This is a genomic window from Nocardioides sp. TRM66260-LWL (assembly GCF_020075545.1).
Taxonomy (GTDB): domain Bacteria; phylum Actinomycetota; class Actinomycetes; order Propionibacteriales; family Nocardioidaceae; genus Nocardioides.
On the sequence record NZ_JAIQZK010000001.1, the window covers coordinates 110,309 to 562,956 of the forward strand.

Sequence of the window (452,648 nt, forward strand, 5' to 3'; positions counted from 1 at the left end):
CCTCGATCAGGGCGTCGGCGCCGAGGTCGAGCCCGGTCATCTCGCAGTCGATCCAGACGAGGCGGTCGTTCATGGGTCCGAACCCTACGCCGGACGTCGGCGCCCGCCCTACGCTCGGCCCGTGACCGACCCCGCCCGCGCCGTCGAGAACGTGCTGTACGAGTACGCGGAGCTGATCGACGCCGGCGACCTCGACGGGGTCGGCGCGCTGCTGGCCCACGCGCGGCTGCTCGCCGACGGCCCGGACGGACCCGTGGTCGTCGCCGAGGGCCGGGAGGCGATCACCGCGCTGTACCGCTCGACGACGCGGATCCACCCCGAGACCGGGACGCCGCGCACCCGGCACGTCACCACGAACGCCCGCATCGAGGTCGACGAGGCGGCCGGCACCGCGACGGCCCGCTCGGTCTACACCGTGCTGCAGGCCACCGACTCCCTCGCGCTCCAGCCGATCGTCAGCGGCCGCTACGAGGACGCCTTCGAGCGGGCCGACGACGGCTGGCGGCTGACGAGCCGGCTGATCCACGTCGACCTGGTCGGCGAGCTCGGTCAGCACCTGCTGATCTGACCCGCCCGGGGCCGTGCCCGCCGCTGGAGCGGGCCGCCTAGCCTCGACCCCGGGTCACCCCGTCCCCGCCCACCCCGAGGAGCCCGTGCCGATGGCCGCCCGATCCGATCGATCCGACCGACCTGCCGGTCCCGCCCGTCCCGGCGCCGGGCTCAGCCCCGCGGCCCGCCGTCGCCGCGCGATCAACCTCGCGACGCTGGCGTGCGTCCTGGTGCTCGTCGTCGGCGTCGCCTACCTGGTGACGCGCTCGTCCGGCCCCGGCCCGGTGAACGCCCCGCCGGCGGGGCAGAGCCGGTACGGCGTCACGCTCGGCGAGGCGTCCGCGCCGCACAGCGTCGTCGTCTACGAGGACTTCCTCTGCCCCTTCTGCCGGCAGTTCGAGGAGGCCACCGAGACCGAGCTGGCGCGGCTGGCCGAGGAGGGGAAGGTGTACGTCGAGTACCGCCCGTTCGTGCTGCTGAGCAAGGCCGGCGACTACTCCGCGCGCTCGCTCAACGCCTTCGCCGTGGTCAAGCGGGCGGCCGGCGACGCGGTGGCGCTGCGCTTCCACGACCTGCTCTACGCCCAGCAGCCCGACGAGCGGGGTCCCTTCCCCGACGACGACTGGCTGGTGGCGCGGGCCGTCGAGGCCGGGGCGCAGGAGGACGCCGTGCGCCCGGGCATCGAGGGCCGCGCCGAGCAGTCCTTCGTCGACGGCGCGACGAAGGAGGCGCAGGACTCCGGCGTGCAGAGCACCCCGTCGGTGCTGCTCGACGGCACCCTGCAGACCGGACGCACCGTCGACGACGTCGTCGCCTCCGTGCTGGGAGCGGTGCGGTGAGCGGGCTGGACGCCTTCGTCGCCGGCCTGCCCAAGGCCGAGCTGCACGTGCACCACGTCGGCTCCGCCTCGCCGCGCATCGTCGCCGAGCTCGCCGCCCGCCACCCGGGCACCGTGCCGAGCGACCCCGCGGAGCTCGCGCGGTTCTTCGAGTTCCGCGACTTCGCGCACTTCGTGGACGTCTACCTCGCCGTGGTCGCGCTCGTCCGGACGCCCGAGGACGTCCGCTACCTCACCTACGAGGTCGCCCGCGAGATGGCCGAGGGCCAGGCCCTGCGCTACGCCGAGCTCACCTGCACGCCGTACACCTCGATCGTCGCCCACCGGGGCCACCCCGGCATGGCGCCCGACGCGTACCTCGACGCGCTCGAGGACGCGCGCCGCGCCGCCGAGCGCGACCACGGTCTGGTGCTGCGCTGGATCTTCGACGTGCCGGGGGAGTCCGGGCTGCCCGCGGCCGACGTGACGCTGGACGTGGCCCGCCTCGCCCTGCGCCGCGGCGACGCCCTCGTCGGCTTCGGCCTCGGCGGCCCCGAGATCGGCGTCCCGCGCCCGCAGTTCCGGCCGCACTTCGACGCTGCCCGGGCCGAGGGCCTGCACAGCGTCCCGCACGCGGGGGAGACCACCGGCCCGCAGACGGTCTGGGACGCGCTGCGTGAGCTCGGCGCCGAGCGGATCGGCCACGGCACGTCGTCGGCCCAGGATCCCGCCCTGCTGGCGCACCTCGCCGAGACCGGCGTCCCGCTCGAGGTCTGCCCGTCGTCCAACCTCGCGACGCGGGCCGTCGCCAGCCTCGAGGAGCACCCGCTGCGGGCGTTCCGCGACGCGGGGGTCGTCGTCACCGTCAACTCCGACGACCCGCCGATGTTCGGCACCGACCTGTGCCGCGAGTACGCGATCGCGGCCGACCTGCTCGACCTCGACGAGGAGGGGCTGCGCGAGCTCGCGCGCACCGCCGTGCGCTGCTCCTTCGCGCCCGACGACGTGCAGGCCCGGGTGCTGGGCGAGATCGACGCCTACGCCGGCTGAGGCGGCCCGGGGTCGAGGGGTGGATCAGCCCCGGCGACGCTCGGCGCGCTCGCGCCGCCGGGCGTCGCGCTGCCGGCGCAGCCGCCGCACCAGCAGCGGCTCGGCGGCCTCGGCCTCGGGGCGGTCGATCAGCTCGCCGAGCAGCCGGTGGTAGGCCACCGGCTCGAGGCCGAACCGGGCGCGGACGGCCTCGTCGCGACCCTCGGCGTGCCGCCACCACTCCTGCTCGAAGGCGAGCACGTCGAGGTCGCGCGCGTCCAGGCCGGGGGTGGTCACCGGAGCAGGATGCCAACTGTCGCGGCCGCGCGTCGCATCGGCCCGCCGGCCGGACGTCGTCGGCGGGCGGCTCAGCGGACGGTCTCGGCCTCGTGCGCGAGCCGCCGGATCGCGCGCAGCGCCCAGGCGAGGGTGTCGGGATCCTGCACCGCGCCGAGCTGCTCGTGCCCGACCAGCAGCGCGAGCGCGGTCTGCGCGAGCCGGCGGGCGCGGGCGGGGTCGCCGGTGAGGTCGGCGAAGGCGGCGGCGGTGAGGTCGAGCCGGTCGCGGTCGGCGCGGTCGAGCACGCCGCGGACGCGCGGATCGACCCCCGCCCACACCCGGATGGCCGACTCGGCGCCGTGCCGCAGGTCGAGGGCGGCGGCGAGCAGCAGGTCGAGGCGGCGGGCGGGATCGGGCTCGTCGCGCAGCCGCTCGGCGGCCGCCAGCGTGCGCTCGGCGTACCAGTGCTCGAGGAGCGCGTCGGTGAAGGCCCGCCAGCCGGCGAAGGAGTGGTAGAACGCGCCGGTCGTGAGCCCCAGGCGCCGACACAGCCGCGTGAGCTTGAGGCCGCTGTAGCCCTCCTCGCCGAGCAGGTCGAGCGCGGCGTCGAAGAAGCGGCGCTGCTGCTCGGGCGTCTCGGCGACGGCGCGCGGGAGGGGATCGGGCGGGCTCATGGCCGTCGGAGTGTAGGTCCATCCGGACGCCGGGGGCAGCCCCTTGCGGACATCTCAGAACTGCAGTTACGGTCAGCCCGCTGTGACGCGGCCCACAGGGTCGTCCGCAGCCCGACGTCTGTCCACCGCACCCCGGGCGACGTCACCTCCTCCCCGAGATCCGAGGTCCCCCGTGAGCATCGACGTCCCCCCGGCCGCCGACACCGCCGACTCCGCCGCCGACTCCGCCGCAGACGTCCTCGCGGCCGCGCCGGCCGCCGGCCCGGACGCCCTGCGCGCCACCCACGAGCGGCTGCGCGCGACCTTCCGCACCGGACGCACCCGCTCCTACGAGTGGCGGCACCAGCAGCTGACCGCCCTGGGCCGCCTGGTCGAGGAGAACGAGGAGCGCATCGCGCAGGCGCTGCACGCCGACCTCGGACGCACCCCGGCCGAGGCCTGGCTCGGCGACCTCTCCTCGACGACCGCCGAGATCGAGTTCGCCCGCAAGCGGCTGCGCCGCTGGATGCGCCGACGTCGCACCGGGCTGCCGCTCAACCAGCGACCCGCGTCGGCCTGGATCCAGTACGACCCGCTCGGCACGGTGCTCGTCATCGGGCCGTGGAACTACCCGGTCTACCTCGTGCTCAGCCCGCTGGTGGCCGCGATCGCCGCCGGCAACTGCGCCGTCCTCAAGCCCTCCGAGCTGGCGCCGGCCTGCTCGGCGCTCATGGCCGAGCTGATCCCGGCCTACCTCGACTCCTCCGCGATCGCGGTGGTCGAGGGCGACGGCGAGACCACGCAGCAGCTGCTCGCCCTCGGCTTCGACCACGCGCTGTTCACCGGCGGCACCGAGGTCGGCCGGCACATCCTGGCGGGCGCGGCGGCCACCCTCACGCCGGTGACGCTCGAGCTGGGCGGCAAGAGCCCGGTCATCGTGCACCGCGACGCCGACCTCGAGGTCGCCGCCCGCCGCATCGCCTGGCTGAAGCTGATGAACTCCGGCCAGACCTGCATCGCGCCCGACTACGTCCTCGTCGACCGCGCGGTCGCCGACCGGTTCGTCGGCCTGCTCACCGCCACCCTCGCGGAGTTCACCGCCGACCGCGGCGCCGGCCTGCGCGTCGTCAACGAGCGTCAGCACGCGCGGCTCGTCGGCTGCCTCGAGCGCACCCGCGGCGAGATCGTCCTCGGCGGCACCAGCGACGCCGAGGCGCTGACCATCGCGCCCACCGTGGTCCTCGACCCCGCGCCCGACGACGCCGTGATGGCCGACGAGCTGTTCGGGCCGATCCTCCCGGTGCTGCGCTACACCGCGATCGACGACGCGATCGACCTGATCGAGCAGCGTCCCGCGCCCCTGGCGCTCTACTGCTTCACCGGCGACGCCGCCGTCCGCGAGCAGGTCGGTCGGGTCGCCGCGGGCGGCATCGTGTTCAACCACGTCGCCATGCACGTGCTCGCCCCGCAGCTGCCGTTCGGCGGCGTCGGCGAGAGCGGCATGGGCGCCTACCACGGCGAGTGGGGCTTCCAGACGCTCAGCCACCGCAAGCCGGTGCTGGTGAAGACCACCTGGCCCGACCCCCGCTTCGTCTACCCGCCCTACACCGACGCCGCGCTGCGGCTGATGCGTCGCCTCTTCTAGCGTCCGCCGCGCCCGAGCACCCGGACCGGCCTCCCCCCAGGCCGGTCCGGGCCCCGACCGCCCCGCGGTCGTCCCCAGCCACCCAGCCCCCGGGGGGGAGGGGCCACCACGTCGAGGGAGGACGCGATGGCCACCGTGCAGGCGCCCGCCGGCATGACGCCGCAGGCCACCGAGATCGCCCGGGAGGCGGTCCGCCGCGGCAACCCGCTGGCGATGCCCGGCCTGACCCGGCTCCTGGGCGTGCTCGGCGACTTCTACCGCTTCTGCGGCGTCACCTTCGTGCGCGCGCTCACCCGGCGGTTCCGGTTCGCGGAGTTCGTCGAGCAGGCCTGGTTCATCACCACGGTGTCGCTGCTCCCGGCCATGCTGGTCTCGATCCCGCTCTGCGTGATCATCATCTTCCAGGTCAACCAGCTGCTCATCCAGATCGGCGCGATCGACCTCGCCGGCGCGGGCGCGGCCGTCGCGGTCGTGCGCGAGATCGGGCCGATCGTCTCGGTGCTGGTCGTCGCCGGCGCCGGCGCCACGGCCATCTGCGCCGACCTCGGCTCGCGGAAGATCCGCGAGGAGATCGACGCCATGACGACGTTGGGCATCGACCCCATCGAGCGGCTGGTGGTGCCGCGGGTGGTGGCCTCGACGGTCGTCGGCGTCGCCCTCAACGGCGTCGTCTCGATCGTCGGCCTGGTCGGCGGGTACGTGTTCTCGGTACTGCTCCAGGGCGCCACCCCCGGGCTCTACCTCAGCGACCTGACGCTGCTCGTCGGGCTCAGCGACTTCGTCGCCTCCGAGCTCAAGGCCGCGGTCTTCGGCCTGCTCGCCGGGCTCACCGCCTGCTACCTCGGCCTCAACGCCAAGGGTGGGCCCAAGGGCGTGGGGGAGGCCGTCAACCAGACGGTCGTCTACGCGTTCATGCTGCTGTTCGCGGCCAACAGCGTCATCTCCACCGTGTTCCTGAACCTCAAGGGAGCCTGACATGGCCCTCCTCTCCGGCGACGGCCTCGCGGGCGCGGTGAGCGGCGCGCTCGGCGCGCCGACCCGCGCGCTGGGCCGGCTCGGCGGGCAGCTGCGCTTCCACGCCGGCGCCTACGCCCAGTTCCCGCGGGCCGCGCGCCGCTACCCCAAGGAGGTCGTCCGGCTGCTGGCCGAGGTGTCCCTCGGCTCGGGCGCGCTCGCGCTGATCGGCGGCACCGTGCTCGTCATCGGCTTCCTCACCGCCGCGTCCGGCATCGAGGTGGGCCTGCAGGCCTACACCACCTTCGGCAACATCGGGGTCTCGTCGCTCTCGGGCTTCTTCTCGGCGTACTTCAACACCCGCGAGGTCGCCCCGATCGTCGCCGGCATCGCCCTGACGGCCACCGTCGGCGCGGGCTTCACCGCCCAGATCGGCGCGATGCGCGTCTCGGAGGAGATCGACGCGCTGGAGGTCATGGCCGTCCCGCCGGTCGTGTACCTCGTCTCGACCCGGATCCTGGCCGGCCTGATCGCCGTCGTCCCGCTGTTCGCGACCGCCGTGATCATGTGCTTCCTGGCCACCAAGCTGGTGGTCACGGTCGGCTACGGCCAGGCGCCGGGCATCTACGAGCACTACTTCTCGACGTTCCTGATCCCCGGCGACCTCCTGCTCGCCCTGCTCAAGACGGTGCTGATGGCGCTGCTGGTGATCTCGGTCTGCTGCTACCAGGGCTTCCACGCCAGCGGCGGCCCGGCCGGCGTCGGGCGGGCGGTCGGCAGCGCGGTGCGCACGTCGCTGATCGCGATCATGGTCCTCGACCTCGCCTTCGGGCTCGCCGTCTGGGGCGGCCCGTCGGTGCACATCTCGGGATGAGCGCCGTGACCCGCCCCCGTCGTCCCGTCCTGCTGTCGCGCTCGGCCCGCGACGTCGGCTACGGCCTCGCCTTCGTGCTGCTTCTCGCGGGCCTGCTCGCCGGCACCGTCGTGCTCTACCGCGGCGACCTGCGCGACACCGTCGAGGTCACCGTCGTTTCCCCGCGCGCCGGCCTGACGCTGGCCACCGGCACCGCGGTCAAGGTGCGCGGGGTCGAGGTCGGCACGGTCGAGCGCATCGAGCCCGACGGCGACGGCGTGCGGCTGACGCTGGCGGTCGAGCGCGACCAGCTGGCCGACATCCCGGCCGACGTCACCGCGCAGATCGTCCCGCCGACGGCCTTCGGCGCGAAGTACGTGCAGCTCTCCGCCCCGGCCCGGCGCACCGTCGACACCCCGCTCGCCGCGGGCGACACCGTCCGCGCCGACCGCGTCACCGTCGAGATCGACCAGACCTTCCAACGGCTCACCGGCGTGCTCGACGCCGCGCGGCCCGCCCAGGTGAACGCCGCGCTCTCGGCCCTGGCGACGGCCCTCGACGGCCGCGGCGAGCGGATCGGACGCCTCGTCACCCGCCTCGACCGGTACGCCCGGGCCCTGCAGCCGAGCCTGCCGACGCTCGTCGACGACCTGCGCCGCGCCGATCGCGTCGCCCGGGTCTACGACCGGGCGCTGCCCGACCTGCTCGCCGCCGGCCAGGACGCCGGGACGACGGTGCGCACCCTGCAGCGGCAGGAGACCGCGCTGCGCGACCTGCTCACCGGGCTGCGGTCGTTCTCCGGCAGCACCGACGCCTTCGTCCGCGCGACCGGCCCCGGCCTGCGGCGCTCGCTCACCGAGCTCCGCTCGACCACGCGCATCCTGGCCCGCTACGCCCCCGAGCTGCCCTGCGTCATCGAGGGCGTCGCCTACAACAACGGCAAGCTCGAGACGGTGGTCGGCGGCCTCAACCCGGGCATCACGACCTTCACCCGGCTCCAGCCCGCGATCGGCTCCTACACCGCGCCGCGCGACGCCCTGCAGATCGGCGACACCCGCGGACCCAGCTGCTACGGCCTGCCGGTGCTCGGCGCCGACGAGCAGAACCCGCCGAACCCGCACTTCGTCATCGGCACCGACCCGTACGCCCGCACGCCGCAGACGCCGACCGAGGACGTCGCGACCACCTTCTTCGGCGCGCTCGCGGGCGTCCTGAACTTCGCCCCCGGAGGTGGACGATGAGCTCCCCGGTGCTGCGTCGGCGCCGCGCCGACCTGATCCGGCTGACGGTCTTCCTGGTGCTGGCCGGGCTGGTCACCGCCTACCTCGTCGTGGTGCTCGGCGACGTGCGGCCCGGCGAGCGCCGCGAGTACCGCGCGGTCTTCCGCGACGTCTCCGGCCTCGAGGTCGGCGACCAGGTGCGGGTCGCCAGCGTCGCCGTCGGGACGGTGCGCTCGGTGCGGGTGCGGCCCGACGCCACCGTCGAGGTCGCCTTCGACCTCGACGCCGACGTCACCCTCAACGACTCCACGACCGCCGCCGTGCGCTACCGCAACCTGATCGGCGACCGCTACGTCGAGCTCAAGCGTCCCCGCGCCGATGCGCCCGTCCTCGCCGCGGGCGCCACCATCCCGGCCAGCCGCACCCGCGCCGCGGTCGACCTCGACACCCTGCTCAACGGCTTCAAGCCGCTGTTCGCGGGCCTGAACCCGACCCAGATCAACGACCTGTCCGGCCAGCTGGTGGAGGTGCTCCAGGGCCAGCGCAGCGCCGTGACCCGCCTGGTCTCGACGATCGCCTCGCTCACCCCGGCCCTGGCCGACCGCGAGCAGCTGATCGGCTCGGTGGTCGGCAACCTCGACCGGGTCGTCGGCACCCTCGACGGCCGCCGTGACGCGCTGGGCGAGCTCATCGACCAGCTCGACGAGCTCTCCACCGGGTTGGCCCGCGACGACGACCGCCTGCTCGACGCCGCGGCACGCATCGACACCCTCGCCCGGCGGGGCACCGGCCTGGTCGACGGCGTCCGCCCCGACCTCACCCCGGTGCTCGAGAGCCTGGCCACCGGCTCGAGGCGGCTCAACGGCCAGGCCGACGAGCTCGACCGCGTGCTCAAGGAGCTGCCGCGACACTTCCTGCGGGTCTCCCAGACGGCCTCGTACGGCAACTTCTTCAACTTCTTCCTCTGCGGCGTGCGGCTGCGGCTGGCCGACCTCGGCGGGCAGCCGCTGCTCACCCCGTGGATCTACAGCGACCTCGAGAGGTGCCGCCGATGAGCCGCGCCCGGCGTCCGCGCCGCGACCGCCTCCGCGTCCCGACCCCCGTGCTCGGCCTGGTCGGCACGCTGCTGATCGTGGCGGTCGTGGTCGGCGCCATCCGCTTCGACTCCCTGCCGCTGGCCGATCGCGGCCGCGAGGTGCGCGTCGAGCTCGCCGAGGCCGGCGGCCTGCAGCCGGGCGACGACGTGGTGGTCTCGGGGGCGAAGGTCGGCACCGTGCGCGCGCTCGACCTGCGCGGCACCACGGTCGAGGCCACCCTGCGGATCGCCCAGGACGACCTGCGGCTCGGCGCGCAGACCCGCGCCAAGATCGTCACCATCACGCTGCTCGGCCAGGCCGCGCTCCAGCTGGTCCCGGCGGGGGAGGGCGAGCTCCGCGGGCCGATCCCGCGCGAGCGCACCACCTCGCCCTACGACGTCACCGCGGCGCTGAGCCAGCTCACCACCGAGACCGCGCAGATCGACGTCGACCAGCTGGCGTCCTCGCTGCAGCAGGTGTCCTCGGCGTTCGCCGACACCCCGGCCGAGGTCCGGCCCGCCCTGGAGGGCGTGGCGCGGCTCTCCCAGGTGATCTCCCGCAACGACGCGACGCTGCGACGCCTGCTCGCCCGCGCGGGCCGCGTCACCGCGGTGCTCGCCGACCGCGACGCCCAGGTCACCAGCCTGCTGCGCTCCGGGCAGGACCTCCTCGGCCAGCTGACGGCGCGCCGCGAGGTCGTCGACGCGCTGCTGGTCGACGCCACCCGCGTCTCCCGCTCCGTGCGCGCGCTGAGCGAGGAGAACACCGACGCGATCGGCCCGGCGCTCGACCAGCTCGACGCCGTGGTCGACGTGCTGCGCCGCAACCGCGCGCAGCTCGACGCCGCGCTCGACGGCGTCCGCGACTACGCCACGGCGTTCGGCGAGGCGGTCTCCACCGGCCCGTTCTTCGACGCCTACATCCAGAACCTCACCTCGCCCGCGACCCTGGCGCCGATCCTCTCGGCGATGCTCGAAGGAGGCGCCTCGTGAGCGGCCCCGTCACCGGCCCCGTCACCGTGCGCGTCGTCGAGCCGGACGCGCCCCGCCGCCGTCGGCTCCCGGCACGGGACGCCCTGCGGGCGCTCGGCCCGCGACGCCTGGTGCTCCTCGGCGTCGTCCTCGCGCTGGCCCTCGGCGGCCTCGCCCTGTGGCGGCACGACGACCGCACCACGATCACGGCCTACTTCAGCGGCACGACCGGCCTGTACGTCGGCGACCAGGTGCGCGTGCTGGGCGTGCACGTCGGCGACGTCACGGCGGTCGAGCCGGAGGGAGGCCGGGTGCGGGTCGAGCTCGCGGTCGAGTCCGACCGGCCGATCCCGGCAGACGCCAAGGCGGCCATCGTGGCGCCGAGCCTGGTCAGTGGCCGCTTCGTCCAGCTCGCGCCCGCCTACGACGGCGGCCCGCGGATGGCGGACGGGGCCGTCCTCGACACCGACCGCACCGCCGTGCCCGTCTCCTTCGACGAGGTCAAGCGGGAGCTCACCGATCTCGCCACCGCCCTGGGCCCCGACGGGCCGGTCGGACGCAGCGGCGCGCTCGCGCAGGCCATCGGCGCGGTCGACGCCAACCTCGGACGCGGCGGCGCCGCACGCCTGCGCACGTCGCTGAGCACGCTCCGCTCGGCGGCCGCCACCATCTCGGAGGGACGCGGCGACCTGTTCGCCACCATCCGCAACCTCGACGTCTTCACCCGCACGCTGCTGCGCTACGACGTCTCGGTGCGCGGCTTCACCACCAACCTGCGCTCGGCCAGCGACGTGCTCGCGCAGAACCGCACCCGCCTCACCACGGTCGTCCGCGAGCTCGAGCGGGCGCTGCGCTCGGTCGGCGCGCTCGCGCGCCGCCACGACGTGCGGCTCACCCGCGGCGTCCGCGACGCGGCCGACCTCTCGGCGACCCTGGCCGACAAGGCCGACGTGCTCGGCCAGATCCTGCACCTGGGGCCGCACGCCGTCGCCGACCTCTTCCTGGCCGTCGACAACCACGCGCTCACCGGACGCCTCGCCCTCGGCAACATCGACTCCACCGCCTCCCTCCTGTGCGGGCTCGTCCTCGGGGTGGGCGGCAGCGAGGGGCAGTGCCGGCAGGCCCTGGGCCCGCTGCTCGACGCTCTCGGCGTCTCGGCGGTGCCCGGCTCGGCCGCGGCGACCCAGCTCGGCTCCGGGAAGGGGCGGGCCCGATGAGCGCCCGCCGCGTCGGCCCCGGGTTCGTGGTCGCGCTCGTGCTGCTCGCCGTGGCGCTGAGCGGCTGCCGGCTGCACCCCGGCGACAACGTGCTGCCGGGGCAGACGGCCGTCGGCGGCGACGGCTACACCGTCACCGTCACCTTCGACCGGGTCGAGAACCTGGTCCCGAACTCCGCGGTCATGCGCGACGACGTCACGATCGGCACCGTCGCCGACATCGAGGTCCGCGACTGGCAGGCCCGCGTCACGCTCCGGCTCCTGAAGGACGTCGCGCTGCCCGCCAACGCCACCTTCGCGATCGGGCAGAAGACGCTGCTGGGCGCCCAGTTCGTCGAGGTGGCCGATCCGTCGCGGCCGCGAGGACGGCTGACGGCGGGCGCCGACGTCCCGGTGGCGCAGACCGGCGCGTACCCGGCCACCGAGCAGGTGCTGGGCGCGGCGTCGCTGCTGCTGAACAACGGCGGCCTGGCGCAGATCAGCACGATCACCGGCGAGCTCGGCCGCGCCCTCGACGGCCGCACCACCGACGTCCGCTCGGTGGTGCGCAGCCTCGACGCGCTGCTGGCCACCCTCGACCGCAACCGCACGCAGCTGATCAGCACGCTGGACTCCCTCGACCGGCTCTCGCGCACCCTGGTGCGCGGCGAGCCGCGGCTCGTCCGCGCGCTCGACCGGCTCGGTCCCGGCCTGGCCACCCTGAACCGCCAGCGCGACCTGCTGGTCGACGCGGTCACCCGCACCGGAGCGGCCAGCGTCGACGCCTCGCGCCTGATCGACGTCAACCAGCAGGCGCTGCTCGGCAACCTCGCCGACCTGCGGCCGGTGCTCGAGCGGATCAGCACGGTCGCCGACCAGATCCCCGAGGCGCTCAAGCTGGCGGTGAGCGTCCCGTTCCCGATCATGACCTCCGACCAGGCGCTCAAGGGCGACTACGCCAACCTCTTCGCCACGATCGACGTCTCGAACCGGGCGCTGGTCGAGAACTTCCTCCAGGCCGGCGCCGGCTCGCCGATCCGCGACGGCGGCGCCGGCGACCTCGACCAGGCCGGACTCGGCCAGCTGCTCGACCCGCCCACGCCGCCGCTGATCGGCGGGCTCCTCGGCGGAGCCGTCCAGGGCGTCACCGGCGGCCTGCTCGGCGGACTCGCCGGCGGAGCGAGCCCGTCCAGCCCGTCGCGCGGGCCGTCGACGGGCGGGTCCGCCCCGTCGCGGAGCCCCTCGCCCACACCGGGCGGCTGCGGCCTGCTCGGCCCCCTGCTCGGAGGCTGCCGATGATCCTCACCCGCTTCGTGCGCGGCCAGCTGGTCGTCTTCGCCGTCCTGGCCGCGGTGTCGCTGGCCTTCGTCGCGCTCGTCTACGGACGAGTGCCCGAGCGGGCCGGCCTCGGCCACTACGACGTCGCCGCCGACTTCGGCGACGCCAGCGGCCTCTACCCCCAGGCGAACGTCACCTACCGCGGCGTCACGGTCGGCCGGGTCACCTCCCTCGACCTGCGACCCGACGGCGTCCGCGTGCACATGCGGCTGAGCGACGACGCCCGGGTGCCCGCCGACGTGTCGGTGCAGCTGCACTCCACCAGCGCGATCGGCGAGCAGTACGTCGACCTCGTGCCCCCCGACGACCGCGGGCCGTACCTCGCCGACGGCGCGGTCGTGCCCCGCCGCCAGACGCGGCCGATGCCGCAGATCACCCCGGTGCTCGACCGGCTCGACCGGCTCCTGGCGTCCGTGCCGAGGGCCGCGACGACCCGCGTGCTCGACCAGGTCGACACCGGCCTCGGGGGCGCGGGCGACGACCTCGGCGGCCTCGTCGACGCCTCCGACGCGCTCCTGCAGACCGCGCAGAGCCGCCTGGACGACACCCGCTCCCTCATCGCGGCCGCCGACCCGACGCTGCGCACCCAGGAGGCGCTCGCGCCGCAGACCACCGCGGCGTCCTCCGCGCTGGCCGCCTTCACCCGCCAGCTCGCCGCGAGCGACGACGACCTCGGTCGGCTGCTCGGCACGTCGCCGGGCTCGCTGGCGTCGGTGCGCACGCTGCTGGACGGGCTGCGGCCGACCCTGCCGACCCTGCTGGCCAACCTCGGCACCGTCGGCGAGCCGCTCACCGACTACCAGCGCAACCTCCAGCAGCTGGCCGTCGTGTACCCGGCGCTGACGGCCAAGACCCAGGAGGCGCTCTTCCCGCGGGCGAGCGTGGGCGACGCCCGGCTCGACCTGCGCGTCGAGTTCAACGACCCCGGGTCGTGCATCGCCGGCTACACCGCACCCGCCGCCCGGCGCTCGCCGTCCGATCTCAGCAGCCGCCGGCCCCCGGCACAGCAGTACTGCCGCCTGCCCGCCGACGCGCCGCAGGGCGTCCGCGGCAGTCGCAACGCACCGTGCCCGAACTCCTCGGCCCGCGGCGCGACGCCGGAGGCCTGCGGTCTGCGGTACGGGGGAGCGACGCGGCGCGGACTCGCCCAGACCCCGATCGCGGCGGCTCCGGGAGCGTCGGCCGAGGACCGCTCGGCGATCCTCGTCGTCACCGGCCTGATCGCCCAGATCACGCAGCTGCTGACCGGACGCTGAGGCGCGGGCGTCCAGGATGTGATCTAGACCATCCGCGGGCCGATCGGCGACGAAGCAGGAGCACCCCCTTCATCACCCATCGATCCCGGAGGCTCCCGCATGTCCCGCAACCCCTTCCGTCGTGTCCCGCGCCCCAGCGCGCCGCTCGTCCTCTCCTTCGCCGCCCTCGTGGTCGCGAGCACCGGCACGTCCTACGCGGCCGGCCTGATCGGCTCGGAGGACGTCCGCAACAACTCGCTCACCACCAGCGACATCAAGGACCGCTCGCTGCTCGCGCGCGACTTCGCCTACGGCGAGCTCCCGCGCGGTCCCCGGGGCGCCACGGGCGCCACCGGCGCTGACGGCGCGACGGGCCCCGCCGGTCCGCAGGGTGCCACGGGCGCGGCCGGCGCCGACGGCGCGACGGGTCCCGCGGGCGCGACGGGCCCCGCCGGTCCGCAGGGCGCCACGGGTCCTGCCGGTGCCACCGGCCCCACGGGCGCGGCCGGCGCGGGCCGCTGGGTCCTCATCGGTCGGGACGGCGCGATCGTCGCGCAGTCGGGCGGCTTCTCCGTCGTGGCGGCCTACCCCGTGCTGCCCAACACCGCCACCGGCGGTGCCCCGGACAACTCGCTGCGCGCGAACGGCAACGTCTACATCGACACCGGCGAGGACCTCTCGAACAACGGCATCCAGGTCTCGCTGGCGCTGCAGAACACGATCGACCAGAACGCCGACGGCGTCATGAACGGTCGGGCCGCGGGCGCGGACGCCAACCCGGAGTTCTCCGGCGAGATCACCACCAGCCTGTGCAACTACACGACGCCGACCCCGCCCTACGCGATCCCGACCAACTGCGCCCCGTCCGGTGCGCAGAACAACCGCAGCTTCGTGGTCTCCCCGCGGCTCAGCGACGGCAGCGTCACCACCGACGCGAACCGCAAGGCGTTCTACGTGATCATCACCGGCGACTCCAGCGACCGCGTGCTGCGCTGACACCGAGCCCCGACGCGGCGACGGCGCCGTCCCTCCGGTGAGGGGCGGCGCCGTCGTGCGTCGCGGGCGCGACGGTGGATCAGCGGGGTCGGCGGGCGCCGATCTCCCACGGGCCGGGCGCGGGCGCGCCGGTGAGCGCGCGGGCGACCAGGACGCGAGCCCGCAGCAGCACGTCGGCGGGACGCGGCGCGGCGGTCAGTCGGGGGTCGTGCAGGGGGACGGTGGTCATCGGGAAGGCCCTCGGGTCGGGAGCGGTCGGAGTGGCGGGACCCCACCGATGCCCGGGCCGCGGGCCGGTGAAACCGTGGCCACCCCGCCGGGCGAATCGCTCAGCGCGCGCCCGGCCGTCGCCGGGCTGCGAGCTCCCCGAGCCGCCGCCGCGCGGCGGGTCCGGCATGCCGCGGGCGCAGCGTCTCGGCACGCACGCGCAGCCGCGCGGAGCCGCGCTGCGCGAGCAGGCGCAGCGCCTGCTGCTCGGCGGCGAGGCGGGACGACGCCGTGAGCCCGGCGGCCCGGTCGTACAGGTCGGCGTAGCGCACGGCGAGCGCGTCGAGGGCCCCGTGGACCTGCGGATCCTCCGGGGTGCCGGGGCGGGCGAGGGTCTCGAGCGCCGCGTGCACCTCCTCGGTGATCGTGCGCAGCCCGTCGGGCAGGTCGAGGTCGGCCAGGCGGGTGCGCTCCCGGTCGAGGGCGGGGTCGATCAGATCTCGGAGGAGCGGGCCGGCGGTCGGCCCCGCGCGGTCGAGCAGCCCGAGCCCGAGCCGATCGTCGATCCGGGCGAGCGTCGCCCGCGGATCCGCGAGGAGATCCGGGTACCGCACCAGCACCCGGCGGGGACGGCCCGGGCCCGGGCGGGTCGCCCGCTCCGCGTGCAGCATCTGGTTGACCCAGCCGCCGATCAGGTGCGCCGGCTCGGCGGCGCGGAAGTGGCGGCCCATCGACGCGGCGCTCGGCGCCGGATCACGCACCATCAGCGCGAACGAGGGCGTCGCTCCGGCCCGCGCCGCGCTGCGGAGCCAGTGGTCGACGAACCACGTCAGCTGGGGGTCCTTGACGACCACCACGTCCGAGTCCACCTCGATCCGCGCGAGGCGGCGGGCGACCCGGCGCTCGTGGCCCCCTCCGACGGCCGCCCGCGCGGCTCGGATCCCGGCGTCCGGTCGCGCATCGCCGTGCACGACGCCGGCGCGGCGCAGCAGCACGTCGTGGTGCCGCACGATCCACACGGTCTCGCCGAAGCCGCGCGGATTGGCCTCCGTCGGGGGCCGGGCCGGGGGCGGCACCGCGGCCCCCAGCGCCTGCAGGGCCATGGTCAGGGCCGAGGTGCCGCTGCGGCCCGATCCGGGCACCAGCACCAGGCGGGGACCCGTCGGTGATGGCACGATCGCAGGCTAGGCCACCGCAGCCCCGACCCCGCAGGTCGTCCAGCGTGAGCACGGCCCGGGAACGGTGACCGGCGTCCGGCGCCCCCGGCAGGATTCGAACCTGCGACCGGCGGATTAGAAGGCCGCTGCTCTATCCAGCTGAGCTACGGAGGCGGGTCGTCCCGGTGGCCGGGACGAGCGAACCCTAGCGCGGTGGCCGGGCCGGGGCGCGGCCGCCGGTGGTCCAGCCCAGTCCCGAGACCTCGGTCACACGCATCGCGTCGCACCATCCGCCAGTCGCGCGCGTCGCCTAGGGTCTGGTTACCCCTGAGTAGGGGTGGCCGCACTGGGGAGCGCGGCCGGGGAGGAGAGTCATGCAGGAGATCGACGTCCTGGAGCCGGCGGCCGAGTCCGCCGTCCCGCCGGCGCCCGCGCTCGAGGTCGACGACGTCGTCGCCCTGCTGCGCGAGCTCGCGGTCGTCCGCCGCGGCGGCGCCGCGCTCTGATCGCCGCCGCAGGCGCGGCGGCGTCACGCCGGGGACGGGCCGCGCGGGTCAGCCGATCAGGTCGCCCATCCAGGCCTCGACGTCGTCGGCCGTGCGCGGGAGCGCGGCCGAGAGGTTCCGGCTGCCGTCCTCGGTGACCAGGATGTCGTCCTCGATCCGGATGCCGATGCCGCGCAGTTCCTCGGGCACCAGCAGGTCGTCGGCCTGGAAGTACAGACCGGGCTCCACGGTGAGCACCATGCCCGCGGCGAGGTCGCCGCGCGGGTAGACGTCGAGGGCGGCCCGGCCGCAGTCGTGGACGTCCATGCCGAGCATGTGGCTGGTGCCGTGGAGGGTCCAGCGGGCGTAGACCTTCGACTCGGGGTCGAGGGCCTCCTGTGCCGAGACCGGCAGCAGGCCGAGGTCCTCCAGGCCGTGGGCCAGCACCTCCATCGCGGCCTCGTGCGCGGCCAGGAAGCGGGCGCCGGGACGCACCGCCGCGATGCCGGCCTCCTGGGCGGCGAGCACGAGCTCGTAGAGCCGTCGCTGCAGCGGCGTGAACGTGCCCGAGACGGGGAGGGTGCGGGTGACGTCGGCGGTGTAGAGCTCGCGGTTCTCCACGCCCATGTCGAGCAGCGCCAGCTGCCCGGGGACGATCGGCCCGGTGTTGTCGATCCAGTGCAGCGTGGTGGCGTGGGCGCCGCCGGCGGCGATCGAGTCGTAGCCCAGGTCGTTGCCCATGGCCCGGGCGCGCCGGAAGAAGGTGCCCTCGATCCAGCGCTCCCCGAACTCCAGCACGCGCGGCCACTCCCGGACGACGTCCTCGAAGCCGAGGGTGGTGATGTCGCAGGCCTCCTGGAGCTGGCCGACCTCCCACTCGTCCTTCACCAGCCGCAGCTCCGAGGCGACGCGCGCCAGCTCGTCGTCCTGCCCGGCGTCGGGCGCCAGCAGCGCGTCGACGCCGGCGTCGACGCCCCGGTGCACCCGCGTCTTCGGGCCCGAGCGCAGGTCGTCGGCGAGCCGGTCGAGGTGGCGGACCTCCAGCCCGAGGGCGTCGGAGATCTCCTGCGCGCTGGGCCGGCGTCCGGCCCACAGCTCGCCGTACTGCCGGTCGCGGAAGAACTCGTCGGTCTCGCGCGAGGCCCGCGGACGCGCGTAGAGGACGTGCTCGTCGTCGTGGACGACCAGCACGGCGTCGGAGGTCTGGTTGCCACTGAGGTGGGTGTGCGCGGTGTCGGGTCGGAAGCGGTAGTCGGTGTCGTTGGAGCGCACCTTGAACGTGCCCGCGGGCAGCACCAGCCGCTCGCCGGGGAACGCCGCGGCGAGGGCGGCGCGACGACGGGCGGCCGGCCCGGCGACCTCGCGCCGGGGCAGGTCGAGCTCGCGATCGCCCCAGCCGGTGCGCATGAAGGCCGCGTAGGCGGCCGGGACGGCGGGGTCGTGGGACTCGGTGCGCGGCTCCTCGGCCGCGGTGGCGGCGTCGGTGGAGGCGGCGGTGACGGCGGCGTCGTCGGCGGTGGCCGGGACGGCGTCGGGGCTCTCGGCGGTCATGCTCGCCACCCTACGTCCGGTCGACGTCGGGTCGCCGTCCGTGCGGCGGCGCGAGCGAGGGGCGCCCCGGGCGCTGCCGCTAGGGTCGGCGCATGTCCGCCGGCCGCGTCTCCAGCCTGGCCTTCACCGTGACGGTGTCGGTCGCCGTGGGACTCGGCGCCCTCGGCATGCTGGCGGTGCTGGCGCTCTCGGGCGCCCCCGGCACGCTCTTCCTGGCCACCGCGCTGGCGGCGCTCCCCGTCGTCCCGCTCGTCGCCTGCTACCTGTGGCTGGATCGCTACGAGCCCGAGCCGCGCGCGCTGCTCGCCGCCGGCCTGCTGTGGGGCGGCTTCGTGGCCACGGCGGCCGCCCTGGTGATCCAGGGCATCGGGGGGCTGTTCGTCGGGGTCGGCGACGACGCCTCCCTGGCCGTGGTCGCCCCGGTCACCGAGGAGCTCAGCAAGGGCCTCTTCCTCGTCCTGCTGCTGTGGTGGCGGCGCGACGAGCTCGACGGCGTGCTCGACGGCATCGTCTACGCGGGCATGGTCGGCATCGGCTTCGCCTTCGTCGAGAACATCCTCTACCTCGCCGCGGCCTACGACGGCACGGACGGCACGGGACCGGGCGGCACCACCGCGCTCACCACGACGTTCGTCCTGCGCTGCCTGCTCAGCCCCTTCGCGCACCCGCTCTTCACCACCTTCACCGGCATCGGCGTCGGACTGGCGATCGCCAGCCGCTCCGGCGCCGTGCGGGTGCTCGCGCCGCTCGGCGGCTACGCGCTCGCGGTGCTGGCGCACGGGCTGTGGAACGGCTCGACCCTCGTCGGCGGCGGCAGCGGCTTCCTCGTCGTCTACGTCGTCCTGGCCCTGCCGGCGCTGGCCGCGCTCGTCGCCCTCGCGCTCTGGATGCGCCGCTCCGAGCGGCGCATGCTGGCCGCCGCCCTCGCCGACGCCGCGTCCCGCGGCCTGCTGCCGGCCAGCGACATCCCCTGGCTGGTCGACCTGCGCGCCCGGCGAGTGGCGCGTCGGCACGCCCGCGCGGGCGGCGGCCGCGCGGCCGAGCAGGCCATGCGCGCCTACCAACAGGCTGCGATCGAGCTCGGTTTCCTGCATCATCGCTTCCTGCGCGGCACCCCGCCGCCGGACTTCGCCGCCCGCGGCCAGGCCTACGTCGCCCGGATCGGCTCCGTCCGACCCCGCATCGCCCTTCCCGGACAGGTGGTCCCGACCCGATGACAGCCAGCCACGACGGGCCGTCGTCGACCTCCTCCGAGCAGCGCGACGCCCAGATGCTCACCGCGCTCGTCCGGTTGCGCGGCGCCCTCCAGGCCGCCGTGCTCCCGCTCGACCTGCCCGGCGTCGAGCAGCTGCGCTCCTCGCGCTCCTCGATGGTCGAGCAGCTCGAGGACTACGTGATCCCGCGCGTGATGACCGTCGAGGCCCCGCTGGTGGCGGTCGTCGGCGGCTCCACCGGGGCCGGCAAGTCGACCCTGGTGAACTCGCTGGTGGGGGAGCGGGTCACGATCCCCGGCCTGCTGCGCCCTACGACGCGATCCGCGGTGCTCGTGCACCACCCCGACGACGCCTCGTGGTTCGGCCAGGACCGCCTCCTGCCCGGCCTGCGCCGCGTCGACCACCCGACCGACGACCCCGAGGCGCTGCAGCTGGTGCCCTCGACCCTGATGCCGCAGGGCCTGGCGCTGGTCGACGCCCCCGACGTCGACTCCGTCGAGCAGCGCAACCGCGAGCTCGCGGGGCAGCTGCTCGCGGCCGCCGACCTCTGGCTCTTCGTCACCTCCGCGGCCCGCTACGCCGACCAGGTGCCCTGGCAGCACCTGCGGGGCGCGGCCGATCGCGCCACGGCGGTCGCCGTCGTGCTCGACCGCACGCCGGTCGAGGCGGTCGAGACCGTGGCCACGCACCTCGCGCGCATGCTCGCCTCCCGCGGGCTCAAGGACTCCCCGATCTTCGTCGTGCACGAGGGCCCGATCGACGAGCAGGGCCTGCTCCCGGCGGAGCACGTCGCCGACGTGCGGGGCTGGATCGACGCCCTCGCCGCCGACCCGGGCGGCCGCAGCGTCGTGGTCAAGCAGACGCTCGAGGGCGCGATCCGGGCGATGACCCATCACGCCTACCCGCTGGTCGAGGGCGTCGGCGAGCAGCAGCGCGCCATCGCCGACCTGCGCGACGACGTCGCGTCGGCCTTCGACGCCGCCCACGAGGCCGGCCTGCGCAGCGCCACCGACGGCTCGCTCCTGCGCGGCGAGGTGCTGGCGCTGTGGCAGGACGTCGTCGGCACCGGCGAGCTGCTGCGCTCGCTCGACAACCGCGTGGGCTGGCTGCGCGAGCGCGTCGTCGGCGCGGTGCGGGGCAAGCCGCAGCAGGCCGAGCGGGTCGTCCTGGCCGTCGAGTCCGCGATCGAGCTGCTGGTGCTCGAGCAGGCCGAGCGCGCCGCCGGCACCGTCGCCGCCGCCTGGGCCGAGCGTCCGGGCGGGCCGGGGCTCCTGGCCGCCGGGTCCGACCTCGGCCGGGCCTCGCGCGACCTGCGCCGCCGCGCCGAGGCCGCCGTCCGACGCTGGCAGGGCGAGATGGCCGAGCTGGTGGCCGCCGACGACGCCGAGCGCCGCACCGCCCGCTACCTCGCCTTCGGCCAGACCGGCCTGGCCGTCGCGCTGATGATCCAGATCGTCGGACACGACGTCCCGCGTGCGTCGGCCGCGGGGACGCCGACCACCTCGGTGGCCGCCGCCGACTCCCTCGCGCTGGGCCGGCAGCTGCTCGACGCCGTGCTCGGGCCGGCCGCGGTCGACCGGATGATCGCGACGGGCGTCGGCTCGCTGCGCTCGCTGGTGCGCGAGCTGATCGAGTCCGAGACCGTGCGGTTCGGCGAGGTGCTCCTCGGCGTCACCCTGCCCGCCGACGCCGCCGACCAGCTGCGCGAGGCGGCCCGCCGCGTCGACGACGCCCGCTTCGCCTCCGCGCGCTGACGGGCGCACCGCTCGCGTCGGTCGCGCGCCCGGACACTAAGGTGACCCCGAGCGCGCGTCGGCGCGTCCCTTCCCCGGAGCGTGAGAGAGAGCGATGACGTCCCTGCAGGAGGCGACCCGCACGCTGGTCACCCGCGGCACCGAGCTCGGTGCGCGCATCGACGGACTGATCGCCGCCGTGGAGGCCTCCCGGGGCCGTGCTCCCGACGCGCTGCTCGACGACGCCGCCACGGTCGTCGGGCGGGCCGCGTCCCGGCTCCGGCTCTCCTCCGACCACACCGTCGTCGCGATCGCGGGAGCCACGGGCTCGGGGAAGTCGTCGACCTTCAACGCGCTGACCGGGCTGGAGCTCTCGGCCGTCGGCGTGCGCCGTCCGACCACCTCATGGGCCACCGCGTGCATCTGGGGTGCCGAGGGGGCCGAGGAGGTCCTGGAGTGGCTCGGCATCCCGCCGCGTCACCAGACCACCCGCGACTCCATGCTCGACACCCGCCGCGAGACCCACGCGCTCGACGGCGTCGTGCTGCTCGACCTGCCCGACCACGACTCCACCGAGGTCTCGCACCACCTCGAGGTCGACCGGCTCGTCGGCTTGGCCGACCTGCTCATCTGGGTGCTCGACCCGCAGAAGTACGCCGACGCCGCGATCCACGACCGCTACCTCGCGCCGATGCGCGAGCACGCGGAGGTGATGGTCGTCGTGCTTAACCACATCGACACCGTGCCGGAGGACCGCCGCCAGTCGATGCTCGACGACGTCCGTCGGCTCGTCGACGCCGACGGACTCACCGGGGTGCCGGTGATCGCCATCTCGGCCCGGCAGGGCACGGGGCTCGACGAGCTCCGCGCCCGCATCGAGGCCCGCGTCGCCGACAAGCAGCTCACCCGCGACCGGCTGGAGGCCGATCTCCGCGACGTCGCCGAGCGGCTCGACGGCGCGACCGGCGCACCGACCGGACGCGGCCTCGACGCCGCCCGGGTCGGCGCGGCCGACGCCGCGCTCGCCGAGGCCGCCGGCGTCCCGGTGCTGGTCGACGCCGTGCGCCGCTCCCACGAGGCCCGCGTGCGCCGGGCGGTCGGCTGGCCGCTGGTGGCCTGGACTGGCCGGCTGCGCCAGGACCCGCTCAAGCGCCTCCAGACCGAGCTCGACCTCGGTGAGGCCGGCGGTCGGCTCTCGGGCTCCGCGGCCAGCGTGCCCGCGGCCGCGGGCGTCGCTGGGGGCCGGGTCGACGCCGAGGTGCGCGGTCTGGTCGACGACGCCGCCCGCGGGCTCGGCAGCGGCTGGGCGGCACGGCTGCAGCAGCTCGGCGCCGAGGCGCTCCCGGGTCTCGCACCGCGGCTCGAGCGCGCCGTCGGCGGCGTCGACCTCGAGGCCGCGCGCCTGCCCGGATGGGCGCAGGGCGTCCGCGCCGTGCAGTGGCTGCTCCTCCTCGGCGCGCTCGGCTCCCTGGCGTGGGGCCTGACGGGCGCGGCGTCCGACGGCCTGCCAGGCGTCGGCCCCCTCTCGCTGCCGTTCGCGCTGGCCATCGGGCTGCTCGTCGTCGGGCTGGTCCTCGGACTCGTCTGCGGCGGCCGGGCCTCCGGCGCCGCCGACGAGCGTGCCGGCGCCGCCGACGAGCGGCTGCGGGCCGCGGTGGCGGAGGTCGACCGCGAGCTCGTCACCGGCCCCCTGCAGGACGAGCTCGCGCGTCACGCCGGCGTGCGCGAGGCGCTCGGGCGCACCCTGCGCTGAGGTCGTCCGACGGTCGCCGGCCGGTCCTCGGCGGTCGCCGCCGGTCGTCCACAGGCACCCGCTCGACGCGCCTCTCCACCGTCTCTCCGCGCCCCTGGCCCGCCGGCGGCGCCGCGGCGCAGGCTTCCTCCGACGCCGGCATCGGGCCGGCCGCACCGAGGAGGTTCCATGTCCGAGACCGTCGTGACGCTGCAGGGGTGGCTCGGCAGCGACGTCACCGTCCGTCAGGCCGGGGAGGCCCAGGTCGCCACGTTTCGGCTGGCCAGCCAGCCGCGGCGCTGGTCGCGGCGCACCGAGACCTGGGTCGACGGCGAGACCCAGTGGTACTCCGTGAGCGCCTGGCGCTCGCTCGGCGAGCACGCAGCGGCCTCGCTGCGCCGGGGCGACCCGGTCGTCCTGCACGGCCGGCTGAGCACCCGCATCTGGGTCAACAACGCCGGGGAGGAGGTCACCAGCGTCGAGGTCGAGGCCCTCCTGCTCGGCCACGACCTCGCCCGGGGCACCAGCGTCTTCACCCGCGCCACCCGAGCCGAGGCCCCCGCCCCGTCCGGCGACGCGGAGCCGAGCGCGGCGCCCTCCGAGCAGCCGGCGCAGGCGGTCGCCTGAGCCGCGGCGGCCGGCGCCCCGTGTGGGGCGTCGGCCCGGCCTCGCACTAGGCTCGGCGGCATGGCGGATTATGTGTTCACCCTGCGCAACGTGCGGAAGGCCCACGGCGACAAGGTGGTGCTCGACGACGTCACGCTGTCGTTCCTGCACGGCGCGAAGATCGGCGTGGTCGGCCCGAACGGCACCGGCAAGTCGTCGCTGCTGCGCATCATGGCCGGGCTCGACCAGGCCAACAACGGCGACGCGCTCCTCGACCCCGAGGCGACCGTCGGCATGCTGCAGCAGGAGCCGCCGCTGACCGAGGGCAAGACCGTCCTCGAGAACGTCCAGGAGGCCGTCGGCGACGTCGTCGCCAAGCTGGCCCGGTTCAACGAGGTCTCCGAGGCGATGGGCGACCCCGACGCCGACTTCGACGCCCTGATGGCCGAGATGGGCGACCTGCAGACCGACCTCGACAACGCGAACGCCTGGGACCTCGACAGCCGTCTCGACCAGGCCATGGACGCGCTGCGCTGCCCCCCGCCGGACACCGTCGTCGACCACCTCTCCGGAGGCGAGCGGCGCCGCGTCGCGCTGTGCAAGCTGCTGCTCCAGCAGCCCGACCTGCTGCTCCTCGACGAGCCCACCAACCACCTGGACGCCGAGTCGGTCCAGTGGCTGGAGGGCCACCTCAAGACCTACCCGGGCGCCGTCCTGGCGATCACCCACGACCGGTACTTCCTCGACAACGTCGCGGAGTGGATCCTCGAGCTCGACCGCGGCAAGACCCACCCCTACGAGGGCAACTACTCCACCTACCTGGAGACCAAGAAGGAGCGCCTGAAGATCGAGGGGCAGAAGGACGCCAAGCGCGCCAAGATGCTCGAGAAGGAGCTCGAGTGGGTCCGGTCGAACGCGAAGGCGCGCCAGACCAAGAGCAAGTCGCGCCTGGCCCGCTACGAGGAGCTCGCGGCCGAGGCCGACAAGGCCCGCAAGATCGACACCGCCGACATCAACATCCCGCCGGGGCCGCGCCTGGGCGACGTCGTCCTGGAGGCCAAGGGCCTCACCAAGGGCTTCGAGGGCCGCACGCTGTGGAACGACATCTCCTTCACGCTGCCCCGGGCCGGCATCGTCGGCATCGTCGGCCCGAACGGCGTCGGCAAGACCACGCTGTTCCGCATGATCACCGGCAACGAGACGCCCGACTCCGGGGCGCTGACCGTCGGCCAGACGGTCAAGCTCTCCTACGTCGACCAGAGCCGCGGCGGCATCGACCCGAACAAGAACGTGTGGGAGGTCGTCTCCGACGGGCTCGACTTCATCAAGGTCGCCAACTTCGAGATGAACTCCCGCGCCTACGTCGCGTCCTTCGGCTTCAAGGGGCCCGACCAGCAGAAGAAGGCCGGCGTCCTCTCCGGCGGCGAGCGCAACCGGCTCAACCTGGCGCTGACCCTCAAGCAGGGCGGCAACGTGCTCCTGCTCGACGAGCCGACCAACGACCTCGACGTCGAGACCCTCTCCTCGCTGGAGGACGCGCTGCTCGACTTCCCGGGCTGCGCCGTGGTCACCTCCCACGACCGGTGGTTCCTCGACCGCATCGCCACGCACATCCTGGCGTGGGAGGGCACCGAGGAGTCCGAGGGCGCCTGGTTCTGGTTCGAGGGCAACTTCGCCTCCTACGAGGAGAACAAGATCGAGCGGCTCGGCCCCGACGCCGCGCGACCGCACCGCGTCACCCACCGTCGTCTCACCCGCGACTGAGCCCGGCACCTCGCCGCACCGGCGGCCCGCCCCGGCTCGGGGCGGGCCGTCCGCGTCTCCGGTGGATCCGACGGACACGCGGGCCCATCGGGAGTACGCTCGTCCACCGAGTCGGGGTGACCCGATCGATCCAGCCGAGCCGGAGGCCCGCTTCATGACCCTGCACGACGCTCCCACCCTCACCCGCCGTGGAGTCGTCCGCACGGCGGCGTGGAGCGCCCCCGCGATCGCGGTGCTGTCGGCGGCGCCGGCCTTCGCGAGCAGTGGCGTCAAGCTGCTCACGATCAGCGACGCCGGGTCGACCTACAAGGGCGTCAACTCCGGTGCGCTGAGCTGCACCGTGTCGACCACCGGTCAGGTGGCGTCCGGGACGCTGACCGTCACGGTCACCGCGCGCGCGAACGGCGCCTCCGCGCCCGTGACCACGACCTCCACGCCGCCCGGCTGGACCGTGTCCGCTCCCAGCCCGACCACGGTCGTGTTCACCTACGCGGGCGCCATCGCCGGGGGGCAGAGCGTCGCGCTGAGCGCCACGGTCACCTCGACCGCGCTGTTCGCCTCCTTCACGGCACTGGCGCAGGCGCCGTCCTACACCTCCTCGTCGTTCGTCCTCGCAGCGCCCAGCGGTCCGCCGACGGATCCGATCGGCATCTGAGCGGGGGACCCTCAGCGCAGCTCGCGCTCGGGGTGCTCGCCGATCAGGTGGTCGGCGACGGCGTTGAGCACCCGGCCGACGGCGGCGAGGTCGTCGGGGTCGACGAGGTCGACGAGGTTGTCGCGCACGCCGTTGACGTGCACCGGCGCGATCCGCTCGAGCAGGTCGAGGCCGGCGGCGGTGAGCACCGCGACGATGCCGCGGCCGTCGTCGTCGGCGGAGACGCGCTCGACCAGGCCGGCCCGCTCCATCCGGGCGACGGTGTGGGTGACCCGACTGCGACTGTGCGCCAGCGACGCAGCGAGCCGGGCCATCCGCATGCGGCCCTCGCTCTCGGAGAGTCGGACGAGCACCTCGTACTCGGCCATCGAGAGGTCGCAGTGCGCGCGCAGGTCGGCGTCGAGGCGGTCCATGAGCAGCGTGGTGCCGAGGAGGAGCGCGCGCCAGGAGCGCTGCTGGTCGGCGTCGAGCCAGCGGCCGACGACGGGAGGCGGCTCGGGGGAGGGTCGGTCGGCCGAGATGCTCACCCGCGGATGGTAGTGGTCTGAACCAGTGGACAGGCCGTCATCCCCAGGAACGCGCCAGGGCGCCCGGCCGTCGAACGGCCGGACGCCCTGGTCGGGGTGCGGATGACGCCGGGGTCAGAGGCGCTCGAGGATGAGCGCCATGCCCATGCCGCCGCCGACGCACATGGTGATGAGCCCGGTGCTCTTGTCGTGCCACTCCAGCGAGTTCAGCAGGGTGTTCTGCAGGCGGGCGCCGGTCATGCCGAACGGGTGGCCCACCGCGATGGCGCCGCCGTTGACGTTGAGCCGGTCGAGGTCGATGCCGAGGTCCTGGTAGGACGGCACGACCTGGGCGGCGAACGCCTCGTTGATCTCGACCAGGTCGATGTCGCCGATGCTCATGCCGGCGCTGGCCAGAGCCCGCTTGGACGCCTCGACCGGGCCGAGGCCCATGATCTCGGGGGAGAGGCCCGAGACGCCGGTGGAGACGATCCGGGCCAGCGGGGTCAGGCCGAGCTCGGCGGCCTTGGTGTCGGACATGATGACGACCGCCGCCGCGCCGTCGTTGAGGGCGCAGCAGTTGCCGGCCGTGACGACGCCGTCCTCGCGGAAGACCGGCTTGAGACCGGCGAGCGAGTCGTAGGTGACGCCGGCGCGCGGACCGTCGTCCGCCGAGACGACCGTGCCGTCGGGCGTCGTCACCGGGGTGATCTCGCGGGCCCAGAAGCCGTCGGCGATCGCCTTCTCGGCGAGGTTCTGCGAGCGGACGGCGAACTCGTCGAGCTCCTTGCGGTCGAGGCCGCGCAGGGTGGCGACGTTCTCCGCGGTCTGGCCCATGGCGATGTAGACGTCGGGCAGCAGGCCGTCCTCGCGGGGGTCGTGCCAGGCGCCCGCGCCGTTGCCGGCCTCGGAGGTCGCCTTGGTGCGGGCCTTGGCGTCGTCGAAGAGGTGGTTGTGGGTGTCGGGCCAGTGGTCGGAGGTGCCCTTGGCGAAGCGCGAGACCGTCTCGACGCCGGCCGAGACGTACACGTCGCCCTCGCCGGCCTTGATCGCGTGGAAGGCCATGCGGGTGGTCTGCACCGAGGAGGAGCAGTACCGGGTGATCGTGGTGCCGGGGACCTCGTCGTAGCCGAGGAGGACGGGCACGTTGCGGCCCATGTTGTTGCCCGACTCGCCGCCGGGCAGGCCGACGCCGAGCAGCACGTCGTCGATGGTGCGGGGGTCGAGCGCGGGGATCTTGTCGAGCGCGGCCTTGACGATGAGGGCGGCGAGGTCGTCAGGACGGAAGTCCTTGAGGGACCCCTTGTTCGCGCGACCGATCGGGCTGCGGGCCGCGGAGACGATGACTGCTTCGGGCATGGAGAGCCGACTCCCTGTGACGGAGGAACATAGACGCCTCACCCTAGCCCGCGGCCCCACCGGCGAGAACGTGTTGCACCCGTGCGAGCATCGCGGCGTGCGTCACGTCTACGAGTGCCCGCTGCGCTGGGCCGACATGGACCAGCTCGCCCACATCAACAACGTCTCCTACGCCGACTACCTGCAGGAGGCGCGACTGGACTTCGTCCGCGCCCTCGGCATCCCGCTGCCGGCCGGCGAGGGCCTGGTGGTCGTCCGCCAGGAGCTGCGGTTCCTCGCCCCGCTGACCTTCCGCCCCGAGCCCGTGCTGGTCTCGGTGCGGGTGATCGACGTGCGCGCGGGCTCGTTCACGCTCGCCTACGAGATCTTCGACGAGGGCCCCGACGGCCCGCGCACCTACCTCACCGGCCGGACGCTGCTGACGCCCTTCGACCTCGGCGCGCAGCGACCCCGCCGACTGCGTCCCGACGAGGTGGCGGCCCTGCAGCCCTACCTCGAGCCCGAGGACGTCAGCCCGCCGCTGGGCCTGCCGGCGATCCGTCGCGACCCCCGCCACCGCTACCCGGTGCGGGTGCGGTTCTCCGACCTCGACCCGCTCGGTCACGTCAACAACGTGGCGTTCGTGGAGTACCTGCAGGAGGCCCGCATCGCGGTGATCTCCCGGCTCTTCGGCGAGGTGCCCGGCACCGGGCGCGGCTCGGTGGTCGTCGGCCACATCGACCTCGAGTACCGCCGCCAGCTGACGATGCGCCCCGAGCCCTACGAGGCGTGGACCGGCGTGGTGCGGGTCGGTCGGACGTCCACGCTGCTGGGCACCGAGATCGTCGATCCGCTCTCCGGCGAGGTCGCGGCCCGGGGTCAGGCGGTGCTGGTGTTCTTCGACGCGACGACCCAGCGCTCGGCCAGTCCGCCGCCGGAGATCCACGCGGCGCTCGTCGCCGCCGCGGCCGAGCAGGCGGCCGGCTGACCCCTCGCCCGACCGGACGCGTCAGTCGGCCGTGTTGACCATGAACTGCGCCGCGTGGGTGACGTACTCCCAGAACTGGGCGTCCTGCTCGGGCGGCAGGGCGACGTCGTCGAGCGCGGCGCGGAAGTGCGTCAGCCAGCGGTCGCGTGCCTCGGCGTCGACGCGGAACGGGGCGTGGCGCATGCGCAGCCGCGGGTGCCCGCGCTGCTCGGAGTAGGTGGTGGGGCCGCCCCAGTACTGGGTGAGGAAGAGCAGGAAGCGCTCCTCGGCCGGGCCGAGGTCCTCCTCGGGGTACATCGGTCGCAGCACCTCGTCGGTGGCGACGCCCTCGTAGAAGCGGGCGACGATCCGCTGCAGGGTGGCCTGCCCCCCGATCTCGTCGTAGAACGTCACGTCGCCATCGTGCCAGCCGACCGGCCGTGCGCCGATCCCACCCCGGCCCACCCCGGCCCGCCCTGCGGCGTCACGTCCGACATGCCAGACTCGCGCGACCGATCGATCCGACTCGCACCCAGGAGTGAACCCATGCCCGTGACCCGCGTCGCCACCACCGACTGGGAAGGCAGCCTCTTCGAGGGCGCCGGCCGCGTCACCCTCGACTCCTCCGGCCTCGGCACCTACGACGTCTCGTGGCCCGCCCGCTCCGAGGAGCCCGGCGGCAAGACCAGCCCCGAGGAGCTCATCGCCGCCGCCCACTCGGCCTGCTTCTCGATGGCCTTCTCCAACGGCCTCGCCAAGGCCGGCACCCCGCCGACCTCGCTGAAGACCTCGGCGGCCGTCGAGTTCACCCCCGGCACCGGCATCACGGGCATCGAGCTGACCGTCGTCGGCGTCGTCGAGGGCATCTCCGAGGACGACTTCGTCGCCGCCGCCGAGGCCGCCAAGGAGGGCTGCCCCGTCTCCAAGGCGCTCGCCGGCACCACGATCACGCTCAAGGCGTCGCTCGCGTCCTGAGCGCGCGCGACCGCATGTAACGCGGGGTTCGCGTCATCTGTGCACCCCTCACGAGGGGCGCACAGATGTGTCGAACCCCGCGTTACATGCGTCGGGGGCCGACCTCAGCGGGCCGGGTCCGGCCCGAAGGCGGCGCGCTGGGGGTAGGGGATCTCGATGCCCTCGTGGTCGAAGCGGGCCTTGATCCGCTGACGCAGCGCGCGGGCCACCGACCACTGCTCCATCGGCGCCGTCTTGACGAGCACCCGCAGGTGCACGCCGTCGATGCCGAGGCTCTCGACGCCGGTGATCTCCGGCTCCTCGATGATCACCTCGCGGAACGCCTCGTCCGTCCACAGGTCGTGGGCCACCTCCCGGAGCACCGTGGAGACCCGGGCGAGGTCCTCGCGGTACCCGACGGCGACGTCGACGACGGCGCGCGACCAGTTCTGGCTCATGTTGCCCACGCGGAGGATCTCGCCGTTCGGCACGTACCAGACCGTGCCGTTCAGGTCGCGGACGCGGGTGACGCGCAGGCTGACCGCCTCGACGGTGCCCGTGGCCTCGCCGATGTCGACGACGTCGCCCACGCCGTACTGGTCCTCGACGATCATGAAGATGCCGGACAGGAAGTCCTTGACGAGGGACTGCGCGCCGAAGCCGAGCGCGATGCCGATGATGCCGGCGCTGGCGATGATCGGCGCGATGTCGACGCCGAGCTCGCTGAGCATCATCGTGCCGACCACCGCCACGACCACGCCGGTGATGACGCTCTTCAGCAGGTCGCCCATCGTCTTGGCGCGCTGCACCCGCCGGGTGACCAGCGTCGGGTCGGTCGGGGGCAGCCCGGCGGCCTTGCGCGACGCCCGCCGTCGCGCCTGGAACCGCTGGTTGACGCGATCGGGCAGCACGCCGTCCTCGGCCTGGGCCACCAGCCGGTCGACCATGCGGTGCAGGACCCAGCGGATCACCAGGCCGAGCAGGAACAGGCTGCCGAGGGCCACCGCCCGGTCGAGCAGGACGTCGAGGGCGCCGCGCCAGGTGAGGTCGCGCAGCGCCCACGGGGCGGAGAGGACGCCGGAGCGGGGGTCGAGGGTCGCGATGAGGTTCGGCACGGGCCCCACCGTGACAGATCGGCCCGGCCGATTCATCCCGGCGCATCGCCCTCGCGGGGGTGCGGCGGGACCTCGGCGCCGGTGGCCCGAGGGGAGCGGCCGCGGGGGATGAGCGAGGTCACGTCCACGTCGATCGGCCCCGCGTCGGAGCGCCGGCTCCGGACGATATCCTCGGACCCGTGACCAGCGCTGCCTCCCGTCCGACCCGCCTGCTCCGTCGCCTGCTGGCGACGACCTCGCTCGTCCTGGGCGTCGCGCTGGCCGCGGCGCTCGCGGCCGCCGGCCCCGCGTCCGCCGACGTGCCCGAGGGCTGGTCCGACCCCGCGGCGGTCGACCCGCTGCACGCCGCGCTGATCATCTCCGCGATCCCGATCGGCCTGGCGCTGGTGCTCGTCGCGCTCGTCTACCTGCCGCCGCTGCTGCGCGGCGAGTCGGTGCGCCCGGGCGCCCCCGAGATCTCCAACCAGTGGCTGGGCGGACCGAGCCGGAGCGCCGGCGAGCTCGCCGCCCCCGACGGCGACGACTCGCAGGCGGGTGGCGCAAGTGCCCGCTGGTGACGTCTTCACCGCCACCGAGCGCGCCTCCCTCGACGAGGCCATCCGGCAGGCGGAGCGTCTCTCTCGCGTCGAGTTCTCGGTGTTCGTCGGCGTCGCCGACGGCGAGCCGCGGCCGTTCGCGACCCAGCTGCACAACACCCTCGTCGCCCCCTCGCGCAGCGTCCTGATCATGGTCGACGTCGAGCACCGCGCGCTCGAGATCGTCACCGGCGGCTTCGTCCGCCGCACCCTCACCGACGCGCAGGTCGAGCTCGTCGTCGTCGCGATGCAGACCGCGTTCGCCGAGGGCGACCTCGTCGGCGGCCTGCGCCGCGGCATCCTCATGCTCGCCGAGCACGCGCGCCCGCCGCGCACCCTGCACGCCGGCGCCTGACGCCGCCCGAGCACGACGAAGGCCCGGCCCCCGTGGGGGCCGGGCCTTCGTGCGTCCGTGCGGACCTCAGCCCTGCGCGTCACGCTCCTGCGCGGCGAGAGCCCGGACGACGTCGGCCCGGCCCTCGGTGACCAGCCGGACGGCGCCGGGCGCCGCCGAGGTCGAGGCCAGCCACGCGTCGAGCCGCTCGACCAGCGCGGCGGAGGCCAGCGGGTGCGGGAAGAGCGCGCCGAGCGCGACCTGCGCCTTGTGCGTGCCGAGGTGCTCCCACGCGGTGTCGGCGGCCTGGAGGTACCGCTCGACGTAGGGCTCGAGGACGTCGTCCTGGCCGTGCCGCATGAACGCGTACGCCACCGAGCGCGACGTCTCGTTGGGCGTGTCGGTGCGCTCGACGACCTGCGCCCACGCCTCGGCCTTGGCCTCGGCGGTCGGCTGGGTCGCCCGGGCGGCGGCGGCGTGCTCCTGGCCGGAGATGGTGCGGTCGGTCTCGAGCTCGGCCTCGATGCGCCCCTCGGCGCGGCCGGCCGCGGCGAGCGCGGTGATCAGCACCCAGCGGAGGTCCTGGTCGACGGCGAGGCCCTCGAGCACGACGGTGCCGTCGAGCAGGCCCGCGATCTCCTCCAGCGCGGCGTCGGAGTGCGCCGCGCCGGCCCAGGCGCGGACGAACGTCAGCTGGTGGTCGCTGCCCGCCTCGGCGCCCCAGGCCAGCTCGCGCAGGCCCGACTCCCACTGCGCGCGCAGCGTCGCGCGGTGCTCGGGGGCCGAGTACGCGTTGACGGCCGTGGAGCCGAAGGCCGGGATCCGGCTGACGCCCCAGGCGTCGGTCTCGCGGCCGATGTTCTCCAGCACCAGCGCGACGAAGTCGGACGCCGGCAGCTCGGCGTCGCGCGTCATGTCCCACGTGGCGCCCCAGACCAGCGCCCGGGCGAGCGAGTCGTCGAGGTCGGCGAGGTGCTTGATCGCCGTGGCCAGCGAGCGCTCGTCGAGGCGGATCTTGGCGTAGGCGTGGTCGCTGTCGTTGAGGAGCAGCAGGTCGGGCTGGCGCACGCCGACCAGCTCGGGCACCTCGGTGAGCTCGCCCTCGACGTCGATCTCGAGGTACTCGCGGCGGGTGAGCCGGCCCTCGACGAGGTCGTAGAGGCCGACGCCGATGCGGTGGCGGCGCAGCGTCGGGTGCTCCTCGGCTGCGGTCTGGCGCACGGCCACGCGGGCGTAGGCGCCGTCGGCGTCCAGCTCGAGCACCGGGGCGAGGGTGTTGACGCCCGCGGTCTGCAGCCACTCCTGCGCCCAGCCCTTGAGCTCGCGGCCCGAGGCCGTCTCGAGCGCGGAGAGAAGGTCGGTGAACTCGGAGTTCCCGAAGGCGTGGTCGTGGAAGTACTGCTTCAGGCCGGCCAGGAACGGCTCGAGGCCCACCCACGCGACGAGCTGCTTGAGCACCGAGGCGCCCTTGGCGTAGGTGATCATGTCGAAGTTGACCTCGACGGCCGCCAGGTCGTGGTTGTCGGCGGCGATCGGGTGCGTCGAGGGGAGCTGGTCGGCGCGGTAGCCGGTCTGCTTGCGGGCGTTCGCGAAGCCGGTCCAGGCGTCGGCGTACTCGGTGACCTCGGCCTCGGCCCAGTAGCAGGCCCACTCGGCGAACGACTCGTTGAGCCACAGGTCGTCCCACCAGCGCATGGTCACGAGGTCGCCGAACCACATGTGGGCCATCTCGTGCAGGATCACCGAGCAGCGGAACTCGTAGAACGAGCGCGGCTGACGGCTGCGCGGCAGGTACTCGTCACGGAGCGTCACGCACCCGGCGTTCTCCATGGCGCCCATGTTGTACTCCGGCACGTAGAGCTGGTCGTACTTGCCGAACGGGTAGGGGTAGCCGAACCTCTCCTCGAAGAACGCGAAGCCCTTCTCGGTGATGTCGACGAGCACGTCGACGTCGAGGTGCTCGACGAGCGACTGGCGGCAGTAGTGGCCGAGCGGGATGTCGCCGTGCGCACCGTGGTACGTGTGCCGCACCTCGTGGTACTCGCCGGCCACGAGCGCGGTGATGTAGGTGGACATGCGCTCGGTGGTCGGGAAGCGCCACACCTCGACGCCGTCGCCGGCCGCCTCGGGCTGCGGGGTGGCGGCGTTCGAGACGACCTTCCAGCCCGCCGGGGCGGTGACGGTGAAGGTGAAGACCGACTTCAGGTCCGGCTGCTCGAAGGTGGTGAAGACGCGGCGGGCGTCGGGCACCTCGAACTGCGTGTAGGTGTAGACGCGGTCGTCGACGGGGTCGACGAACCGGTGCAGGCCCTCGCCGGAGCGGGAGTAGGCGCAGTCGGCCCGCACGACCAGGACGTTCTCGGCCTGCAGGTCGTCCAGCGCGATGCGGCTGTCGGCGTAGACGGTGGCGGGGTCGAGGCTGCGCCCGTTGAGGGTGACCTCGTGCACCGTGGCGCCGACGAGGTCGGCGAAGGTGGAGGCACCCGGCTCGCGGCAGGTGAAGGTGAGGGTGGTCGTCGACCCGAAGGTCGTCTCGCCCGTCGTGAGGTCCAGGTCGATGGCGTACGACGTGACGTCCAGGAGGGCGGCGCGGGTGGCGGCCTCGTCCCGGGTCAGATTGGTTCCAGGCATGCCGATGATCCTGCCACCAGGGTCGCGACGTGACGCAGCGCACCCCGGCGGCACCGTCCGAGCCCGCATGCGCGAGCGAGGGCGGGGGAGACGGGGCCGCTGGGGCCGTCGTGACGCCCGCATGCCACCGTGGCGGACGGGACGCGCGGGAGAATTGTGAATTTCTGGGACGATTCCGGCGTGTCGGTGCTTGACCTGAGGTTGACTACCGCCCCGTGAGGGAACTACGGCGTGTCGGCTTGACGTTGCTCACGAGCGCACTCGCGTTCGTGGGCCTGGTGGTCGTGGCGCCGCAGGCGCCGTCGCAGGCCGTCAACCAGTTCCTCTGCACGGGCTACGACGCGTGCGCCCGGGCGGGGTACTCCAGCGCCGGCTACGACACCGCCGGCTCGACGATGTACTGGCAGATGTACGGCGGCCACAACTGCACCAACTACGCGGCCTACCGCATGGTGCGCAGCGGCATGCCGAACGTCCGGCCCTGGAAGGGCGCCGGCAACGGCACGAACTGGGGCGAGGCGATGGCCGACATCACCGACGGCGTCCCGCGGGTCGGCGCGGTGGCCTGGTGGCGCGCCAACACCCCCGGCGCCGGCAAGAGCGGTCACGTCGCGTACGTCGAGCAGGTGATCTCCCCGACCGAGATCATCATCTCCGAGGACATGTGGGGCGGCGACTTCCACTGGCGTCGCATCAGCCAGGACAGCGGCCGCTGGCCGGCCGGCTTCATCCACTTCAACGACGTCGAGCTGCGTCCCTCCACCCCGCCCAGCGTCAGCGGGACGCCGGTGGTCGGCCGTACCGTCAGCGCGCGGCTCGGCGCGTGGCCCAGCGGCGCGAAGCTCTCGATGCGCTGGTACGCCGACGGCAAGGCGCTGCCCGGCGTCGACGCCACCCGGCCGACCCTGCAGATCACGCCGGCGCTGCTGAAGAAGCGGCTGCGCGTGCGGGTCGCGGCCACCAAGCCCGGCTTCGCCAACGGCGTGGCCACCTCGCCCACGACCTCCGCGACCGCGCCGGGCACGCTCGACGTCGCGACGCCGCCCGCCGTCACGGGCACCCCGCAGGTCGGCGAGACCGTGTCGGTGGCGCCCGCCGAGGTGAGCCCCACGCCGGAGGCCGTCACCACCCAGTGGCTCGCCGACGGCACGCCCATCGACGGCGCGACCGGGCCGACCCTCACCGTCGCCCCCGAGCTCGTGGGCGCCGACCTCACCGCCGTCCAGACCGCCACGGCCACCGGCTACCGCACCGCGACGCTCAAGGCCGCGGCCTCCGCGCCGGTGGCGCCCGGCGTCATGACGGTCCGCCGGGCCTACGGGCTCAGCGGCACCGCCCGCGTCGGCCGCACGCTGGCCGTCAGCCCCGGGGCCGTCACCCCCGCCGACGCCACGGCGCGCTACGCCTGGCTGCGCGACGGCACGCCGATCGACGGCGCCGACCAGGCGTCCTACCAGCTGCAGCCCGACGACGTCGGCCGCGTCGTCACCGCCCGGATCATGCTCGAGCGCGCCGGCTACCGGAACACCTGGCTGAAGGCGGCCACCAACGGCCCCGTCACCACCACCCCCACGCTGTCGCTCAGCACGACCACCAGCCGGGGCGGCGCGCTCGTCGTCGCCGTGCGGCTCAGCGCCCGCGGCGTCAGCGGCATCGACGGCCCGATCTCCGCCCAGGTCGGCTCGCTGACCGTCCAGGGAGCGCTGCAGGACGGCCGGGCGCGGATGGTCCTGCGGGGCATCCCGGCCGGACGCCGCGTGCTCGAGGTCGTCTACGACGGCACCGACGTCGTCGAGGCCGCCCACGTACGCACCGCCGTCACCATCCCGAAGCGCCGCTGACGCCGCGGGTCCCCGGGCGGGTGGAACACGCGCGCCGCCCGGGCGGTTGAATGCGGACATGACGAAAGCCGACTTCTGGTTCGACCCGCTGTGCCCCTTCGCCTGGATCACCTCGCGGTGGATCCTCGAGGTCGAGAAGGTCCGTGACATCGAGGTCGAGTGGCACATCATGAGCCTCGGCTACCTCAACCAGGACAAGGACATCCCCGCGGAGTACCGCAAGATGCTCGAGGGCGCCTGGGGGCCGGTGCGCATCGCGATGGCCGTCTCGCAGCAGCACGGCCAGGAGACCCTGGCCGAGCTCTACACCGCCATGGGCACCCGCATCCACAACGAGGGCAAGGGCCGCGACAAGGACGTCATGGCGGAGGCGCTGGCCGACGTCGGCCTGCCCGCCGAGCTGGTCGAGGCGTTCGACGACGAGCAGTACGACCAGGCCATCATCGCCTCGCACCACGAGGGCATGGACCAGGTCGGCGACGAGGTCGGCACCCCGACCATCGCGATCGACGGCGTCGCGTTCTTCGGGCCCGTGATGACCTCGATCCCGAAGGGCGAGGAGGCCGGCAAGGTCTGGGACGGCGCGGTCGCGCTCGCGTCCTACCCGTACTTCTTCGAGCTCAAGCGCTCGCGCAACCAGCCCCTCGACTTCAGCTGATGCCGGTCGACCGGATCGCCGTCCTGGCGCTCATCCGCTCCTTCACCCAGGCCGGCGAGCTGCTCGACCGCATCGGTCCGGACGACCTCGGACGTCCCACTCCCTGCCCGGAGTGGGACGTCCTGGCGCTGGCCAACCACCTCGTCGCGCAGCCGCGGATCTTCGTCACGATGCTCCAGGGCACGCCGCCCGGCTGGGGACGCGAGCTGCTCACCGCCGGGTTCGGCGAGGAGCTGCGGCGCCGCGGCAACGTGGTGGTGAACCTGTGGCGCGAGACCGACGAGGCGCCGATGCTCGACCCCGACTGGCACAGCGCGGAGGTCGCGGTGCACACCTGGGACCTCGCCGCCGCCCTCGGCGTCCCGACCGACGGCCTCGACCAGCAGGTGGCCGAGCGCGCCGTCGTCGCGATGGACCGCATCCTCGGTCCGCAGCGCACGGGCCGGGCGTTCGCCGACGCCCGCTCCGCGCCGGCCGGCTCCTCGGCCTACGACCACCTCGCGGCCTACGCGGGCCGCGCGGTGCCCTGGGAGCGGCCTGCCTGACCAGGCCTGGTCCGGCCTGACCGGCCTGAGAGCCCTCCTGAGACGGCCTGAGACCTGCGTCACCTCGGCGTCGGTCGGTCGTTGGGCGGTCATGCCCCCCACCTCGCGCCCCCGCGTCCTCCTGAGCGCGCCCCTGGCCGCGGCGCTGCTGCTCGCCACCCCCGGCCCCGGTCGGGCCGCGGACCCCGCCCCCACGCCCCCCGCGGATCGGGCGGGCGGGTACGGCGGCGTCCTGAACATCCTGCCGCCGGGCTCGGCGGGCAACGTCACGGGCGCCGACCTGGTGCGCCTCGGCATCGACAAGGGATCCGCGGACCCCGTCTCCTTCCTCCAGGGGCTCGCGGCCCCGCAGGCGCTCCTGACGACCGCCACCGCCGACTCCCCGCCGCAGGTGGCCGACCAGCTCGAGCGGTACGACGCGCTCAACACCGTCGCCCCCGGCGCGCTGACCGACGCCCGGCTCGGCGACTTCTACAAGGACGCCTCCCTGCAGGTGCCCGACGCCGCGATCGTCCGCACCGAGACCCCGCGCCCGGGCGTCACGATCCGCTGGGACGCCGACGGCGTGCCGCACGTGCAGGGCGTCACCGACGCCGACGTCGCCTACGGCGCAGGCGTCGCGAACACCGAGACCCGCATGTTCCTCACCGACGTGCTGCGCCACACCGGCGCGGCCCGCATGTCGGAGTTCGTCGGCCCGACGCCGGCGAACATCGCCATGGACGCCGAGCAGCTGCGCATCGCCGCCTACACCCCGGCCCAGCTCGACCGGCAGATCACCCGCCTGGCCGCCCGCTCCGAGCGCGCCCGCCGCCTGGTGGCCAGCCTGGACGCCTACATCGCGGGCATCAACGACACCCAGGCGCGCCTGTGCCCGGCCTCGACCGCCAGCGTCCCGCTGCCCGGCGCCCTCGGCCTGGGCTTCGGCGCCGACTGCCCCGTGGAGTACGCGGCGCTGCAGCGCCCGCCGCAGCCCTACACCCGCGGCGACATCGTCTCGATCGCCTCGCTGGTCGGCGGCATCTTCGGCGCCGGCGGCGGCCACCAGGACGAGAACGCGCGCTGGCTGCAGCGGCTCGAGCAGCGGTTCGGCCGCGTCGTCGGGCGCCGCATGTACGACGACCTGCGCGAGAAGGACGACCCCGAGGCGCCGGTCACCAGCACCCGCTCGACGCCCTACGGCGGCAGCGACCGCGTGCGTCCCGACCTGCCCGGCGTCGCCCTGCCCGACCTGCGGCCGAAGGCCGAGCAGCTGGCCACCGGGGCGCTGGTCGGCTCCGACGGCTCGCTGTCCGACCCCGCCGCCGGCTCCGGCGGCGCGGCGACCCCCGGCCTGCCGTCCGCCCCGGGCCTGCCCGTCGCGGCCGCCGTCGAGACCCGCCGCCGCGAGATGCTGGCCCGCTACGGCGTCGACCCGATCGCCACCGCCGAGGGCGTGCAGGGCACGGTGCAGCGCGCGCTCGCCGGCGAGGACGTCGGCATGAGCAACGCCCTGCTGATCGCCGGACGGCACGCCGCCGGCGGTCGTCCGGCCGTGGTCTTCGGTCCGCAGACGGGCTACTACGCGCCGCAGCTGCTCGTCGAGATGGAGCTCAGCGGCCCGCACCAGCAGGCGCGCGGCGTCTCGTTCGCCGGCACCAGCTTCGTCATCGAGCTCGGTCGCGGCGTCGACTACGCGTGGTCGGCCACCTCGGCCGGCAGCGACATCACCGACACCGTCGTCCAGCGGCTGTGCAACCGCGACGGCTCGAAGCCGACCGTCGACTCCGTGGCCTTCCTGGACGAGCGGGGCCGCTGCCGGCCGATGGCCCGCTACCTGCACCGGCAGACGGGCCTGCCGTCGCTCGCCGCGCAGGCCGCGCCGACCCAGCTCACCTTCCTCGTGCTCCGCACCGACCAGGGCCTGGTGCAGCGACGCACCACCGTGAAGGGCCGTCCGGTCGCGATCGTCACCAAGCGGTCGACCTACGAGCACGAGGTCGACTCGGTGCTCGGCTTCGCGGCGCTCAACGACCCCGCGCAGGTGCGTGACGCGGCGGGGTTCCAGCGCGCCGCCGCGCAGATCCAGTACACCTTCAACTGGTTCTACGCCGACGACCGCGACATCGCGTACTACTCCTCGGCACGCCTGCCGCGCCGCTCGCCCGAGGTCGACCTCGACCTGCCCCGCTGGGCCGACAAGCGCTTCGACTGGCGCGGCTTCGTGTCCTTCGCCGACCACCCGCGCGACGTCAACCCCGCCCGCGGCTACCTGGTGAGCTGGAACAACAAGCCGGCCCGCGACTTCGCCGCGGCCTCGCAGTCGTGGGGCTACGGCTCGGTCTACCGCAGCCGGACGCTGGAGGACCGCGCCCGGGCGCTGATCCGCGCCGGCCGTCCGGTCGACCGCTCCGACCTCGTCGGCGCGATGATCGACGCCGCCACCGTCGACGTCCGCGCCGCCTACGTGCTGCCGCGGGTGCTGCGGGTGCTCGGGACGCCGAGCGACCCCGAGGACGCCGCCGCCGTGCGGGCGCTGCGGGCCTGGGTGGCCGACGGCGCGCACCGCGTCGACCGCGACCGCACCGGCGGGTACGACCACCAGCCGGCGATCGCGCTGCTCGACACCTGGTGGGACCCCGCGGCGGCCGGCGCGTCGTGCGCGTCGGCGTGCGGCTTCTCGCTGCCGCTCGACGCGCTCCGTCCGACGCTCGGCCCGCTCGTCGGCCAGCTGCCGCAGCAGCTCGACGACCACCCGCGCCTGCACATCGGCTCGGCCTTCAACGGCATCGCCTGGTACGGCTACCTCGACAAGGACCTGCGCACGCTGCTCGGCGACCGGGTGCAGGGCCGCTGGTCGCGCACCTACTGCGGCACCACGCTGGCCCGGTGCCGGGCCACGCTGCTGGCCTCGCTGCACCGGGCGGTGGAGTCCGCCCTGGCGACCCAGGGCGTCACGGCCGTCGACGCGTTCACCTACGACAAGTCGCAGGACGACATCGTGTCGGTCGCCGGCGGCGTCGTGGGCGTGCGGCGGATCGACTGGCAGAACCGACCGACGTTCCAGCAGGTGGTGCGCTTCGACGCGCACCGGCCGCGCGGCTGAGGCCGGGCGTCCCCTCCGGCGAGGGGCACGCGGGTCGGGGCCCGTCCGGTCCCTAGGATCAGGACCATGACCCGCGTGCTCTCCGCCGTCGCCTGGCCCTACGCCAACGGCCCCCGCCACATCGGCCACGTCGCCGGCTTCGGCGTGCCCTCGGACGTCTTCAGCCGGTACATGCGCATGGCGGGGCACGACGTCCTGATGGTCTCGGGCTCCGACGAGCACGGCACGCCGATCCTGATCGCCGCCGACGAGGCCGGGCTGACGCCGCAGGAGCTCGCCGACCGCAACCACCGGGTGATCGCCGAGGACCTCGCCTCGCTCGGGCTCGCCTACGACCTCTACACCCGCACGACGACGCGCAACCACCACGCGGTGGTGCAGGAGATGTTCCGCGGGGTCCACGACAACGGCTACTTCGTCGAGCGGACGACCACCGGGGCGATCTCGCCGTCCACCGGCCGCACGCTGCCCGACCGCTACATCGAGGGCACCTGCCCGATCTGCAAGACCCCCGGCGCCCGCGGCGACCAGTGCGACACGTGCGGCAACCAGCTCGACCCCGCCGACCTCATCGACCCCCGGTCGAGGATCAACGGCGAGGTGCCGGAGTTCGTCGAGACCCAGCACTTCTTCCTCGACCTGCCGGCGCTGGCCGAGGCGCTCGGCGCCTGGCTGGACGAGCGGGAGGCCACCGGCCTGTGGCGCCCCAACGTCATCCGGTTCAGCCAGAACATCCTCGAGGACATCCGTCCGCGGGCGATGACCCGCGACATCGACTGGGGCATCGCGGTGCCCCTCGACGGCTGGCGCGAGAACCCCACGAAGAAGCTCTACGTCTGGTTCGACGCCGTCATCGGCTACCTCTCGGCCTCGATCGAGTGGGCGCGGCGCACCGGCGACCCCGACGCCTGGCGCACGTGGTGGAACGACCCGGAGGCCCTGTCGTACTACTTCATGGGCAAGGACAACATCACCTTCCACAGCCAGATCTGGCCGGCCGAGCTGCTGGCCTACGACGGCCGGGGCAGCCGCGGCGGCGAGCCCGGCGAGTACGGCGTCCTGAACCTGCCCACCGAGGTGGTCAGCTCGGAGTTCCTGACGATGGAGGGCCGCAAGCTGTCCTCCTCGAAGAAGGTCGTCATCTACGTGCGCGACCTGCTCAGCCGCTACCAGCCCGACGCCTTCCGCTACTTCGTCGCCGCCGCCGGGCCCGAGGCCCAGGACTCCGACTTCACCTGGTCGGAGTTCGTGCGCCGCACCAACGACGAGCTGGTCGCCGGCTGGGGCAACCTGGTCAACCGCACCGCGTCGATGATCCACCGGTCGTTCGGCGAGATCCCGGCCGCGGGCGAGCTGACCGACGCCGACCGCGCGATCCTCCAGACCGCCGAGCAGGCCTTCGACGTCGTCGGCGGGCTGATCGCCCGGCACCGCCAGAAGGCCGCGATCGGCGAGGCGATGCGCGCGGTCGGCGAGGTGAACAAGTACGTCTCCGACCACGAGCCGTGGAAGCTCAAGGCGCCCGAGCAGCGCGAGCGGCTCGGCACGGTGCTGCACGTCGTCGCCCAGTGCGTGGCCGACCTCAACCTGGTGCTCGCGCCGTTCCTGCCGTTCTCCGCCAACGCCGTCGACGCCGCGCTCGGCGGCACCGGCGAGGTCGCCCCGATGCCGCGCATCGTCGAGGTCGAGGACCTCGACGGCGGCGCGGGCTACCCGATCATCACCGGCGACTACACCGCGACGCCCCGCTGGGAGCGTCGCGCCGTCGTCGTGGGCACGCCGGTGGGCAAGCCGGCGCCGGTGTTCGCGAAGCTGGACGCCGCGGTGGTCGAGGAGGAGCTCGAGCGGCTCGGTCTCGAGGTCGCGGACGGCTCCGCCGCATCGCCGGTCTGACGCCGCCGCGCCCGCTAGATTCACGGCCATGAGCGCAGCCATGTACCTGCCGGCCTTCCAGGTCAAGCAGAAGTTCGCGATGACGACCAACCGCTACGAGCTCATCGCGCTGAACGCCGACGGCTCGGAGGGCGCCTCGATGGGCGTCGCCGAGCAGAAGCGGCTCGCGTTCAAGGAGCAGGTCACGTTCTTCGCCGACGCCTCGAAGACCCGGCCGGTCTTCGGCTTCAAGGCGCGCAAGGTCGTCGACCTCTCCTCGGGCTACGACATCGTCGACGAGGCGGGCCAGCCGCTCGGCTTCTTCAAGAAGGACTTCGGCGCCAGCCTGCTGCGCTCGACCTTCCACGTGGAGGGCCCCGGCTTCGCGGGCACCGGCCAGGAGCGCAGCCAGGTCACCGCCCTCCTGCGCCGCTTCACCGACCTGCCGTTCCTGTCCATCCACTTCGACTTCGTCTCCAGCGAGGGCCGGCCGCTGCTGAGCATCGACCGCGAGTTCAGGCTCCGCGACCGCTACGTCGTCCACGTGCCCGACGAGCGCGTCGACTTCCGGGTCGCCGCCGCGCTCGCGGTCGGCCTCGACGCGCTCATGCAGCGCTGAGCGGGGCGGACGTGCTGCATCCCGAGGCCCGGCGGGCGATCGAGCTCGCGGAGGGTGAGCCCCAGGTCTTCGAGCCGGGCTTCGACGTCGCGGCGTCGCGGCGCGCCGCCCGCGAGGTCGCGGCCGCGCAGCCGCGCGAGGACGTCGCGGAGGTCCTCGACGTCGACGCCGACGGCGTGCGCTGCCGCCTGTACCGGCCCGACCACGCGCGGCCGGGCGTCGTCCTGCACCTGCACGGCGGCGGCTTCGTGTTCCACGACGTCGACGTGCACGACGCGATCGCCCGGCGACTCGCCAACCGGGCCCGCCGCGCCGTGCTCAGCGTCGACTACCGGCGTCCGCCCGAGCACCGGTTCCCCGCGGCCCCCGACGACGTCGACGCGGTGCTGCGCTGGCTCGAGCGCGAGGGCCCGGCGCACGACCTGCACGGCCCGGTGATGGCCCACGGCGACAGCGCCGGCGGCAACCTGGCGCTCGTCGCGGCGCTGCGCAACCCCGGCCGGTTCGCGGCCCTCGTGCTGATCTACCCGTTCCTCGATCCCGACGCCGCCTTCGGCTCCTACGCCACCGAGACCCACGGCTTCGACCCCCGCGAGGCGGCCTGGTACTGGGAGCAGTACGCCGGCACCGAGGACGACCTCGCGCACCCGGACCTCGCGCCGCTGCGCTCGGACCGGCTCTTCACCCTGCCCCCGACGCTGGTCGTCACCGCCGAGCACGACCCGCTGCGCGACGAGGGGGAGGAGCTCGCCCGCCGCCTGGCCGAGCAGGGCGTCACGGTCGTGGCCACCCGCTACCTCGGCCAGATCCACGGCTTCTGGCGGCACACCGACGTGTTCACCGCCGCCGACCCCCTGCTGCTGCAGGTGGCGGGGTTCCTGGAGATCCACGCGGTCTGAGCGGCGCGCGAGCCCCGGACGCGGCGCGCCGGCGCCGGGCTGGGAGGATGACCGCATGCGCGTGCACCTCGGCTCCGACCATGCCGGACTCGACCTGAAGGACCACCTCGTCACCTGGCTGGCCGAGCACGGCTACGAGCCGGTCGACCACGGCCCCTTCGTCTACGACGCCCTCGACGACTACCCGGTCTTCTGCCTCCGCGCCGCCCGGGGCGTCGCCCAGGACCGCGAGGCCGGCCTGGACTCCCTCGGCGTCGTCATCGGCGGCTCGGGCAACGGCGAGCAGATGGCGGCCAACAAGGTCGCCGGCATCCGCTGCGCCCTGGTGTGGTCGGAGGAGACCGCCCGGCTGGCGCGCGAGCACAACGACGCGCAGGTCGTCTCGGTCGGGGGCCGCATGCACTCGCTCGAGGAGATGACCCGATTCGTCGAGCTCTTCCTCGTCGAGCCGTTCAGCGGCGACGAGCGGCACGTGCGGCGGATCGGCCAGATCCTCGACTACGAGCGCACCGGCGAGCCGCCCGCCCTGCCGGAGTCGGCCGTCGGGCTCGGTCCCGACGCCTGAGGCCGCCGTGCCCGAGGGCCACACCCTCCGTCGGCTCGCACTCGACCTCGACGCCGCGTTCGCCGGCGACCGCGTCGCCGTCTCCAGTCCCCAGGGGCGCTTCGCCGCCGAGGCCGCGCAGCTCGACGGCGCGGTGCTCGTCGGCGCGGAGTCGGCCGGCAAGCACCTGTTCGTCGCGTTCGAGGGCGAGCGGCTCGTCCACGTGCACCTCGGCCTGATCGGCCGCTTCGACGTCGCCGACGGCCCGGCGCCCGCGCCCCAGGGAGCGGTGCGGCTGCGCCTCGTCGGCCCGCGGGCGCACGCCGACCTGCGCGGCGCCACGCGCTGCGACCTGGTGACGCCCGAGCGCCGCGACGCCGTCGTCGCCTCCCTGGGCGCCGACCCGCTGCGCGCGGACGCCGACCCCGATCGGGCCTGGGCGACGATCTCGCGCAGCCGCCGCAGCATCGGGGAGCTGCTGATGGACCAGGCCGTCGTCGCCGGCGTGGGCAACGTCTACCGCGCCGAGGTGCTGTTCCGGCAGCGGGTCGACCCGTTCCGTCCGGGCACGTCCCTGCGCCGGGCGCAGTGGCAGGCGATCTGGGACGACCTGGTGGCGCTCATGCCCGAGGGCGTCGTCGCGAACCGGATCGACACCGTCCGGCCCGAGCACGCGCCCGAGGCCATGGGCCGCGAGCCGCGCGCGGACGACCACGGCGGCGAGGTCTACGTCTACCGCCGCGCCGGACAGCCCTGCCTGCTGTGCGGCACGACGGTGCGCACCGAGCCGATGGCGTCCCGCAACCTCTTCTGGTGCCCCCGGTGCCAGCGGCGGTGGCGCCCGCGTCCCGTACGCTGACATCGATGTCCGGACGTCGCCCGCCGCTCAGCGCCGCTGGCGCCGTGCTGGCCCTCGCCGGACTGGCGGTCGTCCTCGCCGTCGCGATCTCGCCGGTCGACGTCCCCTTCACCGCCCTGATGGTGCCGCTGCTGATCGGCAGCCTCCTGCTCAGCCCGCGCGAGCTGCCGTGGTTCGTGGCCTGGATGGCCGGGCTGCTCGCCGCCTCGCTGGCGCTGCAGCCCGACCTCACCGCACGCGTCGTCGGCGCCGCCGCGATCCAGGGGCTGATGCTGCTGATCGTGCTGGCCGTGGCGCGTCGACGCCTGCGGCTCGGCGTCGGCGGGCTGCGCGGGGAGTCGATGTTCGTCGACCTGCGCGATCGGCTGCTCGACCAGGGGCGGGTGCCGTCGCTGCCGCCGGACTGGTGCGTGGAGTCGGCGCTGCGCTCCGCCGGCGGCACCCCCTTCGCGGGCGACTTCGTCGTCTCCACCCGGCGCGCCGACGGCACGCTGGACGTCGTGCTGGTCGACGTCTCCGGCAAGGGCGAGGCCGCCGGCACCCGGGCGCTGCTGCTCTCGGGCGCCTTCGGCGGCCTGCTCGGCGCCCTGCCGGCCGACCGCTTCCTCGCCGCCGCCAACGAGTACCTGCTGAGCCTGGACTGGCCCGAGGGGTTCGCCAGCGCCGTGCACCTCACGCTGGATCCCGCCACGGGTGACGCGCTGGTGCGCAGCGCGGGCCACCCGCCCGCCGTCCACCGCTCGGCGGGGTCGGGCCGGTGGACGGTGCTGCCGGCCGAGGGCGCGGTGCTCGGGCTGATCCCGGGGGAGGGCTACGCCGCCGTGCCGCTGCGCCTCCAGCCCGGCGACGCCGTGCTGCTCTACACCGACGGCATGGTCGAGGCGCCCGGCCGCGACCTCGACCGCGGCCTCGACCGGCTGCTGGGCGGCGCCGAGCAGGTCGTCCGCGGCCACTGGCCCGGCGCGGCGCCGCGACTGGTCGAGCGGCTCGGCTCGGCCACCGACGACCGTGCGCTGGTCGTCGTCGCCCGGCTCTGACGGCAGGGGCGGTCGGCCTTTGCCGGACGGCGGTGCTCGTGTGGCACCATGAGCCCCGCGACGACGGGCGAGCCGGATCTCCGGCCCCGACGGCGGCACGCGGATGTAGCTCAATGGTAGAGCCCCAGTCTTCCAAACTGGCTACGCGGGTTCGATTCCCGTCATCCGCTCCAAGGTGGCCCTGACCTGCGGCTTCCCGCTCCTCGGGGCGTCGGCTGCGGGGCGTGGGCCGGCTTGGCGGGGCGTAGCGTAGTGGCTAGCGCGCCTGCTTTGGGAGCAGGAGACCGCAGGTTCGAGTCCTGTCGCCCCGACCCCTCGTCCGGGACTGCGGCCCCGCCCGTCCCGCGTCCCGCGCGCTCCGCCAGATTTCGGACGCATGTCGCCGCGTGGGTAGGCTGCCCCGAGGTCCCGCGCGCCGGACCGCCCCCTCCTCTGGTGGGGCCGTCCCCGTCCGCTGCCTCGCCGCCGCGGTCACGGCCCGGCGACGCACCACCACCCGAACCTCATTCGACCGTAGGAGAACGTCTGTGAAGAGCGCCGTCGAGACCTTGAGCCCGACCCGGGCCAAGCTCACCATCGAGGTGCCCTTCGAGGAGCTCAAGCCGAGCCTCGACGCGGCGTACAAGAAGATCGCGCAGCAGATCAACATCCCCGGCTTCCGTCGGGGCAAGGTCCCGCCGCAGATCATCGACCGGCAGGTCGGCCGCGGCGTCGTGCTCGACGAGGCGATCAACGACGTCCTCCCGAAGAAGTACGTCGAGGCGCTGCAGGCCAACGACCTCGAGCCGCTGGCGCAGCCCGAGATCGAGGTCACCCGCCTCGAGGACAACGACGTCGTCGAGTTCACCGCCGAGGTCGACGTCAAGCCCGAGTTCGAGCTGCCCGACTACGACGGCCTCGAGGCGCAGGTCGACGATCTGGCGGTCTCCGACGAGGAGGTCGACGAGCAGGTCAAGGCCCTGCGCGAGCGGTTCGCGACCCTCTCCGACGTCGAGCGCGCGGCCGCCGAGGACGACTTCGTCACCCTCGACCTCGTGGCCGTCCAGGACGGCGAGGTCGTGCCCGGCGCCGAGGTGTCCGGCATGAGCTACCAGGTCGGCCGCGGCGGCATGATCGACGGCCTCGACGAGGCCCTCGTCGGCATGTCCGCGGGCGAGGAGAAGACCTTCACCAGCCAGCTCGTGGGCGGCGACCTCGTCGGCCAGGACGTCGAGGTCCAGGTCAAGGTCACCGGCGTCCAGGAGCAGGAGCTCCCCGAGTTCGACGACGAGTTCGCCCAGCTGGCCTCGGAGTTCGACACCGCCGAGGAGTTCCGCGCCGACCTGCAGGAGCGGCTCGGCCGGGGCAAGCGCCTCGAGCAGGCCGCCGCCGCGCGCGACGCCGTCCTCGAGGTGCTCCTCGAGAAGGTCTCCATCCCGCTGCCGGAGTCGTTCGTCGCCGACGAGCTGAACTCGCGCCGCGAGAACATCGAGCAGCAGCTCTCCTACGCGGGCATCACCCTCGACAAGTACCTCGAGGACGAGGGCCAGACCCAGGAGGAGTTCGAGGCCGACCTCGAGCGCCGCGTCCGCGACGCCGTCGCCGCGCAGTTCATCCTCGACGCGGTCGCCAAGAAGGAGGAGTTCGGCGTCGACCAGAACGAGCTCTCCCAGCACCTCGTCCGCCGCGCCCAGCAGTCGGGCCAGGACCCGCAGGAGTTCGCGAACCACATGTTCGCGCACAACCACATCCCCGAGCTGGTGCAGGAGATCCTGCGCGGCAAGGCGCTCGCCCAGATCGTCGAGTCGGCCGTCGTCAAGGACGCCTCCGGCAACGTCGTCGAGCTGAAGAACCTGCGTCCCGACGGCAGCATCGGCGAGCCCGGCGACGACATCGACGTCCTCGAGGTCGACGCCCCCGCCGACGAGGCCGACGAGGCCGCCGCTGCCCCCGCGTCGGAGGAGTCCGCCGCCGACGAGGCGCCGGAGTCGGAGAAGTCCGAGGCCTGAGCCACGGCTTCCGCGTCGCCCCCGTCGTGTCGGCGGGGGCGACGTGCGTTGCGGGGCGGGTTGAGCGCGACGACAGTTTCATCGGCTGACCGATGAAACTGTCGCTGGGACGATGAAGTTTCAGCGTGCAGGCGCCAGTTCCATCGGCTGACCGAGGAAACTTGAGTGTACGACTGTCCACTCAACCTGCTAGCCTCGCCCCATGACCACCTCCCCGGGCCCCAGCCTCCTCGACGCCGCCTCCCTCCTCTGCGAGGTGGCCGACGAGCTCGTGGTCCGCAGCGCCCGCGACACCCACCTGGCGATCCTCGAGCGCGTGCACGGCGTCGGTCGCGCGATCACCCGCACCCCGGCCGGCCCGACCGAGCGGATCCACCGGGGCATCGCCGGCGTGATCTACGGCGGACTCGGCGTCGGCCTGCGAGCGGCGTCGAAGGGCCTCGACCAGGCGGCCGCCACCGGCGCGGGGCCGCGACTCGAGGCGCGGGCCGAGGGCCGGTTCCTCACCGCGGCGGTCAACGGCCTGATCGGCGACCGCCTGCTGCGCGAGCGCCCGCAGATGGCGATCCCCCTGGCGGTGCGCCACCAGGGTGCCGACGTCTGGCCCGACCGCGACGGCCTCGCCGCGGCGTTCCCCGACGCCACGGGACGCGTGGTCGTCCTCCTCCACGGCCTGTGCGAGGACGAGTCGGCGTGGGGCCTGGGCCGCGAGCAGCGCGGCACGACCTACCCCGAGGCGCTGCGCGAGCTGGGGTGGACGCCCGTGCTGCTGCGCGCCAACACCGGCCTGCCGCTGCGCGAGAACGGCGTCGCGCTGACCGCGCTGCTGGGCGACGTCGTGGCGCACTGGCCCGTGCCGGTCACCCGCATCGCCCTGATCGGCCACTCGATGGGCGGGCTGATCATGCGGGCGGCGGCCGCCGTCGCCGCGGACGACCCGCGGGCCGGTGACCCGTGGACGTCGCTGGTCACCGATGTCGTCACCCTCGCGACCCCGCACCTCGGGGCGCCGCTGGCCACGCAGGTCGGCCACGGCAGCCGGGGCCTGGGCGTCCTGGAGGAGACCGCCGCGTTCAGCCGCATCCTCGAGCTGCGCTCGGCCGGCGTGCGCGACCTCGTCCACGGCCTCGCCGAGGACGTCCCGCCGCTGCCGCACGCCCGCTACCGCCTGGTCTCGGCCACGCTCACCCGCTCGGAGCGGCACCCGGTGGGCCACCTGCTCGGCGACCTGCTCGTGCGGCCGGCCTCCGCGAAGGGACGCGACCGCCGCGGCCGCACGCTCTTCCCCGAGGGCGACGTCCTCCGCGTCGGCGGCACGAACCACTTCGGCGTGCTCAACCACGTCGAGGTCGAGCGCGCTCTGCGAGACTGGCTGGCGTGACCTCCTCCGCCACGCGCGAGCTGCGCGTCGACGCCGTCGTCCCCGCCCCGCCGGCCGCCGTCTGGGCCGTCCTCACCGACCTGCGCCGCATGGGGGAGTGGAGCCCCGAGGTGGTCTCGATGCTGCCGCTCAAGCCGGGCGGCCTGCGCGTCGGGCAGTGGTACCTCGGCGTCAACCGCCGCAAGGCGTTCGTCTGGCCGACCCGCAGCGTCGTCGCCGAGCTCGAGCCCGAGCGCCGGCTCAGCTGGGACACCGTGTCGTCCGGCGCGCGCTGGATCTGGGAGCTGGAGCCGCACGCCGAGGGCACCCGGGTCGTCCACCGCCGCCCCGTGCCGCGCGGGGTGACGCTCGGCTCCCGCCTGGTCGCGCCGCTGTTCCTCGGCGGCAGCGAGGAGCACGCCGACGAGCTCGAGGCCGGCATGGCCACCACCGTGCGCCGCCTGGCGCGCGCGGTCGCCTCCGGCGCCCCGGCCTGACGTCGGCCCGCCCGAGCCGCCCGACGACGCCTGACCCGGCCGACCCGCCCGAGCCACCCGGCGACCGCTCCGGCGCGGGGCTTCCGCTGTCGGCGAACAGCACCCGATCCGCCTGGAACTGACGGCCCCACGGGCTAGGGTCGGCGACGTGAACCAGTACTCGAGCCCCTCGGCGTCCGGCCTCACCATGGGTGGCGGTGGCGGACTCAACGTCCTCGACGACCACATCTACAACCGACTGCTGCGCGAGCGCATCGTGTTCCTCGGCTCCGAGGTGCGCGACCAGAACGCCAACGCGATCTGCGCCCAGCTGCTGCTGCTCTCGGCCGAGGACCCCGAGGCCGACATCTTCCTGCACATCAACAGCCCGGGTGGCTCCGTCGACGCCGGCATGGCGATCTACGACACCATGAACTACATCCCCAACGACGTCGCCACCGTGGCCATGGGCCTCGCGGCCTCGATGGGCCAGTTCCTGCTGTGCGCCGGCGCGAAGGGCAAGCGCTACGCCCTCCCGCACGCGCGGATCATGATGCACCAGCCGTCGTCCGGGATGGGCGGCTCGGCCTCCGACATCAAGATCCAGGCCCAGCAGTCGCTGCACATCAAGAAGGTGCTGCTCGACCTCATCTCCGAGCACACCGGCCAGCCGATCGAGCAGGTCGTGGCCGACGCCGACCGCGACCGGTGGTTCACCGCCGACCAGGCCCTGGAGTACGGGCTGGTTGACCAGGTCATCACCAGCGCCCGCGAGGCCGTCGACTCCGGCCGTCCCGCCCACACGAACTGAAGGGCCCTGCCATGAACTACTACATCCCCCAGTGGGAGGAGCGGACGTCCTACGGCTTCCGCCGCATCGACCCCTACGCGAAGCTGTTCGAGGACCGCATCATCTACCTCGGCACGCCGATCTCCGACGACGTCGCCAACGCCGTCATCGCCCAGCTGCTGTGCCTGCAGTCGATGAACCCCGACCAGGACATCAGCATCTACATCAACTCCCCGGGCGGCTCGATCACCGCGCTCGCGGCGATCTACGACACCATCCAGTTCATCAAGCCCGACGTGCAGACGGTGTGCATCGGCCAGGCCGCGTCGGCGGCGGCGATCCTGCTGGGCGCCGGCGCGAAGGGCAAGCGGCTCGCGCTGCCCAACAGCCGCATCCTCATCCACCAGCCCTACACCGAGGGCACCTTCGGCCAGACCTCCGACATCGAGATCCAGGCCAACGAGATCCTGCGCATGCGCGAGATGCTCGAGCGGATGATCAGCCAGCACTCCGGCCGCGACATCGAGGAGGTCAGCCGCGACATCGAGCGCGACAAGATCCTCACCGCGCCGGAGGCCATCGAGTACGGTCTCATCGACTCGATCCTCGAGTCCCTCAAGACGCCGGCTCTGGTCTGATCCCGAGCGCCGTCCCCGACGCCGCGCCCCGTGCCCGCCCGACCTCCCGGCGACCCCGTGTCACCCTGGGGCGTGCGGCGCACGGGGAGTAGCGTCACCCGAGTTCGACCGGTTCCTACAGTGCGGTCCGCGACGGCCGATGAACCATCAGTCACACCCGAGATGGAGGAAGTCCCGTGGCACGCATCGGTGACGGCGGTGACCTGCTGAAGTGCTCCTTCTGCGGCAAATCGCAGAAGCAGGTCAAGAAGCTCATCGCAGGCCCTGGGGTCTACATCTGCGACGAGTGCATCGACCTGTGCAACGAGATCATCGAGGAGGAGCTCTCCGAGGGCACCGAGGTCGGTCTCGAGGAGCTGCCCAAGCCGCGCGAGATCTTCGAGTTCCTCAACTCCTACGTGATCGGCCAGGAGCAGGCCAAGAAGTCGCTCGCCGTCGCGGTCTACAACCACTACAAGCGCGTCCAGGCGGGCCTCCAGCCGATCTCCGGCAAGCACTCCAAGGAGGAGAGCGTCGAGGTCGCGAAGTCCAACATCCTGGTCATCGGGCCCACCGGCTGCGGCAAGACGTACCTGGCCCAGACCCTCGCCCGCATGCTCAACGTGCCGTTCGCGATCGCGGACGCCACCGCGCTCACCGAGGCCGGCTACGTCGGCGAGGACGTCGAGAACATCCTGCTCAAGCTGATCCAGGCCGCCGACTACGACGTCAAGAAGGCCGAGACCGGCATCATCTACATCGACGAGATCGACAAGGTGGCCCGCAAGGCCGAGAACCCGTCGATCACCCGCGACGTCTCCGGCGAGGGCGTCCAGCAGGCGCTGCTGAAGATCATCGAGGGCACCACCGCCTCGGTGCCGCCGCAGGGCGGCCGCAAGCACCCGCACCAGGAGTTCATCCAGATCGACACCACGAACATCCTGTTCATCGTGGGCGGGGCGTTCGCGGGGCTCGAGCACATCGTCGAGCAGCGGGTCGGCAAGAAGACCCTCGGGTTCACCGCCGAGGTGCGCGGCCAGGCCGAGCGCGAGGCCGACGACCTGCTCCAGCACGTGCGCCCCGAGGACCTCACCAAGTTCGGCCTGATCCCCGAGTTCATCGGCCGCCTCCCGCTGATCGCGAGCGTCAACAAGCTCGACCAGGCGGCGCTGGTGCAGATCCTCGTCGAGCCGCGCAACGCGCTCATCAAGCAGTACCAGAAGCTCTTCGAGCTCGACAGCGTCGACCTCGAGTTCGACGACGAGGCCATCGCCGCGATCGCCGACAAGGCGATGGAGCGGGGCACCGGCGCCCGCGGCCTGCGCGCGATCATCGAGGAGGTCCTCCTCCAGGTCATGTACGACGTGCCCTCCCGCGGCGACATCGCGAAGGTCGTCGTCACCGCCGGCTCCGTGGCCGGCTCCGAGGCGCCGACGCTGGTGCCGCGCGAGGCCGAGACCAAGAAGAAGAAATCCGCCTGAGCCGCGTCGTCCTCACCGCCTGACGGACGACGGGCACACGCGAAGGTCCCCGGGGGATCCCCCGGGGCCCTTCGGCGTCCGTCGGGCGGCTCCGCCGCCCCGGGCGTCAGCCCTCGGCCGGGGGCTCGGCCGCCGGCGCCAGCTCGGCCTCGACCCGCAGCTCGGTGAGCGCGTCGTCGACGACGAAGTCGAGCTCGCCGACGATCCGGCCGGTGCGTCGCAGGTCGTCGGCCGCCAGGCGCGCGCCGTCGATCAGCGCGGCCGGACCGGTGGCGGTGGCCCGCGTCAGCTCGGCCCGCATCGACGCCTTGGCCTGGGACTTCGCCCCGCGCAGCCCGGCCAGGGCGGCGGCGACGCCGTCGAGCGCGGTCGGATCGGCAGCCGCCGCCGATCCGAGGTCGAGCTCGGTGGGCCACGACGCGTGGTGCACCGAGCCCTCCTGCCACCACGACCAGACCTCCTCGGTGACGTAGGGCAGGAACGGGGCGAGCAGGCGCAGCTGCGCGTGCAGCGCGATCGCGAGCGTCGCCTTGGCCGACGCGGTGGCCGCCCCGCCGTCGGCGTCGTACGCGCGCTCCTTGACCAGCTCGAGGTAGTCGTCGCAGAACTCCCAGAAGAACCGCTCGGCGACCTCGAGCGCGGTGGTGTAGTCGTAGGCCTCGAAGGCGGTCGTCGCGCGGCGGATGACCAGCGCGAGCCGGGCGAGCAGGGCGCAGTCGACCGGCTCGGAGACCTCGAAGGCGTTCGTGGCGGTGGCACCGACGCCCCCGAGCACGAACTTCGAGGCGTTGAGCACCTTCATCGCCAGCCGGCGTCCGACCTTCATCTGCGACTCGTCGAAGGGGGAGTCCAGCCCGGGGCGCGCCATCGCGGCGCGCCAGCGCACGGCGTCCGCGCCGAACCTGTCGAGGATCTCGGTGGGCACGACGACGTTGCCCTTCGACTTCGACATCTTCTTGCGGTCGGGGTCGACGACGAAGCCCGAGAGCATCGTGGTGTGCCAGGGCGCGACGCCGTTCTCGAAGTGGGAGCGGACGACGCGCGAGAACAGCCAGGTGCGGATGATGTCGTGCGCCTGCGTGCACAGGTCCATCGGGAAGACCCGCTGCCACAGGTCGTCGTCGGACTCCCACCCGCCCGCGATGTGCGGCGTGAGCGACGAGGTGGCCCAGGTGTCCATGACGTCGGGGTCGCCGATGAAGCCGCCCGGCGCGCCGCGCTGGGCCTCGTCGTACCCGCGCGGGGCGTCGGTGGACGGGTCGACCGGCAGCTCGGCCTCGGTGGGCAACAGCGGGTGGGCGTAGTCGGGCTCGCCCTCGGCGTCGAGCGGGTACCAGACCGGGAACGGGATGCCGAAGAACCGCTGACGCGAGATCAGCCAGTCGCCGTTGAGACCGCCGACCCAGTTGTCGTAGCGGTGCGACATGTGCTCGGGGACCCAGGTGAGCTCGCGGCCTCGGGCCAGCAGCTCGTCGCGCAGGTGGGCGTCGCGCCCGCCGTTGCGGACGTACCACTGGCGGGTGGCGACGATCTCGAGCGGCTTGTCGCCCTTCTCGTAGAAGTTCGCCATGCGCTGGGTGGGCTTCGGCTCGCCGTCGAGGTCGCCGGTCTCGCGCAGCATCGCGACCATCTCCTCGCGTGCGGAGAAGGCGGTCTTGCCGGCGAGCCGCTCGTAGGCGGTGGCGGCCCGCTCGGAGGCGGCGAGCCACTCGGGCGTCTCGCGGGTGAGCCGTCCGTCGCGGCCGACGACCGTGCGCACCGGCAGCTGCAGCTCGCGCCACCACTGGACGTCGGTGAGGTCGCCGAAGGTGCAGCACATCGCGATGCCCGCGCCCTTGTCCATCTCGGCGGCCGGGTGGGCGAGCACCGGCACCTCGACGCCGAAGACCGGGCTGGTGACGGTGGTGCCGAAGAGCGGCTGGTAGCGCTCGTCGTCGGGGTGCGCGATGAGCGCCACGACGCTGGGGATCAGCTCGGGACGGGTCGTCTCGATGTGCACCGGGGTGCCGTCGGGACGGTGGTAGGCCACCCGGTGGTAGGCGCCGGCGTACTCGCGCGCCTCGAGCTCGGCCTGCGCGACGGCGGTCTGGAACGTGACGTCCCAGAGCGTCGGCGCCTCCTGCAGGTAGGCCTCGCCGCGGGCGAGGTTGCGCAGGAACGCGCGCTGGCTGACGACCTGGGCGCTGCGGCCGATCGTGGTGTAGGTGGTGTCCCAGTCGACGCTGAGGCCGAGGGTGCGCCACAGCGACTCGAAGACCTGCTCGTCCTGCTCGACCAGCCGCTCGCAGAGGGCGACGAAGTTGGGACGGCTGATCGGGATCTGCCGCTTGGGGTCCGGCTTCTCCGGCGGGGTGAAGTCGGGGTCGTAGGGCAGCGAGGGGTCGCACCGCACGCCGAAGTAGTTCTGGACGCGGCGCTCGGTGGGCAGGCCGTTGTCGTCCCAGCCCATCGGGTAGAAGACGGCCTTGCCGCGCATGCGCTGGAAGCGCGCGACGACGTCGGTGTGGGTGTAGGAGAAGACGTGGCCCACGTGCAGGCTGCCGCTGACGGTCGGCGGCGGGGTGTCGATGGAGTAGACGTTCTCGCGCGGCTGCGTGCGGTCGAAGGCGTAGGTGCCCTGCTCCTTCCAGCGGGCGGCCCAGCGCTCCTCGAGGCCCTCCAGCGCCGGCTTCTCCGGTACGACGACCGGGCGGGGCGCGCTCGGTGTCGTCTCGGGCGAAGGGGCCGTGGTCTCAGTCATGGCCGAATCCTAGGGAAGGGGCCGGGTCGCGACGAAAGCGCGGACGGGTGACGGGCACGGCTAGGTTGCCGTCATGACCTGGGACGTCGTGGTGCACGACGAGGCCGAGCCGGTGCTCGAGCAGGCCGGGGCGTGGCTGGCGGCGCGGCCGCTGACGGCCACCGTCGTGGCGACCGCGCTGGCCGGCTCGCTCGGCGTGCCGGCGCCGGAGCACCCGCGATGGTGGCTCCTGGTGCTCGAGGACGGCGAGGTGCGCGGCGTCGTCATGCGCACGGCGCCGTTCGCGCCGTACCCGATCTACGCCCTCGAGATCCCGGAGGTCGCCGTCCCGCTGGTCGCGGCGTGGTGCCGCGGGTCCGGCCAGGTGGCGCCGGTGGTGAACGGCGTGCTGCCGACCTCGCGGCTCCTCGCGCGGGCCCTCGCGCCGGCGGGCGTGGAGCCGACGCCGGTGGAGCGCCTCGCGCTTCTGCGTCTCGGGGGGCTCCGGACGCCGCCAGCGCCGCCGGGCGGGCTGCGCGCCGCCGGCGTCGACGACCTGGAGGTGCTCGTGCCGCTGCTGTGCCGCTTCCACGCCGAGGCCGACGCGCAGGCCGGACGGCCCGCCTCGGCGAGCCACGGCGCCGGCGGCGAGCTGACCCCGGCACAGGTCGCGTCCCTCGTGGTCGCCGACCGGGTGCGGGTGTGGGAGTCGGAGGGCCGGATCGTGCACGTCACGTGCTTCAACCCGCCGGCCCTGGGCGTCGCCCGGATCGGCCCCGTGCTCACCCCGCCGGAGCATCGCGGTCGCGGGTACGCCGCGGCGTCCGTGGCGGCCGTCGCCGTCGAGCTCGGCGGACGGGCCGCGGGCGTCGAGGTGTGCCTCTTCGCCGACGTCGAGAACCCGACGTCCACCGCGCTGTACCGGCGGATCGGCTTCGAGCCGGTCGCCGAGCTCGGCGCCTGGGGCTGGGAGGCCTGAGCGCCGTCGCCGCGACGGCGAGGCGTCATCCACGGCTCACTAGACTGGGGCCACCATGACCGACACCCCAGCCGCGGCCCCTGCCCGCCTCGCCCAGACGATCGAGGAGGTCGAGGACGCCCTGCTCTCGCGGTGGCCCGAGACCCGGCTGGAGCCGTCGCTGGACCGCATCGAGGCGTTCACCGAGCTGCTCGGCCGCCCGCAGGACGCGTACCCGGTCATCCACCTCACCGGCACCAACGGCAAGACGTCGACCTCGCGGATGATCGAGGCGCTCCTCGGCGCCCTCGACCTGCGGACGGGCCGGTTCACCAGCCCGCACCTCGAGCGGATCAACGAGCGCATCAGCGTCGACGGCGAGCCGCTGGACGACGAGGCGTTCGTCCGGGCGTTCAACGACGTCGCGCCCTACACGCACCTGGTCGACGAGGACCAGCCGCACCCGCTGTCGTTCTTCGAGACCGTCGTCGGCATGGCCTACGCGGCCTTCGCCGACGCGCCGGTCGAGGTCGCGGTGGTCGAGGTCGGCATGGGCGGCTCGTGGGACGCCACCAACGTGATGGACGCGCAGGTCGCGGTGGTGCTGCCGATCGCGATCGACCACGCGAGGTACCTGGGCGCCACGCCCGAGGCGATCGCGGTCGAGAAGGCCGGCATCGTCAAGCCGGGCTCGATCGCGGTGCTGGCCCAGCAGACGCCCGAGGTCGCCGCGGTGCTGCAGGCGCGCGCCGACGAGGTGGGCGCCCGCGTGGTGCGCGAGGGCCTGGACTTCGGCGTCGTCTCCCGGGCGCCGGCGGTCGGCGGCCAGGTCGTCACGCTGCAGGGGCTGCGCGGCCGCTACGAGGAGGTCTTCCTCGCCCTGCACGGCGCGCACCAGGCGCAGAACGCCGCGGTGGCGCTCGCGGCGGTGGAGGCGTTCGTCGGCGGCGACGAGCCGCTGGGCGACGACGTCGTGCGGCGCGCGTTCACCGAGGTCACCTCGCCCGGCCGGCTCGAGGTCGTGCGCCGCGGCCCGACCGTCGTGCTCGACGCCGCGCACAACCCCCACGGCGCCGAGGCGGCCGCGGCCGCGATCGAGGACGCCTTCCGGTTCTCCCCGCTCATCGGCGTCTTCGGCGTCATGGCCGACAAGGAGGCCGAGCCCCTGCTGGCCGCCTTCGAGCCGCACCTGGCGCACGTCGTCGTCACCCAGAACTCCACCGAGCGGGCGATGCCGGCCGAGGAGCTCGCCGCGATCGCCCGCGAGGTGTTCGGGGAGGACCGCGTCACCGTCGAGCCCCGCCTGCCCGACGCGTTGGACGTCGCGATGGCCCTGGCCGAGGCCGGCGAGGCGCTGGGCGACCCGATGGGCGCCGGCGCGGTGCTCGTCACCGGCTCGGTGGTGACGGCCGGTCAGGCGCGCACGCTGCTGGCCCGCCCGACGCCCGCGCGTCCCCGGCTCTCGCCCGCCCGCGACCTCGGTGACGGCAGCGACGACGGAGACCTCAGCGACCTCAGCGACCTCGGCGACGACAGCGGGAGGGGCCCCATCCGATGAGCGACGTCCTCGAGCCCGGCTCCGTGCCGGCCCCCGACGACCCCGAGCGCACGAAGTCGCCCAAGCGCAGCATGGCCGCGGCCGTGCTGTCGCTGGAGGCCATCACCCTCGGGCTCACCACGCCGGTGCTGATCTCGGTGGCCGACGTGAACGTCGGACTCTCCCTGCTGCTCGGCCTCGGGCTCGCGGTGCTGTGCCTGGTGGCGGCGGGACGGCTCAGCCGGCCGTGGGCCTACGGCCTGGGCTGGGCCATCCAGCTGGCGGCGATCGCGCTCGGACTGCTCATCGGCCTGATGGTCGTGCTCGGCGGCATCTTCGCGCTGCTGTGGTGGGGGGCGCTGCACCTCGGCACGCGCATCGAGCGGGAGCGGGCGGCCGCGTTCGCGGCCTACGACGCCGCCCAGGCGGCGCGCGGCGAGGGCTGACCCCGACTGCTGACCCCCGCGGCTCTCACGAGCCCGCGGACACCGCCGACGCGATCGCCTCGAGCGCGGCGTCCAGCTGGGCGTCGGTGCAGCCACCGAAGCCGAGCACCAGGCCGTGTCGGGGGCGGGAGCGGGCGTAGTCGGACAGCGGCGGGATCTCCAGGCCGGCGCGGGCGGCGGCGGCGCGGGCCGCGTCGGCCGTGGCCTCGTCCAGCCCGACGCACACGTACATGCCGGCAGCCGATCCCGGCCCCACCAGCGGGCCGAGGGCCTGCGCGACCCGGGACGCCCGCTCGGCGTAGACCCGGCGGGCGGCCCGGACGACGCGGTCGACGTACCCGTCGCGGAGCAGGACGAGCATGGCGCGCTGCACCGGCCAGGACGCGACCTCGTGCGTCCGGGCCCGATGGTGGTCGCGCGGCTCCTGCAGCCCGGCCGGGACGACGAGCCAGCCGAGCCGCAGGCTCGGGGCCACCGACTTGCTGGCCGTGCCGAGGTAGGCGACCCGGGCGGGGTCCAGCGTCGTCAGGGCCGGGATCGGCGCGACGTCGTAGCGGAGCTCGGAGTCGTAGTCGTCCTCGACGACCAGGGTGTCCGCGCGGCGAGCGGCCTCCAGCAGCGCCAGACGGTGCGCCCCGGGCATGGGCGGACCGAGCGGGTGCTGGTGGGCCGGCGTCACGTACGCCGCGGCGCAGCCGTCGAGCTCGCGGACGGGCTCGAGGGCCGGCAGGTCGCGGACCCGTCGCCCGCTGGCCCGCACCACGGCGACGGCCGCGCGGTAGCCGGGGTCCTCGACGCCCACCGCCCCGGGCCCCAAGGCGGCGAGCACGTGGCGCAGGCCGTCGGTGGTGCCGGCGGTGATGCGGACGTCGTCCGGGTCGACCTCGAGCCCCCGGGTGCGCGCCAGCCGTTCGGCGACCGCCGCCCGCAGGGCCGGCAGGCCGCGGGCGTCGTCGTAGCCCCGCGGCGGCTCGGACGCGGCCACCTCCCGCCAGGCGCGCCGCCACAGGGCGACGTGCCGCGGGTCGATCCACGGCGTGCCGGCGTCCAGGCGCACGAGCGGGCTCGCGTCGACGCGTGGCGGCGGGGTCCGTCGGGGCGCGGCGACCCGGCCCGAGGCGGCCACGAACGTGCCCGCGCCGCAGCGGCCCTCGAGCCAGCCCTCGGCGACGAGCTGGGCGAAGGCCTGCTCGGTGACGGTCCGGGCGACGCCGAGCTCGGCCGCGAGCGCCCGCGAGCTCGGCAGCCGGTCGCCGCGGACCAGGACGCCCCGCGTCACGAGGGTCCGGATGCGGTCGGCCACCTGGGAGCCGAGGGGTGTGGAGGAGGAGCGGTCGAGGACGATCGGCAGCGTCGAATGGCCTGTCGAGATCGGGTCGGATTGGCTCGTGCCCACAGGCCAAGCGTGACCGAGGATGGCACCCGTGACCACCCTGCCCCTGCAGCCCACGCCCCGCACCACCGTCGTCCGGGGCCGCCACCGTGCCGTCGAGGAGCGCGCGGCCCTGCACGCGCTGCTGGCCGAGGCCCTCGTCGCGCACGTCGGCGTCGTCGTCGGCGACCACGCCGTCGTCCTGCCCTCGGCGTTCGGCGTCGACCCGGACGGGCCGGACGAGGGGGGAACCCTCTACCTGCACGGCTCGGTCGCCGCGCGCTGGCTGACGGCGGCCGTCGGGGCCACGGTGTGCGTCACCGTCACCGAGCTCGACGGACTGGTCGCCGCCCGCTCCGGCTTCCACCACTCGATGAACTACCGCTCGGGCGTGGTGATCGGCGTCGCGCGGGAGGTCCTCGACCCCGACGAGCGGGCGCGGGCGCTCGACCTCGTCGTCGACCAGATGGTGCCCGGCCGCAGCGCGACGCTGCGTCCGCCGACCCGCAAGGAGCTCGCCGCCACCGCGGTGCTGGCGGTGCCGCTGGTCGAGGCCTCGCTCAAGGTCCGCTCCGGCGACCCCGTCGACGACGAGGCGGACGTCGAGGGCGGCCTGTGGGCCGGCGTCGTCCCGGTGCGGCGCGTCCTGGACGCGCCGCTCACCGCGGCCGACGCGGGCGGCGTCCCGGTGCCGCCCGACGTACGCGCCCGCGCAGCGGGGGAGCGGCCTCAGTAGGGTGCGGGCATGACCCAGCGCACCCTGGTCCTGCTCAAGCCCGACGCCGTGCGACGCGGCCTGGTCGGCGAGATCCTCTCCCGCTACGAGGCCAAGGGCCTGCGCGTCGTGGCCCTCGAGCAGCGCACCATCGACGCCGCCCAGGCCGACGCCCACTACGCCGAGCACGTCGAGCGCGACTTCTACCCGCCCCTGCGCACGTTCGTCACCAGCGGCCCGCTCGTCGCCCTGGTGCTCGAGGGCGACGAGGTGATCGAGGTCGTCCGCGCCCTCAACGGCGCCACCGACGGCCGCAAGGCCGCCCCCGGCACCATCCGCGGCGATCTCTCGCTCTCGAACCGCGAGAACCTCGTCCACGGCTCGGACTCCCCGGAGTCGGCCGAGCGCGAGATCGCGCTGTGGTTCCCCTCGCTCTGACGCTCTGACCCGGCTTCGCAGCCGGCTGATCTCCGGCTCCGCGGGCCGTCGACCGGTGGTGCGGCGGCCCGTCCGTCGTCCTCGCGCCTGAAACTGGCGCTTGCACGGTGAAGCTTCAGCGTGCAAGCGCCAGTTTCATCGGTCAGCCGATGAAACTGTCTCCGACCGCCACACCCGTCACATCCTCACCACCGACACCACCAGCCCCGGCGCGCCTGCGCCGATCGGGCCGCCGCCGTTCCTACGCTCGCACCGGGCACGGTGGAAGCGCGTGCATCGGCCCGCCTTCCCCGGCATCACGCGCAGATCTGGCGAGGGACGCCCGATGGCGAACACCTTCTTCGGCCGCGACATGGCCGTCGACCTCGGCACCGCCAACACGCTCGTCTACGCCCGCGGCCGCGGCGTCGTGCTCGACGAGCCGAGCGTCGTCGCGCTGAGCACGGCCACCGGCGAGGTGCTCGCCGTCGGCCACGAGGCCAAGCGGATGGTCGGACGCACCCCGGACGGCATCGTCGCGATCCGGCCGCTGAAGGACGGCGTCATCGCCGACTTCGACGCCACCGAGCAGATGCTGCGCTGGTTCATCGAGCAGGTCCACCGGCGCCGCCATTTCGCCAAGCCGCGGATGGTCATCTGCGTCCCGTCGGGCATCACCGCCGTCGAGCAGCGCGCGGTCAAGGAGGCCGGCTACCAGGCCGGCGCCCGCCGGGTCTACATCGTCGAGGAGCCGATGGCCGCCGCCATCGGCGCGGGCCTGCCCGTGCACCAGCCCACCGGCAACATGGTCGTCGACGTCGGCGGCGGCACCACCGAGGTGGCCGTCATCTCCCTCGGCGGCATCGTCACCAGCCTCTCGATCCGCACCGCGGGCGACGACCTCGACGCCGCGATCGTCCAGTGGATGAAGAAGGAGTACTCCCTGCTGCTCGGCGAGCGCACGGCCGAGGAGGTCAAGATCAGCCTCGGCTCGGCGTTCCCGCAGCGCGACGAGCCGGAGGCCGAGGTCCGCGGACGCGACCTCGTCTCGGGCCTGCCGCGCACCGTCGTCGTCTCTGCCGCCGAGGTGCGCCAGGCGCTCGAGGAGCCGCTGCACGCGATCGTCGACGCCGTCCGCGCGACCCTCGACCAGACCCCGCCCGAGCTGGCCGGCGACATCATGGACCGCGGCATCGTCCTCACCGGCGGCGGCGCCCTGCTGCGCGGCCTCGACGAGCGGCTGCGGCACGAGACCGGCATGCCGGTGCACGTCGCCGACCAGCCGCTGACCTCCGTCGCCCACGGCGCCGGCACCTGCGTCGAGCAGTTCGAGGCGCTCCAGCAGGTGCTCGTCAGCGACGTGCGGCGGTTCTGATGACCGTCCTCGACCTGCGTCCCCGCTCGCCCGAGCCGCCCGAGCGGCCCGGACGGCCCGGCCCCGGCGGTCGCGACGACGCCCGCCGTCCCCGCGAGGGCCGCCGCCGTCCCGTGCGCCTGCCGCGTCCGGCCACCGGTCGCGGCTGGGGCGACGACCGCGAGCCGACGCCGCCCCGCTCCCTGGTGGTGGCGCTCGTGCTGGCCGCGGCCAGCCTGATGGCGCTCGACGCCGCCGGCGCGCTCGCCCCCGTCCGAGGCGCCGTGGCCGCGGTTGCCGGCCCGGCCGAGTCGGCCGTCAGCGCCGTCGCCCGGCCGCTCACCGCCGCCCCCGACTGGGTGCGCTCGCAGGGCGCGCTGCGCGACGACGTCGCCCGGCTCCGGTCCGAGAACGACGCGCTGCGCGGACGGCTCGCCGCCGCGCCCTACGCCTCCAACAGGCTGCGGGAGTACGACGGGCTCTCGCGGCTGACCGGCCGGCTCGGCTACGCAGTGGTGCCCGCCCACGTCGTCGGCATCGGCCCCGCCCAGTCGTTCGCCGACACCGTCACCCTCGACGCCGGCTCCGCCGCCGGCCTGCGTCCCGATCTCACCGTCGTCAACGCCCAGGGGCTGGTCGGCCGCGTCCTCAGCGTCACGCGCTCCACCGCGACGGTCCTGCTCGTCACCGACGCCGATTCGGTGGTCGGCGGCCGGGTCGGGACGACGATGGACGTCGGCACGCTCCGCGGCCGGGGCGAGGTCGGCCCGCACGGCCTGCTCGACCTCGAGCTCGTCGACCGCGACGCCACCCCCGCCCGCGACGACGCCGTCGTCACCTGGGGCTCCCAGGGCCGCGGGCCGTACGTGGCCGGCGTCCCGATCGGCCGGGTCACCAAGGTCGTCAGCTCGGTCCGCGAGACCGCCCAGCGCGCCGAGATCGAGCCCTACGTCGACTTCGGCGCCCTCGACCTCGTCGGCGTCGTGGTGCCCGACGGCACCCGCGGCGACCGCGGCGTCATCGAGGCCGACGGCACGCTCGTCCCGGGGGAGGCCCGATGACCGGCCCGCTCGGCGCCCTGCGCGCCTCCGCGGTGCTGGCGATCGCGGCGCTCGCGACGCTCCTGCAGGTCTCCCTGGCGCCGCACCTGGCCTGGCGCGGCGTCGGCCCCGACCTCGCTCTGCTCGTCGTGGTGGCCGCCGGGCTCGCCTGGGGCGCCCACAGCGGGCTGCTGCTCGGCTTCGGCGCGGGCGTCGTCCTCGACCTCGTCCCGCCCGCCGACCACCTCGTCGGACGCTGGGCGCTCGCGCTGATGGTCGTCGGCTACGTCGCCGGGCGGGTCCGCGCCGACCTGCGCCCGGACCGTCGTCCGGCCCTCGGGACGATCGTGGCCACGGCGGCCGCCTGCTCGTTCGTCGGCACGTCGGTCTTCGCGCTCTCCGGTCTCGTGCTCGGCGACGCGACGACGGGCGTCGGCGGTCTGCTGGGCGTGATCCTGGCGAGCGTCGTGTGGGACGTCGCGCTCGCGGTGCTGCTGGTGCCGGTGCTGCTGCGTGCGCTCGCCCGCCTGGAGCCGGAGCACGCCCGATGAGCCTGCCCGGTCGCCGGGAGGAGTCCGCCGGGGCGCGGCGCAGCCGGCTGCGGCTGATCGTGCTGCAGGCCCTCGTGTTCTCGCTGTTCGCCACGCTCGTGGGGCGGCTGTACTACCTGCAGGTCAGCTCGGGCGAGGCCTACCGCGCCCAGGCCGCGTCGCAGTCGGTGCGCGACGTCGTCATCCAGCCGCAGCGCGGCCTGATCGTCGACGACCAGGGCCGGCCGCTGGTGGCCAACCGGATGGCCTGGGTCGTCTCGATCGACCGGACGACGCTCGGTCGCCTCGGCGAGTCGGCGGCCGCCGCGCAGCTGGCCCGGCTCAGCCGCATCGTCGGCGCGTCGACGGCGTCGCTGCGCGCCCGCCTGCTCGACTGCGGCACCCCCGACGCGAAGGCCGGCCGCTGCTGGAACGGCTCGCCGTACCAGCCCGTGCCGGTGGCCGAGGACGTGCCGCAGGCGGTCGCGCTGCGGCTGCTGGAGCAGCCCGAGGACTTCCCCGAGGTCGTCGTCGACCAGCAGAGCGTGCGCGACTACCCGCGTCCCTACGGCGTCAACCTCGCCCACGTGCTGGGCTACCTCAGTCCGGTCACCGAGGACGAGCTGGCCACGGCGACGAAGGACCGCGACCAGTCCCTCAACGGCGCCTCCTCGGTCGGCCGCGCCGGCCTCGAGCGGCAGTACGACACCTGGCTGCGGGGCATGCCGGGCTACCAGCAGGTGGCCGTCGACTCGCTGGGCCGGGTGCTGGGCGACGACGGCCGGGTGGCCGCGCGTCCGGGCGACACGCTGGTCACCTCGATCGACGCGCGGGTGCAGGCCACCGTCGAGCGGCAGCTGCACGAGGCGATGCTCACCGCGCGCAAGACCGTCGACAAGGTCACCGGGCGCCCCTACGTCGCCGACTCCGGCGCCGCGGTCGTGCTGGAGGCCCGCACCGGCCGCGTCGTCGCGATGGCCAGCCAGCCCACCTACGACCCCTCGGTGTGGGTCGGCGGGATCAGCCAGCGCCGGCTCGACCGCCTCTACGCGGCCGACAGCGGCGACCCGCTGCTCTCCCGCGCCTTCCAGGGCCAGTTCGCCCCCGGCTCCACCTGGAAGCCGATGATGTCGGTCGGCGCCCTGCTCAACGGCTACTCCACCAGCAGCCGGCTCGACTGCTCGAGCAACCTCACGGTCGGCAGCCGGGTGTTCAAGAACTACGAGTCGGCGTCGTACGGGCCGATCGGCTTCGACCGGGCGCTCGCGATCTCCTGCGACACCTTCTACTACCGCATCGGGCTCGGCTACTGGAACCGCTACGGCTCCGACCCCACGGACGTCGACGCGAAGGACCCGCTGGTCGAGGAGGCCAAGCGGTTCGGCTTCGGCCGCGCCACGGGCGTCGACCTGCCCGGCGAGGCGGCCGGCCGGATCGCCGACCGGCGCTGGAAGCAGGCCTACTACGAGTCGATGAAGGACACCTACTGCCGCATGGACCGGAAGGGCACGGCCCCGAACGCGTTCCTCAAGGTGTTCGCCCACGAGTTCTGCCTCGAGGGCAACTACTACCGGGCCGGGGACGCCGTGAACTTCTCCATCGGCCAGGGCGACACCCTCGTCACCCCGCTCCAGCTGGCCCGTGCCTACGGCGCCCTGGTCAACGGCGGCACCCTCTTCGAGCCGACAGTCGGGAAGGCCGTGGTCGGCGCCGACGGACGCCGCATCGAGTCGATCGAGCCGAAGGTCGCCGCCCGGCTCGGCGACACCGCCCGCGCCCGCGCCGCCCTGCGCTACGTCGACCACGCCCTGCTCGGGACGACCCGCGAGGGCACGCTCGCGTGGCGCTTCGGCGGCTTCCCCCTCGACCGGGTGCGGGTGCGCAGCAAGACGGGCACCGCCGAGGTCTACGGCAAGCAGACGACGTCCTGGGTGGCCAGCTACGACGACGACTACGTCGTGGTGATGATGATCAGCCAGGCCGGCACCGGCTCGGGCGCGTCCGGTCCGGCCGTCCGCAAGATCTGGGAGGCCCTGTACGGCGTCGACGGGGAGACGGTGCGGCCCTCCCGGGCCGCGATCCCCGGCACCACGCCGCCGGCGGGCCTGCCGACGTTCACCCGCGACGGCGCGATCCTGCCGCCGCGACGGGAGGAGTGAGATGGCCACCCTCGCCCAGCGCCCCGTCCCCTCGGGGCTGCGGACGCGGCCCGCACCCGTCCGCGCCCGGGCCGGCTGGCTGGCGCTCGACTGGCCGCTGCTGCTCGCCACCCTGGCGCTCGTCACGCTCGGCACGCTGCTCGTGTGGTCGGCCACCAGCCACCGCACGACGCTGACCGGCGGGGACGACACGGCCTACCTGCGCAAGCAGCTGCTCAACGTGGCCATCGGCCTGGTGCTCGCGACCGGCGTGATCCTGGCCGGCCACCGCTGGGTGCGCCTGCTGGCGCCGGTGGCCTACCTCGGCTCGATCGTCGGGCTGCTCCTGGTGCTGGTGATGGGCTCGACGATCAACGGCTCGCGCTCGTGGCTCGAGCTCGGCGCGATGTCGATCCAGCCGTCGGAGTTCGCCAAGTTCGCCGTCATCGTCGGGATGGCGCTGGTGCTGGGGGAGCGGGCCGCCGGACGCTGGCGCTCGCAGGTCGGGACGGTCGAGGTCGTCGCGATGCTCGGCGTCGCCGCGGTGCCCGCCGTGCTGATCCTCGCGCAGCCCGACCTCGGCACCATGCTCGTGCTGACCGCCACCGTCCTCGGGGTGCTGGCCGCCGCGGGCGCGCCCGGACGCTGGCTCGCGGGTCTCGGCCTCGCGGGCGCGGGCGCCGCGGTCGTCGCGGTGCTGGCCGGGGTGCTCAAGCCCTACCAGCTCGACCGCTTCCTCGCCTTCACCGACCCCGACCTCGACCCGCGCGGCGCCGGCTACAACGTCGAGCAGGCGCGCATCGCGGTCGGCAACGGCGGGCTCTTCGGTCAGGGGCTCTTCCACGGCTCCCAGACGCGGGCCGGGTTCGTCCCCGAGCAGCACACCGACTTCGTCTTCACCGTCGCCGGCGAGGAGCTCGGCCTGGTGGGCGCCTGCGTGCTCATCGGCCTGCTGCTCCTCGTCCTGTGGCGCGCGCTGCGGATCGCTACCGCGAGCGAGGACGTGTTCGGCCGCGTCGCCGCCGCCGGCATCGCGTGCTGGTTCGGCTTCCAGGCCTTCCAGAACATCGGCATGTGCCTGGGGATCATGCCGGTCACCGGCGTCCCGCTGCCGTTCGTCTCCTACGGCGGCAGCTCGCTGTTCGCCTCGCTGCTGGCCGTCGGGCTGCTGCAGAGCATCCACCTGCGCACGCGCCGGGAGGCGCGCGGCGCCCACCTGGTCTGAGGTCGGCGGCCCGCTCGGGGCCGGCTCAGGGGTTGACGGCGAGGAACAGGTAGGCGGCGAGCAGCACCAGGTGCACGCCGCCGTTGAGCGGCTTCGCGCGCCCCGGGACGACGGTGAGGATCGAGACGCCCACGGTGAGCAGCAGCAGGACGCTCTGGGTCGGGTCGAGGCCGAGCGTGAGCGGCCCGTCGAGCCAGATCGAGGCGACGGCGATGGCCGGGATGGTCAGGCCGATCGAGGCCATCGCCGAGCCGTAGGCGAGGTTCAGGCTGATCTGGGCGTCGTCGCGGGCCGCGGCGCGCACCGCGGCGATCGACTCGGGGAGCAGCACCAGCAGGGCGATGACGACGCCGACGAACGAGGCCGGGAAGCCCAGTGCGGCGACGGCGTCCTCGATGGCGGGGGACTCCACCTTCGCCAGACCGACCACCGCCACCAGCGCGACGATCAGCAGGCCCAGGGAGACCAGCGCGGCCCGTGCCGACGGGGGGTCGGCGTGGCCGTCGCCGTCGGCGTCCACCGGCCCGGGCCGGTGCGGACGCCCGTCGGGCCCGAGCGCGACGGGCAGGAAGAAGTCGCGGTGCTGCACGGTCTGGGTGAAGACGAACATGCCGTAGAGCAGGGCGGAGGCGACGGCGGCGAAGGCCAGCTGCTCGCCGGTGAACCGCGGGCCCGGTGCGCCGGTGGTGAACGACGGCAGCACCAGCGTCAGCCCGGCCAGCGCCACGACGGTGCCGAGCGCCGAGCCGGTGCCCTCGGGGTTGAAGGTCGCGAGGTGGTGGCGCAGCGCCCCGACGACGAGCGCCAGGCCGACGATGCCGTTGAGGGTGATCATCACGGCCGCGAACACGGTGTCGCGGGCCAGCGCCGAGGTGTCCTTGTCGGTGGTGACCATGAGCGTCACGATCAGCGCCACCTCGATGACCGTGACCGCGACCGCCAGCACCAGCGAGCCGAACGGCTCCCCGACGCGGTGGGCGACGACCTCCGCGTGGTGCACCGCCGCCAGCACGGCGCCGATCAGCACCACGCCGAGGACGGCCGAGACCGCCGTGTCGGGGTGCCGGCCCCAGGACGCGGCCAGCACGGCGAGCGCCAGCAGCGGCGTCCACAGCGTCCAGGCGAGTCGTCCGGTGGTCGTGCCCGTGGCTGGCTCGGCGCTCATGGCGCCCACCCTAGGGAGACCGGGCCGGAGGAGGGGATCCGCGGGAACCGGCCCACCCCTTCGTGGCGGCCTCCTACACTCGTTGCCGATGGCAACCAACACTCCGGCGGCGCCGCGGTCGTCCTCGCGACCGTCCGACGCGACGGGCGAGTACTCGCACGCCCAGATCCTCACGATCCTCACCGGCCTGATGCTCGGCATGTTCCTGGGCGCGCTGGACCAGACGATCGTCTCGACCTCCATCCGCACCATCGCCGACGACCTCGACGGCCTCTCGGTGCAGGCGTGGGTCACCACCAGCTACCTGATCGCCTCGACGCTGACGACGCCGATCTACGGCAAGCTCGGCGACCTCTACGGGCGCAAGCGGCTCTTCCTGATCGCGATCTCGATCTTCGTCGCCGGCTCGGCGCTGTGCTCGTTCGCGACCTCGATGTACCAGCTGGCCGCCTTCCGGGCCTTCCAGGGCCTCGGCGCGGGCGGGCTGTTCACCCTCGTCCTGGCGATCATCGGCGACATCGTCTCCCCGCGCGAGCGGGCCCGCTACAGCGGCTACTTCATGGCCATGTTCGGCACCTCGAGCGTGCTCGGGCCGGTGATCGGCGGGTTCTTCGCCGGCCGCGCCGAGCTGCTCGGCATGGCGGGCTGGCGGTGGGTCTTCCTGGTCAACGTGCCCGTCGGCGTGTTGGCGCTGGTCGTCGTCGTCCGCACCCTGCACGTGCACCACGCCCGCCCGGCCCGCGCGCCGCGCATCGACTGGTGGGGCGCGGCGACCCTCGTCCTCGGGCTGGTGCCGCTGCTGACGGTCGCCGAGCAGGGACGCCAGTGGGGCTGGGGCTCGGGCCGCTCGCTGGTCTGCTTCGTCCTCGGCGCGGTCGGCGTGCTGGCGTTCGTCGCCGTCGAGCGCGCGATGGGCGACGACGCGCTGATCCCGCTGCGCCTGTTCCGCAACCGGGCGGCGGCGGTGACGATCGCGGCCAGCGTCATCGTCGGCGCCGCGATGTTCGGCGGCATCATGCTGCTGCCGCTCTACATGCAGATCGTCCACGGCGCCTCGCCGACGGCGTCGGGCTTCCTGATGCTCCCGCTGGTCGTCGGCATCATGGTCGCCTCGATCTCCTCGGGGCGGCTGATCGCCCGCACCGGCCGGGTGCGGCCCTTCCCGATCGTCGGGTCGGTGCTCATCGTCGTGGGCCTGGGGCTGCTCTCGCTCACCGGCGCCGACACCGCCCTGCCGCTGGTGATGCTGCCGATGCTCGTGCTGGGCTACGGGCTCGGCAACTGCATGCAGCCGCTGATGCTGATCGTCCAGAACGCGGTGTCGCCCACCGAGATCGGCGTGGCCACCAGCGCGGCGACGTTCTTCCGGCAGATCGGCGGCACCCTCGGCGTCGCGGTGTTCCTCTCGGTGCTGTTCAGCACGGTCGGCGAGAGCATCCGCACGGCGATCGCGCAGGCCAGCGTCACGCCGCAGTGGCGCGAGGCGCTCGCCGGCGGCGCCCGACTGGACCCGTCGGTGCTGGCGCGGGTGAAGGACGACTCCTCGGTGATCGACACGCTCGATCCCGTCATCGCCCACCCGTTCAAGGTGGGGTTCGCCGAGTCGATGGACACCGTCTTCCTGCTCGCCGCCGGCGTCGCGGTGCTGGCCGTCGTCGTCCTCCAGCTGATGCCGGCCGTGCGCCTGCGCGAGACCTCCGCCTCGGCGGAGCGGGCCGCGGCCGCGGACGCCGGGGATGCCCGCGACGCGTGACCCGGCCCGTACCATGAGCGCCATGTCCGCGAGCGTCTTCCCCGTGCTCGAGGCGCACCTGCCGAGCGTCTCCAAGCCCATCCAGTACGTCGGCGGCGAGCTGAACTCCACCGTCAAGGAGTGGGACTGCGCGCCCGAGGGCCCGACGGTCCGCTGGACCCTCATGTACCCCGACGCCTACGAGGTGGGCCTGCCCAACCAGGGCGTCCAGATCCTCTACGAGGTGCTCAACGAGCGTCCGTGGATCCTCGCCGAGCGCACGTACGCGGTGTGGCCCGACCTCGAGGCCGTCATGCGCGAGCACGACATCCCGCAGTTCACCGTCGACGCCCACCGTCCGATCGGCGACTTCGACCTGCTCGGCCTGAGCTTCTCCACCGAGCTCGGCTACACGAACATGCTCAACGCGCTGGACCTCGGCCGCATCCCGCTGCACGCGGTCGACCGCACCGAGGACCACCCCGTCGTCATCGCCGGCGGGCACGCGGCCTTCAACCCCGAGCCGATCGCCGACTTCATCGACGCCGCCGTCCTCGGCGACGGCGAGGAGATCGTCCTGGCGATCTCCGAGGTCGTGCGGGACTGGAAGCGCCAGGGCCGCCCTGCCGGCGAGATGGCCAGCCCGCGGCTGGAGCTGCTGCGTCGGCTCGCCGTCACCGGCAACGTCTACGTGCCGCGGTTCTACGATGTCGCCTACGGCGAGGACGGCGCCATCGCGTCGGTCGTCCCGAACCGCGCCGACGTGCCCGAGCGCGTCCGCAAGCACACGCTGATGGACCTCGACGCCTGGCCGTACCCGGCCAAGCCGCTGGTGCCGCTCGCCGAGACCGTGCACGAGCGGTTCAGCGTCGAGATCTTCCGCGGCTGCACCCGCGGCTGCCGCTTCTGCCAGGCCGGCATGATCACCCGACCCGTGCGCGAGCGCTCGATCCAGACCGTCGGCGCGATGGTCGAGAACGGCATCCGCAAGACCGGCTTCGAGGAGGTCGGCCTGCTGTCGCTGTCCAGCGCCGACCACACCGAGATCGGCGAGATCGCCACCGACCTCGCCGACCGGTACGAGGACCAGAACGTCTCGCTGAGCCTGCCGTCGACCCGCGTCGACGCCTTCAACATCACCCTGGCCAACGAGTTCTCCCGCAACGGCCGTCGCTCGGGCCTCACCTTCGCGCCCGAGGGCGGCAGCGAGCGCATGCGCAAGGTGATCAACAAGATGGTCACCGAGGACGACCTCATCCGCACCGTCGCCGCGGCGTACTCCCACGGCTGGCGCCAGGTGAAGCTCTACTTCATGTGCGGCCTGCCGACCGAGACCGACGAGGACGTCCTGCAGATCGCCGAGCTCGCCAAGCGCGTGATCGCCACCGGACGCGAGGTGTCGGGTCGCAACGACATCCGCTGCACCGTCTCCATCGGGGGGTTCGTGCCCAAGCCCCACACCCCGTTCCAGTGGGCCGCCCAGCTCGACCACGAGACCACCGACGAGCGGCTGCGCAAGCTGCGCGAGGAGGTGCGGGCCGACAAGCGGTACGGCCGCGCCATCGGCTTCCGCTACCACGACGGCAAGCCCGGCGCCGTCGAGGGCCTGCTCTCCCGGGGCGACCGCCGCGTCGGCCGCGTCATCGAGGCGGTCTGGCGCGACGGCGGGCGGTTCGACGGCTGGAGCGAGCACTTCTCCTACGACCGCTGGATGGCCGCCGCCGACGAGGCGCTGGCCGGCACCGGCGTCGACGTCGCCTGGTACACCACCCGCGAGCGCGGCTACGACGAGGTGCTCCCGTGGGACCACCTCGACTCCGGCCTCGACAAGGACTGGCTGTGGGCCGACTGGGAGGACGCCCTCGCGGTCGCCGACGGCTCGGCCGACGTGGAGGTCGAGGACTGCCGCTGGACGCCCTGCTACGACTGCGGCGTGTGCCCCGAGATGGGCACCGAGATCCAGATCGGGCCCACCGGTCAGCGGCTGCTGCCGCTCTCGGTGGTCTGAGCCGGGCTCGCGTCGTCGGTTTCCCCGGTCGACCGGGGAAACCGATCGATGACAGGCGAAGTTTCGCCCGTCATCGATGGGGATTGCCCGTCCTGATCCGGCCCGAACCTGCTGATCGCCAGACCTCAGCCGCGCCGCAGCGCGTCCTCGACCAGCCGCAGCGCGTCGGCGGGGGAGAGCCCCAGGGTGACGATCCGCTCGGCGTAGGCGCGGGCCGCCGCCCGGGCCTCGGCGTCGACGCCGCGTCCGGCCACGAACGTGCCGGCCCGCCCGCGGGTGTCGAGGACGCCGTCGGCCCGCCCGCGGGTGTCGAGGACGCCGTCGGCCTCGAGCTCCCGGTACGCCCGCGCCACCGTGTTGGGGGCCAGGCCGAGCTCGGCGGCGAGCGCGCGGACGGGCGGCAGCCGGGTGCCCGCGGCGAGCGTGCCTGCCTCGACCTGCTCGCGCACCTGACGTCGCAGCTGCTCGAACGGCGGCTCGGCGGACGTCGCGTCGATCCGCACGGACGGGAGGCTCACCGGGCCAGCCTCGCAGGTGGTCGGGACCGACGGGCGGCGGCACGCGCGGGCCGGCGAGGGGAGCCCCCGACGCCGGCCCGACGCGTCACCGGAGCTTCTCGCCCGACGACAGGTGGACGATGCACGCCAGCTTGTCGCCGCCCGAGGGCTCCTTGTCGTTGGTGATGCCCAGCACCTCGGCGCCGTTGAAGCCGATGAACGGCTCGACCGCCGAGCGGTCGACGGCCTGGCCGCAGAGCCGGTCGACCGCCTGCGGGCTGCCGACGAGGTCGGCGGCCTGCGCGTCGGTGAGGGTGAGCACGCCGAGCACCTTCGCGTCGTAAGCGCCGCCGCAGTCGACCGTGCGGAGCAGCGTGAACTCGCCCTTGCCGTTGACGCCGTCGAGGCACTCGTCGCCCGAGAGCGAGTTGACGTCGGTGGCGCCGCGCAGCGCCGCGACGCTGGCGATGCCGACGCCGATCCAGCCGAGGGTGACGAGCGGAGCGATGACCAGCGCGGCGATCGCGAGCCCCTTGCCGTGGTTGCGACCGTCGCGGCTGCGGCGCAGCACGATGACGGCCAGCACGATCGCGACGACCGCCGCGAGCACCGGGATGCAGAAGAGCAGGGAGAGGATCAGCGCCGTGATCGCCATTCCCTTGCTCGGCGGCAGCTCTGCCGGGCCGCCGTACGCCGGGCCGTAGCCGCCGGGCGCCTGGCCGTACGGCGCCTGGCCGTACGGCGCCTGGCCGTACGGCGCCTGGCCGTAGGGCGCCGACGCAGGCGCGCCGGGCGCGTAGGGGTTCGGGGCGGGCTGGCCGTACGGCGAGGCCGGCGGCGGCACCGCCGGCTGACTCGGCTGCTGGCCCGGCGAGCCGGGCGCGGTCGGGTAGGGAGGCGGCGCGCCGTAGTCGGGCCCGGAGGCCGACGCCCCCTGGCCGTAGTCGGGCGTGCCCGGCGGCGGGACGGGCTGCCCGGACCGGGAGTCGTCGGGCTGGTGGGGGTCGGGTGGCGTCTGGCTCACGGACGCCACCCTAGGCGTCGGCGCCTGCGGCCAGGATGAGCGCATGCCCCGTGTTCCCGCCCTCGCCGCCCGCCGATGAGCGTCCCGACGATCGACGTCGAGACGCGGCGTCGCACCCTCGCGGTCCGGCAGGCGCTCTCGCCGGCCCACCGGGTCGCCGACGCGGTCGCCGCCACCCGCGCCGTGGGCGTCCTGCACGCCACCGAGCCGGCCACGGTGCCGCTCTCGCTGCACGCCCGCGTGGACGGCCTGACCCGCGACGACGTCGACGTCGCGCTGTACCGCGAGCGCACGCTGGTGCGGCAGCTGGCCATGCGGCGCACGCTGTTCGTCTTCCCGCGCGAGCTCCTGCCCGCGGCCTGGGGCAGCGCGTCGGCCCGGGTGCTGGAGGCCGAGGGGCGACGGATCGCCAAGGACGTCGTGCTCGCCGGCCTGGCCCTCGACGGAGCGGCCTGGCTCGACGACGCGCAGCGGAGGATCGTCGCGGCGGTGGAGGCGTCCGAGGACGGCCTGACCGCCGCCGAGATCCGGGAGCGGCTGCCCGACCTGGCGGTCAAGGTCGCGGTCTCGCCGGGCGCGGTGTGGAACCACGGCCGGCTGCTGACCCACCTCGGCCTGGACGCCACGCTCGTCCGCGGGCACAACACCCAGCATTGGCGCGTCTCCCGGCCGCGCTGGACGCCGATGCGACGCTGGCTGGGGGAGGCGCCTACCCCCCTGGAGGCCGACGCCGGCTGGCGCGCGCTCGTCCGCGTGTGGCTCGCCCGCTTCGGCCCCGGCACCGAGACCGATCTCGTGTGGTGGCTGGGCGCGACCAAGGGCATCGTCCGCACGGCGCTCGCCGAGCTCGACGCCGTCCGGGTGGCGCTCGAGGGGTGCGACGAGCCGGGCTGGCTGCTCCCCGACGACCCGCTGCTCGAGCCGGACGGCCGGATCGCGCCCGAGGTCGAGCCGTGGGCTGCGCTCCTCCCGGTGCTCGACCCCACGGTCATGGGCTGGAAGCAGCGCGACGTCGTGGTCGGGCCGCATGCGGCCGCGCTGTTCGACCGCAACGGCAACGCCGGCACCACCGCCTGGTGGGACGGCCGGATCGTCGGCTGCTGGACCCAGGACCCCGACGATCCCGCCGCGCCGGTGGTCGTCCGGCTGCTCGAGGACGTGCCCGCGGCGGGCCGCGCGGCCCTGCGGGTCGAGGCGGAGCGGCTCACGGCGTGGCTGGCGGGGGAGCGGGTCGGCACCGTCTACCCCTCGCCGGCGATGCGCGTCGACCCCGCGTCGCTGGCCTACCCTGTGCTGCGTGCGTGAGCAGCCCGAGCAGCAGGCCCCTCCCGTCCAGCGGCTGCGGATCCGCTACGCCAAGCGCGGACGCCTGAGGTTCACCAGCCACCGCGACTTCAGCCGCGCCTTCGAGCGCGCCGTCTTCCGCGCCCGGCTGCCGATGGCCTACTCCTCGGGCTTCAACCCCCACCCGCGCATCTCCTACGCGGGCGCCGCGCCCACCGGCTCGGCCAGCGAGGCCGAGTACCTCGAGATCGCACTGGCGCGCGTCGTCGACCCCGCGGCGGTGCACGCCGAGCTGGAGGAGGCGCTCCCGCCGGGTCTCGACGTGCTCGAGGTCGTCGAGTCGGCCGGCGGCTCACTGGCCGACCGGCTCGAGGCCAGCCACTGGGCGATCCGCCTCGACCCCGCCCGTCTCGACCGCGCCGCGGCCGAGCGCGCGGTCGCGGCGTTCCTGGCCGCCGGCGAGATCCCGGTCGAGCGGATGACCAAGAAAGGGCTGCGCACCTTCGACTGCCGCGCCGCGGTGGAGCGGCTCGCGGTCCGCGATCCCGAGCCCGACGGGCCGGACGACGGCCCGCTCGAGCTCGACGTCGTCGTGCGCCACGGGGTGCCCGCCGTCCGTCCCGACGACGTGCTGCGCGGGCTCGCCGGGATCGCCGGGCTGGACGTCGGACCGGCGCCGCTGATGACCCGCCTCGCGCAGGGTCCGCTGCGCGCCGACGGCGTCGTCGATGACCCGTTGCAGGAGTGATGTGCGATACTCGCCGTGATCGGCCCGCCCCCAGTTCGCAGACCGATCCGACGACGTCCTCGCCGGTGCCACCACGGGCCGGCACACCGAACGCCGTCACCGGACCGCGACGCGGCCGGCGAGCCTGGTGACAGCGGGCCCGCCACGATCCGAGAGATCCTCGGGCAGGCCCTGCGACCGCGGCGGGTGCTGGCACGCGTGACGCAGTGCGGAGGGTGTCGCCGCCGACCACAGGCTTAGCGCGTCCGGCGCATCCGTCCCGGGCGCACGTGAGGGCCCGGACCCCGGTCCGGGCCGAGGAGCAGTCCATGCCCGACGACATCCAGCCCGACGCCACCGCCGCCGAGGCCGGCGCCCCCGCCGCGAAGCGCCCCGCCAAGAAGGCCGCCGCCAAGCGCACCGCCAAGAAGGCCGCGGCAGCCCCGGCCGCCGACGCGGCACCCGGAGCCGAGCCCGCCACCGAGCCCGCCACCGGCGAGGCGCCCGCCGCGAAGCGCACCACCAAGAAGGCCGCTGCGAAGCGCACCACGAAGAAGGCCGCCGCCCCGACCCCGGAGGCGACCGAGCCCGCCGCGGAGCCCGCGCAGGCTGCGGAGCCCGCCGCGGAGGCCGAGCCGAAGCCCGCCAAGAAGGCCGCGGCCAAGCGGACCGCCACCAAGCGCACGACCAAGAAGGCCGCTGCGGCGCCCGCCGCCGACGGGGCGGCCGACGCCGGCGAGACCGCCGACGCGCCGGTCGAGGCACCGGCCCCGAAGAAGGCCGCCGCGAAGCGCGCGCCGGCGAAGAAGGCGGCTGCGAAGAAGACCGCCGCTGCCTCGAAGACGGCTGCCGACGTCGAGACCGAGACCGAGGCCGTCGCCGCGACCGGGGCCGACGCCGAGACCGGGTCCGACGACGTCGCCGCGGAGGCGGCGTCGCCGGCCGCCGCCGTCGTCTTCCAGCCCCCGGCCCGGCGCACTCGCGCCCGCAAGGCGGCCGCGCCGAAGCCGGAGCCCGTCGAGGAGCCGACCGACGAGACCGACGAGGACGCCGAGGCGGTCACCGCGGAGGCGACCGCGGACGCGACCGAGGCCGTCCAGCAGCCCGCCGAGGCGGCGCACGGCGCTGACACCGACGGCGACGAGCCCGAGGACTCCGACGACGGCGACGAGTCGGAGGACGGCGACGCCCGTCCGCGCCGCCGCCGGCGCCGCGGCGGACGCCGCCGCCGCAAGAGCGGCGGCGACCACGACGACGAGGCCACCGCGGAGGGCGAGGCCCGGTCCGCCTCCGGCGGTGACGCCGAGGGCGCCGAGGGCTCCGAGGCGTCCGACGCCGGCGCGCCGGCCGACGGCGACGCCTCCGACGAGGCCGGCGACTCCGGCGAGGGCTCGAGCAGCTCGCGGCGGCGCCGACGCCGGCGTCGCGCCGGGGAGTCCTCCGATGACCACGGCGACGACGACGGCGACGCCCGCACCACCACCCGGGTGCGCGCCCCGCGCTCGGCGGAGGACCAGATCACCGCCGTCTCCGGCTCCACCCGGCTCGAGGCGAAGAAGCAGCGCCGCCGCGAGGGCCGCGAGGCCGGACGCCGCCGCGCGCCGATCGTCAGCGAGGCCGAGTTCCTGGCCCGCCGCGAGTCCGTCGAGCGGGTCATGGTGGTGCGCGAGCGCGAGGACCTCACCCAGATCGCCGTCCTCGAGGACAAGGTGCTCGTCGAGCACTACGTGGCCCGCGAGTCGCAGACCTCGATCATCGGCAACGTCTACCTCGGCCGGGTGCAGAACGTCCTGCCGTCGATGGAGGCCGCCTTCATCGACATCGGCAAGGGCCGCAACGCCGTCCTGTACGCCGGCGAGGTCAACTGGCAGGCGCTGGGGCACCGCGAGGGCCAGCCCCGCAAGATCGAGTCGGTGCTCAGCTCGGGCCAGTCCGTGCTCGTCCAGGTCACCAAGGACCCCATCGGTCACAAGGGCGCGCGCCTCACCAGCCAGGTCAGCCTGGCCGGCCGGTTCCTCGTCTACGTACCCGACGGCACCACCAGCGGCATCTCCCGCAAGCTGCCCGACACCGAGCGGGCGCGCCTGAAGGCGCTGCTCAAGGAGATCGTGCCCGACACCGCGGGCGTCATCGTCCGCACCGCCGCCGAGGGCGCCTCGGAGGAGGAGCTCACCCGCGACGTCGAGCGGCTCAAGGCCCGCTGGGAGGACATCGAGAAGAAGGCCAAGGGCAGCTCCCCGCAGCTGCTCTACGGCGAGCCCGACCTCACGCTCAAGGTCGTCCGCGACCTGTTCACCGAGGACTTCGCCCGGCTCGTGATCCAGGGCGAGGACGCCTGGAGCACGGTCAGCGACTACGTCGAGCACGTCGCCCCCGACCTCGCCGAGCGGGTCGAGCGCTACCACGCCGACGAGCACGGCGGCACGGACGTCTTCGCGACCTTCCGCATCGACGAGCAGATCGCCAAGGGCCTCGACCGCAAGGTCTGGCTCCCGTCCGGCGGCTCGCTGATCATCGACCGCACCGAGGCGATGACGGTCGTCGACGTCAACACCGGCAAGTTCACCGGCTCCGGCGGCAACCTCGAGGAGACGGTCACCAAGAACAACCTCGAAGCCGCCGAGGAGATCGTCCGCCAGCTCCGCCTGCGCGACATCGGCGGCATCATCGTCGTCGACTTCATCGACATGGTGCTGGAGTCCAACCGCGACCTCGTGCTGCGTCGCCTGGTCGAGTGCCTCGGCCGCGACCGCACCCGTCACCAGGTCGCCGAGGTCACCTCGCTCGGCCTGGTGCAGATGACCCGCAAGCGCATCGGCACCGGCCTGCTCGAGGCGTTCTCCGAGAACTGCTCGCACTGCCAGGGCCGCGGCGTCGTCGTGCACGACCACCCGGTCGAGAAGGGCTCGGGCGTCCTCGACGACGAGCCGCGTCGCGGCAAGCGCAGCGGCCGGGGCGGCCGTGGCGGCTCCGCGCAGCAGGGGTCCCAGGGATCCCAGCAGGGCTCTCAGCCGGCGCAGCAGCCGGCGCAGCAGCCGGCCGTGCCGTCGCCGAAGGACGTCGCCGCGAAGGCCCGCGTCGAGGAGCCCCGCACTGAGGAGGCCCCCGCGCCCGTCGTCGAGCAGCCGACCGTCGAGCCGGTGCTGTCGGACGTCGCGGAGCCGGTCGTCGAGCCCGTCGTCGAGCCCGTCGTGGAGCAGGCCGCGCCCGCCGAGCAGGCCGCTCCGGCCGGCGGCACCCGCGTCGTCACGCGCACCCGCCGGTCCGCCGCGACGCGGCCGGCCGGACGCCCCGCCGAGGGCGCGGTCGCCGTCGTCGTCACGCCGACGCGCGCCGCGCAGCCGGACGACGCCGCCGCGGCGGTGCCCGAGGCCCCCGCGCCGACGGTCGTCACCCGCACCCGCTCGTCCCGCCGGGTCGTCACCCCGACGGCCTCCGCCCCGGCGGACGCGGGGGCCGACACGTCGTCCGAGGCGAGCCCGGAGGGCGCCGAGCCCGCCGGCGCGACGGACGGCGTGGAGCACGTGCCGGTCAAGAAGCGCAGCCCGCGCAAGCGCTGACGCCGACGGTCGCGGGTCGCGCCCCGCGGTTTTGCCACCGCGGGGCCGCCGCCCGTAGCATGGACCCTCGTTGCACGCTCCGGCGTGCCCGTCTGTGCGGCGCCGCTCCGGCGTTGCGCCCCAGACCCCGATCCCAAGCTCGAACAGGCTCGAAGAACCCGAAGGAGACCGCGGTGTACGCGATCGTGCGCGCTGGCGCCAAGCAGCAGAAGGTTGCCGTGGGCGACGTCATCGAGATCGACAAGGTCTCCACCCCGGTCGGCGAGACGCTCACCCTGCCGGTCGTGCTGGCCGTCGACGGCGAGACCGTCACCTCCGGTGGCCTCGACAAGGCCGCGGTCACCGTCGAGGTCGTCGGCGCCACCAAGGGCCCGAAGATCATCATCCAGAAGTACAAGAACAAGACCGGCTACAAGAAGCGCCAGGGTCACCGCCAGAAGTACACCCAGGTCAAGGTCACCGACATCTCGCTCTGAGCCCGCCGGCTCGTCCACCCGGCCTCCCGGCCGTCCTCGCACACGAAGGATCTGACATGGCACACAAGAAGGGCGCCGCGTCCACCAAGAACGGCCGCGACTCCAACGCCCAGCGCCTCGGCGTCAAGCGCTACGGCGGCCAGCTCGTCAACGCCGGCGAGATCATCGTCCGCCAGCGGGGCACCCACTTCCACCCGGGCGCCGGCGTCGGCCGCGGTGGCGACGACACGCTGTTCGCGCTGCAGGCCGGTGCGGTCCAGTTCGGCACCCGTCGGGGCCGCCGGGTCGTCAACATCGTCCCGGGCGAGTGATCTGACGCTCGCACGCAGGCCCTCCGGGGCCACACTCCACGACAGGGCGTCCCGTCTCGGGGCGCCCTTCGTGCGTTCACCGGCTCCGTCCGCCTGAGACGGAGCCCCGCAGTCCACCGCCACGCAGACCCCGAAGGATCACCATGGCCGTCCCCACGTTCGTCGACCAGGTCACGCTGCACGTCAGCGCCGGCCGCGGCGGCAACGGCGTCGCCTCGGTGCACCGGGAGAAGTTCAAGCCGCTCGGCGGTCCCGATGGCGGCAACGGAGGTCCCGGCGGGTCGGTGATCCTGCGGGTCGACCCCGACGTCACGACCCTCCTCGACTACCACCACTCCTCGCGACGCCGGGCCGAGCACGGCGGGCACGGCGCCGGCGCGATGCGCAACGGCGGCCACGGCGCCGACCTGGTGCTGCCGGTGCCCGACGGCACCCTGGTGCGCACCCGGGACGGCGAGGTGCTGGCCGACCTCGTCGGCCCCGGCACCGAGATCGTCATCGCCCAGGGCGGCCGCGGCGGCCTCGGCAACGCCGCGCTGGCCTCCGCCAAGCGCAAGGCGCCCGGCTTCGCGCTGCTCGGCGAGCCCGGCGAGGAGCTCGAGATCGTCCTCGAGCTCAAGGTCGTCGCCGACGTCGGCCTGGTCGGCTACCCCAGCGCCGGCAAGTCGAGCCTGATCGCCTCGATGTCGCGGGCCCGGCCCAAGATCGCCGACTACCCGTTCACGACCCTGGTGCCGAACCTCGGCGTCGTCACCGCCGGCGACACCGTCTTCACGGTCGCCGACGTGCCCGGGCTGATCGAGGGCGCGAGCGAGGGCCGCGGCCTCGGCCACGACTTCCTGCGCCACATCGAGCGGTGCGCGGCCCTCGTGCACGTCATCGACACCGCCACGATCGAGCCCGGCCGCAACCCGCTCGACGACCTCGACGTGATCGAGAACGAGCTGAGCCGCTACGGCGGCCTGGACGACCGGCCCCGCCTCGTCGCGCTCAACAAGGTCGACGTGCCCGACGGCGCCGGCATCGCCGAGATCGTCCTCGACGACCTGCGCGCACGCGGGCTGCGGGTCTTCACCGTCTCCGCGGCCTCGGGCGCGGGCATCCGCGAGCTCACCTTCGCGATGGCCGAGATCGTCACCGCGGCCCGCGCCGCGCGGCCGGTCGTCGAGGCCACCCGCATCGTGCTGCGACCCCGCTCGGCCGATGGTGGCGACGACTTCACCGTGGCCCGTGACGGCGAGGGCTGGCGCGTGCGCGGCGAGAAGCCCGAGCGCTGGATCCGCCAGACCGACTTCAGCAACGACGAGGCCGTGGGCTTCCTCGCCGACCGGCTCAACCGGCTCGGCGTCGAGAAGCGGCTGGTCGAGGCCGGCGCCGTCGAGGGCGACGCCGTGCTCATCGGCCACCCCGACAACGCCGTGGTCTTCGACTTCCGGCCCAGCGTCGACGCCGGCGTCGAGATGCTCGGACGCCGCGGCGAGGACCAGCGCTTCGAGGAGTCGCGGCCCGCGGCCCACCGCCGTCGCGCGATCGACGAGGCCATGGACGACCGCGCCGAGAACGAGACCCGCGCCGACGTCGCGCGGCGCCTCGACCGGCCCGACGTCTACGGCCCCACCTCCTACGAGATCGGCTCGGCCGAGGACCCCGACTGGGCCGAGGACGACCCCGACGCCGGAGCCCGCCCCTCGTGAGCGGGCGGGCCGACGCGCTCCGCGCCCCCGTGCTCGAGGCCCGCCGGGTCGTCGTCAAGGTGGGCTCCTCGTCCCTGACGACGGCCGCCGGCGGGCTCGACCCGGCGCGGCTGCGGGCGCTGGTCGACGTGCTCGCGGGCGTGCGGGAGCGCGGCGCGGAGGTGGTGCTGGTGTCCTCCGGCGCGATCGCCGCGGGTCTCGCGCCGCTCGGCCTGGCCAAGCGGCCCAAGGCGCTGCCGGCTCAGCAGGCGGCCGCCTCGGTGGGGCAGGGCCTGCTCGTCCACCGCTACACCGAGGAGCTGCGCCGCCACGGGCTGATCGCGGGTCAGGTGCTCCTGACCGTCGACGACGTCACCCGGCGCGCCCACTACCGCAACGCCGCCCAGACCTTCGCCCAGCTGCTCGATCTCGGCGTGCTGCCGATCGTCAACGAGAACGACACCGTGGCCACCTCGGAGATCCGGTTCGGCGACAACGACCGGCTCGCCGCGCTCGTGGCCCACCTCGTGCAGGCCGACCTGCTCGTGCTGCTCTCCGACGTCGACGGCCTCTACGACGGTCCGCCGAGCCGGCCGGGCGCTCGGCTGATCGCCGACGTGCGCGGCGCGGACGACCTCGCCGAGGTGGCCATCGGCTCGGTCGGCGCCGCCGGCGTCGGCACCGGCGGCATGGTCACCAAGGTCGACGCCGCGCGCATCGCCACCGGCGCCGGCATCCCCGTCGTGCTCACCGACGCCACCCGGGCCGCCGCGGCCCTGGCCGGCGAGCCCGTCGGCACGCTGTTCCACGCCACCGGACGCCGTCGATCCACGCGGCTGCTGTGGCTCGCGCACGCCACCGAGCCGAAGGGCGCGCTGGTGCTCGACGCCGGCGCCGTCCGCGCGGTCGTCGAGCGGCGTGCCTCGCTGCTGGCCGCCGGCATCACCGGCGTCGACGGCGAGTTCGAGGCCGGCGAGCCCGTCGACCTGGTCGGCCCCGACGGCGCGGCGGTCGCGCGCGGGCTGGTCAACTTCGACGCCGCCGAGCTGCCGAGCCTGCTGGGCCGCTCGACCTCGGAGCTCAAGGCCGAGCTCGGCGCGTCCTACGAGCGCGAGGTCGTGCACCGCGACTCCCTCGTCGTGCTCTGAGCCCCTCGGAGGCCGTCCGTACCCTGGGCGCATGACCCGCTCCCGTCGGACGCCCGTGCGCGCCCTCCCCGGCCTCCTCGCCGTCCTCGCCCTCGTGGCCTCCTCGCTGACGGCGCTCACCGGGCTGACGGCGCTCACCACCGCGGCCGCCCAGGCCGCCACCCGCACCGTGCGCACCACGTACTCGTGCGCGTCGGACTTCGGCACGCAGCGGACGGCGGTGCGGATCAGCGCCGACTTCCCGAGCAGCGTGCGGCGCGGCTCGACCGTGGCCGCGCGTCGCGTGGGCTTCGCGGTGACCGTCCCGAAGGAGTACGTCGGCTACCTGCGGCAGTTCGGCGTGCGCTCGGTCTCCGGGGTCGGCAGCCGCTCCGCCTACCGGGTCGGCTCGACCCGGCACGCGCTCACCGGCGTCCGGCTGCCGCGCACGAAGGTGCCGTCCCGCGGCGCCCTGGTGCTGCGTGGGGGCGGCACCGCCGCCTCGTTCCGGGCGCCGGCCCCCGGCCGGTACGCCGTGCAGGTGCCCGCGAGCTTCCGGGCGCGGTTGACCGTCTACACCGACAGCGGCTCCAACAGCCTCGACCTGCGGTGCTCGCTGGTCCGCGGCGCGCCCTCGCGGATCGGCACGCTGACCGTCCGCTGAGCCGGCGGCGGCCGCCCCGTAGGCTGGGGCGGTCATGTCCACGGCCGTCTACCTCGATCACGCCGCCACCACGCCCATGGTGCCCGCGGCCGTCGAGGCGATGACCGCCGAGCTGGTCGCCGTCGGCAACCCGAGCTCGCTGCACGCGTCGGGACGTCGCGCCCGTCGCATCGTCGAGGAGGGTCGCGAGCGGATCGCCGCCGCGCTGCGCTGCCGTCCCGGCGACGTCGTGCTGACCTCGGGCGGCACCGAGGCCGACAACCTGGCCGTCAAGGGCATCGCGTGGGCGCGGCGGGCCGCCGATCCTGCACGACGGCTCGTGCTGACCTCCGCCGTCGAGCACCACGCCGTGCTCGACCCCGTGCTGTGGCTGGAGTCCGCGGGCCACGCGGAGGCCGGGCTGCTGCCCGTCGACGCCGACGGCCGGCTCGACCTCGACGCCCTCGACGCCGTGCTGGCCGCCCGGGCCGCCGAGGTCGCGGTGCTGTCGGTCATGTGGGCCAACAACGAGACCGGCGCGGTGCAGCCGCTGGCCGAGGTCGTCGCCCGGGCCGCCGCCCACGGCATCCCGGTGCACGCCGACGCCGTCCAGGCGCTCGGCGCCCTGCCCCTCGACGTCGGCGCCAGCGGCGTCGACGCCCTCACCGTCTCCGCGCACAAGGTGGGCGGCCCGGTCGGCATCGGCGCGCTCGTCGTGCGCCGCGAGATCGACGTGGTGCCGATCGTGCACGGGGGAGGCCAGGAGCGTGACATCCGCTCCGGCACCCTCGATGCGCCCGCCGTCGCCGGCTTCGCGGCGGCCGTCGAGCTCGCCGTCGACCGGCAGGACGCGCACCGGCGGCGCCTCGAGGCGCTGCGGGCCCGGCTGGTCGACGGCCTGCGCGTACGGGTGCCGGACGTCGTCGTCAACGGTCCCGACGACCCCGCCCTGCGGCTGCCCGGCGTCGTGCATGCGTCCTTCCCGGGCTGCGAGGGCGACTCGCTGCTGATGCTCCTCGACGCGCGCGGCATCGAGTGCTCCACCGGCTCGGCCTGCTCCGCCGGGGTGCCGCAGGCCTCGCACGTGCTGCTCGCCATGGGCCGCAGCGAGGACGACGCCCGCTCGTCGCTGCGGTTCTCCCTCGGCCACCCGTCCACCGAGGCCGACGTCGAGGCCGTGCTCGAGGCGATCGGGCCCTGCGTCGAGCGCGCCCGCGCGGCGCGGGTCTGATGCGCGTCGTCGCCGCCCTCTCCGGAGGGGTCGACTCGGCCGTGGCCGCCGCGCGGGCCGTCGACGCCGGGCACGAGGTCACCGGCGTCCACCTCGCGCTCTCGCGGCAGCGGGCGCAGCACCGCGCCGGCTCGCGCGGCTGCTGCACCATCGAGGACGCCGGCGACGCCCGCCGCGCCGCCGACGTGCTCGGCATCCCGTTCTACGTCTGGGACCTCTCCGAGCGGTTCCACGACGACGTCGTCGAGGACTTCCTCGACGAGTACGCCGCCGGCCGCACGCCGAACCCGTGCCTGCGCTGCAACGAGCGGATCAAGTTCGCCGCCGTGCTCGAGCGGGCGCTGGCCCTGGGGTTCGACGCCGTGGCCACCGGCCACTACGCGCGCCTCGTCGGGGGCGATGGTGGCGATGGCGGAGAGGTCGAGCTGCACCGCGCCGTCGACGCCGCCAAGGACCAGTCCTACGTGCTCGGCGTGCTCGACCAGCACCAGCTGCGGCACTCGCTCTTCCCGCTCGGCGACACCACGAAGCCGCAGGTGCGGGCCGAGGCCGAGCGTCGGGGGCTGCGGGTGGCGCGCAAGCCCGACAGCCACGACATCTGCTTCATCCCCGACGGCGACACCGCCGGCTGGCTGCGCGAGCGGCTCGGCGATCGCGCGCCCGACGTCCCCGGCCCGATCCTCGACGACGCGACCGGCGAGCAGGTCGGCGCCCATGACGGCACGCTCGGCCTGACCATCGGCCAGCGCCGCGGCCTGCGGCTGGGGCGTCCCGCGCCGGACGGCCGACCGCGGTACGTGCTCGACATCGAGCCGGTCTCCGGCACCGTGCGGGTCGGTCCCCGGGAGGCCCTCGCCGTCGACGGTCTCGTGGCGGGTCGGGCGATCTGGGCCGGCGCCGCCCCCGACGACGGCGCGGTGCTCGACGGCGACGACCTCGTCGTCCAGCTGCGCGCCCACGGGGCGGCCCACCGCGCGCGGGCCACGGTCGACGGCCCGCTCCTGCGCGTCGACCTGCTCGAGCCGGCCAGCGGCGTCGCGCCCGGCCAGGCCGTCGTCGTCTACCGCGGCAGCCGGGTGGTCGGCTCGGCCACGATCGAGTCCACCGTGCGCGGGTCGGCGGGGGCGTCGTCGTGAGGGCCACCGGCGTCGGCTCCCACCCGGGCGAGGACCAGCGGGCCTTCGACGAGGCGCTGCGCATCGTGCTCGGCGAGCTGGCCGAGCAGGGCGACGCCGCCGGCCTGCCGTACCTGCCCGAGGTGCCCGGACGCGGCGCGATCGCCGACCTCGCGGGCCGCACGCTCGCCGTCGTCGCCGATCTCGGGGCCGACCTGCAGCCCGCCGGCTGGCGACTCACCGGCGGCGGCGCCGGCGTCGACCATCGCCGCGCGCGCAGCCTGCTGGCCCAGGACCTCGACGCGCTGGAGGAGCAGGCGAGCGGCTACGTCGGCGCCTGGAAGGCGCAGGTCGCCGGACCGTGGACGCTCGCGGCCACCGTCGAGCGACCGCGCGGCGACCGCGTTCTCGGCGACCACGGAGCCCGTCGCGACCTGACGCAGGCCCTCGCCGAGGGCGTCGGACAGCACGTCGCCGACCTGCGCCGCCGACTCCCCGGCGCTGCGCTCGTGGTGCAGATCGACGAGCCCGCGATCGCCGGCGTCCACGCGGGCCGCGTGCCCACCGCCTCCGGCCTGCACCGGCACCGCAGCGTCGACCGGCCCGAGCTGGCCGAGACGCTCGGGACGGTGGTCGCCGCCGTCCGCGAGGCCGGGGCCGAGCCCTGGGTGCACTCGTGCGCGCCCGACGTCCCGTGGGATCTCGTCCGGGCGTCCGGCGCGTCCGGGCTGCTCGTCGACCGGAGCCTGCTGCGGGCTGCCGACCTCGACGTCCTCGCGTCCGCACTGGAGGACGGGCTGACCGTCGGGCTGGGCGTCGTCGCCGCGGCCGGTCCGCCGCCTGCCGGCGACCGGCCGGTGGTCGAGGGCGTGCTCCGCTGGCTCGACGTCGTCGGGCTCGACCCCGCCGAGGTCGGGGAGCGGCTGCTCGTCACGCCCGACTGCGGCCTGGCGGGGGTCCCGGCGGCCCGGGTGGCGCCGCTGCTGCGGCTGCTGCGCGGTGCGGCCCGCTCGCTGGCCTCCGAGGGCGACGTCGAGCGCTAGGCAGCCCGGCCTCCGGGGCCCGGTCTCCGCAACGTGCCCGGACGCGCACGAGCCCGCACGTCCGGGCAGGACGTGCGGGCTCGCGAGGTGTGTCGGCCCCTTTGCCGGCGCAGCCGGCTCAGCCGGCGTGCACCCCGGCGGGGGCGTCGCCGGCGAGCTCGGTGTGCTTGACGCTGAGCAGCGCCCAGATCAGCAGCGACGCCGTCCAGATCATGAAGGCGCCCACCAGGAAGGCGTGCGTGGCGCCCTCGGAGAACGAGGCGAAGTAGACCTGGCCCTGCAGGGCGTCGGGGTTCACGCCGGCGAGGTCCGGGCCGAGCTGCTGCACCGCGGCGCCGACCGAGGCGATCTTCTCCGAGGTGAAGTGCGCCGCGACGGTGGAGAGGCTGGCCAGGCCGAGCGCGCCGCCGACCTGCTGCATGGTGTTGAGCACGCCGGAGCCGATGCCGGAGTCCTCGGTGCGCACGCCGTGCACGGCCACCAGCGTCATCGGGACGAAGGTGAGGCCCATGCCCAGCGCCATGACGACGATGAACGGCGCGATGTCGGTCCAGTAGTTCACCGAGGCGCCGAGGTCGCCGCCCTTCGCGGCCGCGACGACCGCCGCGGCCGAGGTCTCGGCCTGGAGGCGGGAGAACATCAGCAGCGAGAAGCCGGCCAGGAGCGTGCCGGTGCCGGCCAGGAAGCGCGGGTCGACGCGGGCGATGAGCTTCGAGGACGCCGTGGCGCCGAAGACCATGCCGACCGCGAACGGCAGGAACGCGAAGCCGGTGCGCAGCGGGCTGTAGCCCATGACGTTCTGCACGAACTGCGAGAGGAAGAAGAACATCGCGAACATCGCGGCGGGCGTGATCATCATGGCCAGGAAGGCGACGCCGCGCTGCCGGCTGGCGAAGATCCGCAGCGGCATGATCGGCGAGGCGATGCGGGTCTCGACCAGCACGAAGATCGCCAGCAGGATCACGCCGGCGGCGATGAACGTCAGCGCCATCGGGTCCGACCAGCCGTAGGTCGCGCCGCTGCCGTCGGTGGTGCCGGTGCGGGTGATGCCGTAGACCAGGGCGAGCAGGCCGCCCGTGCCGAGGATCGCGCCGGGCACGTCGAGCCGGCCGGCGTGGTGGTCGGTGTCGGGCAGCGCCCGCGGGGCGAGCAGGGCGGCGCCGAGGCCGATCGGCACGTTGATCAGGAAGGTCAGACGCCAGCCCCAGCTGGGGTCGAGGTCGGTGAGCCAGCCGCCGAGCACCAGGCCGATGGCGGCGCCGAGACCGGACATCGCGGCGAAGACCGAGAAGGCGCGGTTGCGCTGCGGGCCGGCCGGGAAGGTCGTGGTGATCAGCGCGAGCGCGGTGGGGGAGGCCAGCGCCGCGCCCACGCCCTGCAGGCCCCGCGAGCCCAGCAGCATGGCCTCGTTCTGCGCCAGGCCGCCGAGCGCGGAGGCCACGGCGAACAGGGCGACGCCGATCATGAACACGCGGCGGCGTCCGTACAGGTCGCCGAGGCGTCCGCCGAGCAGGAGCAGGCCGCCGAAGGCCAGCGCGTAGCCGGTGACGATCCACGACAGGTTGGTGCCCTGGATGTCGAGGTCGCGGCCGATGAACGGCAGCGCGATGTTGGCGATGGTGGAGTCGAGCACGACCATCAGCTGCGCGGAGCAGATGAGGATCAGCGCGAGCGCCGGGTGCACGTGGGACGAGGGGGCGGCCTCGCCCCCGCCCGCGACCGGCGCGGGCTTCGTCAGGTCGGTCATGGGTGGGTCTCCTCGAGGTGGGGCGCGGTCGGGGCGTGGCCGGCGACGGGCAGGACGATCTGGTCGATGACGCGCTCGACGAGGTCGGGCGCGGGGACGTCGCCGAGCACCAGGACGCGGTGCAGGACGATGCCGGGCAGGGCGGGGGCGAGCAGGTCGAGGTCGACGTCCTCGGCGATCTCGCCGCGGTCGCGGGCCCGCTCGAAGATGGCGCGGGTGGCGGCCACCTTGGGACCGATCACGCGGCTGCGGAACTCCCGCGCGAGGTCGGCGTCACGGTGCAGCGCCGTGACGACGCTGGCGAAGATGGACATCTGCTCGGTCGTCAGCGTGCCGCCGAGGCCGCAGAAGGCGGCGACGAGGTCGGTGCGCAGGCATCCGGTGTCGGGAGCCGGCGGCTGCTGGCCCTTGTGGTGCACGAGGGCGTCGACGACGAGGTCGCCCTTGCCCTCCCAGCGGCGGTAGAGCGTCGCCTTCGACGCCTTGGCGGCGGTCGCGACGGCGTCCATCGTCAGCCGGTCGTACCCGACGTCGGCGAGCACCGCCAGGGTCGCGGCGAAGACCTCCTGCTCGCGCTCGCCCTCGATCCGCGGACGAGGGGTGGCCTCGTCGGCGTCGTGACGGGTGCGGGTGGGCGTCATGCCGGGCTCCGGTGCGTCGTGGTCGGGAGTGAAACGAAACCGTTTCGTTTCACCCGAACCGTACGCCGGCTCAGGGCATTCCCGCATCCGGGATCTGTGGGGTGACGTGGGTCACATTCGGGGCCGTCTCCTGTCGGTTTCCCCGGTCGACCGGGGAAACCGATGGATGACAGGCGAAACTTCGCCCGTCATCCATCGGCTTCGCCCGTCCTGAGGGACGCGAGGGACCAGTGGGACGGGCCGTGCTGAGCCGAGCCGAGCCGGCCTCGGAGAGAGGCCTCAGCCGTCGAGCAGCGCGAGGGAGGCGTCGCGGGCGAAGGCGTTCCAGGCCGGGATGCGGCGCAGCATGTAGTGGCCGACGCGGCCCATGTCGGTGAACTCCGCGGACGCCGCGACCCGCTCGGCGCGCTCCACCAGGGCGCGGGTCTGGCGGGCGGAGGTGATCTTGTCGCTGCGACCGTGCGCGGCCCGCAGGTGCCGGTCGTTCAGGGCGCCGACGGGGGAGGACGGCGGCCACCAGGGCGCGAGCCCGACGACGCCGCGCACGACCGGGTCGTCGGCCACGTGGATCGCGGTGCGTCCGCCCATCGAGTGGCCGAGCAGCACGACCGGCACGTCGCCGTGGGCGCGGCCGATCTGCTCGAGCGCCCAGCGGGCGTCCTCGATCGCGCTGACGCCGTTCTCGTTCCAGCCGCGCACCCGGTAGCGCAGCAGCCAGGTGCCGATGCGCTGCTCGTGCGCGGCGGGCGTGATCGCCCGCTGGATCGCGCCCATCCGTCGCCACGAGGCGCTGCGCCCGTCGACGACCTCCTCGGAGTGCTCCGTGCCGCCGTGCAGGAGCAGGACGACCCCGCGCACCGCGCCGCGCTGGTGCCGGCCGGCGGGATCGCGACGGGTCAGGGACGGCATCGGACGCGTCGTCTGCACAAGGCTCACCACATCATCGTTTCGGAGCCGGCGCCTCGACCGGTTGGGGCTCACCCCTCCGGTCCCAAGATCTGAGACCTATGATCTGTCCAACTGGTGTCGTTGATCGGGGATCCCAATGCAAGCTGGCTCCGTTATCGGCCCTTGGACCGTCGAGCGCGTTGTTGCCTCTCGCTCCATGAGCGACGTTGGTATTGCGAGAAATCGCCGCGGTTTCGTGGTGATCCTGAAAATCCCGCGGGCCCACCCGTCGACGCGTTCGGCGCAATGGTTGCAGCGAGAGGCAGAGGCTCTGCGGAGAGTTCACCACCACGCGCTCCCGCGATACCAAGGCGCCGATTTCGAATCCTCCCCTCCTTGGCTCGCGATGGAATTTGTCGGCGATGTTACTCTTCAGGAGTTTGTCCAGCAAAACGGTCCACTGCAATCTCGTGAGTGCGCCGAGCGCCTTTTGCACATAGCAAATGCCCTAGTTGCTCTGCACAATGCGTCGCCTCCAGTGATCCATCGTGACATCACTCCGGACAACGTCATGGTCACTCACGGCGGTGCCGTACTGATTGATCTTGGCATTGCGATCATCGGAGCAAAGTCCGAGTTCACCGACGCAGTCTACGGGAAGAACGCATATCTGACCCCTGAGCAGGTAACGGGTGGATCCGACCCGGGCTGGCCCATCGATATCTGGCAGTTTGGGGCGACTGCGGTCTGGGCTCTCACGCGGCATCCGGCTTTTCGTGGGACTCCCGAGCAGTCAATGAGGGCTATTCTTAACGGTCAGCCTGATCTTGCTGGTCTGCCTGCCAGTTGGGAGCCGATTGTCCGCCAGTGCTTCGCAAAGCAGCCCGCGTCGAGGCCGACGGCGATCGAGTTAGTAAAGGCACTGGAGACGCTGGTGGCCGATGAGCAACTTGTAGATGCGGTGCCCGACGCCGCCCGCGAGGAGCACCGCGTCCTGGCCGAGGAGATCGAGGACGCGCGCTGGCGCTACTACGTCCTCGACGACCCCACCCTCGACGACGCCGACTTCGACCGTCGGCTGCGGCGGCTCGAGGCGCTGGAGGAGGAGTTCCCCGAGCTGCGCACCCCCGACTCGCCGACGCAGAAGGTGGGGGGCGCGGTCTCCACCGAGTTCACCCCGGTGGCGCACCTGCAGCGCATGGAGAGCCTCGACAACGCCTTCTCCGCCGACGAGCTCGCGGCCTGGCACGCCCGCCTGGCCCGCGACGGCGTCGAGAGCCCCGCGCTCCTGTGCGAGCTCAAGGTCGACGGCCTGGCGATCAACCTGCTCTACGAGGACGGCCGGCTGGTCCGTGCGCTCACCCGCGGCGACGGCACGACCGGCGAGGACGTCACCCCGAACGTCCGCACCATCGACGGCATCCCGCACCGGCTCACGGGCACCGACGCCCACCCCGTCCCGCGACTGGTCGAGGTGCGCGGCGAGGTCTTCCTGCCGGTCGCCGCCTTCGAGCGGCTCAACGAGCAGATGGTCGAGGCCGGGCGTCCCATGTTCGCCAACCCGCGCAACGCGGCGGCGGGCTCGCTGCGCCAGAAGGACCCGCGCGTCACGGCGTCGCGCGCGCTGGCGATGGTCTGTCACGGCATCGGCGCGCGCGAGGGGTTCGAGCCGGTCAGCCAGTCGCAGGGCTACGAGGCGCTCGCCGACTGGGGCCTCCCGGTCAGCGAGCGCGTGCGGGTGCTGCCCGACCTCGCGGCCGTGCAGGGCTTCATCGAGCACTACGGCGAGCACCGGCACGACGTCGAGCACGAGATCGACGGGGTCGTGGTGAAGGTCGACGACGTCGCGCTCCAGCGCCGGCTCGGCTCCACCAGCCGGGCGCCGCGGTGGGCGATCGCCTTCAAGTACCCGCCCGAGGAGGTCAACACCCTGCTGAAAGACATCCGGGTCAACGTCGGGCGCACCGGCCGGGTGACGCCCTTCGGCGTCATGGAGCCGACCCGGGTGGCCGGCTCCACGGTCGAGAACGCCACGCTGCACAACGCCCACGAGGTGCGGCGCAAGGACGTCCGCCCCGGCGACACCGTCATCCTGCGCAAGGCCGGCGACGTCATCCCCGAGATCCTCGGCCCGGTGCTCGCGCTGCGCCCCGAGGGCCTGCCGGAGTGGGTCATGCCCACCGAGTGCCCCGCCTGCGGCACGACGCTGGTCGAGCAGAAGGAGGGCGACAAGGACCTCCGCTGCCCCAACCACCGGCTGTGCCCGGCCCAGGTGCGCGAGCGGGTCTTCCACGTGGCCGGCCGCGGTGCCTTCGACATCGAGGGCCTGGGCTACGAGGCCGCCGTCGAGCTGCTCGAGCACGGCGTCATCGCCGACGAGGGCGACGTGTTCGACCTCGACGCCGAGCGCCTGCTGCGCACCGACCTGTTCACCCGGGCGCCCAAGCGGGGCGAGGAGGGCCGCCAGCTCACCGCCAACGGGCTCAAGCTGCTGGAGAACCTGGGCACGGCCAAGGGCGTGCCGTTGTGGCGCGTGCTCGTCGGCCTCTCCATCCGCCACGTCGGGCCGACTGCGGCGCGGGCGCTGGCCACCGAGTTCGGCTCGATGGACGCCATCCGCGCCGCCAGCCCCGAGGCCCTCGCCGCGGCCGAGGGCGTCGGCCCCACCATCGCCGAGGCGGTGCTCGAGTGGTTCGCCGTCGACTGGCACGCCGCGATCGTCGACCGCTGGGCCGCGGCGGGCGTCACCATGGCCGACGAGCGGGACGAGTCCCTGCCGCGCACCCTCGAGGGCCTCACCGTGGTGGTCACCGGCTCGCTGGTCGGCTTCAGCCGCGACTCCGCCAAGGAGGCGATCCTGGCCCGCGGCGGCAAGGCCGCGGGCTCGGTCTCCAAGAAGACCGACTTCGTCGTGATCGGCGAGAACGCCGGCTCCAAGGCCGAGAAGGCCGAGCAGCTCGGCGTCCCGATCCTCGACGAGGCGGGGTTCGTCAGCCTGCTCGAGAGTGGCCCGCCCGCACCCGACGAGGCGGGCGAGGCGGGTGAGGCGGACGAGTCGGCCGGGGCCGACGAGCCCTCCGCCAGCCCGGGCTGAGCGCCGCCTACTCGTTCACCAGCACCGGCACGCCGACGGCGGCCGAGGCCACCTTCGCGCGGTAGGAGGCCGGCGCGGCGATGCGGAACCGCTCGAGCTCCGAGGGCGGGCCGTCGTCCTGGTGGGTCGACTCGTCGAGGTGGTGGGTGAACCGGCCCACGCCGAGCAGGCGGCCGGAGCGGTCGTAGAAGGCGGCCTGCACCTGCAGCTCGAGCAGGTCGCTGACGTCGCTGGTGACGTCCAGCCCGCCGGTGACGACGCCGTCGGCGAGGCGCAGCCGCTGCCAGGCGAACCGGTCGTCGAAGGGGCCGGCGATCCGGCCGACCCCGCCGGGGGTCGACGGGGCCGCGTCGGCGGTGCCCGGCAGCACGGGATCGCCGGTCGCGGCCGCGAGCCCGGGGAAGGCGGTGACGGCGGCGTCGGGCGCGGTGACGGCGTCGGCCGGCGGCTTCGAGGGCGAGGCGGACGAGGTGGGCGCGGCCTCGGCGGCCGCAGGGGAGACGCCCGGGGAGGAGGCGTCGTCGGCGCGCACGGCGTCGGTCACGAGATACGCGCCGACGCCGAGAACGACGGCGGCGAGGCCGACGCCGAGCGGACGGAGCAGGGCGCGGGGGCGGGGAGCGGGCTCGGGCGTGCGGGTCGGCACGGGAGGACCTCCGGGTCGAAGGGCGGGTGTGCCGCCGGGGCGGCCGGCCGTCGGGCCGACCGCCCCGGACGGATCGGGCTGGTCGTGCTGGCCCCGCGCAGGCGGGGCCGGGCTCACTTCGTGGTGAGGTAGAGCGCCTGCGCCATCACCGTGTGCAGGAAGGTGTTGTCGACGCTGCCGGCGACCTTGCTCGAGGTCGGTCCGAAGGCGAACAGCGGGACGTCGGCGCCGGTGTGGTTGCCCGACAGGTAGGTCAGCCACAGGCTGGCGTCGGCGGTGCCGTCCTGGACGCCAGCGGCGTCGTCCGGGGTGCGGAACGTGGCCGGGCCGAAGTTGTTGACGTCCGAGGCGCCGGGGGCGTTGGCGAAGCCGGTCGAGCGGGTGTCGCTCTTCTTGCCGCTGGACGCCCGGGCCGGGCTGGAGCTGTTGGCCGGGTTGCCGGAGTCGACGTTGGCCGGCGGCGCCGAGGCCTCGGCGTTGGTGTAGGTGCCCTTCTCGATGATGTTGAAGCCGGCGCACTCGTGGTCGGCGGTGACGATCACCAGGGTGTGCTTGTCCTTCTTCGCGAAGTCGAGCGCGACCTTCACCGCGTCGTCGAACGCCTTGGTCTCCTGCAGCGTCTGCGCGGCGTCGTTGGCGTGCGAGCGCTTGTCGATCAGCGCGCCCTCGACCTGCAGGTAGAAGCCCTTGCTCGAGCTCGGCGAGGTCTTCAGCAGGTCGATCGCCTTCTGGGTCATCTCGGGCAGCGACGGCTCCTTGGCCTGGTCGCTGGCCGGGTTGTCGGCCTTGTACTTCTCGACCGTCAGGTTGCCCTTGTTGAACAGGCCGAAGACGCGCTTGCCGGTGGCGGACGCGAGGTCGGTCTCGGTGGCGACGGTCTGGGTGGCCGGCGAGCCGAGCACGGTGTAGCCGTTGCCCTTGAGCGCGGCCTCGTCGTCGGCGTCGAAGCGGCCGAGGCCGCCGCCGAGGATGACGTCCGCGGTCTTGTTGCGGGCGATCTGGTCGGCGATCGGGGTGACCCGGACGTCCGTGGTCGGCAGGGCGGTGCCGGTGATGGCGAGGTCCTGGCAGGCGGCGTCGGAGTAGGTCGGGCCCTGGCAGCCGCGGGCGAGCGCGTGGCTCATCTGGCCGGCCGGGGTGGCGTCGGTGATCTCGGCGGTGGAGACGTTGCCGGTGCGGTAGCCCGACTTCTTCGCCTGCTCCATCAGCGTCGGGACGACGTTGCCCTTGGCGTCGACGCCGAGGGCGGCGTTGTAGGTCTTCACGCCCGAGGACCACGCGGTGGCGGCGGAGGCGGAGTCGGTGACGGCGTTGGGCGCGAAGTCGGCGGCGCCGGGCTGGCCCGAGTTCTTCTGCACCGAGTAGGTCGAGACCTGGCCGACGACCGGCAGGGTCTCCATGTTCAGGTGGCCCTCGAGGCCGTAGTACCGCTCGCGGGCGGCGGTGACGTGGGTGCGGCCCATGCCGTCGCCCAGCAGGTAGATGACGTTCTTGACGGCCGGGCGCGGCGTCGTCTTCGGCTTGGCGGCCTGCTGGCCGGCGGCCGTGGCCGGCGCGCTGAAGGTGGCGGCGGCGGTGCCGGCGGAGGTCGCCAGGACCAGGACCGCGGCGGCGGCCGCGGTGCGGGACCGCGACGAACGCAGGGAGGAGCGCATGCTGCTTCCTTTCGAGGGGGCTCGTGGAGGCACGGCGAGGTGCAGGCGCGAACCGCCCTCCCCGCAGTGCACCTCGAACCTAGGAAGCGCTCCGCCCCCGCTGGGAGGCCCGTGGACGACCTGCGTCGGACGAGCAGGTGAACACTCGGGGATCCGGGAACTCCGCAGCCGGGGGACGCCTCGGCCACCGGCTGGGCGACGTCCGGCCGGCCCTCCCTAGGATGAGCGCCATGCCTGAGATCACCCGAGCCGAGGTGGCCCACCTGGCCACGCTCGCGCGGATCGACCTGTCCGACGCCGAGCTCGACCACCTCGCGCCGCAGCTGTCGGTGATCCTCGAGTCGGTCGCCTCGATCAGCGGCGTGGCCGGCGACGACGTCGCCCCCACGTCCCACCCGCTGCCGCTGGTCAACGTCTTCCGCGACGACGTCGTGCGCCCGAGCCTGACGCCCGAGCAGGCGCTGTCGGGCGCCCCGGCGTCCGAGGAGCAGCGCTTCATGGTCCCGCGGATCCTCGGGGACGAGCAGTGAGCGCCCCGCTGATCCGCCGCTCGGCGGCCGAGCTCGCCGACGCGCTGGCCTCGGGGGAGACCACCTCGGTCGCCCTGACCCAGGCCCACCTCGACCGCATCGCCGAGGTCGACGGCCCCGTCCACGCCTTCCTCCACGTCGACGCCGAGGGCGCCCTCGCCGCCGCGGAGGCCTCGGACGCCCGACGCGCCGCCGGCAGCCCGGCGTCCGCGCTCGACGGCGTGCCGATCGCGGTCAAGGACGTCCTGGCCACCGAGGGGCTGCCGACGACCTGCGGCTCGCGGATCCTGGAGGGCTGGATCCCACCGTACGACGCCACGGTGGTGGCCCGGCTCAAGGCCGCGGGCCTTCCGATCCTCGGCAAGACCAACATGGACGAGTTCGCGATGGGCTCCTCCACCGAGCACTCGGCCTACGGCCCCACCCGCAACCCCTGGGACCTCGAGCGCATCCCCGGCGGCTCCGGCGGCGGCTCGGCCGCGGCGCTGGCCGCCTTCGAGGCGCCGCTAGCGCTCGGCACCGACACCGGCGGCTCGATCCGTCAGCCCGGCGCGGTCACCGGCACCGTCGGCGTGAAGCCCACCTACGGCGCCGTCTCGCGCTACGGCCTCGTCGCCATGGCCAACAGCCTCGACCAGGTCGGTCCGGTCACCCGCACGGTGCTGGACGCTGCGCTGCTCCAGGAGCTCGTCGGCGGTCACGATCCGCTCGACTCCACCTCGATCGCCGACCCGCTGCCCTCGCTCGTCGACGCCGCCCGGCAGGGCGCCGGCGGCGATCTGGCCGGCCTGCGCGTCGGCGTCATCCGCGAGCTGTCCGGCGAGGGCTACCAGGACGGCGTGCTCGCGCGGTTCCAGCACGGCGTCGACCTGCTCGTCGCCGCCGGCGCGGAGGTCGTCGAGGTGTCGTGCCCGAGCTTCGTGCACGCCCTGGCCACCTACTACCTGATCATGCCGTGCGAGGTCTCCAGCAACCTCGCCAAGTTCGACGCCATGCGCTACGGCCTGCGCGTCCAGCCCGAGGGCATCGCCTCGCCGAGCGCCGAGGAGGTCATGCGGGCCAGCCGCGACGCCGGCTTCGGCGACGAGGTCAAGCGCCGCATCGTCCTCGGCACCTATGCGCTGTCCAGCGGCTACTACGACGCGTACTACGGCACCGCCCAGCGCGTCCGCACCCTGATCAAGGGCGACTTCGACGCCGCCTTCGGCCAGGTCGACGTGCTGGTGAGCCCGACGTCGCCGACCACCGCCTTCAAGCTGGGCGAGAAGCTCGACGACCCGCTGGCGATGTACCTCAACGACCTCGCCACCATCCCGGCGAACCTGGCCGGCGTCCCCGGCCTGTCGCTGCCGGCCGGCCTGGCCGACGACACCGGGCTGCCCGTCGGCTTCCAGGTGCTCGCCCCGGTGATGGCCGACGACCGCGTCTACCGCGTCGGCGCCGCCCTCGAGGCCGCGCTGGAGTCCGAGTGGGGCGGGCCGCTGCTGGCCCAGGCCCCGGCCCTGGAAGGAGCCGCCCGATGAGCGCGACCGCCGAGACCCTGCTGCCCTTCGACGACGTGCTCGCGGCCTTCGACCCCGCGCTGGGCCTGGAGGTGCACGTCGAGCTCAACACCGCCACCAAGATGTTCTGCGGCTGCTCGACCGTCTTCGGCGGCGAGCCGAACACCCAGGTGTGCCCGACCTGCCTCGGCCTGCCCGGCGCCATGCCGGTGGTCAACGGCAAGGCCGTGGAGTCGGCGATCCGCATCGGCCTGGCGCTGAACTGCCGGATCGCCGAGTGGTGCCGGTTCGCCCGGAAGAACTACTTCTACCCGGACATGCCGAAGAACTTCCAGACCTCCCAGTACGACGAGCCGATCTGCTTCGACGGCTGGATGGACGTCGAGGTCGACGGCGAGACGTTCCGCGTCGAGATCGAGCGGGCGCACATGGAGGAGGACACCGGCAAGTCCACCCACGTCGGCGGCGCCACCGGCCGCATCCACGGCGCCGACTACTCCCTGGTCGACTACAACCGCGCCGGCATCCCCCTGATCGAGATCGTCACCAAGCCGATCGTCGGCGCCGGGGAGCGGGCCCCCGAGGTGGCGCGCGCCTACGTCCAGCAGCTCCGCGAGCTGATCGTCGCGCTCGGCGTCTCCGAGGCCCGCATGGACCAGGGCAACCTGCGCGCGGACGTCAACCTCTCGCTCGCGCCGAAGGGCAGCGACGTGCTCGGCACCCGCACCGAGACCAAGAACGTCAACTCGTTCCGGTCCGTCGAGCGGGCCGTCCGCTTCGAGATGCAGCGGCACGCCGCGATCCTGCAGGGCGGCGGCTCGATCCTGCAGGAGACGCGGCACTGGCACGAGGACACCGGCATCACCACGTCGGGCCGGGAGAAGTCCGACGCCGAGGACTACCGGTACTTCCCCGAGCCCGACCTCGTGCCCGTCGCGCCGTCGCCGGAGTGGGTCGAGGAGCTGCGCGGCACGCTGCCCGAGAACCCGACCCAGCGCCGGGCGCGGCTGCAGGCCGAGTGGGGCTTCAGCGACCTGGAGATGCGCGACACCGTGGGCGCCGGCGCGCTCGGGCTGGTCGAGGAGACGATCGCCGCGGGCGCCTCGCCGCAGGCCGCCCGCAAGTGGTGGCTCTCCGACCTCGCACGCCGGGCCAACGACACCGGCGTCGAGATCGGCGAGCTCGGCGTCAGCCCCGCGCAGGTCGCGGCCGTCCAGGCGCTCGTCGACGCGGGCTCGCTCAACGACAAGCTGGCCCGTCAGGTCTTCGACGGCCTCGTCGCCGGCGAGGGCACGCCCGAGGAGATCGTCGCGGCCCGCGGCCTGGCGATCGTCTCCGACGACGGCGCGCTCACCGCGGCCGTCGACGCCGCCATCGCCGCCAACCCCGACGTCGCCGCGAAGATCCGCGACGGCAAGGTCGCCGCCGCCGGCGCCCTCATCGGCGCGGTGATGAAGGAGATGCGCGGCCAGGCCGACGCCGGCCGCGTCCGCGAGCTGATCCTGGAGCGGCTGGCCTGACCCGTCCTCCGGACCGCCGCGTCTCGCCGTCCCGGACCGATGGGGCGGCGGGGCGGTCGCGGGCGTAGAGTCCGGACCACACATCCATCCATGCCGTCCGTGACGAGGGGAAGCCGGTCGAAGTCCGGCGCTGACCCGCAACCGTAGGCCGTCTCCACGACGGCGAGCCGGAATGCCTCCCACGGGCGTTGTGATCCCACGCTGTCGAGGAAAGCAGCGGGCGGTCCCACCGGCTCCCGGTGCGTCCTGTCCGCTGCGTGCAGCGGAAAGGAACCCCTCATGACCGCCACCCGTCGTCGCCTTGCGACGATCGCCACCGCCGCCGTCGCGACGATCGCCACCGGAGCCGGCCTCGCGCTGGTGCCCGGCACCGCGGACGCCGGCGTCAGCGCATCCGCCGCGGCGCGCGCCCAGGCCGACGCCGGCACCTGGCTGGCCCGCCAGATCAACGGCCGCGGCGTCGTCTACAACGCCCAGTACCAGTTCGACGACCTCAGCACGACCGTCGACGTCGCGTCCTACCTGCGCACCACCGACCGCTTCGCCGGCACCATCGCCCGGGCCGACGCGGCGCTCGCGAAGGGCGTCGACGCCTACACGACCTTCGACGGCACGGTCTACGGCGGCGCCACCGCCAAGCTCACCGCCTACGTCGCGCGGAGCCGTCAGGACGCCACCGACTTCGGCGGCGTCGACCTGAAGCAGCGGCTCGAGGCGGCGATCGCCACCGAGGCGCCCCTGAACGGCCGCCTCCAGGACAGCGCCGGTCCCGACTACAGCAACACGATCGGGCAGGCCTTCGCCGTCGAGGCGCTGGCTCGGCTGCGCTCCGGGCGGGCCGCCGACGCGATCGGCTACCTGGTGCGCCAGCAGTGCAGCACCGGCGCGTTCCGCGTCTACTTCAGCGCCAAGACCGCCGAGCAGCAGCGCTGCGTCACCGGCGCGGAGGGCAGCGAGCCCAGCATCGACGCCACCGCGTTCGCCGTCCTCGCGCTCAAGGCCGCCCGCACCGCCAGCAACGCCGACACCATCGACCCGGTGCTCAGCCAGGCGCGCCGCTACCTGGTCGACCACCAGTTCTCCTCCGGCGCGTTCACCGACGGCGGCGGCCTGGGCGTCAACACCAACTCCACCGGGCTCGCGGGCACCGCGCTCGCCGCGCTGAAGGCCTGCGGTCCGGCCGCGGACGCCGCGCGCTGGGTGCTCGGACGCCAGGTCAAGCGCGACGCCTCGGGCCCGTTGGGCACGCAGGTCGGCGCGATCGCCTACGACCCCGCGGCCTTCAAGGCCGGCCAGGCCGACGGCATCACCACGGAGACGCGCGGCCAGTGGCGCCTGGCGAGCGCGCAGGCCGCGTCCTCGCTGGACTACCTGCTCGTCTCCGCCTGCCGCGCGTGACGCACGCACGGCTGCCGCGGCTCCTCGCCGCGGTCGTGACGGCGGCCGGCCTGCTCGGGCCGGCCGCCGTGGTGGCGTCCGCGCGACCGGCCTCGGCGGCGACGTGCTCCGACGCCGGCGGCATCAGCGTGGTCGTCGAGGCCAACGAGCTCGGCTCGACGAGCACCGCCTGCGTGGCGGCCTCGGGCTCGACCTCGGCCACGGCGCTGTTCGCCGCGGCCGGCCACCAGCTCACCTACGCCCAGCAGGACCCGGGCTTCGTCTGCCGGGTCGACGCCGCCCCGGCGAGCGATCCGTGCCGCGAGGCCTCGCCGGCCTCGGCCTACTGGAGCCTGTGGTGGAGCGACGGCACCAGGGGCACCTGGGTCTACAGCACGCTCGGCGTCCGCTCGCTGAAGGTGCCGGCCGGCGGGTCGCTGGCGTTCGTGTGGGACCAGCGCTCCGGCACCGTGCGCCCGTCCACGGCCGCCCCGGTGCAGGCCGCGAAGCCCGCCGCCTCGCCGACGCCCACGCGCGGCTCGGGCGGCTCGGGCGGCTCGGCCACGTCCGGCTCGTCCGGGTCGGGCTCGGCCACGTCGGGCTCGTCCGGGTCGGGGGGCTCGCGTCCCTCGACGTCCAACGGTTCGGCCGCGGGTGCCTCCGGCTCCGGCGGCACCGGCTCGACGCCGGGGTCGCGTCCCGGCCGCGCCGCGGCCACGGCCCCGCCGGGCGCGTCGGCGTCCGCGTCGCGCCCCGCGACGGCGTCCCCGTCGGCGCGGCCGAGCGAGGGCGCGCCGAGCAGCCCCGGCAGTCCCGGCAGCCCCGCGGGTGCGACCCCCGGGAGCCCGGACGCCACCATCACCGCCGTGCCCACCGAGGAGCAGGCCGACGCCGCCAGCAGCGTCGGCGGCGACGACGCGTCCGGCGGCCTGCCGGTGTGGATCGCCCCCGTCCTGCTCGTCGTCGCCGCCCTCGTCGGCGGCGTCGTCACCCTGCGCCGCCGAGCGGGAGCCGGACGATGAGCGCGCCGCGGCTGGCCCGTGACCTCCACCCCGCCGCCTGGTGGGCGTGGGCGATCGGGCTGGCCGCGGCCGCCTCCTTCACCACCAACCCCGTCGCCCTGCTGCTCCTCGTCGCGGCCGCCTGGATGGTCGTGCTCGCACGTCGCTCCGACCAGCCGTGGAGCCGGTCGTTCCGCGTCTACCTGGCGCTCGGCGCCACGATCGTCGTCCTCCGGGTCGCCTTCCGGCTCGTCCTGGGCGGCGGCTACCCCGGCCACGTGCTGCTCGACCTGCCCACCGTGCCGCTGCCGAGCATCGCCGCCGGCATCACCGTGCTCGGCCCGATCACCCGCGAGGCGCTGCTCTCCGGCCTCTACGACGGGCTGCGGCTCGGCACCATCGTGGTGTGCATCGGCGCGGCCAACGCGCTGGCCAACCCCAAGCGCCTGCTCCGCTCGGTGCCGCCCGCGCTCTACGAGATCGGCACAGCCCTCGTCGTCGCGGTGACGATCTTCCCGCAGCTGGCCGACAGCGTCCGCCGGGTGCGCGCCGCGCAGAGCCTCCGTGCCGGTGCCGAGACCCGGCTCGGCCGGCTGCGCCGCTTCCTGGTCCCCGTGCTCGAGGACGCCCTGGACCGCTCGCTGGCGCTCGCCGCGGGCATGGACGTCCGCGGCTACGGCCGGGCCGGCGAGCGCACCCCCGCGGAGCGCCGACGCACCGGCGCCCTCCTGCTGCTCGGCCTGATGGGCCTGACGCTGGGCGTCTACACCTCGCTGGACGCCACGAGCCCCGCCTGGGCGTCCCGGCCGCTGCTGCTGCTCGGCGTGCTGCTCGCCGCCGGCGGCCTGGTGAGCGCCGGCCGCTCGGTGCAGCGCACCCGCTACCGCCCCGACCCGTGGGGCTGGCCGGAGACCGCCGTCGCGCTCAGCGGCGTCGGCGCCGGCTGGATCATGCGCGAGGTGAGCCTGCACGACGTGCCGCTGGCCTACCCGGCCCTCGACGTCGTCCCGACCGTGAGCCTGGCCATGCTCGTCGCGGTCGCCCTGGTCCTCGGCGGCGGACTGGTCAGTCCGCCCGCCCGACGCGCGGAGGTGAGCGCATGATCGAGCTGCGCGGAGTCACGGTGGGCTACGACGAGCACGCGGTGCTCGACGGCGTCGACCTCACGATCGGCGAGGGCGAGCTGGTGCTGGTCGCCGGTCCGACCGGCGTCGGCAAGTCGACGCTCCTGGGCGTCGTCACCGGACTGGTGCCGCGCTTCTCCGGCGGCGTCCTCCACGGCGACCTGCTGCTCGACGGCACCTCGATCGTCCGCACCCCGCCTCGCGACCGCGCCCACCTGATCGGCCACGTCGGCCAGGACCCCGCCCGCGGCTTCGTCACCGACACCGTCGAGGAGGAGCTCGCCTACGGCATGGAGCAGGTCGGGCTGCCGGCCGCCACGATGCGCCGCCGGGTCGAGGAGACCCTCGACCTGCTCGGCATCGCCGACCTGCGCTCCCGCGATCTGCGCACGCTCTCGGGCGGTCAGCAGCAGCGGGTCGCGATCGGCTCGGTGCTCACCATGCACCCGCGGCTGCTCGTCCTCGACGAGCCCACCTCGGCGCTCGACCCGACGGCCGCGGAGGAGGTGCTGGCGACGCTGACCCGGCTCGTGCACGACCTCGGGCTCTCCGTGCTCCTGGCCGAGCACCGGCTCGAGCGGGTCGTGCCGTTCGCCGACGTCATGTGCCTGCTCGACGGCTCCGGCGGCGTGCGGGTCGGGGAGCCGGCCGAGCTGCTGCTGGACTCGCCGGTCGCACCGCCCCTCGTCGAGCTCGGCCGCGCGGCGGGCTGGCGGCCGCTGCCGCTGAGCGTGCGCGACGCGCGGCGTCGGCTGCGGAGCCTGCCCGACGGGTGGGACGACGAGGCGCCGGGAGCCCCGGCCGTCTCGGTCGCGCCGGTCGCGCCGGTGCTCGAGGCCCGCGACGTCACGGTGGCGCACGGCCAGGCCGTCGCGCTGCGCGCCGTCGACCTCGCCCTGACGTCGGGCCGCGTCACCGCGCTCATGGGACGCAACGGCGCGGGCAAGTCGACGCTGCTGTGGACCCTCCAGGGCACCCGCGAGCGGCGCAGCGGGCGCCTGCGCGCCGACGGCGTCGACCCGGCCCGGCTCGAGCCCGGCCAGCGACGCCACCACGTCGGCCTGCTGCCGCAGACCGCCGCCGACCTGCTGTACCTCGAGAGCGTCGCCGAGGAGTGCGCGGCCGGCGACGCCGGCACGGGGGAGTGCCGCGCGCTGCTCGAGCGGCTCGTCCCCGGCATCCCGGGCGACGCCCACCCGCGCGACCTCTCCGAGGGCCAGCGGCTGGCGCTGGCGCTCGCGCTCGTGCTCGTCGCCCGCCCGCCCGTCCTGCTGCTCGACGAGCCGACGCGCGGCCTCGACTACGCCGCCAAGCACGCCCTGGCGCAGATCCTGCGCGACCTCGCCGACGACGGCCGCGCGGTGCTCGTGGCCACCCACGACGTCGAGTTCGTCGCCCAGTGCGCCGACGACGTCGTCGTCCTCGCCGAGGGCGAGGTCGTCTCGACCGGGCCGACCCGTCGGGTCGTCGCGGAGTCGCCGGCCTTCGCGCCGCAGGTCATGAAGGTGCTCGGCCCGCCGTGGCTGCGGGTCGACGAGGTGCTCGCCGCGATCCCCGCGTGGCGGTCGGCATGAGCCTCGCCCAGCGCACGCCGCCGACTCGGGAGGCCCGCGCCGTCCCGATCTCGCGTCGTTCGGCGGCGACCCTCGCGCTCGCCTCGCTCGCCGGCCTGCTGATGTTCGTCTGGCCGCTGGTGCTGCAGGTGGCGCCCACCGAGTCGGGGCAGCCCGAGCTCCAGCCGCCGTTCCTCTTCCTGCTGCTGCTGCCCGTGGTGGTGCTGGTCGTGCTGGCCGAGGTCAGCGAGGGCGGCCTGGACCCTCGGGTGCTGGCGATCCTCGGCGTGCTGAGCGCGATCAACGCGCTGGTGCGCGCGATCTCCCCGGGCCTCGCCGGCGTCGAGCTGGTCTTCTTCCTGCTCGTGCTCTCGGGCCGCGTCTTCGGGCCGGGCTTCGGGTTCGTGCTCGGCGCCACGTCGCTCTTCGCCTCCGCGCTGCTGACCGCCGGCGTCGGGCCGTGGCTGCCGTACCAGATGCTCTGCTCGGCCTGGGTCGGCATGGGCGCCGGCCTGCTGCCGCGCGCCCGGGGGCGGGCCGAGATCGCCCTCCTCGCGGGCTACGCGGTGGTCTCGGCGTACCTCTTCGGCGCGCTGATGAACCTGTGGAACTGGCCGTTCGCCCTGGGCATCCAGGTGCCCGGCCATGCGAGCTCGCTGGCGTTCGTGCCGGGGGACCCGCTGCTGGAGAACCTCCACCGGTTCGCGCTCTACACCCTGCTGACCTCGACCGGCGGCTGGGACACCATGCGCGCGATCTCGAACGCCGTCGCCATCGTCGTCGTCGGCCCCGCCGTGCTCGTCACCCTGCGCCGCGCGAGCCGGCGCGCCCTGGTCGTCGGGGTGGTCGCGACGCCGGAGGACGACGTCCAGCGCTGACCCGCAGGGTCCGCCGCGTCCGCCCGGGCGCTCCCGGGAGCCTCAGCCGACGGTGCTGAGGAAGTCGAGCAGCAGGTCGTGGACGATCTCGGGCTGCTCCATCGCGATGAAGTGCGTGCCGTCGAGCTCGGTGAAGCTCGCGCCCTGGATGCGTGCGGCGGCGCTGGCCATGTCGCGCGAGCCGGCCAGGATGTCCCACTTGCCGGCCACGAAGGCGACCGGCACGCGGATGTTGCGCAGCGAGACGCGGGCGTGCTCGGAGGTGCGCAGCGCGAGGTGGAAGTACCAGCCCAGGGGGGTGGTGAGGAACTCCGAGACCGCGACGGCCGCGAGGTCGGGGTCGGGCACCGGCAGCATGAAGCCGCTGTGCGAGACCAGCCGGACGGCGCGCTCGCCGATCGGCAGCCGCGAGGCCACGGGGCTGAGCGCGGGACCGACCAGGCGCAGGAGCCGGGTGGCGTTGACGGTCAGCGCGCGGGCCACCGGGTGCGGCAGGTGCAGCGGGCCGAGCATCGTCGCGAAGGTGTCGCCCGGCACGCCCGCCACGGCGAAGACGCCCGCGACCCGCTCGGGGTGCCGGAACGCGAGCTCGAAGGCGGTGTTGACCCCCATCGACCAGCCCATGAGCACGGGCCGCTCGAGCCCGAAGTGGTCCATGACCGACAGGCCGTCCTCGACGAACTCCTCGATGCCGCAGCGACGCGGGTCGGCCGGACGGTCGGAGCCGCCGACGCCGCGGTGGAACCACGAGACCACCCGCACCGAGCAGTCGGGCTCGAGCAGCGCGGGCCACGTCCAGGGGTTGGTGCCGAGCCCGTTGCACAGCAGGACGGTGGGGCCCGTCTTGGTGCCGTCGGGGTCGTTGGTCCACGCGCGCAGCCGCGTGCCGTCGTCGGACAGCACGGAGTGGAAGCTGAGCGAGGCGTTGCTGGCGGTGCGCGCCGCGGAGGTCCGCATGGGCCGATTCTGCCTGCCGCGCCGGACGGGTCGGCCCGACTGTCCAGGGAGCGGGGTCACGCCCGCGAGCGCAGGTAGTCCTCGACGTCCTCGCGCTCGGCCCGCAGGCGGGCGAGCCGCCCGGTGGCCGCCTCCGCGTTGCGGCGCGCGATCGTCTGCGACTCCACCGCCCAGCGCTCGGCGGCGCGACGGGCGGTGCGGACGACCTGCGCGGCGGTGCCGAGCAGTGGGGCCACGGGGGACGGGGGGAAGGACATGTCGTGCTCCGAGAGGGTCGGACGGGCGGGGGTCCGGGGGAGGTGCGCGTCCAGCCTAGCCGTGCGCGGCGCGGGGTCGTCGGGCTCAGGCCGCCGGCGGCGGGACCTCGACGGCGCTCGCGGCCGGTGCGTCCGCCGGCGGCGCCGCGGCCCGCGTGGCGCCGGCGCTGGCCACCACCACGCACGCGATCGCCAGGCACTGGACGACCCCGAGCCGCTCGTGCACGAGCAGCAGGCCGGCCAGCGCCGCGGCCGCCGGCTCCAGGCTCATCAGGACGCCGACGACGGCCGGCGTCAGGGAGCGCAGCGCGATGAGCTCCAGCGAGTACGGCACCACCGAGCTCAGCACGCCGACGGCGGCTCCCAGCAGCAGCACGTGGGTCGAGGTCAGCGCCGCGGTGCCGGTGGCGAGCATCGCCGGCGTGAGCGCGAGCACCGCGACGCCGCTGGCCACGACCAGCCCGTCGAGGCCCTCCCAGTGCCGCCCGGTGCGGGCGCTGAGGAGCAGGTAGGCCGCCCAGGCGGCGCCCGCGAGCAGCGCGAAGGCGACGCCGGACCAGCTCAGGCCCCGCCCGTCCAGACCGAGCAGGGCCACGCCGAGGCCCGCCAGCGCCACCCACACCAGGTCGCGTGCGCGGCGCGATCCGAGCACCGCGAGGAGCAGGGGCCCGGTGAACTCGATCGTCACCGCGACGCCGAGCGGGATGCGCAGGAAGGACTGGTAGATGGACCAGTTCATGGTCGCGAGCGAGAGCCCGAAGCCGGCGGCGACCAGCCAGTCGGCGCGACTGCGGCCGCGGAGCCGGGGCCGCACGACCGCCAGCAGCACCAGCAGCGACGTCGTCAGCCGCAGCCAGACCAGGCCGGTCGGCGAGACCTCGTCGAAGAGCCCCTTGGCGACCGCGGCGCCCCCCTGCACCGAGACGATGCCGACGAGCACCAGGAGCACCGGCGAGCCGAGCACCCGGCCGATCCCCGGGCCAGTCCCCGGGCCAGTCCCCGGGCGCCGGCGGGGCGCACGGGAGCGGGCGGACGGCGGCACCGGCCCACCGTAGGCGGACCGGGCGTCGATACGCGCGGCAGGGCGTCGGAGCGCGCGACTACGCTGCGGCCATGAGCGACGCGCCCGACTCCACGCACTCCGAGCACGACGTCCAGCCCGACCTCAAGCCCCGCTCGCGCGACGTCACCGACGGTCTCGAGCGCGCGGCGTCCCGCGGCATGCTGCGCGCCGTCGGCATGGGCGACGAGGACTGGGACAAGCCGCAGATCGGCGTCGCGTCGAGCTGGAACGAGATCACCCCCTGCAACCTCTCCCTCGACCGCCTCGCGAAGGCCGTCAAGAACGGCGTGCACGCCGCCGGCGGCTACCCGCTCGAGTTCGGCACCATCTCGGTCTCCGACGGCATCTCGATGGGCCACGAGGGCATGCACTTCTCGCTGGTCTCCCGCGAGGTCATCGCCGACTCCGTCGAGGTCGTCATGAACGCCGAGCGGCTCGACGGCTCGGTGCTGCTGGCCGGCTGCGACAAGTCGCTGCCCGGCATGCTGATGGCCGCCGCCCGCCTCGACCTCGCCAGCGTCTTCCTCTACGCCGGCTCGATCATGCCCGGCAACGTCGACGGGCGCGACGTCACGATCATCGACGCCTTCGAGGCCGTCGGCGCCTGCCTGGCCGGCAAGATCAGCCGCGAGGAGGTCGACAAGATCGAGCGCGCGATCTGTCCCGGCGAGGGCGCCTGCGGCGGCATGTACACCGCCAACACCATGGCCTCGGTCGGCGAGGCGCTCGGCATGTCCCTGCCCGGCTCGGCCGCGCCGCCGGCCGTCGACCGCCGCCGCGACCGGTTCGCCCACCAGTCCGGCGAGGCCGTCGTCGGCATGCTCCGCCAGGGCATCACGGCCCGCCAGATCATGACGATGGAGGCCTTCGAGAACGCCATCACGGTCGTCATGGCGCTCGGCGGCTCGACCAACGCGATCCTGCACCTGCTGGCCATCGCCCGCGAGGCCGGCGTCCCGCTGACCATCGACGACTTCAACCGCGTCGGCGACAAGGTGCCTCACCTGGGCGACCTCAAGCCGTTCGGCAAGTACGTCATGAACGACGTCGACAAGATCGGCGGCATCCCCGTCGTCATGAAGGCGCTGCTGGACGCCGGGCTGCTGCACGGCGACTGCCTCACCGTCACGGGCCGGACGATGGCCGAGAACCTCGAGGCGCTCGCGCCGCCGGCCGTCGACGACGACGTCATCCGCAGCCTCAGCCGCCCGATCCACCGCACCGGCGGCATCACGATCCTCAAGGGCTCGCTGGCCCCCGAGGGCGCCGTGGTCAAGAGCGCCGGCTTCGACGAGACCGTCTTCCGCGGCACCGCGCGGGTCTTCGACGGCGAGCGCGCCGCCATGGACGCCCTCGCCGAGGGCCGGATCGTGGCCGGCGACGTCGTCGTCATCCGCTACGAGGGCCCCAAGGGCGGCCCGGGCATGCGCGAGATGCTCGCGATCACCGGCGCGATCAAGGGCGCGGGCCTCGGCAAGGACGTCCTGCTCCTCACCGACGGCCGGTTCTCCGGCGGCACCACGGGCCTGTGCGTGGGCCACGTGGCGCCCGAGGCCGTCGACGGCGGGCCGATCGCCTTCGTCGCCGACGGCGACCCGATCACCCTCGACGTCACGAACCGCAGCCTCGAGGTCGAGATCGACGACGACGAGCTCGCCCGCCGCCAGGAGGGCTGGGAGCCGCTGCCGCCGAAGTACACCTCGGGCGTGCTCGGCAAGTACGCGCGGCTGGTGTCGTCGGCCGCGCACGGCGCCGTCACCGGCTGAGGTCGGCCACCGGCCGGCCCGTAGGGTCGGCCGGGTGAGCCACCCGAGCATCTCCTCGTCCTGGGACCTCCTCTTCTCCTGGCTGCTGATCGGCGTCGAGCGCGCCGAGCGTCGCTTCGCGGCCGCGCAGACGCCGTCGGGCGGCCCGGCCGTCGCGGTGTTCAGCGACGAGGCGCTCGCGACCGCCGCGATGAGCCCCGACGTCTTCGACCTGCAGGTCGTCACCGCCCGCGACCTGCTCTCGATGATGCCCGCCGACGTCGCGATCGTCGTCGACCCCGGATCCGAGCACGCGCTGCTGGTCGAGCCCGACCAGGTCGCCGAGCTGCAGGCGCTCACCGCGCCGTTCCCCGAGGGACGCCGGGCCGAGCTGGCGCGGTGGCCCGACCTCCCGGCGCACGTCGGCCGCTCCGTGGCCGCGGGCGTCGCGGGCGTGGCCGGCTCGGGCCGGGTCTGGGCGTTGAGCTACACCATCGACGACAGCCCGCGGCTGGGCTGCGTGGTCTTCGAGGCCGAGGGCGAGGAGGCGCGCGAGGCGATCGGCGAGGCCATCGTCGAGGCCCTGGCCGCTGCCGAGCAGGAGCAGGCCGTCGACGGGCTCCAGGTCGCGACCGTCAACATCGTCCCGCTCGCCGACCTGCCCGACGAGCTCGTCGCCGCGCTGCCGGACGACGCGCTGCTGCGGGTCTGAGGTCGTCCCGCCATGGCCGCGCCCGCCTTCGCCACCCCGGGGAGCTCCTCCACTCCTGGGTGCTCGTGGCGGTGAGCCAGGAGGACGGGACCTCCGCCGGGGACCGTCCCGGCGGCGCAGTCCACGGTGCCCCGACGAGCCGGCTGCGGCGCGGCAGGGTGCGGCCGTGACCGAGTCCTTTCTCGCCCGCATCGGCGAGCACCTGCGTGACCAGGGACGTCGGGTCGACCACCGGGGCACGAGCGCTCACGGCGACCCGCCGACCTACCTCCTCGACGGGGCGCTCGACCGCGCGGAGATCGAGGGCCGGTTCGATCTCGGTCCGCTGGCGCGGTGGAGCATGCTGCCGACCCGCGGATGGTGCCTCACCGATCTCGCCACCTGGACCTGGTTCGAGGGCACGGCGACGGGCGGAGCGTGGCTGCCCGGCTCGGTCGACCGCTCGGGGGAACGCGTCCGGCTCGGCTGGCCGAGCCAGGAGCCGAGGCTCGTGCGTGAGCGGCTAGTGCCCACGCTGGAGCAGCAGCTCGCGGTGCTCGCGGGCCGGTTGGACGGGGCCCGGCTGGTGGCCGAGCTGGGCGGCCAGTCGGCCTGGGGCGTCATCACCCCGCGGGAGGGCGTCCCCACGGCACGCCTGCGCGCCTCGCTCGCCGAGCTGCTGAGCGCGATCGGGGACGGGACCGGGCGTCCCGAGGACCTTCCTGCCTGGCTCGGCGACGCGAGGGTCGGTGACCGCGACCAGGCCTGGTGGGACGGCTGGGTCGCCCGAGCCGGCGAGCCCGTGGAACCGAGCGAGCGGAGCCTGCTCCGGGCCGAGGCGCACTGGACGCGGGACCACCTGCTCCAGGCGCTCGCGCCGGGCGAGCGCACCTGGTGGGTCGCGCAGGCCGTCGACGTGCCGGACGGTCTGGCGTTGCGCGTCGTGACCGCGACGAGCCACGTCAGCAGCTCGCTCGCCTGGCCGCTGCACCGGGCAGGAGCCGTGGACTGTCGCCGTGACGTCCTCCCGGAGGGCGTCCTCGGCGTGCCCGCCCGCTGGGTGTCCGCCGCCGATCCCGGGCCGGACGGCCTCCTCGTCGCCGAGGCCCACCGGCTGCTCGGCCTGCCCGACCGGCTCCCGTTCGTCCTCGACCGCTCCGGCTTCTGGCAGCACGCGGTCGATCATCCGCTCACACTCGACGCCGGCAGCACCCCGGCGCCGGGCATCGGGGTCTCGCCCCGCGCGGCCGGAGGCCTCTACGTCGACGGCAGCGAGATCGTCGGCACGGCCGTGCCGCGTGCCCCACGGCCGAGCGGTGGGCGTCGACGATGGTGGTGGCGTCGATGAAAGCGGCCGAGTACCCCCCGGTGCCCGACCGGACGGCCATGGGCTTCCTCGCCGACGTCGTCGATCTCCTCCAGGACGACGGTCACGAGGTACGTGTCGACGAGACGCCTCTCGGCGACGTCCGCGGGAGGCGCCGCGCTGGTCCTTCGTCGGCGGCGTCGAGCGCGCGTCCGAGCCGTCCCGCCCTGGAGAGAGCGCTGAGCCCGCGGCGGGCCCCGTCGGTCACTCGTCGACGTCGCTGGTGGCGGCCCCCGGAGGGCAGGACCCCGCTCAGGGGATGACGAGGACGAACGAGACCCGGTCGTCGAGCGCACCACCGGCGTCGGTGGTGCGCACCTCGATCTGACCCGCGGCGCAGTCCGATCCGTCCGGCACCCAGGCGACGGTCCCGCCCTCGACCGACTTCGTCGCCGGCGTCACCTGGACGACGGCCGTCGCGAGGTCGATGCCGCTCCCAGCGGCGAGGCTGACGCAGTGAAGGCCGGTCGACGGCGTCGTGACGCCGGTGACCTGGCGGGCGCGGGCGATCCGGGAGTCCGGCCCGGGGCCGGCGACGTCCTTGAACGGCACGACGTACGCCGACGCGCGGGGCCCGAGCGCCCCCCGGACGCTCGGCGCCAGGTCGCTGCCCCTCACCTGGCCGTCCTTGATCTTCGCGCTGGTGACCGCGCCGTCCGCGAGGTCCTTGGTGCCGACCAGGCGGGCGCCGACGGCGGTGCCGCCGGCGCCGAGGAGGACGCCGGCGAGCAGGCCGCCGGTCACTCCGAGCGCGAGGCCGGAGGGACGACGGACGCCGGAGGGCGCGGGGGGCGTGGAGGGCACGGCGGGGAGGGGCATGGGGTCTCCTGGACGCGGGGATGCCGACACGCTAGCCGTCAGCGTGCGGGGCGGTCGAGTGCGTGCAGATAGCGCTGCGCCAGCGGCCGGGCCGCCCCGAGCGCAGGGCGGGAGAACGCGACGACCTCGAGCCGCACCGAGCCGTCGCCGAGCCGCTGCAGCGCGAACAACTCCTCGCCCTGCACCGGATGCCTGGGCAGGGTGCCATAGACGAAGCCCGCGCGGTCGGGCTCCCCGATGAGGGCTACGACCCGGCAGGGAGCGCTGATCCGCAGCGGCCCGAGGCCGATCTGTGCGCGGACGACGGCGTCGGCGACCACCTGGGGCGAGGACGCCGCGACGCGCAGACCCGCGCCCTCCTGCACCTGCCAGGCCAGCAGTTCCGCGGCGGCCTGCTCGAAGTCGCGCCGCTCCAGGATGCGGGTGACCCTCAGCGTCGCCCAGCCCGCCGGGGGTGCGTCGAGCGTCGCGCCGACGTCGTCGTAGGTGAAGGGCGCGGCCTGCAGGTGCGCGACCGACGCAGGGTCGAGGAGGGAGACCATGCGCCATGCTCGCCGACGGCACCAAGGTCGATACCGTCGCCGACATGTCCTCCCATGCCGCCGCGCTCGACGCCGCCGACCCGCTCGCCGCCCACCGCGACCGCTTCGTCGGCGCCGCGAGCCCGCTGGTCTACCTCGACGGCAACTCGCTGGGCCGGCCGCTCGCCGTCACCGGGCCGCGGCTGGCGGCCTTCGTCGAGCAGGCGTGGGGCGGCCGGCTGATCCGGGGCTGGGACGAGGAGTGGCTCGATCTGCCCGCCCGCATCGGCGACGAGATCGGCCGGGTCTGCCTCGGGGCCGCGCCCGGCCAGACGCTCGTGGCCGACTCGACGACGGTGCTGCTCTACAAGGCCGTGCGCGCGGCCGTCGCGCTGCGGCCCGGCCGTACGGAGATCGTGGTCAGCGCGGACGACTTCCCGACCGATCGGTACGTCGCCCAGGCGATCGCCGAGGAGCGCGGCCTGGTGGTGCGGCGCCTCGAGGTCGACGTCGAGGCCGGCGTCACGCCCGAGCAGCTCCGTGAGGCGGTGGGGGAGCGCACCGCGGTCGTGCTGCTCAGCCACGTCGCCTACCGCTCGGCCTGGCTCGCCGACGCCGCGGCGCTCACCGCGATCGCCCACGACGCCGGCGCGCTGGTCGTCTGGGACCTCAGCCACTCCGGCGGCTCGGTCGAGCTCGCGCTGAACGCCTGGGACGTCGACCTCGCCGTCGGCTGCACCTACAAGTACCTCAACGGCGGCCCGGGCGCCCCGGCCTACGTGTACGCCGCCGCCCGGCTGCACGAGGAGCTGACGCAGCCGATCTCCGGCTGGATCGGCCACGCCGACCCGTTCGCGATGGGGCCGCAGTTCACGCCGGCCCCCGGCATCCGCCGGATGGCGTCGGGCACGCCGCCGATCCTCGGGATGCTGGCCATGCAGGACATGCTCGCGCTGCTCGACGAGGTCGGGCTGGCCGCGGTGCGGGCCAAGTCCGTCGCGCTCACCTCGTTCACGATCGAGCGTGCCGAGGAGCTGCTCGCGCCGCACGGCGTCCGGCTCGCCTCCCCGCGCGACCCCGCCCGTCGCGGCGGCCACGTCACGCTGCAGCACCCCGCGATGCGCGAGGTGGTCGCGGCGCTGTGGGCCGACGAGGAGCGCCCGACGATCCCCGACTACCGCGACCCGGGCGGCCTCCGACTCGGCCTCTCGCCGCTCTCGACGTCGTTCGGCGAGGTCGAGGAGGGGCTGCGGCGCACGGCTGACGTGCTCGCCCGGCTGGCCTGAGCGGACCCGGGGACCGCGCGCTAGATCCAGCCCATCCGCCGTGCGGTCGCCGCGGCGTCGTGCCGGTTCGCCGCGCCCAGCTTCGTGACGGCGCTGGACAGGTAGTTGCGAGCCGTGCCAGGCGAGAGGTGCGCACGCCGCGCGATCTCCTCCACGGGCGCCCCGTCCGCGGCGAGCTCGAGGACGTCGGCCTCCCGCGCGGTGAGCGGCGAGTCGCCGGCGGCGATCGCCTCGGCCGCGAGGCTCGGATCGACGTGACGCCCGCCCGCGTGCACCGACCGCACCACGGCGGCGAGGGTGTCGGCGGAGGTGGTCTTCGGCAGGAAGCCACGCACCCCCGACTGGAGGGCGCGCTTGAGGTGCCCGGGTCGCCCGTGGGAGGTCACGACGACCACGGCGAGCCCCGGCCGCAGCGCCAGCAGCCGCTCGGCGGTGGCGATGCCGTCGATGCCGCCGAGCTGCAGGTCGAGCACCGCGACGTCGATCTCGACCGTCCGGGCCCGCTCGAGCGCCTCCTCGCCGCTGGCGGCCTCCACCACCACCTCCAGGTCGTCCTCGAGATCCAGCAGGCGCACCAGGGCGGTGCGGATCAGGTGCTCGTCCTCCGCGAGCAGCAACCGGATCACACCGTCCCCCCGGCTGACTCCCGTGCCGGCTCCCGCCCCGGCCCCCGCAACGCCGGTGCGACGACCCGCGTGAGGTCCGCACGCACGTGGAAGCCCGCGTCGTCGGCGTGCGTGGCGAGCCGCCCCCCGACGCCGGCGAGCCGGTCGGACAGCTGAGCCAGGCCGGTGCCGCCGGCCGGGTCACGGTCCAGCGCGTGCTGCGTGGGTCCGCCGTCGTCGTCGACGGCGAGCACGCCGGCGTCGTGGACGATCCGGACGCGGGTGGCCCGGCTGTGACGCAGCACGTTCGTCACCGCCTCCCGCACCACCCACGCGGCCGGCTCGCGGTGCGCGTCGGCCAGGCCGTCGAGGCGCGCCGTCAGCGCGATGCCGGCGGCTCCCAGCAGCGAGCGGGCCCCGTCGACCTCCTGCTCGAGGCTCGCCGGTCGGTAGCCCCGCGCCAGCTCCCGCGCCTCGGCCAGCGCGGCGTGCGCCATCGCGCGGATGTCGACGAGCGCCGCGCGGGAGCCGTCCGGGTCGTCGCGCCCGAGCAGTCGCTCGGCCAGATCGGCGTGCAGGGCGATCGCGGAGAGCCGGCGGCCCACGACGTCGTGCACGTCGCGACCGAAGCGCAGCCGCTCCTCGGCCAGCACGAGCGCGACCCGCGCGCGGCGGGCCCGATCCAGCTCGTGCACCACCTCCACGAACCACAGGGAGCCCTGCACGGTCGCGAGCAGCGCCGCGCAGACCAGGAGCCCGAGGACCAGCAGGGAGCGCTCGCGGCCGACCGCCACGCCCAGCGCGGCGACGACGGCGAGGAGCGCGAGGGTGACCCGGTCGGTCCGCAGCGCTCCCAGCCCCCAGGAGAGCGCCGCGACGATCATCGCCAGCGCGGGGCCCCTGAGCTCGACGGAGAGCGTCGCGGCCCCCGTGGACGCGAGTCCGCAGCCCAGGAGCAGCGGTCGGACGTCGGGCCGTCCCGCCCCGCCACGCGTCACGGCCAGCGCCTGCTCGACCACCCGGTGCGCGAGCGCGGTGAGGGCGACGCCGACCCCGAAGACGGAGGCGACGAGGCCCCGCGGCTGGTCGCGCACGAACGGGGCGGTCTCGAGCAGCACCACCAGCGGGCCACCCCACACGATCGCCAGGAGCGTCCAGCGGGTGTAGGCGTCCACCCGCTCGGGCTGCTCCATCCGCTGCCACGCCGAGAGCAGCGGGATCCCGCGGCGAGCAGGGAGCGGCGTCGTGTCGGGGCCGGCCATGGGCCCACTCTGCCCCAGGGCCGACCCGGCGGGCGGGGCTGGGCGCGCGTCACGCACGGGGCGACCAGGTCATCCGGCGTCGGGCCGTCCACACGGCGAGGACGGTCCAGACCGCGATCACCGCCAGCCCCCCGAGGGCCGCCGACGTCGCGGCGGCCCCCGGGAGCGTCGCCGAGGCGTCGGTGGCCGAGATCCCGAACCACGAGGCGCGCACGACGGTCACCAGGGCGCCTCCCGGCGTCGACTCGACCAGTGCCCGCGCAGGGCCGTCGAGCAGAGGCAGGAAGGAGCCCGCCATGCCGAGCAGCAGCACCGGCGCGCTCGAGAGCTGCACCGACTCGACGTCGCGGGAGAACGCGGCGGTCGCCAGTGCGAGCGCGGAGAAGACCACCACCAGCCCGAGCACGGCGAGGACGAGCAGCAGCGGATCACGCGGCGCCGAGACGCCCGCCAGCAGAGCCACCGCGACCACCGCGGCGCAGGCGACCAGACCGAGCACGGCACCCGGCAGGGCCAGGCCGAGGACGATCTCGCGATCGGCCAGCTCCCCGGTGCGCAGTCGCTGCAGCACCGACTCGTCGCGGCGAGCGACGACCGAGGACAGCAGCGCGTAGAAGACGGGGAAGAGCATCGCGACGAGCACGCCCAGCTCGATCGCGCCGGCCTGCGACACGGCGGTCGACGGGCCGGCGGCGAGGAGCGCGAGCGGCGCGACCGGCAGTCCGACGGCGTAGACCAACGTGGTGCGGTTGCGCAGCAGGAGGAGGGCCTGCGCGCGGGCGAGGGCCAGCACCCGGCGTGCGGCGGGCCGGACGGCCGCGAGGCGTCCGCCGGCGGCTGCGGTGCGGTCCGGGGCGGGAGCGGCGCTCGGGGGCCTCATGCCGCGACCTCCTCGCGCGCGTCCCGGGCGACGTCGAGGAACACCTGCTCGAGGGTGCCGGCACGCACCTCGAGGTCCTCCAGCCGGACGCCCTCCCGCTCGGCGGCGGCGAGGATCCGCAGCAGGTCGGCCTGGGGCTCGCGGGTCTCGAGCCGGCGGACGCCGGGCTCGCCGACCACGCGGTAGCGGACGACGCTGGGCTGGTCGGCGACGATCTCGGCGAGGGTGCCGACCCGGACGATCCGGCCAGTGGCCATCAGCGCCACCTGGTCGGCCAGGGCCTCGGCCTCCTCCAGATGGTGGGTGCTGAGCAGCACCGTCCCGCCGGCGTCGCGCAGGGCCGTGATCAGGCCCCACACGCGACGGCGGCTCTCGGGGTCCAGGCCGGTGGTCGGCTCGTCGAGCACGACGAGCTCGGGCGAGCCGAGGAGGGTGCACGCGAGATCGAGCCGGCGTCGCTCGCCACCGGACAGCGCCACGACCCGCGTCCCGGCCAGCCGGGTCAGCGCCATCTCGTCCAGCACGTCGCCGAGCGGTCGGGGGCGGCTCAGCGTGCCCGCCCACATCCGCAGGACGTCGAGGACCGTCAGGTCGCCCGGCAGCCCCGAGGTCTGCAGCAGGACCCCCAGGCGGGGACGCAGTGCGCGCCGGTCCGCGACCGGGTCGAGGCCGAGCACCCGCACCGCGCCACCCGTAGCGGGCGCGAGGCCCTCGATCACCTCGAGCGCGGAGGTCTTGCCGGCGCCGTTGACGCCGAGCAGCGCCATGACGCAGCCGCGCGGCACGTCGAGGTCGAGTCCGCGGACGGCCTCAAAGCCGTCGGGACCGCCGTAGCGGCGCCGCAGGCCTCGCGCCGAGACGGCGGTGTCGCCGCGAGGCTCGCCGAGTGGGGCTGCCGGGGCTGCGGGCGGGGCTGAGGGGCGGAGGGGGGTCTCCCGAGTGGTGGTCATGTCCCCACCGTCTCGCCGGAGGACGGGGCGCGGCAGTGGGCGACGTCATCGGTCCGGCATGACATCCGTCAGGCCCACCCGCCGGGGCCGTGGCGCTCACGGCTAGTCGGCTACAAGTGAGGGGTGCGGCTGCCCACCCCTCCCGACCCCACCCGTCCCAACGGCCCCGAGGCCGTGCTCGCCTGGGTCGCCGAGCATCTCGGCGACCTCGCGCTCGAGGGCCCGGGCGGCATCGCCCCGGGCGCGCTGCGCGGTGGCCAGACCGCGGCCGACGCGGCGCTGGCCGGCTTGGAGGTCCGCGGCTACGCGGCCCGGCGCAGCAACGTGACGCCGGAGTCCTCCCGCGGCGCGACGCGGATGTCGCCGTACATCCGGCACGGCCTGCTGAGCCTGCGCGAGGTGTGGGACGCCGCCGCCGGCGCCCCACAGCGCGACCGCGAGAAGTACCGCGACGAGCTGCTCTGGCAGGAGTACGCGCGACACCTCTACGCGCGGGTCGGCACCGCGTCCGGACGCGCCCTGCGGGCCGAGCAGCCCCGCACCCCGCAGCCCTGGGACGACCCGTGGCCGACCTCGATGGCCTGCATGGACGCCGTGCTCGGCGAGCTGCACCGCGACGGCTGGCTGGTCAACCAGACCCGCATGTGGATGGCCTCGCAGTGGGCCGTGCGCGGCGGCGCGGACTGGCGCGACGGCGAGGACGCCTTCTTCTCCCACCTGCTCGACGGCTCCCGCGCGGCCAACCGGCTCGGCTGGCAGTGGACCGTGGGCACCGGCTCGGCCAAGCCGTACGGCTTCAGCCGCTGGCAGGTCGAGAAGCGCGCGCCGCGGCTGTGCGGTTCGTGCGCGCTGCGCGACCGCTGCCCGATCCAGGAGTGGCCCGAGACGCCCGAGCTGGCCGACGCCCCCGGGCCCGACCTCGGGAAGGCGCCGATCCCGGCCGGCCCGGAGCGGGTCATCGGCCGGGGAGCCGAGCAGGTCTGGCTGACCGCCGAGTCCCTCGGCGACGGCGACCCCGCGCTCGCCGCCGACGACGCGCGTCCGGTGGTGTTCGTCTTCGACGAGCCGCTGCTGCGGGGTCTGCGGCTCTCGGGCAAGCGGCTGGTGTTCCTCGCCGAGTCGCTCGGCGACCTGGCGGCGCGTCGCGACGTCGAGGTGCGACGCGGACGGGTGGTCGACGAGCTGGCCGGCCGATCGCTCGCCGTCACCCACGCCCCCGTGCCCGGCTTCGCCCGCCGTGCGCTGGCGCTGCGGCCCGCCGAGGTGCACCCCTGGCCGTGGCTGGTGCGGCCGCGTCCGGCGCCCGTGCGGTCGTTCACCGGATGGCGCAAGGCGGTCGGCTCGGTGCGCTGATCGAGCCTGTCGAGATCGTCGGCGGTTCGTGGTTGGCTCGTCGCATGGAGCAACGACTGTCGTTCGTCACCCTCGCCGTCGACGACCTCGCGGCCTCGCGCCGGTTCTACGTCGACGGGCTGGGCTGGACGCCGTCGTTCGAGGGCGCGGAGATCCTCATGCTCCCCGTCGGCCCGGGGCTCACGCTCTCGCTCTGGAGCCGGCCCGCCTTCGAGGCCGAGTGCGGCCCGACGGCCACGGCCGACGCCCCGCTGACCCTCGCGCACAACGTCGGCAGTCGGGCAGAGGTCGACGCCGTCCTCGCCGAGGCGACGGCCGCGGGCGCCACCCTCGTCCGGGTCGCCGAGCCGCGCGAGTGGGGCGGGTACAGCGGCTACGTCGCCGATCCCGACGGGTACCGCTGGGAGATCGCCCACGATCCCACCGCCGACGCTCCCGCCTGAGAGGCCGCGCCATGCCGATCGACCCCGCCGACCTCGTCGTGCTCACCCCGCAGCAGGTGCTCGACGCCGACCTGCCCGACTGGCGCTTCGCGTTCACGAGCATCGAGACGGTCTTCGCCACGCCGTCCTACGCGACGGGCCTCGCGCTGGTCGCCGCCATCGGGACGGCCGCCGAGAGCGCCGACCACCATCCCGACGTCGACCTGCGCTACGGCACCGTGGGCGTCGTCCTCTCCAGCCACGACGTCGGCGGGGTCACCGGGCGCGACGTCCGCCTGGCCCGCACCATCAGCGGGCTGGCCGCGGAGCACGGCGCGACGGCGCACCCCGAGCGGGTCCAGACCCTCGAGCTCGCCCTCGACACCGCCCGCATCGACGTCCTGAGGCCCTTCTGGGCGGCGCTCTACGGCGTCCCCCTCGACGCCGGCCGGGACGACGAGGTGCGCGACCCGAGCGGGCGACTGCCGCTCCTCTGGTTCCAGCGCTCCGAGCCCACCGCCCCCGACGAGGCTCCTAGGCAGCGCTGGCACCTCGACCTGCGCGTCCCGCCCGAGCTGGTCGAGGAGCGCATCGCCGCCTGTCTGGCCGCCGGCGGACGACTGGTCGACGACTCCCACGCGCGGGCCTTCTGGGTGCTCGCCGACGCCGACGGCAACCAGGCCTGCCTCACCACGTGGCAGGACCGTGACTGACCGGCATGCGATACCCGCGTCCCGCATGCTGGGACGCGATGTCACGCGGTTGTGACGCCCGGTGCGGCACCGGCTACCGTTCAGCCATGCGCCTGCTCCTCCTCGTACGCTCACGACGCGTGAGCTGAGCTCGAGCGACCCCGAGTCAGCCCTGCGCGTCCCCCTCGTTGCCCGTCGGGCCGAGGGGTTTTCTGTTTGGGCCGAGGACGCACCACCGCAGCACGCAGCACCACGTCAGCACCACGCCAGCAGCACCAGCCAGCAGATCCAGCACCGCCACCAGATCCGATCGAGGGACACGACATGAGCGCTTCAGCCGCATCGCAGCAGGGACGGGAGATGACGGGCGCGCAGAGCCTCGTCACGTCGCTGGAGGCCGCGGGCGTCGAGACCGTCTTCGGCATCCCCGGTGGCGCGATCCTCCCCGCCTACGACCCGCTGATGGACTCCTCCATCCGGCACATCCTGGTGCGCCACGAGCAGGGCGCGGGCCACGCGGCCCAGGGCTACGCGGCCGCGACCGGACGGGTCGGCGTCTGCATGGCAACCTCCGGCCCGGGCGCCACCAACCTGGTGACGCCGATCGCCGACGCCTACATGGACTCCGTGCCGCTGGTGGCGGTCACCGGCCAGGTCGGCGCCAACCTGATCGGCACCGACGCCTTCCAGGAGGCCGACATCCGCGGCATCACGATGCCGATCACCAAGCACAACTTCCTGGTCACCGATCCCGCCGACATCCCCCGCACCGTGGCCGAGGCCTTCCACCTCGCCTCGACCGGTCGTCCGGGGCCGGTGCTGGTCGACGTCGCGAAGTCGGCGCTCACCGCCGACACCCGCTTCGTGTGGCCCACCGAGCTGCAGCTGCCGGGCTACCGTCCGGTCACCAAGCCGCACGCCAAGCAGATCCGCGAGGCCGCCCGGCTGATCCTGGAGTCGCGCAAGCCGGTGCTCTACGTCGGCGGCGGCGTCATCCGCGCCCGCGCGTCCGCCGAGCTGCGGGTGCTCGCCGAGCTCACCGGCATCCCGGTCGTGACGACGCTGATGGCGCGCGGCGCGTTCCCCGACAGCCACGTCCAGCACCTCGGCATGCCCGGCATGCACGGCACCGTGGCCGCGGTCGCGGGCCTGCAGAAGAGCGACCTGATCATCAGCCTCGGCGCGCGCTTCGACGACCGCGTCACCGGCAACCTCGACTCCTTCGCGCCCGGCGCCAAGGTCATCCACGCCGACATCGACCCCGCGGAGATCGGCAAGAACCGGCACGCGGACGTGCCGATCGTCGGCGACTGCCGCGAGGTCATCTCCGACCTGATCGTCGCCCTGCGCGCGGAGGCCGAGGCCGGCCGCACGGGCGACTACGAGGGCTGGATCTCCTTCATCCAGGGCGTCAAGGCCAGCTACCCGCTCGGCTACGACACCCCGGCCGAGGGCCTCGCGCCGCAGTACGTCATCCAGCGCCTCGGCGCGATCTCCGGCCCGGAGACGGTCTTCACCTCGGGCGTGGGCCAGCACCAGATGTGGGCCGCGCAGTTCATCGGCTACGAGCACCCCAACACCTGGCTCAACTCCGGCGGCCTCGGCACCATGGGCTACTCGGTGCCGGCGGCGATGGGCGCGAAGGTCGGACGTCCCGAGGCCACCGTGTGGTCCATCGACGGCGACGGCTGCTTCCAGATGACCAACCAGGAGCTCGCCACCTGTGCGATCGAGGGCATCCCGATCAAGGTCGCGATCATGAACAACGAGTCGCTCGGCATGGTGCGCCAGTGGCAGACGCTCTTCTACAACGAGCGCTACTCCAACACGAACCTGCAGCGGCACGCCGGCCCGGTGCGCATCCCCGACTTCGTCAAGCTCGCCGACGCCTACGGCTGCGTGGGCCTGTCGTGCGACGGCCCGGACGAGGTCGACGCGACCATCGAGAAGGCCATGGAGATCGACGACGTGCCCGTGGTCGTCGACTTCCGCGTCCACCGTGACGCGATGGTGTGGCCGATGGTCGCCGCCGGCTCCAGCAACGACGAGATCAAGTACGCGCGCGACCTCGCGCCCGAGTTCGAGCAGGATGACCTCTGATGAGCAAGCACACGCTGTCGGTCCTCGTCGAGGACAAGCCGGGCGTCCTGGCCCGCATCGCCGGGCTGTTCAGCCGGCGGGGTTTCAACATCGAGAGCCTCGCCGTCGGGCCGACCGAGCACAGCGAGATCTCCCGGATGACGATCGTCGTCAACGTCGAGCAGTTCCCGCTCGAGCAGGTCACCAAGCAGCTCAACAAGCTGGTCGAGGTGATCAAGATCGTCGAGCTCGACCCCACCGCCTCGGTCGACCGCGAGCTGGTGCTGGTGAAGGTCTCGGCCACCGCCGAGACCCGCGGTCAGGTGCTCGACACCGTCCAGCTCTTCCGGGCCAAGGTCATCGACGTCGCGCCCGACGCCGTCACGATCCAGATCACCGGCAACGCCGGCAAGATCGCCGACTTCCTGCGCGTGCTCGAGCCCTTCGGCATCCGCGAGCTCGTGCAGTCGGGCATCGTCGCCATCGGCCGGGGCTCCCGCTCGATCTCCGAGCGCTCGCTGCGCCCGGTCGCCGTCCCCGCCCCGCCCGCGGCCAACGCCGCCGGCTGAACCCGCACCTCCCGCCCCACGGCTCACCGCCACCCAACCCGATCGAAGGAGAAGCCCCCGTGGCTGAGATGTTCTACGACGACGACGCCGACCTGTCCCTGATCCAGGGCAAGAAGGTCGCCGTCATCGGCTATGGCAGCCAGGGTCACGCGCACGCCCTGAACCTGCGCGACTCCGGCGTCGACGTGCGCGTCGGCCTGAAGGAGGGCTCGAAGAGCCGGGCCAAGGCCGAGGAGGAGGGCCTGCGGGTCCTCACCCCCGACGCCGCCGCCGCCGAGGCCGACGTCGTCGTGATCCTCGCCCCCGACCAGGTGCAGCGGCACCTGTACACCGAGTCGATCGAGGCCAACCTGAACGAGGGCGACGCGCTCGTCTTCGGCCACGGCTTCAACATCCGCTTCGGCTACATCACCCCGCCGGCCGGCGTCGACGTGCTCCTGGTGGCCCCGAAGGCCCCGGGCCACACCGTGCGCCGCGAGTTCGTCGCCGGCCGCGGCATCCCGGACATCATCGCCGTCGAGCAGGACGCCACCGGCACCGCCTGGGACCTCGCGAAGTCCTACGCCAAGGGCATCGGCGGCACCCGGGCCGGCGTCATCAAGACGACCTTCACCGAGGAGACCGAGACCGACCTGTTCGGCGAGCAGTCGGTGCTCTGCGGCGGCGTCTCGCAGCTGATCCAGTACGGCTACGAGACCCTCACCGAGGCCGGCTACCAGGGCGAGATCGCCTACTTCGAGGTGCTGCACGAGCTGAAGCTGATCGTCGACCTCATGTGGGAGGGCGGCATCGCCAAGCAGCGCTGGTCGGTCTCCGACACCGCCGAGTACGGCGACTACGTCTCCGGCCCCCGCGTCATCACGCCGCAGGTGAAGGAGAACATGAAGGCCGTGCTCGCCGACATCCAGAACGGCGAGTTCGCGAAGCGGTTCATCGGCGACCAGGACGCCGGCGCGCCGGAGTTCCAGGAGCTGCGGGCCAAGGGCGCCGCGCACCCGATCGAGGCGGTCGGCCGCGAGCTGCGCTCGCACTTCTCCTGGAGCCACCAGGACGCCGACTACACCGAGGGCTCGGCCGCGCGCTGACCCTCCGCGCCCACGGCGGCGCACGACGGCACACGACGGCCCGGCAGGTCACCCTGCCGGGCCGTCGCGCTGCGTGGCGGGCAGTCGGGGGACGCCGTCAGCGGTCGGCGTCGGCCGCCGAGTCGACGCCGTGGTGGATCGCGTCGAGCAGGGCCGAGCAGAAGGCCGGCAGGTCGTCGGGGTTGCGGCTGGTGATCAGGTTGCCGTCGACGACGACCTTCTCGTCCTTCCAGGTGGCGCCGGCGTTCCGGAGGTCGGTCTGCAGGCTGGGCCACGAGGTGAGGGTGCGGTCGCGGACGACGTCGGCCTCGATCAGCGTCCACGGGGCGTGGCAGATCGCGGCGACCGGCCGGCCGGAGGCCAGGAAGTCGCGGACGAACGCCACCGCGGTCTCGTCGGTGCGCAGGGCGTCGGGGTTGGCGACGCCGCCGGGCAGCACGAGCGCGTCGAAGCCGGACGCATCGGCGTCGGCGACGCGCTGGTCGACGGCCTGGGTGCCGGCGCGGTCGAGGTGGTCGAAGAGCTCGACCTCGCCCTCCTCGGGGCTGAGCAGCACCGGGCGGTGGCCGGCGTCGACGACCGCCTGCCACGGTTCGGTGAGCTCGACCCGCTCGATGCCCTCCTGGGCGACCAGGAAGGCGACGGTGCGGGTCTGCTCGGCGGTCGGCGTGCTGGCGGTGCTGGTCACGGAGGCTCCTCGGGTGAGCGTCGATGCGTTGGATGGACGCCACCCCCGTTCCCGGTGCGGCGGGCGGCCGCACGCCGGCTCGCCCCTCGGGTGAGGTCGCCGGACGGGTTCGCGGCCGCCGGTGGGGAATGCCCCGCGGTGCCGGGGCGCTGGAACGGGCATGCGCATCGAGATCTGGAGTGACGTCGTCTGCCCGTGGTGCTACGTCGGCAAGCGACGTCTGGAGTCGGCCCTCGCGGACTTCGAGCACGCCGACGACGTCGAGGTGGTCTACCGGTCCTTCGAGCTCGACCCGTACGCCCCGCGCGGCGGCGACGAGCCGACCCTGCCGCAGCTGGCCCGCAAGTACGGGCGGCCGGAGGCCGAGATGCGGACGATGGTGCAGGGCCTCGTCGAGACCGCGGCGGCCGACGGCCTCGACCTGCGGCTCTTCGACACCGTGCACACCAACACCGTCGACGCCCACCGCCTCCTGCACCTCGCGCTCGCCGAGGGCGGGCCGGCGCTGCAGCGGGCGCTCAAGGAGGAGCTGCTCGCCGCCTACTTCACCCGCGCCGAGAACGTCGGCGACCACGCGGTCCTCGCGGCCGCGGCGGCCGTGGCCGGCCTGGACGCCGAGCGCGTCGCCGCCGTCCTGGCGGGCTCGGAGTTCGCCGAGTCGGTGGCCGCCGACGTCGACCAGGCCCGCGCCTACGGCGCGACCGGCGTGCCGTTCTTCGTCGTCGACGCCCGCTACGGCATCTCCGGCGCCCAGCCCGTCGAGGTCTTCGCCCAGGTGCTCGAGCGGGCCTGGGCCGACGCCCACCCCGCCGTCGAGCTCGTCACCCCCGCCGGCGCATCCACGGACGCCGCCTGCGGCCCGGACGGCTGCGCGATCTGACGCCCCCGGGGCTTCCGTGACGCCCCGGGCACCGTGACCCGGACGTGACGGTGCTCAGCGCGTCACGCGGCGTCGGTTTCCCCGGGCGCCCGGGGAAACCGACGTTCCCTGACGCGCCCGGCACCGCGGATCCTCCGCCGAGGTGCCGCACGCGTCACGGAACAGCAGGGACCCGGCTCAGGCCACCAGGACCCGTCCCGACCCGGCCGCGCGGCCCCGCCGGCGCGGCTCCGGCCCGGACGAGCGGCCGACGACCTCCCACGCCGCGGCCAGACGGTCGACGGCGAGCACGAGCTCGTCGGCCGGCCTCGACCACGGGATGCGGACGAACCGGTCCAGGCCGCCGTCGACGGCGAACAGCGGCCCGGGCGCGATCGCGACGCCGCGACGCTCGGCCTCGGCCGCCAGGGCGGTGGCCCGGGCGGCGGGCAGGCGGCACCAGACGGCGAGTCCGCCGCCGGGAGGGACGAAGCGCGCCTCGGGCAGGCGCTCGGCGAGCGCCCCGAGCAGGGCGTCGCGCTGCTCGCGGAGCCGCGCCACGTGGTCGGGGAAGACCTGGCCGCGCTCCAGCAGCCGGGTCAGCACCAGCTGCTCGAGCACGGGCGCGCCGAGGTCGAGGCTCAGGCGCGCGTCGGTCAGTGCGGGCAGGAGATCGTGCGGCGCGCGGATCCAGCCCAGCCGGAGCCCGCCCCAGAAGGACTTCGACGCCGAGCCGAGGGTCACCGTGCCCGGCGCGTGGGCGGCGAACGGCAGCGGCATGGGCTGGCCGTCGAGCGCGAGGGCCTGGTGCGACTCGTCCACGACGGCCCGGGTGCCGGCCGTCGCGAGCCGGTGCGCGAGCTCGGCGCGGTCGGCGTCGTCCATCAGGTGCCCGGTGGGGTTCTGGAAGTCGGGGATCAGGTACGCCAGCGCCGGGCGCACCTGCTGCAGCGTCGCGCCCAGCGCTGGCAGGTCCCAGCCCTCCGGGTCGACGGGGCTGGCCACCAGCCGCGCGCCCGCGTGCCGGATCGCCTCGGTCGCGTTCGGGTACACCGGCGACTCCACGAGGAACCGCGCACCGCGCCGGGTCAGCGCCCGCGCGACGATGGCCGCCGCCGACAGCGCGCCCGGCGTGACGATGATCTGCTCGGGGTCCGTCGGGAGCCCGCGCTCGGCGAAGCCGGCGGCGATGGCGGCCTGCAGGGCGGGCAGGCCGGCCGGGAAGTAGCCGTGGTCGCCCAGGCACGCGGGCAGGTCCCCGACGGCCTCGGCCACCGTCGCGAGCAGCCCCGGGGGAGCGGTGGCGGCCGCGCAGGTGAGGTCGATGAGCCCCTCGTCGGGATGCGGCATCAGGGTGCGGTCGCGCGAGCGGCCGGCGCTGCCGGGAAGGCGCGTGAAGGTGCCGGAGCCCTGGCGCGCCTCGGCGTAGCCGGTCTCCCGCAGCAGCGCGTAGGCCCGGGTGACCGTCGTCCGCGAGACGCCCAGGGCCGCGGTGAGGTCCCGCTCGCTCGGCAGGCGTGCGTCGCGGCCGATGCGGCCGTCGCCGATCGCCTCGGTGAGCGCCTCGGCCAAGCCGGCGTACGCCGGCGCGGTGTCGAAGCCCGCGACCAGCGCGGCGAGGCGGGAGGCCGGGACGACGGCGCGATCGGTGGTCTGCGACATGCAGTCCACTGTCTCAGCATTGGCTATCGATCACCAGGCCAATCGTCCGCAGAATCGACGCCGTGAGCCTCGCCCGTCCCGTCCCGTCCAGCGCCCGCGTCACCCCCGCCACCCCCGGCGCCCCCGCCACGCTGGTCGACCTCGGTCCCCTGGCGCAGCTGCGGGCCGGACGCCTCGGACGCCGCCTCGCGCAGCTCCTCGTCGGGCTCGTGCTCTACGGCGTCTCGCTGGCGATGATGGTGCGCGGCGACCTCGGCCTGGCGCCGTGGGACGTGCTGCACTCCGGCATCGCCGCGCACCTCGGCCTCGGCCTCGGCGTCGTGGTCGAGGTGGTCAGCTTCGTCCTGCTGCTCGCCTGGATCCCGCTGCGCGAGGTGCCGGGCGTCGGCACGCTGCTCAACGCGCTCGTCGTCGGCGCGGCCGTCGAGGTCTCGCTCGCGCTGCTGCCCGCCCCGCCCGAGGACGCGCTGGCCGTCCGGGTGGCCCTCATGCTCGGCGGCATCGCCCTGTGCGGCCTCGCCACCGCCTGCTACATCGGCCCGCAGCTCGGCCGCGGCCCGCGCGACGGCCTGATGACGGGGCTGCACCGGCGCACCGGCCTCTCCCTGCGCGTGGTGCGCACGGGCCTGGAGGTCGGCGTCGTCGGGCTCGGCCTCCTGCTCGGCGGCCACCTGGGCCTCGGCACCGTGCTCTACGCGGTCTCGATCGGCCCGATCGCCCAGGCGCTGCTGCCGGCGTTCACGATCCGGCTCGACGCGCCCGCTGCCCGCTGACGCCGGTCAGCGCCGCGTCGCGATGACCACGCCGGCGTCGCCGGCCACCATCACGTCGACCGCGGTGAACCGCTCGTCGGTGAGCCACCGCTCGCGGAGCGTGTCGACCCGGCCCCCGGTGATCGGCGGCCACATCTCGCAGGGCGCGACGTCGTCCAGCACCACCAGGCCCCCGGGCTCCACGAGGTCGGCGACGGCGTCGACGCCCGCGGCCCCGGGTTCGCCGGAGTCGAGGAAGAGCAGGGAGAACGGCCCCTCGTCGAGCAGCGTCGACCAGTCGGCGGCCCGCACCTCGACGAGCGGGTCGTCGACGAAGATCTCGCCGGCCGCCTGCGCCAGGCGCGGGTCGAGCTCGGCGGTGAGGATGCGGGCGCGGCCGTCGCGCACTCCCGAGCGCAGCCACGCGGTGCCGACGCCGCAGCCGGTGCCGAACTCGGCCATGGTGCCGGTGCGGGTCGCGGCCAGCATGGCCAGCAGGCGTCCGGTCTCGTTGCGGCAGAAGGACACGTAGCCCGCGCGCCGCGAGACGTCGAAGGCGCGCTGGACGACGGCCGGCAGGTCGGGGGGCGCGCTCATGCCCCGATCCTCTCCCGACGCCGCCCACGAGATGGGATCTGCGTCTCATTTCGCGGGCGTGACCGGAATCCGGTGCATGACGTCCGGATGGTGGTGATACGGTCTCGGTGTCTGAAGGGCCGTCTGGCCCCTCCCGGCCCCGGTCCGCAACCGCCGCCCGAGGTCCGTGAGCCGCTCCGGGCGATCCCCGGGCCCCGGCCGACGTCCACCCCGCGACCCCGGGGCCGACGTCCGCCGTCGATCCGCCGTGGACCACGCCGCCCCTGTCGGGACGGCGGTCCCGAACCGTCAGGAGACGCAGATGTACGACCTCTACCCCGAGTGGGGCCCCGCCCGGCACGACCCCGAGAGCCCCCGCAGCCGCGAGGCGCTGCAGCGCTGGCTCGACCTGCGGGACAGCGGCGGGGAGCGTCCCGAGGACAACTAGCCTCCCCGGCATGACCGCCACGAGCGCCTCGTCCAGCACCCTCCGACTCGCCGTCATCCCCGGTGACGGCATCGGCCAGGAGGTGACGGCCGAGGCGCTCAAGGTGCTCGAGGTCGCCGCGAGCGGGCTCGCGGTCGAGCAGACCCGCTACGACCTCGGCGCCGAGCGCTACCTGGCCACCGGCGAGGTGCTGCCGGACTCCGTGCTCGCGGAGATCCGCCAGCAGGACGCCATCCTGCTCGGCGCGGTGGGCGGCAAGCCCAACGACCCGAACCTGCCCCCGGGCATCCTCGAGCGCGGCCTCCTGCTGCGTCTGCGCTTCGAGCTCGACCACTACGTCAACCTGCGTCCCTCGCGCATCTACCCCGGGGTCACCTCGCCGCTGTCGGCCGCGACGCTCGGCGAGGAGCCGGTCGACTTCGTCGTCGTCCGCGAGGGCACCGAGGGCCCGTACACCGGCAACGGCGGCGCGCTGCGCGTCGGCACCCCGCACGAGGTGGCCACCGAGGTCTCGGTGAACACCGCGTTCGGCGTCGAGCGGGTCGTCCGCGACGCCTTCGCCCGCGCGCAGCGGCGTCCGCGCCGGCGCCTGACGCTGGTGCACAAGACCAACGTGCTCGTGCACGCGGGCTCGGTGTGGTGGCGGATCACCCAGGAGGTCGCGCAGGAGTTCCCCGAGGTGACGGTCGACTACATGCACGTCGACGCCACGATGATCCATCTGACGACGAACCCGTCGCGCTTCGACGTGATCGTCACCGACAACCTCTTCGGCGACATCGTCACCGACCTCGCCGCCGCCATCACCGGCGGCATCGGCCTGGCCGCCTCGGGCAACGTCAACCCCGACCGCACCACGCCCTCGATGTTCGAGCCCGTGCACGGCTCGGCGCCCGACATCGCCGGCCAGCAGATCGCCGACCCGACCGCCGCGATCCTCTCGGCCTCGCTGCTCCTCGACCACCTCGGACACGAGGAGGCCGCGCGCCGCATCGAGGACGCCGTGCTCGCCGACCTCGCCGAGCGGGCCCCCGGCAGCACGCGTCGCACGTCCGAGGTCGGCGACGCGATCGCGGCGCGTCTGGCCTGACCGGGCCGGCCCGGGCCTGCATGGGCCTGCACGGGCGGCGGAACGGGGAGGCCGTCCCCCGGAGCGGGGCACTAGATTGACGCCATGTCCTCGGAGTCAGCCGCGTCCAGCCTGAGCATCACGACCACGCCCTCGGACCACCCCGCCAGCCCCGAGCGGCTGGCGGAGATCCTGGCCGACCCCGGCTTCGGCCTGCACTTCACCGACCACATGCTCGTGGCCGAGTGGACGCCTGACGCCGGCTGGCACGACGTCCGGGTGGAGGCCTACGGGCCGCTGACCCTCGACCCCGCGGCGGCCGTCCTGCACTACGCGCAGGAGGTCTTCGAGGGCATGAAGGCCTACCGCCACGCCGACGGCTCGGTGCACACCTTCCGTCCCGACCAGAACGCCGAGCGGATGGTGCGCTCGTGCCGCCGGCTCGCGCTGCCCGAGCTGCCGGTGCCCGACTTCGTCGAGGCCGTCGACGCGCTGGTGCGCACCGACGAGCGCTGGGTGCCCGACGCCTCCGAGGGCGAGAAGAGCCTGTACCTGCGGCCGTTCATGTTCGCCTCCGAGGCGTTCCTCGGCGTGCGTCCGGCCCAGCACGTCACGTTCATGGTCATCGCCAGCCCCGCCGGCGCGTACTTCAAGGGCGGCGTCAAGCCCGTCAGCATCTGGCTCACCGAGGAGTACACCCGGGCCGGACGCGGCGGCATGGGCGCGGCGAAGACCGGCGGCAACTACGCCTCCTCGCTCGTCGCCCAGCAGGAGGCGATGGCGCACGGCTGCGACCAGGTCGTCTTCCTCGACGCCTCCGAGGGTCGCTACGTCGAGGAGCTCGGCGGCATGAACCTCTACTTCGTGCACCGCGACGGGCGGATCGTCACGCCGGCCACCGGCACGATCCTCGAGGGCATCACGCGCGACTCGATCATCACGCTGGCCGAGAAGAGCGGCCACCCGGTCGAGGAGCGGCGCTTCTCGATCGAGGAGTGGAAGGACGGCGTGGCCTCCGGCGAGATCACCGAGGTCTTCGCCTGCGGCACCGCCGCGGTCGTCACGCCGGTCGGCGAGCTGCGCTGGGAGGGCGGCTCCCTGCCGTCCCCGGTCGCCGGCGAGGGCCCGGACGCCTCGGTCGGCGCGGCCCTGCGGCAGCAGCTCGTCGACGTGCAGTTCGGCCGGGCCGCCGACGAGCACGGGTGGCTGCACCGCGTCGTCTGACCCGGCAGCCCGACTTGGCTCGTCTGGTTAGGCAAGGCTAACCTCGCCTGCGTGACCTCGGGCGTGCAGGAGCGACGTGCCGGCGCCGCGTCGGCGACGGTCGTCGCGGGCGGTGGCGTCCGGCTGGGAGCCGTCCTCGGCGTCGCCCTGCTCGCGCTCGGCGCGGCCGTGGTCGCGAGCCTGGCGCTCGGCGCCCGCGACGTGGCGCCGCAGGCGGTGTGGCAGGCGCTCGTCGCCCCGCGGCCCGGCGACGCCGACCACCTGGTCGTCCGCGACCTGCGGGTCCCGCGGACGCTCGTCGGCCTGCTCGCCGGCACCGCGCTGGCCCTGGCCGGGGCCCTGCTCCAGGGCCTGACCCGCAACCCGATCGCCGACCCGGGGCTTCTCGGCGTCAACGCGGGCTCGTCCCTGGCGATCGTGCTGGGCATCGCTGCCGGCCTCACCGCCCCGCTCGCGACCGTCGGCGCCGCGTTGGGCGGCGCGGCGGCCGCGACCGCCGTGGTCTACGCCGCCGCGCAGGCCGGCTGGGAGGGCGCGACCCCGGTGCGGCTCGCGCTGGTGGGCGCGGCCGTCACGGCCGCGGCGACCTCCGTCGTCACGCTGGTGCTGCTCTCGGACCGGCGGACGCTGGGGGAGTACCGCTTCTGGCAGGTCGGCTCGCTCGACCGGCGTCTCGACCTCGGCGCGCTGCTGCCCGTCGTCGGGCCGTGCCTGCTGCTCGGCGTGCTGCTGGCCGCGCTGAGCACGCGGCTGCTCGACGCGCTCGCGCTCGGCGACGACGTCGCCCGCGGGCTGGGGCACGAGGTCGTCCGCGGTCGGCTGGGCGTGGTGGTGGCCTCGGTGCTGCTCTGCGGACCGGCCGTCGCGCTGGTCGGGCCGATCGGCTTCGTCGGCCTGGTCGCTCCGCACCTCGCGCGGGCCGTGGTGGGTCCCGCGCACCGCGGGGTGCTCCTGCTGGCCGCGGTGCTGGGGCCGACGCTCCTGCTCGCCGCCGACGTGCTCGGCCGGTTGGTCGCGCGGCCGGGCGAGCTCGAGGCCGGCGTCGTCGTCGCGGCGCTCGGGGCGCCGGCGCTGCTCCTCGTGGTCCGACGCGGCCGGGCGGTCGGATGAGCGCGACGACGGACGTCCCCGCGCGCGTCGCCCGCGGGCCGCGCACGGTGCGGCGCGTCGCCGGTCGTCGCACGGCCGTCCACGCCGCCCTCGCCGGCCTGCTGCTGGGGCTGGCGCTGCTCGCGCTGCTGCTCGGCGAGCTGCGACTGACCCCGCGCGAGGTCCTCGACGGCCTGCTCGGCTCGCGGGTCGGCGGATCCGCGTTCGTCGTGCGCGAGCTCCGGCTGCCCCGTCTGCTCCTGGGCCTGCTGGTCGGCGCGGCGCTCGGCCTGGCCGGCGCCGTGTTCCAGGCCGTGCTGCGCAACCCGCTCGCGAGCCCGGACGTCCTCGGCGTCACCCAGGGCGCCTCGGCCGCCGCCGTCGCGACGCTCCTGCTCGGCGGGCTCTCCGGCTGGCCGGTGGTGGCCGCGGCGGCGGCAGGGGGCGTGGCGGTCGGCGTCACGCTGCAGGTGCTCGCCGGGCGTGGGGGAGCGGCCGGGCAGCGCTTCGTGCTGTGCGGCGTCGGCCTGGGCTACCTCGGCGCCAGCGTGACCGCCTACCTCGTCACGCGGGCCGACCTGCGGCAGGCGCAGGACGCCCTGCTGTGGACCACCGGCAGTCTCGGTCAGGCGTCCTGGCCGCTGGTGCGGACGCTCGGGCTCGCCCTGCTCGTGCTGGTCCCGCTCGTCGCCGGCCTGGCGCCACGGCTGGCCCTGCTGCAGCTCGGCGACGCCTCGGCCACCGCCCTGGGCGCCCGGCCCGAGCGCACCCGCGCGCTGCTCCTGGTGCTCGCGGTGCTGCTGGCCGCCGCCGCCACGGCCGCCGCCGGGCCGGTGGCGTTCGTCGCCTTCCTCGCAGCGCCCCTGGCCCGCCGACTGCTGGCCGACGGCTCCGCGGCCCTGGCCGGCTCCGCGCTCGTCGGCGCAGTGCTCGTCGTCGGCTGCGACCTGCTCGCCCAGCACGCCCTGCCCGGCGACGTCGTCGCCCCGGTCGGGGTGCTCACCGGCGCCCTGGGCGCGCCGCTCCTCGTCTGGCTGCTCGTGCGCGGACCGCGTCCGGCATGAGCGCCGCGTCCGCCCATCCGACCCCGGAGACCCCTGTGCCCGACCCGACGTCCGTGTCCCCGCCGCGCCTCGTGGCGCACGACCTCCACCTGGCCTACGGGGGCCGCGACGTCGTGCACGGCGTCGACCTCGCCGTGCCGCCGGGACGGGTGACGGTGATCGTCGGCGCCAACGGCAGCGGCAAGTCGACGCTGCTCAAGGGGCTGGGTCGGCTGCTCGCGCCGCGTGCCGGCCGGGTCGAGCTGGACGGCGTCGACCTGCGCCGGGTGCGTCCGCGCGAGCTCGCGCGGGTGCTCGGCCTGCTGCCGCAGCACCCGCTGGCGCCCGAGGGGCTCGGCGTCGCAGCGCTGGTGGCCCGCGGACGCTTCCCCCACCGCGGCCTGCTGGCCCGCGGCGGCGCCGCCGACGACGACGCCGTGACGCGGGCGCTGGCCGCGACCGACCTGCTCGACCTGGCCGGCGCGCGGATCGAGGAGCTCAGCGGCGGACAGCGGCAGCGCGCCTGGCTGGCCCTCCTGCTTGCGCAGGACCCGGCGATCATGCTGCTCGACGAGCCCACGACGTTCCTCGACCTCGCGCACCAGGTCGACCTGCTCGACCTCCTCGCCACCCGCAACCGCGAGGCCGGGACGACGGTCGTCATGGTGCTGCACGACCTCTCGCTCGCGGCGCGCTACGCCGACCACCTCGTGGTGATGCGCGCTGGCCGCGTGCTCCGCGCCGGCGCGCCGGGGGAGGTGCTCGACGAGGAGTGCGTCGAGGCGGCGTTCGGCCTGCGCGCGCGGGTCCTCCCCGACCCCGAGACCGGCACCCCGCTGGTCGTCCCCCGCGTGCGTCAGATAAGGTAAGGCTAACCTTATCTACGCCGCATCGCGGCCCGTCACGAGGAGTGGCTCGATGGCCCCCCGCACCTCCCTGCCCCACCCGTCCGCCGATCGACGGTCGGCCGGTCATTCCCGGCGCGGCGCGCTCGGCCTCGCGCTGGCGGCCCTGGCCGTCCCGCTGGTCGCCTGCGGCACCGACGACGCGGGCCGGGGCGGCGACGCGAGCGCGGCCGGCGCCGACGCCGCCTTCGCGCCGGTGACGATCGAGCACGCCTTCGGCAGCACGACCCTCGAGCAGCGCCCCGCCCGCGTCGCCACCTGGGGCTGGGGCAGCTCGGACGCGGCGATCGCGCTCGGCGTCGTGCCCGTCGCCATGCCGCGCAACTCCTACGGCGCCGAGGACGACGGCCTCATGCCGTGGCAGCGGCAGGCCCTGGACGCCGCGGGCGCCGAGGTCCCGACCCTGCTCAGCGAGGGCGACGCGCCGCCGTTCGAGGAGATCGCGGCGGCCGCGCCCGACGTCATCCTGGCGAACTACTCGGGCATCACCGAGGCCGACTACGCGAAGCTGGCGAAGATCGCGCCCACGATCGCCTACCCCGAGAAGCCGTGGTCGACGCCGTGGCGCGACGTCGTCACGACCGTGGGCACCGCCCTGGGGCGCGCGTCGCAGGCGCAGACCCTGCTGCGCGAGATCGACGCGCAGGTCGCCGCCGCCGCACAGGCCCACCCTGAGTTCGCCGGACGCACCATCGCGGCGGTCGCCATCGACCCCGCCGCCTTCTACGTGTACACGCCCGCCGATCCGCGGGTGCAGTTCCTCGAGGACCTCGGCTTCGAGGTCGCGCCGAGCGTGAGCCGGCTGGCCGGCGACGAGCAGGGCTTCTACTACACGCTCAGCCCCGAGCGGCTCGACGAGCTGACCTCCGACGTCCTGCTCAGCTACGTGCCCGACGAGGCCCGCCGCACCGCGATCGCGGACGACGCGACCTACCGGGCGCTGCCGCAGATGGGGGCCGGCACGGTGGCCTCGGTCGTGGGGGAGTCCTACGTCTCGGCGGTCTCGCCGCCGACGGCGCTCTCGCTCACCTGGGGCCTGGACGCCTTCGTCGAGGCGCTCGTGCCGGCGGTGCGCGCGGTGGAGGCGTAGACCCGGCCCTGTTCGACCGCGCGTCGGCGACGGCGAGCCGCGACCTCCCGTCGCCGCGCGCGGCTACCCTGCTGGGGTGACGACCGCCGCCGTCCCGCCGAGCGTGGGCGACTACGAGCTGCTCGCCAAGCTGGGCGAGGGCGGCATGGGCGTGGTCCACCTCGCCCGCCGTCCCGGCGGCGACCGCGTGGCGCTGAAGGTGCTGCGTCCGCACGTCGTCGGCGACGACGAGACCCGGGCGCGCCTGGCCCGCGAGGTCTCCTCGCTCGAGCGCATCCGCAGCCGCTGGGTCGCCGAGATCCTCGACGCCGACCCCTGGGCGCCCATCCCGTACATCGCGACCCGCTACGTGCCCGGCCTCTCGCTGCACGACCACGTGCTCGAGGAGGGCCCGATCGAGGGCGACGACCTGCTGTGGTTCGCCGGCTGCCTGGCCGAGGGCGTCGGCAGCGTGCACGCGGCCGGCGTGCTGCACCGCGACGTCAAGCCCTCGAACGTGCTGATGGAGGGTCGCACGCCGATCCTCATCGACTTCGGGCTGGCCCGGGTCGCCGACGACCCGCGCCTGACCCACACCGGCTTCCTCCTCGGGACGCCCGGCTACCTGGCGCCCGAGATCCTCTACGGCGACGACGCCACGGCCGCCTCCGACGTCCACTCGTGGGCGGCCACCGTCGCCTACGCCGGCCTCGCCCGGCCGCCCTTCGGCCGCGGCCCGGCGATGGCGATCATGGACCGCGTGCGGCGCGGCGAGCACGACCTGCGCGGCCTGCCCGACGAGCTCGCGCGCCTGCTGGCCGCCGCGCTCGACCCCGAGCCGGAGCGACGGCCCACGCTCGCCCAGCTGCTGGCCTGGCTGGGGCCGCGCACGACGCGGCGCGACCTGCCCGCCACCCCGCTGGCGCAGGCCGTGCCGCAGACGGTGCCGCTGGCCGCCGTCCACCGCGCGGCGCTCGCCGACGGCACCGAGGTGCTCGGCCCCGATCTCACGGACCCCGCCGGCGACCCCGTCGGGGCGGCCGACCCGACGCGCATGTACACCGTGCGCGCCACCGCGCCGTTGAGCGCGGCGCCTCCGCTCCACCGGTCCGTCCCGCCCGCACCGCCCGCGCCGGCAGCCCCGTACGCACCGCTGCAGCCGCCGGCGTCCGGCCCGGCGCCGGGCGTCCCAGGGGGCCCGGGAGGCCCGGAGGCCTCGGAGGAGCCCCAGCCGTGGCCGTGGGAGTGGGAGGACGCGCCGGCGGAGCCACGCGCTCCGCTGGCCGAGCGGACGCGGCGACTGGTCGTCTGGGTGCTCCTCGCGGCGCTCGTCGGAGCCGCCGTCGCGGTGGCCCCGTGGGTCGCCACCGGCTCGGTGCTGCTCCTGACCTGGCTGCTGCGCACCGGCTCCCTGGCCGCGAGCGGTCTGGCCGACCGGCGTCGCCTGCGCGGCGCGCGCTGGCACGACGTCCCGGGCACGACCCTCGGCCTGCCCTGGCAGCTGCTGCGCTCCCTGCCCAGCACGGTGCTCCTCGCCCTGTGGGCGCTCGGCGTCGCGGCGGTCGGCGGGCTCGTCTGCTTCGCCGCGGCGGTCGACCAGCGCCTCGCGCTCGGCGTCTGCGGCACCCTGCTCGCCGTGGGCGCCTGGGCCGGGCCCGGCGGCTCGCGGGTCCGCGGCCCGCTCGGCGCCGTGGTGCGTCCGGCCGCCCGACGTCCCGTCGGCTGGCTGATCGTCTGCGCGCTGCTGCTCGCGGGGGCCGCCGGCGGCGCCGCGATCGCCCGCGGCGGCGCGGACTGGACGCCCGGCTCCGAGCGTCCGCTCTCCGGCCGCGACCTCCCCGGCCTCGGTGCTGTGGCACGATGACGGCCATGCCCGCGCCCGTCCGCATCCGGATTCCCTAGCGCGCCGAGCACCCCGCCCGGCGCGCCGCCTCTCGATCCTCGAGGGGCGTTTTTCATGTCCGGACCCGACCCCGACCACCGCAGGAGCACGACGATGAGCTCACCCGACCGCGAGGCGTTCCACGTCTACGACACCACGCTGCGCGACGGCGCGCAGCAGGAGGGCCTCTCGCTCACGGTGGCGGACAAGCTCGCGATCGCGCGTCACCTCGACGGCCTGGGCGTCGGGTTCATCGAGGGCGGCTGGCCGGGTGCGAACCCGAAGGACACTGCGTTCTTCGCCCGCGCGAAGGCCGACCTCGACCTGCGGCACGCCCAGCTGGCGGCCTTCGGCGCCACCCGGCGCGCGGGCGTGGCGGCGGCCGACGACCCGCTGGTGGCGGCGCTGCGCGACAGCGGGGCGGGCGTCGTCACGCTGGTGGCCAAGTCGCACGACCGGCACGTCGAGCTGGCCCTGCGCACGACGCTGGAGGAGAACCTCGCGATGGTGCGCGACACCGTCGCCCACCTGCGCGCCGAGGGGCAGCGGGTGTTCCTCGACGCCGAGCACTTCTTCGACGGCTACCGCGCCAACCGCGACTACGCGCTGGAGGTGCTGCGGACCGCCTTCGAGGCCGGCGCCGAGGTCGCGGCGCTCTGCGACACCAACGGCGGCATGCTCCCGGCCTGGGTGGCCGACGTCGTCCACGACGTCGTCACCTCCACCGGCGGACGCGTGGGCATCCACTGCCACAACGACACCGGCTGCGCGGTGGCCAACTCGCTCGCCGCCGTCGACGCCGGCGCCACCCACGTGCAGGGCACCGTCAACGGCTACGGCGAGCGCACCGGCAACGCCGACCTGATCGCGGTCGTCGCCAACCTCGAGCTCAAGCTGGAGCGTCCGGTGCTGCCGCCGGGGCTGCTGCGCGAGGCCACCCGCATCGCCCACGCGGTCGCCGAGGTCACCAACGTGCCGCCCTCGTCGCGGCAGCCCTACGTCGGCACCTCGGCGTTCGCGCACAAGGCGGGCCTGCACGCCAGCGCGATCAAGGTCGACCCCGACCTCTACCAGCACATGGACCCCCTCGGCGTCGGCAACGACATGCGGCTGCTGGTCTCCGACATGGCCGGACGCGCCTCGATCGAGCTCAAGGGCCGCGAGCTCGGCTTCGACCTCTCCGGCGACGACCCCGACACCCGCGCCCTGGTCACGCGCGTCACCGAGCGGGTCAAGGTGCTCGAGGCGCGCGGCCACACCTTCGAGGCCGCCGACGCGTCCTTCGAGCTGCTGCTGGCCGAGGAGGTCGAGGGCCGCCGTCCGTCGTACTTCGAGGTGGAGTCGTGGCGGGTGATCACCGAGACCCGACCCGACGGCGAGGCGGTCTCCGAGGCCACCGTCAAGCTGGTCGCGGACGGGGTGCGGTACGTCGTCACCGGCGAGGGCAACGGCCCGGTCAACGCCCTCGACCAGGCGCTGCGCACCGCGATCGGCCAGGCCTACCCGGCGGTCGCCGAGTTCGAGCTGATCGACTACAAGGTGCGCATCCTCGACCAGGGGCACGGCACCGACGCGATCACCCGCGTGCTGATCGAGACCAGCGACGGCGCGTCGTCCTGGGTCACCGTCGGCGTCGGCGCGAACCTCGTCGAGGCGTCCTGGGGGGCGCTGGTCGACGGCCTGACGTTCGGCCTGCGGCGCCACGGCCTCTGAGTCCCGGCGACCTCGGCGGCTACGGCGCGGGACGGGGCCCTGCAGCGGCCGGCGGCGCGTCGAGCACCCGTCGGACGAGGTCGGCCCAGGCGTCCTGCACCCGCGCGACGCTGTGGCCCTCGCGGCGCACCTGCTGCACCAGCACCGGCACCTCCAGCGGCGCGATGAGGGCGGTGGTGAGCAGCGGGAGGTCGCCCTCGACGCCGATCTCGCCCAGCAGGTGGCGCACGTGGCTGGCGATGAAGCCGATCGCCGCGACGCTGCGTCCGCCCGGGTATCCGGAGGCGGCGATCAGGTCGGCGTGCAGCAGCGTGGTCTCGATGCGCGAGCGGCCGAAGGCGAGCAGCCGCTCGCGCGGGGGAGCGCCCGGGCCGAGCGGCGGCGGGCCGGAGAGGACGGCGGCCTGCCAGCCGGACTCGCTGAAGTCGAGCAGCTCGCCCATGAGGCCCTCGCGGGAGGAGAACCGGCGGAACACGGTGCCCTTGCCGACGCCGGCCTCGCTGGCCAGGCGGTCCATCGTCACCCCGCAGACGCCGTCGCGCTCGACCAGGCGGCGGGCGGTCTCGAGCAGCAGGGCCCGGTTGCGGGCGGCGTCGGCGCGCTCGGGCGGCCGGTCGTCGGCCAGCGGGAGGAGCGGACGCGGGACGTCCTGGCCGGGGGTGCTCATGACGGTGCCGACTCTAGGCCGCCCGGCGGCGGCGGGACTCCCGGAACGGGATCCTGACAGCGGGGAATAGAAACGGACCGTGGTCCGTTTCGCCCGTCGTCCGTTCCACGTCCCTCCACCAGGAGTGAAGTCATGACCCGCGTCGCCCTGCTGCTCGGCAGCCTCCGCACCGACTCCGTCAACCGCAAGATCGCCGAGCTCCTCCGTGACCAGGCGCCCGAGGGCGTCGAGGTGAGCATCGTCGAGGGCCTCGAGCGCCTCCCGTTCTACAACGAGGAGCTCGACGGCGAGACCGTCCCCGCCGAGGTCGCCTCGGTGCGCGAGGCCGTCGCCTCGGCCGACCGCATCCTCGCCGTCACCCCCGAGTACAACGGCACGATGCCGGCCGTCCTCAACAACGCCATCGACTGGCTCTCGCGTCCCTACGGCCAGGGCGCCATCGTGGGCAAGCCGTTCGGCGTCGTCGGCGCCGCTCCCACCCCGTACGGCGCGAAGTGGTCGCACGCCGACGCGCTGCGCTCCGCGGGCATCGCCGGCGGCCTCCCAGTGGAGGACGTCACCGTGTCGCAGTCGACCCTCGAGGTCGACCCGATCGCCGATGACGCCACCCGTGCCCGGCTGCTCGACGCCCTGCAGCGCCTGGTCGACGTCGACCCGGCCGCGCTCGCGGCCTGAGTCCGCCTCGGCCCGGGTTCGGCTCCTGCGTCGGCCTAGGGTCGAGGGGTGTCCGCCCTCCACGACCTGACCGCCCTGCAGCAGGGAGCGCTCGTCCGTGCCGGCGACGTCTCGCCGCGTGAGCTCGTCGAACACCACCTGGCCCGTCTCGAGGGGCTCGATCCCAGATCGCCCGGGGTCGAGCCCCTCGGCGCGTTCGTGACCGTGACCGCCGAGCAGGCGCTGGAGCGGGCCGACGCGCTGCTGCGCGCCGGGCGTCCCGACGGGGCCGGGCCGCTGTGGGGCGTCCCGACGGCGATCAAGGACCTCCAGCCGACGGCGGGCGTCCGCACGACGCTGGGGTCGCCGGCCTTCGACGACTGGGTGCCCGAGCGCTCCGATCACGTCGTGCTCGCGATGGAGGCCGCCGGTCTGGTGAGCCTCGGCAAGACCAGCACCCCCGAGCTGGGCTCGCCCTGCTACACCGAGCCCGAGGGGCGTCCGGCCGCCGTCACGCCGTGGGACCGCACGCGGATGGCCGGCGGCTCCTCCGGCGGTGCGGCGGCCGCCGTGGCCGCCGGGCTCGTCCCGGTGGCGCAGGGCTCCGACGGAGGCGGCTCGATCCGGATCCCGGCGTCGTGCTGCGGGCTCGTCGGCCTCAAGCCCTCGCGCGGCCGGGTGAGCGGCGCGCCCGCCTACGGCGACCCGATCGGCCTGGCCACGCCGGGACCGCTCGCGCGTACCGTGCGCGACGCCGCCGCGCTGCTCGACGTCCTGGCCGGGCGACGGCCGGGTGACCCGTCGTGGGCTCCGCCGCCCGCGTCGACCTTCCTCGCCGCGTGCGACCGACCGCCCGCGCGGCTGCGGGTGGGGCTGCTGGTCGAGCCGCTGATCGCCGACCCCGTCGTCGATCCCGCGTGCCTGGCCGCCGTCGCCGACGCCGCCGCGCTGCTCGAGGCGCTCGGGCACGACGTCGAGCCGATCGCGCGGCCCCTGCCGCGCGAGGCCGTCGCCGACTTCGAGACCTGCTGGGCGGTGCTCACCGCGCTCACGCCGGTGCCGCCCGGGCGCGAGCACCTCCTGCGGCCCCTGACGTCGTGGCTCGTCGCTCGAGGGAACGCCGTCAGCGGGCCCGACTTCGGTCGCGCGATCGGTGCGCTGCGCCGGCACGCTGCCGCCGCGCTCGAGGCGCTCGCGCCCTACGACGTCGTGCTCTCGCCGACGCTCGCCGCGCCGCCCCTGCCCGTCGGCGCGCTGCGCGACGACGCCGATCCGGCCGCCGACTTCGAGGCGCAGAAGCGCTTCACGCCTTGGACGAGCGCCTGGAACGTCACCGGCATGCCGGCCGTCTCGCTGCCGCTGGGCTGGACCGCCCCCGCCCCCGGCGTCCCGACGCTGCCGGTCGGCGTCATGCTCGCGGCGCGGCCCGCCGAGGACGAGCTGCTGCTCGGGCTCGCCGCCCAGGTCGAGTCCGCCGCGCCGTGGTCCGGTCGGCGTCCGCCGGGGTGGTGAGGGGCGGGGGCCGCCCGTCGTCGGTTTCCCCGGTCGACCGGGGAAGCCGATCGATGTCGGCCGAAACTTCGCCTGTCATCGATCGGATCCGCCCGTCCTGAGGGGCTGGAGTGACGCCAGTGGTCCACGCCGGGGGACGCCGTGCGTCGGTGCCGGGACCCGGGCCCGACCGCGACTGGTCAGGGGAAGCTGGACGTTGTCAGGGGAAACTTCCCCTGACAACGTCCGGTTTCCCCGGATATCCGGGGAAACCTGCGCTCAGCCGAGCCACTCCAGCGCGCCGGCCACGAAGTCGCGGGGAGCGAGCGCGCCGGCGCCGGCGGGTAGGACGCCGAGCAGCGGCAGGCCGGTGACGCGAGGCAGCTCGTCGCGGTTGACGCCCTCGGCCAGCCCGGGCTCGGCGGGCCAGGAGCCGATCACCAGGCCGTGCGGCTCGAGATCGCGGGCGCGCAGCGCCCCGACGGTGAGCTCGGCGTGGTTGAGCGTGCCGAGGGCGGCGGCGACCACGATGACGACCTCGAGCCGCGCCTCGTCGGGGAGGCCGGCCTCGAGGGCGACGGCCAGGTCGAGCAGCGTCCCGCCGTCGGTGTCGAGGCGCACGAGCAGACCGCCGGCGCCCTCGACGATCACGGTGTCGTGGTCGGCGAGCAGCGCGAGGACGCGGGGGGCGTAGGAGTCGACGGCCGGGATCTCCACCCCGGCGCGGCGGGCCGCGGAGTCGGGCGCGAGCGGCTCGTCGAGGCGGGTCCAGGTGAGCACGTCGACGCCCGTGAGCCGCGCGACCGTTTCCGCGTCGGTGGGGTCCGCGCCGGCGACGCCGGTCTGGGCCGGCTTCACGACGACCACCCGCTGGCCGGCCGCGCGCGCCTGCGCCGCCAGGGCCGCGGTGGCGATCGTCTTGCCGACGTCGGTGCTGGTGCCGGTGACGACGACCACGCGCGGCGTCACGTTGGCGTCCTCCACGGGCGGGGTGGTCGGCGCGGCCGGGGGAGTCGGGGGAGTCGGGCTGGACGGGCTCATCGGTGCTCCTTCACGACGTCGACGAGGGTGGCCACGGCCCGCGCCCAGGCGTCCTCGGGCACCCCGGCGCTCACGGTGATGCGCAGCCGGGAGACGCCGTCGGGCACCGAGGGCGGACGGAAGCAGCCGACCCGCACCCCCGCGTCCAGCGCGGACGCCTGGGCGGCGAGGGCCTCCCGGGGCGAGGGCATCGGCACCGACAGCACGGCGCCCTCCGAGGGCTCGACGCCCAGCGCGGCGGCCAGGTCGAGGCCCCGGGTGCGCACCCGGGCGGCGAGCTCGGGCTCGGCGCGCAGGACGCGCAGCGCGGCGAGCGCGCCCGCCGCGGCGGCCGGCGCGAGACCGGTGTCGAAGATGAACGGACGAGCGCGGTTGACCAGGTGCTCGATCAGCGCCGGCGCGCCGAGCACGGCGCCGCCCTGGCTGCCCAGCGCCTTCGACAGGGTCGCGGTGACCACGACGTGCGGAAGGCCCGCGAGACCGAGCGAGGCGACGAGCCCCGGTCCGTGCACGCCCACGCCGTGGGCCTCGTCGACGACGAGCAGCGCGCCGTGACGCTCGCAGACCTCCGCGAGCTCGACCAGCGGCGCGGCGTCGCCGAGCACCGAGTAGATCGACTCGACGAGCACCAGGGTCCGCTCGCCGCCGCCGGCGGCGAGGGCGTCCTCGACCGCCTCGACGGCGTTGTGCGGCACCACCGTCACCCCGGCCCGCGAGAGCCGCACGGCGTCGATCAGCGAGGCGTGCACGTGGGCGTCGGAGACGACGTGGCAGTCGCGGTCGACCAGCGCGGTCACCAGCGCCAGGTTGGCGTGGTAGCCGGTGGACAGCACCAGCGCGGCCGGCTGGCCCAGGTGTGCGGCGAGCTCGCGCTCCAGCGTCGCGTGCAGCTCCAGGGTGCCCGTGACCAGGCGGGACGCGCCGGCTCCCGCGCCCCAGGCCAGGGCGGCGTCGGCGGCGGCCCGGGTGACGCGGGGGTCGCGCGCCAGTCCGAGGTAGTCGTTGCCGGCGAGGTCGATCGTCGCGTCGTCCAGCGCTCGCGGTCGCAGCCGGCGGGTGAGCCCCGCGGCCTCACGGCTCGCGGCCTGCTCGGCCAGCCAGTCGACCCAGGACACGTCGGCGCCGGAGTCGCCGAGGCCGCTCACGCGACCTCCGCGGCTCGGGCGATCGCCCGGCAGATGCGAGCCACGTCGGCGTCGTCGGTGACGTACGGCGGCATCGTGTAGACCAGGTCGCGGAACGGCCGCAGCCACACGCCCTCCTCGGCGGCGGCGTCGGCGGCCTTGGCGACGTCGACCGCGTGGTCGAGCTGGACGACGCCCACCGCGCCCAGGGTGCGCACGTCGGCCACGCCGGGCGTCCCGCGCAGCGGCTCGAGCCCGGCGCGCAGCCCGGCGCCGACCCGGGCGACCTGCCCGGCCCAGTCGCCGCGCTCGAGCAGGTCGAGGCTGGCCAGCGCCACCGCGCAGGCTAGGGGGTTGCCCATGAACGTCGGCCCGTGCATGAGCACGCCGGACTCCGAGGCCGAGAGCCCGCGGGCCACCTCGGTGGTGCACAGCACCGCCGCCAGGGTCAGGTAGCCGCCGGTGAGCGCCTTGCCGAGGGCCAGGACGTCGGGTCGCACGCCGGCGGCGTCGGCGGCGAAGAGCGAGCCCGTACGACCGAGCCCGGTGGCGATCTCGTCGAGCACCAGCAGCAGGCCGTGCTCGTCGGCCACCTCGCGCAGCACCCGCAGGCAGGCCGCCGGGTAGGGCCACATGCCGCCGGCGCCCTGCAGCAGCGGCTCGACGACGACGCCCGCCAGCTCGTGGGCGTGCGCGGACGCCAGCGCCCGGACGCCGTCGGCCCAGGCGGCGATCGTGGCCTCGTCGGCGTCGTGGGCGGGCGGCCGCTCGGCGAACACGTGCGAGGGCAGGACGTCGGCGAACATCGAGTGCATCCCGCCCACGGGGTCGCACACGCCCATGACGCCGAAGGTGTCGCCGTGGTACCCGCCGCGCAGGCTCAGCATCCGGGTGCGCTCGGGCCGGCCGACGCCCCGCTGGTGCTGCAGCACCATCTTCAGCGCGACCTCCATGCCCACCGAGCCGGAGTCGGCCAGGAACACGTGCTCCAGGCCGTCGGGGGTGATCGCGACGAGCCGCTCGGCCAGCCGGATCGCCGGGGCGTGGGTCAGACCGCCGAACATCACGTGCGCCATCCGCCCGGCCTGCTCGACCAGCGCGGCGTCGAGCACTGGGTGCCGGTAGCCGTGGATCGCGGCCCACCACGACGACATGCCGTCGACCAGCTCGGTGCCGTCGGCCAGCCGCAGCCGCACGCCCTGCGCGTCCTCGACCAGCCGCACGGGGGCGGGGTGCGTCATCGACGTGTAGGGGTGCCACACGTGCGCGCGGTCGTACGCGAGCAGTCGCTCGGCGTCGTGGGTCATCCGCGCTGCTCCCCGGGGATCGCTCAGGCGTTCGGCGCCAGGGCGGTGCCGGCGCCGCGACGGCGGATCGCGGGGTCGACCGGGATCGTCGTCGGCTCGCCCGCCGCGCCGTCGGCGAGGTGCTCCTCGGAGCCGAGGACGACGAAGCCGTTGTCGCGGATCAGCGCGAGGTCGGCCTCGGCGTCCTGCCCCTCGGAGGTGAGGTAGTCGCCGAGGAAGATCGAGTTGGCGACGTGCAGCGCCGTGCCCTGCAGCGAGCGCAGGTGCATCTCGCGGCCGCCGGCGATGCGGATCTCCTTGTCGGGGCAGACGAACCGCGCCATCGCGAGGATCCGCAGGCAGCGCAGCGGGTCGAGCTCCCAGGTGTTCTCGTACGGGGTGCCGTCGAAGGGCATGAGGAAGTTGATCGGGATGGAGTCGGAGTCGAGCTCCTTGAGCGCGAAGAGCGCCTCGACGAGCTGCTCGTCGGTCTCCCCGAGGCCGGCGATCAGGCCCGAGCAGGGGGAGAGGCCGGCGGACTTCGCCTTGCCGACGGTGTCGACGCGGTCGGCGTAGGTGTGGGTCTGGACGATCTCGTCGTGGTGCGACTCGGCGGTGTTGATGTTGTGGTTGTAGGCGTCGACGCCGGCCGCCTTGAGCCGCTCGGCCTGGCCGTCCTTGAGCAGGCCGAGGCAGGCGCACACCTCGACGTCGGGGTGCTCGGACTTGATCGCCCCGACCATGTCGGTGACCCGGTCGATGTCGCGGTTCGTCGGGCCGCGGCCCGAGGAGACCATGCACACCCGCGTGGCGCCGCCCTTGAGCCCGGCGGCGGCCTGCGCGAGCGCCTCGTCGGTCTGCAGCCACTTGTACTTCAGGATGTCGGCGGTCGAGCCGACGGCCTGGCTGCAGTAGTTGCAGTTCTCCGGGCACAGGCCCGACTTCAGGTTGACCAGGTAGTTGACCTTGACCGTGTTCGAGAAGTGCGCGCGGCGCAGCCGCCCGGCCGCCGCGACGACGTCCAGCACCTCGGCGTCGGAGGAGCGCAGCACCGCCAGGGCGTCGGCCTCGGTGGCGGGCGTGCCGGCGAGCACCGCGCTCGCGAGCTGCTGGAAGTCGGTCATGCGGCATCTCCTCGGTCGTGCACGGCGGGACGCACCAGTATGGACGCGCGGCTCCGGCGTCGGACGCCGGGTCCGGCCACCGGGCGTGCCCCGGCCCGGGTCAGGCCTCGACGATCCCGCCGGCCTGCTCGGCCAGCAGGATCGCCGCCGCGAGGTCGAGCCGGGTGCGCGCGAGGCGGGCGGAGGCGAGGTCGCTGCCCTCGAGCCGGGCGCCGACCAGGTCCGCGCCGGCGAGGTCGGCCTGGCGCAGGGTGGCGCCGCCGAGGTCGGCGCCCCGCAGCACGACGTCGCGCAGCACCGCGTCGGCGAGGTCGGCCTCGCGCAGGTCGAGCCCGGAGAGGTCCAGGCGGGTCAGGTCGGCGCCCCGCAGCGAGACGGAGCGCCACTGCCCGCCGAGCACGCGCATCGGGCGCAGCGTGCAGCGGGAGAAGGACGTGCCCGTGAGCTTGCAGCCCTCCCAGCTGCTGTCGAAGAGCGTCGAGCCGCGCAGCTCGCAGGCGATGAGCGCCGTCGTGTGGTGGGACGAGCCGTTGAGCCGGCACGACTCGAACAACGCAGCCCTCGAAGACGGTGCCCCGGGTGACGACCTCGGTGAGGTCGACCCGCTCGAAGCGGCAGTCGACGAACCGCGTCGCGCCGAGCTCGGCGCCGTACCAGTCGAGGTCGCGGAAGGCGACGCCCTCGGCGCCGCCGGCGGGAGGGTCGTCCGGTGCGTCGACGGCGGCCATGCCGCCGACCCTAGGCCTCCCGCAGCCGCCAGAGGTGGTCGACCGGCCCGTGGCCCCGGCCCACCGTCCGGCCGGCGCCCGAGACGAGGGCCGCCTGGAGGAAGGCGTGCGCGGCCGTCACCGCCGCGGGCACGTCGTCCCCGAGCGCGAGCCGGGCGGCGATGCCCGAGGCCAGGGTGCAGCCGGTGCCGTGGGTGTGCGGCGTGTCGCGCCAGGGGGCGGTCAGCGTGCGGGTGGCGCCCGCGCCGACGAGCAGGTCGGTGACGACGCCGTCGACCGGCACGTGCCCGCCCTTGACCAGCGCCCAGCGGGCGCCGAGCGCGACCAGCGCGGCGCCGGCGGCCTCCCGGTCGTCCTCGCCGGTGAGCACCACCGCCTCGGGCGCGTTCGGCGTCACCACCTGCGCGCGCGGCACGAGCAGCTCGCGGATCGCGGCCACGGCCTCGTCGGGCACGAGCCGGTGCCCGGAGGTCGCCACCATGACCGGGTCGAGCACGAGCGGGACGTCCGGCAGCAGCTCGGCCAGCCCGTCGGCCACCGCGGCGACCAGGGCGACGTCGCCCAGCATGCCGGTCTTGACCGCCCGCACGTCGAGATCGGCCGCCACCGCCTCCAGCTGCGCCCGGACGACGGCGGGCTCGACGGGGTGCACCGCGTGCACTCCGGTGGTGTCCTGCACGGTGAGGCCGGTGACCACGGTGGCGGCGTAGCAGCCGAGCGCGGTGGCGGTCTTGACGTCGGCCTGCAGCCCGGCGCCGCCGGAGGGGTCGGAGCCGGCGATGGTCAGCATCACCGGCTCGCGTTCGCTCACGCCCGGCCCCCGTCGACGGACGCCCGCAGCGCGCGGGCCGCGCCGAGCGGATCCGGGGCCGCGGTGATCGCGGTGACGACCGCGACGCCGTCGGCGCCGGCGGCCACCACCTCGGCCGCGTTCCCGTGGTCGATGCCGCCGATCCCGACGACCGGCAGGTCGTGCCCGCGCTCGCGCAGCGCGGCGACGACGCGCCGCACGCCGTCGAGCCCCCACGGCTCGCTGTGGTCGGGCTTGGTCGCGGTGGCCCACACGGGGCTCACCGCGACGTAGGAGCACACCGCCAGGGCGGCGCCGTCGTCGAGCTGCGCGGGGTCGTGCAGCGACCATCCGACGATCGCGTCACGGCCGAGACGACGCCGGCAGGTGACGGGATCGGCGTCGTCGGGGCCGACGTGCACGCCGTCGACCAGCGCCGCGGCCTCGAGGTCGTCGTTCACCACGACGAGCGCGTCGGGGCAGGCCTCGCGGACGGCGAGCGCGAGCGCGGCGCGGCGGGCGGCGTCGTCCGGCTGCTCGCCCTTCGCGCGCACCTGGACGATGCCGGCGCCGCCGGCGACGGCCGCGCGCGCCACCTCGACGACCTCCCGGTCCGTGGCGTCGGGAGCGCTGACCAGGTAGACGGCCAGCCGCTCGCGCAGGCCGCTCACGCGTCGGCCCCGCGCACCTCGATCGACGGGCCGTCCAGCCGCAGCGCCTGCGGGTCGAGGGAGTCGAGGGCGGCGAGCTCGTCGAGCAGGTGAGCCCGGAGCGTGCCGGGACCGGCGGCGAGGCGTCCGGCACGGCGTCCGGCGACCGCCAGCACCGTCATCGCGGCCGCGGCCCCGATGAGCGGGTCGTCGGCGACCCCGGCGCACGCCCCGACGAGGGCGCTGGACGCGCAGCCGAGCGCGGAGACCAGCGGCATGCGGGCGTCGCCGCCGGTGAGCAGGACGACCCGCGCGCCGTCGGTGACCACGTCCGTCGCGCCGCTGACCACCACGACCGCGCCGGACGAGCGGGCCAGCGCGACGGCGTCGTCGACCACGGCGACGGACTCCTCGGTGGCGTCGACCCCGCGGCCGCCCGGGCCGCCGCCGGCCAGGGCGCGGATCTCGCTGGCGTTGCCGCGGATCACCGTCGGCCGCAGCCCGATCAGCTCGGCGGCGGTCGCGCGGCGGTACGCGGTGGCGCCGACGGCCACCGGGTCGAGCACCCAGGGGCGGCCGCGCTCGACGGCCACCTGCGCGGCGGCCCGCATGCCCGCGACCCACGGCGGGCTGAGCGTCCCGATGTTGACGACGACCGCGTCGGCCAGCCCGGCCAGCTCGCCGGCCTCCCGCTCGTCGTGCACCATCGCCGGGCTCGCGCCCGCGGCGGTGAGCAGGTTCGCCGCGAGGTCCATCGAGACGTAGTTCGTGAGGCACTGGGTGAGCGGCGCCCGCTCCCGCAGGGCCGCGTGCACCGTGGCGATGCGCGCCGCGAGCGCGTCGATCGTCAGGGCTGCGTCAGCCACGTCGGCTCCCTCCGCCGGTGTCAACCGGATCAGGTTCGGCGGGTGTGATCTCAGCCCTCCCCGATCGGAGGGCACCCCGGCCACGTGGCCCCGACGGTAGCCGCGGGGCTCAAGTGGCTGGGATGCGGGACCTGGCCGCTCCCTGACGTCCACGGCACCTCATCAGTGGCCCGGACGGTGCCGCACGCGTCACGGAAGGTCGGAGGGGTCGCCGGAGGGGGCGGAGCGGGCGAGCCCCCGCCCGGCTCAGGCGAGCGTGACGCGCAGCGCCGCGGCCGCGGCCCGGGCGCGGTCGCGCGCCTCGGCGGTGGTGGCGCCGCGGGCCAGCGTCACCGCGACGCGCCGCTCGCCGTCGACCCGCGGCTTGCCGAACAGCCGCACCTGGACGCTCGGGTCGACGGCGTAGGCCTCCTCGAGGCCGTCGAAGGACGGCACGCCGTGGCCCTCGACCTTGACCGGCCAGGACGCCGCCGCGCCCGGCCAGCGGGTGGCGGCCACCGGCAGCCCGAGCACGGCGCGGGCGTGCACGGCGAACTCGCTGACGTCCTGGCTCACCAGCGTCACCAGGCCGGTGTCGTGCGGCCGCGGCGAGACCTCCGAGAACACGACCCCGTCGGCGGTCAGGAACAGCTCGACGCCGAAGAGGCCGTGGCCGCCGAGCGCGTCGGTGATCCGCCGTGCGACGTCCTGCGCCTGGGCCAGCTGCTCGGCGGAGACGGTGCTCTCCCCGGGCGCCTCCTGCCACGACTCCGCGTAGTCGCCGTCGACCTGGCGGTGCACCACGGGGTCGAGGAAGAGCGTGCCGTCGACGTGCCGGGCGGTGAGCAGGGTGATCTCGGTGTCGAAGGCCACGAAGCCCTCGACGATGCACCGCGCGCTCTGGCTGCCGCGGCCGCCGGTCTGCGCGAAGTCCCACGCGGCGGCGAGGTCGTCGGGGGAGCGCACCAGCGACTGGCCTTTGCCGCTGCTCGACATCACCGGCTTGAGCACCACCGGCCAGCCCAGCTCGTCGGCGGCCGCGTTGAGCTCCTCGAGGGTGTCGACGAACGCGTACGGCGAGGTCGGCAGGCCGAGCTCCTCCGCGGCTAGGCGCCGGATGCCCTCGCGGTTCATCGTCAGCACGGTCGCGCGCGCCGTCGGGGCGACGCGCAGCGGCCACTCCTGGGCGGCCTCGAGCTCGGCGAGCACGTCCGTGGCGATCGCCTCGATCTCCGGGACGACGACGTCGGGTCGCTCCGCGCGCAGCACGGCGCGCAGCGCGTCGGCGTCCTGCATGTCGACGACGTGGCTGCGATGCGCGACCTGCATGGCCGGTGCGTCGGCGTAGCGGTCGACCGCGACGGTCTCGACGCCGAGCCGCTGCAGCTCGAGCACCACCTCCTTGCCGAGCTCGCCCGAGCCGAGGAGCAGGGCGGTGGTGGACGAGGCGGAGAGCGGGGTGCCGATCACGGGGCGAGTGTGGCAGGTGGCCGGTCGGTCGCCGGTGCGGCGTCGGCCGCCTCCAGCACGCGCTCGCAGGCCTCGAGCAGGCGTCGTCGCAGCGGGACGGCCCGATCCGCGAACCTTGCCTGGGCCTCGGCGTAGGCGCGCTTGCCCTCGGCGGTCTCGATCGGCACCGGCGTCCACGGCTCGCCGGTGGGGTCGAGCGTCCAGCCGCTCATGTCGTACGGGGCGGCGCGCATGTCGAGGATGCGGATGTCCCAGGCGAGCTCGAAGCAGTCGGCCACGAGGTCGGAGGGGATCAGCGGGCTCAGGCGGAAGGCGTGCTTGTAGAGGTCCATCCCGGCGTGCAGGCAGCCCGGCTGCTCGAATGCGGGCCGGTCGTCGCGACCGGGCGAGAGCACGTTGAGCGGACGCGCGGGCTCGGTGAAGAAGCGGTACGCGTCGAAGTGGCTGCAGGCGATGCGGTGCCCCTCGACGACGGCGTCCGTGCCGGAGCCGCCGAGCCGCAGGGGCAGCGGGTGCCGGGTCCGCGGGCTGTGCGGGCCGACCCCGGCGCGGTAGACCATCGCCCACTCGTGCAGCCCGAAGCAGCCCAGGTGCGGGGGCCGCTCGAGGGTCGCGACGAGCAGGCGGCGCACCGCCTCGGCGATCGGACGGCGTCGGGCGAGCACCTCGTCGGTCACCGCGCCGTCCCGGTACGCCGCCAGCGCCTCGTGCTCGGGGGCGTCCTCGAGCCGGACGCCGAGGCCGGGGTGCCACGTCAGCAGCTGTGCCGGACGCTGGGAGTAGTAGGTGAAGAGGAAGTCGTGCACCGGGTGCGGGTCACCCGCCTCGCGACGGCGCAGGTGCGGCTCGACGTAGGGCGCGAGCCGGGCCCGGTGGGCGGCTGCCCGGGGCTCCCACTCCACGCGGCTCATCGAGATCACGGGCGTCAGGCTAGGCCGGATCGGTCTCCGCTCCGGAGTCGCCGGCCGCGCCGAGCCCTCCCGAGGCGACACGATCTGTCGGTGGGCGTGCGAACCTTCGCACGCCCACCGACGGTTTCGGCGGCCAGCCGCCGAAGCTTCGGCGGTCGACCGCCGAAGCTCCCCGGGCCCCCGCGACTACGGCCCCGCCCGCCCCCCTCGCTAGGGTCGACGCCGTGCGCATCGTCCGCTTCACCACCGGCGAGGACCCCCAGTACGGCGTGCTGGCCGGCGACCTCGACGAGTACGGCCAGCCCGAGCCCGACGCCGTCGTCGTGGCGCTCGCCGGCGACCCGCTCTACGTCGGCGTCCGGCTGCTCGAGCAGCAGCACCGGCTCGCCGACGTCCGGCTGCTGGCGCCGGTGCTGCCGCGCAGCAAGGTGGTGGCGATCGGCCGCAACTACGCCGCCCACGCCGCCGAGCTCGGCAGCGACGTGCCCGCCGAGCCGCTGATGTTCCTCAAGCCCAACACCAGCGTGATCGGCCCCGACGACGCCATCGCCTACCCGCGCCAGACCCAGGACCTCCACTACGAGGGCGAGCTGGCCGTCGTCATCGGGCGCATCTGCCGCGACGTGCCGGTCGAGCAGGCCACCGACGTCATCCACGGCTACACCATCGCCAACGACGTCACCGCCCGCGACCTCCAGCGCTCCGACGGCCAGTGGACGCGCGCCAAGGGCTTCGACACCTTCTGCCCGCTCGGCCCCTGGATCGAGACCGATCTCGACCCGCAGCACTTCGTCGACGGCGTGCGCCTGCAGACCCACCTCAACGGCGACGTCGTCCAGGACGCCTCCACCGCCGACATGATCTTCGACGTCCCCACGCTCATCGCCCACGTCAGCAGCGTCATGACGCTGCTGCCCGGAGACGTCCTGCTCACCGGCACGCCCGAGGGCGTCGGCCCGATGCAGGTCGGCGACGAGGTGGAGGTCTCGATCGCCGGTCTCGGCACCCTCACGAACCACGTCAAGGCAAGGTGAACGATCCCGTGACCACGAGCGACCGTCATGTCCGCGTCCGCATGGCGCCCTCGCCGACCGGCAGCCCGCACGTCGGCCTGGTGCGCACCGCGCTCTACAACTGGGCCTTCGCGCGCCACCACGGCGGCACCTTCGTGCTGCGCATCGAGGACACCGACAAGGAGCGCAACACCGAGGAGTCCTACCGCGGCATCCTCGAGCTCTTCGGCTGGCTGGGCCTGCAGTGGGACGAGGGCGTCGAGGTCGGCGGCCCGTACGGCCCGTACCGGCAGTCCGAGCGCGGCGAGCTGTACGCCGACGTCCTCGCCAGGCTCGCTGGGTCCTCGTACACCTACGACTGCTTCTGCACCCCCGACGAGGTCGAGGCCCGCCGCAAGGAGTCCGGCTCGAAGGTCGTCGGGTACGACGGCTTCTGCCGCGAGCTGAGCGCCGAGCAGCGCGCCGCCTTCGAGGCCGAGGGCCGCACCAGCGTCGTCCGGTTCCGCATGCCCGAGGGCTCGATCACCTGGGACGACCTGGTCCGCGGCGAGGTCACCTTCGAGACGCGGTACGTGCCCGACTTCGCCCTCTGCCGCGCCAACGGCGACCCGCTCTACACCCTCACCGCGCCGGTCGACGACGCGACGATGGCCATCACCCACGTGCTCCGCGGCGAGGACCTCCTCTCCTCGACGCCGCGGCAGATCGCGCTCTTCGACGCGCTTCAGGCGATCGGCGTGGCCGAGACGACGCCGGCCTACGGCCACCTGCCCTACGTGATGGGCCAGGGCAACAAGAAGCTCTCCAAGCGCGACCCCGAGGCCAACGCGCTGGCCTACCGCGACCAGGGCTACCTGCCCGAGGGCCTGCTCAACTACATGGCGCTGCTCGGCTGGTCGATCGCCGCCGACCGCGACGTCTTCACCACCGACGAGATGGTCGAGGCCTTCGAGATCGGCGACGTCAACCCGAACCCCGCGCGCTTCGACCTGAAGAAGGCCGACGCCATCAACGCCTCGCACATGCGCCGGCTCTCCGTCGAGGAGATCGGACGACGGGCGCTGCCGTTCCTCCAGGCGGCCGGCGTGGTCTCCGATCCCGTGTCCGACGCCGACGCGCGGCTGCTCGAGCAGGCCATGCCGCTGGTGGCCGAGCGGATCAACCGGCTCGCCGAGGCGCCCGACATGCTCGGCTTCCTCTTCGTCGACGAGGCCGACCTCGTCCGCGATCCCGCTGACGTCGAGAAGCTCCTCGACGACGCCGGTCTCGAGATCGTCCGCGCCTCCCACGACGCGCTCGCCGATCTGCCGACCTGGAGCACCGAGGCCATCCAGGACGCCCTCCAGCGCGCCCTCGTCGAGGAGCGCGGGCTCAAGCCCCGGGTCGCCTTCGGCCCGGTGCGCGTGGCCGTCACCGGACGCCGCGTCAGCCCGCCGCTGTTCGAGTCCCTCGAGCTGCTCGGTCGCGAGCGCTCGCTGGCCCGGCTGGCCTCCGCCACCGCCTGAGCCCGCGGCCGCGCAGCCGCACCGCTCGGGGTCGTCGCCCGGGTCGTGTCCCGGGGCCCGACCCGGCGGCTGGCACGCTGGAGGCGTGAGCACGTCGACCGTCGTCACACCCGCACCGGGCCTCCCGTACCACCTCCTGCTGCGGCGCGGACGCGCCGCGTGGTGGCGGTCCCTCCTGGGCGTCGTCGCGCTCCTGGCGGCGGTGCTGCTGGTCGTCCAGCTCGTGCTCCTGCTGGCCTTCGTGGCCGGCTACGCGTTCGTCGGCGTCGGTCCGGCCGAGGCCGCCGACCGGCTCTCGTCTACCACCGACCTGAGCCCGGTCGGGCTCGCCTACGTCAACCTCGGGCTGGCCAGCGCCATCCCCGTGGTGTGGTTGATCGTCCGGGTGCTGCACGGCCTCGGGCCGGGCTGGGTGGCCAGCGTCGCCGGACGGCTGCGCTGGCGCTGGATGCTCACCTGCACCGGGCTGGCGGCGGCGACGCTCGTCGTCACCGTGCTGGTCGGCGCGCTGGTGCCGAGCGACGCGGCCGCCGTCGCCGGCGACGGCGGGGTCAACGACCTGACCCGCACGACGCTCGGCTTCGTGGTCGTCATCGTGCTGCTCACCCCGCTGCAGGCCGCGGGGGAGGAGTACGCGTTCCGCGGCTACCTGACGCAGGTCTTCGGGGCGCTGCTCGGCCGCCGATGGGTCGCCATCACGCTGCCGGCGGTGCTGTTCGCGCTCGCGCACGGCGCCCAGGACGCGCCGGTCTTCGTCGACCGGCTGGCCTTCGGCCTGGTCGCGGGCTACCTGGTCGTGCGCACCGGGGGGCTCGAGGCCGGCATCGCGATGCACGTGCTGAACAACTTCCTCGCGTACGGCGGCGCGCTGCTCTACGGCGACATGGCCACGGTGCTCCAGCCCACCGGCGGCTCGTGGTGGTCGCTGGCCACGACGCTCACCCAGTCGCTGGTCTTCGTGGCCCTCGTGGTGCCCGCGGCCCGTCGTCGGGAGCTCGCGATCGAGGCCCCGGCAGGCGAATTGGTGGGCCCGGAGGGCCGCGTGTAAGGTTCCCTCTCGGTCCGGACGACGGGGCGCGAGCCTCGCTCAGCCGGTACCCCCATGGGGTATGGTGTAATTGGCAGCACGACTGATTCTGGTTCAGTTAGTCTAGGTTCGAGTCCTAGTACCCCAGCGCGATCGCGACCCGCCTCGGCGAACACCAGCGAAGCAGGTCGCGATTTTGTGTGAACGAAGGCCGACGCTAGAGTTCCGCAGGCAGTCAGGGAGTCGCGAGAGCGGGTCCCGAGGCTCACGCCCCCGTTGTGTAGCGGCCTAGCACGCCGCCCTCTCAAGGCGGTAGCGCCGGTTCGAATCCGGTCGGGGGTACCAGCCCAGCACGAAGGCCCGGCCGCAGGAGCGGCCGGGCCTTCGTCGTTCTCGGGCCCCCCCGGGGGCTCACGGACAGGTCACGCGCGGGTCACCGGCGGGGCGTCACGGGGGTGAAGGTGATCTTCACCTGGCCGTCGTCGAGCGAGTCGCCCTCGCAGGACAGCTCGGTGTCCTGGTCGCAGTCGTAGCGGCCGCCCGCGTTGACCGCGATCACCTCGATGGTCCGGACGCCCCCCTGGGAGGTCGGCACCGTCAGGGTGGCGTCGCCGCTGCTGTTCAGCGCCACCCGGACGAGCTGGTGGCTGGTGGCGCGACGCACGTCGACCAGCGCGCGCGAGCCGGCGGCGGTGGGCGGCAGGTCGAAGTCGATCCGCACGTCCTTGCCCGACGACACGTAGCGCGCGTTGAGCAGGCCCGAGGAGCTCGAGAGGTGCTTGAACGGCCCCGAGACCGTGTCGGTCAGGTCGCCCGCCACGCTCGGCGACCAGCGCGCGAAGCCCTCGTAGCGGGTGTAGCCGGCGCCCTCCCGGAACAGCGAGGGGTGGCGCAGCGCGAAGGCGTAGTCGGCGTAGACCGTGGCGAGGCTGGCGCCGCGCGAGGCGAGCACGGTGGAGATGCCCTGCACCGAGTACTGCTTGCCCTCGCCCCGGTTCGTGCCGAGCGCCGACCACAGCTGGCGCATGATCCGCGGCATCGAGCCCTGCCGGGTCGGGTACCGCTCGGTCAGGTAGCGGAAGAAGATCCAGCCCCCGTACTCCCACGACGGCGTCGAGAGGTCGTCGATGCTCCGGTCGGGGTACTTCAGCTGGCTGGCCGCGAGGTACTGCCGGTTGTCGTTGACGTCGGTGTAGACCTCGTCCTCGGCCCAGGCGGCCGTCGACTCCATCAGCCAGCGGTCCTCGGCGTAGTCGTAGGCGTACTGCACGGCGTGGAAGTACTCGTGGGCGGCCGTCACCCGCAGGTTGTCGGCCTGGTCGTTGCTCGGGAACTGCGTGCTGGAGAAGTCGTTGTCGAGCGCGCAGTACGACGTCGCGGTGCGGGTGCCCGCGGCCGCGACCTTCTCGGGCTGGCAGAAGCCGTAGAGACCCTGGCCGCCGAGGTCGAGCAGGTAGACGTCGAAGAGGCTCGAGCCGCCGGCGCGACCGTCCGACGGGGGACGGCGGTAGCCGGAGCGCGCGTAGACGTCGCGGACCGTGCCCATGACGGTCAGCACCCGGTCGACGTACGCGCGGGTCGAGCGGTCGGGGCCGGTGGCGGTCCAGTGCACGCACACGACCCCGCAGGTGACCCGGGTGCTCTTCGGCCGAGCGAGCACCGCGTCGGCCGTGGCCCGCTGGGCGGCCGGCAGCGCCGATCGCTGCCGCCAGAGGTCCCGCAGCAGCAGGCTGGCGTCCTGCGGGACGACGGGGGAGGCGCCCACCTGCGCGCGGGCGGCGCTGCGGGCGCCGCCGCCGAGCAGTCGCTGCACGTCGGCCAGGGTGCGCTCCGCCCGCGTGCGGGCGCTGGGCTGCACGGAGGGGGCAGCAGAGGCGGAGGCCGCGGGCGACGTGCCGGCTCCGGCCTCGGCGGAGGCGCCGGGGGCGGGGCCGAGCACGGCCGTCAGCGGCAGCGCGGCGGCCGCGAGGGTCGCGAGGGCGGTCAGGCGGACGGGACGACCCGTGCGCCTCGCCGGGTGGACGGGAGTGCGGGATCGTCGGTGGTAGCCGAGCACGAGGATCCTTCCGAGCTGGTGGACCCCCGAGACGGCCGGGTCCGGCGCCGTGCTCCCAGCATCGCAGGAGGCGGCGCGTCCGTCTGCTCCCGGCTCCCGTCGTCGGGACGTCCGGCTCAGGCGCAGAGGCCGACCTGGGCGTTGGCCGCGGCGTCGGGGCTCGGGCTCTTCGACGGCGACGGGCTGCTGCTGGGCGAGCCGCTGGGAGACCCGCTCGGGGAGCCCGAGGCGCTCGAGGACGCCGACGGCGACGTGCCGCCGCCCGGCGGCCGGGCCGCGTTGATCGAGCCGGCCGAGAGGCTGGAGGGCAGCGGCTGGTCCTGGCGCATCCGCTTCCACAGGGTCTCGGCGTCGGGGGCGAGCACGAGCCGGTTGGGATCCTGCGGATACGGCGCGAAGGGCGCGGTGACGAAGCGGATGTCGCCCAGCCCGGTGGCGCCGAACTGCTGGGCGAGGTCGACGAGCTTGCCGATGTTGTCGAGCCCGGAGTCGACCTGCAGCGAGCGCACCGCCGCGTCGACGAAGTGGAAGACCCGGTCGGGACGCGTGAGCGTGCCGGCCGAGAAGACCTTGTTGATCATCGAGGCGATGAAGGCCTGCTGGCGCTTCATCCGGCCGATGTCCGAGCCGTCGCCGACGCTGTGGCGCTCGCGCACGTAGTCGAGGGCCTGCTGGCCGCGCAGGGTCTGGGTGCCGGCCTCGAAGAAGATGCCGCGGCGCCGGTCGTCGATCACCTCGGGGATGCAGACCTGCACGCCGTCGACGGCGTCGACCATCTCCTGGAAGCCGCGGAAGTTGACCACCACCCAGTGGTCGATGTGCACGCCCGTGATCGCGCCGACCGTCGAGATGGTGCAGGCCGGCCCGCCGAGGAGGTAGGCGCTGTTGAACTGCTGCAGCTCGCCGCCGGGGATGGTCTGGCCGTCCTTGCCCTTGCAGTCGGGTCGGGTGACGAGGGTGTCGCGGGGGATGGAGACGCCGTAGGCCTCCTTCCGGTCGGCCGAGACGTGCAGGAGGATCGTGGTGTCGGATCCGCCGCCGGCCTCCTTGTCGATGCCGCAGCCGTCGCAGTTGCGGTCGTCGGAGCCCATGACGAGCACGTTGAGCGGCTCCCGGGGCCCCTGGACGGCCTCCTTGGTGGGGTTCACGGTGATGGCGCCGCTGAGATCGGTGCTCTGCAGGCTGCCGTTGAGGTGGTCGTAGACCAGCGTGACGGTGAGCCCGGTGACCAGGGCCAGGCACAGCTGCGACAGCAGGATCACCCGCACCACGAGGTGACGGTGCGATCGGGGCGCGCGGCGCTTGGCTCGGGAACGGCTCACGGGCCCATCGTCGCAAATCCCTGGGCATGTCCGTGAGCGGACGGGGTACTCCGTGCCCGGTCCCGTGCCCGGGCCGTGCCCGGGCGGCTCTTGCTCCAGGGCCGCTGCCGTGTCCGATTCCCGCCAGCCGGGTCTCGGGACGTGGGGGAGGATGGGCGCATGACGCCGGTCCTCGATCCCACGGCCTGCTACGCGGCCGTCCGCTCGCGGGACCGTCGCTTCGACGGCGTCTTCTACACCGCGGTGCGCACCACCGGCATCTACTGCCGGCCGTCGTGTCCGGCCCGCACGCCCGCCGCGGGCAACGTCTCCTTCCACCCGACCGCGGCCGCCGCCCAGTCCGCCGGCTACCGCGCCTGCCGCCGCTGCCGCCCGGACGCGACCCCGGGGAGCCCCGCGTGGGACGTCGCGGCCGACGTCGCCGGACGCGCGATGCGGCTGATCGGCGACGGCGTCGTCGATCGCGACGGCGTGCCCGGCCTCGCGGCGCGGCTCGGCTACACCCCGCGGCACCTGGGTCGGCTGCTCGCCGCCGAGCTCGGCGCCACGCCCCTGGCCCTGGCTCGGGCGCAACGCGCGCAGGTGGCGCGGATCCTGCTCGAGACGACGACGCTGCCGTGCGCCGAGGTGGCCTTCGCCGCCGGGTTCGCCAGCGTGCGCCAGTTCAACGACACCGTCCGCGAGGTGCACGCGTGCACGCCGACGGCCCTGCGCGAGCGGGCGGCGGGCGCCGGGCCGGGGCGGACCTCCGGCGTCGAGGGTGCCGCGGGCGCCCTGACGCCGCTGCGGCTGCGGCTCGCGGTGCGCACGCCCTACGCGGCCCGCGAGTGCCACGCCTTCCTGGCGCTGCACGCCGTCACGGGCGTGGAGGCGGCCGGAGCGGACTGGTACGCCCGCACGCTCGATCTGCCGCACGGCCCCGGCACGGTGCGGGTCGACTTCGCGCCGCTGCTCGGCGCCGTCGGTCGCGAGCCCGGCGTCGGGCACCTCGACGTCACTCTGGAGCTCGCCGACCTGCGCGACACCGCCGCGGCGCTGGAGCGCACGCGACGCCTGCTGGACGCGGACGCCGACCCGGTGGCCGTCGACGCCCACCTCGGCGCCGATCCGCTGCTCGCCGCCTCCGTCGAGGCGACGCCCGGTCTGCGGATGCCCGGTCAGGTCGACGGCCCCGAGCTCGCGGTGCGCGCGGTCGTCGGACAGCAGGTGAGCCTGGCCGGCGCGCGCACGGTCACCGGCCGGATCGTCGCCGCCCACGGCCTGCCGCTGCGCTCCTCGGTGCCGGGCCTGACCCACCTGTTCCCGCGTCCGGACGTGCTCGCGTCGCTGGACGCCGCGGCGACCGAGGGACCCCGCGCGCTCCCGCTGCCCCGCGCCCGGGCACGCGCGCTCGTGGCGATCGCCGACGCCTGCGCCCGGGGCGAGGTGGCGCTGGACCGCGGCGCCGACCGAGCCGAGGTCCGCACCGCGCTGCTCGCGCTGCCCGGCGTCGGGCCGTGGACGGCCGACTACGTCGCCCTGCGCGCGCTCGGCGACCCCGACGTCTGGCTGCCCGGCGATCTCGCCGTGCGCCGGGTGCTGGCGCGGGCGGGTGCGATCGACGGCCCGCGCGACGTCGCCGGCACCGTGGCCCGCGCCGAGCCCTGGCGTCCGTGGCGCACCTACGCGCTCGCGCACCTGTGGCAGCAGGCGCTCGAGGGCGTCCCGGTGCCGCTCACGGCCGCGGAGCCGGCCCCGCCCGTCCCGTCCGTCCCGTCACCCGAGGAGCCCTGACATGCCCGCCCTGACCATCGAGAGCCCCGTCGGGCCGCTGCGGCTGGTCGCCGAGGGCGACGCGCTCGTCGCCCTCCGGTTCCTGGACGCCGACGACCTCGCCCACAGCCCCGCAGGCGGAGCCGTCGACCGGCTCGAGGACGGCGCCGACGCTCCGGTGCTGGCCGAGGCCGCCGCCCAGCTGGCGGCGTACTTCGCCGGCGAGCGGCACGACTTCGACCTGCCGCTCGCGCCGCTCGGCACCGAGTTCCAGCACCGGGTGTGGGCGGCGCTGCGCCGGATCGGCTTCGGCGCCACCGCCACCTACGGCGAGATCGCCCGCGCGATCGGCCTGACGCCCGCTGCGTCCCGCGCCGTAGGACTGGCGAACGGACGCAACCCGCTGCCCATCGTCGTCCCGTGCCATCGCGTGATCGGCGCCAACGGCACCCTCACCGGCTACGCCGGCGGCCTGGAGCGCAAGCGGATCCTGCTCGACCTCGAGCAGGGCGCGCTGCCGCTCTGAGGACGAGCCCGTCCCGTCCGCCACGCGTGTCACTCAGGACGGGCGAAGTCGATCGATGTCGGCCGAAGTTTCGCCCGACATCGATCGGTTTCCCCGGTCGACCGGGGAAACCGACGCAGGCCGCCCCGCCGCCTCAGCCCTCCGCAGCAGCCCGACGCAGCGACTCCGAGAGTCGCTCAGCGGCGGCGAGCACGGCGGGGGCGTGCATGCGGCCGGGCTGGCGGGAGAGCCGCTCGAGGGGGCCGGAGACGGACACGGCGGCGATCACCTTGCCGCTGGGGGAGCGCACCGGCGCGGAGACCGAGGCGACGCCCTGCTCGCGCTCGCCGACCGACTGGGCCCAGCCGCGGCGGCGGATGCCGGACAGCGCGGCGGCGGAGAACGCGGCGTTCTGCAGCCCGCGGTGCAGCCGGTCGGGGTCCTCCCAGGCCAGCAGGATCTGCGCGGCGGAGCCCGCGCGCATCGTCAGCTGGGAGCCGACGGGGATGGTGTCGCGCAGGCCCGAGGGACGCTCGGCGGCGGCGACGCACACGCGGTGGTCGCCCTGGCGGCGCCACAGCTGGGCGGACTCGCCGGTGATGTCGCGCAGACGGGCCAGCACGGGGCCCGCGGTCGCCAGCAGGCGGTCCTCGCCGGCGGCGGCGGACAGCTCGGCGAGGCGGGGGCCGAGCACGAAGCGTCCCTGCATGTCGCGGGCGACCAGGCGGTGGTGCTCGAGCGCCACCGCGAGCCGGTGCGCGGTCGGACGGGCCAGGCCGGTCGCCGTCACGAGCCCCGCGAGCGTGGCGGGCCCGGACTCGAGGGCGGTGAGGACGAGGGCTGCCTTGTCGAGAACGCCGACTCCACTGCTGTCCATATGGCAATACTCGCGTCTCGGATCATGGGATGCAAGCGATGTGACGCGCGCCTCAGTGCCCGCATCATCTCCGGACGTCGGCGGCCCGGCAAGGCGAGTTCGTCCAGGATCCGAGATCCGAGTCTCATTCTGCGGGATGGGCGGCGTACGCTCGCCTCACCCCATCCACCAGCTCACGAAGGAGTGCGTCATGGGCAAGACCCTGGCGGAGAAGGTCTGGGACGAGCACGTCGTCCGCTCCACCGAGGGGGAGCCCGACCTGCTCTACATCGACCTGCACCTCATCCACGAGGTCACCTCGCCGCAGGCGTTCGACGGGCTGCGGCTCGCCGGCCGCACGGTGCGTCGTCCCGACCTCACCCTGGCCACCGAGGACCACAACGTCCCGACGGTCGACTGGGACAAGCCGATCGCCGACCCGGTCTCCCGCACCCAGGTCGAGACGCTGCGCCGCAACGCCGAGGAGTTCGGCGTCCGCCTGCACTCCCTCGGCGACGTGGAGCAGGGCATCGTGCACGTCGTCGGCCCGCAGCTCGGCCTGACCCAGCCCGGCATGACGATCGTGTGCGGCGACAGCCACACCTCCACCCACGGCGCCTTCGGCGCGATCGCCTTCGGCATCGGCACCTCGGAGGTCGAGCACGTGCTCGCCACCCAGACGCTGCCCCAGGCCCGGCCCAAGACCATGGCGGTCACCGTGAACGGCAGCCTCCCGGAGGGCGTCACGGCCAAGGACCTCGTCCTGACCCTCATCGCCCACACCGGCACCGGCGGCGGTCAGGGCTACATCGTCGAGTACCGCGGCCAGGCGATCCGCGAGCTCTCGATGGAGGGCCGCATGACGGTGTGCAACATGAGCATCGAGTGGGGCGCGAAGGCCGGCCTCATCGCCCCCGACCAGACCACCTTCGACTACATCGAGGGCCGCCCCGAGGCGCCGCAGGGCGAGCAGTGGGACGCCGCCGTCGCGCACTGGCGCACGCTCGTCACCGACGACGACGCGGTCTTCGACGAGGAGATCGTGCTCGACGCCTCGACGATGACGCCGTTCGTCACCTGGGGCACCAACCCGGGCCAGGGCGTGCCGCTGGGCGCGAGCGTGCCGTCGCCGGAGGACTTCGAGGACGAGCAGGACCGCGTCGCCGCGGAGAAGGCGCTCGCCTACATGGGCCTGGAGGCCGGCACCCCGCTGCGCGAGGTGAAGGTCGACACCGTCTTCATCGGCTCGTGCACCAACGGCCGGATCGAGGACCTCCGCACGGCCGCCGCGGTGATCAAGGGCCGCACCGTCGACCCCGACACCCGGCTGCTCGTCGTGCCGGGCTCGGTGCGCGTGCGCCTCCAGGCCGAGCAGGAGGGCCTGGACGTGGTGTTCAAGGACGCCGGTGCCGAGTGGCGCGGCGCCGGGTGCTCGATGTGCCTGGGCATGAACCCCGACACCCTCGAGCCCGGCGAGCGCAGCGCGTCGACGTCGAACCGCAACTTCGAGGGACGCCAGGGCAAGGGCGGTCGCACGCACCTGGTCTCGGTGCCGGTCGCCGCCGCGACCGCCGTGCGGGGCACGCTCAGCTCGCCGGCCGACCTCGAGCCCGTCGCGTCCCAGGGAGGCAACTGACATGGAGAAGTTCACCAGCCACACCGGCGTCGGCGTGCCGCTGCGACGCAGCAACGTCGACACCGACCAGATCATCCCGGCGGTCTACCTCAAGCGGGTCACGCGCACCGGCTTCGAGGACGGCCTGTTCGCCGCCTGGCGCGGCGACGACGCCTTCGTCCTGAACCAGCCCGCCTACGCGCAGGGATCGGTGCTGGTCGCCGGCCCGGACTTCGGCACCGGCTCGTCCCGCGAGCACGCCGTGTGGGCGCTGCAGGACTACGGGTTCAAGGTCGTCGTCTCCTCCCGCTTCGCCGACATCTTCCGGGGCAACTCCGGCAAGGCCGGACTGGTCGCCGCGCAGGTCGACGAGAAGGTCGTCCAGGCGCTCTGGGACCACCTGGAGGCGAACCCGGGCGCCGAGATCACCGTCGACCTCGAGGCCCGCACCGTGCGCGCCGGCGAGGGCGCCGAGGCGATCGAGGACTCCTTCGACATCGACGACTACACCCGCTGGCGCCTGCTCGAGGGGCTCGACGACATCGGCATCACCCTGGGCCACGCCGACGACATCGCCGCCTACGAGAGCGGCCGCCCGGCCTGGAAGCCGGTCACCCAGCGGGCCTGAGCCCGCGGCTCGAGCACGCACCTCGGGGTGGGCCGCGCATGCGCGGCGGCCCCCGGGGCAGGACGGGGACGGACGCGCTCGCGTCCGTCCCCGTTCCCGTTCCCGAAGGAGCCACCGTGCCCACCGTCCAGAGCAACGGCATCACCCTCGCCTACACCGACAGCGGGGAGGGCCGTCCGGTCGTGCTGATCCACGGCTGGCCGCTCTCCGGCGCCTCGTGGTCGGAGCAGGTCCCCGCCCTCGTCGACGCCGGCTTCCGCGCCATCGCCTACGACCGTCGCGGCTTCGGCGAGTCCGACAAGCCCGACACCGGCTACGACTACGACACCCTCGCCGCCGACCTCGCGGGCCTGCTCGAGGAGCTCGACCTGCGCGACGTGACCCTCGTCGGCTTCTCGATGGGCGGCGGCGAGGTCGCCCGCTACCTCGGCACGCCGGCGCTGCGCGAGTCCGGGCGGATCCGCTCCGCGGTGTTCGCCGCGGCCGTCCCGCCGTACCTGCTCAAGAGCGACGACAACCCCGACGGCGGCCTCTCCGCCGAGGACGTCGAGGGCATGGTGCAGGGCGTCACCGACGACCGCGAGGGATTCCTCGACGGCTTCACCACCGACTTCTTCTCCGTCGACGGCGAGATCAAGGTCAGCGAGGAGCAGCGCCAGCAGGCGCTCGAGCTGGAGAAGCCCGCCGTCCCCGCCGCGCTCGCCGGGTGCATCCGCGCCTTCGCCCTCACCGACTTCCGCGCCGACCTGGCGGCGATCGACGTGCCGACCCTGGTGCTGCACGGCGACGGCGATGCGACCGTGCCGGCCGCGGTCTCGGGCGAGCGCACCGCCGAGGCCGTCGAGGGCGCCGAGAAGGTGATCGTGGCCGGGGCCCCGCACGGCTTCAACGTCAGCCACGCGTCGGAGTTCAACGCCGCGCTGCTGGACTTCCTGCAGCGCTGAGCCCCGTCGGTTCCTGCCGAGCCGTCCTGCCACGCCGTCGGGTCGCGCGACATTTGTCCGCGTCCCGGCGGCGTGGTCGTTGTGGGCCCGGCCCGCAGTGCCTAGCGTGCGAGGCAGCCCGGGCCCGGTGTCCGGCGCCGATCCGCCTCCGCTCGCTCCCGGGCGTCACGCAGGAGGGTGATCCCCGGTGTGCAGGGAAGGGAACGACGTGAACAAGTCACAGCTGGTCGAGGCGCTCGCCGAGCGGTTCGAGGGCAACAGGAAGGCCGCGGCCCACGCGCTGGAGGCGGTGCTCGACACCATCACCCGCGAGGTCGCCAAGGGCGAGAAGGTCGCGATCACTGGCTTCGGCTCCTTCGAGAAGCGCGTGCGCGAGGCCCGCCTGGTCCGCAATCCGCAGACCGGCGAGCAGATCCAGGCCAAGCGGACCTCGGTGCCGAAGTTCACCCCCGGCGCCGACCTGAAGAACGTCGTCTCCGGCGCGAAGAAGCTGCCCGCCCTGCCCAAGGCCGCCGTCACCGCGGCGTCGGCCACCGTCGGCTCGTCGGTCCGCAAGGCCGCCGCCGCTCCCGCGAAGGCCGCCGACGCGGTCAAGAAGGCCGTCCCCGGCGGCCGGGCGGAGACGTCCGGCGGCGCTGCCGCCGACGCACCTGCGAAGGCCGCGGCGCCGGCCCCGGTGAAGAAGGCCCCGGTGAAGAAGGCCCCGGTGAAGAAGGCCCCGGTGAAGAAGGCCCCGGTGAAGAAGGCGTCGACCGCCACGAAGACGACCGCGACGGCGAAGGCCCCCGCGAAGAAGGCCCCCGCGAAGAAGGCGTCTGCGGCGGCGAAGAAGGCCCCGGCGACGAAGAAGATCGCGGCGACGAAGACCGCGGCGAAGAAGGGCTCGGCGGCGAAGAAGGCCCCGGCGAAGAAGGCGCCCTCGACGGACGCCTGACGAGGCCGGCCGGCACCGGCAGCTGATCAGGGCAGGCAAAACCAGTCGCGGGCAGGCGAAACTTCACCTGCCCGCGACTGGTTTCCCCGGGCGCCCGGGGAAACCGCACCACTTCTGTGACCCGAGTGACCCGAGTGACTCGAACCCCTCACCCCACGAGCCCCAGCCGGGCGGCGACGGCGCGGGTGGCGGGCCCGACGCCATGGGCCAGTGCGGCGCGCAGCGCGAGCAGGTCGTCGACGTCGCGGCGCAGCGCGTCGAGCCCGGCCAGGTCGGGCTCGACCGCGCCGATGTCGGCATGCGCCGCCCGCGAGGCCCCGCCGAACCGGGGGGCGAACGTCGCGGCGGCCGCCGCGTAGAGGCAGGTGCCCGTGCCGTCCGCGTCCGGCACGATCGCGGCCGGCGCGGCAGCCAGCAGCGCGGCCAGCCGCCCGAGCGCGAGGTCGAGGTCGGCGGACCGCAGGGCGGGGAGGTCGCCGCACAGGGCGGCGAGCAGGGCATCGGGGTGACGCCGGCGGGCCTCCGCCGCCGCCTGACGCAGGGTGTCGTTGAGGCCGTGCGTCGAGCCGTCGGGCACGGCGTCGGCCCCTAGGTCGCGGACGCGGGCGGCCAGCCGGGCGTCGTCGGTGACGACGAGCACAGCCCGCACCTCCCGCGCGGCCACGGCGGCGGCGACGGTGTCGAGCGCGAACGCCTCGGCGAGCGCGGTGCGGTCGGCGTCGAGCACGCCCACGAGCCGCGACTTCGCGTGCTCCGGCGGCTTGACGGGCACGAGGACCACCCAGCCCGACGCGAGCGCCGGGAGGGCGGACGACTCGGGCTCGGTGGAGGACACCGCGGCATCCTCCCAGGCGGCCGCCGTCGTCGCCCTCCGCCCCGCCGAGGCGTCCGACGCCCGGCGGGAGGCTGGCGGGCGGGTAGCCTGCCGCCGTGAGCGTGGTGCGACGACTGCAGGGGCCCCGAGGGCTGGGGTTCTCCGTGGCCGTGCCGATCATCAAGCCGCTCCTGTGGGCCACGGTGTCGCGCGACTGGCGCGAGGGCCTGCGCATCCCCGCCGAGGGCGGCTGCGTCGTCGCCCTCAACCACAACTCGCACGTCGACCCGCTCACCGCGGCCCACCTGGTCTACGACCGCGGTCGCCTCCCGCGCTACCTGGCCAAGTCGGGCCTGTTCACCACGCCGGTGATCGGCCCGTTCATGCGCGCCGCCGGCCAGATCCCGGTCGAGCGCGAGTCCGCCGCCGCCGCGGGGGCCTTCGACGCCGCCGTCGAGGCCGTGCGCGCGGGCGAGTGCGTCGTGGTCTACCCCGAGGGGACGATCACCCGCGACCCCGACGGCTGGCCGATGCGCGGCAAGTCGGGCGCGGCCCGCATCGCGCTGCGCACCGGCTGCCCCGTCGTGCCCGTCGGCCAGTGGGGCGCCCAGGCGCTGCTGGCCCCGTACTCCGGCCGTCCGCACCTGCTGCCGCCGCGCAAGCGCGTCACCATGCTCGTCGGCGAGCCGGTCGACCTCGACGACCTCCGCGCCCGCGTGGCGCCGGGCGCCGAGCCCGACGCCGAGATCGTCGTCGAGGCCACCGAGCGGATCATGCGGGCGATCGTCGGGCTGGTCGCCGAGATCCGCGACGAGGTCCCGCCGGCCACCCTGTTCGACCCGCGGGCCGCCGGCCAGCGGGCGTTCGGCAACCCCAAGCGCGGGCCGCAGGCCCGGGAGGAGGCGTCGTGAGGCGGGGCAAGGTCGCGGTCTGCGGCGCGGGCGCGTGGGGCACCGCCTTCTCGATCGTGCTGGCCGACGCCGGCAACGACGTGACGATGTGGGCGCGGCGTCCCGAGGTCGCCGAGGCGATCACCCGCGACCACGAGAACCCCGACTACCAGCCGGGCATCCGGCTGCCCGACGCGATCGACGCCACCGACGACGTCGAGCGGGCGCTGCACGGCGCGGACGTCGTGGTGCTGGCCACGCCGTCGCAGACGCTGCGCGCCAACCTCACCGAGTGGGCGCCGCACATCGCCGGCGACGCCGTGCTGGTGTCGCTGATGAAGGGCGTCGAGCTCGGCACCCTCAACCGCATGAGCGAGGTCATCCACCAGGCCACCGGAGCCGGACCCGAGCGCATCGCCGTGGTCAGCGGGCCCAACCTCTCGCCCGAGATCGCCCGCCGCGAGCCGGCGGCGTCCGTCGTCGCCTGCGAGGACGAGTCGGTGGCGCGCGCGCTCCAGGCCCGCGTCCACTCGCCGTCCTTCCGCCCCTACACCAGCGTCGACGTGCTGGGCTGCGAGCTCGGCGGCGCCTACAAGAACGTCGTCGGCCTCGCGGTCGGCATGGCGGTGGGCCTGGGCTTCGGCGACAACACGACCGCCTCGGTCATCACCCGCGGCCTGGCCGAGACTGCGCGGCTGGCGATGCGCCTGGGCGCCAACCCGCTGACCCTCATGGGCCTGGCCGGCCTCGGCGACCTCGTCGCCACCTGCTCCTCCCCGCTCTCGCGCAACCGCTCGTTCGGCGAGCGGCTCGGACGCGGCCAGACCACCGAGGAGATCTACGCCTCGACCCGTCAGGTCGCCGAGGGCGCCAAGTCGTGCTCCTCGCTGCGAGCGCTGGCCGAGCAGTCCGGCGTCGACGCCCCCGTCGCGCAGTACGTCGACGACGTCGTCGGCGGACGGCTCACCGCCACGCAGATGATGGACGAGATCCTCGCCCGCAGCACGAAGGCCGAGACCGACTGACCTCGTCCGGCCGGCTCAGCCGAGGGTGATCCGCCGGTCGGCGCGCGGCGCAGCATCCCGGACCAGCCGCGCGGTGGGCTCGTCGACGTCGGCCACCCACGCGCGCGCCGCGTCCGGCGCCTTGCCGGAGGCGATGTGCCGCGCGACGAGCCGCTCGCGGCGCACGGCGTCGTCGAGCTCGAGGTGCCACACGGCGTCGAGCAGCGGCCGCACCTGCGACCACCGCGCCCCGGGACGGTCGTCGAGGAGCAGGTGGTTGCCCTCCGTCAGCACCAGCCGGACGCCGGCCGGCACGACGAGCGCCGCGGCGATCGGCTGCTCGAGGTCGCGCTCGAACCCCGGGGCGTAGACGTCGAGGTCCGGCTCGTCGCGGCAGCGACGCAGCAGCGCGACGTAGCCGTCGACGTCGAAGGTGTCCGGCGCGCCCTTGCGCCCCAGGCGACCGAGGCGGCGCAGCTGCGCGTCGGCGAGGTGGAAGCCGTCCATCGGCACGTGCGCCGCGCCGATCCCGGCGGCCGCCGCGCCCGCGAGGAGGGCGTCGACGAGCGTCGACTTCCCGGCCCCGGGGGCGCCGCTGAGGCCGAGCAGCACCCGGCGTCGGCCGAGCACCTCGCCCGACGATCCGTCCGCGGATCCGTCGAGCCCCCCGACCAGCGCGAGCGCGTCGGCGAGCAGGTCGTCCACCGCGACCGCCACGACGGGTGCCCCTCAGTCCGGCGTCGGCAGCGCGTCGAGCGCGCCGCGCAGGTCGGTCCAGAGGTCCTCGGGGTCCTCGATGCCGACGGAGAGCCGCACCAGGGCGTCGGGGATGCCCGCCGGCTCGGACTTCCAGCGCCGGCGCCGCTCGAAGGTCGACTCCACGCCGCCGAGGCTGGTGGTGAAGACCCACAGCTCGGTCGAGCGGGTCAGCAGGTCGGCGGCCAGCGGTCCGCCGGCGAGCACCAGCGAGACGATCCCGCCGAAGCCCGGGTACCGCACCTCCGAGACGGCGGGGTGCGCGCGCAGCCGCTCGGCCAGCAGCGCGGCGGTCGCCTGGGCGCGCTCCAGCCGCAGCGGCAGCGTGCGCAGGCCGCGGGTGGCCAGGTAGGCCTCCAGGACGCCGGGCACCGCGCCCAGCAGGTCGCGACGGCCCTTGACGACGTCGTGCAGCGCGTCGTCGCGCACCACCACGGCGCCCATGAGCACGTCGCTGTGGCCCGCGAGGTACTTCGTCGCCGAGTGCACGACGATGTCGGCGCCGTGCTCGAGCGGGCGCTGCAGGAGCGGCGTGGCGAAGGTGTTGTCGACGACCACCGAGGCACCGGCCGCATGCGCCGCGGCGATCGCCGCGGGCAGGTCGATCACCTCCAGCGCCGGGTTGGTGGGGGACTCCAGCCACACCAGCGCGACGTCGTCGTCGCAGGCCGCGGCGATCGCGCCGGGGTCGGTGACGTCGACCAGCCGGGTGCGCACGCGGCCGCGCGCCTCGAGATCGCCGAGCTGCACGATCGTGCCGTTGTAGGCGTGCTGCGGCGCCACGACGACGCCGTCCTGCCCGACGAGGTCGAGCACCGTGGCCACGGCCGCCAGCCCGGAGGCGAAGGCCAGCGCCCGGCCGCCCTCGAGGGCGCCGAGGGCCTCCTCGAACGCCTGCCAGGTGGGGTTGCCCCAGCGTCCGTACTCGCGGTCGCCGCCGCCGACGAAGGTCGAGGCGGGCGTCATCGGCGTGTTCAGCGGCTGATCGGCCTCGTGCGGCGGACGCCCGGCGTGCACGGCGATCGTCGCGGGCTGCCAGCGGTCGGGGTTCCAGCGTTCGGCCATGGCGACACACTAGATTCTGCGCCGTGAACCGCCCGACGCCGCAGGCCCTCCGATGATCCCGATCGCGCTCCCGGAGCTCGTCGCGCTGCTCGACGGCCGCCTCGCGCTGCCGGACGGGCTCGAGCCGACGGCCGCCGAGCGGATCGTCGTCGACGGTCCCGTGGTCATCGACGGCCGCGAGGCGGCCCCGGGCTCGCTGTTCGTCGCGTTCGCCGGCGAGCGCTCCGACGGCCACGACCACGCTCCCCAGGCCGGCGCGCAGGGCGCGGTCGCCGTGCTCGGCAGCCGGCCCACCGCCCTGCCCACGATCGTCGTCGACGACGCCCGCGACGCCCTCCAGCGGCTGGCCTCCCACGTCGTCGCGCGGCTGCGGGCCGAGGGCGGGCTGCGCATCGTCGGCATCACCGGCTCGCAGGGCAAGACCTCCACCAAGGACCTCCTCGCGGCGGTGCTGGCCGACGCCGCGCCGACGGTGGCCACGCTCGGCTCGTACAACAACGAGCTCGGCATGCCCCTCACCGCGCTGCGCGCGGACGCCGGCACCCGCTTCCTCGTGCTCGAGATGGGCGCCCGCGGCATCGGGCACATCGCCGAGCTGACCCGGCTCGTCACCCCCGACGTCGGGATGGTGCTGTGCGTCGGCCAGGCCCACCTGAGCGAGTTCGGCTCCCGCGAGGCGATCGCGCAGGCCAAGGGCGAGCTCGTCGAGTGCCTCGCCCCCGACGGCGTCGCGGTGCTCAACGTCGACGACGAGCGGGTCGCCGCCATGGCCGCCCGCACCCGCGCCCGCGTCCGGCGGTTCAGCCCCTCCGGACGCCCCGGCGGGCCCGGCGACGTGCGCGTGGAGGCGCTCGAGCTCGACCGGCTCGGCCGCCCGACCTTCGACCTCGTCAGCGACGACGAGCGCGCGCGCGTGACCCTGCACCTCATCGGCGCGCACCAGGCCGCCAACGCGGCCGCCGCGGCGACGGCGGCGCTCGCCCTCGGCGTGCCGCTGGAGCGCATCGGCGCCTCGCTCGGCGGCGTCGCGTCGCTCTCGCGCTGGCGCATGGAGCTGCACGAGCGCGCGGACGGCGTCGTGCTGCTCAACGACGCCTACAACGCCAACCCCGACTCCATGCGGGCCGCGCTCGACGCGCTCGGCGTGATCGGCCAGGACCCCGCCACCAGCCGCACCCTCGCGGTGCTGGGGGAGATGCGCGAGCTCGGCGACGTCGCCCCGGCCGAGCACGCCGGCGTCGGCGCGTACGCCGTCGAGCGCGGCGTCGACCGCCTGCTGGTCGTGGGCGAGGCCGCGCGCGACATCCTCGTCGGCGCCGGGTCCCGGGCCGACGACGTCTGGGTGGCCGACGCCGCCGCGGCCACCGCCTGGCTGCGCGAGCACGTCGGCCCAGGCGACGCCGTGCTGTTCAAGGCCTCGAACGGGGCGCGCCTGTTCGAGGTCGCCGCGGCGCTTCGGTAGCGTCCCGGCCCGTGCCCGACACCACGCCGTCCACCGCGCCCGTCCCCGAGCCCGCCGCGTCCCTGCCGGGCGGGGACGGTCGCAAGGTGCGGGTGGCGCTGCTCTTCGGCGGCCGCTCCGGCGAGCACTCGATCTCGGCGGCCACCGCCGCGGGCGTCATGCAGGCGCTCGACCGCGACCGCTACGAGGTGCTGCCGGTGGGCATCACCCGCCAGGGCCGCTGGGTGCTCGCCGCCGACGACGCCGAGCCGTGGCGGCTGCGCGCCGGCCACCTGCCCGAGGTCACCGACGACGCCGGCACCGCGATCGTGACGCTCGCCGACCTGGGCGGCGTCGACGTCGTGTTCCCGCTGCTGCACGGCCCGTTCGGCGAGGACGGCACCATCCAGGGCCTGCTCGAGCTGGCCGACGTGCCGTACGTCGGCGCGGGCGTGCTGGCCTCGGCGGTCGGCATGGACAAGCACTTCATGAAGGTGGTCTTCGCCGGTCACGGACTGCCCGTCGGACCCTGGGTCACCGTCACCCCGCGCGACTGGACGCACCGGCGCGACGAGGCGCTGGCGCGGGTCGAGCGCGAGCTGCGGTTCCCCGTCTTCGTGAAGCCCGCGCGGGCCGGCTCGTCCCTGGGCGTCACCCGCGTCGACACCCCCGGAGGCCTGGCCGAGGCGATCGAGGCCGCCCGGTTCCACGACCCCAAGGTCCTGGTCGAGCAGGGTCTCGAGGGCCGCGAGATCGAGTGCGCCGTGCTCGGTGGACGCGACGGCGCCGAGCCCCGCGCGTCGGTGCCGGGCGAGATCGTCGTCGACCACGCCGCGGCCGACTTCTACGACTTCGAGGCCAAGTACGTCTCCGCCGACGGCGCTCGCACCGAGGCGCCCGCCGACCTCCCGCCGGAGGTCGCCGAGCGGGTCCGGGCCGTGGCGGTGGCCGCCTTCGACGCGGTCGGCGCCGAGGGGCTCTCGCGGGTCGACGTGTTCGTCACCGAGGCCGGCGAGGTGACGATCAACGAGATCAACACGATGCCCGGGTTCACGCCCATCTCGATGTACTCGAAGATGTGGGAGGCCAGCGGCCTGCCCTACTCCGCGCTGGTCGACGAGCTCATCGCGCTCGCCCTCGAGCGTCCGACCGGTCTGCGCTGAGGCTCAGCGCGCGAGCACGCGCAGCACGAGGTCGCGGGTGACCGCGCCGAGCGTGGTGCCCGAGAGGGTGCAGGCGAACGGCATCACCGAGGTCTCGGTGGTGCCCGGGGTGATCGCGGTCTCGAGCAGCACGTAGCCGCCGTCGGCGTCGACGATGAAGTCCGAGCGCGAGACGTCGGCCAGGCCGAGCACGCGGTGGGCGTCGCAGGCGGCGCGGCCGAGCTGCTCGATCAGCGTCTCGGGCAGCGCCGGGCGGTCCAGCGAGACGAACTCGGCGGTGTAGCGGGCGGAGAAGTCGAACTCGTGGCCCTTCTCGTAGGCCACCTCCACCGGCGTCAGGGCGCGCGGCCCGTCGGCGTCCTCGACCACCACCACCGACACGTCGACGCCGTCGTGGAAGCGCTCGATCAGGGCGTCCTCGCCGTAGGCGTAGCACCCGACGAGCGCGGAGGGCAGCGCCGAGAGGCCGTCGACGCCGGTGACGCCGAGCGCGGAGCCGCAGCGGGTGGGCTTGACGACGACCCGCTCGCCGAGCTGGCCCATCACGTGCTCCATCAGCGCGGCAGCCCCGACGTCGCGGAAGGTCTGGGCCGACAGCCCGACGCTCTCGGGCACCGGGATGCCGGCGCGGCGCAGCAGCTCGCGGGCGGTGCCCTTGTCCCACGCGACCCGGCAGGCGTTGCTCGAGGAGCCGACGTAGGGGAGGCCGATCAGCTCCAGCAGCGTCTGGATCTCGCCGTCCTCGCCGAACTGGCCGTGCAGGGCGGGCACGGCGGCGACCACCTTGTCGCGCTCGAGCGCGGCCATCAGCGCCCGGTCGAAGTCGTAGGCCTGCGCCTCGACGCCCGCCGCGCGCAGCTCGCGCACGAGGTTGCGACCCGAGGCCAGCGAGACGTCGCGCTCGTGGCTGAGGCCGCCGGCGATGACGGCGACGGGGCCGCGCAGCTCGGGGGCGGGCCGGGGGGCCGACGCCTCGGTCGCGGGGGTCTCGGGGGCGGCGTGCGGGCTCGCGGAGCTCATGGGGCCAGCGTCCCACACGCGGGGCGCGCGTCCCGGCGAGGGCTCAGCGGCAGGGCTGCACCAGCCGCAGGCGCGCGCGCACGGGGTCGGCGAGGTCGGAGAGCGCCAGCAGGCTGACGTCGCCCCGGTACGCGGCGGGCACCCGCAGGCTGACCCGCGGCCGGAAGCCCACGGCGGTCGCGGTGAGGTCCTGGCTGGAGTCGGCGTACTCGCCCGGAGGCACGTACCAGCCGACGCCGCGGATCTCCTCGCACCCCGACACCGAGGTGAAGTCGTCGGGCTGCGGGGCGCCGCAGGTGAGCACCAGGCCGTCGCCCCACGCCCGCGCGGGGGCGTCGGAGGGCGAGACGTCACGCCGGTCGAGGTCGGCCAGCCGCTCCGGCAGGGCGTCGAGCAGGGCCCGGCAGGCCGCCGCGTCGGCGTCGTCGAGCCGGGGGACGTCGACGTCGATCGCGTCGGCCCCGCAGCCGGCCAGCGCCGGCGCCAGGAGCAGCGCCGTGACGGCGGCCAGCGCTGCGGCGCGCCTGCGGGGGCGCATGCTCAGATGTGGACGACCGGGCAGGTCAGGGTGCGGGTGATGCCGTCGAGGGTCTGCACCTTGGCCACCACCAGCCGGCCGAGCTCGTCGACGTCGCTGGCCTCGGCGCGCACGATGACGTCGTAGGGGCCGGTGACGTCCTCGGCGAGGGTGACGCCCTGGATCTGCGCGATCGCGGCGGCCACCTCGGCGGCCTTGCCGACGTCGGTCTGGATCAGGATGTAGGCCTGGACGGTCATGCGGACTCCCTTGTCTGCCTGGGCTGCGCCGTGGAGCGGTGGTGCGCCGAGCCGGCGGCGCCGGTGCGCAGAGGACGGCCCGAGCCGCCCGGCGCTCAACCTAGCGCGGGCCTCGCCGCACGCGGAACTCAGCGCCCCGCGCCGGACGGGTGGGGTGGCCTGGTGGCGGCATGGTGGGATGGCGCCATGCCCGTGCCCCCGCCCGTGCCGCGCGACGCGACCCTCGCCGAGGTCGGCGAGTTCGGCCTGATCGACGCCCTCACCGCGCTGCTGCCGCAGGGCGAGCACGTGTTGATCGGCCCCGGCGACGACGCCGCCCTGCTGCGCCTGCGCCAGGGGCACGCGGTCGTCTCCACCGACCTCATGGTCGAGGGCCGGCACTTCCGACGCGACTGGGCCGAGGCCTCCGACATCGGTCGCCGGGCCGCCGCGCAGAACCTCGCCGACATCGCCGCGATGGGCGGGCGCCCGCACAGCCTGACCCTGGGCCTCGCCGCGCCCGCCGACCTGCCGGCCGGCTGGGTGCTCGACCTCGTACGCGGGTTCGCCGAGGAGTGCGCCTCCGTCGGCGCCAGCGTCGTCGGGGGCGACGTCACCCGGGCCGAGGAGGTCGTGCTGGCGGTCACCGTGCTGGGCGCGTGCACCGTGGCGCCGGTCGTCCGCTCGGGCGCTCGCGCGGGCGACGTGCTGGCGCTGTGCGGCCGGCAGGGCTGGGCCGCTGCCGGACTTGCCGTGCTCGGCCGCGGGTTCCGCTCGCCGCGGGCCGTGGTCGAGGCCTACCGGCGGCCCGAGCCGCCGTACGCCGCCGGACCGCAGGCCGCCGACGCCGGCGCGACCGCCATGATCGACGTCTCCGACGGGCTGCTCGCCGAGGCCGCCCACCTGGCCTCGGCCTCCGGCGTGACGATCGACGTCCGGACGTCGGCGCTCGTCGTCGACGAGCCGCTGCACGCCGTCGGCGCGGCCCTCGGCCTGGAGCCGCTGTCGTTCGTGCTCACCGGCGGCGACGACCACGCGCTGCTCGCCACCTTCCCGCCCGACGTCGCGCTGCCGGAGGGCTGGCGCTCGATCGGCACGGTCGGCGGGGTCGGCGAGGACGGGCCGCGGGTCACGGTCGACGGGCTCGTGCCCGAGGGTCCGGGCGGGTGGACCCACTTCTGAGCCCGACCCCGGGAGGGCTCCCGCGCCGGAGACGACGGACGGGCCGCCTCCCCGAGGGGAGACGGCCCGTCCGGACGTCAGGACTGCGAGGTCAGCGGCTGACCTTGCCGGCCTTGATGCAGCCGGTGCAGACGTTCATGCGCTTCGGGGTGCCGTTGACGGTGGCCCGCACGCGCTGGATGTTGGGGTTGAAGCGACGCTTCGTGATCTTGCGCGACCAGGGGCGGTTGTTGCCGAAGCCCGGCTTCTTGGCGCAGATGTCGCAGACGGCAGCCACCGTGTACTCCTGAGTGATCGGGAAAATGAGGTCGAGTCGCGCCCGCCTCCGGCTCGCGGGCCGGGGCCCGGAGGTGGCGGGCAACCGGATGAGGCTATCCGAAGCGCCGGGGCCGGGGCGAATCGTCGTCGATGGCCTAGTCTCGCGCGGGCGGGGTCGAGCCGGGCTCCGCGCAGGTGCGGTGCAGGAGGTGCGGGCGTGACCACGGGCGACGTCGAGCCGCGCGGCGGGGTGCAGGCGCACGTGGTCGGCAGCTTCGTCGACCTCGCCGCCGACGCGCTCGCGGAGGCCCGCGAGGAGGTCGACGCCCTCAACGTCTACCCGGTGCCCGACGGCGACACCGGCACCAACATGTACCTCACGGTGATCGCCGCCCGCGACGCGCTGCGCCAGGCCCGCCACGAGCTGCGCTACCGCGGCGTTGCCGAGTCGCACCCCGAGCACCTCGACGCCCTGCTGGAGGCCCTCGCCCGGGGCGCGCTCCTCGGCGCCCGGGGCAACTCCGGCGTGATCGTCAGCGAGATGCTGCGCGCGGTCTGCCGACGGCTGGCCCGCGCCACCGCGCAGGAGCGCAACGCGCAGGTGCTCGCGGAGTCCCTCGACCACGCGAGCCGCGCCGCCGACGCCGCCGTCGGGACGCCCGTCGAGGGCACGATGCTCACCGTCGCCCGGGCCGCCGCCGCGGCTGGGCTGGAGGCGGCCGCCGCGCCGGGCGCCCGCGGCGGCGACGTCTTCACCGCCGCGGCCGCCGCCGCGCGGGCCGCGCTGGCCCGCACGCCCGAGCAGCTCGAGGCGCTGCGGCTCGCGGGCGTCGTCGACGCCGGGGGCCGGGGCTTCTGCGTCATCCTCGACGCCGCCGAGACCGCCCTCACCGGGCGCCGTCCGGTGCCGCAGCCCGCCCGCCTCGGTCGGCACACGATCCCCGTGCCGCACCGGCCCACCGGCGACGCCGGCGACCTCGTCCCGGGCGGACCCGCCTACGAGGTGATGTACCTGCTGGACGCGCCGGCCGAGCGGATCGGCCCGCTCAAGGCGGCCCTCGGGGCGCTGGGCGACAGCCTGGTCGTGGTGGGCGACGAGTCGCTGTGGAACGTGCACGTGCACGTCGACGACGTCGGCGCGGCGCTCGAGGCGGGCATCGAGGCGGGGCGCCCGCACCGCATCCGGGTCACCCACTTCGCCGACCAGGTCGCCGCCGGCCCCGCGGCGGCCGACGCGGCACCGGGCGAGGCTCCCGCCGAGCGTCCCGAGCGTCCCGAGCGTCCCGAGCGTCCCGAGCGTCCCGAGCGTCCCGAGCGCCCGGCGTCGGTGCCCGCCGCCGTCGGCCGCGTCGTCGGCCGTGCGGTCAGCTCGGTCAGCGGCCTGGTCGCCCGCGGCGGCGCGCACGCCCCGACGGGTCCGCTGCCGGCGCCGGTGCCGGCGCCCCCGGCGTCCGGCGCGCCCGCAGAGACGGCGCCGTCCGTGGCCCGGGAGGGACGCCGGGTGGTCGCCGTGGCGGCCGGCCCCGGTCTGCGGGCGGTCTTCGAGGAGGCCGGAGCGGTCGTCGTCGAGTCCGGCCCCGGCCGCCGTCCCTCCACGGGTGAGGTGCTCGCCGCGATCCGCGCCTGCGGCACCCGCGAGGTCGTCGTGCTGCCGAACGACCCCGACTCCGTGCGCGTCGCCCAGCTGGCCGCGGGCACCGCCACCCACGACCTCGGGCTGACGGTCGCCGTCATCCCGACCCGTGCCCAGGTGCAGGGGCTGGCCGCGCTGGCCGTCCACGAGCCGGGTCGCGCCTTCGACCGCGACGTCCTGGAGATGACGGCCACCTCGCGGCAGGTGCGCCACGGCGGCGTCACCCGCGCGGCCCGCACCGCCATGACGATGGCCGGCCCGTGCGAGGCCGGCGACGCGCTGGGCATCGTCGCCGGCGACTTCGCCGTCGTCGGCGCCGAGGTCGACGAGGTCGCCCGCGAGGTGCTGCGGCGGCTCCTCGGCGGCGGCGGCGAGCTCGTCACCCTGGTCTCCGGCGGCGGTCCGGACGACGCCGCGCTCGCCGAGGGCTGCGCGGCCTGGCTGGAGCGCGAGTTCCCGGTCGTCGACGTCGTCGTCTACGCGGGCGGGCAGGAGCGCTACCCGCTGCTGGTGTCGGTCGAGTGATCGGCCTGGACTCCCCGGTCGACGCCGTCCTCGGCGACGTCCGCAAGGCGCAGAAGAAGCGCGACGCCATCGTCGAGCGCCTGGGCCTGGCTACCGTCGGCGACCTGCTGCACCACCTGCCCCGCCGCTACCTCAAGACCGGCGAGCTCACCGAGGTCGCCGCGCTCGAGGAGGGCGAGATGATCACGGTCATCGGCGAGATCCGGGGCATCGAGGCGCACTCCTACACCGACCGCCGCACCGGCGGCCGCCGCTGGCGCGTCGGGGTCGACGTGGCCACCGACGGCCCCCGCCTGCGGATGACCTTCTTCGCCAAGCACGGCAGCGGCGTCGAGTACCACCGCAAGCGGCTGCCGGTCGGTCGACGCGGCATGTTCCAAGGCACGGTCGGCCGGTTCCGCGAGGAGTGGACCCTCACCAACCCCCAGATCGTCCTCTTCGGCGACGGCGACGGCGACGGCGACGCCGCGAACCTCGCGCTCGGCTCCTTCGGCGAGCTCTACCCGATCTACCCGCTCACCAAGGGCGTCGAGACCTGGGAGCTGCAGCGCGCCGTCGCCTTCGCGCTGACGGTGCTCGACGACGTCGACGACCCGATCCCGGCGGCGGTGCGCGAGCGGCACGACCTGCCCGACCTGGTCACGGCGTTCCGCCTCGTGCACCTGCCCCGCACCTACGGCGACGTCACCCGTGGCCAGCGGCGGTTCCGGTTCGAGGAGGCCCTGGTCACCCAGCTGGTGCTCGGACGACGCCGGCGCGAGCTCGCGCGGGTCGGCGCCCAGGCCCGCGACGGCGGGGACGGCGCGCTGCTCGCGGCGTTCGACGCCCGGCTCCCGTTCGAGCTCACCGCGGGCCAGCGCGAGGTGGGGGAGCGGATCGCGGCCGACCTCGCCGAGCCGCGGCCGATGAACCGGCTGCTGCAGGGGGAGGTCGGCTCCGGCAAGACGCTGGTGGCGCTGCGCGCGATGCTGCACGTCGTCGACTCCGGCGGGCAGGCGGCCCTGCTGGCGCCCACCGAGGTGCTGGCCCAGCAGCACCACCGCTCGATCACCGCGATGCTCGGCGACCTCGCGGAGGCCGGTCAGCTGACCGCCCCGGCCGCGGCCACCCGCGTCGAGCTGCTCACCGGCTCGATGACCAAGGGCCAGCGCACCGCGCCGCTCTCGCGCCTGGCCTCGGGGGAGTCCGGCATCGTGATCGGCACGCACGCGCTGCTCGAGCAGCAGGTGCAGTTCGCCGATCTCGGCCTGGTGGTCGTCGACGAGCAGCACCGCTTCGGCGTCGAGCAGCGCGCCGCGCTCACCGAGAAGTCCGGGGGCGCCCCGCCGCACGTCCTCGTCATGACGGCCACGCCGATCCCGCGCACCGTGGCGATGACCGTCTTCGGCGACCTCGAGGTCTCCACCCTGCGCGAGCTCCCCGCGGGCCGGGCGCCGATCCAGACCACGGTGGTGCCGCTGGCCGACGCGCCGCACTGGTTCGGCCGGGTGTGGGAGCGCGTGCGCGAGGAGGTCGAGAAGGGCCACCAGGTCTACGTCGTCTGTCCGCGCATCACCGGCGACGTCGCCGAGCAGGGCGTCCTCGACGACGCCGGCCCCGAGCCGGAGCCGCCCACCGCCCGCGCCAAGCGTCCCGAGAAGGCCGCCGCGCCGCCGCTGCACGCCGTCGAGGAGGTGCTCGCCGAGCTGTCCTACGACCAGCTCGCGGGGCTCCGGCTCGCGGCGCTGCACGGACGCCTGCCCGCCGAGGAGAAGGAGCGGACGATGCGCGCCTTCGGTGCCGGCGAGCTCGACGTCCTGGTCTCCACGACGGTCATCGAGGTCGGCGTCGACGTCGCGAACGCCACCACGATGGTGCTCCTCGACGCCGACCGGTTCGGCGTCTCCCAGCTGCACCAGCTGCGCGGCCGCGTCGGGCGCGGCGGACTGCCCGGGCTCTGCCTCCTGGTCACCCGCGCCCGCGCCGGCAGCGACGCCCGCGAGCGGCTCGAGGCGGTCGCGGCCACCACCGACGGCTTCGAGCTCAGCCGCGTCGACCTCCAGATGCGCCGCGAGGGCGACGTGCTCGGACGCTCGCAGTCGGGCTGGCGCTCGAGCCTGCAGAACCTGCGGGTGCTGCGCGACGAGGCCACCATCGTGGCGGCCCGCGAGGCCGCCGAGACGCTGCTCGACGCCGACGAGGCCCTGCGCTCGACCCCGCGGCTCGCCGCCGCGGTGAGCGACCTCGAGGCCTCGGTCGCCGCCGAGTTCATGGAGAAGGCGTGACCCGCGTCATCGCCGGCCGCGCCGGCGGACGTCGGCTGCGCACCCCCCAGGGCCGCGAGACCCGGCCGACCACCGACCGGGTGCGGGAGGCGCTGTTCGCGGCCGTCTCGACCTGGTCGGGGGCGGCCAGCGCCGCGGAGGGCCTGCGCGGGCTGCGCGTCCTCGACCTCTACGCCGGCTCCGGCGCGCTCGGGCTGGAGGCGTGGTCGCGGGGGGCGGGGACCGTGACGCTGGTCGAGTCCGACCGCCGCACGGCCGCGGTGGTCCTCGCCAACGCCCGGGAGCTCGGGGCCGACGGTGAGGCCCGCGTGGTCACGGCCGCGGTCGCGACGTTCCTCGCCCGCGGCGTCGACGGCGCGCCGTACGACGTCGTGCTGAGCGACCCGCCCTACCCGCTGGGCGAGGACGCCCTGGCCGCGGACCTGCGGCTGCTGGTGGAGCAGGGGTGGCTGGCGTCCAGCGCGCTGGTCGTCGTGGAGCGGTCCTCCCGCTCGCCGGAGCCGCGCTGGCCGGGCGGGCTCGTCGACGTCGAGCGCCGCCCGTACGGTGAGACCGCCCTGTGGTTCGCCCACACCCCCGCCGGCGACACCGGCCCGTCCCCCGAGGAGCCCTGAGCCGTGCGCGCCGTCTGCCCCGGATCCTTCGATCCCGTCACCCTGGGCCACCTCGACGTGGTCACCCGCGCCACCAAGGTCTTCGAGGAGGTCGTCGTCGCCGTCGGCGTCAACCGCTCGAAGTCGCGCCTCTTCGAGCCCGAGGAGCGGCTCGACATGCTCCGCGAGGCCACCGCCGACCTGCCGAGCGTCCGGGTCGAGGGGTTCACCGGCCTGCTCACCGACTTCTGCACCGCGCACGGCGTCGACGCCATCGTCAAGGGCCTGCGCAGCGGCGGCGACTACGAGTACGAGCTGGCGATGGCGCAGATGAACGCCCACCTCACCGGGGTCGAGACGGTGTGGCTGCCGACGTCGCCGAGCCTCTCCTACGTCTCCTCCAGCCTGGTCAAGGAGGTCGCGGCCCTCGGCGGCGACGTCGCGGCGCTGCTGCCGGGCTTCGTCCACGAGCGGCTGCTCGCCCGGCTCGCCGAGCGGGCGGGGTGAGGCGTCCCTCGCGCGGGGGACGTTTTGCCGCCCCGTCCCGCCGGGCGTTACGCTTCCCGACGATCTGTCGCACCGGACCGGAAGTGATCCCCTGACCAGCCTGGACCCGAGAGCGCCGCTCGTGCTCGACACCCGCGAGCTCGGCCGCCGCCCGGGGTCCATGCGTCAGGTGTCACGATCCGTCCCGGCGCCGGCCGATCTGGGCATCGAGGTCCTCCGGGTCCCCGAGGGCTCGCCGGTCGACCTCGACCTGCGGCTCGAGGCGGTCATGGAGGGCGTCCTGGTCACGGGCACGGCGCGAGCCGCGCTCGAGGGCGAGTGCGTGCGGTGCCTGGAGCCGATCCACGACGACGTCGAGGTCGACCTCCAGGAGCTGTACGTCTATCCCGACCACCAGGTCTCCGAGGAGGACGACGAGGTCAGCACGCTCGAGGACGACCTGCTCGACCTCGAGCCGCTGCTCCGGGACGCCGTGGTGCTCGCACTGCCGTTCCAGCCCCTGTGCCAGGACGACTGTCCCGGTCTGTGCCCCGACTGCGGGTTCCGACTGGCCGACGATCCCCAGCACGACCACGAGGCGCCGATCGACCCCCGCTGGGCCGGTCTGCAGGCCCTCGCGGAGGAGCAGCAGCCCTGACGCACCGCGTCGCGCACCACCCGGCGGTCCAGCACCGCCCGCACGAACCACCAGCAGACCTGAACGCCGGCACCCGCCGGCCCCGGCAGAGGAGAGAACAGTGGCAGTCCCGAAGCGGAAGATGTCGCGCAGCAACACCCGTCACCGCCGCTCGGCGTGGAAGGCCAGCGCCCCGACTCTGGTGACCTGCGCGAACCCCGCCTGCGGCGCCCAGCACCTCCCGCACCGCGCGTGCGGCGAGTGCGGCCAGTACGGCGCCCGCGCCGCCCGTCGCCAGGTCCTCTGAGCCGGTCCGCAGCACCCTGACTCAGTACGACGCCCTGCGCGCAGCGCTCGGGGATCCGATCCTGGACCCCGAGCTGCTGTCGCGTGCGCTCTGCCACCGCTCGTACGCCTACGAGCACGGTGGGCTGCCGACCAACGAGCGGCTGGAGTTCCTCGGCGACTCCGTGCTCGGCGTGGTCGTCACCGAGACGCTCTACCGCACCCACCCCGACCTCTCCGAGGGCCGGCTGGCGAAGCTGCGGGCGGCCGTCGTCAACGCTCGCGCGCTGGCCGAGGTCGGCCGCGCGATCGGTCTCGGCGAGCACGTCATGCTCGGCCGCGGCGAGGAGGCCACCGGCGGTCGTGAGAAGGCCTCGATCCTCTCCGACACAGTCGAGGCCGTGATCGGCGCCATCCACCTCAGCGGCGGCTTCGAGGTCTCGGCCGCCGTCGTCCACCGGCTCTTCGACCCGCTCATCGAGGCCGCCTCGGCCATGGGCGCGGGGCTGGACTGGAAGACCTCGCTGCAGGAGCTCGCCGCCGCCCACGCTCTCGGCGTGCCCGAGTACGTCATCGCCGACAGCGGCCCCGACCACCAGAAGACCTTCACCGCCCAGGTGCGCGTGGGGGAGGGCCTCTACGGCAACGGCACCGGCCGGTCGAAGAAGGAGGCCGAGCAGGCCGCCGCCGAGACCGCGTACGGCGAGATCGCCGCGGCCGTCGCCCTCGGCACGCCCGCCGCGCCCGAGTCCGCCGAGCCCGCCTGAGCCGGTGCCCGAGCTCCCCGAGGTCGAGGTCGTCCGCGCCGGCCTCGAGCGCCACGTCGTCGGCGCCACCGTCCGCGAGGTCGAGGTGCTGCACGGGCGTCCGGTGCGTCGCGAGCCCGGCGGTCCGGCCGCCTTCGCCGCCGCGCTGGTGGGGCGCACGCTGACCGGCGCCCGACGTCGCGGCAAGTTCCTCTGGCTGCCGCTCGACGACGGCGCCGCGCTGCTGGCCCACCTCGGCATGAGCGGTCAGCTGCTCGTCCAGCCGCCCGACGCCGCGGCCGAGCGGCACCTGCGCGTGCGCCTGCGGCTCGACGGCGCGGCCGACGGACGCGAGCTGCGCTTCGTCGACCAGCGGATGTTCGGCGGCCTGAGCGTCTCGCCCGGCGGGGCCGAGCTGCCCGCGGAGGTCGCGCACATCGCCCTCGACCCGCTCGACCCCGCGTTCGCGGCGCTCGACGTCGCGGCCCGCATCCGCGGCCGGTCGGTGGCGATCAAGCGCCAGCTGCTCGACCAGACGGTGGTCTCCGGCGTGGGCAACATCTACGCCGACGAGGCCCTCTGGCGTGCCCGGATCCACGGCGAGCGCCGCGGCGACCGCCTGACCCGCGCCCAGGTGCTCGAGCTGCTCGTGCACGTGCGGGAGGTCATGGAGGACGCGCTCGCGCAGGGCGGCACGTCCTTCGACGCGCTCTACGTCAACGTCAACGGCGAGTCGGGCTACTTCGACCGCTCGCTGGACGCCTACGGGCAGCAGGACCGGCCGTGCCGACGCTGCGGGACGCCGATCCGACGGACCTCGTTCATGAACCGCTCCAGTCACTTCTGCCCCAGCTGCCAGCCCCCGCCCCGGGCGTCACGCCGCCCCCGGTGACGGGGCGTCGGGCAGTGGCGCGGCGGCGTCGTCGGAATTGACCTGGCTCACACCTGGTGGGACTCTTGCAGACGGCCACCGAACAGGTGGCCACGCCCCCACGACCCGGAAGGCTCACCCATGGCCAAGGCGCTGATCGGCCACCTGAACAGCGACCTGCGGGACCCTCGTCTCGCGATCGAGAACGCCAAGCTGCGCACCCGCGTCCGCGAGCTCGAGTCCCTCGTCCTCCGCCTCTCCGAGGAGAACGACCGCCTCGTCGCCGCCCGCGCGGCCGAGCTGCTCGACGCCACCCCGCTGCAGGAGATGCAGCCCGCCTGAGCTCCTCGTCCCGACTGGCGGTCGGGACGTGCGCCGGCGTGAGTAGGCTCGGCGCTCGCCCGGCGTCGGCCGGGCCTCGGTCGTCCCCGGGAGGCGGGAAGCGGTGTACCTGAAGAGCCTGACCCTCAAGGGGTTCAAGTCCTTCGCCTCCTCCACGACCCTGCGCCTCGAGCCGGGCATCACCTGCATCGTCGGCCCCAACGGCTCGGGCAAGTCCAACGTCGTCGACGCGCTCGCCTGGGTCATGGGCGAGCAGGGCGCCAAGTCGCTGCGCGGCGGCAAGATGGAGGACGTCATCTTCGCCGGCACGAGCGGGCGTCCGCCGCTGGGCCGGGCCGAGGTCGTGCTCACCATCGACAACTCCGACGGCGCGCTGCCGATCGAGTACACCGAGGTGACGATCAGCCGGACGATGTTCCGCAGCGGAGGCTCGGAGTACGCCATCAACGGCACGAGCTGCCGGCTGCTCGACGTCCAGGAGCTGCTGTCCGACTCCGGCATCGGCCGCGAGATGCACGTGATCGTCGGCCAGGGCCAGCTCGACACGATCCTGCACGCCACCCCCGAGGACCGTCGCGGGTTCATCGAGGAGGCCGCCGGCGTCCTGAAGCACCGCAAGCGCAAGGAGAAGGCGCTGCGCAAGCTGGACGCGACGGAGGGCAACCTCACGCGGCTCAGCGACCTGATCACCGAGATCCGCCGCCAGCTCAAGCCGCTCGGACGCCAGGCCGAGGTCGCACGGCGGGCCGCGACCGTGCAGGCCGACGTGCGCGACGCCCGCGCGCGCCTGCTGGCCGACGACCTCGTCACCGCGCGCGGCGCGCTGGAGCAGGAGCTGGCCGACGAGTCGCTGCTGCTGGCCCGACGCGAGGAGGTGGAGGCCGCCCTGGTCGAGGCCCGTGCCGTCGAGGCCGAGCTCGAGGCCGGTCTGCGAGCCTCGTTGCCGGCGCTGTCCCAGGCGCAGGAGACCTGGTTCGCCCTCTCCGGGCTGCGCGAGCGGCTGCGCGGCACCGCCTCCCTGGCCGCCGAGCGGCTGCGCAACGCCTCGAGCGCGGGGGAGGGCGACGGCCCCCGGGGCCGCGACCCCGAGGAGCTCGAGGCGCAGGCCGAGCAGGCGCGCGAGGCCGAGCGGCGCACCGACGCCGAGCTCGCCGAGCGCCGCGTCGCGCTCGAGACCGCCGTGGCCGCCCGCACGACCGCCGAGGACGCCGCCACCGCCGAGGACCGTCGGGTCGCGGCGCTGCAGCGGGCCGCCGCCGACCGGCGCGAGGGCCTGGCCCGGCTGCGCGGCCAGGTCGACGCCGCACGCTCGCGATCCGCGGCCGCCGGCGAGGAGATCGGCCGGCTGACCGCGGCGCGGGAGGAGGCGCTCGCCCGCGCCGAGCGGGCCCAGCGCGACTTCGCCGCCCTCGAGACCCGCATCGCCGGCCTCGACGCCGGCGAGGAGGGGCTCGACGCCGAGCACGAGGCCGCCACCGCGGCGCTCGAGGACGTCGAGGAGCGGCTGGCCGCCGTCCGCGACGCGGCGGAGCAGGCCGACCGCGACCGCTCGACCCTCTCGGCCCGCAAGGACGCGCTCGAGCTCGGCCTCGCCCGCAAGGACGGCGCGGGCGCGCTCCTCGCCGCCGGCGAGCGGCTCACCGGCGTGCTCGGCACAGCCGCCGCGCTCCTGCACGTCCGACCGGGCGCCGAGGCGGCCGTGGCCGCGGCCCTCGGCGCGGCGGCCGACGCCGTCGTCGTCACGGACCCCGACGCCGCGGTGGGCGCGCTGGAGCACCTGAAGGCCGACGACCTGGGTCGTGCCGGGCTGATCGTCGGAGGCGGGCCCGAGGCCGACGCTCCGGACGCCTGGGGCGCGCTGCCCGCGGGGGCGACGTGGGCGGTCTCCGCGGTCGAGGCGCCGGTCGAGGTCCGTGCCGCCGTCGTCCGGCTGCTCTCCCGGGTCGCGGTGGTCGACGACCTCCCGGCCGCGCGGGCCCTCGTCGCGGCGCGCCCGGACGTCACCGCGGTCACCCGCGACGGCGACGTGCTCGGCGTCCACGCGGCGTCCGGCGGCTCCTCGTCGAGCCCCTCGCTGCTGGAGATCCAGGCCGCCGTCGACGAGGCCGCCGCGCGGCTGGCCGACGTCGTCGCCGCCGCCGAGCGACTCGGCTTCGAGCGGTCGGGCCTCGAGGCCGAGCGGCACGAGGCGCAGAAGCGGGTCGACGTCGCGCTCGCGCGGCTGCACGAGTCGGACGCCACCCTCGCCGCGGTCGCCGAGGAGCTGGGCCAGCACGGCGGGCAGGTGCGGGCCGCGCGCGGGGAGGCCGAGCGGCTCGCCGCGGCCATCGCGAAGGCCGAGGCCGCCCGCGAGCAGGACGCCGCGGCGCTCGCCGGCCTGGAGGCCCGCCTGGCGGCGGCGGAGGTCGACCCCGACGGCGAGGAGCCGGCCACCGACGACCGCGAGCGCCTGCTGGAGGCCGCCCGGGCGGCCCGGCAGGCCGAGACCGACGCCCGCCTGGCGCTGCGCACCGCCGAGGAGCGGGCCCGCGCCCAGCACGGCCGCGCCGACGCCCTGCTGCGTCAGGCCGCCCAGGAGCGCGACGCCCGTGCCCGCGCCGTCGCGCGCCGCGAGCGGCTGCAGCGCGAGGCACGTGCGGCGGAGGCCGTCGGCGTCGCCACCGCCTGGGTGCTCGCGCGGCTCGAGGCGTCGATCGAGGCCGCCGCGGCCGCGCGCGCCGAGGTGGAGGCGTCCCGCGCCGAGGGGGAGCAGCGGCTGCTCACCGTCCGGGTCACGCTGCGCGACCTGCAGCGCGACCTCGACGAGCTGGTCAGCTCGGTGCACCGCGACGAGATGGCCCGCGCGCAGCAGCGCATGCGGATCGAGCAGCTCGAGCAGCGGGCGCTCGACGAGCTCGGCCTGACGCCGGAGACGCTGGTCGCCGAGTACGGCCCCGACCGGCCGGTCCCGGTCGAGTCGGCGGAGCCGTCCGAGCCGTCCGAGCCCGCGTCCGCGCAGCCCGACGGATCGGCCGAGCCGGATGTCGCGCCGGTCACGACCGTCCCCTACGTCCGCGAGGAGCAGCAGAAGCGGCTGCGCGCGGCCGAGCGGGCGCTGCAGATGCTCGGCAAGGTCAACCCGCTGGCGCTCGAGGAGTTCTCGGCCATGGAGGAGCGGCACCGCTTCCTGACCGAGCAGCTCGAGGACCTCCGCAAGACCCGCAAGGACCTCCTCGACATCGTCCGCGAGGTCGACGCCCGCGTCGAGCAGGTCTTCACCGAGGCCTACGCCGACGTCGAGCGGGCCTTCGACGCCACCTTCGCCCGGCTCTTCCCCGGAGGCGAGGGACGCCTGGTGCTCACCGACCCCGCGAACATGCTCACCACCGGCGTCGAGGTCGAGGCCCGGCCCCCCGGCAAGAAGGTCAAGCGGCTCTCGCTGCTCTCCGGCGGCGAGCGCTCGCTCGTCGCGGTGGCGTTCCTCGTCGCGCTGTTCAAGGCCCGGCCCTCGCCCTTCTACATCCTCGACGAGGTCGAGGCCGCGCTCGACGACACCAACCTCGGGCGCCTGCTGGAGATCTACGAGGAGCTGCGCGAGAGCTCGCAGCTGCTCGTCATCACCCACCAGAAGCGGACGATGGAGGTCGGCGACGCCCTCTACGGGGTCACCATGCGCGGCGACGGCGTCTCCGCCGTCATCAGCCAGCGCCTGCGCGAGCCCGCGGACGCCTGACCGCCCCAGCCCCAGCCAGCCCCCGCCCGCTCCAGCCCGAGGAGAGCCATGCCCCGCGTCCGCCCGACCCGCGACCAGTACGTCGCCTGGCGCACCGTCACCACCCGCTGGCGCGACGACGACGCGTACGGCCACCTGAACAACGCGACCTACTACGAGCTCTTCGACACCGCCGTCAACGCGCACCTCTACGAGTTCACCGGCGTCGACGTGCGCCGGCTGCCGCAGATCGGCGTCGTCGCCGAGACCTCGTGCCAGTACTTCGTGGAGATCGGCTTCCCGCAGCCGATCGAGATGGGCCTGGTCGTCGATCGCATCGGCACGTCCTCGGCGATCTACCGCATCGGGCTCTTCCAGGGCGACGGCGACGAGGCCGCCGCCGAGGGCCGGTTCGTGCACGTCTACGTCGACAACACCGATCCCGCGCGCCCGGTGACCCCGATGCCGGACGTCATCCGCGCCGCGGTCACGCCCCTGCTGCGGCCGGCGCCCGAGGCCGACTGACCCCGGCCGTCGGACGCCCCGACGACCCGGGCCGATCGGGTGAGGGCGTCGGTTGGATCGGCCCGTGGCGGTCTGGCAACCTGGAGGAGGACGGTGTCGCGCCCGTCCGTCGCCACCGCTCCCTCCCGCGGGCCCCCGCCCGCAGCGCTCTCGGAAGGCACCCCCGATGCTCGTCGTCGCCGTCGTCACCCTGCTCTGCTTGGTCGTGGCCGGGCTCGTCCTCTTCTACGTCGCCTACCCGCACCGCGGCGAGGCCCCGCCGGAGCGCGCGGAGTGGCTGGGCGACGTCCTGACCCGCGCCGTCGACAGCATGCCCACGCTGCCCGCCGAGGCCGAGGACGCCGCGCGGACCGACGACTCCCGGGCGCTCGCCGACCGCTGACCCGCCGCTGAGCCGACCGCTGTCCCGCTGCCGAGCCGCGGCCCGCGGCCGATGCCGACCGCGTCGGCGACGGCTGGTTGGATGACCTCATGGACCCGATCCAGCTGATCCTGCTCGTCGTCGCGATCGCCGTCATCGGCGTCGGCACCGCCTTCGGCCTGGTCGCCCGGGGCGGCCGCCGGGGCCAGGTGCCTCCCGCGCCGCCGCGCCCCCCGGTCGAGGGGCCCTCGACCGGCGTCGCCGAGCCGGAGGCGCCGCAGGGCGGCGTCGACCTGCTCGAGCCGCCCGCGCCCGTGGCGCCGCCCGCGCCAGTGCTGGAGCGGCCGGAGTCCACCGCGTCGCGCCTGGTGCGGCTGCGCCAGCGCCTGGCCGGCAGCCAGGGCGCCCTCGGCCGCGGCCTGCTCGGCCTGCTCTCCCGCGACCGCCTCGACGAGGACACCTGGGAGTCGATCGAGGACCTCCTCCTCACCGCCGACATCGGCGTCGGCCCCACCCAGGAGCTCGTCGAGCGGCTGCGCACCCGCCTGCGGGTCGAGGGCTCAGCGGCGCCCGACGTCCGCACCGTGCTCCGCGAGGAGCTCCTCACGCTGCTAGGCCCCGACCTCGACCGCCGGCTGCAGGTCAGCGGCGAGGACGACCGGCCCGGCGTCGTGCTGGTCGTCGGCGTCAACGGCGCCGGCAAGACCACGACGGTCGGCAAGATCGCGCGCATCCTCGTGGCCGAGGACCGCACGGTCGCGCTGGGCGCGGCCGACACCTTCCGCGCCGCAGCGGTCGACCAGCTCGCCACCTGGGGCGAGCGGGTCGGCGTCGAGGTCGTCCGCGGCGTCGAGGGCGGCGACCCCGCCTCGGTGGCCTTCGAGGCCGTCCGATCGGGCGTCGAGCGCGGCATCGACACGGTCATCGTCGACACCGCGGGCAGGCTGCAGAACAAGCAGGGCCTGATGGACGAGCTGGGCAAGGTCAAGCGGGTCATCGAGAAGCAGGCGCCGGTCACCGAGGTGCTCCTCGTCCTCGATGCCACGACCGGCCAGAACGGCCTGATCCAGGCCCGGGTCTTCCGCGAGGCCGTCGACGTCAGCGGCATCGTGCTCACCAAGCTCGACGGCTCGGCGAAGGGCGGCATCGTCGTGGCCGTCCAGCGCGAGCTCGGCGTGCCGGTGAAGCTGGTCGGCTTGGGGGAGGGCCCCGACGACCTCGCGCCGTTCGACCCCGCGGCCTTCGTCGACGCGCTGCTCGGCTGAGTCCCGCCGCGGTGCGCGCCGTCCGCGCCCGCACTGTGGACGCCGGCCCGCCTGCGGGCCCGCGTCTCGTCTTGCCGGTCGGACGCGCGGACGCCGCGTAACGCGACCGCAACATGGGCGGGGGTTTCGTTTCCTCTCCGCAACACGAGGAAGCGACGCCCTGAAACCTGCCCCCGCGAAGGTTCTCCGCAATGGGGCGAGGCCCGGCGCGACAGCGCTGTCCGATGCCGGCACGGCCTCCCCGGAACGCAATCCCCCTGGAGGTTTCGTGGACGGCTATTACGCCTTCATGCTGGTGGCCACGCTGCTGGTGCTGTTGATGACCACACCGGCGCTGGCTCTGTTCTACGGCGGCATGACCCGCTCGAAGTCCGTGCTCAACATGATGATGATGTCCTTCGTCTCGATGGCCATCGTCGGCATCGTCTACGTCCTGTGGGGCTGGTCGATGTCCTTCAGCGACGGCTTCAGCGGCGACGGCAAGCTGTTCGCCGACCCGTTCAAGCTCTTCGGCCTCAAGGACGTCACGCCGGACAACTACATCTACGTGATGTTCCAGCTGACCTTCGCGGTCATCACCGCCGCGCTGATCAGCGGTGCGATCGCCGACCGCGTCAAGTTCTCCGCGTGGGTCGTGTTCCTGCCCCTGTGGGTGACGTTCTCCTACTTCCCGCTGGCCCACATGGTGTTCGGCGGAGGCCTCATCGGCGGCAAGATCGGCGCGCAGGACTACGCCGGCGGCACCGCGGTGCACATCAACGCGGGCGTGGCCGGCCTGGTGCTGGCGTTGCTCGTGGGCAAGCGCGTGGGGTGGCCGAAGGACCCGGGCCGGCCCCACAGCCTGCCGCTGACCATGATCGGCGCGGGACTGCTGTGGGTCGGCTGGTACGGCTTCAACGTCGGCTCCATCGTCCCGGCGGCGCTCGGCGACGCCGACTTCGACACCGCGCAGTTCTACGCCGAGACCGGCCGCACCTTCGCGAACACCACCGTCGCCACCATGGCCGCCATCCTCGGCTGGCTCGCGATCGAGCGTCTGCTGCACGGCAAGGCCACCTCCCTCGGCGCGGCCTCGGGCATCGTCGCCGGTCTGGTCGCGATCACCCCCGCCTGCGGTGCCGTCAACATCTCCGGCGCCATCGCCATCGGCGCCATCGCCGGTGCGATCTGCGCCTACGCCGTGGGCCTGAAGTTCAAGTTCGGACTCGACGACTCCCTCGACGTCGTCGGCGTCCACCTCGTCGGCGGCATCGTCGGCACCCTGCTGATCGGGGTCTTCTCGACCAAGGACGGCGCCGCCGGCATCGACGGCCTGATCTACGGCGGCGGCTTCGGCTCGCTCGGCGACCAGGCGCTCGGCGCCCTGATCGCGATCGCGTGGTCGGGCGTCGTGACCCTGGTCCTCGGCCTGGCGATCAAGTTCACGATTGGCTGGCGGATCGCCGAGGAGGACGAGGTGGCCGGCATCGACCTCGCCGAGCACGGCGAGTCCGCGTACGACATCCACAGCGGCGGCGGCAGCGGCGTCCTGACCGGACAGGGAGGCAAGGCGTGAAGCTCGTGACCGCGGTGATCAAGCCGCACAAGTGGGAGGACGTCCGCGAGGCCCTCGAGGCCTTCGGCGTCACCGGGATGACCGTCAGCGAGGTCTCCGGCTACGGCCGGCAGAAGGGCCACACCGAGGTCTACCGCGGCGCCGAGTACGACATCGCGCTCGTGCCCAAGATCCGCATCGAGATCGTCGTCGAGGACGGCGACGCCGAGGAGGTCGTCGGCATCATCGTCCGCACCGCGCAGACCGGTCGGATCGGCGACGGCAAGGTCTGGATCAGCCCGGTCGACTCCGTCGTCCGGGTCCGCACCGGGGACCGTGACGCCGCGGCGCTCTGATGTGCCGTGACCGCTCCGTGACCTCGCCGTGATCTTCGGTGATCTCTCCGTGATCTGATCGCCTCGACGGTCGACGTCGGGCCCGGACCGCCCCCGCGGTCCGGGCCCGACGTGCGTCCGGACGAGGGATGGGACGTCGGAAGGTCTGTTACACGGAGGAAACAATCACTGCGCAGAGTGGCCCGTCGTGATCCTCGCGACCGGTCCCGTCCCGGCGGGCGCAGCCCTCCTCCCGTCCCTCGTCCCCGCGGCGGCGCCCGCGGGCGGCCTCGACTCCGGCGACACCGCCTGGCTGCTGATCGCCAGCGCGCTCGTGCTGCTCATGGCGCCGGGCCTGGCGCTGTTCTACGGCGGCATGGTGCGCTCGAAGTCCGTGCTCAACATGATGATGATGACCTTCGGCGCCCTCGCCGTCGTCCTCGTCGTGTGGACGGTCGTCGGCTACAGCCTCGCCTTCGGCGACGACCTCGGCGCCGGCCTGGTGGGCGACCCGCGCCAGTTCGCGGGCCTGGGCCAGCTGCTCGAGCCGGACGCCGGCGGCGGCACCTACCCCGTCATCCTGTTCGCCCTCTTCCAGGGGCTCTTCGCGGTGATCACCGGGGCCCTGGTGTCGGGGGCGATCGCCGATCGCGCCCGCTTCGGCGCCTGGCTGGTCTTCGTGGCCGTCTGGACGGTGCTGGTCTACGCGCCGGTGGCCCACTGGGTCTTCGACTTCGACGCCGACGGGCACGTCGGCGGCTGGCTGGCCAACCGGGTCGGCCTCGTCGACTTCGCCGGCGGCACGGCGGTCGAGGTCTGCTCCGGCGCCTCCGCGCTGGCACTGGCGCTGGTGCTCGGCAAGCGCGTCGGCTTCGGCCGCGACCCCATGCGTCCGCACAACCTGACCCTGGTGATGCTCGGCGCGGGCCTGCTGTGGTTCGGCTGGTTCGGCTTCAACGCCGGCTCCGCGCTCGCGGCCGACCACCGGGCGGCGGTCGTCTTCGTCGCGACGCTGCTCGCCGGGGCGTCCGGCACGCTCGGCTGGCTGCTGGTCGAACGCCTGCGCGACGGTCACGCCACGTCCCTCGGCGCGGCGTCCGGCATGGTCGCGGGCCTGGTGGCGATCACCCCGTCCTGCGGCTCGCTCTCCCCGCTGGGCGCGCTGGCGATGGGCGCGGCGGCCGGCGTCGTGTGCGCCTTCGCCGTCGGCCTGAAGTACCGCCTCGGCTACGACGACTCCCTCGACGTCGTCGGCGTGCACCTGGTCGGCGGCGTCGTCGGCACGCTGGGCATCGGCCTGCTGGCCACCGCCTCCGCGCCCACCGGCGTCGACGGCCTCCTCTACGGCGGCGGCCTCACCCAGCTGGGCAAGCAGGCCATCGGCGTCGGCGCGGTGCTGGTGTACGCGTTCGTCGTCTCCGGCATGATCGGCTGGGTGGTCGACCGTCTCATGGGCTTCCGCGTCGACGAGGAACACGAGGTCAGCGGCATCGACCTCGTCGTCCACGCCGAGGCCGCCTACGACCTCCAGGCCTCCCCGGGCGCCCGCTCGGCCGGCTCCATCCTGAACAGGAGTGACGCATGAAGCTCGTGACCGCCGTCATCAAGCCCCACAAGTGGGAGGAGGTGCGGGTCGCGCTGGAGGCCGTCGGCGTCTCCGGCATGACCGTCAGCGAGGTCTCCGGCTACGGCCGGCAGAAGGGCCACACCGAGGTCTACCGCGGCGCCGAGTACGAGATCAGCCTGGTGCCGAAGATCCGGCTCGAGATCGTCGTGGCCGAGGACGACGTCGACGCCGTGGTCGACACCATCGTCCGCAGCGCCGCGTCGGGTCGCATCGGCGACGGCAAGGTGTGGGTCACGCCCGTCGAGACGGTCATCCGGGTCCGCACCGGCGACCGCGACGACGCCGCGGTCTGACCCGCCCGACCCCGACCCGGATGGTCCGGACCCGGCTCCCGGGTGCCGGAGCCGATCCGGGTCCTCCGCCCCGCCCGCCCTCCCCAGCGACCCCGACCCCGCGAGGCAGCCCGTGACCGCCGACCAGCGCGCCCAGCGCACCGCCGAGGCCGACGCGCTGTGTCGGCGCGCCTACGAGCAGGCCGGGGGAGGGGACGTCGGCATGGCGCTCGTGGCCGTCGGCGGCTACGGCCGCAGCGAGCTCGCGCCCTGCTCCGACCTCGACGTCGTGCTGGTCACCGACGACGCCGTCGACCCCGGCTCGGTGGCCACCGAGATCTGGTACCCCCTCTGGGACTCCGGCACCACGATCGACCACTCGGTGCGCCACCTCGGCGAGATGGTCACCGCCGCCGACGCCGACCTGCGCGTCGCCCTGGGGCTGCTGGACATCCGCCACCTCGCCGGCGACCCCAACCTGACGCTGCGGCTGCGCACGACGATGCTCGCGCAGTGGCGGCGCCACGCGCGCACCCGCCTGCCCGCGCTGCACGAGCTCGTCCGCAGCCGGCACCAGCGGGCCGGCGAGCTGGCCCACCTCTCGGTGCCCGACCTCAAGGAGGCCGACGGCGGGCTGCGGGACGCGACGGTGCTCAAGGCGCTGGTGGCCACCTGGCTCGTCGACGTGCCCCACGTCGCCCTGGAGCAGAGCCGGCAGGCGCTGCTCGACGTCCGCGACGTGCTACACGGCGTCGCCGGACGCGCCACCGACCGCGTGGCCCCCGAGGCGTGGGCGGGCCTCGCCGAGGGCCTCGGCCTGCCGGACGAGGCCGCGGCCCAGCGGCACGTGCGCGAGCTCGGCCGCCGCATCACGCACCTCTCGCGGCTCACCTGGCGCCGCGCCGCCGACGTCTCGGCGGCCCCGGCGCGGGTCGGGCCGCGCCGGCCCAGCCTGACCCCGGTGGCCGCGGGCGTGGCCCTGGCGGGGGGCGAGATCGTCCTCGACCGCGCCGCGCGTCCGGCCTCCGACCCCGGGCTGCTGCTGCGGGCCGCGGCCGCCGCGGCGGAGCAGGACGTCGTCCTGGCGCCGCCCACGGCTGCGCGCCTGGCCGCCGAGACCGCCCCGCTGCCCGAGCCCTGGCCGGCCGAGGCCCGGCAGAGCCTGGTGCGCATGCTGGCCGCCGGCCGCGGCCTGCTCGGGGTGTGGGAGACCCTCGAGGAGACCGGGGCGCTCGACCGCATCCTGCCGGAGTGGGAGCGGGTGCGCCTGCTGCCGCACGCCTCGGTGATCCACCGCTACACCGTCGATCGGCACATGGTCGAGACCTGCGTCGAGGCGTCCGCGCTGATCCGCACCGTCGGCCGGCCCGACGTGCTGATGGTCGCCGCGCTGCTCCACGACATCGGCAAGGGCGGGGTCGTCGAGCACAGCGTCGCCGGCGAGCCGATCGCCCGCGAGATCGCCACCCGCATGGGCTTCGCCCCCGAGTGCGTCGACCTGATCGGGCGGCTGGTGCGCTGGCACCTGCTGCTCTCGGAGACCGCCACGACCCGCGATCCCGACGACCCCGCCACGATCGAGCTGGTCGCCGAGCGGATCGGCGACGTGGAGGCCCTCTCGCTGCTCACCGCGCTCACCGAGGCCGACGCGAAGGCCACCTCGCCGCAGGCCTGGACGTCCTGGCGCTCCGGGCTGATCCTCGACCTGTCGCGGCGGGTGCGGGCGGCCCTCGACTCCGGCGTCGCGCTCCCAGCGGTCGAGCCCGAGGTCGTCGACGTGCCGAAGGTCGTGCGCAAGGGCGGGGTCGCGCTCGACGTCGAGGCCGTCGGCGACGGCTCCCGCGTCACCGCGCTCGCGCCGGACCGCGTCGGCCTGCTCGCCGACCTCGCGGCGGTCTTCGCGATGGAGCGGGTGCCGGTGCGGGCCGCCCGCGTCTGGTCGCAGGAGGGCGCGCGGGGCGGCGCCGTCGGCGTCTCGGTGTGGGAGGTCGGCACGCCCGACCTCGACGCCGGCCGGCTGCGCACCACCTACGAGGCGATCGTCGCCGGCCGCCTCGACCTCGCCCGCCGCCTGCGCCCGCCCGGGCCCGGCGAGCTCGCGCCGATCGTCGAGGTGCGGCCCGACGCGTCCCGGCTCTCCACCGTGCTCGAGGTGCGGGCCGCCGACCGGCCAGGCATCGTCCACCTGGTGTGCGCGGCGCTCGCCGGACTCGGCATCGCCGTGCGCTCGGCGCACGTCGACACCCTCGGACCCCAGGCCGTCGACGTCTTCTACGTGCAGGAGGCCGGCGCCGGGGCGCTCACCGACGAGCGGGCGGCGGCCGCCGCCCACGCCGTGCGGGCGGCCCTGACTCCGCGCTGACTCCGCGCTGACTCCGCGCTGACTCCGCGCTGACTCCGCGCTGACTCCGCGCTGACTCCGCGCTGGCTGATCCCGCGGGCCCGGCGCCGGCTAGGCTGGAGGCCCGCCTGACCGACTGCTGAGGACCACCTTGTTCGCCACTCTCTCCGACCGGCTCTCCGACACCTTCAAGAACCTCCGGGGCAAGGGTCGGCTCTCCGAGGCCGACATCGACGCCACCGCGCGCGAGATCCGCATCGCGCTGCTGGAGGCCGACGTCGCCCTGCCGGTGGTGCGCGGGTTCGTCGCCACCGTCAAGGAGCGGGCGCGCGGCGAGGAGGTCAGCGGCGCCCTGAACCCGGCCCAGCAGGTCGTCAAGATCGTCCACGAGGAGCTCGTCGGCATCCTCGGCGGCGAGACCCGCCGGCTGCGGTTCGCCAAGACCGGTCCGACGATCATCATGCTCGCCGGCCTCCAGGGCGCCGGCAAGACGACGCTGGCCGCCAAGCTGGCGTTGTGGCTCAAGGAGCAGGGCCGCACCCCGATGCTCGTCGCCTGCGATCTGCAGCGGCCCAACGCCGTCAACCAGCTCCAGGTCAACGGCGAGCGGGTCGGCGTCCCGGTGTTCGCGCCGGAGCCCGGCAACGGCGTCGGCGACCCCGTCTCGGTGGCCCGCGCGTCCCTCGAGGAGGCCAAGCGCACGCTGCACGACGTCCTGATCGTCGACACCGCGGGCCGTCTCGGCGTCGACGCCGAGCTGATGCAGCAGGCCGCCGACATCCGCGACGCGATCAGCCCCGACGAGGTGCTCTTCGTCGTCGACGCGATGATCGGCCAGGACGCCGTGCTCACGGCCCAGGCGTTCCTCGACGGCGTCGGGTTCGACGGCGTCGTGCTCACCAAGCTCGACGGCGACGCGCGCGGCGGCGCGGCGCTCTCGATCGCCTCGGTGACCGGCCGGCCGGTCATGTTCGCCTCCAACGGCGAGAAGCTCACCGACTTCGACCTCTTCCACCCCGACCGGATGGCCTCGCGCATCCTCGACATGGGCGACGTGCTCACCCTGATCGAGCAGGCGGAGAAGGCCTTCGACGCCGAGCAGGCGCTCAAGGCGGCCGAGAAGCTCACCGGCCAGGGCGGCGAGTTCACGCTCGAGGACTTCCTCCAGCAGATGCAGCAGCTGCGCAAGCTCGGCTCGATGTCGAAGATCATGGGGATGCTGCCCGGGATGGGTCAGTTCCGCGAGCAGCTGGAGAACTTCGACGAGCGCGAGATCGACCGCATCGAGGCGATCATCCGCTCGATGACCCCCGCCGAGCGCGACGACCCGAAGATCATCAACGGCTCGCGGCGCACGCGCATCGCGAAGGGCTCCGGGCGCACGGTCAACGACGTCAACCAGCTCGTCGACCGGTTCTTCGAGGCCCGCAAGATGATGACCCAGATGGCCCGGGGCGGCGGCATCCCGGGGATGCCGGGCATGCCGGGCGTCGGCGGTGGCCGCGGCAAGCAGAAGCCGATGCCGAAGAAGGGCAAGGGCGCTCGTCGCTCTGGCAACCCCGCGAAGGCCGGGCAGAGCGTGGCCGCACGCCAGGCCAAGCCGGCGGCGAACCCGTTCGGCACCCAGAACGGCGAGGAGATCGACTACGAGAAGGCCGCCGCGGCGCTCGACCTGCCGAAGGACTTCTCCAAGTTCCTGAAGTGACGCCGCTCGGCGGCTCGTTCGGCCGGCGGATCTCGTGGAACCCGGGGCGATTGCGGTAACGCCGACGTAACATCAGCGGCCTCGGGACGTCTTGGATCCATCCCCTCGTCACGACTCTGCAAGGACGCCCGTGCCCCTTCCCGCTCCTCGTTCTGCCGTGCCCGACGCCGATCACACGACCGGGGGCGTGTCGCGACGCGCCGCGGTGGCGGCCGCGGTGTGGGCGGCGCCGGTGATCTCCGTGGTGGCGGCCGCTCCGGCGTTCGCGACGTCGGGCGCGGTGTCGCTGAGCATCGTCTCGCCGGCGGGCAGCACCGACGCGTACACCGGGAGCGACGGGGTGACGCAGCAGTTCACCGCGCAGCTCGCCTCGACCGCGGGCGCTGCGACGTCATCTCTGGCGGGCCGGGTGGTCACCTTCTCCCTGGCCGGCGACGACCGGTCGTGGCTCACGCTGGGGGCCGCGCGCACCAAGGTGGACACGACGACCGCGGTGGTGGACGCCAACGGCCGGGCGAGCGTCACGGTCACCTTCAACACCGCCGTGCTCCCGGCGAGCATCCCGGCGTCGGTGACCCTGACCGCCACGACGCCCACGGCGCCGACGCCGGCGGTGTGGACGATCACCTACCGGGCCGGAACGGCAGGGACTGCCGTCCAGCGCGCCGCCACCACGCTCACCTGTGCGCACAACGCGGGGAGCAATGTGGCCGCGTTCGCCATCCGCAATGGTCGCCTCTACGGCTGGGGCAGCAACCTCTACGGGCAGTTGGGGCTGGGCACGAGCGCCGCTGGTCCTCGCACCCCCGTGCGGATCGACGGCGGCACGCTGGCAGGCAAGACGATCGTCGCGGTCGACAACTGCAGCCGAACCGTCGTCGCCCTGGCGGCCGACAACACCCTCCACGCCTTCGGCGCCGGCTCGAACGGGCAGCTCGGTGATGGATCCACCAGCACCACGGCGTACAGCCCGGTGGCGGTCGACCAGTCGGGGGCGTTGAAGGGAAAGACCATCGTGGCGATCGCGAGCGCACCGGCTCATTCGGTGGTGGTCGCCTCGGACGGCACGGCCTATGCCTGGGGTTCACGCTCCGGTGGGGCGCTCGGCGACGACAACGCCTCGGGTGCCCCCGGAGCCCAGCTCACGCCGACCGCGGTCCGGATGCCCATCGAGACCGTCGGTGGGGTCACCACGACCGCCCGCTTCACCGCTGTCGTCGCCATCACCGGGATCACGGTCGCCCTCAGCGCCACCGGCCGGGTCTACACCTGGGGTACGGCGAACATCTCCGGCTCCCTTGGCAACGGGACCACCTCCGGGGACGTCCTCCGGCCGACCCAGGTCGTGGGCCTGGCCGGCAAGAACATCGTCGCGATCACCGCCGGCTCGAGCCATGTGCTCGCGCTGGGGGACGATGGCACGGTCTACGGGTGGGGCCGCAACGACAGCGGGCAGGCTCTCCCTGGGAGCACCACCGCCCAGCTGGCCCCGGTCGCCGTCCCGAAGACGGGACCGGGCGGCTACCGGGTTCGCGTCATCGCCGCTGGGCTGGATCACTCCCACGCGATCGCCGTCGACTCCGGCACCACTGTCCGCCTCGGCTGGGGTGCCCAGTCCTCCGGTCAGGTGGGCAATGGCGTGTCCGGCACGGCCGTGCCATCGCTCTCCGGCGTCGCGCCGATCGCCGAGCCCGACGGCAGCAGCCTCGCCGGCAAGACCGTCGCCGCTCTCGGCGCGGGTCCGTACTCGACGTTCGCGATCGCCACCGACGGCACCCTCCACGCGTGGGGGGCGGACACCAGCGGCACCCTGGGCGACGACGCGACGATCGGCAACAAGTCGATCCCGGTGAGGGTCGCCGCCCTGCCCTGAGGGCGGCGACTCCACCCCGCCCAGCGATCGGCGATGATGCGTCCGTGATCCCCTCTCCGCGTCGCCTCCGCCGGCCGGTGACGCGGTGAGCCGCTCGCGCAGCATCCGGACCGTGCTGGTCGTCGACGCCGCCAACGTCGTCGGAGCCCGGGCCGACGGCTGGTGGAAGGACCGCCCTGGCGCGGCCCGGCGCCTGCACGAGGAGCTGCTCGTCGCCGACCTGCCCCAGGACGAGATCGTCCTGGTGCTCGAGGGGCAGGCCAAGCAGGGCGTCAAGGCGGGGCGCGACGCGCACGTGCGGTGCGTCCACGCGGCCCGCGACGGCGACCGGACGATCGTCGAGCAGGCGCAGGCGGCCGCCGAGGCGGGACGTCAGGTCACCGTCGTCAGCGCCGACCGGGCGCTGCAGGCCCGCGTCGCCGCGTGCGGGGCGCTGGCCGTCGGGCCGGTGTGGCTGCTCGACCGGCTGGGCTGAGCGCGTCACCTGGCGGCGGGGCCGTACGACCCGGACTAGGTTCGCCCCATGAGCGCCCTGCGGTTCACCGGAGTCGTCCTGCCCGAGCGGGAGACCCGCGACGTCTACGTCGTCGACGGCCACGTCACCTACGAGCCGCAGCCCGGCGCCGACACCGTGACCCGGGCGGGCTGGCTGCTGCCGGGGCTGGTCGACGCCCACAACCACCTCGGCCTGGAGGACGGCGGCGCCGTGCCGGACGACGTCGTCGAGCAGCAGGCGCTCGCCGACCGTGACGCCGGCATCCTGCTGCTGCGCGACTGCGGCTCGCCGGCCGACACCCGCTGGGTGCAGCAGCGCGACGACCTGCCGCGGCTGATCCGCTTCGGCCGGCACATCGCCCGCACCCGTCGCTACCTGCGCGACTACGGCGTCGAGGTCGAGCCCGAGGGTCTCAGCGCGCAGGTGGCCCTGGAGGCGTCCGGCAGCGACGGCTGGATCAAGCTGGTCGGCGACTGGATCAGCCGGGAGGACGGCGACCTCGCGCCGTCGTTCCCGGTGGAGGCGTTCGCGGACGCCATCGCCACCGCCCACGCCCACGGCGCCAAGGTCACCGCCCACTGCTTCGGCACCACCGTGCTCCAGGGCCTCCTCGACGCCGGCATCGACTGCCTCGAGCACGGCACCGGCCTCGAGCCCGAGCACGTCGAGCAGATGGCGGCGCAGGGCGTCGCGCTGGTGCCCACGGTGCTGCAGACCGAGAAGCTGATCGGGTTCGCGGACGCCGGCCGCGAGCGCTTCCCCGCCTACGCCCGCACCATGGAGCACCTGCACGCCCGACGGCGCGAGGCCCTGATGAGCGCCCACGAGGCGGGGGTCGCGCTCTACGTCGGCTCCGACGGCGGCGGCTCGCAGCGCCACGGCGTCCTGGTCGAGGAGGTGCTGGCGATGGCCGCCATGGGCCTGCCGGCGCAGGACGTCCTGGCCGCGGCGTCGTGGCGCGCGCGGGCGTGGCTCGGGCTGCCCGACGGCCTCGAGGAGGGGGCCCCGGCCGACTTCGTCGTGCTCGACGCCGACCCGCTGGACGACCTCACGGTGCTCGGCCGTCCGTCCGTCGTCGTGCTGCGCGGACGGGTCGTCGCGCGCCGTCCCTGAGCGCCGCACGAGGCCCGATCCGGCGATTCGTGGGGGAGGGGCCGTTCTGGCATGATCTGACGCTGAGTCCTGCGCGCCCGGACCCTCTCACCGAGCGCGACACGGCCCCTCGAGCGTGCAGCCCCGGTGTTCCCCACCTGGCGGCCGCGTGCTCACCACATCCACACGTCAAGGAGACACCACCCACCGTGGCCGTCAAGATCCGTCTGAAGCGCCTGGGCAAGATCCGGGTCCCGCAGTACCGCATCGTCGTCGTCGACTCGCGCAAGAAGCGCGACGGCCGCGTGATCGAGGAGATCGGCAAGTACCACCCGAAGGAGGAGCCCTCCTTCATCGAGGTCGTCTCCGACCGCGCCCAGTACTGGCTCGGCGTGGGCGCGCAGCCCACCGAGGCCGTCGAGGCGATCCTCAAGATCACCGGCGACTGGCAGAAGCACAAGGGCCTGCCGGGCACCGAGGGCACGCTGAAGACCGCCGCCCCGAAGCGCGACAAGCTCGAGATCTTCAACGAGGCGCTGAAGGAGGCCGGCGGCGACGCCAGCGGTGACGCCGTCACCAAGAAGGCGTCGAAGAAGGCCGAGCCCAAGGCCGAGGAGCCCGCCGCCGAGGAGAAGACCGAGGAGCCGGCCGCCGAGGCCGCCGCCCCGGCCGAGGCGCCCGCCGAGACCGCCGACGCTCCGGCCGAGGCCTGAGCCGCATGCTCGCCGAGGCGCTCGAGCACCTGGTGCGCGGCATCGTCGACCACCCCGACGACGTCGTCGTGCGCGACAAGCAGCTGCGCCGGGGCTCGCTCCTGGAGGTCCGGGTGCACCCCGACGACCTCGGCAAGGTGATCGGCCGCAACGGCCGCACCGCCTCGGCGTTCCGCACCGTCATCGGTGCCCTGGCGGGCAAGGACGGCGCCCGCGTCGACTTCGTCGACGTCGACCGCCGTCGCTGATCCCGCCGCTCGGCACGAAGCAGCACCGAAGCAGCACCGAAGCAGCACCCGCCGACCCGCCCGGGCCCACGCCCGGGCGGGTCGGCCGCATCCCGGGCCGTGCGCGGCCCTCGAACCGGAGGCACCCATGGGCGAGACCCTCGAGCTGGTCGTCGGACGCGTCGGCAAGCCGCACGGCATCCGCGGCGAGGTCACCGTCGACGTGCGCACCGACGAGCCGGAGCGGCGCTTCGCCCCGGGCGCGGTGCTGCGCGCCGAGCCCGGGCGCGGGGTCGCCGCGGCGCCGCGCAGCCTGACGGTCGAGTCGCGTCGCTGGCACCAGCAGACCCTGCTCGTCGCCTTCGCCGAGATCCCCGACCGCACCGCCGCCGAGGCCGCCCGCGGCCTGGTGCTGCACGCGCAGGTCGACCCCGAGGAGCGTCCGGCGGACCCCGAGGAGTTCTACGACCACCAGCTGATCGGGCTGGCGGTCCACGACGTCGACGGCACGCCGCTCGGCACGGTGGCCTCCCTCGTGCACGGCGCGCAGGACCTCCTCGTCATCGACACGACCGACGGGCGCGAGGCGCTCGTCCCGTTCGTCTCCGCCCTCGTGCCCGAGGTCGACCTCGACGCCGGTCGCGTCGTCGTCGCCGACCGCCCGGGCCTGGTCGCCCCGCTGCCCGACGAGTCCTGACGTGCGGCTCGACTACCTCACGATCTTCCCCGACTACCTGGCGCCGCTGCGGCTCTCGCTGCCCGGCAAGGCGCTCGCGAGCGGCCTGATCGACGTGCACGTCCACGACCTGCGGGCCTGGACCCACGACCGCCACCGCACCGTCGACGACACCCCGTACGGCGGCGGCGCCGGGATGGTGATGCGTCCCGAGCCGTGGGGCGAGGCGTTCGACGCGCTGGCGATCGACGGCGCGACCGTCGTCGTCCCGACGCCGTCGGGCCGCCCGCTCACCCAGGCCCTGGCCCGCGAGCTGGCCACCCGCGAGCGGCTGGTCTTCTGCTGCGGCCGCTACGAGGGCATCGACCAGCGGGTGCTCGACCACGCCGGGAGCCGGGCCGAGCTGGTCGAGATCAGCCTGGGCGACTACGTGCTCAACGGCGGCGAGGTCGCCGCGCTCGCCGTCACCGAGGCCGTCGTGCGGCTGCTGCCGGGGTTCATGGGCAACGCCGCCTCCCTGGTCGAGGAGTCGCACGAGGACGGCCTGCTGGAGTACCCGAGCTACACCAAGCCGCCGTCGTGGCGCGGACTCGACGTGCCCGACGTGCTGCTCTCCGGCGACCACGGCCGCATCGCGGCCTGGCGTCACGAGCAGCGGCTCGGGCGCACGGCCGAGCGCCGTCCCGACCTGCTCGCCGCCGGGAGCCTCGCGCCGACGGGGGAGTGGACCATCGAGCCGGCGCAGCCCGCCGACGCGCCCGAGCTCCTGGTGCTCCAGCGCTGCTGCTGGGTCACCGAGGCGCTGGCCAACGACGACCTCTCCATCCCGCCGCTGCACGAGGAGCTGGGCGACATCGAGGACGGCCTGCGCACCTGGCGCACCTGGACGGTGCGGCTCGCCGGCCGGCTGGTCGGCTCGGTGCGCGGCCGCGTGGTCCCGGGTTCCGAGGAGGGCGGCGACACCTGGGAGATCGGTCGGCTGATGGTCGCCCCCGATCTGCGCGGCCGCGGCCTGGGGCGCGTCCTGCTCGAGCACGCCGAGGCGATGGCGCCTGCGTCGACGCGCACGCTGCTGCTGTTCACCGGGGCGCGCAGCGAGGCCAACCTGCGTCGCTACCGGCGCGCGGGGTATCGCGTCCGCGAGGTGCTCGACGGTCCGTCCGGCCCGGTGGTGCTCACCCGGCCGCGGCGTCGCTGAGCCCTGCGTCGCGGCGGCCGGAGATTTCGGACGCCGTCCGGCGCTGTGGCAGACTTCGCAGGTCCGCTGGCCGAAGGGTCGCTCCGAGGAACGCACGGAGGGCCTGCGTCGGGCTCCTGCCACAGGGGGAGTCCCGCGCCGCCGGCCTCGCGAGCGGACGCCCACCCGCACGTCCTCAACCGCGGCCGACCTGTGGCATCCGCGAGGAGACACCATGAGCCACAACGTCGTCGCCGAGATCGGCAACGCGGTCAAGCGCGCAGACCTCCCCGAGTTCCGCGCGGGCGACACCGTCAAGGTCCACGTGAAGGTCGTCGAGGGCAGCCGCTCGCGCGTCCAGATCTTCCAGGGCGTCGTCATCCGGGTGCACGGCTCGGGCGTCGGCCGCACCTTCACCGTCCGCAAGGTCTCCTTCGGCGTCGGCGTCGAGCGCACGTTCCCGCTGCACTCCCCGATCTTCGAGACCATCGAGGTCGTCACCCGCGGTGACGTCCGCCGGGCGAAGCTCTACTACCTGCGCAACCTGCGCGGCAAGGCCGCCAAGATCAAGGAGCGCCGCGACGTCTGACGTCCGCGCAGCAGCCCACGTCAGGACCGCGTCCCCGTCCCGGGGGCGCGGTCCTCGTGCGTCCGGGGCCCGGCCGATCACGGCCCCGGGGCACCCCGCGCCTACACTCCTCGCGTGACTTCGAACGACCACGACCCGCAGACCGACGTCGAGGGGTCGCCGTCGTCCGACGCGTCCGAGGCCCCCGACGAGGCCGGCGCCCCGGCCCGCCCGTCCCTCGAGGACGCCACGGCCCGGCCGCAGAAGCGCAAGGGCCTCCCGGTCTGGCAGGAGAGCATCCTGCTGCTCGTGATCGCGGTAGGCCTCGCGGTCGTGCTCAAGGCCTTCTTCGTGCAGGCCTTCTACATCCCGTCGGAGTCGATGGAGCCCGGGCTGGTCAAGAACGACCGCATCCTGGTGCAGAAGGTCTCGTACTGGACCGGCTCGCCCCAGCGCGGCGACGTCATCGTCTTCAAGGACCCCGGCGACTGGCTCACCGCCGCCGAGCAGGCCGGCCCCACCAGCCTCCTCGGCCGTGCGCTCACCAAGATCGGCCTCTACCCGGCCGGCGGCCACCTGGTGAAGCGGGTCATCGGAGTGCCCGGCGACACCATCCACTGCTGCGACAAGCAGGGTCGGCTGCAGATCAACGGCAAGTCCGTCGACGAGCAGGGCTACGCGCGGGTCAGCCCGGGCTCCTGCTACGGCCCGATGATCTCCGACTGCAGCACCAACGCCTGGACCGCGGGCCCCGTGCCGCCGGGCCACGTGTTCGTCATGGGCGACAACCGGCAGAACTCCGCGGACTCCACGGTGCACCTGTGCCAGAAGGGCGAGACCGACTGCGTGCCCGGGGACGAGTACGTGCCCGACGACCTGATCGTCGGCAAGGTCTTCGTCCTGCTGTGGCCGCTCGACCGGTTCACCTTCGTCGGCCGTCCCGACAGCCTCGCGGACGTGCCCGCCGGCAAGTGAGCCGGCTGCCGCGCGGCGTCGCGGTGCGCCGCGACGCCGGGGCGTACGGCTACGAGCGCGCCCTGCGACGGCACGAGCTCGGTCCGGTGGCCGGCGTCGACGAGGCCGGACGCGGCGCCTGCGCCGGCCCGCTCGTGGCGGCCGCCGCGATCCTCCCCGAGGGGCGCCGCGGCCTCGTCCCGGGTCTCGCCGACTCCAAGCTGCTCACCGCGGCCGCGCGCGAGCGCTGCTACGCCGAGGTGGTGCGCCGCGCGCTCGCCTGGTCGGTGGTCGTCGTCGAGCCGGGGGAGTGCGACCGGCTGGGCATGCACGTCGCGAACGTCGAGGCCCTGCGCCGCGCGGCCGCCCGCCTGGCGGTGCGTCCCGGCTACGTCCTCTCCGACGGGTTCCCGGTCGACGGCCTCGGCGTCCCGTCGCTCGCGGTCTGGAAGGGCGACCGCGTCGCCGCCTGCGTGTCCGCGGCGTCGGTGATCGCGAAGGTCACCCGCGACCGGATCATGACCGAGCTGGACGTCTCGTGGCCGGAGTACGACTTCAAGACCCACAAGGGCTACATCACCGACGTCCACACCGCGGCGCTGGAGGCCCACGGGCCCTCCCCGGTGCACCGCTGGTGCTTCGTCAACGTGCGCCGCGCCGCTGGTCTGGAGCCCGCACTAGAGTCGCCGTCGTGAGCGCAGAGGACCTCGAGAAGTACGAGACCGAGATGGAGCTGACGCTCTACCGCGAGTACCGCGACGTCGTCGGCATCTTCAAGTACGTCGTCGAGACCGACCGCCGCTTCTACCTGTGCAACCAGGTCGACGTGAAGGCGCGCACGGAGGCCGGCGAGGTGTTCTTCGAGGTCTCCATGACCGACTGCTGGGTGTGGGACATGTACCGCCCGGCGCGCTTCGCCCGCAGCGTCAAGGTGCTGACGTTCAAGGACGTGAACGTCGAGGAGCTCAACCCTTCGGACATCGATCCGCCCAAGCCGTAGCCCGAACGGGTCATCTGCGACGCGGACCCCGCGACGGCGTCCGTCCGGCGACCTAGCCTGAGCGATCGAGGCGGGAGGGCCGCCGGACCTGAGGTGACGTCGAATGCTGGGAGTGAGGCGCCGCCCCGACGAGCGGGGCGCGGCCGCGGTGGAGTTCGCCCTCGTCGCACCGCTGCTCTTCCTGATCCTCTTCGGGATCATCAGCTACGGCTACATGCTCAGCTACCGGCAGTCCCTGAGCCAGGGCGCCGCGGAGGCCGCCCGCGCCGCCGCCGTGCTGCCGGCCTCGAGCACCTCGGCGCAGAAGGTGGCCGCCGCGGTCACCTCGCTCAACAACTCGCTGCAGAGCTACGGCGTCTCGTGCTCGATCAGCGGCGCCGCGACGTCCGGCAGCCTGCTGCGCGGCACGACGACGGTCGGCAGCTGCGCGGTCGGCGTCTACGACTGCTCGTCGGTGAGCTCCGCGACCCCCTCCCAGACCACCGCGGTGCCCGACTGCATCTCGGTCAACGTCAACCACCTCTACGCCGCCAACCCGCTCATCCCGTCGTTCCCCGGCGTCGGCGCGGTCCTGCCGCCCAAGCTCGGCTACACCGCGGTCGCGGGGGTGAGCTGATGCGGCGCCTGCAGGCCCTGCGGACGCTGCTGACGCTCCTGGTGCCGCTCGTGCGTCCGACCCGCCGCGACGAGCGGGGCGCGATCATCCCGATCGTCGCGACGCTGCTGGTCGTCCTCGTCGGCTCGACCGCGTTCGCCGTCGACCTCGGGCGTCAGCGGGTCGCACGCAGCGACATGCAGGCCCTGGCCGACGTCGTCTCGCTCGACATCGCGCGGCTGCTGGCCGGTCAGACCTCCGCCGCCCTGCTCGGCGATGCCACCTTCAAGGCCGCGATCGTCTCCTCCGTCAGCCGCAACACCGCCACCATCGGCGACCCGCCGACGGTGAAGGTCGAGATCGGGCAGTACGCGGGCGGCGTCTTCACGCCGTCGGGCTCGGTGTCGTACACCGCCGGCGGCGCCACGGTCGGCTCGATCAGCATCACCACCGCCGAGGACATCCCCTCGGCGACGCGGGTCACGGCCGGCACGAGGCTCGCCTTCGCCTTCGCCCCCGGCACCGGCGCGGCGAACCGCTCGTCGGTGGCCGTCACCGACTCCTCGGCCTGCTTCCAGATCGGCACCTACGCGGCGGCGGTCCGCTCCGGCAGCTCGACCCTGCTGAACCCGCTGCTCAGCGCGATCAACTCCAACCTCAACCTGACGGCCGCGGGCTATTCGGGCCTGGCCTCGACGGCGATCGACCTCAGCGACCTCGCCGTCGCGCTCGGCGTCGGCACCGTCGACCAGCTCGCCACGACGACCGTCTCCTACCGCTCGTTCTACCTGGCCCTCGCCCAGGTGCTGACGAAGAACGGCCAGACCGCGAACGTCACGCTGCTCAACACGCTCGCCGCGTCGGTCTCCTCGACCGCCACCTTCGCGATCGGCAGCCTCCTGGCGCTCGGCACCGGCTCGAACGCCGCCGTCAGCGCGTCCACGAACCTGCTCGACCTCGTGGCGGGCTCGGCGTTCCTGATCAACGGCTCGAACCTGGTGAGCCTGCCGGTGTCGACGTCGCTGCCCGGACTGGCGACCGCGACCGCGCAGGTCAAGGTCATCCAGAACATCATGAAGTACTGCGGACGCATCGGCGCCCAGGAGACCACCGCGACCCCGCCCGGCACCTCGCAGGCGTCGGTGACGCTGAGCTCGAATCTCGCGGGCTCGACCATCACGATCCCGCTCGTGGGCACGGTCTCGGCGGGCTCGCCGTCGGGGCGGCCCGTGCAGATCGCGGTCAACCTCGCCCCGACCTCCGCGACCCTCACCTCGGTGCGCTGCCTCAGCGGCTCCTCGACCGCGCAGGGCCTGACCCTGGCGATGGACAACGGCCTGCTCACCTCGTCGATCTCGGTGCCGCTGCGGGTCCAGGGCTCCGTGAGCCTGGCCGGGCTGGTCGGCCTGGTCAGCGTCGACATCACCACGAACGTCACCGTGTCGACGCAGGTGAGCCCGACCTCGACCACCTTCACGATCACGATCCCGCCGCAGGCCTTCGACACCGTCTACTCCACCGGCACGGGCGACCTCACCCTCGGGAGCACGACGGCCAAGGTCGGCACCGCCGTCACGGCGACGCTGCTCGGGCTGCCGATCACGCTGTCGACGGCCCAGCTCGACAGCATCCTGAACCCGGTGATCTCCTCGGTCGTCTCGCCACTCATCACCGGGGTGAACTCGGCGCTCGTGGCGCCGCTGACCAACCTGCTCGGCGTGCGGGTGGGCGGAGCGGACGTCATCGTCGACTCCACGCCGCCGCTCTCCTGCTCCACCCCGATCCTGCGGCAGTGAGGGTCGGACGTCGGCGGCCCCGAGCCACCCGGCGTCCACAGGCGTGCCGCTGACGGCGTCCTCCCCAGATCGCCCGTCACCCCTGGGACGCGGCGGGCGCCCGCACGAGGCTGAGGGCTCCGAAGGAGGCCTGCCATGCCACGTCCCGTCCCCGCGACCCCGTCCGAGCCCGCGCCGCGAGCCGTCCGCCCCGTCCCCGACCTGCGTCGCGTCGCGCTCGGCCGCCACGGCGAGGCCCTCGCCCGACGCCATCTGGAGCAGGCCGGGCTGGTGGTGCTCGACGCGAACTGGCGCGGTCCGTCCGGCGAGCTCGACCTGGTCGCCCGCGAGGGCGACGTGCTCGTCGTCGTCGAGGTGAAGACCCGCGCCACCGTGCTCCGCGGCACCCCGCACGAGGCGGTCACCCCGGCGAAGCTGGCCCGGCTGCTCCGGCTGGCCGAGGAGTGGCAGCAGGCCCACGGCGTCCGGGCGCCCGAGGTGCGCGTCGACCTCGTCGCCGTCCTGCGGCCGCGGCGCGGGCCCTCCGTGCTCGAGCACGTGCGGGGGCTGGTCTGATGCCCGTCGCCCGCTCCCGCTGCGTCGTCCTCGACGGCGCGGTCGGCCACCTCATCGACGTGCAGGCCGACGTCTCGCCCGGGCAGGTCGGCTTCACCCTGGTCGGCCGCGCCGACACCGCCCTGCAGGAGGCCCGCGACCGCTGCCGGATGGCGGTCCTCAACTCCGATCTGGCCTGGCCGTCCACCAAGCGGGTCACGGTGCTGCTGGCCCCGGCCGACCTGCCCAAGCGCGGCAGCCACCTCGATCTCGCCATCGCCATCGCGGTGCTGGCCGCCGACGGAGCCCTCGACCCCGAGGTGCTCGACGGCGTCGTCCTCATCGGCGAGCTCACGCTCGACGGCGGGCTGCGTCCTGCCGTCGGGGTGCTGCCGATGGTGCTGGCCGCCGTGGGCCGCGGCGCCCACACGGTGATCGTGCCCGAGCCCCAGACCGAGGAGGCCTCGCTGGTGCCGGGGGTCGCCGTGATCGGTGCCCGGTCCCTGGGCCAGGTCGTCGCGCTGCTCAGCGGCGAGGCGGTGCCCACGGCCGCGCCGGTGGCCGACCGCTCGGCCACCGGGGTGCTGAGCTGGCGCGGCAGCGGGCGCGTCGAGGAGGTCGACCTCGTCGATCTCGCGGGCATGGCCGATGCGCGCTACGCCGCCGAGGTCGCCGCCGCCGGTGGCCACCACCTGCTGCTGATGGGGCCGAAGGGCGCGGGCAAGACCAGCCTGGCGGAGCGGATCCCGACGATCCTGCCCGACCTCGACCCCGAGGAGAGCCTCGAGGCCACGACGCTGCGCTCGCTGGTCGGGGCGCTCGACGCCACGACCGGCCTGGTCCGGCGTCCGCCCTATGCGGCGCCGCACCACGACGCGTCCAAGGCCGCGATCGTCGGAGGCGGCTCCGGCCAGGTGACCCCGGGGGAGCTCAGCCGTGCGCACACCGGCGTCCTGTTCCTCGACGAGTTCCCCCTGTTCCGGCTCGACGTCCTGGAGGCCCTGCGGCAGCCGCTGGAGAGCGGCGACATCACGATCGCGCGACGCGACGAGATGGTCACGCTCCCGGCCCGCACGCTGCTGGTGCTCGCGGCGAACCCGTGCCCGTGCGGCGAGTACCGCGTCGCGGCCGGGCAGAACCGCTGCACCTGCCGCGAGTCGGTGCGCCGCTCGTACCGCTCGCGCCTGTCGGGGCCGCTGCTGGACCGCGTCGACATCACCCGTCACGTCGAGGGCCTGCGCCCGCACGAGCGCAACGACCCGCTGGCGCGGCCCGAGCCCTCGTCCGTCGTCCGCGCCCGGGTCACCGCCGCTCGGGAGCGTCAGGGCCGTCGCTACGCCGGGTGCGGGTGGCGGCTCAACGGCCACGTGCCGGGACCCCTGCTGCGCGAGGAGTGGCCGCTGACGCCCACGGCGGCCACGGCGCTGGACGCCTGGGTCTACGACGGCCGCCTCACCGGCCGCGGCGCGGTGCGCGTGCACCGCCTGGCATGGACGGTCGCCGACCTCGCCGCGGTCTCGGCGGGCCACGATCCCCAGGAGGCCACCGCGCCACCCGGACCGGACGAGCTCGACGTCGCGCTGCGGCTGCGCGCCGGCTCCCCGCTGCTCGTCGCCACGCTCGCGGAGCGTGCCGGATGAGCGCGGAGGCCGAGCGGCTGGCGCGGGTCGCGCTGAGCCGGCTCGTCGAGCCCGGGCATCTGCCGACCGCCCGCCTGGTCGCCGAGCTCGGCGCCGTCGAGGTCTACGACGCCCTCCTGACCCGCACCCGCCTCCCGCAGCTGCACGACCTCGGGCCCCGGCTGGCCGAGGTCGAGCCCCGCCGCGATCTCGAGCAGGCCCATCGCCTCGGCATCCGCTTCGTCATGCCCGGCGACGACGAGTGGCCCAGCGGGCTCGACGACCTCGCGCTGGCCGAGCCGCTCCACGGCCGGGGCGGCGTGCCGCTGGGCCTGTGGGTGCGAGGGCCGGGGCGGCTGGACGCGTGGTCGCGCTCGCTGGCGATCGTCGGCGCCCGCTCGGCCACGACCTACGGGGTGCAGGTCGCCGGCGACCTCGCCGCGGGGCTGGCTCGCGAGGGCCGCGGCGTCGTGTCGGGCGCGGCGTTCGGCATCGACCTCGCCGCCCACCGCGGCGCGCTGGGCGGCGGGGGAGCGACGCTGGCCGTGCTGGCCTGCGGCGTCGATCGCGTCTACCCCGAGGCGCACCGCGCCCTGCTCGAGCACCTCGCCGCGTCGCAGCTGGTCGTCTCCGAGGCGCCGGTCGGCGCCGCGCCCATGCGGGTCCGGTTCCTGGCCCGCAACCGGCTGATCGCGGCGCTGACCGCGGGCACCGTCGTGGTCGAGGCCGCCGTGCGCAGCGGCGCGCTGAACACCGCCAACTGGGCCGGACGGCTCAACCGCCTGCTCATGGGCGTCCCGGGGCCGGTGAGCAGCGCCGCCAGCCAGGGCGTCCACCAGCTGATCCGCGCGGGCGGCGCGCAGCTCGTCACCGACGTCGCGGACGTCCTCGAGCTGGTCGGCTCGGCCGGCGCGCACCTCCAGGCTCCCGCGCGCGGCGCCGACCGACCGCGCGATCTGGTCACCACGGCCCAGGCGCAGCTGCTCGACGCCGTGCCCATCCGGGGCAGCGACTCGGTCCTGGGGCTGGCCCGGGCGGCCGGTCTCGCCGAGGACACCGTCGTCGTGGAGCTGGAGCGGCTGGAGACCCTCGGCCTGCTCGAGCGTCGTGACGATCGCTGGCACCTCACGCCGGCCGCGCTGGTGTGAGCGCGTCGCCCACGGCGCGCGCGTCGCGGTTCCTAGACTCAGGCGGCATGGACGAGCCCACGGTCGCCGAGGCCTGGGCGGCCACGCTCGCGGACTACGAGCGCCACCTGCGACACGAGCGCGGGCTGTCCGAGCACACCGTGCGCGCCTACCTGGTCGATCTCGCCTCGCTCGCAGGCCATGCCGGCCGGCTCGGTCAGACCGACCCTGCCGAGCTCGACCTACGGACGCTGCGCAGCTGGCTGGCCCTGCAGCAGACCACCGGCCGGGCCCGCACCACGCTGGCCCGACGATCCAGCTCGGCGCGGGTGTTCACGGCCTGGCTCGCCCGCTCTGGACGCGCGAGCGTCGACGCGGGGGCCGCGCTCGCCCGCCCGAAGGCCCACCGCGAGCTGCCGGCGGTCCTGCGGCCCGACGAGGCGTCGGACCTCATCGCCGGCGCCATCGCCGCCGCGGCCGAGGACGACGGCCCCACCGGGCTCCGTGACGTCGCGGTGCTGGAGCTGCTTTACGCCACGGGCGTGCGCGTGGGCGAGCTGGTCGGCCTCGACGTCGACGACCTCGATCGGGAGCGCCGCCTCGCCCGGGTGATCGGCAAGGGCGACAAGGAGCGCACGGTGCCCTACGGCGCCCCGGCGGCCCGGGCGGTCGAGGCCTGGCTCGGCGTGGGCCGGCCGGCGCTGGCGCGCCCGGACTCGGGCCCCGCGCTGCTCCTCGGCGTCCGCGGGGCCCGGCTCGACCAGCGCGCCGTGCGCCGGCTCGTGCACCAGCGGATCGCCCAAGTGCCCGGCGCTCCCGACATCGGCCCGCACGGTCTGCGCCACTCCGCCGCGACGCATCTGCTCGAGGGCGGCGCGGACCTCCGGTCGGTGCAGGAGCTGCTCGGCCACGCCTCGCTCGCGACCACTCAGCTCTACACCCACGTCAGCACCGATCGGCTGCGGCGGGCGTACCGGCAGGCGCATCCCCGCGCCTGACGCCACGGGGGAGTCCGGGCGCCAGGGAGTCAGCGAGTCACGGGGCCGCAGGCACGACGCCGAACCCGAGACCCGGGGCCGACGCGGTCAGCGCCGAGCCGAGCACGTCCGTCGGGGTTGGCGTCGGAGTGGGCGCGGGAGCGGAGCGCGACGACCCGGTGAGCGCTCGGGTCGGGCGGCCGCCGTCCAGCGGCAGCAGCCGCACCGGACCTGCGCCGAGCAGCGTCAGCGGATCGAGGTAGGTCTCACCCCGCCGCCAGCCCCAGTGCAGGCAGGCTCGCGGGGCGCAGTGCGACGGAGCCGCCTCCAGCCGGCCGATGAGCGCGCCCTCGGGCACCGCGTCCCCGCGGGCGACGGCCGCGGCGACCGGCTCGTAGGTCGTGCGGGTGCCGTCGTCGTGCCCGACGACGAGCACCCCGCGCCCCGCGAGCGGACCGGCGAACAGCACGCGGCCCGCCCGCGCCGCGTGCACCGGGTCGCCGGTGCGGCCGAGCAGGTCGACGCCACGGTGCCCGGCGGCATACGGGTCGGGCGGTGCCTCGAACCGGCGGACGACCTCGCTCGGCGCCAGCGGCCAGGACGCCCCTCCGGCGGGCGCCGGCCCGTCGGCGCGCGCGGACGTCGGCGCGCAGGCGACCGTGCCGACCAGCGCCGCGGCGAGGAGGCGGACCGCCGGGGCGTCGAGCCGCGAGCGGACCCTCGTACGGGCCGGGGACCGGGACGTCGTGCGCGGAGCCATGCGGCGACCCTGCCCGGGCGAGGTCGGTGGACGGCAGGCCCCGGGGCGGATCGGTGGAGCGCGGCGTCGCCGCACCGGCTGTGGACGGCCGCCGGCCCGCGTCCGCCGCCCGCGTCAGCGATTGGGCTGCGGCCCGCGCGCTCCCGTAGGCTGGCGGGCGCGACCCGTCAGGGTCGACACCGCATGCCTGCCGACCACGCCGGCTCCCTCTCCGGGAGCCGATCGCCCGTGGGCGTCGGCCCTCGGTCCCGCACCAGCGGGTCGGGCCGCGCGCAGGCATCAGGGCCGTTCGGCACCCGTCGTCCGGCAGCAACTGAAAACCCACCACCGGCCCGACGCGCCGGTGCGTCCTGCCCGCGAGCGCGGGTGCGAAGGACGCGCACACGGCGCCGGGCCATCCCAGGAGAGAACACCCATGGCAGTCGTCACCATGCGCCAGCTCCTCGAGAGCGGCGTCCACTTCGGTCACCAGACGCGTCGCTGGAACCCGAAGATGAAGCGCTTCATCATGACCGAGCGCAACGGCATCTACATCATCGACCTGCAGCAGTCGCTGGCCTACATCGACCGCTCCTACGCGTTCATCAAGGAGACCGTCGCCAAGGGCGGCACCGTGATGTTCGTCGGCACCAAGAAGCAGGCGCAGGAGGCCATCGCCGAGCAGGCGACGCGCGTCGGCATGCCCTACGTCAACCAGCGCTGGCTCGGCGGCATGCTCACCAACTTCACGACCGTGCACCAGCGGATCAACCGCCTCAAGGAGCTCGACGACGTCGACTTCGACAACGTCGCCGGGTCGGGTCGCACCAAGAAGGAGCTCCTGCAGATGAAGCGGGAGCGCGACAAGCTCGAGAAGACCCTCGGCGGCATCCGCGAGATGAGCCGCACGCCCTCCGCGGTGTGGATCGTCGACACCAAGAAGGAGCACCTGGCGGTCGAGGAGGCCCGGAAGCTCCGGATCCCGATCATCGGCATCCTCGACACCAACTGCGACCCCGACGAGGTCGACTTCCCGATCCCGGGCAACGACGACGCCATCCGCGCCGTCGGCCTGCTGACCCGGGTCGTCGCCGACGCCGTCGCCGAGGGCCTCATCGCCCGCTCCGGCGCCAAGGCCGGTGCCGAGGCCCCCGAGGAGCCGCTGGCCGAGTGGGAGCGCGAGCTCCTCGCCGGCGACGCCGAGCAGGCCGCCGAGACCGCCACCTCCGCCGACGCGGCCCCGGCCGCCGAGGCCGCCACCGGCGCGTCCTCCGAGGGCGAGGCCGCCACGGCCGCCGCCGAGCAGGCCGGCGAGGCCCAGGCCGAGGCTCCGGCCGACGCCCCCGCCGAGGCCTGAGCACCCGACCCGTTCCGCACCGATCCGATAGGACCCCACATGGCCTACACCGCTGCCGACGTCAAGAAGCTCCGTGAGACGACGCAGGCCGGAATGATGGACTGCAAGAAGGCGCTCGACGAGTCCGACGGCGACTTCGACAAGGCGGTCGAGCTGCTCCGCGTCAAGGGCGCCGCGAAGGCGGCCGCCCGCGGCGCCGAGCGCGAGACCTCCGCCGGTCTCGTCGCCACCTCGGGCAACGCGATCGTCAGCCTGCTCGCCGAGACCGACTTCGTGGCCAAGAACGAGGCGTTCGTCGCGGCCGCGCAGCAGATCGCCGACGCCGCCGACGCCCACAAGGTCGGCGACGCCGAGGCCCTCAAGGCCGTCTCGCTCGGCGAGAAGACCGTCGGCGAGACCGTCCAGGAGCTCGCGATCACCATCGGCGAGAAGATCGAGCTGGGCCAGGTCGCCTACTTCGAGGGCACCACCGTGGCCTACCTGCACAAGAAGGCCACCGACCTGCCCCCGACCCTCGGCGTCCTGGTGGAGTACACCGGCGACGAGGCCGCGGCCCGCCAGGCCGCGCAGCAGGCCGCCGCCCTCAAGGCGCAGTTCCTCACCAGCGACCAGGTCCCGGCCGAGGTCGTCGAGGCCGAGCGCGACGTGCTCACCAAGAAGACCCTCGAGGAGGGCAAGCCGGAGGCGGCGGTCGCGAAGATCGTCGAGGGCCGGATCAACGCCTTCTTCAAGGAGATCGTCCTGCTCGACCAGGAGTCGGTCTTCGAGGCGAAGAAGTCGGTCAAGCAGGTCCTCGACGCCGCGGGCACGAGCGTCACCCGCTTCGCCCGCTTCGAGGTCGGCGCCTGACCCGAGGTCGCACCCGCAGCACCGTGCCGAGCCGGCCGTCCCCAGGGGGCGGCCGGCTCGTCCGCGTCCGGGCCCGTGTCGTCGGGGGCGAGGGCCGGGGCGAGGTCCGCGTGCCGACCGTGGCTGAGCGGGCGATAGGGTCGCTGCGACGCGAGGGTCGGACGAGGGGACGGGACGAGTGACCGGATATCAGCGTGTGCTGCTCAAGCTGTCGGGTGAGGTGTTCGGCGGCGGCAACGTCGGCGTCGATCCCGACGTCGTGCAGAAGATCGCCGCCGAGATCGCCGGGGTGGCCCGCACGGGCACGCAGATCGCGGTCGTCACCGGCGGTGGCAACTTCTTCCGCGGCGCCGAGCTGCAGCAGCGCGGCATGGACCGCGTGCGCGCCGACTACATGGGCATGCTCGGCATCGTCATGAACTGCCTGGCGCTGCAGGACTTCCTCGAGAAGATGGGCGTCGAGACCCGCGTCCAGACCGCCATCACCATGGGCCAGGTCGCCGAGCCGTACATCCCGCGTCGGGCGATCCGGCACATGGAGAAGGGCCGCGTCGTCATCTTCGGCGCCGGCATGGGCATGCCGTTCTTCTCCACCGACACCGTCGCGGTGCAGCGAGCCCTGGAGAGCCGCTGCGAGGTCGTGCTCGTGGCCAAGAGCGGCGTCGACGGCGTCTACTCCGCCGACCCGCGCAAGGACCCCACGGCCACCAAGTACGACGACCTCACCTACGACCGCGCCATCGCCGAGGGCCTGGCGATCATGGACCAGACCGCCTTCACCCTGTGCAGCGAGAACCGCCTGCCGATGATCGTCTTCGGCATGGACGTCGAGGGCAGCATCCTCGCCGCGGTGCAGGGTGAGAGGATCGGGACGCTGGTCCACCCGTGACCGGCACTCCGGCACGCAGCACCACCCGCACCCGGCACCGACGCCACCGACTCAGGAGCATCCGTTGATCAACGACATCCTCAGCGAGACCGACGCCAAGATGAGCAAGTCGGTGGAGGCCACCCGCGAGGAGTTCGCGGCGATCCGCGCCGGCCGGGCCCACCCGAGCATGTTCAACAAGATCGTCGTCGACTACTACGGCTCGCCGACCCCGCTGCAGCAGCTCGCGTCCTTCACCGCCCCCGAGGCCCGGATCATCCTGATCCAGCCCTTCGACGTCGGTGCCATGGGCAACATCGAGCGCGCGATCCGCGACTCCGACCTCGGCATCAACCCCGCCAACGACGGCAAGGTGCTGCGCTGTGTGTTCCCCGAGCTCACCGAGGAGCGCCGCAAGGAGTTCATCAAGGTCGCGAAGGGCAAGGCCGAGGATGGCCGCGTCGCCGTCCGCAACCTGCGCCGCAGCGGCAAGCAGGGCCTGGAGAAGCTCGAGAAGGACGGCGAGGTCGGCCAGGACGACGTCACCGGCGCCGAGAAGCGGCTCGACGCGATGACCAAGAAGCACACCGACGCGATCGACGAGATGCTCAAGAGCAAGGAGGCGGAGCTGCTCGAGGTCTGACCGCCTCGACCACCTCCCCTCCCGATGACCGGGCAGACCACGGCGCCGCCGCAGAAGGACCACGGCCGGGCCGGACGCGACCTGCGGGCCGCGTTCGCGTCCGCTGCCGTCCTGCTGGTGTCGATCGCGGCGTCGCTGCTGTTCGCCAAGGCGCTGTTCATGCTGATCGTCGCCGCGGCGGTCGTCGGCGCGGTCTGGGAGCTGCACAAGGGCTTCTCGGCGAAGGGCATCGACCTGCCCGAGCAGCCGCTCATGGTCGGCGGCGTCGTCATGACGCTGGTGGCCTACCTGTGGGGTCCGCCGGCGCTGGTGACGGCGACGGCGGTCACCGCGCTGGCGATCATGCTGTGGCTGCTGCGCCGCGGCATCGACGGCTACGTCATGAACGCCACCGCCTCGGTGTTCACGCTGGTCTACGTGCCGTTCCTGGGCTCGTTCGTCGCCCTGATGCTCTCCGAGGGCGGCCGCACCGGCGGCGGCCTGCGCGACGACGGCGTCGCCGGCATCATCGCGTTCATCCTGGTCACGATCGCCTCCGACATCGGCGGCTACGTCGCGGGCGTGCTGTTCGGACGCCACCCGATGGCCCCGGTCATCTCGCCGAAGAAGTCCTGGGAGGGCTTCGCCGGCTCCGTCCTCGCCACCGTCGGCGCGGGCGTCGCGCTGGTCGTGTGGCTGCTCGACGGCGACTGGTGGGTGGGCGTGGCTCTCGGGCTCATCGCCGTGGTCATGGCGACGCTCGGCGACCTGTGCGAGTCGGTGATCAAGCGCGACCTCGGCATCAAGGACATGAGCCAGATCGTCCCGGGGCACGGTGGGCTGATGGACCGCCTCGACTCCCTGCTCGCGACGATCGCCCCGATCTGGCTCCTGCTGCACTATGCCGTCTTCTGAGCCGGCTCCCGACGCGCAGCCCGCGCGCCGCCAGTACGCTCAGGGGGTGGAGAGCGACCAGACCCGGGTGATGCCGGCCGTCCCGGGCGACGGCGGCCCGCGGGTCGGCACCCGCCGTCGTCAGGCGCGCTGGTGGCACCGCGACCACCCCGTCTTCACGCCCCTGGCCGGCTTCTTCGGCGGCATGCTCTTCGTCATCGTCGTGCCGAGCCTCTACGCCGCGATCCTCTCGGCCCTCGTCAGCCAGGACGCCGTCACCTCGCTCTTCGCGTTCGTGCTGCTCGCCCTGGTCGTGCCGATCGGTCTGATCGCCGCCCCGAGCACCCGTCGGCTGGGTCGCTACCTCGCGCTGGGCATGGTCTCGACGCTGCTCGTCGTCGGCGTCGTCGCCGCCGGCGTCCTGTGGTTCCTGGTGAACCGCCAGACCTGACGCCCGCGCGGATGCTGCCCGCCGGCGCGGCCGGTGGGAGACTGGTCGCGATGTCCGACGCACCCAAGCCCCTGCCCCTGGTCTTCGACCCGCCGAAGGGACGCGGCAAGCCGCCCGCCCACCTGGCCGATCTCGACCCGGCCGGACGCAAGGCGCTGCTCGAGGAGAACGGGCTCCCCGGCTTCCGGGCCCGACAGCTCTCGACGCACTACTTCGCGCGGCTGGCCGACGACCCCGAGCAGATGACCGACCTGCCGGCCGCCCAGCGTGCCGATCTCGTCTCGACCCTGCTGCCCGAGCTGATGACGCCCCTGCGCACGCTCGAGGCCGACAAGGGCACCACCCGCAAGACGCTGTGGCGGCTCTTCGACGGCTCGCTGGTCGAGTCGGTGCTGATGCGCTACCCCGACCGCGCCACGATCTGCGTCTCCAGCCAGGCCGGGTGCGGCATGGCCTGCCCGTTCTGCGCCACCGGCCAGGGCGGCCTGCAGCGCAACATGAGCACCGCCGAGATCGTCGAGCAGGTCGTCGCCGGAGCCCGCTCGCTGGCCCGCGGCGAGGTCCCGGGCGGGCCCGGCCGCGTCTCCAACGTCGTGTTCATGGGCATGGGCGAGCCGCTGGCCAACTACTCCGCCGTCATCGGCGCCGTGCGTCGGCTCACCGACCCCACGCCCGACGGCCTGGGCATGTCGGCCCGCGGCATCACGGTCTCGACGGTCGGCCTCGTCCCGCGCATCCGCCAGCTCGCCGAGGAGGGCGTCCCGGTCACCCTCGCGCTGAGCCTGCACGCGCCGGACGACGAGCTGCGCAACGAGCTCGTGCCGATCAACACCCGCTTCTCGGTCGCCGAGACCGTCGAGGCCGCCTGGGACTACGCCCGCCTGACCAAGCGCCGCGTCTCCATCGAGTACGCCATGATGCGCGGCATCAACGACCACGCCTGGCGCGCCGACCTGCTCGGCGACGTCCTGCGGTCCTACGGCGACTGGGGCTGGGTGCACGTCAACCTGATCCCGCTCAACCCGACGCCGGGCAGCAAGTGGACGGCGTCCGACCCCGCCGACGAGCGCGAGTTCGTCCGACGGCTCGAGGCCAAGGGCATCCCGACGACCGTCCGCGACACCCGCGGCCGCGAGATCGACGGCGCCTGCGGCCAGCTGGCTGCGTCGGAGTAGTCGCCGACGGTCACTCCCGGAGGGACGTGCGCCCGGACGTCGACCGGGCCGGGGATCCGGTCCATCCCGGTGATCACGGCGGCGGCCTGGGCGCGCCGGTCTACCGTCGCCGCGTGACCCTCGATGCCGCCCGCGTCCACGCCGCCGCGGCGGCCTGGACCCACGTGCCCGACGACGCCGTCGAGGTCGCGACGCCGGAGTACCGGCTGGTCTCCCACCCGGCGTGGAGCGGCGCCGGCGTGCAGCTGGTCTGGCTGGGTCCGCTGCGCCGCACCGTGCGGCAGGTGATCGACGAGGTGCGCGAGATCGCCCTCGGCTGGGGCGTCGCGGAGATGACCTGGTGGGCCAGGTCGGGACATCCGGCGGAGTTCGAGCGCGACGTCCTGCTGCGCGGGGGAGCGGCCGTCGACCGGGTGCGGGTGCTGGCGGCCGACCCGCTCGACGCCCTGCGGGCCCTGCTCGCCGCCGGGGTGCCGGACGACGTCGAGGTGCGCACCGTCGACTCCCGCGCCGAGCTGCGCGCGGCCACCGACGTCGGCGCCGAGGCGTTCGGCACCGAGCCGCTGGACGAGGACGAGCTCACCGACGCCCTGCGCGCGGACGCCGAGATGCCCGAGGCGTCCTGGTTCCTGGCCCGGCGGCGCGGCGTCGCGGTCGGCTCCGCCGGCGCCACCCGCGACGGCGCGGTCGTGCGGCTGTGGGGCGCGGCCGTGCGTCCGGACGCCCGGGGCGCCGGCGTCCACCGGGCCCTGCTGGCGCACCGGCTCGCCGAGGCGACCTCCGTCGGCCTCGACCTCGCGCTGATCCGCACCCGCAGCGACGACGTCCGGGCCGCGGACCGTGCCGGGTTCGTCGAGCACGGCGTCGAGACCGCCTACCGGCTGCCGCTGCGATGAGGTGAGCGCGACGCCGGGCAGGGCGGGCATGACGGGCGTCACGCCCGCGACCGCGCCGTCGCCACGCGACATTCACATGCCGGCCACCTGAGGCTCCGGGCTCGTTGCCGAGCCGCTCCTAGCGTGACGGCACGTGAACCTGCACTCGCTGCCGCGCACCGGCGACCGCCTCCGGGTCCTCGTCGTCGCCGAGTCCTTCCTGCCCCAGGTCAACGGCGTCACCAACTCGGTGCGTCGCGTCCTCGACCACCTGGCCGCCGAGGGTCACGAGGCGCTGCTGGTGGCGCCGACCGGCCCGGAGACCTACGCGGGCTTCCGGGTCGTCCGGGCCCGGGGCGCGAACCTGCCGTTCTACAAGGACTTCCGCATCGGCCTGGAGACCCGCCGGCGCCTGCGCGCGACGATGATCGGGTTCGCCCCCGACGTCGTCCACGTCGCCTCGCCCGCCACCCTCGGCCACCAGGCCGTGCGGGCCGCCGAGGAGCTCGGCATCCCCACCGTCGCGATCTACCAGACCGACCTCGTCGGCTTCGCCGAGCGCTACGACATCCCCGGCGGCGTCCGGGCCATGGCGGCGCTGACCCGCCGCATCCACGCCCGCTGCGACCGCACGCTGGCTCCCTCGACGGCGAGCCTGCGCCAGCTCGAGGGGCTCGGCATCGACAACGTCGCGCTGTGGCCCCGTGGCGTCGACCTCGCCGGCTTCCACCCCGAGCGTCGCGACGACGACCTGCGTGCCGAGCTGCTCGGCGCGGACGGCCTGCGGGACGGCCGGCTGCTCGTCGGCTACGTCGGGCGCCTGGCCCCCGAGAAGGAGCTCGAGCTCCTGGCGTCGATCGACCGCGACCCGCGCTACCGGCTCGTGCTCGTCGGCGGCGGCCCGGAGGCGGAGCGACTGCGCACGGTGCTGCCGGACGCCGCGTTCCTCGGCGTGCTGCACGGCGAGGAGCTGGGCGCCGCGTACGCCTCGCTCGACGTGTTCGTCCACACCGGCCGGCACGAGACCTACTGCCAGTCGGCCCAGGAGGCGCTCGCCTCGGGCGTCCCGGTCGTCGCCCCGCGCGCCGGCGGACCGATCGACGTGGTCGCCGACCGCGTCGCCGGCCTCCTGTACGCGCCCGGCGACGCCGACGAGCTGGCGGCCCACGTCGACCGGCTGACCCGCGATCCGCTCCTGCGTCGTCGCATGGGCCTGGCCGCCCGGCGCAGCGTCGAGCAGCGCTCGTGGCACGCCGTCACCACCGCGCTGGTCGAGCACTACCGCGACGTCGCCGGTCCGGACGTCGCCGCGGTGCAGGCGGCCGGCTGATCCGGAGGCCCGACCCGCGGGCTCAGCCCGCGAGGACGGCCGCCGCCTCGTCGACGTCGTCGACCAGGTGCAGCCGCTCGGCCATCGCGCGCCCCTGGGCCAGGCGGCGCAGCAGCGGCCAGACCGGCAGCTCCTCGGTCCAGTGCCGCACGCCGACGAGCACCATCGGCGCCACCTCGGCCTCCGCCGCGTAGTAGTTCTCGCAGGCGTCCTGGAAGACCTCCTGGACGGTGCCGGCCGCGCCGGGCAGGAAGACGATGCCGGCGTCGCAGACCTCGAGCAGGATCGCCTCGCGGAGGGCGTTGCGCAGGTACTTCGCGATCGCCGAGGGGAACAGCGAGGGCGGCTCGTGGCCGTAGTGCCAGGTGGGGATGCCGAGGCCGTCGCGGCTCGAGGGCCAACGGGCGCACACCTCCTGCGCGGTCGTCAGCCAGGCGTCGATCGAGGGCCGGAACGACGGCACCGGCGCGAGCAGGGCCAGGGCCTCGTCCAGCGCGGTCGCGGCGTCGTCGAGGCCGGCCAGGCGGGCGCCCAGCGAGGCCGCCTCCATCGCCCCCGGGCCGCCGCCCGTCGCCACGACGTGGCGCGCCGCCAGCCGCAGGCCCAGCCGCGCGGCGTCGCGGTACGCCGGGGCGTCGCGGTCGACCGCGTGGCCGCCCATGACCCCCACGATCCCGCCGCCCGACGGCCCGCGCCGGCGCTCGGCGACCCAGCCCTCGAGCGCCTGGTCGATGGCGTGGTCGTGGAGCGCGCCGGCCAGGGCGGCCGCAGGGGTGCGCGGCTGCCGGGCCCAGGCGTAGGCGCGGGCGTCGAGCGTGTCGGCGTACGCGGGCGCGTCGTAGAGCTCGGCGGCGGTGTAGAGCCGCGTGCGGACGACGTCGAGCGGCGCGGCCGCGAGCGCGCCGTCGAGTCGGGCCGCGGCGTCGGCGCGCGCCAGCCCGACGGTCGGCTCGAGGTGTCGGACGCGGCCTCGGGTGCGGGTCATGCCCCCACTGTGCCGGGCCGCCGGTGCCGGACGGCGGAGGGTCAGGCGGCGGTGCCCGCCGCGGCCCCGACCTCGAGGGGCAGGAGGAGCTCGGCGGCGTTCTCCCACCGGTCGTCCAGGTGCACGACGACGCGTCCGAGGCGCTGGAGCAGGCTGCTGGCCACCCCGGCGCGCTGGCCGGTGCGGCAGTGCACCCACAGCTCGCCGGCCGGCAGCTCGTGCGCGCGGGTCTCGATCTCGTGCAGCGGCAGGTGGACGGCGCCCGGCAGGTGGCCGGCGTCGAACTCGGCGCGGTCGCGGACGTCGACGAGCACCGGCGTCGCGCTCGTGGCGTCCGCGAGGTCGAGCTGGAGCGCGTAGGTGCGCCAGTCGGCCCGACGGCACCGCGCCTCGAGGGTGACGGCGTCCGGCCGCCGCTCGTCGACGACGTGTGTGGTGACGGCGTCGATGCCGAGCTCGGCGAGCTGGTGCACGGCCTCGGCGAGGCGGTCGGGGGAGTCGGTGAGCAGCACCAGGTCGTCCTCGCAGGGGACGAGCCAGCCGACGTGCGCGGCCAGCCCGGCGCCGTGCTCGACGCTGATCGAGCCGGGCAGGTGGCCGGTGGCGAAGCGGCGGCGGTCGCGCAGGTCGATCACCCACGAGCCGCGCAGGACGGCGTCGGAGACCTCCGCGGCCGTGGCCGGACGGGCGGTGCGGACGGGGGCGCGTCCGGCCCCGGTGCGGTTGAGCGCGGCGACGGAGCGGCTGCGGTGCTGCTGGCGGGGGAGGGGGCCGGGGTCGGCGAGGAGGTCGTGCACGAAGGTCTCCCGGGACAGGCGGAGGGCGGGGTTGGCGCGCAGCTCGTCGGCGAGCGTGCCGTCGTCGCGACGGGCGGAGGGCTCGCCGACGCCGGCACATCGACGCCCGTCGGCCGCGGCGGGGAGGCGGGCGGCGCAGACGCTGCGAGGGCCGTGGGTGGGCAGCAGCCGGGTGGCCGGGTCGAGTCCGGCGAGCACGCGCAGGCCCGCCCACTGCATGCCGGCGAGGTCGCGGGCCGCGGCGGGCGAGGTCGGATCGGTGCGGCCGACCGTGCCGCGGAGCAGGGAGCCGCCGCTGAGCAGCGCGTCCGGGCCCCCCTCGGGGTCGCGGACGAGGAAGGCCTGGTGGTGACGCGTGTGTCCCGGGGTGGCCAGCACCTCGACCTCGAGGCGGCCGACCCGCAGGACGTCGCCGTCGCGCGTGCCGACCCGCTCGAAGGCCACGGACTCCTCGGCGGAGAGCAGGTAGTCGGCGCCGTGGCGGCGGGCCAGGGCGAGCGCGCCCGAGAGGTGATCGTGGTGGAGGTGGGTGTCGGCCACCACGGCGATCTCGACGCCGGCGACGCGCGCGGCGTGCTCGACCGCCCGCAGGTCGCGCGGCGGGTCGACCACCAGGGCCCGGCGACCGTCGTGGACGAGGTGACAGACGTTGTCGAGGTGCGCGACCTCGAGGGCGATGATCTCCACGGCGCGTCCCCTTCGGTCGTTAAAGTCGATCGACTTGCAAGAGTTATAGCACGGGACGCCCCGTCCGGCACGGGGCGAGCGGGCCAGGATCGGGGAGGCGCTAGCCTCGGCCGCGTGCTGCTCGCCCTCGACACCTCCTCGCCCCAGGTGAGCGTGGCCCTGCACGACGGCGTCGACGTGGTCGACGAGCGGGTCTCCGAGCAGCCGATGCGTCACGGCGAGCAGGTCATGCCGCTGGTCGACGCCGCGCTGCGCGCCTGCGACGCGCACCGGCACGACCTCACCGCGGTCGCCGTCGGCGTCGGCCCCGGACCGTTCACCGGCCTGCGGGTCGGGCTCGTCACGGCCCGCACGCTCGCCCATGTGCTGGACCTGCCGGTGTACGGCGTCTGCTCGCTCGACGTCCTGGCGCTCGAGGCCGTCGCGCAGCGCCTGCCGGGGCTGGACGCCGGGTTCGCCGCGGCCTCCGACGCCCGGCGCCGCGAGGTGCACCTGGCCACCTACGACGCCGAGGGCCGCCGGGTCGACGGGCCGGTCGTGGGACGCGCCGACGCGCTCGCCGCCACGCTGCCCCCGGGACTGCCGGTCGTCGGGGAGGGGGCGCTGCTCTACCCCGACGCGCTGCGCGCCGCCGGTGAGCCGATGCCGCTGCGTCCCAGCGCCGGCTGGCTCGCGCGGGCCGTCGCCGGCGAGCTGGTCGAGCTCGGCGACCCCGAGCCTCTCTACCTGCGCCGCCCCGACGCCGAGACGCCCGGCGCGCGTAAGCCGGTGTCGTGAGCGCCGTGGCCGACGTCGGCGCCCTCGGCGTCGCCGTGCGGGAGGCGACCCCCGACGACCTCGACGCCGTCGTCGCCCTCGAGCGCGCCGGGCTCGGCGCCGACGCCTGGTCGCCCGCCCTGATCGCCGACGGGCTCGCGGGCGGGCTCCCGACCGTGCGGTACCTGGTGGCCGAGCGGGCCGGCCGGGTGGTGGGCCACGCGGTGGCCAGCCTGGTGGGCGACATCGCCGACCTGCAGCGCATCGCGACCGCCCCCGAGGCGCGTCGTCACGGCGTCGCCTCGGCCCTGCTGGCCGCGGTCGTCGAGGCCGGCCGGGCCGCGGGCGCCGACCGGCTGCTGCTGGAGGTGCGGGCGGACAACCGCGGGGCGCAGGCCTTCTACGCCGCGCGGGGCCTGGTGGAGGTCGACCGACGACCCCGCTACTACGCCGACGGCGCGACCGCCGTCGTGATGCGGCTCGGCCTCGGCCGGGGCTGCGGAGGATCGTGAGGAGGGGGACGTCCGTGGGCGGGAGCAGCGACGAGCCGCTGGTGCTCGGCATCGAGACCTCGTGCGACGAGACCGGCGTCGGCATCGTCCGGGGCCGCACCCTGCTGGCCGACGCGGTGGCCAGCAGCGTCGAGGAGCACGCGCGCTTCGGTGGGGTGGTGCCCGAGGTCGCGAGCCGGGCGCACCTCGAGGCGATGGTGCCGACCATCGAGCGCGCCTGCGAGACGGCCGGCGTCCGGCTGGCCGACGTCGACGCCGTCGCCGTCACCCATGGTCCCGGACTCGCCGGCACCCTGCTGGTCGGCGTCGCGTCGGCCAAGGCGCTGGCGTGGGGCCTGGGCAAGCCGCTCTACGGGGTCAACCACCTCGCCGCGCACGTGGCGGTCGACCAGCTCGAGCACGGCCCGCTGCCCGAGCCGTGCCTCGCGCTGCTCGTCAGCGGCGGCCACTCCAGCCTGCTGCGGGTCACCGACGTCACCGCCACCGGCGGGGTCGACCCGCTCGGCGCGACGATCGACGACGCGGCCGGCGAGGCGTTCGACAAGGTCGCCCGGCTGCTCGGCCTGCCGTTCCCGGGCGGCCCGCACATCGACCGCGCGGCGCGCGAGGGCGACGGCGTCGCCATCGACTTCCCGCGCGGGCTCTCCTCGCGCCGCGACCTGGAGCGTCACCGCTTCGACTTCTCCTTCTCGGGGCTCAAGACCGCGGTGGCCCGGTGGGTCGAGGCGCGCGAGCGCAGCGGCGAGCCGGTGCCGGTGGCCGACGTCGCGGCGTCCTTCCAGGAGGCCGTCTGCGACGTGCTGGTGCGCAAGGCGCTGGACGCCGCGGCGAGCGAGGGCGTCGAGGACCTCCTGATCGGGGGCGGGGTCGCGGCCAACTCTCGGCTGCGCGCGCTCGCGGTCGAGCGCGCCGAGCGGCTCGGGGTGCGGGTGCGGGTGCCGCGTCCGGGGCTGTGCACCGACAACGGCGCGATGGTCGCCGCGCTCGGCGCGGAGATGGTCGCCCGGGGTCGCACGCCCTCGTCGCTGGACCTGCCGGCCGACTCCTCGTTGCCGGTCACCGAGGTCCTCGCCGGATGACCCCGGCCTGTCCGACGGTGCCGAGGGTGGGCTGCGCGAGCCGTTCCGGCCTCCTTGGCGGCGCCCCTAGGGTGTGATCGGAGCCACCATCGACGGTGGCCCACGCCCCCTCAGGAGTCCCCATGCAGCAGGTCCAGGCCATCGTCGCGCGCCGCCAGGGCGAGCCGGTCGAGCTCGTCACGATCAACGTCCCCGACCCGGGGCCGGGCGAGGCCGTGGTGGCGGTGCAGGCCTGCGGGGTCTGCCACACCGACCTGCACTACCGCGAGGGCGGCATCAACGACGAGTTCCCCTTCCTGCTCGGCCACGAGGCGGCCGGGGTGGTCGAGGCGGTCGGGCCCGACGTCACGTCGGTGGCGCCGGGCGACTTCGTCGTCCTGAACTGGCGTGCGGTCTGCGGGCAGTGTCGGGCGTGCGAGCGGGGCGAGCCCCAGTACTGCTTCGCGACCCACAACGCGACCCAGCGGATGACGCTGGCCGACGGCCCGGACGCCGGGGCCGAGCTCTCGCCGGCGCTGGGCATCGGGGCGTTCGCGGAGAAGACGCTCGTGGCGGCGGGCCAGTGCACGAAGGTCGACCCCGCGGCACGTCCGGCGGCGGTGGGCCTGCTCGGCTGCGGCGTCATGGCCGGTCTCGGCGCCGCGATCAACACCGGCGGCGTGACGCGCGGGAAGTCGGTGGCGGTGATCGGCTGCGGCGGCGTCGGGGTGGCCGCGATCGCCGGCTCGGCGCTCGCCGGGGCGCACACGATCATCGCCGTCGACATCGACGCGAAGAAGCTGGAGAAGGCCAAGGCGCTGGGCGCGACGCACACCGTCGACTCCTCGCAGACCGACCCGGTGGCCGCGATCCAGGAGCTCACCGGCGGCTTCGGCGCCGACGTCGTGATCGAGGCGGTCGGCCGGCCCGAGACCTACCGGCAGGCGTTCTACGCCCGCGACCTCGCCGGCACCGTCGTCCTCGTCGGCGTGCCGACCCCTGACATGACGATCCCCGACATCCCGCTGATCGACGTCTTCGGACGCGGCGGATCGCTGAAGTCCAGCTGGTACGGCGACTGCCTGCCCAGCCGCGACTTCCCGATGCTCGTCGACCTCTACCGGCAGGGCCGGCTCGACCTCGACGCCTTCGTCACCGAGGAGATCGCGCTCCGCGACGTCGAGGCCGCATTCGCGAAGATGCACGACGGCAACGTGCTCCGCTCGGTCGTGGTGCTCTGATGGCCGAGTCCGCCGGACCGGTGAGGGTCGACCACGGCACCGCGTCGGGCACCTTCAGCCTCGACGGCGAGACGTTCGACGTCGAGAACAACATCTGGGTCGTGGGCGACGACGAGTCGTGCGTGGTGATCGACGCGCCCCACGACGTCGAGGCGATCCTCGAGGTCGTCGCCGGACGTCGGGTCACGGCGATCCTGCTCACCCACGCCCATGACGACCACTGCCGGGCCGCGCCGGCGCTGCGCGAGCGGGTCACCGCGCCGATCCTGCTGCACCCCGACGAGCGCCCGCTCTGGGAGCTCACCCACGGCGACGCCGAGACCGGCGAGCACCTGTGGGACGTCGACCTCGCCGACGGCCAGCAGATCACCGTCGGCGCCGGCGACGACGCGGTCGTGCTGACGGCGCTCCACACCCCTGGCCACGCCCCGGGCGCCGTCTGCTTCTCCGCGCCGGCGCTGGGCTGCGTGTTCACCGGCGACACGCTCTTCCACGGCGGCCCCGGCGCCACCGGGCGCTCGTTCTCCGACCGGCCGACCCTCGAGGCCTCCATCCGGGCCCGGCTGTTCGACCTGCCCGACGACACCGTCGTCCACACCGGCCACGGCGAGGACACCACCATCGGCGCCGAGCGGGCGCTGCTGGGCTGACGCCTGCAGGTTTCCCCGGACATCCGGGGAAACTGGACGTTGTCAGGGGAAACTTCCCCTGACAACGTCCAGTTCTCCCTGACCAGTCCGGTGCCGGGGCGCGCTGGCGACGGCCGGGCGGGCGGCCACGCGACTCCCGAGCCCGGTGCGTAGGGTCGCGGCATGAGCGAGCAGCCCTCCACCATCGAGCGCCTCGAGGCCGAGCGGGTGATCGTGGCGAGTCCGGCGTCGATCTTCGAGGTCCTGGCCGACCCGCAGGGGCACGTCGCGATCGACGCCTCCGGCATGCTGCAGAGCGCGACCGGCGAGCGGGTCTCGGCCGTGGGCGACCGGTTCGCCGTGCACATGGATCGTGAGGCGCTCGGCGACCTCCCCGAGATGGGCGAGTACGACGTCACCGTGACGATCACCGCGTACGAGGCGGAGCGCGAGATCGCCTGGACGGTGCTCGGTCGCATCCGACCCCAGATCGGCCACACCTACGGGTACCGGCTCGAGCCGCTCGAGCCCGGGGAGGACGGCGGCCCGCGCACGCGCGTCACGAGCGTCTACGACTGGTCGAGCGCCGCGCCGGAGTGGAAGCCGCTCTTCCCGGTGCTCACCGAGACGCACCTGCGGGCGACGCTCGGCATCCTGGCCCGCGAGGTCGCGCGGCGGGCGAGCGTCGGCTGAGCGACGGATCGGCCCGGTCCGGATGGACCGAATCGGCCGTCGCCAGGCACTTGTCAGGGGAACCTGGACGTTGTCAGGCGAAACTTCCCCTGACAACGTCCGGTTTCCCCGGATATCCGGGGAAACCTGCGCCGGACGGGGCGATCGAGGCCGATGCGACCCGGGCGATCAGCGCGGGGCACGTCACCGCGCGAGCGGCTCCACGAGCACGCAGGCGCCCTCGCCGGCGATCCGGGTGAGCACGATCGTGGCCTCGGCGTCGCCGCGCAGGTCGAGGCGGCGGCGCAGCTGCTCGGGGACGACGTCGACGCCGCGCTTCTTGATCGTCAGGCGCCCGATGCCGCGCTCGCGCAGCGCCGTGCGCAGGGCCTTCTCGCGGTAGGGCAGCACCTCCTGTACGGCGTAGGCGCGGGAGAACGGGGTGGCGTCGGGCGAGTCGGTGGTGACGTAGGCGATGTGCTCGTCGAGCAGCCCTCCGTCGAGCCGCGCGGCGACGGCGGTGACGAGGCCGGCCCGGATCACCGCGCCGTCGGGCTCGTGCAGGTAGCGGCCGAGCGGGACGACCGGCGCCCCGGGGTCGTCGTCCTCGGTGAGCGTGGCCAGCCCGCCGCCGGAGATCACGGTCGCCCGCCGCGCGCAGGTGGCCAGACGTCCGGACCACAGCGCGGCCTCCTTCACCTCGCCGTCGTCGCTGACCCACTCGGCCTCGACGCCGTCGGGGACGAGGTCGTGGGGGATGCCGGGGGCGAGCTTCGCGCAGGCGTCCCGCTCGAGCAGCGACGCGACCAGCGGCCACGGCGGCGTCCAGTCGTCGGGCGAGAAGGTGCGACCTCGCGCGCCGCGCCGGGCGGGGTCGACGAAGACCACGTCGAACGGCGCGGGGTCCACGTCCGCGGCGTCCGCCACCACCACGGCGCCCGGCAGGCCGAGGGCGGCCAGGTTGGCCTGCGCCACGGCGACCCTCAGGGGATCGAGGTCGACGCCCGCGGCGGTGACGCCGACCCGCGCGGCCGCCATCAGGTCGCCGCCGATGCCGCAGCCCAGGTCGAGCAGGGTGCCGGCGCCGAAGGCCCGCAGCCGCGCGGCCCGGTGGTCGGCGACGCGTCGTCGGGTGGCCTGCTCGAGGCCGTCGGAGGTGAACCACAGGCGAGCGGCGTCGTCGCCGAACTTGGCGACCGCCCGCTGCCGCAGCCCGGCTTGGGTCAGCGCGGCCGCGACCCGCTCGGGGGTGGCGTGGCGGCGGAGCTCGGCCTGCTGCGCCAGCGCCGGACGATCCGCCACCTGACGGGCCCGGGCCAGCAGCTGCGCGCCGTCGTCGGTGAGCAGCCAGCGGAAGGCGTCGAGGTCCACGTCGCGGATCCTCGCAGACGCCGCGCCGCTCCCGACGCGTGCGCCCCTGGCACTCGTGGGAGGTGAGTGCTAGTTTCTCTCTGGCACTCTCCCTGCGAGTGTGCCAACGCCTGTCGGCACCGGAGCGGCCCCCGCGACGGCGTGCCGGCGCCCGACGGGCAGTCGTTCTTCCACCGTCTACAGACATCGCGAAAGCAGAGGTCGATCTACGTGTCGGTCAACATCAAGCCGCTCGAGGACCGCATCGTCGTCAAGCCCCTCGAGGCCGAGCAGACCACGGCGTCCGGCCTGGTCATCCCGGACACCGCCAAGGAGAAGCCGCAGGAGGGCGAGGTCGTCGCCCTGGGCCCGGGTCGCATCGACGACAACGGCAACCGCGTGCCGCTCGACGTCGCCCTCGGCGACAAGGTCATCTACTCCAAGTACGGCGGCACCGAGGTCAAGTACGCCGGCGAGGAGTACCTCATCCTCTCGGCCCGCGACGTGCTCGCGGTCGTGTCCTGATCTGAGCCGAACCCGGGGCGCGGCGTCAGCCGTCCCCACCGGTCGCCGCCCGGGCCCGCGTCTCGCGGCCCGGGCGCACCCTTTCCACCGTCAAGGAGAACCTGATGCCCAAGATCCTGGAGTTCGACGAGAACGCCCGCCGCTCCCTCGAGCGCGGCGTCGACGCGCTCGCGAACGCCGTCAAGGTCACGCTCGGCCCCAAGGGCCGCTACGTGGTGCTCGACAAGAAGTGGGGCGCCCCGACCATCACGAACGACGGCGTCACGGTCGCCCGTGAGGTCGAGCTCGACGACCCGTTCGAGAACCTCGGTGCGCAGCTCACCAAGGAGGTCGCCACCAAGACCAACGACGTCGCCGGCGACGGCACCACCACCGCCACCGTGCTCGCCCAGGCGATGGTCCACGAGGGCCTGCGCGCGGTCGCGGCCGGCGCTAACCCGATGGGCCTCAAGCGCGGCATGGACGCCGCCGCGGCCGCGGTCGGCGAGGCGCTGCGCGAGGCCGCCCGCGAGGTCGAGTCGGTCGAGGACATGGCCTCGGTCGCCACCATCTCCAGCCGCGACTCCCACATCGGCGACCTGCTCTCGCAGGCCTTCGACAAGGTCGGCAAGGACGGCGTCATCACCGTCGAGGAGTCCAACTCGATGGGCACCGAGCTCGACTTCACCGAGGGCATGCAGTTCGACAAGGGCTACCTCAGCCAGTACTTCGTCACCGACCCGGAGCGCATGGAGGCCGTCCTCGACGACCCCTACATCCTCCTGCACCAGGGGAAGATCTCGGCGATCGCCGAGCTGCTGCCGCTGCTGGAGAAGGTCATCCAGGCCGGCAAGCCACTGTTCATCCTCGCCGAGGACGTCGACGGCGAGGCCCTCTCGACGCTGGTCGTCAACAAGATCCGCGGCACCTTCAACGCCGTCGCGGTCAAGAGCCCGGCCTTCGGCGACCGCCGCAAGGCGATGATGCAGGACATCGCGATCCTCACCGGCGGCACCGTCGTCGCCCCCGAGGTCGGCCTCAAGCTCGACCAGGTCGGCCTCGAGGTGCTCGGCCAGGCCCGTCGCGTCGTGGTCACCAAGGACAACACCACGATCGTCGACGGTGCGGGCGACTCCGCCGCCGTCGAGGGCCGCGTCGGCCAGATCAAGGCCGAGATCGAGTCCACCGACTCCGACTGGGACCGCGAGAAGCTGCAGGAGCGCCTGGCCAAGCTGGCCGGCGGCGTCTGCGTGATCAAGGTCGGCGCCGCCACCGAGGTGGAGCTGAAGGAGAAGAAGCACCGCATCGAGGACGCCGTCTCGGCGACCCGCGCGGCCATCGAGGAGGGCATCGTCGCCGGCGGCGGCTCGGCCCTCATCCACGCCGTCTCGGTGCTCGAGGGCGACCTCGGCCTGAGCGGCGACGAGGCCGTCGGCGTCCGGGTGGTCCGCAAGGCGGCCGACGAGCCGCTGCGCTGGATCGCCGAGAACGGCGGCGAGAACGGCTACGTCGTCACCACCAAGGTGCGCGAGCTCGGCGTCGGCCAGGGCTACAACGCCGCCACCGGCGAGTACGGCGACCTCGTCGCCCAGGGCGTCCTCGACCCGGTCAAGGTCACCCGCTCGGCGCTGGTCAACGCCACCTCGATCGCGGCGATGCTGCTCACCACCGAGACGCTCGTCGTCGACAAGCCCGAGGAGGAGGAGCCCGCCGCGGCCGGTCACGGTCACGGCCACGGCCACTGATCCCTCCGGACTCCTCGCGGATCCCACGCCGGACGCCGTCGGCCCCTCGGGGTCGGCGGCGTCCGTGCGTCCGGGGCCGCCGTGGGCGCTGCCCGGCTGGGACGCGCGGCTAGCGTGACGCCGTGAGCGATCCCGGGAGCCCCGACCAGCCGGTCCGCGTCGTCGTGATCGGAGCGGACGCCGCCGGCATGAGCGCCGCCCACCAGGCGCTCCGCACCGCGGCCAGCCGGGGACGCCACCTGCGGGTCACTGCGCTGGAGCGCACCGAGCGCACGTCCTACTCGGCCTGCGGACTCCCGTACCTGATCGCCGGGGAGGTGGCCGGCGCCGACGCGCTCGTCGCCCGCACGCCCGCCGAGCACCGTGCCGCCGGCATCGACCTGCGCACCGGCGTGCTCGCCACCGGCGTCGACCTCGACGTGCGGCGCGTCCACGCCGTCGGGCCCGACGGCGGGTCCCTGGTGGTGGAGTACGACGAGCTGGTGCTCGCCACGGGCGCCACGCCCCGCATCCCCTCGTGGGCGCAGGCCGACGGCGGGCTGGTGCCGGGCGTCGCCCCCGTGAAGACGCTCGACGACGGGCCCGCCTGGGACGCGCTGCTGCAGGAGGCGACGGCGGACGCCGACCGGCGCGGCGAGCTGGTGCGCGCGGTCATCGTCGGCGCCGGCTACATCGGCGTGGAGATGGCCGAGGCGCTGCTCGCCCGCGACTGCGAGGTGCACCTCCTGGCTCCCGGCGGGGTGCTGCCCGGGTTCGAGGACCCGGTGCGTGAGCGGATGGGCGCGGTGCTCGCCGCGTCGGGCGTCCGGGTGCACGCCGGACGCCGGGCAGACGGCCTGCGCCGGCGCGCCGACGGCCGGGTCGCCGCCGTGCGCGCCGTCGATCTCGAGCTGCCCGCTGACGTGGTCGTCCTGGCGACCGGGGTGCAGCCGCGGAGCGCGCTGGAGATCCGCGGCGGCAGCCTGCCCACGGGAGACCTGGGGGCGTTCGCACCCGACGAGCGGCAGCGCCTCGCGCCGCACGTGTGGGCGGCGGGGGACTGCGCGACCGTCGAGCACCGGCTGCTGCGGCGCCGGGTGTTCCTGCCGCTGGGCACCCACGCGAACAAGCAGGGACGGGTGCTGGGGGAGAACCTCGGGGGCGGCGCCGCCCGCTCGGCCGGCGCCCTCGGCACGGCCATCACGCGATTCCGCGCGGGCGGACACCATCTCGAGGTGGCCCGGACGGGCCTCGGCGAGGCCGACGCCCGCGACGCCGGCTTCGAGCCGGTCGCGCTGCTCACCGAGGGCACCACGATCAGCGGCTACCTGCCCGCGGCCCCCAGCGCCGCGGTCTGGGTGCTCGCCGACGCGCGCAGCCGTCGGCTGCTGGGCGTGCAGATCGCCGGTGGCGAGGGCGCGGCGAAGCGGATCGACACCGCCGCGGCCGTGCTGTGGGCGGAGGGCAGCGTGGACGACCTCGCCCAGCTCGACCTCGCCTACGCGCCTCCCTTCGCCACCGTCTGGGACGTCGTGCAGATCGCGGCGCGCCGCCTGGCCGACCGGATCTGACGTCGGCCCGCGACGCCTCAGCCGCCGGCCAGGAAGGTCGCCCGCAGCTCGCGGAGCTCGCCGCGCACGAGGCCGTCGCGCACGACCGGATCGGCCAGCATCAGCGCTCGTGCGGTGGCCTCGTCGGGGGCTCGGAGGACCGCGATGCCGGTGTTGACCTCGCCGAGGGTCGGCCCGGCCAGCAGCAGGACGCCGTCGGCCAGGAGCCTGGCGAGGTGCGTGGCGTGCTCGGCGAACACGGCCTCCTCGGCCTCCGTCATCGTGTCCGCGAAGTGCGGTCGTGGCGGGTGCAGGAAGTAGATCCAGGTGCGGTCCATCTCAGGCTCCTTTACCGGGGCGAAACACCTCCGACGCGATCGCGCAACGGCACCGGGAGACCGTCACCCCATGTTGTGGCGCGTCCGGACCAGTCTCCCCGATCGCCCCGGCGCGCTGGCGGCTCTCGCCCGCCAGAGCGCGGAGGAGGGCGTCGACATCCGGGGGGTCCAGGTGTTCCCCGGCGTCGAGGCGGTCACCGACGAGCTCGTCCTCGAGACCGCCGAGGGGTGGACGGTCGAGGCGCTGCGGGGCCTGGTGGAGCGGGCCGGCTGGACGCTGCTCACCGCGCAGCCGTGCGACGAGGCGGCGCTGCTCGACCAGCCGACGCGCTACGTGCGCGCCGCACGGGCGATCCTGGCGCAGCCGGCGTCGTTCCCCGAGGTCGTCGCCGGGCTCTTCGACGCCGAGGCCGAGCCGGCCGACCCCGACGCCGCCCCGCAGGACCTCCTGGAGATGACCGTCGGCGAGGTCCAGGTGCAGGTGCGGCGCTCGGTGCCGTTCACCGACACCGAGCGCGAGCGCGGCGCGGCCATGGCGGGGCTGGTCTCCGACGTGCTCCAGCGCACGGCCGCCGCTGGGCTCGGCGCGGCGGCGATCGCGACGCCGACGGCCCGGCGGATGGGCACCGGCGCCGTCCCCGAGCACCTCGTCGACGGCCCGTCGGTCTCGGCGGTCATCGACGGGGCGGTGGTCGGCCTGGCCACCGTCGAGCCCGAGGAGGCCGAGCCCGGCGTCCGGCCGGTGACGCTGCGCGTGGATCCCGCCTGGCAGCGCCGCGGCATCGGCACCCGGCTGCTGATGGACGCCGCGCGCCTGGCGACGGGCCTCGGGGCGAGCGAGATCCTGCTGACCACCAGGGCCGACAACCAGGCCGTCCTGCCGATGGTGCTGGCGGCCGGCATGCGCGGGCGGATCCGGATGGCCGCCGACCAGCTCACCGTCCGGGTGCCGGTGGCCGATCTGCGTCCGCTCTGAGCCGTCCACGGCCAGGTGCGGCGTCGCCGGGCCGCGCCGATAGGATGAGCCGGTGGAGATCCCCGAGAAGTTCGCGGCGCTGGGCCTCACCTACGACGACGTCCTGCTGCTGCCGGGGCACTCCGACCTCGCGCCGGCCGACATCGACACCACCAGCCGGCTGACCCGCGAGATCTCCCTGCAGGTGCCGCTGGTCAGCGCGGCGATGGACACCGTCACCGAGTCGCGCATGGCGATCGCGATGGCGCGCCAGGGCGGCCTCGGCGTGCTCCACCGCAACCTCTCGATCCAGGACCAGGCCTACCAGGTCGACCTGGTCAAGCGCACCCAGACCGGCATCATCACCAACCCGGTCACCATCGGCCCGGACGCGACGCTCGAGGAGCTCGACCGGCTCTGCGGCGAGTACCGCGTCTCGGGGCTGCCCGTCGTCGACGTCGAGAACCGACTGCTGGGCATCATCACCAACCGCGACCTGCGGTTCACCCCGGTCGCGGAGTGGGCCACCACCAAGGTCGACGAGATCATGACGCCGATGCCGCTCATCACCGGCCCGTCCGGCATCAGCCGCGAGGAGGCCACCGTCCTCCTGCGCCGGCACAAGCGCGAGCGGCTGCCGCTGATCGACGAGCAGGGGCGGCTCACGGGTCTCATCACGGTCAAGGACTTCGTCAAGGGCGAGCAGTTCCCCAAGGCGTCCTACGACTCCCAGGGACGCCTGCTCGTCGGCGCGGCCATCGGCTACTTCGGCGACGCCTGGGAGCGCGCGACGACGCTGGTCGAGGCCGGTGTCGACGTGCTCGTGGCCGACACCGCCCACGGCAACGTGCGGATGCTGCTCGAGATGGTCCAGCGGCTGAAGACCGACCCCGCCACCCGTCACGTCCAGGTCATCGGCGGCAACGTCGCCACCCGCGAGGGCGCGCAGGCGTTCGTCGACGCCGGCGCGGACGCGGTCAAGGTCGGCGTCGGGCCCGGCTCCATCTGCACCACCCGCATCGTCACCGGCGTGGGCGTCCCGCAGATCACCGCGGTCTACGAGGCGTCGCTGGCCACCAAGCCGGCCGGCGTCCCGCTGATCGCCGACGGCGGCATGAAGCACTCCGGCGAGATCGGCAAGGCGATCGTCGCCGGCGCCGACGCCGTCATGCTCGGCTCGCTGCTCGCCGGCTGCGAGGAGTCGCCGGGCGACCTCGTCTTCGTCAACGGCAAGCAGTACAAGTCCTACCGCGGCATGGGCTCGCTGGGCGCGATGAGCAGCCGCGGCCGGAAGTCGTACTCCAAGGACCGCTACTTCCAGGCCGAGGTCACCAGCGACGACATGATCGTCCCCGAGGGCGTCGAGGGGCAGGTCGCCTACCGGGGCGCGCTGTCGGCGGTGGCCCACCAGCTCGTCGGCGGGCTCAACCAGACGATGTTCTACGTCGGCGCCCGCACCATCGGCGAGCTGCAGGAGAAGGGCCGGTTCGTGCGCATCACCTCGGCCTCGCTCAAGGAGAGCCACCCGCACGGCGTGCAGATGACCGTCGAGGCGCCGAACTACACCGGCTTCTGAGTCGGGCCCAGAGCCGGGCCCAGAGCTGGGCTCAGGGCTCCCGGGCGTAGCCGACGACGTACACGCGCGCGACCTCGCGGCGCACCAGCCGGTCGTCCCGGCCGCCGGCCCAGGTCCAGACCCGCCACGGCTGGCGGCTGCGGTCGACGCCGTCGCCCGAGCCGGGTCCGTACACGCCGCCGTCACGGGCGCACGACGCGAGGCCGACCCACGAGGGACGCTGCGGCGGGGAGCTCCACGCGCCGCCGACCCGGGCCAGGCACACGTCCCCGTCCTTCAGGGTCGCCCGGAGCGGCTGGGGGACGGGCGGGGCGGCGACGTCGGAGGGGAAGTCCCCGGTGTAGGCGAGTCGCACCAGCCGGTGCCCGGCGACGTCGCGCACGCACAGCACGGTGCGGTGGGAGGAGAGGAAGCAGGCCCTCACGCCGATCGCCGTCGGGTAGCACGCGGCGATCCCGCGCGCGGTGGACGACGGCGCCGCGCCGTCGCAGTCGACCGAGCCGCTCTCGCGCTCGACGCTCCAGCCGGGCGCCGGCTCGCCGGCATGCGTGACCGGGCGGATCGTCGTGACCTGCGTGGTCGTGACGCCCTCGACCGCCTGGGCGGGGGCGGTCGAGCCGCCGAGTCCGACGACGAGGGCGAGGACCAGCGCGAGGACCAGGGCGCCGGCCGCCGCGAGGGCGGTCGCGACGGTCAGGGCGGGTCGCGGGGCGCGGACGAGCAGGGCGGGGCTGGGGGGCATGGCTTCCTCCGGGACGGGACGAGGGCCGGGACGCCCTCCGCAGAGGAGGACGCCCCGGCCCGCGCCTCGGTTGCACCCGGTGGGTGGCAGATCCGTTCCGGCTCGGTCGCGCCGGCTCAGTCGAGCGGCTCGTAGACCGCGAGTGCCGTGCGCGCCGGGCGCTCGTCCTCGATCGGCGGCGCCTGACGCAGCACGTAGGGACCGGTGCCGCCGAGCAGCACGCCGACGTCCTGGACGCCGGTGCTGTCGGTGTCGTTGGTCGTCTGGTAGTACCCGCCGCCCTGGTCGCCCCGGGCGTCGGTCCACCGGACGCCCGCGGTGCCACGACCGGAGTAGGCCATGACGAGGCGGTCACCATCGCCGGGCTGGCCCACGGCCTGCGACACCGGGCCCGCGAGCTCGGGGACGGTGTGGCTCAGCCGCCACGTGCGGCCGCCCTGCTCGACGTACTCGGGCACGGCGGTGCCGAGCAGCTCCTCGCCGGACGACGGCATCGGCGCGTACACGGCGACGCCGACGAGCAGGTCGGACGGCACGTCGGTCAGAGGGGCCTCCTCCTCGTCCCGGGAGCCGCGGATCGCGAAGGGCCGGGCGGTGACGGCGCCGGCCTCGGCGCTCTGACCGTAGGTCGACGAGCTGACGGCGTCGCGACCCTCGTCGCTGCAGCCGAACTCGCTGCCGAGCGGGCCGCGGTCGGTGCGGGTCGCGAGCCCGACGTCCGCTGCGCTGGTGCGGCAGTAGGTCCTGAGGGTGCTGCCGGCCGGCAGTCCGTCGGGCACCCGGACGACCGGAGGCGCCTGGTCGCCGATGCTCCAGGCGGCGCCGACCAGGCGCTGGCCCGCGACCTCGCGGCGGAAGACCGCCGAGCCGTCGGGTGCCGCGACGCCGGGTGCGAGCTCGTCGGAGCGGAAGACGGCCAGCGCCGTCCGGGCGTCCGTGCCGGCGTCGGCCAGCCGCACCGACAGCCGGGCGTCGCCGGCGTCGATCGGATAGGCGGGCGCCACGGGGTGGGCGGCGTCGACGCGGGCCACGGCGACGTCGTCGACGTAGAGGGTGGCGATGCCGCCGCCGGCGAGTCCGGAGCCGACCAGCACCACGGCCTGGGCGGAGCGTCCACCGCCGAGCGGCTGCGCCGCCTCGTCGATCTCGCGGACGTCGACGCGCCGGTAGGGGAAGCCCAGCACGTCGAGGGACGACGGCACGTCGACGCCCAGCACGGGCCCGGTGAGCTCCGGCCGGGGGCCGGCAGGAGCGATCGCGTCGGGGCGGCCGAGGTCGACGGTCCGCAGGCCGACGCCCGCGCCGATCGCGAGCACGACGGCGGCGACGCCGATGGCCGCGCGGCGGCGCCGGATGCGGCTGACGCGGCCACGCACGGCGCCGGCGCGGTCGGCGAGGCCGTCGTCGGTGAGCGCGCCGGCCCGCTCGTCGAGCGTGCGGCGCAGGTCGTCGAGGGTGCTCATCGGAGGGCCTCCGGGTTCGAGGTGGTCGAGGTGGTCGCGGTGGACGAGGTGGCCAGGGCGGGGTCGATGCGGAGCCTGGCCAGGGCCTTGGACGTCTGGCTCTTGACGGTGCCGGGGGAGACGCCGAGCAGCTCGGCGGTCTCCCGCTCGCTGAGGTCCTCGACGAACCGCAGCACGATCACCGCGCGCTGGCGCCGCGGCAGGCGTCCCATGGCGCTCCACAGGTCGGTGCGCTCGTCGCTGCGGGCGTGCTCGTCGGGGGCGGCGGCCGGCTCGGGGAGCTCGTCGTGCGCCACCTCGCCGTTCCAGCGGCGTCGCCACCAGGAGGCGTAGGTGTTGACGAGCACCTTGCGGACGTAGGGCTCGGGCGCTCCGTCGAGGCGCGCCCAGGCGAACCAGGCCTTGGTGAGGGCGGTCTGCAGGAGGTCCTCGGCCAGGGCGTGGTCGCGGGTGAGGAGGAAGGCGAGACGCAGCAGCGCGCTGGAGCGGGACGCGACGAACTCGTCGAAGTCCGCACGGTCGCGAGGGCGTGCGCCCGAGAGCACGATCCGTCCGTCGGTCATGGCGTTCATGCCCCCTTCCACCGCCTGGACCCCGGCGGAGGTTGCCCCGCCGACACGGATTCTTCCCACGGGTCTCGATAGAGTCCCCCGGTGACCGAGATCGAGATCGGCCGGGCCAAGCGCGCACGGCGTGCCTACTCCTTCGACGACATCGCGATCGTGCCCTCCCGGCGCACGCGCGACCCCGAGGAGGTCAGCACGCACTGGCAGATCGACGCCTACCGCTTCGACCTGCCGGTGATGGCCGCGCCGATGGACTCCGTCATGTCGCCCGACACCGCGATCGCCCTCGGCCGCCTCGGGGGTCTCGGCGTGCTCAACCTCGAGGGCCTGTGGACCCGCTACGAGGACCCCACCGGGCTGCTGGCCGAGGTGGCGGGCCTCGAGGGCGTCGACGCCACCGCGCGGATGCAGGAGATCTACGCAGAGCCGGTCAAGGCCGAGCTGATCACCGAGCGGCTGCGCGCCATCCGCGCCGCGGGCGTCACCGTCGCCGGGTCGCTCTCGCCGCAGCGCACCAAGGAGTTCGCCAAGACGGTGGTCGACGCCGGCGTCGACATGTTCGTCATCCGCGGCACCACCGTCAGCGCCGAGCACGTCTCGGGCCAGGCCGAGCCGCTGAACCTCAAGGAGTTCATCTACGAGCTCGACGTGCCGGTGATCGTCGGCGGCTGCGCCACCCACCAGGCCGCGCTGCACCTCATGCGCACCGGCGCGGCGGGCGTGCTCGTCGGCTTCGGCGGCGGCGCCGCGCACACGACCCGCACCGTGCTCGGCGTCGCAGTGCCGATGGCCAGCGCGGTGGCCGACGTCGCCGCCGCCCGGCGCGACTACCTCGACGAGTCGGGCGGTCGGTACGTGCACGTGATCGCCGACGGCTCGATCGGCCGCTCCGGCGACATCGCCAAGGCGATCGCCTGCGGCGCCGACGCCGTCATGGTCGGCTCGCCGTTCGCCCGGGCCACCGACGCGCCGGGCCACGGGTTCCACTGGGGCACCGAGGCGCACCACCCCGAGCTGCCGCGCGGCACCCGCGTCGGGTTCGAGACCGTCGGGACGATGGAGGAGATCCTCTTCGGCCCCTCCCGGGTCGCCGACGGCACGATGAACCTCATCGGCGCCCTCAAGCGCTCGATGGCCACCACCGGCTACACCGACGTCAAGGAGTTCCAGCGGGTCGAGGTCGTCGTCGAGTGACCTCGGCGGACGCCGGCGGGGCCGTCCCCGCGGACGAGGACGTCGTCGACATCTGGACCGACGGCGCCTGCGTCCCCAACCCCGGGCCCGGGGGGTGGGGCGCCCTGCTGCGGCAGGGGCCGCACGAGCTCGAGCTGTGCGGCGGAGACGCCGAGACCACCACGAACAACCGCATGGAGCTCACCGCGCCGATCAGGGCACTGCAGGCGCTCAAGCGGCCGGTGACGGTGCGCGTCCACACCGACAGCACCTACGTGCGCAACGGCGTGACGTCGTGGGTGGCCACCTGGCAGCGCAACGGCTGGCGCACCTCGGCGAAGCAGCCGGTGAAGAACGAGGACCTCTGGCGCGCCCTGGTCGAGGAGGCCGCGCGGCACCGCGTCGAGTGGCTGTGGGTCAAGGGCCACGCCGGCGACAAGGGCAACGAGCGAGCCGACCGGCTCGCCGCGAAGGGCCTCGAGGAGGCCGTCGCGGCGGCACGGCGGGCCTGAGCGCTCAGAGCCGGTCGCGGATCAGGCCGCGGGTGGCCTCGTTGACCGCCAGGTCGGCGGCGCGTCGATCGGCGCTCGCCGCCTCGTCGAGCCGGCCCAGACGGCGCAGCAGCACGGCCCGGGTCGCGTGCGCGAAGGCGTGCCCGTCGAGCCCGTCGGCGATCGCGTCGAGCGCCGCGAGGCCGGCCGCCGGGCCGTCCCGCTCGCCCAGCGCCACCGCGCGGTTCAGCGCGACGACCGGGCCGGGGTCGAGCGCGAGCAGCACGTCGTACCAGGAGACGATCGCGTCCCAGTCGGTCGCCTCGGGCGTCGGGGCGAGGGCGTGGCACGCCGCGATCGCGGCCTGCACGAGGTAGGGGTGGGGACGCTCGCCGGCGCGGCGCAGTCCCTCTCCGATCAGCCGGACGCCCTCGTCGATCGCGGCGGCGTCCCAGCGGGAGCGGTCCTGGTCGGCCAGCAGCACGGGTCGGCCGTCGGCGTCCACGCGAGCGGCGCGTCGCGAGTCCTGCAGCAGCATCAGGGCGAGCAGGCCGATCGCGCCGACGTCGCCGGGCTCGAGGTCGTGCAGCAGCCGACCGAGGCGCAGCGCCTGGTCGACCAGCGCGGGCCGCACGAGCGTCGCCCCGGTCGAGGCCGTGTGCCCCTCGGTGAAGAGCAGGTGCACGGTCGCGAGGACGGCGGCCCAGCGCTCGGGCAGCTCGTGGTCGGCCGGCACCCGGTACGGGATCCGCGCCTGGCGGATCTTCTGCCGCGCTCGCACGAGCCGTCGCGCGACGGCGTCCGGCCGGGCCAGCAGCGCGACCGCGATCTCCTCCTCCGAGAGCCCGCACAGCGTCCGCAGCGAGAGCGCGACCCGGCTGACGGGGGAGAGCGTGGGGTGGCAGCAGGTGAAGACCAGGCGCAGCAGGTCGTCGTGGAGCACCGACGACCCCTGCGCGCCGTGCGGGTCGTCCCCGTCGTGCCCGCCGTCGCCGCCGTCCCCGCCGTGCGGGTCGCCGGGCTCGCCGCGCAGGTCGGGGTCGAGCTCCACCGCACGCTCCTCCCGTCGTCCCCGGCTGCCCTCGGCGCGCAGCAGGTCGATCGCGCGACGCCGGGCGACGACGCGCAGCCACGCGGCGGGCACGTCCGGCACGCCGTCGCGCGGCCAGGTGCGCAGGGCCCGCTCCATGGCGTCCTGGACGGCGTCCTCGGCCAGGCCGAGATCGCCCACCTGGCGCGCGAGGGTGGCCAGCACCTCGCGGCCCGCCTCCCGCACCGCGGACGCGAGCGCGTCGGCGGCGTCCGCGGCGGCGGGAGGCGGGGTCACGGGATCGGTCACCCCATCGGGATGACGGGCCGCACCTCGACCGCGCCGTTCCAGGCCGCGGGGATCCGCGCGGCCTGGGCGACCGCCTCGTCGAGGTCGGCGCACTCCAGCAGGTAGAAGCCGGTGAGCACCTCCTTGGTCTCGGCGAACGGCCCGTCGGTGGTGAGGACGTCGCCACCCCGGCCGCCCTCGACCCGGACGGTGGTGGCGGTGACGGTCGGGAACAGCGCGGCGCCGCCGCGGATGATCGCGGCGGCGGCCTCGCCGAACTCGTGGTAGCCGACGAGGTCGGCGGCCTGCTCGGGGGCGCTCCAGTCGAGGTCGGCCTGGTAGAGCATCGCGGCGTACAGGGGCATGGGAGTCTCCTCGGGTCCGGGACGATCGGACGTCGTCCTCACCAGGCTGACGGAGCCGGCGGCGCCCGGAGGACACGATCGGCCGAGATCGCCGCGACCGGTCTGGACCAGCGCCGTCGGACATGCTCGGACGCCCATGTGAGGGCATGTGTCGTCACATAGTGAGACGTGGTCTGGACCGGTTCAGGCGGGTTGACATGCGAGAACGCGTTGTCAAGTGAACGGAGGGCGGCGAAGGGGTGTGGGGGGAGGCGTCCGTCACCTACTCTCCGACCATGAGCGCGAGCAGCCCCAACCCGGCCGGAGGCCCCCTCGTCGGCGGCCCCGCCGACCCCGAGCACGACCCCACCGCGTCGTACGCGCTGGAGCCCGAGTACGTCGAGGCCCTCACCGGCCGGATCCTCGCGACGTCGGGGGAGACCAAGCAGAGCCACTCGCCGATCAACGGCGCGCCGGTGGCCAACATCCCGCAGTCCACCGAGGACGACGTCGTCGAGGCCTTCGCCCGCGCCCGGCGTGCGCAGCTCGCCTGGGCGCGCACCAGCCTCGACCACCGTGCCGCAATCATGATGCGGCTGCACGACCTGCTGCTCGAGCGGCAGGAGGAGATCCTCGACCTGATCGTCTGGGAGTCCGGCAAGGCCCGCGCGCACGCGTTCGACGAGGTCCTGCACGTCGCGCTCACCGCCCGCTACTACGCCCGCACCGCCCACGAGCACCTCGACACCCGCCGCAAGCTGGGCGTCGCGCCCGTGCTGACGCGGGTCGAGGTCAACCGGGTCCCCAAGGGCGTCGTCGGCATCATCAGCCCCTGGAACTACCCGTTCACGATGGCGATCTGCGACGGCCTGCCCGCGCTCATGGCCGGCAACGCGGTCGTCACCAAGCCCGACGCCCAGACGATGCTCACCGCCCTGCTCGGCGCGCAGCTGCTCGAGGAGGCCGGCTTCCCGAAGGACCTCTGGACCGTCGTCGCCGGGCCCGGCTCGCGGGTCGGCATGTCGATCATCGCCAAGGCCGACTACGTCTGCTTCACCGGCTCCACGGCCACCGGCAAACGCGTGGCCGCGGCCTGCGCCGACCGGCTCATCGGCTGCTCGCTCGAGCTCGGCGGCAAGAACCCGATGCTGGTGCTGCGCGACGCCGACCCCGACAAGGCCGCCGAGGGCGCCGTCCGGGCCGCCTTCTCCAACGCCGGCCAGCTGTGCGTCTCGATCGAGCGGATGTTCGTCGCCGACCAGGTCTACGACCGGTTCGTCGAGCGGTTCGTCGCCCGCACCCAGGCCATGACGCTCGGCGCCACGCTCGCCTGGGGCCCCGACATGGGCTCGCTGATCTCCCAGGACCAGCTCGACACCGTCGTCGCGCACGTCGACGACGCCGTCGCCAAGGGCGCCCGCGTGCTCGCCGGCGGCCGGGCCCGGCCCGACCTCGGGCCGTACTTCTACGAGCCGACGATCCTCGAGGGCGTCACCCCCGACATGACCTGCTTCGGCCAGGAGACCTTCGGCCCGGTCGTCTCGCTCTACCGCTTCCACGACGAGGCCGACGCCGTGGCGCGCGCCAACGACGGCGAGTACGGCCTCAACGCCTCGGTCTACACCCGCGACGGCGCCCGAGGCCGCGCGCTGGCCGCCCAGATCAAGTGCGGCACGGTCAACGTCAACGAGGCGTTCGCGGCGACCTTCGCCAGCGTCGACTCCCCGATGGGCGGCATGCGCGAGTCGGGCATGGGCCGTCGCCAGGGCGCCGAGGGCATCCACCGCTACACCGAGTCGCAGTCCGTGGCCACGCAGCGGGTCATCCGCTTCAGCCCGATGCTCGGCATGTCCGACAAGACCTACGCCAAGGTCATGACCGCCAACCTGAAGATCATGAAGAAGCTGGGGAGGGCCTGATGGCCGAGACCTTCGACTACGACGTCCTCGTCATCGGATCGGGCTTCGGCGGCTCGGTCACCGCGCTGCGGCTCACCGAGAAGGGCTACCGCGTCGGCGTGATCGAGGCCGGGGCGCGCTTCGAGGACGGTGACTTCTCCTCCGGCACCCTCGACATCACCAAGTACCTGTGGGCGCCGTGGCTGGGCTGCTACGGCATCCAACGCATCGACGCGCTGCGCGACACGATGATCGTGGCCGGCGCGGGCGTCGGCGGCGGCTCGCTCGTGTACGCCAACACCCTCTACGAGCCCCTCCCGGCCTTCTACGAGGACCCCCAGTGGCGCCACATCGCCGACTGGAAGACCGAGCTCGCGCCGTACTACGACCAGGCCAAGCGGATGCTCGGCGTGGTCGAGAACCCCGTGCGCACCCCCGCCGACGACGTCATGGAGAAGGTCGCCAGCGACATGGGCGTCGGCGACACCTTCCACCCGACGCCGGTCGGCGTCTTCTTCGGCGGCCCGGAGGCCAAGCCCGGCGAGCGGGTCGAGGACCCCTTCTTCGGCGGCGAGGGCCCGGCCCGCAACGCCTGCACCAACTGCGGCGAGTGCATGTCGGGCTGTCGCCACAACGCGAAGAACACGCTGGTCAAGAACTACCTCTACCTGGCGGAGAAGAACGGCGCGAAGGTCATGCCGCTCACCACCGTCACCCGCGTGCGCCCCCTCCCGGGCGGCGGCTACGAGCTGAAGGTCAAGTACTCCAAGGCGACGCGCGCGACCGCCCGCACCACGCGCACGCTCACCGCCGAGCAGGTCGTCTTCGCAGCGGCGTCGCTGGGCACCCAGAAGCTGCTGCACCGGATGAAGGACGAGGGCCACCTGCCCCGGCTGTCCGACCGGCTGGGGTTCCTCTCGCGCACCAACTCCGAGTCGATCCTCGGGGCCATCGCGCCGCGCTCGGACAAGACCGACTACACGCACGGCGTGGCGATCACCTCCAGCTGGCACCCCGACGAGAACACGCACATCGAGCCGTGCCGCTACGGCAAGGGCTTCAACACGATGGCGATGCTGCAGACCGTCCTCACCGAGGGCGACACCGGCGAGCCGCGCTGGCGCACCTGGCTGAAGGCCATGTGGAAGGAGCGCCGCGACCTGGTGAACCTCTACGACCTCAAGCACTGGTCGGAGCGCACCGTCATCGCGCTGGTGATGCAGAGCCTCGACAACTCGATCACCACCTACGGCAAGAAGGGCCTGCTCGGCTACCGGATGACCTCGCGTCAGGGCCACGGCGCCCCGAACCCGACGTGGATCCCGGTGGCCAACGAGGCCGTTACCCGCATCGCCGGCGTCCTCGGCGGCACCGCGGGCGGCAACATCGGCGAGCCGTTCAACATGCCGCTGACCGCCCACTTCATCGGCGGCTGCGCGATCGGCGACTCGCCCGAGACCGGCGTCATCGACCCCTACCAGCGGGTCTACGGCTACCCGGGCCTGCACATCGCCGACGGCTCGGCGATCTCGGCGAACCTCGGCGTCAACCCGTCGCTGACGATCACCGCGCAGGCGGAGCGGGCGATGGCGTTCTGGCCGAACAAGGGCGAGGCCGACCCGCGTCCGCGGCTCGGCGCGGCCTACGAGCCGCTCGAGCCGGTCTCGCCCCGGCGTCCGGCCGTCCCGGCGTCCGCTCCGGCGGCGCTGCGCCTGCCGATCGTCGGGGTCTCCTGACCCGCGTCCGTCCTCGATCGAGGCCCGGTCCGCTGCGGCGGACCGGGCCCTCGCCGTCTCCGGGGCCGGTCTCGGCCGGCGACGCCACCGGCGACCGGTCTAGACCGATCGGCCCCTTCCGGACGATCTCCGGAGCACGCGCGTAACCGGCGCGAGGACGTCTCGTTGGGATGAGTGCACCCGGCACATGCTCCCTCCCAACAGTGAGCCGGGATGCGGTCCAGGCGCTGTCCAACAGGTGCGTGGACGCGCAGGGCCCGGCCATCCCTCCCTCCCCGGCCGGGCCCTGCTGCATGTCCGGGGTCATCCGGCCCCCGTGCAGCGACGGGTCGTCCAGCGCGGGCGGCCCGCGACGTCGGCGGGCGCCGCGCGTCAGTAGAGTGCGGCCATGACGCAGGCCGCCCCGGAGACCGCTCCGGACCACGACCTCGTGCTCGTCGTCGACTTCGGCGCGCAGTACGCCCAGCTCATCGCCCGACGCGTGCGGGAGGCGCGGGTCTACTCCGAGATCGTGCCGCACTCGATGCCGGTCGAGCAGATGCTCGCCCGCCGGCCGAAGGCGGTCATCCTCTCCGGCGGCCCGTCCTCGGTGTACGCCGACGGCGCGCCGTCCCTCGACGTCGCGCTGCTGACGTCGGGCACCCCCGTGTTCGGCATGTGCTACGGCTTCCAGCTGATGGCCCAGGGCCTCGGCGGCGAGGTGGCCGCCACCGGTGCCCGGGAGTACGGCCGGACGCCGGTCGTCGTCTCCGAGCCGGGCACGCTCCTGGCCGACGTCCCGGCCGAGCACCGCGTGTGGATGTCGCACGGCGACTCCGTCGTCGCGGCGCCCGCGGGCTTCACCGTGCTCGCCTCCACCCCCGACACCCCGGTCGCGGCGTTCGAGAACGTCGAGGCCGGCCTGGCCGGCGTCCAGTGGCATCCCGAGGTGCTGCACTCCGAGCACGGCCAGCGGGTGCTGGAGCACTTCCTGCTCGACATCGCCGGCTGCCGCCAGACCTGGACGATGGTCAACATCGTCGAGGAGCAGGTCGAGCGCATCCGCGCCGAGGTCGGCGACGCCCGGGTCATCTCGGCGCTCTCCGGCGGTGTCGACTCCGCCGTCTCCACCGCGCTGGTGCAGCGGGCCGTCGGCGACCAGCTGACCGCGGTGTTCGTCGACCACGGCCTGCTGCGGGAGGGCGAGGCCGAGCAGGTCGAGCGCGACTACGTGGCCGCCACTGGCGTCAACCTCAAGGTGGTCGACGCCGCCGACCAGTTCCTCGGCTTCCTCGACGGCGTCACCGACCCCGAGGAGAAGCGCAAGATCATCGGGCGCGAGTTCATCCGCACCTTCGAGGCCGCCGAGCGCGAGGTGCTGGCCACCCCCGGCCCCCCGGTGCGCTTCCTCGTGCAGGGCACGCTCTACCCCGACGTCGTGGAGTCCGGCGGCGGCGAGGGCGCGGCGAACATCAAGAGCCACCACAACGTCGGGGGTCTCCCTGACGACCTGCAGTTCAGCCTGATCGAGCCGCTGCGCACCCTGTTCAAGGACGAGGTGCGCGAGGTCGGCCGGCAGCTCGGCATCCCCGAGGCGATCGTCGCGCGCCACCCGTTCCCCGGGCCCGGCCTGGCGATCCGCATCGTCGGCGCCGTCGACCGCGACCGGCTGGCGATCCTGCGCGCGGCCGACGCGATCGTCCGCGAGGAGACCACCGCGGCCGGGCTCGACGCCACCATCTGGCAGTTCCCGGTCGTCCTGCTCGCCGACGTCCGGTCGGTGGGCGTCCAGGGCGACGGCCGCACCTACGGCCACCCGATCGTCCTGCGTCCGGTCACCTCCGAGGACGCCATGACGGCCGACTGGGGCCGGCTGCCCTACGAGGTGCTCGAGCGCATCTCGACCCGCATCACCAACGAGGTGCGCGAGGTCAACCGGGTCGTCCTCGACATCACCTCCAAGCCGCCGGGCACGATCGAGTGGGAGTGAGGCTGCGGCGCACCCTGGCGCGCGTGATCCTGCGCCTCATGCGGTGGCGCACAAAGGGCGAGCTGCCGGAGTCGGCGATCCTGGTCGGCGCGCCGCACACGTCCAACTGGGACTGGGTGCTGACGCTGCTGCTGGCCTGGGACTACGGCGTCACGATCCGGCTGCTGGTCAAGGACTCGCTGTTCAAGGGCCCGCTGGCGCCCCTGCTGCGGGCCACCGGAGCGGTGTCGCTGGACCGCGCGGCGCCGAGGGCGACGATCGACGCGCTGCTGGCCGAGCAGGCGTCGTCCTCGACCTTCCTGCTGGGCCTCGCCGCCGAGGGCACCCGCTCGCGGGGGGAGTACTGGAAGTCCGGCTTCTACCGGCTCTCCCAGCAGACCGGCCTGCCGATCACCCTGGCCTTCCTCGACGCGCCCAGCCGCACCGTCGGCTGGGGGCCGACGTTCCACCCCAGCGGCGACGTGCGTGCCGACATGGACCGCGTGCGGGAGTTCTACGCCCCGATCACCGGCATCCGGCCCGAGGGGTTCACCCCGCCGCGGCTGCGCGAGGAGGACGGCGCGGCCTGAGCCGTCGTCCGCGGCCGCGCGGTGGGCCTCAGAGCGGCGTCAGGGCAGGCGTGGGTCGATGATCGTCAGCCCCGCGAGGTCGGCGGCGTCGAACCGGGGGAGCAGGTCGGCGGCCTCGGCGAGACCGATCGTCCGCTCGACGAGCCGCTGCGGCTGCAGCGCGCCGTCGGCGACCAGCCGCAGCAGCGCGGGGTAGTCGGCGGCGGCCATGCCGTGGCTGCCGAGCACGTCGAGCTCCCAGCCGATCACCCGCGCCATCGGGACGCGCGGGTGCCCGTCCACCGGCGGCAGCAGGCCGATCTGCACGTGCCGGCCGCGGCGGCGCAGCGACAGGATCGCGGCGGCCGCGGCGTCCGGGTGCCCGACGGCGTCGACGGCGACGTGCGCGCCGCCCTCGGCGGTCTCCAGGATCGCAGCGGCGGTCTCCTCGGGTGTGCCGCCGACCCGGACGACGTGGTCGGCGCCCAGGTCGCGGGCGGCCGCGAGCGCGCGGTCGTGTCGGTCGACGACCACCACTCGGGCGCCGATCGCCCGGCCGATCATCGCGGCGCTCAGGCCGACGCCGCCGGCCCCCACAACGAGGAGGGTCTCGCCGGATCGCAGACGTGCCCGGGCGACGAGGCCGCGGTACGCCGTGGCGAACCGGCAGCCCAGCGCGGCGGCCGCGCCGGCGTCCAGCCCGTCGGGCAGGGCGACGAGGTTCGCGTCCGCCGCGTGCAGCACGACCTGCTCGGCGAAGGAGCCCCAGTGCGTGAAGCCCGGCTGCGTCTGCTGCGGGCACACCTGCGCGTCGCCCTGGCGGCACCACTCGCAGCGGCCGCAGCCGCACACGAACGGCACGGTGACGCGGCGACCGGCCGTCCAGCGCTCGACGCCGGCGCCGACGGCCACGATCTCGCCCGCGAGCTCGTGGCCCGGGACGTGCGGGAACGCGACGTCGTCGTCGTGGCCCGCCCAGGCGTGCCAGTCGGAGCGGCACAGCCCCGTGGCCTCGACCCGCACGACGACGCCGCCCGGCGGCGGTGCGGGCTCGGGGAGGTCCCGCACCGCGGCCGGCCCCGCGGCGCGGTCCACGACGAGGGCGCGCATGCTCGCGGCGACGCTCAGCGGCTGCGCTTGCGCTCGGCCTTGACGACCTTCTTGGTGCGGTGGCGCAGCTGGATGATGCGCAGCGAGCCGGCGATGGCCGTGAGCAGGATGCCTGCCGCGGTGGCGACGAGCAGCACGACGGCCACCGAGGCCTGGCCCTCGAAGGTGAGGAAGCGGACGGTGGTGCGCTGGGTGTTCTGGGCGATGAAGATGATCAGCAGCACGAGCACGATGCCGAGCCCGACGGTGGCGGCGTAGAAGCCGCTCGTGCGCGAGCCCCGCAGCGGGTCGGCGACCGGCGCGGGCGGAGTCGGCTGGGCGGGACCGGTGGCGCCGGTCGTGCCGGTGGCGTCGGGGACGACGGGGTCACCGGCGGGACGCGGGTCTGCAGGCGTGCTCATGCCGCAGAAGGTAGCGGCTCCCCGCCGCGCCGGCGGCCACCCGCCGGGGTGCTGGGACGGCCGCCCCACACGGGGAGAAGTGGTCCAGACCACCCTGTCGATCGGGGGTGAGTGCGTGACTTCTTCGTGCCAGTGTCCTAAAGTTCTCAACGAACCGCTGGTGACCCGAGACGCCAGCGGTTCTCTACTTCCCGGACGCGATCGCCCTCCCCACGGGCTCGAGCACGTCCGCGGCGAAGCGCTCCAGCCCGTCGAGCTTCTGCTCCAGGCCGGCGTCCAGCCCGTGGTAGTAGGCCCACGGCATCGTCATGACGTCGGTGACGCCGCGCTCGTGCGCCTCGACGAACTGCTCGGGCAGGAAGGCGTCGGTGAGCGCGGTGATCACCGAGAAGTCGCCGTCCGCGCCCTGCTCCTCCCGGAGCTCCGCGAGCCGGCGCGCATGGGCGGCGGCCTCGTCGACGGTGAACAGGTCGCCCACCCAGCCGTCGTGCCGTGCCGCCCGGCGGAAGGCCGCCTCGGAGAGCCCGCCGACGTAGACCGGCACCCGCGTCGGCGGCGACGGCTCGACCGTCAGCGGCGGGGCGAGGTAGTGCCGACCCGCGAACGACCGGACGCCGGGCCGCCACAGCTCCTCGAGCAGCGCGAGGGCGTCGTCGGTGCGCGACGCGCGGGTGCGGAAGTCCTGTCCGAGCAGGTCGAACTCCTCCCGGCACCAGCCGATGCCGACGCCCAGCGCGACCCGCCCGCCCGAGAGCGCGGCGGCCGTCGAGACCGACTTCGCGACCTGGAAGGGGTTGCGCAGCGCGACGACGTAGACCGAGGAGAAGAACCGCAGCCGCGTCGTGATCGCGGCGAGCGCGCCGGTGAGCACCCACGGGTCGGGCCACGGGGTGCCCGCCGGCCAGCGCCGCGAGCCGTCGAGCGTGTACGGGTACGGGGTCTCGAGCTCCTCCAGGTCGACGACGTGGTCGGGCATCGCCAGGGCGTGGTAGCCGAGGCGGTCGGCCGCCATCGCGAGCGCCGGCAGCTCCTCCAGCGGGAGGTAGGCCGTGCTGAGGGAGAAGCGCATCCGCCCACCCTAGGGCGAATGCGAGAACGTGTTCTACCGGTTCGGCTCAGCCGTCCAGATCGGTGGGATCCTCGACGTCCTCGATGACGTGCACGGCCGCCTCCTCCGCCGACGCGCCGGCGCCGTCGATGCCGACCTCGTCGCCGACGAGCGCCTTCTCCGCGTCCTCGCCGAAGCCGGCGTCGGGGTCGACGAGCCGTCCCGCGCGGGCGTCGCCGACCTCGCCGTCGTCGAGCACCTCGTCCTGCGCCGCCGCGGCCTCGTAGGGGTCGGGCTCGGGCTCCTCTTGGGCGATGCGCTGGTCGAGCGTCTCGCCGGTGGCCTCCTCGTACGGCGTGTTGCCGAAGCCCTGTCCGGCCGAGGGGCGCTCCGGCGGGGAGTAGCCGCGGTCGAGCTCGTCCTCGACGTCCCCGCCGTCGAGGGTGTCCTCGGCGATCGGCTGGTCCTCGACGTCGTCGGGGAGGTCAGGGTCCTGCTCGGCGGTGGTCATGGCGCGACCGTAGACAGCCGCGTCCCGGAGCGGCGTCATCCGGCGGGGTGGCCGCCGGGCGAGCGTCACCCGGGGTGCGGCTCCCCGTACAGCGTCGAACGCTCGCGGACGGGACGTCCGATGCCCGCGGCGATCTCGGCGAGCTCCTCGATGGTCTTCGCCGAGCCGTGCTCGGAGCCGGCCATCCGCGAGATGGTCTCCTCCATCAGCGTGCCGCCGAGGTCGTCGGCGCCCGAGCGGAGCATCGCGCGGGTGCCCTCGACGCCGAGCTTCACCCAGGACGTCTGGACGTGGTCGATGCGACCGTGCAGCAGGATCCGCGCCATCGCGTGCACGGCGAGGTTGTCGCGCATCGTCGGGCCCGGACGCGCGACGCCGGCCAGGTAGATCGGCGCGCTCGTGTGCACGAACGGCAGCGGGACGAACTCGGTGAACCCGGCCGCGCCGTGCTCGCGGGCGGCGTCCTGGATGCGCGAGAGCACCCGCAGGTGGCCGATCCAGTGCCGCGGGTGGTCGACGTGGCCGTACATCATCGTCGAGGTCGTCGGGATGCCGAGCCGATGCGCGGTGGTGACGATCTCGACCCAGGTGCGCGTCGGCAGCTTGCCCTTGGTGAGCACCCAGCGCACCTCGTCGTCGAGGATCTCCGCGGCGGTGCCGGGCAGCGAGCCGAGGCCGGCCTCGCGCACCTTGATCAGGAAGTCCTCGATCGAGAGGCCCGTGCGCGCGGTGCCGTTGACGACCTCCATCGGGGAGAACGCGTGGACGTGCATCTCCGGCACCCGGGCGCGCACGGCCTCGACGAGGTCGACGTAGGCGGTGGCGGGCAGCTCGGGGTCGATGCCGCCCTGCATGCACACCTCGGTGGCGCCCAGTCGCCAGGCCTCCTCGGCGCGGTCGGCCACCTGGTCGAGGGAGAGCGAGTAGGCGTCGGCGTCGGTGCGTCGCTGGGCGAAGGCGCAGAACCGGCAGCCGACGTAGCAGACGTTGGTGAAGTTGATGTTCCGGTTGACCACGTAGGTGACGTCGTCGCCGACGGTCTCGCGGCGCAGGTCGTCGGCGAGCCGGCGGACCTGCTCGAGCAGGTCGCCGTCGGCGGTGACGAGGGTGAGCGCGTGCTCGTCGGACAGGCCGCCGGGATCGCGCTCGGCCGCCGCGAGCGCCTCGCGGCCCTCCGCGTGCAGCACGGCCGGCGCCCCGGCGGTGACGGAGGCGGCGTCGCGCACGGCGTCCCAGTCGCCGTACACGTCGGCGAAGTCGGAGCGGCGCTCGTCGGTGCGCCCCTCGGCGTCGACGCGGACGTGCAGGTCGGTGCGGCCGCGTCCGCCCGCGTGGGCGAACCCGCCGTCGGGCTCCTGCCAGGGCAGGCCGCTGGGCCGGACGCCCGGACGTGCGAGGCCGTCGGGCGTGGCGAGGGCCGCCACATGGGCGGAGACCCGCGGATCGAGCCAGGGCTCGCCCTGCCGCACGTACTCGGGGTGCACCGTCAGCCGCGGGGCCAGGGTCAGGCCGCAGGCCTCGGTGATCTGCCGCAGCCGCTTGAGGGAGGGCCACGGACGCTCGGGGTTGACGTGGTCGGGCGTCAGCGGGGAGACGCCGCCCCAGTCGTCGACGCCGGCGCCGAGCAGCAGCCGGCACTCCTCGAGGTCGACCAGGTTCGGGGGCGCCTGCACCCGGGCCCGCGGCCCGAGGACGAGCCGGGTGACGGCGATCGCCGCGCGGTACTCCTCGAGCGCGAGGTCGTCGACGTGGCGCATCGCGGTCTGCGGCTTGGCCCGGAAGTTCTGGACGATCACCTCCTGCACCGCGCCGTACGCGCGGGCGGTGCGCCGCAGCGCGAAGACCGTGTCGGCCCGCTCGGCCCGGGTCTCGCCGATGCCGACCAGCAGGCCGGTGGTGAAGGGGATCGAGAGCCGGCCGGCGTCCTCCAGCACCCGCAGCCGGACGTCGGGGTCCTTGTCGGGCGAGCCGTGGTGCGCCTCGCCCCTCGTCTCGAAGAGCCGGCGCGACGTGGTCTCGAGCATCATGCCCATCGACGGCGCGACCGGCTTGAGCCGGTTCATCTCCTCCCACGACATGACGCCGGGGTTCAGGTGGGGGAGCAGGCCGGTCTCCTCCAGCACCCGCACCGCCATCGCGCGCACGTAGGCGAGCGTGGAGTCGTAGCCCTGCTCGTCGAGCCACGCCTGGGCCTCGGGCCAGCGGTCCTCCGGGCGATCGCCGAGGGTGAACAGCGCCTCCAGGCAGCCCAGCGCCGCGCCCTCGCGGGCGATCGCCAGGATCTCGTCGGGGGAGAGGTAGGGCGCGCGCCCCTCCCGCGCCGCCTGGGCCGGCGTCTCGACGAACGTGCAGTAGTGGCAGCGGTCGCGACACAGCCGGGTGACCGGGATGAACACCTTCGGCGAGTAGGTGACCACGCCCGCGCGGCCGGCCGCCACGAGACCGGCGTCGCGCACGGCGGCGGCCGCCGCGCAGAGCCGGTCGAGGTGCTCGCCCCGGGCGGCGAGGAGGACGGCGGCCTCGGCGGCGTCGAGGCTCGCGCCCCGCTCCGCGCGGGCCAGGGCCCGGCGGATCTGCTGGGGGGTGGGGACCGACTCGTCGGGTGACGCAGCGCTCACCTCGTCAGGCTAACGGTCGCTCGGTCGGGTCCGGGCGGGGGCTCCTCGCCGCCGGCGTCGGTCGGGCCGCCGGCGTCGAGGTCGCCGCGACCACCGCGGGCCAGGCGCGAGGGCCACCAGATGCGATCGCCCAGATCGAGGTTGATCGCCGTGACCAGCACCGACCGGACGATCATCGTGTCGAGCAGCACCCCGAGCGCGACCGCGGTGCCGAGCTCGGCGAGGAACACCAGCGGCAGCGTGCCGAGCACCGCGAAGGTCGCGGCGAGCACCAGGCCGGCGGAGGTGATCACCCCGCCGGTCGAGGACAGCGCGGTGAGCGAGCCGGCCCGGGTGCCGTGGCGGATCGCCTCCTCGCGCACCCGCGTCATCAGGAAGATGTTGTAGTCGATGCCCAGGGCCACGAGGAACACGAACGCGAAGAGCGGGAAGCCGGGGTCGGCGCCGGCGAAGCCGAAGACGTGCCGGAAGAGCAGCGCCGAGAGGCCGAGCGCCGCGCCGAAGGAGAGGACGACCGTGGCGAGCAGGATCAGCGGCGCCGCGAGCGCTCGCAGCAGCAGGACCAGGATCAGGAGCACCACCGCGAGCACGAGCGGGATGATCACGCGGCTGTCGCGCGCCGACGCCTGCTGGATGTCGACGTAGAACGCCGAGCCGCCCCCGACCAGCGCGTCGGCGCCCGGCACGGCGTGCACGGCCTCCCGCGCGGCGCGGACCTGGGCGAAGGCCTGCGGCGAGGAGACGTCGCCGGCGACGGCCGCCGTCAGGTAGACCCGCCCCTCGCCGATCGGCGTCGCCTCGCCGGGACGTCCGAGGCCCTCCACGCCGCGCAGCGCTGCGGCGACCTGGTCGGCGCGGTCGGCGTTCGCGACCACCTGGACAGTGTTGGAGGTGTCGAACAGGTCGTGGGCCACGAGCACCTTCTGGCCCTTGATGGAGTCGAACTCCTTCGTGTAGCTCTCCTCGGTCGACAGCCCCGACGTGTCGAGCTGCAGCAGCCCGAGGCAGGCGACGCCGAGCACGAGCGTCGTGCCGACCCACACGCGCCGGGGCCGGGGGCCGATCAGTCGGCCGACCCGCGCCCACAGGCCGCTGTCGGTGGGCTCGGCGGAGCCGGGCGTCGGACGCTGGGGCCAGAAGATCCACCGTCCGCACACGACCAGCAGCGCGGGCAGCGCGGTGACCATGACGAGCACCGTGACGGCCACGCCGATGGCGTTGACCGGCCCGAGGCCGGCGGTGGAGTTCAGCTCGGCGGCGAGCAGGCAGAGCATGCCCATGGCGACGGTGGCCGCGCTGGCCAGGATCGCCGGCGCGGCCCGGTGCAGCGCCTCGGCCATGGCCTCGTGCCGGCTCTCGTGCCGGCGCAGCTCCTCGCGGTAGCGCGCGATCAGCAGCAGCGCGTAGTCGGTGCCCGCGCCGATGACCAGGATGCTGAGGATCGCCTGGCTCTGCCCGTTCACCGTGAGCCCCGCGTGCTTCGCCAGCAGGTAGATCAGGCCCTCGCTGATCATCAGCGCCATGACCGAGCACAGGATCGGCAGGATCCACAGCACCGGGCTGCGGTAGGTGAGCAGCAGGATCACCACGACGATGCCCAGCGTCGCGAGGAGCAGCGTGGTGTCGAGCCCGCCGAAGGCCTCCGCGGCGTCGGCCGCCTGGCCGCCGAAGCCGGCCAGGTGCACGGTGACGCCGTCGATGCGGGTGATCTCGCGGATCCGGTCGGCGGCGGGCGGGATGTCGTTCCAGCCGTTGGCGCCGAAGTTGAACGTCAGCGCGGTGACGGCGGCCTCGCCGTCGCGCGAGTAGCCGCCGAAGCCGGCCGCCGCGGCCGTCGCCGGGGTGACGACGGGGCCGGTGACGCCGTCGATGCGCCCGAGCTCGACGGCCTGCTGCTCGATCGCCTGCTTGTCGGCGGCCGTCAGCCCGCCGCGCCGCTCGTAGACGACGAGCGTGGGGATGTCGTTCGGGTCGACCGTCGCGGACAGCTGGTTCGCGACCTCGGTGGACTCGGCGGTCGCGGGGAGGAACGAGGACGCCTCGTTGTTCTGCACCTCGGTGAGTCGTCCGGCCAGCGGCATGAGCAGGCCGACGGCGACCAGCACCAGGGCCAGCACGGCCCAGGACGAGCGGGGGCCGGCGAGGCGTCCGGCGACGCGATGCGTGGGGGGCATGGGAGTACTCCAGCAGAGTGCGCCGACGCCCGGGAGGGGATCGGCCGAGGCAGGGACGTCCCGAGATCGTCGACGCCGGGCCGCCCGTGGGCGACCCGGCGTCGGGTGGTGCAGGTGGTGCGGGTGACGCAGGTGGTGCGGACGGCTCAGATGCCGAGGCTGCGACCGATGATCTCCTTCTGGATCTCGGTCGTGCCGCCGTAGATGGTCTGGATGCGGCTGTCGATGAACGCCTTGGCGATCGGGTACTCGAGCATGTAGCCGTAGCCGCCGTGCAGCTGGACGCCGCGGTCGACGAGCTTGGTCTGCAGCTCGGTGGTCCACCACTTGGCCATCGAGGCGAGCGCGGTGTCGGCCTCGCCGGCGTTCAGCTTGGTGACGCACTCGTTGATGAAGGTGCGCGCGATGTAGACCTCGGTGGCCATCTCGGCGAGCAGGAAGCGGTTGTGCTGGAACTTGCCGATCGGCTTGCCGAAGGCCTCGCGCTGCTTGGCGTAGTCGAGGCACAGGTTCAGCACGTGCTCGCACGCGGCCACGGCGATGACGCCGATGGAGATGCGCTCCTGCGGCAGGTTCTCCATCAGGTAGATGAAGCCGTGGCCCTCCTGGCCCAGGAGGTTCTCCTTGGGGACGATGACGTTGTCGAAGAAGAGCTCGCCGGTGTCCTGCGCCTTCATGCCGACCTTGTCGAGGTTGCGGCCGCGCTCGAATCCCTCCATGCCGCGCTCGACGACGAGCAGGCTGAAGCCGAGGTGGCCGGCGTCGGGGTCGGTGCGGGCGACGACGATGACGAGGTCGCTCATGATGCCGTTGGAGATGAACGTCTTCGAGCCGTTGAGGACGTAGTGATCGCCCTTGTCGACCGCGCTGGTGCGCAGGCCCTGGAGGTCCGAGCCGGCGCCCGGCTCGGTCATCGCGACGGCGGAGATGATGTCGCCGGAGACCAGGCCCGGGAGCCAGCGCTGCTTCTGCTCCTCGGTGCCGAGGGAGGAGATGTAGGGCACGACGATGTCGGTGTGCAGCGGGAAGCCGAGGCCGCTCGCGCCGACCTTCGAGATCTCCTCGGAGACGACCGCGTTGTAGCGGAAGTCCTTGAGCCCCAGGCCGCCGTACTGCTCCTCGACGTCGAAGGACAGCAGGCCGGTGGCGCCGGCCTTGCGCCAGACCTCGCGGTCGACGTGCCCGTCCTTCTCCCACTGGTCGTGGAAGGGGACGACCTCCTTCTCCAGGAAGGTCCGCACCATCTGGCGGAAGTCCTCGTGCTCCTGCTCGTAGATGGACGTGGGCGTGGCCATGGCTACCTCCGGGATCGCTGCGCTCCGGCGCCCTGACGCGCCGGGTGACTGTGACACCCCTACTGTGACAGCGATGCTGTCATGGTTCAACCCGGGTCTGCGGATCGGACGACTACCTGCCCCGCGTGGGCCGCGCGACGGCTAGCGTGCGGCCTGTGTCCGAGCCGTCCGATCCCGTCGCGCTGCCCGAGGGCGAGGTCGGCCTGACCGTCGACGAGCTCGCCGCGGCGTCCGGGCTCACCGTGCGCACCACCCGCTACTACGCCTCGCTCGGCCTGCTGCCGCCGCCCGAGCGGCGCGGCCGCGTCGCGTACTACGGCTCGCTGCACCTCGCGCGGCTCGAGCTGGTGCGGGCCCTGCAGGACCATGGGTTCACGCTCCAGGCGATCGAGCGGTTCCTCGCCTCGGTGCCCGACGACGCCGGCGTCGAGGACCTCGCGCTCCAGCGCGCGATGCTCACCTCGTGGTCCGGGGGGCCCGCCGAGCGGCTCGACCGCGCCGCGCTCGACGAGCGGGCGGGCCGGCCGCTCGCCGACGACGAGGTCGCCGTGCTCGAGCGGATGGGCGTCGTCGACCGCAGCGGCGACGCCTACCTGCCGCTGCCGAGCCTGGCCATCGGCGTGGAGCTGCTCGACCTCGGCATCCCGGCCGAGGCGACGGGCGCGGCCGCCGAGTCGATCCGCGCGCACATGGAGTCGCTCGTCGACGACCTCACCCGCATCCTGCGCACCGACGTCCTCGCCGACTACCGCTCCGCGCACTCGCCCGAGGAGGCGGCCCGGCTCGAGCAGGCGCTGCCGCGGCTGCGCCAGATCACCCTGGAGGCGATCGTCGCCGGCTTCCAGCGGGCCGCCAACGCCGTCATCCAGCGGTCCCTGCTGCGGTAGCGGCATGGCTCGGTTTCGTCGGTTGACCGACGAAACCGTCGCTTGGACGATGAAACTTCATCGGCCAAGCGCCAGTTTCATCGGCTGGCCGATGAAACTGCCAGGCGTCCGATCAGGACACCCACTCCTTGACCTTCGCGATGTCGGCGGCGGGGTCGGCGGAGGCGGGGGTCACCGAGAGGTGCGTGACGCCGGCCTCGGCGAACGCGGCGATGCGCTCCTTGACGTACGACTCGGGACCGACGAGGTTCGCCGCCTCCAGCCACTCGTCGGGGATCAGCGCCTCGGCCTCCTTCTTCTTGCCCGAGAGGTAGAGGTCCTGGATCTCCTTCGCCTCCGCCTCGTAGCCGTACTGGCAGGCGAGGTCGTTGTAGAAGTTCTTGCCCCGCGCGCCCATGCCGCCGACGTAGAGCGCGAACATCGGCCGGACGAGGTCGAGCATGTCCTTGACGTCCTCCCCGATGGCGAGCAGGCCGCCGGCGTTGATCTGCAGCGGGCCGAGGTCGGGGGAGCGCTTGGCCAGGCCCTTCTCCAGCTGTGCGCCCCAGACGTCCTTGGCCTTGCCCGGGTGGAACAGGAAGGGCAGCCAGCCGTCGGCGACCTCGGCGGTCATGGCGACGTTCTTGTCGCCGAGCGCCGCGACCCACAGCGGGACGTCCGCGCGCTCAGGCTTGTTGAGCAGCTTCAGCGGCTTGCCGAGACCGGTGCCCTGGTCGGCCGGCAGCGGCAGCCGGTAGATGCCGTCGGAGGTGAGCGGCTCGCCGCGCAGGCCCTGGCGCAGCAGCGCGATGATCTCGCGGGTGCGCCCGAGCGGACGGTCGTAGGGGACGCCGTGGAAGCCCTCGATCACCTGCGGGCCGGACGCCCCGAGGCCGATGACGGCGCGGCCGCCGGACACGTTGTCCAGGCCGGCGGCGGTCTGCAGCAGCGCACCGGGGGTGCGGGAGTAGATGTTGAGGATGCCGGCGCCGATCTCGACCGTCTCGGTGCGCGCGGCCAGGTAGCCCATGAGCGTGGGGGCGTCGAAGCCGTAGGGCTCGGCGACCCAGATGAGGTCCAGGCCGGCCTTCTCCAGGGCGGCGACCTGGTCGGCGCTCTCGCGCGGGTTGCCGGCGTAGACGAGCTGCGTCGTGATCTTCATCGGGTCCTCTTCGTCGAGTCTCGGGCGAGCGGGTGCGGGGGCGTCTCGGATCGTGACAGTAGCACTGTCACCGTGGGGAGGGGTGCCATGATCCGGGCGTGACCGAGAGCACTCCCGCGCCTGCCGCGGCCCCCGCCCCGTCCGTCATCGCCACCCCCGCCGGCACCGAGATCGCGCCGCCGAGCGCGCCGTTCACCGTGGCCGTCATCGGCGGCACCGGGCCGCAGGGCAAGGGCCTGGGCTACCGGTTCGCCCGGGTCGGCCACACGGTCGTCTTCGGCAGTCGCTCGGCCGAGAAGGGGCAGGCCGTCGCCGACGAGGTGGCCGCCCGCCTCGCCGGGGTCGAGGGCGCCGGTGCCGTCAGCGGAGCCGCGAACGCCGAGGCCGCCGCGCAGGCCGACGTCGTCCTGCTCGCGGTGCCGTGGGACGGCCACGACGAGCTGGTGGCGTCCCTGCCGCTGGCCGGCAAGGTGGTCGTCTCGTGCGTCAACCCGCTCGGCTTCGACAAGCGCGGCGCCTACGGCCTGGTCGTCGACGCCGGCGAGGGCTCGGCCGCCGAGCGCGCCCAAGCGCTCGCGCCCGAGGCCGTCGTGGTCGGCGCGTTCCACAACGTCTCGGCCGTCAGCCTGTGGGAGGACGGCCTGCTCGACGAGGACGTGCTGGTCGTGGGCGACTCCGTGGCCGCCAAGCAGGTCGCCATCGAGCTGGTCGAGGGCGTCAACGGCCGTCGCGGCATCGACGCGGGCAAGCTGCGCCTGGCGCGTCAGCTCGAGCCCTGGACCGCCGTGCTCATCTCGATCAACCGCAAGTACAAGATCCACTCGAGCATCCGGATCACCGGCTTCGACCACTGAGGTCCGCGGGGCCTGCCGGCGGCGATCCGCTCAGCCGGCCAGGCCCTCGACCACCTCGGCGCCCGGCAGCTCGCCGAGCAGCCGCCCCGGCACCAGCAGCTTCGAGCGGCGCAGTCCCGAGCCGATCACGGCCACCGGCATCGTCAGGACGCGCGCGTCGACGAGCAGCCGCCAGGGTTCGGGCAGGCCGACGGGCGTGATGCCGCCGAACTCCATGCCGGAGACGCCGACGGCCTCCTCACGCGGCAGGAACGAGGCCTTGCGGACGTCGAGCAGCCGGCGTACGACGCCGTTGACGTCGGCCCGGGTGTCGGCCCGCACCAGGCAGGCGGCGATCCGGGCGTCCTCGCCCCGACGTCCGCCGACGACGACGCAGTTCGCGCCGGTGTCCATGCCGAGGCCGTGGACCTCCGCCAGGGTCGCGGTGTCGGCGTGCTCGGGGTCGATGGCGCAGACCGCGACCGCGGCGGCGTGCGGCCAGGCCTCCAGCGCCGCGGCCACCGGCGGCGCGAGCAGCCCGGGATGCTCGAGCGCCGGCAGCGAGGTCAGGATGCCGAGGGACGGCAAGGACGGTGCGGTCATGACGCCAGCCTGCCCGACGTCACCCACGGTTCACCCGGCGTCCCCCGGGGCGTCGCGGCGAGGCCCCGGCTCGGACGCGCGACCGGGTCACCATCGGCGGCGTGACGGTGCAGCCGCGATCGGCAGTCCAGCCCGCCCCCTCCGCGGCGCTCGCGCCGCCACCGCTCCCGCGCACCGGCACAACCCTGGTCGCGGCCCATCGCGGCGCGAGCGGTCACCGGCCCGAGCACACCCTCGAGGCGTTCCGGACGGCCCTGGCGATGGGCGCCGACGAGCTCGAGCTCGACCTCGTCGCCACCGCTGACGGCGTGCTCGTCGTCCGGCACGAGAGCGACCTGCGCAAGACCACCGACCTCGCGGACCGGCCCGAGCTCGCCGGCCGCTGGCGGGTCGAGGACCTCGCGCTCGCCGAGGTCCGACGCCTCCGGGCACGGGAGCGCCGGCCGGCCCTGCGGCCCGGCTCGGCGGCGCTCGACGGACGACTCGGCGTCGCGACCCTCGGCGACGTGCTCGACCTGGTCGACGAGCACGTCGCCCGGGGCGGCGCGCGGCCGGGGGTGCTGCTCGAGGTCAAGGAGCCGGCGCGCTCGGCCCGGCGCGGGCTGCCCCTGGCCGACCTGCTGGTCGGGGAGCTGACCGGACGGGGCGTCGAGCACGCCAGCTCCGGCGTCAGCATCATGGCCTTCGACCCGGTCTTCCTCCGCGCGCTCGCCCCGCGCGTGGGGCTCCCGCTGGTGCAGCTGGTCGACCGGCACGACCCGTTCGAGCTCACCACCGACGAGGGTCTCCTGGAGGTTCAGCGCTACGCCTCCGGCATCGGCGTGCACCACCGCCTGCTGGCCGGGGACGGCGCGACGCTCCCGACCCGCGCCCACGAGCGGTGGCTCTCGGTGCGCACCTGGACGCTGCGCGCCGAGAGCACCTTCCTGCCGAAGGCCTACCGCCGCCGGGCCCACCCCGACCGCAACCCGCTCGCCCACGGCGACCTCGCCGGCTACGCCGCGCACCTGGCGGGTCTCGGCGTCGACGGGCTGATCACCGATCACCCGGACGTCGTGGGCCCCGCGGTGCGCTGAGGCGTCCCGGGCGTCTGCCACACTCGGGCGCGTGCAGACGATCCGCCTGATCCTCCTCTTCGTCCACCTCCTCGGCTTCGCCGCGCTCTTCGGCGGCCTGCTGGCCCAGGCCAAGGAGCCGGTCAAGCGGGTCAACGCCGCGATGCGCGACGGCGCGGGCACCTCGTTCGTCGCCGGCCTGGCGCTCGTGGGCGTGCTCTCCGCGGGCGACCAGGAGCCGAACAACACCAAGATCGCCGTCAAGCTGCTCATCGGCCTGGTCGTGCTCGGCCTGGTGATGGCGAACCTGCGCAAGGAGCAGATCTCGCAGCGGCTGTGGCTGGCGATCCTCGGGCTCACGACCGCGAACGTCGCGATCGCGGTGTTCTGGTCCTCCGCGCACCACTGGCGCTGACCCGCGCTGTCGGCCGGGCGTGGCCCGGCCGGGCGCGTCGGCCGCGTCTCCGGGGGATGAGGATCCGCTCGCTGTCGGGGCCGCGGCATAGGGTGGTCGCAGCATGTCCGAAGCCGTCGCAGACACCCTGCTGCCCCCCTCCGCCCACCCGCTCCTCGAGGGTCTGAACGACCCGCAGCGAGCGGCCGTCGTCCACGCCGGAGCGCCGCTGCTCGTCGTCGCCGGAGCCGGCTCGGGCAAGACCCGCGTGCTGACGCGTCGCATCGCGTGGCTGATCTCCGAGCGCAAGGCCCACCCCGGCTCGATCCTGGCGATCACCTTCACCAACAAGGCCGCGGCCGAGATGAAGGAGCGCGTCGAGGACCTCGTCGGCAAGCGCGCGCGCCTCATGTGGGTCTCCACCTTCCACAGCGCCTGCGTGCGCATCCTGCGCAAGGAGATCGACCGGCTCGGCTACAAGTCGGCGTTCACGATCTACGACGCGCAGGACCAGAAGCGCCTCATGCAGCTGGTCTGCACCGATCTCGACCTCGACCCGCGCCGCTACCAGCCCTCCGCGCTGCTGCACTGGGTGTCGAACCACAAGAACGAGCTGCGCGACCCCGACGAGGTCGCGAAGGACGCCAAGAACCAGCTCGAGGAGACCTACGCGGCCGCCTACGCGCTCTACCAGCGCCGGCTGCGTGAGGCCAACGCGCTGGACTTCGACGACCTGATCATGACCACCGTGCACCTGCTGCAGGCGTTCCCCGAGGTGCGCGAGACCTACCGCCGACGTTTCCGGCACGTGCTCGTCGACGAGTACCAGGACACCAACCACGCGCAGTACGCGCTGATCCACCAGCTCTGCGCCGACGACCCCGAGGACCTCGATCCCGCGGCGGAGCGGGTCGAGCCGGCCGAGCTGATGGTCGTCGGCGACGCCGACCAGTCGATCTACGCCTTCCGCGGCGCCAACATCCGCAACATCCTCGATTTCGAGCAGGACTTCCCGAACGCCACCTCGATCCTGCTGGAGCAGAACTACCGCTCCACCCAGACCATCCTCACCGCGGCCAACGCGGTCATCGGCCACAACAAGGGCCGCAAGCCCAAGCGGCTGTGGTCCGACGCCGGCGACGGCGAGCGCCTCGTCGGCTACGTCGCCGACGACGAGCGCGACGAGGCCCGGTTCGTCTCCGAGGAGATCGACCGGCTCGTCGACGACGGCGCGCGGGCCGGCGACGTCGCGGTCTTCTACCGCACCAACGCCCAGTCGCGGGTCTTCGAGGAGGTGTTCATCCGCACCGGCCAGCCGTACAAGGTCGTCGGCGGGGTGCGCTTCTACGAGCGCAAGGAGGTGCGCGACGCGCTCGCCTACCTGCGGATGCTCGCCAATCCCGACGACCAGGTCTCGCTGCGCCGCATCCTCAACACCCCCAAGCGCGGCATCGGCGACCGCGCGGTCGAGTGCGTCACCTCGCTCGCCGATCGCGACCGGCTGACCTTCTGGGAGGCGCTGCGCCGCGCCGACCAGGCACCGGGCCTGGCCACCCGCTCGCTGACGAACATCCGGCAGTTCGTCGCGATGACCGAGGAGCTGCAGTCGATGGTCGCCGGCGGCGAGCGGCCCGACGTCGTCCTGGAGACCGTGCTCGAGCGCTCCGGCTACCTCGCGGCGCTCGAGGACTCCGACGACCCCCAAGACGCCACCCGCCTGGAGAACCTCGCCGAGCTCGTCGCCGTGGCGCGCGAGTTCTCCGAGGAGCCGGTGCCCGGGCCGTCCGCCGACCCCGACGACGTCGAGGCCGGCCTCGTCACGCCCGGGCTCGACGACTTCCTCGAGCGCGTCGCGCTGGTGGCCGACTCCGACCAGATCCCCGACGACGACGGCGACGACTCCGGCGTCGTCACGCTGATGACGCTGCACACCGCGAAGGGACTCGAGTTCCCGGTCGTCTTCCTCACCGGCCTCGAGGACGGCGTCTTCCCCCACAGCCGGGCGCTCGGCGACCAGCCCGAGCTCGAGGAGGAGCGCCGCCTCGCCTACGTGGGCCTCACCCGCGCCCGCGAGCGGCTGTACCTCTCCCGGGCGGTGGTGCGCTCGGCCTGGGGCGCGCCGTCGCACAACCCGGCCTCGCGGTTCCTCGACGAGCTGCCGATCGACCTCGTCGACTGGCGGCGCACCGAGGCCGCGCAGACCCGCTGGTCGCGTCCCGACCTCAGCGGCTCCTGGGGTGGCTCCGGCGGCTCCGGCGGGCCCGCCGTCGGCTCGGGCTCCGGGGGGTTCAGCGGGGCCTCGACCTCGGCTGGCCGCCGCAACTTCTCCGCCGCCGCCGCGCGCGCCGATGCGCTGGCCAAGGCCAAGAAGCCGGCCCGCGAGATCCCGTCGCTGGAGCCGGGCGACCGCGTGCTGCACGACTCCTTCGGCATGGGCACGGTGGTGGCGCTCGAGGGCGTCGCCGAGAAGACCGTCGCCTCGATCGACTTCGGCTCCGAGGGCGTCAAGCGCCTGCTGCTGCGCTACGCGCCGGTCGAGAGGCTGTAGCCCGGCCGTCGCCGGTGGTCGAGCCTGGCCTCCGGCGGTCGAGCCTGGCCCCCGGTGGTCGAGCTTGTCGAGACCCCCGCACCCACGCGCCGTGGTCGGGTCACCGGGTCTCGACACGCTCCGTCAGGTCCGCTGGCGCGTCCCTGGTCGCTGCTCGACCACCATCGATCGAGTCCGCTGCGCGGTCTCGATCAGGGCGTGACGCCGTGCTGCACCAGCGCCGGGTAGGGATCGACCGGGTCGCCAGCGCCCGGGCGCACCTCGAGGTGCAGGTGCGGGCCGGTGACGTGGCCGGTCGAGCCGACGGTGCCGATCTGCTGGCCCGGGGTGACCTTCTGGCCGACCGACACCTGGATCTCGGTCTGGTGGCAGTACCAGAGCTCGGTGCCGTCGGCGAGGGTCAGGATGGTGCGGTTGCCGTAGGGGCCGGCGGGGCCGGTCTCGGTGACGGTGGCGGCGGCGATCGCGTAGAGCGGGGTGCCCGGAGGCGCCGCGAAGTCCAGGCCCGTGTGGTAGCTCGCCCACAGGCCGGTCTCCCCGAAGCGGGCGGTCAGGCGGTAGGCGCCGGGGCTCACCGGGAGCACCCAGCGGTTGGCCTTGAGGTCCTGCGCGCGGGCGTCGGCCTGCTGCTCGACGCTCTGGAGGCGCTGGTTGCGGTCGGCGAGGTCGCCGGCGATCGCGTCGGAGCCGCGGAGATCGGGGTCGGAGGCCCGGCTGACGACCTCGCGATCACGGACGGTGGCCGTGCCGCTGGTGCCGCCGAGGGCGCTGATCTGGGCCACGCTGACGGTCGGGACGCCGGTGTCGTCGCCCGCGGTGAACGCGGCGCCGGTGACGGCCACGCCGAGAACGGCCACGCCGGCGGCCAGCTGCACCGACGGCAGGCGCCGCACGAACGGGCTCGCGACGGGCTCGCGGCGCGCGGCCCGGCGTCCGCCGACGAGGGTCGCGACCGGCTCGGGCTGCGGGCGCAGCGGCACGATCTCGGTGTCGTCCGAGGCGAAGGAGGTGGAGTGGTCGACCGGGGCGAGCCCGGCGAGCACGCGGGCGATCTCGACGGTGTCGATCGCGTCGGCACCGCTGCGCACCGGCGCGTACGGCGCCGGGGGCTCGGGACGCACGCGGTCGGTGCGGGTGAGCGGCACGTCGGGCACGACGACGGGGCGGGGGCCGTCGAAGACGCTGGTGGGGTCGAGCGGGGTGGCGGTGCGCGGCAGGGTGAGCACCGGCGAGGCGGTCGACGGGGCGGCCGGTGCGGGCTGGGCGGCCTCGGGGGCCGGCCGGGCGACGCGCCTGCCGACGTACGGGGTGACCGGAGCGAGCTGGACGGCGTCGGGGGCGACCGCCCGGGCGCGCTTGCCGACGTACGGCGCGGGCGAGGGGTCGGGTCGGGTGCTGCTGTCCGCTCGGTCGTTCCCCATGAGACGTGTCGCTCCGATGCTGATCGCTGGCGTCCGGGGCCGCTGAAGGGGGGCGGCCTCGGCCCGGGCCGTGCAGGACTGTAGCCCAGCGGGGCGGTCAGGTGAACCTGACGCGACCTCCCGGTGCACGACTGCGTCCGGGCCGGCCCGCGCCGGCGCCACCGCCGAACGGCTACCGACGGGTAGCCCGACCTGCGCAGACGCGGCCGCCGGACGGCGCAGCGCGACCTCGTCCCCGCCGGTGCGCCGGGCGGGTTCCCGGAGGCCCCATGACCTATCTCACGTCCTCCCTCCCGGGGTCGTGGCCGGGGTGGGCGACGGCTAGGGTGCGCCGGGGCGCTCCCGCGCCGTGCCTCGCGCCGGCCGTCTGCGCCGCCGCCCCCAATGCGTCGAGAAGATAGAGACTGGTGGACCAGTGGACCTGATGGAGTACCAGGCGAAGGAGCTCTTCGCCAAGCACGGTGTGGCCACGACGCTCGGCGTCGTCGTCACCACCGCGGACGAGGCCAAGGCCGCTGCCGAGCAGCTCGGTGGCGTGACCGTCATCAAGGCGCAGGTGAAGGCCGGCGGCCGCGGCAAGGCCGGCGGCGTCAAGATCGCCAAGACCGCCGACGACGCCTTCGAGCACGCCTCGAACATCCTCGGCATGGAGATCAAGGGCCTCACCGTCAACCGGGTCCTCGTCACCCCCGCGACCCCGCCGGAGGAGGAGTACTACTTCTCCTTCCTGCTCGACCGCGCGAACCGCCAGTACCTGTGCATCGCCTCGGTCGAGGGCGGCGTGGAGATCGAGGAGGTCGCCAAGACCAACCCCGACGCCGTCAAGCAGATCCCGGTCGACCCCGGCACCGGCGTCGACGAGGCCAAGGCCCGCGCGATCGCCACCGAGGCGAAGTTCCCCGAGCCCGTCTTCGAGCAGGCCGTCGCGATGATCCAGTCGCTGTACAAGGTCTTCGTCGAGGAGGACGCCACGCTCGTCGAGGTCAACCCGCTCGCGCGGCTGGCCGGCGACAGGCTGGAGGCCCTCGATGGCAAGGTCTCGCTCGACGAGAACGCCTCCGAGGTGCGTCACCCCGAGCACGAGGAGTTCGAGATCCGCGAGGAGGCCGACCCGCTCGAGGCGAAGGCCAAGGACCTCGGTCTCAACTACGTCAAGCTCGACGGCCAGGTCGGCATCATCGGCAACGGCGCGGGCCTCGTCATGAGCACCCTCGACGTCGTCGCGTACGCCGGCGAGAACCACGGCGGCGTCAAGCCCGCCAACTTCCTCGACATCGGCGGCGGCGCCAACGCGCAGGTCATGGCCAACGGCCTCGACGTCATCCTCAACGACCCGCAGGTCAAGAGCGTGTTCGTCAACGTCTTCGGCGGCATCACCGCGTGCGACGAGGTCGCCAACGGCATCAAGGGCGCGCTCGAGCTGCTCGGCGACGCCGCCACCAAGCCGCTCGTCGTCCGCCTCGACGGCAACAACGTCGACCAGGGCCGCGCGATCCTCGCCGAGCTGAACCACCCGCTGGTCACGGTCGTCGACACCATGGACGGTGCCGCCGACAAGGCCGCCGAGCTGGCGAACGCCTGATCGCCCCGGACGCACGAGACAAGAGAGCCTGAGAAGCATGTCGATCTACCTGAACAAGGACTCCAAGATCATCGTCCAGGGCATCACCGGTGGGATGGGCTCCAAGCACACCACCCTGATGCTCGAGTCGGGCGCTGACATCGTGGGCGGCGTCAACGCCCGCAAGGCCGGCACCACGGTCACCCTCGCCGGCAAGGACCTCCCGGTCTTCGGCACCGTCAAGGAGGCCATGGAGGCCACCGGCGCGAACGTGTCGGTGCTCTTCGTCCCGCCGGCCTTCACCAAGGCCGCCGCGATCGAGGCCGTCGACGCCGGCATCGGCCTGATGGTCGTCATCACCGAGGGCGTGCCGGTGCAGGACACCGCCGAGGTGTGGAGCTACCTGCAGTCCGAGGCCAACCACGCGGGCACCCGCATGATCGGCCCGAACTGTCCCGGCATCATCACCCCGGGCGAGTCGCTGGCCGGCATCACCCCGCACACCATCGCGGGCAAGGGCCCCATCGGCCTGGTCTCGAAGTCGGGCACGCTGACCTACCAGATGATGTACGAGCTGCGTGACTTCGGCTTCACCACCGCCATCGGCATCGGCGGCGACCCGATCATCGGCACCACTCACATCGACGCCCTCGAGGCGTTCGAGAACGACCCCGACACCAAGGCGATCGTGATGATCGGCGAGATCGGCGGCGACGCCGAGGAGCGTGCGGCGGCCTACATCAAGGAGCACGTCACCAAGCCGGTCGTCGGCTACGTGGCCGGCTTCACCGCGCCGGAGGGCAAGACCATGGGTCACGCCGGCGCCATCGTGTCCGGCTCGGCCGGCACCGCGCAGGCGAAGAAGGAGGCCCTCGAGGCCGTCGGCGTGAAGGTCGGCAAGACGCCGTCCGAGACCGCCGCCCTGATGCGGGAGATCATGCAGGGCCTCTGACGAGGCTGACGCGACGAGGGCCCCGGGAGCGATGCTCCCGGGGCCCTCGTGCGTGCGGACGTGCGTGCGTCAGGATCCGGCGCTCGTCGACGATGCGTCGAGCCCGGCCAGTCGCGCCTCCAGCGTCGTCGCCTGGGCCGTCAGCAGGTCGGCGGTCTGCTGGACGACGTCGGGGTCGCCCAGCCCGAGGGCGTCGGTGACGTCGACCAGCACCCACCGGCCGATCCGGTCAACGCGCGTGACGGTGCCGGAGCCATCGGCGGCCCGAGCGATGCGGATCGTGGCGGCGCCGTCCTCGAGGACGTTGGTCTGGGACTCGTCGCACCCGGGCCCGAGGGCCGTGATGCCGTCGAGGACGGCCCGCGCCTCGTCGGCGGAGTCGAACTCGACGACCGTCCGGGCGCGGACGCCCTCGGTCTGCTCCACCGTCGCGCTGCGCACCCACGCGGCGCCGCTGTCGCGTCCGATCCGCACGCCCAGCACGCAGCCCTCGTTCGAGCCGCGGACGAGGGCGTCGCCGTAGGTCACCTCGCCCCTCAGCCCGCTCGCGAGGTCAGCGTCGGTGAGCTCGGCGGCATCGGCCGCGGGCTCGGCCGACGCGGTCGGACGGGGCGCCGCGGTGGCGGGATCGATCGCTCGGCCGCCGCTGTCGCCGCCGCCGGAGAGTTGCGGCACGGCGAGCGCGGCGAGGGCGGCCACGGCGGCGAGCGCCACCCCGCCGCGTGCAGCGGTGCGGCGGCGACGCAGCCGGTCGCCGCGACGCCGCACGTCGCGGGCGGGCGGTCCGTCGGCGCCGGGGGAGCGGAGCGGGGCGAGCAGGTCGTCGAGGTCGAGCGGCTCAGGCATGGGGCGTCCCTTCGGGGGCGTGGTCGGCGAGGAGCCTGGCGAGGGCGGCGCGGCCGCGACTGAGGCGGGCCTTGACGGTGCCGACCGGGGCACCGACCTCGCGTGCGACGTCCTCGACCGACAGGTCGGCGAGGTGGAAGAGGACGAGCGCGCGGCGCTGGTCCTCCCCGAGCCGGGCGAGGGCGGCGACGACGTCGAGCCGCACCGCGTCCGGCCCGTCGGCGACGGTCGCGGCGCCGACCGCGCGGTCGGCGGGCCGGCGTCCCAGCCGCACCCGACGCCACCGGCTGACGGCGAGGCGGTAGGCGGTGGTGCGCACCCAGGCCTCGGGGTGCTGGGCGGTCTCGATGGTCCGGCGGTGCGACCAGGCGCGGGCGAACGCCTCCTGGACGCACTCCTCGGCCTCGGCGCGGTCGCCGATCATCGCGTGCAGCTGGCCCACCAGTCGTCGGTAGGACGCTGCGTAGAAGTCGTCGAAGGCGACCTCGTCCATGGCGTGTCTTCCTCTGCTCCTCGACCGCGGGGGCGCGGTCGTGGGGGATACGCCCGAGCCGGCGCTCCGGTTGCATCCTGCCGCGGATCGTCCCGGAGCGCTCCGGACCGCGACCGGCGCAGCGGTCAGCGGGTCAGCGCGTCAGCGGGAGCCGAGCTGCGCCAGCCGCTCCTGGGCCCGGCGGGCGAGCGCGAGGAACGCGGCGTCGGTGAGGTCGGCGTCCTTCGCGGAGACCAGGCCCACCTGGGCGACGCGGGGGCCGCTGCGGATGATCGCCATCGCGTAGCGCACCGAGCGGCTCGCCGAGATCTGCGTCGTCACCCGCCAGGCCGCGAGCTCGGTGGAGCCGCCGCCGGTCGAGGCGAGCCGGGTGACCTCGGTGCCCAGGTCGCGGTCGGGGCAGGACGCCAGCCGCGCGCGGACGCCGTCGACCAGCGTCGCCGCGGCGCCGGGGGAGAGCAGGCCGACGGTCTCGGTGAGCCCGAACTCGGGCGGGAGGTCGGCGTCGGGGATGAGGAAGGTGCGGGTCTGCGCCTGCCGGAAGCGGGTGCCGCCGACGCTGCCGGTGAAGCGGGTGGCGTCGCAGCGGGTGGCCGCGGTGTTCTGCCGCACCGAGGTGACCTCGCTGCCGACCCACGGCTCGTCGACGCGGCCGGCGGGCGGCAGGTCGACCTCGGTGAGCAGGGCGGGGTCGTCCCCGACGGGCAGCGGGGCCCTGGCGGTCGGGCGGACGCGGCCGGTGCCGCAGGCCCCGGCCGCGGGGAGGTCGCAGAGGCCGCCGACGGCGCGCCGCAGCAGGCTGGTCGGGGGGCCGAGCGGCGCGCTGCCGGTGCCGTCGCGGGTGAGCGCGGTGACCGTGAGCAGCGTGCCCGTGCGCGCCACGCCGACGCTCAGCGTCCGGCCGCGCTGCCAGTCGCGCAGGACGAAGAGCCGCGCGTCGTCGCCCACGCCGGAGACGTCGTAGGTGCCGAGGAGCTGGACGCGCGGCTCGGCGCAGCCGGCGAACCAGCCCGAGGCCACGCCGTAGGCGCTCCTCAGCGCGGTGCCCGAGGCCGAGGCCTCGACGAGCTGGTAGGCGCGGGCGGCCCCGCCGCGGGAGCCTGCGCGCAGCTCGCGGACGACGAGGTCCGCGCCGCTCGGGTCGGCGAACCGGTCGCGCTGGCACGGCAGGGCCGTGGCGCCGGCGCCGTCGCGGGTGGCGGTGACCTGCCAGCCGCTCCCCAGTCCGGACACGCGGCCGACGCCCCCGGCGGTCAGCAGGGCGGACGCGGGGATCGGCGGCACGCGGGTGGTGCCGGCGCCCGGGGACGACGGGCGACCGGGGCCGCGCTCGGCCACGCCGGTCAGCGCGCGGTCGAGCCCCGGCTGGGCGCCGTCGGTGTCGGCCACGAGCGTGCCGCCAGCGGCCAGCGCCAGCACGGTGACGCCGACGCCGGCGGCCACGTGCACGCGCCGTCGGGTGGTGCCGGCGCGTCGGACGATCGTGTGGCGCGGCCAGCGCACCGGCGCCGCCGCCTGCTCCAGCAGCTCCAGGTGCGCCCGCACGTCGGTCGAGGGGACGCCGCGGCTCAGGGCGAAGGACGCCGTGGCCGCCTGGAGGTCGGTCTCGGCCTGCGCCTGCGGGATGCCGATCTCCCGGGCCAGGTCGGGCAGGTCGACCGGGGCGAGGTGGTTGAGCAGCAGCACCTTCCGCTGCTCGCCGGGCAGCTCGTGGAGGGCGTCCAGGGTGGCGCGGGCGTCGTCGTCGACCTGGCGCTCCCGGTGCCAGGGGCGGGCGGCGTGACGACGCTGCGCGTGCGCCCACGCCTGCGGCCGGGCCCACGACTCGGGGTCGTCGAGGCGGCCGACCTTGTCCCAGTGGTGCCAGGCGGCCACGAAGGTGTCGCGCACGGCCCGGCGCGCCGCCGGCAGGTCGCCGGTGAGGGCGAAGGTCTGCAGCAGCAGCCGGTCGCGAGCGCCGCGGTAGAAGGCGTCGAAGACGGCGGTCGCGTCGGCGCGGGACGTCCCCGGTGCGGGACGGCGTCCGCGTGACGACCTCGTGCGCTCCCTCATGGCGCGGCCACGGTACCGGCCGGACGCGTCGTCCGCGGACTCGGCGGCCGGCGGCGTGGCACACCGGGAGCGTCGGCGGTCGGGGTGATGATGGCCGGGCCATGGCCTCGCTGATCTCCCGTCCCGCCTCCGACCGCGACGACCGCACGCCCGGCGGCCCGTCGGCACGCCGTCCCCTGGCGCTGCTGGCCGGTCTCGCCGGGGCGACGGCGGCCCTGCTCGCGGTGGCCCTGTGCGGCGCGCTCGGCGTGATCGGCTGGTTCCTCACCGACCTCGGCGCCCACGGCACCGCCGGCGACGGCCTGCGGGTCGGGGCGCTCGGCTGGCTGGCCGGGCTCGGCTCCGGGGTGACGATCGAGGGCACGCCGGTGACCCTCGTGCCGCTCGGCGCCACCGTCGTCGCCGCGTGGGCGGTCTGGCGCTGCGCGCTGCGTCTGGGCGAGGCGGTCGCCGGACACGGTCCCGACGCCGACGCCCTCGCCGACGGCGTGCGCGACTGGACGGTGCCCACCGCCGTCGGGCTGCTGGCCGCCGGGCACCTCGTCGTCGCCATCGTCGTCGCCGTGCTCGCCGGCGGCGCGCAGGCGCCCGACCTCGGCGCGGTGACGGCCGGCTCCCTGCTCCTCTGCGCCGTCGTCGGCGGCAGCGCGGTCGCCGTCGGCTCCGGCCGGGCCGCGCTGTGGCTCACCCGCGCACCGGCCACCCTGCGGGTGGCGCTCCGCATCACGCGGCAGGTGGTCCTCGGCTGGCTCGCGGTCTCGGCCGCGGCGCTGCTGCTGGCCCTGGTGCTCGACGTCCGCACCGCCGCGAACATCGTCTCCCAGCTGCACGCGGGCGCCGCCGACGTCGTGGTGATCCTGGCGGCCTGCCTGGTGCTGCTGCCGAACGCGGTGCTGCTCTCCTCGGCCTACCTCGCCGGCCCCGGCTTCGTGCTCGGCACCGGCACGCTCGTGGCGCCGGCCGGGGCCGTGCTCGGTCCGCTGCCCCTGTTCCCCCTGCTGGCCGCGTTGCCCGACGCCGGCCCCGGGCCGGCCTGGGCCCCGGCCCTGCTGGTGCTGCCGGGCGTCGTCGCGGCGCTCGCCGCGGCCCGCGCGCAGCGGCACCTCCCGGCATCCGGCTTCGACGAGGCCGCGCTGCGCGGCTGCGTGGGCGGCGTCCTCGCCGGCGTCGCGCTCGGCGTCCTGACGGCGCTGGCCGGCGGCTCGATCGGACCAGGGCGGCTGCAGGACGTCGGCCCGCTCACCGGCGACGTGCTGGTGCAGGCGGTCGTCTCCTTCGGGCTCGGCGCCGTGATCGGCTCGGTCGCCGCGCACGCCTGGGCCCGCCGCCGCGCGTAGCCCGGACGAGCGCCGCCGGCGGCGTCGCGGCGCCCTAGACTCAGCGCCCGTGCCCGCCCGCCTCGTCGTCCTCGTGTCCGGCTCGGGCACCAACCTGCAGGCCCTCCTCGACGCCTGCGCCGATCCCGCCTTCGGCGCCCGGGTGGTGGCCGTCGGCGCCGACCGGCACGACGTCGAGGGCCTGGCCCGCGCCGAGCGCGCCGGGGTGCCGACCTTCGTCCGCCGCGTCGAGGACTTCTCCAGCCGCGAGCACTGGGACGCCGCCCTGGCCGGCGGCGTGGGCGCCTTCGAGCCCGATCTGGTCGTGCTGGCCGGCTTCATGCGCCTGGTGGGGGAGTCGTTCCTCGGCGCGTTCGGCGGTCGCACCGTCAACACCCACCCCGCGCTCTCGCCGGCGTTCCCCGGCATGCACGGTCCGCGCGACGCCCTCGCCTACGGCGTCAAGGTCACCGGCGCGACGCTGTTCCTCGTCGACGCCGGCGTCGACACCGGCCAGATCGTCGCGCAGACGGCCGTCCCGGTGGCCGACGACGACGACGTCGCCTCGCTGCACGAGCGGATCAAGACCGCCGAGCGGACGATGCTCGTCGACGCCGTGGGCCGGATGGTCCGCGACGGCTGGCGCGTCGAGGGACGCCGGGTGCTGCTCGGTGCCGCCGCCGGGCCCGCCGGCCGATAGGATCGCGGCACACGACTGGCGCAGGTGGGCGAACCACCGGGGAGTGACGTCGGGGCATCGTCCGCCTGGGTGCCCCCGCACGACCGACCTCCCACCGTCCCACCAGGAGTGACCCGATGTCCGACGCCCCCGGCCGCATCCCGATCAAGCGGGCCCTCGTCTCCGTCTACGACAAGACCGGCCTGGAGGAGCTCGTCCGCGGCCTCGCCGACGCCGGCGTCGAGCTGGTCTCCACCGGTGGCTCGGCGCGGCTGATCGCCGAGCTCGGCCTGCCCGTCACGCGGGTCGAGGAGCTCACCGGCTTCCCCGAGTGCCTCGACGGTCGGGTCAAGACGCTGCACCCGCGGGTGCACGCCGGCATCCTCGCCGACCGCCGGCTCGAGGCGCACGTGGCCCAGCTCGACGAGCTGGGCGTCGCGCCGTTCGACCTCGTCGTGGTGAACCTCTACCCGTTCACCCAGACCGTCGAGTCCGGCGCCAGCGTCGACGAGTGCGTCGAGCAGATCGACATCGGCGGCCCGTCGATGGTGCGCGCCGCGGCGAAGAACCACCCGTCGGTCGCCGTCGTCACCTCGCCCGCGACCTACGGCGAGGTGCTCGAGGCGGTCGCCGCCGGCGGCTTCGCCTACGACGAGCGCAAGCGCCTGGCCGCCGAGGCGTTCGTGCACACCGCGAGCTACGACGTCGCGGTGGCGTCCTGGATGGGCAGCGTGCTCACCGACACCAGCGGCGAGACCGGCTTCCCGGCGTGGGTCGGCGCGACCTGGAGCCGCGACGCCGTGCTCCGCTACGGCGAGAACCCGCACCAGGCGGCCGCGCTCTACCGCAGCGGCCACGGCCCGGCCGGACTCGCGGGCGCCGAGCAGCTGCACGGCAAGGAGATGTCGTACAACAACTACGTCGACACCGACGCCGCCCGCCGGGCCGCCTACGACTTCGACGAGCCGGCGGTCGCGATCATCAAGCACGCCAACCCGTGCGGCATCGCCGTCGGCGCCGACGTCGCCGAGGCGCACCGGCGCGCCCACGCCTGCGACCCCGTCTCCGCGTTCGGCGGCGTGATCGCGGCCAACCGCCCGGTGAGCGTCGAGATGGCCCGCCAGGTGGCCGAGGTGTTCACCGAGGTGATCGTCGCCCCCGGCTACGAGGACGGCGCCGTCGAGGTGCTGCAGGGCAAGAAGAACATCCGCATCCTCGTCGCCGAGCCGCTGACCCGCGGCGGCACCGAGATGCGTCCGGTCTCCGGCGGCCTGCTCGTCCAGCAGGTCGACACCGTCGAGGCGCCGGGCGACGACCCGTCGGCCTGGACGCTGGCCACCGGCGAGGCCGCCTCGCCCGAGGTGCTCGCCGACCTCGCCTTCGCCTGGCGGGCCGTCCGCGCGGCGAAGTCGAACGCCATCCTGCTCGCCAAGGACGGCGCGTCGGTCGGCATCGGCATGGGCCAGGTCAACCGGGTCGACTCCTGCAGGCTGGCCGTCGAGCGGGCGAACGCGCTCGCCGAGGGGGAGCAGCGCGCCCGCGGCGCCGTCGCCGCCTCCGACGCCTTCTTCCCGTTCGAGGACGGCCCGCAGATCCTCATCGACGCCGGCGTGGCCGCCATCGTCCAGCCGGGCGGCTCGGTGCGCGACGAGCTGACGATCGAGGCCTGCCGCGGGGCCGGCGTCACGATGTACTTCACGGGCACCCGGCACTTCTTCCACTGATCGGGCACTGATCGGGGCCGCGCAGCGGACCCGATCGACGGTGGTCGAGCCCGCCGAGACCGGGCGACCGAACGGCGGCGCTCGGGTGCCGGGGTCTCGACAGGCTCGACCACCGGGACAGGCTCGACCACCGGGACAGGCTCGACCACCGGGACAGGCTCGACCACCGGGGCGCGCCCGTGCCGGCGTGAGCAGCCGAGGTCCCTAGACTCACCCCTCGTGACGGCACAGAGGCTCGACGGCACCGCCACCGCGGCGGCGATCAAGGACGAACTGCGCACGCGGGTCGCGGCGCTGAAGGAGCGGGGCGTCGTCCCGGGCCTCGGCACCGTGCTGGTCGGCGACGACCCCGGCTCGCGCTGGTACGTGGGCGGCAAGCACAAGGACTGCGCCGAGGTCGGCATCGAGTCGATCCGCGTCGACCTGCCGGCCACCGCGACCCAGGCCGAGATCGAGGAGCACGTCGCGGCGCTCAACGCCGATCCGGCGTGCACCGGCTACATCGTCCAGCTGCCGCTGCCGAAGGGCATCGACGAGAACCGCGTGCTCGGGCTGATCGACCCCGCGAAGGACGCCGACGGCCTGCACCCCACCAACCTCGGCTGGCTCGTGCTCGGCGAGGAGGCGCCGCTGCCCTGCACGCCCTTCGGCATCGTCGAGCTGCTGCGCCGCCACGCCGTGGAGATCGCCGGGGCCGAGGTCGTGGTCGTCGGTCGCGGCGTCACCGTCGGGCGCCCGCTCGGCCTGCTGCTGACCCGCCGCTCCGAGAACGCCACCGTGACGCTGTGCCACACCGGCACCCGCGACCTCGCGGCCCACACCCGCGCCGCCGACGTCGTCGTCGCCGCGGCCGGGGTGCCCGGCATCATCACCGCAGACATGGTCAAGCCCGGCGCGGCGGTGCTCGACGTCGGCGTCAGCCGGGTCGACGGCAAGCTCGCCGGCGACGTCGCCGAGGACGTCTGGGACGTCGCCGGCTGGGTGTCGCCGAACCCCGGCGGCGTCGGTCCGATGACCCGCGCGATGCTGCTCTCCAACATCGTCACCCTCGCCGAGCGCGCGCTGGCCTGATGGCCGCGTCCGCAGGCGGGTCCCCGGAGCCGGACCGGTCGCCGCGCGGCTCCGAGGACGGCCGACGCTGGACGCCGCGGACCGTCGGCGGCTGGGTCTACCTGGGCGTGCTGGTCATCGACGCCGTGGGCCTGCTGCTCGCCCTGGCGGGCGCGTGGCGCGTCGGGGTCGCGGTGCTCGGGGCGTCGCTGCTGCTCGCGGCCGTCGCCCGGCTGCTCCTGCGCGGTCGGGACGCCGGCATGCTCGCGGTGCGCCACTGGGCGATCGACGCGGCGCTCCTGGCCATCACCGGCGGGGTCGTGCTGGCGCTGGCGGCCACCGTGCCCGGCCGCTGAGGCCGCCCCTGTCCCTCCGACGCACGAGGCCCCGGACGCGGATCGCGTCGGGGGCCTCGTGGATCGAGCGGGGGAGCGGGCCTCAGATCAGGCCGAGCTCGGTGACCGCGTCGCGCTCGTCGGCCAGCTCGGCGACCGAGGCGTCGATGCGACCGCGGGAGAACTCGTCGATCTCCAGGCCCTGGACGATGCTCCAGTCGCCGTCCTTCGTGGTGACGGGGAACGAGGAGACCAGGCCCTCGGGCACGCCGTAGGAGCCGTCGGAGACGACCGCCATGGAGACCCAGTCGCCCTCGGCGGAGCCGTAGAGCCAGTCGCGGGCGGCGTCGATCGTGGCCGACGCGGCGGAGGCGGCGGAGGAGGAGCCCCGGGCCTCGATGATCGCGGCGCCGCGCTTGGCGACGGTCGGGATGAAGTCGTTCTCGATCCAGGCCTGGTCGCCGACGACCTCGGCGGCGTTGCGGCCCGCGACCTCGGCGTGGAACAGGTCGGGGTACTGGGTCGCGGAGTGGTTGCCCCAGATCGTCATGTGGGTGATGTCGGTGACGGGCGCGCCGGTCTTGGCGGCCAGCTGCGAGATCGCCCGGTTGTGGTCGAGGCGGGTGAGCGCGGAGAAGCGCTCCTTCGGGATGTCGGGCGCGTTGGACGCCGCGATCAGGGCGTTGGTGTTGGCCGGGTTGCCGGTGACGCCGATGCGCACGTCGGAGGCCGCCACCTTGTTCAGGGCCTTGCCCTGGGCGGTGAAGATCGCGCCGTTGGCCGAGAGCAGGTCGCCGCGCTCCATGCCCGGGCCGCGCGGACGCGCGCCGACGAGCAGGGCGAGGTTCACGCCGTCGAAGATCTTCTCCGCGTCGTCGCCGATCTCGACGCCGGCCAGACCCGGGAACGCGCAGTCGTCGAGCTCCATGACGACGCCCTCGAGCGCCTTGAGCGCCGGGGTGATCTCGAGCAGGCGCAGCTCGATCGGCGCGCCGCCGGTCAGCGCCCCGCTGGCGAGGCGGAACAGCAGGCTGTAGCCGATCTGGCCGGCCGCGCCGGTGACGGCGACCTTCAACGGGGTGGTGCTCACGACTTCTCCTCGGGCTCGGACGGAGTGGGGTACGGGGCTCCGCGGGTGGAGCGCTCCGCTGGCAAGTTAGCAGCGCGGCGCCCCGGTCACCGCCGCGGGTGCGGCCGCGAGACCCCGTTCCGCTCCGGCCGTCCGGGCCGTCGGGTGTCCTCCGGGGGTGCGACCTGGGAGGGTGTCAGCGCACGGATCCCATCAGGTATCTTGACGTCGAGATTTCCGTCCCCGGAGGAGCTGCCCGCACCATGCCGATCATCTACACGCACACGGACGAGGCGCCGCTGCTGGCGACGTACTCGTTCCTGCCGATCGTCGCCGCCTACGCCGCGAAGGCCGGCGTCGAGATCGAGACCCGCGACATCTCGCTGTCGGGTCGGATCATCAGCCAGTTCCCGGAGCGGCTCACCGAGGAGCAGCGCATCGCCGACCACCTCGCCGAGCTGGGCGAGCTGGCGACCACGCCGCAGGCCAACATCATCAAGCTGCCCAACATCTCCGCCTCGATCCCGCAGCTCAAGGCCGCGGTCGCCGAGCTGCAGGCCCAGGGCTACGACATCCCCGACTACCCCGAGAGCCCCTCGACGCCGGAGGAGCGGGAGATCCGCGCCCGGTTCGACAAGGTCAAGGGCTCCGCGGTCAACCCGGTGCTCCGCGAGGGCAACTCCGACCGCCGCGCGCCCGCGTCGGTGAAGAACTACGCGAAGGCGCACCCGCACCGCATGGGCGCCTGGACCCCCGAGTCCAAGACCAACGTCGCCACGATGGGCGAGCGCGACTTCCGCAGTAACGAGAAGTCCGTCGTCGTCCCGGCCGACGACACCCTGCGCATCGTCCACGTCGCCGCCGACGGCACCGAGACCGTGCTCAAGGACGCCGTGAAGGTCCTCGCCGGCGAGGTCGTCGACGCCACCTACCTGGACGTCGCCGCCCTCCGCGCGTTCCTCGCCGAGCAGGTCGCGCGGGCCAAGGCCGAGGGCGTGCTGTTCTCGGCCCACCTCAAGGCCACGATGATGAAGGTCTCCGACCCGATCATCTTCGGCCACGTCGTCGAGGTGTTCTTCGCCGACGTCTTCGCCCAGCACGGCGAGACCCTGAAGGCCGCGGGCCTCTCGGCCAACGACGGCCTCGGCGCGATCCTCGCCGGCCTCGACAAGGTCGAGAACGGCGCCGAGATCAAGGCCGCCTTCGACGCCGCGCTCGCCGAGGGCCCCGCCCTGGCGATGGTCGACTCCGACAAGGGCATCACCAACCTGCACGTCCCCTCCGACGTCATCATCGACGCCTCGATGCCGGCGATGATCCGCACCTCGGGCCACATGTGGAACGCCGCGGGCGAGGAGCAGGACACCCTGGCCGTCATCCCCGACTCGTCCTACGCCGGCGTCTACCAGGCCGTCATCGACGACTGCCGCGCCCACGGCGCCTACGACCCCTCGACGATGGGCTCGGTGCCGAACGTCGGCCTGATGGCCAAGGCCGCCGAGGAGTACGGCTCGCACGACAAGACCTTCGAGATCCCCGCCGACGGCACGGTCAAGGTGCTCGACGGCTCGGGCGCGACGCTGCTCGAGCACGAGGTCAAGGCGGGCGACGTATGGCGCGCCTGCCAGACCAAGGACGCGCCGATCCGCGACTGGGTCAAGCTGGCCGTCTCCCGTGCCCGCGCCACCGGCGCCCCGGCGATCTTCTGGCTCGACGAGACCCGGGCCCACGACGCGAACCTGATCGCCAAGGTGCGCGAGTACCTGACCGAGCACGACACCGAGGGCCTGACCATCGAGATCATGGCGCCGGCCGCGGCCACCACCTACTCGGTGGAGCGCATCCGCCGGGGCGAGGACACCATCTCGGTCACCGGCAACGTGCTGCGCGACTACAACACCGACCTCTTCCCGATCCTCGAGCTCGGCACGTCGGCGAAGATGCTCTCCGTCGTCCCGCTGATGAACGGCGGCGGCCTCTTCGAGACCGGCGCCGGCGGCTCGGCGCCCAAGCACGTGCAGCAGCTGGTCAAGGAGAACTACCTGCGCTGGGACAGCCTCGGCGAGTTCTTCGCCCTCGTCCCCTCGCTGGAGCTCTACGCCGAGCAGGCCGACGCCCCGGGCGCGAAGGTCCTCGCGGCCGCGCTCGACCGCGCCACCGAGACGTTCCTGAACGAGGACAAGTCGCCCACGCGTCGCGTCGGCGGCATCGACAACCGCGGCTCGCACTTCTACCTGGCGCTCTACTGGGCCCAGGAGCTCGCGCAGCAGACCGAGGACGCCGACCTCGCCGCCGCCTTCGGCCCGCTCGCCGAGCGGCTCGCCGCCGAGGAGGCGACGATCGTCGCCGAGCTCAACGGCGTCCAGGGCTCGCCGGCCGACATCGGCGGCTACTACCGCCCCGACGACGCCAAGGCGTCCGAGGTCATGCGGCCCTCCGCCACGCTGAACGAGGCGCTCGCCTCGCTCTGACGTCGCGGCCCGACCGCACGACGGCCCGCCGGGTGATCCCGGCGGGCCGTCGTCCGTCGTGGGTCAGGAGACCTCGCTCACGTCGGCACCCGCGCCGCCCCGACCCGGAATTGGTCTGGACCAGCCAAGGTTGGAGCATCGTGACCATGCCCCGGACCGACGCCCCGCCCTCCGTCGCCGGAACCCCGTCCACCACGGGTCCGACGTCCACCCGCCACGCGACGCTGGCGATCCTCGCGCTCGCGCTCGGCGGCTTCGCCATCGGCACGACCGAGTTCGTGACGATGGGCCTGCTGCCGCAGATCGCGTCGGGCATCGGGGTCTCGGAGCCGCAGGCGGGTCACGTCATCTCCGCCTACGCCCTCGGCGTCGTGGTGGGCGTGCCGATCCTCAGCTTCTTCGTGGCCGGGCTCCCGCGGCGGACGCTGCTGATCTGGCTGATGGGCGCCTACGCCGTCTTCAACGTGCTCAGCGCGGCCGCCACCGGCTACGGCCTGCTCACCCTCGCCCGCTTCCTCGACGGCCTGCCGCACGGCGCCTACTTCGGCGTCGCGAGCCTGGTCGCGGCCAGCCTCGTGGCCCCGGAGCGACGCGGCCGTGCGGTCGCCAGCGTCATGCTCGGCCTCTCGGTCGCGAACGTGCTCGGCGTCCCCGCCGTCACCTGGCTGGGGCAGCACGTCGGCTGGCGCTCGGCCTACCTCTCGACCGCCGTGCTCGCCCTGGCCACCGTCGTCCTGACGCTGGTCTTCGTGCCGGCCACGCCCGGCGACCCCGAGGCCACCGGACGCCGGGAGGCCCGCGCCTTCTTCTCCAGCGCCCAGGTCTGGCTGACCCTCGCCGCCGGCGCGATCGGCTTCGGCGGCATGTTCGCCGTCTACTCCTACATCGCCACCACCGTCACCGGCGTCGCCGGGCTCTCGGAGGGCACCGTCCCGGTCTTCCTGCTGGCCTTCGGCCTCGGCATGGTCGTCGGCACCTGGGCCGCGGGGGAGCTGGCCGGCTGGTCGGTGTTCCGCTCGCTGATCGGCGCCGGCCTCGGCACCGCCGTGCTGATGCTGGTCTTCTGGGTCGCCGCGCCGCACGGCTGGCTGCTGCTGCCGGTCGTCTTCCTGATCACCACGGTCGCCTCGGTGCTGACGATCAACCTGCAGCTGCGCCTGATGGACGTCGCCGGTGACGCCGTGACGCTGGGCGCGGCGATGAACCACGCGGCCCTCAACGCCGCCAACGCGCTCGGCGCCTGGCTCGGCGGCGTCGTGATCGCCGCGGGCTACGGCTACCGGGCGCCGGCGCTGGTGGGCGCCGGGCTGTCGGTCGCCGGTGTCCTCATCCTGCTCGTGGCCGCCGCCGGCCACCGCGCCGGCGGCTCGGCGGGCGACTCGGCGGCCGACCACCCCGAGGCGGTCCCGGCCGCCCCGATCGGCCACAATGGCGCCCATGCCCGCCACGACGCCTGAGGTCGATCCCGCACTCGCCGTCCCGAGCACCCCCGCCGGCGCGCGTCCGCGCGTGCTGTCCGGCATCCAGCCGACGTCGGACTCCTTCCACTTCGGCAACTACCTCGGTGCGCTGCGCCAGTGGGTCGACCTCCAGCGCGACCACGAGCCGTTCTTCTTCATCGCCGACCTGCACGCGATCACCGTCGAGCAGGACCCCAAGGTGCTGCGCGAGCGCTGCCTGCGCGCCGCGGCCCAGCTGATCGCGATGGGCATCGACCCCGAGCGCTCCTCGATCTTCGTGCAGAGCCACGTGCCCGCCCACCCGCAGCTCGCGTGGGTGCTCAACTGCCTCACCGGGTTCGGCGAGGCCCGCCGCATGACGCAGTTCAAGGACAAGTCCGCCAAGCAGGGGGAGGGCACGGCCAGCGTCGGCCTGTTCACCTACCCGATCCTCCAGGCCGCCGACATCCTGCTCTACCGCCCGCACTACGTGCCGGTCGGCGAGGACCAGCGTCAGCACCTCGAGCTCACCCGCGACCTCGCGCAGCGGTTCAACCACCGCTACAAGAAGACCTTCCGGCTGCCCGAGCCCTACATCCTCAAGGCCACCGCGCGCATCGCCGACCTGCAGGACCCCACCTCGAAGATGTCGAAGTCGGCGTCCTCGCCCGCCGGCATCATCGAGCTGCTCGACCCGCCGACGGTGTCGGCGAAGAAGGTGCGCTCGGCGGTCACCGACTCCGAGTCCGAGATCCGCTTCGACCCCGAGGCCAAGCCGGGCGTCAGCAACCTGCTGACGCTCCACGCGGCCCTGAGCGGGGAGTCGGTCACCGACCTCGTCGAGCAGTACGCGGGCCGCGGCTACGGCGACCTCAAGTCCGACCTCGCCGACCTCGTCGTCACGTTCGTGACGCCGTTCCGCGACCGCACGCTCGAGCTCCTGGACGACCAGACCCATCTGACCGGCGTCCTCAAGGCCGGCGCCGAGCGGGCCGGCGCGATCGCCGAGGCCACGCTGCGCGACGTCTACCAGCGCGTCGGCTTCATCGCCCCCGGCGCGTGAGCCCGATGCGCGGCGCCGGCCCGGCCGCCGGCACTAGTCTGACGCCCGTGCTCACCATCGGCGTCGCGGTCGCCGTCCCGGAGCCGTGGGGCACCCGGCTGCAGGAGTACCGCACCGGCCTGGGCGACGACACCGCGAGCCTGATCCCCACGCACATCACCCTGGTGCCGCCGCAGGAGATCGCCGAGGAGTCGATCGACGCCGTCCGCACCCACCTCGCCGAGGTCGGCGCCGCGATCCCGCGGTTCGGCGTCCACCTGCGCGGCACCGGCACCTTCCGGCCGGTCTCGCCGGTCGTGTTCGTGACCCTCGCCGAGGGCATCTCCCCGTGCGAGCAGCTCGCCGAGGCGCTGCGCGACGGCCCGCTGGGCGTCGAGCTCGACTTCCCGTACCACCCGCACGTCACCGTCGCGCACCACCTCGACGACCCCACGCTCGACCGCGCCTTCGAGGAGCTCGGCGACTTCGAGTGCGAGTTCACGGTCGAGGAGTTCCACCTCTACGTGCACGACGCCCGTCACGGCTGGCGTCCGACCGACGCGTTCGCGCTGCGGACCCCTCCGGAGGGTGTGTGAGCGCCGCCCGTCGGGCAGCGTGGGCGGGGTGAAGGATCGTCTCGCGCGCCTGCGCGCCCGCTACCCGGTGCTCGACCGCATCCTGCGGATGCAGGAGCACTACGGCTCCGTCCAGGCCGGCCAGCAGGCCGGCGCCGTCACGTACTTCGCGTTCCTGTCGTTCTTCCCGGTGCTGGCGCTCGCCGTCTTCGTCGTCGGCCTGGTCTCCAAGGTCTACCCCGACGCGGACGCCGACCTGCAGCGTGCACTCGACAGCGTCGTCCCGGGCATCCTGGACGGCTCGCTGTCGCTGAAGGACCTGCGCACGTTCTCAGGGCTGGCCGGCGTCGTCGGCCTGCTCGGCGTGCTGTACTCCGGGCTCGGCTGGCTCTCGGCCCTGCGGGGGGCGCTGACGGTGGTCTTCGCGCCGCCGGAGGAGAAGCAGCCGTCGTTCGTCGCGGGCAAGCTGCGCGATCTCGCCAGCCTCGTCGTGCTCGGCTCGATCCTCTTCGTCGCGGTGGCCGTCACCGGGTTCGTGGCGGGCTTCTCGGGCGACGTGCTGGGCTTCCTGGGACTCGACTCCACCCTCGGCTGGGTGGTGCGGCTGCTCAGCGTCGCGCTGGGCCTGGCGGCCAACGCGGTGCTCTTCTTCGCGATGTTCCGCCTGCTCGCCGCCGCGCACCTGCCGGCGTCGAGCCTCTGGCAGGGCGCGGTGCTCGGCGCGGTGCTGTTCGAGGTGCTCAAGCAGCTCGCCGGCCTCCTGCTGGCCGGCACCCGCGGCTCGCCGGCCTTCCAGGCCTTCGGCGTCGCGCTGATCCTCGTCGTCTGGATCAACTACTTCACCCGGCTGGTCCTCTACTGCGCAGCCTGGTCGGCGACCTCGCCGGCCGCGCTGGCCGTCCGTCCCTTCCCGGAGCCCGACCCCGTGCAGGGCCCGGCGCTGCCGTCCGCCGCCGACCTCGACGAGCACGGCGTCGCGGTGCTCGTGCCGCACGGGGGAGAGGTCCCGGTCGACCAGCCGCGACCCTGGCAGTCGTTCGCGGTCGGCGCCGGCGTCGGCGCCGCCGTCGGGGCGCTGCTCTCGGGGCTCCGTTCCCGCTGAGCGCCCCCGGGCGCCGGACGTGCGCGGGACGGCGACCCAGGCGCCTGCAGGACGACGAAGGGCCCCGCCGTCTCCGGCGGGGCCCTTCGTGTGCGTCAGCGGATCAGCGACCGGCCTTGATGGCGGTGCGCAGGTCCTTGTTCAGCTGGCTGATGACGTCGAGCGGGATGCCCTTCGGGCAGGCCGCCGCGCACTCGCCGATGTTGGTGCAGCCGCCGAAGCCCTCGGCGTCGTGCTGGGCCACCATGTCGACGATGCGCTCGTACCGCTCCGGCTGACCCTGCGGCAGCTCACCGAGGTGGGTGATCTTGGCGCCGAGGAAGAGCGACGCCGAGCCGTTCGGGCACGCCGCGACGCACGCGCCGCAGCCGATGCAGGTGGCCACGTTGAAGGCGCGCATGGCCTTCTCGCGCGGCGCCGGCACCGAGTTGGCCTCCGGGGCCGAGCCGGTGTTGGCGGAGATGTAGCCGCCGGACTGGATGATCCGGTCGAACGCCGACCGGTTCACCACGAGGTCCTTGACGACGGGGAACGCCTCCGAGCGCCACGGCTCGATGGTGATGGTGTCGCCGTCCTTGAACGAGCGCATGTGCAGCTGGCAGGAGGTGGTGACCTCCGGGCCGTGCGCCTGACCGTTGATCATCAACGAACACGAGCCGCAGATGCCCTCGCGACAGTCGTGGTCGAAGGCCACGGGCTCCTCGCCCTGCTCCTGCAGCTGCTCGTTGAGGATGTCGAGCATCTCGAGGAAGCTCATGTCCTCGGAGATGCCGGAGACCTGGTACTCCCGCATGCCGCCCTGCGCCTCGGCGTGGGGCTGACGCCAGATCTTGAGGGTCAGGTTCATGGTGCCGATCACTTGTAGCTCCGCTGCTTCATCTCGATGGCCGTGTAGACGAGGTCCTCCTTGTGCAGGACGGGCTGGCCCTCGTCGCCACCCCACTCCCACGCGGCGACGTAGGCGAACTCGTCGTCGTGACGCAGCGCCTCGCCGTCCTCGGTCTGGGACTCGCCTCGGAAGTGACCGCCGCAGGACTCGCGACGGTTCAGGGCGTCGACGCACATCAGCTCGCCGAGCTCGATGAAGTCGGCGACGCGGCCGGCCTTCTCGAGGCTCTGGTTGAGGCTGTCGGCGGTGCCGAGGACCTTCAGGTCGTTCCAGAACTCGCGCTTGAGCTCGCGGATCATGTCGATCGCCTTGCGCAGACCCGGCTCGGTGCGCTCCATGCCGCAGTACTCCCACATGATGTGGCCGAGCTCCTTGTGGAAGGAGTCGGGCGACCGCGTGCCGTTGATCGAGAGGAACCGCTCGACGCGCGAGCGCACCGCCTCGCGGGCCTCGACGACCGCGCCGTCGTCCTCCGACACCGGGGCGAACGGGCCGTCGGCGAGGTACTCGCGGATGGTGTTCGGCAGCACGAAGTAGCCGTCGGCCAGACCCTGCATCAGCGCCGAGGCGCCGAGGCGGTTGGCGCCGTGGTCGGAGAAGTTGGCCTCGCCGGTGACGAACAGGCCGGGGATGTTCGACTGCAGGTGGTAGTCGACCCACAGGCCGCCCATCACGTAGTGCACCGCGGGGTAGATGCGCATCGGCACCTCGTACGGGTTCTCGCCCGTGATCCGCTGGTACATGTCGAACAGGTTGTCGTACTTCTCGCGGATGGCCGGCTCGCCGAGGCGCTTGATCGCGTCGGAGAAGTCGAGGTACACGCCGCGGCGGAAGTCGCCGACCATCGGGCCCACGCCACGACCCTCGTCGCAGACGTTCTTGGCCTGACGCGAGGCGATGTCGCGGGGCACCAGGTTGCCGAAGGAGGGGTAGATGCGCTCCAGGTAGTAGTCGCGGTCCTCCTCGGGGATGTCACGCGGATCCTTCTCGCAGTCCTCGGCGCGCTTGGGCACCCAGATGCGACCGTCGTTGCGCAGCGACTCCGACATCAGGGTCAGCTTCGACTGGTGCTCGCCGGAGACGGGGATGCAGGTCGGGTGGATCTGCGTGAAGCAGGGGTTCGCCATGTAGGCGCCCTTGCGGTGCGCACGCCACGCGGCGGTGACGTTCGAGCCCATCGCGTTGGTCGAGAGGTAGAAGACGTTGCCGTAGCCGCCCGAGGCCAGCACGACCGCGTCCGCGAGGTGGGTCTCGATCTCGCCGGTGACCAGGTCGCGGGCGATGATGCCGCGCGCCTTGCCGTCCTTGACGATCAGCTCGAGCATCTCGTGGCGGGTGTACTGCGTGACGGTGCCGGCGGCGACCTGGCGCTCCATGGCCTGGTAGGCGCCGATCAGCAGCTGCTGGCCCGTCTGACCGCGCGCGTAGAAGGTGCGCGAGACCTGCACGCCGCCGAACGAGCGGTTGTCGAGCAGGCCGCCGTAGTCGCGGGCGAAGGGGACGCCCTGCGCGACGCACTGGTCGATGATGTTCGTCGACACCTCGGCGAGGCGGTAGACGTTCGACTCGCGGCTGCGGTAGTCGCCGCCCTTGACGGTGTCGTAGAAGAGCCGGAAGACGGAGTCGCCGTCCTCCTTGTAGTTCTTCGCCGCGTTGATGCCGCCCTGGGCGGCGATCGAGTGGGCCCGACGCGGGGAGTCCTGGTAGCAGAACGACTTCACGTTGTAGCCGCCCTCGCCGAGGGTGGCCGCGGCCGCCGCGCCGGCGAGGCCGGTGCCGACGATGATGATGTTCAGCTTGCGCCGGTTGGCCGGGTTGACCAGGCGGTTCTCGAACTTGCGGGTGGTCCACCGCTGGGCGATGGGACCGGTGGGCGCCACCGGGTCGACGATCTTCTCGCCCAGGGTGTAGTACCCGTGCGCGTCGTCAGAGGTCTGCGTGGGCGCAGCGTTCAGCGGGGTGAGCCCGTCGTGGAGGGTCGAGCCAGCCATGCGCGTCTCCTTACTACTTGGTGATGCCGACGAGGACGGACAGCGGGACGAGCGAGAAGCCACCGGCGACGACGACGGCGACGACCCACCCGGCGAGCTTGGCACGCTGGCGGGCGAGCGGGCTGTTGGTCAGGCCCAGGGTCTGCAGCGAGCTCCACGTGCCGTGGTGCAGGTGCAGGGCGAGGGCCGCCATGGCGACGAGGTAGATGATCGTCATCCACCAGACGCCGAAGTTGTCGACCAGCAGGCGGTAGGGGTTCTCGGTCTCGCCGCCGGTCGGGTTGATCTTGACGATCGTGAAGTTGAGCAGGTGCCAGATCAGGAACATCAGGATCGTGGCGCCGCCCCAGCGCATGGTGCGCGAGGAGAACGCCGAGTTGACGTTGCGCTTCACCTGGTACTGCACGGGCCGGGCACGTCCGGCGCGACGCGCCAGGGTGACGGCGCAGGCGACGTGCACGATCAGGGAGGCGATCAGGCCCACGCGCAGGATCCAGAGGACGCCGGTGCGGGGGAAGATCGGCGCGCCGATGGTGCGCAGGTGCTCCGCGTAGGAGTTGAAGGCCTCCTCGCCGGAGAACACCTTCAGGTTGCCGTACATGTGCGCGAGCACGAACAGGATGAACAGGATGCCGCTCACGGCCATCGCGATCTTCAGCGTGATCGTCGACTGGGTCGCGCGCGCTCCTCGGACCAGGGTCGGGGTTGCCACGAGATCCAACGCTACCTCTCCGCGCGCGTGACCGAGACCACTGGTCCGTGTGAGATAAGTCTTGCCTGAGAGTCCTCCGACGGCCCTCCGGCCGCCCGCGGACCTGATCCCAGGCCTGATCCCAGGTCCGCTCTCAGTGTGCCGCGGCGGTGGTGACGCGCGCGTCCGCGCCAGGCGCCAGGGCCTCCAGGTGGCCGATCAGCTCGTCCACCGCGACGTCCCAGCCGCGCTCGAGGGCGCGCTCGCGGCCGGCGGCTCCCAGCAGGTCGCGCCGGGAGTCGGCGGCGACCGCCGCGACCGCGGCGGCGAGGCCGGCGTCCTCGCGGTGGTCGTAGAGGAGCCCGGTCTCGTTCTGCCGCACCCACGAGCGCGCGCCGCCGGAGCGCGGGGCGATCACGGGCACGCCGCTGGCCGAGGCCTCGCGCAGGGCGTGGCAGCAGGTCTCCTGGGTGCCCGGGTGGACGAGCACGTCGAGGCTGGCCACCGCGACGGCGAGGTCGCCGGTGGAGAGCGTGCCCGTCAGCTTGGCCTTCGGGAGGCGGTCGGCGAGCCAGCCGCGCTGCGGGCCGTCCCCGACGATCACCGGCCGGACGGAGGGGAGGTCGGCGAGCGCCGCGAGCGAGCGGACGCCGTGGCGGCGGTGGAGGCTGCCGACGTAGCCGACCACGACCCGTGGCCCGGAGGCCGACCGGGCCCGGGCCCAGTGGTCGTGCAGCCAGGCGTCGCGCAGCGCCGGGGTGAAGGCGCGCGCGTCGACGCCCGGCATCCAGACGGTGGTCGGCTGACCGAGCGCCGCCATCCGCGCCCCGACCCAGTCGGCGGTGACCAGCACCGCGTCGGCGCGCTCGGCGATCCGCGAGCGCCACATGTCCCAGGCGAGCTCGGGCACGGCCGACTGCTGCACCACCAACGTCGGGACGCCGAGCGCCCGCGCCTGCTTCAGCGCCCGGCGGCCGACCCCGGCCGGCGTCAGCGCCGGGCTCGTGACGTGCACGACGTCGGGACGGAAGGACTCGATCGCGCCGCGCACCTGCGCCCCGAGCTTGCCGAGGGGGCTGATGCGGGTGATCGGCGCGCGCCGGTAGTCGCCCAGGCCCGGCGCGGGCGCGACGATCGCGACCCGGTGGCCGAGGTCGATGAGCCGGTCGGCGGTCGCCTTGAGGGTGGTGGTCGTGCCGTCGACGGCGGGGTAGAACGCCTCGGTGGCCAGCAGGATCCGCATGTCCGCAGGCTCCCGCGCGGCGGCGCGGGGAGGGCGGCGTCCGGGGGAGGGGGAGGCGACGTGCCGGTGAACGCTCGGTGGCGCTCATCTCATGTTCCGAGGTCCGTGACAGTGCGGATGTCAGGTTCTCTAGGGTTCGCCCCATGACCGAGAGCGACGGCACCCTGCGCCTGGCCGGGCCCGACGACGCGTGGTCGCTGGCCGACTGGGAGGCCCAGGCCGCCACCGTGCTGCGCAAGGCCCGCCGGCTGGGCGAGGACGACCCCGACGAGCGCGTCTGGGACCGACTCACCCGCACGACCCTCGACGGCATCGCGGTGACCCCCCTGGGTCGCGCGGCCGACCTCGACGGGCTGGTCACCGCCGGCCGGCCGACGCGCGTCGGCCCGTGGGACATCCGCCCGCACGTCGCCACCACGGGCGTCGCCGCCGGCGTCACGAACGAGACCGTGCTCGCCGACCTCGAGGGCGGCGCGACGTCGGTGTGGCTGCGGCTGGCCCCCGGCGCCGAGACCGAGCTCGAGGCGCTGCTCGCCGGCGTCTACCTCGACCTCGCGCCCGTCGTCCTGGACGCCCCGCACGCCCCGCTGGCCGCGGCCCGCGCGCTGCTCGCCCACCTGGAGAGCACCGTGCCGGCCCCGGGCACGAACCTCGGCGTCGACGCGCTCGCCGAGGCCGAGGAGCTCGTCGGCGCCGTGCGGCTCGCGCTCGAGGCCGCCCACCCCGGACTGCTGGCCGTCGTCGTCGACGCCACGCGGGTGCACGACCGCGGCGCCTCCGACGCCCAGGACGTCGCCTTCCTGCTGGCCGCCGGCGTGCGCGCGCTGCGGGTGCTCGAGGAGGCCGGCATCGACGCGGCCACCGCCGCCCCGCTGCTGGAGCCGCGCCTGGCGGTCACCGACGAGCAGTTCCCGAGCGTCGCCAAGCTGCGCGCGGCCCGCCGGCTGTGGGTGCGGGTGCTCGAGCTCAGCGGCGTGCCCGCCGAGGTCGCCGCCGGCGCCCGGCAGCACGCCGTCACCAGTCGGCCGATGCTCAGCGCGCACGACCCCTACGTGAACATGCTGCGCACGACGGTCGCGGCGTTCGCGGCCGGCGTCGGCGGCGCGGAGGCCGTCACGGTGCTGCCGTTCGACGCCCCGCTGGGCCGCCCGGAGGGCTTCGGACGACGGATCGCGCGCAACATCAACCACCTGCTCATCGAGGAGTCGCACCTCGGCCGGGTCGCCGACATCGCCGGCGGCGCGTACGCCGTCGAGCGGCTCACCGACGACCTCGCCCGCCGCGCCTGGGAGCTCTTCGTCGAGCTCGACGCGGCGGTGCTCGCCGGCGCGACGCTCGACGACGCGATCGCCCCGCTGGTGGAGGAGACCGTCGCCGCGCGCGAGCGGCTCGTCGCGACCCGCACGCGGCCGATCACCGGCGTCTCGGAGTTCCCGAACCTCGCCGAGACCCTGCCCGAGCGGCTCGCCGACGGCGGGTTCGAGGGCGTCCGGCCCTACGGTGCGAGCTACGAGGAGCTGCGGGCGACCCCGCCGGCCGCGCACGTCTTCCTCGCCACGCTCGGCCCGATCGCGGCCCACACCGCCCGGGCCACCTTCGCCTCCAACCTGCTCGCCGCCGGCGGCGTCGCGGTCGACGTCGCGGGGGCGACGAGCGGCCCCGACGACCTCGTCGCGGCCTACACGGGTCAGCCCGTGGTCTGCCTCGCCGGCGCCGACGCCGCCTACGAGGAGTGGGGCGCGGCCGCGGCCGAGGCCCTGCGCGCGGCCGGCGCGCGTCACGTCGTGATCGCCGGCAGGGCCACCGACTGGTCCGACGACTCCTGCGCGATGGGCGTCGACGCCCTCGCGTTCCTCACCCGCACGCGGGAGGCACTGGCATGACCGTTCCGAAGCGCTTCAGCACCGACGACCTGGCCGGCGCGGCCCGGGCCGGCGTCCCGGCCCCGGCGGGCGCCGAGCCGTGGAGCAGCCCCGAGGGCATCGAGGTCAAGCCGCTCTACACGGCCGCCGACCTCGAGGGCCTCGACGCGCTCGACACCCTGCCGGGCCTGAGCCCGTTCCTGCGCGGGCCCTACCCGACGATGTACACCACCCAGCCGTGGACGATCCGGCAGTACGCCGGCTTCTCCACCGCCGAGGAGTCCAACGCCTTCTACCGGCGCAACCTCGCGGCAGGCCAGAAGGGCCTCTCGGTGGCCTTCGACCTCGCCACGCACCGCGGCTACGACTCCGACCACCCGCGGGTGCGCGGCGACGTCGGCATGGCCGGCGTCGCGATCGACTCGATCTACGACACCCGCACCCTGTTCGACGGCATCCCGCTGGACCAGATGTCGGTGTCGATGACGATGAACGGCGCCGTGCTGCCCGTGCTCGCCCTCTACATCGTCGCGGCCGAGGAGCAGGGGGTGAGGCCGGAGCAGCTCGCGGGGACCATCCAGAACGACATCCTCAAGGAGTTCATGGTCCGCAACACCTACATCTACCCGCCGTCGCCGTCGATGCGGATCATCTCCGACATCTTCAGCTTCACCTCGGCGCGGATGCCGCGGTTCAACTCGATCTCGATCTCCGGCTACCACATGCAGGAGGCCGGGGCCACCGCCGACCTCGAGCTGGCGTACACGCTGGCCGACGGCGTCGAGTACATCCGCGCGGGCCTCGAGGCGGGCCTGACGATCGACCAGTTCGCGCCGCGCCTGTCGTTCTTCTGGGCCATCGGCATGAACTTCTCGATGGAGGTCGCCAAGATGCGCGCCGCCCGGGCCCTGTGGGCCCGCCTGGTGCGCCAGTTCGACCCGTCGAGCCCCAAGTCGCTCTCGCTGCGCACGCACTCGCAGACGTCCGGCTGGTCGCTGACGGCGCAGGACGTCTTCAACAACGTCGGCCGCACGTGCATCGAGGCGATGGCCGCGACCCAGGGCCACACCCAGTCGCTGCACACCAACGCCCTGGACGAGGCGATCGCGCTGCCCACCGACTTCTCGGCCCGCATCGCCCGCAACACCCAGCTGCTGCTGCAGCAGGAGTCCGGCACCACCCAGATCATCGACCCGTGGGCGGGCTCGTACTACATCGAGCGCCTCACCCACGACCTCGCCGAGCGGGCGTGGGCGCACATCCAAGAGGCCGAGGCCGCCGGCGGCATGGCCCGCGCGATCGAGCAGGGCATCCCGAAGATGCGCATCGAGGAGGCCGCGGCCCGCACCCAGGCGCGGATCGACGCCGGGCTGCAGAGCGTCATCGGCGTCAACACCTACCGGCTCGCCGCCGAGGACCCGCTCGAGGTGCTCAAGGTCGACAACGACGCCGTGTACCGCCAGCAGATCGCCAAGCTCGAGCGCCTGCGCGCCGAGCGGGACGACGACGCCGTGCGCAGTGCGCTCGAGGCGCTCACGAACGCCGCCGAGCGGGGCACGGGCCAGGGCCTGGAGGGCAACCTGCTCGCGCTCGCCGTCGACGCCGCGCGGGCCAAGGCGACGGTCGGCGAGATCTCCGACGCGCTGGAGAAGGTCTACGGCCGGCACCAGGCCGTCATCCGTACCATCTCGGGCGTGTACCGCGACGAGTCCGCCCTCGGCGAGCACGGCAGCAGCCTGGTCTCCCAGGTGCTGGCGGAGACCGCGGAGTTCGAGGAGGCCGAGGGTCGGCGTCCGCGCATCCTGGTCGCGAAGATGGGCCAGGACGGCCACGACCGCGGCCAGAAGGTCATCGTCTCGGCCTTCGCCGACCTCGGCTTCGACGTCGACGTGGGGCCGCTGTTCTCCACCCCCGAGGAGGTCGCCCAGCAGGCCGTGGACGCCGACGTGCACATCGTCGGCGTGAGCTCGCTGGCCGCCGGCCACCTCGCGCTCCTGCCGGCGCTGCGCGACGCGCTCGCCGAGCAGGGACGTCCCGACATCATGATGGTGATCGGCGGCGTCATCCCGCCCGACGACGTCCCGACGCTCAAGGAGATGGGCGCCGCCTCGGTGTTCCTGCCCGGCACGGTGATCGCCGAGTCGGCCCTCGACCTCCTGGCCAAGCTGCGCGTGCAGCTGGGCCACTGAGGGCGGGGGAGGGGTGCCCTCCGTCGAGCACCTGCTCGACGGCATCCGCGCGGGACGTCGCGCGGCGGTCTCCCAGGCCATCACGCTGGTGGAGTCCTCGCGGCCGCAGCACCGCGGCCAAGCGCGCGAGCTCCTGACCGCGCTCGCCGCCGAGGGCCTCACCGGCGGGCCGGCCGGCGACGCCGTCGTGCGGGTCGGCATCTCGGGCGTGCCCGGGGTCGGCAAGTCCACGTTCATCGAGGCGCTCGGCTCGCGGCTCACCGCGGCCGGGCATCGGGTGGGGGTGCTCGCGGTCGACCCGTCGAGCGTCCGCACCGGCGGCTCGGTGCTCGGCGACAAGACCCGCATGGGACGCCTCGCCGCCGACCCGCAGGCCTTCATCCGGCCCTCCCCGTCGGCCGGCACTCTCGGCGGGGTCGCCCGGGCCACGGTGCAGGCGATGGCGGTGCTCGAGGCGTCCGGCTACGACGTCGTGCTGGTCGAGACCGTAGGCGTCGGGCAGTCGGAGGTGACCGTGGCGGGCATGGTCGACACCTTCCTGTTCCTCACCCTCGCCCGCACCGGCGACCAGCTGCAGGGCATCAAGAAGGGCATCCTCGAGCTCGCCGACGTCGTCGCGGTCAACAAGGCCGACGGCGACCGCGAGCAGGAGGCCCGCGGCGCGGCCCGCGAGCTGGCGGGCGCGCTGCGCCTCGTCCGCGGCCACGACGAGTGGGCGCCCCCGGTGGTGACGTGCTCGGGCCTGACCGACGTCGGCGTCGACGACCTGTGGCAGCGGATCCTGGGCCATCGCGGGTTCCTCGGCGAGGCCGGTCTGCGACGCAAGCGGGCCGAGCAGCAGCTGGAGTTCACCTGGGCGCTGGTCCGCGACGAGCTCGACCAGCGGCTGCGGCTCTCCCCGGGCGTCCGGGGCGTGCGCGACGAGGTCCGCGCGGCCGTGCTCGCCGGGGAGCTGCCCGCCACGGTCGCCGCCGACCGGCTGCTGGCCGCCTTCGACGCCCGGCCCGACGCCCCGGCGTAGGTTGGACGCCGTGAGCCCCGACGTCCCCCGACCCGACGAGCGGTCGACCGACGCGCTGCTCCAGCACGCCGCGTCCGTCGTCGAGAAGCACGAGCACGACCTCGTGGAGCTCCGTCGCGACCTCCACCGGCACCCCGAGCCCGCCTGGGCCGAGCAGCGCACCGTCGCGCGGCTCGTCGAGCTGCTGGAGCCGGCCGGCTGGACGATCACCCGCACGCCGCGCTCGGGCCTGGTCGCCGACCTCGGCGCCGGCGGACGCCGCGTCGCCCTGCGCGCCGACCTCGACGCGCTGCCCGTGCAGGACCTCACCACCGACCCCTGGCGCAGCACCGTGCCGGGCGTCGCCCACGCGTGCGGGCACGACGTGCACGCCAGCGCCCTCGCCGGCGCCGGCCTCGCGCTCGCCGAGCTGCACCGGCAGGGCCTGCTGGCCGGACGCGTCCGGCTGCTCTTCCAGCCCGCCGAGGAGGTCATGCCCGGCGGCGCGAAGCACCTGATCAGCCACGGCGCGCTCGAGGGCGTCGAGGAGGTCTTCGCGCTGCACTGCGACCCGTCGGTCGACGTCGGCGCGGTCGGCCTGCGGGTCGGCCCCATCACCAGCGCCGCCGACCGCATCGACGTCCGGCTCGAGGGCAGCGGCGGGCACACCTCGCGTCCCCACCTGACCGAGGACCTCACCTTCGCGCTGGCCAAGGTCGTCTCCGAGCTGCCGTCGGTGCTGAGCCGCCGGATGGACCCCCGGGCGGGGGTCAGCGTGGTCTGGGGCGTGCTGCAGGCGGGTGCGGCGGCCAACGTGATCCCCGACCACGGCCTGGCCAGCGGCACGGTGCGCATCCTCGAGGCCGACGCGTGGGCCTCCTGCGAGGGCGTCGTGCGCCAGGCCGTGCTCGACCTGGTGCGGCCCTACGGCGTCACCGCGACCGTCGACTACCTGCAGGGCGTCCCGCCGGTGGTGAACGACGCGGCCAGCGTCGACCTGCTGGCGCAGGCGGCCGACGCGATGCTCGGCCCGCTGCACCGCACCGAGGCCGAGCAGAGCCTCGGCGGCGAGGACTTCGGCTGGTACCTCGCCCACGTGCCCGGCGCGCTGCTGCGGCTCGGCACCCGCTCGCCCGGCGGCCAGCGCTACGACCTGCACCGCGGCGACCTCGTCGTCGACGAGGCCGCCATCGGCCACGGAGCCCGGATGCTCGCCGGCGCGGCCCTGCTGTCGCTGGCCCGCTGACGCGGCGTCAGCCCTTGCGGTAGGGGAGTCCGGCCGCGGCCGGCGGACGCGAGCGGCCGACCAGGCCCGCCACGGCGAAGATCGTGACGACGTAGGGCAGCATCAGCATGAACTGGCTCGGCACGGGCGAGCCGAGCACCGACAGCACGCCCTGCAGGTTCGAGGCGAACCCGAAGAGCAGCGCGGCCAGCGTCGAGCGGATCGGGTCCCACTTGCCGAAGATCACCGCGGCCAGCGCGATGTAGCCGGCCCCGCCGGTCATCTCGCGGTTGAACGCCGGCACCGAGACGAGCGTGTAGAACGCGCCGCCCGCGCCGGCCACCGCGCCGGCGATCAGGATGGTGGTGAAGCGGGTGCGGATGACGTCGATGCCGACGGTGTCGGCCGCCTTCGGGTGCTCGCCGACGGCCCGCACGCGCAGGCCCCACTTGGTGCGGTACAGCGCGTAGGTGACGACCGCGACCGTCATGTAGAGCAGGTACACCAGCGGCGACTGGCGGAACAGGATCGGGCCGACGACCGGGATGTCGCCGAGCAGCGGCACCGCCACCGCGGACAGCCGCGGCGGGGTGTTGAGCGACTCGGTGTTCTCGGTGAGCACCTGGGAGAACAGGAAGCTCGTGACGCCGACGATGAGCACGTTGAGCACCACGCCGACGATCACCTGGTCGACGAAGTAGCGGATCGCGAACACGCCGAGGACCAGCGCGACCAGCGCACCGGCGGCCATCGCGGCGACGACGCCGACCCAGGCCGAGCCGGTGAGCGAGGCCACCACGGCCGCGGCGAAGGCGCCGAGCAGCAGCTGGCCGTCGATCGCGATGTTCACGACGCCGACCCGCTCGCCGAGCACGCCGCCGAGGGCGCCGAACACGAGGGGGACGGCCAGCAGCAGGGAGCCGGCGAGCAGCCCGATGACCGGGATCGTGCCGCCCGCGGCCGCCCAGGCCAGGAAGCCGACCAGGCCCACGACCGCGAACAGCGCGACCAGCCACAGCGGGGTGGGACGGCGGGCCAGGTAGCGGCGCAGCGACTCCGCCGTCGCCACCGCCATCAGGACGACGACGATCCAGGCCGTCGCGGTGCTGGGCACCGAGACGGTGGGCAGGCGGACGACGTCGGTCGGGACGGCCAGGCGGAACGAGGTGTCGCCGCTCTGGGCGGCCAGGCCGACCGCCGCGGCCAGCGCGAGGGTGAGCACGGCGAGCACCACGGTGGTCTTCGCGCTCACGACCGCGATGCGGACGGGCTCGGCCGCCTCGGGGACGGACGCGGGCGTCACGGTCTGGCTCACTTCGCCTCCTGGGTCGGCAGCCGGAAGAGGGCCCGCACCAGCGGCGGCGCGGCGATGAACAGGACGATCAGCGACTGGATCACCAGCACGATGTCGACGGGGATGCCCTCCGAGGCCTGCATCGCGAAGCCGCCGGCCTTGAACGCCCCGAACAGCAGGCCCGCCCCGAGGATGCCGAGCGGGTTCGACCGGCCGAGCAGGGCGACGGTGATGGCGTCGAAGCCGATGCCGGCGTCGAGGTCGGTGGAGACGCCGGACGGCACCGTGCCCAGCACCTGGTTGACCCCGGCGAGGCCGACGAGGCCGCCGGCGATCAGCATCGCGACGACGTAGGTGCGGCCGACGTCGATGCCGGCCGTGCGCGCGGCGTGCGGGTTCTCGCCGACCGCGCGGAAGCGGTAGCCGAGCGCCGAGCGGTTGAGCAGCCACCACACCGCCGCGACCGCGACCAGCGCGAGCAGGAAGCCGGCGTGCAGGTTGAACCGGTCGCCGAGCACCTTCGGCAGGACGGCGTTCTGGTCCATCGGCAGCGACTTGGGGTTGACCGTGCCGGGCGCCTGGAGGATCGACTGGCTCGAGAGGGCGTAGAAGAGCAGGTAGAACGCGACGTAGTTGAGCATGATCGTGACGATCACCTCGTGCGCCCCGGTGCGGGCCTTGAGCACGCCCGCGAGGCCGGCCCACAGGGCGGCCGCGAGCATGCCCGCCAGCACGGCGACCGGCAGCTGGACGAGGCGCGGGGCGTCCAGGTTGATGCCGACCCAGCCGGCGGCGCCGCCGGCGAGCAGCATCTGGCCGCGTCCGCCGATGTTGAACATGCCGGTGCGGAAGGCCAGGCCGACGCCGAGCCCGGCGGCGATCAGCGGGCCGGCGAACTTCAGCGTCTCGGTGAGCGGCCGGATGCCGGTCTGGAAGTCGGCGGCGCGGGTGTTGTAGATCGAGCCGCGGAAGAGCGCGCCGTACGCGCCGCCGATGGCGTCGCGGGAGGCCGCGAGGAAGTCGCCGGGCCGTGCGGTGAGGAAGCCCGCGGTCTCGCGCACCTGTGCGTCGGTGGCCAGGATCAGGATCGAGCCGACCAGCACGGCGAGGACGACGGCGAGGACGCCGACCAGCGCGTTGCCGCTGGTGACCGTGCGCATCACGTGGTGCCACTGGCCGTCGGCGGGCGTGCGCGGCGCCTCCTCCTGCTCCGGCGCGGGGGAGGCCTGCGGGGTGAGGGTCATGCGCTGACTCCTGAGGGTCGCTCGCCGGTCATCATGAGCCCGAGGACGTCTCGGGGGGTGTCGGCCGGGACGATGCCGACCACGCGCCCGCGGTACAGCACCATGATCCGGTCGGCCAGGGCCACGACCTCGTCGAGCTCGGTGGAGACGACGAGCACCGGGATGCCGGCGTCGCGCGTGGCGATGAGCTGCTTGTGGATGAACTCGATCGAGCCGACGTCGACGCCGCGGGTCGGCTGCGCCGCGACCAGCAGGCGCAGGTCGCGGGAGAGCTCGCGGGCGACGACGACCTTCTGCTGGTTGCCGCCGGAGAGGTTCGCGACCGGCGTGTGGATGCCCGGCGCGCGGACGTCGTACTCCGTCAGACGGTCGCGCGCGAACGCCTCCAGGGCGTCGCGCTGCACGGCGCCGCGACGCACGAACGGCGCGTCGGTGCTGCGGTCGAGCATGAGGTTCTCGGCGATCGAGAAGGCCCCGACGAGCCCGTCGATCTGGCGGTCCTCGGGGATGAACCCGACGCCGGAGTCGAGGACGTCGCGCACCGAGCGGCCGACGAGCTCGTGGCCGTCGAGCCGGATCGAGCCGCGCACGTGCTGCTGCAGGCCGACGAGCGCCTCGGTGAGCTCGGTCTGGCCGTTGCCCTGCACGCCGGCGACCGCGAGCACCTCGCCGGCGCGGATCGTGAAGTCGACGTCGTCGAGGTGCACCTGCCCGCCGGCGTCGGTGACCGTCAGGCCGCTGACGACCAGCGCGTCGTCGCCGGTGCGCGCCGGCTGCTTGGCCACGGTGAGCTCGACGGCCCGGCCGACCATCAGCGCGGCCAGCTCGGCGTTGCTGGCGGTCGGCTCGGCCTCGCCGACGACCTTGCCGAGCCGGATGACGGTGATGCGGTCGGCGACCTCGCGCACCTCGCGGAGCTTGTGGGTGATGAAGACGATCGCGGTGCCGGCGTCGCGCAGCTGGCGCATGATCGCCATCAGCTCGTCGGTCTCCTGCGGGGTGAGCACCGCCGTCGGCTCGTCGAAGACGAGCACCTCGGCGTCCCGGGAGAGCGCCTTGACGATCTCGACGCGCTGCTGGACGCCGACGGGGAGGTCCTCGACCCGCGCGTCGGGGTCGAGGTGGAACCCGAAGCGGTCGGAGATCTCGCGGACCCGGGCGCGGGCGGCGTCGAGGTCGAGCGTGCCGCCGAGGCGGGTCGCCTCGTGGCCGAGCATGACGTTCTCGGCGACGGTGAAGACCGGGATCAGCATGAAGTGCTGGTGCACCATGCCGATGCCGGCGGCCATCGCGTCGCCGGGACCGGAGAAGTGCCGCGGCTCGCCGTCGAGCAGGATCTGGCCCTCGTCGGCCTGGTAGAGGCCGTAGAGGACGTTCATCAGCGTCGACTTGCCGGCGCCGTTCTCGCCGAGCAGGCAGTGGATCTCGCCCGGTTCGACGGTGAGGGAGATGTGGTCGTTGGCCACGAGGGCGCCGAAGCGCTTGGTGATGTCGCGCAGGGCCAGCTGCATGGAGGCGATCCTAGGTGTGCGAAGGACGACGGCGGAGGGCGGGGATCGACCGATCCCCACCCCCCGCCGCACGGCGGCGGTCCGCCCGGACGGACGGCCGCGAGGTCACTGCTTGAGGTAGGACTTCACCGGGATCGAGCCGTCGATGATGCCGGCCTTGATCGTGTCGAGCTCGCCCTGCAGGTCGGGGGAGACCTTGGAGGCGAAGTCGTGGAACGGCGCGATGCCGACGCCGCCGTTCTCCAGGGTGCCGACGTACGGGGTGTAGTCGAGCTTGCCCTCGCCGGCCGCCAGGATGGCCTCCTTGGTGGAGACGTCCATGTTCTTCAGGATCGAGGTCAGGACCACCGGACGGGTCTTCGGGTCGGTCTCGTAGAAGTCGGCGTCGACGCCGACGAGCGCGACGTCCTTGCCGGAGTCGGCGATCGCGGTGAGCGCGCCCTGGTAGATCGGGCCGCCGACCGGCAGGATCACGTCGGCGTCCTGGTCGATGAGCTGCGCGGCGGTGTTGGTGGCGGCCTGGTTGGCGTCGAAGCCTCCGGTGAAGGAGCCCTCCTTGCCGTCCCAGCCGACGACCTTGACGCTCTTGCTCTTCTTCTCGTTGTAGTACTCGACGCCCTGCTTGAAGCCGTCCATGAAGATCGTGACGGTCGGGAACGGCTGGCCGCCGTAGGTGCCGACGACGCCGGTCTTGGTGTAGCTCGCGGCCGCGTAGCCGGCCAGGAAGGCGGCCTGCGCGGTGTCGTAGAGGAGCGGCTTGATGTTCGCGACGTCGGGCTTGCCGTCGAAGGTCTTGCCGTCGTCGCCGCCGTCGGCGGCGTCGTCGATGAGGATGTACTCGAGGTCGGGGTTGGCCTTGGCCGACTCCTTGGTGGCCGAGGCGAGGGCGAAGCCGACCGTCACGATGGCCTTGCAGCCCTCGCCGACGAGGCTCTCGAGGTTCGGCGCGTAGTCGTTCTCGCTGTTCGACTCGACGGCCTTCGCCTCGACGCCGAGCTCCTTCGCGGCGTCCTGGACGCCCTCGTAGGAGAGCTGGTTGAACGACTTGTCGTCGAAGCCGCCGGCGTCGGAGACGATGCAGGGCTTGAAGTCGCTCTGGGCCGGGGTGGCCGAGCCGCCGGCGTTGGTGGTGCTGTCGGGAGCGTCGCCACAGGCCGCCAGGGCGGTCGAGGTGGCGAGCAGGGCGATGCCGCTCACGACGGCCTTCCTCATCTTGTTCACGTGATCCTCCGGGGGTCCCGCCCCGCACCTGCGGGGACGGCTCGCACCGTAGTCGAAACCCTCGGAGGGGTGGAGGGTCGCGAGGCCCGTCGTGCCGAAGGGTTATCGAGTCGTCACCTGAGCCCGCCGTGGCCCCGGCGACCGCGGCGAGACCGGCGACGCCGACGACGCCGGTTGTCCGAGCGGGCGCGGTGGGCGAGGCTGGCCGTCCGAGGCGCCGGTGGGCGGCGCCGACCCCGGCGTCGCGCGCGGCCCGGGACGCGAGGGGGAGGCCGCACGTGTCCGCGATCGAGGAGCTGCCCGAGGACTGGCGCGACCTGGCCCGGGAGGCGGTGGCGGCGCGCGAGCGGGCCTACGCGCCGTACTCGCGCTTCGGCGTCGGCGCGGCCGCGCTGGTCGACGACGGCCGCGTCGTGGCCGGCTGCAACGTCGAGAACGCCGCCTACGGCGTCACCCTGTGCGCCGAGTGCGGCCTCGTCGGCGCGCTGCACCTGGGCGGCGGGGGCCGGCTGGTGCGCTTCGTCTGCGTCGGAGGACCGCAGGACGCCGAGCCGCACCTGGTCATGCCCTGCGGACGCTGCCGGCAGCTGCTGTGGGAGAACGGCGGCCCCGGGCTCGAGGTGCTGACGCCCCGCGGCGTGCGGACCATGACCGAGGTGCTGCCGGATGCCTTCGGCGCCGACGACCTCGACTGACCTCGACGCGCCGGCGCTCGCCGCCGACCCGTACCCGACGCTGGCGCGCCTGCGCGCGCTCGGCCCCGTCGTCCGGCACGAGCCGAGCGGACGCCTGCTGGTGCTCGGTCATGCGGCGGTAGCCGCCGCCCAGCGCGATCGGCGGCTGGGGCGGGTGTGGCGCGACCGCGAGCCCGCCGACCTGCTCGAGCCGTTCAACCTGCTCCACCGCCACCAGATGCTCGAGCACGAGCCGCCGACCCACACCCGGCTGCGTCGTCCGGTCGCGGCCGCGTTCGCGCGCGGCCACGTCGAGCGGCTGCGTCCCCGCGTGCGGGCCCTGGCCGCGGCCCTCCTCGACGAGGTCGACCCGACGGGCCTCGATCTCGTCGGCGACCTTGCCGAGCCGCTCCCCGTGCTGGTGATCGCGGCGCTGATCGGCGTCCCCGAGACGCACGTCGACGCGCTGCGCGCGTGGTCGCAGGCGATCGTCGCGATGTACGAGCCCTCGCCGCCGCTGCCGGTCGCGGAGGCCGCCGCCCGGGCGTCCGTGGAGTTCGCCGACTTCCTGCGCGACCTGCTCGCGCACCGCCGGGCCGCGCCGCGCGACGACCTGCTCAGCCACCTCGCCGAGGTCGGTCTCGACGACGACGAGGTGGTCGCCTCCGTCGTCCTGCTGCTCAACGCCGGGCACGAGGCGTCGGTCAACGCGCTCGGCAACGGCATGGTGGCCTGGCTGCGTCAGGACGGCGTCGCCCGGCTGCCGGGCGGTGCGGACGCGACCGCGCGATGCGTGGAGGAGCTGCTGCGGCACGACGCCCCGCTGCAGCTCTTCGAACGGGAGGCGCTGGTGCCCGCCGACGTCGGGGGCGTGCCGGTCGAGCCCGGGCAGCGGGTCGCGCTGCTGCTGGGCGCCGCCAACCGGGATCCCGCCGTCTTCGCGCGGCCCGATCGGCTCGATCCGGCGCGGCACCCGAACCCGCACCTGTCCTTCGGCGTCGGCGTGCACTTCTGCCTCGGCGCGCCGCTGGCCCGGATGGAGCTCCGCGAGACGCTCGACGTGCTGCTGACCCGACTGCCCGACCTGCACCTGGCCGGGGAGCCGGAGTCGCGGGGCACGTTCGTGCTGCGGGGTCACCGCCGGGTGCCCGTGGCGGCCTCGGGGCCCGGTCGACGCCGCGGGACGCCCGCATAGGGTGCGGGGCATGCCGCTCCACGACGCCGTCGAGGTCATCGTCGCCAAGCGCGACGGCCACCCGCTCTCCGACAGCCAGATCGACTGGATGGTCGACGCCTACACCCGCGGTGAGGTCGCCGACGAGCAGATGTCGGCGCTGACCATGGCGATCCTGCTCAACGGCATGGACCGCCGCGAGATCGCCCGCTGGACCGCCGCGATGATCGCGTCAGGAGAGCGGATGGACTTCTCCGGGCTGTCGCGACCGACCGCCGACAAGCACTCCACCGGCGGCGTCGGCGACAAGATCACGCTGCCGCTCGCGCCGCTGGTCGCCGCGTGCGGCGTGGCCGTGCCGCAGCTCTCCGGCCGGGGCCTTGGCCACACCGGCGGCACGCTCGACAAGCTGGAGTCGATCCCCGGCTGGCGCGCGGCCCTGAGCAACGCCGAGATGCTGGCGCAGCTCGACGACGTGGGCGCCGTCATCTGCGCCGCGGGGGACGGGCTGGCCCCCGCCGACAAGCGCCTCTACGCGCTGCGCGACGTCACCGGCACCGTCGAGGCCATCCCGCTGATCGCCTCCTCGATCATGAGCAAGAAGATCGCCGAGGGCACCGGCGCGCTGGTGCTCGACGTGAAGGTCGGCACGGGCGCGTTCATGAAGGACGAGGCCTCGGCGCGCGAGCTCGCCGAGACGATGGTGGCGCTGGGCACCGACGCGGGGGTGCGCACCGTCGCGCTGCTCACCGACATGTCCACCCCGCTCGGCCTCACCGCCGGCAACGCGCTCGAGGTGCGCGAGTCGCTCGAGGTGCTCGCCGGCGGCGGCCCGGCCGACGTCGTCGAGCTGACCCTGGCGCTCGCGCGCGAGATGCTCGCGGCCGCGGGCGTCGACGGGGTCGACCCCGCCGACCGGCTCGCCGACGGCTCCGCGATGGACGCCTGGCGGCGGATGATCGTCGCCCAGGGCGGCGACGTCGACGCGCCCCTGCCCGTCGCGCGCGAGCAGCACGTGGTGCTCGCGCCGGCCGACGGCGTCCTGGCCCGCCTCGACGCGATGGCCGTCGGCCTCGCGGCGTGGCGGCTGGGCGCGGGCCGGGCCCGCAAGGAGGACGCCGTGCAGGCCGGCGCCGGCGTCGAGTGGCACGCGCGGCCGGGCGACGTCGTCGCCGCCGGGCAGCCGCTGCTGACCCTGCACACCGACGAGCCCGCGCGCTTCGAGCGGGCGCTGGCCTCGCTCGAGGGCGGCTACGACGTCGTGCCCGAGGGCAGCCGCCCGGCGCTCACGCCGCTGGTGATCGACCGGATCGCCTGAGCGGCGGCCGGCGCTCAGCCCTCCAGCAGCAGCACGACCGTCTCGGCGACGCAGGCCGGCTTGGCCTCGTCCTCGATCTCGACGGTGTAGCGGATGATCAGCTGCTTGCCGGCCGGCAGGTCGGTGAGGTCGCCGAAGGCGACGACGCCGCGCACCCGCTTGCCCACGCGCACGGGGTTCGGGAACCGCACCTTGTTGACGCCGTAGTTGAGCTTGGCGCCGGGGGTGTCGAGGCCGAAGACCAGGCTGCCGAGGTAGGGCACCAGCGAGAGGGTCAGGTAACCGTGGGCGATCGTGCCGCCGAACGGGCCGGACGCCGCGCGCTCGACGTCGACGTGGATCCACTGGTGGTCGCCGGTGGCCTCGGCGAAGGTGTCGACCCGCTCCTGGGTGATCTCGATCCAGTCGGTGGTGCCGATCTCGGAGTTCGCCGCGGCGGCCAGCTCGTCGAAGGTGGTGAAGGTGCGCATCGGGTCTCCTGGTGCTCGCCGGCTCGCCGGGGCGAGGCGGGTGCTTGGATGGGCGAGTGGAACCTACACGTGACGACGTCGCCCGAGCCCCGAAGGTCCTGCTCCACGATCACCTCGACGGCGGGCTGCGTCCGGGCACGGTGCTCGAGCTCGCGGCCCGGGCCGGCCACGCGCTCCCGGCGGGCACCGAGGCCGAGCTCGCCACGTGGTTCGCCGAGGCCGCCGACTCCGGCTCGCTCGAGCGCTACCTGGAGACCTTCCAGCACACCGTGGGCGTCATGCAGAGCGCCGAGGCGATCACCCGGGTCGCGCGCGAGTGCGTCGAGGACCTCGCCGCCGACGGCGTCGTCTACGCCGAGGTGCGCTACGCGCCCGAGCAGCACGTCGAGCAGGGGCTGAGCCTCGACGAGGTCATCGAGGCGGTCGCGCAGGGCTTCGCCGAGGGCATGGCGCAGGCGCGGACCCCCGACGGGCAGCCGATCGTCGTCCGGCAGCTGCTCACCGCCATGCGGCACCAGGCCCGCTCGCGGGAGATCGCCGAGCTGGCCGTGGCCTGGCGCGACCGCGGCGTGGCCGGGTTCGACATCGCCGGCGCCGAGGCCGGCTACCCGCCCACCCGCCACCTCGACGCCTTCGAGTACCTCCAGCGCGAGAACGCCCACTTCACCATCCACGCCGGCGAGGCGTTCGGGCTGCCGTCGATCTGGCAGGCGCTGCAGTGGTGCGGGGCCGACCGGCTCGGCCACGGCGTGCGCATCGTCGACGACATCGAGGTCGACGACGACGGCACGGTGCGCCTGGGGCGACTGGCCGCCTACGTCCGCGACCAGCGCATCCCGCTCGAGCTGTGCCCGGCGTCCAACGTGCAGACGGGCGCGGCCGCGTCGATCGCCGAGCACCCCATCGGCCTGCTGACGCGGCTGCGGTTCCGGGTGACGGTCAACACCGACAACCGGCTGATGAGCCGCACCTCGATGACCGACGAGATGTGGTCGCTGGTGGAGGCGTTCGGCTACGGCCTCGACGACCTGCGGTGGTTCACCGTCAACGCGATGAAGTCGGCGTTCCTGCCCTTCGACGAGCGGCTGGCGATCATCGAGCAGGTGGTCAAGCCGGGGTACGCAGCGCTCGCACCGCGCTGAGCGCCTGCGCCGGCGACATCGGCGTGCAGCCCGCGGCCGCGGCCTCGGCGACGACGCTGCGCTGCGCCCGGGCCAGCGCCAGGCCCCGGCGCACCAGCACGAGCGGCGGCTTGCGTCGCTCGCGCAGGTCGCGCGCCAGGCGCAGCCAGAACGTCACGGACGCCGGGCGCCGCACGCACACCGCGAGGGCGAGCAGGCCCTCGTCCCGCAGCGGCGCGACGACCTCCTGGGCGAAGATGCCCTCGGCGACCACCAGCGCGCCGCCGTGCAGGTCGAGCCGGTGCCAGCCGCACCGGCCGTCCTGCGCGATCTCGTAGACCGGCACGTCGGCCGCGCCGTGGGCGCACAGGTCCCGCAGGGCCGCCAGCGCGTCCTCGCGCAGCCAGGAGTCGGGGTGGTCCCAGTCGGCGATGCCGGCGTTGGGCCCCTCGACGATGCGGGGGAGCGTCGGGTCGGAGCCGTCCTTGTAGAAGTCGTCGAGCCGCAGCACCGGCAGCCCGAGCCGGGCCGCCAGCCGGGACTTGCCCGACCCGGACGGCCCGGCGACGACGACGACGCGCGCCGTCACAGGCCGCGCGGGTGCCAGACCGTCTTGGTCTCGACGAACGTGGTCATCCGCTCGAGCGGCGGCTCGGCCAGGAGGTCCTCGGGACGCTCGGCCGGGGCCGGGCGGCGGACCCGCTTCAGGTTCTCGGCGGCCAGCACCTCGAGCTCGGTGGCGAGCGCGGGGTCGGACACGCCGGCGAGGTCGAGGCCGTCGACGTCGAGGTGCGAGGCCAGCGGCGGGCCGAGCTCGGCCCGGCGTCCGGTGAGCACGTTGACCACGCCGCCGGGCAGGTCGGAGGTGGCCATGACCTCGCCGAGCGTGATCGCCGGCAGCGGGTGCTCCTCGCTCGCGACCACGACGCAGGCGTTGCCGGTGACGATGAGCGGCGCCACCACGCTGACCAGGCCGAGCAGCGGGTCCGTGGGCGCGATCGCGGCGACGACGCCGGTCGGCTCGGGCACCGAGACGTTGAAGTACGGGCCGGCGACGGGGTTCGCGTTGCCCACCACCTGCGCGAGCTTGTCGGCCCATCCGGCGTACCAGACGAGCCGGTCGACGGCGGCGTCGACCGAGGCGGCCGCCTGCGCGGCGTCGACGCCCTGCGCCTGGCGCAGCTCGGCCTCGAACTGGGCGCGCCGCCCCTCGAGCACCTCGGCGATGCGGTAGACGACCTGTCCGCGGTTGTAGGCGGTGCGGGTCGACCAGCCGCCGAACGCCTTGCGCGCGGCCACGACGGCGTCGCGGGCGTCCTTGCGCGAGGCCAGCGAGGCGTTGGCGAGGAACCCGCCGTCGGCCCCGTGCACCTCGTAGCTGCGCGCCGACTCCGAGCGCGGGAAGGCGCCGCCGACGTAGAGCTTGTAGGTCTTGCGGACGTCGATCCGGGTGGTCTGCTCGCTCACGCGTGGCCTCCCTGCAGGTAGGCGGCCAGGCCGTGACGTCCGCCCTCGCGGCCGTACCCGGACTCCTGGTAGCCGCCGAACGGGCTGGTGGGGTCGAACCGGTTGAAGGTGTTGGCCCAGACGACGCCGGCGCGCAGGCGCTCGGCGACCTCGAGGATGCGCGAGCCCTTCTCGCTCCACACTCCGGCCGACAGGCCGTAGGGGGTGTTGTTGGCCTTCTCGATCGCCTCGGCGGGCGTGCGGAAGGTGAGCACCGAGAGCACGGGGCCGAAGATCTCCTCGCGGGCGATCCGGTGGGCCTGCGTGACGCCGGTGAACAGCGTGGGGGCGAACCAGAAGCCCCGCTCGGGCAGCTCGCACGCGGGCGACCAGCGCTCGGCGCCCTCGGCGTCGCCGACCTCGCTGAGCTCGCGGATGCGGGCCAGCTGGGCGGCGGAGTTGATCGCGCCGAGGTCGGTGTTCTTGTCGAGCGGGTCGCCGACGCGCAGCGTCTCCATGCGGCGCTTGAGCCGGTCGAGCACCTCCTCGGCGATCGTCTCCTGGACGAGCAGCCGCGAGCCCGCGCAGCAGACGTGGCCCTGGTTGAAGAAGATGCCGTCGACGATCCCCTCGACCGCCTGGTCGATCGGCGCGTCGTCGAACACGATGTTGGCGGCCTTGCCGCCGAGCTCGAGGGTGACCCGCTTGGACGTGCCCGCCACCGCGCGGGCGATGCCCCGGCCCACCTCGGTGGAGCCGGTGAAGGCGACCTTGTCGACGCCCGGGTGCTCGACGAGCGCCCGACCGGTGGCGCCGGCGCCGGTGACGATGTTGACGACGCCCGGCGGGAGGTCGGCCTGCTGGCAGATCTCGGCGAAGAGCAGCGCGGTGAGCGGCGTCGTCTCGGCCGGCTTGAGCACGACCGTGTTGCCGCAGGCGAGCGCGGGAGCGATCTTCCAGGCCAGCATCAGCAGCGGGAAGTTCCACGGGATCACCTGGGCGGCCACGCCCAGCGGCGTGGTGCCGTGGCCGCCGTGCTCCAGCTTGTCGGCCCAGCCGGCGTAGTAGAAGAAGTGCGCGGCGACCGTCGGCACGTCGACGTCGCGGGACTCCCGGATCGGCTTGCCGTTGTCGAGCGTCTCGAGCACCGCCAGCTCGCGGCTGCGCTCCTGGATGATCCGGGCGATCCGGAAGAGGTACTTGGCGCGCTCGCTGCCCGGCATCGGGCCCCACACCTGCTCGAAGGCGCGGCGGGCGGCGCGGACGGCGGCGTCGACGTCGGCGTCCGACGCCTCGGCGACCTGCGCCAGCGGCTCCTCGGTGGCCGGGTTGATCGTGGTGAACGGCGTGCCGGTGCCCGCGACGAAGGTGCCGTCGACGAAGAGGCCGTAGGAGTCGCGCAGGTCGACGACGGCGGTCGACTCCGGGGCGGGCGCGTAGGCGAACGGCGACTCCGCGAAGGGGGTCGCCGGACCGGCGGAGCCGGTCGCGTGGGCCTGGTGGGCCGGGTGAGCGGTGGAGGTCATGGGGGTCCCGTCAGTCCAGGGTGACGTCGTCGGAGCCGGTGTAGCGGCCGGTGCGCAGGCGCATCCGCTGCATCAGCAGGTCGTTGAGGAGGGTGGAGGCGCCGAAGCGGAACCACGCGGGGTCCAGCCAGTCGGGTCCGGCCACCTCGTGGACCATGACGAGGTGCTTGAGGGCGTCCTTGCTGGTGCGGATGCCGCCGGCGGGCTTCACGCCGACCATGACGCCCGTGCGCTCGCGGTGGTCGCGCACCGCCTGCAGCATGACCAGCGTGACCGGCAGGGTCGCGGCGGGCTGCACCTTGCCGGTGGAGGTCTTGATGAAGTCGGCGCCGGCGTCGATGGCCAGCACGCTCGCGCGCCGGACGGCGTCGAGGGTGGCGAGCTCGCCGGTCTCGAGGATCACCTTGAGGTGCGCGGAGGTGCCGTCGGGACGCCGGCAGGCGTCCTTCACCGCCATGATCTGCTCGTGCACCAGGCCGTAGCGGCCGGTGAGGAACGCGCCGCGGTCGATGACCATGTCGATCTCGTCGGCGCCGGCCGCGACGGCGTCGCGGGTGTCGGCGAGCTTGACCTCGAGGGAGGCGCGTCCGCTCGGGAAGGCGGTGGCCACGGCGGCGACCTGGACGCCGCTGTCGCCGACGGCCTCGCGGGCCACGCCGACGAGGTCGCCGTAGACGCAGACGGCCGCGGTGCGCGGGCAGGAGCGGTCGGTCGGGTCGGGCCGCTGGGCCTTCGCGGCCAGCGCGCGCACCTTGCCGGGGGTGTCCTGGCCCTCCAGCGTGGTGAGGTCGACCATCGAGATCGCGAGGTCGAGCGCGTACGCCTTGGCGGTGGTCTTGATCGAGCGGGTGCCGAGCATCGCCGCGCGGCGCTCGGCGCCGACCTGGTCGACGCCGGGGAGGCCGTGGAGCCAGGCGCGGAGCTCGGCGTCGGAGCGGGACGGCGCGAGTTGCTCGGGTGGGGCGGGCGGGGCGGGCGGGGTGTCAGATGCGGCGGCGTCGAGGGTGGTGACGTCGCCCGGATCCGGCAGGTCGAGGGTGGGACGGGCTGCCATGGCCGCCAGCATAGGGCCACCTAAGGTGGAGCCCATGAACGGCGAGCGACCCCCGGCTGCGACCACGGTCGAGTGGCTCCCGACGACCTCCGGCCTCGTGGGCGGGTTCCTCGGTCTGGCGCTCGCGGCCGGGATCGCGGTGCTCGCGGTGCTCGACTGGACGCCGACCGCCGGCCCGGCCGCCCTCGCCTGGGCGGTGCTCGTCGCGGCGCTCTCGTGGTGCGCGCTGCTGCGCCCGCGCGTCGGCCTGACCCCGGCGACCCGGCCCGAGCGGGCCGTCGTGCGCGGGATGGTCTCGACCGTCGAGCTGCCGCTGGCGGGCCTGGGCACGCCCTCGGTGCGGCAGGTGCTGGTGCTGCCCTGCGGGGGCCGCACCTACCTCTCGGCCTCGATCGGCCGCTCGCGCCGACGCCTGGTCCGCGCGGTCCGGGCCGGCCAGGGCGAGCTGACCGGGGCCCCGGAGGGCACCGACGCCGCGGCGATCGCGCGGGTGCGCGGCGTCGACATCGCCGACATGGTCGTCGACCGGCTGGTGCGCGCCAGCGCGGACGCGCGGCTGTGGCGCACCGTCCCCGAGCCGCCGGACACCCCGGCGCGGCGCTGGGCGTGGCCGGAGATCGTCGTCCTGCTCGGCAGCGCGCTCGCGGCGGTCGTGCTCACCGCGCTCTGACCAGGTCACCGGGTCACCGGGTCACCGGGTCACCGGGTCACCGGGTCACTGGGCTGCGGTGACGTCTCAGGCGCGCCAGAAGCCGCGGTGCGGGACGATCGCCTCGTCCTCGAGCAGGGGGCCGACGACCTCGACGTCGCGCTGTCCGGCGCCGAGCACCTCGCGGCACGGCAGCCGCAGCGTGGGGTTCTCGGGGTCGTCCCCGGTGAGGTCGACCAGCGCCGACTCCGCCAGCCCGAAGACCACCCGGCCGACGCCGGCCCAGTAGATCGCGCCCGAGCACATCGCGCAGGGCTCGCAGCTGGTCACCAGCGTGCAGCCGGCCAGCTCGGCGGGGGAGCGGTCGCCGAGCATCCGCACCAGGTTGGTCTCGGCATGCCCCGTGACGTCGCGCCCGGTGACGACGGTGTTCTCCGCCCGGGCGACGACCTCGCCGCCCGCGTCGACCAGCAGCGCGCCGAACGGGTGGTTGCCGTGCGCGACGGCGCTCGCGGAGAGCGCGATCGCCTCCCGCAGGCGGGTCAGGTCGGCGTCGGTGGCGACGCCCTCGCGCACGCCGCTCACGCGTCCAGCCCCAGGGCCAGCCGGACGTCGCCGGCGAGGGCGTCGAGCCGGGTGGCGGCGGAGATGCGGGCCGCGCCGACCGCCTCGGCGACGTCGCTCGCGGCGGCCTCCTGCTCGACGGGCACGACGACCTCCAGGTACGCCTTGAGCTTCGGCTCGGTGCCGCTGGGCCGGACGATCACCCGCGCGCCGTCGGCGAGCCGCAGGCGCAGGCCGTCGGTGGGCGGCAGGCCGTCGACGCCGTCGGCGAGGTCCTCCATCCGCTCGACGGCGAGGCCGCCGAGCGACGTCGGCGGCGCGGCCCGCAGCCGCGTCATCGCCTCGGCGATGAGGCCCAGGTCGGCCACCCGCACGCTCACCTGGTCGGTGGCGTGCAGGCCGTGGCGCACCGCGATCTCGTCGAGCCGGTCGAGCAGGGTGCGTCCCTCGGCCTTCAGCGCGGCGGCGAGCTCGCACAGCAGCAGCGCCGCTGAGACGCCGTCCTTGTCGCGCACCCGGGCGGGGTCGCAGCAGTAGCCGAGCGCCTCCTCGTAGCCGAACGAGAGATCGGGCACGCGGCCGATCCACTTGAAGCCGGTGAGCGTCTCGACGTGGGGGAGCCCGGCGTCCTCGGCGATCCGGCCCAGCAGCGAGGACGACACGATGCTGGTGGCCAGGGCGCCGCTCGCGCCGCGGCGCAGGAGGTGGTCGGCCAGCAGCGCGCCCACCTCGTCGCCGCGCAGCATCCGCCAGCCGGCGGGCGTCGGGATCGCGGCCGCGCAGCGGTCGGCGTCGGGGTCGTTGGCGATCACGACGTCGGCGTCGGTGCGGGCCGCGAGCGCGAGCGCGAGGTCGAGCGCGCCGGGCTCCTCGGGGTTCGGGAACGCGACGGTCGGGAAGTCGGGATCGGGGCGCTCCTGCTCGGCCACCACGTCGGGCGTCCCGAAGCCGGCCTGCTCGAGCACCTGCAGCACCGGCTCGGCGCCGACGCCGTGCAGGGGCGTGTAGACGACCCGCAGGTCGCGCGGCCCGTCGTCGACCAGGGCGGCGACGGCGTCGAGGTAGCGGTCGACGACCTCCTCGCCGAGCACCGTGCCGGTGCCGCGCGGCAGGTCGGCGACGGGACCGGCCGCGGCGATCCCGGCGATCCGCGCGGCGATGTCGGCGTCGGCCGGCGGGACGATCTGGCTGCCGTCGCCGAGGTAGACCTTGTAGCCGTTGTCCTGCGGCGGGTTGTGGCTCGCGGTGACCATCACGCCGGCCACGGCGTCGAGCTCGCGGATCGCGAACGCCAGCACCGGCGTCGGCAGCGCCCGGGGGAGCAGACAGGCCTCGAAGCCGGCGCCGGCGAAGATCGCGACCGAGTCGTGCGCGAAGTCCAGCGAGCGATGACGCGCGTCGTAGCCGACGACGATGCGCGGCCGGCCGGTGGGCGCCACCTGCGCGCGCAGGTAGGCGGCCAGGCCGGCGGCGGCCCGACCGACGACCACCCGGTTCATCCGGTTCGGCCCGGCGCCGAGCGCTCCGCGCAGCCCGGCGGTGCCGAACTCCAGGGTGCCGGCGAAGCGGTCGGCGAGATCGGCGGCCGCGTCGTCGCCACCGGCCGCGACCTGCTCCAGCAGCGCCTCGAGCTCCGCCCGGGTGGCGGGGTCGGGATCGTCGGCCGCCCAGGCGCGGGCGCGGGCGAGCAGGTCGTCGAGGTCCATGCCCCGCAACCTAGTCACCCGCGCCCGCGGCCCGTCGGTCAGGCGTCGGTCAGGCGTCGATGTGGCTGAGGTCGCCGTACCGGTCGCCGACGACCTCCTCGGCCGGCACGGCCTCGCGCAGCGCCCGCAGGTCGGCGTCGGAGAGCCGGACGTCCAGCGCCCCGAGGTTCTCCTCCAGGTAGGTGACGCGCTTGGTGCCGGGGATCGGCGCGACGTCCTCGCCCTGCGCCAGCACCCAGGCGAGCGCGAGCTGGCCCGGCGTGCAGCCCTTCTCGTCGGCGATCAGCCGGACGCGGTCGACCAGGCGCAGGTTCGCCTCCAGGGCCTCGCCGTTGAGCCGCGGGAAGTACGCGCTCGCGCGCGAGTCGCCCTCGCCGAGCGAGTCGGCGGTCAGCCGTCCGGTGAGGATGCCGCGACCCAGCGGCGAGTAGGGCACCAGGCCGATGCCGAGCTCGCGGATCGTCGGCAGGATCTGCTCCTCCAGGTCGCGGGTGAACAGCGAGTACTCGGTCTGCAGGGCGGTGATCGGGTGCACCGCGTGGGCCCGGCGGATGGTCGCGGCCGAGGCCTCCGAGAGGCCCAGGTGCCGCACCTTGCCGGCCTGCACGAGCTCGGCCATCGCGCCGACGGTCTCCTCGATCGGGACGCTCTGGTCGACGCGGTGCTGGTAGTAGAGGTCGATGTGGTCGACGCCGAGGCGCTGCAGCGAGGCGTCGCAGGCGGAGCGGACGTACTCGGGGCTGCCGTTGATGCCCAGGCGGGCGCCGTCCTCGGCCCGCTGGTTGCCGAACTTGGTGGCCAGCTGCACCTCGTCGCGGCGGCCGGCGATGGCGCGGCCGACCAGCCGCTCGTTGGTGAAGGGGCCGTACATGTCGGCGGTGTCGAGGAAGGTGACGCCGAGGTCGAGGGCGCGGTGGATCGTCGCCAGGCCGCTCTCCTCGTCGGGGGCGCCGTAGAACTCCGACATGCCCATGCAGCCGAGGCCGAGGGCGGAGACGGTGAGCGGGGACGTCGTCCCCAGGGTGCGCTGCGGGATGCTCATGCCCCCAGCCAACCCGGTCGGCCGCGACCGGTGCCCACCCGCGAGGAGGGCCCGGCCCGCCGAGGGCGGCAGCGCGGCTCAGCCGGGCAGCGGAGCCCGCAGCATGGCGTCGGCCATCGCCACCAGGTTGGCGACGAAGTGGTCGTCTCCGAGCTGGGGCCGGCGCTCCCGGCGGGGTTCGGTCGCCTCGGTGGCCTCGGTGGCCTCGGTGGCCTCGGTGGCCTCGGTGGCCTCGGTGGCCTCGGCGTCGGCGGGGACGTCGGCCCGGGCGTCGAGGGCCCGCGCGCGATCGGCCACGGCGCGGAGGATGAAGGCGGTCATCAGCGCGAGCCGCTCGTCGCGCATCTCCTCGCTCATCGCGGGCATCCGCGCCCGGATCAGCTCGAAGACCCCGACGCCGCCGGAGCGCGCGAGCGTCTCGTCGACGCCCGGCAGCACCGAGGTCTGCTCCTCGGCGATCAGCTCGGCGACGATCACCAGGAAGCACCGCCCGGCCCAGCCGGTGGCGGCGAGCTCGGTGGTGGGCCGGACGATGGCCTCGATCGCCGAGGCGAGGTCGTCCGCGGGCCGCTCGTGCGCCACCTCGAGCAGCTGCCCCTCGCGCACGCCGAGGAAGTCGACGTGCTGGTCGAGCACCGCGACGAGCAGGCCCGCCCGGGAGCCGAAGTGGTAGTGCACGGCGCCGCGGTTGCGCTGGCCGGCCTGCCGGGTGATGTCGAGCAGCGAGGCCTTGCGCACGCCCTGGTCGGCGAAGGCACGCGTGGCGGCCTCGATCAGCCGCAGCCGGGTCTCGCGGGCGGGGCCGGTGCCCAGGGCGCGCTCGGCGCTCGGCAGCGGTGCGGGGGAGGCGGGCTCGAGGTCGCCCGCACCGGTGTTCCCGAGATCGGTCATGACGGCGGCCCTCAGATCCGGGGGACGATCCGGGCGAGCAGGTCGCCCATCCGGCTGGCGGCCGCGCGTCCGGCCTCGAGCACCTCGGCGTGGTCGAGCGGCGCGTCGGAGATGCCGGCGGCCAGGTTGGTGACCAGGCTGATGCCGAGCACCTCCAGGCCGGCGGCGCGGGCGGCGATCGCCTCCAGGGTGGTGCTCATGCCGACGAGGTGCCCGCCGAGCAGCCCGGCCATGCGCACCTCGGCCGGCGTCTCGTAGTGGGGGCCGGGGAACTGCACGTAGACGCCCTCGTCGAGCGTCGGGTCGACCTCGCGGCAGATCTCGCGAAGCCGGCTGGAGTAGAGGTCGGTGAGATCGACGAAGTGCGCGCCGACGAGCGGGCTGGTGCCCGTGAGGTTGATGTGATCGCTGATCAGCACCGGCGTGCCCGGCGTCCAGGAGGGCTCCAGGCCGCCGCAGCCGTTGGTGAGCACGATCGTCGAGACGCCGGCCGCCGCGGCGGTGCGCACCGGGTGCACGACCGCCTGCACGCCGCGGCCCTCGTAGTGGTGGGTGCGGGAGAGGAACACCAGCAGCTGCCGCTCGCCCGACCGCACCGAGCGGATGCGGCCGGCGTGGCCGGCGACCGCCGCCGGGAGGAAGCCCGGGAGGTCGGTGGTGGCGATCTCGGCGGTGACCTCGCCGAGGGCGTCGGCCGCGGGCAGCCAGCCGGAGCCGAGCACGAGCGCGACGTCGTGCCGCTCGACGCCGGTCAGCTCGGCGAGCCGCTCGGCGGCGGCGCGGGCCTGGACGGCGGCCTCGCCGTCGTCGGTGTTCGTGGGCGCAGGGATCGTGGCCGGGGAGCCGTGGGTGTTCACGTGTGCACCCTAGGACAGCCCGGTGGCGCCGAGGCGTCCGACCGATCGATCGCGCGCCAGGCTTTGCCGTCCGGGCGAGGCGTGCGGTCCCGGCGCCGCGATGCTCACTGCTCGATCGAGCGGCACGGACGGCGGCGCAGCGCCGCCACGTAGTCGTCGGGGGCGCCCGCGGCCTCGGCGGCGTCGGCGAGCACGCCCAGGTAGGACGCCGAGGGCAGGCCGCCCTCGTAGGCGTCGAGCACGTAGACCCACACGACCTGCTCGCCGGTGAGGCTCGAGACCCGCACCCGGGTCTTGCGGTAGAGCCCGGTGTCGGCCTGCTCCCAGGAGTCCAGGCTCGCCTCGTCCTCCTTCGTGACGTCGTAGACCGCCACGAAGACGTGCTCGAAGGGGTCCTGGACGAGCGTCGCGAGCGCGCCGTCCCAGCCGTGCTCCTCGCCACCGAACGTCAGCCGCCAGCCCTCGAGCCAGCCGGTGGTCCGCAGCGGCGAGTGGGGGCAGCGCTCGCCCATGCGGGACGGGTCGAGGTTGGTCCCGTAGGCGGCGTAGAGCGTCACGCCTCGGAAGGCTAGCCGCTGGCCGGGGCCGTCCCCGGAGCAGGTCGCGGAGCAGGTCGCGGAGCGGGTCGGGAGGCGGGCCGGGGGGCCGGTCCCCGGGCGCGCCGCGCCGCACTAGGCTGAGGACGTGACCCACTTCGATGTCCTCGTCCTCGGCGCCGGCCCCGGTGGTTACGTCGCCGCGATCCGCGCCGCCCAGCTCGGCAAGTCCGTCGCCGTGGTGGAGGAGAAGTACTGGGGCGGCGTGTGCCTCAACGTCGGCTGCATCCCCTCCAAGGCGCTGCTGAAGAACGCCGAGCTGGCGCACCTGCTCGCCCACGACAAGGCCAAGTACGGCATCGAGGGCGACGCCACGATGTCCTTCGGGCCCACGCACGCCCGCAGCCGCCAGGTCAGCGGCGGCATCGTCAAGGGCGTCCACTACCTGATGAAGAAGAACAAGATCACCGAGATCGACGGCTGGGGCACCCTCACCGGCGCGCGCGACGGCAAGCAGGGCGTCGACGTCGCCAAGGACGGCCAGACCACGTCCTACACCTGCGACGACCTGATCATCGCCGCCGGTGCGACCGTCCGCATGCTGCCCGGCATGAGCGTGAGCCGGAACGTCGTCACCTACGAGGAGCAGATCCTCGACGCCGAGCTGCCGCGCTCGATCATCATCGGCGGCTCCGGCGCGATCGGCGTCGAGTTCGCCTACGTCATGAAGAACTTCGGCGTCGACGTCACGATCGTGGAGTTCCTCGACCGCATGGTGCCCACCGAGGACGCCGACGTGTCGAAGGAGCTGCTCAAGCACTACAAGAAGCTCGGCGTGAACGTCCTGCTCTCCACCGCGGTCAAGAACGTCGAGGACACCGGCTCCGGCGTGCGCGTCACCGTCGCCCCGGCCGCCGGCGGCGAGGAGACCGTGCTCGAGGCCGACAAGATGATGGCCGCCTTCGGCTTCGCGCCCCGCACCCAGGGCTACGGCCTGGAGGCCACCGGCGTGCAGCTCACCGAGCGCGGCGCGATCGCGATCGACGACTTCGGCCGCACCAACGTGCCTGGTGTGTGGGCCATCGGCGACGTCACCGGCAAGATGATGCTCGCCCACGTGGCCGAGGCCATGGGCATCGTCGCCGCGGAGTCCATCGCCGGCGCCGAGACGATGGCGATCGACTTCGACATGATCCCGCGCGCCACCTACTGCCAGCCGCAGATCGGCTCCTTCGGCTACACCGAGGCGCAGGCCCGGGAGAAGGGCTACGACGTCAAGACCGCCACCTTCCCGTTCTCGGCGAACGGCAAGGCGCAGGGCCTCGGCGAGGCCGTCGGGTTCGTCAAGGTCGTCGCCGACGCCGAGCACAACGAGCTGCTCGGCGCCCACCTGATCGGCCCCGACGTCACCGAGCAGCTGCCGGTGCTCACCCTGGCCCAGCAGTGGGACCTCACCGCCGACGAGGTCGCCCGCAACGTCTTCGCGCACCCGACCCTGTCGGAGGCGGTCAAGGAGGCCGTCCACGGCATCGCGGGGCACATGATCAATCTCTGATCCCTGCTCGATCGTCGGGGCGTCGCCGGTGCGCCGGCGGCGCCCCGTCGTCGTCTCCGGGATCGGTCCTTGCTGCTGGCGTCCGGCCTCGCGGCCGTCGTCTCGGGGTCGCGGAGCCCGGAGCCTCGGATGGACGAGCAGGCGGACGGCCGCGTGGGCGCCCAGACGCCGGACGGCGTGCGCCGCAGCAGGGTGCCGGCCCGGGTGATCGTCCTCGACGGAGGCTCCAGCTCCGGCAAGACCACGCTCGCCCGGGCGCTCAGGAGGAGCTCGACGGACTCTGGCTGCGTCTCGGCGTCGACACGCTGATCGAGGCGGCTCCACCACGCCTGCTGAGCGTGGGCGTGAGGCGCTGGGCACCATCCCGACCGTCTGGGTCGCAGTGCGCTGCCCGGCGACGGTCGCCGTCCTGCGCGAGCGTCGACGGGGCGACCGGGGCGAGGGCATGGCCGCGCACCAGGCCGAGGCCGTGCACCGGGGCATCGACTACGACGCCGAGGTCGACACCAGCGTCACGGCGAGGGCGGAGCTGGCGGCGTCGCTCTGCAGACGTCTCGGCCTGGCCGGCTCCGGCGTGGGCGGGTGAGGCGCGCGGTCGTCGAGTCGGCACGCGCCGCGTGCGGCCCGCGTAGGGACCGCGTGAGGCCTGCGTGAGGCCTGCGTGACGAAGGGCCGATGTGCGTCGACCGCCCGGCCTTGGGAGGATGGGGCCATGGCAGGCGTGGTGATCATCGGCGGCGGTCCCGGCGGCTACGAGGCGGCGCTGGTGGCGCGGCAGCTCGGCTCCGACGTCACCCTCGTCGACGCCGACGGCCCCGGCGGCTCGGCGGTGCTCACCGACTGCGTGCCGTCCAAGACCCTCATCGCCACCTCCGAGCTGATGACCGAGGTGGCCGGCGCGGCCGAGCTCGGCGTGTCGTTCCAGGACGCCGGGGGAGACGCGGCGACGACCATCCGGGTCGACCTGGCGCGGGTCAACCGCCGGGTCAAGGCGCTGGCCGCGCAGCAGTCCACCGACATCTCGCGGCGCCTCGACCGCGACGGCGTGCGCATCGTCCGCGGCCGCGGCCGGCTCGACGGCCCCGGCCGCGTGGTCGCGTCCCTGCCCGACGGCGGCGAGGAGGTCCTCGACGCCGAGGCCGTGCTCGTCGCCACCGGCGCCGCGCCGCGCACGCTGCCCAGCGCGCAGCCCGACGGCGAGCGCATCCTCACCTGGGAGCAGGTCTACGACCTCGACGAGGTGCCCACCGAGCTGATCGTCGTCGGCTCGGGCGTCACCGGCGCCGAGTTCGCCAGCGCCTACCTCGCGCTCGGCATCCCGGTGACGCTGGTCTCCAGCCGCGACCGCGTCCTGCCCGGCGAGGACGCCGACGCCTCCGCGGTGCTCGAGGAGGTGCTGACCCGTCGCGGCATGACCGTGCTCTCCCGGTCGCGGATGGAGTCGGTCACCCGCGAGGGCGACGTCGTCACCGTCCGGCTCACCGACGGCCGCAGCGTCCAGGGCTCGCACTGCATCCTGGCGCTGGGCTCGGTGCCGAACACCGCCGACCTCGGCCTCGAGGAGGCCGGCGTCATCCTCAAGGACGGCGGCTTCGTCAACGTCGACCGCGTCTCGCGCACGTCGGCGCGGGGCGTCTATGCCGCCGGCGACTGCACCGGCGTGCTCATGCTCGCCAGCGTCGCGGCCATGCAGGGGCGCATCGCGATGTGGCACTTCCTCGGCGACACCGTGCACCCGCTGGACCTCAAGAAGGTCTCCTCCAACGTCTTCACCTCTCCCGAGATCGCGACGGTCGGCTGGTCGCAGGCCAGTGTCGACGCCGGCGACATGCAGGCCGAGGTCGTCATGCTGCCGCTCTCGGGCAACCCGCGCGCGAAGATGCAGGGCGTGCGCGACGGCTTCGTCAAGCTCTTCTGCCGGCCGGGCACCGGCATCGTCGTCGGCGGCGTGGTCGTCGGGCCGCGGGCCAGCGAGCTCATCCACCCGGTCTCCCTGGCGGTGGCGGAGTCGCTGACCGCCGACCAGCTGGCGCAGGCGTTCACCGTCTACCCCTCCATGAGCGGCTCGATCGCCGAGGCCGCGCGCCGCCTGCACCACTTCTGAGCCCGATCCGCGCCGACCGACGGTCGCCACGCGAGCAATCGCGGTGACATGCTGACGCGCATGTCTCGGATCCGACGTCTTCCGGCCCTGCTGCCGCTCCTGCTGCCCCTCGCCCTGGCTGCCCCCGCGACCGCCGCGACGGCGGCCGCGCCCCCCGAGCCCGCGGCCCGGGCGCTCGCCGGCATCACGGTGCGGGGCAGCGGTGCCGGCCACGGCCACGGCCTGTCCCAGTGGGGCGCGCAGGGCGCGGCGATCAAGGGCCTCGACCACCGGGCGATCCTGCGCTTCTACTACCCCGGGACGACGCTCGGCACCGCGTCCGGCGTGATCCGGGTGCGACTCACCGCGCTGCGCTCCGACCGGCTGCCGGTGCGGGCCCAGCGCGCGCTGACCGTCGGCTCCGTCGGCAAGGCCGCGCGCAGCCTCTACCGCGCCGACCCGAAGGCCACCTGGTGGCGGGCGGTGCCGTTCGGCACGACCGGCCAGACCCGCATCCAGGGCAGCCGCGACGGCCGCACCTGGCGCGGGCTGACGACGCTCACCGGCACGGTCCAGTTCGCCGCGCCGAACAGCGTCCTGACGCTGCGGGAGGACGACGGCGACCTGACGCGCTACCGCGGACTGCTCCGGCTGGCCTCCGACGGCGAGGGCCACCGCGACGTCGTGAACGTGGTGGCGCTGGAGTCGTACGTGCGCGGCGTGGTGCCGAAGGAGGTGCCCGCGCTGTGGAGGCGGGCGGCCGTGCAGGCGCAGGCCGTCGCGGCCCGCACCTACGCCGTATACGAGCGCGCGCACCCGCAGGCGCGGCAGTACGACCTGTGCGACACCGCCGCCTGCCAGGTCTACGGCGGCGCGTCGGCCGAGCACCCGGCGTCCGACTCCGCGATCGCCTCGGTGCCCGGCCGGATCCTCACGAGCGACGGCGCCCCGATCTTCGCCCAGTTCTCCGCCAGCAACGGCGGCTGGGCCTCGGCCGGCGACTTCGCCTACCTGCCGGCCCACCTCGACCCCTACGACGACGCGACGGGCAACCCGTACCGCGGCTGGACCCGCACGATCAGCGCAGCCACGATCGAGGCCGCCTACCCGCTCGTGGGCGACCTCACCGGCGTCACGGTGCTGACCCGCGACGGCGACGGCGACGCCGACGTCCCGTACCGCGGGCGGGTGGTGAGCCTGCGGCTCGACGGCGTCCAGGACGGCGTCCCGACCCAGGTGACGGTCTCCGGCTCCCGGTTCCGCTCGGCGACGGGCCTGCCGGACTCGCTCTTCGAGATCACCGAGCAGGGCTGAGCCGACGTCCGCGAACTACAGATCTGTAGTTACGCAGGACGACTGGCGAGGCGTGTGGGACGCGTGATGCGATGGACGACGTGCTCCCTCACGACGCCTCCGCGCGCCCCCGTCCGTCCCGCCGACGCGCCCGCGCGCTCGCGCTGAGCACGGGTCTGGCGGCCGTCGCCGGCACGCTCGGGGCGGCGCCGGCGACGGCCGCGGACTCGTGGAGCGTGCCGTCGTCGGCGACCATCACGATCTCGGGGCGCGGGTTCGGCCACGGGCACGGCATGTCGCAGTACGGCGCCGAGGGAGCGGCGCGCGAGGGGCTCGACCACCGGGCGATCCTGCGCTTCTACTACCCGGGCACCACGCTCGGGAAGGTCGGGCGGGCCGACGAGCTGCTCACGGTGCGGCTGACCGCCGACGTCGGCGACGACCTCGTCGTCCGGGCCCGACCCGGGCTGGTGGCGGTCGACCCCGCCGCGCGGCGCAGCCGCTACCCGCTGCCCGACGAGCAGGTCGAGGCCTGGAGGATGGCCCCGTCCGCCGGTCGGCTCGTGCTGTCCTACCGACGACCGTCCGCGGAGCGCTGGCGCTGGTACGCCACGCTCGACGGCCGCTCGGGGCCGGGGTTCGGCGCGTCGGGACGCCCCGTCGACCTCGTGACGCCGTCGGGCACCCGCGCCTACCGGGGTCGACTCCAGCTGCGGCCCGCGGCCGCGGGCTCGACGGACCTCGTCACGGTCAACCGGGTGAGCCTGGAGTCCTACCTGCGCGGCGTCGTCCCGCTGGAGATCCCGGCGTCCTGGCGCCCGGCCGCGGTGCGCTCCCAGGCGGTCGCGGCGCGCACCTATGCGCTGCACGAGAGCCGGGACGCGCGCGGCCCGGCCGACCTGTGCGACACCGGCGCCTGCCAGGTCTACGGCGGCGCGGACGCGGAGCTGCCGGCCTCCGACGCGGCCGTCGCCGCGACCACCGGCCAGGTGCTGCTGCACGACGGCGAGCCCGCGTTCACCCAGTTCGGCTCCAGCAGCGGCGGCTGGACGAGCGCCGGCTCCCAGCCCTACCTGCGGGCCCGGGAGGACCCCTACGACGGCTGGTCGGGCAACCCGGTGCACTCCTGGCGCAGCACCCTGACCGATCGCGACCTCGAGCGCGCCTACCCGACCCTGGGGTCGCTGCGCTCGATCGCGGTGACCCGACGCGACGGCAACGGCCAGTGGGGCGGCCGGGTCGCCGCGGTGACGCTGAAGGGCTCGCGCGCGACCGTCCGCACCAGCGGCGACGAGCTCCGCAGCCGCCTCGGCCTGCGCTCCACCTGGCTCACCTTCAGCGTGCGCGCGCGCTGAGGCGTCCCGCGCCCGTCGAGCGCAGCAGCGCGCGCACCGCGAGACCGGCCGCCAGCGCCCAGAACGCGGCGCCCACGCCCGCGACCGAGATGCCCGAGGCGGCGACCAGCAGCGTCACCGCCGCCGCCTCGCGCTCGGCCGGGTCGGCCAGCGCCTCGGTGAGCGAGGTGGCCAGCGTGCCGACGAGCGCGAGCCCCGCTGCCGCCTGGACGACGCCGGCCGGAGCCGCCGTCACCAGCGCGGCCAGGGCGCCGCAGCCGGCCGCGAGCAGCAGGTAGCAGCCGGCCGCTGTGGCCGCCGCGCGCCAGCGCCGCGTCGGGTCCGGTCCGGCGTCGGGGCCGGCGCAGAGCGCGGCGGTGATCGCCGCGAGGTTCACCGTGTGCCCGCCGAAGGGCGCGGCGGCGAGGGTCGCGAGCCCCGTGACGCCCATCGTCTCCCGCCACGGCACCCTGTAGCCGGAGGCCGCCATGATCGCCACGCCCGGCACGTTCTGCGAGGCCATCGCGACGACGTACAGCGGCAGCGTGACGCCGATCAGCGCGCCGAGGGTGGGGTGCGGCGCGGTGACCTCGATCCGCGGCACCAGGTCGGACGCCGCCAGCGTGCCGCCGGCCGTGACCGCGACGACGACCAGCGCCGTCGCCAGCGCCGCGGGCACCGCCCAGCGTCGCGCCACCCGCAGGCCCACCAGCCACACGCTCACCACCGGCGCGACGGCGGCCGGCGAGGCCACGAGCGCGGTCACCGGCTCGAGGCACAGCGGCAGCAGGACGCCGGCCAGCATGGCGCGCGCCAGCGGCACGGGGATGCTCGCGACCAGGGCTCCGAGGCGGGGGAGCAGCCCGGTCAGCACGATCAGGACGCCGGTAGCCGCGAACGCCGCGACCGCGGCCGACCAGCCGCCCGCGACGCCCGCGCTGCCGGCCAGCACGGCCGCGCCGGGCGTCGACCACGCGAGGGTGAGCGGCGTGCGGTGCCGCAGGGTCAGCCACAGCATGCCCAGGCCCTGGGCGAGGCAGAGCAGCGTCAGCCCGCTGGTGGCCTGGGACGGCGTGGCCCCCACCGCGCGCAGCCCGGCGAGCACGACGACGAAGCTGCTGGCGAAGCCGACGAGCGCGGCGACCACGCCGGCGGCGACCGGCGACCCCGCGGCCGCCGACGGCCCCGGGGCCGGGATCGCCGGCGAGCCCGGGGCGCTCACTCCAGCACGAGCACGAGGTCGCCGCCCTCGGCCGCCTGCGGCCGGTCGAGCACGACCCTCACGACTCGGCCGGCCACGGGCGCGGTGATCGAGGCCTCCATCTTCATCGCCTCGATCGTCGCGACCGTCTGCCCGGCCTCGACGACGTCGCCGGCGGCGACCGTCACGGTCACCACGCCCTGGAAGGGCGCCGCCACCTGCCGCGGGTCGCCGGCGTCGGCCTTCTCCGCCGCGACGACCTCGCTGGCGACCGAGCGGTCGCGGACCGTGATCGGCCGCAGCTGGCCGTTGATCAGACCCATCACCGTGCGGTAGCCGCGCTCGTCGGGCTGGCTGACCGACTGGACGCCGAGGATCAGCACCTTGCCCTCGTCGAGCCGGACGGGGTGCTCCTCGCCCTGCCGCAGGCCGTAGAGGTAGTCGATCGTCGGCAGCACCGAGAGGTCGCCGTACTGCTCGACGGCGTCGAGGTAGGAGCGCGTCGGGCCGGGGAACAGCAGCTCGTTGAGGGTGCGGCGGCGCACGGCGGCGTCCTCGGAGGCCAGCGCCGCCTCGGCCTCCGGCGCCAGCGTGGCCTCGGGCGGGGTCCAGGTGCGTCCGGCCAGCGCGCGGGTGCGGAACGGCTCGGGCCAGCCGCCGGGCGGGTCGCCGAGCTCGCCGTTGAGGAAGCCGATCACCGAGTCCGGGATGTCGTGACGCTCGGGGTGCTCGGCGAAGTCGGCCGGGTCGATGCCCTGGCCGACCAGCGCGAGCGCGAGGTCTCCGACGACCTTCGACGACGGCGTCACCTTCACCACGTTGCCGAGGAGGTCGTTGGCGGCGGCGTAGGTGTCCTCGATCTGCTCGAACTTCTCGCCCAGGCCCAGCGCGATCGCCTGCTGGCGCAGGTTGGAGAGCTGGCCGCCGGGGATCTCGTGCCGGTAGACCCGTCCGGTCGGCGCGGGCAGTCCGGACTCGAACGGCGCGTAGACCCGCCGGGTGGCCTCCCAGTACGGCTCGAGCGCGTTGACGGCCGCCAGGTCGAGGCCCGTCTCGCGCTCGGAGTGGTCGGTGGCCGCGACCAGCGCCGAGAGCGACGGCTGGCTCGTGGTGCCGGCCATCGCCGCGGTGGCCGCGTCGACGGCGTCGACGCCCGCGTCGATCGCCGCCAGCAGCGTGGCCAGCTGGCCGCCGGTGGTGTCGTGGGTGTGCAGGTGCACCGGGGTGTCGAAGCGCTCGCGCAGCGCGGTGACGAGCGTGCGCGCCGCCGGCGCCCGCAGCAGCCCGGCCATGTCCTTGATGCACAGCACGTGCGCGCCGGCCTCGACGATCCGCTCGGCGAGCCGCAGGTAGTAGTCGAGGGTGTAGATGCGCTCCCCGGGGCTGGAGAGGTCGCCGGTGTAGCACAGCGCGACCTCGGCCACCGTCGTCCCGGTGGCGCGCACGGCGTCGATGGCCGGACGCATCTGCTCGACGTCGTTGAGCGCGTCGAAGATGCGGAAGACGTCGAGCCCCGTGGCCGCGGCCTCGGCGACGAACGCCTCGGCGACCCGCGTCGGGTACGGGGTGTAGCCGACGGTGTTGCGGCCGCGCAGCAGCATCTGCAGGCACACGTTCGGGACGGCCTCGCGCAGCGCGGCGAGCCGCTCCCAGGGGTCCTCGGCCAGGAACCGCAGCGCCACGTCGTAGGTGGCCCCGCCCCACGCCTCGAGCGACCACAGCTGCGGGGTCCGACGCGCCACATGGGGGGCGACCTCGAGCAGGTCGCGGGTGCGCACGCGGGTGGCCAGCAGCGACTGGTGGGCGTCGCGGAAGGTCGTGTCGGTGACCGCCACCGGCGTCTGCGCGCGCAGGCGCCGCGCGAACTCGTCCGGCCCGAGCTCGAGGAGCAGCTGCCGCGACCCGGCGGGCGCCGGGGCGTCGAGGTCGGTGGCCGGCAGCTTGGTGGCCGCGCTGACCGTGACGGGCGCGGGCCCGTGCGGCTGGTTGACGGTGACATCGGCGAGGTAGGTGAGCAGCTTGGTGCCGCGGTCGCCCGAGCCGCGTGCCTCGAGCAGGTGCGGGTGGGTCTCGATGAACGAGGTCGTGACGCGCCCCGCGGCGAAGTCGGGGTCGGCGAGCACGGCCTGGAGGAAGGCGATGTTCGTGGAGACGCCGCGGATGCGGAATTCGGCGATCGCCCGGCGGGCCTTGGCGACGGCGTCGTCGAAGGTGCGCCCGCGGCAGGTGAGCTTGGCCAGCATCGAGTCGAAGTGCGCGGAGACCTCGGCGCCGGTGTAGGTCGTGCCGCCGTCGAGGCGCACGCCGCCGCCGCCGGGGGAGCGGTAGGTGGTGATGACGCCGGTGTCGGGCCGGAAGTCGTTCGCGGGGTCCTCGGTGGTGATGCGGCACTGGAGCGCCGCGCCGCGCAGGCGCACGGTCTCCTGGCTCAGGCCGAGGTCGGCGAGGGTGGCGCCCGCGGCGATCCGCAGCTGGGCCTGCACGAGGTCGACGTCGGTGACCTCCTCGGTGACGGTGTGCTCGACCTGGATGCGCGGGTTCATCTCGATGAACACGTACTCGCCCGAGGGGGAGAGCAGGAACTCCACGGTGCCGGCGTTGCGGTAGCCGATCTCGCGGGCGAAGCGGACGGCGTCCGCGCACATCCGCTCGCGCAGCGCGGGGTCGAGGTGCGGCGCGGGCGCGATCTCGACGACCTTCTGGTGGCGCCGCTGCACCGAGCAGTCGCGCTCGAAGAGGTGCACCACGCCGTCGGGGCCGCCGGTGCCGTCGGCGAGGACCTGCACCTCGATGTGGCGCGGGTCGACGACGGCCTGCTCGATGAAGACCGTCGGGTCGCCGAAGGCGCCCTCGGCCTCCCGCATGCAGGTCTCGATCGCGGCGCGCAGCGCGGCGGGGTCGTCGACGCGGCGCATGCCGCGTCCGCCGCCGCCGGCGACGGCCTTGACGAAGAGCGGGAACGGCAGCTCGCGCGCCGCGGAGAGCAGCGCGTCGACGTCGGTCGACGGCGCGACGCTGCGCAGCGTCGGCACGCCCGCGGCCTGGGCGGCGGCGATCGCGCGGGCCTTGTTGCCGGTGAGCTCGAGCACCGAGGCGTCCGGGCCGACGAACGCGATGCCCGCGGCCGCGCAGGCCTCGGCCAGCTCGGGGTTCTCGGAGAGGAACCCGTAGCCGGGGTAGACCGCGTCGGCGCCCGCGCGCACGGCGGTGGCGACGATCGCCTGCGGGTCGAGGTAGGCCCGCACGGGGTGCCCGCGCTCGCCGATGAGGTAGGCCTCGTCGGCCTTGAGCCGGTGCTCGGAGTTGCGGTCCTCGTACGGGAAGACCGCGACCGTGCGCGCGCCCAGCTCGTACGCGGCCCGGAACGCGCGGACCGCGATCTCGCCGCGGTTGGCCACCAGCACCTTGGAGAACATGCCGGGGACCCTACTCACGGCGATCGCCGACGGGCAGCGTCCGTCTTGACCCGCGTCCGCCGAGGACGCCGGGCGCCGGATTGCGGACGCGGGCCCGCCGCGGGGGCTCAGGCGGGGGTGCTGAACCCGGGGTAGTGCATCCGCTCGGTGGGCTGCTCGTACGACTCGGGCCACGCCTCGGCGGCCGCCTCGTGGATCGCCTTGAGCGCCCCGTGCAGGGCCATCTCGTCGTCGAAGTCGGCCGGTCGCAGCGGCTCGTGGACGACGACCCGGGGCGTGCCGCCGACGTCCGGCGTCGTGCGCAGCACGCTGATCGCGACGATCGGCACGTCGAGCTTGCGGGCCAGGCCGACGTTGCTCGTGGCCAGGTGCACCTCGCGGCCCAGGAAGGTCGTGGGCGTCGGCCCCGGCACGTCGAGGGAGATGCCGACCTGCTTGCCGGCCTTGAGCCGCGCGATGATGCCGCGCGCGCCCTCGCGCACCCCGAAGATCTCCAGCCCCGTCGAGGTGCCCTTGCGACGCACGTCGTGCATGTGCTTGGGACCCTGCAGGTCGACCATGCCGTCATCGACGATCACGTCGAGCGCCGCGCCCTGGCGCACCACGCTCGCCAGACCGCCCTCCCAGGCGCCCTGGTGGATGAACGAGACGATCGCTGGCAGGCCGGCGCGGGTCAGCGAGACCAGGTGCTCGGCGCCCTCCACGGGCTGGGTGGTCTCGTGGGCCGGGTGCTGACGCGACTCCGAGCGCCAGGCCCAGTAGCGCAGGTACGCCTGGGCCAGCCCGTCGAGCTCGGCGGGGGTGCGGCGCGCCCCGACCAGCGCGTCCATCTGCAGCCGGGCCTGCGCCACCCGCTGCGGGTCACGACGCAGCACGCGGGCGCCCGCCCGGGCCGTCAGCGGGATGGTGGCGGTGGGCAGGGCGGCACGGAGGCGGGCGGCGCGGCTCGGCGCCTCCCCGGTCCAGTCGGCGGGGACGGGCATGTCTGGCTCCTCGACGGCGTGTGGCGAACGGGGGCGGGGAGGGCCGGGCTCGGGCCCGGGCCGGAGCCCGGGCCGGACGTCAGTCCTTGAGCTCGCAGATGACGGCGCCGTTGCCGACCGTGGCGCCGACCTCGGCCGCGAGGCCGGTGACGGTGCCGGCCTTGTGCGCCTTGAGCGGCTGCTCCATCTTCATCGCCTCGAGGACGACGATGACGTCGCCCTCGGCGACCTCCTGGCCCTCCTCGACGGCGATCTTGACGATCGTGCCCTGCATCGGGCTGGCCACGGCGTCGCCGCTGACCGCGGCGCCGGCCTTGCGGCCGCCCGAGCGCTTGGGCTTCTTGGCGCCGGCGGCGGCACCGCCGCCGAGGCCCGCGAGCCCGGCCGGCAGCACGACGTCGAGCCGGCGGCCGCCGACCTCGACGACGACCGTCTGCCGCTCGCCGGCGTCCTCGGCCTCGCCGGCCTCGCCGCCGTAGGGCTCGATCCGGTTGTCGAAGTCGGTCTCGATCCAGGTCGTGTAGACGTCGAAGGAGCCCTCGCCGGTCGGGTTGGAGGCGCCGACGTAGGCGGGGTCGTCGATCACCGCGCGGTGGAACGGGATGACGGTGGGCATGCCGTCGACCGCGAACTCGGCGAGGGCGCGGCGCGAGCGCTCGAGCGCCTGCTGCCGGGTGCGCCCGGTGACGATCAGCTTCGCGATGAGCGAGTCGAAGGAGCCGGGGATGGTCTGGCCCTTCTCGTAGCCGCCGTCGACCCGGACGCCCGGGCCCTGCGGCGGCGCCCACTCGGTGAGCGTGCCGGGGGCGGGCATGAAGTTGCGGCCGCCGTCCTCGGCGTTGATGCGGTACTCGATGGAGTGGCCGACGACCTCCGGGTCGCCGTAGCCGAGCTCCTCGCCGGCGGCGATGCGGAACATCTCGCGGACGAGGTCGATGCCGGTGACCTCCTCGGAGACGCAGTGCTCGACCTGGAGGCGGGTGTTGACCTCGAGGAAGGAGATGGTGCCGTCGCGGCCGACGAGGAACTCGCAGGTGCCGGCGCCGACGTAGCCGGCCTCCTTGAGGATCGCCTTCGACGACTCGTACAGGCGGGTGACCTGCTCGTCGGTGAGGAACGGCGCGGGGGCCTCCTCGACCAGCTTCTGGTGGCGGCGCTGCAGCGAGCAGTCGCGGGTCGAGACCACCACGACGTTGCCGTGCTGGTCGGCCAGGCACTGGGTCTCGACGTGGCGCGGGCGGTCGAGGAACTTCTCGACCAGGCACTCGCCGCGGCCGAAGGCGGTGACGGCCTCGCGGACCGCCGACTCGTACAGCTCCGGGATCTCCTCGAGGGTGCGCGCGACCTTGAGGCCGCGGCCGCCGCCGCCGAAGACCGCCTTGATCGCCACCGGCAGGCCGTTGGCCTCGGCGAAGGCGACGATCTCGTCGGCGTCCTTCACCGCGTCCTTGAGGCCGGGGGCCAGCGGGGCGCCGGCCGCGAGGGCGATCTGCTTGGCCTTCGCCTTGTCGCCGAGGGCGTCGATGGCCGCGGGGGAGGGGCCGATCCAGACCAGGCCGGCGTCCAGCACGGCCTGGGCGAACTGGGCGTTCTCGGCGAGGAAGCCGTAGCCCGGGTGCACGGAGTCGGCGCCCGAGCGCTGCGCGACGTCGATCAGCTTGGCGATGTCGAGGTACGACTCGGCCGGGGTGCTGCCGCCCAGGGAGTAGGCCTCGTCGGCCATCCGCACGAAGATCGCGTCGCGGTCGGGCTCGGCGTACACGGCGACGCTGCCGATGCCGGCGTCCTTGCACGCGCGGATGACGCGGACCGCGATCTCGCCGCGGTTGGCGACGAGGACCTTCTGCAGGGGCTTGATCTCCGGCACGTGTGTCTCCTGGTCGGTCCGTGGGGGACGGCGGTGTGATGGCGGTCTGATGACGGTGTGGCGGTGCGGCGGCGTGGTCGCGAGGGGGCGGCGACCGGCGGTCGCGGCGGGCCCTCGGCGCGCCGCTGCGCAGGCTAGCGCCCCGGGTCCGGGGTCCGGTGCACGGTCTCATCGCGCGCCGCCGCGCGCGATCGCGGCCCGGTCCGCCGGCCCTGCGCGGCACCGGCTCCGGGGGGAATGCCCCGGTGGGTTCCGTCGTCGGGCAGCGCGCGGCGGTCCCGGTCTGGCATGCTGACCCCGTCCCCGCGTGCGCGCGGCTCCGAACGCCCCCATCGGCTGCCGGACCGGCCACCTGAGGGATCGCCCCGCACCTGCTCCACCGCTCCAGACAACCCACCCCCATCCCACCCCAGCTGCCCGCCGGGCAGTAGCCGATGCCCCCGCCGCTCGTTGAGCGTGTGGAGGTCGGTGCCCGGCCGCCACCGAACGACAGACATCACGCGGAGGGAACCGGCCGTGACACTCTTCGACTCGCGCCACACCGACCTGCTCGACGAGGGCTGGGAGCACGCCAGCGACGCGGCGCTGCTCGCGGCCGCCCGCGGCGGCGACGCCGAGGCCGAGGTCGTCCTGCTCGGCCGGCACGCCCCCGCGGTGCAGCAGATCGCCGACTCCGTCGACGCCGCCGCCTACGACGAGTCGTGGAACGCGATGTCGGCCTTCATCGCCGGCCACCGTCCGCTCGACGCGCCGTTCCGTGTGCTCTGGCTCGCCGCGATCTCCGGCGAGGACCTCTCCGCCGGCCGCCGCACCGGCGACGACGGCTGGGACGCCGTGTGGTCGTCCTACCGCTCGATGGCCGAGGCGTGGCAGACCGCCGTGTGGCACCAGGTCGTCGAGGGCGAGCAGTCCGCGCAGATCGCGCCGATCCTCGGCATCGCCGAGTCCGACACCCGTCGCGCGCTGCACTCCGCCCGCGCCCTGCTCCGCCGGCTCACCGCCCGGGCGCTGCCCAGCGGCGAGCGTCCCGAGTGCCTGGAGCTGGCCGGCTTCCTGCGCATGGAGGCCCCCGGCACCCTCGGCCGCGACGTGGCCGGCGACCTCCGCGCCCACGGCCAGGAGTGCGACGAGTGCCGCGGCCTCGTCCGGGCGATGTTCACCCTCGACCTCTCCCTGCGCGAGGTGCTGGCCACCCGCGTGCTCGGCGAGCTGGCCGACGACTACCTGCGCGAGCGCTCCGTCGCCCGCGCCGAGCGGCTCTCGCTGGCCCACCCGCTCGTCGGCTCCGCCGCGCGTCTGAGCCGGCCCACCGCCTTCGCGGGCATGACCGTGCTCGCGGCCGGCGCCGTGGTCGGCGCGCTGACCATCCACGGCCCGACCTCCCCGCGCATCCCCGGCGTCGAGGCCAGCGGCCCGAAGGGCGTCCGCCCCGTGTCGGTGCCCGGGCGCCTGCTGACCCTGGCTCCCGCGGCCGCGGTCCCCGGGTCGTTCCCGCGGGTCGCGCTGCCGGGTGCGGCCAGCGCCCCGACCCTCACCGGGGCTCCCAGCTTCGCGGGCGTCCCGTCCGCCGACCCGACGGCCACCGCCGACGGCCCGGTCCTCGTCAGCCCCTCCACCCCGGGCGCCCCGGCCACCGGCGGCGGTGACGGCACCGGCACCGGCGGCTCGGGCGGCGGCACCGGCGGTGGCGACACCGGCTCGGGTGGCGACACCGGCTCGGGCGGCGGCTCCGGCTCGGGCGGCGGCACCGGCGGTGGCGACACCGGCTCGGGCGGCGGCTCCGGCTCGGGCGGCGGCACGGGCGGTGGCGACACCGGCTCCGGCGGCGGCTCCGGCTCGGGCGGCGGCACGGGCTCCGGCGGTGGCTCCGGCGGCGGCACGGGCTCCGGCTCGGGCTCGGTGGACGTCGGTCCGATCAGCGTCGGCGGCTCCTCCGACGGCGGCGTCAAGGTCGACGTGAACGTCCCCGGCGCGCCCGTGGGCGTGCAGGTCGGCGGCTCCGGCGTGGGCGTCTCGGTCGGCGGCGTGGGCGTCCACCTCCCGCTGCCCACCGCTCCCTCGCCGAGCAGCAGCCCGTCGCGTCCGGCCACCGGCTCGACGGCGCCCGGCGGTCCGGTCTCGGGCCTCGTCGGCTCGCTGCTGGGCGGCTGACGAGCACCTCTCGTCACGCCCGCCATGCGCTCCAGCCACCCTCGTCCCTCGTGAGCGACGACCTCGTCGCCTCCGGGCCCGCCGCGGCGGGCACGGAGGCGACCGCTCCGCCTGCCCGCGGCATCGTCCGCCTCCTCACCGGCGCCACCGCCCTGCAGGCCTTCACCGCCATCGTCTCGCTGCTCCAGATCGTCGTGATGGCGCGTCTGATGCGGCCCGACGACTTCGACCCCTTCTCGGTGTGGGTCACCGCCAACGGCGTCGTGCTCGGCATGGTGCAGGCGGTCGGCGCCGAGCGCGTGCTGGTCGGACGCCGCGACCCGGCCGCGGGCCTGGCCTCCGCCGGCGTCCTGGCCGTCGTGGCCGGCACGGTGCTGGGGGTGCTCTCGATCGCCCTCGGACAGCCCGCCTTGGTGCTCGCGTCGCTGGCGATCGTGCCGGTCGCGGTGTGGGACTACCTGCGCATCGTCGAGGGGCTGCCGCAGCCGCTGCCGTTCCTGAAGCGGGACGTGTGCGTGGCCGCGTCGCAGTTCCTCCTGGTCACCGTGGCCGCCCTCGCCGGCGTGCCCGGCGTGCTGCTGCCGCTGGTGTTCTGGGGGGTCGCCGCGGTGCTCGTCACCGGACTGCTGCTGCGCCGGCTGGCCGGCGTGCTCCGTCCGCGTCTGGGCCTGCGCACGCTGCTCGCCGACCGCACGCAGGCCGCGCCGCTCCTGCTCGACGGGCTGCTCTCCGGCTTCCCGCTCGTCGCGGGCCTGGCGGTCGTGCAGGCGCGCGGCGTCGTCGGCGAGGCCACCGACGCCCGGCTGGCGCTCACGATCCTCGGCCCCGTCACCGTGCTCGGCCTGGCCGGTCGACGCGTGATCTTCTCCGCACGGCGCGACGGCCCGTTCACCGGGCAGATGCGGCTGGTCATCCTGGTCAGCACCCTGGCGGTGCTGGTCGGCTGCGCCGGGCTGCTCGCCCTGACCCACACGCCGCTCTACGGCCTCGTCCTGCCGGGCCTGGGCGGTCTGGCGTGGGCGGCGATCGCGGCCTTCGCGCTCAACCACGCGCTGACCTGGTTCGCCTTCGCGCCGACCGCGGTGGCCAGCGCGGAGGGTCGGGCGGGCCTGATGGGCTGGGCCCGCGGCCTGGGCACGATCGTGGCGGCCGCCTTCATGCTGCTGGCCCCCTTCGACACCGCCGCCCAGGTGGCGCTGTGCATGGTCAGCGCGACCGTGGCCTACCTGCTCGTCCTGCTGCTCGCCGTCGGCGGACGCCGCGCCGACACGCCGGCCGCGGCTGTCGGCTTGAACACACCGTGACTGCGGGGGGACGCGCCTCGGCCGGCAGCGGTGCGGGTAGTTTGCTCCCTGCGGCGCGCGCTGCAGCTCCTCGACGAAAGGCTCATCGGTGATCGAGTTCCTCCGCCTCCTGCGGGTCCGCTGGACCTGGCTGGTCGCCTCGGTGCTGCTGGGCGTGGGCGTCGCCGCGGGCGTCACCTACTTCATGACGCCGTCGTACCGCGCGAGCTCGCAGCTGTTCGTCGCGATCGGGAACTCGCAGAACAACAGCAGCCGCACCACCGCGCTCACGATCTACCTCAACAGCCGGATCAAGTCGTACCCGGGCCTGATCTCCAGCCCGCTGGTCCTCGAGCCGGTGATCAAGAAGCTCGGCCTGCAGACCACGCCCGAGGCGCTCGCCGACAAGATCTCGGCCTCGGTCGGCGACGGCACCTACCTGATGGACGTCACGGTCGACGACGACTCGCCGACGCTGGCCGCCGAGATCGCCAACGAGGCCAGCAAGCAGCTGATCACGGTGATCGAGAACCTCGACGCCTCCGGCAGCTCCTCCGACGCGCCGGTCAAGCTCTCGATCGTCAAGCCCGCCGCAACCCCGACGTCCCCGCGCACCCCCGAGCCGTTCCTGAACATCGCGCTCGGCCTGGTCGGCGGGCTCGGCCTGGGCATCGCGGCCGCGGGGCTGCGCGACGTCCTCGACACCTCGCTGAAGTCCGAGGCCGAGGTGGAGCAGTCCACCGGCCTGCCGACGATCGGCGTCGTGCCGGTCAGCAACGACGTCAGCGCCTCGATGATCGGCCAGGGGCAGCGCTCCAAGAGCTTCGGCTGGGGCGAGGCCTACCGCAAGCTGCGCACGAACATCAGCTACCTCGACCCCGACAACCCGCCCCGGGCGCTGCTGGTCACCAGCTCGCAGCCCAAGGAGGGCAAGACGACGACGGCCGCCAACCTGGCCGCCACCCTGGCCCAGAGCGGTCGGCGCGTGATCCTGCTCGACGCCGACCTGCGGCGTCCGAGCATCGCCAAGCAGCTCGGCCTGGTGCCCGACGTCGGCCTCACCAACGTCATCGCCGGCCGGGCCACGATCTCCGAGGTCGTCCAGCAGGTCGACTCCTTCGACGTCGTCACCAGCGGCCCGATCCCGCCGAACCCGAGCGAGCTGCTCGGCTCCAACGCCTTCGCCCGCCTGGTCGAGACGCTCAAGGTCTCCTACGACGCGATCGTCATCGACTCCCCGCCGGTGCTCGCCGTCACCGACGCCGCGGTCATGTCCACCTGCGCCGACACGGTGCTGCTGGTCTGCAAGGCCAACAGCACGCGGCGGCAGGAGCTCATCCGCGCCCTCGACGGCCTGGCCGCCGTCGACGCGCGGGTGGCGGGCGTGGTGCTGAACCAGATGCCGGTCAACAGCGCCGTCTACTACAGCTACGAGTACCGCCCCGCCCGGCAGGAGGACTGACGCCGGTGGGCGCCGCGCGAGGGGGAGCGCCGTGCTGATCGCCGCGCCGATCGTCGTGTTCGGCCTGCTCTGGGCGCTGCCCCGTGACCACACGCGGCGGATCATCTGGGTGCTCGCGACCGCGGCGGCGCTGCCGACCACCGCCGCCCTGCCCTCGGTCGGGGGCCTGTCGGCCTACTTCGTGGTGGGCGTGGTGATGGTGGCCTTCACGATCCTGGCCTGGCTGCGCGGCCGGCTGTCGTTCCTCGGCTGGCCCGGCGCCCGCACGCTCGCGGTGTTCTTCGGCTACGGCCTGGTGATCACCGCCATCGGCCCGACGCTCTTCGACGGCATGCGGGTGCTCAAGCCCGCAGGCGGCATCGACTACGAGGTGCTGAACCCCTCGCGGCTCACCTACTTCGCCTCGAACATCTCCCAGGTGCTGCTGCTGGTCATCGCGTTCGCGGTCATCTGCCTGGCGGCCCGTGCGCCGCTGCTCTCGGCGCACACGCTCTCGATCGGCCTGGCCATCGCCGCCTTCGCCAGCACCTGGCGCTGGACCTCCGACCAGTTCGGCGTGCCGTTCCCCGCCGCCCAGTTCGACAGCACCGAGACCGTCTACAACAACGGCAACGCCTCGGAGTACCGCCTGCGCGGCGTGTTCCCCGAGCCGTCGTTCCTGGGCATCTACAGCGTCGTGACGATGGCCTTCTGCGCCGTGATGATCGCCCAGACCCGTGGACGCACGCGGCTGGCCTACTGCGTCGTGTTCGCCTCGGCGTCGCTGAACTTCGCGCTCTCGCGCTCGGGCACCGGCCTGATCGGCGGCCTCGCCGTCGGCGCCCTGATGCTCGGCGTCCTCTACGTCCGCACCACGGTGCTGGGCCGCAGCCCGCTGCCGCTGGTGATCCTCGCGATCGTCGGCGTCATCGCGGTGCTCGCCAACTTCCACGCCGTCTACGACTTCGTCGTCGAGGGCATCTCGAAGAAGACCGGCAGCGGCAGCTACCGCTCGCGCAGCAGCGCCGACCTGATCTCCTTCCGGATCTTCAGCGACTCCTACGGGCTCGGCGTCGGCCTGGGCAGCAGCAGGCCCTCGAGCATGTGGCCCGCGCTGCTCAGCTGCGTCGGGCTCGTCGGGACGATCGCGTACGCGATCTTCTGCGGCCGGCTGGCCTCGCTCACCTGGCGGGCCACCGGTGCGCACCTCGCGGTGTTCTGGGCGCTCGTGGCGATCCTCGTCACCAAGAGCTTCAACGGCTCGGACCTCTTCGATCCGCTTACCGTGATGATCCTGGCCTGCAACGCCAACCTCGCCGCGCACCTGGTGCGCGAGGCCCGGGAGCGTCGTCGCGAGGAGGCCGCCGCGCGCGCCGCGGCGGCTCCGGGCGGACGCCGTCGGGCTCAGGTCGTCGCGCCGGCCTGAGCCAGCACCTGCGGGCTGTGCAGCAGCCCGCGCACGGCCTCGGCCGTGGCGTCCCACTCGTACGGGCGCGGCAGGGGCCGGACGGGGGCGTCGTCGCGCTCGACCTGCAGCAGCGCGTCCGCGACCGCCTCGAGGGAGGTGGGGTCGACGAACCGGGCCGCCTCGCCCATCACCCAGCGGTAGATCGGGATGTCGGAGGCGAGCACGCGGGTGCCGGCCCGGTGCGCCTCGATCAGCGGGATGCCGAAGCCCTCGGCCAGGCTGAGGCTGACGAAGCACACGGCGCGCCGGTACACCGCCGCGAGCGCGGCGTCCGGCACGTAGCCGAGCACGTGCACGCCCGGCACCTCCGGCAGGCTGGTGGCGCCGAAGAGGTCGGAGCCGCCGCCCACGATCACCAGGTCGGCGGCGTCGTCGCCCGCGAGCGTCCGGTAGCGCTCGTAGGCGCGCACCAGGGTTTCGAGGTTCTTGCGCGGGTCGATGCTGCCGACGGTGAGCAGGTAGCGCTCGGGCAGGCCGGCGGGCAGCGCCTCGGCCGCGGGGTCCTCGGCGACCAGCGCGGCGTCGACGGCGTTGGGCGCGACGACCAGCGGCGTGGCGTCCGGCAGCAGGCCCGAGGCGCGCACCTCCTCGCCGACCGGCTCCGAGACCGCCACGACGCCGGCACAGGTGCGCAGCAGGTGGCGCAGCAGGGGCCGGTGCACCGCGAGGTAGCGACGCGAGTACCACTCGGGGTGGGTGAGGACGAACAGGTCGTGCACGGTGATCACCTGGCCGCGGCCGCGCGCGGGCGCACGGGAGGTCAGGGAGAGCAGGACGTCGGCGTGCCGGGCCAGCAGCGGCAGGCGGGTCTGGGTCCACGCCCAGGCGCCGAGCCGTCCGCCGTCGCCCTGCGGCGCGAGCTCGACGACGCCCTCGTGCCGCAGCAGCCGGTCGGCCACCTCGGTGGCGTAGCGCTGCTGGCCGGTGACCCGCTGTCCGCGGAAGCCGCCGTTGATCGCGACCGCCGGGACGCGTCCGGAGCCGAGGACGTCGCCGGGGCCGGCGGGACGGGACGACGCGGGCGGGCGGGGCATGAGGCCTCCTCGGACGGGCAGCGCGGGGCGGTGCGGGCTCGGATGCGGATGCGGGGAGGGAGAGGTGGGCCACGCCCCGGCCCGACGGGATCGGCGGATCGGCGCAGGCACCGGGGCCTAAGGTACGGGCTATGGCACAGACCATGCGTCGCATCGCGTTCCTCGAGTGGATCCGGGGCGCGGCCGCCGTGCTCGTCGCGGTGCAGCACGTGCTGGAGAAGACCGCGCCGGGCGCGTTCGGCCACCTCGACGGAGAGCTCAACCTCGGCCGCGTCGGCGTCGTCGCGTTCTTCCTGGTCAGCGGCTACGTCATCCCGCTCAGCTTCGAGCACCAGGACGTCCGCACGTTCCTCATCCGGCGCACCTTCCGGCTCTTCCCGACCTACTGGCTGTGCCTGGGCATCGCGATCGTCGTGCTGGCGGCCACCGGCGAGCTCGGCGACCACAGCCCGCTGCTCGTGGCGTTCGCCATCGTGGCCAACCTCACCATGCTCCAGGGGCTGGTGCTGCTGCCGAGCCTGCTCGAGCCGGCCTGGACGCTCACGATCGAGTGGGTCTTCTACTTCCAGCAGATCGGCTTCAAGATGCGCGGCGCGCTCGACCGCGCCTGGGTGCTCGGCTACCTGTGGATCCTCGGCTTCGTGGCGGCCTCCGCGGTGGAGCGGATCCTGGACGTCGACCTCCCGGCCACCTTCCCGCTGCTGCTCGGCGTCTCCTGCCTGGGCCACGCCTGGGCCCGCTACGACGCCGGACGCATGTCGGCCCGTGCGGTCTGGACGCTGGCCGCCGCGCTGATCGTCGCGGTGCCGGTCGGCTCGGTGATCGGCATCGACGCAGACTGGCCCGCCGACCGCTACACGATCTCGACCTGGGCGGGTCTGGCCTTCTTCGCGGCCTTCTGGCTGGTGCGCGAGCGGTGGTCGTCGGCGACCCTCGAGTGGTTCGGCGGCATCAGCTACGCCCTGTACCTCTCCCACGGGCTCGTGCTCTACCCGCTCACCCACACCAGTCTGCCGGCGCCGGTGGTCACCGTGGCGTGCTTCGCCCTGATGCCGCTGGTGGCGCACCTGCTCCACCGTCACCTCGAGCAGCCGCTGATCGAGCGCGGCCGCGCGCTGAGCCGTCGGCCGCGCACGGCCGAGCCGGCCGCCACCGCGTGAACGTCAGCGAGGCCACCCGGCGGGTCGTCCGCGAGGCGGGGCGGTTCCTGGCGGTCGGCGGCGTCGCCACGGCGGTCTCGTTCGTCCTGTTCAACCTCAGCGTGCACGGCCTCGGCGACGGCGGCCCGCTGCTGGAGCGGCCGGTGCTGGCCTTCATCGGCGCGAACACGATCGGCATGGTCGTCAGCTACCACGGCGCCCGGTACTGGGCGTTCCGCGAGCGTCCGACCAGCCACCCCGACGGCGGACGCACCGCCTTCGTCGTGGTCAACGTCGTCACGATGACGCTGCCGATCGTCTGCCTGGTGATCAGCCGCGACGTGCTGGGCCTCGACGACCCGCTCTCCGACAACGTCGCGGCCAACGGCGTCGGTCTCGCGCTGGGCGTCAGCGCGCGGTTCTGGATCTTCCGGACGTTCGTCTTCCGCCGCCCGATCCACCTCGACGACCTCTACGCCGAGGAGCTCGTGGGGCTCTCCGACGAGCCCGACGGCCCGGACGAGGAGCCGGTCAGCGGGCCCACAGGTCGGGCCACGAGCGGCCCAGGCGACGCACCAGGTCGCGCAGCACCGGGAGGCTGACGCCCACGACGTTGTGGTGGTCGCCCTCGATGCGGGTGACGAACCCGCCGCCGAGGCCGTCGACGGTGAACGCCCCCGCCACGTGCAGCGGCTCGCCGGTGGCGACGTAGGCCTCGATCTCGGCGTCGTCGATCTCGGCGAAGTGCACGGTGGTCGAGGCCGTGACGGCGGCGACCGCGTCGGCGTCGCCGCCCACGCGCAGGCAGTGCCCGGTGTGCAGCACGCCGCTGCGTCCGCGCATCCGGCGCCACCGCGCGACGGCGTCGTCGGCGTCGGCGGGCTTGCCGAGGGCCTCGCCGTCGAGCTCGAGCACGGAGTCGCAGCCGAGGACGAGCGTCCCGTCGGCGACCTGCGGGTGGACCGCGGCGCACTTCAGCCCGGCCAGCCGCAGCGCGAGCTCGGCCGGGGGCAGCCCGACGACCTGCGACTCGTCGACCCCCGAGACGATCACCTCGGGGTCGAGACCCGCGGCCCGGAGGGTGGCGAGGCGGGCGGGGGAGGCGGAGGCCAGCACGAACGTCACGCGCGCCACCCTACGGCCGCGCCCGCGGCTCAGAGCCGGGCGAGCGCGTCGGTGAGCGGGTCGAGGCCGAGCGCCCCGAGGTCGAGCGCGGCGGTGTGGAAGGCCTTGAGGTCGAATGCCGCGCCGTGGCGGGCGCGGGCGGCGTCGCGGGCCCCGAGCCAGATCCGCTCGCCGAGCTTGTAGGACGGCGCCTGGCCGGGCCAGCCGAGGTAGCGGTTGACCTCGAAGCGCAGCGAGCCGTCGTCCATGCGCGAGTGCGCGCGCATGAACTCCAGCGCGAGGTCGGCGTCCCACCGCTCGCCGGGCCGCCAGCCGAACGGGTTGTCGCGCGGCACCTCCAGGCCCAGGTGCACGCCGATGTCGACGATCACCCGGGCGGCCCGGAAGCCCTGCATGTCGAGGAAGCCGAGGCGGTCGCCGGCGTCCTCGAAGTAGCCGAGGTCGTCCATCAGCCGCTCGGCGTAGAGCGCCCAGCCCTCGCCGTGGCCGCTGACCCAGCACAACAGCCGCTGCCAGCGGTTGAGCAGGTCGGCGCGGTGCACGGCCTGTGCGCACTGCAGGTGGTGCCCGGGCACGCCCTCGTGGAAGACGGTCGTCGTCTCGCGCCACGTGGAGTAGCGCTCGTGGTCGTCGGTGAAGGAGAACCACATGGTGCCCGGACGCGAGAAGTCGTCGGACGGCGGCACGTACCAGGCGCCGCCGTCGTGCGTCGGCGCGACCCGGCAGCGCAGCGTGCGCAGGGGCTCGGCGATGTCGAAGTGCACGCCGTCGAAGGAGGCGAGGATCTCGTCGGAGCGCTGCTGCATCCAGTCCTGGAACGCCTCCCGGCTGCCGCAGTCGCGGGCGGGGTCGGCGTCGAGAGCCGCGACGGCGTCCTCGAGGCTGCCGCCGGGCACGATCCGACGCGCGGTCGCGCGCTGGTCGGCGTCGATCCGGGCGAGCTCCTCCCAGCCCCACGCGTAGGCCTCCTCGAGGTCGACGGTCGCGCCGAGGAAGTAGCGGGAGGCCAGCGCATAGGCGTCGCGGCCCACGCCGTCGACCTCGCGGCCGCGCGGCACGAGCTCGGTCTCGATCGTCCGGCCCAGCGCCGCGAAGGCCTCGGACGCGCGCGCCGCGGCGCGCTCGAGCGCCGGACGCTGCGCGTCGGGGCCGTCGGCGACCAGCGTGGCGAAGTAGTCGCCGGCCCGCCCCTCCTGGCCGGTCCAGCCGCGCAGCTGGCGGGCGACCTCGACGTACTGCCGGCGGGCGGACACGCGTCCGGCGGCCGCCTCCTCGCGCAGGGTGCGCTCGAGCCCCGCGAGCGCGTCCGGGACGGCCGCCAGACGGGCGCCGATCGCCTCCCAGTCCTCGGCCGTGCCGGTCGGCATGACGTCGAAGACCTCCCGCACCGCGTGGGCGTGGCTGCTGATGACCGACATCTCGCTGCGATCGACGCCGGCGTCGGTGCGCTCGACGACCAGGCCGACCCGCTCCAGGAACGCCTCCCGGGCGACGGCCTCGCGCTCGTCGGCGGGGGTCAGGGCGCGGACGTCGGCCAGCGCGCGTCGGTGCAGCTCGTCCCGGGCGTCGAAGCCGTCGGGGGAGAGGTCGGGCAGGGCGTGCTCGTGGCCCGGGACCCCGATCTGGGTGGCGGTCAGCGGGTCGAGGGCGGCGAGCTCCTCGACATAGCGGTCGGTGCGGGCGTCCACGAGTCGCGTCATGCCGCCCGACCCTACGCGCGACCGCGGCGCGGACCCCGCCGGCCCGGGTGGGTCGGGGGATCCGCGCCGCGCGGTGTCGGTCGGGCTCGGCTCAGCGGGGCAGGCCCGAGGCGCGCCACGCGCCCGGACCCGAGCCGTGGGCGCCGCGCAGGCGTCGGGCCGGGGCGGCCCACTGCGAGCGGGGCGCGGGCGCCGGGGCGGCGCCGGAGCCGAGCGCGGAGAGCACCGCGACGATGGCGGCGATCTCCTCCGGCGTCGCGTCGGGGTTGACGACCCGCAGCAGCGGCGCCGCCGGCGCTGCAGCCTCGGCGGCCTCGGCGGGTGCCTGCTCCTCGCCGCTCACAGCGGGATGTTCCCGTGCTTCTTCGGCGGCAGGGTCTCGCGCTTGGTGCGCAGCAGCCGCAGGGCCTTGACCACCTCGGCGCGGGTCTGCGAGGGCATGATCACGCCGTCGACGTAGCCGCGCTCGGCCGCCACGTACGGGTTGGCCAGCGTGGTCTCGTACTCGTCGATCAGCTCGGCCCGCTTGGCCTCGACGTCGCCGCCGTCGGCCTCGACCTGCGCCAGCGTGCGGCGGTGGACGATGTTGGCCGCGCCCTGGGCGCCCATCACGGCGATCTGCGCGGTCGGCCAGGCCAGGTTGATGTCGGCGCCGAGGTGCTTGGAGCCCATGACGTCGTACGCGCCGCCGTAGGCCTTGCGGGTGATCACGGTGACCAGCGGGACGGTGGCCTCTGCGTAGGCGTAGATCAGCTTGGCGCCGCGGCGGATGATGCCGGTGTGCTCCTGGTCGACGCCGGGGAGGAAGCCCGGGACGTCGACGAAGGTGAGCACCGGGATGTTGAAGGCGTCGCAGAACCGGACGAACCGGGCCGCCTTCTCGGAGGCGTCGATGTCGAGCGTGCCGGCGAACTGCATCGGCTGGTTGGCGACCACGCCGACCGGCCGGCCCTCGACCCGGCCGTAGCCGACGATCAGGTTCGGCGCGAACAGCGCCTGGACCTCGAGGAAGTCGCCGTCGTCGAGGATCGAGGTGATCACGTCGTGCATGTCGTAGGGCTGGTTGGGGCTGTCGGGGATCAGCGTGTCCAGCGCGAGGTCGGCGTCGGTGACCGTCAGGTCGGCCGGCTCGTCGTACACAGGCGCGTCGTCGAGGTTGTTCTGCGGCAGGAACGAGAGCAGCGCCTTGACGTACTCCAGCGCGTCGTCCTCGTCGGTGGCCATGTAGTGCGCGTTGCCCGACTTGGTGTTGTGGGTGCGCGCGCCGCCGAGCTCCTCCATCGAGACGTCCTCGCCGGTGACCGTCTTGATGACGTCGGGGCCGGTGATGAACATCGCGGAGGTCTGGTCGACCATGATCGTGAAGTCGGTGACCGCGGGGGAGTACACGTGGCCGCCGGCGCAGTTGCCCATGATCAGGCTGATCTGCGGGATCACGCCGGAGGCGTGCACGTTGCGGGTGAAGATCTCGCCGTAGAGGCCCAGCGAGACGACGCCCTCCTGGATGCGGGCGCCGGCGCCCTCGTTGATGCCGATGATCGGGCAGCCGGTCTTGATCGCGAGATCCATGACCTTGACGATCTTCTCGCCGTAGACCTCGCCCAGCGAGCCGCCGAAGACGGTGAAGTCCTGGGAGAACACGCAGACCTGGCGGCCGTCGATCGTGCCGTAGCCGGTGATCACGCCGTCGCCGTAGGGGCGGGTGCGCTCGAGGCCGAACGCGGTGGAGCGGTGGCGCGCGAACTCGTCGAGCTCGACGAAGGAGCCCTCGTCGAAGAGCAGCTCGATGCGCTCGCGGGCGGTCTTGCGGCCCTTCGCGTGCTGCTTCTCCTGCGCCTTCGCCGCCGGGGCGTGGACGGCCTCGTCGGTGCGCCGCACCAGGTCGGCGAGCTTGCCGGCCGTGGTGTGGACGTCGATGTCGGCCGGGACGTCGGTGCCTTCGCCGGGCAGTGCGCTCACCGTGTGCTCTCCTCGCGGTGTGGACGGAAGTGACGGGCCGCGGCCCGCACGGTGTGTCGCCGGGCCTCGGACGTGCGTCAATGTAGTGCCCGTGACCGACGACGCGGCCCAGCGCCCATTCCTCGACGTCCCGCGGCTCGCCGCCCACCGCATCGAGGTGGTCGCCGAGACCGGCTCGACCAACGCCCTGGCCGCCGAGCGGGCCCGCGAGGGGGCCCCGGACGGCGCCGTCGTCGTGGCCGAGCACCAGACCGCCGGCCGCGGTCGGCTCGACCGACGCTGGGAGGCACCGGCCGGCGCGGCGCTGACCCTCTCGGTCGTCCTGCGGCCCGACGTCCCGCCCGCCCGCTGGCCCTGGCTGCCCCTGCTGGCGGGCGTCGCGGTGGTCGAGACGCTCGCCGAGCACGGCTTCGCCGCCCGGCTGAAGTGGCCCAACGACGTGCTGCTGGGCGCCGAGGAGCGCAAGGTCGCCGGGCTGCTCGTCGAGCGGGTCGAGACGCCCGGCGGCCCGACCGCCGTCGTCGGCATCGGCCTCAACGTCTCCCTCACCGCCGACGAGCTGCCCGTCCCGACCGCGACCTCGCTGGCGCTGGCGCGGCCCGGGGAGCCCGCGCCCGACCGCGAGGCCCTGCTGCTGGCGCTGGTCGCCCGGCTGCGCACCCGGCACGCGTCGTGGCGGGTCGGAGGCGCCGCGGCCGACGCGCTGCGGCAGGAGTACCGCGAGGCCTGCGCGACGCTCGGCCGCCCCGTGCGGGTCGAGATGCCCGGCGACCGGACGCTGCAGGGCACGGCGGTCGACGTCGACGCCGACGGGCGCCTCGTGCTCGACGACGGCCTGACCCGGCACCCCGTCGGGGCCGGCGACGTCGTCCACGTGCGTGCGGCCGACGATGCCGGCTCGCCTGCGGCGCAGCGGCCCGGGGTGGGATGATCCGGCCGTGGCCATCGAGAAGCACCTCGCCCAGGGCGAGACGATCGTCGTGCGCACGCGCACGCACAGCAAGGCGCTCATCCTCCCGCTGATCACCCTCGTGGTGCTGCTCGCGATCGGCGCGGCCGTGCAGGTCTACGTCGACGTGCGGTACGTGCCGCTCGCGGTCTGGATCCTGCTCGCCGTGGCGGCGCTCTGGTACGTGCTGCGGCCGTGGCTGGTGTGGTTCAGCGCCGTGTACGCCTTCACCGACCGACGCGTGATCACCCGCACCGGCGTCCTGACCCGCCGCGGCCACGACATCCCGCTCTCGCGGATCAGCGACGTGCAGATCGAGCAGCAGCTGCTCGACCGCATGCTCGGCTGCGGCACCCTGATCATCAGCGACGCCAGCGAGTCGGCCCCGCCGACGCTGCCCGACGTCCCGCACGTCGAGGACGTCCAGCGCCGGCTCAACGACCTGCTCCACACGGTGCACGGCGGCGGGCCGGCTCACGCCGGACGCGACGAGGGCGCCTGAGCGGTGGCCTCCGACGGCGAAGCCCACGTGCCCGGGCCGGGCGACCTCGAACGGGCGATCCTCGGCGCCGAGGCCGTGCTCACCTCCGAGGAGGTCGCCGAGATCGCCGGCCTGGCCCCGGAGCAGTTCCGCCGGGTCTGGCGCTCGCTGGGCTTCCCGGAGTTCCCGCCGGGGGAGTCGGGCTTCACCGGCGCCGACGCCGACGCCGCGCGCCTGCTGCTCGGGGTCACCGACAGCGGCCTCATCGACTTCGACGTCGCGGTGAACCTGACGCGGGCCGTCGGGCAGACGATGGCGCGGCTGGCCGACTGGGAGGTCACCGCCCTGCTCCAGCAGGTCGAGGAGCTCAGCGCGCCCGACTCCGCGGTCGAGGACCGCATCGACACCGCCATCTCGGTGGTGCGCGAGCTGAACAAGCCCTTCGAGGGCCTCCTGGTCTACGCCTGGCGACGCCACCTGGCCGCCGCCGCGGCGCGGATGGAGGCGCTGCGCGCCAGCGAGGAGGACCTCCACACCGCCGAGGTCACCGTCGGGTTCGCCGACATCGTGGGGTTCACCGCGCTGTCGAACACCCTCACCCAGGAGCGCATCGGCGACCTGGTCGAGCTCTTCGAGATGCGCTGCGCCGACGTCGTGGCCACCCAGCGGGGCCGGATCATCAAGAGCATCGGCGACTCCGTGCTCTTCGTGAACGACGATCCCGTGCAGGCCTACGACACCGCCGAGGGCATCATCACCGTGGTCGGTCGCGACCCGCGCATGCCCGACGTGCGCGTCGGCCTGGCCAGCGGCGCCGTCGTCCAGCGACTGGGCGACGTCTTCGGCCCGCCGGTCAACCTGGCGTCGCGGCTCACCAACGTCGCGCGTCGCAACCGCATCATCATCGACGCTGGCACGGCCGAGCTGCTGCCCTCCGACGAGTTCGAGACCCGCCGTCTGCCGGCGCGTCCGGTGCGGGGGTTCGGGCTGGTCGAGCCGGTCGCCGTCCGACGTCGCTGAGCCCCGCCGCCCTCTCCGCCGGGGGAGTGACGAGCCGGCTCGCGAGGCTGGCAGGAAGATGTCAGTGACACCTTCTTTCATTTCCCGGTGCGACGGGCGCCGATTCCGTAAGGTCGGCTGCGTGATCGAGGTCCAGGGCATTCGCGTCGACCCCGCCACCCGCCGGGTCTGGCAGGGGGACGAGCAGCTCACGCTCTCCCGCAAGGAGTTCGACCTGCTGCACCTGCTGATCAGCCGGGCCGGCACGGTCGTGACCCGCGAGGAGCTCATGCGCGAGGTCTGGCACACCAGCTTCTGGACGTCCTCGAAGACCATCGACGTCCACCTCGGCTGGGTGCGCCGCAAGCTCGGCGACGACCCGCGCCGTCCGCACCTGATCACCACCCTGCGGGGTCGGGGCCTGCGCTTCGAGCTCGAGCACCCGGCGCAGGCGCGCGAGCACCTCGACGCCGCGGTCGCCGGCTGAGCCGCGCCGCCCACGTCCGTCCCGCCGGTCGGGAGGGCCTCGCGCCGGCCACTAGGGTGTGCGCGTGTCTGAGCCCGCACCTCTCGTCGCGATCATCGGCGGCGGCCAGCTGGCCCGCATGCTCGCCGAGCCGGCCGCGGCCCTCGGCGTCCCGCTGCGGCTGCTCGCCGAGGCGCCCGGCGTCAGCGCCGCGCAGGTGATCGTCGACCAGCGCGTCGGCGACCATCGCGACCTCGCCGACCTGCGCGCGATCACCGCCGGCGCCGCCGTCGTCACCTTCGACCACGAGCACGTGCCCACCGAGCACCTGCGGACGCTGGAGTCCGACGGCGTCGCTGTCCGGCCCGGCCCGGACGCGCTGGTCCATGCCCAGGACAAGGCCCTGATGCGCGAGCGGCTCACCGCGCTCGGCGTCCCGTGCCCCCGCCACGCGGTCGTCGCGACGCCCCACGACGTCGTCGCCTTCGGGCTGCCGTGCGTGCTCAAGACCACCCGCGGTGGCTACGACGGCAAGGGCGTGTGGTTCGTGCGCTCGACGGCCGACCTCGAGGAGCCCCTCGCCGCGGCCGCGGCGTCGGGGGTCGCGCTGCTGGCCGAGGAGCTCGTCGACTTCCGCCGCGAGCTCTCCGCGCTGGTCGCCCGCTCGCCCAGCGGTCAGGCCGCCGCCTACCCGGTCGTGGCCACCGAGCAGCGCGACGGCATCTGCCACGAGGTGATCGCCCCGGCGCCCGACCTCGACCCCGAGCTGGCCACCGAGGCGCAGCGCATCGCCCTGCAGATCGCCGGCGAGCTCGGCGTCACCGGGGTGCTCGCGGTCGAGATGTTCGAGACCCGCGATGGCCGGCTGCTGGTCAACGAGCTCGCGATGCGCCCGCACAACACCGGCCACTGGACCCAGGACGGCGCCGTCACCTCGCAGTTCGAGAACCACCTGCGCGCGGTGCTCGACCTGCCGCTGGGCTCGCCGGCGCCGCGGGAGCCGTGGACCGTCATGGTGAACATCCTGGGCGGGCCGCACGAGCAGGTCGGACGCCTCTTCGACGGCTACCCGCACGCCATGGCCCGCGATCCGCGGCTGCGCGTGCACCTGTACGGCAAGGAGCTGCGTCCGGGCCGCAAGGTGGGCCACGTCAACGCCTACGGCGACGACCTCGAGGACTGCCTGGAGCGGGCGCGGCACGCCGCCGCCTGGTTCCGCGGCGACCTCGGCAACGAGAGCGAGTGAGATGAGCGAGCAGGCCGCCCCGCGCGTGGGCGTCGTCATGGGATCCGACTCCGACTGGCCGGTCATGCGCGCCGCCGTCGAGGCGCTGGAGGAGTTCGGCATCGCCGCCGAGGCCGACGTCGTCTCCGCGCACCGGATGCCGCAGGAGATGATCGACTACGGCCGGGACGCCGCGGGCCGGGGCCTGCAGGTCGTCATCGCCGGCGCCGGCGGCGCCGCCCACCTGCCGGGCATGCTCGCCGCCGTCACGCCGCTGCCGGTGATCGGCGTGCCGGTGCCGCTCAAGCACCTCGACGGCATGGACTCGCTGCTCTCGATCGTCCAGATGCCCGCCGGCGCGCCGGTGGCGACGGTGTCGATCGGCAACGCCCGCAACGCCGGCCTCCTGGCGGTGCGGATCCTCGCCGCCACCGACCCCGCCCTGCAGGAGCGGATCGTGGCGTTCCAGGCCGAGCTGCGCGACACCGCGCACGCCAAGGGCGAGACCGTCCGCGCCGCTCAGGCGCCCCGCCGCGTCGGCTTCTGAGGGGCGCTCCCCTCAGCGGCGCTCGCGCGCGGCCCACTCCAGGGCGGGGCAGGCGTCCATGACCATCGCCAGGCCCGCCTCGGTGGTGCGCTCGAAGGCGTCCTCGTCCAGCACGCCGAGCTGCAGCCAGACGGCCTTGGCGCCGATGGCCACCGCCTCGTCGGCGATCGCGCCGGCGGCCGAGGAGCGTCGGAACACGTCGACGACGTCGACCGGGAACGGGATGTCCGACAGGCTCGCGTAGCCCTGCTCGCCGAGCACCGTGGGCGCGTCCGGGTGCACCGGGACGATCCGCTTGCCGCGGCGCTGCAGCAGGCCGGCGATGGTGTAGGCGTCGCGGCCCTTGTCGCCGGAGAGGCCGACGACGGCCCACGTGTCGAGGTCGCCGAGGAGGTGGTCGATGACGGCGGGGTCCTGCCAGGGGACGGCGGGCGGCGAGACGGTCACCCCGCCACGGTAGCCCCGGAGGCGTCCGGCGCCTGAGTGCGGCTCCGAGGACACCCGCTGGGCGTCCGATGATCGGACGTCCTAGCATCGAGGGCATGGACTCATCGCTGTTCGCGCTCTCCGAGGAGCACGTCGCCATCCGCCGGGCCGTCCGGGAGCTCTGCGACGCGAAGGTCGCGCCGTTCGCCGCCGCCGTCGACGAGGAGGCGCGCTTCCCGCACGAGGCCGCCGCGGCCCTGCTCGCCGCCGACTTCCACGCCCCGCACGTCCCCGAGGAGTACGGCGGCGCCGGCGCCGACGCGCTCGCCACCTGCCTGGTCATCGAGGAGGTGGCGCGGGCGTGCGTCTCGTCCTCGCTGATCCCGGCGGTCAACAAGCTCGGCTCCCTGCCCGTCCAGCTGGCCGGCTCCGAGGAGCTGAAGAAGCACTACCTCGGCGCGCTGGCCCGCGGCGAGGGCGGCTTCTCGTACTGCCTGTCGGAGCCCGAGGCCGGCTCGGACGCCGGCGGCATGACGACGCGCGCCGTGCGCGAGGGCGACACCTGGGTGCTGAACGGCGTGAAGCGCTGGATCACCAACGCGGGGGAGTCGGAGTTCTACACCGTCCTCGCCGTCACCGATCCCGAGCGGCGCACCCGCGGCATCTCGGCGTTCGTCGTCGAGAAGGCCGACGCCGGCGTCTCCTTCGGGGCGCCGGAGAGGAAGCTCGGCATCAAGGGCTCCCCGACCCGCGAGGTGTACCTCGACGACGTCCGCATCCCCGCCGACCGGATGATCGGCGAGGAGGGCCAGGGCTTCGAGATCGCCATGCGCACCCTCGACCACACCCGCGTGACGATCGCGGCGCAGGCCGTCGGCGTCGCCCAGGGCGCGCTCGACCACGCGCTGGCGTACGCGCAGGAGCGGCAGCAGTTCGGCCGGCCGATCGCCGACAACCAGGGCCTGCAGTTCCTGCTGGCCGACATGGGCATGAAGGTCGAGGCCGCGCGGCAGATGACCTACGCCGCCGCCGGACGCTCCGAGCGCGGCGACGCCGACCTGACGTTCTTCGGCGCCGCCGCCAAGTGCTTCGCCTCCGACGTCGCGATGCAGGTGACGGTCGACGCCGTCCAGGTGCTCGGCGGCTACGGCTACACCCGCGACTACCCGCTGGAGCGGATGATGCGCGACGCCAAGATCACCCAGATCTACGAGGGCACCAACCAGGTGCAGCGGATCGTGATGGCGCGGCAGCTGCTGGCGGGGGTCCAGAGCCGCATCTGAGAGCGTTTGTGCAGGTCATGGCATCAGTCTAGGACCCATCTGGGACAGGTCGCTGCGATGAAGACTGCGCCAGACGCGCACGCTTCAGCACCCGACGGAACGCTTTGTGTGCCACTTGTGTGCCACTTGTGTGCCAAGCCGATACGAGTCTGGGGCAGCTCCCGCGGATGAATTCCGGGTCGCCCGGGCGCCCCGGCTGGTCGCCTCGATCTGGGACCCACATCTGGCAGAAGTAATCAGCCACCATGTGTCAGTTCAGCGGATGCGCAATCGGCAGCGCGTTAGGAAGCACCAGCGATGACGCGCGGGTGTCCGGGTCGGTCTAGCGCCGGCTGAGCACGAGTCGAAGCGGGTTCAGAGGGTCGGGGGACCATTGCGGCGACCGGTCGCTCGGGGTTGCAATCATGCTGCGCATGTCCCTTGCTGCCGCGAGTCACGAGGCGGTGTCCAAGGGCAGGGACGTGAACATCTCTAGACCAGCTTGCGCTCAGGTTCTCCTTAGGGTTTTCTAAGCTTGCGCCCGCTCGGTCGCGCTCCCTTCGTCTCGGTGTCTTGGTGGTACGAACGTTAATCGCGGGACCGAGCGCATCGTCACTGGCAGCGACGGATCGGCCGATTACACCAACGATCACTACGTCACGTTCCTGATGTTCAGAGGACCAACAGGATGAGCGACCCCAGACGGCTCATGCAGGTCGACAATAAGCTCCGGCCATTCTGGATTGTCGGTGACCGAAGCGAAATTGGGACCGTTGCCACCGGATGGGCGGAGGCTGGTCTGACGGTGCGAGTGGTGCGCGGTCGAAAGATGCGGACCGTTGAAGGGCTTTTCGACGAGTTCGCGTCGGCGCTTCAGTTTCCGCTCTACTTCGGCGAGAACGAGGACGCATTCGACGAGTGCATCTCCGAACTGGAGAACCTGCCGCGCGGCGAGGGCTTCGTCGTCATCGTGACGGAGCCGGATCAAGTCCTGGCAGACGCGGGCGGCGCTGCCCTCGAATGGCTTGCTCAGTCACTCGGATCGGCCACAGAGGAGTGGAGCCGCCCCGTCGAGCTCGGCGAGTGGTGGGATCGTCCAGCCGTTCCGTTCCACGTGGTCCTGGCCGGCCAGCAGGACGAGATCACGCTCGCTGGGGCGACGTGGAGCACGGCCGGCTGCGAGCCGACCCCGCTCGCCTGAAACTCAGCCGGCTCTGGTTCCTTCGAGAGGCCTTGCAATTGATCGCGATGCGCAGATGGTCCGACCAGGGATCGGCAGCGCGTTAGGAAGCACGCGCGCCCTTCTCCCGACGCAGCAGGCTGGTGGCGCACAGGATCATGCGTGCTGAGGTGAGCCGCACCAGGGCACCCGGCTGCGCTGGAATACTGCAGCCATGGGCACTGGTTCCCGCGACCTCGCGGCCCGGGTGCACATCGTCGAGGCCATCGTGAGAGCGCTCGACGAGCCGCACCTGGTCCTCGAGATGCTGCTCGCTGCGGAGGACGTCGACGCGGCCTGCGACGCGATCGAGACGCGCTTCGGATTCGATCGGGCTCAAGCGCTCGCGATCCTCGACACCCAGCAGCGCTCGCTGACGACGGCAGAGCGCAGCCGCATCCGCACGCACCTCGATGAGCTCCGCAGCTTCGAGCGCGCAGCACGCGACGAATGAACGGGATGGACGCCAGCGTGTTCAGTCCTGGCCGGTGAGCATCGGCTGCCGCCGGCCCGCCGAGCCGAGCCCGATCTCGGTCTCGTCGCCCGGCCCCGTCTGAAGACCCGCTGCCCCCGACAGAGGGACGGCCGCATCGGGGCGCGCGCGTCTGGGCTCAGCCCCGCGTCCGGCAGCCGACCGGGCCGTCGCAGCGCCCGAGCCGCTCGCAGGGCCGGGAGCCGAGCTCGCCGCGGGCGCGGTCGACGACGAGGGCCGCGATCGCCGGGTCGGGTCCGAGGACGTCGGCGACCACCCGGGCGCCGGCGTCCAGCGACTGCTGGGTGAGCAGCCGGGTGAAGTGCCCGGGGGCCAGCAGGTAGGGGGAGACGACGTCGCCGGGGCGCACCACGTCGGCCGGGCGGCGGCCCTGGCCGGTCATGGTGGACAGCCGGACGGTCGCGCCCCACGCGTCGGCGAGCAGCGCGCGGGCGCGCTCGAGGTCGTCCTGGGCCGCGTCCTGGAGCGATCCGGTGGCCACCATCGTCACCGGCTCGCCGGGCGTGGCACCCGCGGCCCGCAGCCGCTGCGCCTGCACCTGCGCGAGCACCGGGTCGGGGCCGAGGGACGGCGCGAAGAGGGTGCCGGGTGCGGCGCGGTCGGGCAGGTCGTGGCAGACGTGGGTGCCCGCCGAGAACAGCAGCGGGACGACGACCGCCGGCGCGCCGTCGGTGAGCGCCGCGGCGAACACCGGCTCGCACAGCTCGACGTACGCGCCGATCACCGGGCCGTCCCACAGCGCCGCGACCTGGGCGGTGATCGCGCGCGCGACCTCGTTGCCGTCGGGGTTGCGGCTGCCGTGGGCGACGGTGACCAGGGGACGGTCGGCGGGGCGCGGGGCGTCGTTCACCCGTCCACCCTGCCCGATGTGAGCAAGACCCGCCCCTCGGGCGAGGCCCGGCGGTTTCGCGCGGGGGAGCGGCGGGCATCCGGACCGCGATCGCCCGCCCCTCCCCGCCGCCCCCGAACGGTGTCCTGATGACCGCCTCCACCGCCCCTCTCGGCCTCCGCCCGCTCGTCGCGGGCCGGTACCGCCTCGACGTCGAGCTCGGCCGGGGCGGCAGCGCCGTGGTCCACCGCGCGCACGACCTGCGGCTCGGACGCGACGTCGCCGTCAAGGTGCTGCGTCCCGACCCGTCCCTGCCGGACGCCGACGCCCGCCTCCTGCACGAGGCCCGGATGCTGGGCCGGCTGCGGCACCGCGGCATCGCCGCGGCCCTCGACGCTGGCGTCGACGACGACGGCCCGTTCCTGGTCACCGAGCTCGTCGACGGCCCGGCGCTCGGCGCGGTGCTGCGGCAGCGCCCCCGCAGCCTGCGGCCCGGACGCCTGGCGCGGATCGTGGCGCTCGACGTCGCCGACGCGCTGGCCCACGTGCACGCGCACGGCCTCGTGCACGGCGACGTCAAGCCCTCCAACCTGGTGCTGGGCCAGGACGGCGGTCCGCGGCTCGTCGACTTCGGCATCGCCGCGGAGCCGGGCGCTCCGCGCTCGCGTCCGCTCGTCGCCGCCCCGGCCGGCGCCGTCCTCGGATCGCCCGCCTACCTGGCGCCCGAGCAGCTGCTCGGGCACCCGGCCACCGCGGCCGTCGACGTCCACGCGCTCGGGCTCGTCCTGCTCGCGACGCTCGGCGTGCCCGCCCGGCCGGCGCGGGAGATCCCGTCCGCCCTCGACCCGCGCTGGCGCTGCCTGCTCCGCTCGATGACGGCGGCCTCGCCCCACGACCGTCCGACCGCGACCGAGGTCGCGACGCTCGCCCTCGACCTGCCCGAGGTGCCGGGCGCGCCGACGCCCGGTGCGCGGGCGCTGGTCGCCGACCGGCACCTCGACGTGCCGACCCAGGCCTACGTGCCGCGGGAGTGGGCCGCGGCCAGCTGACGCATGGGGCCGGTGGGGCCCGGAGCACAGCGTGCCCGGCCGGCGCCGCTGAGCGACGGGCACCGAGCCCTCAGGTCGGGCTCGGGGGCGCCGACGCTAAAGACGCCTCTGACCCCGATCGAGACGAAGGCGTCATGACGATCCTGCTCCCGACGTCGGCCGTCGCCGACTCCCTCCCCGTCCCCGACCGGCGCGACCTCGTCGAGCCGGCCGACCCCTTCGACGCGCGCGTCGACGACCTGACGATGCGCGTCGCCCAGTACCAGGGCTGCCTCGCCGCCAGCCCGCGCGCCTGCCTGTTCGTCGACGCGCTCGACGACTACCGCATCGGCTTCGCGAACGCCGCCGCCGTGGCCTCGCTCGACGCCCTCGCGCCGGCGCTGCGACGACGTCCCGGGCCGATGGAGGGCACCTGGCTGGAGGACTGGTTCGACGTCGAGCCGTTCACCACCGCCGCGCTGCGACGGGTGCGCCGCGAGCCGTTCGTCGGCCAGCTGCAGATCGGCGCCGAGCTGCTCGACGCCTACGCCGCGCCGGTGCGCGGAGGCGTGCCGGGCGCCCCGGAGGTCATCGGCCTCTTCGTCGTCTGGTCGACGGCGACCTCACGGGCGGCGGCGCTGGCCGAGGTCGCGGAGTCGACGGCGGTCGTCCGCACCGCCTCCGACGAGATCGCCGAGCGGGCCCAGGAGGCGGTCGCGGTGGTCGGCGACGCCGTGGGCTCCGCCGAGCGGGCGGCGGAGGTGCTGGCCGGCCTCGAGCGGGCCAGCAAGGAGATCGGCGCGGTGATGAGCGTCATCGCCACGATCGCCGAGCAGACCAACCTGCTGGCGCTCAACGCCACCATCGAGGCGGCGCGCGCCGGCGAGCTCGGTCGCGGCTTCGCGGTGGTCGCCAGCGAGGTCAAGGAGCTCGCGCGCAACACCGCCCACGCCACGACCGACGTCGAGAACCGCATCCGCGCGGTCGTCGACGGCACCGTGGCGGCCGCCCAGAGCGTGGCGTCCATCTCCGACGTGGTGCGCCGCATCGACGCGCTGCAGCACGAGATCGCGGATGCCGTGGCGCAGCAGCGCGGCAGCACCGACGACCTGCACGAGGTCGTCCTCCGCGCCCTGGGCTGACCCGACACGGGCCGGACGGGCCGGACGGGTCGGATGGATCAGGCCCGCTGCAGGCAGTGCGGGCCGAGGTCGTCGAGCCCGGACCAGCCGCAGCCGGCGAGGGTCAGGTCGAGCTCGGCGAGCAGGCAGCGCAGCACGTGCTCGACCCCGGCCTGCCCGGCCAGGGCCAGGCCGTAGAGGTACGGGCGGCCCAGCAGCACCGCGTCGGCACCGAGCGCGAGCGCCTTGGCGACGTCGGGCCCGGAGCGGACGCCGGAGTCGAACAGCACGGCGAGGTCGTCGCCGACCGCCTCGGCGATCGCGGGCAGCGCGTCGAGCGAGGCCAGCGCGCCGTCGACCTGCCGTCCGCCGTGGTTGGAGACCACGACGCCCTCGACGCCGTGGTCGCGTGCCAGCAGGGCGTCGTCGACGTGCTGGAGGCCCTTGAGCACGATTGGCCCGGCCCAGCGCTCGCGCAGCCAGGCCAGGCGCTCCCAGGAGAGGCCCGGGTTGGGGAAGACCGAGGCGAACGCCAGCCCGGCGGCGCCCGGGTCGTCGGCCGCGGGCTTCTCGAGGCGCCGCTGGAAGACGGGGTCGCTGGTGTAGTTGGCGATGCCCACGCCGGCCAGGAAGGGCAGGTAGCCGCGGTCGAGGTCGCGCGGACGCCAGCCGAGCAGGGTGGTGTCGAGCGTGACGACCAGCACCGTGTAGCCGGCCGCCGCGGCTCGGGCCAGCAGGCTCTCGCACAGCTCGTCGTCGTTCGGCCAGTAGAGCTGGTACCAGCGGGCGCCGTCGCCGGACGCCTCGGCCACCTGCTCGAGGTCGTGGCTGGCCTGCGTCGACTGCACGAACGGCAGGCCGAGCGCGGCGGCCGCCCGCGCCGAGGCGAGCTCGCCGTCGGGGTGCGCGAGGGTCTGGACGCCAACCGGGCCGAGCAGCACGGGCGCGCTCATCGGCGTGCCGAGCACGGTGGTCGCGAGGTCGCGCTGCGCGTGGTCGCGCAGCATGCGCGGCACGAGCCGCCAGCGGGCGAAGGCCTCGACGTTGGCGCGGGCGGTGTCGCCGCCGCCGGCGCTCGGCACGATGTAGCCGAGCGCCGCGGCGTCGAGCACCTCGGCGGCGGCCGTCTCCAGCCGCGTCAGGTCGGTGGTCAGCTCGGGGGTCTGGCCCAGGAACATGCCCGACGCGTAGATCGACGTCTGGTGGTCGCCGAAGTGCATGGCCGTCGTCAGATGGGGCGGGGGCGGGTCAGGAGACGCCGAGCAGGTCGACGACGAAGATCAGCGTCTCGCCCGGCTTGATGACGTTGCCGGCGCCGCGGTCGCCGTAGCCGAGGTGCGGCGGGATGACGAGCTGGCGGCGACCGCCGACCTTCATGCCCTGGACGCCCTGGTCCCAGCCGGAGATGACCTGGCCGACGCCCAGGCGGAACCGCAGCGGCTCGCCGCGGTTGTAGGAGGCGTCGAACTCCTCGCCGGTGGAGTGGGCGACGCCGACGTAGTGGACCGACACCGTCTGGCCGGCGGCGGCCTCGGGGCCGTCGCCCTCGACGAGGTCGGTGACGACGAGGTCGTCGGGGGCGTCGAAGGCGGGGAACTCGATCTCGGGCTTCTGCGACATGCGTCCCACCCTAGGCCCTGACGGCGGCCCGGCCGCGACCCGGCGCGGCCCCGCCCCCGGGACGCGCCGAGGGGGACGACGGTCTCCCGTCGTCCCCCTCGCAGCCTGGTTCAGGCGAAGATCACTTCTTGAAGGCGTCCTTGACGTCCTCGACCTTGCCCTTGACGCCGGCCTCGGCCTGGTCGGCCTTGCCCTCGGCCTTGAGCTTGTCGTTGTCGGTGACGTCGCCGACGACCTCCTTGGCCTTGCCCAGGGCGTCCTCAGCAGCGTTCTTGGCCTTGTCGATGAAGCTCATGACGAGTCCTCTCTGGTGATGTGGCCGGCCCCTGTGGTCGGCGCGTTGGTCGAACACCGGTAGGTCGTCGACCGGCACCTGATCGTCACGCGGCGCACGGGTGATCCGGGTCACCCCAGGGTGAGGTCCCGGCGGCGGCAGGTGCGAGTCAGACCTGCGCCCCGTCGTCCCACGGCTCGCGCGGCTCGCGGGGCATCTGGACGACGAGGTAGAGGAAGCCGCCGATGAACCAGCCGACCAGGGCGTAGGCCAGCAGCTGCGGAAGCGTGATGCGGGCGAGCAGCGTCGCCAGCAGCACGAGCGGAGCGCCGAGGACGCCGACCCAGGCGATCAGACGGTCGGGCGTGGGTCGGGGCAGGGGCGGGGGCGGCGGCGGGACGAACCGGTCCTCGGCGTCGTCGGCGTCGTCGTCGGGGTCCCCGGCGCGCGCCGCGGGCTCGCCGTCCCACTCCGCGGCCCGCCAGGGCTGGAAGAGCCGCTCGAGCGAGGCGGACGGCGCGGGGTCGGGGGTGCGGGGCCCGACGGGGCCGTCCGGCTCCTCGTGCGACTCCAGCCGCGCGCGCTCGCCGAAGTTCTCGACGATCGCGCGCCACGCGTCGTCGTCGGACGCGGGTCGCTGCTCGTCGCCGGCGTCAGCCATGGTGGGAGCCCCTCAGGAGGTGGTGTCGGAGTCGGTGGGCGCGTCGGCCTCGGAGGCCAGGCCCGCGACCCGGGCGATGAACGCCGCGGAGCCGTGGTGGATGCGCTCGTCGTCGTGGTCGAGCGTGGCGACGTGGTAGCTGTTCGTGAGGCGCACGACCGAGACGTCGGTGGAGGAGACGCCGCCCACGATCAGCGGCTCGGAGGAGTCGTCGACGACGTGGTCGACCGTCGAGCGCAGGTAGAGCAGGGGAGCGGTGATGCGCGGCAGGTCGGCGCGCAGCGGACCCCACGCCTGCATCATCGAGTGGGCGGCGCGCAGCGGCGTGCGGTCGTAGCCGTTCTCCGAGACGCCCTCGCGCTTGATGTCGCCGGCGATGCCCGGGAAGGACGGCACGAGGTGCTTGAGCACCGGCAGCAGCCGGACGTCGAGCCGCTTCGTCGAGACGGCCGGGTTGACGACGATGACGCCCGCCGGGCCGTCCGGGCCCGCGTGGTCGGCCGCGAGCCGCAGCACGAGGGCGCCGCCCATCGAGAGGCCCGCGAGGACGACGGCGTCGTTCTCGGCGCGCAGGGCGGCGTAGCGCGCGCTGAGCTCGCCCAGCCAGTCGTCCCAGGTGGTGGCGTTGAGGTCCTGCCAGCGGGTGCCGTGGCCGGGCAGGCGGGGCACCTCGACGGCGTAGCCCTGCTGGGCCAGGAAGCGGCCCCACGGCTTCATCGAGGACGGCTGGCCGGTGAACCCGTGGCTGAGCAGCACGCCGACGCGGCGACCGCCGGTGAGGTCGGGGCGGGCGGGGAGCGAGAGCGGCTCGGCGTCGGGCAGGAGGGTCACGGAGGTCGATTCTGCCCGACCCGTCCAGCCCGTGCGGCGCGCGGTCGAGCCGCACCGTCCCAGGGCACTAGGGTGAGCTGCGTTCGGTGCCGTCGAGGGAGAAGGCCGATGTTCTACTGGTTCCTCAAGTGGGTGGCCCTGGGGCCGCTCCTGCGCGTGGTCTTCCGGCCCGAGAGCTCCGGCCTCGAGCACGTCCCCGACGACGGCCCGGCCATCCTGGCCTGCAACCACCTCTCCTACAGCGACTGGCTGTTCATGCCGCTGGCGCTGCCGCGGCGCGTCACGTTCGTCGCGAAGGCCGAGTACTTCACCGCGCCGGGCCTCAAGGGCTGGCTGCAGAAGACCTTCTTCTCCGGGTCCGGGCAGGTGCCGATCGACCGCAGCGGCGCCGACGCCGCCGCCGGCGCCCTGCTGGCGGCCAAGCGGGTGCTGGGCGAGGGCGGCCTGTTCGGCATCTTCCCCGAGGGCACCCGCTCGCACGACGGTCGGCTCTACCGGGGCAAGACCGGCGTCGCCCGCCTCGCCCTGGAGACCGGAGTCCCGGTGATCCCGGTGGCCGTCGTCGGCACCGACGTCGTGGCGCCCCCGGGCAAGAAGTTCGGCCGGCTGACCCGTCCCGTCGTCCGGTTCGGCGAGCCGCTCGACTTCTCCCGCTACGAGGGCCTGGAGAACGACCGCTACATCCTGCGCTCGATCACCGACGAGATCATGTACGAGATCATGCGGCTCTCCGAGCAGGAGTACGTCGACCTCTACGCCGGGCGCGCCAAGGAGCTCGCCAAGGCCGCCCGCGACGGCAAGGACGTACCGGCCGCGCCCGACGCCGGACGGCGCGCGTCCTGACGATCCACGCCGGGCACCCGTTCGCGGACGCCGAGCCCGACCCGGTCCGCCGCCTGCGCGGCCGGCTCGGCGGGGCGGTCACGCTGTGGACGGCCGCCGCGCCGTCGCTCCCCGCCGGTCGTGCCGGGCTGACGGTCACCTCGCTCATGGTCGCCGCCGGCCCGGAGCCGGCCGTCCTGGCGCTGCTCGACCCCGACTCCGACCTCGCCGAGGCGCTCCTCGACTCCGGCCGGGCCGTCGTCTCGCTGCTGCGCTGGGACGACCGGGCGATGGCCGAGGCCTTCGCCGGCTCCGCGCCCGCGCCGGGAGGACCGTTCCGGATGGCGCCGTTCGTCGACACCCCCTGGGGGCCGCGTCCCGAGCACGCCCCCGCCTGGGCGGGCGTCGAGCTCCTCGACCACCGCGAGACGGGCTGGTCGGTGCTCGTCACCTGCCGCCTCGCCGAGGTCGAGGTCGGCGAGGACGACGACCCGCTGGGCCACCGACGAGGTCGCTGGCAGCGGCTGTCCCCACCGTGAGCCCCGATCCGACCCCCGACTCGACCCCCGACGAGCGGCTGCTGGCCGAGGCCGAGCGGCTCTACGGCCTGCCGGTCGAGGAGTTCACCGCCGCGCGCGACGTGCGCGCCAAGGAGCTGCGCGGCGACGACCGGGCGCTGGCCGACGCCGTGCGCCGGCTGCGCCGCCCGACGCTGGCGGCCTGGGTGGTGAACCTCCTGGTGCGCCTGGAGCACGCGCAGGTGGCGCAGGTGCTGGAGGTGGGCGAGGCGCTGCGGGTCGCGCAGCAAGGGCTCGCCGGCGAGGACCTCCGTGCGCTGACCCGCCAGCGCCGTCAGCTGACGGCCGCCGTCACCGGGCGGGCGCGGGCGGTCGCCGGGAGCCGGGGGGTGCGGGTCACCGACGCGGTCGCCGAGCAGGTCGAGGCGACGCTGACCGCCGCGATCCTCGACCCCGGCTGCGCGGCGGCGGTCCGCAGCGGCCTGCTGGTGACGCCGCTCGCGGCCACCGGGGTCGACCCCGTCGCGGTGCAGGACGCCGTCGCCGTGCCGGCCGCCCTCGGCCACGAGGCCTCGCCGGCGGTGCCCGAGCCGCCCGCCGAGCCGCGCCGTCCGGACCTGCAGGTCGTCGTCGACGACACCCGCGAGCGGGAGGAGGCCGAGGCGGTCCTGCGGGACGCGGAGGAGGCCGCCGCGGCCGCCCGGGAGCGACTGGCCGCGGCCCGTGAGGAGACCGCGGCGGCGTCGGCCCACGTGCTCGAGCTCGAGGCCGGGCTGGAGGAGCTGCGCGGTCGGCTCGCGGCGCTCGAGGCGCAGGCCGAGGAGGCCGGCGACGCCCTCGCCGAGACCGAGGAGGCCCGCGACGCCGCGGCCGCCGAGGTCGAGGAGGCGGAGGCGGCCGTCGCGGCCGCGCGGGCCGAGGTGGCGAGGCTCAGCCGCTGAGCGACGCTCAGCCGTGGAGCGGCGCGGCGAGCCGGATCGGCACGTCGATTCCGTCCAGCAGGCGCGGGTCGGTGCGGGCGGGCGGGGTCGCCGTGACGTCGGGCAGCGCGTCGTCGGGCACGCCCAGGGCCTCCAGCGCGCCCAGGACGTCGGGCGACCACGCCGCGTCGGGCGCGACGGCGCCCCAGGCGCCGCGGGTCAGGCGCGCGCAGACATAGGCCTCGAGCGGCCCGAGCGCGTCCCGTCCGCTCCGCACGTGCACCCACACGTGCGGCTCGTGGGCGGCGATCCACGCGGCGGCGGCGGCTGGGCCGTCCGGATGCGTCAGCGCGGGGCGGGCGGCGCCGAGGGTGTCGGCGTCCCAGATCGCCAGGACGCCGGGGTCGCCGGCGAGCTCGAGGGCCGACCACGGTCCAGGGTCGCCCGCCGCAGCGGCCCGGACGCCGGCGCGCACCGCGCGCCACAGCGGCTCGAGGGCGGACTCGACGCCGCCGTGGGCGCCGACCGACGTCGCCAGGGCCGTCGAGCGACCCTCGACCCGCACCGCGTCCAGTCCGAGATCGACCCGGAGCGCGCTCACGCGCCCCGGACGATCGCGAGGATCCGCTCGTCGATCCAGGAGAGGTCGGGCGCCACGCGCATCTCGTGGTTCTCGGTGCCGACCCAGGCGAGGAAGTCGCGGTGGCCGCCGGCGGTCGCGAACGCCTCGAGCTCGGCGCGGAGCGCGTCGTCGACCGGCACCTTCTCGTCCTCGCGGGAGGCCGTCAGGTAGAGCTCCTGCAGCTCCATCAGGCGCGCGAGCTCGCCGATCGGATCGGCGTGGTCGTCGACGCGCAGGTCGACCGCGATGTCGTCGAGCCCGCCGTAGCCGGCGCCGTCGCGCACCACGAGGAGGGCGGCGGACTGCCGGCCCCGGCTGTCGCCGCCCGCGGCGTCCCCGGCGGCCAGGGCGGCGAAGAGCCGCTGCTCGAGCGGCAGGGTCTCGTCGGACTCCAGGAAGGCGGCCTCCATGGCGAGCACGACGTCCTCGCCGGTGAGGATGTTGCCCTGGATGGCATAGCCGGCGCCGGTGACGCCGCCGGCCCAGTCCAGGCATGCGGGGCCGGTGTGGCTCGCCGCGTTGCCGTCGACGTCGACGATGCCGACCTGACGGTGGTCGCGGCCCTCGTCCTCCTCGACCAGGCGCTCGAGGGCGACGGCGGCGGTCGCGCCCTCGTCGAGGTGGGAGAGCGCGAGGCCCTTCCAGGAGACGTTCGCGTCGGCCTGGGTGGCGATGGCGCCGACCCCGGCGACGGCCGCGGGCACCGCGGATCCGACCGCCAGGAACTTCGAGGCGACCGCCACGCCCCAGGTCTCGCCGTCCGCTGATCTGGCCACGATCGAGAAGGTCATGGTCGAACCGTAGCGCCGCGGGTAGCGTCGCCGACGACGGCGCACCCCCGCCCGTCGCGAGCCGCCCGAACCGCCTCAGGAGGCGTCATGCGAGTCGGAGTCCTCACCGGCGGGGGCGACTGCCCCGGCCTCAACGCCGTCATCCGCGCGGTGGTGCGCAAGGGGGTGCAGACCCACGGCTTCGAGCTCGTCGGCTACCGCGACGGCTGGCGCGGGCCGCTCGAGGGGCTGACGATGCCGCTCGGCGTCGAGCAGTGCCGCGGCATCCTGCCGCGTGGCGGCACGATCCTCGGCTCCTCGCGCACCAACCCGTTCGGCGTCGAGGGCGGCGTCGAGCGGATCCGGGAGAACCTGGCGGCCGACGGCGTCGACGCGCTCGTGGCGATCGGCGGCGAGGACACCCTGGGCGTGGCCACGCGGCTCGCCGAGCTCGGCGTCGACGTCGTGGGCGTGCCGAAGACCATCGACAACGACCTCTCGGGCACCGACTTCACCTTCGGCTTCGACACCGCCGTCAACATCGCCACCGAGGCGATCGACCGCCTGCACACCACCGCGGAGTCGCACCACCGGGTGCTCGTCGTCGAGGTGATGGGCCGCCACGCGGGGTGGATCGCGCTGCACTCCGGCATCGCCGGCGGCGCCAGCGAGGTGCTCATCCCCGAGCAGCCCTTCGACATCGACGACGTGTGCCGCCGCGTCGAGACCCGCTTCCAGACCCAGTACGCCCCGATCATCGTCGTCGCCGAGGGCGCGGTGCCCGCCGACGGCAGCGGCATGACGCTGACCTCGGGGGAGAAGGACGCGTTCGGCCACGTCCGCCTCGGGGGCATCGGCGACCGGCTGGCCGCCGAGATCGAGCAGCGCACCGGCAAGGAGGCCCGCGCGGTCGTGCTCGGTCACGTGCAGCGCGGCGGCACCCCCACCGCCTTCGACCGCTGGCTGGCCACCCGCTTCGGCCTGCACGCCATCGACGCCGTCGCCGACGGCGCCTTCGGCACCATGATGGCGCTGCGCGGCACCCGCATCGAGCGGGTCCCGCTGGCCGAGGGCACGGGCGAGCTGAAGGTCGTCAGCGCGGAGGAGTACGCCGAGGCGCAGGTGTTCTTCGGCTGAGGCGGGTCGATGCGGTGGCGGTCGAGCTTGTCGAGACCCCGCACGCTCGGCGGTCGAGCGGCTCCGGTGGTCGAGCGGCTCCGGTGGTCGAGCGGCTCCGGTGGTCGAGCTTGTCGAGACCCCCGCACCCGACCGCTGACGGTGACTCGTGGTGAGCCACTCGCGGTCGCCTCACTGCTCGCTGACGGTCGCCGTGGCGGTCAGGGCACTCGGTGGTCGCTCGCCGTCTCGGTACAGCGGGTGTTCCCCTTTCGCCCTGGCCGACTCCACCGTCGCCTCCCTCAGTTGTCTTTGGTTGCTGCTTCGAAAACCGCCTCTGATCTGGGGATATCCCCTGGCCTTCGAACGCGTGTTCGCATAGAATCAGGCTATGTCCTCTCGGACCCCACGGCTGCTGCGTGACAGCGACGCCCTGCGCGCTGCGATGGCCGCGCGGGCTGCTGAGGAGCAGTCGGCCAGGGAGGTCTTCATCGCGGCCGCCGATTGGGCCATCGCGCATGTCGCGGCTGAGGGGGACGTGGCGGGCTATGTGATCGACACCGGGATGATGCTGCCGCTCGCGGGCCCCGGCGCACCGGAGGTGCAGGAGCACGCGGTCACCGAGTTCGTCACCGCGATCGGGATGCGCCAGCAGACCGGCTCCCTGTTCGTCGGCCAGGCACTCGAGGCCTGTGTGCGGCTGCCGCGGGTCTGGGCGCGGCTGCTGCGCGGGGAGCTGGCGGTGTGGCAGGTGCGTCGGATAGCCGAGGACACGATCCCGCTGTCGCAGGAGGCCGCCGCGCTGGTGGACGCCCGGATCGCGGCGTACGCGCATCAGGTCTCGCGCACCCAGATCGGCAACATCTGCCGGCTCGCGCAGGAGCAGACCGACCCCGGGGACGCGGTCCTGCGGAAGGCGCGCGAGGCCGAGCACCGGCGGTTCGACGTGTGGCTCGGCCAGACGGGCTTCGACGGCACGGTCGATGTGTCCGCGATCCTCGACCAGCCGGACGCCGCCGACCTCGAGCGGGCGATCGCGGCGCTTGCCGAGCAGCTGAAGAAGGCCGGCTCGGAGGAGACGCTGAGCGTGCGCCGGGCGAAGGCGGCGGGGATGCTCGCGCGTGGCGAGAAGGCCCTTCCACTCGAGACCGGCGGAGGATCAGAGGGTGCTGCTGCTTCCGCGACGCAGCCCCGGCCGCGGCACCTCACGCTCTACGTCCACCTCTCCGTCGACGCCGTCACGGGAGCCCTCGGCGACGTCGCCCGATCCGAGGCGTCTCGGTCGCCGATCGCCATCGACGTCATCAGGAGCTGGTGCCAGACGGCCGGCACGTCGGTGACGGTCCGGCCGATCCTCGACGTCGCCGCCGAGCGGTACTCCGACACCTACGAGGTCCCCGACCTGATCCGCGAGCAGATCATCCTGCGGGACCACACCTGCGTCTTCCCCTACTGCCAGAGGCCAGCACGGGCGTGCGATGCCGACCACGTCCGGTCCTACGAGTCCGGCGGCCCGACAGCGTCGTCCAATCTCGCGCCGCTGTGCAGGAAGCACCACCGCCACAAGACCCACGACGGCTGGCGCTACAAGCCGGCGGGACCGGATGAGCCGGGGGTCTACCTCTGGCGATCACCGAACGGCGTGAGGTTCAGACGCGACCGCCTCGGCACCACCCTCACGGTGATCGAGCCTGTCGAGACCCCACCCGACCTCGACGGTGGTTGAGCCCGATCCCGGTGGTTGAGCTTGTCGAAACCCGGTCTCGACAAACTCGACCACCGCGAGACCCAGCTCGACCACCGACAGCCCCGCAGCCCGACACCAGCCCGGTGATCGGGCTACCGGCGCGCTTCGACGTGCCACGGGTGCGGTTCGCCGCCCTGCGCGGGTTCCGGGGTCTCGACGAGCTCGACCACCGGGGCCCCGGGCGAGGGTCAGACCTCGAGCACGATCTTCCCGACCGTGTGGCCCGAGTCGATGCGGCGGTGGGCCTCGGCGACCTCCTCGAGCGGGAGCACGTCGCTGACGACCAGCCGCAGCGAGCCTGCAGCGAGCAGCTCGAGCAGGCGGGGACGTGCGGCCGCGCGGATCTCGGTGCCCGGGTCGGCGCCGGGGCCGCCGCCGAGCACGGTGACGCCGGCCTTCGGCGCGGAGTCGAAGTTGGCGATGGAGGTGATCCGCTCGACCGGGACCAGGGCGAGCGAGACCTCGAGCGCCTCGGCGGTGCCGACGAGGTCGAGCGCGACGTCGACGCCGTCGGGGGCGGCGGCGCGCACCCGCTCGAGCAGTCCGTCGCCGTAGAGGAGCGGCTCGGCGCCGAGCTCGCGCAGCAGGTCGTGACGCGCCTCGCTGGCCGTGGCCAGCACCCGGGCACCGCGCTGGGCGGCCAGCTGCACGGCCACGAGGCCGACGCCTCCGGAGCCGCCGTGGACCAGGACGGTGTCGCCCTCGCCGACCTTCGTGACGGTGAGCGCGTGCTCGGCGGTGGCGCCGACCAGCAGCAGGCCGGCCGCGTCGACGAACGACACCTCCGCCGGCTTGCGGACCAGCGCGTCCGCGGGGACGACGATCCGCTCGGCGTAGGCGCCGGTGAGCGGGAAGCCGACGACCTCGTCGCCGACGGTGAACGCGGCGGTCTCGGGGTCTCCGCCGGCGGCGACGACGACGCCGGCCGCCTCGGAGCCGAGGCGACGGGGGAGGGCGTCGGGGTCGGGGCCGAAGAGCCCGGAGCGGATCTTGGCGTCGACCGGGTTCACCCCGGCGGCGCGGACCGCGACCTCGATCTCGCCGGGCCCGGGGGAGGGCAGCGCGACGTCGGTCAGCGCGAGCACCTCCGGTCCGCCGTAGGTGGTGGCGACGACGGCGCGGGTCGTCCGGGACGTGGCATCGGTGCTCATGACAGCCCGAACGCCCCGGGCGGGGGCCGGATTCCCCGGGTTTGGGCCCGAGCGGGCGCGGGAAGGGCTCGGAGGTTGACCTGCTCGCACCCCGACCCCCCGGAGGAGCCCATGGCCACGGCCGCCCACGACCGTCCCCTCGATCCCGCCCAGGAGCGAGGCTCGGGCGGCGGCACGGACCTCAAGCGCGTCATGGGCCCGGGCCTGCTCCTGCTCTTCATCGTCGGCGACATCCTCGGCGCGGGCGTCTATGCGGTCACCGGACGCCTCGCCGGCCAGGTCGGCGGCATCGCCTGGCTGCCGTTCGTCGTCGCGTTCGTCGTCGCGACCCTCACCGCGCTGTCCTACCTCGAGCTGGTCACGAAGTACCCCCAGGCGGCCGGCGCCGCGCTGTACGCCCACAAGGCGTTCGGGCTGCACTTCGTCACGTTCCTGGTGGCCTTCACCGTGGTCTGCTCGGGCATCACCAGCGCCGCGACCTCGTCGGGCCTGCTCTCGGCGAACCTGCTGATCGGGCTGGACGAGATCGTGCCCGGCGTCCCGACCGGCGACGGCGCGACGCTGCTCGTCGCCCTGGGCTTCATGCTCGTGCTCGCGGCGATCAACCTGCGCGGCGTCGGCGAGAGCGTGAAGTTCAACGTGGTGCTCACGCTCGTGGAGATGACCGCTCTGGCCATCGTCATCGGCATCGGCATCGCGGTGATCGGCCGCGGCGACGGCGACCTCGCGCGCGTCGCCATCTTCGAGAGCCCCACCGACAAGGGCCTGTTCGCCGCCGTCACGGTCGCCACCGCGATCGCGTTCTTCTCGATGGTCGGGTTCGAGGACTCCGTGAACATGGTCGAGGAGACCCGCGACCCCGAGCGGATCTTCCCCCGCGTCATGCTCACCGGCCTCGGCATCGCGGTGGTCATCTACGTGCTGGTGGCGATCTCGGTGGTGGCGGTCATCCCCGCCGGGCAGATCGCGACGCCCCAGAACCCCGAGGCGGGGGTCCTGCTCGACGTCGTCCGGCTCGGGGCGCCGGGCCTGCCGATCGACCGGATCTTCCCGTTCCTCACCGTCTTCGCCGTCGCGAACACCGCCCTGATCAACATGCTCATGGCCAGCCGCCTCGTCTACGGCATGGCCCGCCAGCACGTGCTGCCCGCTCCGCTGGGACGCGTGTCCGCACGCCGCCGCTCGCCCTACGTGGCCATCGGCTTCACCACGCTGCTCGCGCTCGCGCTGATCGTCTACGTGCGCCTCGACTCCGGCAGCACGGTCGTCGGCGCGCTCTCCGGCACCACCTCGCTGCTGCTGCTGGCCGTCTTCACCGTCGTCAACGTGGCCTGCCTGGTGCTGCGCCGTCGCGACCCCCGCACCGACGGCGGCGGGTTCCGGGCCTGGGGTCCGGCGCCCGTGCTCGGCGCGGTGCTCTGCGCCTTCCTGCTCGGCCCGTGGGCGCGGCTCTCCAGCGATCTCGTGCAGTACCGCATCGCGGCGGGCCTGCTGGCGCTCGGCGTCGTCCTGTGGGCCCTGACCGGGCTGGTCAACCGGCGCACCGGCGACCGTGACTCGGCCTTCGAGGACGTCGCCTCGATCGGCGACTGAGCACGAGGGCCCGCGCCGGTCCACGGCCGCGCGACGAAGCGGTCCGAGGCGCCGCTCCCGCGTAGGCTGGACGGCGTGAGCCTGCCGTCCCTCGCCGACCTGCACGCGCTGAAGCCCCTGCAGCAGCCGACCTACCCCGACGCCGGGTCCGTCGACGCCGCCGTCCAGCGGCTGCGCACGATGCCCCCGCTCGTCTTCGCGGGCGAGTGCGACGAGCTCACCGCCAAGATGGCCGCGGTCAGCCGCGGCGAGGCGTTCCTGCTCCAGGGCGGCGACTGCGCCGAGACCTTCGACGGCGTCACCGCCGACAACGTGCGCAACAAGCTGCGCGTGCTGCTGCAGATGGCCGTCATCCTCACCTACGCGGGCTCCGTGCCGGTCGTGAAGCTCGGCCGGCTGGCCGGCCAGTACGCCAAGCCGCGGTCCTCCGACACCGAGACCCGCGACGGCGTCACGCTGCCGGCCTACCGGGGCGACGCCGTCAACGGCTTCGACTTCACGCCCGAGTCGCGCATCCCCGACCCCCAGCGCCTGCTCGACGTCTACAACGCCTCGGCCGCGACGCTCAACCTCGTGCGCGCCTTCGTCACCGGCGGCTACGCCGACCTGCGCCAGGTGCACACCTGGAACACCGACTTCGTGAAGACCTCGCCGGCCGGCCAGCGCTACGAGGCGCTCGCCGCCGACATCGACCGCGCGCTCGCGTTCATGTCCGCGATCGGCGCCGACCCCGAGGAGCTGCGCCGGGTCGACTTCTACTCCAGCCACGAGGCCCTGCTCATGGAGTACGAGCACGCGATGACGCGCATCGACTCCCGCACCGAGCAGCCCTACAACGTCTCGGGCCACTTCGTCTGGATCGGCGAGCGCACCCGCCAGCTCGACGGCGCGCACGTGGAGTACTTCCGCCACCTGCGCAACCCGATCGGCGTCAAGCTCGGCCCGACGGCCAGCGCCGACGACGCGCTCGCGCTCGCGCAGCGGCTCAACCCCGACAACGTCCCGGGCCGGCTCACCTTCATCACCCGCTTCGGCGCGGGCAAGGTGCGCGACGGCCTGCCGCCGCTGGTCGAGAAGGTCACCGCCGAGGGCGTCAAGGTCGCCTGGGTCTGCGACCCCATGCACGGCAACACCTTCGAGTCCTCCACCGGCTACAAGACCCGCCGGTTCGAGGACGTCGTCGACGAGGTCCAGGGCTTCTTCGACGTGCACCGCGGCCTCGGCACCTGGCCCGGCGGCATCCTGGTCGAGATGACCGGCGACGACGTCACCGAGTGCATCGGCGGCGGTGAGGAGCTCGACGAGGCCGGCCTGGCCCACCGCTACGAGTCGGTCGTCGACCCGCGCCTCAACCGCGTCCAGTCGCTCGAGATGGCCTTCCTCGTCGCCGAGATGCTGCGACAGGCCTGATCCGCCCGTGAGCCCCGCCCGCCTGATCGACCTCCGCTCCGACACCGTCACCGCGCCCACCGAGGCGATGCGCGCCGCGATGGCCCGCGCCGAGGTCGGCGACGACGTCTACGGCGAGGACCCGACCGTCCGCGCGCTCGAGGAGCGGGTCGCGGAGCTGCTCGGCCACGAGGCCGCGCTCTTCGCGCCCACCGGCTCGATGGCCAACGTGCTCGCCGTGCGCACCGTCGTCGGCGTCGGGCAGGAGGTGCTCTGCGAGTCGTCGGCCCACATCGCCCGCGCCGAGCTCGGCGCGCACGCGGCGTACACGGGCCTGACCATGCGCACCTGGACGCACCCGCGCGGTCAGGTCGACCTGCCGGCGATCCAGGGTCTCTTCGCCCCCGACATGGGGCCGTTCTTCGTGCCGACGGCGGCCGTCGCGGTCGAGTGCACCCACAACTTCGCCGGCGGCGCCGTCCTGCCGATCGACGACCTGCGGGCGCTGCGCGCCTGGGCCGACGAGGTCGGCGTCGCGGTGCACCTCGACGGCGCGCGGCTGTGGAACGCCCACGTGGCCACCGGCACGCCGCTGGACGCCTACGGCGCCGTCGCCGACGTCCTCGCCGTGTGCCTCTCGAAGGGCCTCGGCGCCCCGGTCGGGTCGCTCGTCGTCGGCAGCGCCGCGGCCATCGAGGAGAGCCGCGTGTGGCGCAAGCGGATGGGCGGCGGCATGCGCCAGGTCGGCGTCCTCGCGGCGGCCGGCCTGCACGCGCTCGACCACCACGTCGAGCGGCTGGCCGACGACCACGCCCACGCGCGGCTGCTGGCCGAGGCGTGCGGGATCGATCCCGCGGGCGTCGACACCAACATCGTGGTGGTGCCGCACGACGACGCCCCGGGCGTGGTGGCCCGGGCGCGGGAGGCGGGCGTGCTGATCTCGGCGGTCGGCCCCCGCACGCTCCGCCTCGTCACGCACCTGGGCGTCGACCGGCACGCCGTCGATCGCGCGGTCGCCGCGCTCGCCCCGCTGCTCGGCTGAGGCGGAGCGCGTCAGCCGTCCTGCGGCGCGGTGCCCAGCAGCGAGATCTCGCTGATCGCGGTGTTGTCCTTGCCGGCGGGCCCCGTGCCCGGCGCGCTCACGGCGAGCAGCCGGAGCCGCACGGTCTCGGTGCGCACCCCGGTGACGTCGAGCCGCTGGAGCGAGCGGGTGTCGCGGAGGTCCTGCACGATCGTGCGGCCGTCGTCGAAGGTCCACTGCACCGAGAGCACCCGCCGGTTGCCGTGGTACCAGTCGTAGACCCGGCCCCCGGCGCGGCTGGTCTTCGCGTAGCCGTTGACCAGCCCGACCTCCACGAGATCGGTGCGCTCGGGCAGCCGCAGCACGATCTCCCGGCCGGACGCGTCGCCGGGCGTGCGCCAGCAGGTGGCGGGGTCGCCGTCGACGAGGTTCTCCGCGACGTAGTCGATCGGCTCGCCGGTGGCGACGTCGGTGGAGGATCCGCCGGCCGGCGGAGCGGTCACGGAGGTCAGCCCGGCGAGCTGCTGCGCCTCGTCGGACGCGGGGGTGGCCGACGCCGAGGCCGACGGACTGGAGGGCGAGGGCGTGTCGGACGTCGTGGGCGCCTCGCTGGGCGCGGCGTCGGCGGAGGCCGCTGAGGGCGCGGTGGCCGCGGCGTCGCGCGCGGAGTCGTCGCCCCCCACGAGCAGCAGCGCGCCGATCACCACGAGCGCGACCACCGCGGCACCGGCGACCAGCACCCCGACGAGCAGCCCCGAGCCGGCGCGTCCGGATCTCCCGGGCCCCGGGGGAGGCGGCGGCGCCGCGACCAGTGGCAGCACCCCGGTGGTCTCCGCCGGGGCCTCGGCGTCCGCGTCGGCCCAGAGCGGGAACCGGGCGGGCGGCGGCGGCTCGTGCGCGGGCGCGGGCTCGGTCGGCTCGCTCGGCTCGGCGGGTGCGCTCGCCGGCAGCGGGGCGGAGGCGGGAGGGAGGTCGCCGTCGATCCGATGCCCGCAGTTGGTGCAGTACCGGCCGACGCCGAGGGGTGCGTGGCACCGGGCGCAGGTCGTCACGGCCCCAAGTCTGCCGGGTCAGCGGGTGGGCTCGTCGGCCGCGCTCGGGGAGCGGCGCGGTCCGTCCACGCGCGGCACCCGGCGCACCACGCCGGCGAGCTCGCGCAGCGGCGCCCCCGCGAGCGGCCAGACGGCCTCGTCGACGACCTGCTCCGGGGCGGGATGCACCTCGACGTGCAGGGCGTCGGCCCCGATGGCCAGGGCGGCGCGGGCGATCGGGAGCACCAGCTCCGCGCGACCGGCCGCACGGGAGGCGTCGAGCAGCACCGGCAGGTGCGAGGCCGCCTGCAGCAGCGGGACGGCGGCCAGGTCGACGGTCGCGCTCGTCCGGGGCTCGGCGCTGCGGACGCCGCGCTCGAGCAGGACGATCTGCAGGGCCCCGCGTTGGGCCACCACCTCGGCCGCCAGCAGCCACTCCTCGATCGTCGCGCCCAGCGGCCGCTCCAGCAGCACCGGGCGCCCCGCCTCGCCGACCGCGGCGAGCAGCTCCTCGTCGCCGGCCTGGCGGGCGCCGACCCGCAGCCCCGCGGCGACCGCGGCGGCCGGCGCGGCGTCCTCGGCCCGGGCGACCCCCACGATCAGCGGCAGCCCGATGGCCGCGGCGACCCCGCCGAGCGCCTCGAGGTCGCGTCCGGCGGGCGGCGTGCTCGTGCGTCCGGTGCGGGGCCGGACGACGCCGCCGCGCAGCGCGCCCGCGCCCGCGCCGGCCGCCATGCGGGCGGCCTCGCCGAGCTGGTGGTGGTCCTCGACGAGGCCGAGGCCGACCACGAGGCCCACGGCCGGGCCGGCGGCGTCCGGGCCGATCGCGGCGCGGACCCGTCCGTCGCCGAGCACGACGGTGGAGCGCTCGGGGTGGTGCTGGCGGCTGACGAGCTTGAACGGGTCGGAGATGCGGTGGACGTCGGCGACGCCCGGCAGCGTGCGCAGGTTGAGGTGGTGGAAGGCGGAGATGTCGCCCACCAGGCCGATGATCGTGCGCGAGCGGCCACGGCTCACGAAGGCCTCGCCGCCGACGGCCTCGACCCGCTCGACGACCCGCGCGACGTCCTCGTCGGTGGCGTCCGGGGCCATCACGACGACCATGGCGGGCTCACTCCTCCGACGCCCGGGCGGGTGCGGCGTCGGGCCGACCGTAGGCGCGGGGCGCGGGGCCCACCGGCGGCGTCTCAGACGGCAAGATGCGGGACGTCGCCCTCGCTGGGGGTCCGTCGATCGCCCGGGCGCAGCTCGACGACGAGCATCGCCGTGAGCACCATGAGCCCGCCCGCGACCATCCGCAGCGTGGCGTCCTCGCCGCCGAGCGCGACCGCGAAGCCGGCGGCGAAGACCGGCTCCATCGACATGACGATCGCGCAGCGGGTGGGCGGCAGGTGGGCCTGCGCCCACGTCTGCGCGAGCATCGCCAGCGCCCCGGCGACCAGCGCCATGTAGAGCACCGACGCCCAGTCGGCGGCCGTCGGCGGCAGCACCAGGCCGTCCCAGGCCGTGGCGGTCAGGCACACCACGGCGATCACGATGATCTGCACGATCGACATGCCGAGCGCCTGACGGGGGTCGGACCACGCGCCGAGCCCGACGATGTGCAGCGCGTAGAGGAGCGCGGCGACCAGCGTGATCGCCTCGCCGTAGCCGATCGAGAGCCCGTCAAGGGTCAGCACCGCCAGGCCGGCCATCGCCAGCGCCACCGCGGCCCAGGTGGTCGCGCCGATGCGGGTGCGCAGCAGCAGCGCGGCGAACAGCGGCGTGCTCACGACGTAGAGGCCGGTGATGAAGCCCGAGACCGAGGCCGGGGTGTGGGCCAGCCCGGCCGTCTGGAGGATCTGCGCGACGCCGTAGACCAGGCCGAGCACCAGGGCGTGCCGCCGCGACTCCGGCGTCAGGCGGCGCAGCGCGCCCGGCGCCGCCGCGGCCATGACGACGGCCGCGATCGCGAAGCGCACGGCCAGGAAGTCGAGCGTCGGCACCCGCTCCAGGAGGTCCTTGATCAGGAAGAACGTGGAGCCCCAGCAGGCGGTCATCGCCAGCAGCGCCGCGGTGGCCAGCAGGCTGGTGCGACGCGAGACGCCGGGGGCGGCGGACAGGGTGGGCGTGCTCACGGGGTCTCCTCCCGGAGCCGGCGCAGCAGCGCCAGGCACGGGCTGTCGGGATCGCGGGAGCCGGGGGTCTCGAGGACGAACGGCACCCCGGCGGTGAGGGGGTGGGCGAGCAGGGCGGCGAAGGCGTCGACGCCGACGTGGCCCTCGCCCAGGCGCTCGTGGCGGTCCTTGAGGGAGCCGCGCGGGTCCTTCGAGTCGTTGGCGTGCACGAGCCGCAGGCGTCCGGGCGCGACCTCCTCGAGCCGGCGCAGCGTGGCGTCGACGCCGCCCGGCTCGTCGAGCGGCGCGCCCGCGGCGAACACGTGGCAGGTGTCGAGGCAGACGCCGACGCGGGGGTGGTGGTCGAGGGCGTCGAGGTAGGGCCCGAGATCGTCGACGCCCGCGCACAGCGAGCGTCCCTGCCCCGCGGTCGGCTCGAGGAGCAGCATCGGCCCGGCGTCGTCCGCGGCGCCCGCGGCGTCCAGCAGCGGCAGCAGGCCCTCGCGCACCTGGCGCAGGGCCGCGGCCAGCCGCTCCGCGCTCTCGGCGTCGTCGCCGGCCGGCGACACGAACGACCCGGTGTGCACCACCAGCCCCTCGGCGCCGATCTCGGCGGCCCGGCGGAGGTTGTGCCCGACCAGGGCGACGCTGTTCTCGTAGGTCGCGGGGGTCGGCGAGCCGAGGTTCACCAGGTACGGCGCGTGCACGTAGGCGCGCAGGCCGCGCTCGGCCGCTCCGGCGCGGAAGCCGGCGTCGTCGTCGGGGCGGCCCTCGCTGCGCGCCCAGCCGCGCGGGTTGCCGAGGAACACCTGCACGGCCTCGAGTCCCAGGGCGTCGACGGCGGCCAGCGCGCCCGGCACCAGTCCCTTGCCGACCTGGACGTGGGTGCCCAGCGGGCGCAGCGGAGCGCCGGTCCCGGTCGTCCCGGTCATACGAGGAAGAGGGTGATGGTCGAGCCCTTGGGCACCTGGTCGCCGCTGCCCGGGGACGTGCGCAGGACGTACTGCAGGCCGATGTAGGCGCCCGACCTCGCGACCTTGACCTTGAAGCCCTGGGCCTCCAGCGCCGAGCGGGCGGCGTCGACGCCCGAGCCGATCAGACCGCCCGGCACCTTCACGAGCTCGGGGCCGCGCGAGACGACCAGGGTGACGGTGTCGCCCCGGAAGAGCGTGCCGCCGCGGGGGCTCTGCGAGATGACCGACCCGGCGGGCACGGTGTCGCTGAACTGCTGCTGGCCGCGGTCGACCCGTAGCCCGCGCGCCTCGAGCGCCCGCTGCGCGTCGTCGGCCGGCTTGCCGACCCAGGAGCCGACGCGGATCGGCTGGCGCCCCTTGCTCACGACGAGGTCGACGGAGACCCCCCGGCGCAGCTCGGTGCCGGCCTTCGGGTCGCTGGAGATCACCTGGCCCTGCGGCACCGTCTCGGAGTAGCGGCCGGTGACCAGGCCGACCTCGAGACGGGTGTCGCGCAGCGCCTGCTCCGCGTCGTCGCGGGTGCGGCCGGCGAGGTCGGGCACCGGGTACTGCTCGACGCCGCGCGAGATCACCAGCGTGACGGTGGCACCGTCGAGCACCCGCGACCCCGGATCGGGGTCGGTGGAGACGACGTGGCCGCGGGCGACGTCGTCGCTGTAGACGGCCGCGCCGGTCTGCACCCGGTAGCCCGCGGCCTCGAGCCGCGCGGTGGCCTGGGCCTGGGTCAGGTCGAGGACGCTGGGCAGCGAGGCGTAGCGGGCGTAGCCGAACCAGTAGGCGCCGCCGGCCACGGCGAGGGCGAGCACGACGGCCAGGACGAGCAGGAGGGGGCCGCGCCGACGTCGACGGCGGGGCGCGGCTCCGCCGGCCGAGGCGGCCGGGCCGGCCGGCGTCGGGACGGGGGCGTAGGGGGGAGCCAGCGGGGCGACGGTGGTGTGCTCGACGTCGGATGCCGACAGACCCTCCGCCCGCGCCGGCGGCCGGGTGGCGAGCGGCATCGTCTGCGGCTCGTGCAGCCGGTCGCGGATCTCCTCGACGCCGACGATCTCCTCGGTGCCGCCGAGCGCGGCGACCAGCGGCGTGAGGTCCTGGGTGAGCCCCGGGTCGTCGACGCCCTCGCGCAGCGCCTGCTGCACCCGGTGCAGGTGCCGCAGCAGCACGCCGGCGTCGGAGGGACGCTGGGTGACGTCGCGCGCGGTCGCGCGGGCCACCAGCGCGTCGACGTACGCCGGCAGGCCCGGCACCAGCCGCGACGGCGGCGGGACGTCCTCGTGCACGTGCTTGTAGGCCACCTGGATCGGGCTCTCGCCCTGGTGCGGCTTCTGGCCGGTGAGCAGCTCGTGCAGGATCACGCCGACGGCGTAGACGTCGGCGCGGGCGTCGCCCGACCCGTCGACGACCAGCTCGGGGGCGACGTAGGAGACGGTGCCGATCAGCACGCCGGTGGCGGTGTGCTGGGTCTCCGCGCTGATCGCCTTGGCCAGCCCGAAGTCGGCGACCTTGACCTGGCCGTCCTCGGAGATCAGGACGTTCTCGGGCTTGACGTCGCGGTGCATGAGACCGGCCCGGTGTGCCGCGGCGAGCGCCGAGACGACCGGCTCGAGCAGGGCCAGGGCCTGCGCCGGCGGCATCGGCGCGCGCTGGGAGATGACATCGCGCAGCGTGTGGCCCGGCACGAGCTCCATCGCGAGGAACACCGTGCCGTCGTCGGCGCCCTGGTCGTAGACCGAGACGACGTGCGGGTGGGTCAGCCGCGCCGCCGCCCGGGCCTCGCGGACGAACCGCGCCGCGAACTGCGCGTCGTCGCCGAGCCCGGCGTGCATGATCTTCACCGCGACCAGCCGGTCGAGCCGCACGTCGACGGCCTCGTAGACCCCCGCCATGCCGCCGCGCGCGATGCGGCGTCCGACCCGGTAGCGGCCGTCGAGCAGGCGTCCGGTCAGCGGGTCGGACGAGGCGCCGACGGACCCCGACCGCGGCGACTGCTCCATCCCGATCCGCTCCGCCCGTGCTCGTGTGCGACCTGCTCGCGGCGTCCGGCACCGCGCCGCCATCGTACGGGTGAGGGGCCGTGGGATCATGGAGGCATGTCCGACACCCCCGCCGCCGACCTCCCGCTCGCCGACCACGACCTCGCGGTGCTGGTCGAGGACTGGATCGACTGGGCCGAGGTGGGCCGCCGCATCGGCGTCACCACGTCGCGGGTGAAGTCGATGATCCAGGACCACCTGCTCGCCGCGGCCGTGCCCGCGCCCGGACGCGGCCAGCTGGTCCCCGAGCTGTTCGTGCACGACGGCGACCTCGCCAAGGGGCTCAGCGGCGTCGTGACGATGCTCCACGACGGCGGCTACTCCGACCGCGAGATCATCGCCTGGCTCTTCCTCGACCTCGACCTGCCCGGACGCCCGATCGACGCGCTGCGCGAGAACCGCGGCTCGGAGGTCAAGCGCCGCGCGCAGGCGATGGCCTGGTAGCGCGGCGCCACCGCCTCGGACCTGCCACCGCCTCAGACCTGCCGACGCGTGGCCGCCTCGGCGAGCGCCCGCAGCGCCTCGCGGGGCCGCGCGGCGATCGGGGCGTCCTCCAGCGCCGCGAGGGCGCGCGCGGTGAGGTCGGCGATCAGGGCCTCGACCCGGGCCAGCGCGCCCGAGCCCTCGATGATCGCGCGCAGCCGCTCGACCTCGGCGGGTGCGAGCGGACGACCGAGGGCGGCGTCCAGCTCCGCGGCCTCGGCCGGCGCCGCGTGCTCGAGCGCCAGCGCCACCAGCACCGTGCGCTTGCCCTCGACCAGGTCGTCGCCGGCCGGCTTGCCGGTGACGGCGGGGTCGCCGAAGACGCCCAGCACGTCGTCGCGCAGCTGGAAGGCCTCGCCCAGCGGCAGGCCGTAGGCGCTGAGCGCCTCGAGCTCGCCGGCGTCCGCCCCCGCGAGCGCGGCGCCGACGTGCAGCGGCCGCTCGATCGAGTACTTCGCCGACTTGTAGCGCAGCACGGTCATCGCGGTGGCGACGTCGGCGCGGCCCCGGGCCTGCACCGAGACGTCGAGGAACTGCCCCGCGATCACCTCGGTGCGGCAGGCGTCGAAGACCTCCAGGGCCGGGGCGACCTCGGCCGGCGGGAGCCCGCACCGGCGCAGGGACTCGTCGGCCCAGGCGAGCAGCAGGTCGCCGGTGAGGATGGCCGCCGCCGCGCCGTACTGCGCGGGGTCGCCGGTCCAGTCGGACGCCGCGTGCTGGGCCTCGAACCCGCGGTGCGTCGACGGCCGGCCCCGTCGGGTGTCGGAGGCGTCCATCAGGTCGTCGTGCACCAGGGCGCTCGCGTGCAGCAGCTCCAGCGCCGCGCAGGCCCGCACGAGGGCCGCCTCGTGCGCGTCGTCCAGCGGCCGTCCGCCGGCCACGGCGAGGTGGCCCCAGCGGCAGAAGAGCGCCCGCAGCCGCTTGCCGCCGGCCAGCAGGGCGCGGATCTCGGCGAGCAGCCGCTCCGCGTCGGGCCCCAGCGGCGCGAGGACCGTGGCCTGGTGGTCGACCACGGCGTCGAGCGCCGCCTGCACCGCCGCGCGGAAGGCGTCGGCGTCGTCGGCCGGGACGGCCTGCGGGCTCGGGGCGGGGGAGGCGCTCACGCGACCCGAGCGTAGGCCCCGGGCGTGGACGGCCGCGGTCGGGGCTGGGGCCGCGACCCTACGATCGGGGCATGACGATCGGTCGCGGGCGCTCGCTGAGGGACCTCGTGCAGGCCGGTGAGCGCTCGTTCAGCTTCGAGTTCTTCCCGCCGCGCGACGAGGCGGGCGAGGAGCAGCTGTGGCGGGCCGTCAGCGCGCTCGAGCCGTACGCGCCGTCGTTCGTCTCGGTCACCTACGGCGCCGGCGGATCCAACCGCGACACCACCGTGCGCATCACCGGGCGCATCGCCCGCGAGACCTCGCTGCTGCCGATGGCCCATCTCACCTGCGTCGGCCACACCCGCGAGGAGCTCGAGGCGATCCTCGACGAGTACGAGGCGGCCGGCGTCCACCACGTGATGGCGCTGCGCGGCGACCCCGCCGAGGGCCCCCGGGCGCCGTGGACGCCCACCGAGGGCGGCCTCACCTACGCCCAGGAGCTCGTCGAGATGGCGGCGGCCCGGGGCTTCCGCATCGGCGTCGCGGCCTTCCCCGAGCGGCACCCGGCCTCGCCCTCGCTCGACTTCGACGCCGACGTGCTCGCCGCCAAGGCCCGCGCGGGCGCCGAGTTCGCGGTCACCCAGATGTTCTTCCGCGCCGACGACTACCTCGCGCTCGTCGAGCGGGTGCGGGCCCGCGGCGTCGACCTGCCGATCCTGCCCGGCATCATGCCGATCCTGAACCTCAGCGCGATCCGGCGTCAGGGCGAGCTGATCGGCACCGACGTGCCCCCCGAGATCGTCGCCCGGATCTCGCGCCACGAGGGCGACCCCGCCGCCATGCGCGCGGAGGGCATCGCGCTGGCCGCGGAGCTGTGCGAGGAGCTCCTCGCGGGCGGCGCGCCGGGCCTGCACTTCTACACGCTCAACCAGTCGCGGGCGACGCTCGAGATCTTCGAGCGGCTCAACGTCACCGTCTGAGCCGTCCGCTCAGGCGGGGCCGACGACCTGCGCGACGAGCGCCGCCGAGAGGCCGACGGCCGGCAGGCCCGCGCCCGGGGTGGCGTGCGCGCCCGCCGCGAGGACGCCGGGCACGGGCGTCGTCGGCCCGAGGCGGCGCCGCACCGTCCCGCGGCCCTGCCACAGGACGCCGTACGGCGAGCCGTGCCAGCGCTCCACCAGCGCCCGGGCCGACAGGTCGACGCGGCCGACGATCCGCGAGCGCACGTCGAGGCCGCGGCGGGCCAGGGCGACGGCGAGGTCCTCGTCGACCCGGCCCCGGGCGAGGATCGACCAGGCCCGGTGACCCTCCGGCGCCCGGCCTCCGGGTCGGACGACGAGCAGCGGCTCGCCGTGCAGCACCAGCTCGGGCGGCAGGTCGGGCAGCGGGTCGGACGGGTCGTCGTCGCGCAGCGCGAGGTGGCTGACGACGGGGGGCAGTGCCGGCATCGACGTCGCGACGTGCGGCGCCAGGGCGGGCAGCCCGCGCGGGTCGATCGCGCAGACGACGAGATCGGCGTCGAGGTCCTCCGGCGTCGCGCCGTCCCGCTGCACGCGCACGCCGACCGCGCGTCCGGCCTCGAGGCGGACGTCCAGCGCCCGCACGCCGGCGAGCACCTCCACGCCGCGGGTGACCAGCCGCTGCTCGAGCGCGGCGGCCAGCGCGCCGGTGCCGCCGACGACCCGCCAGGTGCCGAAGGTCTGCTCGAGGTAGGCGGTCAGCGCGGTCCAGCCGGGGGTCAGGCGCGGGTCCTGGCCGTCGAGGACGGCCGGGTGCGTCGCGACGAGCCGGGCCCGGCGGTCGCGGAAGGCGGCCCGCGCGCGGCGCTCGAGCGTCTCGCGGGAGTCCAGCCGCAGCCGGGCCTCCGCCGGGAGGGCGTCGCGGCCGCGGAGGTCGGGCGGCACCTCGAAGTAGGCCGTGCGCAGGGCCTCCCAGTCGCGTCCGGCCTCGTCGACGTAGGCCAGCCAGCGCTCGCCGAGGCCCGCCCGGAGCGCGTCGAACGCCTCCGCCTGCCGTCCGCGGGATCCGGCGTGGAGCGTCAGCGAGCCGCCGTCGGCGAAGCGGTGCTCGCGCAGGACGTCCTGCGGCACCAGCTCCAGCTCGCGCTCCAGCGGGCGGCCCGACTTGCGGAACAGGTCGCGCAGCACGGCCGGGAGCAGGACGGTGGAGACGGCGGCGTCCCAGGCGAAGCCGGGCAGCGCGTCGTCCTCGACGTCGAGCAGCGCGCCGCCGACCCGGGGGGAGCGCTCGACGAGTCGCACCGCGTGGCCCAGCTTCGCCAGGCGGGCCGCGGCGGCCAGGCCGCCGAGCCCGCCGCCGACGACGACGACGTCCGCCACGTCAGCGTTCCGCCCGCTCGGCGGGCACGGCTGGCACGGCTGGCACGGGCAGCGCGGAGCGATCGGGACGGGGCGCGTGCATGTCCGAGACCCTAGACGCCACCGCGTGACCCGCGGCACGACCGTCGCCGGGGGAGCGGTGCTTGACCGCGGCGCCCGCACGACGCACACTCGTGTCGAACAGGCGTTCGACACGACAGGAGGCCGAGATGAGCCCCGACCCCACCCCCGCCGCCGCCGACCCGGTCCCGGAGCGCGGCGCGCCCGTCGTCGTCCACCCGGCGCTGCTGTCCGAGCAGGTGCACGCCTACCTCGAGCGCTCCGCGGCCTCGCTCGCCGAGGCGGCCCACGAGCCGAGCGTCCCGGCGCGGTACGCCACCGCCCACGTCGCCGCGCTGCAGGCCGCGGCCGCCGTGGTGGCCGCCCGGTCGCGTCCGCAGGCGGGCCGCCCGCGCGGCCGCAGCACCGCCTGGACGCTGCTGGCGCGCCTGGCCCCCGAGCTGGAGGAGTGGGCCGCGTTCTTCGCCGCCGGCGCCGCCAAGCGGGCCGCGGCCGCCGCCGGCTCCGCTCGGGCCGTCAGCGCGCGAGAGGCCGACGACCTGCTCCGCGACGCCGAGCGGTTCCTCTCCGTCGTCGAGCAGACTCTCGGCCTGGCGCCGCGGCAGCACGGTCTCGAGCGGCTGCGCGCCGGATGACCCGTGCTCCTCGCCCCGCACTAGGGTGGCGCCATGCCTGAGACGCCCGCCGGATCCGGACTCGTCGGCGACCGGCCCTCGGAGCGCCGGCACGCGGCCCGGCTCGGCGCGGTCTGGTCGGCGCTCGAGCCGTTGGTCGCGCCCGCGAGCGCCGGGGGAGCGCTCGACGTGCTCGACATCGGCGGCGGCACGGGCGGGCTCGCGGTGCGGATCGCCGAGGCCGGCCACCGCGTCACCGTGGTCGACCCGAGCCCGGACGCCCTGGCGGCCCTGGACCGCCGCGCCCGCGAGTCGGGCGTCACCGTCGCGGGCGAGCAGGGCGATCTGAGCTCACTGCCCGAACGCGGCGCCAGCGTCGACCTGCTGCTGTGCCACGGCGTCCTCGAGCTCGCCGACGATCCCGCGGCTGCGCTCGCCGGGCTCGCCTCGGTGCTGCGACCCGGCGGCACGCTGAGCCTGCTCGTGGCCCAGCGGCATGCCGCGGTGATCGCCCGTGCGATGGCCGGCCACTTCCAGCAGGCGCGTGCGCTGCTCGACGAGGACGCCGCGGCGCCCGGCTCGCGCGGTCGCCGGTTCGTCGCCGAGGAGCTGCTGGCCTGGCTCCAGGACGCCGGCCTCACGCCGGGGCTCGTCCAGGCCATCCGGGTCTTCGCCGACCTCGTGCCCGGCTCGCTGCTCGACCTCGAGCCGGGCGCCACCGCCGCGCTGCTCGAGCTCGAGCGCGCGGTGGCCGAGCGCCCCGAGTTCCGGCCGCTGGCCGCCCGACTGCACGTGCTGGCCGTCCGCCCGGCCTGACCCCGGCGGCCGCGAGATTTTCGCCGGGTCCGCCTACCGTGGCGCCCGGGGCCTGCCTATCCTTGGAGGAGCCCCGGCCGCCGCCGGCGGCGGGCCCAGACACGATCTCACCCGGAGGCTGACGTGCCACTCTCGGAAGAGGAGCTGCGAGCGCTCGCGCAGATGGAGCGCGCCCTCTCCGAAGAGGACCCCAAGTTCGTCTCGACCCTGCGCGGCACCACGGCGCGACGGTCGGCGCGACGCAGGGCGGTCCTCGCCGGAGCCGTCTTCGTCCTCGGCGTCGTCGTCCTGATGACCGGCGTCGTCGCGAAGGCGTGGCCGCTCGGCGTGGTCGGCTTCGGCGTCATGCTGGCCTCGACCATCCTCGGCCTGAACGCGATGCGGGCCCAGCAGGGCGGCGCCCCCGCCGAGGCTGCGGCCCGGCCCACCTCGCGGGGCTTCGCGGTCGTCGACGGCGGTCGGTCCTCGCGGCCGCGCCGCCAGCGTCGCTCGTCCGGCTCCTTCATGGAGCGGATGGAGGAGCGCTGGCGTCGCCGTCGCGACTCCGGCGGCTTCTGATCGCCTCGCGCGAAGCTCTCCACGGCCCGACCGGTCCTCCGGTCGGGCCGTGGTGCGTCTGGGGCAGTCGTCAGGGCCGGCGGGCCGACGACACCAGCTCGGCGTCCTCGGCGGTCGCCGCCACCGGGGCCGCGGCGCGATGGCGCAGCGGGGTGACGGGGAGCCAGGTCGCCCGGCGCCGTGCTCGCGGGCTCGCGTCGCGCAGCAGTGCCGCCACGACGGTCGCGGCCGAGCTCGTCGCGGAGTCGGACGCGGTGCCGCGGGCAGCGCTCGCCGCGGATCCGGCGTACCGGCCTCGCTCGACCTCGAGGGTCAGGGCGTCGAGCGCGGCGCGTGCCTCGGGCGCGAGCGTCGGCGCGAGCGCCGCGGCCGTCTCCCGAGGGGATCGCGCGGGCGGCCATGGCGCGCCCACGTCGCGGGCGGTGTCGCCGACCTCGGCCCAGCGCTGCTCGGGGTCGCCGGCGAGGCGGCGCCTACGGCGGCGCCGCCGCAGCGAGCGGGGCAGCAGCACCAGGCCGACGACGGCCAGCACGATCGCCGCACCGCTGAGCACACGGGGGAGCGGGCTGCTGCCGGCGGCCACCGGCGCGTCGGCGGACGGCGCGGGGGTCTGCTCGCGTCGCTGCTCGGGCGCCTGGCTCGGGGCGGCGGAGGGCCGGGCGGACGGCTGCGCGGAGGGCGCGGTGCTCGGCGGCTGGCTCGGGCCGCCGTCCCGCTGGACGCTGTAGCCGGGCACCGTGTCGGTGCGGACGGTCGGCGTCGGCTCGAAGCGCACCCAGCCGTACCCGCGGAAGAACAGCTCGGGCCAGGCGTGCAGGTCGTGGCTGGAGTACTCGTACACGCCGGGGCCGAGGCGCTCGGGACGCAGGAAGCCGACCGCCACCCGGGCGGGGATGCCGGCGAGCCGGGCCATGACGGCCATCGCCGAGGCGAACTGCTCGCAGTAGCCGCGGCGCGCGTCGGGGCCGGTGGGCTCCAGGAACGCCGCCAGCGCGTTGACGCCGTTGCCGACCGGCGCCTGCTCGAGGTCGTAGGTGAACTCGTCCTGGAAGAACGCCTGCAGTCGGGAGGCGATCTCGAAGTCGTCGGTCGCGCCCTCGGTGAGCTGGTCGGTGAGGCGCTGGACGATCGGCGGCAGGTCGTCCGGCAGCCGGGTGAAGGACGACGACACGGCGCCGCCCGGCGGACCGGCGGCGGCCAGGTCGGCGGCGGTGATGCGCAGGTCCTGGGCCACGAACGAGTAGGAGAGGTCGCGGGTGTCGAGGTCGTCGTCCGCGGCGATGACGTCGCCGGTGGCCACGTCGTAGCGCCAGTCGCCCTCGGCGGTGACCTCCGTGGCGGTCGAGGCCGTCGGGAGCCAGCGCGAGCTGAAGTCGCCCACGTCGACCGACCAGCGGCGAGCCGTGCGCGGCACGTCGGCGTCGACGCCGCTGAGCGGGATGGGCTGGCCGTCGGCCCGCTGCGCGTCGGGGATGGCGCGGTCGCCGGCCGTCCAGCGCTCGCCGTTGAAGGTGGTGAGCACAGCGATGCGCAGGTACGACGGGTCGGGCTCGGCCGTGCGCACCTGCACCAGGGGCACGTCGGCGCCGCGCCGCAGGTCGCGCTGCAGGTCCGTCATGGGGTTGGTGACCGACACGCCGCTCCCGCCGCGGCCCGGCCCCGAGCCGAGGCCGAAGGGCGCCGTGCCGACGCCCGGGAGCGCCAGCGGCAGGACGAGGGCGAGCGCCGCCGTCGACCCGCCGATGAGCAGCGCGGTCGTGCGGACGGTCGTCGGCCGGTGGTCGTCGGCGCCGCCGATCCGGGGGCCCCAGCGGCCGGCGGTGTCGCGCTCGTGGAGCAGCAGCAGCGCCCCGAGCCCGAGGGCCACCAGCAGCACCTGCCACCACGGGACGGTGTCGCCGACGATGGCCAACGGCACCGCGACCGCGCCGAGCAGGGGCAGGGCCACCAGGGGCGTGCGGCGTGCGGTGCCGACCAGCAGCTCGATGACGACGAGCAGCGCCGTGCCGCCCGCCACCATCACCAGGTCGATCGGCGGCACGTCGGCGGCGACCGGCGGGGCGTAGGTCTGCGCGGACGCGACGGCCGCGCGCCACTGCTCGGCGAGGCGGGCGGCGTCCGCGCTGCTGAGCACCCAGGGGTGGCCGAGCGCGACCGCGGTGACGCCGAGCGCGCCGACGCAGGTCTGCGCGATCACGACCAGCGGCCAGGGCACGCGGGTGCGCAGCCGCTGCGCGGTGCCGGTGAGCGCGAGCACGACCGCGATCCACAGGAGCGGACGCAGGTAGCCGGCCGGCTGCTGGGCGAACGCCGACCACGAGAGCAGCGCGAGCCAGCCGGTGAGCGTGGCGAGGAGCGAGCGACCCAACAGGGCCGGCGCGGCCAGCCGGGCCGGACGGACGGCTCCGACGGAGCGGGCGGCGGCCATCAGCGGGCCCCCGCCGGGGCGCCGGCCACCGCGGCGACCCACGCCGCCGGGAGGTCGGCCTCGGAGGAGAAGCCCGCCTGGCGCCAGCCGGCACCTGCGAGCAGCGCCCCGTCGTCGCCCAGCCGCAGCGCGAGGCAGGTGGCCGCGGTGCGGCGTGCGCGCGCCAGCAGCGGGACGTCGGCCTCGCCGAGGGAGCCGAGCACCGCGACCAGCAGGTCGCCCTCGACCCGGTCGGCGAGATCGGCGGGCAGGCGCGTCACGAGGGAGGCCTCGACCTCGGCCAGACGCTCGAGCAGCCGGGCCGGGGTGGTCGGCCGCGGGTCGGCGGGCCGGCCGGCGTCGGTGGTGGTGAGCAGGCGGACCTCGTAGCCGCGCCGGGCCAGGTGCAGCCCGACCGAGGCCGCGGCGCTGACGGCGGCCTCGAGGCCGGAGCGCGACCCCGCGTGCGCGGCGGCGCGATCGTCGAGCAGGACGGTCGCCCGCGCCTGCCACGGCTGCTCCTCCTGCCGCACCATCAGCTCGCCGGCGCGCGCCGAGCTGCGCCAGTGGACGCGTCGCAGGTCGTCGCCGATGCGGTAGCCGCGCACCGTGAGGTCCTCCGCGCTGCCCACGGCGGCGGGTCGCGGGCGCTGGTCGCCGGAGCCCGACCAGCCCGTCGGGAGGGGCGCGGCGGGCAGCTCGACGACCTTCGGCGTGACCAGCAGTGTGGCGGTGCTGGTGAACTCGCGGCGCAGCGCGACCAGCCCGAACGGGTCGCCGACCAGCACCCGCATGGGGCCCAGCACGTACCGGCCGCGCTGCTCGCAGCGGACCTCGTAGCGCACCTGGCGACGCCAGCCGCGGCCGACGCCGTCGAGGACGAAGCGCGGTCGCGCCCCCAGGGCGTAGGGCACCTGCTCCTCCAGGCGCAGCACGCCGCTGGGCGTGCGGCCCTCGTTGGTGACGGTGAGCGTCACCTCGGCGCGCTGGCCCACCGGGACGCTCCCCGGTGCCAGCACCCGGCCGAGGGCGAGGCGGTACTGGCTGCGCGCGAGGACGACCGCCGCGACCAGCGGGAGCAGCAGCCCGAGCAGGGCCGCCCGCTGGAGCGTGGTCTGGTCGAGCACGATCGCGCAGGCGAGCGCGGTGACGCCGGCCGCGACGAAGGCGCGGCCCCGGAAGGTGAGTCCGGCCAGGGCGTCACGCAACGGGCACACCGGCGATCAGGTCGGCGAGGATGCGGTCGCCGGTGCGACCGGCTTCGGCGGCGCCCAGCGTCGGGATGAGGCGGTGCGCCAGCACCGACGGCGCCAGCAGCGCGACGTCGTCGGGGATGACGTAGTCGCGACCCTGCAGTGCGGCGAAGGCCTTGGCGGCCCGGACGAGGTGGAGGCTCGCCCGGGGCGAGGCGCCCAGGCGCAGCTCGGCGCTCGCGCGGGTCGCGCCGGTGATGCCCAGCGCGTATCGCAGCACGGCGTCCGCGACGTGCACGCGTCCGACCGACGCGATCGCCTTGCGCACCTCGGCCGCGTCGGTGACCGGCTCGAGGTCGTCGAGCGGGGACGCGCTGGTGTGACCGGCCAGCATGGCCAGCTCGGCGCTCAGCACCGGGTAGCCCATCGAGACCCGGGCCATGAACCGGTCGCGCTGCGCCTCGGGCAGGGCGTAGGTGCCCTCCATCTCGACCGGGTTCTGGGTCGCGATGACCAGGAACGGGGTCTCGAGCGCGTAGGTCGTGTCGTCGACGGTGACCTGACGCTCCTCCATGCACTCCAGCAGGGCCGACTGGGTCTTGGGCGAGGCCCGGTTGATCTCGTCGCCGACCACGACGTTGGCGAAGACGCCGCCGGGACGGAACTCGAACTCGCGGGTGTCCTGGTTGAAGACCGACACGCCGGTGACGTCGGAGGGCAGCAGGTCGGGCGTGAACTGGATGCGGCGCACCGTGCAGTCGATGCTCCGCGCCAGCGCCTTGCTCAGCATGGTCTTGCCGACGCCGGGCACGTCCTCGATCAGCAGGTGGCCCTCGGCGAGCAGGACGACCAGCGCGGCCGTCACGACGTCCGGCTTGCCCTCGATGACCCGCTCGACGTTCTCGCGGATGCGTCCCGCCACGCGGGCGATCGCGTCGACGTCGGCGGTGGCCGGCGCAGGGGCCCCGGCGCGGGGGTCGCTGGTCGGGTCGGTCACGGGGCCTCCACTCCCTCGTGGGGCGGTCGGCGCCGGCGGCGCCGGAGCCGTCGGATCCGCCGACGCCCGCCTGCTCCCACCGTAGGGGCGGCGGGCAACCGGCGTCAGGTCCGCAGGTGGGGGCCGTGCGACGGCGTCCGGGGGAGCGATGCCGCGCGGCCGGGGAGCGATTGGGGTGCGGATGGGGGGAGAAGTGGTTGACGGTGGAGTGAAGTGGAGTAGGGTGGAGCGCAGTGGAGGAAGCGACCAGTGCAGTGCCGGTCAGTGGAGGTGCGACGTGTTCTTCATGGGCACGTTCACGCCGAAGCTCGACGAGAAGGGCCGGCTGTTCCTCCCCGCCAAGTTCAGGGATCGACTCGCGGAGGGCCTCGTGATCACGCAAGGGCAGGAGAAGTGCCTGGTCGTGTGGCCCGAGGACGTCTTCATGCAGGAGGCCGCCCGCGCCCAGGGCGTGCCGATGACGAACCGTGACGCCCGCGACTACGCCCGCGTCCTCTTCGCCTCGGCCGAGCAGACGACGCCCGACAAGCAGGGACGGGTGGGCATCCCGCTCCACCTGCGCGCCTACGCGGCGCTCCAGCGCGACGTGGTCGTCATCGGCGTGATGGACCGGGTCGAGATCTGGGACCCGCAGCGGTGGGCCGACTACTCCTCCGGTGCCTCGGAGAAGTTCGCCGACCTCGACGAGCGTCCGCCTGTCTGACCCGCTCCACCGCTCCCCACACAACTCCACCAGCGACGTCCGCAGGGCCCGGTCTCAGCCCGCTCCCGTGTTCTGGGGCACCTTCCCCGGCTCCAGAACCCGCGTCTTCCCCGATCCGGAGCGGGCGGGGACCAGGCCCTGCGGCCGTCGCACCAGCAGCACCAGCAGCAGCACGACCAGCACCACCCCAGCAATCCAGCCGCCACTGCCACCCGGGGTCGAGACCGATGAGCCAGACGACGAGCGCCGCACCCGCGGTCCCGCGCGCCGACCTCGCGCGCCGCCGGGTGCGCCACCAGGTGCGCGACGCCGCGCTGCTCATGGCGTTCTCCGCCGGCCTCGCCCTCGCCGGCGCGACCGGGCTGCTCGTGGTCACCACCCTGGTCGCCGGACGCTGATCCGATGGCCTCCCCGCTCCACGTCCCGGTGCTCCTCGACCGGGTCGTCGCCCTCCTGGCGCCCGCGCTGACGCCCGGGAGCGACGACCGCGGGGACGCGCCGGTGCTGATCGACTGCACGCTCGGCCTCGGCGGCCACAGCGAGGCGGTCCTGGAGCGGTGCCCGCACGCCCGGGTGCTGGGCGTCGACCGCGACCCCGAGGCGCTGCGCCGCGCCGGCGAGCGGCTGGCCCGCTTCGGCGAGCGGTTCACCGCCGTCCACGCCGTCTACGACGAGATCCCCGACGTGCTCGCCGGCCAGGGGCTGGCCCCCGTCGGCGGCGCCGCGGCGGTGCTCTTCGACCTCGGCGTCTCCTCGATGCAGCTCGACCTGCGCGAGCGCGGCTTCGCCTACGCCGCCGACGCCCCGCTCGACATGCGGATGGACGGCACCCGCGGCCGCACCGCGGCCGACCTGCTCAACGAGGCCCCGGTCGCCGAGCTGGTCCGCATCCTGCGCGACTACGGCGAGGAGCGCTTCGCGAGCCGCATCGCCGAGGCGATCGACCGCGAGCGGCAGCGCGAGCCGTTCACCACCAGCGGACGCCTCGTCGAGCTGCTCTACGCGAGCATCCCGGCGCCGGCCCGCCGCACCGGCGGCCACCCGGCCAAGCGCACCTTCCAGGCGCTGCGGATCGCCGTCAACGACGAGCTGGCCGTGCTCGAGCGCGCCCTCCCCGCGGCGCTCGCGGCCGTCGCCGTCGGGGGCCGGGTCGTGGTCGAGGCCTACCAGTCGCTCGAGGACCGCCTGGTCAAGCAGGCGTTCGCCGCCGCGACCCGGCTCGACGTGCCCCCCGACCTGCCGTTCGTGCCGGCCGGCTCCGAGCCGCCCTTCCGCGCCGTGACGCGGGGCTCCGAGCAGGCCGACGAGGCGGAGATCGCCGAGAACCCGCGTGCCGCCTCGGTGCGGCTGCGGGCCGTCGAGCGCGCGCACGACGGCGCGGTGCCCGAGCCGCCGCGTCGCGGCCGACGCGCCGGCCCGGGAGGGGGTCGCGGTGGGAGCAGCAGGGGGAGTCGAGGCAGTGGAGTCGAGGGAGCAGGGCGATGAGTGACCGGATGACGACGGCGGGCCTGGCCCGTGCCCTGCCGCGGGTGGCCGAGACGGCCGTCGAGCGGGCGCGGCTGCGGGTCGTCCCGCGCACGCGGCGCGCCACGCGCGTGCCCTTCGTGAGCCTGGTGACGGTGCTGCTGCTCGGCGGCGTCGTCGGCCTGCTGTTCTTCAACACCTCGATGCAGCAGACGTCGTTCACGATCAGCCGACTGCAGGACCAGGCCACCTACCTCGACGCGCAGCAGGAGAGCCTCCAGATGGACCTGCAGCGCCTGCAGGACCCCCAGACGATCGCGCGCCGCGCGCAGGCGATGGGCCTGACGATCCCCGCGGCGCCGCTCTTCCTCGAGCTCGGCTCGGGCCGGGTCGTGGGCGACCGCTCCGCGGCGACCACGCGGGATAAGGTGCAGCTCGAGCCCGCGCCGCCGACGCTGCCCTCGGCGCTGGTGCCGCAGCGGCGGGTCGTCGTCGTGCCGCCGCCGGAGGGCGTGCTGCCGCGAGAGGCCTCCCGCGGCGCCCAGCGTCGGACGGGCTCGGGCCGGTGAGCCGGCCCGGCGGCGGGACGGACCGGCTCGGTCCCGGCGCGCCCCGCTTCCGCCTGCGCCTGGGGTTCCTGGTCATCGCGCTGGTCCTCTCGGTCTACGGCGCCCGGCTGGTGCAGCTGCAGGCCGTCGACCCCGGGGCCTACGCGCAGCGTGCCGCGCAGGAGGGCACCGTCGACGTCGTCCTGCCCGCCGAGCGCGGCCGCATCCTCGACCGCAACGGCGACGCGCTCGCGGAGTCGTCGGCCGGGCTGATGATCATCGCCGACCCGCAGCTGGTGAACGTCGACGGCGAGGACCGTCCGGTCGACCGCGCCCCCGAGCTCGCCAAGCTGCTGGCCACCCGCCTGCACCTGGACTACTTCACCCTGCTGCAGCGGCTGCGGGCCACCGACACCCAGTTCCAGTACCTGGCGCGTCAGGTGCCGGCCGACCTCGCGACCCGGGTCGTCGCCCAGGCGAAGGCGCGCGGCTTCGACGGGCTCTCCACCGAGCGCGACCCGATCCGCGTCTACCCGTCCAAGGACGTCGCGGCGAACCTCGTCGGCTTCCTCGGCCTGCCCGACCAGGACGGCGTCGCCCGGCCCCTCGCCGGCTTCGAGGCGATGTTCGACTCCGTGCTCGCCGGCCGCGACGGCTCGGCCACCTACAGCGTCGACAGCCGCGCCAACGGCAACCGCATCCCGCTGGGCCAGAGCACGGTCGTCCCGGCGAGGAACGGCGCGGACCTCACCACCACGATCGACCGCGACCTGCAGTGGTACGTCCAGCGGGTGCTGCGCACGACCGTCGAGCAGGCGCGGGGCGACTCCGGCGTCGCCGTCGTCCTCGACAGCCGCACCGGCCAGGTGCTGTCGCTGGCCGACTACCCCAGCTACGACGCGAACGACCCGGCCGCCTCGCCGAAGGCCGATCGCGGCGCCCGCTCGCTGCGCGACGTCTACGAGCCGGGCTCGGTGGAGAAGGTGCTGACGCTCTCCTCCCTCATCGACGCCGGCAAGGTCACCGACCGCACCCGGCTCACCGTCCCGGGCTCGCTGGCCCGCCAGGACCGCGTCATCCACGACTGGTTCCCGCACGACACGCTGCGCCTCACGCTGGCCGGCGTGCTCGCGAAGTCGTCCAACATCGGCACCGTGCTGGCCGCCGACCGGTTCGACGCGGGACAGCTGCGCGGGTACCTCGAGCGCTTCGGGCTCGGCCGGGCCACCGGCGTCGGCGTGCAGGGCGAGGCGCCGGGCATCCTGCCGTCGGGCGCGCAGTGGACCCCGCAGGTGCAGGACCGCATCGCGTTCGGCCAGTCGGTGTCGGTCAACGCCGTGCAGATGGCCGCCGCGGTCAACACCATCGCCAACCGCGGCGTGCGGGTCGACCCGAGCCTGGTGCTCGGCCACGCGACCACCGCGGACGGCCGCACCGTCGGCTCCGACGACGCGACCACCCGCCGGGTCGTCAGCGCGGGAGCGGCGCGGCAGACCACGCTCATGATGGAGCGGGTCGTCGACCCGGACGCCGGCGTCGCCCCCGGCGCGCGGGTGCCGGGCTACCGGGTCGCCGGCAAGACCGGCACCGCACAGCGCGCGAACCCCGACTGCGGCTGCTACGACGGCACCTTCACCGTCTCCTTCGCCGGCTTCGCCCCGGCCGACGACCCGCGCTTCACCGTCTACGTCGTGGTGCAGAACCCGCGCAACGGCGGAGGTGGCGGATCGGTCGCCGGCCCGGCATTCTCCGAGATCATGAGCTACGCCCTGCGCCGGTACGCCGTGCCGCCCACCGGCACCGCGCCGTCCTCCCTGCCCGTCACGTGGTGAGCGACCTGCGCCCGGCCAGGCCCCTGCGCACCCTGCTCGCGCAGGTCGCCGCCTGGCTCGACCTGCCGTTCGACGGCGCCGGTGACGTCGCCGATGACGAGGTCGTCGTCACCGGCGTCAGCCTCGGCTCGCAGCGGGTGCAGGCCGGCGACCTCTACGCCGCGCTGCCCGGAGCCCGCCGGCACGGGGCGGAGTTCGCCGCCGACGCGATCGACGCCGGGGCCGTCGCGGTGCTCACCGATCCCGCGGGCGCCGACCTGCTCGGCGAGACGTCCGTGCCGGTGCTCGTGCACCCGACGCCGCGCGCGGTGCTCGGCCGGCTCGCGGCCCGTCTGTACGGCGACCCGGGCGAGGCGCTGACGCTCATCGGCGTCACCGGCACGCAGGGCAAGACCACCACGACGCGGCTCGCCGAGGGCGGCCTGCACCAGGCGGGCGTCGTGGCCGCGGTCGTCGGCACGGTCGGCACCCGCATCGCGGGGCGCGACGTCGCCACGAGCCTCACCACGCCCGAGGCGCCGGACCTGCAGGGCCTCTTCGCCGTCATGCGCGAGCGCGAGGTCGAGGTCTGCGCGATGGAGGTCTCGAGTCACGCGCTGGTGCTCGGACGCGTCGACGGCACGGTCTTCGACGTCGCGGTCTTCCTGAACCTGGGGCGCGACCACCTCGACTTCCACCCGACGCTGGAGGACTACTTCCAGGCCAAGGCCTCGCTGTTCACCCCCGAGCGGGCGCGGCTCGGGCTGGTGGACGTCGACGACGAGCACGGCCGGCGGCTGGTCGAGCAGGCCCGCGCCGGCGGCCTGAGCGTGCGCACCATGGCGATCGACCGCGACGCCGACTGGCGCGCGACCGACGTCGTGTCCGGACCCGGCGGCTCCACGTTCACCCTGCGCGGGCCCGACGGCCTGGTCGTCGAGGCCCGGTGCCCGCTCGCGGGCCGCTACAACGTGGCCAACACGCTCGCGGCGCTGGCCGCCTGCGGCGAGGCCGGGTTGGACGTCGCCGCCGTCGCCCGCGGCATCGCGGAGGGCCCCGGCGTCCCCGGTCGCCTCGAGCGGGTGGCCACCGACCTCGACCTGACGGTCGTCGTCGACTACGCCCACAAGCCGGACGCCGTCGAGGCGGCCCTCACGACGCTGCGCCCGCTGACCCGTGGCCGCCTCCTCGTCGTCCTCGGCGCCGGCGGCGACCGCGACCCGGGCAAGCGATCGCTCATGGGCGAGCTCGCCGCGCGCCTGGCCGACGTCCTCGTCGTCACCGACGACAACCCCCGCACCGAGGACCCCGCCGCGATCCGCGCGGCGGTCGCCGCCGGCGCCGCGGGGGTGCCCGACGCCGAGCGCGCCGAGATCCACGACGTCGGCGATCGCCGCGCGGCCATCGCCCTGGCGCTCTCGCTCGCGTCGCCCGGCGACGTCGTCGTGGTGGCGGGCAAGGGGCACGAGACGGGCCAGGAGGCGCACGGCGTCGTCACGCCCTTCGACGACCGCGTGGTCGTGGCCGAGGAGGCCGCGCGACTGGCCGCCGAGCGCGTGGGGGAGAATCCCCGCCGATGAGAGCGATCCTCCTGGGCGGCGGCTTCGCGCTGCTCCTCTCCCTCCTGGGCACCCGTGTGGCGATCACGCAGTTCACGCGCATGGGCTACGGCCAGGAGATCCGAGACGACGGCCCGACCAGCCACCACACCAAGCGCGGCACCCCGACGATGGGCGGCGTCGCGATCATCGCCGCCGCCGTGCTCGGCTACCTGCTGGCCAAGCTGATCACCGGCGAGATGCCCAGCGCGTCGGCGCTGCTGCTGCTCTTCCTGTTCGTCGGCATGGGCCTGGTGGGCTTCATCGACGACTTCATCAAGATCTACAAGCAGCGCAGCCTGGGCCTGCGCAGCAAGGCCAAGTTCATCGGCCAGACGCTCATCGCGCTGGTCTTCGGCGGCCTGGCGCTGAGCCCGATGCTCGAGGACGACCGCGGGCAGACGCCGGCCTCGCACGCGATCAGCTTCACCCGCGACATCGCGTGGCTGACGCTGCCGACGGTGCTGGTGATGGCCCTGATCTGGCTCACCGTCACCGCGACCTCCAACGCGGTCAACCTCACCGACGGCCTCGACGGCCTGGCCGCCGGCTCGAGCATGGCGGTGTTCGGCGCCTACACGTTCGTCAACATCTGGCAGAACAACCAGTGGTGCGGCCAGGCCGACATCACCTACGGCAAGTGCTACGACGTGCGCGATCCGCTCGACCTCGCGATCGTGGCCGCCTCGATCACCGGCGCCTGCTTCGGCTTCCTGTGGTGGAACGCCTCGCCGGCTCAGATCTTCATGGGCGACACCGGCTCGCTGGCGCTCGGCTCGGCCCTGGCGGGCCTGGCGATCCTCACCCGCACCGAGCTGCTGCTGGTGCTGCTCGGCGGCCTCTTCGTGCTCGAGACCGTCTCGGTGATGCTCCAGGTGTCCTTCTTCCGGCTCAGCAATGGCCGACGGATCTTCCGGATGGCGCCCATCCACCACCACTTCGAGATGCTCGGCTGGGAGCAGGTCACGGTGGTCATCCGCTTCTGGATCATCGCGGGCCTGTGCGTGGCCGGCGGCCTCGGCGTCTTTTACGCCGAGTGGGTCGCGGGCACGTGAGCGCGCCGGTCGACCCCGAGGCGCTCGGCCGCGCCGACGACTGGTCGTCGGTGCGGGCGCTGGTCGTCGGCTTCGACGCCGCGGGCTTCGCGGCCGCCGACAACCTCCTGCACCTCGGCGCGCAGGTCGCGGTGGTCGACGAGACCGCGCGCGGACGCGAGGAGCAGGCCGAGCTGCTCGAGGTGCTGGGCGCGCGGCTGCGGCTCGAGCCCGGCGCCACCACCGCGCGGGTCGAGGACGACCTGCGCGACGTCGACGTCGTCGTCGTCTCGCCGGACGTCGCGGCCGACGCGCCGCTGCCGGCGCAGGCGCACCGGCGCGCCCTGCCGGTCTGGGGCGAGGTGGGGCTGGCGTGGCGCCTGCGCGACCCCGACGCCCCGGCGCCGTGGCTGGTGGTCGCCGGCGGCCGGCCGATCCGCGGGGTGCTCCACGCGGCCGAGGCGATCCTCCGGGCCGAGGGCCTGCGGACGGTCGTCGCGGGCGAGGAGGGCCTGCCGCTCGTCGAGGCGGTCATGGACCCCGTGCCCTACGACGCCCTGGTCGTGGGCCTGAGCGCGGCCCAGCTGCGCGACGCCGGGGCGATGTCGCCGCTCGCCGCCGCCGTGGTCGCGCCGGGGGAGGACCGCCGGCTCGGCCGGGCCTACGGGCTCGTCCAGGAGGCCTGCGTCTACCGCGTCGACGACCCCGGTGCCGAGGTGCTGGTGCGCGACGCCGACGTGGTCGAGGGCGCGCGGGCGATCGGCGTGACGCTCGGCACGCCGACCGTCGGCATGCTCGGCCTGGTGGAGGACCTCCTCGTCGACCGCGCGTTCATCGCCGAGCGGGCCACCTCCGCCGCGGAGCTCGGGGCGCTGGCCGACGTCGGTCCCGCGGACGTCGAGCCCGAGCAGGTGGCCGACGCGCTGGTCGCCGCCGCCCTCGCCCGCGCCCGCGGCGTCCCGCAGGCGGCCGTGCGCGACGGCCTGCGCGCCGCCGCCCGCTGACCGCGGCCGGGGGCGTTCGGCGTCCGGCGCCGCCCGGCCCGGCGACACGCGGCGGATGTGCCGCGCAACACTCCCGGGACCCGTGAGACTGGTGGGACTGATGGGACGGCTCCTCGGAGCCTCGTGACAGCGCGGCCCGGCGCCGCGGAGGAGGTCGGGCGTTGTCCACCGCGAATCCCGAGGACACCCAGTACCTCGCGCCGCCCGCCCGTCGCGGCACCGTCCGCAGCGCGGTGGAGTCGCTGCAGGACGCCCTCGACCGGCCGCTGACCGCCTACTACCTGCTGCTGGGCGCGTCCGGCCTGCTCCTCCTGCTCGGCCTGATCATGGTGATGAGCGCGTCGAGCGTGTACTCCTACGAGCAGAACGACGGCGACTCCTACGCCGTGGTCCTGCGCCAGCTGATGTGGGTGTCGATCGGCCTGCCCTGCGCGTGGATCGCCTCCCGGATGCCGCAGCGCGCGGTGCGCGCCGTGGCCCCGCTGGCCTACGTCGTCTCGCTCCTGCTGCTCGTCGCGACCGTCTTCGTCGGCGTGCGGATCAACGGCAACCAGAACTGGCTCGCCGTCGGGCCGGTGCAGATCCAGCCAGCCGAGATCGCGAAGCTGGCCATGGTGCTCTGGGCCGCCCACGTCTACGCCAACAAGCAGCGCCGGCTCGACGGCGGCCTGCACCACTTCGTCATGCCCGTCGTGCCCGGCATCCTGCTGCTGACGCTGCCGGTGCTCGCCGGCCACGACCTCGGCACCGCGCTGGTCTTCTTCGCGATCCTCGTCGGCCTGCTCTGGGTCGTCGGCGCGCCCGCGCGGCTCTTCGGCTTCGCGCTCATCGGCGTCAGCGTGGCCGCCTTCGCGCTCGCGGGCACCAGCCCGGAGCGCGTCACCCGGCTGATGAACTTCACCGACCCCATGAACGACTTCCACCAGTCGGGCTGGCAGCCGGCGCACGGCCTCTTCGCGCTGGCCACCGGCGGCTGGTTCGGCGAGGGCATCGGCGCCTCGCGCCAGAAGTGGGGCCAGCTGCCGGAGGCGCACACCGACTTCATCTTCGCGGTGCTCGGCGAGGAGCTCGGCCTGGTCGGGACCCTGCTGGTGATCGGGCTGTTCCTCACCCTCGCCTACGCCGCGCTGCGGGTCGCCCGGCAGACGCAGGACGTCTTCGTCCGCTACGTCACCTTCGGCGTCGTGGTGTGGATCCTCGGCCAGATGGTGATCAACATCGGCATGGTGCTGGCGCTGCTGCCGGTCATCGGCATCCCGCTCCCGCTGGTCTCCTACGGCGGCTCGGCCCTCGTGCCCACCCTCGTCGGGCTGGGGCTGGTGATCGGCTTCGCCCGACGCGAGCCCGAGGCCGCCCGCGCCCTGGCCCAGCGGCGTCGCCGCAGCACGGGGCTCGCCGCCCCGGGGCGTCGACGCTGAGGCCGGCGCGCCCGGCTAGGTTGTACGACCGATGCGCGTCCTGCTCGCCGGCGGTGGAACCGCCGGCCACACCTCGCCCCTGATCGCCACCGCCGACGCCCTGCGCCGGCTCCGACCCGACGTCGCGATCACCTGCCTCGGCACGCCGCGCGGCCTGGAGACCACGGTCGTCCCGGCCGCGGGCTACGCCCTCGAGCTCGTCCCGCCGGTGCCGCTGCCGCGCCGCCCCGGCGCCGACCTGCTGCGCGTGCCGGGCCGCCTGCGCGGCGCGGTCCGCGCCGCGGCCGAGGTGCTCGACCGCGTGCAGCCCGACGTCGTCGTCGGCTACGGCGGGTACGTGTCGGTGCCGGCCTACCTCGCCGCGCGCCGTCGCGGCCTGCCGGTGGTCGTGCACGAGCAGAACGCCCTGCCGGGCATCGCCAACCGCCTCGGCGCCCGTCTCGCGCGCCGGGTCGCGGTGAGCTTCCCCGGCACGCCGCTGCCCCGCGCCGAGCACGTCGGCCTGCCGATCCGGACGATGATCTCCGGCCTCGACCGGCCGGGTGCACGGGCCGAGGCCCGCGCGTTCTTCGGCCTCGACGCCGACCGGCCGACGCTGCTCGTCACCGGCGGCTCCCAGGGCGCGCGCCGGCTCAACCAGCAGGTCTCGGCCGCCGCGCCCGAGCTCGCGGCGGCGGGCGTCCAGGTGCTGCACGTGCAGGGCAGGCACGGCGGGGCGGAGCCGCCCGTCCCGGTCGAGGGCGCGGCGCCGTACCGGGTGCTCGACTACGTCGACCGGATGGACCTCGCCTACGCGGCCGCCGACCTCACCCTGTGCCGCTCCGGCGCGAACAGCGTCACCGAGGCCGCGGCGGTCGGACTGCCGGCCGTCCTCGTCCCGCTGCCGGTCGGCAACGGGGAGCAGGCCCGCAACGCCGAGCCGGTCGTCGCGGCCGGCGGCGCGCTCCTCGTCGCCGACGCCGACCTCACCACCGCGTGGGTGCGCGAGCACGTCCCGGCGCTGCTCACCGACCCCGCGCGGCTCGCGGCGATGGGCGCGGCCGCCTCCGCCCTCATCCCGCGCGACGCCGACGAGCGGCTCGCGCGCCTGGTGCTCGAGGTGGCCGGCGCATGAGGCTGCCCGTCCCCGAGGAGCGCGTGCCCGCAGGCGAGCTCCGGCGCGTCCACCTGATCGGCCTCGGCGGCGCCGGCCTGTCCGGCATCGCCCGGCTCATGCTGGCCCGCGGCGTCGAGGTCAGCGGCAGCGACGGCGTCGACTCGCCCACGCTGGCCGCGCTGCGCGCCCTGGGCGCCACCGCCCACCACGGTCACGACGCGCGGCACCTCGACCACCTGCGCGACGGCGACGTCGTCGTCGTCTCCACCGCGGTGCACGAGGACAACCCCGAGTACCGGGAGGCCGTGCGTCGCGGCCTGCGGATCTGGCCGCGCTCCACCGCGCTGGTCTCGGTGATGCTCGGCCGCACCGTCGTCGCGGTGGCCGGCACGCACGGCAAGACCACCACCACCTCCCTGCTCACCGTCGCCCTGCAGGAGGCCGGCGCCGACCCGGCCTACGCCATCGGCGGCGATCTCGCCGCCACGGGCGTCAACGCCGCCGACGGCAGCGGACCGCTCTTCGTGGCCGAGGCCGACGAGAGCGACGGCGCGTTCCTCCACTACCGCCCGCACGCGGCGATCGTCACCAACGTCGACGCCGACCACCTCGACACCTGGGGCACCCCCGAGGCGTACGCCGCGGCCTTCGACGACTTCGTCGCCACCCTCGACCCCGACGGCTTCCTCGTCGTGGTGGCCGACGACCCCGGCGCGGCGGCCCTCGGGACGCGCCACGAGGCCGCCGGCGGACGCGTGCTGCGGGTCTCGGCCCGCAGCGACGACGGCGTCGACCTCGGCCCGGCGGCGCTCGACGGCGTCCGCCTGTGGTCGCCGGGCGAGCACTACCGCGCCGACGCGCTCGCCGCCCTCGCCACGGGCCTGGAGCTCGGCCACGACCGCGACGCGCTGCGGCGCGGCCTGGCCGCCTACACCGGCACCAAGCGGCGGATGGAGCGCAAGGGCGAGGCCGCCGGCGTGCGCGTCTACGACTCCTACGCCCACCACCCCACCGAGATCGTGGGTGACCTCGAGGCCGCCCGGGCGATCGCGGGGGAGGGGCGCGTGCTCGTCGCCTTCCAGCCGCACCTGGTCTCGCGCACGCGGATCTTCGCCGGCGAGATGGGCGCCGCCCTCGGCGCCGCCGACGAGGTGGTCGTGCTCGACGTCTACCTGGCCCGCGAGCCCGCCGACCCCGCCGTCACCGGCGCGCTCGTCGCCGACGCCGTGCCGCTGCCGGACGACCGGGTGGTGTTCGAGGCCGACCGCGACCGCGTGGTCGCGACCCTGGTCGAGCGGGCGCGACCCGGCGACCTCGTGCTCACCCTCGGCGCCGGCGACGTCACCGCCCTCGGTCCGCAGGTCCTGGCCCGGCTCGGCGCGGACGCCTGAGCATGGCCCTGCGACGCGGCCCGCTCGACGCCGACGCCCGCGCCCGGCGCGCGTTCGCCCGTCGGCAGTGGGCGCGTCGCGCGCTCACGCTGCGCCGCGTGCTCGCGCTCGTCGTGGCGGTGGTGCTGCTCGGCGGCGGCGCGTACGCGGTGTGGCTCTCGCCGTGGCTAACCGCCAGGTCCGTCGACGTCGAGGGCGCCGGACAGCTCAGCGCGGCCGACGTCGCGCAGGCCGCCCGCGTGCCGGTCGGCGAGCCGCTCGCACGCGTCGACCTCGGCCGCATCCGCATGCGCGTGCAGGCCCTGGCCGGCGTCGCGTCGGCCGACGTGACGCGGTCGTGGCCGCACACGGTGCGCATCACGATCACCGAGCGCCAGGTCGTCGCCGTCGTGCGCATCGGCGGCCTGCTGCGCGGCCTCGACGACTCCGGCTCGGTGTTCCGGTCGTTCTCCTCCCCGCCGAAGGACCTGCCGCTGATCGAGAGCACCACCGGCACGTCCGCCGCCGCGCTGGCGGAGGCGGCGAAGGTCGTCACGTCGCTGGCGCCGGACCTCCGCGCCCGGGTCGACCACGTCTCGGTGCGCACCGTCGACCGGATCTCCCTCGACCTGCGCGACGGTCGCACCGTCGTCTGGGGGAGCAGCGCGGGCTCGCAGCAGAAGGCCGAGGTGCTCGCCCTGCTGCTGCGACAGAAGGCGCAGCGCTACGACGTCTCGGTGCCCTCGCGGCCCAGCACGCGCGGCTGACCTCCGACCCGGGCGTCGACGGGCACCGTCGACGGCGACGTTCAGGGCGACGTCGACGGCGGGTCGCGGCGTGTCGGCGCGCCCCGACGTCGATCGCTGCCTACTGTCGTGCCCACGACGAGGTTGACATAACTATAACCCTCTACCTGAGGGTCAGGGTTGTCGAGACCGTCCCCGCTCCAGACCGAGATCCCACCGAGAGGCGAGCCGCCATGGGCGCAGCACAGAACTACCTGGCCATCATCAAGGTCGTCGGCATCGGCGGCGGCGGCGTGAACGCCGTCAACCGGATGATCGAGGTCGGGCTGAAGGGCGTGGAGTTCATCGCCATCAACACCGACGCCCAGGCGCTGCTCATGAGCGACGCGGACGTCAAGCTCGACATCGGTCGCGAGCTCACCCGCGGCCTCGGCGCCGGCGCCAACCCCGACGTCGGCGGCAAGGCGGCCGAGGACCACGCCGACGAGATCGAGGAGGTCATCAAGGGCGCCGACATGGTGTTCGTGACCGCCGGCGAGGGCGGCGGCACCGGCACCGGCGGCGCGCCCGTCGTGGCCCGCATCGCCCGCTCGCTCGGCGCGCTGACCATCGGCGTCGTCACCCGGCCGTTCGCCTTCGAGGGTCGCCGCCGCGCGAACTCCGCCGAGGAGGGCATCGCCGCGCTCCGCGAGGAGGTCGACACCCTGATCGTCATCCCGAACGACCGGCTGCTCTCGATCAGCGACCGCAACGTCTCGGTGCTCGACGCCTTCAAGCAGGCCGACCAGGTGCTGCTGCAGGGCGTCTCGGGCATCACCGACCTGATCACCACGCCGGGCCTGATCAACCTCGACTTCGCCGACGTGAAGTCCGTGATGGCCAACGCCGGCTCCGCGCTGATGGGCATCGGCTCGGCCCGCGGCGAGGACCGCTCGGTGGCCGCGGCCGAGATGGCGGTCTCCAGCCCGCTGCTCGAGGCCAGCATCGACGGCGCCCACGGCGTGCTGCTCTCCATCGCCGGCGGCTCCGACCTCGGCCTCTTCGAGATCAACGAGGCCGCCGCCCTGGTCGCCCAGGCCGTGCACCCCGACGCCAACATCATCTTCGGCGCCACCATCGACGACGCCCTCGGCGACGAGGTGCGGGTCACCGTCATCGCCGCGGGCTTCGACGGCGGCACCCCCAAGCGTCGCGACGAGGGCACCGTGCTGCGGCGCGAGCCGAAGGCCGCGCCCGCGCCGACCGCGACCCCGGAGGAGACCCGTGCCGCCGTCGGCGCCACGGTCACCCGCGCGGAGGAGCGGGCCGCCCAGCCCGCCGCACCGCGTCCGGCGACCCCGGCCCCCGCGAGCCCGGCTCCCGTCGCCTCGCGTCCGGCGCCCCGGCCGGTGCAGTTCGACGACGACGAGCTCGACGTCCCCGACTTCCTGAAGTGAGCGCATGTACCTGAGCCGTGAGCGTCTCGGCGCCGTCGAGCTGGCCTTCACCGACCGGCTCGGCGGCGTCAGCGCCTACCCGTTCGACCAGCTCAACCTGGCGCTGCCGCGTCCGGCGCAGCCCGACGGCCCGCCGGTCGACGACCCGGACGCGCTCGCGGAGAACCTCCGGCTCCTGCAGGCCGACTTCGGCCCCGGCGACGCCCTCGCCGACCTGCGTCAGGTGCACGGCGCCGCCGTGGCCGTCGTCGACGACGCGACCCCGCTGGACCCCTACGAGCGTCCCGAGGCCGACGCCCTCGTCACCGCCCGCGCCGGCGTCACCCTGCTGGTGCGGGTCGCCGACTGCGTCCCGATCGTCCTGGCCGATCCCGACGCCCGCGTCGTCGGCGTCGTCCACGCGGGGCGCGAGGGGCTGGTGGCCGGCGTCGTGCCGGCCGCCGTCGAGGCGGCGCGCCGGCTCGGGGCCGCCTCCGCGCTGACCGCCTGGATCGGCCCCCACGTCTGCGGGCACTGCTACGAGGTGCCCTGGGAGATGCGCGAGCAGGTGGGGTCGCTCCATCCCGAGACCGTCTCGACCACCCGCGCCGGCACCCCGGCGCTCGACCTCGGGGCGGGAGTCGCGGCGCAGCTCGCGGCCGCCGGCGTCGGCCGGGTCGAGCGGGTGCTCGGCTGCACCCGCGAGCGCGCCGACCTCTACTCCCACCGCCGCGACGGCGCCGAGGCCGGTCGGCTCGGGGCCCTCGTGCGCCTGGCCCCGTCGTGAGCCGGGCCGAGGAGCTCGCGAGCCGGCTGGACGCCGTGCGCGGCCGCATCGCGCGGGCGGCCGAGGCAGCGGGGCGTCGACCCGACGACGTCGGGCTGGTCGTCGTCACGAAGTTCTTCCCGGCCTCCGACGTCGCGGCGCTGCACGCGCTGGGCGTGCGCGAGGTGGGGGAGAACCGGCACCAGGAGGCCGAGGCCAAGGCCGCCGAGCTGGCCGACCTCGCGGCGGCCGGCCTGCGCTGGCACTTCATCGGCGGGCTGCAGTCGAACAAGGCGGCGGCGGTCGCCCGCTACGCCGACGTCGTCGAGTCCGTCGACCGCGCGAAGCTCGTGGCGCCCCTCGGACGCGGCGCGCGCGAGCGCGGCGCCGAGGTCGACGTCCTCGTCCAGGTGAGCCTCGACCCGCCCGGACGCGACCAGCGCGCCGGCGCCGACCCCGACGACGTCCCCGCGCTGGCCGACCTCGTCGCGGCCGAGGACGGCCTGCGGCTGCGCGGCCTGATGGCCGTCGCCCCCCTGGGCGAGGACCCCGCCGCGGCCTTCGCCCGCCTCGCCGCGGTGCACGAGCGGCTGCTCGCCGACCACCCCGGGGCCGTGCGGCTCTCGGCCGGCATGAGCGGCGATCTGGAGCAGGCCGTCGCCCACGGCGCGACACACGTGCGCGTCGGCTCCGCAATCCTCGGTCCGAGGCCCGAGGTCCGTTAGGTTCACATCCATCGGCGCCCCCACCGGGCGCCCGAGCAGCTGAGGACGGTAGGTCATGAGTGGCGCGATGCGCAGGCTGGGGGAGTACCTCGGCCTGGTCGAGGACACCGGCCGGTACGACGAGTGGGACGCCGACGGCGCCCACGACCTGCACGAGACCCAGGCGGTGCCCGCGGCCCGTCCCGCGCCCGCACGCGAGGCCCGGCCGGTCGTGGCCGACCTCGCCGAGCGTCGTCGTCCCGTCAGCCCGGTCGCGCCGGTGAGCGCCCCGGTGCTCGACCTGCCGCGCATCGTCACGGTCAACCCGAGCACCTACAACGAGGCGCGCACCATCGGGGAGCACTTCCGCGACGGCATCCCGGTGATCATGAACCTCACCGAGATGAGCGACGCCGACGCCAAGCGCCTGGTCGACTTCGCCGCCGGCCTGGTCTTTGCGACGCGTGGCACGATCGAGCGCGTCACCGCCAAGGTGTTCCTGCTCTCGCCCGCCAACGTCACGGTCACCGCCGAGGACCGCGCGCGGATCGCCGAGGGCGACTTCTTCAACCAGAGCTGAGAGGACCCTCCGACGTGGAGATCGTGGGCACCGTCATCTACGTCGTCCTGACGCTCTTCCTGGTGTTCATGTTCGTGCGCTTCGTCGTCGACTGGATCCAGGTCTTCGCCCGGTCGTGGGCGCCGACGGGCATCCTCCTGGTGCTCCTGGAGGCCGTCTACTCGGTCACCGATCCGCCGATCAAGGCGCTGCGCCGGCTCATCCCGCCGCTGCGGATCGGCGGGCTGGCCCTCGACATCAGCTTCATCCTGGTGCTGATCATCACCTACGTGCTGCTCAACCTGAACAACCGGATCCTGCTGGCCAACGCCTGATCCGGTGGGGCCGGTCGGGGGCGGACGGCAGGCCAACGGGCCGCGACCGCCCGATGAACCCCCGCTGGTCACACCAGCCCCAGCGATGGGGCTATTGTTCCCCCGACGGTCCCGCGCACGCCTGCGCGGCGGACCCGCGTGCCATACCGAGAGTTCCTGCGATAGATAGGTGAGGTCATGCCGCTGACGCCTGAGGACGTGAGCAACAAGCGCTTTACGCCGGTCCGGCTGCGCGAGGGCTACGACATGGGTGAGGTCGACCAGTTCCTCGACGAGGTGGAGGCCGAGCTGGCCCGCCTCACGAAGGAGAACGACGACCTGCGCGCACGGCTCTCCTCCGTGCAGAGCGGCGCCTCGGCCCCCGTGGTCGAGAAGCCCCAGCCGGTCGCCCCGACCCCCGCGCCCGTCCCGACCCCCGCGCCCGTCGCCCCGGCGGTCTCCGAGACCGGCGTGCAGACGATCCGCGTCGAGACGGTGCCCGAGGCGTCCAACGCCGCGGCCCGCCTGCTCGAGATCGCCACGCGCAACGCCGACGAGCTCGTCGAGGACGCCAAGAACCAGGCCGACGCGATCATCGGCGAGGCCCGCACCAAGGCCGAGCGCCTCGAGAGCGAGTCCAAGGGCCGCGCCGAGCGCCTCGAGACCGACGCGCACACCCGGGCGCAGATGCTCGACTCCGAGACCGCCGAGCGTCGACAGCAGATGTTCGGCGACCTCGAGCGCGAGCGCGACAAGCTCAACACCGAGGTCGAGAACCTGCGCTCGTTCGAGCGCGAGTACCGCTCCCGCCTGAAGAGCTACTTCACCCAGCAGCTCGAGGCGCTGGCCGGCTCCGGCGAGACCGGCCAGGCCGACGACGGCCGGGCGCCGAAGCGGCTCCGCTCCATCCTGGGCGACGACGAGGGCTGAGCCCCGTCCCGCTCGACGAGCCTCTCCGGGCCCCCACGCCGCCTCCGGGCGGGTGGGGGCCCGGCTGCGTGAGCGGACGTCACGGCCGCCCCGGACGCGTTGAACCGCGTCCGACCAGCGGCTAGCCTCCCGGCACCGCGTCGGGAGGGCGCGGGGGCGGGATCCGCAGTTGGGCCCACCCTGGACACTTCTCCCGACGACCACGTCCCGTCGAGCAGTCCTGAGCAATCCCCTTCCACCGTCCACCGAGGGAGAGCCGATCCGTGTCCCAGGCCGAGTCACGCACCAGTCGCACCAGCCGAGCCGCCGCGGCGTCCCTCGTCGTCAAGGACGGCGAGGAGGCCTGGACCCAGGCCGAGCTCGACGAGGTGCTCGCCGAGCTGCGCGAGCAGGAGGCCCACAGCCGAGAGGTCGTCGGCGAGCTCGAGGCCGAGCTCTCCCACCTCATGCGCGACTCCGGCGACGGCGCGGGCCACGACCAGGCCGACGTCGGCTCGTCGAGCTTCGAGCGCGACCACGAGCTGACCGTCCTGAGCAACGAGCGCGACAAGCTGGCCCAGATCGAGCGGGCCGTCCAGCGCATCGACGACGGCACCTACGGCGTGTGCGAGGCGTGCAGCGGGCCCATCGGCAAGATGCGGCTCATGGCCTTCCCGCGTGCCACACTGTGCATGTCATGCAAGCAGCGGGAGGAGCGTCGCTAGACGCCACCGCCGGCATCGCCGGCGCGGAGTCGGAGCCCCCTCGTGCCGCCCGACGCCGGGCCCGGATCCTCTTCGCGGTCGTCGCGCTGGTCGCCTACGCCGCCGACGTCGTCACCAAGGTGCTCGCGGTCGAGCACCTGACCGGCCGTGACGACGTGCCGCTGGTCGGCTCCCTGCTGCAGCTCAACCTCGTGCGCAACCCGGGGGCCGCGTTCTCCACCGGCACCGGCTTCACCGCGGGCCTCAGCCTGCTGGCGATCGCGGCGGTCGTGGTGGTGCTCGTGCTGAGCCGACGCCTGGCGACGCCGCTGTGGGCGGCCGGCCTGGGGCTGCTGCTCGCCGGGGTCGCGGGCAACCTCACGGATCGGCTTGTGCGCGCCCCCGGGCCGCTGCGCGGCCACGTCGTCGACTTCCTCATGCTGCCGAACTGGCCGATCTTCAACCTCGCCGACGTCTGCATCAACCTCGCCGCCGCGATCATCCTCGTCCAGACCTTCCGCGGCGTGCGGCTCGACGGCCGACGCGCGGCGGAGCCGTCCGGGTCGGCTGAGCCTCCCGGGCCCGCGGACTCCCCGGAGCAGACGGCGTGACCGGCGGCGAACAGCGCACCCTGCCGGTGCCCGACGGGCTGGCCGGCGAGCGGGTCGACGCCGCCATCGCGCGGATGTTCGGGCTCTCCCGCACCCGTGCGGCCGACCTGATCGCCCAGGGCCACGTGCTGATCGACGGCCTCGCCGTCGGCAAGAGCGACCGCGTCGTGCCGGGCTCCCTGCTCGAGGTCACCGTGCCCAGCCTGGTCGACCCGCTCGAGATCGTGCCCGAGGTGGTCGAGGGCATCGGGATCATCCACGACGACGACGCCATCGTGGTGATCGACAAGCCGGTGGGCGTCGCCGTGCACCCCTCGCCGGGCTGGACCGGCCCCACGGTCGTCGGCCACCTCGCGGGCGCCGGCTTCCGCATCGCCACCAGCGGGGCCTCCGAGCGGCAGGGCATCGTCCAGCGGCTCGACGTCGGCACCTCGGGCGTCATGGTGATCGCGAAGTCCGAGCACGCGTACTCGGTGCTGAAGGACGCCTTCCGCCAGCGCACGGTCGACAAGACCTACCACGCGCTCGTCCAGGGCCACCCCGACCCGCTCGAGGGCACGATCGACGCGCCGATCGGCCGGCACCCCAAGGCCGACTACAAATTCGCCGTCATGGCGGACGGGCGGGCGTCGGTCACGCACTACGAGACCCTCGAGGCACACCGGTTCGCCAGTCTGCTCGAGGTGCACCTCGAGACCGGCCGCACCCACCAGATCCGGGTGCACATGTCGGCGCTCAAGCACCCGTGCGTCGGCGATCTCACCTACGGCGCGGACCCGTCGCTCGCGCGCCGCGTCGGGCTGGAGCGGCAGTGGCTGCACGCCGTCCGGCTGGGCTTCGAGCACCCCGACACCGGCGAGCAGGTGAGCTACGAGTCGCCCTACCCGGACGACCTCGCCCACGCGCTCGAGGTCATCCGCGGTGCCCACTGACGCCGCCGACCTCGTCCTGCGTCCCGCCTCGCCCGACGACCTCCCGGCCGTCGCCGCGCTGCACTGGGCGGCGCGGCGGCACGCCGTCCCGGCCATGCCGGCGCCGGTGCACCCGCACGCCGAGGTGCTCGCCCACCTCGGCTCCCTCGACCTCGCGCGTCACGAGGTCTGGCTGGCCGAGGACGCCTCGGGCCTGCTGGGCTACGCGACGCTGACCGGCGCCTGGCTCGACGACCTCTACGTCGCCCCCGAGCACCAGGGCCGCGGGGTCGGCTCGGCGCTGCTCGCACTCGTGCAGGGCCTGCGGCCCGACGGGTTCGAGCTCTGGGTGTTCGAGAGCAACGCCCCGGCCCGGGCGTTATACGCCCGGCACGGCGTGATCGAGCTCGAGACCACCGACGGCTCGGGCAACGAGGAGGGCGCGCCCGACGTCCGGGCCGCCTGGCCGGGCGCCGACCCGCTGGCCTTCCTCCGGGCCCGCATCGACGACGTCGACCTCGCCCTCGGCGACCTCCTCGCGCGGCGTGCGGCGCTCACCGCCGCCGTCCAGCCGCACAAGCGGACGCCCGGGCGCGACCCCGCCCGCGAGGCCGCCTGCGCGGCGCGGGTGGCGGCCCGGGTGCCGGCGCTCGCCCCCGAGGGGGTCGCCCGCATCCTCGACGCCGTGATCACCGAGAGCCTCGCGGCCGCGTCCGAGACTGTCGGCGGGCCCTGACACGATCGCGGAGCGGCTCGCCTAGACTCGGCAGCCTTCCCCGGACCTTCGGGTCACCCGGCGGCCGCGCCGCCCGATCCAGCCACCTCGACCCTGCGGGAGCACGTCCGTCACATGGGCACCGGAGACTCGTTCGTCCACCTGCACGTCCACACCGAGTACTCCATGCTCGACGGCGCGTCGCTGCTCGGCGGCCTCTTCGACCGCACCGCGCGGCTCGGCATGCCGGCGATCGCGATGACCGACCACGGCAACCTGCACGGCGCCTACGACTTCTACTCCAAGGCGCGCAAGGCGGGCGTCAAGCCGATCATCGGCATCGAGGCGTACCTGACCCCGGGCACCCCGCGCGGCGAGCGCCGGCGCGTCCGGTGGGGCAAGGGCGACCTCGCCGAGGAGGGCGGCGACGACGTCGCCGGCGGCGGCGCGTACACCCACATGACGATGTGGGCGGAGTCGACCGAGGGCATGCACAACCTCTTCCGGCTCTCCTCGCGCTCCAGCCTCGAGGGCTTCTTCTACAAGCCGCGCATGGACAAGGAGATCCTGGCCGAGCACAGCAAGGGCCTGATCGTCTCCACCGGCTGCCCGAGCGGCGCCATCCAGACCCGCCTGCGGCTGGGCCAGTGGGACGAGGCGCTCCAGGAGGCCTCGGAGCTGCAGGACATCTTCGGCCGCGAGAACGTCTTCCTCGAGCTGATGGACCACGGCATCTCGATCGAGAAGCGGGTCCGCGACGACCTCCTGCGCCTGGGGCGCGAGCTCGGCATCCCGCCGCTGGCCACCAACGACTCGCACTACAACAACCCCGAGGACGCCGACGCCCACGACGCCCTCATCTGCGTCGCCTCGGGCAAGCGGCTCTCCGACCCCAACCGGCTGAAGTTCGACGGCGGCGGCTACTACATCAAGTCGCCGCAGGAGATGCGCGAGCTGTGGGAGGTGCGCTTCGGCATGCCCGAGGCGTGCGACAACACCCTCGCCATCGCCGAGCGCTGCGAGGTGGAGTTCCACGAGAACACCGGCGGCTACATGGCCCGCGCCGACGTCCCCGCCGGTGAGACCGAGGAGTCGTGGTTCGCCAAGGAGGTCTGGCGCGGCATCGAGCACCGCTACCCGGGCGAGCGCCTCACGCAGGAGGTGCGCGACCGGGTCGACATGGAGCTGGCGATCATCTCCCAGAAGGGCTACTGCGGGTACTACCTCGTGGTCGCCGACTTCATCCAGTGGGCCAAGGACCACGGCATCCGGGTCGGCCCCGGCCGCGGCTCCGGCGCCGGCTCGATCGCCGCGTACGCCCTGCGCATCACCGACCTGTGCCCGCTGGAGCACGGCCTGTTCTTCGAGCGGTTCCTCAACCCCGAGCGTCCCTCGATGCCCGACTTCGACATCGACTTCGACGACCAGCGTCGGGCCGAGGTCATCCAGTACGTCGCCGACAAGTACGGCAGCGACAAGGTCGCCTACATCGCCACCTTCGGCCGGCTGAAGTCGAAGGCGGCGATCAAGGACGCCGCCCGCGTGCTCGACCACGGCTTCGCGATCTCCGACCGCATCACCAAGGCCATGCCCCCCGACGTCATGGGCAAGGGCGTGCCGCTCAAGGAGCTCTTCAACGCCGAGCACAAGCGGTACAACGACGGCCAGGAGTTCCGCGCCCTCCACGACGCCGACCCCGACGTCCGCACGATCTACCAGACGGCGCTGGGCCTGGAGGGCCAGATCCGCAACTGGGGCGTGCACGCGGCCGGCGTGATCATGTCCAGCACCCCGCTGATCGACGTCGTCCCGATCATGGCCCGGCCCCAGGACGGCGCGGTCATCACCCAGTTCGACTACCCCATGTGCGAGTCGCTGGGCCTGGTCAAGATGGACTTCCTGGGCCTCTCGAACCTCCACATCCTCGACGACGCGCTCGCGGGCATCGAGGCCAACCGGGGCGAGAAGGTCGTGCTCGAGGAGGTGCCGTTCGACGATCGCGCCACCTACGAGCTGATGGGCCGCGGCGACACCCTCGGCGTCTTCCAGCTCGACGGCGGCGGCATGCGGGCCCTGCTGCGCTCCATGCAGCCCGACCAGTTCGCCGACATCACCGCCGTCTCCGCGCTCTACCGCCCGGGCCCGATGGGCGCCGACTCGCACAACAAGTACGCCCGGCGCAAGAACGGCCGCGAGCCGATCGAGCCGATCCACCCGGCGCTCGCCGAGGCCCTCGAGCCGGTGCTGGGGGAGACCTACGGCCTGATCGTCTACCAGGAGCAGGTGATGGCGATCGCCCAGGTGCTCGCCGGCTTCACCCTCGGCGCCGCCGACAACCTGCGCCGCGCGATGGGCAAGAAGAAGAAGGAGGAGCTCGACAAGCAGTACGCCGGGTTCCAGGCCGGCATGCTCGAGCGCGGCTACCCGCAGGACGCCATCGACACCCTCTGGGCGATCCTGCTGCCCTTCTCCGACTACGCCTTCAACAAGTCGCACTCGGCGGCCTACGGCGTCATCACGTACTGGACCGCCTACCTCAAGGCCAACTACCCGACCGAGTACATGGCCGCGCTCCTCACCTCGGTGAAGGACGACAAGGACAAGATGGCCGTCTACCTCAACGAGTGCCGGCGGATGCGCATCCGGGTGCTGCCGCCGGACGTCAACGAGTCGGCCCACGACTTCACCCCGGTCGGCTCCGACATCCGCTTCGGGCTCACCGCGGTGCGCAACGTCGGCGCCAACGTCGTCGACCACGTCGTGGCGGCGCGACGCGAGCAGGGCCGGTTCACCGACTTCAACGACTTCATGGCCAAGATCCCGCTGCCCGCCTGCAACAAGCGGGTGCTGGAGTCGCTGGTTAAGGCCGGCGCCTTCGACGACCTCGGCCATCGGCGCCGGGCGCTGGTCGCGGTGCACGAGACGGCCGTCGACCAGTACGTCGACATCAAGAAGAACGAGGCGATCGGCCAGGACTCCCTCTTCGGCGGTCTCGACGATCTCGACGCCGGCGGCTCCTTCGGCGTGAGCGTCACGCTCCCCGAGCTGCCCGAGTGGGACAAGACCACGCTGCTGGCGCACGAGCGCGACATGCTCGGCCTTTACGTCTCCGACCATCCGCTGCTCGGCCTCGAGCACGTGCTCTCCCAGGGCACCGACTGCACGATCGGCCAGCTACTGCTCGACGAGGAGCGCGGCGACGGCAGCCCGATCGCCGTCTGCGGCCTGGTCACCTCGGTGCAGCGCAAGATCACCAAGAAGGGCGACCCGTGGGCGATGGTCACCCTCGAGGACCTCGACGGCGCCATCGACGTGCTGTTCTTCCCCAGCGCCTACCAGCTCGTCTCGCACCATCTCGCGCAGGACGCCATCCTCACCGTCCGGGGTCGGCTCTCGCGGAGCAAGGACACCCCCGAGCTGCACGGCCAGGAGGTCTCGGTGCCCGACCTCTCCGACGGGCCGTCGGGGCCGGTGGTGATCTCGCTGCCCTCGACCCGCTGCACCGCGCCGATGGTCGAGCAGCTGCGCGACGTCCTGACCACCCACCCCGGCCTGACCGAGGTGCGGCTGCGCCTGCTGACCCGGGAGGCCACGAAGGTGATGCGTCTGGACGACACGCTGCGGGTGACGCCGACGCCCGCGCTGTTCGCCGATCTCAAGCAGCTGCTGGGGCCGGGATGTCTGAGCTGAGCGCGACGGGGGACGACGCCGTCCGGGCCGGGGCGCCGGAGTCGCTCGAACAGCCCGGCCCGTCCGAGCCGCGGCCGAGCGGCCGGGAGCGCTGGGGGCGCAGCGTCGTCCAGGCGGTGGTCTGCGTCGTCGTGCTGGCGGTCGCGGGCGCCGCGGCCGGCTGGCTGTGGGAGCACCTGGCGACGCTGCCGCGGGGCGCCGCGGTCAACGGCTCGTGGGTCGGGCTCGACGAGACCGACTACCGCGACCCGTTCGCCGCCACGGCGCTCTACGTGCTGATCGCAGGGGTCGCCGGGCTGGTGCTCGGACTCGTCCTGTCGCTCGCCCTGGCGCGCGACGAGCTGGTCACCCTGGCCGGTCTGGTGCTCGGCGCCACGGTCGCCGGCGTCCTCATGTGGCAGATCGGCCAGCACCTGGGTCCGCCGGACCCCGACGTCGTCGCGCGCACCGCGGCCGACCGCACGCCGATACCGGGCGACCTGCGCCTCGGGTCGTGGGTGCTGGTGCTGGTCTGGCCCGCGGCTGCGGCCCTGGCCGCGAATGTGGTCTTCTTCTTCCTGCCGGGGTGCCGACGCCCCTGAACCCCACCCCGTCTCGGAGGCCCGCCATGACCGATCCCATCCTCCCGCCGTCGGGCTCCGCGCCCGACCAGCAGCCGACCGCCGCCCAGGCTGCCGCCGCGACCGGCGGCCCGACCGTCGACGTCCTCGGTCCCTCGCCGCGCCGCCGGCGCCGTGCGCCGTGGCTGGTCGGCGGCGGCGTCGCGCTGGCGCTCGTCGCGGGCGGCGTGGCCTGGGGCGTGTCCTGGTACACCGCTGAGGGCGCCCAGGCCGCCGAGGCCGTGCCCGCCGACGCGCTCGCCTACGTCGGCCTCACCGTCGACCCGAGCGGTCGGCAGAAGCTCGACGCGCTCGGCACGTTCCAGAAGTTCCCGCAGCTCAAGAAGGCCCTCGGCCTCGACGGCGACCTCGGCAGCACCGACGTGGCCGGCGCGCTGGCCGCGCTGGTCGTCCGGGACGCCGGCTGCCCCGAGGTCGGCGAGGACTCCGTCAAGGGCTGGATCGGCGACCGCGCCGGCCTCGCGGCGCTGCCCGGCGACGGCGACGCCGTGCGTCCGCTGCTGACCCTCGAGGTCACCGACGACGCCGCGGCCGAGCGCGACCTGAAGGCGCTGGCGGCCTGCTCCGGCGACGACCAGGTCGGGGTCGCGGTCAAGGGCGACTGGGCCGCGGTGTCCGACTCCGCCGAGCACGCGCAGCAGGCGCTGGACGCCGCCGCATCGTCCTCGCTGGCCGACTCCGCCGACTTCGACCGCTGGACGAGCGCCGCCGGAGACCGGGGAGTCGTCACCGGCTACCTCGCGCCCGGCTCGCTCGGCCGGCTGATCAAGGGGGCGACGAGCGCCGCCGGCGGCCTCGGGACGATCGCGGGCGTGCCCGACTCGGCTCTCGCCGAGGCCGATCTCTCGCCGGCCGCGGGCCTGCAGATCGGCTTCCGCGACTCCGCGGTGCAGATCGACCTGGTGTCGGAGGTGCGACAGGCCGCGGGCGGCGGCCAGGTGACGCTGGACGGTCGCCCCGAGCTGCTCACCCGGCTGCCCGACGAGACCACCATCGCGCTCGGCAGCCCCGGCGCGTCCGGCGGCCTGCCGCAGGAGCAGCGCGACCGCATCGTCGACGGCCTGGCCACCGGCCTGGGCTCCTTCCTCGGCGGCACGTCGCTGCGCCCCGCGCTGTCGTCGCTGATCGACATCGTCACGGGCGGCTTCTCGCTGAGCGTCGGTCCGCAGTTCTTCGCGACCAAGGGCGAGCGGCTGCCGGTCGCGCTCGAGGTGCCCGGCGACGGCTCGAACCTCACCACGTTGCTCCGCTCGGTGTCCGACATCGTCGGCCAGGACCTCAGCAGGTACGTGCAGATCACCGCGGACGACGGCCGGGCCGTCGCCGGCGGCGACCAGGAGTGGTCGGAGCGGGTGCTCGCCGGCGGCGACCTCGGTGGCCAGCCGGGCTTCCGCGCCGTCACCGGGGGCGACCCGACCGGCATCGTCGGCTACGCCGACCTCGACCCGATCATCGACTCGGTCGACCAGCAGGCCGACCTGGGTCCGCTCGACGGCTTCGGGCTCGAGGTGCGCAGCGACGGCCGGACGGCGCACGTGCACGCCTCGCTGACCACGGACTGACCGTCCCGGCCGACGTCGGGTGACGTCAGCGGCCGATCGCGGCCACGCTGGCCCCGGTGAGCTCGACGAGAGCCGCCGGCGCCAGCTCCACGTCCAGGCCGCGCCGGCCCGCCGAGACCAGGACGGTCGGGTGCTCGAGCGCGGAGGCGTCGACGACGGTCGGGTGGGGGCGCCGCTGGCCGAGCGGGGAGATGCCGCCGACCACGTACCCGGTGGCCCGCTCGGCTGCCGCCGGGTCGGCGAGCGCGGCCTTCGAGCCGCCCAGCGCGCGGGCGAGCGCCTTGAGGTCGAGCTGACCGGTCACCGGCACGATGGCCACGCTGAGGCTGCCGTCGACGCTCGCCATGAGGGTCTTGAAGACGCGGACGGGATCGATGCCCAGGGCGTGCGCCGCCTCGAGCCCGTATCCGCCGGCGGCCTGCGCCGCGCGGGCGTCGTGCGCGTAGGGGTGCAGGGTGAAGTCGATCCCGGCGCGCTGGAGCGCGACGGTCGCGGGCGTGCCGCCGGACTCGCGGCGGCCCGGGCGGCCGGGACGGTCGGAGCGGGCCACCGGCGGGTCAGTTCGGCGACCAGCGGGTGCGCGCGACCTGCGTGGCCGGCAGCGAGGGGATCACGTTGATGGCCCGCAGCTCGGCGCGCAGCAGCCGGGTGACCAGTGAGAGCCGGTCGCCGGCGTCCTCCGCCTCGAGCAGCGACTGCCGCTCGGACATCGGCAGGGGAGCGCACGCCGAGAGCGCCCAGCTGAGCAGCTCGGGGTCCTGCGGGAGCGTGCCCGCGAACGGGTCGCCGGCCAGGTCGGCCATCGCGACCCGGTAGGCGGTGAAGGTGGCGCGAGCCTGTTCGAGGACCTCCGGCGAGACCTGCTCGGTGGCCTCCGGCAGCTCCTGTGCGTCGGCCACCGGGAAGTCGCCGGTGGGGTCGACGTGCTCGATGCTGATCCGGTCGAGCCCGACCCCGACGATGGAGTAGGTGCCGTCGGGGTGCTCCTCGACCTCAGTCATCCGCACCCGGACGCCGGTGCGGTAGACCGACTGGCCGCCGTGGTCGCCGACCTCGTAGCCCTCGCGGATGCCGACGCTGCCGAAGACGCGGTCGATCGGGTCGTCGAGGGACAGCAGGTGCCGCACCAGGGCGCGGTAGCGCTCCTCGAAGACGTGCAGCGGGATCGTCATGCCCGGGAACAGCACGGAGTTGAGGGGGAACATCGGCAGCCGTGCGATCACGGACCCACGGTAGTGGGCGCCACCTCGGGCGGGTCCCTCCCTCCGGGCGCGCGGTGCCGCACCCGCGCTGCCCAGGGCTCGGAGCCGATCCGCGGGCCGCCGGGCGCGCTTCGTAGACTGGCCCCATGATCCGACGCATCGACCTGCGGGGAGCCGGTCCCGAGACCGACTACCGCGCAGCCGTGCCCCGAGCCGACTTCGACATCGAGGCGGCGGTGCCGGCGGTGCACGCGATCTGCGAGGCCGTCCGCGAGCGGGGCGTCGAGGCGATCCAGGAGTTCAACGAGCGCTTCGACGGCGTCCGTCCGGCCGACGTGCGGGTGCCCGTCGCCGAGCTGCGCCGCGCGCTGGACGAGCTCGACCCCGCCATCCGCGCCGCCCTCGAGGAGTCGATCGCCCGCCTGCGCGCCACCAGCGCCCGCGAGCTCGAGACCGACGCCGTCACCGATCTCGGGCCGGGCGCGCGGGTCACCCACCGCAAGGTGCCGATGAACCGCGTCGGGCTCTACGTCCCCGGCGGGCTCGCGCCGCTGGTGAGCAGCGTCGTCATGAACACCGTGCCGGCCCAGACCGCCGGCGTCGGCTCGATCGCGCTGGCCAGCCCGCCGCAGCGGGAGTTCGGCGGGCTGCCGCACCCGAGCATCCTGGCCGCCTGCGCGCTCCTCGGCGTCGAGGAGGTCTACGCGGTCGGCGGCGCCCAGGCGATCGCCATGTTCGCCTACGGCGTCGGCGAGTGCGCGAAGGTCGACCTCGTCACCGGCCCCGGCAACATCTGGGTCGTCACCGCCAAGCGACTGCTCAAGGGCCTGGTCGGCATCGACTCCGAGGCCGGTCCCACCGAGATCGGCATCCTCGCCGACGACACCGCCGAGCCGGCTCACGTCGCCGCCGACCTGATCAGCCAGGCCGAGCACGACCCGCTGGCCGCCGCCGTGCTGGTCACCCCGAGCGAGACGCTGGCCGACGACGTCCTCGCCGAGCTCGAGAAGCAGGTCGCGGTCACCAAGCACGTCGAGCGCGTGCGCACCGCCCTCACCGGTCCGCAGTCGGGCGTCGTCCTGGTCGACGACCTCGAGCAGGGCCTGGCCGTCATCGACGCCTACGCCGCCGAGCACCTGGAGATCCAGACCCGCGACGCCGCCGCCTGGGCGGCACGGGTCACCAACGCCGGCGCGATCTTCGTCGGCCCGCACGCGCCGGTCAGCCTCGGCGACTACTGCGCCGGCTCCAACCACGTGCTGCCGACGGCCGGGTGCGCGTGCCACTCCTCGGGCCTCTCGGTGCGCGCGTTCACCAAGTCGGTGCACGTCATCGAGTACGACCGCGAGGGCCTCGCCGCCGTGGCCGACCACGTCGTCACGCTCGCCGAGGCCGAGGACCTCCCCGGCCACGGCGACGCCGTGCGCGTGCGGTTCGCCGACTGACGGCGCGACGACGATGGTCTTCCCCCCGCTGCGCGAGGAGCTGCGCGGCCTCGAGCCCTACGGCGCGCCCCAGCTCGACGTCCCGGTGCAGCTCAACGTCAACGAGAACCCCTACGGGCCGTCGCCGGCCTGCGTCGCCGACATCGCCGAGGCGGTCTCGCGGGCGGCCGCGACGCTCAACCGCTACCCCGACCGGGAGTTCGTCGAGCTGCGCGCCGGGCTCGCCGCGTACCTGACCCGCGACACCGTGGCCGCGGGGTTCGGCATCGAGCCCGCGCAGGTCTGGGCGGCGAACGGCTCCAACGAGGTGATGCTGCAGCTGCTGCAGGCCTTCGGGGGCCCGGGCCGCACGGCGGTCAGCTTCGCGCCGACCTACTCGATGTACCCCGAGTACGCCCGCGACACCAGCACCCGCTGGGTGCAGGGCCACCGCGCCGAGGACTTCTCGATCGACCTCGACGCCGCGCGCGAGCTCGTGCGCGCCGAGCGGCCGAGCGTCGTGCTGCTGCCCAGTCCGAACAACCCGACCGGCACCGCGCTGCCGCCCGCGGCCATCACCCTGCTGTGCGAGGCGGTGGGCGACCACGGCGTCGTGGTCGTCGACGAGGCGTACGGCGAGTTCCGTCGCTCCGGCACGCCCAGCGCGCTCGAGCTGCTGCCCGTGCACCGCAACCTCGTCGTCACCCGCACGATGAGCAAGGCGTTCGCCGGGGCCGGGCTGCGGCTGGGCTACCTGGCCGCCGACCCGGCGATCTGCGACGCGATCCGCGTCGTCCGGCTGCCCTACCACCTCTCGGCGGTCACCCAGGCCACCGCGCTGGCGGCGCTGCGGCACACCGACGAGCTGCTCGGCCAGGTCGACGCGCTGCGCGCCGAGCGCGACCGCACCGTCGTCTGGCTGCGCGAGCAGGGGCTCGAGGTCGCCGACACCGACGCCAACTTCGCGCTGTTCGGCCGGTTCGCCGACCGGCGCGCGGTCTGGCAGGGTCTGCTCGACCGGGGCGTGCTGATCCGCGAGGTCGGCCCCGACGGCTGGCTGCGGGTGTCGATCGGCACCCCGGAGGAGATGACCGCGTTCCGCGAGGCGCTGGTCGAGGTGAGGAGAGAGTCGTGAGCCGTACCGCGCGCATCGAGCGGGAGACCAAGGAGTCGAAGGTCCTCGTCGAGGTCGACCTCGACGGCACCGGCCGGCACGAGGTGTCGACCGGCGTCGGGTTCTACGACCACATGCTCTCGTCGTTCTCCCGGCACAGCCTCGTCGACCTCGTCGTCCGGGTCGAGGGCGACGTGCACATCGACGCCCACCACACCGTCGAGGACACCGCGATCGTGCTCGGCCAGGCGCTGCGCGAGGCGCTCGGCGACAAGGCCGGCGTGCGCCGCTTCGGCGACGCCACCGTGCCGCTGGACGAGGCGCTGGTGCAGGCCGTCGTCGACGTCTCGGGCCGGCCCTACTGCGTGCACGCCGGCGAGCCGGAGGGCCAGCAGTACGTCGTGCTCGGCGGCTCGGGCGTCGGCTACCTCGGCTCCCTGACCCGCCACGTCTTCGAGACCATCGCCTTCCACGCCCACCTCGCGCTGCACGTGCGGGTGCTCGCCGGGCGCGAGCCCCACCACATCGTCGAGACCCAGTTCAAGGCCTTCGCCCGGGCGTTCCGCGACGCGGTGGCGCTCGACCCCCGCGAGACCGGCGTGCCGTCCACCAAGGGCACCCTCTGAGCGCGCGGCCCCGCGTCGTCGTCCTCGACTACGGCAGCGGCAACCTCCGCTCGGCGGTCCGTGCGGTCGAGCGGGCCGGCGCGCAGGTCGAGCTCACCAGCGACTTCGAGGCCGGCCTGGCGGCCGACGGCCTGCTCGTGCCGGGCGTCGGCGCCTACGCCGCCTGCATGGCGGGTCTGCGCGCGGTCAAGGGCGACCGGCTGATCGGACGCCGGCTGGCCGGCGGTCGGCCGGTGCTCGGCATCTGCGTCGGCATGCAGGTGCTCTTCGCCCGCGGCGTCGAGCACGGCGTCGAGACCGAGGGCTGCGACGAGTGGCCGGGCGTCGTCGAGCGGCTGCAGGCGCCGGTCGTGCCGCACATGGGCTGGAACACCGTGCAGGCGCCGGAGGGCAGCCGCATGTTCGCGGGCCTCGAGGACGAGCGCTTCTACTTCGTGCACTCCTACGGGGTGCGCGAGTGGACGCTGGTCACCAACGACCGCACCCGGGCGCCCCTGGTCACCTGGGCCGAGCACGGCCCGGCCGGCGCGTCCGACCGGTTCGTCGCGGCGGTCGAGAACGGCCCCCTGTGGGCCACCCAGTTCCACCCCGAGAAGTCCGGCGACGCCGGAGCGGCGCTGCTGCGCACCTGGGTCACGACCCTCGCGGCCGGCTGAGCGGGCCGCGACGATGGCGAAGGAGCGCGCACGGCGGCGGGCCGAGCGCGAGGCGCAGGCCGCCCTGGTCGCGGCCGCGCGGGCGGCCGAGGCCGAGCGGGCCGAGCGACGCCGGGCGCGACGCGACGCCGTCGGTCGGCTGCTGCCCCGCCCGTCGCGCTCGCGGCGGACCACCGGCGTCCTGGCGCAGCGCCGGCGCCGACGTCTGACCGTGCTCGCCCTGCTGCTGGTGCTCCTGAACCTGCTCGTCGTGGCGTTCACCGCCACGTGGGCGCCTCGCGCGCTCGCCCTGGCCGTCTCGCTGCTGGCGGCCCCCATGCTGTACACCGTGCTGTTCCGCCGCTCCTAGGAAGTCCTCCGATGACCCACCTCCAGCTCCTCCCCGCCGTCGACATCACCGAGGGCCAGGCCGTCCAGCTCACCCAGGGCGTCGCCGGCTCCGAGCGCGCCTACGGCGACCCGATCGCCGCGGCGCTGCGCTGGCAGGAGGCCGGCTCGGAGTGGCTCCACCTCGTCGACCTCGACGCCGCCTTCGGCCGCGGCTCGAACCGCGAGCTGCAGGCCGAGATCGTCGGCCGGCTCGACATCGACGTCGAGATGAGCGGCGGCATCCGCGACGACGAGTCGCTGGCCGCGGCGCTGGCCACCGGCTGCCGCCGGGTCAACATCGGCACCGCGGCGCTGGAGAGCCCCGAGTGGTGCGCGCGGATCATCGCCGAGCACGGCGACCGCATCGCCATCGGCCTCGACGTCCGCGGCCGCACGCTGGCCGCGCGGGGCTGGACCCGTGAGGGCGGCGACCTCTACGAGACGCTCGCGCGCCTGGACGCCGAGGGCTGCGCGCGCTACGTCGTCACCGACGTCAACAAGGACGGCATGCTCCAGGGCCCGAACCTGCAGCTGCTGCGCGACGTGTGCGCCGCCACCGACCGGCCGGTCATCGCCTCGGGCGGCGTCACGACCCTCGACGACATCGCCGCGCTGATGGAGCTCGTGCCCGAGGGCGTCGAGGGGGCCATCGCCGGCACGGCGCTCTACGAGGGCCGGTTCACCCTCGAGGACGCCCTCGCGCTGACCCGCGGCGGCGCCCGATGAGCCTGGCGGTGCGGGTGATCCCGTGCCTCGACGTCGACGGCGGGCGCGTGGTCAAGGGCGTCAACTTCCTCGAGCTGCGCGACGCCGGCGACCCCGTCGAGCTGGCCCGGCTCTACGACGCCGAGGGCGCCGACGAGCTGACGTTCCTCGACATCTCGGCCTCGCACGAGGGCCGGGCGACCACGATGGACATCGTCTCGCGCACCGCCGAGGAGGTCTTCATCCCGCTCACAGTCGGCGGCGGGGTGGCGTCGGTCGACGACGTCGACCGCCTCCTGCGCGCCGGGGCCGACAAGGTGGGCGTCAACACCGCGGCGATCCGGCGTCCCGACCTGGTCGCCGAGATCGCCGACCGGTTCGGCAACCAGGTGCTGGTGCTGTCCGTCGACGCGCGCCGGGTGCCCGACGGGGGCGCGCCCACCGACTCCGGGTTCGAGGTCACCACGCACGGCGGACGCCGGTCGGCCGGCCTGGACGCCGTCGCCTGGGCGGTGCGCGCCGCCGAGCTGGGCGCGGGGGAGATCCTGCTCAACTCGATGGACGCCGACGGCACCCGCGACGGCTTCGACCTGGAGCTGATCGCCGCGATCCGGCGCGAGGTGGCGATCCCCGTGATCGCCTCGGGCGGCGCGGGCGCGGTCGAGCACTTCGCGCCGGCCGTCGAGGCCGGCGCCGACGCCGTGCTCGCCGCCTCGGTGTTCCACTTCGGCACGCTCTCGATCGGCGAGGTCAAGCAGGCCCTCGCGGCCGGCGGGCACCCGGTCCGCTGAGTCGGCCTCCCGTCCCGGTCGGAATAGGGTCGGGCCGAGGGCCGTTGCCCGACCGGCCCCGATCGAGGTCGGTCGGCCGCGGTGGAGGGCGAGCAGGGGAGACGTGACGTGACGCAGGTGGTCGACCGCAGCACCGACGCGCAGGAGGAGCCCCGCGACGCCGTGGTCGCGCCGGGCGTGCCGCCGTCCGCGCTCGACCCCGCGACCCGCACCGCCACGACCCGCGACGGCTTCGCCGTGCTCCTGGTGGCCATCCGCCGCGAGCCCTGGGTCTTCGCCGTCTCGACGATCGGCAGCGTGCTCTTCGGCGCGCTGACTGTCGCCGACGCGTGGGTGCTCGGCTGGTCGACCGACCACGTGCTGCTCCCCGCGTACCGCGACGGCGAGATCGGCGCCGGCATGCTGGCGGCCGTCGTCGCGCTGTTCGTCGGGGTCGCCCTGCTCCGCGCGGTCGGCATCGTCGCCCGACGGCTCGGGGCGGGCATCATGCAGTACCGCATGCAGGCGCACACCCGGCGCGCCGTCACCCGGCAGTACCTGCGGCTCCCGATGGCCTGGCACCAGCAGCACCCCACCGGCGAGCTGCTCTCGAACGCCAACTCCGACGTCGAGGCCGCCTGGGGTCCGATCGCCCCGCTCCCGATGGCCGTCGGCACGGTGGCGATGATGGTCATCGCGGTGGTGCAGATGCTCGCCACCGACCTCGTGCTGGCCTTCGTCGGCCTGCTCGTCTTCCCGGCCGTGATCGCGGCGAACCTCGCCTTCCAGCGCCGCTCCTCGCCGCTGATGACCCGCGCGCAGGAGCTGCGCGCGGAGCTCAGCGAGGTCGCGCACGAGTCCTTCGACGGCGCGATGGTGGTCAAGACGCTCGGCCGCGAGTCCGAGGAGACCCGCCGGTTCGCCGAGATCGCGCAGCGCCTGCGCGAGGTGAACGTCCGTGCGGGCCGCCTGCGCGCGGCCTTCGACCCGGCGCTGGCCGCGCTGCCCAGCCTCGGCGTGCTGGTGGTGCTCGCCACCGGCGTCCACCGGGTCGGCACCGGCGCGACCGCCGCCGGCGACGTCGTCACGATCGCCTACCTGCTGACGGTGGTGGCCTTCCCGATCCGCTCGCTCGGCTGGCTGCTCGGCGAGTTCCCGCGCAGCGTCGTCGGGTACCGGCGCGTCACCGCGGTGCTCGAGGCCGACGGCGAGATGCCCCACGGGGAGTCGCGGCTCCCGGCGGACGCCCGGGGCGGCGCCCGGCTCGAGCTGCGCGACGTCGCCTACGCCTACGACCCCGACCAGCCGCTGCTGCACGGCGTGACCCTCGACGTCGCGCCCGGCCGCACCGTGGCGCTCGTCGGCGCCACCGCGTCGGGCAAGAGCACCCTGACCTCGCTGGTCACCCGGCTCGTCGACCCCGACGCCGGCCGGCTGACCCTCGACGGCGTCGATCTGCGCGACCTCGCGCCGGGCGAGCTGGCCCGGGCGGTGGCCGTGGTGCCGCAGACCGCGTTCCTCTTCGACGACACCGTGCGCGGCAACGTCACCCTCGGCGCCGACCTCCCCGACGACGCGGTGTGGGCCGCGCTGCGCGCCGCCCAGGCCGACGAGTTCGTCGCCGCGCTGCCCCACGGCCTCGACACCCGACTCGGCGAGCGGGGCACGTCGCTCTCCGGCGGTCAGCGCCAGCGCCTCTCGCTGGCCCGCGCGCTGGTGCGTCGCCCCCGGCTGCTCGTGCTCGACGACGCCACCTCGGCGGTCGACCCCGAGGTCGAGGGGCGCATCCTCGCCGCGCTGCGGCGTCCCGATCCGCTGGCCCGAGCCGCCGACGCCAGCGTCGACGACCCGGCGATCGACCCGGACGTCCCGCCGCCGAGCCTGCTGGTGGTCGCCTACCGCAAGGCCACCATCGGCCTGGCCGACGAGGTCGTCCACCTCGACGGCGGCCGGATCGCCGCCCGCGGCACCCACGCCGAGCTGCTCGCCACCAGCCCCGCCTACGCCGCCCTCGTCAACGCCTACGAGACCGCCGACGAGACGCCCGTCCCGCCGACCGCGGAGGAGACCCGATGAGCGCCGCCACCGCCGATCCGCGGGTCGCGGCGGGCGGCCGCGTCGACTCCGGCGAGGAGATGGGCGCGCTGGAGACCATCCGGCTCGGCCTGCGCCACTCCCCGGAGCTCCGCGAGGGCCTCGGCGTCACGCTCCTGCTGGCCGTGCTCGCCTCGGCGGGACAGGTCGTCGTCCCGATCACCGTGCAGCAGACCCTCGACCGCGGGCTCGGCGCGCCCGGCGGGCCCGACCTGCGCTTCACCGTGCTGCTCGGCCTCGCGGCGCTGGTCGCGGTGCTCGTCACCGGGCTGGCCTCCTACGGCATGACCAGCCGGCTCTTCCGCACCGCGGAGAGCGGCCTGGCCACGCTGCGCACCAAGGCGTTCCGGCACGTGCACGACCTGCCCGTGCTCACCCAGAACACCGAGCGACGCGGGGCGCTGGTCGCGCGCGTCACCAGCGACGTCGACCAGGTCAGCCAGTTCCTCGTCTTCGGCGGCCTGCTGTTCGTCGTCAGCGTCGGGCAGGTGCTGGTCGCCACGATCGTCATGGCGGTCTACAGCTGGCAGCTGACGCTGGTGGTCTGGCTCTGCTTCGCGCCGCTGTTCGCCTCGCTCCGGTACTTCCAGCGCAAGCTCTCCGACGCCTACGGCACCGTGCGGCGCCAGGTCGGCGCCCTGCTCTCCGCGGTCTCCGAGCCCGTGGTCGGCGCCGGCGTCGTCCGCGCCTACGCCGTGCAGGACCGCACCCAGCAGCGCATCGACGAGGCGGTGGAGCGGTTCCAGGCCGCCAGCACCCGGGCCCAGGGCTTCACGGCCTTCTCGTTCTCCCTCGGCGGGGTGTCGGGCGGCCTGGCCAACGCGGGCGTCATCGTGGTCGGGGTGCTGCTCGGCTTCGGCGGCGACATCTCGGCCGGCGAGGTCCTGGCCTTCGCGTTCCTGGTCTCGCTGTTCGTCGGCCCCGTGCAGATGGGCACGCAGATCCTCACCGACGCGCAGAACGCGATCGCCGGCTGGCGACGCGTCCTGGGCATCCTCGAGACGCCGGCCGACCTGGTCGACCCCGGCGAGGCCGGCGTCGAGCTGCCCCGCGGGCCGATCGCGGTGCGGTTCGAGGACGTCGGGTTCGCCTACCCCGGCGGCCCGCCGGTCCTGCGCGGCATCGACCTCGAGCTCGCGCCCGGCTCGCGCATCGCGGTGGTCGGCGAGACCGGCTCGGGCAAGTCGACGATCGCCAAGCTGCTGACGCGGCTCATGGACCCCACGACCGGCCGCGTGCTGCTCGACGGCCTCGACGTGCGCGAGATCCGTCAGGCGAGCCTGCGCCGCAGCGTGGTGCTGGTGCCGCAGGAGGGCTTCCTCTTCGACGACACGATCGCCGCCAACCTCGCCTACGGCCGGCTCGACGCCACCGAGGCCGAGCTGCGCGCCGCGGCCGACGAGCTCGGCCTCGGCGACTGGCTGGCCGGCCTGCCGCATGGTCTGGCCACGCGCGTCGGGCAGCGGGGCGAGGCGCTCTCGGCCGGCGAGCGCCAGCTCGTCGCCCTGTGGCGCGCCCAGCTGGCCGACCCCGATCTGCTGGTCCTCGACGAGGCCACCAGCGCGGTCGACCCCGCCCTCGAGATGCGCATCGGCCGCGCCCTCGACTCCCTGATGCGCGGCCGGACGAGCGTCACGATCGCCCACCGGCTCTCGACGGCCGAGCAGGCCGACGAGGTGGTCGTGGTCGATCGGGGCGAGGTCGTCCAGCGGGGCCCGCACGCCGAGCTCGCCCGCCAGGCCGGCACCGCCTACGCCCGGCTGCACGCCTCGTGGGTGGCGCAGCAGTCCGGACGGGGCGCGGACCGTGCCGTGGCGTCGGCTGGGACACTGGATGCGTGAGCCTCGACCCTGCGATCGCCGACCGCCTCAAGCGCACCGACGACGGCCTGGTGCCGGCCGTGGTCCAGCAGCACGACACCGGCGAGGTGCTGATGCTCGGCTGGATGGACGACGAGGCGCTGCACCGCACCCTCACGACCGGCCGCGCCACCTACTGGTCGCGCTCGCGGCAGGAGTACTGGGTCAAGGGCGACACCTCCGGCCACCTCCAGTGGGTGCGCGAGGTGCGGCTGGACTGCGACGGCGACACCCTGCTGGTCAAGGTCGACCAGGTCGGCGCCGCGTGCCACACCGGCGACCGCACCTGCTTCGACGCCGTCCGGCTCGACGCCGTCGTCGGGACGCCCGCGTGAGGCGCTCCTTCGGCCTGACCGTCCTGCTCGGCCTGGCCTCCGGCACGCTGGTGGCCGTGGCCGGCTCCAAGCCGTGGGTCACCCCGGTCGGGGGCGACGGCGAGACGCGCGCCCTCGCGTCCTTCCTCGCCACCGGCGCCGATCGCGGCGAGCTCCCCGTCGCGACCTCGCTCGCGCTGGTCGTCCTGGCCTGCTGGGGCGTCGTGCTCGTGACGCGCGGGCGGGTGCGGCGGGCCGTCACCGTGCTCGGCGCCGTCGCCGCGGCCGGCACGGTCGTCGCGGTCGTCGACGCCTGGCTGCGGCTGGCCGACCGCGTCCGCGAGGACGTCGGCGCCGCGATGGGCGAGGCCGTCTCGACGCAGCACACCGCGTGGTCCTACGCGGGCAGCGTGGGAGTCGTGGTGATGCTGCTCACCACGCTCGTCGCCGTCCGGTCGGTCGGCTCGTGGCCCGAGATGGGCACCCGCTACGACACGCCGACCGGCGCGCCCGCGGGGGAGCAGACGGCGGCCGCTCCGCCGGAGGAGCGCTCCAACCTCGAGCTGTGGCGCTCGATCGACGCGGGCGACGACCCGACGGCCTGAGCCGCCGCGCGCCCACTAGACTGCGCACCACGATCCGCCGCCGACCCCGGTCGGCCCGCACCGAGGAGCACCGCATGTCCAGCAGCCACGGCAACACCCCCGCAGCCTGGACGGCCGTGGTGGTCGGACTGCTCGGCTTCATCATCGGCAGCATCGGCCTGCTCCTCGACCCGATCAGCTACCCGGTCTTCATCGCCGGCGTCGTGGTCACCCTGGGCGCCGGTGTGGTCTTCGGCGTGCTCGCGAAGCTCGGCTACCACGAGGGCCACTGAGCCCCTGCGCGGAGGTGATCCGGTGAGCCTCGCGCAGCACCGCGACGCGGCCCGCGCCGATGTCCCGGCCCCCACCCGGGCCGAGCGGATGCGGGGCCCGGTCGTCGCGCTCGGCGGCGTCGCCGTGGCGACGCTCGCCCTGCGGCTGCGCGATCCCCACCAGCAGGGCTCGTGGGGCGTGTGCCCGCTGGCCGCCCTCGGCATCTGGTGCCCGGGCTGCGGCGGCCTGCGCGCGGTCAACGACCTCACCCACGGCGAGCTGCTCGCCGCCGCCTCCAGCAACCTGCTCCTGGTCGCCTCGCTGCCGCTGGTCGCGCTGCTCGCGGCCGGCTGGGTCGCCCGCGCCTGGTCGGGGCGTCCCGTCGGCGGTCCGACCCTGGCCCTCCGCGGCGTGTGGGCCGGGCGCCTCGCCGCCGGCTACGCGGTGCTGGCCCTCGTCTTCATGGTCCTGCGCAACCTGCCCGGCCTGCCCGGAGGCTCCTGGCTCGCGCCCTGACAGTACGACTCCCCGCGTCCGCCGGGTCGGACGCGGGGAGTCGCGGTCGGGACGATCAGCTCGACGAGGTGTTGAGGGTGAGCGTGCCGGTGGCGTAGAGGATGACGCCGATCACGCCGAGCACCACGCCGATGATGCCGAGCACGAAGCCGGCCTGCGCGAGGCCGCGCCCGGTGCCCTGGCCGGCGGCGATCTCCTTCTTGGCCTGCTGGCCGAGGACGATCGCGGCGGTGCCGGTGATGAAGCCGCAGCACACGAAGCTCAGGACGCCGAGCACGAGCGACCAGATCGCCTTGCGGTTGGTCTTGGCCGGCTGGCCCGGGTAGCCCGCGGGCCCGCCGAAGCCGGTGGGCGGCCCGTAGCCGCCGGGGGGCGTGCCGTAGCCGCCACCCGGCGGGGGCGTGCCGTAGCCCGGCGGGGGCGGCGGCGGAGCCCCGTAGCCGCCCGGCGGCGGGGGAGGGGTGGAGTCGCCGTACGGCGGCGGAGGAGGCTCGTTGGTGCTCATGGGGTCTCCCTGATCAGGTGGGGTCGGACGGGCACCCGAGTGCCGGCTCCCGTCGTCGGGACCGTGTCCCGGTGGGCGGCACCCTAGTGCGCCGCGGCGTCCGACGGGCGCGGGCGGCACGCGACGGCGAGGCGCCGCGTGACAGACTCGGGGTGCAGCACCGCCCCTTCACGCACCGAGCCGGAGGCCCCGACCCATGACCGTCCTCGACGACATCGTCGCCGGAGCCCGCCTCGACCTCGAGGCGCGCCGGTCGGCGGTGCCGGAGGCCGACCTGCGGGCCGCCCTGGCCGACGTCGACCCGCCGCGCGACCCGATGCCGCACCTGCGCGGGGCCGGCTCGAGCGTCATCGCCGAGGTCAAGCGCCGCAGCCCCAGCAAGGGCCACCTCGCCGAGATCGAGGACCCCGCGGCGCTCGCCGCGCGCTACGCCGCCGGCGGTGCCGCCGCGATCAGCGTCCTCACCGAGGAGCGACGCTTCGGCGGCAGCCTCGCCGACCTGCGCGCGGTGCGCGCGGCCGTCGACGTCCCGCTGCTGCGCAAGGACTTCATCGTCGAGCCGTACCAGTTGCTCGAGGCCCGGGCCGCGGGCGCCGACCTCGCGCTGCTGATCGTCGCGGCGCTCGACGACGACCGCCTCCGCTCGCTGCACGAGCTGGCCGGCGAGCTGGGGCTCACCGTGCTCGTCGAGGTGCACGACGAGGCCGAGACCGAGCGCGCGGTCGCGCTGGGCGCCGAGCTGATCGGCGTCAACGCGCGCAACCTCAAGACCCTGGCCGTCGACACCGCCACCTTCGGCCGGCTCGCCCCGCTCATCCCCGACGACCGCGTCAAGGTCGCCGAGTCCGGCATCACCGGGGTCGACGACGTGCGCCGGTTCGTCGGCGAGGGCGCCCGCGCGGTGCTGGTGGGCGAGGCGCTGGTGAAGGACGGCGACCCCGAGGCCGGGGTCCGATCGATGACGGGAGTGACGGCATGACCCTCCACGCCGAGCGGGCGGAGACCGGGCAGTCCGGGGCACGGCCCCTCTACCAGGCCGACGAGCAGGGCTGGTTCGGCGGCTTCGGCGGCCGGTTCATGCCCGAGGCGCTGATCGCCGCCCTCGACGAGCTGACCGTCGCGTGGCACGACGCGATGGCCGACCCCGCGTTCACCGCCGAGTTCGAGCAGGTGCTGCGCGAGTACGCCGGCCTGCCGAGCCCGCTGTTCCACGCGACCCGGCTCTCCGAGCGCGTCGGCTGCCGCGTGCTGCTCAAGCGCGAGGACCTCAACCACACCGGCGCCCACAAGATCCGCAACGTGCTCGGCCAGGCGCTGCTGACCAAGCGGATGGGCAAGAAGCGGGTCATCGCCGAGACCGGCGCCGGCCAGCACGGCGTGGCCAGCGCCACCGCCGCGGCCTACTTCGGGCTCGACTGCACGGTCTACATGGGCGCCGTCGACACCCGTCGGCAGGCGCTCAACGTCGCCCGCATGCGCCTGCTCGGCGCCGAGGTCGTGCCGGTGGAGTCCGGCAGCGCGACGCTGAAGGACGCCATCAACGAGGCCATGCGCGACTGGGTCGCCAGCGTCGACCACACCGCGTACCTGTTCGGCACCGCCGCGGGCCCGCACCCGTTCCCGTCCATGGTCGGCGCCTTCACCCGCGGCATCGGCGACGAGGCCCGCGCCCAGTGCCTCGAGCAGTACGGCGTGCTGCCCGACGCCGTCGCGGCCTGCGTCGGCGGCGGGTCGAACGCGATCGGCCTGTTCACCGCCTTCCTCGACGACCCCGACGTCGCGATCTGGGGCTTCGAGGCCGGCGGCGAGGGCGTCGAGACCCCGCGGCACGCGGCCACGATCAGCGCGGGCGCCACCGGCGTCCTGCACGGCGCCCGCACCTACGTGCTGCAGGACGACGACGGCCAGACGGTCGAGTCGCACTCCATCTCCGCGGGCCTCGACTACCCGGGCGTCGGCCCGCAGCACGCGCACCTGGCCGCCACCGGCCGGGCCACCTACGTGCCGGTCACCGACGACGAGGCGATGCAGGCGCTGGCGCTGCTCAGCCGGGTCGAGGGCATCATCCCGGCGATCGAGACCGCCCACGCGGTCGCGGGCGCGATCCGCGTCGCCGAGGAGCTCGCCGCGACCAAGGGGCCCGACGCCACGGTGCTGATCAGCCTCAGCGGCCGCGGCGACAAGGACATGGGCACGGTCATGGAGTACTTCGGCCTCGGCGACCAGCCGCAGGAGGGCGACGCGTGAGCGTCCGCGCCGCCTTCGACGCCGCGCGGGCCGAGGGCCGGGCGGCCCTGGTCGGCTACCTGCCGGCCGGCTACCCCGACCGCGACGGCGGCATCGAGGCGCTGACCACCATGGTCCGGGCCGGCGTCGACGTGATCGAGGTCGGGCTGCCCTACACCGACCCGGTCATGGACGGCCCCACGATCCAGGCCGCCGCGCAGGCCGCGCTCGAGGGCGGCGTGCGCACGGCCGACGTGCTGCGCACGGTCGAGGCCGTCGCCGCGACGGGCACCCCGACCGTGGTCATGACCTACTGGAACCCGGTGGAGCGCTACGGCGTCGAGCGGTTCGCCGACGATCTCGCGAGCGCCGGGGGAGCGGGGCTGATCACCCCTGACCTGACCCCCGACTTCGCCCCCGAGTGGATCGAGGCCGCCGACCAGCGGGGCCTGGACAAGATCTTCCTCGTCGCCCCGTCGTCCACCGACGAGCGCGTCGCCTACACCACCGCCGCCAGCCGCGGCTTCGTCTACGCCACCGCGGTCATGGGCGTCACCGGCGCGCGGGCCACCACCAGCGACCTCGCCGGGCCGCTCGTCGCCCGCACCCGCGCCGCGGTCGAGCAGCAGGGCACCGGGCTGCCGGTCGGCGTCGGGCTCGGCGTCAGCACCGGCGACCAGGCCGCCGAGGTGGCCAGCTACGCCGACGGCGTGATCGTCGGCTCCGCGTTCGTGCGCACCCTCCTCGACCACGCCGACGACCGCCGGGCCGGCCTGGCCGCCCTCGCCGCGCTCACCGAGGACCTCGCCGCCGGCGTCCGTCGTGGCTGAGCGCCGCCGGGTCGCCGCCGTCGCGGCGGCGGTCGCCGCGCTGCTCGTCCTGCTGAGCGCGTGCGGCGGCGCGGCGCCGTCCGGCGGCGGCTCGTTCGCCGGTCGCGTCGTGACCCCGCCGTTCGACGTCGCGTCCACCTCGCTCACCGACACCGAGCGCCAGCCCTACGAGCTGCGCAGCAGCAGCGGCAAGCGGCTCACGCTGGCCTTCTTCGGCTACACCCACTGCCCCGACATCTGCGGTCTGGTCATGGGCAACCTCGCCGCGGCCATGACCCGGCTCGACGCCCAGGACCGCGCGAACGTGCAGGTCGTCTTCGTCACCACCGACCCCGCCCGCGACGACCCCACGACGCTGCGCCGCTACCTCGACCGGCTCGACCCGTCCTTCGAGGGCCTCACCGGCGACCTCGACGCGATCGTCGCGCTCGGCCGCTCGGTCGCGGTCGGCGTCACCGACGGCCAGCGGCTGCCCACCGGCGGGTACGACCTCAACACCCACTCGACCCAGGTCACCGGCATCGCGCAGGACGGCTCGGCTCCGGTGTACTGGTCGCAGAGCACCTCGGCGGCGCAGTACGCCGCCGACATCCACACCTATCTCGCCCAGGGGCTGCCGAGCCCGAGCGGAGGCACGTCATGACGCTCCTGCCCCTCGAGGCGCTGACGGTGCCGCTCAGCATCCCGAGCCCCTCGCAGGGCGTGTGGCACCTCGGCCCGTTCCCGGTGCGCGGGTACGCCCTCTCGATCATCCTCGGCATCGTCGTCGCGGTGGTCATCGCCGAGCGCCGGTGGAAGGCCCGCGGCGGTCGCGTCGGGGAGATCCAGGACATCGCGCTGTGGGCCGTCCCCTTCGGCGTCGTCGGCGGCCGGCTCTACCACGTGGCCACCGACTCCGACCTGTACTTCGGCGCCGGGCGGCGGCCGATCGAGGCGCTCTACATCTGGAACGGCGGCCTCGGCGTGTGGGGCGCGGTCGCGCTCGGCGCCCTGGGCGCGGTCATCGGCGCGCGGCGCGCCGGCATCCGGCTGCTGCCGGTGCTGGACGCGATCGCGCCGGCGGTGCTCGTCGCCCAGGCCATCGGGCGCTGGGGCAACTGGTTCAACCAGGAGCTCTTCGGCCGGCCCACCGATCTGCCCTGGGCGCTCTCGGTGAGCGACCGCACCGCCATCGACGCCGGCTACCCGCCCGGCACCACGTTCCACCCGACGTTCCTCTACGAGAGCCTGTGGAACCTCGCCGCCTTCGGCGTGATCGTCGTGCTCGACCGGCGGCTCCGCCTGGGCCACGGACGCGTGGTGGCCCTCTACGTCATGCTCTACACGCTGGGTCGCGGCTGGATCGAGTCCCTGCGCATCGACGCCGTGGAGCTCTCCGACGTCGGCGGCCTGCGCTTCAACGTGTGGGTCTCGATCGTCCTCTTCGTGCTGGCCACCGCCTACTTCGTGATCAGCGGACGCCGGGGCGCGCCCCGCGAGACCGAGGTGTACGTCGAGGGGCGCGGCCCACGGCGAGACGAGTCGGCGGAGGCTTCGGGAGTTCGGTAACCCGGTGGTAATCTGAAGACTCCCGCGCGGGCCAACGCCGTCCCCTGCTCCAGCAAGACCCTCAGCAGCCGACCAGGCTTCTTCAGACGACGGGAGTTCCCGGTGCCCTACTCGCACGCCTTCCCGCCGCCCCAGGGGTTGTACGACCCGGTCCACGAGCACGACGCGTGCGGTGTGGCCTTCGTCGCGACCCTGACCGGCGTCCCCAGCCACTCGATCGTGGTCCAGGCCCTCACGGCGCTGCGCAACCTCGACCACCGCGGCGCCGCCGGCGCGGAGGTCAACTCCGGCGACGGCGCCGGGATCCTGCTCCAGGTGCCCGACGCGTTCCTGCGCGCCGTGGCCGCCGACCACGGCGTGACGCTGCCCGCCGCGGGCTCCTACGCCGTCGGCACGGCGTTCCTCCAGGGCGACGACGCCGCGGTCGCGGCCGCCGCCGCCCGGATCGAGGCGATCGCGGCCGAGGAGGGCCTCGAGGTCCTCGGCTGGCGCGACGTCCCGGTCGAGCCGTCGATCCTCGGCTCGGCGGCCCTCGGCGTGATGCCGACCTTCCGCCAGCTCTTCGTCGCCGCCGCCTCCGGGCAGACCGGCATGGAGCTCGAGCGGCTGGCGTTCTGCCTGCGCAAGCGCGCCGAGCGGGAGGTCGCGGTCTACTTCCCGTCGCTGTCCTCGCGGACCCTGGTCTACAAGGGCATGCTGACCACCGACCAGCTCGACCACTTCTTCCCCGACCTGCGCGACGAGCGCATCGCCTCGGCGATCGGCGTCGTCCACTCGCGCTTCTCGACCAACACCTTCCCGAGCTGGCCGCTCTCGCACCCGTTCCGGTTCATCGCCCACAACGGCGAGATCAACACCGTCATGGGCAACCGCAACTGGATGCGGGCGCGCGAGGCGCTGCTGGCCTCCGACGTCATCCCGGGCGACCTCGAGCGGCTCTACCCGATCTGCACCCCGGGGGCGTCCGACTCCGCGTCCTTCGACGAGGTGCTCGAGCTGCTGCACCTCGGCGGCCGCTCGCTGCCGCACTCGGTGCTGATGATGATCCCCGAGGCGTGGGAGAACCACGCCGAGATGGACGAGGCCCGGCGCGCCTTCTACCGGTTCCACGCCTCGCTCATGGAGCCGTGGGACGGCCCGGCGTGCGTCGTGTTCACCGACGGCGCCCAGATCGGCGCGGTGCTCGACCGCAACGGCCTGCGTCCCTCGCGCTACTGGGTCACCGAGGACGGCCTCGTCGTCCTGGCCTCCGAGGTCGGCGTCCTCGATCTCGACCCCGCCACGGTCGTCCGCAAGGGCCGGCTGCAGCCGGGCCGCATGTTCCTCGTCGACACCGAGGAGCACCGGATCATCGAGGACGAGGAGATCAAGGCCCAGCTCGCTGCCGAGCACCCGTACGCCGAGTGGCTGCACGCCGGGCTCGTCCACCTCTCCGACCTGCCCGAGCGCGAGCACGTCGTGCACACCCACGCGTCGGTCACCCGTCGCCAGCAGGTCTTCGGCTACACCGAGGAGGAGCTGCGGGTCATCCTCACGCCGATGGCCAACACCGGCGCCGAGCCGATCGGCTCGATGGGCACCGACACCCCGATCGCGGCGCTGAGCGACAAGCCGCGCCTGCTGTTCGACTACTTCGCGCAGCTCTTCGCGCAGGTCACCAACCCGCCGCTGGACGCCATCCGCGAGGAGCTCGTCACCTCGCTCAACGGCACCATCGGCCCGGAGGCCAACCTGCTCGAGCCGACGCCCGCGTCGTGTCGCCAGGTCACGCTGCCGTTCCCGGTCATCTCCAACGACGACCTCGCGAAGATCCGGCACATCAACCGCGACGGCGACATGCCCGGCTTCGTCACGCACGTCTCCCGCGGCCTGTACGACGTCGAGGGCGGTGGCGCCGCCATGGCGGCCCGCATCTCCGAGGTGTGCGCCGAGGTCAGCGCGGCGATCGCCGAGGGCGCGCGCATCATCGTGCTCTCCGACCGCCACTCCACCGCCGAGCTCGCGCCGATCCCGTCGCTGCTGCTCACCGCGGCCGTGCACCACCACCTGGTGCGCGAGAAGACCCGCACCCAGGTCGGCCTGATCGTCGAGGCCGGCGACGTCCGCGAGGTGCACCACGTCGCGCTGCTCGTCGGCTACGGCGCGGCGGCGGTCAACCCCTACCTGGCCATGGAGTCGGTCGAGGACCTCGCGCGCGAGGGCTACTACGTCAAGACCGAGCCCGAGGTCGCGGTCCGCAACCTCGTCAAGGCGCTCGGCAAGGGCGTCCTGAAGGTCATGTCGAAGATGGGCGTCTCGACGGTCGCGTCCTACACCGGAGCGCAGATCTTCGAGGCCGTCGGCCTCTCCCAGGAGCTCGTCGACGCCTACTTCACCGGCACCACCTCCAAGCTCGGCGGCATCGGCCTCGACGTCGTCGCCGAGGAGGTCGCCCGCCGGCACCACACCGCGTACCCGCGCGGCGGCATCTCCCCGTCGCACCGGGAGCTGCAGGTCGGCGGCGAGTACCAGTGGCGTCGCGAGGGCGAGCCGCACCTCTTCGACCCCGAGACCGTCTTCCGGCTCCAGCACGCCACGCGCGCCGGCCGCTACGACGTCTTCAAGCAGTACACCCAGCGCGTCGACGAGCAGTCCGAGCGGCTGATGACGCTGCGCGGCCTGTTCACCTTCAAGGACGCCGAGGCCACCGGCCGGCAGCCGATCCCGATCGAGGAGGTCGAGCCGGTCTCCGAGATCGTCAAGCGGTTCTCCACCGGCGCGATGTCGTACGGCTCGATCTCGGGCGAGGCCCACGAGACCCTCGCGATCGCGATGAACCGCCTCGGCGGCAAGTCGAACACCGGCGAGGGCGGCGAGGACCCCGAGCGGCTCTACGACCCCGAGCGCCGCAGCTCGATCAAGCAGGTCGCCTCGGGCCGCTTCGGCGTCACCTCGGAGTACCTCACCAACGCCGACGACATCCAGATCAAGATGGCGCAGGGCGCGAAGCCCGGCGAGGGCGGCCAGCTGCCGGGCAACAAGGTCTACCCGTGGGTGGCCAAGACCCGGCACAGCACGCCCGGCGTGGGCCTGATCAGCCCGCCGCCGCACCACGACATCTACTCGATCGAGGACCTCGCCCAGCTGATCCACGACCTCAAGAACGCCAACCCGGCGGCGCGGGTCCACGTGAAGCTGGTCGCCGAGGTCGGCGTCGGCACCGTCGCCACGGGCGTCTCGAAGGCGCACGCGGACGTCGTGCTGATCTCCGGCCACGACGGCGGCACCGGCGCATCGCCGCTGACCTCGCTCAAGCACGCGGGCGGCCCCTGGGAGCTCGGCCTGGCCGAGACCCAGCAGACCCTGCTGCTCAACGGCCTGCGCGACCGCATCGTCGTGCAGACCGACGGCCAGCTGAAGACCGGCCGCGACGTCGTCATCGCCGCGCTGCTGGGCGCCGAGGAGTACGGCTTCGCGACCGCCCCGCTGGTGGTCTCCGGCTGCATCCTCATGCGGGTCTGCCACCTCGACACCTGCCCCGTGGGCGTCGCGACGCAGAACCCCGTGCTGCGCGAGCGGTTCTCCGGCAAGCCGGAGTTCGTCGTCACCTTCTTCGAGTACATCGCCGAGGAGGTGCGCGAGCTCCTCGCGCAGCTGGGCTTCCGCACGCTCGACGAGGCCATCGGCCAGGTCGGCGCGCTCGACGTCCAGCGGGCGGTCGACCACTGGAAGGCCGCGGGCCTCGACCTCTCGCCGATCCTGCACGCCCCCGACCTGAGCGCCTTCCCGGGCCAGGACCTGCGCCGCACCAAGAGCCAGGACCACGGTCTGGAGCGCTCGCTCGACGTCACGACGCTCGTGCCGCTGGCCGAGCCGGCGCTCGAGCGCGGCGAGCCGGTGCGGGCCCAGGTGGAGGTGCGCAACGTGCACCGCACCGTCGGCACGATCCTCGGTCACGAGGTCACCAAGCGGTACGGCGGCGAGGGCCTGCCCGACGGCACGATCGACCTCACGCTCACCGGCTCGGCGGGCCAGTCGTTCGGCGCCTTCCTGCCGCGCGGCATCACGCTGCGGCTGGAGGGCGACGCCAACGACTACGTCGGCAAGGGCCTCTCCGGCGGCCGCGTCGTCGTGCGGCCCGACCGCTCGGCGCCGTTCACGCCCGAGGAGCAGATCATCGCGGGCAACACCATCGCCTACGGCGCCACCTCCGGGCAGGTCTTCCTGCGCGGCGGCGTCGGCGAGCGGTTCGCGGTGCGCAACTCCGGTGCCAGCCTGGTCACCGAGGGCGTGGGCGACCACGGCTGCGAGTACATGACCGGCGGACGCGTCGTGGTCCTCGGCCCGACCGGCCGCAACTTCGCGGCCGGCATGTCGGGCGGCATCGCGTGGGTGCTCGACCTCGACCCGAAGCGGGTCAACCCCGAGCTGGTCGAGCTGCACCCCGTGGCCGGCAACGCCGAGGAGCTGCGTGCGCTGGTGCGCGCCCACGCCGAGGAGACCGGCTCGAGCGTCGCCGAGGCGCTCCTGGCCGACTGGGACGTCGCGCTGACCCGCTTCACCGAGGTCATGCCGCGCGACTACCGGATCGTCCTGGAGGCCAAGGCGAAGGCCGAGGCCGACGGCCTCAGCGAGGCCGAGACCGCCGACGCGATGATGGCGGCGCTGCACGGATGAGCGCCGTCCTGCTCGTGACGAGCCTGAACCCGAACCCGCATCGCGGCGCCCCGTGCCGCGACGACGCCGAGGAGATGCGTCATGGCTGACCCCAAGGGCTTCCTGAAGGAGGGCCGCCAGGTCGCGCCCCGTCGCCCCGTCGAGGAGCGCGTGCGCGACTGGAACGAGGTGTACCCCGACGGCGTGGGCCGCGCCCTGCTGCCGATCATCACCCCGCAGGCGAGCCGCTGCATGGACTGCGGCGTCCCGTTCTGCCACCAGGGCTGCCCGCTGGGCAACCTGATCCCCGAGTGGAACGACCTCGTGTGGCGCGGTGACTGGGAGGGGGCCATCGACCGCCTCCACGCCACCAACAACTTCCCGGAGTTCACCGGGCGGCTGTGCCCGGCGCCCTGCGAGACCGCCTGCGTGCTGGGCATCAACCAGGACCCGGTGACGATCAAGAACGTCGAGGTCTCGATCATCGACAAGGCGTGGGAGTCGGGCTTCGTCCGGCCCCAGCCGCCGGAGTGGCTCTCGGGCAAGACCGTCGCCGTCGTCGGCTCGGGCCCCGCGGGCCTCGCCGCCGCGCAGCAGCTCACCCGCGCCGGTCACACCGTGGCGGTCTACGAGCGTGCCGACAAGGTCGGCGGGCTCCTGCGCTACGGCATCCCCGAGTTCAAGATGGAGAAGAAGCACCTCGACCGTCGCCTCGAGCAGATGCGTCGCGAGGGCACGGTCTTCCGGGCCGGCGTCGACGTGGGCGGTCAGCTCACCGGCGAGGAGCTCCGCGACCGCTACGACGCCGTGGTGCTCGCGATCGGCGCCACGAAGGCGCGCGACCTCGACGTCCCGGGCCGTCACCTCGACGGCATCCACCAGGCGATGGAGTTCCTGCCGCAGGCCAACCGCGCCGCGGTCGGCGAGGAGGTCGAGGGCCAGATCATGGCCACCGACAAGCACGTGGTGATCATCGGCGGCGGCGACACCGGCGCCGACTGCCTCGGCACCTCGATCCGCCACGGCGCGGCCTCGATCACGCAGCTGGAGATCATGCCGCAGCCGGGCCACGACCGGCCGACCGGCCAGCCCTGGCCGACCTACCCGATGCTCTTCCGCGTCTCCTCGGCCCACGAGGAGGGCGGCGACCGCGTCTACGCGGTCTCCACCAAGGAGTTCATCGGCGACGACGAGGGCCACGTCCGCCAGCTGAAGCTGGTCGACGTCGTGCTCAAGGAGGGCCGTCTCACCGAGATCGAGGGCACCGAGCGGGTCATCCCGGCCGACCTGGTGCTCTTCGCCATGGGCTTCCTCGGCCCCGAGCAGCCCGGCCTGGTCGAGCAGCTCGGCGTCGAGCTCGACGAGCGCGGCAACGTCAAGCGCGGCGCCGACTACCAGTCGAGCGTGCCCGGCGTCTTCGTCGCCGGCGACGCCGGACGCGGCCAGTCGCTCATCGTGTGGGCGATCGCCGAGGGCCGCGCCGCGGCCTCGAAGGTCGACGCCTTCCTCACCGGCAGCACCGACCTGCCGGCGCCGGTGCGTCCGACCGACCGTCCGCTGACGGTCTGAGCGGTCCCACCGCCGCCTCGACGGCCCGGTCCGATCCGCCTGCGGGCGGTGCGGACCGGGCCGTCCGTTGTTAACCGCGGGTAACGTCTTTGAACGATCAAAGTCCCGCTAGGGTGGCGGACGTGCGTAGAGCCAAGATCGTCTGCACCCTGGGTCCCGCCGTCTCCTCGCCGCGTCGCATCCGCGAGCTCGTGTACGCCGGCATGGACGTCGCCCGGCTGAACATGAGCCACGGCAGCCACGCCGACCACGCCGAGGCCTACCGCCTGGTGCGCGAGGCGTCGGACGCCAGCGGCCACGGCGTCGGGATCTTCGCCGACCTGCAGGGGCCGAAGATCCGGCTGGAGACCTTCGCCGACGGCCCGACGCTGCTGCGTCGCGGCCAGGAGTGGACGATCACCACCCGCGACGTCCCCGGCGACGCCACCGTCTGCGGCACCACGTACAAGGGCCTGCCCGGCGACGTCTCGCCGGGCGACCCGCTGCTGATCGACGACGGCCGCATCCGCCTGCGGGTGATCGAGCGCGACGAGACCGACGTCCGCTGCGAGGTGCTGGTCGGTGGCACGGTGAGCAACCACAAGGGCATCAACCTGCCCGGCGTCGCGGTCTCGGTCCCGGCGCTGTCCGACAAGGACGAGGAGGACCTCCGGTTCGCGCTCGGGCTCGGCGTCGACTTCGTCGCGCTCAGCTTCGTCCGCGACGCCGGCGACGCCGAGGACGTCCGGCGGATCATGCGCGAGGAGGGCTCGGTCGTGCCCGTCATCGCCAAGATCGAGAAGCCGCAGGCCATCGACAACCTCGACGAGATCATCGCCGCGTTCGACGGCTTCATGGTCGCCCGCGGCGACCTCGGCGTGGAGTGTCCGCTGGAGGAGGTCCCGTTCCTGCAGAAGGAGATCGTCCGCAAGGCGCGGCTCAACGCCAAGCCCGTCATCGTCGCCACCCAGATGCTCGACTCGATGATCGGCAACCCGCAGCCGACGCGCGCCGAGACCTCCGACGTGGCCAACGCGGTGCTCGACGGCGCCGACGCGGTCATGCTCTCCGGCGAGACCAGCGTGGGGGAGTACCCCGTGCACACGGTCGAGACGATGGCGCGCATCGTCGAGGCCACCGAGCGCCACGCCCTCGAGACCGGCACGCTCGCGCCGCTGCCGTGGGCGCCGCGCACGAAGCCCGGCGTGATCGCCAAGGCCGCCGAGGAGGTGGCCGAGCGGGTCGAGGCCAAGTACGTCGTCGCCTTCACCCAGAGCGGCGACTCCGCGCGGCGCATGGCCCGGCTGCGCGGCCCGATCCCGATCCTCGCCTTCACCCCCGAGGCGCGCGTGCGCTCGCAGCTGGCGCTCTCGTGGGGCGTCGAGACGTTCAAGACCCAGCCGGTCGAGCACACCGACGAGATGGTGCGGCAGGTCGACGAGCAGCTGCTGCGCATCGGCCGGGTGCAGGAGGGCGACCTCGTGGTGATCATCGCGGGGGCGCCCCCGGGCATCCCGGGCTCGACGAACGCGCTGCGCATCCACCGCATGGGCGACGCGATCAACGAGGTCGCGCCGGCCTACCAGCGCCGGGGCTGATCGCCGGCCGTCCCCGGGGGGACCGCTCGCGGGGTGCCGGTGCCCCGGGTCGGATTCGAACCGACACTGGACGGTGTTTGAGACCGTTGCCTCTGCCGTTGGGCTACCGGGGCGGACCGCGTCGGAGGCTACCCCAGCGGGGACGCGCGCCGTGGAGTCGGTCAGCCCGCCGCCGACCGCCGGTCGCGGCGGTCGCGGGCGGCTAGCCTGTCGCCCGTGAGCCAGTCCGCGCAGGGGAGCACCCGCACCGTCGTCATCGCCGAGGACGAGGTGCTGATCCGCATGGACCTCGCCGAGATGCTCACCGAGCAGGGCTACGAGGTGGTCGGCCAGGCCGGCGACGGGCGCACCGCGATCGAGCTCGCCGAGGCCCACCGTCCCGACCTCGTCATCCTCGACGTCAAGATGCCCGTGCTCGACGGCATCGCCGCGGCCGAGGAGATCGCGCGGCAGCGGATCGCCCCCGTGGTCATCCTCACCGCGTTCTCCCAGCGCGACCTGGTCGAGCGGGCCCGCGACGCGGGCGCCATGGCCTACCTGGTCAAGCCGTTCTCGGCCACCGACCTCGTGCCCGCCATCGAGATGGCCGTCAGCCGGTTCGCGGAGGTCCGGGCGCTGGAGGGCGAGGTGGCCGATCTCGCCGACCGGCTCGAGACCCGCAAGGCCGTCGAGCGAGCGAAGGGCATCCTGCAGCAGCAGCTCGGCCTGTCCGAGCCGGAGGCGTTCCGCTGGATCCAGAAGACCGCAATGGACCTGCGGCTCTCGATGCGGCAGGTGGCCGAGGGCGTCGTCGAGCACGGCCCCGGTCTCGCCGGCTGACGGCCGCCTGGAGCGCGCGCGGGCCGAGCCCGTCTGGACCGGCCGTCGCGGTCTGGTAACCGTTTCGTGTCGATCCGCCCGTCCGCCTGTCGGGACGGCGACGCGCCCCTAGAGTACGCCGCAGCCCGTCCGGGGGGATGCCCCTCGGAGGCTCACGACAGGAAGGGCACCCGTGGCTCGATTCATGGCACTGATGGCCGTGCTGGCGGCGATCCTGCTGCCGGTCGCCGCGCACGCCGCCGACGCGACGCCGGGCGCGAGCCCGAGCGCCTCGCCGTCGGCGTCGACCGCGCCGACCACCGGCACCGCGATCAACGTCCTGCTGACGAACCAGTCCGACAAGGCCGCCGACGGCACCGCCAAGCCGATCCCGGGCGTGACGCTCAACGTCACCGACGAGGCGGGCAACGCGGTCGGCTCGGGCGTCACCGACGCCAAGGGCCGCGCGATCATCGCGGTGCCCGCGAAGGCCACCTACAAGGTCACGCTCGACGAGAAGACGCTGCCCGAGGGCATCGCGCTCGGCGACGGCACGGCCGACTCGGTGACCGTCGCGGTGCGCCTCGACGGCCCGAACAACTTCGCGGCCTTCCCGATCGGCGTCCAGGCCAAGGCCACCACGGGCTTCGGCGACAAGCTCTCCGACAGCATCGTCTCGGGCGTGAAGTTCGGCCTGATCGTCGCGCTGGCCGCGCTGGGCCTCTCGCTGATCTTCGGCACCACGGGCCTCACCAACTTCGCCCACGGCGAGCTGATCACCTTCGGCGCGCTGGTCGCCTACCTGTTCAACGTGACGATCGGGCTGCCGGTGATCGTGGCCGGCGTCATCGCGGTGATCCTCTCGGGCGCCTTCGGCTGGCTCCAGGACGCCGTGCTCTGGCGGCCGCTGCGCAAGCGCGGCACCGGCCTGATCGCGATGATGATCGTCTCGATCGGCCTGGGCATCTTCCTGCGCTACGTCTACCAGTACCTCTTCTCCAGCGAGACCAAGCCCTTCAGCGACTACACCAACCAGGCCCGCCGCGACTACGGGTTCATCCGGCTCGCCGACAAGGAGGTCGCGATCCTCCTGATCGCGATCGTCGCGATCACGGTGGTCTGCGTCGCGATGATGACCACGCGGTTCGGCAAGGCGATGCGCGCGGTCTCCGACAACCCGGCGCTCGCCGCGTCGTCCGGCCTGCGGGTCGACGGCGTCATCCGCAACGCCTGGATCCTCGGCACCCTTCTCTCGGGCCTCGCGGGCGTGCTGCTGGGCGTGAACAGCCAGATCAACTTCCTGATGGGCTTCAAGCTGCTGCTGCTCGTCTTCGCCGCCGTGACGCTCGGCGGTCTCGGCACCATCTGGGGCGCGCTGATCGGATCGATGGTGATCGGCCTGATGGTCGAGGTCGGCCCGCTCTTCGGCGTCCCGTCGTCGATCAAGGAGGTGGGCGCGCTGATCGTGCTCATCCTCGTCCTGCTGGTCCGTCCCCAGGGCATCCTGGGCCGCCGCGAGCGGATCGGGTGAGGAGACAACCATGGACCTGCTGGACATCCTGCGCACCGCGCTGACCCAGGCCCTCGGGCCGTCGGCGATCGTCTACGCGCTCGCGGCCATCGGCCTGAACATCCACTTCGGCTACACCGGGCTGCTCAACTTCGGCCAGGCCGGCTTCATGGCCGTCAGCGCCTACGCGCTGGCCGTGACGGTCGTCCAGGCCGACCTGCCCTTCTGGCTCGGCGTCGTCCTGGCGCTCGTCGCGCCGGTCGTCCTCGCCCTGCTCCTCGGCGTCCCGACGCTGCGGCTCCGGGCCGACTACCTGGCGATCGTGACGATCGCGGCGGCCGAGATCCTGAGACTCGTCTTCGGCGCCGTCGAGACCAAGGACGTCTTCGGCGGCTCCAACGGCCTCAACGGCTACTCCGAGACCTACAAGGGCCTGAACGTCTACACGAAGCTCGGCGTGGGCCGCGACGGCCTCGACCTCGGCGTAGTGCAGTACAGCCGCGACGACCTGTGGAACATCACGGTCGGCTGGACGCTCGTCGCCCTCGGCTGCCTGTTCGTCTGGCTGCTGATGCGCAGCCCGTGGGGTCGCGTCCTCCGCTCGATCCGCGAGGACGAGGACGCCGTGCGCTCGCTGGGCAAGAACGTCTTCGCCTACAAGATGCAGGCGCTCATCCTCGGTGGCGTCTTCGGCGGTCTGGCCGGCCTCTTCCTGGCGCTCAAGCAGTCGTCGGTCGTGCCGTCGGACTACTCCTCGAACATCACCTTCTACGCCTACACCGCCCTCCTGCTCGGCGGTGCCGCGCGGGTCCTCGGACCCGTCGTCGGCGCGATCATCTTCTGGTTCCTGCTGACCGGGCTCGGCGAGCTCTTCAGTCAGCTGACGTCGGGCACCGACCCGATCCTGCCAGCGTCGATCATGGACGGGACCCAGGCCAGCCTCGTGCGCTTCATCGTCACGGGCCTGGCGTTGATGCTGCTGATGATCTTCCGACCCCAGGGGATCTTCGGCGACCGGAGGGAGATCGCGATCGATGCCCGCTGACCTGTCCGCCGCCCGCGCGGCGCTCGCCACCGTCGCGACCGATCCCGGCGCGAGGAAGCCCGACCCGATCATCGTCGGCTCGGGGATCACCCGGCAGTTCGGCGGCCTCAAGGCCGTCGACGTCGAGCACATCGAGATCCAGCGCGGCGTCATCACCGCGCTGATCGGCCCGAACGGCGCCGGCAAGACGACGCTGTTCAACCTGCTCACCGGCTTCGACGCCCCCGACACCGGCGACTGGTCGTTCAACGGCCGCAGCCTGGCCAAGGTCTCGGCCTACAAGGTCGCCCGCCTCGGCATGGTGCGCACCTTCCAGCTCACCAAGGTGCTCTCGAAGCTCACCGTCATCGAGAACATGCGGCTGGGCGCCACCGGCCAGCGCGGCGAGCGCTTCTGGAGCGCCCCGCTGCGCTCGCTGTGGTCGGGCCAGGAGAGCGAGATCACCGCGAAGGCCGACGAGCTGCTGGCGCGGTTCAAGCTCGACGCCAAGCGCGAGGACTTCGCCGGCTCGCTCTCCGGCGGTCAGCGCAAGCTGCTCGAGATGGCGCGCGCGCTGATGGTCGACCCCGAGCTGATCATGCTCGACGAGCCGATGGCCGGCGTGAACCCGGCGCTGAAGCAGTCGCTGCTGGGGCACGTGAAGTCCCTGCGCGACGAGGGCCGCACCGTGCTCTTCGTCGAGCACGACATGGACATGGTCCGCGACATCAGCGACTGGGTGATCGTCATGGCCCAGGGGCAGATCGTCGCGGAGGGCACCCCGGAGTCGGTGATGGCCGACCAGCGCGTCATCGACGCCTACCTCGGCGCCCACCACGACACCGACCTCAGCGAGCTCGACGAGGCCGCCCTCGAGGCGGAGGTCGAGGCCGAGATCCAGGCCGAGCAGGAGGACACCCCGTGAGCACCAGCCAGCCCGACACCGCCGGCGAGAACAGCCGCGAGTCGCACCTCGCCGGGGCCGAGGGCGCGCTGCTGCGCGCCGACGGGCTCATCGCGGGCTACCTGCCCGGGGTGAACATCCTCAACGAGGCCGACCTCTACTGCCACCGCGGCGAGCTGATCGGCATCATCGGCCCCAACGGCGCCGGCAAGTCGACCTTCCTCAAGGCCCTTTTCGGCCTCGTGCGCATCCACGAGGGCACGGTGACGCTGGAGGGGGAGGACATCTCCAACAAGCGCGCCGACCAGCTGGTCACCAAGGGCATCGGCTTCGTGCCCCAGACCAACAACGTCTTCCCGTCGCTGACGATCGAGGAGAACCTCGAGATGGGGTGCTTCCAGGACCCCAAGAGCTTCAGCCAGCGGTTCGACTTCGTCACCGACCTGTTCCCGACGCTGGGCACCCGCCGCAAGCAGCGGGCCGGGTCGCTCTCCGGCGGCGAGCGGCAGATGGTCGCGATGGGCCGCGCGCTGATGATGAACCCGTCGGTGCTGCTGCTCGACGAGCCCTCCGCGGGCCTCTCGCCGGTCATGCAGGACGAGGTCTTCGTCCAGACCCGCAAGATCAACAAGGCCGGCGTCTCGGTGATCATGGTCGAGCAGAACGCCCGCCGCTGCCTGCAGATCTGCGACCGCGGCTACGTGCTCGACCAGGGCCGCAACGCCTACACGGGCTCGGGCAAGGCGCTGGCCGACGACCCCAAGGTCATCGAGCTGTACCTCGGCACGCTCGGCGCGAAGGCGAGCTGACCGGCACGATCGACGGCGACGGCCCCGGGAGGAGATCCTCCCGGGGCCGTCGTGCGTCTGCGGTGCCCGGAGACGACGACACCCCCCGGGCCGAGGCCCGGGGGGTGTCGTGCGGTGGATCAGCGATCAGATGTTGCCGGCGATGTACTCGACGGGCTTCGGCTTGTTGTCCGCGCCGTACTGGTAGATGCCGATGGACGCCGCGGTCGGCGAGCCGGTGTCACCGAGCTCGATCGGGCCGGAGACGCCGTCGTAGTCGATGTCCTTGCCCTCGCCCAGCAGGGCGGCGCAGTCCTTGAACGTCGTGCACTTCTCGCCGCCCTTGGTCACGTCGACCACGTGCTGGCCGATGGCCTCGCCGTCGTCGCTCTTGGCCTCGACGGCCGCGAGCGCGGTGATGATGGTGGCGTCGTAGGACTCCGCCGCGTAGGAGTAGTCCTTCAGGTCGGGGTTGACCGTGGCCAGCCGCTCCTTGAAGTCCGAGGTCGCCTCGGCGCCGGGGATGGTGCCCTTGACGCCCTCGAGGTTGCCGACCGACTTGTCGTAGGCGGCGGTGTTGCCGTCGACGAAGTAGGTGGGCAGGTCCTGCGGGCCGGCCTTCGCGGCGACCAGCTGCGGGATGATCGCCTTGGTCTCGTCGAAGGCGACGAGCACGAGCGCGTCGGCGCCGGAGCCCGCGATCTCGTTGACCTGCGAGTCGTAGGACTGCGCCTTCTCGCCGTAGAACACGGTGTCCGCGACCTTGGCGCCGGCGTTCTCGAGGTTCTTCTTGATCTCGCCGGCGAGGGTCTCGCCGTAGGCGTCCTGGCGGGCCAGGATCGCGACGTTGCTGCGACCGTCCTTGATCAGCAGGTTGGCCATGACGGCGCCCTGCAGGATGTCGGACGGCGCGGTGCGGAAGTAGTTGTCGGGCTTGGCGTAGTCGCCGGTGTCGAACGCCGTCGAGGTGTTCGCCGGGGAGATCTGCACCTTGCCGGCCGACAGGATCTTGTCGATGACGGTGAGGGAGACGCCCGAGGAGGCCGCACCGACGATGACGTCCGCGCCCTTGGCGAGGAGCTTGTCGGTCTCGGCCGGCGCGATGCCGGAGTCGGTGTCGCCGGAGTCGCCCTGGACGTTCTTGACGTCCTTGCCGAGCACGCCGCCGGCCTCGTTGATGTCCTTGACCGCGAGGTCGACGCCCGCGAACTCCGGCGGGCCGAGGAAGGCGAGGCTGCCGGTCTGGGGGAGGAGGGTGCCGTAGACGAGCGTGCCGTCGCCCTTGCCGGCGCCGCTCGCCGACGCGCTGCCGGACGGCTCGGAGCCGGCCGAGTCGTTGCCGCTGTCGGAGCCGCAGGCGGTGAGCGCGAGGCCCAGCACGGCGGAGCCGGCGACCAGCTTGAGCCAGCTGGCGTTGCTGCTTCGATTCACGTGGGGAACCTTTCTGTTCCGTGGTGGGGGCCGCAGGCAGGGCGCGAGCGCACCCCATCGGCGTGAGTGCGCCCACGCTAGGACCCGCGCACCGGCCGCAAACCGGCCCCGAGGGGTCGTTGCGAAACCGTTATGTCGTCGAGGCCGGCCCGGGTCCCGCACGTCGCCGGGCCGCGCGCCGGGGCCGGGCGTCCGGGAGGTGGGGGACTCCTCTGACAGCCCGGACGAGGCCGCGTAGTCTCGGCCGCACGGGCGCGCTGCCGGAGCGCGCTGCGGTCGGGCCCCCGGGCCCGGAGAGGCGGGGTCGATGAGTCGTGCACTGGTCTCGCTGCGCACCGCGCGGGTCGAGGACGCCCCCTTCCTGGCCGACCTCTGGAGCGACGCCCTGCGCCGCGCCGACCGGCAGGAGCAGGTCGCCGATCTCGAGGTGATCCTCAAGCAGGCGTGCGCCTCGCCCGAGCAGCGCGTGCTTCTGGCCGAGTACGACGGCGAGCCGGCCGGCGCGGTGTTCCTGCGCGTCGGCACCATGGGTCCGCTGAACCTCGAGCCGATGGTGCAGGCCTACTCGCCGCACGTGCTGCCGGCGTTCCGGCGTCACGGCGTCGGACGGATCCTCATGGAGGCGGCGGTCTCGTTCGCCGAGGAGCTCGGCATCGGCCACGTCCTGGCCGGCGCGACGTCCGGCTCCCGCGACGCCAACCGGTTCATGGCCCGCCTCGGCCTGGGGCCGCAGGTCACCGTCCGGCTCGCGCCCACCCACCTCGTCCGCGCCAAGATCGAGGCGCAGCGCCCGGCGGCCGAGCGGCTCGCCGGCGGCCGCCAGCTGGGGTCGCTGCTCGCCGCGCGGCGCTCGATGCGGCGCGCCGCCGAGCTCGACGAGCGCGCCTGACCGAAGTCAGCGGGCCAGCTTCTCCGCGGGGATCAGCGCGCAGGTGAGGCGCGCGGTGCAGACGCGTCGTCCGGCGGCGTTGCTGATGACGACCTCCCAGGTCGCGCTGGCCTTGCCCAGGTGGGCGGGGGTGGCCACGCCGGTGACCACGCCGTCGACCTCCGAGCGGTGGTGCGTGGCGTTGATGTCGACGCCGACGGCGATCCGGTCGGGGTGGGCGTGCAGCGCGGAGCCGATCGAGCCGAGGGTCTCCGCGAGCACCACCGACGCGCCGCCGTGCAGCAGGCCATAGGGCTGGGTGTTGCCCTCGACGGGCATGGTGGCCACGATCCGCTCGGGCGTGCACTCGACGAGCTCGATGCCCATCCGCTCGTTCAGCGCGCCCATCCGCGCGCCCATCTGCGCGATGAGGTCGTCGGTCGAGGGCACGGGCTGATCGGTCATGGGGGCAACCTAGCCGTCGGCGCCGCTGGCTAGAGTCGCCGGGTGACCGACCCGCGCCGTCCCCGCCTGCTGCTCCTTGACGGCCACTCGCTGGCCTACCGGGCGTTCTTCGCCCTCCCGGTCGAGAACTTCTCCACCAGCACCGGCCAGCACACGAACGCCGTCTACGGCTTCACCTCGATGCTGATCAACGTGCTGCGCGACGAGCAGCCGACCCACCTGGCGGTCGCCTTCGACGTCAGCCGGCAGACCTTCCGCATGGAGGAGTACGCGGAGTACAAGGCCAAGCGCAACAAGACGCCCGGCGAGTTCTCCAGCCAGCTGCCGCTCATCGAGGAGGTGCTCGACGCGCTGCGCATCCCGTTCCTGAAGAAGGAGGGGTACGAGGCCGACGACATCATCGCCACCCTCGTCACCCAGGCGCTCGAGCAGGAGATGGACGTGCTGGTCCTCACCGGCGACCGCGACTCCCTCCAGCTGGTCACCGAGCACAGCACGGTGCTCTACCCGATGCGCGGCGTCAGCGACCTGGCGCGCATGACCCCCGAGGCGGTCGAGGCGAAGTACGGCGTGGCGCCGCACCGCTATCCCGAGCTGGCCGCGCTCGTGGGCGAGGACTCCGACAACCTCCCGGGCATCCCGGGGGTCGGCCCGAAGACCGCCGCGAAGTGGCTGGCCACCTACGACGGCCTGGAGAACCTCGTCGTCAACGCCGACAAGGTCACCGGCAAGGCCGGCGACAACCTGCGCGCACACCTCGGCGACGTGCTGCGCAACCGGCGGCTCAACGCGCTCGTGCGCGATCTCGACCTCGACGCCGGCCCCGCCGACCTCGCCCTGCGGCCGTGGGACCGCCAGGAGGTGCACACGCTCTTCGACTCCCTGGAGTTCCGCGTGCTGCGCGACCGGCTCTTCGAGACCCTCTCGAGCGAGGAGGACGTCGCCGAGGGCGGCTTCGAGCTGGCCGGACGCCGCCTCGGCCCCGGCGAGGTCGCCGGCTTCCTCGACGGCCTCGGGGCCGAGACCGTCGGGCTCCACGTCCTCGGCCGCTGGGGCGCCGGCACCGGCCGCGTCGAGGCGCTCGCGCTGGCCACCGCGGCCGGCGCCGCGGCCCACCTCGACGTCGCCGAGCTCACGCCCGAGGACGACGCCGCGCTCGCCGGGTGGCTCGCCGATCCGGCGCGGCCGAAGGCGCTGCACGACGCCAAGGGGCCGATGCTCGCCCTGGCCGCCCACGGCTGGTCGCTGGACGGCCTGGCGAGCGACACCGCGCTCGCGGCCTACCTGGTGCGCCCCGACCAGCGCTCCTACGACCTCGCCGACCTCACCGTCCGGTACCTGCGGCGCGAGCTGCGCGAGGAGGCCGACGCCGAGCAGGCCGCGCTGTTCGAGGACGACGGCGCAGCCGCTGACGGCAGCGGCGCCGCCGAGGCCGCGATGCTGCGCGCGCGAGCGGTCGTCGACCTCGCGGACGCGCTCGCGGACGCCGTCGAGGAGCACGGCGGCACCGCGCTCCTGCGCGACGTCGAGCTGCCGCTGGTGCACCTGCTGGCCCGCATGGAGCAGACCGGCATCGCCGTCGACGTCGACTACCTCGAGGGCCTGGAGGGGCACTTCGCCGGGGAGGTGCGTGCCGCGGCCGAGGAGGCCTACGCGGTGATCGGCAAGGAGATCAACCTCGGCTCGCCCAAGCAGCTGCAGGTGGTGCTCTTCGACGAGCTCGACATGCCCAAGACCAAGCGCACCAAGACCGGCTACACGACCGACGCCGACGCCCTCCAGGCGCTCTACGCCAAGACCGAGCACCCGTTCCTGCTGCACCTGCTGCGGCACCGCGACGTCACGCGGCTGCGGCAGACGATCGAGGGGCTGCTGAAGTCGGTGGCGCCCGACGGCCGCATCCACACGACCTTCAACCAGACGATCGCGGCGACCGGCCGGCTCTCGTCCACCGAGCCGAACCTGCAGAACATCCCGATCCGCACCGAGGAGGGTCGGCGCATCCGCGAGGGCTTCGTGGTCGGCGAGGGCCACGAGTCGCTGATGACCGCCGACTACAGCCAGATCGAGATGCGGATCATGGCGCACCTCTCGGAGGACGCCCTGCTGATCGAGGCCTTCCGCTCGGGCCGCGACTTCCACTCGATCACCGCCTCGCGCGTCTTCGACGTGCCGGCCGACGCCGTGGGCGTCGAGCAGCGCGCCAAGATCAAGGCGATGAACTACGGCCTGGCCTACGGCCTCTCGGCCTTCGGCCTCTCCCAGCAGCTCGGCATCGAGCCGGCCGAGGCACGGGTCCTGATGGACGACTACTTCGAGACCTTCGGCGGCGTGCGCGACTACCTCGGCGGCATCGTCGAGGAGGCGCGGCGCACCGGGTTCACCGAGACGATCGAGGGTCGGCGTCGCTACCTGCCCGACCTCACCAGCGACAACCGTCAACGCCGCGAGATGGCCGAGCGGATGGCGCTCAACGCCCCCATCCAGGGCTCGGCCGCCGACCTGATCAAGATCGCGATGCTCGGCGTCCAGCGGGCGATCGAGGCCGACGGCCTGCGCTCGCGGCTGCTGCTCCAGGTGCACGACGAGCTCGTGCTCGAGGTCGCGCCGGGGGAGCGCGACGCGCTAGAGGCCCTGGTGCGCGAGCAGATGGGCGCCGCGGCGCAGCTGGCCGTGCCCCTCGACGTCTCCGTCGGCACCGGTCGCAGCTGGCACGAGGCCGCGCACTGATCGAGGACGCGTCAGCGGCGGCGCAGCACCGGCCATGGGCTAGGGTGAGCCCGTCATGATGCGCCTGCTCCTCCTTCGCTGCCGCAGCGAGGTCTGATCCGCCGACCTCCTCGCTGCGGAGTCGTCGTGCGCCGGCATCGCATCCACCCGCAGGAGAGAGTCCCGTGAGCAGCATCCGTTCCAACCCGGCCGACAACCCGCAGCAGCCCTCGGGCATGCCGTTCGGCCGCTACGAGCCCTTCATCCCGGTCGTGCTGTCCGACCGCACCTGGCCCGACCGCCGCATCACCGAGGCGCCGCGCTGGTGCGCGGTCGACCTGCGCGACGGCAACCAGGCGCTGATCGACCCCATGAGCCCGGCGCGCAAGCTGAAGATGTTCAAGCTCCTGGTCGCCATGGGCTACAAGGAGATCGAGGTCGGCTTCCCGAGCGCCAGCCAGACCGACTTCGACTTCGTGCGCCAGCTCATCGACGAGGGCCACATCCCCGACGACGTCGTCATCCAGGTGCTCACCCAGGCCCGCGAGGAGCTGATCGCCCGCACCTACGAGTCGCTGCGCGGGGCGAGGCAGGCGATCGTCCACCTCTACAACTCGACCTCGACGCTGCAGCGGCGGGTGGTCTTCGGCCTCGACGAGGACGGCATCGAGGACATCGCCGTCCAGGGCGCGCGGCTGTGCCGCAAGTACGAGGAGACCATCCCCGAGACCACCGTCTTCTACGAGTACAGCCCCGAGAGCTACACCGGCACGGAGCTGGAGTTCGCGGTGCGGGTCTGCAACGCGGTGCTCGAGGTCTTCGAGCCCACCGCCGAGCGTCCGGTCATCATCAACCTGCCCGCCACCGTCGAGATGGCCACCCCCAACGTGTACGCCGACTCCATCGAGTGGATGGACCGTCACCTGGCCCACCGCGAGCACGTGGTGCTCTCGCTGCACCCGCACAACGACCGCGGCACCGCCGTGGCCGCCGCCGAGCTGGGCTACCTGGCCGGCGGCGACCGCATCGAGGGCTGCCTGTTCGGCAACGGCGAGCGCACCGGCAACGTCTGCCTGGTGACGCTCGGCCTGAACCTCTTCACCCAGGGCATCGACCCGCAGATCGACTTCAGCGACATCGACGAGGTGCGGCGCACGGTCGAGTACTGCAACCAGCTGCCCGTCGCCGAGCGCCACCCCTACGGCGGCGACCTCGTCTACACGGCCTTCTCCGGCTCCCACCAGGACGCCATCAAGAAGGGCTTCGAGGCGCTCGAGCGCGACGCCGCGAACGCGGGCGTCCCGGTCGACCAGCACCGCTGGGAGGTGCCCTACCTGCCGATCGACCCGAAGGACGTCGGCCGCTCCTACGAGGCGGTCATCCGGGTCAACAGCCAGTCGGGCAAGGGCGGCGTCGCGTACGTGCTGAAGGCCGAGCACAAGCTCGACCTGCCCCGCCGCGCGCAGATCGAGTTCAGCCGGGTCATCCAGCAGCACACCGACGCCGAGGGCGGCGAGGTGACCCCGGAGCAGATCTGGGAGATCTTCCGCGCCGAGTACCTCGACCGCGAGGCCCCGCTGCGCCTCGACTCCGTGCACACCTCGGCCGCGGCGGGGGAGAAGGACGCCCTCACGGTCGGCCTGCACGTCGACGGGGAGCCCCGCACGTTGGAGAGCACCGGCAACGGCCCGATCGCGGCGTTCGTCAACGCGCTCAACACCCTCGAGCACGACCTCGACGTGCGGGTGCTCGACTACGCCGAGCACGCCCTCTCCGCCGGCGGCGACGCGTACGCGGCGGCCTACGTCGAGTGCTCGATCGGCGACCGCGTGCTGTGGGGGGTCGGCATCGACGCCAACATCGTCACCGCCTCGCTGAAGGCGGTCGTGAGCGCGGTCAACCGGGCCTGAGGCTCAGCGGCGCGCCAGGGGGAGCCGCACCGAGAAGGTGCTGCCCTCCTGGTGCGCCGAGCGCACCCGCACCGAGCCGCCGTGCGCCTCGACGATCGCCTGGACGATCGAGAGGCCCAGGCCCGTGCCCTGGATGGCCTGGCGCTGCGCGGTCGTGGAGCGGAAGAAGCGCTGGAACAGGCGGTCCTGCTCGTCGGCCGGGATGCCGATGCCGGTGTCGCGGACCGTCACCACGGCGTGGTCGTCGTCGACGCTGACGCTGGCGTGCACGAGCCCGTCGTCCTCGGTGAACTTCACCGCGTTCGACAGCAGGTTCAGCAGCACTCGC

Annotated in this window: 420 protein-coding genes, 6 tRNA genes and 3 riboswitches (2 of these 429 running past the window's edge); of the genes, 291 read left to right on the forward strand and 135 right to left on the reverse strand. The window is 74.5% G+C overall.

The features are described from left to right. Positions 1 to 73, reverse strand: partial view of an oligoribonuclease gene (gene orn / locus K8Z61_RS00585; RefSeq protein WP_224126131.1) — the beginning only. Its footprint begins 563 nt before the window's first position; only the first 73 of its 636 coding nucleotides appear in the window; the start codon lies at positions 71 to 73; the stop codon falls past the left edge of the window. 48 nt (positions 74 to 121) lie between these two features. Here orn and K8Z61_RS00590 point away from each other — a divergent pair, with 48 nt between their 5' ends. The 3 genes from K8Z61_RS00590 to K8Z61_RS00600 all read left to right on the forward strand — a co-directional run bounded on the left by K8Z61_RS00590 (position 122) and on the right by K8Z61_RS00600 (position 2,416). Beyond that, on the forward strand, positions 122 to 568 hold the full coding sequence (locus K8Z61_RS00590) for a nuclear transport factor 2 family protein (protein WP_224126132.1): 447 nt from the start codon (positions 122 to 124) through the stop codon (positions 566 to 568). A gap of 91 nt (positions 569 to 659) precedes the next feature. Then, positions 660 to 1,388: a thioredoxin domain-containing protein gene (locus tag K8Z61_RS00595; protein ID WP_224126133.1), complete on the forward strand. Its 729-nt coding sequence runs from the start codon at positions 660 to 662 to the stop codon at positions 1,386 to 1,388. Further along, complete coding sequence (locus K8Z61_RS00600; RefSeq protein ID WP_224126134.1) at positions 1,385 to 2,416, forward strand: adenosine deaminase; 1,032 nt, start codon at positions 1,385 to 1,387, stop codon at positions 2,414 to 2,416. The genes K8Z61_RS00595 and K8Z61_RS00600 overlap by 4 nt, the downstream gene beginning before the upstream one ends. A gap of 24 nt (positions 2,417 to 2,440) precedes the next feature. Here K8Z61_RS00600 and K8Z61_RS00605 read toward each other — a convergent pair whose 3' ends face one another. After that, positions 2,441 to 2,692 (reverse strand): DUF3263 domain-containing protein, encoded by a 252-nt coding sequence (locus tag K8Z61_RS00605; protein WP_224126135.1) that lies wholly within the window; start codon positions 2,690 to 2,692, stop codon positions 2,441 to 2,443. A 71-nt stretch (positions 2,693 to 2,763) separates the two neighbouring features. Continuing rightward, complete coding sequence (locus tag K8Z61_RS00610) at positions 2,764 to 3,348, reverse strand: TetR/AcrR family transcriptional regulator (RefSeq protein ID WP_224126136.1); 585 nt, start codon at positions 3,346 to 3,348, stop codon at positions 2,764 to 2,766. A 172-nt stretch (positions 3,349 to 3,520) separates the two neighbouring features. Between K8Z61_RS00610 and K8Z61_RS00615 the strand changes: the two genes are divergently transcribed. The 10 genes from K8Z61_RS00615 (at position 3,521) to K8Z61_RS00660 (ending at position 14,810) form a co-directional block, all read left to right on the forward strand. Next, the gene (locus K8Z61_RS00615; RefSeq protein ID WP_224126137.1) at positions 3,521 to 4,972 is read left to right on the forward strand and encodes an aldehyde dehydrogenase family protein; all 1,452 of its coding nucleotides are present in this window, start codon (positions 3,521 to 3,523) and stop codon (positions 4,970 to 4,972) included. 126 nt (positions 4,973 to 5,098) lie between these two features. After that, positions 5,099 to 5,947, forward strand: coding sequence for an ABC transporter permease (locus K8Z61_RS00620; protein ID WP_224126138.1), 849 nt, complete (start codon positions 5,099 to 5,101; stop codon positions 5,945 to 5,947). 1 nt (position 5,948) lies between these two features. Continuing rightward, on the forward strand, positions 5,949 to 6,800 hold the full coding sequence (locus K8Z61_RS00625; protein ID WP_224126139.1) for an ABC transporter permease: 852 nt from the start codon (positions 5,949 to 5,951) through the stop codon (positions 6,798 to 6,800). Between the two features lie 5 nt (positions 6,801 to 6,805). Further along, the gene (locus tag K8Z61_RS00630) at positions 6,806 to 8,020 is read left to right on the forward strand and encodes an MCE family protein (protein ID WP_224126140.1); all 1,215 of its coding nucleotides are present in this window, start codon (positions 6,806 to 6,808) and stop codon (positions 8,018 to 8,020) included. Then, positions 8,017 to 9,054, forward strand: coding sequence for an MCE family protein (locus K8Z61_RS00635; protein ID WP_224126141.1), 1,038 nt, complete (start codon positions 8,017 to 8,019; stop codon positions 9,052 to 9,054). The genes K8Z61_RS00630 and K8Z61_RS00635 overlap by 4 nt, the downstream gene beginning before the upstream one ends. Further along, entirely contained in the window at positions 9,051 to 10,067 is a 1,017-nt protein-coding gene (locus K8Z61_RS00640; RefSeq protein WP_224126142.1) for an MCE family protein, read from the forward strand. The genes K8Z61_RS00635 and K8Z61_RS00640 overlap by 4 nt, the downstream gene beginning before the upstream one ends. Further along, positions 10,064 to 11,263 carry an MCE family protein gene (locus K8Z61_RS00645; protein ID WP_224126143.1) on the forward strand — a complete coding sequence of 400 codons (1,200 nt, stop codon included), beginning with the start codon at positions 10,064 to 10,066 and terminating at the stop codon, positions 11,261 to 11,263. Before K8Z61_RS00640 ends, K8Z61_RS00645 begins: the two co-directional genes overlap by 4 nt. After that, on the forward strand, positions 11,260 to 12,540 hold the full coding sequence (locus K8Z61_RS00650; protein WP_224126144.1) for an MCE family protein: 1,281 nt from the start codon (positions 11,260 to 11,262) through the stop codon (positions 12,538 to 12,540). Before K8Z61_RS00645 ends, K8Z61_RS00650 begins: the two co-directional genes overlap by 4 nt. After that, the gene (locus K8Z61_RS00655; RefSeq protein WP_224126145.1) at positions 12,537 to 13,835 is read left to right on the forward strand and encodes an MCE family protein; all 1,299 of its coding nucleotides are present in this window, start codon (positions 12,537 to 12,539) and stop codon (positions 13,833 to 13,835) included. Before K8Z61_RS00650 ends, K8Z61_RS00655 begins: the two co-directional genes overlap by 4 nt. A 99-nt stretch (positions 13,836 to 13,934) precedes the next feature. Further along, complete coding sequence (locus K8Z61_RS00660; RefSeq protein WP_224126146.1) at positions 13,935 to 14,810, forward strand: collagen-like protein; 876 nt, start codon at positions 13,935 to 13,937, stop codon at positions 14,808 to 14,810. 79 nt (positions 14,811 to 14,889) lie between these two features. On the opposite strand, the gene K8Z61_RS00665 is transcribed toward K8Z61_RS00660, so the two are convergent. The 3 genes from K8Z61_RS00665 to K8Z61_RS00675 all read right to left on the reverse strand — a co-directional run bounded on the left by K8Z61_RS00665 (position 14,890) and on the right by K8Z61_RS00675 (position 16,348). Beyond that, a complete protein-coding gene (locus tag K8Z61_RS00665; protein ID WP_224126147.1) occupies positions 14,890 to 15,039 on the reverse strand; it encodes a hypothetical protein in 150 nt (49 codons plus the stop codon). A 100-nt stretch (positions 15,040 to 15,139) separates the two neighbouring features. After that, positions 15,140 to 16,192, reverse strand: a complete 1,053-nt coding sequence (locus K8Z61_RS00670) for a sulfotransferase (protein WP_224126148.1) — start codon at positions 16,190 to 16,192, stop codon at positions 15,140 to 15,142. Between the two features lie 82 nt (positions 16,193 to 16,274). Further along, positions 16,275 to 16,348 (reverse strand) — tRNA-Arg (locus K8Z61_RS00675). A gap of 200 nt (positions 16,349 to 16,548) precedes the next feature. On the opposite strand from K8Z61_RS00675, the gene K8Z61_RS18715 reads away from it, so the two are divergent. Further along, a complete protein-coding gene (locus K8Z61_RS18715; RefSeq protein WP_263430382.1) occupies positions 16,549 to 16,680 on the forward strand; it encodes a hypothetical protein in 132 nt (43 codons plus the stop codon). Positions 16,681 to 16,728: 48 nt separating this feature from the next. On the opposite strand, the gene K8Z61_RS00680 is transcribed toward K8Z61_RS18715, so the two are convergent. Beyond that, complete coding sequence (locus K8Z61_RS00680; RefSeq protein ID WP_224126149.1) at positions 16,729 to 18,210, reverse strand: aminopeptidase P family protein; 1,482 nt, start codon at positions 18,208 to 18,210, stop codon at positions 16,729 to 16,731. 92 nt (positions 18,211 to 18,302) lie between these two features. Between K8Z61_RS00680 and K8Z61_RS00685 the strand changes: the two genes are divergently transcribed. The 6 genes from K8Z61_RS00685 (at position 18,303) to K8Z61_RS00710 (ending at position 25,914) form a co-directional block, all read left to right on the forward strand. Next, positions 18,303 to 19,427 carry a PrsW family intramembrane metalloprotease gene (locus K8Z61_RS00685; RefSeq protein ID WP_224126150.1) on the forward strand — a complete coding sequence of 375 codons (1,125 nt, stop codon included), beginning with the start codon at positions 18,303 to 18,305 and terminating at the stop codon, positions 19,425 to 19,427. Beyond that, complete coding sequence (locus K8Z61_RS00690) at positions 19,424 to 21,178, forward strand: GTPase domain-containing protein (protein WP_224126151.1); 1,755 nt, start codon at positions 19,424 to 19,426, stop codon at positions 21,176 to 21,178. Before K8Z61_RS00685 ends, K8Z61_RS00690 begins: the two co-directional genes overlap by 4 nt. A 94-nt stretch (positions 21,179 to 21,272) precedes the next feature. Continuing rightward, entirely contained in the window at positions 21,273 to 22,910 is a 1,638-nt protein-coding gene (locus tag K8Z61_RS00695) for a GTPase (protein WP_224126152.1), read from the forward strand. A 168-nt stretch (positions 22,911 to 23,078) separates the two neighbouring features. Further along, on the forward strand, positions 23,079 to 23,516 hold the full coding sequence (locus K8Z61_RS00700) for a single-stranded DNA-binding protein (RefSeq protein ID WP_224126153.1): 438 nt from the start codon (positions 23,079 to 23,081) through the stop codon (positions 23,514 to 23,516). 60 nt (positions 23,517 to 23,576) lie between these two features. Next, positions 23,577 to 25,259 (forward strand): energy-dependent translational throttle protein EttA, encoded by a 1,683-nt coding sequence (gene ettA / locus K8Z61_RS00705; RefSeq protein WP_224126154.1) that lies wholly within the window; start codon positions 23,577 to 23,579, stop codon positions 25,257 to 25,259. Positions 25,260 to 25,413: 154 nt separating this feature from the next. Then, positions 25,414 to 25,914, forward strand: a complete 501-nt coding sequence (locus K8Z61_RS00710) for a hypothetical protein (RefSeq protein WP_224126155.1) — start codon at positions 25,414 to 25,416, stop codon at positions 25,912 to 25,914. Positions 25,915 to 25,925: 11 nt separating this feature from the next. Here the strand turns inward: K8Z61_RS00710 and K8Z61_RS00715 are convergent, their stop codons facing one another. Both K8Z61_RS00715 and K8Z61_RS00720 read right to left on the reverse strand, forming a co-directional pair. Next, the gene (locus tag K8Z61_RS00715) at positions 25,926 to 26,441 is read right to left on the reverse strand and encodes a MarR family winged helix-turn-helix transcriptional regulator (RefSeq protein ID WP_224126156.1); all 516 of its coding nucleotides are present in this window, start codon (positions 26,439 to 26,441) and stop codon (positions 25,926 to 25,928) included. Between the two features lie 114 nt (positions 26,442 to 26,555). Next, complete coding sequence (locus K8Z61_RS00720; RefSeq protein WP_224126157.1) at positions 26,556 to 27,779, reverse strand: acetyl-CoA C-acetyltransferase; 1,224 nt, start codon at positions 27,777 to 27,779, stop codon at positions 26,556 to 26,558. A 97-nt stretch (positions 27,780 to 27,876) separates the two neighbouring features. On the opposite strand from K8Z61_RS00720, the gene K8Z61_RS00725 reads away from it, so the two are divergent. Then, the gene (locus tag K8Z61_RS00725; protein WP_224126158.1) at positions 27,877 to 28,746 is read left to right on the forward strand and encodes a thioesterase family protein; all 870 of its coding nucleotides are present in this window, start codon (positions 27,877 to 27,879) and stop codon (positions 28,744 to 28,746) included. Between the two features lie 21 nt (positions 28,747 to 28,767). Here the strand turns inward: K8Z61_RS00725 and K8Z61_RS00730 are convergent, their stop codons facing one another. Next, positions 28,768 to 29,139 carry a globin gene (locus K8Z61_RS00730; protein ID WP_224126159.1) on the reverse strand — a complete coding sequence of 124 codons (372 nt, stop codon included), beginning with the start codon at positions 29,137 to 29,139 and terminating at the stop codon, positions 28,768 to 28,770. 132 nt (positions 29,140 to 29,271) lie between these two features. On the opposite strand from K8Z61_RS00730, the gene K8Z61_RS00735 reads away from it, so the two are divergent. Beyond that, the gene (locus K8Z61_RS00735; protein ID WP_224126160.1) at positions 29,272 to 29,700 is read left to right on the forward strand and encodes an OsmC family peroxiredoxin; all 429 of its coding nucleotides are present in this window, start codon (positions 29,272 to 29,274) and stop codon (positions 29,698 to 29,700) included. A 104-nt stretch (positions 29,701 to 29,804) separates the two neighbouring features. On the opposite strand, the gene K8Z61_RS00740 is transcribed toward K8Z61_RS00735, so the two are convergent. Next, on the reverse strand, positions 29,805 to 30,794 hold the full coding sequence (locus tag K8Z61_RS00740; RefSeq protein WP_224126161.1) for a mechanosensitive ion channel family protein: 990 nt from the start codon (positions 30,792 to 30,794) through the stop codon (positions 29,805 to 29,807). 179 nt (positions 30,795 to 30,973) lie between these two features. Between K8Z61_RS00740 and K8Z61_RS00745 the strand changes: the two genes are divergently transcribed. Both K8Z61_RS00745 and K8Z61_RS00750 read left to right on the forward strand, forming a co-directional pair. Next, positions 30,974 to 31,351 carry a hypothetical protein gene (locus K8Z61_RS00745; RefSeq protein ID WP_224126162.1) on the forward strand — a complete coding sequence of 126 codons (378 nt, stop codon included), beginning with the start codon at positions 30,974 to 30,976 and terminating at the stop codon, positions 31,349 to 31,351. Then, complete coding sequence (locus tag K8Z61_RS00750; RefSeq protein WP_224126163.1) at positions 31,338 to 31,724, forward strand: DUF5130 family protein; 387 nt, start codon at positions 31,338 to 31,340, stop codon at positions 31,722 to 31,724. Before K8Z61_RS00745 ends, K8Z61_RS00750 begins: the two co-directional genes overlap by 14 nt. A 66-nt stretch (positions 31,725 to 31,790) precedes the next feature. Here K8Z61_RS00750 and pepN read toward each other — a convergent pair whose 3' ends face one another. Further along, on the reverse strand, positions 31,791 to 34,334 hold the full coding sequence (gene pepN, locus K8Z61_RS00755; protein ID WP_224126164.1) for an aminopeptidase N: 2,544 nt from the start codon (positions 34,332 to 34,334) through the stop codon (positions 31,791 to 31,793). 245 nt (positions 34,335 to 34,579) lie between these two features. Here pepN and K8Z61_RS00760 point away from each other — a divergent pair, with 245 nt between their 5' ends. The 18 genes from K8Z61_RS00760 (at position 34,580) to clpX (ending at position 53,005) form a co-directional block, all read left to right on the forward strand. After that, positions 34,580 to 36,175: a CHAP domain-containing protein gene (locus K8Z61_RS00760; protein ID WP_224126165.1), complete on the forward strand. Its 1,596-nt coding sequence runs from the start codon at positions 34,580 to 34,582 to the stop codon at positions 36,173 to 36,175. Positions 36,176 to 36,233: 58 nt separating this feature from the next. Further along, a complete protein-coding gene (locus K8Z61_RS00765) occupies positions 36,234 to 36,833 on the forward strand; it encodes a DsbA family protein (RefSeq protein ID WP_224126166.1) in 600 nt (199 codons plus the stop codon). Then, complete coding sequence (locus K8Z61_RS00770; protein WP_224126167.1) at positions 36,833 to 37,378, forward strand: maleylpyruvate isomerase family mycothiol-dependent enzyme; 546 nt, start codon at positions 36,833 to 36,835, stop codon at positions 37,376 to 37,378. The genes K8Z61_RS00765 and K8Z61_RS00770 overlap by 1 nt, the downstream gene beginning before the upstream one ends. Before the next feature lie 91 nt (positions 37,379 to 37,469). Beyond that, positions 37,470 to 40,463, forward strand: coding sequence for a penicillin acylase family protein (locus K8Z61_RS00775; protein WP_224126168.1), 2,994 nt, complete (start codon positions 37,470 to 37,472; stop codon positions 40,461 to 40,463). A 66-nt stretch (positions 40,464 to 40,529) separates the two neighbouring features. After that, positions 40,530 to 42,356, forward strand: coding sequence for a methionine--tRNA ligase (gene metG, locus K8Z61_RS00780; RefSeq protein ID WP_224126169.1), 1,827 nt, complete (start codon positions 40,530 to 40,532; stop codon positions 42,354 to 42,356). Between the two features lie 28 nt (positions 42,357 to 42,384). Then, positions 42,385 to 42,954 (forward strand): hypothetical protein, encoded by a 570-nt coding sequence (locus K8Z61_RS00785; RefSeq protein ID WP_224126170.1) that lies wholly within the window; start codon positions 42,385 to 42,387, stop codon positions 42,952 to 42,954. Between the two features lie 11 nt (positions 42,955 to 42,965). Further along, positions 42,966 to 43,853, forward strand: a complete 888-nt coding sequence (locus K8Z61_RS00790) for an alpha/beta hydrolase (RefSeq protein WP_224126171.1) — start codon at positions 42,966 to 42,968, stop codon at positions 43,851 to 43,853. A gap of 55 nt (positions 43,854 to 43,908) precedes the next feature. Next, positions 43,909 to 44,418 carry a ribose-5-phosphate isomerase gene (locus K8Z61_RS00795; protein ID WP_224126172.1) on the forward strand — a complete coding sequence of 170 codons (510 nt, stop codon included), beginning with the start codon at positions 43,909 to 43,911 and terminating at the stop codon, positions 44,416 to 44,418. Between the two features lie 7 nt (positions 44,419 to 44,425). Continuing rightward, on the forward strand, positions 44,426 to 45,256 hold the full coding sequence (locus tag K8Z61_RS00800; RefSeq protein ID WP_224126173.1) for a DNA-formamidopyrimidine glycosylase family protein: 831 nt from the start codon (positions 44,426 to 44,428) through the stop codon (positions 45,254 to 45,256). A 5-nt stretch (positions 45,257 to 45,261) separates the two neighbouring features. Then, positions 45,262 to 46,293: a PP2C family protein-serine/threonine phosphatase gene (locus tag K8Z61_RS00805; protein ID WP_224126174.1), complete on the forward strand. Its 1,032-nt coding sequence runs from the start codon at positions 45,262 to 45,264 to the stop codon at positions 46,291 to 46,293. A gap of 99 nt (positions 46,294 to 46,392) precedes the next feature. Then, positions 46,393 to 46,466: transfer RNA gene (locus K8Z61_RS00810), tRNA-Gly, on the forward strand. 65 nt (positions 46,467 to 46,531) lie between these two features. Continuing rightward, positions 46,532 to 46,604, forward strand: a tRNA-Pro gene (locus K8Z61_RS00815). Positions 46,605 to 46,820: 216 nt separating this feature from the next. Next, positions 46,821 to 48,281: a trigger factor gene (gene tig / locus K8Z61_RS00820; protein ID WP_224126175.1), complete on the forward strand. Its 1,461-nt coding sequence runs from the start codon at positions 46,821 to 46,823 to the stop codon at positions 48,279 to 48,281. Between the two features lie 202 nt (positions 48,282 to 48,483). Further along, positions 48,484 to 49,662 (forward strand): triacylglycerol lipase, encoded by a 1,179-nt coding sequence (locus K8Z61_RS00825; protein ID WP_224126176.1) that lies wholly within the window; start codon positions 48,484 to 48,486, stop codon positions 49,660 to 49,662. Then, on the forward strand, positions 49,659 to 50,138 hold the full coding sequence (locus K8Z61_RS00830) for an SRPBCC family protein (RefSeq protein ID WP_224126177.1): 480 nt from the start codon (positions 49,659 to 49,661) through the stop codon (positions 50,136 to 50,138). The genes K8Z61_RS00825 and K8Z61_RS00830 overlap by 4 nt, the downstream gene beginning before the upstream one ends. Positions 50,139 to 50,325: 187 nt before the next feature. Continuing rightward, positions 50,326 to 50,928 carry an ATP-dependent Clp protease proteolytic subunit gene (locus K8Z61_RS00835; protein ID WP_224127556.1) on the forward strand — a complete coding sequence of 201 codons (603 nt, stop codon included), beginning with the start codon at positions 50,326 to 50,328 and terminating at the stop codon, positions 50,926 to 50,928. 11 nt (positions 50,929 to 50,939) lie between these two features. Further along, positions 50,940 to 51,545, forward strand: a complete 606-nt coding sequence (locus K8Z61_RS00840; RefSeq protein WP_224126178.1) for an ATP-dependent Clp protease proteolytic subunit — start codon at positions 50,940 to 50,942, stop codon at positions 51,543 to 51,545. Positions 51,546 to 51,721: 176 nt separating this feature from the next. Next, positions 51,722 to 53,005 (forward strand): ATP-dependent Clp protease ATP-binding subunit ClpX, encoded by a 1,284-nt coding sequence (gene clpX / locus K8Z61_RS00845; RefSeq protein ID WP_224126179.1) that lies wholly within the window; start codon positions 51,722 to 51,724, stop codon positions 53,003 to 53,005. A gap of 106 nt (positions 53,006 to 53,111) precedes the next feature. On the opposite strand, the gene valS is transcribed toward clpX, so the two are convergent. Next, complete coding sequence (valS, locus tag K8Z61_RS00850) at positions 53,112 to 55,745, reverse strand: valine--tRNA ligase (RefSeq protein ID WP_224126180.1); 2,634 nt, start codon at positions 55,743 to 55,745, stop codon at positions 53,112 to 53,114. 73 nt (positions 55,746 to 55,818) lie between these two features. Between valS and K8Z61_RS00855 the strand changes: the two genes are divergently transcribed. Genes K8Z61_RS00855 through K8Z61_RS00865 form a run of 3 tightly spaced genes read left to right on the forward strand, consistent with a single transcriptional unit; the run spans position 55,819 to position 58,665 of the window. Beyond that, positions 55,819 to 56,703 (forward strand): GNAT family N-acetyltransferase, encoded by an 885-nt coding sequence (locus K8Z61_RS00855; protein ID WP_224126181.1) that lies wholly within the window; start codon positions 55,819 to 55,821, stop codon positions 56,701 to 56,703. A gap of 55 nt (positions 56,704 to 56,758) precedes the next feature. Next, positions 56,759 to 58,240, forward strand: coding sequence for a folylpolyglutamate synthase/dihydrofolate synthase family protein (locus K8Z61_RS00860; protein WP_224126182.1), 1,482 nt, complete (start codon positions 56,759 to 56,761; stop codon positions 58,238 to 58,240). Then, a complete protein-coding gene (locus tag K8Z61_RS00865; protein ID WP_224126183.1) occupies positions 58,237 to 58,665 on the forward strand; it encodes a DUF4233 domain-containing protein in 429 nt (142 codons plus the stop codon). The genes K8Z61_RS00860 and K8Z61_RS00865 overlap by 4 nt, the downstream gene beginning before the upstream one ends. Positions 58,666 to 58,690: 25 nt before the next feature. Here K8Z61_RS00865 and K8Z61_RS00870 read toward each other — a convergent pair whose 3' ends face one another. After that, positions 58,691 to 59,968, reverse strand: a complete 1,278-nt coding sequence (locus K8Z61_RS00870) for a PLP-dependent aminotransferase family protein (RefSeq protein WP_308116723.1) — start codon at positions 59,966 to 59,968, stop codon at positions 58,691 to 58,693. Positions 59,969 to 60,080: 112 nt separating this feature from the next. On the opposite strand from K8Z61_RS00870, the gene K8Z61_RS00875 reads away from it, so the two are divergent. From K8Z61_RS00875 to rodA, 7 genes are all read left to right on the forward strand, one after another. After that, on the forward strand, positions 60,081 to 60,773 hold the full coding sequence (locus K8Z61_RS00875) for a pyridoxamine 5'-phosphate oxidase family protein (RefSeq protein ID WP_374227893.1): 693 nt from the start codon (positions 60,081 to 60,083) through the stop codon (positions 60,771 to 60,773). A gap of 9 nt (positions 60,774 to 60,782) precedes the next feature. After that, a complete protein-coding gene (ndk, locus tag K8Z61_RS00880) occupies positions 60,783 to 61,190 on the forward strand; it encodes a nucleoside-diphosphate kinase (protein WP_224126186.1) in 408 nt (135 codons plus the stop codon). A 325-nt stretch (positions 61,191 to 61,515) separates the two neighbouring features. After that, on the forward strand, positions 61,516 to 62,544 hold the full coding sequence (locus tag K8Z61_RS00885) for a rod shape-determining protein (protein ID WP_224126187.1): 1,029 nt from the start codon (positions 61,516 to 61,518) through the stop codon (positions 62,542 to 62,544). After that, the gene (mreC, locus tag K8Z61_RS00890) at positions 62,544 to 63,584 is read left to right on the forward strand and encodes a rod shape-determining protein MreC (protein WP_224126188.1); all 1,041 of its coding nucleotides are present in this window, start codon (positions 62,544 to 62,546) and stop codon (positions 63,582 to 63,584) included. Before K8Z61_RS00885 ends, mreC begins: the two co-directional genes overlap by 1 nt. After that, entirely contained in the window at positions 63,581 to 64,114 is a 534-nt protein-coding gene (mreD, locus tag K8Z61_RS00895; protein ID WP_224126189.1) for a rod shape-determining protein MreD, read from the forward strand. Before mreC ends, mreD begins: the two co-directional genes overlap by 4 nt. Beyond that, positions 64,111 to 66,252, forward strand: a complete 2,142-nt coding sequence (mrdA, locus tag K8Z61_RS00900; protein ID WP_224126190.1) for a penicillin-binding protein 2 — start codon at positions 64,111 to 64,113, stop codon at positions 66,250 to 66,252. Before mreD ends, mrdA begins: the two co-directional genes overlap by 4 nt. Position 66,253: 1 nt before the next feature. Continuing rightward, positions 66,254 to 67,456 carry a rod shape-determining protein RodA gene (gene rodA, locus K8Z61_RS00905; RefSeq protein WP_224126191.1) on the forward strand — a complete coding sequence of 401 codons (1,203 nt, stop codon included), beginning with the start codon at positions 66,254 to 66,256 and terminating at the stop codon, positions 67,454 to 67,456. A gap of 25 nt (positions 67,457 to 67,481) precedes the next feature. Here rodA and K8Z61_RS00910 read toward each other — a convergent pair whose 3' ends face one another. Beyond that, positions 67,482 to 68,621, reverse strand: a complete 1,140-nt coding sequence (locus K8Z61_RS00910) for a calcium:proton antiporter (RefSeq protein ID WP_224126192.1) — start codon at positions 68,619 to 68,621, stop codon at positions 67,482 to 67,484. 88 nt (positions 68,622 to 68,709) lie between these two features. Here K8Z61_RS00910 and K8Z61_RS00915 point away from each other — a divergent pair, with 88 nt between their 5' ends. Both K8Z61_RS00915 and K8Z61_RS00920 read left to right on the forward strand, forming a co-directional pair. Then, positions 68,710 to 70,374 carry an MDR family MFS transporter gene (locus tag K8Z61_RS00915; protein WP_224126193.1) on the forward strand — a complete coding sequence of 555 codons (1,665 nt, stop codon included), beginning with the start codon at positions 68,710 to 68,712 and terminating at the stop codon, positions 70,372 to 70,374. A gap of 22 nt (positions 70,375 to 70,396) precedes the next feature. Then, the gene (locus K8Z61_RS00920; RefSeq protein WP_224126194.1) at positions 70,397 to 72,361 is read left to right on the forward strand and encodes a TIGR03960 family B12-binding radical SAM protein; all 1,965 of its coding nucleotides are present in this window, start codon (positions 70,397 to 70,399) and stop codon (positions 72,359 to 72,361) included. A 125-nt stretch (positions 72,362 to 72,486) separates the two neighbouring features. On the opposite strand, the gene K8Z61_RS00925 is transcribed toward K8Z61_RS00920, so the two are convergent. After that, positions 72,487 to 72,879: a GntR family transcriptional regulator gene (locus tag K8Z61_RS00925; RefSeq protein ID WP_224126195.1), complete on the reverse strand. Its 393-nt coding sequence runs from the start codon at positions 72,877 to 72,879 to the stop codon at positions 72,487 to 72,489. An 85-nt stretch (positions 72,880 to 72,964) separates the two neighbouring features. Beyond that, positions 72,965 to 73,882, reverse strand: coding sequence for a hypothetical protein (locus K8Z61_RS00930; protein ID WP_224126196.1), 918 nt, complete (start codon positions 73,880 to 73,882; stop codon positions 72,965 to 72,967). 75 nt (positions 73,883 to 73,957) lie between these two features. Here K8Z61_RS00930 and K8Z61_RS00935 point away from each other — a divergent pair, with 75 nt between their 5' ends. The 11 genes from K8Z61_RS00935 (at position 73,958) to K8Z61_RS00985 (ending at position 87,072) form a co-directional block, all read left to right on the forward strand. After that, positions 73,958 to 75,187, forward strand: coding sequence for a winged helix DNA-binding domain-containing protein (locus tag K8Z61_RS00935; protein WP_224126197.1), 1,230 nt, complete (start codon positions 73,958 to 73,960; stop codon positions 75,185 to 75,187). Then, the gene (locus K8Z61_RS00940) at positions 75,180 to 75,914 is read left to right on the forward strand and encodes a TIGR03936 family radical SAM-associated protein (protein ID WP_224126198.1); all 735 of its coding nucleotides are present in this window, start codon (positions 75,180 to 75,182) and stop codon (positions 75,912 to 75,914) included. Before K8Z61_RS00935 ends, K8Z61_RS00940 begins: the two co-directional genes overlap by 8 nt. 308 nt (positions 75,915 to 76,222) lie before the next feature. Beyond that, complete coding sequence (locus K8Z61_RS00945; RefSeq protein WP_224126199.1) at positions 76,223 to 79,453, forward strand: Rne/Rng family ribonuclease; 3,231 nt, start codon at positions 76,223 to 76,225, stop codon at positions 79,451 to 79,453. Between the two features lie 173 nt (positions 79,454 to 79,626). After that, positions 79,627 to 79,929, forward strand: a complete 303-nt coding sequence (gene rplU, locus K8Z61_RS00950; RefSeq protein ID WP_224126200.1) for a 50S ribosomal protein L21 — start codon at positions 79,627 to 79,629, stop codon at positions 79,927 to 79,929. A gap of 56 nt (positions 79,930 to 79,985) precedes the next feature. Next, on the forward strand, positions 79,986 to 80,240 hold the full coding sequence (gene rpmA / locus K8Z61_RS00955; protein WP_224126201.1) for a 50S ribosomal protein L27: 255 nt from the start codon (positions 79,986 to 79,988) through the stop codon (positions 80,238 to 80,240). A gap of 143 nt (positions 80,241 to 80,383) precedes the next feature. Further along, complete coding sequence (gene obgE, locus K8Z61_RS00960; protein WP_224126202.1) at positions 80,384 to 81,934, forward strand: GTPase ObgE; 1,551 nt, start codon at positions 80,384 to 80,386, stop codon at positions 81,932 to 81,934. Then, positions 81,931 to 83,061 carry a glutamate 5-kinase gene (proB, locus tag K8Z61_RS00965; protein ID WP_224126203.1) on the forward strand — a complete coding sequence of 377 codons (1,131 nt, stop codon included), beginning with the start codon at positions 81,931 to 81,933 and terminating at the stop codon, positions 83,059 to 83,061. Before obgE ends, proB begins: the two co-directional genes overlap by 4 nt. 31 nt (positions 83,062 to 83,092) lie before the next feature. After that, positions 83,093 to 83,704, forward strand: a complete 612-nt coding sequence (locus tag K8Z61_RS00970; RefSeq protein ID WP_224126204.1) for a DUF6801 domain-containing protein — start codon at positions 83,093 to 83,095, stop codon at positions 83,702 to 83,704. Between the two features lie 34 nt (positions 83,705 to 83,738). Next, positions 83,739 to 84,914 carry a cysteine desulfurase family protein gene (locus K8Z61_RS00975; protein WP_224126205.1) on the forward strand — a complete coding sequence of 392 codons (1,176 nt, stop codon included), beginning with the start codon at positions 83,739 to 83,741 and terminating at the stop codon, positions 84,912 to 84,914. Continuing rightward, complete coding sequence (mnmA, locus tag K8Z61_RS00980; RefSeq protein WP_224126206.1) at positions 84,914 to 86,050, forward strand: tRNA 2-thiouridine(34) synthase MnmA; 1,137 nt, start codon at positions 84,914 to 84,916, stop codon at positions 86,048 to 86,050. Before K8Z61_RS00975 ends, mnmA begins: the two co-directional genes overlap by 1 nt. After that, positions 86,047 to 87,072, forward strand: a complete 1,026-nt coding sequence (locus tag K8Z61_RS00985) for a methionine synthase (protein ID WP_224126207.1) — start codon at positions 86,047 to 86,049, stop codon at positions 87,070 to 87,072. Before mnmA ends, K8Z61_RS00985 begins: the two co-directional genes overlap by 4 nt. A 118-nt stretch (positions 87,073 to 87,190) precedes the next feature. Here K8Z61_RS00985 and K8Z61_RS00990 read toward each other — a convergent pair whose 3' ends face one another. The 3 genes from K8Z61_RS00990 to K8Z61_RS01000 all read right to left on the reverse strand — a co-directional run bounded on the left by K8Z61_RS00990 (position 87,191) and on the right by K8Z61_RS01000 (position 90,396). Then, positions 87,191 to 88,819, reverse strand: a complete 1,629-nt coding sequence (locus K8Z61_RS00990; protein WP_224126208.1) for an MFS transporter — start codon at positions 88,817 to 88,819, stop codon at positions 87,191 to 87,193. Next, a complete protein-coding gene (locus K8Z61_RS00995) occupies positions 88,816 to 89,460 on the reverse strand; it encodes a TetR-like C-terminal domain-containing protein (protein ID WP_224126209.1) in 645 nt (214 codons plus the stop codon). The genes K8Z61_RS00990 and K8Z61_RS00995 overlap by 4 nt, the downstream gene beginning before the upstream one ends. A gap of 279 nt (positions 89,461 to 89,739) precedes the next feature. Further along, positions 89,740 to 90,396, reverse strand: coding sequence for an alpha/beta hydrolase (locus K8Z61_RS01000; RefSeq protein ID WP_224126210.1), 657 nt, complete (start codon positions 90,394 to 90,396; stop codon positions 89,740 to 89,742). A 169-nt stretch (positions 90,397 to 90,565) separates the two neighbouring features. Between K8Z61_RS01000 and ligA the strand changes: the two genes are divergently transcribed. Further along, on the forward strand, positions 90,566 to 93,442 hold the full coding sequence (gene ligA / locus K8Z61_RS01010; protein WP_374227894.1) for an NAD-dependent DNA ligase LigA: 2,877 nt from the start codon (positions 90,566 to 90,568) through the stop codon (positions 93,440 to 93,442). Positions 93,443 to 93,449: 7 nt separating this feature from the next. On the opposite strand, the gene K8Z61_RS01015 is transcribed toward ligA, so the two are convergent. Then, the gene (locus K8Z61_RS01015) at positions 93,450 to 94,088 is read right to left on the reverse strand and encodes a hypothetical protein (protein WP_224126211.1); all 639 of its coding nucleotides are present in this window, start codon (positions 94,086 to 94,088) and stop codon (positions 93,450 to 93,452) included. Between the two features lie 113 nt (positions 94,089 to 94,201). Further along, positions 94,202 to 95,743, reverse strand: a complete 1,542-nt coding sequence (locus tag K8Z61_RS01020; protein ID WP_224126212.1) for an alkaline phosphatase — start codon at positions 95,741 to 95,743, stop codon at positions 94,202 to 94,204. Between the two features lie 230 nt (positions 95,744 to 95,973). On the opposite strand from K8Z61_RS01020, the gene gatC reads away from it, so the two are divergent. The 8 genes from gatC (at position 95,974) to K8Z61_RS01060 (ending at position 105,228) form a co-directional block, all read left to right on the forward strand. Then, entirely contained in the window at positions 95,974 to 96,273 is a 300-nt protein-coding gene (gatC, locus tag K8Z61_RS01025; RefSeq protein WP_224126213.1) for an Asp-tRNA(Asn)/Glu-tRNA(Gln) amidotransferase subunit GatC, read from the forward strand. Then, positions 96,270 to 97,796, forward strand: a complete 1,527-nt coding sequence (gene gatA, locus K8Z61_RS01030; protein ID WP_224126214.1) for an Asp-tRNA(Asn)/Glu-tRNA(Gln) amidotransferase subunit GatA — start codon at positions 96,270 to 96,272, stop codon at positions 97,794 to 97,796. The genes gatC and gatA overlap by 4 nt, the downstream gene beginning before the upstream one ends. Beyond that, positions 97,793 to 99,295: an Asp-tRNA(Asn)/Glu-tRNA(Gln) amidotransferase subunit GatB gene (gatB, locus tag K8Z61_RS01035; RefSeq protein WP_224126215.1), complete on the forward strand. Its 1,503-nt coding sequence runs from the start codon at positions 97,793 to 97,795 to the stop codon at positions 99,293 to 99,295. The genes gatA and gatB overlap by 4 nt, the downstream gene beginning before the upstream one ends. 107 nt (positions 99,296 to 99,402) lie before the next feature. Then, positions 99,403 to 99,472: riboswitch (cobalamin riboswitch) on the forward strand. 102 nt (positions 99,473 to 99,574) lie between these two features. Then, the gene (locus K8Z61_RS01040; RefSeq protein WP_224126216.1) at positions 99,575 to 100,693 is read left to right on the forward strand and encodes a prenyltransferase/squalene oxidase repeat-containing protein; all 1,119 of its coding nucleotides are present in this window, start codon (positions 99,575 to 99,577) and stop codon (positions 100,691 to 100,693) included. Then, positions 100,690 to 101,694: a hypothetical protein gene (locus tag K8Z61_RS01045; protein ID WP_224126217.1), complete on the forward strand. Its 1,005-nt coding sequence runs from the start codon at positions 100,690 to 100,692 to the stop codon at positions 101,692 to 101,694. Before K8Z61_RS01040 ends, K8Z61_RS01045 begins: the two co-directional genes overlap by 4 nt. Next, the gene (locus K8Z61_RS01050) at positions 101,691 to 102,776 is read left to right on the forward strand and encodes an energy-coupling factor transporter transmembrane component T (RefSeq protein WP_224126218.1); all 1,086 of its coding nucleotides are present in this window, start codon (positions 101,691 to 101,693) and stop codon (positions 102,774 to 102,776) included. Before K8Z61_RS01045 ends, K8Z61_RS01050 begins: the two co-directional genes overlap by 4 nt. Continuing rightward, positions 102,773 to 104,371, forward strand: a complete 1,599-nt coding sequence (locus tag K8Z61_RS01055; protein WP_224126219.1) for an ABC transporter ATP-binding protein — start codon at positions 102,773 to 102,775, stop codon at positions 104,369 to 104,371. Before K8Z61_RS01050 ends, K8Z61_RS01055 begins: the two co-directional genes overlap by 4 nt. Continuing rightward, positions 104,368 to 105,228, forward strand: coding sequence for an ECF transporter S component (locus K8Z61_RS01060; RefSeq protein ID WP_224126220.1), 861 nt, complete (start codon positions 104,368 to 104,370; stop codon positions 105,226 to 105,228). The genes K8Z61_RS01055 and K8Z61_RS01060 overlap by 4 nt, the downstream gene beginning before the upstream one ends. A gap of 42 nt (positions 105,229 to 105,270) precedes the next feature. Here the strand turns inward: K8Z61_RS01060 and K8Z61_RS01065 are convergent, their stop codons facing one another. The 3 genes from K8Z61_RS01065 to K8Z61_RS01075 form a co-directional block, all read right to left on the reverse strand. Next, on the reverse strand, positions 105,271 to 106,185 hold the full coding sequence (locus tag K8Z61_RS01065; protein ID WP_224126221.1) for an alpha/beta fold hydrolase: 915 nt from the start codon (positions 106,183 to 106,185) through the stop codon (positions 105,271 to 105,273). Between the two features lie 56 nt (positions 106,186 to 106,241). Continuing rightward, positions 106,242 to 106,442: a hypothetical protein gene (locus tag K8Z61_RS01070; RefSeq protein ID WP_224126222.1), complete on the reverse strand. Its 201-nt coding sequence runs from the start codon at positions 106,440 to 106,442 to the stop codon at positions 106,242 to 106,244. Positions 106,443 to 106,527: 85 nt separating this feature from the next. Next, positions 106,528 to 107,406, reverse strand: a complete 879-nt coding sequence (locus K8Z61_RS01075) for a DMT family transporter (protein ID WP_224126223.1) — start codon at positions 107,404 to 107,406, stop codon at positions 106,528 to 106,530. Positions 107,407 to 107,555: 149 nt separating this feature from the next. Between K8Z61_RS01075 and ilvD the strand changes: the two genes are divergently transcribed. From ilvD to K8Z61_RS01090, 3 genes are all read left to right on the forward strand, one after another. Further along, on the forward strand, positions 107,556 to 109,271 hold the full coding sequence (ilvD, locus tag K8Z61_RS01080; RefSeq protein WP_224126224.1) for a dihydroxy-acid dehydratase: 1,716 nt from the start codon (positions 107,556 to 107,558) through the stop codon (positions 109,269 to 109,271). A gap of 34 nt (positions 109,272 to 109,305) precedes the next feature. Next, complete coding sequence (locus K8Z61_RS01085; protein WP_224126225.1) at positions 109,306 to 109,962, forward strand: SseB family protein; 657 nt, start codon at positions 109,306 to 109,308, stop codon at positions 109,960 to 109,962. A 166-nt stretch (positions 109,963 to 110,128) separates the two neighbouring features. Continuing rightward, the gene (locus K8Z61_RS01090; protein ID WP_224126226.1) at positions 110,129 to 111,289 is read left to right on the forward strand and encodes a hypothetical protein; all 1,161 of its coding nucleotides are present in this window, start codon (positions 110,129 to 110,131) and stop codon (positions 111,287 to 111,289) included. A 270-nt stretch (positions 111,290 to 111,559) separates the two neighbouring features. Here K8Z61_RS01090 and K8Z61_RS01095 read toward each other — a convergent pair whose 3' ends face one another. Both K8Z61_RS01095 and K8Z61_RS01100 read right to left on the reverse strand, forming a co-directional pair. Further along, entirely contained in the window at positions 111,560 to 112,126 is a 567-nt protein-coding gene (locus tag K8Z61_RS01095) for a hypothetical protein (protein ID WP_224126227.1), read from the reverse strand. Between the two features lie 38 nt (positions 112,127 to 112,164). Continuing rightward, complete coding sequence (locus K8Z61_RS01100) at positions 112,165 to 112,668, reverse strand: DUF1990 family protein (protein ID WP_224126228.1); 504 nt, start codon at positions 112,666 to 112,668, stop codon at positions 112,165 to 112,167. Between the two features lie 44 nt (positions 112,669 to 112,712). Between K8Z61_RS01100 and K8Z61_RS01105 the strand changes: the two genes are divergently transcribed. Then, a complete protein-coding gene (locus K8Z61_RS01105) occupies positions 112,713 to 113,933 on the forward strand; it encodes a kynureninase (RefSeq protein WP_224126229.1) in 1,221 nt (406 codons plus the stop codon). A 20-nt stretch (positions 113,934 to 113,953) separates the two neighbouring features. Here the strand turns inward: K8Z61_RS01105 and K8Z61_RS01110 are convergent, their stop codons facing one another. Genes K8Z61_RS01110 through K8Z61_RS01125 form a run of 4 tightly spaced genes read right to left on the reverse strand, consistent with a single transcriptional unit; the run spans position 113,954 to position 117,630 of the window. Beyond that, positions 113,954 to 114,559, reverse strand: a complete 606-nt coding sequence (locus tag K8Z61_RS01110; protein WP_224126230.1) for a response regulator transcription factor — start codon at positions 114,557 to 114,559, stop codon at positions 113,954 to 113,956. Beyond that, a complete protein-coding gene (locus K8Z61_RS01115) occupies positions 114,556 to 115,800 on the reverse strand; it encodes a sensor histidine kinase (protein WP_224126231.1) in 1,245 nt (414 codons plus the stop codon). Before K8Z61_RS01115 ends, K8Z61_RS01110 begins: the two co-directional genes overlap by 4 nt. A 49-nt stretch (positions 115,801 to 115,849) precedes the next feature. Further along, positions 115,850 to 116,680 (reverse strand): ABC transporter permease, encoded by an 831-nt coding sequence (locus K8Z61_RS01120; protein ID WP_224126232.1) that lies wholly within the window; start codon positions 116,678 to 116,680, stop codon positions 115,850 to 115,852. Then, on the reverse strand, positions 116,677 to 117,630 hold the full coding sequence (locus tag K8Z61_RS01125) for an ABC transporter ATP-binding protein (RefSeq protein ID WP_224126233.1): 954 nt from the start codon (positions 117,628 to 117,630) through the stop codon (positions 116,677 to 116,679). The genes K8Z61_RS01120 and K8Z61_RS01125 overlap by 4 nt, the downstream gene beginning before the upstream one ends. A 123-nt stretch (positions 117,631 to 117,753) precedes the next feature. On the opposite strand from K8Z61_RS01125, the gene K8Z61_RS01130 reads away from it, so the two are divergent. The 6 genes from K8Z61_RS01130 to ilvC all read left to right on the forward strand — a co-directional run bounded on the left by K8Z61_RS01130 (position 117,754) and on the right by ilvC (position 123,830). Beyond that, positions 117,754 to 118,983 (forward strand): FAD-binding domain-containing protein, encoded by a 1,230-nt coding sequence (locus tag K8Z61_RS01130; RefSeq protein ID WP_224126234.1) that lies wholly within the window; start codon positions 117,754 to 117,756, stop codon positions 118,981 to 118,983. A 44-nt stretch (positions 118,984 to 119,027) separates the two neighbouring features. After that, positions 119,028 to 119,426: a VOC family protein gene (locus tag K8Z61_RS01135; protein WP_224126235.1), complete on the forward strand. Its 399-nt coding sequence runs from the start codon at positions 119,028 to 119,030 to the stop codon at positions 119,424 to 119,426. Between the two features lie 11 nt (positions 119,427 to 119,437). After that, positions 119,438 to 120,118 (forward strand): 4a-hydroxytetrahydrobiopterin dehydratase, encoded by a 681-nt coding sequence (locus K8Z61_RS01140; protein WP_224126236.1) that lies wholly within the window; start codon positions 119,438 to 119,440, stop codon positions 120,116 to 120,118. A gap of 303 nt (positions 120,119 to 120,421) precedes the next feature. Next, entirely contained in the window at positions 120,422 to 122,197 is a 1,776-nt protein-coding gene (locus K8Z61_RS01145) for an acetolactate synthase large subunit (protein WP_224126237.1), read from the forward strand. After that, positions 122,197 to 122,745 carry an acetolactate synthase small subunit gene (gene ilvN / locus K8Z61_RS01150; protein ID WP_224126238.1) on the forward strand — a complete coding sequence of 183 codons (549 nt, stop codon included), beginning with the start codon at positions 122,197 to 122,199 and terminating at the stop codon, positions 122,743 to 122,745. Before K8Z61_RS01145 ends, ilvN begins: the two co-directional genes overlap by 1 nt. A gap of 59 nt (positions 122,746 to 122,804) precedes the next feature. Further along, a complete protein-coding gene (gene ilvC / locus K8Z61_RS01155) occupies positions 122,805 to 123,830 on the forward strand; it encodes a ketol-acid reductoisomerase (protein ID WP_308116726.1) in 1,026 nt (341 codons plus the stop codon). A 97-nt stretch (positions 123,831 to 123,927) separates the two neighbouring features. Here the strand turns inward: ilvC and K8Z61_RS01160 are convergent, their stop codons facing one another. Then, positions 123,928 to 124,518 (reverse strand): type 1 glutamine amidotransferase domain-containing protein, encoded by a 591-nt coding sequence (locus K8Z61_RS01160; RefSeq protein WP_224126239.1) that lies wholly within the window; start codon positions 124,516 to 124,518, stop codon positions 123,928 to 123,930. Between the two features lie 160 nt (positions 124,519 to 124,678). On the opposite strand from K8Z61_RS01160, the gene K8Z61_RS01165 reads away from it, so the two are divergent. After that, complete coding sequence (locus tag K8Z61_RS01165) at positions 124,679 to 125,398, forward strand: DsbA family oxidoreductase (protein WP_224126240.1); 720 nt, start codon at positions 124,679 to 124,681, stop codon at positions 125,396 to 125,398. 177 nt (positions 125,399 to 125,575) lie between these two features. Here the strand turns inward: K8Z61_RS01165 and K8Z61_RS01170 are convergent, their stop codons facing one another. Continuing rightward, entirely contained in the window at positions 125,576 to 127,039 is a 1,464-nt protein-coding gene (locus tag K8Z61_RS01170) for a PLP-dependent aminotransferase family protein (RefSeq protein ID WP_224126241.1), read from the reverse strand. 62 nt (positions 127,040 to 127,101) lie between these two features. Between K8Z61_RS01170 and K8Z61_RS01175 the strand changes: the two genes are divergently transcribed. Further along, entirely contained in the window at positions 127,102 to 127,812 is a 711-nt protein-coding gene (locus tag K8Z61_RS01175; protein ID WP_224126242.1) for a YitT family protein, read from the forward strand. Positions 127,813 to 127,818: 6 nt separating this feature from the next. Here K8Z61_RS01175 and K8Z61_RS01180 read toward each other — a convergent pair whose 3' ends face one another. Continuing rightward, positions 127,819 to 128,388, reverse strand: a complete 570-nt coding sequence (locus K8Z61_RS01180) for an O-methyltransferase (protein WP_224126243.1) — start codon at positions 128,386 to 128,388, stop codon at positions 127,819 to 127,821. Positions 128,389 to 128,689: 301 nt separating this feature from the next. Here K8Z61_RS01180 and K8Z61_RS18720 point away from each other — a divergent pair, with 301 nt between their 5' ends. The 9 genes from K8Z61_RS18720 (at position 128,690) to cimA (ending at position 138,809) form a co-directional block, all read left to right on the forward strand. Further along, positions 128,690 to 128,815 carry a hypothetical protein gene (locus K8Z61_RS18720; protein WP_263430384.1) on the forward strand — a complete coding sequence of 42 codons (126 nt, stop codon included), beginning with the start codon at positions 128,690 to 128,692 and terminating at the stop codon, positions 128,813 to 128,815. A 10-nt stretch (positions 128,816 to 128,825) separates the two neighbouring features. Continuing rightward, a complete protein-coding gene (locus tag K8Z61_RS01185; protein ID WP_224126244.1) occupies positions 128,826 to 129,905 on the forward strand; it encodes a 3-isopropylmalate dehydrogenase in 1,080 nt (359 codons plus the stop codon). Between the two features lie 84 nt (positions 129,906 to 129,989). Continuing rightward, positions 129,990 to 131,108, forward strand: a complete 1,119-nt coding sequence (locus K8Z61_RS01190) for a branched-chain amino acid aminotransferase (protein ID WP_224126245.1) — start codon at positions 129,990 to 129,992, stop codon at positions 131,106 to 131,108. Positions 131,109 to 131,159: 51 nt separating this feature from the next. Further along, positions 131,160 to 132,218 (forward strand): iron ABC transporter permease, encoded by a 1,059-nt coding sequence (locus K8Z61_RS01195; RefSeq protein WP_224126246.1) that lies wholly within the window; start codon positions 131,160 to 131,162, stop codon positions 132,216 to 132,218. Next, the gene (locus K8Z61_RS01200) at positions 132,215 to 133,261 is read left to right on the forward strand and encodes an iron chelate uptake ABC transporter family permease subunit (RefSeq protein WP_224126247.1); all 1,047 of its coding nucleotides are present in this window, start codon (positions 132,215 to 132,217) and stop codon (positions 133,259 to 133,261) included. The genes K8Z61_RS01195 and K8Z61_RS01200 overlap by 4 nt, the downstream gene beginning before the upstream one ends. A gap of 53 nt (positions 133,262 to 133,314) precedes the next feature. Continuing rightward, positions 133,315 to 134,109, forward strand: coding sequence for an ABC transporter ATP-binding protein (locus K8Z61_RS01205; protein WP_224126248.1), 795 nt, complete (start codon positions 133,315 to 133,317; stop codon positions 134,107 to 134,109). A gap of 49 nt (positions 134,110 to 134,158) precedes the next feature. Next, complete coding sequence (locus K8Z61_RS01210; RefSeq protein ID WP_224126249.1) at positions 134,159 to 135,235, forward strand: iron-siderophore ABC transporter substrate-binding protein; 1,077 nt, start codon at positions 134,159 to 134,161, stop codon at positions 135,233 to 135,235. A 76-nt stretch (positions 135,236 to 135,311) separates the two neighbouring features. Further along, on the forward strand, positions 135,312 to 137,078 hold the full coding sequence (locus K8Z61_RS01215; RefSeq protein ID WP_224126250.1) for a protein kinase domain-containing protein: 1,767 nt from the start codon (positions 135,312 to 135,314) through the stop codon (positions 137,076 to 137,078). Between the two features lie 132 nt (positions 137,079 to 137,210). Next, entirely contained in the window at positions 137,211 to 138,809 is a 1,599-nt protein-coding gene (gene cimA, locus K8Z61_RS01220) for a citramalate synthase (protein ID WP_224126251.1), read from the forward strand. A gap of 19 nt (positions 138,810 to 138,828) precedes the next feature. On the opposite strand, the gene K8Z61_RS01225 is transcribed toward cimA, so the two are convergent. Then, entirely contained in the window at positions 138,829 to 139,476 is a 648-nt protein-coding gene (locus K8Z61_RS01225) for a TetR/AcrR family transcriptional regulator (protein ID WP_224126252.1), read from the reverse strand. 132 nt (positions 139,477 to 139,608) lie between these two features. Here K8Z61_RS01225 and K8Z61_RS01230 point away from each other — a divergent pair, with 132 nt between their 5' ends. After that, positions 139,609 to 140,151 (forward strand): NAD(P)H-dependent oxidoreductase, encoded by a 543-nt coding sequence (locus K8Z61_RS01230; protein ID WP_224126253.1) that lies wholly within the window; start codon positions 139,609 to 139,611, stop codon positions 140,149 to 140,151. Between the two features lie 48 nt (positions 140,152 to 140,199). Beyond that, positions 140,200 to 141,642, forward strand: coding sequence for an amidase (locus K8Z61_RS01235; protein WP_224126254.1), 1,443 nt, complete (start codon positions 140,200 to 140,202; stop codon positions 141,640 to 141,642). 258 nt (positions 141,643 to 141,900) lie between these two features. Here K8Z61_RS01235 and bioD read toward each other — a convergent pair whose 3' ends face one another. The 10 genes from bioD to K8Z61_RS01285 all read right to left on the reverse strand — a co-directional run bounded on the left by bioD (position 141,901) and on the right by K8Z61_RS01285 (position 151,590). Next, on the reverse strand, positions 141,901 to 142,662 hold the full coding sequence (bioD, locus tag K8Z61_RS01240; protein WP_224126255.1) for a dethiobiotin synthase: 762 nt from the start codon (positions 142,660 to 142,662) through the stop codon (positions 141,901 to 141,903). Beyond that, complete coding sequence (locus K8Z61_RS01245; RefSeq protein WP_224126256.1) at positions 142,659 to 143,807, reverse strand: 8-amino-7-oxononanoate synthase; 1,149 nt, start codon at positions 143,805 to 143,807, stop codon at positions 142,659 to 142,661. The genes bioD and K8Z61_RS01245 overlap by 4 nt, the downstream gene beginning before the upstream one ends. Next, a complete protein-coding gene (locus K8Z61_RS01250; protein WP_224126257.1) occupies positions 143,804 to 145,093 on the reverse strand; it encodes an adenosylmethionine--8-amino-7-oxononanoate transaminase in 1,290 nt (429 codons plus the stop codon). The genes K8Z61_RS01245 and K8Z61_RS01250 overlap by 4 nt, the downstream gene beginning before the upstream one ends. Before the next feature lie 23 nt (positions 145,094 to 145,116). After that, on the reverse strand, positions 145,117 to 146,196 hold the full coding sequence (bioB, locus tag K8Z61_RS01255; RefSeq protein WP_224126258.1) for a biotin synthase BioB: 1,080 nt from the start codon (positions 146,194 to 146,196) through the stop codon (positions 145,117 to 145,119). A 100-nt stretch (positions 146,197 to 146,296) separates the two neighbouring features. Further along, positions 146,297 to 146,749, reverse strand: coding sequence for a pentapeptide repeat-containing protein (locus K8Z61_RS01260; RefSeq protein WP_224126259.1), 453 nt, complete (start codon positions 146,747 to 146,749; stop codon positions 146,297 to 146,299). Between the two features lie 185 nt (positions 146,750 to 146,934). Next, positions 146,935 to 147,735, reverse strand: coding sequence for a bifunctional hydroxymethylpyrimidine kinase/phosphomethylpyrimidine kinase (gene thiD, locus K8Z61_RS01265; RefSeq protein ID WP_224126260.1), 801 nt, complete (start codon positions 147,733 to 147,735; stop codon positions 146,935 to 146,937). Next, positions 147,732 to 148,385 carry a thiamine phosphate synthase gene (thiE, locus tag K8Z61_RS01270; protein ID WP_224126261.1) on the reverse strand — a complete coding sequence of 218 codons (654 nt, stop codon included), beginning with the start codon at positions 148,383 to 148,385 and terminating at the stop codon, positions 147,732 to 147,734. The genes thiD and thiE overlap by 4 nt, the downstream gene beginning before the upstream one ends. Then, positions 148,382 to 149,230 (reverse strand): hydroxyethylthiazole kinase, encoded by an 849-nt coding sequence (gene thiM, locus K8Z61_RS01275; protein WP_224126262.1) that lies wholly within the window; start codon positions 149,228 to 149,230, stop codon positions 148,382 to 148,384. Before thiM ends, thiE begins: the two co-directional genes overlap by 4 nt. Beyond that, positions 149,220 to 149,319, reverse strand: a riboswitch (TPP riboswitch). It overlaps the preceding gene by 11 nt. A gap of 157 nt (positions 149,320 to 149,476) precedes the next feature. Beyond that, positions 149,477 to 150,679, reverse strand: a complete 1,203-nt coding sequence (purT, locus tag K8Z61_RS01280; protein ID WP_224126263.1) for a formate-dependent phosphoribosylglycinamide formyltransferase — start codon at positions 150,677 to 150,679, stop codon at positions 149,477 to 149,479. Beyond that, the gene (locus K8Z61_RS01285) at positions 150,676 to 151,590 is read right to left on the reverse strand and encodes a 3-methyladenine DNA glycosylase (protein ID WP_224127560.1); all 915 of its coding nucleotides are present in this window, start codon (positions 151,588 to 151,590) and stop codon (positions 150,676 to 150,678) included. Before K8Z61_RS01285 ends, purT begins: the two co-directional genes overlap by 4 nt. Positions 151,591 to 151,814: 224 nt before the next feature. Here K8Z61_RS01285 and K8Z61_RS01290 point away from each other — a divergent pair, with 224 nt between their 5' ends. The 5 genes from K8Z61_RS01290 (at position 151,815) to K8Z61_RS01310 (ending at position 155,480) form a co-directional block, all read left to right on the forward strand. Next, positions 151,815 to 152,624, forward strand: coding sequence for a fumarylacetoacetate hydrolase family protein (locus K8Z61_RS01290; RefSeq protein ID WP_224126264.1), 810 nt, complete (start codon positions 151,815 to 151,817; stop codon positions 152,622 to 152,624). A gap of 41 nt (positions 152,625 to 152,665) precedes the next feature. Then, positions 152,666 to 154,108, forward strand: coding sequence for a glutamate--tRNA ligase (gene gltX / locus K8Z61_RS01295; protein WP_224127561.1), 1,443 nt, complete (start codon positions 152,666 to 152,668; stop codon positions 154,106 to 154,108). 85 nt (positions 154,109 to 154,193) lie between these two features. Then, a complete protein-coding gene (locus K8Z61_RS01300; RefSeq protein ID WP_224126265.1) occupies positions 154,194 to 155,156 on the forward strand; it encodes a CPBP family intramembrane glutamic endopeptidase in 963 nt (320 codons plus the stop codon). 55 nt (positions 155,157 to 155,211) lie between these two features. Further along, positions 155,212 to 155,283 (forward strand) — tRNA-Gln (locus K8Z61_RS01305). A gap of 121 nt (positions 155,284 to 155,404) precedes the next feature. After that, positions 155,405 to 155,480: transfer RNA gene (locus K8Z61_RS01310), tRNA-Glu, on the forward strand. An 88-nt stretch (positions 155,481 to 155,568) separates the two neighbouring features. Here the strand turns inward: K8Z61_RS01310 and K8Z61_RS01315 are convergent. Together K8Z61_RS01315 and K8Z61_RS01320 are read right to left on the reverse strand one after the other, a co-directional pair. Further along, positions 155,569 to 157,191 (reverse strand): MXAN_6640 family putative metalloprotease, encoded by a 1,623-nt coding sequence (locus tag K8Z61_RS01315; RefSeq protein ID WP_224126266.1) that lies wholly within the window; start codon positions 157,189 to 157,191, stop codon positions 155,569 to 155,571. Positions 157,192 to 157,307: 116 nt separating this feature from the next. Next, the gene (locus K8Z61_RS01320; protein WP_224126267.1) at positions 157,308 to 158,513 is read right to left on the reverse strand and encodes an LCP family protein; all 1,206 of its coding nucleotides are present in this window, start codon (positions 158,511 to 158,513) and stop codon (positions 157,308 to 157,310) included. 159 nt (positions 158,514 to 158,672) lie between these two features. Between K8Z61_RS01320 and K8Z61_RS01325 the strand changes: the two genes are divergently transcribed. Together K8Z61_RS01325 and K8Z61_RS18725 are read left to right on the forward strand one after the other, a co-directional pair. After that, entirely contained in the window at positions 158,673 to 160,286 is a 1,614-nt protein-coding gene (locus tag K8Z61_RS01325; RefSeq protein ID WP_224126268.1) for a DNA-3-methyladenine glycosylase 2 family protein, read from the forward strand. A 1-nt stretch (position 160,287) separates the two neighbouring features. After that, the gene (locus tag K8Z61_RS18725) at positions 160,288 to 160,791 is read left to right on the forward strand and encodes a methylated-DNA--[protein]-cysteine S-methyltransferase (protein WP_263430386.1); all 504 of its coding nucleotides are present in this window, start codon (positions 160,288 to 160,290) and stop codon (positions 160,789 to 160,791) included. A 133-nt stretch (positions 160,792 to 160,924) separates the two neighbouring features. Here the strand turns inward: K8Z61_RS18725 and K8Z61_RS01340 are convergent, their stop codons facing one another. Then, positions 160,925 to 161,647 carry an IclR family transcriptional regulator gene (locus tag K8Z61_RS01340; RefSeq protein WP_224126269.1) on the reverse strand — a complete coding sequence of 241 codons (723 nt, stop codon included), beginning with the start codon at positions 161,645 to 161,647 and terminating at the stop codon, positions 160,925 to 160,927. 190 nt (positions 161,648 to 161,837) lie between these two features. On the opposite strand from K8Z61_RS01340, the gene leuC reads away from it, so the two are divergent. The 4 genes from leuC (at position 161,838) to K8Z61_RS01360 (ending at position 165,747) form a co-directional block, all read left to right on the forward strand. Then, positions 161,838 to 163,262, forward strand: a complete 1,425-nt coding sequence (gene leuC / locus K8Z61_RS01345; protein WP_224126270.1) for a 3-isopropylmalate dehydratase large subunit — start codon at positions 161,838 to 161,840, stop codon at positions 163,260 to 163,262. Position 163,263: 1 nt separating this feature from the next. Then, positions 163,264 to 163,869 carry a 3-isopropylmalate dehydratase small subunit gene (gene leuD, locus K8Z61_RS01350; protein WP_224126271.1) on the forward strand — a complete coding sequence of 202 codons (606 nt, stop codon included), beginning with the start codon at positions 163,264 to 163,266 and terminating at the stop codon, positions 163,867 to 163,869. Between the two features lie 116 nt (positions 163,870 to 163,985). After that, positions 163,986 to 164,813 carry an alpha/beta fold hydrolase gene (locus tag K8Z61_RS01355; protein WP_224126272.1) on the forward strand — a complete coding sequence of 276 codons (828 nt, stop codon included), beginning with the start codon at positions 163,986 to 163,988 and terminating at the stop codon, positions 164,811 to 164,813. A 208-nt stretch (positions 164,814 to 165,021) separates the two neighbouring features. Next, the gene (locus K8Z61_RS01360) at positions 165,022 to 165,747 is read left to right on the forward strand and encodes an HU family DNA-binding protein (RefSeq protein WP_224126273.1); all 726 of its coding nucleotides are present in this window, start codon (positions 165,022 to 165,024) and stop codon (positions 165,745 to 165,747) included. A 148-nt stretch (positions 165,748 to 165,895) separates the two neighbouring features. Here the strand turns inward: K8Z61_RS01360 and cofC are convergent, their stop codons facing one another. After that, entirely contained in the window at positions 165,896 to 166,582 is a 687-nt protein-coding gene (cofC, locus tag K8Z61_RS01365) for a 2-phospho-L-lactate guanylyltransferase (RefSeq protein ID WP_224126274.1), read from the reverse strand. Positions 166,583 to 166,677: 95 nt separating this feature from the next. On the opposite strand from cofC, the gene K8Z61_RS01370 reads away from it, so the two are divergent. After that, the gene (locus tag K8Z61_RS01370; RefSeq protein ID WP_224126275.1) at positions 166,678 to 167,472 is read left to right on the forward strand and encodes a 1-acyl-sn-glycerol-3-phosphate acyltransferase; all 795 of its coding nucleotides are present in this window, start codon (positions 166,678 to 166,680) and stop codon (positions 167,470 to 167,472) included. After that, a complete protein-coding gene (locus K8Z61_RS01375) occupies positions 167,469 to 168,476 on the forward strand; it encodes an NAD(P)H-dependent glycerol-3-phosphate dehydrogenase (protein ID WP_224126276.1) in 1,008 nt (335 codons plus the stop codon). The genes K8Z61_RS01370 and K8Z61_RS01375 overlap by 4 nt, the downstream gene beginning before the upstream one ends. A 15-nt stretch (positions 168,477 to 168,491) precedes the next feature. On the opposite strand, the gene K8Z61_RS01380 is transcribed toward K8Z61_RS01375, so the two are convergent. Together K8Z61_RS01380 and K8Z61_RS01385 are read right to left on the reverse strand one after the other, a co-directional pair. Further along, complete coding sequence (locus K8Z61_RS01380) at positions 168,492 to 169,172, reverse strand: nucleoside/nucleotide kinase family protein (RefSeq protein ID WP_224126277.1); 681 nt, start codon at positions 169,170 to 169,172, stop codon at positions 168,492 to 168,494. A gap of 12 nt (positions 169,173 to 169,184) precedes the next feature. Further along, a complete protein-coding gene (locus K8Z61_RS01385) occupies positions 169,185 to 170,276 on the reverse strand; it encodes a PLP-dependent aspartate aminotransferase family protein (RefSeq protein WP_224126278.1) in 1,092 nt (363 codons plus the stop codon). 52 nt (positions 170,277 to 170,328) lie between these two features. Between K8Z61_RS01385 and murF the strand changes: the two genes are divergently transcribed. Then, on the forward strand, positions 170,329 to 171,738 hold the full coding sequence (gene murF, locus K8Z61_RS01390) for a UDP-N-acetylmuramoyl-tripeptide--D-alanyl-D-alanine ligase (RefSeq protein ID WP_224126279.1): 1,410 nt from the start codon (positions 170,329 to 170,331) through the stop codon (positions 171,736 to 171,738). A gap of 86 nt (positions 171,739 to 171,824) precedes the next feature. Continuing rightward, positions 171,825 to 172,880 (forward strand): D-alanine--D-alanine ligase family protein, encoded by a 1,056-nt coding sequence (locus tag K8Z61_RS01395; protein WP_308116746.1) that lies wholly within the window; start codon positions 171,825 to 171,827, stop codon positions 172,878 to 172,880. Positions 172,881 to 172,883: 3 nt separating this feature from the next. Here K8Z61_RS01395 and K8Z61_RS01400 read toward each other — a convergent pair whose 3' ends face one another. From K8Z61_RS01400 to K8Z61_RS01410, 3 genes are read right to left on the reverse strand one after another with little or no spacing between them, the layout of a single operon-like run. Beyond that, a complete protein-coding gene (locus K8Z61_RS01400) occupies positions 172,884 to 173,900 on the reverse strand; it encodes a D-alanine--D-alanine ligase (RefSeq protein ID WP_224126280.1) in 1,017 nt (338 codons plus the stop codon). A 43-nt stretch (positions 173,901 to 173,943) separates the two neighbouring features. Then, on the reverse strand, positions 173,944 to 174,438 hold the full coding sequence (locus tag K8Z61_RS01405) for a DUF3515 domain-containing protein (protein ID WP_224126281.1): 495 nt from the start codon (positions 174,436 to 174,438) through the stop codon (positions 173,944 to 173,946). A gap of 2 nt (positions 174,439 to 174,440) precedes the next feature. Beyond that, positions 174,441 to 174,677, reverse strand: a complete 237-nt coding sequence (locus tag K8Z61_RS01410; protein WP_224126282.1) for an Lrp/AsnC ligand binding domain-containing protein — start codon at positions 174,675 to 174,677, stop codon at positions 174,441 to 174,443. A gap of 186 nt (positions 174,678 to 174,863) precedes the next feature. Here K8Z61_RS01410 and K8Z61_RS01415 point away from each other — a divergent pair, with 186 nt between their 5' ends. Continuing rightward, the gene (locus tag K8Z61_RS01415; protein ID WP_224126283.1) at positions 174,864 to 175,838 is read left to right on the forward strand and encodes a thiamine-phosphate kinase; all 975 of its coding nucleotides are present in this window, start codon (positions 174,864 to 174,866) and stop codon (positions 175,836 to 175,838) included. Positions 175,839 to 175,929: 91 nt separating this feature from the next. Here K8Z61_RS01415 and rpmB read toward each other — a convergent pair whose 3' ends face one another. Then, positions 175,930 to 176,115 (reverse strand): 50S ribosomal protein L28, encoded by a 186-nt coding sequence (rpmB, locus tag K8Z61_RS01420; RefSeq protein WP_224126284.1) that lies wholly within the window; start codon positions 176,113 to 176,115, stop codon positions 175,930 to 175,932. Positions 176,116 to 176,313: 198 nt separating this feature from the next. Between rpmB and K8Z61_RS01425 the strand changes: the two genes are divergently transcribed. The 19 genes from K8Z61_RS01425 (at position 176,314) to ffh (ending at position 198,134) form a co-directional block, all read left to right on the forward strand. Beyond that, positions 176,314 to 178,254: a DAK2 domain-containing protein gene (locus K8Z61_RS01425; protein ID WP_224126285.1), complete on the forward strand. Its 1,941-nt coding sequence runs from the start codon at positions 176,314 to 176,316 to the stop codon at positions 178,252 to 178,254. Further along, positions 178,251 to 180,518 carry an ATP-dependent DNA helicase RecG gene (locus tag K8Z61_RS01430; protein ID WP_224126286.1) on the forward strand — a complete coding sequence of 756 codons (2,268 nt, stop codon included), beginning with the start codon at positions 178,251 to 178,253 and terminating at the stop codon, positions 180,516 to 180,518. Before K8Z61_RS01425 ends, K8Z61_RS01430 begins: the two co-directional genes overlap by 4 nt. Beyond that, complete coding sequence (gene rsmD, locus K8Z61_RS01435; RefSeq protein WP_224126287.1) at positions 180,515 to 181,132, forward strand: 16S rRNA (guanine(966)-N(2))-methyltransferase RsmD; 618 nt, start codon at positions 180,515 to 180,517, stop codon at positions 181,130 to 181,132. Before K8Z61_RS01430 ends, rsmD begins: the two co-directional genes overlap by 4 nt. 3 nt (positions 181,133 to 181,135) lie before the next feature. Continuing rightward, the gene (gene coaD / locus K8Z61_RS01440) at positions 181,136 to 181,618 is read left to right on the forward strand and encodes a pantetheine-phosphate adenylyltransferase (RefSeq protein ID WP_224126288.1); all 483 of its coding nucleotides are present in this window, start codon (positions 181,136 to 181,138) and stop codon (positions 181,616 to 181,618) included. Between the two features lie 160 nt (positions 181,619 to 181,778). Then, positions 181,779 to 182,255 carry a DUF177 domain-containing protein gene (locus K8Z61_RS01445; RefSeq protein WP_224127564.1) on the forward strand — a complete coding sequence of 159 codons (477 nt, stop codon included), beginning with the start codon at positions 181,779 to 181,781 and terminating at the stop codon, positions 182,253 to 182,255. 100 nt (positions 182,256 to 182,355) lie between these two features. Beyond that, positions 182,356 to 182,541: a 50S ribosomal protein L32 gene (rpmF, locus tag K8Z61_RS01450; RefSeq protein ID WP_224126289.1), complete on the forward strand. Its 186-nt coding sequence runs from the start codon at positions 182,356 to 182,358 to the stop codon at positions 182,539 to 182,541. A 16-nt stretch (positions 182,542 to 182,557) separates the two neighbouring features. Further along, a complete protein-coding gene (rnc, locus tag K8Z61_RS01455; protein WP_374227907.1) occupies positions 182,558 to 183,286 on the forward strand; it encodes a ribonuclease III in 729 nt (242 codons plus the stop codon). A gap of 4 nt (positions 183,287 to 183,290) precedes the next feature. Further along, on the forward strand, positions 183,291 to 184,157 hold the full coding sequence (gene mutM, locus K8Z61_RS01460; protein ID WP_224126290.1) for a bifunctional DNA-formamidopyrimidine glycosylase/DNA-(apurinic or apyrimidinic site) lyase: 867 nt from the start codon (positions 183,291 to 183,293) through the stop codon (positions 184,155 to 184,157). Positions 184,158 to 184,277: 120 nt separating this feature from the next. Next, positions 184,278 to 184,478, forward strand: a complete 201-nt coding sequence (locus K8Z61_RS01465) for a hypothetical protein (protein WP_224126291.1) — start codon at positions 184,278 to 184,280, stop codon at positions 184,476 to 184,478. A gap of 103 nt (positions 184,479 to 184,581) precedes the next feature. After that, complete coding sequence (gene smc, locus K8Z61_RS01470; RefSeq protein WP_224126292.1) at positions 184,582 to 188,190, forward strand: chromosome segregation protein SMC; 3,609 nt, start codon at positions 184,582 to 184,584, stop codon at positions 188,188 to 188,190. A 48-nt stretch (positions 188,191 to 188,238) separates the two neighbouring features. After that, complete coding sequence (locus K8Z61_RS01475; RefSeq protein WP_224126293.1) at positions 188,239 to 188,694, forward strand: thioesterase family protein; 456 nt, start codon at positions 188,239 to 188,241, stop codon at positions 188,692 to 188,694. Between the two features lie 166 nt (positions 188,695 to 188,860). Next, positions 188,861 to 189,076, forward strand: a complete 216-nt coding sequence (locus K8Z61_RS01480; RefSeq protein ID WP_224126294.1) for a hypothetical protein — start codon at positions 188,861 to 188,863, stop codon at positions 189,074 to 189,076. A gap of 89 nt (positions 189,077 to 189,165) precedes the next feature. Then, positions 189,166 to 190,320 (forward strand): signal recognition particle-docking protein FtsY, encoded by a 1,155-nt coding sequence (ftsY, locus tag K8Z61_RS01485; RefSeq protein ID WP_224126295.1) that lies wholly within the window; start codon positions 189,166 to 189,168, stop codon positions 190,318 to 190,320. 268 nt (positions 190,321 to 190,588) lie between these two features. Then, positions 190,589 to 191,875, forward strand: coding sequence for an ammonium transporter (locus K8Z61_RS01490; RefSeq protein ID WP_224126296.1), 1,287 nt, complete (start codon positions 190,589 to 190,591; stop codon positions 191,873 to 191,875). Further along, a complete protein-coding gene (locus tag K8Z61_RS01495) occupies positions 191,872 to 192,210 on the forward strand; it encodes a P-II family nitrogen regulator (RefSeq protein ID WP_224126297.1) in 339 nt (112 codons plus the stop codon). Before K8Z61_RS01490 ends, K8Z61_RS01495 begins: the two co-directional genes overlap by 4 nt. 292 nt (positions 192,211 to 192,502) lie before the next feature. Beyond that, positions 192,503 to 193,774 (forward strand): ammonium transporter, encoded by a 1,272-nt coding sequence (locus tag K8Z61_RS01500; protein WP_263430485.1) that lies wholly within the window; start codon positions 192,503 to 192,505, stop codon positions 193,772 to 193,774. Beyond that, positions 193,771 to 194,109 carry a P-II family nitrogen regulator gene (locus K8Z61_RS01505; protein ID WP_224126299.1) on the forward strand — a complete coding sequence of 113 codons (339 nt, stop codon included), beginning with the start codon at positions 193,771 to 193,773 and terminating at the stop codon, positions 194,107 to 194,109. Before K8Z61_RS01500 ends, K8Z61_RS01505 begins: the two co-directional genes overlap by 4 nt. 112 nt (positions 194,110 to 194,221) lie before the next feature. Further along, positions 194,222 to 196,450, forward strand: a complete 2,229-nt coding sequence (locus K8Z61_RS01510; RefSeq protein ID WP_224126300.1) for a [protein-PII] uridylyltransferase — start codon at positions 194,222 to 194,224, stop codon at positions 196,448 to 196,450. A 130-nt stretch (positions 196,451 to 196,580) separates the two neighbouring features. Next, the gene (gene ffh, locus K8Z61_RS01515; protein ID WP_224126301.1) at positions 196,581 to 198,134 is read left to right on the forward strand and encodes a signal recognition particle protein; all 1,554 of its coding nucleotides are present in this window, start codon (positions 196,581 to 196,583) and stop codon (positions 198,132 to 198,134) included. A gap of 171 nt (positions 198,135 to 198,305) precedes the next feature. Here the strand turns inward: ffh and K8Z61_RS01520 are convergent, their stop codons facing one another. After that, on the reverse strand, positions 198,306 to 198,674 hold the full coding sequence (locus K8Z61_RS01520; protein WP_224126302.1) for a hypothetical protein: 369 nt from the start codon (positions 198,672 to 198,674) through the stop codon (positions 198,306 to 198,308). Positions 198,675 to 198,705: 31 nt separating this feature from the next. Between K8Z61_RS01520 and K8Z61_RS01525 the strand changes: the two genes are divergently transcribed. The 17 genes from K8Z61_RS01525 (at position 198,706) to K8Z61_RS01605 (ending at position 213,579) form a co-directional block, all read left to right on the forward strand. Continuing rightward, positions 198,706 to 200,007 carry a hypothetical protein gene (locus K8Z61_RS01525; RefSeq protein ID WP_224126303.1) on the forward strand — a complete coding sequence of 434 codons (1,302 nt, stop codon included), beginning with the start codon at positions 198,706 to 198,708 and terminating at the stop codon, positions 200,005 to 200,007. 112 nt (positions 200,008 to 200,119) lie between these two features. Then, on the forward strand, positions 200,120 to 200,482 hold the full coding sequence (locus K8Z61_RS01530) for an NYN domain-containing protein (RefSeq protein WP_308116728.1): 363 nt from the start codon (positions 200,120 to 200,122) through the stop codon (positions 200,480 to 200,482). A gap of 48 nt (positions 200,483 to 200,530) precedes the next feature. Continuing rightward, positions 200,531 to 201,616 carry an amidohydrolase family protein gene (locus K8Z61_RS01535; RefSeq protein WP_224126304.1) on the forward strand — a complete coding sequence of 362 codons (1,086 nt, stop codon included), beginning with the start codon at positions 200,531 to 200,533 and terminating at the stop codon, positions 201,614 to 201,616. A 188-nt stretch (positions 201,617 to 201,804) separates the two neighbouring features. Continuing rightward, positions 201,805 to 202,308 (forward strand): 30S ribosomal protein S16, encoded by a 504-nt coding sequence (rpsP, locus tag K8Z61_RS01540; protein WP_224126305.1) that lies wholly within the window; start codon positions 201,805 to 201,807, stop codon positions 202,306 to 202,308. Between the two features lie 5 nt (positions 202,309 to 202,313). Next, the gene (locus K8Z61_RS01545) at positions 202,314 to 202,556 is read left to right on the forward strand and encodes an RNA-binding protein (RefSeq protein WP_224126306.1); all 243 of its coding nucleotides are present in this window, start codon (positions 202,314 to 202,316) and stop codon (positions 202,554 to 202,556) included. A gap of 127 nt (positions 202,557 to 202,683) precedes the next feature. Beyond that, on the forward strand, positions 202,684 to 203,232 hold the full coding sequence (gene rimM / locus K8Z61_RS01550) for a ribosome maturation factor RimM (protein ID WP_224126307.1): 549 nt from the start codon (positions 202,684 to 202,686) through the stop codon (positions 203,230 to 203,232). Between the two features lies 1 nt (position 203,233). Continuing rightward, positions 203,234 to 204,409 (forward strand): tRNA (guanosine(37)-N1)-methyltransferase TrmD, encoded by a 1,176-nt coding sequence (trmD, locus tag K8Z61_RS01555; protein WP_224126308.1) that lies wholly within the window; start codon positions 203,234 to 203,236, stop codon positions 204,407 to 204,409. A 214-nt stretch (positions 204,410 to 204,623) separates the two neighbouring features. Beyond that, the gene (gene rplS, locus K8Z61_RS01560) at positions 204,624 to 204,977 is read left to right on the forward strand and encodes a 50S ribosomal protein L19 (RefSeq protein WP_224126309.1); all 354 of its coding nucleotides are present in this window, start codon (positions 204,624 to 204,626) and stop codon (positions 204,975 to 204,977) included. A gap of 114 nt (positions 204,978 to 205,091) precedes the next feature. Continuing rightward, entirely contained in the window at positions 205,092 to 205,931 is an 840-nt protein-coding gene (lepB, locus tag K8Z61_RS01565; RefSeq protein ID WP_224126310.1) for a signal peptidase I, read from the forward strand. Then, a complete protein-coding gene (locus K8Z61_RS01570; protein ID WP_224126311.1) occupies positions 205,928 to 206,605 on the forward strand; it encodes a ribonuclease HII in 678 nt (225 codons plus the stop codon). The genes lepB and K8Z61_RS01570 overlap by 4 nt, the downstream gene beginning before the upstream one ends. After that, the gene (locus tag K8Z61_RS01575) at positions 206,602 to 206,910 is read left to right on the forward strand and encodes a DUF2469 domain-containing protein (protein WP_224126312.1); all 309 of its coding nucleotides are present in this window, start codon (positions 206,602 to 206,604) and stop codon (positions 206,908 to 206,910) included. The genes K8Z61_RS01570 and K8Z61_RS01575 overlap by 4 nt, the downstream gene beginning before the upstream one ends. 112 nt (positions 206,911 to 207,022) lie before the next feature. Beyond that, positions 207,023 to 207,526, forward strand: a complete 504-nt coding sequence (locus K8Z61_RS01580) for a TadE/TadG family type IV pilus assembly protein (RefSeq protein ID WP_224126313.1) — start codon at positions 207,023 to 207,025, stop codon at positions 207,524 to 207,526. After that, a complete protein-coding gene (locus tag K8Z61_RS01585; RefSeq protein WP_224126314.1) occupies positions 207,526 to 209,301 on the forward strand; it encodes a pilus assembly protein TadG-related protein in 1,776 nt (591 codons plus the stop codon). Before K8Z61_RS01580 ends, K8Z61_RS01585 begins: the two co-directional genes overlap by 1 nt. Positions 209,302 to 209,436: 135 nt before the next feature. Further along, positions 209,437 to 209,856, forward strand: coding sequence for a YraN family protein (locus K8Z61_RS01590; RefSeq protein WP_224126315.1), 420 nt, complete (start codon positions 209,437 to 209,439; stop codon positions 209,854 to 209,856). Further along, the gene (locus K8Z61_RS01595; protein WP_224126316.1) at positions 209,856 to 211,475 is read left to right on the forward strand and encodes a YifB family Mg chelatase-like AAA ATPase; all 1,620 of its coding nucleotides are present in this window, start codon (positions 209,856 to 209,858) and stop codon (positions 211,473 to 211,475) included. Before K8Z61_RS01590 ends, K8Z61_RS01595 begins: the two co-directional genes overlap by 1 nt. After that, the gene (gene dprA / locus K8Z61_RS01600) at positions 211,472 to 212,602 is read left to right on the forward strand and encodes a DNA-processing protein DprA (protein ID WP_224126317.1); all 1,131 of its coding nucleotides are present in this window, start codon (positions 211,472 to 211,474) and stop codon (positions 212,600 to 212,602) included. The genes K8Z61_RS01595 and dprA overlap by 4 nt, the downstream gene beginning before the upstream one ends. 47 nt (positions 212,603 to 212,649) lie before the next feature. Next, on the forward strand, positions 212,650 to 213,579 hold the full coding sequence (locus K8Z61_RS01605; RefSeq protein WP_224126318.1) for a tyrosine recombinase XerC: 930 nt from the start codon (positions 212,650 to 212,652) through the stop codon (positions 213,577 to 213,579). Between the two features lie 37 nt (positions 213,580 to 213,616). Here K8Z61_RS01605 and K8Z61_RS01610 read toward each other — a convergent pair whose 3' ends face one another. Next, positions 213,617 to 214,318 (reverse strand): murein hydrolase activator EnvC, encoded by a 702-nt coding sequence (locus K8Z61_RS01610; RefSeq protein WP_224126319.1) that lies wholly within the window; start codon positions 214,316 to 214,318, stop codon positions 213,617 to 213,619. A 415-nt stretch (positions 214,319 to 214,733) separates the two neighbouring features. On the opposite strand from K8Z61_RS01610, the gene rpsB reads away from it, so the two are divergent. The 9 genes from rpsB to K8Z61_RS01655 all read left to right on the forward strand — a co-directional run bounded on the left by rpsB (position 214,734) and on the right by K8Z61_RS01655 (position 222,718). Further along, positions 214,734 to 215,654, forward strand: a complete 921-nt coding sequence (gene rpsB, locus K8Z61_RS01615; RefSeq protein ID WP_224126320.1) for a 30S ribosomal protein S2 — start codon at positions 214,734 to 214,736, stop codon at positions 215,652 to 215,654. Between the two features lie 39 nt (positions 215,655 to 215,693). After that, positions 215,694 to 216,503: a translation elongation factor Ts gene (gene tsf / locus K8Z61_RS01620; protein WP_224126321.1), complete on the forward strand. Its 810-nt coding sequence runs from the start codon at positions 215,694 to 215,696 to the stop codon at positions 216,501 to 216,503. A 178-nt stretch (positions 216,504 to 216,681) separates the two neighbouring features. Then, on the forward strand, positions 216,682 to 217,392 hold the full coding sequence (gene pyrH / locus K8Z61_RS01625) for a UMP kinase (RefSeq protein ID WP_224126322.1): 711 nt from the start codon (positions 216,682 to 216,684) through the stop codon (positions 217,390 to 217,392). A 67-nt stretch (positions 217,393 to 217,459) separates the two neighbouring features. Beyond that, on the forward strand, positions 217,460 to 218,014 hold the full coding sequence (gene frr, locus K8Z61_RS01630) for a ribosome recycling factor (protein WP_224127568.1): 555 nt from the start codon (positions 217,460 to 217,462) through the stop codon (positions 218,012 to 218,014). A gap of 24 nt (positions 218,015 to 218,038) precedes the next feature. Then, positions 218,039 to 218,908: a phosphatidate cytidylyltransferase gene (locus tag K8Z61_RS01635; RefSeq protein ID WP_224126323.1), complete on the forward strand. Its 870-nt coding sequence runs from the start codon at positions 218,039 to 218,041 to the stop codon at positions 218,906 to 218,908. 46 nt (positions 218,909 to 218,954) lie between these two features. After that, positions 218,955 to 219,338 carry a hypothetical protein gene (locus K8Z61_RS01640; RefSeq protein WP_224126324.1) on the forward strand — a complete coding sequence of 128 codons (384 nt, stop codon included), beginning with the start codon at positions 218,955 to 218,957 and terminating at the stop codon, positions 219,336 to 219,338. A 50-nt stretch (positions 219,339 to 219,388) separates the two neighbouring features. Then, positions 219,389 to 220,513, forward strand: coding sequence for a 23S rRNA (adenine(2503)-C(2))-methyltransferase RlmN (gene rlmN / locus K8Z61_RS01645; protein ID WP_224126325.1), 1,125 nt, complete (start codon positions 219,389 to 219,391; stop codon positions 220,511 to 220,513). Positions 220,514 to 220,626: 113 nt separating this feature from the next. Continuing rightward, a complete protein-coding gene (locus K8Z61_RS01650; RefSeq protein WP_224126326.1) occupies positions 220,627 to 221,409 on the forward strand; it encodes a GNAT family N-acetyltransferase in 783 nt (260 codons plus the stop codon). Positions 221,410 to 221,542: 133 nt separating this feature from the next. Further along, a complete protein-coding gene (locus K8Z61_RS01655) occupies positions 221,543 to 222,718 on the forward strand; it encodes a glycosyltransferase family 1 protein (protein WP_224126327.1) in 1,176 nt (391 codons plus the stop codon). A gap of 22 nt (positions 222,719 to 222,740) precedes the next feature. Here K8Z61_RS01655 and K8Z61_RS01660 read toward each other — a convergent pair whose 3' ends face one another. Together K8Z61_RS01660 and K8Z61_RS01665 are read right to left on the reverse strand one after the other, a co-directional pair. Further along, a complete protein-coding gene (locus K8Z61_RS01660) occupies positions 222,741 to 223,703 on the reverse strand; it encodes an LOG family protein (protein ID WP_224126328.1) in 963 nt (320 codons plus the stop codon). 41 nt (positions 223,704 to 223,744) lie between these two features. Continuing rightward, positions 223,745 to 225,187: a rhodanese-like domain-containing protein gene (locus tag K8Z61_RS01665; RefSeq protein ID WP_224126329.1), complete on the reverse strand. Its 1,443-nt coding sequence runs from the start codon at positions 225,185 to 225,187 to the stop codon at positions 223,745 to 223,747. A 114-nt stretch (positions 225,188 to 225,301) separates the two neighbouring features. On the opposite strand from K8Z61_RS01665, the gene tsaB reads away from it, so the two are divergent. The 6 genes from tsaB to K8Z61_RS01695 all read left to right on the forward strand — a co-directional run bounded on the left by tsaB (position 225,302) and on the right by K8Z61_RS01695 (position 230,076). Continuing rightward, positions 225,302 to 225,964, forward strand: a complete 663-nt coding sequence (gene tsaB / locus K8Z61_RS01670) for a tRNA (adenosine(37)-N6)-threonylcarbamoyltransferase complex dimerization subunit type 1 TsaB (protein WP_224126330.1) — start codon at positions 225,302 to 225,304, stop codon at positions 225,962 to 225,964. Beyond that, positions 225,961 to 226,455 carry a ribosomal protein S18-alanine N-acetyltransferase gene (gene rimI / locus K8Z61_RS01675; RefSeq protein ID WP_224126331.1) on the forward strand — a complete coding sequence of 165 codons (495 nt, stop codon included), beginning with the start codon at positions 225,961 to 225,963 and terminating at the stop codon, positions 226,453 to 226,455. The genes tsaB and rimI overlap by 4 nt, the downstream gene beginning before the upstream one ends. A gap of 14 nt (positions 226,456 to 226,469) precedes the next feature. Continuing rightward, positions 226,470 to 227,534, forward strand: a complete 1,065-nt coding sequence (gene tsaD, locus K8Z61_RS01680) for a tRNA (adenosine(37)-N6)-threonylcarbamoyltransferase complex transferase subunit TsaD (RefSeq protein ID WP_224126332.1) — start codon at positions 226,470 to 226,472, stop codon at positions 227,532 to 227,534. 122 nt (positions 227,535 to 227,656) lie between these two features. Beyond that, entirely contained in the window at positions 227,657 to 228,754 is a 1,098-nt protein-coding gene (locus K8Z61_RS01685; protein ID WP_224126333.1) for an S-(hydroxymethyl)mycothiol dehydrogenase, read from the forward strand. Beyond that, positions 228,754 to 229,404: an MBL fold metallo-hydrolase gene (locus K8Z61_RS01690; protein ID WP_224126334.1), complete on the forward strand. Its 651-nt coding sequence runs from the start codon at positions 228,754 to 228,756 to the stop codon at positions 229,402 to 229,404. Before K8Z61_RS01685 ends, K8Z61_RS01690 begins: the two co-directional genes overlap by 1 nt. Positions 229,405 to 229,566: 162 nt before the next feature. Next, on the forward strand, positions 229,567 to 230,076 hold the full coding sequence (locus K8Z61_RS01695; protein WP_224126335.1) for an SRPBCC family protein: 510 nt from the start codon (positions 229,567 to 229,569) through the stop codon (positions 230,074 to 230,076). 183 nt (positions 230,077 to 230,259) lie between these two features. Here the strand turns inward: K8Z61_RS01695 and K8Z61_RS01700 are convergent, their stop codons facing one another. Then, the gene (locus tag K8Z61_RS01700) at positions 230,260 to 231,426 is read right to left on the reverse strand and encodes a THUMP-like domain-containing protein (protein ID WP_224126336.1); all 1,167 of its coding nucleotides are present in this window, start codon (positions 231,424 to 231,426) and stop codon (positions 230,260 to 230,262) included. A gap of 210 nt (positions 231,427 to 231,636) precedes the next feature. Here K8Z61_RS01700 and groES point away from each other — a divergent pair, with 210 nt between their 5' ends. The 3 genes from groES (at position 231,637) to K8Z61_RS19180 (ending at position 235,204) form a co-directional block, all read left to right on the forward strand. Then, positions 231,637 to 231,930: a co-chaperone GroES gene (gene groES / locus K8Z61_RS01705; protein WP_224126337.1), complete on the forward strand. Its 294-nt coding sequence runs from the start codon at positions 231,637 to 231,639 to the stop codon at positions 231,928 to 231,930. A 104-nt stretch (positions 231,931 to 232,034) separates the two neighbouring features. Further along, positions 232,035 to 233,654, forward strand: coding sequence for a chaperonin GroEL (groL, locus tag K8Z61_RS01710; RefSeq protein WP_224126338.1), 1,620 nt, complete (start codon positions 232,035 to 232,037; stop codon positions 233,652 to 233,654). A gap of 122 nt (positions 233,655 to 233,776) precedes the next feature. Further along, positions 233,777 to 235,204 (forward strand): FAD-dependent oxidoreductase, encoded by a 1,428-nt coding sequence (locus tag K8Z61_RS19180; RefSeq protein WP_224126339.1) that lies wholly within the window; start codon positions 233,777 to 233,779, stop codon positions 235,202 to 235,204. 17 nt (positions 235,205 to 235,221) lie between these two features. On the opposite strand, the gene K8Z61_RS01720 is transcribed toward K8Z61_RS19180, so the two are convergent. Beyond that, positions 235,222 to 235,521 (reverse strand): YciI family protein, encoded by a 300-nt coding sequence (locus K8Z61_RS01720; RefSeq protein ID WP_224126340.1) that lies wholly within the window; start codon positions 235,519 to 235,521, stop codon positions 235,222 to 235,224. Positions 235,522 to 235,591: 70 nt separating this feature from the next. On the opposite strand from K8Z61_RS01720, the gene K8Z61_RS01725 reads away from it, so the two are divergent. Both K8Z61_RS01725 and guaB read left to right on the forward strand, forming a co-directional pair. Beyond that, positions 235,592 to 236,497, forward strand: coding sequence for a GNAT family N-acetyltransferase (locus tag K8Z61_RS01725; protein WP_224126341.1), 906 nt, complete (start codon positions 235,592 to 235,594; stop codon positions 236,495 to 236,497). Between the two features lie 52 nt (positions 236,498 to 236,549). Next, positions 236,550 to 238,052 carry an IMP dehydrogenase gene (guaB, locus tag K8Z61_RS01730; protein ID WP_224126342.1) on the forward strand — a complete coding sequence of 501 codons (1,503 nt, stop codon included), beginning with the start codon at positions 236,550 to 236,552 and terminating at the stop codon, positions 238,050 to 238,052. Between the two features lie 31 nt (positions 238,053 to 238,083). Here the strand turns inward: guaB and K8Z61_RS01735 are convergent, their stop codons facing one another. The 3 genes from K8Z61_RS01735 to K8Z61_RS01745 all read right to left on the reverse strand — a co-directional run bounded on the left by K8Z61_RS01735 (position 238,084) and on the right by K8Z61_RS01745 (position 240,829). Continuing rightward, positions 238,084 to 238,794, reverse strand: a complete 711-nt coding sequence (locus tag K8Z61_RS01735) for a hypothetical protein (RefSeq protein WP_224126343.1) — start codon at positions 238,792 to 238,794, stop codon at positions 238,084 to 238,086. Between the two features lie 116 nt (positions 238,795 to 238,910). After that, positions 238,911 to 240,257, reverse strand: coding sequence for a hypothetical protein (locus K8Z61_RS01740; protein ID WP_224126344.1), 1,347 nt, complete (start codon positions 240,255 to 240,257; stop codon positions 238,911 to 238,913). Beyond that, positions 240,254 to 240,829, reverse strand: a complete 576-nt coding sequence (locus K8Z61_RS01745; RefSeq protein WP_308116729.1) for a SigE family RNA polymerase sigma factor — start codon at positions 240,827 to 240,829, stop codon at positions 240,254 to 240,256. Before K8Z61_RS01745 ends, K8Z61_RS01740 begins: the two co-directional genes overlap by 4 nt. Before the next feature lie 81 nt (positions 240,830 to 240,910). Here K8Z61_RS01745 and K8Z61_RS01750 point away from each other — a divergent pair, with 81 nt between their 5' ends. Both K8Z61_RS01750 and rnhA read left to right on the forward strand, forming a co-directional pair. Next, positions 240,911 to 242,017, forward strand: coding sequence for a GuaB3 family IMP dehydrogenase-related protein (locus tag K8Z61_RS01750; protein ID WP_224126345.1), 1,107 nt, complete (start codon positions 240,911 to 240,913; stop codon positions 242,015 to 242,017). Then, positions 242,014 to 242,508 (forward strand): ribonuclease HI, encoded by a 495-nt coding sequence (gene rnhA / locus K8Z61_RS01755; RefSeq protein WP_224126346.1) that lies wholly within the window; start codon positions 242,014 to 242,016, stop codon positions 242,506 to 242,508. The genes K8Z61_RS01750 and rnhA overlap by 4 nt, the downstream gene beginning before the upstream one ends. Before the next feature lie 4 nt (positions 242,509 to 242,512). Here the strand turns inward: rnhA and K8Z61_RS01760 are convergent, their stop codons facing one another. Both K8Z61_RS01760 and K8Z61_RS01765 read right to left on the reverse strand, forming a co-directional pair. Continuing rightward, entirely contained in the window at positions 242,513 to 243,826 is a 1,314-nt protein-coding gene (locus K8Z61_RS01760; protein WP_224126347.1) for an RNA polymerase sigma factor, read from the reverse strand. Beyond that, positions 243,823 to 244,170 (reverse strand): YciI family protein, encoded by a 348-nt coding sequence (locus K8Z61_RS01765; RefSeq protein ID WP_224126348.1) that lies wholly within the window; start codon positions 244,168 to 244,170, stop codon positions 243,823 to 243,825. Before K8Z61_RS01765 ends, K8Z61_RS01760 begins: the two co-directional genes overlap by 4 nt. A 275-nt stretch (positions 244,171 to 244,445) precedes the next feature. Between K8Z61_RS01765 and K8Z61_RS01770 the strand changes: the two genes are divergently transcribed. From K8Z61_RS01770 to K8Z61_RS01785, 4 genes are all read left to right on the forward strand, one after another. Beyond that, entirely contained in the window at positions 244,446 to 246,068 is a 1,623-nt protein-coding gene (locus tag K8Z61_RS01770; protein ID WP_224126349.1) for a succinic semialdehyde dehydrogenase, read from the forward strand. Further along, the gene (locus K8Z61_RS01775) at positions 246,068 to 247,783 is read left to right on the forward strand and encodes a GMC family oxidoreductase (protein WP_224126350.1); all 1,716 of its coding nucleotides are present in this window, start codon (positions 246,068 to 246,070) and stop codon (positions 247,781 to 247,783) included. Before K8Z61_RS01770 ends, K8Z61_RS01775 begins: the two co-directional genes overlap by 1 nt. 388 nt (positions 247,784 to 248,171) lie before the next feature. Beyond that, positions 248,172 to 249,752 carry a glutamine-hydrolyzing GMP synthase gene (gene guaA, locus K8Z61_RS01780; RefSeq protein ID WP_224126351.1) on the forward strand — a complete coding sequence of 527 codons (1,581 nt, stop codon included), beginning with the start codon at positions 248,172 to 248,174 and terminating at the stop codon, positions 249,750 to 249,752. A gap of 23 nt (positions 249,753 to 249,775) precedes the next feature. Next, positions 249,776 to 250,321 (forward strand): 1-acyl-sn-glycerol-3-phosphate acyltransferase, encoded by a 546-nt coding sequence (locus K8Z61_RS01785; RefSeq protein ID WP_224126352.1) that lies wholly within the window; start codon positions 249,776 to 249,778, stop codon positions 250,319 to 250,321. Between the two features lie 39 nt (positions 250,322 to 250,360). Here K8Z61_RS01785 and K8Z61_RS01790 read toward each other — a convergent pair whose 3' ends face one another. From K8Z61_RS01790 to K8Z61_RS01820, 7 genes are all read right to left on the reverse strand, one after another. Further along, positions 250,361 to 251,410: an alcohol dehydrogenase catalytic domain-containing protein gene (locus tag K8Z61_RS01790; protein ID WP_224126353.1), complete on the reverse strand. Its 1,050-nt coding sequence runs from the start codon at positions 251,408 to 251,410 to the stop codon at positions 250,361 to 250,363. A gap of 14 nt (positions 251,411 to 251,424) precedes the next feature. Continuing rightward, entirely contained in the window at positions 251,425 to 251,811 is a 387-nt protein-coding gene (locus tag K8Z61_RS01795) for a lipopolysaccharide assembly LapA domain-containing protein (RefSeq protein ID WP_224126354.1), read from the reverse strand. A 184-nt stretch (positions 251,812 to 251,995) separates the two neighbouring features. Beyond that, positions 251,996 to 252,880: a TIGR03619 family F420-dependent LLM class oxidoreductase gene (locus K8Z61_RS01800; protein ID WP_224126355.1), complete on the reverse strand. Its 885-nt coding sequence runs from the start codon at positions 252,878 to 252,880 to the stop codon at positions 251,996 to 251,998. Positions 252,881 to 252,926: 46 nt separating this feature from the next. Beyond that, a complete protein-coding gene (locus K8Z61_RS01805) occupies positions 252,927 to 253,370 on the reverse strand; it encodes a DUF5709 domain-containing protein (protein ID WP_224126356.1) in 444 nt (147 codons plus the stop codon). A 65-nt stretch (positions 253,371 to 253,435) separates the two neighbouring features. Beyond that, on the reverse strand, positions 253,436 to 255,988 hold the full coding sequence (locus tag K8Z61_RS01810) for a bifunctional FO biosynthesis protein CofGH (RefSeq protein WP_224126357.1): 2,553 nt from the start codon (positions 255,986 to 255,988) through the stop codon (positions 253,436 to 253,438). Continuing rightward, complete coding sequence (locus tag K8Z61_RS01815) at positions 255,985 to 258,162, reverse strand: MMPL family transporter (protein WP_224126358.1); 2,178 nt, start codon at positions 258,160 to 258,162, stop codon at positions 255,985 to 255,987. The genes K8Z61_RS01810 and K8Z61_RS01815 overlap by 4 nt, the downstream gene beginning before the upstream one ends. Before the next feature lie 146 nt (positions 258,163 to 258,308). Continuing rightward, positions 258,309 to 259,457, reverse strand: a complete 1,149-nt coding sequence (locus tag K8Z61_RS01820) for an acyl-CoA dehydrogenase family protein (RefSeq protein ID WP_224126359.1) — start codon at positions 259,455 to 259,457, stop codon at positions 258,309 to 258,311. Positions 259,458 to 259,612: 155 nt separating this feature from the next. On the opposite strand from K8Z61_RS01820, the gene K8Z61_RS01825 reads away from it, so the two are divergent. Next, positions 259,613 to 260,344 (forward strand): MerR family transcriptional regulator, encoded by a 732-nt coding sequence (locus K8Z61_RS01825; RefSeq protein WP_224126360.1) that lies wholly within the window; start codon positions 259,613 to 259,615, stop codon positions 260,342 to 260,344. A 112-nt stretch (positions 260,345 to 260,456) separates the two neighbouring features. Here the strand turns inward: K8Z61_RS01825 and K8Z61_RS01830 are convergent, their stop codons facing one another. After that, positions 260,457 to 261,485 (reverse strand): LLM class F420-dependent oxidoreductase, encoded by a 1,029-nt coding sequence (locus tag K8Z61_RS01830; RefSeq protein WP_224126361.1) that lies wholly within the window; start codon positions 261,483 to 261,485, stop codon positions 260,457 to 260,459. Between the two features lie 98 nt (positions 261,486 to 261,583). Here K8Z61_RS01830 and npdG point away from each other — a divergent pair, with 98 nt between their 5' ends. Beyond that, a complete protein-coding gene (npdG, locus tag K8Z61_RS01835; protein WP_224126362.1) occupies positions 261,584 to 262,339 on the forward strand; it encodes an NADPH-dependent F420 reductase in 756 nt (251 codons plus the stop codon). 30 nt (positions 262,340 to 262,369) lie between these two features. Here npdG and K8Z61_RS01840 read toward each other — a convergent pair whose 3' ends face one another. Next, positions 262,370 to 262,921, reverse strand: coding sequence for a YbaK/EbsC family protein (locus K8Z61_RS01840; protein ID WP_224126363.1), 552 nt, complete (start codon positions 262,919 to 262,921; stop codon positions 262,370 to 262,372). Positions 262,922 to 263,022: 101 nt separating this feature from the next. On the opposite strand from K8Z61_RS01840, the gene K8Z61_RS01845 reads away from it, so the two are divergent. From K8Z61_RS01845 to pcrA, 3 genes are all read left to right on the forward strand, one after another. Further along, complete coding sequence (locus K8Z61_RS01845) at positions 263,023 to 263,997, forward strand: glycerophosphodiester phosphodiesterase family protein (RefSeq protein ID WP_224126364.1); 975 nt, start codon at positions 263,023 to 263,025, stop codon at positions 263,995 to 263,997. A 31-nt stretch (positions 263,998 to 264,028) separates the two neighbouring features. After that, complete coding sequence (locus K8Z61_RS01850) at positions 264,029 to 264,391, forward strand: hypothetical protein (RefSeq protein WP_224126365.1); 363 nt, start codon at positions 264,029 to 264,031, stop codon at positions 264,389 to 264,391. A gap of 103 nt (positions 264,392 to 264,494) precedes the next feature. Then, a complete protein-coding gene (pcrA, locus tag K8Z61_RS01855; RefSeq protein WP_224126366.1) occupies positions 264,495 to 266,918 on the forward strand; it encodes a DNA helicase PcrA in 2,424 nt (807 codons plus the stop codon). Positions 266,919 to 267,109: 191 nt separating this feature from the next. Here pcrA and K8Z61_RS01860 read toward each other — a convergent pair whose 3' ends face one another. Next, positions 267,110 to 268,339, reverse strand: a complete 1,230-nt coding sequence (locus K8Z61_RS01860; protein ID WP_224126367.1) for a M23 family metallopeptidase — start codon at positions 268,337 to 268,339, stop codon at positions 267,110 to 267,112. A gap of 415 nt (positions 268,340 to 268,754) precedes the next feature. Here K8Z61_RS01860 and sucC point away from each other — a divergent pair, with 415 nt between their 5' ends. Beyond that, entirely contained in the window at positions 268,755 to 269,921 is a 1,167-nt protein-coding gene (gene sucC / locus K8Z61_RS01865; protein WP_224126368.1) for an ADP-forming succinate--CoA ligase subunit beta, read from the forward strand. 37 nt (positions 269,922 to 269,958) lie between these two features. After that, entirely contained in the window at positions 269,959 to 270,852 is an 894-nt protein-coding gene (gene sucD, locus K8Z61_RS01870; protein WP_224126369.1) for a succinate--CoA ligase subunit alpha, read from the forward strand. A 69-nt stretch (positions 270,853 to 270,921) separates the two neighbouring features. On the opposite strand, the gene K8Z61_RS01875 is transcribed toward sucD, so the two are convergent. The 3 genes from K8Z61_RS01875 to K8Z61_RS01885 form a co-directional block, all read right to left on the reverse strand. After that, positions 270,922 to 271,698 (reverse strand): hypothetical protein, encoded by a 777-nt coding sequence (locus K8Z61_RS01875; RefSeq protein WP_224126370.1) that lies wholly within the window; start codon positions 271,696 to 271,698, stop codon positions 270,922 to 270,924. Further along, complete coding sequence (locus K8Z61_RS01880) at positions 271,691 to 272,191, reverse strand: RNA polymerase sigma factor (protein ID WP_224126371.1); 501 nt, start codon at positions 272,189 to 272,191, stop codon at positions 271,691 to 271,693. Before K8Z61_RS01880 ends, K8Z61_RS01875 begins: the two co-directional genes overlap by 8 nt. 141 nt (positions 272,192 to 272,332) lie before the next feature. Then, positions 272,333 to 274,243 carry a sigma-70 family RNA polymerase sigma factor gene (locus tag K8Z61_RS01885; protein ID WP_224126372.1) on the reverse strand — a complete coding sequence of 637 codons (1,911 nt, stop codon included), beginning with the start codon at positions 274,241 to 274,243 and terminating at the stop codon, positions 272,333 to 272,335. A 101-nt stretch (positions 274,244 to 274,344) separates the two neighbouring features. Here K8Z61_RS01885 and K8Z61_RS01890 point away from each other — a divergent pair, with 101 nt between their 5' ends. The 5 genes from K8Z61_RS01890 (at position 274,345) to K8Z61_RS01910 (ending at position 279,368) form a co-directional block, all read left to right on the forward strand. Further along, positions 274,345 to 275,580 carry a DUF6350 family protein gene (locus K8Z61_RS01890; protein WP_224126373.1) on the forward strand — a complete coding sequence of 412 codons (1,236 nt, stop codon included), beginning with the start codon at positions 274,345 to 274,347 and terminating at the stop codon, positions 275,578 to 275,580. Between the two features lie 49 nt (positions 275,581 to 275,629). Further along, a complete protein-coding gene (purN, locus tag K8Z61_RS01895; protein WP_224126374.1) occupies positions 275,630 to 276,259 on the forward strand; it encodes a phosphoribosylglycinamide formyltransferase in 630 nt (209 codons plus the stop codon). Position 276,260: 1 nt separating this feature from the next. Further along, positions 276,261 to 276,337: riboswitch (ZMP/ZTP riboswitch) on the forward strand. A gap of 38 nt (positions 276,338 to 276,375) precedes the next feature. Then, complete coding sequence (gene purH / locus K8Z61_RS01900) at positions 276,376 to 277,962, forward strand: bifunctional phosphoribosylaminoimidazolecarboxamide formyltransferase/IMP cyclohydrolase (protein ID WP_224126375.1); 1,587 nt, start codon at positions 276,376 to 276,378, stop codon at positions 277,960 to 277,962. Between the two features lie 219 nt (positions 277,963 to 278,181). Further along, entirely contained in the window at positions 278,182 to 279,033 is an 852-nt protein-coding gene (locus K8Z61_RS01905; RefSeq protein ID WP_224126376.1) for a bifunctional methylenetetrahydrofolate dehydrogenase/methenyltetrahydrofolate cyclohydrolase, read from the forward strand. Continuing rightward, positions 279,033 to 279,368 (forward strand): DUF3017 domain-containing protein, encoded by a 336-nt coding sequence (locus tag K8Z61_RS01910; protein WP_224126377.1) that lies wholly within the window; start codon positions 279,033 to 279,035, stop codon positions 279,366 to 279,368. Before K8Z61_RS01905 ends, K8Z61_RS01910 begins: the two co-directional genes overlap by 1 nt. An 82-nt stretch (positions 279,369 to 279,450) precedes the next feature. Here the strand turns inward: K8Z61_RS01910 and K8Z61_RS01915 are convergent, their stop codons facing one another. Beyond that, a complete protein-coding gene (locus K8Z61_RS01915; RefSeq protein WP_224126378.1) occupies positions 279,451 to 280,437 on the reverse strand; it encodes a malate dehydrogenase in 987 nt (328 codons plus the stop codon). A 242-nt stretch (positions 280,438 to 280,679) separates the two neighbouring features. On the opposite strand from K8Z61_RS01915, the gene K8Z61_RS01920 reads away from it, so the two are divergent. The 5 genes from K8Z61_RS01920 to K8Z61_RS01940 all read left to right on the forward strand — a co-directional run bounded on the left by K8Z61_RS01920 (position 280,680) and on the right by K8Z61_RS01940 (position 287,045). Further along, the gene (locus tag K8Z61_RS01920) at positions 280,680 to 282,887 is read left to right on the forward strand and encodes an NADP-dependent isocitrate dehydrogenase (protein WP_224126379.1); all 2,208 of its coding nucleotides are present in this window, start codon (positions 280,680 to 280,682) and stop codon (positions 282,885 to 282,887) included. 146 nt (positions 282,888 to 283,033) lie between these two features. Further along, positions 283,034 to 284,344 carry an MFS transporter gene (locus K8Z61_RS01925; RefSeq protein ID WP_224126380.1) on the forward strand — a complete coding sequence of 437 codons (1,311 nt, stop codon included), beginning with the start codon at positions 283,034 to 283,036 and terminating at the stop codon, positions 284,342 to 284,344. After that, the gene (trpS, locus tag K8Z61_RS01930) at positions 284,325 to 285,389 is read left to right on the forward strand and encodes a tryptophan--tRNA ligase (protein ID WP_224126381.1); all 1,065 of its coding nucleotides are present in this window, start codon (positions 284,325 to 284,327) and stop codon (positions 285,387 to 285,389) included. Before K8Z61_RS01925 ends, trpS begins: the two co-directional genes overlap by 20 nt. A gap of 47 nt (positions 285,390 to 285,436) precedes the next feature. Beyond that, positions 285,437 to 285,964 (forward strand): 2'-5' RNA ligase family protein, encoded by a 528-nt coding sequence (locus K8Z61_RS01935; RefSeq protein WP_224126382.1) that lies wholly within the window; start codon positions 285,437 to 285,439, stop codon positions 285,962 to 285,964. A 28-nt stretch (positions 285,965 to 285,992) separates the two neighbouring features. Beyond that, entirely contained in the window at positions 285,993 to 287,045 is a 1,053-nt protein-coding gene (locus K8Z61_RS01940; RefSeq protein WP_224126383.1) for a YihY/virulence factor BrkB family protein, read from the forward strand. Between the two features lie 103 nt (positions 287,046 to 287,148). Here the strand turns inward: K8Z61_RS01940 and K8Z61_RS01945 are convergent, their stop codons facing one another. The 4 genes from K8Z61_RS01945 to K8Z61_RS01960 form a co-directional block, all read right to left on the reverse strand. Continuing rightward, positions 287,149 to 287,892, reverse strand: a complete 744-nt coding sequence (locus K8Z61_RS01945; RefSeq protein WP_224127571.1) for a succinate dehydrogenase/fumarate reductase iron-sulfur subunit — start codon at positions 287,890 to 287,892, stop codon at positions 287,149 to 287,151. Positions 287,893 to 287,900: 8 nt separating this feature from the next. After that, positions 287,901 to 289,925, reverse strand: coding sequence for a fumarate reductase/succinate dehydrogenase flavoprotein subunit (locus K8Z61_RS01950; RefSeq protein ID WP_224126384.1), 2,025 nt, complete (start codon positions 289,923 to 289,925; stop codon positions 287,901 to 287,903). A gap of 13 nt (positions 289,926 to 289,938) precedes the next feature. Continuing rightward, entirely contained in the window at positions 289,939 to 290,637 is a 699-nt protein-coding gene (locus K8Z61_RS01955; protein WP_224126385.1) for a succinate dehydrogenase cytochrome b subunit, read from the reverse strand. Between the two features lie 133 nt (positions 290,638 to 290,770). Beyond that, positions 290,771 to 291,859 carry a glycosyltransferase gene (locus K8Z61_RS01960; protein WP_224126386.1) on the reverse strand — a complete coding sequence of 363 codons (1,089 nt, stop codon included), beginning with the start codon at positions 291,857 to 291,859 and terminating at the stop codon, positions 290,771 to 290,773. A 143-nt stretch (positions 291,860 to 292,002) separates the two neighbouring features. Between K8Z61_RS01960 and K8Z61_RS01965 the strand changes: the two genes are divergently transcribed. The 4 genes from K8Z61_RS01965 to K8Z61_RS01980 are packed head-to-tail and all read left to right on the forward strand — an operon-like array spanning position 292,003 to position 298,156. Further along, positions 292,003 to 293,742, forward strand: coding sequence for a methylmalonyl-CoA mutase family protein (locus tag K8Z61_RS01965; protein WP_224126387.1), 1,740 nt, complete (start codon positions 292,003 to 292,005; stop codon positions 293,740 to 293,742). Beyond that, positions 293,739 to 295,910, forward strand: coding sequence for a methylmalonyl-CoA mutase (gene scpA, locus K8Z61_RS01970; protein WP_224126388.1), 2,172 nt, complete (start codon positions 293,739 to 293,741; stop codon positions 295,908 to 295,910). The genes K8Z61_RS01965 and scpA overlap by 4 nt, the downstream gene beginning before the upstream one ends. A 13-nt stretch (positions 295,911 to 295,923) precedes the next feature. Beyond that, positions 295,924 to 296,931 (forward strand): methylmalonyl Co-A mutase-associated GTPase MeaB, encoded by a 1,008-nt coding sequence (gene meaB, locus K8Z61_RS01975; protein ID WP_224126389.1) that lies wholly within the window; start codon positions 295,924 to 295,926, stop codon positions 296,929 to 296,931. 10 nt (positions 296,932 to 296,941) lie between these two features. Continuing rightward, positions 296,942 to 298,156 (forward strand): amidohydrolase, encoded by a 1,215-nt coding sequence (locus tag K8Z61_RS01980; RefSeq protein WP_224126390.1) that lies wholly within the window; start codon positions 296,942 to 296,944, stop codon positions 298,154 to 298,156. Positions 298,157 to 298,163: 7 nt separating this feature from the next. Here the strand turns inward: K8Z61_RS01980 and K8Z61_RS01985 are convergent, their stop codons facing one another. The 4 genes from K8Z61_RS01985 to K8Z61_RS02000 form a co-directional block, all read right to left on the reverse strand. After that, positions 298,164 to 299,450, reverse strand: coding sequence for an ABC transporter permease (locus tag K8Z61_RS01985; protein ID WP_224126391.1), 1,287 nt, complete (start codon positions 299,448 to 299,450; stop codon positions 298,164 to 298,166). Beyond that, entirely contained in the window at positions 299,447 to 300,673 is a 1,227-nt protein-coding gene (locus K8Z61_RS01990) for an ABC transporter permease (protein ID WP_224126392.1), read from the reverse strand. The genes K8Z61_RS01985 and K8Z61_RS01990 overlap by 4 nt, the downstream gene beginning before the upstream one ends. Beyond that, the gene (locus tag K8Z61_RS01995) at positions 300,670 to 302,184 is read right to left on the reverse strand and encodes an ABC transporter ATP-binding protein (RefSeq protein WP_224126393.1); all 1,515 of its coding nucleotides are present in this window, start codon (positions 302,182 to 302,184) and stop codon (positions 300,670 to 300,672) included. The genes K8Z61_RS01990 and K8Z61_RS01995 overlap by 4 nt, the downstream gene beginning before the upstream one ends. A gap of 105 nt (positions 302,185 to 302,289) precedes the next feature. Beyond that, positions 302,290 to 303,381 carry a BMP family protein gene (locus K8Z61_RS02000; protein WP_224126394.1) on the reverse strand — a complete coding sequence of 364 codons (1,092 nt, stop codon included), beginning with the start codon at positions 303,379 to 303,381 and terminating at the stop codon, positions 302,290 to 302,292. Positions 303,382 to 303,701: 320 nt separating this feature from the next. Between K8Z61_RS02000 and K8Z61_RS02005 the strand changes: the two genes are divergently transcribed. From K8Z61_RS02005 to K8Z61_RS02015, 3 genes are read left to right on the forward strand one after another with little or no spacing between them, the layout of a single operon-like run. Then, a complete protein-coding gene (locus tag K8Z61_RS02005) occupies positions 303,702 to 304,100 on the forward strand; it encodes a cytidine deaminase (RefSeq protein ID WP_224127573.1) in 399 nt (132 codons plus the stop codon). Then, a complete protein-coding gene (locus K8Z61_RS02010; RefSeq protein WP_224126395.1) occupies positions 304,072 to 305,274 on the forward strand; it encodes a cytochrome P450 in 1,203 nt (400 codons plus the stop codon). Before K8Z61_RS02005 ends, K8Z61_RS02010 begins: the two co-directional genes overlap by 29 nt. 10 nt (positions 305,275 to 305,284) lie before the next feature. Continuing rightward, positions 305,285 to 306,571 (forward strand): thymidine phosphorylase, encoded by a 1,287-nt coding sequence (locus K8Z61_RS02015; RefSeq protein ID WP_224126396.1) that lies wholly within the window; start codon positions 305,285 to 305,287, stop codon positions 306,569 to 306,571. 14 nt (positions 306,572 to 306,585) lie between these two features. Here K8Z61_RS02015 and K8Z61_RS02020 read toward each other — a convergent pair whose 3' ends face one another. Then, the gene (locus tag K8Z61_RS02020; protein WP_224126397.1) at positions 306,586 to 307,041 is read right to left on the reverse strand and encodes a MaoC family dehydratase; all 456 of its coding nucleotides are present in this window, start codon (positions 307,039 to 307,041) and stop codon (positions 306,586 to 306,588) included. A 56-nt stretch (positions 307,042 to 307,097) separates the two neighbouring features. Here K8Z61_RS02020 and K8Z61_RS02025 point away from each other — a divergent pair, with 56 nt between their 5' ends. Continuing rightward, positions 307,098 to 308,183, forward strand: coding sequence for an adenosine deaminase (locus tag K8Z61_RS02025; protein ID WP_224126398.1), 1,086 nt, complete (start codon positions 307,098 to 307,100; stop codon positions 308,181 to 308,183). Here K8Z61_RS02025 and K8Z61_RS02030 read toward each other — a convergent pair. The 4 genes from K8Z61_RS02030 to deoC are packed head-to-tail and all read right to left on the reverse strand — an operon-like array spanning position 308,149 to position 312,188. Next, a complete protein-coding gene (locus K8Z61_RS02030; protein ID WP_224126399.1) occupies positions 308,149 to 308,751 on the reverse strand; it encodes a uridine kinase in 603 nt (200 codons plus the stop codon). The genes K8Z61_RS02025 and K8Z61_RS02030 overlap by 35 nt on opposite strands. Further along, complete coding sequence (locus tag K8Z61_RS02035) at positions 308,748 to 309,629, reverse strand: aldehyde dehydrogenase family protein (RefSeq protein ID WP_224126400.1); 882 nt, start codon at positions 309,627 to 309,629, stop codon at positions 308,748 to 308,750. The genes K8Z61_RS02030 and K8Z61_RS02035 overlap by 4 nt, the downstream gene beginning before the upstream one ends. Further along, on the reverse strand, positions 309,626 to 311,134 hold the full coding sequence (locus tag K8Z61_RS02040) for an aldehyde dehydrogenase family protein (protein WP_224126401.1): 1,509 nt from the start codon (positions 311,132 to 311,134) through the stop codon (positions 309,626 to 309,628). Before K8Z61_RS02040 ends, K8Z61_RS02035 begins: the two co-directional genes overlap by 4 nt. Positions 311,135 to 311,144: 10 nt before the next feature. Then, positions 311,145 to 312,188, reverse strand: a complete 1,044-nt coding sequence (gene deoC, locus K8Z61_RS02045) for a deoxyribose-phosphate aldolase (RefSeq protein WP_224126402.1) — start codon at positions 312,186 to 312,188, stop codon at positions 311,145 to 311,147. Positions 312,189 to 312,222: 34 nt separating this feature from the next. On the opposite strand from deoC, the gene K8Z61_RS02050 reads away from it, so the two are divergent. Further along, positions 312,223 to 312,858 carry a hypothetical protein gene (locus K8Z61_RS02050; RefSeq protein ID WP_224126403.1) on the forward strand — a complete coding sequence of 212 codons (636 nt, stop codon included), beginning with the start codon at positions 312,223 to 312,225 and terminating at the stop codon, positions 312,856 to 312,858. A gap of 66 nt (positions 312,859 to 312,924) precedes the next feature. Here the strand turns inward: K8Z61_RS02050 and K8Z61_RS02055 are convergent, their stop codons facing one another. The 6 genes from K8Z61_RS02055 to K8Z61_RS02080 all read right to left on the reverse strand — a co-directional run bounded on the left by K8Z61_RS02055 (position 312,925) and on the right by K8Z61_RS02080 (position 318,454). Then, positions 312,925 to 313,422: a nucleoside deaminase gene (locus K8Z61_RS02055; protein WP_224126404.1), complete on the reverse strand. Its 498-nt coding sequence runs from the start codon at positions 313,420 to 313,422 to the stop codon at positions 312,925 to 312,927. Continuing rightward, entirely contained in the window at positions 313,419 to 315,107 is a 1,689-nt protein-coding gene (locus K8Z61_RS02060; RefSeq protein ID WP_224126405.1) for a phospho-sugar mutase, read from the reverse strand. The genes K8Z61_RS02055 and K8Z61_RS02060 overlap by 4 nt, the downstream gene beginning before the upstream one ends. Before the next feature lie 49 nt (positions 315,108 to 315,156). After that, positions 315,157 to 316,149 carry an aldo/keto reductase gene (locus K8Z61_RS02065; protein WP_224126406.1) on the reverse strand — a complete coding sequence of 331 codons (993 nt, stop codon included), beginning with the start codon at positions 316,147 to 316,149 and terminating at the stop codon, positions 315,157 to 315,159. 78 nt (positions 316,150 to 316,227) lie between these two features. After that, a complete protein-coding gene (locus K8Z61_RS02070; RefSeq protein WP_224126407.1) occupies positions 316,228 to 317,040 on the reverse strand; it encodes a TetR/AcrR family transcriptional regulator in 813 nt (270 codons plus the stop codon). 11 nt (positions 317,041 to 317,051) lie between these two features. Further along, a complete protein-coding gene (locus K8Z61_RS02075; RefSeq protein ID WP_224127575.1) occupies positions 317,052 to 317,870 on the reverse strand; it encodes a purine-nucleoside phosphorylase in 819 nt (272 codons plus the stop codon). A gap of 131 nt (positions 317,871 to 318,001) precedes the next feature. Next, complete coding sequence (locus tag K8Z61_RS02080; RefSeq protein ID WP_224126408.1) at positions 318,002 to 318,454, reverse strand: gamma-glutamylcyclotransferase family protein; 453 nt, start codon at positions 318,452 to 318,454, stop codon at positions 318,002 to 318,004. A gap of 127 nt (positions 318,455 to 318,581) precedes the next feature. Between K8Z61_RS02080 and lpdA the strand changes: the two genes are divergently transcribed. The 6 genes from lpdA (at position 318,582) to K8Z61_RS02110 (ending at position 324,719) form a co-directional block, all read left to right on the forward strand. Further along, on the forward strand, positions 318,582 to 319,988 hold the full coding sequence (gene lpdA / locus K8Z61_RS02085; protein WP_224126409.1) for a dihydrolipoyl dehydrogenase: 1,407 nt from the start codon (positions 318,582 to 318,584) through the stop codon (positions 319,986 to 319,988). Positions 319,989 to 320,117: 129 nt separating this feature from the next. Next, entirely contained in the window at positions 320,118 to 320,297 is a 180-nt protein-coding gene (locus tag K8Z61_RS02090) for a chloramphenicol phosphotransferase CPT family protein (protein WP_224126410.1), read from the forward strand. Between the two features lie 73 nt (positions 320,298 to 320,370). Further along, positions 320,371 to 320,574 carry a phosphotransferase-like protein gene (locus K8Z61_RS02095; RefSeq protein ID WP_308116731.1) on the forward strand — a complete coding sequence of 68 codons (204 nt, stop codon included), beginning with the start codon at positions 320,371 to 320,373 and terminating at the stop codon, positions 320,572 to 320,574. A 126-nt stretch (positions 320,575 to 320,700) separates the two neighbouring features. Next, a complete protein-coding gene (locus K8Z61_RS02100; protein WP_224126411.1) occupies positions 320,701 to 322,092 on the forward strand; it encodes an NAD(P)H-quinone dehydrogenase in 1,392 nt (463 codons plus the stop codon). A 60-nt stretch (positions 322,093 to 322,152) separates the two neighbouring features. Continuing rightward, complete coding sequence (locus K8Z61_RS02105) at positions 322,153 to 323,385, forward strand: SpoIID/LytB domain-containing protein (protein ID WP_224126412.1); 1,233 nt, start codon at positions 322,153 to 322,155, stop codon at positions 323,383 to 323,385. Between the two features lie 71 nt (positions 323,386 to 323,456). Further along, on the forward strand, positions 323,457 to 324,719 hold the full coding sequence (locus K8Z61_RS02110; protein ID WP_224126413.1) for a SpoIID/LytB domain-containing protein: 1,263 nt from the start codon (positions 323,457 to 323,459) through the stop codon (positions 324,717 to 324,719). On the opposite strand, the gene K8Z61_RS02115 is transcribed toward K8Z61_RS02110, so the two are convergent. The 4 genes from K8Z61_RS02115 to K8Z61_RS02130 all read right to left on the reverse strand — a co-directional run bounded on the left by K8Z61_RS02115 (position 324,700) and on the right by K8Z61_RS02130 (position 332,147). After that, positions 324,700 to 325,920: a benzoate/H(+) symporter BenE family transporter gene (locus K8Z61_RS02115; RefSeq protein ID WP_224126414.1), complete on the reverse strand. Its 1,221-nt coding sequence runs from the start codon at positions 325,918 to 325,920 to the stop codon at positions 324,700 to 324,702. The genes K8Z61_RS02110 and K8Z61_RS02115 overlap by 20 nt on opposite strands. Beyond that, complete coding sequence (locus K8Z61_RS02120) at positions 325,917 to 329,315, reverse strand: pyruvate carboxylase (RefSeq protein WP_224126415.1); 3,399 nt, start codon at positions 329,313 to 329,315, stop codon at positions 325,917 to 325,919. The genes K8Z61_RS02115 and K8Z61_RS02120 overlap by 4 nt, the downstream gene beginning before the upstream one ends. Positions 329,316 to 329,422: 107 nt before the next feature. Beyond that, a complete protein-coding gene (locus tag K8Z61_RS02125) occupies positions 329,423 to 330,298 on the reverse strand; it encodes a hypothetical protein (protein WP_263430392.1) in 876 nt (291 codons plus the stop codon). 79 nt (positions 330,299 to 330,377) lie between these two features. Beyond that, positions 330,378 to 332,147 carry a biotin carboxylase N-terminal domain-containing protein gene (locus K8Z61_RS02130; protein WP_263430518.1) on the reverse strand — a complete coding sequence of 590 codons (1,770 nt, stop codon included), beginning with the start codon at positions 332,145 to 332,147 and terminating at the stop codon, positions 330,378 to 330,380. 534 nt (positions 332,148 to 332,681) lie between these two features. On the opposite strand from K8Z61_RS02130, the gene K8Z61_RS02135 reads away from it, so the two are divergent. From K8Z61_RS02135 to K8Z61_RS02150, 4 genes are all read left to right on the forward strand, one after another. Next, positions 332,682 to 334,316: a hypothetical protein gene (locus tag K8Z61_RS02135; RefSeq protein ID WP_224126417.1), complete on the forward strand. Its 1,635-nt coding sequence runs from the start codon at positions 332,682 to 332,684 to the stop codon at positions 334,314 to 334,316. A gap of 50 nt (positions 334,317 to 334,366) precedes the next feature. After that, a complete protein-coding gene (locus K8Z61_RS02140) occupies positions 334,367 to 335,620 on the forward strand; it encodes a hypothetical protein (protein ID WP_224126418.1) in 1,254 nt (417 codons plus the stop codon). A gap of 88 nt (positions 335,621 to 335,708) precedes the next feature. Further along, on the forward strand, positions 335,709 to 337,061 hold the full coding sequence (locus K8Z61_RS19185) for a polysaccharide biosynthesis tyrosine autokinase (RefSeq protein ID WP_224126419.1): 1,353 nt from the start codon (positions 335,709 to 335,711) through the stop codon (positions 337,059 to 337,061). Between the two features lie 31 nt (positions 337,062 to 337,092). Next, positions 337,093 to 338,466 (forward strand): hypothetical protein, encoded by a 1,374-nt coding sequence (locus K8Z61_RS02150; protein WP_224126420.1) that lies wholly within the window; start codon positions 337,093 to 337,095, stop codon positions 338,464 to 338,466. Here K8Z61_RS02150 and K8Z61_RS02155 read toward each other — a convergent pair. Further along, entirely contained in the window at positions 338,445 to 339,542 is a 1,098-nt protein-coding gene (locus K8Z61_RS02155) for a glycosyltransferase family 1 protein (protein WP_224126421.1), read from the reverse strand. The genes K8Z61_RS02150 and K8Z61_RS02155 overlap by 22 nt on opposite strands. A gap of 131 nt (positions 339,543 to 339,673) precedes the next feature. Between K8Z61_RS02155 and K8Z61_RS02160 the strand changes: the two genes are divergently transcribed. Together K8Z61_RS02160 and K8Z61_RS02165 are read left to right on the forward strand one after the other, a co-directional pair. Continuing rightward, positions 339,674 to 340,702, forward strand: a complete 1,029-nt coding sequence (locus K8Z61_RS02160; protein WP_224126422.1) for an acyltransferase — start codon at positions 339,674 to 339,676, stop codon at positions 340,700 to 340,702. Beyond that, positions 340,699 to 341,283 carry a GtrA family protein gene (locus K8Z61_RS02165; protein ID WP_224126423.1) on the forward strand — a complete coding sequence of 195 codons (585 nt, stop codon included), beginning with the start codon at positions 340,699 to 340,701 and terminating at the stop codon, positions 341,281 to 341,283. The genes K8Z61_RS02160 and K8Z61_RS02165 overlap by 4 nt, the downstream gene beginning before the upstream one ends. Here the strand turns inward: K8Z61_RS02165 and K8Z61_RS02170 are convergent. The 4 genes from K8Z61_RS02170 to K8Z61_RS02185 form a co-directional block, all read right to left on the reverse strand. Next, positions 341,213 to 341,806: a nucleoside triphosphate pyrophosphatase gene (locus tag K8Z61_RS02170; protein ID WP_224126424.1), complete on the reverse strand. Its 594-nt coding sequence runs from the start codon at positions 341,804 to 341,806 to the stop codon at positions 341,213 to 341,215. The two genes, K8Z61_RS02165 and K8Z61_RS02170, sit on opposite strands and share 71 nt — an antisense overlap. Positions 341,807 to 341,835: 29 nt before the next feature. Then, a complete protein-coding gene (locus K8Z61_RS02175) occupies positions 341,836 to 343,506 on the reverse strand; it encodes a DUF885 domain-containing protein (RefSeq protein ID WP_224126425.1) in 1,671 nt (556 codons plus the stop codon). Between the two features lie 91 nt (positions 343,507 to 343,597). Next, a complete protein-coding gene (locus tag K8Z61_RS02180; RefSeq protein ID WP_224126426.1) occupies positions 343,598 to 343,849 on the reverse strand; it encodes an acyl-CoA carboxylase subunit epsilon in 252 nt (83 codons plus the stop codon). After that, positions 343,846 to 345,456 (reverse strand): acyl-CoA carboxylase subunit beta, encoded by a 1,611-nt coding sequence (locus tag K8Z61_RS02185; RefSeq protein ID WP_224127578.1) that lies wholly within the window; start codon positions 345,454 to 345,456, stop codon positions 343,846 to 343,848. Before K8Z61_RS02185 ends, K8Z61_RS02180 begins: the two co-directional genes overlap by 4 nt. A gap of 100 nt (positions 345,457 to 345,556) precedes the next feature. Here K8Z61_RS02185 and K8Z61_RS02190 point away from each other — a divergent pair, with 100 nt between their 5' ends. The 6 genes from K8Z61_RS02190 (at position 345,557) to purE (ending at position 350,132) form a co-directional block, all read left to right on the forward strand. After that, positions 345,557 to 346,396 (forward strand): biotin--[acetyl-CoA-carboxylase] ligase, encoded by an 840-nt coding sequence (locus tag K8Z61_RS02190; RefSeq protein ID WP_224126427.1) that lies wholly within the window; start codon positions 345,557 to 345,559, stop codon positions 346,394 to 346,396. 7 nt (positions 346,397 to 346,403) lie between these two features. Beyond that, positions 346,404 to 346,916 carry a PH domain-containing protein gene (locus K8Z61_RS02195; protein WP_224126428.1) on the forward strand — a complete coding sequence of 171 codons (513 nt, stop codon included), beginning with the start codon at positions 346,404 to 346,406 and terminating at the stop codon, positions 346,914 to 346,916. Between the two features lie 3 nt (positions 346,917 to 346,919). Further along, positions 346,920 to 347,915 (forward strand): adenylate/guanylate cyclase domain-containing protein, encoded by a 996-nt coding sequence (locus K8Z61_RS02200; protein ID WP_224126429.1) that lies wholly within the window; start codon positions 346,920 to 346,922, stop codon positions 347,913 to 347,915. A gap of 121 nt (positions 347,916 to 348,036) precedes the next feature. Then, positions 348,037 to 348,381 (forward strand): winged helix-turn-helix domain-containing protein, encoded by a 345-nt coding sequence (locus K8Z61_RS02205; RefSeq protein ID WP_224126430.1) that lies wholly within the window; start codon positions 348,037 to 348,039, stop codon positions 348,379 to 348,381. Positions 348,382 to 348,445: 64 nt separating this feature from the next. Continuing rightward, a complete protein-coding gene (locus K8Z61_RS02210) occupies positions 348,446 to 349,606 on the forward strand; it encodes a 5-(carboxyamino)imidazole ribonucleotide synthase (protein WP_224126431.1) in 1,161 nt (386 codons plus the stop codon). A 1-nt stretch (position 349,607) separates the two neighbouring features. Then, on the forward strand, positions 349,608 to 350,132 hold the full coding sequence (gene purE, locus K8Z61_RS02215) for a 5-(carboxyamino)imidazole ribonucleotide mutase (protein ID WP_224126432.1): 525 nt from the start codon (positions 349,608 to 349,610) through the stop codon (positions 350,130 to 350,132). Between the two features lie 12 nt (positions 350,133 to 350,144). On the opposite strand, the gene K8Z61_RS02220 is transcribed toward purE, so the two are convergent. Beyond that, on the reverse strand, positions 350,145 to 350,579 hold the full coding sequence (locus K8Z61_RS02220) for a CoA-binding protein (protein ID WP_224126433.1): 435 nt from the start codon (positions 350,577 to 350,579) through the stop codon (positions 350,145 to 350,147). A gap of 95 nt (positions 350,580 to 350,674) precedes the next feature. Here K8Z61_RS02220 and K8Z61_RS02225 point away from each other — a divergent pair, with 95 nt between their 5' ends. From K8Z61_RS02225 to K8Z61_RS02240, 3 genes are all read left to right on the forward strand, one after another. Continuing rightward, entirely contained in the window at positions 350,675 to 351,841 is a 1,167-nt protein-coding gene (locus tag K8Z61_RS02225; RefSeq protein ID WP_224126434.1) for an acyl-CoA dehydrogenase family protein, read from the forward strand. 667 nt (positions 351,842 to 352,508) lie between these two features. Beyond that, positions 352,509 to 353,021: a barstar family protein gene (locus K8Z61_RS02235; RefSeq protein ID WP_224126435.1), complete on the forward strand. Its 513-nt coding sequence runs from the start codon at positions 352,509 to 352,511 to the stop codon at positions 353,019 to 353,021. 193 nt (positions 353,022 to 353,214) lie between these two features. Next, complete coding sequence (locus K8Z61_RS02240; RefSeq protein ID WP_224126436.1) at positions 353,215 to 353,493, forward strand: hypothetical protein; 279 nt, start codon at positions 353,215 to 353,217, stop codon at positions 353,491 to 353,493. 157 nt (positions 353,494 to 353,650) lie between these two features. On the opposite strand, the gene K8Z61_RS02245 is transcribed toward K8Z61_RS02240, so the two are convergent. Beyond that, entirely contained in the window at positions 353,651 to 354,382 is a 732-nt protein-coding gene (locus K8Z61_RS02245; RefSeq protein WP_224126437.1) for a sirohydrochlorin chelatase, read from the reverse strand. Positions 354,383 to 354,510: 128 nt separating this feature from the next. On the opposite strand from K8Z61_RS02245, the gene K8Z61_RS02250 reads away from it, so the two are divergent. After that, positions 354,511 to 355,410, forward strand: a complete 900-nt coding sequence (locus K8Z61_RS02250; protein WP_224126438.1) for a serine/threonine-protein kinase — start codon at positions 354,511 to 354,513, stop codon at positions 355,408 to 355,410. 134 nt (positions 355,411 to 355,544) lie between these two features. Then, positions 355,545 to 356,531, forward strand: a complete 987-nt coding sequence (locus K8Z61_RS02255; protein WP_308116732.1) for a methyl-accepting chemotaxis protein — start codon at positions 355,545 to 355,547, stop codon at positions 356,529 to 356,531. Between the two features lie 38 nt (positions 356,532 to 356,569). Here K8Z61_RS02255 and K8Z61_RS02260 read toward each other — a convergent pair whose 3' ends face one another. The 5 genes from K8Z61_RS02260 to K8Z61_RS02280 all read right to left on the reverse strand — a co-directional run bounded on the left by K8Z61_RS02260 (position 356,570) and on the right by K8Z61_RS02280 (position 359,896). After that, positions 356,570 to 357,730, reverse strand: coding sequence for an alpha-hydroxy-acid oxidizing protein (locus K8Z61_RS02260; protein ID WP_224126439.1), 1,161 nt, complete (start codon positions 357,728 to 357,730; stop codon positions 356,570 to 356,572). A 28-nt stretch (positions 357,731 to 357,758) separates the two neighbouring features. After that, positions 357,759 to 358,130, reverse strand: coding sequence for an FKBP-type peptidyl-prolyl cis-trans isomerase (locus K8Z61_RS02265; RefSeq protein WP_224126440.1), 372 nt, complete (start codon positions 358,128 to 358,130; stop codon positions 357,759 to 357,761). A 121-nt stretch (positions 358,131 to 358,251) separates the two neighbouring features. Beyond that, complete coding sequence (locus tag K8Z61_RS02270; RefSeq protein ID WP_224126441.1) at positions 358,252 to 358,425, reverse strand: CsbD family protein; 174 nt, start codon at positions 358,423 to 358,425, stop codon at positions 358,252 to 358,254. A 148-nt stretch (positions 358,426 to 358,573) separates the two neighbouring features. Continuing rightward, positions 358,574 to 359,065 carry a hypothetical protein gene (locus K8Z61_RS02275; RefSeq protein WP_224126442.1) on the reverse strand — a complete coding sequence of 164 codons (492 nt, stop codon included), beginning with the start codon at positions 359,063 to 359,065 and terminating at the stop codon, positions 358,574 to 358,576. 12 nt (positions 359,066 to 359,077) lie between these two features. Beyond that, positions 359,078 to 359,896 carry a carboxylesterase gene (locus tag K8Z61_RS02280; protein ID WP_224126443.1) on the reverse strand — a complete coding sequence of 273 codons (819 nt, stop codon included), beginning with the start codon at positions 359,894 to 359,896 and terminating at the stop codon, positions 359,078 to 359,080. Positions 359,897 to 360,004: 108 nt separating this feature from the next. On the opposite strand from K8Z61_RS02280, the gene K8Z61_RS02285 reads away from it, so the two are divergent. The 3 genes from K8Z61_RS02285 (at position 360,005) to K8Z61_RS02295 (ending at position 362,177) form a co-directional block, all read left to right on the forward strand. Continuing rightward, positions 360,005 to 360,739: a 1-acyl-sn-glycerol-3-phosphate acyltransferase gene (locus tag K8Z61_RS02285; protein WP_224126444.1), complete on the forward strand. Its 735-nt coding sequence runs from the start codon at positions 360,005 to 360,007 to the stop codon at positions 360,737 to 360,739. 83 nt (positions 360,740 to 360,822) lie between these two features. Continuing rightward, positions 360,823 to 361,257 carry a flavin reductase gene (locus K8Z61_RS02290; RefSeq protein ID WP_374227908.1) on the forward strand — a complete coding sequence of 145 codons (435 nt, stop codon included), beginning with the start codon at positions 360,823 to 360,825 and terminating at the stop codon, positions 361,255 to 361,257. Further along, positions 361,254 to 362,177 (forward strand): hypothetical protein, encoded by a 924-nt coding sequence (locus tag K8Z61_RS02295; protein WP_224126445.1) that lies wholly within the window; start codon positions 361,254 to 361,256, stop codon positions 362,175 to 362,177. The genes K8Z61_RS02290 and K8Z61_RS02295 overlap by 4 nt, the downstream gene beginning before the upstream one ends. A gap of 7 nt (positions 362,178 to 362,184) precedes the next feature. Here the strand turns inward: K8Z61_RS02295 and K8Z61_RS02300 are convergent, their stop codons facing one another. Both K8Z61_RS02300 and K8Z61_RS02305 read right to left on the reverse strand, forming a co-directional pair. Beyond that, positions 362,185 to 362,757 carry a hypothetical protein gene (locus K8Z61_RS02300; protein ID WP_224126446.1) on the reverse strand — a complete coding sequence of 191 codons (573 nt, stop codon included), beginning with the start codon at positions 362,755 to 362,757 and terminating at the stop codon, positions 362,185 to 362,187. Beyond that, positions 362,754 to 363,569, reverse strand: coding sequence for a DUF1028 domain-containing protein (locus K8Z61_RS02305; protein ID WP_224126447.1), 816 nt, complete (start codon positions 363,567 to 363,569; stop codon positions 362,754 to 362,756). Before K8Z61_RS02305 ends, K8Z61_RS02300 begins: the two co-directional genes overlap by 4 nt. Positions 363,570 to 363,656: 87 nt before the next feature. On the opposite strand from K8Z61_RS02305, the gene K8Z61_RS02310 reads away from it, so the two are divergent. Both K8Z61_RS02310 and K8Z61_RS02315 read left to right on the forward strand, forming a co-directional pair. Next, positions 363,657 to 364,685, forward strand: coding sequence for a 6-phosphofructokinase (locus K8Z61_RS02310; RefSeq protein WP_224126448.1), 1,029 nt, complete (start codon positions 363,657 to 363,659; stop codon positions 364,683 to 364,685). A 370-nt stretch (positions 364,686 to 365,055) separates the two neighbouring features. After that, entirely contained in the window at positions 365,056 to 366,390 is a 1,335-nt protein-coding gene (locus tag K8Z61_RS02315) for an HNH endonuclease signature motif containing protein (protein WP_224126449.1), read from the forward strand. A gap of 209 nt (positions 366,391 to 366,599) precedes the next feature. On the opposite strand, the gene K8Z61_RS02320 is transcribed toward K8Z61_RS02315, so the two are convergent. Further along, a complete protein-coding gene (locus tag K8Z61_RS02320) occupies positions 366,600 to 367,562 on the reverse strand; it encodes an NADP-dependent oxidoreductase (RefSeq protein WP_224126450.1) in 963 nt (320 codons plus the stop codon). A 111-nt stretch (positions 367,563 to 367,673) separates the two neighbouring features. Between K8Z61_RS02320 and K8Z61_RS02325 the strand changes: the two genes are divergently transcribed. The 3 genes from K8Z61_RS02325 (at position 367,674) to K8Z61_RS02335 (ending at position 371,586) form a co-directional block, all read left to right on the forward strand. Next, positions 367,674 to 369,155, forward strand: coding sequence for an APC family permease (locus K8Z61_RS02325; RefSeq protein WP_224126451.1), 1,482 nt, complete (start codon positions 367,674 to 367,676; stop codon positions 369,153 to 369,155). Between the two features lie 75 nt (positions 369,156 to 369,230). Continuing rightward, on the forward strand, positions 369,231 to 370,565 hold the full coding sequence (locus K8Z61_RS02330; protein WP_224126452.1) for a class II 3-deoxy-7-phosphoheptulonate synthase: 1,335 nt from the start codon (positions 369,231 to 369,233) through the stop codon (positions 370,563 to 370,565). Positions 370,566 to 370,572: 7 nt separating this feature from the next. Beyond that, a complete protein-coding gene (locus K8Z61_RS02335) occupies positions 370,573 to 371,586 on the forward strand; it encodes a GntG family PLP-dependent aldolase (protein WP_308116733.1) in 1,014 nt (337 codons plus the stop codon). A gap of 11 nt (positions 371,587 to 371,597) precedes the next feature. Here the strand turns inward: K8Z61_RS02335 and K8Z61_RS02340 are convergent, their stop codons facing one another. The 5 genes from K8Z61_RS02340 to pknB all read right to left on the reverse strand — a co-directional run bounded on the left by K8Z61_RS02340 (position 371,598) and on the right by pknB (position 377,657). Continuing rightward, entirely contained in the window at positions 371,598 to 372,617 is a 1,020-nt protein-coding gene (locus tag K8Z61_RS02340; protein WP_224126453.1) for an NADase-type glycan-binding domain-containing protein, read from the reverse strand. A gap of 18 nt (positions 372,618 to 372,635) precedes the next feature. Further along, the gene (locus K8Z61_RS02345) at positions 372,636 to 373,700 is read right to left on the reverse strand and encodes a 3-deoxy-7-phosphoheptulonate synthase (protein WP_224126454.1); all 1,065 of its coding nucleotides are present in this window, start codon (positions 373,698 to 373,700) and stop codon (positions 372,636 to 372,638) included. An 83-nt stretch (positions 373,701 to 373,783) separates the two neighbouring features. After that, the gene (locus tag K8Z61_RS02350; protein WP_224126455.1) at positions 373,784 to 374,713 is read right to left on the reverse strand and encodes a DMT family transporter; all 930 of its coding nucleotides are present in this window, start codon (positions 374,711 to 374,713) and stop codon (positions 373,784 to 373,786) included. Continuing rightward, the gene (locus tag K8Z61_RS02355) at positions 374,710 to 375,624 is read right to left on the reverse strand and encodes a deoxyribonuclease IV (protein ID WP_224126456.1); all 915 of its coding nucleotides are present in this window, start codon (positions 375,622 to 375,624) and stop codon (positions 374,710 to 374,712) included. Before K8Z61_RS02355 ends, K8Z61_RS02350 begins: the two co-directional genes overlap by 4 nt. Then, entirely contained in the window at positions 375,621 to 377,657 is a 2,037-nt protein-coding gene (pknB, locus tag K8Z61_RS02360; protein WP_224126457.1) for a Stk1 family PASTA domain-containing Ser/Thr kinase, read from the reverse strand. The genes K8Z61_RS02355 and pknB overlap by 4 nt, the downstream gene beginning before the upstream one ends. A 96-nt stretch (positions 377,658 to 377,753) precedes the next feature. Here pknB and K8Z61_RS02365 point away from each other — a divergent pair, with 96 nt between their 5' ends. Then, on the forward strand, positions 377,754 to 378,140 hold the full coding sequence (locus K8Z61_RS02365; RefSeq protein WP_224126458.1) for an Rv2175c family DNA-binding protein: 387 nt from the start codon (positions 377,754 to 377,756) through the stop codon (positions 378,138 to 378,140). A 32-nt stretch (positions 378,141 to 378,172) separates the two neighbouring features. Here the strand turns inward: K8Z61_RS02365 and K8Z61_RS02370 are convergent, their stop codons facing one another. Beyond that, entirely contained in the window at positions 378,173 to 379,282 is a 1,110-nt protein-coding gene (locus tag K8Z61_RS02370) for a polyprenyl synthetase family protein (RefSeq protein ID WP_224126459.1), read from the reverse strand. 71 nt (positions 379,283 to 379,353) lie between these two features. Here K8Z61_RS02370 and metF point away from each other — a divergent pair, with 71 nt between their 5' ends. After that, the gene (gene metF / locus K8Z61_RS02375; protein ID WP_224126460.1) at positions 379,354 to 380,241 is read left to right on the forward strand and encodes a methylenetetrahydrofolate reductase [NAD(P)H]; all 888 of its coding nucleotides are present in this window, start codon (positions 379,354 to 379,356) and stop codon (positions 380,239 to 380,241) included. A gap of 9 nt (positions 380,242 to 380,250) precedes the next feature. Here the strand turns inward: metF and K8Z61_RS02380 are convergent, their stop codons facing one another. Then, a complete protein-coding gene (locus K8Z61_RS02380) occupies positions 380,251 to 381,600 on the reverse strand; it encodes an NAD(P)/FAD-dependent oxidoreductase (protein WP_224126461.1) in 1,350 nt (449 codons plus the stop codon). A 209-nt stretch (positions 381,601 to 381,809) separates the two neighbouring features. Between K8Z61_RS02380 and K8Z61_RS02385 the strand changes: the two genes are divergently transcribed. The 3 genes from K8Z61_RS02385 to K8Z61_RS02395 all read left to right on the forward strand — a co-directional run bounded on the left by K8Z61_RS02385 (position 381,810) and on the right by K8Z61_RS02395 (position 383,648). After that, positions 381,810 to 382,295 (forward strand): SAV_6107 family HEPN domain-containing protein, encoded by a 486-nt coding sequence (locus K8Z61_RS02385; RefSeq protein WP_224126462.1) that lies wholly within the window; start codon positions 381,810 to 381,812, stop codon positions 382,293 to 382,295. 33 nt (positions 382,296 to 382,328) lie between these two features. Further along, positions 382,329 to 383,090 (forward strand): methyltransferase domain-containing protein, encoded by a 762-nt coding sequence (locus K8Z61_RS02390; RefSeq protein WP_224126463.1) that lies wholly within the window; start codon positions 382,329 to 382,331, stop codon positions 383,088 to 383,090. Positions 383,091 to 383,213: 123 nt separating this feature from the next. Beyond that, entirely contained in the window at positions 383,214 to 383,648 is a 435-nt protein-coding gene (locus K8Z61_RS02395; RefSeq protein WP_224126464.1) for a DUF3040 domain-containing protein, read from the forward strand. Positions 383,649 to 383,718: 70 nt separating this feature from the next. On the opposite strand, the gene K8Z61_RS02400 is transcribed toward K8Z61_RS02395, so the two are convergent. Genes K8Z61_RS02400 through K8Z61_RS02410 form a run of 3 tightly spaced genes read right to left on the reverse strand, consistent with a single transcriptional unit; the run spans position 383,719 to position 388,245 of the window. After that, positions 383,719 to 386,076: a transglutaminaseTgpA domain-containing protein gene (locus K8Z61_RS02400; RefSeq protein WP_224126465.1), complete on the reverse strand. Its 2,358-nt coding sequence runs from the start codon at positions 386,074 to 386,076 to the stop codon at positions 383,719 to 383,721. Further along, positions 386,076 to 387,272 carry a DUF58 domain-containing protein gene (locus K8Z61_RS02405; protein ID WP_224126466.1) on the reverse strand — a complete coding sequence of 399 codons (1,197 nt, stop codon included), beginning with the start codon at positions 387,270 to 387,272 and terminating at the stop codon, positions 386,076 to 386,078. Before K8Z61_RS02405 ends, K8Z61_RS02400 begins: the two co-directional genes overlap by 1 nt. Beyond that, complete coding sequence (locus K8Z61_RS02410) at positions 387,256 to 388,245, reverse strand: AAA family ATPase (RefSeq protein ID WP_374227895.1); 990 nt, start codon at positions 388,243 to 388,245, stop codon at positions 387,256 to 387,258. Before K8Z61_RS02410 ends, K8Z61_RS02405 begins: the two co-directional genes overlap by 17 nt. Before the next feature lie 286 nt (positions 388,246 to 388,531). Here K8Z61_RS02410 and mraZ point away from each other — a divergent pair, with 286 nt between their 5' ends. From mraZ to K8Z61_RS02535, 25 genes are all read left to right on the forward strand, one after another. Further along, a complete protein-coding gene (mraZ, locus tag K8Z61_RS02415; RefSeq protein WP_224126467.1) occupies positions 388,532 to 388,948 on the forward strand; it encodes a division/cell wall cluster transcriptional repressor MraZ in 417 nt (138 codons plus the stop codon). 227 nt (positions 388,949 to 389,175) lie between these two features. Then, complete coding sequence (locus tag K8Z61_RS02420) at positions 389,176 to 389,346, forward strand: hypothetical protein (RefSeq protein WP_224126468.1); 171 nt, start codon at positions 389,176 to 389,178, stop codon at positions 389,344 to 389,346. Positions 389,347 to 389,350: 4 nt separating this feature from the next. Next, on the forward strand, positions 389,351 to 390,433 hold the full coding sequence (gene rsmH, locus K8Z61_RS02425) for a 16S rRNA (cytosine(1402)-N(4))-methyltransferase RsmH (RefSeq protein WP_224126469.1): 1,083 nt from the start codon (positions 389,351 to 389,353) through the stop codon (positions 390,431 to 390,433). Beyond that, positions 390,430 to 390,981, forward strand: coding sequence for a hypothetical protein (locus tag K8Z61_RS02430; protein ID WP_224126470.1), 552 nt, complete (start codon positions 390,430 to 390,432; stop codon positions 390,979 to 390,981). Before rsmH ends, K8Z61_RS02430 begins: the two co-directional genes overlap by 4 nt. Then, complete coding sequence (locus K8Z61_RS02435) at positions 390,978 to 392,792, forward strand: penicillin-binding protein 2 (RefSeq protein WP_224126471.1); 1,815 nt, start codon at positions 390,978 to 390,980, stop codon at positions 392,790 to 392,792. The genes K8Z61_RS02430 and K8Z61_RS02435 overlap by 4 nt, the downstream gene beginning before the upstream one ends. Next, on the forward strand, positions 392,786 to 394,351 hold the full coding sequence (locus K8Z61_RS02440; protein ID WP_308116734.1) for a UDP-N-acetylmuramoyl-L-alanyl-D-glutamate--2,6-diaminopimelate ligase: 1,566 nt from the start codon (positions 392,786 to 392,788) through the stop codon (positions 394,349 to 394,351). Before K8Z61_RS02435 ends, K8Z61_RS02440 begins: the two co-directional genes overlap by 7 nt. Next, the gene (gene mraY / locus K8Z61_RS02445) at positions 394,348 to 395,424 is read left to right on the forward strand and encodes a phospho-N-acetylmuramoyl-pentapeptide-transferase (protein WP_224126472.1); all 1,077 of its coding nucleotides are present in this window, start codon (positions 394,348 to 394,350) and stop codon (positions 395,422 to 395,424) included. The genes K8Z61_RS02440 and mraY overlap by 4 nt, the downstream gene beginning before the upstream one ends. Next, positions 395,421 to 396,407 carry a hypothetical protein gene (locus tag K8Z61_RS02450; RefSeq protein ID WP_224126473.1) on the forward strand — a complete coding sequence of 329 codons (987 nt, stop codon included), beginning with the start codon at positions 395,421 to 395,423 and terminating at the stop codon, positions 396,405 to 396,407. The genes mraY and K8Z61_RS02450 overlap by 4 nt, the downstream gene beginning before the upstream one ends. Positions 396,408 to 396,568: 161 nt before the next feature. Continuing rightward, positions 396,569 to 397,825 (forward strand): putative lipid II flippase FtsW, encoded by a 1,257-nt coding sequence (gene ftsW, locus K8Z61_RS02455; protein ID WP_224126474.1) that lies wholly within the window; start codon positions 396,569 to 396,571, stop codon positions 397,823 to 397,825. A gap of 31 nt (positions 397,826 to 397,856) precedes the next feature. Beyond that, complete coding sequence (gene murG / locus K8Z61_RS02460) at positions 397,857 to 398,939, forward strand: undecaprenyldiphospho-muramoylpentapeptide beta-N-acetylglucosaminyltransferase (protein WP_224126475.1); 1,083 nt, start codon at positions 397,857 to 397,859, stop codon at positions 398,937 to 398,939. Then, the gene (gene murC / locus K8Z61_RS02465) at positions 398,936 to 400,312 is read left to right on the forward strand and encodes a UDP-N-acetylmuramate--L-alanine ligase (protein ID WP_224126476.1); all 1,377 of its coding nucleotides are present in this window, start codon (positions 398,936 to 398,938) and stop codon (positions 400,310 to 400,312) included. Before murG ends, murC begins: the two co-directional genes overlap by 4 nt. Before the next feature lie 2 nt (positions 400,313 to 400,314). Beyond that, entirely contained in the window at positions 400,315 to 401,058 is a 744-nt protein-coding gene (locus tag K8Z61_RS02470; protein WP_224126477.1) for a cell division protein FtsQ/DivIB, read from the forward strand. Positions 401,059 to 401,270: 212 nt separating this feature from the next. Continuing rightward, the gene (gene ftsZ / locus K8Z61_RS02475) at positions 401,271 to 402,473 is read left to right on the forward strand and encodes a cell division protein FtsZ (RefSeq protein WP_224126478.1); all 1,203 of its coding nucleotides are present in this window, start codon (positions 401,271 to 401,273) and stop codon (positions 402,471 to 402,473) included. A gap of 4 nt (positions 402,474 to 402,477) precedes the next feature. Continuing rightward, on the forward strand, positions 402,478 to 403,239 hold the full coding sequence (locus K8Z61_RS02480) for a polyphenol oxidase family protein (protein ID WP_224126479.1): 762 nt from the start codon (positions 402,478 to 402,480) through the stop codon (positions 403,237 to 403,239). Beyond that, positions 403,236 to 403,943: a YggS family pyridoxal phosphate-dependent enzyme gene (locus tag K8Z61_RS02485; RefSeq protein ID WP_224126480.1), complete on the forward strand. Its 708-nt coding sequence runs from the start codon at positions 403,236 to 403,238 to the stop codon at positions 403,941 to 403,943. Before K8Z61_RS02480 ends, K8Z61_RS02485 begins: the two co-directional genes overlap by 4 nt. Before the next feature lie 55 nt (positions 403,944 to 403,998). Then, on the forward strand, positions 403,999 to 404,502 hold the full coding sequence (locus tag K8Z61_RS02490) for a cell division protein SepF (RefSeq protein WP_224126481.1): 504 nt from the start codon (positions 403,999 to 404,001) through the stop codon (positions 404,500 to 404,502). Between the two features lie 14 nt (positions 404,503 to 404,516). Continuing rightward, on the forward strand, positions 404,517 to 404,816 hold the full coding sequence (locus K8Z61_RS02495; protein WP_224126482.1) for a YggT family protein: 300 nt from the start codon (positions 404,517 to 404,519) through the stop codon (positions 404,814 to 404,816). A 177-nt stretch (positions 404,817 to 404,993) separates the two neighbouring features. Then, complete coding sequence (locus K8Z61_RS02500) at positions 404,994 to 405,725, forward strand: DivIVA domain-containing protein (RefSeq protein ID WP_224126483.1); 732 nt, start codon at positions 404,994 to 404,996, stop codon at positions 405,723 to 405,725. A 263-nt stretch (positions 405,726 to 405,988) separates the two neighbouring features. After that, complete coding sequence (locus tag K8Z61_RS19190) at positions 405,989 to 406,429, forward strand: TraR/DksA C4-type zinc finger protein (protein ID WP_224126484.1); 441 nt, start codon at positions 405,989 to 405,991, stop codon at positions 406,427 to 406,429. After that, complete coding sequence (lspA, locus tag K8Z61_RS02510; RefSeq protein ID WP_224126485.1) at positions 406,402 to 407,019, forward strand: signal peptidase II; 618 nt, start codon at positions 406,402 to 406,404, stop codon at positions 407,017 to 407,019. The genes K8Z61_RS19190 and lspA overlap by 28 nt, the downstream gene beginning before the upstream one ends. Next, complete coding sequence (locus K8Z61_RS02515) at positions 407,016 to 407,951, forward strand: RluA family pseudouridine synthase (protein ID WP_308116735.1); 936 nt, start codon at positions 407,016 to 407,018, stop codon at positions 407,949 to 407,951. Before lspA ends, K8Z61_RS02515 begins: the two co-directional genes overlap by 4 nt. Further along, entirely contained in the window at positions 407,941 to 408,666 is a 726-nt protein-coding gene (locus K8Z61_RS02520; protein ID WP_224126486.1) for a GNAT family N-acetyltransferase, read from the forward strand. Before K8Z61_RS02515 ends, K8Z61_RS02520 begins: the two co-directional genes overlap by 11 nt. A gap of 114 nt (positions 408,667 to 408,780) precedes the next feature. After that, on the forward strand, positions 408,781 to 412,335 hold the full coding sequence (gene dnaE / locus K8Z61_RS02525; protein ID WP_224126487.1) for a DNA polymerase III subunit alpha: 3,555 nt from the start codon (positions 408,781 to 408,783) through the stop codon (positions 412,333 to 412,335). Continuing rightward, positions 412,323 to 412,916, forward strand: a complete 594-nt coding sequence (locus K8Z61_RS02530) for a hypothetical protein (protein ID WP_224126488.1) — start codon at positions 412,323 to 412,325, stop codon at positions 412,914 to 412,916. The genes dnaE and K8Z61_RS02530 overlap by 13 nt, the downstream gene beginning before the upstream one ends. Before the next feature lie 26 nt (positions 412,917 to 412,942). Then, a complete protein-coding gene (locus K8Z61_RS02535; RefSeq protein WP_224126489.1) occupies positions 412,943 to 414,517 on the forward strand; it encodes a DUF3352 domain-containing protein in 1,575 nt (524 codons plus the stop codon). A gap of 25 nt (positions 414,518 to 414,542) precedes the next feature. Here the strand turns inward: K8Z61_RS02535 and ybaK are convergent, their stop codons facing one another. Together ybaK and K8Z61_RS02545 are read right to left on the reverse strand one after the other, a co-directional pair. Next, on the reverse strand, positions 414,543 to 415,067 hold the full coding sequence (ybaK, locus tag K8Z61_RS02540) for a Cys-tRNA(Pro) deacylase (protein WP_224126490.1): 525 nt from the start codon (positions 415,065 to 415,067) through the stop codon (positions 414,543 to 414,545). 7 nt (positions 415,068 to 415,074) lie between these two features. Continuing rightward, positions 415,075 to 415,740: an LON peptidase substrate-binding domain-containing protein gene (locus K8Z61_RS02545; protein WP_224126491.1), complete on the reverse strand. Its 666-nt coding sequence runs from the start codon at positions 415,738 to 415,740 to the stop codon at positions 415,075 to 415,077. A gap of 125 nt (positions 415,741 to 415,865) precedes the next feature. Between K8Z61_RS02545 and hisD the strand changes: the two genes are divergently transcribed. From hisD to K8Z61_RS02610, 13 genes are all read left to right on the forward strand, one after another. After that, positions 415,866 to 417,164, forward strand: a complete 1,299-nt coding sequence (gene hisD, locus K8Z61_RS02550; RefSeq protein WP_224126492.1) for a histidinol dehydrogenase — start codon at positions 415,866 to 415,868, stop codon at positions 417,162 to 417,164. Positions 417,165 to 417,177: 13 nt separating this feature from the next. Further along, positions 417,178 to 418,278 carry a histidinol-phosphate transaminase gene (locus K8Z61_RS02555; RefSeq protein WP_224126493.1) on the forward strand — a complete coding sequence of 367 codons (1,101 nt, stop codon included), beginning with the start codon at positions 417,178 to 417,180 and terminating at the stop codon, positions 418,276 to 418,278. Further along, on the forward strand, positions 418,275 to 418,883 hold the full coding sequence (gene hisB / locus K8Z61_RS02560) for an imidazoleglycerol-phosphate dehydratase HisB (RefSeq protein WP_224126494.1): 609 nt from the start codon (positions 418,275 to 418,277) through the stop codon (positions 418,881 to 418,883). The genes K8Z61_RS02555 and hisB overlap by 4 nt, the downstream gene beginning before the upstream one ends. Beyond that, complete coding sequence (gene hisH / locus K8Z61_RS02565; RefSeq protein WP_224127591.1) at positions 418,880 to 419,539, forward strand: imidazole glycerol phosphate synthase subunit HisH; 660 nt, start codon at positions 418,880 to 418,882, stop codon at positions 419,537 to 419,539. Before hisB ends, hisH begins: the two co-directional genes overlap by 4 nt. 13 nt (positions 419,540 to 419,552) lie before the next feature. After that, positions 419,553 to 419,888: a hypothetical protein gene (locus tag K8Z61_RS02570; RefSeq protein ID WP_224126495.1), complete on the forward strand. Its 336-nt coding sequence runs from the start codon at positions 419,553 to 419,555 to the stop codon at positions 419,886 to 419,888. Between the two features lie 11 nt (positions 419,889 to 419,899). Next, positions 419,900 to 420,634: a bifunctional 1-(5-phosphoribosyl)-5-((5-phosphoribosylamino)methylideneamino)imidazole-4-carboxamide isomerase/phosphoribosylanthranilate isomerase PriA gene (gene priA / locus K8Z61_RS02575; RefSeq protein ID WP_224126496.1), complete on the forward strand. Its 735-nt coding sequence runs from the start codon at positions 419,900 to 419,902 to the stop codon at positions 420,632 to 420,634. Beyond that, a complete protein-coding gene (gene hisF, locus K8Z61_RS02580; protein WP_224126497.1) occupies positions 420,631 to 421,404 on the forward strand; it encodes an imidazole glycerol phosphate synthase subunit HisF in 774 nt (257 codons plus the stop codon). The genes priA and hisF overlap by 4 nt, the downstream gene beginning before the upstream one ends. Positions 421,405 to 421,581: 177 nt before the next feature. Continuing rightward, positions 421,582 to 423,459, forward strand: coding sequence for an ABC transporter ATP-binding protein (locus K8Z61_RS02585; protein WP_224127592.1), 1,878 nt, complete (start codon positions 421,582 to 421,584; stop codon positions 423,457 to 423,459). Further along, positions 423,456 to 425,318, forward strand: a complete 1,863-nt coding sequence (locus K8Z61_RS02590) for an ABC transporter ATP-binding protein (protein ID WP_224126498.1) — start codon at positions 423,456 to 423,458, stop codon at positions 425,316 to 425,318. The genes K8Z61_RS02585 and K8Z61_RS02590 overlap by 4 nt, the downstream gene beginning before the upstream one ends. After that, positions 425,315 to 425,671 carry a phosphoribosyl-AMP cyclohydrolase gene (hisI, locus tag K8Z61_RS02595; protein WP_224126499.1) on the forward strand — a complete coding sequence of 119 codons (357 nt, stop codon included), beginning with the start codon at positions 425,315 to 425,317 and terminating at the stop codon, positions 425,669 to 425,671. The genes K8Z61_RS02590 and hisI overlap by 4 nt, the downstream gene beginning before the upstream one ends. Beyond that, positions 425,668 to 426,255 carry a Trp biosynthesis-associated membrane protein gene (locus K8Z61_RS02600; protein WP_224126500.1) on the forward strand — a complete coding sequence of 196 codons (588 nt, stop codon included), beginning with the start codon at positions 425,668 to 425,670 and terminating at the stop codon, positions 426,253 to 426,255. The genes hisI and K8Z61_RS02600 overlap by 4 nt, the downstream gene beginning before the upstream one ends. Positions 426,256 to 426,329: 74 nt before the next feature. After that, positions 426,330 to 426,527 (forward strand): HGxxPAAW family protein, encoded by a 198-nt coding sequence (locus K8Z61_RS02605; RefSeq protein WP_224126501.1) that lies wholly within the window; start codon positions 426,330 to 426,332, stop codon positions 426,525 to 426,527. Between the two features lie 22 nt (positions 426,528 to 426,549). Next, positions 426,550 to 427,023: a DUF2752 domain-containing protein gene (locus K8Z61_RS02610; protein WP_224126502.1), complete on the forward strand. Its 474-nt coding sequence runs from the start codon at positions 426,550 to 426,552 to the stop codon at positions 427,021 to 427,023. A gap of 55 nt (positions 427,024 to 427,078) precedes the next feature. Here K8Z61_RS02610 and K8Z61_RS02615 read toward each other — a convergent pair whose 3' ends face one another. After that, complete coding sequence (locus K8Z61_RS02615) at positions 427,079 to 427,528, reverse strand: DUF4190 domain-containing protein (protein WP_224126503.1); 450 nt, start codon at positions 427,526 to 427,528, stop codon at positions 427,079 to 427,081. Positions 427,529 to 427,724: 196 nt separating this feature from the next. On the opposite strand from K8Z61_RS02615, the gene trpC reads away from it, so the two are divergent. From trpC to pyk, 8 genes are all read left to right on the forward strand, one after another. Then, positions 427,725 to 428,507: an indole-3-glycerol phosphate synthase TrpC gene (trpC, locus tag K8Z61_RS02620; protein WP_224126504.1), complete on the forward strand. Its 783-nt coding sequence runs from the start codon at positions 427,725 to 427,727 to the stop codon at positions 428,505 to 428,507. Further along, the gene (trpB, locus tag K8Z61_RS02625) at positions 428,504 to 429,775 is read left to right on the forward strand and encodes a tryptophan synthase subunit beta (RefSeq protein WP_224126505.1); all 1,272 of its coding nucleotides are present in this window, start codon (positions 428,504 to 428,506) and stop codon (positions 429,773 to 429,775) included. The genes trpC and trpB overlap by 4 nt, the downstream gene beginning before the upstream one ends. Continuing rightward, a complete protein-coding gene (trpA, locus tag K8Z61_RS02630; RefSeq protein ID WP_224126506.1) occupies positions 429,772 to 430,584 on the forward strand; it encodes a tryptophan synthase subunit alpha in 813 nt (270 codons plus the stop codon). The genes trpB and trpA overlap by 4 nt, the downstream gene beginning before the upstream one ends. Then, positions 430,577 to 431,227 (forward strand): SCO family protein, encoded by a 651-nt coding sequence (locus K8Z61_RS02635; protein WP_224126507.1) that lies wholly within the window; start codon positions 430,577 to 430,579, stop codon positions 431,225 to 431,227. The genes trpA and K8Z61_RS02635 overlap by 8 nt, the downstream gene beginning before the upstream one ends. Continuing rightward, positions 431,224 to 432,132, forward strand: coding sequence for a prolipoprotein diacylglyceryl transferase (gene lgt / locus K8Z61_RS02640; RefSeq protein WP_224126508.1), 909 nt, complete (start codon positions 431,224 to 431,226; stop codon positions 432,130 to 432,132). Before K8Z61_RS02635 ends, lgt begins: the two co-directional genes overlap by 4 nt. 102 nt (positions 432,133 to 432,234) lie before the next feature. Beyond that, positions 432,235 to 436,788 carry a glutamate synthase large subunit gene (gltB, locus tag K8Z61_RS02645; RefSeq protein WP_224126509.1) on the forward strand — a complete coding sequence of 1,518 codons (4,554 nt, stop codon included), beginning with the start codon at positions 432,235 to 432,237 and terminating at the stop codon, positions 436,786 to 436,788. A gap of 81 nt (positions 436,789 to 436,869) precedes the next feature. Then, entirely contained in the window at positions 436,870 to 438,336 is a 1,467-nt protein-coding gene (locus K8Z61_RS02650; RefSeq protein WP_224126510.1) for a glutamate synthase subunit beta, read from the forward strand. 122 nt (positions 438,337 to 438,458) lie between these two features. Then, positions 438,459 to 439,913 (forward strand): pyruvate kinase, encoded by a 1,455-nt coding sequence (gene pyk / locus K8Z61_RS02655; RefSeq protein ID WP_224126511.1) that lies wholly within the window; start codon positions 438,459 to 438,461, stop codon positions 439,911 to 439,913. 40 nt (positions 439,914 to 439,953) lie between these two features. Here the strand turns inward: pyk and K8Z61_RS02660 are convergent. Further along, positions 439,954 to 440,026: transfer RNA gene (locus tag K8Z61_RS02660), tRNA-Leu, on the reverse strand. A 103-nt stretch (positions 440,027 to 440,129) separates the two neighbouring features. On the opposite strand from K8Z61_RS02660, the gene K8Z61_RS02665 reads away from it, so the two are divergent. The 5 genes from K8Z61_RS02665 to K8Z61_RS02685 all read left to right on the forward strand — a co-directional run bounded on the left by K8Z61_RS02665 (position 440,130) and on the right by K8Z61_RS02685 (position 444,958). After that, on the forward strand, positions 440,130 to 440,732 hold the full coding sequence (locus tag K8Z61_RS02665; RefSeq protein WP_224126512.1) for an ANTAR domain-containing response regulator: 603 nt from the start codon (positions 440,130 to 440,132) through the stop codon (positions 440,730 to 440,732). Positions 440,733 to 440,916: 184 nt separating this feature from the next. Beyond that, the gene (locus tag K8Z61_RS02670) at positions 440,917 to 442,242 is read left to right on the forward strand and encodes an ABC transporter permease subunit (protein ID WP_224126513.1); all 1,326 of its coding nucleotides are present in this window, start codon (positions 440,917 to 440,919) and stop codon (positions 442,240 to 442,242) included. 10 nt (positions 442,243 to 442,252) lie between these two features. After that, positions 442,253 to 443,266: a branched-chain amino acid ABC transporter permease gene (locus K8Z61_RS02675; protein ID WP_224126514.1), complete on the forward strand. Its 1,014-nt coding sequence runs from the start codon at positions 442,253 to 442,255 to the stop codon at positions 443,264 to 443,266. Further along, a complete protein-coding gene (locus tag K8Z61_RS02680; protein ID WP_224126515.1) occupies positions 443,256 to 444,170 on the forward strand; it encodes an ABC transporter ATP-binding protein in 915 nt (304 codons plus the stop codon). Before K8Z61_RS02675 ends, K8Z61_RS02680 begins: the two co-directional genes overlap by 11 nt. Further along, positions 444,167 to 444,958 (forward strand): ABC transporter ATP-binding protein, encoded by a 792-nt coding sequence (locus K8Z61_RS02685; RefSeq protein ID WP_224126516.1) that lies wholly within the window; start codon positions 444,167 to 444,169, stop codon positions 444,956 to 444,958. Before K8Z61_RS02680 ends, K8Z61_RS02685 begins: the two co-directional genes overlap by 4 nt. A 126-nt stretch (positions 444,959 to 445,084) precedes the next feature. Here the strand turns inward: K8Z61_RS02685 and K8Z61_RS02690 are convergent, their stop codons facing one another. Continuing rightward, positions 445,085 to 446,368 carry an ABC transporter substrate-binding protein gene (locus K8Z61_RS02690; RefSeq protein ID WP_224126517.1) on the reverse strand — a complete coding sequence of 428 codons (1,284 nt, stop codon included), beginning with the start codon at positions 446,366 to 446,368 and terminating at the stop codon, positions 445,085 to 445,087. A 307-nt stretch (positions 446,369 to 446,675) separates the two neighbouring features. Here K8Z61_RS02690 and K8Z61_RS02695 point away from each other — a divergent pair, with 307 nt between their 5' ends. Next, entirely contained in the window at positions 446,676 to 447,257 is a 582-nt protein-coding gene (locus tag K8Z61_RS02695) for a GNAT family N-acetyltransferase (protein ID WP_224126518.1), read from the forward strand. A 6-nt stretch (positions 447,258 to 447,263) separates the two neighbouring features. Here the strand turns inward: K8Z61_RS02695 and K8Z61_RS02700 are convergent, their stop codons facing one another. Then, a complete protein-coding gene (locus K8Z61_RS02700; protein ID WP_224126519.1) occupies positions 447,264 to 447,701 on the reverse strand; it encodes a hotdog fold thioesterase in 438 nt (145 codons plus the stop codon). Between the two features lie 42 nt (positions 447,702 to 447,743). Here K8Z61_RS02700 and polA point away from each other — a divergent pair, with 42 nt between their 5' ends. Beyond that, positions 447,744 to 450,431, forward strand: a complete 2,688-nt coding sequence (gene polA, locus K8Z61_RS02705; protein WP_224126520.1) for a DNA polymerase I — start codon at positions 447,744 to 447,746, stop codon at positions 450,429 to 450,431. A 215-nt stretch (positions 450,432 to 450,646) separates the two neighbouring features. After that, entirely contained in the window at positions 450,647 to 452,320 is a 1,674-nt protein-coding gene (gene leuA / locus K8Z61_RS02710; RefSeq protein WP_224127593.1) for a 2-isopropylmalate synthase, read from the forward strand. A 3-nt stretch (positions 452,321 to 452,323) separates the two neighbouring features. Here the strand turns inward: leuA and K8Z61_RS02715 are convergent, their stop codons facing one another. Further along, positions 452,324 to 452,648: the 3' end of an ATP-binding protein gene (locus tag K8Z61_RS02715; RefSeq protein WP_224126521.1), read on the reverse strand. Its footprint extends 2,393 nt past the window's final position; 325 of the gene's 2,718 nt are visible here — the last part of the coding sequence; the start codon falls outside the window, past its right edge — the gene reads right to left on this strand; it ends in the stop codon at positions 452,324 to 452,326.

Coding starts and splice junctions, on each gene's coding strand:
- dnaE (WP_224126487.1), top strand. CDS start 408,781: ATGGGCACCGGAGACTCGTTCGTCCACCTGCACGTCCACACCGAGTAC.
- K8Z61_RS02090 (WP_224126410.1), top strand. CDS start 320,118: ATGGACGAGCAGGCGGACGGCCGCGTGGGCGCCCAGACGCCGGACGGC.
- K8Z61_RS02675 (WP_224126514.1), top strand. CDS start 442,253: ATGGACCTGCTGGACATCCTGCGCACCGCGCTGACCCAGGCCCTCGGG.
- pknB (WP_224126457.1), bottom strand. CDS start 377,657: ATGGAGCAGTCGCCGCGGTCGGGGTCCGTCGGCGCCTCGTCCGACCCG.
- K8Z61_RS02260 (WP_224126439.1), bottom strand. CDS start 357,730: ATGCACTTCGGCGACCACCAGACGTCGATCTACGCGTCGGGCATGTTC.
- K8Z61_RS01200 (WP_224126247.1), top strand. CDS start 132,215: ATGAGCGCGACGACGGACGTCCCCGCGCGCGTCGCCCGCGGGCCGCGC.
- K8Z61_RS00935 (WP_224126197.1), top strand. CDS start 73,958: ATGAGCGTCCCGACGATCGACGTCGAGACGCGGCGTCGCACCCTCGCG.
- K8Z61_RS02420 (WP_224126468.1), top strand. CDS start 389,176: ATGAGCCAGACGACGAGCGCCGCACCCGCGGTCCCGCGCGCCGACCTC.
- K8Z61_RS00865 (WP_224126183.1), top strand. CDS start 58,237: ATGAGCGACGTCCTCGAGCCCGGCTCCGTGCCGGCCCCCGACGACCCC.
- K8Z61_RS01605 (WP_224126318.1), top strand. CDS start 212,650: ATGGACGAGCCCACGGTCGCCGAGGCCTGGGCGGCCACGCTCGCGGAC.
- rodA (WP_224126191.1), top strand. CDS start 66,254: ATGGCCACCCTCGCCCAGCGCCCCGTCCCCTCGGGGCTGCGGACGCGG.
- K8Z61_RS01745 (WP_308116729.1), bottom strand. CDS start 240,829: ATGAACGCCATGACCGACGGACGGATCGTGCTCTCGGGCGCACGCCCT.
- K8Z61_RS01505 (WP_224126299.1), top strand. CDS start 193,771: ATGAAGCTCGTGACCGCCGTCATCAAGCCCCACAAGTGGGAGGAGGTG.
- K8Z61_RS01465 (WP_224126291.1), top strand. CDS start 184,278: ATGGCCAAGGCGCTGATCGGCCACCTGAACAGCGACCTGCGGGACCCT.
- K8Z61_RS02400 (WP_224126465.1), bottom strand. CDS start 386,076: ATGGCCGCCGCCCGCTCCGTCGGAGCCGTCCGTCCGGCCCGGCTGGCC.
- K8Z61_RS02390 (WP_224126463.1), top strand. CDS start 382,329: ATGCCTGAGACGCCCGCCGGATCCGGACTCGTCGGCGACCGGCCCTCG.
- K8Z61_RS02100 (WP_224126411.1), top strand. CDS start 320,701: ATGGCAGGCGTGGTGATCATCGGCGGCGGTCCCGGCGGCTACGAGGCG.
- K8Z61_RS01100 (WP_224126228.1), bottom strand. CDS start 112,668: ATGGTCTCCCTCCTCGACCCTGCGTCGGTCGCGCACCTGCAGGCCGCG.
- K8Z61_RS01405 (WP_224126281.1), bottom strand. CDS start 174,438: ATGCGCCCCCGCAGGCGCGCCGCAGCGCTGGCCGCCGTCACGGCGCTG.
- ettA (WP_224126154.1), top strand. CDS start 23,577: ATGGCGGATTATGTGTTCACCCTGCGCAACGTGCGGAAGGCCCACGGC.
- K8Z61_RS01040 (WP_224126216.1), top strand. CDS start 99,575: ATGACCGCCACCCGTCGTCGCCTTGCGACGATCGCCACCGCCGCCGTC.
- K8Z61_RS01285 (WP_224127560.1), bottom strand. CDS start 151,590: ATGAGCCGCGTGGAGTGGGAGCCCCGGGCAGCCGCCCACCGGGCCCGG.
- K8Z61_RS02500 (WP_224126483.1), top strand. CDS start 404,994: ATGCCGCTGACGCCTGAGGACGTGAGCAACAAGCGCTTTACGCCGGTC.
- K8Z61_RS02010 (WP_224126395.1), top strand. CDS start 304,072: ATGCCTTCGGCGCCGACGACCTCGACTGACCTCGACGCGCCGGCGCTC.
- K8Z61_RS02160 (WP_224126422.1), top strand. CDS start 339,674: ATGGCACAGACCATGCGTCGCATCGCGTTCCTCGAGTGGATCCGGGGC.
- K8Z61_RS02120 (WP_224126415.1), bottom strand. CDS start 329,315: ATGTTCTCCAAGGTGCTGGTGGCCAACCGCGGCGAGATCGCGGTCCGC.
- K8Z61_RS02155 (WP_224126421.1), bottom strand. CDS start 339,542: ATGCCCCGCCCGCCCGCGTCGTCCCGTCCCGCCGGCCCCGGCGACGTC.
- K8Z61_RS01140 (WP_224126236.1), top strand. CDS start 119,438: ATGCCGATCGACCCCGCCGACCTCGTCGTGCTCACCCCGCAGCAGGTG.
- K8Z61_RS00920 (WP_224126194.1), top strand. CDS start 70,397: ATGTCCGCGAGCGTCTTCCCCGTGCTCGAGGCGCACCTGCCGAGCGTC.
- K8Z61_RS00700 (WP_224126153.1), top strand. CDS start 23,079: ATGTCCGAGACCGTCGTGACGCTGCAGGGGTGGCTCGGCAGCGACGTC.
- K8Z61_RS00995 (WP_224126209.1), bottom strand. CDS start 89,460: ATGACGCCCACCCGCACCCGTCACGACGCCGACGAGGCCACCCCTCGT.
- K8Z61_RS01925 (WP_224126380.1), top strand. CDS start 283,034: ATGCCCCGGACCGACGCCCCGCCCTCCGTCGCCGGAACCCCGTCCACC.
- valS (WP_224126180.1), bottom strand. CDS start 55,745: ATGACTGAGACCACGGCCCCTTCGCCCGAGACGACACCGAGCGCGCCC.
- K8Z61_RS00710 (WP_224126155.1), top strand. CDS start 25,414: ATGACCCTGCACGACGCTCCCACCCTCACCCGCCGTGGAGTCGTCCGC.
- K8Z61_RS01180 (WP_224126243.1), bottom strand. CDS start 128,388: ATGAGCGCGCCCCCCGACCTGCCGGCCGTCGTCCAGCGCGCCTTCGAC.
- K8Z61_RS01880 (WP_224126371.1), bottom strand. CDS start 272,191: ATGGACGAGGTCGCCTTCGACGACTTCTACGCAGCGTCCTACCGACGA.
- K8Z61_RS00690 (WP_224126151.1), top strand. CDS start 19,424: ATGACAGCCAGCCACGACGGGCCGTCGTCGACCTCCTCCGAGCAGCGC.
- K8Z61_RS00975 (WP_224126205.1), top strand. CDS start 83,739: ATGTCCACGGCCGTCTACCTCGATCACGCCGCCACCACGCCCATGGTG.
- groL (WP_224126338.1), top strand. CDS start 232,035: ATGCCCAAGATCCTGGAGTTCGACGAGAACGCCCGCCGCTCCCTCGAG.
- K8Z61_RS01050 (WP_224126218.1), top strand. CDS start 101,691: ATGAGCGCGCCGCGGCTGGCCCGTGACCTCCACCCCGCCGCCTGGTGG.
- K8Z61_RS01105 (WP_224126229.1), top strand. CDS start 112,713: ATGTCCTCCCATGCCGCCGCGCTCGACGCCGCCGACCCGCTCGCCGCC.
- K8Z61_RS01480 (WP_224126294.1), top strand. CDS start 188,861: ATGCTCGTCGTCGCCGTCGTCACCCTGCTCTGCTTGGTCGTGGCCGGG.
- K8Z61_RS00680 (WP_224126149.1), bottom strand. CDS start 18,210: ATGACCGCCGAGAGCCCCGACGCCGTCCCGGCCACCGCCGACGACGCC.
- K8Z61_RS01415 (WP_224126283.1), top strand. CDS start 174,864: ATGCCCGTGCCCCCGCCCGTGCCGCGCGACGCGACCCTCGCCGAGGTC.
- ftsZ (WP_224126478.1), top strand. CDS start 401,271: ATGGGCGCAGCACAGAACTACCTGGCCATCATCAAGGTCGTCGGCATC.
- K8Z61_RS00795 (WP_224126172.1), top strand. CDS start 43,909: ATGCGCGTGCACCTCGGCTCCGACCATGCCGGACTCGACCTGAAGGAC.
- K8Z61_RS02570 (WP_224126495.1), top strand. CDS start 419,553: ATGGCGAAGGAGCGCGCACGGCGGCGGGCCGAGCGCGAGGCGCAGGCC.
- K8Z61_RS02365 (WP_224126458.1), top strand. CDS start 377,754: ATGTCCGACACCCCCGCCGCCGACCTCCCGCTCGCCGACCACGACCTC.
- K8Z61_RS00660 (WP_224126146.1), top strand. CDS start 13,935: ATGTCCCGCAACCCCTTCCGTCGTGTCCCGCGCCCCAGCGCGCCGCTC.
- mraY (WP_224126472.1), top strand. CDS start 394,348: ATGAGAGCGATCCTCCTGGGCGGCGGCTTCGCGCTGCTCCTCTCCCTC.
- K8Z61_RS02650 (WP_224126510.1), top strand. CDS start 436,870: ATGGCTGACCCCAAGGGCTTCCTGAAGGAGGGCCGCCAGGTCGCGCCC.
- K8Z61_RS00775 (WP_224126168.1), top strand. CDS start 37,470: ATGCCCCCCACCTCGCGCCCCCGCGTCCTCCTGAGCGCGCCCCTGGCC.
- obgE (WP_224126202.1), top strand. CDS start 80,384: ATGGCCGTCCCCACGTTCGTCGACCAGGTCACGCTGCACGTCAGCGCC.
- K8Z61_RS00855 (WP_224126181.1), top strand. CDS start 55,819: ATGACCTGGGACGTCGTGGTGCACGACGAGGCCGAGCCGGTGCTCGAG.
- lgt (WP_224126508.1), top strand. CDS start 431,224: ATGACGCTCCTGCCCCTCGAGGCGCTGACGGTGCCGCTCAGCATCCCG.
- leuA (WP_224127593.1), top strand. CDS start 450,647: ATGCCGTTCGGCCGCTACGAGCCCTTCATCCCGGTCGTGCTGTCCGAC.
- rimM (WP_224126307.1), top strand. CDS start 202,684: ATGGGCGAGACCCTCGAGCTGGTCGTCGGACGCGTCGGCAAGCCGCAC.
- K8Z61_RS02265 (WP_224126440.1), bottom strand. CDS start 358,130: ATGTCGCAGAAGCCCGAGATCGAGTTCCCCGCCTTCGACGCCCCCGAC.
- K8Z61_RS01830 (WP_224126361.1), bottom strand. CDS start 261,485: ATGAAGATCACGACGCAGCTCGTCTACGCCGGCAACCCGCGCGAGAGC.
- K8Z61_RS01795 (WP_224126354.1), bottom strand. CDS start 251,811: ATGAGCACGCCTGCAGACCCGCGTCCCGCCGGTGACCCCGTCGTCCCC.
- guaA (WP_224126351.1), top strand. CDS start 248,172: ATGACGCAGGCCGCCCCGGAGACCGCTCCGGACCACGACCTCGTGCTC.
- K8Z61_RS02670 (WP_224126513.1), top strand. CDS start 440,917: ATGGCACTGATGGCCGTGCTGGCGGCGATCCTGCTGCCGGTCGCCGCG.
- K8Z61_RS00840 (WP_224126178.1), top strand. CDS start 50,940: ATGAACTACTACATCCCCCAGTGGGAGGAGCGGACGTCCTACGGCTTC.
- murF (WP_224126279.1), top strand. CDS start 170,329: ATGATCCCGATCGCGCTCCCGGAGCTCGTCGCGCTGCTCGACGGCCGC.
- K8Z61_RS01115 (WP_224126231.1), bottom strand. CDS start 115,800: ATGGCCGGCCCCGACACGACGCCGCTCCCTGCTCGCCGCGGGATCCCG.
- K8Z61_RS01595 (WP_224126316.1), top strand. CDS start 209,856: ATGCCCGTCGCCCGCTCCCGCTGCGTCGTCCTCGACGGCGCGGTCGGC.
- K8Z61_RS01735 (WP_224126343.1), bottom strand. CDS start 238,794: ATGCCCCCCAGCCCCGCCCTGCTCGTCCGCGCCCCGCGACCCGCCCTG.
- K8Z61_RS01545 (WP_224126306.1), top strand. CDS start 202,314: ATGCTCGCCGAGGCGCTCGAGCACCTGGTGCGCGGCATCGTCGACCAC.
- K8Z61_RS02020 (WP_224126397.1), bottom strand. CDS start 307,041: ATGCGCACCTTCACCACCTTCGACGAGCTGGCCGCCGCGGCGAACTCC.
- K8Z61_RS01840 (WP_224126363.1), bottom strand. CDS start 262,921: ATGACCGCACCGTCCTTGCCGTCCCTCGGCATCCTGACCTCGCTGCCG.
- K8Z61_RS00805 (WP_224126174.1), top strand. CDS start 45,262: ATGTCCGGACGTCGCCCGCCGCTCAGCGCCGCTGGCGCCGTGCTGGCC.
- K8Z61_RS00685 (WP_224126150.1), top strand. CDS start 18,303: ATGTCCGCCGGCCGCGTCTCCAGCCTGGCCTTCACCGTGACGGTGTCG.
- K8Z61_RS02240 (WP_224126436.1), top strand. CDS start 353,215: ATGGGCACTGGTTCCCGCGACCTCGCGGCCCGGGTGCACATCGTCGAG.
- K8Z61_RS01960 (WP_224126386.1), bottom strand. CDS start 291,859: ATGCGGATCCTGCTGGCCACCGAGGCGTTCTACCCCGCCGTCGACGGC.
- K8Z61_RS01250 (WP_224126257.1), bottom strand. CDS start 145,093: ATGACCCACGACGCCGAGCGACTGCTCGCGTACGACCGCGCGCACGTG.
- K8Z61_RS02050 (WP_224126403.1), top strand. CDS start 312,223: ATGAACGGCGAGCGACCCCCGGCTGCGACCACGGTCGAGTGGCTCCCG.
- K8Z61_RS18725 (WP_263430386.1), top strand. CDS start 160,288: ATGCCCGCCCTGACCATCGAGAGCCCCGTCGGGCCGCTGCGGCTGGTC.
- trpC (WP_224126504.1), top strand. CDS start 427,725: ATGACCGTCCTCGACGACATCGTCGCCGGAGCCCGCCTCGACCTCGAG.
- K8Z61_RS00915 (WP_224126193.1), top strand. CDS start 68,710: ATGGCAACCAACACTCCGGCGGCGCCGCGGTCGTCCTCGCGACCGTCC.
- K8Z61_RS01210 (WP_224126249.1), top strand. CDS start 134,159: ATGGCCCCCCGCACCTCCCTGCCCCACCCGTCCGCCGATCGACGGTCG.
- mraZ (WP_224126467.1), top strand. CDS start 388,532: ATGGGCACGTTCACGCCGAAGCTCGACGAGAAGGGCCGGCTGTTCCTC.
- bioB (WP_224126258.1), bottom strand. CDS start 146,196: ATGACCGACTTCCAGCAGCTCGCGAGCGCGGTGCTCGCCGGCACGCCC.
- purE (WP_224126432.1), top strand. CDS start 349,608: ATGAGCGAGCAGGCCGCCCCGCGCGTGGGCGTCGTCATGGGATCCGAC.
- K8Z61_RS01685 (WP_224126333.1), top strand. CDS start 227,657: ATGCAGCAGGTCCAGGCCATCGTCGCGCGCCGCCAGGGCGAGCCGGTC.
- K8Z61_RS02325 (WP_224126451.1), top strand. CDS start 367,674: ATGGCCACGGCCGCCCACGACCGTCCCCTCGATCCCGCCCAGGAGCGA.
- K8Z61_RS01660 (WP_224126328.1), bottom strand. CDS start 223,703: ATGACCCGCACCCGAGGCCGCGTCCGACACCTCGAGCCGACCGTCGGG.
- purH (WP_224126375.1), top strand. CDS start 276,376: ATGTCCGACGCCCCCGGCCGCATCCCGATCAAGCGGGCCCTCGTCTCC.
- lspA (WP_224126485.1), top strand. CDS start 406,402: ATGCAAGCAGCGGGAGGAGCGTCGCTAGACGCCACCGCCGGCATCGCC.
- gltX (WP_224127561.1), top strand. CDS start 152,666: ATGGCGCCCTCGCCGACCGGCAGCCCGCACGTCGGCCTGGTGCGCACC.
- K8Z61_RS02385 (WP_224126462.1), top strand. CDS start 381,810: ATGAGCCCCGACCCCACCCCCGCCGCCGCCGACCCGGTCCCGGAGCGC.
- K8Z61_RS01410 (WP_224126282.1), bottom strand. CDS start 174,677: ATGACCGTCCAGGCCTACATCCTGATCCAGACCGACGTCGGCAAGGCC.
- K8Z61_RS01610 (WP_224126319.1), bottom strand. CDS start 214,318: ATGGCTCCGCGCACGACGTCCCGGTCCCCGGCCCGTACGAGGGTCCGC.
- K8Z61_RS00765 (WP_224126166.1), top strand. CDS start 36,234: ATGACGAAAGCCGACTTCTGGTTCGACCCGCTGTGCCCCTTCGCCTGG.
- murC (WP_224126476.1), top strand. CDS start 398,936: ATGAGGCTGCCCGTCCCCGAGGAGCGCGTGCCCGCAGGCGAGCTCCGG.
- K8Z61_RS01775 (WP_224126350.1), top strand. CDS start 246,068: ATGGCCGAGACCTTCGACTACGACGTCCTCGTCATCGGATCGGGCTTC.
- K8Z61_RS02345 (WP_224126454.1), bottom strand. CDS start 373,700: ATGGTCGTCGTGATGGCCCCGGACGCCACCGACGAGGACGTCGCGCGG.
- trpB (WP_224126505.1), top strand. CDS start 428,504: ATGACCCTCCACGCCGAGCGGGCGGAGACCGGGCAGTCCGGGGCACGG.
- K8Z61_RS02285 (WP_224126444.1), top strand. CDS start 360,005: ATGTTCTACTGGTTCCTCAAGTGGGTGGCCCTGGGGCCGCTCCTGCGC.
- K8Z61_RS02490 (WP_224126481.1), top strand. CDS start 403,999: ATGAGTGGCGCGATGCGCAGGCTGGGGGAGTACCTCGGCCTGGTCGAG.
- leuC (WP_224126270.1), top strand. CDS start 161,838: ATGGGCAAGACCCTGGCGGAGAAGGTCTGGGACGAGCACGTCGTCCGC.
- K8Z61_RS01690 (WP_224126334.1), top strand. CDS start 228,754: ATGGCCGAGTCCGCCGGACCGGTGAGGGTCGACCACGGCACCGCGTCG.
- K8Z61_RS18720 (WP_263430384.1), top strand. CDS start 128,690: ATGTACGACCTCTACCCCGAGTGGGGCCCCGCCCGGCACGACCCCGAG.
- K8Z61_RS00610 (WP_224126136.1), bottom strand. CDS start 3,348: ATGAGCCCGCCCGATCCCCTCCCGCGCGCCGTCGCCGAGACGCCCGAG.
- K8Z61_RS01190 (WP_224126245.1), top strand. CDS start 129,990: ATGTCCTCGGAGTCAGCCGCGTCCAGCCTGAGCATCACGACCACGCCC.
- hisD (WP_224126492.1), top strand. CDS start 415,866: ATGATCCGACGCATCGACCTGCGGGGAGCCGGTCCCGAGACCGACTAC.
- K8Z61_RS01885 (WP_224126372.1), bottom strand. CDS start 274,243: ATGAGGGAGCGCACGAGGTCGTCACGCGGACGCCGTCCCGCACCGGGG.
- ilvD (WP_224126224.1), top strand. CDS start 107,556: ATGAGCGACGCGCCCGACTCCACGCACTCCGAGCACGACGTCCAGCCC.
- ilvN (WP_224126238.1), top strand. CDS start 122,197: ATGAGCAAGCACACGCTGTCGGTCCTCGTCGAGGACAAGCCGGGCGTC.
- K8Z61_RS01120 (WP_224126232.1), bottom strand. CDS start 116,680: ATGAGGCCCCCGAGCGCCGCTCCCGCCCCGGACCGCACCGCAGCCGCC.
- K8Z61_RS02040 (WP_224126401.1), bottom strand. CDS start 311,134: ATGACCTCCACCGCTCACCCGGCCCACCAGGCCCACGCGACCGGCTCC.
- K8Z61_RS01695 (WP_224126335.1), top strand. CDS start 229,567: ATGAGCGAGCAGCCCTCCACCATCGAGCGCCTCGAGGCCGAGCGGGTG.
- K8Z61_RS01385 (WP_224126278.1), bottom strand. CDS start 170,276: ATGGCCGAACGCTGGAACCCCGACCGCTGGCAGCCCGCGACGATCGCC.
- gatB (WP_224126215.1), top strand. CDS start 97,793: ATGAGCGCGACCGCCGAGACCCTGCTGCCCTTCGACGACGTGCTCGCG.
- K8Z61_RS00720 (WP_224126157.1), bottom strand. CDS start 27,779: ATGCCCGAAGCAGTCATCGTCTCCGCGGCCCGCAGCCCGATCGGTCGC.
- K8Z61_RS02530 (WP_224126488.1), top strand. CDS start 412,323: ATGTCTGAGCTGAGCGCGACGGGGGACGACGCCGTCCGGGCCGGGGCG.
- pcrA (WP_224126366.1), top strand. CDS start 264,495: ATGTCCGAAGCCGTCGCAGACACCCTGCTGCCCCCCTCCGCCCACCCG.
- K8Z61_RS01860 (WP_224126367.1), bottom strand. CDS start 268,339: ATGGGGAACGACCGAGCGGACAGCAGCACCCGACCCGACCCCTCGCCC.
- K8Z61_RS01720 (WP_224126340.1), bottom strand. CDS start 235,521: ATGGACCGCACCTGGATCTACTTCCTGCACCCGCCACGACCGCACTTC.
- K8Z61_RS01400 (WP_224126280.1), bottom strand. CDS start 173,900: ATGAGCTCCGCGAGCCCGCACGCCGCCCCCGAGACCCCCGCGACCGAG.
- K8Z61_RS00885 (WP_224126187.1), top strand. CDS start 61,516: ATGGCGAACACCTTCTTCGGCCGCGACATGGCCGTCGACCTCGGCACC.
- K8Z61_RS00640 (WP_224126142.1), top strand. CDS start 9,051: ATGAGCCGCGCCCGGCGTCCGCGCCGCGACCGCCTCCGCGTCCCGACC.
- K8Z61_RS01765 (WP_224126348.1), bottom strand. CDS start 244,170: ATGCCCCTGTACGCCGCGATGCTCTACCAGGCCGACCTCGACTGGAGC.
- K8Z61_RS00835 (WP_224127556.1), top strand. CDS start 50,326: ATGGGTGGCGGTGGCGGACTCAACGTCCTCGACGACCACATCTACAAC.
- K8Z61_RS02255 (WP_308116732.1), top strand. CDS start 355,545: ATGACGATCCTGCTCCCGACGTCGGCCGTCGCCGACTCCCTCCCCGTC.
- K8Z61_RS01990 (WP_224126392.1), bottom strand. CDS start 300,673: ATGACCCTCACCCCGCAGGCCTCCCCCGCGCCGGAGCAGGAGGAGGCG.
- K8Z61_RS01590 (WP_224126315.1), top strand. CDS start 209,437: ATGCCACGTCCCGTCCCCGCGACCCCGTCCGAGCCCGCGCCGCGAGCC.
- K8Z61_RS00825 (WP_224126176.1), top strand. CDS start 48,484: ATGACCACCTCCCCGGGCCCCAGCCTCCTCGACGCCGCCTCCCTCCTC.
- metG (WP_224126169.1), top strand. CDS start 40,530: ATGACCCGCGTGCTCTCCGCCGTCGCCTGGCCCTACGCCAACGGCCCC.
- K8Z61_RS01805 (WP_224126356.1), bottom strand. CDS start 253,370: ATGACCACCGCCGAGCAGGACCCTGACCTCCCCGACGACGTCGAGGAC.
- K8Z61_RS01890 (WP_224126373.1), top strand. CDS start 274,345: ATGGCCTCGCTGATCTCCCGTCCCGCCTCCGACCGCGACGACCGCACG.
- mnmA (WP_224126206.1), top strand. CDS start 84,914: ATGCGCGTCGTCGCCGCCCTCTCCGGAGGGGTCGACTCGGCCGTGGCC.
- bioD (WP_224126255.1), bottom strand. CDS start 142,662: ATGAGCCCGTCCAGCCCGACTCCCCCGACTCCCCCGGCCGCGCCGACC.
- K8Z61_RS01800 (WP_224126355.1), bottom strand. CDS start 252,880: ATGCGCTTCTCCCTCAGCACGGCCTACCTCCCGCTGGAGGAGCTGCCG.
- K8Z61_RS00665 (WP_224126147.1), bottom strand. CDS start 15,039: ATGACCACCGTCCCCCTGCACGACCCCCGACTGACCGCCGCGCCGCGT.
- K8Z61_RS01225 (WP_224126252.1), bottom strand. CDS start 139,476: ATGAGCACCCCCGGCCAGGACGTCCCGCGTCCGCTCCTCCCGCTGGCC.
- cimA (WP_224126251.1), top strand. CDS start 137,211: ATGAGCTCACCCGACCGCGAGGCGTTCCACGTCTACGACACCACGCTG.
- K8Z61_RS02605 (WP_224126501.1), top strand. CDS start 426,330: ATGTCCAGCAGCCACGGCAACACCCCCGCAGCCTGGACGGCCGTGGTG.
- K8Z61_RS02680 (WP_224126515.1), top strand. CDS start 443,256: ATGCCCGCTGACCTGTCCGCCGCCCGCGCGGCGCTCGCCACCGTCGCG.
- K8Z61_RS00650 (WP_224126144.1), top strand. CDS start 11,260: ATGAGCGCCCGCCGCGTCGGCCCCGGGTTCGTGGTCGCGCTCGTGCTG.
- K8Z61_RS01020 (WP_224126212.1), bottom strand. CDS start 95,743: ATGCGCTCCTCCCTGCGTTCGTCGCGGTCCCGCACCGCGGCCGCCGCC.
- K8Z61_RS01820 (WP_224126359.1), bottom strand. CDS start 259,457: ATGGCCACGCCCACGTCCATCTACGAGCAGGAGCACGAGGACTTCCGC.
- K8Z61_RS01950 (WP_224126384.1), bottom strand. CDS start 289,925: ATGGCTGGCTCGACCCTCCACGACGGGCTCACCCCGCTGAACGCTGCG.
- K8Z61_RS01725 (WP_224126341.1), top strand. CDS start 235,592: ATGTTGTGGCGCGTCCGGACCAGTCTCCCCGATCGCCCCGGCGCGCTG.
- rsmH (WP_224126469.1), top strand. CDS start 389,351: ATGGCCTCCCCGCTCCACGTCCCGGTGCTCCTCGACCGGGTCGTCGCC.
- deoC (WP_224126402.1), bottom strand. CDS start 312,188: ATGGCAGCCCGTCCCACCCTCGACCTGCCGGATCCGGGCGACGTCACC.
- mrdA (WP_224126190.1), top strand. CDS start 64,111: ATGAGCCTGCCCGGTCGCCGGGAGGAGTCCGCCGGGGCGCGGCGCAGC.
- K8Z61_RS01740 (WP_224126344.1), bottom strand. CDS start 240,257: ATGAGCACCCTCGACGACCTGCGCCGCACGCTCGACGAGCGGGCCGGC.
- K8Z61_RS01185 (WP_224126244.1), top strand. CDS start 128,826: ATGACCGCCACGAGCGCCTCGTCCAGCACCCTCCGACTCGCCGTCATC.
- K8Z61_RS01135 (WP_224126235.1), top strand. CDS start 119,028: ATGGAGCAACGACTGTCGTTCGTCACCCTCGCCGTCGACGACCTCGCG.
- K8Z61_RS01165 (WP_224126240.1), top strand. CDS start 124,679: ATGCGCATCGAGATCTGGAGTGACGTCGTCTGCCCGTGGTGCTACGTC.
- K8Z61_RS02235 (WP_224126435.1), top strand. CDS start 352,509: ATGAGCGACCCCAGACGGCTCATGCAGGTCGACAATAAGCTCCGGCCA.
- K8Z61_RS00595 (WP_224126133.1), top strand. CDS start 660: ATGGCCGCCCGATCCGATCGATCCGACCGACCTGCCGGTCCCGCCCGT.
- K8Z61_RS02430 (WP_224126470.1), top strand. CDS start 390,430: ATGAGTGACCGGATGACGACGGCGGGCCTGGCCCGTGCCCTGCCGCGG.
- K8Z61_RS02590 (WP_224126498.1), top strand. CDS start 423,456: ATGAGCGCCGCCACCGCCGATCCGCGGGTCGCGGCGGGCGGCCGCGTC.
- K8Z61_RS02310 (WP_224126448.1), top strand. CDS start 363,657: ATGCGAGTCGGAGTCCTCACCGGCGGGGGCGACTGCCCCGGCCTCAAC.
- rplS (WP_224126309.1), top strand. CDS start 204,624: ATGAGCCACAACGTCGTCGCCGAGATCGGCAACGCGGTCAAGCGCGCA.
- K8Z61_RS01325 (WP_224126268.1), top strand. CDS start 158,673: ATGACGCCGGTCCTCGATCCCACGGCCTGCTACGCGGCCGTCCGCTCG.
- pepN (WP_224126164.1), bottom strand. CDS start 34,334: ATGCCTGGAACCAATCTGACCCGGGACGAGGCCGCCACCCGCGCCGCC.
- K8Z61_RS02125 (WP_263430392.1), bottom strand. CDS start 330,298: ATGCCCGTCCCCGCCGACTGGACCGGGGAGGCGCCGAGCCGCGCCGCC.
- sucD (WP_224126369.1), top strand. CDS start 269,959: ATGTCGATCTACCTGAACAAGGACTCCAAGATCATCGTCCAGGGCATC.
- K8Z61_RS01170 (WP_224126241.1), bottom strand. CDS start 127,039: ATGTCGCAGACCACCGATCGCGCCGTCGTCCCGGCCTCCCGCCTCGCC.
- K8Z61_RS02015 (WP_224126396.1), top strand. CDS start 305,285: ATGCCGCTCCACGACGCCGTCGAGGTCATCGTCGCCAAGCGCGACGGC.
- K8Z61_RS02250 (WP_224126438.1), top strand. CDS start 354,511: ATGACCGCCTCCACCGCCCCTCTCGGCCTCCGCCCGCTCGTCGCGGGC.
- mreC (WP_224126188.1), top strand. CDS start 62,544: ATGACCGTCCTCGACCTGCGTCCCCGCTCGCCCGAGCCGCCCGAGCGG.
- K8Z61_RS00875 (WP_374227893.1), top strand. CDS start 60,081: ATGGCACCCGTGACCACCCTGCCCCTGCAGCCCACGCCCCGCACCACC.
- K8Z61_RS01815 (WP_224126358.1), bottom strand. CDS start 258,162: ATGCCCCCCACGCATCGCGTCGCCGGACGCCTCGCCGGCCCCCGCTCG.
- K8Z61_RS01445 (WP_224127564.1), top strand. CDS start 181,779: ATGCGTCAGGTGTCACGATCCGTCCCGGCGCCGGCCGATCTGGGCATC.
- K8Z61_RS01770 (WP_224126349.1), top strand. CDS start 244,446: ATGAGCGCGAGCAGCCCCAACCCGGCCGGAGGCCCCCTCGTCGGCGGC.
- K8Z61_RS00945 (WP_224126199.1), top strand. CDS start 76,223: ATGCCCGACGACATCCAGCCCGACGCCACCGCCGCCGAGGCCGGCGCC.
- K8Z61_RS02535 (WP_224126489.1), top strand. CDS start 412,943: ATGACCGATCCCATCCTCCCGCCGTCGGGCTCCGCGCCCGACCAGCAG.
- K8Z61_RS02315 (WP_224126449.1), top strand. CDS start 365,056: ATGTCCTCTCGGACCCCACGGCTGCTGCGTGACAGCGACGCCCTGCGC.
- K8Z61_RS01230 (WP_224126253.1), top strand. CDS start 139,609: ATGACCCGCGTCGCCCTGCTGCTCGGCAGCCTCCGCACCGACTCCGTC.
- K8Z61_RS02700 (WP_224126519.1), bottom strand. CDS start 447,701: ATGACCGATCAGCCCGTGCCCTCGACCGACGACCTCATCGCGCAGATG.
- tsf (WP_224126321.1), top strand. CDS start 215,694: ATGGCCTACACCGCTGCCGACGTCAAGAAGCTCCGTGAGACGACGCAG.
- rpmA (WP_224126201.1), top strand. CDS start 79,986: ATGGCACACAAGAAGGGCGCCGCGTCCACCAAGAACGGCCGCGACTCC.
- K8Z61_RS02070 (WP_224126407.1), bottom strand. CDS start 317,040: ATGACCGATCTCGGGAACACCGGTGCGGGCGACCTCGAGCCCGCCTCC.
- K8Z61_RS01060 (WP_224126220.1), top strand. CDS start 104,368: ATGAGCCTCGCCCAGCGCACGCCGCCGACTCGGGAGGCCCGCGCCGTC.
- K8Z61_RS01125 (WP_224126233.1), bottom strand. CDS start 117,630: ATGACCACCACTCGGGAGACCCCCCTCCGCCCCTCAGCCCCGCCCGCA.
- K8Z61_RS02615 (WP_224126503.1), bottom strand. CDS start 427,528: ATGAGCACCAACGAGCCTCCTCCGCCGCCGTACGGCGACTCCACCCCT.
- ndk (WP_224126186.1), top strand. CDS start 60,783: ATGACCCAGCGCACCCTGGTCCTGCTCAAGCCCGACGCCGTGCGACGC.
- K8Z61_RS01055 (WP_224126219.1), top strand. CDS start 102,773: ATGATCGAGCTGCGCGGAGTCACGGTGGGCTACGACGAGCACGCGGTG.
- K8Z61_RS02275 (WP_224126442.1), bottom strand. CDS start 359,065: ATGGCTGACGCCGGCGACGAGCAGCGACCCGCGTCCGACGACGACGCG.
- murG (WP_224126475.1), top strand. CDS start 397,857: ATGCGCGTCCTGCTCGCCGGCGGTGGAACCGCCGGCCACACCTCGCCC.
- K8Z61_RS02320 (WP_224126450.1), bottom strand. CDS start 367,562: ATGAGCACCGATGCCACGTCCCGGACGACCCGCGCCGTCGTCGCCACC.
- K8Z61_RS00695 (WP_224126152.1), top strand. CDS start 21,273: ATGACGTCCCTGCAGGAGGCGACCCGCACGCTGGTCACCCGCGGCACC.
- K8Z61_RS01920 (WP_224126379.1), top strand. CDS start 280,680: ATGCCGATCATCTACACGCACACGGACGAGGCGCCGCTGCTGGCGACG.
- ftsY (WP_224126295.1), top strand. CDS start 189,166: ATGGACCCGATCCAGCTGATCCTGCTCGTCGTCGCGATCGCCGTCATC.
- scpA (WP_224126388.1), top strand. CDS start 293,739: ATGACCGTTCCGAAGCGCTTCAGCACCGACGACCTGGCCGGCGCGGCC.
- K8Z61_RS00970 (WP_224126204.1), top strand. CDS start 83,093: ATGACCCGCTCCCGTCGGACGCCCGTGCGCGCCCTCCCCGGCCTCCTC.
- K8Z61_RS02175 (WP_224126425.1), bottom strand. CDS start 343,506: ATGACGCGACTCGTGGACGCCCGCACCGACCGCTATGTCGAGGAGCTC.
- K8Z61_RS02555 (WP_224126493.1), top strand. CDS start 417,178: ATGGTCTTCCCCCCGCTGCGCGAGGAGCTGCGCGGCCTCGAGCCCTAC.
- K8Z61_RS02105 (WP_224126412.1), top strand. CDS start 322,153: ATGTCTCGGATCCGACGTCTTCCGGCCCTGCTGCCGCTCCTGCTGCCC.
- K8Z61_RS01535 (WP_224126304.1), top strand. CDS start 200,531: ATGAGCGCCCTGCGGTTCACCGGAGTCGTCCTGCCCGAGCGGGAGACC.
- K8Z61_RS02110 (WP_224126413.1), top strand. CDS start 323,457: ATGGACGACGTGCTCCCTCACGACGCCTCCGCGCGCCCCCGTCCGTCC.
- K8Z61_RS18715 (WP_263430382.1), top strand. CDS start 16,549: ATGCAGGAGATCGACGTCCTGGAGCCGGCGGCCGAGTCCGCCGTCCCG.
- K8Z61_RS00655 (WP_224126145.1), top strand. CDS start 12,537: ATGATCCTCACCCGCTTCGTGCGCGGCCAGCTGGTCGTCTTCGCCGTC.
- K8Z61_RS01070 (WP_224126222.1), bottom strand. CDS start 106,442: ATGTCCTTCCCCCCGTCCCCCGTGGCCCCACTGCTCGGCACCGCCGCG.
- K8Z61_RS01790 (WP_224126353.1), bottom strand. CDS start 251,410: ATGCGCGCCCTCGTCGTGGACCGCGCCGCGGGGCCGGCCGCGGTGCGG.
- K8Z61_RS02065 (WP_224126406.1), bottom strand. CDS start 316,149: ATGAGCATCCCGCAGCGCACCCTGGGGACGACGTCCCCGCTCACCGTC.
- rpsB (WP_224126320.1), top strand. CDS start 214,734: ATGGCAGTCGTCACCATGCGCCAGCTCCTCGAGAGCGGCGTCCACTTC.
- dprA (WP_224126317.1), top strand. CDS start 211,472: ATGAGCGCGGAGGCCGAGCGGCTGGCGCGGGTCGCGCTGAGCCGGCTC.
- K8Z61_RS01065 (WP_224126221.1), bottom strand. CDS start 106,185: ATGCGGACCTCCGCGGCGCGCACCGCCAGCAACGCCTCGCTCAGCTTC.
- K8Z61_RS02695 (WP_224126518.1), top strand. CDS start 446,676: ATGAGTCGTGCACTGGTCTCGCTGCGCACCGCGCGGGTCGAGGACGCC.
- K8Z61_RS00625 (WP_224126139.1), top strand. CDS start 5,949: ATGGCCCTCCTCTCCGGCGACGGCCTCGCGGGCGCGGTGAGCGGCGCG.
- K8Z61_RS01995 (WP_224126393.1), bottom strand. CDS start 302,184: ATGCAGCTGGCCCTGCGCGACATCACCAAGCGCTTCGGCGCCCTCGTG.
- K8Z61_RS01095 (WP_224126227.1), bottom strand. CDS start 112,126: ATGCCCCTCCCCGCCGTGCCCTCCACGCCCCCCGCGCCCTCCGGCGTC.
- K8Z61_RS00860 (WP_224126182.1), top strand. CDS start 56,759: ATGACCGACACCCCAGCCGCGGCCCCTGCCCGCCTCGCCCAGACGATC.
- K8Z61_RS02480 (WP_224126479.1), top strand. CDS start 402,478: ATGTACCTGAGCCGTGAGCGTCTCGGCGCCGTCGAGCTGGCCTTCACC.
- K8Z61_RS02470 (WP_224126477.1), top strand. CDS start 400,315: ATGGCCCTGCGACGCGGCCCGCTCGACGCCGACGCCCGCGCCCGGCGC.
- trpS (WP_224126381.1), top strand. CDS start 284,325: ATGCCCGCCACGACGCCTGAGGTCGATCCCGCACTCGCCGTCCCGAGC.
- K8Z61_RS01875 (WP_224126370.1), bottom strand. CDS start 271,698: ATGCCTGAGCCGCTCGACCTCGACGACCTGCTCGCCCCGCTCCGCTCC.
- mreD (WP_224126189.1), top strand. CDS start 63,581: ATGACCGGCCCGCTCGGCGCCCTGCGCGCCTCCGCGGTGCTGGCGATC.
- K8Z61_RS00620 (WP_224126138.1), top strand. CDS start 5,099: ATGGCCACCGTGCAGGCGCCCGCCGGCATGACGCCGCAGGCCACCGAG.
- K8Z61_RS00990 (WP_224126208.1), bottom strand. CDS start 88,819: ATGACCGACCTGACGAAGCCCGCGCCGGTCGCGGGCGGGGGCGAGGCC.
- K8Z61_RS01475 (WP_224126293.1), top strand. CDS start 188,239: ATGCCCCGCGTCCGCCCGACCCGCGACCAGTACGTCGCCTGGCGCACC.
- K8Z61_RS00735 (WP_224126160.1), top strand. CDS start 29,272: ATGCCCGTGACCCGCGTCGCCACCACCGACTGGGAAGGCAGCCTCTTC.
- hisF (WP_224126497.1), top strand. CDS start 420,631: ATGAGCCTGGCGGTGCGGGTGATCCCGTGCCTCGACGTCGACGGCGGG.
- K8Z61_RS01945 (WP_224127571.1), bottom strand. CDS start 287,892: ATGAACCTGACCCTCAAGATCTGGCGTCAGCCCCACGCCGAGGCGCAG.
- K8Z61_RS02270 (WP_224126441.1), bottom strand. CDS start 358,425: ATGAGCTTCATCGACAAGGCCAAGAACGCTGCTGAGGACGCCCTGGGC.
- leuD (WP_224126271.1), top strand. CDS start 163,264: ATGGAGAAGTTCACCAGCCACACCGGCGTCGGCGTGCCGCTGCGACGC.
- K8Z61_RS00635 (WP_224126141.1), top strand. CDS start 8,017: ATGAGCTCCCCGGTGCTGCGTCGGCGCCGCGCCGACCTGATCCGGCTG.
- rlmN (WP_224126325.1), top strand. CDS start 219,389: ATGTCCGACGCACCCAAGCCCCTGCCCCTGGTCTTCGACCCGCCGAAG.
- K8Z61_RS02225 (WP_224126434.1), top strand. CDS start 350,675: ATGGACTCATCGCTGTTCGCGCTCTCCGAGGAGCACGTCGCCATCCGC.
- K8Z61_RS02355 (WP_224126456.1), bottom strand. CDS start 375,624: ATGACCGGGACGACCGGGACCGGCGCTCCGCTGCGCCCGCTGGGCACC.
- priA (WP_224126496.1), top strand. CDS start 419,900: ATGACCCACCTCCAGCTCCTCCCCGCCGTCGACATCACCGAGGGCCAG.
- gatC (WP_224126213.1), top strand. CDS start 95,974: ATGCCTGAGATCACCCGAGCCGAGGTGGCCCACCTGGCCACGCTCGCG.
- K8Z61_RS02305 (WP_224126447.1), bottom strand. CDS start 363,569: ATGACCTTCTCGATCGTGGCCAGATCAGCGGACGGCGAGACCTGGGGC.
- K8Z61_RS01585 (WP_224126314.1), top strand. CDS start 207,526: ATGCGGCGCCTGCAGGCCCTGCGGACGCTGCTGACGCTCCTGGTGCCG.
- K8Z61_RS01340 (WP_224126269.1), bottom strand. CDS start 161,647: ATGGACAGCAGTGGAGTCGGCGTTCTCGACAAGGCAGCCCTCGTCCTC.
- K8Z61_RS00910 (WP_224126192.1), bottom strand. CDS start 68,621: ATGAGCGCCGAGCCAGCCACGGGCACGACCACCGGACGACTCGCCTGG.
- K8Z61_RS01145 (WP_224126237.1), top strand. CDS start 120,422: ATGAGCGCTTCAGCCGCATCGCAGCAGGGACGGGAGATGACGGGCGCG.
- K8Z61_RS01910 (WP_224126377.1), top strand. CDS start 279,033: ATGGCCGCGTCCGCAGGCGGGTCCCCGGAGCCGGACCGGTCGCCGCGC.
- K8Z61_RS02060 (WP_224126405.1), bottom strand. CDS start 315,107: ATGGACCTCGACGACCTGCTCGCCCGCGCCCGCGCCTGGGCGGCCGAC.
- metF (WP_224126460.1), top strand. CDS start 379,354: ATGACGATCGGTCGCGGGCGCTCGCTGAGGGACCTCGTGCAGGCCGGT.
- K8Z61_RS00770 (WP_224126167.1), top strand. CDS start 36,833: ATGCCGGTCGACCGGATCGCCGTCCTGGCGCTCATCCGCTCCTTCACC.
- ligA (WP_374227894.1), top strand. CDS start 90,566: ATGAGCGACGTTGGTATTGCGAGAAATCGCCGCGGTTTCGTGGTGATC.
- K8Z61_RS01965 (WP_224126387.1), top strand. CDS start 292,003: ATGACCGAGAGCGACGGCACCCTGCGCCTGGCCGGGCCCGACGACGCG.
- K8Z61_RS00785 (WP_224126170.1), top strand. CDS start 42,385: ATGAGCGCAGCCATGTACCTGCCGGCCTTCCAGGTCAAGCAGAAGTTC.
- K8Z61_RS01635 (WP_224126323.1), top strand. CDS start 218,039: ATGACCGGGCAGACCACGGCGCCGCCGCAGAAGGACCACGGCCGGGCC.